Genomic DNA, 454011 nt, shown 5'->3' with positions numbered 1-454011 from the left:
GACGCATCCGGACCACCCCGGGGTAGCGCTGTCGAACGTGCCGCGCCTGGCGGAAGGGGACCGCCTCGATCGTCTCCTTCGAGCTGGCGACGATGATCCTGCCGCGACTCTCGGGGCCGCACGGGCCGCGCCTAACGGGCCGCGCCGCAGAGGCCGTGCTATCACGCATGGGGGATGCCGCGCCCGGGAGGGATGAGACGGGTCCGTCGCTGCGGAGGGCGTGAGGCGCCGGCTTGCCCGGGCGTCGTGACGCGGCGGCCAGGGCCAGGTAACCCGCACGCCGCACAGATCGGAAGGGGCACGGATGTCGGATCGGCCGCATCGCGGGCGCCCGCCGGGCGGCTCCCTGCCGCCGCGGGAGCCGGAGCCGGACCGGATCGCCGGTCCTGCCGCCGTCGCGGCCGTCTTCGCGCGGCGGCCGCGGGACATCCTGCGGCTGTTCTACGTCCCCGACCGGCGGCGGGAGGCAGGGCCGGTCTGCGCGGCGCTGGCCGAGATGCGGCGGCCCTACCGCGAGGTGCCTGAGGAGGAGATCGCCCGCATCGCCGGGACGGTCCATCACGGCGGGATCGTCGCGATCACGGCGCGCCGGCGCGTCGGGCCGGTCGTGCTACCGCTGCCGGCGGCGCTGCGGACGGCACCCGTCCTGCCGGTGCTGCACGGCGTGTCGAACCCGCACAACCTCGGCGCCATCGCGCGGTCCGCGGCCTTCTTCGGCTGCATCGGGATGGTCGTCTCGGGCGACCCTCGTTCCGCCGGGTTGAGCGACGCGGCCTGGCGGACGAGCGAGGGCGGGCTGGAGGTGCTGAGCCTCTGGTCCTCGGACCATCCCGCCGAGGTCCTGCCGCGGCTGGGCGTGCCGACGGTCGCCGCCGTGGCGCGGGGTGGGGTGGCGCCGGAGGCCGTACCGAAGGCGCCCTGCGTCGCCCTCGTCCTCGGCAACGAGGAGGAAGGGCTGGAGGATTCGGTGATCCGCGCCTGCGACCACCGGGTCACGCTGCCGGGGTCGGGGCGGGTGGAGAGCCTGAACGTCTCCGTCGCCGCGGCCGTGCTGATCCACGCGCTGTCACGCCGCTGAGCCGGACCGCCTGCCCCGCCCGTGCGGCGCGGGGACGCGTCCGGCGCGCCTATTCCCGGTGCTTCTTCCCGGCGCCCGGCCCGGTCACGTGCCCTTCCACAGATAGCGCTTCCAGGCGGAGGGGAAGCGCGGCCCGGATCGCCTCGCGATAGGCCGGAACGCGCTTCCAGGCCTTCTTCTCACGCTTCGTCATGCCGCAGCCGAAGCACCAATCCGTGTCGTCGTCGTAGCGGCATACGTCTATGCAGGGGCGGTCGTTGTGATTCATCCCGGGAAGATGGCGCCGCGGCGGGCGGGCAGAAGCGGCACCGTCAGCGCGGGGCCGCGATCTCCGGCACCGTCGCGCCGGCCTCACGCAGCGCCCGGACGGCGCCGGGGTGGAAGGCCAGAACCCGGTTCGTTCCGGCATTCGCCGCCCGCGTCCCCGCCGCCATCGCTGCGATGTCCCGCGCGGGATCGCCGGCCGAGAGGACGGCCTTCGTGATCGCGTAGGCCTGCTCCTCCGGCATCGCAGCGTTGGCGACGACGAAGTTCCAGGCGGCGAAGGAGGACACGGATTCGGCCTGCCCGCGATAGGTGCCGGCCGGGACGGTGAGCGGGGCGAGGTGGGGCAGGCGGGCGACGACGCCGCGCGCGACGTCCTCGCCGGGACCGATGATGACGGTGTCCACCGCGTCCGCGACCTGGACCAGCGCGGGGATGGGGATGATCGCGCCCTGCCAGAGCGCGTCGATCTCGCCGCGGATCGTGGCTTCCGCGAGCGGGGCGCTGTCGCCCGAGGCAATTTCGGCCGAGAAGCCGGCGACCTCGGCGGCGGCGCGGAAGAAGGTCTCGGCGGGGCCGCGGGCCGGGCCGCAGCCGACCCGCTTGCCCGCCAGGTCCGCGAAGCGCGTCAGGCCCTTCGCCCGGGGCGCCGCGGCCATGAAGCCCGTCTCGTACATCGGGAAGAGGGCGCGGATCGCGACGTGGCGGCGCCCGCCCGCGGCCGGGGTGCCGCCAAGCGCGTCCACGACGGAGCCGAGGAAGGCGGTGCCGATCGCGCCGGGCTCGTCCTCCACGCGCCGGAGGTTCTCCAGGCTGCCGGCGGAGCGGCGGACGTCGAGCGGGACGCCGCGGGTCGCGGCGAAGCGTGCGACCGCCTCGGCATAGGGCAGGAAGGCGCTTCCGGGGCCGGCTGCGTAGAAGGGGATGGTCGCCTGCGCTGCGGCGCGCCCGGCCCCGAGCAGGGCGGGGCCGGCGAGCAGGATGGGGCGTCGGCGCATGACGGTCCTTCCGAAGTCGTTGTATCCGGTTCGTTGGGGCAGCCTCGCGGCGCCCTCCACCGCGAGTCAATCGTGCCGGCCTGACTGGGTCGTGCCGGCCACGGGCTTGCCTTGGCGCCCGCCGTGCTGGACATCGCCTTTCCGCGGTGGCTTCGGTGGCGCCCGCCGCCGCCGGACTGTCGCAGCCTTGCATCCCGCCACGATCCCGCGGATCGGCGGCCTGCCGCACCTGGCGCACCACTTGGCCCCCAACTTGGCACAGAGGAGTCACAGGCATGACCAACCGACGCACCCTGCTCGCCGCCGGCGCGGCCTCGCTCGCGGCAGCGCCCCTCGCGGCGCGGGCACAGGGCAACTGGCCGCAGCGGCCCGTGCGGATCATCGTGCCCTTCGCGCCGGGGGGCGCCGTGGACATCACCGGGCGGCTGCTCGCGGAGAGGCTGTCGCCCGTGTTGGGGCAGCAGGTCGTGGTGGATAACCGTGGCGGCGCGGGCGGCAACATCGGCGCGGACGCCGTCGCGAAGGCGGAGAAGGACGGGTACACGATCCTGTTGGGGTCGGCCTCGATCCTCGCGGCGAACAAGTACCTCTACCGGCGCTCCATGCCGCTGGACCCGATCCGCGACCTGGCGCCGGTGACGCGGGTGTCCACGGGGACGGTGCTGCTGGTGGTGAACGCGGCGCGGCCGTGGCGAACCTTAGCCGAGCTCGTCGCGGCGGCGAAGCGCGATCCGGGGAAGGTCACGATGGGGTCGTCCGGCACGGGGACGGTCAGCCACCTCACGCTGTCTTCCGTCAACCGCGCGGCGGGGATGGACATCACCCACGTGCCCTATCGCGGCGGCGGGCCGGCCATCACGGACCTCGTCGCCGGCAACATCGACATGATGTTCGACGTGATCCCCGCGCTGATGCCGCATGTGCGGGAGGGGCGGTTCCGGCCGCTGGCCGTCGGCAGCGCGGAGCGCGTGAGCTACGTGCCGGAACTGCGCGACGTGCCCGGGATGAACGAGGTCCTGCCGGGCAAGGGCATCGACATGCAGTCCTGGTATTCCGTCTCCGCACCGGCGGGGACGCCGGCGCCGGTGGTCGCGCGGCTGCACGAGGCGCTGCTGGGCGTCGTGCGGTCCGACGACTTCAAGGCGCGGATGGAGCCGCTGGGCTTCACGCCGGTCTGGGACGAGACGCCGGCGGCCTTCGGCACCTACCTCGCCCAGCAGGACGCGGTGTGGCGGACGCTGGTGGAGCAATCCGGCGCGACGCTCGATTGATGCGCCGGCTGATCGCCGCGCTGCTGCTGGCGGCAGGGCCGGCGGCGGCGCAGGCGCCGGGCGCGCCGGCGGCGGTGCCGCCGCCCGACGCAGCCTTCTGCCTGAAGGTCGCGCGGCAAGGGATGGCGTGCCGGGCGGAACATGGCGACCCGATCACCGGCAACGCCATGGCTTTCGGCGGCTGCATGATGCGGGGCATGGGGACGCAGGACTCCCTTCGCCTCGCGCTCCTGTTGGAGCGGGCACGAAACTCCTGGGCCACGGCGCTGATGGAATGCGCCCGGCGGTAGGTCATGCCTCCACGCCGGGTCGGCGTTTGAGCGGGGCTTGGGCGGGGCGTGGGAATGTGCCACGACTCCGGACCGCGACGGGCCGAACGAAGCCTTCCTCAGGCAACCGAAGCCCGGCGTCGCTCTCTGGAACTGGGCCACCGGACCGTGCTGCGCATCGCCTCGATCCCCGCTCTCGCCCTCTGCCTCGCCGCGGGCTCTGCCGGAGCGCAGACCTACGCGGTGGCGACCTCCTTCTGCGGTGGACGGTTGATCGCGGAGGAGTTCATCACCCAGGTCACGCCCGGTGCGCAGGGCAGCGCAAGCTACTACGTCCGGTTCTTCAATCCCGGGCAGCGGCCGGTCGAATACCGGATCCAGGCCGGCGGCGGGATGATCCCGCGGCCCTCGAGCCTCGCCACGCTCGCCTCCGGGGCGAGGACCACGCAGCTCGTCGGCTCCAACCCGAACGTGCCGGGGAGCCAGCCGCTCAGGAACGAGCAGCTTGCACGGGCCGTGACGGTCAGCTGCCTCTGACCCGCGCGGGTCAGCGGAAGGGCGGGCTCCACATCAGGCCGCCCTGGGCGGCCAACCGGTTCGGGCCGCGCTGGACGCCGAGCGGAGCCTGGTTGCGCTCCCAGACCTCCCCGTAGTTGCCGACGGCGCGGATGGCGCGGAGCGCCCAGGCGGGTTCGAGGCCCAGTTGCTGGCCGAATTCGCCGGCGGTGCCGAGGAGGCGCTGGACCTCCGGGTTCGGGTCGCGGGCCCGCGCTTCGGCATTGGCCTGGGTCACGCCGTTCTCCTCGGCGGCGATCAGGGCGTTCAGCGTCCAGCGGATGATGTCGAGCCAGCGCGGGTCGCCCTTGCGCACCAGCGGGCCGAGTGGTTCGCGGGAGATCACGTCGGGCAGGATCACGTGCTCGTTCGAGCGGGCGCCCTGGCCGGCGCGGATGGAGGTGAGGCCGGAGAGGTCCGTCGTGTAGGTGTCGCAGCGGCCGGAGAAATAGGCGGCCTGGACCTCCTGGAAGGATTCGATCAGCAGCGGGGTGAAGCGGATGTTGTTGGCGCGGCCCCAATCCGCGAGGTTGAGTTCCGTCGTGCTGCCGGGCTGGAGGCAGATGGTCGCGCCGTCCAGGCCGCGCGCATTCGCGACGCCGCTGTCGCGCCGGACGATGAAGCCCTGGCCGTCATGCAGCAGCACGCCGGCGAAGGTCAGGCCGATGCCGACGTCGCGCGCGAAGGTCCAGGTCGTGTTGCGGGAGAGGACGTCCACCTCGCCGCTCTGCAGCGCGGTGAAGCGGGTCTGCGGCGTGGTCGGGACGAAGCGGACCTTGTTGGGATCGCCGAGGACGGCGGCGGCGACCGCGCGGCAGAAATCGGCATCCAGCCCGCGCCAGTTGCCCTGCGAATCCGCCTGCGAAAGCCCGGCGACGCCGGTGGAAACGCCGCAGGCCAGGGTGCCGCGGGAGCGCACGGCGGATAGGGTGTCGGGCGGCGGCTGCGCGACGGCGGGCGAGGCGAGAAGCAGCAGGGCAAGGATGAGGCGGCGCATGGATACGTCCCGTTACGTCGGTCGCGACGTGACGGCGTGCGGTGCCCCGTTCAACTCACGCCTTGGCGACCTTCCACGTGCGGCAACCGTGGAACGGCCGCGGTTCAGCCCAGCGTGAAGGCCTCGTGCACCGAGGACTGGACGCCGCCGCCCGTGACCGCGCCGCCGCCGGCGACGTAGATCCAGTCGCCGATCGTCTGCGCGGCGACGGCGTGGCGCGGTGTCGGCATGGCCGCGTGGCTCTGCCAGGAGTCCGTGCCGGGGTCGTAGGATTCCATCTGGCCGAAGACGACGCCGTTCGTGATGCCCTGCGGTCCGGTCAGGCCGTATTCCCCGCCCATCGCGAAGAAGCGGCCGCGGTACTTGGCCAGGCCGTGGCCGGAGCGCGGCGTCGGCAGCGGCGCGCGTGTCTCCCAGGTGTCGCGGTCCGGCAGGTACACGTGGTGCAGGCCGGTGTTGTACTCGAAGGTGTTGAAGCGGCCGCCGACGATGTGGATGCGGCCCTCATGCGCCGTGCTGCCGACGTGGTCGCGCGCGCCGGGCAGGGCTTTCCTTGCTTCCCAGGTGTTGGCCTGGGGGTCGTAGACCTCATGCCAGCCGATGCTCGCGCGCTCGGCGGTGGGGTTGGAGGCGCCGCCGATCAGGTGGATCCGGCCGTTCAGGGCGACGGCCGCCGCCGCGCCGCGCGGACGCGGCATCGGGGCGATCGGCGTCCATTCGTTCGCGCCGGGGTCGTAGGCATAGGCGTTGTTGTGGGCGTTGCGGTTCTGTTCGTAGAAGCCGCCGAAGGCGTAGACCTTTCCGTTCAGGGCTTCGACGGCGACGTGGTTGGCACCGCGCGGCAGTTGCGCGGCGTCGTACCAGCGGTCCTCGGCGGGGACGTAGACGTGATGGTAGCCACGATCCACGCGGCCCTCGCCGTAGCCCCCGATGACGTGAAGGCGCCCCGCATTCTCGACGGACCAGGCCATCTCGGAGCGCGGGATCGGGAGGGCGGCGCGCGTGACCCAGCGGCCGGCCGGGCCGGGCGGCGCCGGGCTGTCGGTGGAGCGCTGGCCGATCTGCTCCGGCGTCAGGTGATGCGGCACGCCGCCCTGCAGCCGCTGGAACGGGTCGGGCGACGGGTTGGCCGGCGTCAGGCCGCCGTGATGCGCGTGTGGCTGCGCGGCCTGCTGCGCCGATGCCGCGGCGGGCAGGAGCAGGGTGGTTCCGAGGAAGGTGCGGCGATCCATCGCGGGGTCTCCGGTGTCCGGCCGAACCTACGACGCCGCGTCCCGCCGCGTCAGCCCCAACGGACGTTCAGGGGCAGCGACATTCCCTTGCGGATTCCGGTGAGGCCGCGGCGATAGGCGCCGTCGATGTTGAACTGGCCCAGCGGCCAGTAGGGGACGTCCTGGAAGAACTGCGCCTGCAGGCGGCGGGCGACGCCGCGTTGCGCGTCCATCGTCGGGGCGTCGAACCATTCGTCGCGCAACCGTTCCAGCTCCGCGGCGCGGGGCCAGCCGAACCAGGCCGCGTCGCCGTTGCCACGCAGCAGCAGGTTTCCGGCGGGCGTGGCCATCTCCATCCCCGCGAAGACCGCGACGACGGCGTTCCAGCCGCCCTGCGCCGGGGCTTCCCGCCGCGTGCGGCGCGCGAGGACTGTGCCCCAGTCCGACGTCACGCTCTCCGCATCGAAGCCGACCTTCTTGAGGAAGTCGGTCACGACGAGGGTCATGGCATTGTTGTTGTTCACGTCCGTGGGGTGGAGGACAAGGACCTTCGCCCCGGCCTTGCCCGTGGCCGCCACCGCCCGCCGTGCGGCCTCGATATCGCGGGGCGCGGCGACGGCCGCGATGCCCTCGTCGTTCTCCAGCGGCGAGCCCTTCGGGAACAGCCCGATGCCGTCGGACCAGCGGTCCCGGTCGGGGCCGAGCATGGACTGCATGACATCCGCCTGCGGCAGCGCGGGCCAGAGGGCGCGACGCACGGCCGGATCGTCGAAGGGCGGATGCAGGTGGTTCGGGCGCAGGAAGGCCATCAGGCCCGTGCTGTCGATCCGTTCCACGACCACGTTGCGGTTGCGCTGGAGGACCGGCCGCAGGTCGGGGGAGATCTGTTCCCACCAATCCACCTCGCCGGCCTGGAGCGCGGCGGCGACGGTTCCCGCATCCGGCAGGATGCGCCATTCCATCCGTTCGAAATGCGCGATCTTGGGACCGGCCGTCATGCTCGGCGTGCCCGGCGCGGGGCGATAGGCGTCGTAGCGCCGATAGACGAGGCGGGCGCCGGACACCCGTTCGTCCGCGACGAAGCGGTAAGGGCCGCTGCCCACGACTTCGGTGAAGGCGCGGTTGGGGTCGGTCGCGGCGAACCGCTCGGGGTAGACGAAGCAGGGATAGGATGACGCCTTCGCCATCGCGTCGAGCATCGGGCCGAAGGGGCGGTTCAGCCGGATCTCGAAGCGGCGGTCGTCCAGCGCGCGCATCTCCTCCACCCGCGGCGCGAGGGTCTGGCCGTGGGTGTCGCGTGCCATCCATCGGCGGATGGACGCGACGGCGTCGCGGGCGCGGACCGGTTCGCCGTCGTGGAAGGTCGGGCCCTCGCGCAGGGTGAAGGTCCAGCGCCTGCCGTCATCCTCGACCACCTGCCCCTCGGCCAGTTGGGGCTGGGGGCGGAAGGCTTCGTCCAGGCCGTAGAGCGTGTCCCAGCACAGGTGGCCGTGCGTGCGCGTCGGGTAGGCCGTGGTGTTGAGGGGGTCGAGGATCGTCACGTCGGCCGGGGGGACGTAGCGCAGGACGCGCGCATCGCCCTGCGCCAGCGCGGGGCGTGCGAGCGCGGCCGCGGCGAGGGTGCCGAGGGCGGCTCGGCGCGAGAGGGTCATTCGTCGCTCCTGGATTCGCCGGGGATGGGAGCGCGCCGGTCCTTCCGCGGCAAGCTGCGCGCGAAACGGGATTGGCGCCGGCCGCGCCGTCGCCCCATGCTCCTCCGCAACGATGGCCTTACGGGAACGGACCGATCATGCTGCGACGCCCCCTCCTCGCCGCCCCTGCGCTTCTTGCCGCGGGTCCGGGCCTGGCCCAGACCCAGATCCAGACCCAGGCGGGCGGTCCCATCGCCGGCGGGCGGCCCGTGCGGATCGTCGTGCCCTTCCCGCCGGGCGGCGCGGTGGACCTGCTGGGGCGGCTGCTGGCGGAACGGCTGGGGCCGGCCTTGGCCCAGAACGTCGTCGTGGACAACCGGGGCGGCGCGGGCGGGATCATCGGGGCCGATGCGGTGGCGAAGGCCGCGCCGGACGGTACGACGCTCGGCATCATCGGGGTCACGACCTTCACGGCCTTCCCGACGCTCTACGCGCGGCTGCCCTTCGATCCCGCGAAGGACCTGGTGCCGCTGACGCAGCTGACCTCCGGCGCGCTGCTCTGCGTCGTGAACGCGGACACGGCGCAGCGGCGCGGCTGGACCGACTTCCGTGCGCTCATCGCGTGGTCGAAGGCCAATCCGGAGGGGGTCAAGATGGGCTCCTCCGGCACCGGCACTTCGTCGCACCTGCTGATCGAGGCGGTGAACGCCGCCACCGGCGCGCGCATTCTGCATGTGCCGTATCGCGGCGGCGGGCCCGCCATCAACGACCTGCTGGCAGGCAACATCGACATGATGTTCGACGTGACGCCCGCGCTGGTACCGCATGTCGAGAGCGGGAAGTTCAAGGCGCTCGCGCTCTCCTCGCAGAAGCGTATGTCCTTCCTGCCGCAGGTGCCGGGTCTCGAGGAGTTCCGTGACCTTGGCCTCGGCGACGTGGACCTCGTCTCCTGGAACGCCCTGGGCATGCCGGCGGGCGTGCCGGCGCCGGTGCAGGAACGGCTGATGGCCGCGGTCCGGCAGGTGGCGGGGCAGGCGGACTACGTCGAGCGGCTCCGCCCCCTGGGCTACGACACCGTCCTGAGCGAGAGCCCTGCCGCGATGCGCAGGATGATCGAGCGGGAGACGCCCATGTGGCGCGCGATGGTGGAGCGGGCGGGGGTGAAGCTGGATTGAGGCCCGCAACCCCGGCGGTGCCCACCCGCTAGCCCGCTGCATGGCTGACCCTGACCTGCTCATCATCGGCGCCGGCGCCGCGGGCATCGGCGCGGCGCGGGAGGCCGTCTCGCTCGGCCTTACCGTCCGCGTGCTGGAGGCGCGGGACCGCGTGGGCGGTCGGGCGCAGACGGATGCGGCGACGCTCGGCGCCCCCTTCGACCTCGGCGCGACCTGGTTGCACGCGGCGGAGGGCAATCCGCTGGTGCCGCTGGCGCAGGCGCGGGGCCTGGAACTCTTCGACCACGACGCGGTGCGGGCGCACCGGAGCTGGGTGGACGGTCACTGGGCGACGCCGGAGGACGAGGCGGAGTACGACGCGGCGACCAAGGCCTGGCACCAGGCACTGGTCCTCGCGGTCGACGATCCGTCGCTCAGCCTGCACGACGCGGCGCCGACGGGCGGCCGCTGGGACGCGACGATCGCCTATTGGGAAGGGCCAGTGATCTGCGGCGCCGACCCGCGCGACATGGACCTGCAGGACTGGCGCGCGACGGAACTGCACGGGACCAACCTGTTGCCACGGGACGGGGCGGGGCACCTGCTGGGCGTGCTGGCGGAAGGCCTGCCGGTCACGCTCTCCGCCGCGGTGGATCGGGTGGCCTGGGGCGGACAGCGGGTCCGGGCCGAAGGATCCTTCGGGGCGGTCGAGGCAATGGCGTGCCTCGTCACCGTCCCGACCGGGGTCCTGGCGGCCGGGACCATGGCCTTCGACCCGCCGCTCCCGTCCCCGACGATGCAGGCGGTGCACGACCTGCCGATGGGCCTGCTGACGAAAATCGGCCTCCGCGCTGCGGGGGAGGACCGGCTGGACATCCCGGCCTTCGGCGGCCTGGAGCGCCGGATGGAGGAGGGCGAGCGGGCCATGACCTGGGTCGCCTGGCCCTTCGGCCGCGACCACCTGATGGGCTTCGCCGGCGGCCCCCTGGCCTGGGACCTCGCGCGGGAGGGGAGGGAGGCGACCCTCGCCTATGCGGGGGAGGAACTGCGCCGGTACTACGGGATCCGGGCCGACCGGGCCCTCCGCGCCGACGGCGCTCTGGTCTCCACCTGGGCGGAGGACCCCTTCTGCCGCGGGGCCTATTCCTACCTCCTCCCGGGACGGGGCGGGGCGCGGGACGCGCTGGGGGCACCGCTGGGCGACGGGCGCCTGCGCTTCGCGGGGGAGGCCTGCCATCCCCACCTCGCCGGGACCCTCGGCGGGGCTTGGTTCACGGGGGTCCAGGCGGCCCGGGACGTTGCGGCACGTATCGGTCGGGGGGATCGGGCTTTCACCGGGGCGCGCGCGTCGCTACCTCCCCCGGTATGACCGCGGCAGGACCGACCGACGGGGCCGCGGCCGAGTCTGCGGAGGAGGAAGGGCGCACCCGCGGCCCCGGGCCCGCGCGCGCCTCCTCGCCCGGCGCCCAGCCCGCGCCGCACCCCGAGGACGCCGGACCCGGCCGGATCGCGGGCAGGGCGCCCGAGCCCGGGCCCGCGATGGCCCCCCTGCCCGATCCGGGCCCACCCGCCCCACCGCGGGTCCGCCGCGACGGCGACACCCTCCGCTTCGAAGGGGCACTCACCGGGCTGAACGCCGGTGCCGTCTGGCGGGATGCCGTACGCGAGGCGGAGGGGGCGCGGGTCCTCGACCTCTCCGGCCTGACGACCCTCGATACCGGGGGCGCGGCCCTCGTCCTGGCCGCGGAGGTGGCGGCGGGGGAGGGGGCGAGCGTCCAGGGCGCGTCGCGTCCCGTCGGCGCGGTCTTGGAACGGACGCGCGTGGCGAGCCGGGCCCCGCCGGCCGAGACGCCGGCCCGCCCCCTCGGCCTGATCCGGGGACTCGGGGCGGCGGCGGTCGGCGCGGGGCGGAACGCGCAGGACCGGGTGGCCTTCCTCGGTGAGGGCGCGGCGACGGTCGTCAACGCCGTCCGGCGCCCGCGGGACCTCCGCTGGGCCGACGTGATGCGGCACCTGGACGAGGCGGGGACGCGGGCCTTCGGCCTGGTGGCCCTCCTCGGCGTTCTGATCGGGATCATCCTGGCGTTCCAGTCCTCCGTGCCGATGCGGCAATACGGGGCGGAGGTCTTCATCCCCCGCCTCGTCGGCATCTCCCTCGTGCGGGAGCTCGGGCCGCTGATGGCCGCGGTGATCCTGGCGGGGCGCACCGGTTCGGCCTTCGCCGCCGAACTCGGCACCATGACGGTGAACGAGGAAGTGTCGGCGCTGCGGATCATGGGCGTGGACCCGATGGTGCTGCTGGTCCTGCCGCGGCTCATCGCCGCGACGCTCGTCATGCCGGTGCTGGCGATGCTGATGAACCTCGCGGGACTGATCGGGACGGCAGGGGTGATGCTCTCGCTGGGCTTCCCGCTGCAGATCACGGCGAGCCAGGTCTCGGGCTTCGTGACCCTGCGCGACCTCTTCGGCGGCTTGTTCAAGGCGGCGCTCTTCGGGCTGGTGATCGCGGGGATCGGGTGTCGCGCCGGGCTGTCGGCGGGCAGCGGGCCGCGCGCGGTGGGCGATGCGGCGACGTCGGCCGTCGTCGGCGGCATCATCGCGATCGTCGTGCTGGACGGCATCCTCGCCGTGCTGTTCTTCCGGCTTGGCCTTTGATGGACGTGCCCGTCCTCGAAGCGCCGGCGCCGGTGACGACCGCGCCGGACGTCATCGAGGCGCGCGGCGTCGCCATGCGCTTCGGCGAGCGCACGCTGTTCAAGGACGTCTCCTTCGACGTGCACGGCGGCGAGGTCTTCGTGATCCTCGGCGGGTCCGGCTGCGGCAAGTCCACGCTGCTGAAGCTGATGATCGGCCTGTACCAGCCCACGGCCGGGACGGTGACGATCCTCGGCGGCGACCTGGCCCAGGCGGAGGGGGAGGAGCGGCGGCGACTGCTCCGATCCCTCGGCGTCATGTGGCAGTCCGGGGCGCTCTTCGGTTCCATGACGCTGCTCGAGAACGTCATGCTGCCGCTGGAGGCGCATACCGACCTGCCGCGGGAGGCGCGGGAGGCGGTGGCGCGCGTCAAGCTGGGCCTCGTCGGGCTCTCCGACGCCGCGGCGCGGCTGCCGTCGGAGATCTCGGGCGGCATGGCGAAGCGGGCGGGAATCGCCCGGGCGATGGCGCTGGACCCGCCGGTGCTGTTCCTGGACGAACCGAGCGCGGGGCTTGACCCCATCACCTCGGCGGGCTTGGACGCGCTGATCAAGGACCTCGCGCGCGACCTCGGCACGACCTTCGTCGTGGTGACGCACGAACTGCAATCCATCCTCGCGATCGGGGACCGCTGCATCATGTTGGACAAGCAAGCGCAGGGAATCATCGCCACGGGCGATCCGCGCCGCCTGCGCGACGACCCGCCGAACGACACGGTGCGGCGCTTCTTCCGGCGGGAGGTCGAGTAGGTGGCGGCCACCTCGCGCTCCCTCTACCTCCGCGTCGGGATGCTGATCCTTGCGGCCATCGCGCTCGGCGTCGGCTTCGTGCTGTTCTTCACGGCGAACCGGCTGACGCGGAACGCCACGATCTACGAGACCTACCTGCGCGAATCCGTGCAGGGGCTGGAGGTCGGGGCACCCGTCCGTTTCCGTGGCGTGCGGCTGGGACAGGTGACGGAGATCTCGCTCGTCAGCATCGAGTACCCGCCGCCGAGCGCCGCGGGCGTGCTGCAGGACCAGGCCTATCGCCGCGTGCTCATCCGCTTTGCCGTGGACCTCTCGCGCTTCCGCGAACTGCCGTCGACGGAGATGGCGGTCGAGAACGGGTTGCGCGTGCGGCTTTCGAGCACCGGGATCACCGGCGTCAGCTATCTCGAACTCGACTTCGTCGAGCCGTCCCGCTACCCGGTCGAGCCACCGCCCTGGGAGCCGCGCTACGCCGTCGTGCCGTCCCAGCCGAGCACGGTTTCGCAGGTGACCTCCGCGGCCGAGCAGTTGGTGCAGCGTGTCATGGACGCGCCGATCGAGGCGATCCTGCGCGACGCGGCCGGGCTCCTCTCCGACCTCCGGGGGCAGGTCAATGACGGCGAGCTGAACCGCACGCTGCGCGAGGTGAACGAGACGGTCGTGGCCCTTCGCGGCGCGATCCAGGATGCGCAGCTCGGCGCGCTCGGTGCGGAACTTCGGGGTGCGGTGACCGATCTGCGCGCGGTGCTCGGCGGGCCGGAGATCCGCGGGACGCTGCGCAGCGCCAACGCGGCGCTGGACAGCGCGCGGGTGGGGTTGGACCGCCTGCCGGCCGCGATCGCCGCGGTCGAGCGGGCCGCGCGGGCCGTGAACCTGGCCGTCGCCGACATCAACGGTGACCTGACGCCGACGCTGCGCGACCTGCGGGGTGCGGCGGGAAGCCTGCGTGACACGACGGAGGGGCTGCGGCGAGCGCCGGCCGCGTCGCTCCTTGCGCCCTCGGCGCCCGCGCCGGAATGGGCGCGCGGCAACGGGCGGGAGGCGCGGCGGTGACGGCGCGGCGGGGCGTGCTGGCGGGCGTGCTCGCGCTGGCTGGCTGCGGCGTCATCAACCAGGACTACGTGGAGCCGCGGCGCTACGCCCTCTCGCCGGATCGGCCGCCCGGTGCTGCGGCGAGGCCGGGCCGCGGGCCGCGGAGGACGCTGTTGCTGCGCCTGTCGCGCGCGGCGCCGGGGCTGGATACGCGTTACCTCCGCTTCCTCCGTGCCGATGGCACGATCCGCGTCGAGACCTACGCCGAGTGGACGGCACCGCCGGCCGAGGCAGCGGAGGACGCGCTGCGCCGGTGGCTCATGGCGTCCGGCCTCTTCGCGGGGGTGCTGGCGCCGGGCACCCGCGCCGATGCGGACCTGACGCTCGAGACGGAGCTGACGGCGCTGCACGTGGACGAGGGCCGCGGCGTCGCCCGCGCGGCGATGAGCGGCGTGCTGCTGGCGACGACGTCGCAGTTCGGCACGCGCGTCGCGGGGCAGTTCGTGCGGGACGCTACCGTGCCGGTGCCGGGCGGCGTGGCGGCAGGCCGAGCGCCGGACGCCGCTGCGGCCGCCATGGTGCAGGCCCTCGCGGCCGTGCTGGCGCTGATCGAATCAGACCTCGCGCGCAACGCGTGAGGCATCGCGTCGAGCGTTAACCGACGGGTGAGGAGCGTCGCGGCAATCTCAATTTCGGGACGGGACAGGAGGTTCGGTCGTCCGCACGAGACGGATGAGACATCATGGCCGATACCCGGCGCGCCGCGCATTTCAGCGACGATATGGAATGGAACGCGGTCTGGGATGACTACGACGCACGCAGGGGATCGCTGCGCGTGGTGGCGGGGCAGGGCAACGAAGCGCCGACGCCACCCTGCGACGTGCCCGCGCCGGACAGCCTGCCCTTCACGGCCGGTCGGCCCTTTCCTCGGCGGAGCCGGCGCATCGCCCGGCGCGCAACGGCACAGGCGGGGCCAGCCCCGGTCCGCCCCCGGCGCGTAGTCGGGCGCGCCGTCCTGGGTGCCATGCTCTCGGCGGCGCTGCTCCTCGGCCTTTGGACGGCGCTGCCGTGGTTGCTGGCGATGCGCGTGACCGCCGCCATCCGGTCGCCGGACCCGGGCGCGCTGGCCCGGCAGGTCGAGCCGGCGGCGGCGATGGATGGTTTGCGCCAGGCCTTGCTCGCGGAGGTGCCGCCGGGGCTGGAGGGGGCCGCCGGCCGCTGGGTTGCGGATCTAGCGGGCCGCATGGCGGCAGCCGCGGAGGCACGGGGCGCCGCGACCGAATGGGTCCGCCTGCGCGCGGCCGCCCGGGAGCGCGACGGCCTGCCGCGGCTGGAGGTTCTGCGCGACCTGCGCGCGATCGGCCCGGCGCAGTTCCGCCTGGACTACGGGCCGGAGCACGGGCCGGGCGGGCTGCGCTTCGACTTGGCCTGGCAGGGAACGGGCTTCCGGGTCGTCGGCGTACGGTCGCTCGATACCCCGCCGCGGGAACTGCCGCCGCCACAGCGGCCGCGCACCGTCCTGGCGATGCGGTAGGGCCGTTGGCTACAGGCCGGCGGGGCGGAAGGCGCCTTCTGCCACCGTTCCCCGGCAGCCGCGGCGGGGGCCTTCCGTGATCTCGACCTGGGTGCCGCCGGCGGCGGGGTCGAAGGCGGTCGCCCGGGCCGTGGCGCCGGTGGGGGCCCAGCAGGCCATCAGGGCCTCGACGCGCCCGGGGTCAGTGCGGTGCGTGCCGGCCTGGACCAGGCGCAGGCCTTCCAGCCGCGCCGCGGGGTCGCGCCAGACGGCGACCTCCCGTGCGGCGCCGGTGTCGGCGATGCGGCCGTCCACCGACTGGTCCTCGCTGCGTCGGAACCCCGCCCGCTCGACGTTGCCGATGCAGCCGCGGTTCGGGCCGTCCACCACGACGACGTCGCGGAAGACCGCGCCGTCCTCCACCGTGCCGATCCGGGTGCCGGCGGGGACGGTGCAGGCGACGTAGGGCGCGAGGTTCGTGATCGCGGCGCCCTGGCGGGCGAGGGGCGCGCCGATCTCACGCGCGTTGCGGCTGGCCCAGAGGGTGATGTCAGCGCGCCCTTCGACGGGGATGAGGATGCCGACCTCGCGGATGCGGGGCGCGCGCCCGCCCTCCCGCGCCTTGGCCGCGGCGGTCGGGCCGGCGGGGGTACGGCCGAAATTCACCGGCGCCACCGTGCCCTTGCAGCCGGCGGAGGCGCCGGCGGTGACCTCGACCTCCCAGGCTTCGACAGTGTCGGCCCGGCGGCGACGGATGCGCATGTCAGCTTGGCCCTGCGCGGCGGTGCCGGTTTCCACCGTGCAGGCGATGAGCGCACGCAGCGCGGCGGGGTCCTGCCGCGCCGCGCCGTCGCCGAGCATGCGCAGGCCCTGTTCCATGGCGTTCGCGTCGCGGAAGACCGGGACCGTGCGGCCTGTGCCGGCGGCGAGGAGGAAGCCGGGCTCGGCGGCCGAGGCCGGCGGCACGGCCAGGAGGGCCAGGGCGGGAAGGGACAGGATCGCCGGGCGGAAGGATGGGGGCATCGGTTCGGTGTGGTGCGGGGGAAGGGGCCGACAATCCTGCCGCGGCGCGGGGTGCCGCGCTGTCGCAAGCGGGCCGGATTGTCAGGATCTTGCTGCCGCTGATCCTTTCGCTTGACCTCCGGGCGGTTCGGATCGACTGCGTCGGGGCATGGCGGAGAGCGGCCTGACAGGATCGAAGGGCTCGGCGGCGACGCCCGCACACCGGGGCATGCGGCTGAACCCGGTGAATTTCCCGTTCTTCCGGACCGAGACGCTGCGCTACCGCGTCTGGGACCGCGCCTCCGCCGAGCTCTGTCGTCTTGAGGACAATCCGGACGGCTTCGAGCGCGCGGCGCTGCCCTTCCACGTCATCTGCATGAATGTCGGGTCCCGCCCCACGCCCTTCGAGGTGCGGACGGACCGTCGGCACCGGCGGACCTATCGGCACGGCGACCACATGATCCTGCCGGTCGGCACCGCGCCGGCCTACGCGTGGGAAGGGGTGACGCGCTGCCTGACGCTGCGCGTCGAGGACGAGGTCCTGCGGGACTACGCCGAGGCCTGCGGCCCCGCCTTCCTGGCGGAAGGGCACGCGTTGCGGGATGACCGACTGGAACAGTTGATGCGGCTTCTTGCCGCCGACCTTCGCGGTGAGGGCGTCAACCGCCTCTACGGCGAGGCGCTGGTGCAGGCGATCGTCGCGGCGGCGATCGAGGCGGATCGCGGCCCGCGGTCACGGCCCCGCGGCGGGCTGACGATGGCGCAGGCGCGGCGCCTTGCCGAGTTGATCGACGCACGGCTGGGTGACGACCTGTCGCTGGACGCGCTGGCGCGGGAGGCCGGCTTGTCACGCTTCCATTTCGCCCGCTGCTTCCGCACGGCCTTCGGCGAGGCGCCGCACGCCTACCTGACGCGGCGGCGGATCGAGCGGGCGAAGGCGATGCTGGCGACGGGCGCCCGGCCTGTCACGGAGATCGCGCTGGACCTCGGGTTCTCCAGCCATAGCCATTTCAGCGCGACCTTCCACCGCGCCGTCGGGATCAGCCCGAGCGAGTTCCGACGCGCATCGCGGATGTGAGGTGGCGTAGCCGGGTGACGTGACGTCGCAGGGCGAGCGTCGGCGTAGACCTTCCGGCGCGGTTCGCGGAGGGCCATGCTCGGGCCGCCCTTTGAGGAGGAATCGCCCGATGCCCGTCGTGCTCCACGGCCCGGCCTACAGCACATATGCCCGCACCGCCCGCCTCGCGCTGGAGGAGAAGGGCGTCGCCTATGAGTTGAACGAGGTGGACATCATGAAGGGCGCCGGCGCGTCGGCCGATCACCTCGCGCGTCATCCGTGGGGGAAGGTGCCGGCGTTGGAGCATGACGGCTTCCTCCTGTTCGAAACCTTCGCGATCGCCCGCTACGTGGACGAGGCGTTTCCGGGGCCTGCGCTGCAACCGGCGGACGCGAAGGCGCGGGCGCGGATGACGCAGATCTGCGGCGTGGTGGACAGCTACGCCTACAAGCCGATGGTGCACGACGTCTTCATCCAGGCGGTGTTCGTGCCCGCGGGCGGTGGGACGACGGATGCCGCCGTGTTCTCGGGCGGGCTGGAGCAGGCGGGCAAGGCGCTGGATGCGCTGGAGTCGCTGGTGGTCGAGAGCGAAGGGCTCTGCGGCGGCGGGGGGATCAGCCTTGCGGATATCCACCTCGCGCCGGTGCTGACCTATTTCACGATGGTGCCGCAGGGGGCGGAGGCGCTGGCGCAGCGGCCCCTTCTGTCGGCCTGGTGGAAGCGGATCGGGGAACGGCCGAGCGTCGTGAAGACGATGCCGAAGCTGGGATGACCCGGTCGCCGGAGGAGGCGCGGCCTCCTCCGGCGCGCGGCGGTCAGGCCGCCTTGGCGAGGGCCTGCCACACCGTCTCCGGCGTGGCGGGCATGTCGAGGTGGGTCACGCCGTCATCGGCCAGCGCGTCGAGCAGCGCATTCATCAGCGCGGGCGGGGAGCCGACGGCACCGGCCTCCCCCGCGCCTTTCACACCCAGCGGGTTGGTCGCGCAGGGAACGTTGACCAGCTCCACCTCGATCTCCGGCAGGTCGGAGGCGCGGGGGAGCGCATAGTCCATGAACGACGCGGAGAGGAGCTGGCCACTCTCAGGGTCGTAGGCCGTGCGCTCCAGGATTGCTTGGCCCATGCCCTGCGCCACGCCGCCATGCACCTGACCCCGCACGATCAGCGGGTTCAGCGCGTGGCCCACGTCGTCCACGACGAGGTAGCGGAGGATTTGCACGTTGCCGGTTTCCGGATCCACTTCGACCTCGGCGCAGTGGCAGCCGTTGGGGAAGGTGTGGAAGGGAATGTCCGCCACCTCCGCCGTGTTCAGCAGGATGGCGGATTCGCCGCGTGCTGCGCGCTCGGCCTGGGTCTTCGCGAGGTCCAGGATGCCGATGCCGCGGTCGGTGCCGGCGATCGCGAAGCGGCCGGCCTCGAACTCGATGTCGGAGGCCGAGGCCTCGAGGATTTCGCCGGCGGCCTGCTTGCCCTTCTCGATCACCGTCGCGGTGGTGGCGAGGAGCGCGGTGCCCTCCGAGTAGAGCGAGCGCGCGCCGCCCGTGCCGCCGCCGGTCGGGATCTCGTCGGAATCGCCCTGGACGATCCGGATCTTCTCGATGGGGATGCCGAGTTCGTTCGCCGTGATCATGGCATAGGCCGTCTCGTGGCCCTGGCCGGTGGACTGGGTGCCGACGAGGACGTCCACCATCCCGTCGTCGCGGAACCGGACTTCTGCCCGCTCGTTCGGCGCGCCGCCTGTGGCTTCAAGGTAGTAGGCCATGCCGATGCCCCGGCGCTTGCCGCGGCGTCGCGCTTCCTCCTTGCGCGCGTTGAACGTGTCGTAGTCCATCAGGCGGGTCGCTTCGTCCAGCAGGCGCGCGAATTCGCCGCTGTCGTAGCGCTGGCCGACGGGGGTCGTGTAGGGCATGGCCGAGGAGGGGACCATGTTCAGTCGCCGCAATTCCACGCGGTCCTTGCCGAGTTCCCGCGCGGCGGCGTCGATCAGGCGCTCCACGACGTAGTTGGATTCCGGGCGGCCGGCGCCGCGGTAGGCGTCCACGGGGGTCGTGTTGGTGACGACGCCGACGACCTGCGCGTGGATCGCCTCGAACCGGTAGACGGAGGCAAGGACCTTGGTGCCCGCGCCCGTCGGGATGAACGGCGCGTAGGTCGAGAGATAGGCGCCCATGCCCGCGATGTTCTTCGTCCGCAGCGCGAGGAAGCGGCCTTCCGCATCCATGGCGAGTTCCGCGTCCCAGATGTTGTCGCGGCCCTGCGTGTCGGAGAGGAAGGCCTCCGTCCGCTCCGCCGCCCAGCGCACGGGTCGCCCGATTCGGCGGGAGGCCATGAGGCAGAGCGGGTATTCCGGATACATGAAGATCTTCATCCCGAAGCCGCCGCCGACGTCGTGGGTGACGACCCGGAAGTTCTCCTTCGGGAGCTTGAAGACGATGTCAGCGAGCTGGTTCTTGAGGGGCCAGGAGCCCTGGGTGCCCGCGTGCAGCGTGAAGCGCCCGGTGCCCTTGTCGAAGGAGCCGAGGCAGGCCCGGCCTTCCATGGACGCCACGACGACGCGGTTGTTGACGATCCGCACCTTCGTGACGTGGGCGGCCTTCGCGAAGGCGGCGTCGGTCTTGGCCTTGTCGCCCGTTTCCCAATCGAAGACGACGTTGTCCTTGATGCCCGGCCAAACCTGCGGCTGGCCCGGCTCGGTCGCAGTAGCCAGGTCGGTCACGGCGGGCAGCATGTCGTAATCCACGACGACCGCCTCGGCCGCGTCGCGGGCCTGGGCGTGGGTCTCGGCCACGATGAAGGCGACGGGGTCGCCGACGTGGCGCACCTCCCCGTCGGCCAGCGCAAGGCGCGGGGTCTGGCCGCGGTCGGAGCCGTCCTTGTTCTTGAGTGGAACCATGCAGGGGATCTCGCCGAGACCCTCCTCCTTCCAGTCGGCGGCGGTGATCACGGCGAGCACGCCGGGCATGCTCTTCGCATCGGTCGTGTCGATCCCGGTGATCCGGGCATGGGCATGGGGGGAGCGGAGGACGTAGCCGATCGCCGCCCCCGCCTCGGCGCCCTGTGCCGCGAGGTCGTCCGTGTAGCGGCCGCCGCCGACGAGCAGGCGGGGGTCTTCGATGCGTCGCAGGGGCTGGCTGAGGCCGAACTTCGCCATGGTCACGTTGTTCCCTCGAGTGTTCAGACGATCATGTGCGATCGGCAGGGCGGGCGGGAAGGGGGTGGACGTCCGATGCGGGCCGGGTCTTCGTTCTCTCGGTCACGAGAGCGGGTGCGGCCGATGATCCCGACCTTGAAAACGCCCCGCCTGCTGCTCCGGCCGCACGGGATCGCGGACTTCGATGCCTTCGCGGCCATGTGGGGCGACCCCGGCGTGGTGCGCTTCATCGGCGGCGTGCCGATCGCGCGTGAGGCGGCCTGGGCGCGGTTCCTCCGGCAGGCCGGGTGCTGGCATCACCTGGGCTTCGGGTACTTCGCCCTGGAGGACCGCGAGACCGGCGCCTTTCTCGGCGAGGCCGGGTTCCAGGAGGCGCGGCGCGACCTCTCGCCCTCGATCGAGGGGACGCTGGAGGCGGGCTGGGTCCTCGCCCCGGCCGGACAGGGCCGCGGCCTCGCCGAGGAGGCAATGCGCGCTGCCATCGGCTGGGCCGAGGGCGCCCATCGCGGGCGACGCATGACCTGCATCATCAAGCCCGCGCATGCCGCCTCGCTGCACGTCGCGGCGAAGCTCGGCTTCCGACGCTTCGCCGACGCGGAGTATGGCGGCGGGCCGATCCTTCTGCTGAACCGGCCTGCCGCCTGAACCGCGTCAGGCCGCCGGTGCCGGCGGGGCGGCCTTCTGCTGCACGCCGAGCTTCCCCTTCACCCATTCGCGGGCGAACTGGAACACGACGTAGAGCATCGGGATCATGAAGATGCCGATGAGGGAGGCCGCGAGCATGCCGCCGAAGACCGGCGTGCCCACTGCGCGCCGCGACACGGCCGCCGCGCCCGCCGCCGTCACCAGCGGCACGAGGCCGAGGACGAAGGCGATCGAGGTCATCATGACCGCGCGGAACCGGAGACGGGCGCCCTGGGTCGCGGCTTCGCGGATGGACAGCCCGCGTTCCCGCGCTTCCTTCGCGAACTCGATGATCAGGATGCCGTTCTTCGCCGCGAGGGCGATGAGCACCACCAGCCCGATCTGCGCGTAGATGTCGAGCGACAGCCCGGCCAGCATGATGGCGCCAAAGGATCCCAGCCCACCCACGACCACGGACAGCAGCACGGGGATCGGGATGGTCCAGGATTCGTAGAGCGCGACGAGGAAGAGGTAAGCGAAGAGGACGGCCAGGGCGATGATGTAGGCCGTCTGCCCCGTCGCCAGCTTCTCCTGGTAGGCCGTGCCGGTCCATTCGAAGCCGTAGCCCGAGGGCAGGACGCGGGCCGACAGTTCCTCCATCGCCTGCAGCGCCTGCCCGGAGGATACGCCGGGCCGCGGCGCCCCGTTGATCGAGATGGCGCGGAGGTTGTTGTACCGCGTGATGGTCTGCGGCCCGAGAATGACGCGGACGTCGGCGAAGGCGCGCAGGGGAACCATGTCCCCGCGCGAGTTGCGGACGTGGATGCGCCAGATGTCGTCGATGTCGTCGCGGTCCCTGGCTTCCGCCTGGATGTTCACCTGCCAGACGCGGCCGTAAAGGTTGAAGTCATTGACGTAGAAGCCGCCGAGCGTCGCCTGCAGCGCCGAGAAGATGTTGGAGATCGGGATGCCCAGCGCCTGCGCCTTGTCCCGGTCCACCTCCAGGAACAACGAAGGATTGGTTGCCGAGAAGGTCGAGAAGACGGCGCTCAGCCGCGGGTCCTGGTTTGCCGGCACGATCAGCCCGAGCATCGTGGCGCCGAGCTGCGTCATGTCGCGGCCCTCGTAGTCCTCCAGCACGTATTCGAAACCGCCGCCGGTACCAAGGCCGATGATCGGCGGCAGGTTGAAGGCGAAGACGTTCGCCGTACGGATGGCCTGCCCTGCGCCGAAGACCTGGCCGATCGCGGCCTGCACACTGTCCTGCACCGTCTTGCGGTCGGCGAAGGGCTTCATGCGGACGACCATGAAGGCCGAGTTCGACTGCGCGCCGCCGTCGATGAGGGAGAAGCCGACGATTCCGAGGGTGCCCTGCACCGCGGGGTTGCGGCGCGCGATCTCCTCGATCTGCCGCACCACCTCACGCGTGCGGGAGACGGAAGCGCCGGGTGGCAACTGGGCCTGGATGAAGAAGGCGCCCTGGTCCTCCTGCGGCAGGAAGCCGGTCGGCGTGACCTTGCTGATGGACCAGATGCCGAAGGCGAAGCCGGCCGTGAGCAGGAGCGACAGGACGGACACGCGAACCAGCCGCGCGACCCCGCCTGCGTAGCGGTCCCGCGTCCAGTCGATGCTCCGCAGCACCCAGCCGATCGGCCCGCGCCGCGGCCCGTGATGCGGCCGCAGGATGAGGGCGCAGAGGGCCGGCGACAGCGTCAGGGCATTGATGGCCGAGACCACCATGGCCGCCGAGATCGTCACCGCGAACTGCCGGAACAGCACGCCGGACAGGCCGGGGATGAAGGCGATCGGCACGAAGACCGACAGCAGGACGAGCGTGATCGCGATGATCGGCGCGGTGATCTCCCGCATCGCGGCCTTCGTGGCCTCGGCGGGGGTCCAGTCCGGGTGTTCCGACATCACCCGTTCGACGTTCTCGACGACGACGATGGCGTCGTCCACCACGATGCCGATGGCCAAGACCATCGCGAGCAACGAAACGGTGTTGGCCGAATACCCCATTCCCAGCAGGATGACGAAGGCGCCGAGCAGTGAGACGGGCACCGCGACCGTCGGGATCAGCGTCGCCCGGAAGGAGCCGAGGAAGAGGTAGACGACGATGACGACGAGGACGAAGGCCTCGAGCAGGGTCTTCACCACCTCGTAGATCGTGTCGGACACGAAGTCGGAGGAATCGTAGAAGACGGTATAGTCCACGCCGGGCGGGAAGCGGGTCTTCAGCTCGTCCAGCCGCGCCCGCATGGCGTTGGAGACCTGCACCGCGTTCGCGCCGGGGGCGAGGTAGACGCCGAACGCGATGGAGGGCTGGCCGTTGTAGCGGTTCTCCGTGTCCATGTTCGCCGCGCCGATCTCGACGCGCGCGACGTCCCGGACCCGCAGGACGGAGCCGTCCGCGCTGGCCCTGACGACGATGTTCCCGAACTCCTCCGGCGTCGCCAGGCGGCCCCGGGTCTCCAGGTTGATCTGGAAGGACTGGTCGTCGGAGATGGGGCGCCCGCCGATCCGGCCGACCGCGGCCTGGACGTTCTGGGACTGGATCGCGGTGATGATGTCCTGCGGCGTGAGGTTGAGGGAGATCAGCCGGTCCACCTCAAACCAGACGCGCATCGAATAGTCCTGCGCGCCGAAGACGTTGACCTGCCCGACGCCCGCGACGCGCGACAGGTTGTCGAGCATGTTGATGGTGAAATAGTTCGACAGGAACAGCGGGTCCTGCTGCCCGCCGGGCGAATAGAGGAACCCGAACATGAGCACGGCGGAGGACTGCTTGCGCACCACCACGCCGCTGCGCTGCACCTCCTGCGGCAGCCGCGCCAACGCCGCTTGGACGCGGTTGTTGACGTTGACCGTCGCGATGTCGGGGTTGGTGCCGAGCTGGAAGGAGACGTTGAGGGTATAGGACCCGTCATTCGCCGAGTTCGACCGCATGTAGATCATGCGGTCCACGCCGTTGACCTGGCCCTCGATCACCTGGCCGATCGTCGTCTCGACGACCTGGGCCGAAGCGCCGGGGTAGCGCGCGGTGACCGACACCTGCGGCGGCACGATGTCGGGGAACTGCGACACGGGGATGTTGATCATCGAGATCGCGCCCGCGATGAGCGTGAGGATCGCGATGACGATCGCCAGCCTGGGGCGATCGACGAAGGTTCCGGAGATCATGGGCGGTTAGCGCGCCGAGCCGGATGCGGAACCGGTGGATTGGCTCGCCGGCGGGTTCGCCGCGGCGGGCGCTGCCGTCCCCGGCGCGCCGGCATTGGTTGCGGCCGGCGCGCCCGGCGGCGATCCGCCCGCGCCCGACGGCGTCCCCTGGCGGGCCGCGCCGGGCGGCCCCCGGCCCCGCCGCCTGCGGCCGAGGCGTTCGGGGCGCCCGCCGCGGGCGCTGCGCCCGGCGCACCCGGCGGCCGCACCGGCGGTGCCCCGGCGGGCGCCGCGTTGACCTGCTGGCCTGGGCGGACCCGCTGGATGCCCTCGACGATGACGTTCTCGCCCTGCTCCAGGCCGGATTCGATGATGGCCGTCTCCGCGGTCGAGCGGCCGAGGCGGACGTTGCGGCGTTGCGCCTTGGACTCGTTGTCCACGATGAAGACGTAGGACCCCTGCTGGTCCTGCAGCACCGCGGAGCGCGGCAGGCCGATGGCGAGAACGGGTTCCAGCCCCTCCACGAAGACCGACACGAACTGGCCGTCGATCAGCGCCCGGTCCGGCACGTCGCCGAAAGTCGTCGTCGGCAGCGGCGGATTGGGCATCAGCGCGCGGACGAGGATCGTGTCGGTGCTCCGGTCGATCTGGTTGTCCACGAACTCGATCCGCCCGGCCTGGGGATAGGTTCGGCCATCCGTGAGGCGGATGCGGACCTGCACCGCCTCCACCCCGCCGCGGGCGGCGTAGCGGTCGCGCAGCTCCAGGGCCTGGCGCTGGGAAACGGGGAAGGACACGCGCATCGGGTCCTGCGACACGATCGTCGCGAGCGTGCCGGCGTCCGGCCCGACGACGTTGCCGACGGTCCGGTTTGTCCGGCCGATCTTGCCGCTGATCGGGGCGGTGATGTCAGTGTAGCCCAGGTTGATGTCGGAGCCGCGGAGGGCGGCGCGGGCGGCGAGGAGGTTGGCATTGGCCGTCCGTTCCTGCGCGACCGCGTTGTCGAGCGTGGCACGCGTTCCCGCGCCGCTGCGCACGAGCTCCTGGGCGCGGCCGAGGGTTTCCCGGGCGTTGGCGAGCGAGGCCTCGGCGGAGGCGATCTGGGCCTGCTGGCGGGCCACCTCCGCCTCGAAGGTCTGCCGTTCGATCCGGTAGAGGACCTCGCCCCGGCGGACCTCCTGCCCCTCCCGGAAGACGACTTCCTGCAGGAAGCCGGTCACGCGGGCTCGCAGGTCCACGCGCTCGACCGCTTCGACGCGCCCGACGAACTCCGACTGTTCCGTCACGGGGCGGCGGGCCGCCTGCTGGACGCCGACTGCCGGCGGGCCCTGCGGACCGAACTGGGCGAGCGCGGGAACTGCCCCCGTAAGCACCATCAGGAGCGAGGCGGCAGCAAGGCGAGCGGGGGGGCGCATGCGAAGGTCCGGAAGGAGGCCTGCCCGGGGTAGGGCAGGCGATACGGTTCAACCCTACGCTGCACCGCGTCAAGGAAGTGGGACATCATGGCCGTCAGTCCAGGGCGCCCGGGTGGAATCCGGGCGGGACGGGGGTTCGGGGGCATCAATCCCCGCGTCGGCCCGGCTTAGGCCCTGCGTCGGCCTTCGTCGGTTGCAATAACGTAACGGACGGACTGCATATGCCGTTCTATGCCGCGGCATGGGTGGCTTCCACCGGGGGCCGCGCCTGCCAAACTGCCGCTCACGATGTCGTTGCCGCCGATCGAAGCTCCGAAGGGTCCCGTGCCACGGGGTAACGGCCGGTCCTCCGGGCCCGGCGCGGAGCCGCTGCGTTCGACGGCCGGCGGGGTGGCCGCCGTCGGCCGCGCGCTCCAGGTCCTCGGCGCCTTCAGGGCGGGCGATTCGGCCCTCCCCCTCCGGGTCTTCGCCGCGCGGACCGGGCTCTACAAGAGCACGATCCTCCGCCTCCTCGCGTCCCTCGAGAAGGCCGGCGCAGTCATCCGCGAGGCCGATGCAAGCTGGTCCCCCGGCCCGACCCTCTATCTCTGGGGAACCTTCTACCTTCGCAGCCTTGGCCTGGACACCAGGGCGGCACCCGTCGTGGACGGGCTTTCCGAGGACACCGGCGGCATCGCGGCCTTCTGGGCCCGCCTCGATCCGGAACGGCGCATCTGCATCTACCGCGCGCTGCCGCCCCGCTCCCCGCGGCACGCGCTGACGGCGGGCGACGTCATGCCGATGGGCGGGCACGCGACTGCGCAGGTCTTCGCGGCCTGGGACCGACACGCCGACCCCGCGGCGGCCGAAGACCGGCCCGAGGTCGTGGTCTCCCCGGCTCGCGCGACGGGGACCCGACCTCCCTCTCTGCGCCGGTCTTCGGCGCGGCGGGGCGCATGATCGGGGCGCTGACGCTGTCGGGCAGCGGCGACCGGCTGCTGGGCGACCTCGACCGCGCGCGGCTGCTGCTGGCCGACGCTGCGGTCAGCCTGACGCGCGCGGCCGGGGCGGCCCCGCGCGGCTGATCCGCCGCACGGGACAGGTGCGACACGGGGCCGCATTCCGGCATCGGGCGATCCCCTCTAGGGTCGCGCGCCTCGGGAAGGAGCCTTCCGCATGCCCTATGTGTCCGGCGGGACGATCGTCCTCGTCGTCGTGCTGCTTCTGGCCTTGGTGACCGCGGCGAAGGGCATCCGCACCGTGCCGCAAGGGCAGGTCTGGACGGTCGAGCGGTTCGGGCGCTTTACCCACCTGCTGAACCCCGGGCTGAACTTCATCATCCCCTACGTCGATTCGATCGGGCAGAAGATGAATGTCCAGGAGGTGGTGCTGGACATCCCGGAGCAGTCGGTGATCACGCGCGACAACGCGTCGGTAACGGTGGACGGCATCGTCTATTACCGGATCATGGACCCGGCGAAGGCGGCCTATCAGGTGCAGAACCTGCAGGCCGCGCTGACGGCGCTAACGATGACCAACATCCGCGCGGTGATCGGCGAGATGGACCTGGACCAGACGCTGTCGTCCCGCGACCGGATCAACTCGCAGCTGCTCTCCATCCTCGATGGGGCGACGGACCCCTGGGGAGTGAAGATCGCGCGCGTGGAGATCCGCAAGATCGAACCGCCGGAGAACCTGATCCGCGCGATGAACCTGCAGATGACCGCGGAGCGCGAGCGCCGCGCCTCCGTGACCCGGGCCGAGGGCGCGAAGGCCGCCCTGATCCTGGAGGCCGAGGGTCGCAAGGAAGCGGCCTTCCGTGACGCCGAGGCGCGCGAGCGCAGCGCACAAGCCGAGGCGGAGGCGACGCGCATGGTGGCCGCGGCCGCGTCGGGCGCCGGCGCCGATGCGCTGCGCTACTTCGTGGCGGAGAAGTACGTGTCGGCGTTCCAGGCCGTCGCGGCGAGCCCGAGTTCCCGCTTGGTGATCGTGCCGATGGAGGCCGCGGGCCTCGCGGGCGGCGTGACCGCCGCGCTGGAGCTGCTGCGCCAGGCGCCACGCACCGGGGACTTCGCGGCGGTGAGCCCGCCGTCGATGTCGCCGGGTGCCGCGCCGCCCATGGGGTTCCGCCCCACCGCCGACATCGTCCCGCCCCCACCGCCCGTGACGAGGCCGAATCCTTGGACCGCTGGCTGATCTGGGTCCTCGCCGGGCTGGTCCTGCTCGGCGCGGAGCTGCTGCTGCCCGGGGTGTTCCTGCTTTGGGCGGGCTTCGCTGCTCTCGGGACGGGGCTGGTCGTGCTGGGCTTGGACCCGGGCTTCCCGCTGACGGTCGGGGCCTTCGTCCTGCTGCTCGCGGGCGGGATCGCGGTGGCGCTGCGCCTGCGGCAACACGGCGGTCGCGGACGGCACGGACTGAACACGCCGGAATCGGGGCTGGTCGGGCGGGACGGCGTGGTCCAGGCCTGGGACGGCCCGGGGGTTCGCGTCCGGGTCGGCGACAGCGACTGGGCCGCGCGGCACGACGGCGCGGTCGCCCTCACGCCCGGCGAGACGGTGCGCGTGGAAGCCGTGGAGGGCACGACGCTCCGGGTTCGCCGTCCCGTCTAGACGCCGAGCACCCAGCGGCGGAACAGGTCGAGGTCGATGTTGCCGCCGCAGAGGATCAGGCCGACGCGGCGGTCGGCCATACGCTCGCGCTCGGCCATCAGCGCGGCGAGCGGCGCGGCGCCGGCGCCCTCGGCGAGGTTGTGCGTGTCCTGCCAATAGGCGCGGATGGCACTTGCGACCGCGTCGTCGTCCACCAGCACGATGCGCGCCACGCCGCGGCGGATGATCTCGAGCGCGCCGGGGCCGGGGATGCGCGTCGCCATCCCGTCGGCGCGCGTGGTCGCGGCGGGGGTCGTCACGACCTCGCCACGCTCGAAGGACAGGGCGTAGGACGGGGCGCCGGCGCTCTGGACGCCGATGATTTCCGTCCGCAGGCCCAGCAGGTCGCGCGCAAGGATGCAACCGCAGATGCCGCTGCCCAGGCCGATCGGGACGTAGAGCGCGTCCAGCGGCGGCGCGCCGCGGAACAGTTCCAGGGCGTAGGTCGCGACGCCCATCACCAGGTCCGGCGCGAAGGAGGGCGCGAATTCCAGCCCTCGTTCGGTCGCGAGACGCGCCGCTTCGGCGCGGGCGGCGTCGAAATCCTCCCCGTGCTCGATCAGCGTCGCGCCCTGGGCGCGCATCGCCGCGTTCTTCTCCGTGCTGTTGCCGTGCGGGACGACAATGGTCACCGGCACTCCGGCCCGCGCCCCGGCATAGGCGAGGCTCTGGCCGTGGTTGCCGCGGGTCGCGGAGATGACGCCGGCGATGCCCGGACGCTCCCGGCGCAGGCGATCCATGTAGACGATCCCGCCGCGCACCTTGAAGGCGCCGGTCGGCGTATGGTTCTCGTGCTTGACCCAGACCTCGGCGCCGGTGCGGGCCGCGAGCAGCGGCCAGGCGAATTGCGGCGTCGGCGGGAAAACGGCGTGGACGAGGCGTGCGGCGGCCTCGAGCGCGGGCAGGTCGACCATCAGCGATGCACGAAGACGGGGCAGGGAGCCTCGCGCAGCAACGTCATCGTCGCCGAGCCCGTGAAGTAGGTGCGGAGCGCCGAGTTCTCGAAGGCGCCCATGACGAGCATCGAAGCCTGGTCCGCGGCGAGGATCGCGAGGATGGCATCGGCGGGACGGTCGCCGAGGATGCTCACGGGTTCGGCGCGCGCGCCATGGCGGGCCAGAAGGCCGGCCGCTTCGCCTGCCTGCTGCGTCGCGACGGCGCGGTCGTCGCTGACCGATACCGCCTTGACCGGCCGGTCGCCCGCCAGGCCGAGGAGCGCGAAGGCCTGAAGTGCGTCGGCGGCGCCGGTCGAACCGTCATAGGCCGCGATGACCGGACCATCCGTCAGCGTCGCGCCGGGCGGGACGACCAGGAGCGGTCGCGAGCCGTCCCGCAGCAACTCGGGAATCGTCGGGGCGAGGCCGTCCTCCGTCTCTTCGCGCCCGAGGGTGGAATCGCGGCCGAGCACGATGAGGTCATGCGCCGCACCGGCGCGCAGCAGCGCCTCCTGCGGCGCGTCGCCGAGGGTGACGATCTGGTGCGGCGTGTCACCGCACAGGGCGTCGAAGGCGGCGGAGGCTGCGGCGGCATCCTGCTCCGCCTGTTCCTGCAGCCGGGCGTTGCGCCGTTCGAGGAAGGCGCCCCCGCCCGGCGGCACGGGTTCCGAGGCGTCGCGCGTGTGCGGCAGGTCGAGGATCGTCGCGGCGGTGAGGCGGGCGCCCGTGCTGCGGGCGAGGGTCAGGGCGACGGCGGCCGCGGCCTGGGCCCCCGGCGTGTCGTCCAGCGCGACGAGAAGGCTCTTCAGCATGCCGCGAGCCTAGGCCCGGCCCACCGGCCCGTCACGCCGGCTTCCGGGTCACGGGCGGATGAGCGAGAGCCGGGCGCGGCGGGACAGCGCGTCGATGACGGCGACGGTCCCGAGGATGAGGAGGACGATGAAGGCGACCTCGTCCCAGTTGTTGATGCGGATGCGATCGGCCAGCGCCAGCCCGATCCCGCCCGCGCCGACGACGCCGAGGATCGTCGCGGATCGCGTGTTCGATTCGAAGAGGTAGAGGACGTGCGACAGGATGGCCGGCAGCGCCTGGGGCATCAGCCCGAAGCGAATCGCGTGCAGGCGCGATCCGCCGGCGGCGCGCACGGCCTCGGCCGGGCGTGGGTCCGCGTCCTCGAGGGCTTCGGAAAAGGTCTTGGCGAAGGTGCCGATGTCCGGCAGCGCGATGGCGAGGATGCCGGCGAAAGGGCCGAGGCCCACGGCGGAGACGAAGATCAGCGCCCAGATCAGCGTGTCCACGCCCCGCAGCGCGTCGTAGGAGCGGCGGACGGTGAAGCGCAGGATCGTGCTGCCCACGACGTTGCCGGCGCCGAGGAGCGCGATCGGCAGCGCGATGACGGCACCGAGCAGCGTGCCGAGGAAGGACATGGCGAGGGTCTCGGCCAGGGCCTTCAGCAGGTCCGTGAGGTTACCGCCGGTGGAGGGCGGCCACATGAGGACGAGGAGCCATCCCAGGCGCGACAGCCCCTCCCAGACCCGGGCCGGCGACGCGTCCACGCGCCAGAGGCCCAGGCACAGGAGGGCGAGGCCGGCCAGCCAGAGCAGCGCCGCGCGGGAGGGGAGGCGAAGGGCGGTCACGCCGAGAGGATCCGCCGGCGCAGCGCGCCGCAGACCAGGTCGAAGCAGGTCACGACGACCAGGATCAGGACGACGATGGCGGAGATGTCCGGGTACTCGAACTGCCGCACGGCGAGGTAGAGTTCCTCGCCGATCCCGCCGGCGCCGACGATGCCCAGGACGCTGGCCTCCCGCACGTTGATCTCGAAGCGCAGCAGGCCGAAGGACAGCATGCCGGGCAAGGATTGCGGCAGGACCGCGACGCGGCAGGACTGCGCCCAGGTGCCGCCGGCGGCGCGCACCGCATCCACGGATGCGAGGTTCGCGTTCTCATGCACCTCGGCGAAGAGTTTGCCGAGGGCACCGGCGGTGTGGACGGCGAGCGCCAGCATGCCGGCGAAGGGGCCGAGGCCGAAGGCGTAGACGAAGATCAGCGCGAAGACGAGGACGGGGACGGTGCGGGCCAGTTCCAGCGCGCGGCGGCTGAGCGTGACCGCCCAGGGCGGGGAAAGCGTCGCGGTCGCGGGGAAGGACAGCAGCAGCCCGACCGTCGCCCCGATCGCGGTGCCGGTCCAGGCGATGAGGATCGTGTCGCCGAGCAGGACGAGCCAGTGCGACAGGCCCCACATCCATTCCGCGAGGTCGGCGCCGAGCGAATCCCACCGCAGCACGGGGATCGTGCGTCCCACATAGTCCGCCGCGCGGGGCAGGCCGCCGGCGAGGCGCGCCAGGTCCACCTCCCCGATCCAGGACGAGGCGGCGACCGCCGCGACGAACAGCGCGGCGCCGAGCAGCCACTGGCCCCGCTTGCGCGCCGCGGCCTCGCGCCACCGTGCCTCCCCGTCCGGGATCGCGGCGGCGCGGCGCGCGGCGGGGAGGGCGATGTCGCTCAAGAGCGCTGGCGGCGGCGGGCCTGGTTCTCCTCGACCACCGCGATGACATCGAGGTAGTCCTCGTGCCGCGCGGGGGCGATGCCGCGCGCGTCGGAGGCCGCGACCTTGAAGGCATCCGGGTCCTCGGTCGGCAGCGCCATGACGGCCGCGATCCAGTCGCGGCGCAGCGATTCCGGCAGCGCCGTGCGCAGCACCCAGGGGGAGTTCGGGATCTCGGGCGAAGTCCAGATGATCCGGGTGGAGCCGGAGGGGATCATCCCCTTCTCCTCCATCCGCTGGATGTTCCCGCGCGTCGGCGAGTTCCAGAAGGTCGCGCCGGCGTCGTAGGTGCCGTTCAGCACGGCGATGACCGACTGCTCGTGACTGCCGGAAAAGCCGGTGCGGGAGAAGTGGCTCGCCGGGTCGAAGCCCGCGCGGCGCAGGAAATAGGATGGGAAGGCGAAGCCGGAGGTCGAGTTCGGGTCGGCGAAGGCGAAGGACTTGCCGCGCAGGTCCTGGAGGCTCCGGTAGGGGGTGTCGGCCTTGACGAAGACGACGGAGTCGTAGCCGGTCCGGCCGTCGTCGCCGATGTCCTTCGCGAATGGGGCGACACGGTTGCCCATGACGCGGTGGGCGAGGGCGTAGTTCGCGGGGCCAATGCGCGCGAACTCGATCTGGTCGCTCCGCAGCGCCTCGACCACGCCGGCGTAGTCGGTCGCGCGGAAGACGCGCAGCGGCACGCCGAGCTTGCGACGCATGTATTCGGCGAAGGGCTGCTGACGGGCGATGGCGTCGCGCTCGTTCTCGGCGGAGGAGATGCCGAGGCGGAGTTCGCGGAAGGACCCGCGCCAGTCCGTCCCTTGGGCGCGGAGGATCGTGGGCGTCGCGAGGAGGGGCAGGGCGAGGAGCGCTCGTCGCGTGGTCATGGCCGGTCTCCCGTGAGGTGGCGGGCGAGTGCCAGGATTGCGCGACGGGCACGTGACGGGCCGATGAAGCCAACGTGACGGCCGGATCAGCGGCGGGTCAGGGCGAGGAAGGCGAGGGTGCAGACGGCGACCGCCACGGCGAAGAAGACCAGCCCGCCGGCGATGGAGGTCGCGTGGACCACCGCGCCGGAGGCCGCCTGCAGCACGGCGGCACCGAGGAAGAAAGACAGGTTCACGGCGGCCAGGGCCTTTCCCGTCTGCTCCGGCGGCACGGCGGCGCGGGTCAGGGCGAAGGTCAGGGGCTGGACGGAGACCAACAGGCCGAAAGCGAAAAGGGTTACGGCGTCCCAAGCCGGCGGCAGCGCGCCACCCAGCGCCGTCAGCATCAGGCACCCTGCGGCGGCCAGGTGCCCGAAGGCCAGCAGCGCCCGCCGCCGCCCGATCCGCCGGTCCAGCACGCCCCAGAGAGCGGGGCCGATCGCGAGCGCGAGCGTCGCGATCAGCAGCACGTTGCCGGCGGCGACGCGGGGCAGGCCCTTCACCTCCATCAGCCAGGGCCCTCCCCAGAGGCCGCGGACCCCGATCACGACGGCGAAGGAGGCGAAGGCCAGCACGACGAGCCCGATGAGGGCGCGGGAGAAGACCAGGCGCACGACCTCCCGCGCGTCGCCGGCGAGGGTGCGGTCGGGCGTGCCGACCGGGCGGTCGTGCACGATGAGCGCGACGAGTGCGATGACGAGGCCACCGAAGGCGGCGCAGGCCCAGTAGCCGGCGCGCCAGCCATCCGCCTCGATCAGCAGGGCCAGCGGGGAGGCGGACATGAGCATGCCGACATTGCCGAGCGCCTGGATCAGGCCCGACCACAGGCCGAAGCGTGCGGGGGAGAGCAGCTTGGCAGCGAGCGTCATCGGGCAGATCAGCATCCCGCCGCAGCCGATCCCCAGCACGACCTGCCCCAGAACGAAGGACAGCGGCCCCTGCGCGAAGGCTGCGAGCACCGATCCTCCGACGATGATCGCCAGCAGCGTCAGCGCGACCTTGCGCACGCCGAAGCGGTCCAGCGCCACCCCGATCGGGATCTGCGCCGCCGCGAACGCGAAGTGATACGTGCCGGTCAGCGACGCCAGCCCTTCCGCCGTCACGGCGAGGTCGCGTCCCAGGAGGTCCGCCGCTATCGCCGGCAGGGTGCGCACCGCGTTCGACAGCATGTGACCCATCGCGAGGGCCACGAGCGGAGCGACGAAGGCGAAGGACGCCTCGCGCGCATCGCCTTGGGCTGCGCTCAAGCCGTCAGTTCCGGAACATCTTGCCGGGGTTCATGATGCCCTTGGGGTCGAGCGTCTGCTTGATGGAGCGCATGACGGCGAGCGCCTCGACGCCGTGTTCCTGTTCGAGGAACTCGCGCTTGCCGAGGCCGACGCCGTGCTCGCCGGAGCAGGTGCCGCCGAGGGAGAGACCGAGGGCGACGATCTTGCGGTCCAGCTCCCACGCCTTTTCCAGCCCATGCGGGTCATTCGGGTCGTAGAGTATGACTTGGTGGAAGTTGCCGTCGCCGGCATGGCCGACGATGCAGGTGGTCTGGCCGGCCGCTTCGGTGATCGCTTTGGCACCGACGATGGCTTCGACGAGTTTGCTGATGGGCACGCAGACGTCGGTCGTGATCCCGCGGTAGCCGGGGATGAGGGATACGCCGGCCCAGTAGGCGTCGTGACGGGCGGTCCAGAGCTTGTTTCGGGCTTCGGTCTCGGTCGCCCAGGCGAAGTCGGCGCCGCCATTGTCGGCGGCGATGGCCTGCACGGCCTCCGCCTGTTCCTGCACGGCGGCGGCGCTGCCGTGGAACTCGATGAACAGAGTCGGCGCCTCCGCCATGCCCGTCAACTTGGAGTAGCGGATGGAGGCGCGCATCTGGTCGGCGTCCAGCAACTCGATCCGCGCGACGGGGATGCCGGACTGGATGACGGTGCGCACCGTCTCGACGGCCGAGGCCAGGTCGGGGAAGGCGCAGACGGCGGCCGACGTTGCCTCTGGAATTCCGTGCAGCCGCAAGCGGATCTTCGTCATGACGCCGAGCGTCCCCTCGGAGCCGATGAAGAGGCGGGTGAGGTCGTAGCCGTTCGCGGCCTTGCGGGTCTGGCCGCCGGTGCGGATCACCCGGCCGTCGGCGAGGACGACTTCCAGTTCCAGCACGTTCTCGCGGATGGTGCCGTAGCGCACAGCGTTGGTCCCGGAGGCACGGGTCGCGCACATGCCGCCGATCGTGCAGTGGCTGCCGGGGTCCACGGGGAAGAACAGGCCCTGGTCGCGCAGGTGGTCGTTCAGCGCGCGGCGCTCGACGCCCGGCTCGATGAGGCAGTCCATGTCATCGGGCCGGACCTCGAGGATGCGGTCCATCTTCGAGAGGTCGAGCGTGATGCCCGCGCGCACCGGCGTGACGTGGCCCTCCAGCGAGGTCCCCGCGCCCCAGGGCGTCACCGGCACCTCGTAGCGGTGGCAGAGGGCGAGGAGCTTCGAGACCTCCTCCGTCGTGTGCACGAAGGCGACGGCGTCGGGCTGGACGGGAGTGGAGGAGTCCTCCCCGTGCGAATGCTGCTCGCGGATCGCGTTGTTCGTCGTGATCCGCTCGCCGAGGAAGGCGCGGGCGGCGGCGATCACGTGGTCCACGGGGCGCAGGGCTGGGGCGTTCATCGGTTCGTTCCGGGCGGCGCACGGAGTGGCGCCTTCAGCGGCATCAGTCGTCCCGAAGCAGCGGGCACGTCAAGCAATGCGGCCCGCCTCCACCTTGCGTGAACAGGGAGAGGGCGGGGTCCAGAACCTCCAGCCCCTCGGCCCGCAGAGCGGCGTTCACGCCGGCACTCCCGCGCGCCGAGATCACGCGGTCCCCGCCGACCGCCAGGATGTTGCAGCCCAGCGCCATCGCATCCCGGTAGGGGACGGGGATCGTCCGGATGCCGTGAACGCGGAGCCAGGCGAGGAAGCCGGGGTCCAGAACGTCCTCGCAGGCGACGGCCAGTCCGGGGGCGGCCATGCAGAACAGGACGTCGAGGTGCAGAAAGTGCTCGTCGAACGGTTCGACCCGGACCTCCCAGCCCTCTCCCCGCAGCCAGTCGGCGAACTGCGCGGCGCCCGCCTCGTCCGTCCGGCCGCCGCTTGCGCCGATCACGGCGAGGCCGTTCCGGATGATGTGGATGTCGCCCCCCTCCAGCGTCCCGACGCTCGACTTGCGCCAGAAGGCGCTGCCCTGCTCGCCGTGCCAGTCCAGAAGCGGCGCGTATTCGCCGCGCCGCTGTGGCCGTTCCAACTGGCACAGCACGGGCCCGCGATGCGTCACGACGACGCTGTCCCGGGTGTAGGCCATGTAGGGCAGGTGCGGCTCCGGCCGGATCAGGTGGACGGTCACGCCCGCCTGCCGCAGTGCGTCCACCAGTTCCCCGTGCTGCGCCGCGAGGTGATGCGGAGCTGGGGCTTGCGCCCCCTCCGCCAGCGTGCGCCGCACGATGCTGTTGGTTGGAATCCATCGGTAATGGTCGGGCGGGCAGAGCAGGACCTCGCGCAGCCGCCCCGTCTCGGAGGCCACGCGGAAGCGGGGTGGAAGTTCCGTCATGTGGGCAGGATAGGCCGCCGCGCCGCGCCGCGCAGCCCGGCCCCGGGTGGACGGCCCCGGTCCCATGCGGAAGGATGGCGCGACCCTGAGGGAAGGAACCGCGCGTGGCCAACAAGCTGAAGGACGCCTGGAAATCCGGGAAGAAGACGGTCAACGGGTGGCTCGCCATCCCCGCCGCCTTCTCGGCCGAGGTCATGGCGCAGGCAGGCTTCGAGAGCCTGACCGTGGACCTGCAGCACGGCGTGCAGGACTACCAGTCCGCCGTCGCCTGCTTCCAGGGCATGCAGCCGCACGGCCCGACGCCCATGGCCCGCACGCCCTGGAATGAGCCGGGGATCATCGGCAAGCTTCTCGACGCCGGCGCGCAGGGCCTGATCTGCCCGATGGTGAACACCCGCGCGCAATGCGAGGCCTTCGTCTCGGCCTGCAAGTATCCGCCGAAGGGCACGCGCTCCAACGGCCCGATCCGGGCAGGCATCTACGGCGCGACCACCGGCTACTTCAACACGGCGAACGACGAGACGCTGTGCCTGCCGATGATCGAGACCAAGGAGGCGCTGGACAACCTGGACGCCATCCTCGACGTCGAGGGCGTGGACGGGATCTATGTCGGCCCGACCGATCTCGGCATCTCGCTCGGCATCCTGCCGCCGGTGCTGGACCGGGAGGAGCCGGAGATCCTGCGGATCTACGAGCGCCTCATCAAGGAATGCGACAAGCGCGGGCTCTTCGCGGGAATCCACTGCCTCACCGGCGCCTACGTGAAGCGCGCCCACGGGATGGGCTTCACCTTCGGCACGATCGGGAATGATTCCGGGTTGATGCTGACCGCGGCGAAGCAACAGCTGCAGATCGCGCGCGGATAGTTCCGCCCGGTCACGGCACCGGAAGCGCCCGGCGACCGGGCGCTTCCCAGCATGGGGCGGTCCGGGACGGGGACGGTCGTCAACCCGTCTGTTCCAACTGACGGACGAGGCGAAGTTCCTCGTGGTCCGTCTCCTCCACGAGGCGCGCCAGCATTTCCTCCGGCAGCACTTCCTCGGCGTGGTGGTCCAGCAGCCTGGTCCGAGCAGCGCGCAGCACGGCGAGGCGCATCTGCAGCCGTGCCCGCAATTCCGCCTGGGTGCCTCCGCCGGCGACGCCGGTGAAGACCCGGGCCCTCTCGCGGTACTCGCCGATCAGGTCCCGCGCGATCGCGCCGTCGATGGGCGATTCCATCCGTGACTCCAGCTCCGCCACTTCCGCGTGCGACATGGCCCGCCGAGCCGCGGCTTCCCGCTTCGACATGCCCGGCGCGTGCCGGACGGTGACCCCGAGCCGCCGGATCATCCATTCCAGCGTCGTCCCCTGCACGACGAGCGTGACGAGGATGGCGGAGAAGGCGAGGAAGATCAGCAGGTCCCGGTACGGCACCGTCACCGGCAGTGACAGCGCCACCGCAAGCGAGACCACGCCGCGCATCCCCGCCCAGGCGATGATCGTGACCTCCCGCGGCGACGGGGGCGGGTCCGTCCTGCGGACCGAGGGCAGCAGCCGCGGCAGGTAGGTCGCGGGGAAGACCCAGACGAAGCGCGACACGATGAGCGTCGCGCCGAGCGCCGCGGCGGTGCCGAGGAGGAACCAGAAGCCGTAGGGCGTCAGCCGCTCCAGGATGGCGTTCAGTTGCAGCCCGACGAGCAGGAAGACGAGGCCCGTCAGCACGAACTCCACGAACTGCCAGGTGGCCACCGCCGAGAGCCGGGTGCGCGGCGGCATGAGCACGTGCTGCCGGCGCGCGAGGAGGATGCCGTTGGCAACGACCGCGATGACGCCGGAGACGTGGATCGCCTCCGCCAGAATGAAGGCGGCGTAGGCCGAGAGGAAAGACACCGCGATCTCCAGCGCCGTGTCCGACAGGCGCGGAAAGATCAGGAAGCAAAGCCGGGCGACCGCGAACCCGACCGCCAGCCCGCCCAGGGCGACGACGAGGAACTGCAACGCGGCGAGGCCGGGGGAGAGGGATCCGACCGCAAGCGCGCCGACCGCGAGGCGGAACAGGACGATGGCCGAGGCATCGTTCACGAGGCTCTCGCTCTCGCCCTCCAGCACCGTCACCATCCGGTGCGGGATGGGCAGCCGCGCGAGGACCGAGGCCGCGGCGACCGCGTCGGGCGGCGCGACCACGGCCCCGAGGGCGAGCGCCGCGGCCCAGGGCAAGTCCGGCAGGATGGCCTTGATCACGACGGCGACGCAGATCGCGGTGAATACGACGCATCCCACCGCGAGTAGCAGGATGGGGCGGAGGTTGAACCGGAACTCCTTCCAGTCCGTCCGCCAGGCGCTGGCCTGGAGGAGGGGAGGGAGGAAGACCGCGAGGACGAGGGCCGGCTCCAACTCCAATCGCGGCAGGCCGGGGACGAAGGCCATGGCCATGCCGCCGAGGACGAGGATGGCCGCGTAGGGGATCCTCGTCCGCCGCGCGAGGACCGCGAAGGCGACGCAGGCCACCAGGAGCAGGAGGGTGAGTTCGAGGAAAATCACGCGGGCAGTTTGGCGACGCCCCGCCCCCTCGTCACCTGCCCGACCGGCGCCCGAGACGACGAGGGCCGCCCCGCTCGCGCGGGACGGCCCTCGAAAGGTTCGGGATGGTGGCGGTTACTCGGCCAGCGCCTTGTCCTTGCCCTTCCGGATGTTGGGCAGGAGCATCGCGCCGAGCGCGACGGCCGCGATGCCGAGGAGTGTCGCGGAGATAGGCCGGTCGATGAAGACCGATGGATCGCCGCGGGAAAGCAGCATCGCGCGGCGCAGGTGTTCCTCCATCATCGGTCCCAGCACGAAGCCGATCAGGAGCGGCGCCGATTCCATCCGCAGCTTCGAGAAGACGTAGCCGAGGATGCCGAAGAACAGCGTCTGGTACACGTCGAAGACCGAGTTGTTCAGCGAGTACACGCCGATCGCGCAGAACACGAGGATCGAGGGGTAGAGGTACTTGTAGGGCACCTGCAGCAGCTTCACCCACATGCCGACGAGCGGCAGGTTGATGACCAGCAGCATGACGTTGCCGACCCACATGGAGCAGATGAGGCCCCAGAACAGGTCGGGCTGGGCTTCGACCATGCGGGGACCCGGCTGGATGCCCTGGATGATCAAGGCGCCGACCATCAGCGCCATGACAGCGTTGGCCGGGATGCCGAGGGTCAGCAACGGGATGAATGACGTCTGGGCCGCCGCGTTGTTGGCCGATTCCGGACCCGCCACGCCCTCGATGGCGCCGGTGCCGAATTCGTGCCGGTACTTCGAGACCTTGGATTCCAGCATGTAGGAGCCGAAGGCCGCGAGCGCCGCGCCGCCGCCCGGCAGGATGCCGAGGACGGAGCCGAGGAGCGTGCCGCGGATGACTGGCGCGATGGAACGCCGCGTTTCCTCCCGCGTCAGGAACAGCGACCCGACCTTGCCGGAAAGCACGGAGCGCGCCTCCGGACGCTCGAGGTTGAGAATGATCTCACCGATGCCGAAGATGCCCATGGCGATCGAAACGAAGCCGAGGCCGTCGGACAGTTCCGGCACGCCGAAGGTGAAGCGCTGCTGGCCCGTCTGCACGTCCGTGCCGACCAGCCCGAGCGCCACGCCGAGGACGACCATCGCGATGGCCTTCAGCACCGAACCCTGCGCGAGAACCGCGGAGATGATCAGGCCGAGCAGCATGAGGGAGAAGTAGTCGGCCGGCCCGAAGGACAGGGCGACCTGCGTCAGCAGGGGTCCGGACGCCGCGACGAGCAGGGTAGAGAAGGTACCCGCGACGAAGGAGCCGACCGCCGCGATGGTCAGCGCCGCACCCGCCCGGCCCTTCCGGGCCATCTTGTAGCCTTCGAGCGTTGTCACGACCGACGACACCTCGCCCGGCAGGTTCAGCAGGATCGAGGTCGTCGAGCCGCCGTACTGCGCGCCGTAGTAGATGCCCGCGAGCATGATGATGGCCGTCGTCGCGGGCTGGCCGAAGGTGATGGGCAGCAGCAGGGAGATCGTGGCCACCGGCCCGATGCCCGGCAGCACGCCGATGGCCGTGCCGATCATCGCGCCGACCAGCGCGAAGAGCAGGTTGTTGAGCGAGAGCGCGACGCCGAAGCCGTGCCCGAGGTTTGCGATGAGGTCCATCGTTTCCGTTCCCTAGCCTGCGCGCCGGCTTAGAAGATGGTCGGCCACAGGGGCACGCGGATATCGAGCTGCCAGATGAAGACGACCCAGCAGAGCACGCAGAGGGCGACCGTCATGCCGATCACGCTCTTCACGGTGTGCTCGCGGTCCGCGAAGGCCGAGACGACGCAGAGGCCGGCGATGGCGGCCATCAGGCCCAGCGGCTCGAGCATCAGCCCGAAGATGGCGTAGGAGGCGAGCGGCGTTCCCATCGGCCGCCAGTCCGGCGAGATCGACAGGGTCAGCAGGCCCACGAGGCAGGCAAAGCCGACCTCCCGGTACGACTCGGTGATGCCCACGGCGGCGAGGACGCGCCACGTCACGATCCCCGCGATGCACGCGCCGATCAGGATGATGAAGTTGGACCGCGTCCAGCCCTCCATCGGATCGGGGCCGCTGTTCAGGGCGATCAGCAGGACCAGCGCCCCGAGCCCGACCTGCATCCACAGCACGAGCATGGGCATGTAGCCCGGCCCCATGCGCCGTGGCGTGCCGAGGTTGTGCTGCTCCAGCCCGATGCCGAAGAGGCCGCCGTTGAGGTAGAGGCCGAAGAGGCCGACGCCGATCAGGATGGCGGCCGCCCACATGTCCTTCGCACTGATCTTCATTCCAGAACGCTCCGCGCCCCCAGGTGCCATGATCGGGTTGGCCGGCCCGGGGTGCCGCCTGCGACAATCGCCGCGCCTCCCAACGGAGGGGCGCGGCGCCTGGGTCGGAGCGACTCACGGTCCGGCCTCCCGTTTTTGAGAGGCCTTGGGCACCCTAGCAGCGTTCTTTCCCGGCTCAAGCACTCCGACTTGTCATGGAGAATCCTTCACCTACGATGCAGCGCAACATCCGCATCGGAGAGCCGCGCGTGGACGGGATCACCCCAGCAGCCGGGGCGCGGGCCAACGACCCCACGCGCCTGATCGCCGAGGCCACCGCGGCGATCGAGGAGCGGCTCATCGCCATCCGCCGCGACCTGCACGCGCACCCCGAACTCGGCTTCGAGGAGACGCGGACGGCGGGCATTGTCGCGGCCGAACTCGCCCGCATCGGCATCCCGCACCGCACCGGCGTCGGCCGGACCGGCGTCTTCGGCGTGATCGAGGGCGGGCGCCCCGGTCCGACGCTCGCCATCCGCGCCGACATGGACGCGCTGCCGATCCACGAGGAATCCGGCCTGCCCTACGCGAGCACCGTGGACGGCAAGATGCACGCCTGCGGGCACGATATCCACACCGCCACGCTCCTCGGCGTCGCCGAGGTCCTGCAGGGCATGGCGCCGATGCTCGCGGGCCGCGTCGCGCTGATCTTCCAGCCGGCGGAGGAGATCCTCGGCGGCGCCGCCGCGATGATCGCGGACGGGGCGGCACAGGACGTGGACATGGCCATCGGCTTCCACAACATCCCCGACCGCTCCGTGGGCACCACGGGCTTCGTCCGCGGCGCCGCCCTCGCGGCCGCGGACCGGTTCGAGATCACGGTGCAGGGCAAGTCCGGCCACGCCGCCCACCCGGATTCGGCCGTGGACCCGATCGTCGCGGCCTGCCACTTCGTGACCCAGGTCCAGACCGTCGTCAGCCGCGAGGTTAAGCCGATCCAGCCGGCCGTCGTCACGGTCGGCGCCATCCACGGCGGCACCGTCGCCAACATCATCCCCGAACGCGTCACCCTGAAGGGCACCGTCCGCACCCTCCACGCCGAGGCGCGGGACGTGGCGGAGGCGGCGATCCGCCGCCTTGCCGCGGGGATCGGCGAATCCCTGCGGGTCCGCTGCACGGTGGACTACGTCCGCGGCGTGCCGTCCCTGAAGAACGACGACGCGCTGCTGGACCGCGTCGTCGCCGCGACGGCCCGCCAGCTCGGCGCCGACCCGATCGAGGGTGAGCCGAGCATGGGTGCCGAGGACTTCGCCGAATTCGCCGAGCGCATGCCCGCCGCCCACCTTCTCATCGGCTCCGGCGCGCCGGGCCGGCAGGACCGCCTGCACAACGCCCGCTATTCCCCGGACGAGCGCTGCATCGCGATCGGCGTCCAGGCCCTGTCCCGCGCCGCGATGGACATCCTGGCGTAGCGGCGCCCGTGCGGATCTGCGTCTTCGGCGCCGGCGCCATCGGCGGCCACCTGGCCGTGCGCCTCGCCAATGGCGGGGCGGAGGTCAGCGTCGTCGCGCGCGGCGCGTATCTCGATGCCATCCGCTCGCGCGGGCTCACGATCAACGCGCCCGACGGGTCCTGGACGATCCACCCGAAGGCCAGCGCCGATCCGGGCGAGCTCGGCCCGCAGGACGCGGTGATCGTCACGGCCAAGGGCTACCACCTGCCGGGCGTCGCGGCGGGAATCGGCCCGCTCCTCGGCCCGGAGACGCCGGTCGCCTTCGTCATGAACGGCATCCCCTGGTGGTACTTCGACCGCCACGGCGGTGAGCTGGACGGCCATCCCCTCCCCAACCTCGATCCCGGCGGCGCGATCCGCCGTGCGGTCGGCGTCGGGCGCACGATCGGCGGCGTCGTCTATTCCGCCTGCACCGTGACCGAGCCCGGCGTGGTCTTCGTGGAGCACGCCCGCAACCGCGTGATCCTCGGCGAGCCAGACGGGACCGTCGGCGAACGCGTCACCCGTCTCGCGGAGGCGCTGAAGGCCGGCGGCATCGGCGCGCCCGTGGTGCCGGACATCCGGCGCGAGGTCTGGCTGAAGCTCGTCTCCAACCTGTCCAACGGCCCGCTCAGCCTCTGCACGCGCCAGGACGTGGCGACGACGCTCTCCGACTCCGCACTCCTCCCCTTCTACCGGACGGCGCTGGAGGAAGCGGCCGCCATCGCCCGCGCGCTGGGCCAGGACACCGGCCTCGACGTGGAGGAACGCATCCGCGTCGGGCACGGCCTGCACCACCGCCCCTCCATCCTGCAGGACCTGGACGCCGGGAAGCAGGTGGAACTCGAGGCGATGGCGATCGCCCCGCTGCAACTCGCCCGGCTCGTCGGGGTGGAGACGCCGATCCTCGACCTCTGGGTCGCGATGGGCCGCATGGCCGCGCGGCACGCCGGCGCCTACGCCGAACCGTCCTGATCCGCGCGCGCACCGGCGCCCTCGGGAAGCGCCGTCTGGCCGAGGACCCAGCCCTCCCACCGCCGGACCCAGGGATCGTCCGGCACGAAGTCCGGGCGGGCGCCGTCGAGCATGCCGATCAGGGCGAGCAGGCCGAGAACGCAGTCCATCCGGTCCTCCCCCGCCGCGTCCGCGCCGAAGCCCTCGGCCAGCGCGGCGTCCAGGCCCGCATCGGCGGAGACGCGCAGCCGTGCCATCGCCTCCCGGATCGCCGGCCCGGCGCCGCGCCGCGCGTCGCGGTCCCTCTTGCTCCCGCCCAGCCTGACGCCGAGGTGCCGCATGGCTTCGGCCGGATAGACCTCCGCCAACACGGCACGCCCTGGTCGCAGCAACGCGTGCAGCCCACCCGCGAAGGGCCAGAGATCGAGCGGCGCGGCCGCGGCGAGGGCCGGTCCCAGCCAGTCGCGCCAGGCCGCGATCGCCGCCTTGCCCGTCTGGTTCGCGCCGAGCGTCCAGAACAGCGGGGCCCCCGCCGGCCGTTCCGCCGTCGCCCGGTCGCAGAGGCGGGAAAGGCCGGACGGCCCCGACAACCCCAGCGCCGCCGCGTGGGCCGCGCGCGTCATTCCCCTGACGCCGCGCGCCGGGTAGAAGGGCCGCCCCGTCGAGACGGTCTCCAGCGCCTCGTTCACGACGAAGAAGGGGGAGTCCACCCGCAGCGCGCGGAGGAAGGCCGGGAAATCCGCCTCCGGCCGCCGAGCGGCCCATTCCCGCGGCACGCCGAGCGGCAGGTCCAGGCCGAGCGCGACCGGGGCGCCCTCCGCCAACAGCCTTGCCACGAGTGCGGCAGGATCGCCGACCGGCCGGGGCGCCTCGGCCAGCCATCCATGCCGCCGCCGGCGCGCCAGGGCGAACCAGCGCTTGCCCGGATGCGCCGACCAGTCCGCATGGGCCGCGATCACGCGCCCCCGCCCGCCGGGCGCCCGTCCGTTGCGCGAGCGGGGCATCGTGCCAGCCTCCGGTCCCCGCGGCGGCCCGCCCCATCGTTTCACGCTGGCACCCACGGACCCGGTCCGGTGTAGGCTGCGCGTGCACGGACCGGAGGATGCACGAATGAGCGCGAGCGCGCAGCGGGACCTGTCGGCGCGGGTGGGGCCCCGGGACCGCTACACCGCGGTCGCCCGGTTCCTGCACTGGGTCACTGCCGCGCTGATGGCCGTGATCATCATCCTCGGCCTGACCCTCGGCTGGGGGCCGGAATTGCCGGAGGCCACGAAGATGCTCGTCTACAACATCCACGAGAGCACGGGCCTCCTCGTGCTGATCCTGGCGATCATCCGGCTGGGCTGGCGGCAGGCGAACCCGCCACCGCCGCTGGACCCCAGCCTGCCGGCGATCCAGCGCTTCGCCGCCCATGCCAATCACGCCGGCCTCTACGTCCTGATGATTGCGATGCCCGTATCCGGCTTCCTCGCGACCAATGCCTGGGGCTTCCCGCTGACCTGGTACGGGCTGATCCCAGTCCCGTCCCCGATCGGGCGCAGCGAGGCCTGGGCGCCGGTGCTCCAGGCCATCCACAACTGGTCCGCGCTGCTGATCGTGCTGTTCATCGCCGTGCACGTCACGGCGGCCCTGCACCACCACCTGATCCGGCGCGACGACACGCTGCGGCGGATGCTCTGAACGCGGCGGGCGCCGCTACTTCAGCGGCCGCTCGGCGCGTTCCAGCAGGCGCTTGAGGAAGCCGGGCTTCTTCGGTGGCGTCACGGCCTCGACGCGGGCGGCGGCGCTGCGCTCGGCCTCCCGCTTTTCGGCCAGGCGCTCCTTCTCCTTCGTGGCGAGCCACTTCTCCAGGCTCATCCCGGCCTTCGCCGCCCGCCGAGCCTCATAGGCGCGCTGGGCGTCGTTCATCGTCTTTTCGGTGGCCTTGCCGGGCTGAGGCATGAACGCATTCCCCCTGTGCAACAGTGGATGCCGTGCCCGGGGCGCGACGACAAGGGGTTGCCGCGCAGGGCCCGCCCCGTCCAAACCGGCGGTATGGAAGCGCGGGTGAAATCGGCCCTCTGGGTTTCGGCAGCCGTCCGGCTCTCGGACGGGGCGGGGCGGCCTGCGGCGGTGCTGCGGCGCGGCGATCCGGACAGCGGCGGCATCCTCTGCGTCCTGCGGGGGCGCGGCGGGCTGACGGTGCTGGCCCAGGCGCGCGATGCGGCGGGCCGGGAAGCCTGGGTCCGCGGCACCGGCGCCACGCCCGTCACCGATGACGTGGCCGACGCCTACGTCGAGCGCCAGGTCCGCCGCGACCCCGACCTCTGGGTCGTGGAGTTCGAGGCGCCCGACGGCCTCCCCCTTCGAGGCGCGGCTTGTCTGACCCGCCCGCCGAGCGCCGCCTGGCCCCGCGCGCGCCGGACCTGCGCGCCGTCCCGCTGTTCCGCGATCTGCCCGAAGCCCTGGCGCGCGGGTACGGGGAACGCGCGACCTGGACCGTGGCGCAGGCCGGCCAGATGATCCTGGACTTCGACGAGGCCTCGGACGCCGTCTTCTTCGTGCTTTCCGGCGGGGTGCGCGTCGCCGTGCGATCGCCGGGCGGCGCAGAGCTCATCCTCGGCGACATCGGCCCCGGCGGCTTCTTCGGGGAGATGGCGGCGATCGACGGCCTGCCGCGCTCGGCCTGCGTCACCGCCCTGCACCGGTCCTTCGTCTGCCGCCTGGCCGGTGCGCAGTTCATGGAACTCGTGACGGAGGCACCGGCCCTCGCGCGCGACCTGCTGCGCGTCCTCGCGGCGCGCCTGCGCGACGCGAATGCCCGGCTGCTGGACTTCACGACGCTCGGCGCGCGGCACCGGGTCTATGCCGAGCTGCTCCGCTCCGCCCGCGCCTCCACGACGGGCGACGAGCGCGTCATCTCGCCCCCGCCCTCGCAGCAGGTCATCGCCAGCCGCATCGGGCTGCGGCGCGAGGCCGTGTCGCGGGAGGTCGCGCGCCTGATCCGCGACGGCATGCTGGAACGACGGCGCGGCGGGTTGGTCATCACGCGGCCCGCGGTCCTCGAAGCGGAACTGGCGCCGCTCCTGAGCGCCTGAAGCGGCCTTCTTCCCGCCGTCGCGGTGATGGCTGCGCCTTCGCCTCCGCGCACAGACGCGTGACCAGCCCCGCATCCTCATCCGATCGGATGGTGTGCGCGCGCGCACAGCCGGCTGTCACTCGCGCGGTTCAAGATCCGTCTCGTCGATGGGCGTCAGGTGAGGCCCCGGACGAGACCATGCGGAAGCGCACGAGACGGCAAAGGAGGCACACGATGCCAGACGGATTCGGCTTTCGGAGCATCGTCATTCCCTGCGGCCGGTACAGGCTGGACCTGTCCCGGCGGAGCCTGACGGACCCGGCGGGCAAGCCCGTGGCCCTGCGCCCGAAAACCTTCGACGTGCTGCATGCCCTCCTCCTCCGCGCCGATCGCGTGGTCAGCCGGGAGGAGCTGCTGGACGCGGTCTGGCGCAACGTGCACGTGACCGACGACAGCATCACGCATTGCATCGCCGAGATCCGCCGCGCCCTCGGCCCCGCGCCCGGCGTCGTGGTCCGCACGGTGCCGCGCCACGGCTACATGCTGGAGACCGACGCGGCCAACGGCCAGCCCGCCGCCCCCGCGGCGCTCAGCATTGCCGTTACGTCCTTCGTCGAACTCGGCGACCTCGCCCCGCGCTCCCTCGGGATCGCGGTCGCGGAAGACGTGGCGATCGGGCTTGCGAAGCGCGACGGCGTCCGGGTCCTCATGCCCGACGCGGAGCGTGGCGACGCGGTGGCCCGCAGCGCGGACCGCATCCTGACCGGCACGGTACGCCGTGCGGGGGGTCCTCCGCGTCACCGCGCGGCTGGTGGAGCGGCAGTCCGGCGCGCTCCTCTGGGCCGAGTCCTATGACCGCGCGCTGCCGGAGGGAGAACTGCCGATCGCGCTCGATGACATCGTCTCGGACATCACCGGCGCCGTGACCCGCCGGACGGATGGCGGACTCTCCAGCGCCGCCTGACCGCGTCGTCAGCGGTCGGTGAGCCGCAGCTCGATCCGCCGGTTGCGCGCCCGGGCCGCGGCGGTCTCCGCCTCGTCCAGTGGCTGGAACTCGCCGAAGGCCGCAGCGGCGATGCGGTTCGCGGGCAGGCCACTGTCGATCAGCAAACGCGCCACCGCGATCGCGCGCGCCGAGGAGAGTTCCCAGTTGCTCGCGAAGCGCCCGCCGCGGATCGGCGAGTTGTCCGCGTGCCCGTCCACTCGCAGCACCCAGTTCACCTCCCGCGGGATCTGGGCGGAGATGTCGCGCAGCGTCGTCGCGACGTCGCGGATCTGTTGCTGCCCCGCCTCGGACAGGTCGGAGCCCCCGACGGGGAACAGGACCTCCGACTGGAAGACGAAGCGGTCGCCGACGATACGGACGTCCGGACGGTCACCGAGCACGTCGCGCAGCCGGCCGAAGAAGTCGGAACGGTAGCGCTGCAGTTCCTCCACGCGCGCGGCCAGCGCCGCGTTTAGCCGCTGGCCGAGGTTGGCGATCTGCGTGTCCTTTTCCCGGTCCTGGGTTTCCTGCGCCTCCAGCGCGCCGTTCAGCCGCCGGACCTCCGCCCGTAGCGCATCGAGCTGCGCGTTCAGCAGCGCGGCCTGGGCGCGTGCCGATTCGGCGAGGCGCCCGTATTCCCCGGCCTGCGCTTCGGCGGCGCGGCGCGCGGTCTCCTGCTCCCGCGCCGTGCGGGCGGCGTCGGCGACGAGTGCTTCCGCCGCGCCGCGGCCCCGCGCAGCCTCCGCCAGGGCGGCCTCCGCGGCCTGGCGCGCCCGGGCGGCGTCGGCCGCGATCGCCTCGGCCGCCGTGCGCGCACGGCCCGCTTCCTCCGCGCGCGTCTCGGCGGTGCGCTGCGCCCGGCCGGCCTCGGCGCCGGCGGTCACCGCGGCGGCCGCGGTGCGCGCCGCCTCGGCGGAGCGCATCTCGGCCTCGGCGCGGCGCCGCTCGGCCTCCGCCGCGGCGGCCTCGGCCGCCTGCCGCGCGCGAGCGGCATCGGCAGCCTGCGCCTGCGCGGCTTGGCGTGCCGTACCGGCTTCCGTCGCGCGCGCCTCAGCCGCCAGGCGCGCGCGGTCGGTCGCCGCGGCCGCGGTCTCGGCGGCGCGGCGGCGGGTCTCCTCTTCCCCGGCGCGCGTGAGCGCGGCCTCGGCCTGGCGTTCCAACTGGTCGCGGAGCGCGGTCAGGGCGCGAACCTGCTGGGTCAGTCCCGCAATGTCGGACAGCCGGGCCTCGATCGTGGCGCGGTCCGCCTGGGTCTGTCGGTCGAGGCGCGCCGCCTCCTCCCGTACCGCGGCGAGGTCGCGCCGGGCGGCGTCCAGCGCGGTCCGCGTCTCGGCCAGCGTGCGCTCCGCACCGGCGCGCGCCGCCTGCTCGGATGCCAGCGCGCGCCGCGTGTCGGTCAGGCCGCGGACCGTGCGCGCGGTGTCGGTGCCGGCTGCCTCGGCGCCGGACAGGGCCTCGGCCAGCCGCGCCTCGAGACTCGCGATCCGTTCCGCCGTGCCGCGACCCGTCAGGTCGGCGTCGGAGAGGCGGGCGGCCAGCCGGTCCCGCTCCGCCCGCAGCGCGTCCCGTTCCGTACCGGTCCGCGCCGCATCGTCCCGAAGCGCGGACAGCGCCGCGAGCGCCGCCTCCCGTGCCGTTGCCGCGTCGCGCGCCTCGGCCTGCGCGCGTCCCAGCGCGGCACGCGCCTCCTGCGCGCCCGTGCGCTCGAGGTTCAGCATCTCCGACAATTCGGCGACCTGCCGGTTCAGCCGGTCCAGCGCCCGGTCGCGGGAGGAGAGGGTGACGGAGAGGAAGCCCTGCGCCAGCACGAACACCAGCAGGACGAAGATGATGATGATCAGAAGCGTGGACAGCGCGTCCACGTAGCCCGGCCAGGGATTGATGCCGCCGCGGCCGCCGCGGCGGGAGGAGTCGCCTAGCGCCATCGCCGCGCCCCCGCGGGCCGGTCGTCACGCCGGCGCGGTGCGGCGTGGAGCCCGTTCATGCCTGCGGCGGCGCCTCTGCGAGGGCCGCGATGGTGCGGGCGAGGATCTTGATCTCCGTCCGGATCTCCTGCGTCGCCTGCGCCCGTCCCTGCACCGAATCCTCCGCGAGACGCGCGAGGTAGAGTTCGATGTTCCGCAGGTGCGCGCGCGACGCCGCCTCGTGCTCCCCGGATTCGACGAGCCGTTGCAGCGTGGGCGCGAGGCTCGACTGGCTCTCGGCGATCCGCGTCATCACCACCTGATTCGCCCGCATCTGATCGGCGAGCACCGACAGGCGCTCCGTCAGCGTGTCGAGAGCACGGTTCGCGGCGACGCGGCCTTCCTCGCCCCGCGAGAGGATGCGCTGCAGCCCTTCAAGGTTCTCCGCCGTCTGCTCCAGCAGCGCCTGCACGTAGGCGGGGACCGATCCGCCCTCACCGCCTGCTTCCCCGAGCACGCCGGAGGAGAGGCGCGTCACGCCCGCCAGCCACTCCTCCAGCTCGTTGTAGAACCGGTTCTGCGCCTGCCCCGCCGTGAGGTCGAGGAAGCCGACGACCAGCGACCCGGCGAGGCCGAGCATGGAGGCGGAGAAGGCGACCCCCATCCCGCGCAGCGGCTGCGCCAGCCCGGCCTTGAGTTGGTTGAACAGCACGGTCACGTCGCCGGAGCCGACCGACATGCCCTGGATGACCTCGGCGACCGCCGCGATCGTGACGATCAGCCCCCAGAACGTGCCGAGCAGGCCGAGGAAGATCAGCAGCCCCGCCATGTAGCGGGACAGTTCGCGCTGCTCGTCGAGGCGGGAGGCGATGCCGTCCAGCACGCTGCGCATCGCGCCTGTCGAGAGCGACAGCCGGTCGCCCCGCCGTGCGGCCGTCATCATCGCGGCCATCGGGGCCAGGAGGCGGGGCGGATCGGCGGCGGCGTTGCCGGCGCGGAAGGCCTCGAGCCAGTCCACCTCCCGCTTGAGGGAAAGGACCATCCGCACGGTCCAGGCGACGCCCAGCAGAAGGACGCAGAGGATGACGGTGTTGAGGACCGGGTTTGCCGCGAAGGCCGTCGTCAGTTCGCCGGACAGCGCCGCGGTGATCGCGACCACGGCCGCGAGGAAGACCGCCATGCGCAGGAGGTAGCGGGTGGGCTGGGTCATCCGGTCAGTTCTGGCGGGGGGCGAGCCCGCCGGGGCGCGCTGGGCGTTGGATCGCGGCGGCTCGCCCGCCCGCGCCGGGCCGCCGCGGGGCGCATTGCCGCGGGACGGCGCGGGCGTCGCCGCGACGGCCGGGGCGGGTTCCGGCTCCGGCGCGGGGCGGGGGATGACGCTCTCGGCGGGGGAGGGCGGCCGCGGCGGGGGCGGGGAGGGCGGGGCCAGGATGTCCAGCGCATCCCGTCCCTCCGGCGTGCGGCCGAGGGGGCGGATGTCCACCCGCGTCGCCTCGACGCCCGCGCCGACCAGCAGGGCCTTCAGCGCGACGGCCCGGTCCAGGCTGGCGCGGCGCGCGACCGACGGGTCGTCCGCCGGTCCCGCCGCCTGGGCAAGGACCGTCACCCGCCCCGTCGTCGTCGCGAGGTGGCGGCCGATGGCCGCGATCCCCCCGGCCTCGGGCGGGTCGGCCTGGCCGCGGGCCGTGGGGCCCGACACGCGCCAACCGAGGTCCGGCAGGACGGCGATGGAGGCCGGCAGGTCCAGCCGCGGCAGCACGGGCGGCCGGGCCGGGCGCGGCGCCGCCGCGAGATCGGGCGGGGCCGGCGCTTCCGCCGCCGGTGTCATCGGCGCGGGCAGGGGCCGGAGCATCTGCGCCCCGGCCGGGAAGACCAGGGTCAGCGGCGCGCAGGCCCCGACCGCACGGAGGACCGCACGGCGTGCTTCGCGGCGATGCTGCTGGAAGGGGCGCATGGGCTGCGGACCCTACAGGCGGGGCGGTGAGGCGTCCAACGCGAGGGCTGGCCGGCGGGCTGCCCTAACCGTCGGTGCCGGTGGGGGTGGGGCGCCCTGCGGCGGCTGCTTCCCGCCATTCCGCCGCCGCGGCGATGCCGGCGTTCACGGCCTCCCGCAGCCTGCCGTGCAGGTTCGGGTTGCCCGCGACGACGTCGCCGCTCTGGTAGGGGTCGCCATCGCCCGGTGCCGTCACGGTGCCCCCGGCCTCCCGCACCATGATGATCCCGGCCGCGCAGTCCCAGCGGTTCAGCCCGAGTTCCCAGTAGCCCTCGTAGCGTCCCGCCGCGACCCAGGCGAGGTCGAGCGCGGCCGAGCCGAAGCGCCGGACGCCCGCGACCTGCGGCATCAGCCGTGCGAGCGTCGCGGAGAACTCCGCCTTCCGCGTCACCTTCTTGAACGGGATGCCGGTGGCGAAAAGCGCCTCCTCCATCTCCCGCCGTGCGGAGACGCGGAGGCGCTTGTCGTTGAGGAAGGCACCGCGCCCCTTCTCGGCCCAGAAGAGTTCGTCGGAGGCGGGGTTGTAGATCACGCCCGCCGCGATCTCCGACGCCGTGTCCGAGACCCGCTTCTCGATCCCGACGGAGATGCACCAATGGGGGATGCCGTGGAGGAAGTTCGTGGTGCCGTCGAGCGGGTCCACGACCCAGCGCCATTCCCAGGACTCGTCGCCGGAGGCGCCGCTTTCCTCCATCAGGAAGGCGAAGCCGGGCCGCGCACGCTTCAGTTCCTCGCGCAGCGCCTGTTCGGCGCGCAGGTCGGCCTGGGAGACGAAGTCGCCGGGACCCTTCTGCGTGACCTGCAGGCTTTCGACCTCGACGAAGTCGCGCAGCAGGCGGCGCCCGACCTTGCGCGCGGCGTTTACGACGACCGTCAGCGCCGGCGACAGCCGCGCGGAGGATTCCATGCGGCCGGACACGGGTTCAGCCCTTCGCCCGCTCCAGGTAGGAGGCGTCCTCGGTGCGGACGACGATCTTCTCCCCCGCGGTGATGAAGGGCGGCACCATCGTCTTCACGCCGTTGGAGAGGACGGCCGGCTTGTAGGAGGAGGAGGCGGTCTGACCCTTCACGACGGGGTCGGCCTCCGTGATCTCCAGCACCACCGTCTCCGGCAGGGACATCGCCACGGGCTCGCCCTCGATAAGGCGGACGTTGACGGTCATGTTCTCCGCCAGGAAGGGCAGGCGGTCGCCGAGGATGTCCTTCGGGACCTGCGTCTGGTCGAAGGTCTCGGGGTCCATCAGCACGAGGTTTTCGCCGTCGGCGTAGGAGTAGGTGAACTCCTTGTCCTCGGTCTGCAGGCGCTCGACGGTGTCGGCGGTGCGCCAGCGCTGGTCCTTCTTCGCGCCGGTCTTGATGTTGCGCATCTCGACCTGGATGACGGCGGCGCCCTTGCCGGGGATCATGATGTTCTGCTTGAGCACCGTGTAGCGGGCGCCCTCGAACTCGATGACCATGCCGGCGCGCATCTGGTTGGCCTGCATCTTCGCCATGGGGAATACTCTCGGGTCTGTCGCTGGAAAGATCGGGGAATGAGGGCCGGGGGGTTACACGGCAGGGGGCGGGAAGGCAACCGCGGGCCCGGCCACCGCGCCGCCTGATGGCCCCGGGTCGGTCAGGCCGTGACGAGGCGGAAGACCATGGCGTAGTGGCACGCCGCCGCGGCCAGGACGAAGGCGTGCCAGACCGCATCGTGGAACCGCATCCAGGTCGCCCGGTAGGCGAGCACGCCGAGGCTGTAGAGGAACCCGCCGGCCGCGAGCAGCGCCAAGGTCTCCCACGGCATGGTCCGGGCCAGTTCGGGAAAGACGGCCACGCCCGCCCAGCCGAGCACGAGGTAGGCGGCAACGGACCACCGGACAAAGCGGCCGAAGGCCAGGATTTTCACGGCGGCACCCGCCATCGCCCCGACCCAGACCAGCGCGAGGAGCACCGCCCCGCCCGTCCCGCCGATCGCGAGGACCGCGACGGGTGAATACGTCCCGGCGATCATGAGAAAGATCGCGGCATGGTCGAGCCGGCGCAGCCGCGCGCGCCGCGGCCCTTCCTGGGAGAGGTTGAAGGCGGCGGAGCAGGCGAAGGTGGCGACGAGGCCGGTCAGGTAGAGCGCGGTGACGACGACCACCGCCGGCTCGCCCCGCGCGAAGACGGCCAGCGCGAGGCATCCCAGGACGGCGCCGGTGACGCCCAGCGCGTGGACGGCGGCATCCGCCCGGCGTTCAGCGATCGAGGCGTAGAGCACGTTCGGTGGACCATTCTCCGCCGACGTGGCTCCCCCGCGCCGAGGGACTTGCGGGACACGCGATCCCAGGCTCGCGCTCGTCATTGCTGAAGTGGCGGGGGCATATGTTGGATGCAGTGTCCCCCTGAACCCGCCCGAATGCATGAGTGCGTAGCATGGCCGTTCAGGAAGCCGCCCCGAACCCACATCGCTGCACGCGCATCCACGCTAGGCCGGGGTCGGCCGCCAGCCCGGCAGGAAGCTGGGATGCGGCCCGTCGTCGAAGATCTCCACCACCGCCTCGGCCATGCCGGCCAGCGCCAAGCTGCGGACGGTGAAGCGCATGCGCGGCGCCGCGGCGTTGACGATGGAATAGGGCAGCCGGCGGCCCGTGCCGTCCATGATGCGCGACGGGCTGGGCACGACGACGATCGTATCGCCCGGCTGCTTCGGCGGATGGAAGTCCTCGCATTCACCGAGCACCTCGACGCTGCGGTCGGCGCGCATGCGGACGACGCGCATCAGCCGGTGCGTCGTCCGCGCGCCTGCTCGGGCTGCGGTTCCGGGTCGTCATCGTCCAGGTCGCCGGACCAGACGTGCACGACGCCCTCCGCACCGTCGGGCCGCGCGCGGATCTTCGCCCAGGCGACGACCTCGATCCGCCGGCGCAGGGTGGCGAAGGCGGCGAGGACGGCGTCGGGCAGGTTCGGGCGCCCATCGCTGGCGTCCTGGATCGCGGCCTTGGAGACGGAGCAGGCGAAGGTCGTGGTACCCTCCGTCACTTCGAAGAGGACGCGGTCGTGCCGGAACCGGGCGCCCGGGCCGGAGGCGGAGGTGATGACCCTCACGGCGCGATGAACCCGGTGAGGACGAGGGCAAAGAGGGTCACGCCGAGCAGGCCGAGGGTCGCGGGAGCGTCACGCGCCATCCGTCGCCACCCCGCGTGGCCGGGAGCCGCGAGGGCGGGAAGGTGGAACGCCAGGGATCTGAGCATGCCAAACCGTACCACGACGGCAAGCGTGCCCCGCCGCACGTTTCCGGCATCCATGCGCCGCGCTCGCCGCAGCCCCCACGGAAGCGTGACGCATCATCATTTGCACTTTCGGACGGAACCTGCGCTTCTGTATTTGTCACGCCAGATGGTTCGGCCCGATCTCCCATCCCCTCAGGGGGTGCCGAGCCCCGTTCCCAACACCTCGCATCCCGTGTTGACCCGCAGCGCGATGTCCGCGTGGCGGCCCTCGTGCAGGACAAACACGAGACATGATGACTGATTCCCACACCGTCGGCACCGTCAAGTGGTTCAACGCCACCAAGGGCTTCGGCTTCATCCAGCCGCAGGACGGCTCCGCCGACGTGTTCGTGCACATCTCCGAGGTCGAGCGCTCCGGCCTCGGTAACCTCGTCGAGGGCCAGAAGGTCGGCTACGAGATCGCGATCGGCCGGAACGGCAAGGCCGCCGCGAGCGCCCTGCAGCGCGCCTGAGCCGGGGAGGGGGGCTCCCGCCCCCCGACCTGCGCCGTCTCGGCGCTTTCCCGGAGGGACACCGATGACCACGCCCAAGTTCATCGTCGGGCAGAAGGTCGAATATCGCCCCGACGCCGGCGACATGCCGGGCCTTCGCGGCACCTACACGATCACCCGCGTGCTTCCCGGCGACGACCGCGACCGCACCTACCGCGCCCGCGGGGCCCAGGACGGCCAGGAGCGCGTGCTGCGCGAGAAGCAGCTGACCCCCGTCGCCGACGCACTCTTCGGCTGACGACCTTCGGCTCGCGACCTTCACCTCGCAAAGTCTGAATGGCGCGCGGCGTCATCGCGGAAGCAACGCATGGCAGCGCACGCCATCGCCACCCACCGCTCCGGGAACCATCCCCGGGCCGGCACGACCCACCACGACCGAGGCTGACCACACCGGATGACACTCCTCAAGGGCGCCGAATTCGGCGATCGCGCGAAGACCTCCGCCGACGCGAAGGCGGCCCTGCTCGACCGCTTCCGCGCACGGCCGCCCGCCGACGACCCGGACCGCATGGCGCGGGACGCGGAGCGCGGCCGCGTCATCGAGGCGCGCGACTCGCGCGTCGCCGAACGCCTCCGCATCAAGCGCGAGGAGGAAGAGGTCCGGCTCGCCGCCGAGGAAGCGGAGAAGGCACGGCTTGCCGCCGAAGCCGAACTCGCGAAGGCCGCGCTGCTCGAGGAGCAAAAGGCCGCGCGCGACCGCCGCTACGCCCTGCGCAAGGCGCGTCGCTGAACCGGCGCGACGGGGCCTAACCTGGCCCCGTCCGCCAGAACACCGCTTTACAGGGTCAGTCGGCGTACTGCCCTGTCGCCTCGATGACCGGCCGCCACTTCGCGATGTCGGCGGTCCAGAAGCGGCGATGTGCCTCGGGCGTCGCCTCAGACTGCTCGACCGGCGCCGTGCCGATCGCGGCGAAGCGCTCGATCACCTTCGGATCGCGGAGCGCGGCCTGGAGCGACTGGGTCAGCCGCGCGACGACCGGCGCCGGCGTCCCGCGCGGCGCGTAGAGGCCGTGCCAGACCGTGATCTCGAAGCCGGGCAGGCCCGCCTCAGCCGTCGTCGGGATATCCGGCAGCGTCGCGATGCGGTTCCGCGACGGCGTCGCGAAGACCTTCACCTGCCCGCCGCGGATGTATTCCGTGGTCTGCGTCGTCTGGTCGCAAAGCAGGTCCACGCGCCCACCCAGGATCTCCTGCATCGCGGGACCCGTGCCGCGGAAGGGGATGTTCGTGGGCCGCGCGCCGATCGCGTGCGTCAGCAGCGCCCCGCAGAGCGCCGAGGACGACCCGATCCCCGCATCGGCGAGGTTGAACCGGTCCCCCTGCGACCGCATCAGCGCGACGAGCTCCGTCAGGTTGTTCGCCGCGAGGTCGCGACGGCCGACGAGGGTCATCTGCACCTCCGTCACCAGCCCGATCGGCTCGAAGCCATTGACCGGATCATAGGCGAGCCGCCGGTACATCGTGGGGATCACGCCCATCCCGATGTGGTGCAGCAGGATCGTGTGCCCGTCCGGCCGCGCCGTCGCGACGCGCTGCGCCCCCAGCGTACCACCGGCGCCGGTCGCGTTCTCGACGACCACGGGCTGGCCGAGATCGCGCGACATCGTCTCAGCCAGCAGCCGTCCCACGATGTCCGTCGGGCCGCCAGCGGCGAACGGGATGATCAGCGACACGGGCCGGCTGGGATAGGGCTGCTGCCCCAGGGCAGGCGCCGCGAGGAGGGCGAGGCCGGCGGCGGCCAAGCCGCGGCGGGTGGGGTGAGGCACGCTGGATCCTCCCGTCGGCGCATCGGCGCCGTTGCTGTTCGCGCCAGCAAAGCCCGCCGGGCGGTGGACGGGAAGGGCCGTCAGTCCGGGTGGCGGTGGCTGCCGCCCAACGGGCCGCGGACGGTCCAGGCCTTGCCGTCGCGCGTCGCGAAGTCCGGTCCGATCGGTGCCTTGCCCTGGCCCTCGGGCAGGTCGAGGGCATAGGTCGGCCAGGCCAGCCCGGTGACGCGGCCGCGGAGCGATTCCAGCAGCGCGCGGCCCTCGGCGATCGGGACCTCGAAGCGCGCGGTGCCCGGCGCGCGGTCGAGCTGGTGCAGGTAGTAGGGCTTCACCCGGTTCGCGAGCATGGCGCGGAACAGGTCCTCCAGCGCCGCGGCGCTGTCGTTCACGCCGCGCAGCAGGACGGATTGGCCGAGGAGAGCGACACCCGCGCGGTTCAGCCGCCGCAACGCGTCCCGGGCCGCTTGCGAGAACTCCCGCGCGTGGTTGGCATGCACGCAGAGGAACAGCGCCTTCTCCGTCTCCAGCGCCTCAGTCAGCGCCGGCGTCACGCGCGCGGGGTCCGCGACGGGCACGCGGGAATGCAGCCGGATGACCTGGATGTGCGGCATGGCCGAGAGACGCCCGACGATCCGCGCGAGCCGCCGAGGGGAGAGCATGAGCGGATCGCCACCCGTCAGGATCGCCTCGGAGACGGCGGGCATCCCGGCGAACCAATCGAGCGCCGCTTCCAATTCCCCGTCGGTCAGCACGCCGCCATCCGGCCCGACCTGCTCCCGCCGGAAGCAGAAGCGGCAATAGACGGGACAGGCCAGCAGGGGCTTGAGCAGCGCGCGGTCGGGATAGCGGTGGACGACGCCCTTCACGGGGGAATGGGCGCCGTCGGCGATGGGATCGGGGCGCTCCTGCCCGGTGACCCGCAGTTCCGCGGGATGCGGGAGGTACTGGAGGCCGATGGGATCCCCCGGATCGGCCGGATCCACCAGCGCGGCCACCGCGGGCGTCACCGAGACGGCGTAGCGGGCCGCGACGGCGTCGAGCACGTCACGTTCCCCGGGCGCGATCAGCCCGGCCGCGGCGAGGTCCGCGGCCGAGCGCAACGTGCGGGGGAGGAGCGAGCCGTCCGGCATTGGGGGGCGAGGTAGCGACCCGGGACCCGCAGGGCAACCGCCGGCCGCCCCGGCGCCGCCCTACAGGCCCGCGACGCCGGTCCGCAGCACGCCGTCCAGGAACGCCATGGCCGCGAGCCCCGCCACCACGGGCTCGGGCGGCTGCCAGCTGGTCACGCGCGTCTTCACGAAGCGGCCTTGCCGAATCGTCACGCAGACACTGTCGCCGGTGCGCGTGCCGTCACCCTGGACGAGGTTGAAATTAAGGCAGCGCACGCCCGGCGGTGCGTTCTGCGCGCCGACATCCATGCCCGCCTGCATGACCGCGGAGCGGTAGCGGCCGGCCTGGGTCAGCAATTGCACCTCGGCGAAGGTGCGCCGGAGCTCGTCGGCCACGTCGGGGCTGGCGCCGCCCTCCGGCGCGCGGCGCGCCCCCGGTCATAGACGTAGACCGTCGCCAGCATCCGCTCGCCCGTCGCCGGGACGTAGTTGTGCGACGCGCCGAGGCCGGCTCCGCCCGGCGTGCCCTCGAGGTCAATGATCCGGCCGGTGCTCTGGAAACCGACGATCTGCCGCGGCAGCGCCGTGACGGTCTGCGCCGGCGTGGGCTGGCCGCCAGGAGCCGTTGCACAGGCCGCGAGGCTGGCGAGGAGGAGTGCGGCGGCGAGGGCGCGGGGCAGGGACATGCGTCTGCGACACTATGGCCGGCCCCGCGCCCGGTCCATGGCGGGCGCAGACAGTGGGGCGTTCGGTGCGCTAAGGCCGCCGGGATGCGACAGCGGCCCCCGCACGACGTGACGACCGCCCCCGCGCGGCGACGGGCCTGACCCGCGGCGTGTCACGATCCTCCTGGCACCCCGATTCGCTCGGTGAGCGCCTGCCGGCCCTGCGCCGCCGCGCCGCTCTGCTGCGCGACACCCGCGCCTTCTGGGAAGCCCGCGCCTGTATCGAGGTGGAGACCCCCGCGCTCGTCCCCGTCCCAGGCATGGAGGTCCATCTCCGCGGCTTCGCAAGCCGCTTCGAGCCGCATCTGGGCCGCGGCGCGGGGCGTGACGTCTGGCTCCGCACCTCGCCGGAACTCGCGATCAAGCGGCTGCTCGCGGGCGGCGTCGGTTCCTGTTTCGAGGTCGCGCGGGTCTGGCGCAACGGTGAGGTCTCCCCGCGCCACGCGCCGGAATTCACGATGCTCGAGGTCTATCGCGTCGGCCTGCCGATGGCCGGGCTGATGGACGAGGTGGAGGACTATCTCCGCGCCGTCCTGCCGGCCCGCGCGGCGCATGACGGCGCGACCACCGACCTGTCGCTTCCCTTCGAACGCCTGCCGGTCGCCGAGGCGTTCCGCCGGCACGCGAACGGCCTCGATATCCTGGCGACCGTGGACCCCCGCAGCGCCGAGGGCGACGGCGTCGCGCTGCACCGCGCCGCCCGCGATGCGGGGCTCGACGCGCCGGACGGCCTGTCCTGGGAAGACCTGTTCTTCCACCTCATGCTCACGCATGTCGAACCGCATCTTGGCCGCGCGCGCGGGACCTTCCTCACGCACTGGCCCGCGCCGCAAGCCGCGCTCGCCCGCCGCGATCCCGCCGATCCCCGCGCCGCGCTGCGCTTCGAGGTCTTCGCGGCGGGCCTGGAACTGGGCAACGCCTTCGACGAGCTGACCGACCCCGTGGAGCAGCGTGAGCGCTTCCTTCGCGACGTGGCGGAGCGCAAGCGCCTCTACGGCAATGCCCCCGGATCGGCCTGGGACGTTGACGAGGACTTCCTCGCCGCCCTTGCGCGAGGAATGCCCGCGACGTCGGGAATCGCCCTCGGCTTCGACCGGCTGGCGATGCTCGCGGCCGGGGTGCCGGACCTCGATGCCGTGCGATGGCTTGGCGGCTGGCCCTATGCCTGAAGCAGCCGCATCGCCTCCGCCTCACGCTCCGGCGGCCAGGCGTAGAAGTTGAAGATGTAGGGATCCGACGCCTCGAAGACGGTGGGATCCGTGCTCGCGCGCTGCATCGTCGGGCGGTGCAGGGCGGACATCGGATGCCAGCACCCCCGATGCTCGAACATCGTGGCGAAGCCCAGCGCATCGAGGAAGGCGGGGACGGACCAGGTGCAGCCCTCGGCGTGCCGCTCCTCCAGTTCCATCGTGAGGATCGGGCGGCAGCGCGCCAGCGTTTCCCGCGCGCCGCGCAGCACCGCGTATTCCGCGCCCTCCGCATCCAGCTTGATCGCCGTCACGTCGGACAGCGCCAAGTCGTCCAGGCGGATCACCTCGACCTCCACGCGCTCGACCTGTACGTGCGGATGCGCGGCGTAGTCCTTCGCCGTGCTGGCCCATTGCAGGTCGGGCACGCCGTTCACCACGGGGATCGAGAGGGCCAGCCGCCCCGGCGCGTCGCCGAGGGCTTGCGCCCGGACCTCGACGTTGGGCCGATGCGCCGTCGCCGCGCGCAGGATGGCCAGCACCTGTGGCAGCGGCTCGAAGGCCAGGACCGTCGCGCCGGGCAGCGCGGCCAGGGGCAGGGTCAGCAGGCCGGCATGTGCGCCCACGTCCACCACCGTGCCGGGACGGTGGAGGGCGGTCAGGAAGGTGATCTCATCCATGCCCGCCATCCTGCGATGCCAGGGCTCGGGCGGCCATCCCGCGGCAACCCGGGGCGACCGCAGGGCGTTGGCTTCCCGGATCTGAAACAACGGGAGTTCACCATGAAGGCCCTGCTCGCCACCGCCGTGATCGTCGCCACGGCCACCGCCGCCCTCGCCCAGCCCTATGACCGGTCGCGCCCGGCGGGAAACAACCTGGACGGGCGCTACCAGATCGGCTCGGGCCGCTCGCCCGGCGCCCCGCTCGACCGCGGGCCCTACACGTCCGACGCGAACCGCGCCTACATGGGCGGCGGCATGGTGATGGAGGGCGCGCCGGGCGCCTCGGCCCCGATGCCACAGGCGATGCCGAATGCCGGCATGGAGTCCTCGGGCATGGGCGCCCCAGGCATGGGCTCGTCCTACGGCAGCACGATGCGCTGATCCTCAGGGCAGGATCGGCAGGTTCGAGCGCCGCGGGCCGGAAGATCCGCGGCGTCTCGCGTTTCAGGCCGCGACGGCCTCGGCCTCCCAGCCATCCTCGCGCAGGGCCGCGACGAGCACTGCGGCGTCGCCGGCCACGGTGACCTCGCGGCGGTCGAGGTCGATCCGGGGCTCGGCACCGGGCATCGCGTCGTGGATGGTGGCGGTCACGCCCTTGGCGCAGCCGCCGCAGGTCATGTTGGGGATGCGGATGGTGGTCACGGCGTCACTCCTGGCTTCCCGCGGAGGTGGGGTGCACCTCAGGGGCCCGCCAAGGCCTCGGAGAAGCGGAGCAGGTATCCGTCCGGATCCTGGACGAGGAACTGCCGCACGCTCACGGCCACGTCGCCCACGCGGTAGGTTTTCGTCTCCGGCGGCATGAACAGCGACCAGCCCGCCTCGGCCAGGGCATCGAGGATCGGGTCGAGGGACAGGACCGCGATCTCGAAGTTGACGTGACGCCCAAAGGGACGTTCGGTCGGGGCGACCTCCCAGCGCTGCGGACGGTCCCCGGGCAGCTGATCGAGCATGATCCGTGAGCCATCGCGCTCGATGCAGGCGAAGCCCTCCTCGGGCCGGTCATAGGCGACCTGGAAGCCGCAGAGGCCGCACCAGAAGCGCAAGCTCGCGGCGCAGTCCGTAACGCAGAGTTCCGGTACGATCGCGGGTTGCCTCATGCCGCGGCGATGGCGGCGTTCATGGCGCGCACGCCGGCGGCGGGCCCTTCCGGGTGGTTCCAGACCGAGCCGACGACCGCGAGGAAATCGGCCCCCGCCCTCACGAGCGGCGCGCAGTTCTCGGCGGTGATGCCGCCGATCGCGACGGACGGGACCTCGGCGATCTCGTGCCACCATTCCAGCAAGTCGACGGTCGCGACGTGGACCGTCTCCTTCGTCGCCGTCGGGAAGAAGGCGCCGAAGGCGACGTAGTCCGCGCCGACCTCCCCCGCCTCCATCGCGAGGTGGCGGGAGGCGTGGCAGGTGATGCCGAGCATCCTCTCGCCCAGTGCGGCCCGCGCCGCCGCGTGGTCGCCGTCGCCCTGACCCAGATGGGCGCCGTCGCAACCGCTGCGGATCGCGAGGTCGGCGCGGTCGTTCATCAGCACGGCCACGTCATGGGCCTGCGCGACGGGCAGGATGGCCTCGGTCGCGCGCAGAACGTCGTCGTCCGCGGCGTCCTTCAGCCGGATCTGAAGCGCCGCGACATCGCCCGCATCGAGCGCGCGGGCGAGGTCGTCGCGGAAGGAAGCGGCGTCCAGGCGCGGGGGGTGATGAGGTAGAGGCGGCAACCCGCTTGCATGACCCGTCCGTTCAGCCCGTCGCGTGCCAGAGTTCGACGCCCTCGCGCTCGACCTCGAGCGCGGAGGGATGTCTGGCCGCTGGCGCGTCCCGCCCGGCAACGTGGGGCCAGGCGACCACGTCCACGTCGCGAACCGCGGACCGGCGGATGCCGTCACCCAGCCTCCTGGCGCCGATTACCAGCAGGTCGGCATCGGGCGCAGTGTCTAAATCGCCCCGGGCGAGGGAACCGAACAGGACGGCGCGCGACGCACCGCGCGGTGGATTCCGCGCGAAGTGCTGCCGGAGCGAGGCGATGATGCGCTCGCGCCGCGCCGCGCGGTGCCGGGCCGCCGGGCTCATTCGAGTTCCGGTGCGAGGGCGCGGGCCGCCGCCATCGCGGCCTCGGCGGCCGTCAGCGCCGCTGCCGCCTGCTCGCCGCCGATGAGGTCGGCCGGAGCCTCCTGACGCCACATCGCCCGGGCGAGCCTACTCACGGTGCCGTACCTCCAGGACCGTGCCGCGCGGCAAGGATGGCCGCGCGGCGCCGGATGCTCAGGCCTTGTACACGTCCATGATGTCCGTGAGCAGCTTCACCGCGTCCGCCTTCGGCCGCTGGAAGGCGTTGCGGCCCATGATCGAGCCGTTGCCGCCGGCGGCGTGGATCGCGCGGACCTCGTTCAGGATGTCCTCGGACCCCTTCGCCTCGCCGCCGGAGAAGACCACGAGGCGGCGGCCGCCGAAGCAGGCCTGGACCACGTGCTTGAAGCGCGCGACCGGGTCGTTCACGTCCACCGGGTACTTCTCGTAGGTCTTCTTCGCCGCATCGAGCGAGATGGCGGAGGTCGGCGGCTTCACCTTGATGATGTGCGCGCCGATGAGTGCCGCGATGTGCGCGGCGTAGGCGCAGATGTCGAGCGCGGTCTCCGCCGTCTTGTCCAGCATCGGGCCGCGCGGATAGGACCACACGACGACCGCGAGGCCGCATTCCTTCGCCTCGTTCGCGATCTCCGTCAGTTCCTCGATCATCTCGAACTGGTATTCGGAGGACGGGTAGATCGTGAACCCGACGGCGGAGCAGCCGAGCCGCAGCGCATCGCGCACGCCCGCCGTCACCGCTTGATCCTTCGTTGTGGACAGGCTGTTGGAGGAGTTGATCTTCAGGATGGTCGGGATGGCGCCAGCATAGGTCGCAGCCCCCGCCTCGATCATGCCGAGCGGCGCGGCATAGGCGTTGCAGCCCGCCTCCAGCGCGAGCTCGAACATGTAGCGGGGGTCATAGCCCGCGGGGTTCGGCGCGAAGGAACGGGCGGGGCCATGCTCGAAGCCCTGGTCCACCGGCAGGATCACCATGCGCCCGGTGCCGCCGAGCCTCCCCTCCATCAGGATGCGGGCGAGGTTCGCCTTCGTCCCGGGGTTGTCACTCTCGTACCAGGAGAGGATTTCCTTGACCTTCGGCGTCAGTTGCATCGGTGGTTCCCCCGGGGTGGTGGCGGTAATGAATGGCTGCGGCGTCGGGCGGCACCCGTCGCGTTCGGGCGCGGATTAGCCGGGGCCTGGGCGGCTGTCACGGTAGGCCAGCCAACCATCGCGTGAGAATGGCGCGCCCACCCTCCTTCCGCAGGTCCAGGGCGGAGAGGTCCAGCGCCTCCGGCCGCGCGGGCAGCAGCCCTGCCCCGACCTCCGCAGCGGCGGCTTCCACGGTCGCATAGGCCGGGCAGGACGGATCCAGCACGAGGCACCGCCAGCCGCGTCGCAGCGCATCGAGGGCAAGGCCGGGCGCGACGCCGCAATCCAGCACGGCGAGGTGCGGTACGCCGGGATGTGCCTGCCGGGCCTCGGCGACCATCGCCGCCATCACGCGTGCACCCGGAAAGGCGGCGGCGTCCGACGGCGAGACCAGCACCACCCCACGCGGCCCCGCCGCATCCAGCGCCGCCACGGCCTCGTAGGCTGAGGCGAAGACGACGGCCGGCGCGTCGCCCTCCGCGCCCCGGTTGCGGGCCTCCTCATTCCCGTGCAAAGCCATCACGGCGACGTGGGGCGCGGTCGAAGGGGCGACATGGCGGATAGCCTGGCAGAGGCGACGGCGCGACTGGAAGCCGCGGTTGAGCGGCTCGCCGCGGCCGCCGCGCGTCCCCGTTCCGCTGGCGTGCCGCCGGAGGAGGTGGCGGAACTCTCCCGCCGCCTCGACGCCACCCTCGTGCGCCTGAAGGCGGCGCTGCGCGAGGACGGCGACCTGCCGGACGACGAGCGGGAGGGCTGAGGGTTTGGGACAGGTCACGGTCCGCGTCGGCGGCTACAGCCACCCCGTTTCATGTGAGGACGGGCAGGAAGCGCACCTCGTCTCCCTAGCGGCCGAGGTGGATCGGCGCATTCATTCCGTCCGCTCCATGGGCGGCCAGTTCGGGGAGAGCCGGCTCCTCCTCCTCGCCGCGCTGTTGCTGGCTGACGAGGTTCACGACCTGAAGATCGAAGTCGCCCAGGCCCGGGCCGGCATGCCGGGCCAGTCGGCGCCGGACCCGCGACTCGCCCATCGCCTGACCCAAGTCGCCGAGCGGATCGAGCGGATCGCGGCCGGGCTGGAACAGGGCGGATAATCCGCACCGCCGCCCTGGCATCGCGCGGGGAGAACGCCTACATCGGTCGGGCGGGGCTGCTTCGCGCGCCAGGCACGAATATCCCCGGGGCCAATGAGCATCCTCCGGGAGCTGGCTCTGACCGGGCCCTGGTCCGGTTAACTGGCGCCCACCTGCACCAGCAGGCCTTGGAGGATTTCACGCCAGCGGCCATGGCGGCTCCGCACCTCCTTCCCGACGATCCGCTCTGCGACGTGCTGCTGGCCGAGGCGAAGGCCGCGGCCCGCGGCCGCGCGCTCGCCGCCCGGCACGGGCAGGACGCGGCGGCCTGCGGCGAAGCGATTTCCGGACACGTCCTGCGCGACCTGCCGCCGCGGCCCGGCGGCGTCGTCGCGGGATTCTGGCCCATGGGGCCGGAGGTGGATGTCCGTCCCTTGCTGCGCGCCCTGGCTGCCCGCGGCCATCCCGTCGCCCTGCCGCGCACGCCCAAGCGCGGCTCGCCCCTGACCTTCCACGCCCACGACCTCGACGCTCCGTTGGCCCGCGGGCCCTTCGGCACGTCCCAGCCGCCCCCGGAGTCGCCAGTCCTGGTGCCCGAGATCGTCATCGTCCCGCTGCTGGCCTTCGACCGCGCCGGGCGGCGCCTCGGCTATGGCGGTGGCTACTACGACCGCACGCTCGCCGGCCTGCCGCGCGCCTTCCGCCTCGGCGTCGCTTATGCCGCTCAGGAAATGGAGGCGGTCCCCGCCGGCCCGCTCGACGCCCTGCTGCACGCCGTCGCGACGGAGCGCGGCGTGATCCGCTTCGGAGACCCGTCCGTTTGAGAATCCTCTTCCTCGGCGACGTCGTGGGCCGCGCCGGCCGCGACGCCCTCACCGCGCGCCTGCCCGGATTGCGTGCCCTACTCCGCGCCGACCTCGTCGTCGTGAACGGCGAGAATGCCAGCCACGGCTTCGGCCTGGCCCCCGACATGGCCCGCGCCTTCCTCGCCGCCGGCGCCGACGTGCTGACCCTCGGCAACCACGCCTGGGACCGGAAGGAGATCATCCCCTATATCGCAGAGGAGCGCCGCCTGATCCGCCCGATGAACTACCCACCCGGCACGCCGGGTCAGGGGGCGACGGTGGTAGAAGTACCCGGCGGACGCCGTGCGCTTGTCATCCAGGTCATGACGCGGCTGTTCATGGAACTGCTCGACGATCCCTTCCGCGCCGCGCAGGCGGAACTGGCCCGCCACACGATGGGCCCTGCGGGCAGCGTCCAGGCCATCATCGTGGACATCCACGGGGAAGCGACCGCGGAGAAGCAGGCCTTCGCCCATTCCTTCGACGGCAAGGTCAGCCTCGTCGCGGGCACGCACACCCACGTCCCGACGGCCGACCACCAGGTGCTTGCGGACGGCACGGCCTTCGTGACGGATGCAGGGATGTGCGGCGACTACGACAGCGTCATCGGCATGTCGAAGGGCGGCGCATCGCTCCGCTTCTGGCGCAAGGTGCCGTCCGAGAAACTCGCGCCGGCGGAGGGTGAGGCGACCCTCTGCGGCGTCTTCGTCGAGACGGACGACGCGACAGGCCTCGCGACCCGCTGCGATCCCGTGCGGGTCGGTGGCCGGCTCTCGCAGATCCTGCCGGCCGCCTGACCGATCAGCGCGCTGCGATCGCGGCGATCTCGACCTTCACGTCGCGCGGCAGGCGCGCGGCCTGCACGGTGGCGCGCGCCGGAGGGTTCGTCGGGAAGTAGGTGCCGTAGACCGCGTTCATCCGGCCGAACTCGTTCAGGTCGGCCATGAAGACGGTGGTCGAGACGATGTCCGCCATGGTGAACCCGGCCGCCTCGACCACGGCCTTGAGGTTCTCCAGCACCTGCCGCGTCTCCGCCTCGATCGAGCGGTCGGCGATCATCCCGTTCGTCGCGGGGTCCAGCGCGATCTGCCCGGCGAGGTAGAGCGTGTTCCCGACGCGGATGGCCTGGCTGTAGGGCCCGATGGCCTCCGGCGCGTTGCGGGTGGCGACGACCCGGTCCTGCGCCGCGGCGGGCAGGGCCGCCAGCACGGCGGCGAGGCAGGTCGCGAGGATGGCACGGGTCATGAGGTCCCTCCGGTCCGCGGGCGGCGGGACGCGCGCCCGGGCCGGCAGGGTGGGGCGATTCGGTGCCCCGGCGGAAGCGCCGCCTATTCCGGCTCGATCCCCGCGGCGCGGATGGCGTCCGTCCACTTCACCGTCTCGGTGCGGATGAAGGCCGCAGCCTCCTCCGGCGACCCGACGGTGAGCGACATGCCCAGCCCGTTCTCGATCCGGTCCTTCAGCGTCGGGTCCGCGGCGGCGCGGCGCACCGCCTCGTTCAGCCGCGCGATGATGCGGGGCGGCGTGGCGGCAGGGGCGCAGAGCACGAACCAGGCGAAGATCTCGTAGTCCGGCAGGCCCTGCTGCGCGATCGGCAGGATGTCGGGCAACTGCGGCGCGCGCGCCTTCGTCGTCACGCCCAGCGCCCGCAACTGCCCGCCCTGCACCCCCGGCAGGATCACCGCCATGTCCGCGACGAAGAGGTCCACCCGCCCCGCGATGAGGTCCTGCACCGCGTTCGGCGAGGATCGATAGGGCACCGGCAGCATCTTCACCCCGGCCATGGAGGCCAGCATCTCCGTCGAGACGCGCTGGGACGCCGAGGAGGTCGCGAAGGACACGGCCTCCGGCCGCGCGCGCGCCGCCGTCAGCAGGTCCTCCAGCGTCCGGAACCGCGAATTGGCCGGCACCGCGACAAGCAGCGGGACGGAGGAAAGCAGCGAGACCGGCGCGAAGTCGCGTTCCATGTTGAACGGCACGCGCCGGTTCAGCGCGTTCGCCGCGGCGTTCGTCGAGTTGGTGCCGAACATGATGGTCTGCCCGTCCGGCGCGGCGCGGGCCACGGCCTCGGCGCCGATCATGCCGTTCGCGCCGGCCCGGTTCTCGACGACCACCGGTTGACCCAACGTTTCCCGCATCCGCTCACCGAAAAGGCGCGCAACGCTGTCCGTGGCCGACCCCGCGGCGAAGGGCACGATCCCCCGCACCGGTCCCGTCGGGAAATCCGACTGCGCGAAGGCGGGGCGGGCCGTTGTCGCCGCCGCGATGGCGGCGGGCGAGGCTGCGAGCAAGGCGCGGCGGTTCATGGCGTTTCCCCCAGGCTATCGTTGCCCGAAGCGATACGGGCGCCGCCGCGCGCCCGCAAGCCGCACGCGTGCGAGGACGTCAGAAGTGGATGAATTCCGGAGCGAAGAGGCCGAGGCCGGACAGCGCAACCCCGATCACCCCCAGCACGATCCCGCCCACGGCCAGCAAGGGCACCCCCGTGACGATCGAGGCGGACGCCACGACGATCGCGACCTGGAAGGCCGCCGAGCCGTATTCGAACATGTGGTAGGCCGCCATGGACTTGTCGCGCTTGCGCTCGGCGTCCCGCGCGCGGGCGGAGAGTTCGCGCCGCCCCTCGCCGGTCGAGGGCTCGCTTTCCCAACGATCGGCGCTGGCGCGCCAGGCCGCGATCTGGCGCTCGACGCCGGCGCGCCGCGCCTCGTCGGCGCCGGGCAGGGCGAGGGCTTCCTGTTCCGCCGCGGTCCGCACCGTCGTCTGGCGGATGGTCCGGGCCTGGAAGAAGGCCCAGAGGTTCGCGGCCTCCACGTTCCGGTTCAGCGCCTCGGTCTGCGCGCTCTTCGCCCCGGTCTCTGCGAGCGCCAGGAACAGCGCGAGGACCGCGATCAGAAGCGCGACGGGCTTGTTGTCGCCTGCGTGGTCCGCCCCGTGCCCGTGCCCAGCCATCCGATGAATTCCCCCGTTCCACGGCGGGCGTGTGCCATCACGTAGGCGTGAGGGGAAGGGCGTCCCTGAGCTTCAGCATCCGCCCCTGCCAGGTCCGGCCGATGCCGCTGGCGTTCAGCATGAGGCGCGCCGTCTCCTCCGTCTCCTCGCGCGACAGGGTCGGCACCTCCCGGTACGGCGCGCCGCAGGACAGGGCGACGGCAGCGTTCTCGGCCATGTAGATCGCGATCATCAGGGCTTCCTGGATCGTCGGCCCGACCACGACGGCGCCGTGGGCCCTGAGCAGGGCGGCCCGGTTCGCCCCGAGCGCCGCGGCGAGGCTGTCCGCCTTGGCGACCGTGTCGATCAGCATCCCGCCCGGCCCGAACGGCGCGCTGTCCCAAAGCGGGACGTCCCAGCCCGCCACCGTCCCCGTGTGGAAGACCGGGCGCAGGGGAGGGGCGCCCGGCATGGTGAAGGGCAGCAGCGGCCGGGCGTGGTGATGGATGCAGCATCGCACGTCCGGCCGTGCCGCGAAGATCCGGGCGTGCAGCACGGCCTCCGCGTATTGCCGCACGGAGGGATCGAGGCACCGTCCGACCGAATCGTGGAGGCGGATGTCCGCCGCCGTGACGGCGGCCGGCGCGATGGCGCGCGACAGCCAGAAGTGATCGGGCCGCGCGGGATCGCGCAGCGCCACGTGGCCGAAATCGTCCACGATCCCTTCGTTGGCCAGGATGCGGTTGGCCAGGGCCAGATCTTGCAAGGAAGCCTGCAAGCCGGTTCCGTCCTCCGCCGCGGACGCGGTCCCGCCCGTCACGTCGCTCATCCACGCTGCTCCCTCGAAGGTTCCGCTGCATGCACCGTCGCCACCTGCTTGTCATGCCGGCGCTGGCCGCGCCCTTCCTGTCGCGCGGCGCTGCGGCGCAGGCCCGTCCCGTGGTGCGGGTGGTCGTCGGCTCCCCACCCGGCGGCGGCGTGGACACCTCGGCCCGCATCTTCGGGGAGGCCGTCGGGCCCGCCCTCGGCGAGACCTGGGTCGTCGAGACGCGCACCGGCGCCAACGGCTCGATCGGCAGCGCCCTCGTCGCGCGCTCCGACCCGGATGGGCGGACGCTGATGTGCAACTCCGACAGCCACCTGCTGACGCGCGGCGTGATGAAATCCGTGCCCTTCGACCCTATCGCCGACTTCACGCCGATCTCCCGGCTGATCGTCTCGCCCCTCGTGCTCGTCGGCGCGCCGAACCTCGCGGCGCGGGACATGGCGGCGCTGCTGGCCGAGGTCCGGGCGCGGCCGGACCGGCATTCCTTCGCCAATACCTCCCTTGGCACCTCCGGCCACCTGGCGACGGAGGTCTTCCGGCTGGAAGCCGGGGTGCCGCTGTTGATCGTCACCTACCGCGGCACCGGCCCCGCGCTGCAGGACGTGGTGGGCGGGCAGACCAGCCTGATGATGGCGCCCCTCGTCTCCGCGCTGTCGCTCATCCAGGGCGGACGCCTGCGGGCCTATTGCGTCACGGGCGGCAAGCGCGCCGCGGTGGCGCCGGAGATCCCGAGCGCCGAGGAGGTCGGGATGCCCGCCCTCGCCCCGATCGCGCCATGGTTCGCCCTATGGGGACCGAAGGGCCTGCCCGCCGCGTCCGTCACCCGCATCTACGACGCGGTGCAGGCGGCCGCCCGCACCGAGGACATCCGCCGGAAGGTGAGCGAGCTCGGCGGCGAGGCCGTGATCGGCGAGACGCCGGACGCCTTCGGCGCGCTGGCCGTCGAGACGACCGCGCGCGGCCTCTCCATCCTCCAGCGCGCGGGCGTTCAGCCGGAATAGCGGCTAGTCGTCCCGGACCCGTCCGCGCGCGGCCTTCGTCGTGCTGCGCACCTGCTTCGCCACGAGGCGCCGCTCCTTGCTCGCCTTCGTCGGCCGCGTCGGGCGGCGGGCGACCGGTGCGATCAGGGCCGCGCGGATCAGGTCGGCGAGGCGTTCCCGGGCCGCCTCCCGGTTCCGCTCTTGCGTCCGGTGTTCCCGCGCGGTGATCAGCAGGCCGTCCGCCGTCCAGCGCCGCCCGGCCTGCGCGCGCAGCCGCGCCAGCACGGCGTCAGGCAGGTCCGGGGCGAGCGCCGGGCGGAAGCGCAGCTGGACCGCCGTCGCGACCTTGTTGACGTTCTGACCGCCGGGGCCGGATGCCGTGACGAAGGCTTCCTCCAGCGCCTCGGCCGGGATCGTCAGGCGGTGGTTGATGCGAAGCGGCTCGGCCATGCCGCGCTTGTACACCGCGGCGGGACGGCCGGTGAGCGGTAGCGCCGCCGGGCCATTCTCGCCGTCCGCGGCGGGCACTGCGGGGGGACGAACGGAACGCCGGGCCTGTGCCGCGCTGCCTCGCGGATGGTGAGGTGTCCGCCTCCGGCGCCCTCGGCGTCCCGCGGGGCGAGGTCCCGCCGGCGACGGGCGGCACCGCGCCGCCCAAGGCAGCACCCGCCCTGCCGTCCGGGGATGAGGCCGCCCGACGGATGGCCTACACCACGCGGATCTCGCCACGCCGCGCTGGCTGCGACGCAACGCGTGCCACGATCCGCGCGCCCTGGCGTCCGGTCGCAGCCTGCCGCTAGACTTCTCCGCACCACCCGCGCCACCCGTGGCTGGTCCGGCGGCTCCCGCCGACGGGACGCAACGGATCATGCGCGCCGGCGCGGCCTGGCCCGCTCGGGTGACCAGAACCGCGCCGGCCGCGCCCGTCCGGGGGAGGTGCGGTCAAGGGCAGCCGGGCGGGGGCAGGCCGGGAGGAGGAGGAGAATGCAGCCCATCCTGTCGCGCCGCGCGACGTCGTCGCTGCTCGCCTTGCCCGCGCTGATCACCGGCCGCCCGGCACGCGCGCAGTGGCACCCGACCCGCCCAGTGCGCCTCATCGTGCCCTTCCCGCCGGGCCAGGCGAACGACATCTTCGCCCGCATCATCGCCGAGAGGGCCAACGAGGGCGCCTTCGCGGGCGGCCGCATCGTCGTGGAGAACCGCGGCGGCGCCGGCGGCACGATCGGCATGCAATCCGTCGTCGTCGCGCCGCCCGACGGGCATACCCTCGTGTTCGGCTCGCTCGCGACGCTCGCGATCAACCCCGCGATCATGCGCGGCGTGCCCTATGACCCCGAGCGTGACTTCGCGCCGGTCGTGCGGGTCTTCGAGGGGCACCTCGTCCTCGTCGTCCCGGCCCAGGGCCCGCACGCGGATGTCGCCTCCCTCATCAAGGAAGTGAAGGCGGGCGGGACGGACTATGCGAGTTCGGGCCCGGGCTCGACCCAGCACATGGGGGCCGAGCTGTTCCTGCAGGGCCTCGGCGCCCGGGCGACGCACGTCCCCTACCGAGGCTCCGGACCCGCGCTGGCGGACGTGGCCACGGGCGCGGTGGACTTCGCCTTCGAGAGCGGGGCTTCGGCGATGCCGATGGTCCGCGCGGGGCTGCTGCGCGCCCTCGCCGTCTCCTCCGCCGCGCGGCAGCCCGCGCTGCCCGAGGTGCCGACAGTCGCGGAGGCGGCGGGGCTGCCGGGCTACGCGGTGCTCGGCTCGGGCGGCATCCTCGCCCCCGCGCGCACGCCGCAGGCCGTGCTGGCCGGGCTGTACGAGGGGCTGGCCGCTGCCCTGGCCGATCCCACCGTCCGCGCCCGGATCACGGAGGCCGCGGCGACCCCGATCGCCGAGGGCCCAGACCCCTTCGCTGCGTTCATCCGAAGCGAACTCGCGAAGTGGCGGGAAGTCGCGCGCGTCGGCGACATCCGGCTGGAGTAGGACGCGGCCGCCCACTCCCGGGGCGGGCGTCCCCCCGGAGGATTTGGTCGGTAGAGGCTTCGGTCAGTAGAGCGTGCGCGCCACGCGCGGCCCGACATCGTCGTCGTAGTGCGACGGCGCGACGGCGCCCTTCATGTGTTCCGACAGCAATTCGCCCGCTGTCGGCACGCCGTCCCCCTTCCGCCGGTCGCCCCAGAGCTTGGACCGCAGGATGGCCCGGGCGCATTGCAGGAACACCTCCCCCACCGAGACGAGGATCACCGTCGGCGGCACCACGCCCTGATGGGTGAAGCGTTCGCGGAGGCTCGGGTCCGTCGTGATCCGGGCCGTGCCGTGCACACGTACCGTCTCGCCCATGCCCGGCACGAAGAACAGCAGCGCCACGCGCGGGTCGTCCAGGATGTCCCGCAGCGCGTCGAGGCGGTTGTTCCCCTTGCGGTCGGGGATGGCGATCGTCCGCTCATCCAGAACCGCGACGAAGCCCGGCGCGTCACCGCGGGGGGAGCCGTGCGGGCCGCGGTCCCCGATCGTCGTCAGGACGAAGAAGGGGGAGGCGGTGATGAAGGAAGTCGTCTTCGCGTCGAGACGGTCCGTCGTCTTGTTGCGGACGATGTAGGAGGGCTCGGGGTAGAGGGCGGCCAGCGCCTCGGGCGTCGTCACCGCGAAGGGGTCGGCGGGGGTCAGGGCGTCCATCGTGCGGGACCTCGATTTACGGCGCCGGCGGGCTGTCCGGCGTGGAAGGCGTGTTCCTCGCAGCCTAGCAAGGCCCGGGCCGTCCGGAAGGTCCGGCTTGGCGGTTCGGGCGGCTCCCCCTTATACGGGCGGCCTTCCCCGACCCTTCCCAGGACCATCGCCGCCCCATGGCAGGCCACTCGCACGCCAAGAACGTCGCCCACCGCAAGGCCGTCCAGTCGGCCAAGCGGTCCCAGGCCTATGGAAAGCTCATCCGGGAGGTCACGGTCTCGGCCAAGCAGGGCCTGCCGGACCCCGCCCATAACCCGCGCCTCCGCGCCGCGGTGAAGGCCGCGCTGGCCGCCAACATGCCGCGCGACACGGTGGAGCGTGCGATCAAGCGCGTCGCCGCGGGCACGGACAACGAGAACTACGACGAGGTCCGCTACGAGGGCTACGGCCCCGGTGGCGTTGCGGTGATCGTGGAAGCGCTGACGGACAACCGGAACCGCACGGCCTCCGACCTCCGCTCCGCCTTCTCCAAGCACGGCGGGGCGCTGGGCGAGACCAACTCCGTCTCCTTCCAGTTCACGCGGGAGGGCGTGATCCGCTACCCCCTCTCGGCCGGCGACGCCGACAAGGTTCTGGAGGCCGCGATCGAGGCCGGCGCGCAGGACGTCGAGACCGACGAGGACGGCCACGCCATCCGGACCGAGATCGAGGACCTTTTCGCCGTCCGCGACGCGCTGGAAGCCAGCCTGGGACAGGCCGAGAGCGCCAAGCTGGAATGGCGCCCCAGCGCCACCGTCCCCGTGGATGAGGATGCCGGGAAGGGGCTGATGAAGCTCCTCGACGTCCTCGACGATCATGACGACGTGCAGAACGTCTATGCCAACTACGACATGGACGAGGCGGTGATGGAGCGCCTGACCGCCTAGCTTTTAAGACGACAAGGCGCGGGGTGCATGCGCTAGGGTCCGGCCGAGGAGGAACCCCCATGCCATTGCACCCCGAGACCCTTGCCCTGCACGCCGGCTGGCGACGCGATTCCGCGACGAAGGCCGTCGCGGTGCCGATCTACCAGACCACGTCCTACCAGTTCGACGACACGGCCCACGCTTCCCGCCTCTTCGGGCTGCAGGAACTGGGGAACATCTACACCCGGATCATGAACCCGACCTGCGACGTGCTGGAGCAGCGCGTCGCGGCGCTGGAGGGCGGCGTGGCCGCGCTGGCGGTTTCCTCCGGGCAGGCGGCCTCGGCCTTCGCGATCCAGAACCTGGCGCATGCCGGGGACAACATCGTCAGCAGCACAAACCTCTACGGCGGCACCTGGAACCTCTTTGCCAACACGATGAAGGACATGGGCATCGAGGTCCGCTTCGTGGACCCGGCCGACCCCGACGCCTTCGTCCGCGCCTCCGACGACCGGACGCGCGCGTGGTACGCGGAAACCCTGCCGAACCCGAAGCTGGAGGTCTTCCCGATCGCCGAGGTCGCGGCGCTCGGCCGGCCGCTGGGTATTCCGCTGATCATGGACAACACTGCGGCGCCCTTGCTGGTGCGGCCCTTCGACCACGGGGCGGCGGTCGTCGTCGCCTCCACTACGAAGTACCTCGGTGGCCACGGGACGAGCATCGGCGGCATCGTCGTGGATGGAGGCAACTTCGACTGGGCCGCGCATCCGCAACGCCAGCCCGCGATGCACCGGCCCGACCCGTCCTACCACGGGGCGGTCTGGGTGGAGGCGGCAAAGCCCCTCGGCCCCATCGCCTACATCCTGAAGATGCGCACGACGCTGCTGCGCGACCTCGGCTCCGCCATGGCGCCCTTCAACGCCTTCATGACGATCCAGGGGATCGAGACGCTGGCGCTCCGGATGGAACGCCACTGCCGGAACGCCGAGATCGTGGCGGATTTCCTCGCGGGACGGCCGGAGGTCGCGCGGGTGATCCACCCGTCCAAGCAGACCGGCCTCGCCGGCGAGCGCGCGGCGAAGTACCTGACGCGCGGCCGCGGCGGGCTGCTCGGCTTCGAGCTGCGCGACGGGATGGAAGCCGGGCGCCGCTTCATCGACGCGCTGCAGCTCGTCTACCACGTCGCGAACATCGGCGACGCGCGGACGCTGGCGATCCACCCGGCCAGCACGACGCATTCGCAACTGACGCCGGAGGATCAGCTGAAGACCGGCGTCTCCTCCGGCTACGTCCGGCTTTCCGTCGGGATCGAACATCCCGACGACATCCTGGCCGACATCAGCCAGGCCCTGGACGCGGCGCACGGGACGCCGACTCGGATGGCGGCGGAGTAACGGCCAGCGTCGCCCTGCGTGGCGCCCGGGAAGGCAGCGACCATGGAAGCGCGATGCGGCTGCGGCGCCTTGACCGTGCGGGTACCCGGCCGTGCCAGCATGGTGGTAGCCTGTCACTGCACGGAGTGCCAGCGCCGTACCGGCTCGCCCTTCGGTGTCGGCGCATTCTACCGGTGGGGGGACGTGGAGATCACCGGCGCGGCGACGGAGTTCGCCCGCGACGGTGCGGCTGGCGGCAAGGTGCGGACGTCCTTCTGCCCGACCTGCGGCTCAGCGGTGTACTGGCGCGCCGACCGGGCACCTGGCCTCGTCGCTATCGCAGTGGGCTGCTTCAACGACCCTGCCCACCCGGAACCGAATCGGTCGATCTGGGAGCGGAGCGGCTTGCCCTGGGCCACGGTCATTGCCGATCAGCACCTGCCTGGCGGCAGCCGCCGATCGGATCCGGTCACCGCTTCTCCACTCCCCAGAAGACCGGGATGATCGTCGCCCGCACCCCGTCCAGGTTCGCCCGCATCGCGGCGGGCGTGCGGAACTGTCCCGCATTGATGTAGGGCAGGCTCCGAAGCGCCTGGGCCTGCACCTGGTCCAGGATGGCGCGGCGCCGATCCGCATCCGGCTCCTCCCACCAGGACCGGCGCAGGTCTTCCAGCCGCTGGTCGCAGGGCCATCCGGGCAGCCCGCCTTCCCCGCACGGAGAGGCGAGGTAGAGGTTCGTGAGCGGGTCCCGTGCGTCCAGCACGTTGGCGACAGTGACGAACATGTCCCATCCCCCGGCGTTCGGCGCCTCCCGCCGGCCGCGGCGCTGCGTGACGGTCGCCCAGTCCATGGACGGCACGTCCATGTTGAAGCCGGCCCGGCGCAGCGCATCCGCCATCACCAGCGTGACCGCGTTGTTGATGGGGCTGTCCGAGGCGTTGAGGAAGACGACGGGACGCCCGTCATACCCGCTCTCCCGCAGCAGGGCGCGGGCGCGCTCGGGGTCCGGGCGTTCCAGCCCCTCCGACCCCGCACGGCTCTCCAGCGGCGTGCCGCACAGGAAGTAGGCCGCGCAGAAGGCCACGCGGTCCTCCTCCCGCACCCCGGCGGCGGCCAGGTTGTCCGGCTGGCTGATCGCACGAAGCACCGCCTGCCGTGCCCGTGGGTCGTTAAAGGGCGGGTGCAGGTGGTTGACCCGTAGCCAGATCACCGACCCCGCCGCGTTGATCGGCATCAGCCGGATGTTCCGGTCGCGCGCCAGCAGCGGCAGCACGTCACCGGAGGGCTGTTCCCAGAAGTCGATCTCCCCCCGCGCCAGCGCTGCGGCGGCGGTGGCGGGGTCCGGCAGGTTCAGCCACTCGATCCGCTCGACGCGCGCGACCTTGCCGCCGGCAAGCCCGTCCGGCGCCTCGGACCGCGGGCGGTAGGCCGGGTTGCGGCGGTACACCGCGCGGTTCCCCGGCTGCCAGGCCGCCCGTTCGAAGATGAAGGGCCCACTGCCCGTGGCGTCCGTGATCTGCGTCGTCGGCGGCGTCTGCGCGATCCGCTCGGGCATCACGAACAGTGCGGAGGCGGTCGGCCGCGCCAGGGCCTCCGCCACAAGCGCGAAGGGGCGGGACAGGCGGATCTCGAACGTCCGGTCGTCCACGACTTCCATGGAGGCGGTCGCAGCCGCCAGCGCCCGGCCCACCACGTCCCGCGCCGCCCAGCGGCGGATGGACGCCACGGCGTCCGCCGCCCGCACCGGCGTGCCGTCATGGAAGGCCAGCCCCTCCCGCAACGTGAAGCGGTGCGTCATCCCGTCCGCCGAGGCCTCATGCCGCTCCGCCATCTGCGGCCGCGCGACGCCCGCCGAGTCGAGCGCCATGATCTGGTCGTAGACCATGAAGCCGTGGTTGCGGACGAAGGCCGCCGTGGATGCCACGGGGTCGATGCTGCCGAGGTCGTTGACCAGCACGATCCGCAGCGTATCCCGCGGCGCCGGCTGCGCCGCCGCGGGACACGCCGCCTGCCCCGCGAGGAACAGGGCGCCAAGCGCCCCGACCAGCCGTCCGGTGTGCGTCATCCCGGTCACTCCCCCGATCCGACGGCAGGATGGCAGGCCCGGTGCGATCGGCACAGGCGGGACCGGCTTCCGGTCCGGCCACCTGCGGCGCTAAGGCTGCACCCCATGCCCGCAACCCGGATCCTCGGCCTCGATCCCGGCCTCCAGCACACGGGCTGGGGGCTGATCGAGGTAGACGGGTCCCGGCTGCGGCACCTTGGGGACGGCGTCGTCAGCACCGGGGCCGACCTGCCCCTGGCCGAGCGGCTGTCGCAGCTGCACCGCGCACTCTGCGCCCTGCTCGACGCGCACCGGCCTGCGGAGGCGGCGGTGGAGCACACCTACGTCAACAAGAACCCGGGCGCGGCGCTCAAGCTGGGCCAGGCGCGCGGCGTGGTGCTCCTGGCGCCGGCCCTGCACGGCCTGATCGTCGCCGAATACCAGGCGATGGAGGTCAAGCGCGCCGTCGTCGGCACGGGACACGCGGACAAGATCCAGGTCCAGGACATGGTGCGCCGCCTCCTGCCGGGCGCGGTCATCCGGCGGGCCGACGCGGCCGATGCGCTGGCCGTCGCGATCTGCCACGCGCACCATCGCGCCAGCCGCATCGCGCTGGCCCGCGCCTACGTCCCGGGGTGACGTTGCCCACCCCCGGCCGGCAGGCCATCTAGGCCCGCAATGATCGGAAAGCTCACCGGCCGCCTCGATTCGGTGCATGAGGGCGGCTGCATCCTCGACGTGAACGGCGTGGGCTACGTCGTCTCGGCGACGTCCCGCGCCGTTTCAGCCCTGCCCGCAGGCGGCATCGGCACCCTCTGGATCGAGACGGTGGTGCGGGAGGACGCGATCACCCTCTACGGCTTCGCAGACGCTGCGGAGCGCGACTGGTTCCGGCTGCTGACGGGCATCCAGGGCGTCGGGCCGAAGGTCGCGTTGAACCTCCTCTCCGCCCTTTCGCCGAAGGACCTGGCCGGCGCGATCCTAGCCGGCGACCGCGGCAGCCTGACCCGCGCCCCGGGGGTCGGCCCGAAACTGGCCATCCGCCTGTTGTCGGAACTGCGGGAGAAGGTCGGGGGCATGCCGACCGGCGATGCGGGCTTCGTCATGCCCGCCGCGGTCATCGCGACCGTCGGGACGGAGGCCGAGGCCATTTCGGCCCTCGTCAACCTTGGCTGGAAGCGGCCGGAGGCGGCGGGTGTCGTCGCCCGCGTGAAGGACCGGCTGGGGGAAGGGACGGAACTCGGCGCCCTCATCCGCGAAGCCCTGAAGGAGATGGCGCCGCGCTGACCGCGGGCTGACCCAGGGGCTCACCGGAGCCGGACCGGGGGTCTGATCGGCCATCGCGGGAACGTCCCGCGAACACTATATTGCCGGTATGCCCCCGACCGAGACCATGGCTCGCATCACCGCCGGCCAGCGCCAGGAGGAGGACGCGGCCGAGGCAACGCTTCGCCCGCAGACCCTCGCCGACTTCACCGGCCAGCCCGCGCTGCGGGAGAACCTGTCCGTCTTCATCCAGGCGGCCCGGGGCCGCGGCGACGCGCTGGACCACGTGCTCCTCTTCGGCCCGCCGGGCCTGGGCAAGACGACGCTGGCGCAGATCGTCGCGCGCGAACTGGGGGTGGGCTTCCGCGCGACCTCCGGCCCTGTACTGCAGCGCGCTGGCGACCTCGCGGCCATCCTGACGAACCTGCAGCCGCGCGACGTGCTCTTCGTGGACGAGATCCACCGCCTCCAGCCAGCCATCGAGGAAACCCTCTACCCCGCGATGGAGGACTTCCAGCTCGACCTCATCATCGGGGAAGGGCCGGCGGCGCGGACGGTGCGGATCGACCTGCCACCCTTCACCCTCGTCGGCGCGACGACGCGGGCCGGCCTGCTCGCGACGCCGCTGCGCGACCGCTTCGGCATCCCGCTGCGCCTGCAATTCTACTCGCCGGAGGAGCTGGAGAGGATCGTCGCCCGCGGCGCCCAGAAACTCGGGTTCGAGCTGACGGCGGACGGCGCGCGGGAGATCGCGACGCGCGCCCGCGGCACGCCGCGCATCGGGGGCCGCCTCCTCCGCCGCATCCGCGACTTCGCCGCCGTCGCCGAGAAGACCGCCGACCGCAGGCTGGTGGATTCCGCTCTGAAGCGGCTGGAGGTGGACAGCCTCGGCCTCGACGCGATGGACCGCCGCTACCTCCGGCGCCTCGCCGACCACCACGGCGGCGGCCCGGTCGGGGTGGAGACCCTGGCCGCGGCCCTGGCCGAGAGCCGCGACACGCTGGAGGAGGTGATCGAGCCCTTCCTGATCCAGGAAGGCCTGATCCTGCGGACCCAGCGCGGCCGCGTGCTCGGCCTGCCCGGCTGGAAACACCTGGGGCTCACCCCGCCCCGGAACGCGCTGGCGGCACAGGGCGACATCCTCGACGGGTTGCTCGAACCGGACTGAGCGCCGGACCGCTGGACAGAACGGAATCGTCCGTCGCCCGTTGAAACGACTCCCTGAGTCCCCTTCCTTACCGAAAGTTCATAAACAGGAAGGAAAGCGTTCATGTCTGGTTTACGTCGCCGTGGGCTCCTGACTGCCCTGGCGGTCGCCCCGCTCGCCGCCCCGGCGGTCCTTCGCGCCCAGGCCAGCGGGGGACTGCCCGACCGGCCCATCCGGATCATCGTCCCCTATAGCGCCGGCGGCATCACCGACGTGATCAGCCGCGGCATGGCCGCCGGCATGCAGGCGGTCCTCGGCCAGAACGTCATCGTGGAGAACCGTCCCGGCGCCAACGGCACGGTCGGCACCACGGCCGCGGCCCGCGCCCCGGCCGACGGCACCACGATCACGATGGGCATCACCGACACCTTCGCGATCAACCGCTCGACCTTCCCCAGCCTGCCCTACAACGACGAGGCGGACTTCGCCCCGATCTCGATGGTCACGCGCGTCCCCTTCGCCCTCATGGTCGGCGCCCACCGGCGGGAGATCACGGACTTCGCCTCCTTCGTGCGCGAGGCGAAGAGGGAAGCCGGCGCGCTCACCCACGCCTCCTGGGGCGTCGGATCCTCCTCCCACCTCGCCTTCGAATTCGTGGCGCGGAACCAGGGCTTCCAGAAGCTGCATGTCCCCTTCGCCGCGCAGGCGCCGGGAATGCAGGCGGTCGCTGCGGGGCAGGTGGATTCGATGATGCTGCCGGTCGGCGGTGCCAACTCCCTCGCGGTGGACAACCGGGCGCGGATCGTGGCGCTGGCGCATTCGCAGCGGATCGACCTGGTGCCGAACGTGCCGACGCTCACCGAACTCGGCGTCCCCTTGGCGACCGGCCTCTGGCTCGCCCTCTACGCGCCCGCGCGCACCCCACCCGGCGCCATCGCGCGCCTGAACCAGGCGGTGCGCGACGGCGTGCGCCACCCGCAGACGATGGACGTCTTCCGCCAGCAGGCCGGAATAGGCGAGCCCTCGACGCCCGAGGAACTGGCCACTTTCGTCCGGCGCGAGCGCGAGCAATGGGCCCGCGTGGTGCGGGAGGCGAACATCACCGTCAATTCGTAGGCGTGTGGGGCCCGGCCGGCACGGCCGCCGGGCCCCAGCCCATCAGACCGGCACGGGCTGCGGCGCGGGGGCCACGGCCGGCGTCAGCGGCCGCAATTCCCCGCGCGAGGCGTCGTACCCGGCAAGCAGGATGTCCACCATCCCGAAGCCCCGCGGATGCTTGCCCCCACTCGGCCGCCACGCAACGTCGCGCAGGATCGAGTCGCTGCTGCCCTCGACGACCCGGTGGAAGGTCTCGGCCACGATGCGGCCACCGATCGGGCCGAGCTTGCCGCGGTGCACCTCCGCCTCCCGCAGCACGTAGAACCAGAGCGGCGTCTCGGTCGTCACCTCGCCCAGGAGGTCGCCGGTCAGGTCCGTCAGGTCCACGCCGCCGTTCCCTGGCTCCAGGATTTGCGGCGAGGTGAGGGTCGGCGTCGCGGCGCCCAGCGCCTTGAAGGCGAAGGCCACCTCCTGCGCCGTCGCCAGCTTCACCTGCCGCCCGCGCAGCAGGTTCCGGAAGGCGAGGTTCAGTTCCAGCGGGTCGGCAGGAACTCCGCCACGCCCGCCGAAGGCCCCCAGCGGAAGCTGCGCGAGCGGATCCGTCAGCCGCGTGTCGATCCGGTGCGCCGCGTTCAGCCCGGCCGGCGCGACGGGCGCGAGGGCCGGCATGCCCGCATCCGTCTTGAAGTCGAAGAGCCGCGTGAAGTCCGCGACCCAGTTGCTCGGCAGGTGGTCGAAGGTGCCGTCGGTCGGCTTGTTGATGTCGCTCGGGACGGCGTTCGGCGGCGCCGTTCCGCTCGCGAAGGGCGAGAGGTTGCCGCTCGTGCCGGAGAAACGGAACAGGTTCTCGAGCGAGCCCGGTGCCAGCGCGTCGCCGCGCGGATGGAAGAACTGGTTCCAGTCATAAGCCTCCCGGATCATGGAATGGCCCAGTCGATAGGCGGCGACGGAGAACTCGATGGGCATCGTCGGGATCCCGACCGCGCCGACCTCGAAGACCTTGCGGCCGTTCTGGAACACGTCGTCCAGGACGGATTGCTCGACGATGCGTGGCAGGAAGTCGTGCACGATCATCCACTGATAGTGCTTCACCACTTCGGCCCGGACCGCCGCAAAGGGCTGGCCGGGCATGCGCCGCGCCACCGCGTTGTGGAAGCGCATGAAGGCCAGGTGGATCTGGGCGACGGCCAGGTTCTCGTCGTTCCGCCGATCCGGGATGTCCGCCAGGCGCGTCTGCGTCGCCTCCGGCGCGAGGGCGCCGAGGCGCGGCAGGTCGAAGCCCGGAAGCGGCTTGTCGGCGACCGGCCCGGGGCCGGAGGCCTGCGTCTCCCCCAGTTTCAGGCTGACCCCGTCCGCCTCGTAGAAGCGCGCGCTGTTCGGGTCGGCCGGTCCCTTGCCGTAGAGGCTGTCAAGGTCGAGGGCCGGGCTGCGCTCCTGCTCGGTGGGCAGTCCGGTCGGCGTCCCGCCGCTCAGCTTGCTCGGGTCGCGCGTCAGGTCATGGTCGATGAACTGGCCGAGATAGGTGAAGCCGGCCGGCAGTCCCTGCGCGTCGGCCTGCGCTGCGGGCGCGGCCATCCGCTGGCCGAGGATGCGGAGCAGCGCGTCGCTCTGTGCGGGGGCGCCGCGCTTGACCATCTCCGAGAAACGGAAGGCGCCGGCCTCCTCCGCCGGGGTGATCTCGCGGGTGACGTCGCCACGAACCTCATGTCGGTTCACGACGAAGTAGACGGGGCGGGCGTGACGTTCGGCCATGACGGGATCCCTCCTGCCCGGTTGTGGGCGGGGGAGCGTCGCAATCCGGGGTTGCGGGCGGCAAACGAAACCAAGCGCTTTCGGAAAAATTTCAGATCCGTTCTACTCACCGTTCCGGATGGTCTGCAGGACGGGATGGCCCACAAGGTGCCGCCCGGTTAACCCACTGCCATGGCCGTCCACCGCTACCCTCTTCGCGTCTACTTCGAGGACACCGATGCCGGAGGGGTGGCCTACCATGCCAACTACCTCCGCTGGGCGGAACGGGCCCGGACGGAATCCTTGCGCGACATAGGCTTGCCGCTCTCCCTTATGACGGCGCGTCACAATTCGTCCCTCGTCGTCCGCCGCCTGGACGTGGCATACCGGCGCCCGGCGCGCCTGGACGACCTGCTGACCCTGGAGACGCGGGTGCTGAAGGCCGGCGCCGCGTCTCTGGAGGTGGGCCAGGACGTGCTGGGGGAAGATGGCGGCCTGCTCGCGCGGCTGACGGTCGGCCTAGTCTGCGTGGACGTCGCGACGCTGCGGCCCGTCCCGCTGCCGGAGCCGTGGCGGAGCGCGATGCGGCCGGCCACGGGGCTGGAATGACGTCACGGTCGCGCCACGACCGGGCAGCAGGGTTGCCGGGGAAGGGGGCCGTCGCGGGTTCCCATCCCCGGACGTAGGGGGTAGGGGGCGCGGCCGCGGGGGCTGCCGGCCCCCGGTGTTTCGAGGAGACCGGCCGTGAACAACGTGACGGCGCAGAATCTCGGGGGCGCGGCCCACGACCTGACGCTCTGGGGCCTGTTCCTGCAGGCCGACTGGGTCGTGAAGGCCGTGATGATCGGGCTGCTGCTGGCCTCGGTCTGGGTTTGGGCGATCGTGTTCCAGAAGGTCGCCGCCGTGCGCCGGGTGAACCGCGCGGCCGATGCCTTCGAGGACAAGTTCTGGTCCGGCGGGAACCTCGAGGACCTGCACCGCGCGGAGGGCGAGCGCCCCACGCATCCCATGGCCGCCGTCTTCGGCGCGGGGATGCGGGAATGGCAGCGCAGCGCCGACATCTCGGCCCAGGGCGGCACGCGCGGCGCGCGCGCCATGACCTCCATGCGCGAACGCGCCGAGCGGGCGATGGGCCTGGCCGTGCAGCGGGAGATGGACGGGCTGGAGCGCTGGATGACCTTCCTCGCCTCCGTCGGGTCCGTCGCGCCCTTCATCGGCCTCTTCGGCACGGTCTGGGGCATCATGAACTCCTTCTCGGCGATCGCCGGGATGAACAACACGAACCTCGCGGTCGTCGCGCCCGGCATCGCGGAAGCGCTCTTCGCGACGGCCATCGGCCTCGTGGCCGCCATCCCCGCCGTGCTCGCCTACAACAAGATCAGCACGGACCTCGCGCGCTTCGCGGGGCGGCTGGAGGGCTTTGCGGGCGAGTTCGGCGCCATCCTGTCGCGCCAGGCGGATGACGCCACGGCCGCGCCGCCGCGCGAGACGGAGCCGGCCTGAGCCATGGCCGCCTCCCTGCAGGGCGCCGGCCGCGGCGCGCGCCGCGGGCGCTACCGCCCGATGGCCGAGATCAACGTCACGCCCCTGGTGGACGTGATGCTCGTGCTGCTCATCATCTTCATGGTGGCGGCGCCGCTGATGACTTCCGGCGTCGCCGTGGACCTGCCGCGGACCAACGCCGCCGCGCTGAACCAGGACCAGGAGCCGCTGACCATCACGGTGAACCCGGAGGGCCGCATCTTCCTCCAGGACACGGAGGTCCCGATCGAGGGGCTGGTGACGCAGCTCCGCGCCATCCTCGAGAACCAGCCGCAGGGCGCGCCGGAGCGCCGCATCTTCGTCCGCGGCGACCGGACCATCGCCTATGGCCGGGTGATGGAGGTCATGGGGACGGTATCCTCCGCCGGCTTCTCCCGCGTGGCGCTCTTGGCGGAGCAGCCGGCGGGACGCCCCGCGTCGGGCGGTGCGCAGCAGCCTGCCCGCCCGGCCGCGCGCCCGAGCCCGACGTCGCAGAATGGTGGTCAGAACGGCGGCCAGAATGGCAGCCAGAATGGCGGCCAGAACGGGGGCAACACCCAGCCGGGGCGGCCCGCGGGCACCGCGCAGCGCTGATCCATGGCCGCGGTCCGCGGCACGGAGGGAGACCGCCTCCGGACCTGGCTGATCGCCTCCACCGCCGCGCACGCGGCGGTGGGGCTGTTGCTGTTGCTGGAATTCAGCACGCGGCCGCTGCCGGAGCCCGCCGAGACCGCAGTCCCCGTCGAGATCGTCTCGGCCGAGGCGCCGCAACTGGCCCAGGCCCCCGCGCCGCTGCCGAGCCCGGCCCCGCCATCCCCGAACGCGCCGCGCACGCCGAGCCCGACCCCGCCGCCCCCCGAGCCGCCGCGTCCCGAGGCGCCGACGCCGCCCCCGCCTCCCCCGCCGCCAAGCCCCGCAGCCGCGCCGATGCCTGCGCCACCGACGCCGACCCCGCGCCCCAGCCCGCCCGCGCCGCCGCGCCCGGCGCCGCCGCAGGAACAGGCCAGCGCGCCGCCGACGCCGGAGCCGCCGCTCCCCCTGCCGCCGCCTCCCGCGCCGCCGGCGCCCGACGCGATCCGGCAGGCTAGCCCGACCCCGCCGGCGCCGCCCCGGCCGGAGACGCCGCGGCAGCAGCAGGCCGCCGCCGCCCCGCCCGCGCCGCCGGCACCGCCCCGTCCCAACCCCGTGCCGAACCAGGCGCCGGTCCCGCCGGCGCGTGAGCCGGCGCGCGACCCCGGCACTGCCCAGACCCCGCCCGTGCAACGCCCGGCCGACCGCAGCCAGTCCGTGCTGAACACGCTGGACCGCCTGCGCCAGCAGCAGGCGCAGAACGAGCCGCCGCGGGCGCGGCCGAACCCATCGCCCGGCGCCCCGTCCGCCGGCGGTGGCGCACCGACCGGCACGGCGCAGTTGACGGCGGGCGAGATCCGCGGCGTCGCCGACCGCATCAGCGAATGCTGGTCCGTCGATTCCGGCGCGCCGGGACTGGAGAGCATCGTCGTCGAGCTGCGGGTCGAGGCCGATGCGGGCGGCAATGTCCGCGTCGTCCGCCCGGCCGGGGGCAGCCCGCCCGCCGACCCGCGCGCGCGCATGGTCTATGAGGCGGCACGCCGCGCCCTGCTCGATCCGCGCTGCTCGCCGCTGCCCTTCCCGCGGGACAAGCTGGCGGCCATCAACGCTTCGGTCTTCCGCTTCAACCCGCGGGGACTGTCGCGATGATCACTTCGCGCCACGGCGCGGCCGTCTTTTCGCCCCCGCTCCGGCTTACGCGGGGTTCACCTTGCGACGCGACGGCCCTAAGTCGCCCGCGACGGATCACGCGGATCTTCGAGAACAGCACCAAGGCTTCCGGCTGATGAAACATGACATGACGACCGGACGACGCGGCCTGATCCTCGGCGGCGCGGCGCTGCTGACGGTGCCGGCGACCGTGCGTGCACAGCCGGCCCAGGGCGGGGCAGGTCAGGGCGGGGCCGTCATCGACATCACCCGCGCCCGCACCGAGCCGATCCCGATCGCGATCCCGGCGCTCGCCGGTGGCCCGCGCGGGGCGGACATCGCGCGGGTGATCGAGAACAACCTGCGTAACTCCGGCCTCTTCCGCCCGGTCAACAACGCTGCCTTCATCCAGAGCGCCGAGGCCGCGGCCGCGACACCGCGCTTCCAGGACTGGCGCGTGATCGGCGCCAACGCCCTGGTCACCGGACGCGTGGAAGAAGGTGGCGGGCAGACCCGCGTCGACTTCCGCCTGTGGGACGTGCTGCCGGAACAGCAGCTCCAGGGCACGCGCTTCACGACCAACTCGGCGAACTGGCGGCAGGTCGCGCACCAGATCTCCGATTCGATCTACGAGCGCCTGCTGGGCGAAAAGGGCTATTTCGACACGCGCATCGCCTACGTCGCGGAAAGCGGCCCGCGCGACCGGCGCGTGCGGCGCCTCGCGGTCATGGACCAGGACGGCGAGAACAACCGCATCCTCACCGACGGCTCCTTCCAGGTGCTCTCGCCGCGCTTCCACCCGAACGGGCGGCAGATCGTGTTCATGTCCTACTTCCAGAACCAGCCGCGCGTGTACCTGACGGACATCACCGCGCCGGGGCGGCAGGAGGTGCTGGGCAACTTCCCCGGCATGACGCTCTCGCCCCGCTTCTCGCCGGACGGGCGGTCCGTGGTGCTGTCCTTCGCGCAGGGGGCGGACGCGAACATCTACGCGGTGGACATCGGCTCGCGCTCGCAGCGGCAACTCACCTCGGGCGGCGGCCTCGACGTCTCGCCCTGCTACTCGCCGGACGGGTCGCAGATCGTGTTCAACTCGGACCGCGGCGGCGACCAGCAGCTCTACGTCATGGGCGCGGGCGGCGGCGGGGCACGGCGCATTTCCTTCGGCCGCGGGCGCTACGCGACGCCGGTCTGGTCGCCGCGCGGCGACCTCATCGCCTTCACGCGCATCGCGGGCGGGCAGTTCGCGATCGGCGTCATGCGGCCCGACGGCACGGGCGAGCGGATCCTGTCCGAGGGCTGGCAGATGGAAGGCCCGACCTTCGCGCCGAACGGCCGGGTCCTCGCCTTCTACCGGGAGAGCCGTGCGGGCGCGGGTGGCGCCGGATATTCCGCGCGCCTGGCCCAGATCGACATCGCCGGCTTCAACGAACGGCAGATGGGCACCCCGACCGACGCGACGGACCCGTCCTGGTCGCCGCTCCTCGCCTGACCTTTCCTCAAGCCAAGCCTGAACCCACGAAGGAGAAATCCCGCATGAACGTCAAACTGCTGTCCGCTCTCGCCGGCGTCGCCCTGCTGGCGGCCTGTTCCTCTGACGACCAGAACGCCGCGGCCACGACCGGCACCGGCGGTGCAGCCGGCACCGGCGTCGGCGCCATCCGGCCGGGGAGCCAGGAGGATCTGGTGGCCAATGTCGGCGACCGCGTCTTCTTCGACACGGACAGCAGCGTCGTCCGCGGCGACGGCCGTTCGACCATCGAGCGCCAGGCGCAGTGGCTCGGCCGCTACCCGCAGGTCACCGTGGTGATGGAAGGGCATGCGGACGAGCGCGGCACGCGCGAATACAACCTCGCGCTCGGCCAGCGCCGGGCGAATGCCGCGCGCGACCTGCTCGTCGCCGGCGGCGTCTCGGGCCAGCGCGTCCAGACCATCTCCTACGGCAAGGACCGCCCGGCCTCCCCTGGCTCGGACGAGAGCGCCTGGGCGCAGAACCGCCGCGCGGTGACGGTCATCCGCTGATGGCGATCCGGGCGGCGCTGGCCGGGGCCGTGATGCTCGCGGCGATGGCCGCGTCGCCCGCGGCCCGCGCGCAGATCGAGACGCGCGAGGGCATCTACCTCAACAACCAGATGCTGCAGCTGCGGCAGGAACTGGAACTGCTGCGCCGGGGTGGTCCTGTCCCGGTACAGCCGCAGGTGGCGCCGCCCTCCCGCGGGCCCGCGGCGGGGGTGAGGTCGTCGGCTCCCTCCTCGCCCGCGTCGGGCAGTTGGAGGAGGAAGTGCGCCGCCAGCGCGGCGCCGCGGAGCAGGCGGATTTCGAGAACCGGCGCCTGCGCGAGCAGATCGAGAAGCTCCAGGGCGACATCGAATACCGCTTCAACCAGCTGGAAGGACGCGGCGGCGCCCCCGCGCCCGGGGGCGATCCGGTGCGGCCGCCCCCGCCGCGGCCGGCGCGCTGACCCCCCCGCCCGCCGGCGGCAACTCCGCTACGGGCACCGCCCCGACCCCAGCCGCAGCCTCGACCCCGCGCCCGCCGGAGCGGGCCATCCAGGACGGGCAGGCGGCCCTCGGGCGTCGCGACTTCCCGACGGCCGAGGCGGCGGCACGCGAGGTCCTCGCCGCCCGCGGTTCGCCGCGCGCGCAGGATGCGGGAATCCTCCTCGGCGACGCGCTGGCCGGGAAGCGCGACTTCCAGCAGGCCGCCCTGGCCTATGACGAGGCCTACCGGCGCGCGCCCGCTTCCGGCCGCGCGCCGGAAGCGCTGATCGGTCTCGCCAACGCCTTCACCGGATTCGGCGCGCGTCGCGAGGCCTGCGAGACCCTCGACGGACTTCGCAGCAACAACCCCCGCCTCTCCGCCGCCCTGGTGGACCGCGCGAACGCGGCGCGGCAGCGCGCCGGCTGTCGCTGAGCGGCGACCCCGACGATCCGGACATCCGGCGCGTCCTGCGCCTGCTGAGCGGTCGGGCGCCGGAAGCGGTGCCCGCCGTCCCCGTCTCCGCGGCGGAGTTCGAGGGGCTGATGGCCGCCCTCGGCCCCTTCGGCCCGCGACCGCGCATCGCGGCGGGCGTCTCGGGCGGGCCACACTCACTTGCCCTCGCCCTGCTCGCACGCGACTGGGTCGCGGCGAGGGGAGGAGCCTTCCTCGCCCTCGTTGCCGATCACGGCCTGCGGGCGGGGAGCGGCGCCGAGGCGCGGGCGGTCGTCGGGCTGCTCCGCGGCGCGGGGATGCATGCCTACCTCCTGCCGCTCGGCCTCCCGCCCGGCCCGCGCCTGCACGAGAGGGCACGCCAGGCCCGCCACGCCGCGTTGCTCCGGGCCGCGGGGGAAGCAGGGGCGCCCTGGCTCCTCCTCGGCCACCACCGCGGGGACCAGGCGGAGACGGTGGCGATCCGCGCCTCCCGCGACTCGGGCCCGGATGGGCTGGCAGGGATGGCCGCCGCACGGCCCGCGACCGCCGCGCTGGTGCTGCGGCCCCTGCTGCCCCTGCCGCAGGCAAGGCTGGAGGCCACGGTTGCGGCCGCGGGCCTCGTTCCGATCCGCGATCCGTCAAACGGCGACCCCCGCTTCGACCGGGCGCGCTGGCGGGCGGAGCTGGCCGACCCGGACGGGACGGGCGCCGTCACAGCGGCCCTCGCCCGGACCGCGGGGGCCTTCGCCCGGCTGCGCGAGGTCCGCGCCGAGTCGTTCGCCACCCGGATCGCCCGCTCCGCGCAGGTCCGCCCAGGTGGATGGCTCCGGCTGGACCGGCAGGCCCTGGGGCAGGATTCCGCGGCGGTCGCCGCCCTCGCCGCGTTGGTCCGGGTGGTCGGGGGTTCCGTCCACCCGCCCTCACCGCGCGCGCGTCACGGCGCTCCTTGCCCGGGGTGAGGGAACGCTGGCCGGTGTCCTGTGGCGCGGCAACGTGCTGTGCCGGGAACCCGCGGCCTGCGCCCCAGCCACGCCTGCCGCCCCGGGCACGCTTTGGGACGGCCGGTGGCGGGTCATCTCGGCGCCGCCTGGCTGCACCATCGGCGCGCTGGGCACCGACGCGCCGACCGGGGCGGGGCGGGCGGGATGGCCGGCCGCCGCCCTCGCGGGACTTCCCGCCATCCGCGGCCCGGGCGGCCTGATAGAGGTTCCCCTCTTCGGCACCGGCACCGCCCGGACCGCCTGGGAATCGGCCGGCGGTCCCATCCCCTGACCCGCCCGGGGGTGGGCGCCGCGAAACCTGACCGTCCGGGGAGGCTTCCGGTGTTCCGTTAACGCGTGTCCATCCCTACATTGCGCTGTGAGCCGGAACCCACCCGGCCGTGGATCGGGACCTTCCTGTGAACAATTTCGGTCGCAACCTCGCGCTCTGGGTCATTGTCGCCCTGCTGCTCGTGGCCCTGTTCAACCTGTTCCAACCCTCGGGCAGCGCGTCGTCGCGCGGCACCCAGGTCGCCTATTCCGACTTCCTGAACGAGGTCGGGGCCGGGCACGTGCGCGACGTGACGATCCAGGGACGCATCGTCGCCGGACAGCTCACGGATGGCCGGACCTTCCAGACCTACACGCCGGAAGATCCGCAACTGGTGCAGCGCCTGACCGAGAAGGGCGTCCGCGTTGTGGCGCGGCCGGAGGAGAGCGACGTCAACCCGCTCTTCCAGATCCTCATCTCCTGGTTCCCGATGCTGCTGCTGATCGGCGTCTGGGTCTTCTTCATGCGCCAGATGCAGGGCGGCGGTGGCCGGGCCATGGGCTTCGGCAAGTCCAAGGCGAAGCTGCTGACTGAGAAGCAGGGCCGCGTGACCTTCGAGGACGTGGCCGGGATCGACGAGGCCAAGGGCGAGCTTGAGGAGATCGTCGAGTTCCTGCGTGACCCGCAGAAGTTCCAGCGCCTTGGCGGCAAGATCCCGAAGGGCTGTCTCCTCGTCGGCCCGCCGGGCACCGGCAAGACGCTGCTCGCCCGCGCCATCGCCGGCGAGGCGAACGTGCCCTTCTTCACCATCTCCGGTTCCGACTTCGTCGAGATGTTCGTGGGCGTCGGCGCCAGCCGCGTGCGCGACATGTTCGAGCAGGGCAAGAAGAACGCCCCTTGCATCATCTTCATCGACGAGATCGATGCGGTGGGGCGCCATCGCGGTGCCGGCCTCGGCGGCGGCAATGACGAGCGCGAGCAGACGCTGAACCAGATGCTCGTGGAGATGGACGGGTTCGAGGCGAATGAGGGCGTCATCCTCATCGCCGCGACGAACCGTCCGGACGTGCTGGACCCCGCACTGCTGCGTCCCGGCCGCTTCGACCGGCAGGTCGTGGTGCCGAACCCCGACGTGAACGGGCGGGAGAAGATCCTCCGCGTCCACATGCGGAAGGTGCCGCTGGCCTCCGACGTCGATCCGAAGGTTATCGCGCGCGGCACGCCGGGCTTCTCGGGCGCCGACCTCGCCAACCTCGTGAACGAGGCGGCGCTGCAGGCGGCCCGCACGGGGCGGCGCACGGTGGGCATGCTCGAGTTCGAGCAGGCCAAGGACAAGGTGCTGATGGGCGCCGAGCGGCGGTCGCTGGTGATGTCCGACGCCGAGAAGAAGATGACGGCCTATCACGAGGCCGGCCATGCCCTCGTCTCGATCAACGAGGAGGAGTGCGACCCCGTCCACAAGGCGACGATCATCCCCCGCGGCCGCGCGCTTGGCCTGGTGATGTCGCTGCCCGAGGGTGACCGCTACTCCATGCACAAGTCCAAGCTGAAGGCGCAGCTGGCGATGGCCATGGGTGGCCGCGTCGCCGAGGAACTGATCTTCGGCCCGGAGAAGGTGTCCAACGGCGCATCGGGCGACATCAAGCAGGCCACCGACATGGCGCGCCGGATGGTGATGGAATGGGGCATGTCGGAGAAACTCGGCATGATCGCCTACGGCGCGAATGAGCAGGAGGTCTTCCTCGGCCATTCCGTGACGCAGTCGAAGAACATCTCCGAGGAGACGGCGCGGGCGATCGACGGCGAGATTCGCGCCATCATCGACGGCGCCTACGCGCGGGCTACGAAGACGCTGACGGACCGGATCGAGGACCTGCACGCCCTGGCCAAGGGCCTGCTGGAATACGAGACGCTGTCGGGCGACGAGATCCGGACGCTGCTGCGCGGCGACCCGATCATCCGCGAGCGGCCGGACGAGCCGGTGCCGGCCGGCCGGGGTTCCGTCCCCACCTCCGGACGCGCCAATCCGCGGCCGAATACCGGGGGTGGACTGAGCCCCGCGCCGTCCGGCGCCTGAGCCAGGCCACTCCTCAAGGCCACTCCGGCCTGTGACCGGGCCGCGACTGGCACGGAACCGGACATGACGGTTTGATGGGACGGGGGCCGGAGGCGGCCCCCGTTTCGCGTTCGGTGTTGGCGTGCGGGGGAGGGTCATGGCGCGTTGGGTGGAGCCGATGGGCCTGCTGCACGGCCGCGGGGCCTTCGCGGCCGTCGCTGCCGATGCCGCACTGCCCCTCAACGGCGGGGCGGCAGCCTTCTCTCTCGTCCGGCTGATCGATGACGGCCGGACCCTCGGCATCCTGCCCGCGATCGATACGCCGGAGGATTGGCAGGACGCGGTCCTCGCCCTGACGCGCCGCGTGCCGCCCTTCGCCGGCCTGGAAGCGGCCGGGCGGCCCCTCGTCATGGGAATCCTGAACGTCACGCCGGACAGCTTCTCCGATGGCGGGCGTCACCTCGACCCGCTGGCGGCCGTCGCCGCGGGCCACGCGATGCTGGAGGCCGGGGCCGACCTCCTCGATATCGGCGGGGAAAGCACGCGCCCCGGCGCCGAGCCCGTGCCCGCCGAGGAGGAAATGGCCCGGATCCTCCCCGTGATCCGGGAACTGGCAAAGGCCGCGCCGGTCAGCGTCGACACCCGCCACGCCGCCACGATGCGCGCGGCGCTGGCTGCCGGGGCGGAAATCGTGAACGACGTGACGGGGCTGCGGCACGACCCCGACTCGGTCGCGGTCGTCGCGGAAGCCGGCTGCCCCGTCGTGCTGATGCACATGCCCGGCACCGACCCCCGCCGCATGGGCGCGCTGGCCGATTACGGCGATGTCTCGCTCGAGGTGGCCGCGCACCTGGCCGAGCGGATCGCCGTCTGCGAGGCCGCGGGCATCCCCCGGGGCAAGATCGCGGTGGACCCCGGGATCGGCTTCGGCAAGACGCTGGAGCACAACCTGGACCTGCTGGACCGGCTGCCGCTGCTGCTCGGCCTGGGCTGCCCCGTCCTCGTCGGCGCGTCGCGCAAGCGCTTCATCGGAACGCTGTCCGGCGCGGATTCGCCGGCGGACCGCATGCCGGGCAGCCTCGGCGTGGCGGTGGCCGCGGCTGCCCGCGGCGCCGCGGTGCTGCGCGTCCACGACGTGCGGGAAACCCTGGCGGCCCTTCGCCTCTGGGGCGCCGTCGGGGGCGGCGCGGGCGTGTAGGGCGGCAACACGGTGGCGGAAATAGCGCAGTCTTCGCGCGAACACCGTTGCCAAACCAGCCGATCCAGCGAAACCCTTGCTCGCGATCGCCGGGGCAAGGTGCGTCGGCCGAACGAAAAAGGTGAGGTGCCACCCATGCTGCAGTTCCGTTCCACCCTGGCCGCCGCGGTGCTCGCGGGCTCCTTCGGCCTGCTGACCGCCTGCGCCGATCAGACCCCGGCCCCGGTTGCGACCCCGGCGGCTGTGACCCCTCCGGCCGGCGGCAGCCTCCAGCCCGGCGGCGAGATGGGCGGCGCGCCCGGCACCACCGGCGGCGCCGCGCTCGGTCGGACCGGTACGCGTCCGGCCGGCGGCGCGTTGCAGCCCGGCGGCGAGATGGGCGGTGCGCCCAGCACGCGCGGCGGCGCGCCCGTGGGCCGCGGCGGCACCCGCCTGCCGGGCGGCGCGCTGCAGCCGGGTGGCGAGATGGGCGGCGCGCCGGCCACGCGCTGACGCCACCCAATGCGCCGCGGCCCCCTTGGCGGGGGCCGCGGCGCCCGGCACGTCCGCGCGCGGTCCCGGCAGCGTGCGGACATCTGCATGGCGCGCGCCGTCCGCCGTCCGCGCGCCGGCACTCCAGGTCCGGCCCGTCGATCACTGCATCCGTTCGGCCGTGCGGTTGGCTGTTCCCCCAGGTCTGGCATGGCGTGACAGGTCTTCACAGCCTGAGCACGGCAGAGCGGCCTGATGACCTCCGGCGTCCACGAATGGACGTGCCGCACCCTTTCCAGCGACGCCGTCCCGAACGCTGCGCCTTCATGGATTTGCCACGGACAGCGACGCGCCATCCCTCGCCCAGCTTTCGCTTGACACTTCGCGGCGTCACGCCAGCCTCCGCCTCGGGAGCCACGAGGCCGATCCGGTCCGTGTGCAGGGGAGGATGTTCGAACGATGAGCAGCGCAGGCCATTCCGTGAAGCGCCGCAGCCTCCTCGCCGCGGGTCTCGCGCTACCGATCCTCTCCGCACCGGCGATCCTCCGCGCGCAGGGCCGCGGGCCCGTCATCGGCGTCTCCTGGTCCAACTTCCAGGAGGAGCGCTGGAAGACCGATGAGGCCGCAATCCAGGCCGCGATCCGCGCGGCCGGCGGCACCTATGTCTCGGCCGACGCGCAGTCCTCCCCGGCGAAGCAGCTGACGGACATCGAAAGCCTGCTCGCGCGCGGCGCGAAGGCGCTGATCGTGCTGGCGCAGGATTCGCAGGCCATCCGCCCCGGCGTACAGAACGCGCTGGACAACGGCGTCGGCGTCGTCGGCTACGACCGCCTCATCGAGATGCCCGAGGTCTTCTATCTCACCTTCGACAACGTCGAGGTCGGGCGCATGATGGCCCGCGCCATCCAGCAGCAGAAGCCCGAGGGCGCCTACGCCTTCATCAAGGGAAGCAGCGCTGATCCCAACGCAGCCTTTCTTTACCAGGGTTCGATGGAGGTGCTGAAGCCGGCGATCGACGCGGGACGCATCCGCAACATCGGCGAGGCCTTCACCGACGGCTGGCTGCCGTCCAACGCGCAGCGGAACATGGAGCAGATCCTGACCCGCAACAACAATCGCGTGGATGCGGTGGTCGCGGCCAATGACGGCACGGCGGGCGGCGCGATCGCGGCACTGGCGGCGCAGGGCCTCGCGGGCTCCGTGCCGGTGTCTGGCCAGGACGCGGACCGCGCGGCGCTGAACCGCATCGCCGCGGGCACGCAGGCCGTGACGATCTGGAAGGACGCGCGCGTGCTGGGGCGCGTGGCGGCGGAAATCGCCCTTCGCCTTGCCGGTGGCACGCGCCTGTCGGAGATCGACGGCGCGCGGCAATGGGCCGACGGGCCGTCGAAGGCGCGGATGACCGCCCGCTTCCTCGACCCCGTGCCGGTCACGCGCGAGAACCTCGGCGCGATCATCGAGGCGGGCTGGGCCACGAAGGCCGCGGTGTGCCAGGGCGTGCCGGCAGGGCGCGTGGCCGCCTGCAACTGACGCTGCGCGACTGCCGTGCGGCACCTGGAGGTTGACCCCCGGCTGTTGGGGATGCTCGCCGCGCTGGCGGTGATCTGGCTCGGCTTCGACCTGCTGTCGGGGGGCGCCTTCCTTACCCCCCGGAACCTCTGGAACCTCTCGGTCCAGACGGCCTCCATCGCCGTCATGGCCTGCGGGATGGTGCTGGTCATCGTCACCCGCAACATCGACCTTTCGGTCGGCGCCATTCTCGGCTTCGTCGGCATGGCGATCGGCGTGCTCCAGGCCCGCTGGCTGCCCGGCCTGCTGGGCCTGGAAAGCGCGGCGACCGCGCCGATCGCGGTCGTCGCGGCCGTGCTGCTGGGCGGTGCCATCGGGCTGTTGCAGGGGGCGCTCGTCGCCTACCTCGCCATCCCCTCCTTCATCGTGACGCTCGGCGGGCTGCTGATCTGGCGCGGCGCGGCGTGGTGGGTGACCCAGGGCCAGACCGTCGCGCCGATGGATGGCCGCTTCCGCGCGCTCGGCGGCGGGGCGGAGGGCGCGCTCGGCGCGATGGCGTCCTGGGTCGTCGGTGCCGTCGCATGCGCCGCGATCCTCGCGGCGATGGTCGCGCTGCGGCGGCGACGGCGGCGCTACGGCTTCCCTGTCCGCCCGGCCTGGGCCGAGGGCGCGGTCGCGGGTCTGGCGTGCCTCGCGGTCTTGGGCACGGTGACCGTCGCCAACGCCTACCCCTTGCCGGCCGGCATCGCGCGGAGGCTGGTGGAAGGGCAGGGGGGCACCTGGCCGGCGGGGGGGATGTTCATCGCGCACGGTCTCGCGGTACCGGTGATCCTCGCGGTGCTGGTAGGGCTCGGCGTCACGATCTTCGCGACGCGCACGCGCTTCGGCCGCTACGTCTTCGCGATCGGCGGCAATCCGGAGGCGGCCGAACTGTCCGGCATCAACACGCGGCGCACGCTGACGATGGTCTTCGGGTTGATGGGCGCGCTGGCGGGGCTGGCCGCCTGCATCACGACGGCGCGCCTGAACGCCGCGACGAACGCGGCGGGAACGCTGGACGAGCTCTACGTCATCGCGGCTGCGGTCATCGGCGGTACGTCGCTCGCTGGCGGCCTGGGGTCAGTGGCGGGTGCCATGCTCGGTGCGCTGGTGATGCAGTCGCTGCAATCGGGGATGGTGCTGCTCGGCGTGGATACGCCGCTGCAGAACATCGTCGTCGGCCTCGTCCTGGTCGCCGCCGTCTGGCTGGACGGCGCCTGGCGGAGGCGGATCCGGTGACCCCCCTCGTCGAGATGCGCGACATCTCCATTGCCTTTGGCGGCATCAAGGCGGTGGACGGGGTCTCGGTGGATCTCATGCCCGGGGAGGTCGTCGGGTTGCTCGGCCACAACGGCGCGGGCAAGTCCACGCTCATCAAGGTGCTGTCGGGCGCCTACCGCGCCGATGCCGGCGAGATCCGGGTGAACGGGGAGCCGGCGGACATCGCCACCCCCCGCGACGCGAAGCGCTACGGCATCGAGACGATCTACCAGACGCTTGCCTTGGCGGACAACGTGGATGCGGCCGCCAACGTCTTCCTGGGGCGCGAGATCACGACCCGCTTCGGGACGCTCGACGACGCCGCGATGGAGGCCGCGACCCGCGAGGTCATGGCCCGGCTGAACCCGCATTTCCAGCGCTTCAAGGAACCGGTTCGCGCCTTGTCAGGCGGCCAGCGCCAGTCCATCGCCATCGCGCGCGCCATCCAGTTCAATGCCCGGATCCTCATCATGGACGAACCCACCGCCGCCCTCGGCCCCGCCGAGACGGCGCAGGTTGGGGAACTCGTGAAGGAACTGAAGCGGCAGGGAATCGGCATCTTCCTCATCTCCCACGACATCCACGACGTCTTCGATCTCGCGGACCGGGTGAGCGTGATGAAGAACGGCCGCCTCGTCGGCACCGCCCGGACGGGCGACGTGACGAAGGACGAGGTCCTCGGCATGATCATCCTCGGCAAGTGCCCGCCCGGGGCGGTATCGGGGCCGGGGGCCATGGCCGGGTAGGCGCCCGTCTCGCCAAGGGGCGTCGCCTTCGCTAGACCGCGCCTCCTGATCTCCGGGAGCCCTGGCATGGCCTCGAACGAACGACGCCTCTTCGGCACGGACGGCATCCGCGGCGTGGCGAACCGCGCGCCGATGGACGCGGCGACGGCGCTGCGACTCGGCCAGGCGGCCGGGCGCTTCTTCAACCGTGGCGGCCACCGGCACCGCGTCGTCATCGGGAAGGATACGCGCCTCTCCGGCTACATGCTGGAACCCGCGCTGACGGCCGGCTTCGTGGGCGCGGGCATGGATGCGGTGCTCGTCGGGCCGCTGCCGACGCCGGCCATCGCCCTGCTCACCCGGTCCCTCCGCGCCGACCTCGGCGTGATGATCTCCGCCTCGCACAATCCCTACGAGGACAACGGCATCAAGCTCTTCGGTCCGGACGGGCTGAAGCTGTCCGACGCGCAGGAGGCGGAGATCGAAGGGCTGATGGGAGGCGACCTCGCCACCGGCCTCGCCGCCCCCTCCCGCCTCGGCCGCGCGTCGCGGCTGGAAGACGCGCCGGGCCGCTATATCGAGGCGGTGAAGTCTTCCTTCCCCCGCGGCCGTTCGCTCGAGGGCCTGCGCATCGTCATCGATTGCGCCAACGGCGCGGCCTACAAGGTCGCGCCGACCGTGCTCTGGGAACTCGGCGCCGAGGTCGTGCCCGTCGGCGTCACGCCGGACGGCTTCAACATCAACAAGGGTTGCGGCAGCACCTCGCCGTCGAGCCTCGCTGCGATCGTGGAGGAGCGGCGTGCCGACATCGGCATCGCCCTCGACGGCGACGCGGATCGCCTGGTCCTCGTGGACGAGACGGGGCAGGTCGTGGACGGCGACCAGATCCTGGCCCTCATCGGCGAATCCTGGGCGACCTCCGGCCGCCTCCGCGGCGGCGCCGTCGTCGCGACCGTGATGTCCAACCTCGGGCTGGAGCGCCACCTCGCGAAGCACGACCTCGCCCTCATGCGCACGAAGGTCGGCGACCGCTACGTCGGCGAACGGATGCGCGAGACGGGCTGCAACCTCGGCGGTGAACAATCGGGCCACGTCATCCTGTCGGATTACGGCACGACCGGTGACGGTCTCGTTGCCGCACTCCAGGTCCTCGCCGTGCTGGTCGAGGAGAAGCGGCCCGCCAGCCAGGTCCTGCGCCGCTTCGAGCCGCTGCCACAGAAACTGGTCAATGTCCGCCACGCCGGCGGCGACCCGATGGGCGACGCGCGCGTCAGCGCCGCGATCGCGGCGGCCGAGGCCGAGCTCGGCACGAGCGGCCGCGTCCTGATCCGCGCCAGCGGCACGGAACCCGTAATCCGCGTCATGGTCGAGGCGGAGGCGGAGGCGACGGTCGAGGCGATGACGGGGCGCCTCGCCGACGTCATCGCGCCGCCGCGGCGCCGAAGGTCGCGGCGGAATGAGGGGACGCGTCCTGATCGTCGCCGGATCGGATTCCGGCGGCGGCGCGGGAATCCAGGCGGACATCAAGAGCGTGACGGCGATGGGTGGCTATGCCGCGACCGCGGTGACCGCACTGACGGCGCAGGACACGGAAGCCGTGCGCGCCGTACACCCCGTCCCGCTGGATTTCGTGCGCCTCCAGATCCGCATGTCGCTCGCCGATATCGGGGCCGACGCGATCAAGACGGGCATGCTCGGCGAACGCGATACCATCGAGGCGGTATGGGAGGTCGTGTCGGGCTACGCGCGGGGCATCCCGCTCGTCGTCGATCCCGTGATGGTCGCGAAGGGCGGCTCGCGCCTGCTGGAGGAGGACGCGGTGGCAGCGATGCGCGAGCGCCTGCTGCCGTTGGCAACGCTCGTGACCCCGAACATCCCGGAAGCGGAGGTCCTCGTCGGCTTCCCCATCCCCGACCTCGACGCCATGCGCCGGGCCGCTGCTGCTCTACGCGGCATGGGGGCCGGCGCGGCGCTGGTGAAGGGCGGCCACATGGCGGGCGACGCGTTGCACGACGTGCTCCTCTCCGACGCGGGGGAGGAGGTCTTCACCTCGTCGCGCATCGAGACGCGGCACACCCACGGCACCGGCTGCACCCTGGCCTCCGCCATCGCGGCGGGCCTCGCGCAGGGCATGGCGATGCGGGACGCCGTGGCCCGGGCACGAGACTACGTCGCCGCAGCCATCCGCAGCGCGCCGGGCTACGGCCGCGGCCACGGCCCGCTCGATCACGCGGTGACGGTGGACACCGGGAGGTTGGGGTGGTGAGCCGGACGTTTCGCTTCGTCACTGTGGACGTCTTCACCGACACGCGCTTCGGCGGTAATCCGCTCGCGGTCTTCCCCGACGCGCGCGGCCTGTCGAACGCCGAGATGCAAGCGCTCGCGGCGGAGTTCAACTTGAGCGAGACGACCTTCGTCCTGCCGCCCGAGGACCCGGCGAATACGGCCCGGGTCCGCATCTTCAACCGTACCGCCGAGATGCCCTTCGCCGGCCATCCGAATGTCGGCACCGGTTGGGTGCTGGCCCGCGAGGGGCGCGCAATGAACGGCGTCCTGCGGTTCGAGGAGATCGCGGGTCTGGTCGAGGTGACGGTCGGGCAGGACGGAGACTGCACCATTGCCGCACCGCGACCGCTGTCCCTCGGGCCGGAGATGGAACCCGACCTCCTCGCCAGCTGCGTCGGCCTTGCCGCGACCGATGTCCTGGTCGCGGCGCACCGGCCGGTGATGGCCAGCGTCGGGAACTCGTTCGTCCTCGCCGAGGTCGCTCCTTCCGCCCTGTCGCGGGCGCTGCCCGATCTCGGGCGCTTCCGCGCGGCGCGGGAGGCCGCTCCGGACGTCGCGGCGGCTCTCGGCGCGGCGCGCCTTCCGATCTACCTCTATGCACGCGACGGGGCGCGCCTGCGGGCGCGGATGTTCTCCCGCTCTCCGGGACCATCGAGGATCCGGCGACGGGCAGCGCCGCGACGCCACTGGCCGCGCTGCTGCTGTCTCTCTCCGGCGATGACGAGGCGACGCTGGACGTGATCCAGGGTGTCGAGATGGGCCGGCCCAGTCTGCTGCGCACCATCGCGCGACGCATGCCGGACGGAGTCCGCGCCTCGGTAGGCGGCGGCTGCGTGGCGGTGCTGCGCGGGGAGGCCGAGCTATAGGTCCGGGCTATTCGGCCCGGATGTTCCCAGTCCTGACGACCGCCGCGAAGCGTTCCGACTCCCCCTGAAGGAACCGCGCGAACGCGCCGTCCGTCAGATCGGCACGGGTGACGCCGAGCGCCTCGTAACGTGTGAGGACGGCGGGTTCCCTCCCGAGTTCCTGGCACTCCCGCGAGAGCCGCGACAGGATCGCGGCGTCCGTTCGCGGATGCCCGAACAGGCCCTGCCAGACGATCATCTCCGCGCTCGCGAAGGCCGGGTTCAGCGGCATGGGCGGCACCTGCGGGATCGCCGGGTCCGGCGTGCGGGACGACACGCCGATGATCTTGATCCGCCCCTCCCGGAAGAACGGCGCGACGGAGGGCGTCGGCAGGATCGCGAGGTCGATGCGCGAGGCCGCTAGGTCCGCCAGGATGTTCGCCCCGACCCGGTAGGGCACGTGTTCCATCTGGAGGTTCGTCGCCTGGCGGATCATCTCCCCCAGAACGTGCAACGACGTTCCAATCCCCGAGGTCGCGTAGGTGATGGGGTTCGGCTGCTGACGCCCCCAGGCCAGGAAGCCGTCCAGGTCGTTCGCCGGCAGGTCGGGCCGCGTCGCGATCGTCAGTGGCTGCGTCGCGAGCAGCGCGATCGGGGCGAAGTCGGTCAGCGCGTAGCGGGCCGTATTCGGGGAGACGAGCGGCGCGACCATCACGTTGCTCTCGACGCCGAGCATCAGGGTGTAGCCATCCGGCGCCGCGCGTAGGAACCGGTCGGTGCCGATCACGCCGCCGGCGCCCGTCACGTTCTCCACGACGACCTGCTGACCCAGGCGGGTCGAAAGCGAGGCCGCGACCACCCGCGCCACCCCGTCCACGTTCCCGCCGGCACCGTACGGCACGACCATCGTGACCGGCTTGTTCGGCCAGGGCGCCTGGGCCAGCGCGGGCGCTGCGAGCGGGGCGAGCCCGAGGGTCAGGGCGGTGCGGCGGGTCGGCATGGGGCATGTCCTCCGGCGACGGTGCGGCGACGACGTAAGAACGAGGTGAGCAAGAGGTGGGCCATCCCGCGCCGCCTCAGCCGGTCGGCGCGGGTTCCTCGTCCGGCGGTTCCACCCAGGCCTCCACGTAGCCGACGCGAACGGCGGTCACCAAGGCCGCCGCCACCGGTGCCGCGAGCACGACACCGAGGATGCCCAGACCCCCGCCGAAGAGGAGCTGCGCGCCGAGCAGGAGGGCAGGGGGGATGTCCGCGCTGCGCTGCTGCACGAGGGGCGTCAGGATGTTGCCCTCGACGTTCTGGACCAGCAGCACGAGCCCGACTACCCAGGGCACGAGCGACGGGTCCTGCCCCAGCGCGATGAGGACCGCCGGCACGCCGCCGACGATGGGCCCGACATAAGGCACGAAGCCGAAGAGGGCGCTGAGGACGGCGAGCAGCCCCGCGAGTGGCACGCCGAGAAGCCAGAGGCCGAGGAAGGTCAGCATCCCCGTCACCATCATCGCGAAGGCTTGGCCAAGCAGCCATCCCCGCAGCGTGTCCGCCGTCGCGTAGAGGGTCCGCGCTGCGCGGAGCCGAAGGGAGGGTGCCAGGAGCCTGAGGAGGCCGCGCCGGTAGGTCGCGGGGTCGGCCGCGAGATAGACGCCGAGAAGCAGGATCAGTACGAAGGTCCCGAGCCCGCCAAGCGCGCCGGACAGGCCCGCGAGGGCCGTCCGGGCGGCCCCGCCGGCGGCGTCCCCCAGTTCCCCGGCGCTCGGGATTTGTTCGATGATCCACGCGCCGCCGGGCAGGTCGCGCAGCCGGGTCGAGGCCGCCTGCCAGGCTTCCGGCAGCCGCTGCGCGAATTGCCGGGCCTCCTCCATCAGCGCCTCCGCCGCGAGCCAGACGCCGGCGGCTGCCAGCAGCAGGATCAGCAGGCTGACGGCCAGGACGGAGGTCGCCTCGTTTAGCGGCGTCCGGCGGGCGATCGGCAGGGCCAGGGACCGGAGGGCGACGGCGGTGAGGATGCCGCCGAAGCCGGTCAGCACGGCGACCGGCGCCAGCCAGATCAGGAGCGCGAAGGCGCCGAGGAGGGTCAGGAGTGTCAGGGTGGAGCGTTGCATCGGAAGCGCAACGGATCGCCGCGGCCAAGGGTTGCCGCGCCACGGGTTGCAGTCCCAGGGGTTGCCGACACGGAATCGACGGCGCAAGCCTTCGCCCCGGTCGTGCTCCCCGAGGAGCGCCCCCGCGTGCGGACGGAGAAGGACATGACGGCAGCCGCGAAACCGGTGCTGCGCCCGGCGAACCCGCACTTCTCCTCGGGGCCCTGCGCCAAGCGGCCGGGTTGGTCGCTCGCCGCTCTGGAGGGCGCCCGTCTCGGCCGGTCCCACCGCGCGAAGGCACCCAAGGCCGCGCTGGCCGAGGTGATCACGCGCTCCAGGGCCGTGCTTGGCATGCCCGCCGACTGGCGCCTCGGCATCGTCCCGGGTTCCGACACCGGCGCCGTGGAGATGGCGCTGTGGTCGCTCCTGGGCCCGCGTCCGGTGGACGTGCTGGTCTGGGAGTCCTTCAGCAAGGAATGGGCGACGGACATCGCGACCCAGTTGCGGCTGAAGGACGTCCGGCTGCTGGACGCCCCCTATGGCCGGTTGCCCGACCTGTCGGCCGTGAGCCCGGCGCATGACCAGGTCTTCGTCTGGAACGGCACGACCGCCGGCGTGCGGCTGCCCGACGCGACCTTCCTCGCGCCGGACCGCGAGGGGCTGGCGATCTGCGACGCAACGAGCGCCGCCTTCGCGATGGACCTGCCCTGGGACCGGTTGGATGTCGTGACCTGGTCCTGGCAGAAGGTTCTCGGCGGGGAGGCGGCGCACGGGATGCTCGCGCTCTCCCCGCGCGCGGTGGCACGGCTGGAAGGCTTCACCCCGCCCCACCCGCTGCCGAAGATCTTCCGGCTGACGAAAGGCGGGAAGGTGATCGAAGGCCTCTTCGCCGGCGACACGATCAATACCCCTTCCATGCTTTGCGTCGAGGACGCGCTGGACGGGCTGCGCTGGGCGGAATCGTTGGGGGGGCTCCGGGGCCTGATCGCGCGGTCCGAGGCGAACCTCACGGCCGTCGCGGAATGGGTGTCGCGCAGCGGCTGGGCGGCATTCCTGGCGGAGGAGCCGGCCACGCGATCCTGCACCTCCATCTGCCTGCGGATCGTCGCGCCCTGGTTCACGGCGCTGGACGCCGCGGGGCAGACCGCGGCGGCCGCGTCGCTCGCCGCGCTGCTCGAGGAGGAGGGCGCCGCCTACGATATCGGCGCCTACCGCGACGCCCCGCCGGGGCTCCGCATCTGGGGCGGCGCGACGGTCGAGACCTCCGACATCCGGGCCCTGCTGCCCTGGCTCGACTGGGCCTTCGCGCAGGTGGCCGCGCAGCATCGGAAGGCTGCGGCCTGACGCCGCGCGGCGTCCGGTCATGGGGGCGATGCTGACCCGCTGACGCCGGCCCGGCGCCTTCGGCTCGGCCCGATGGAACCTTCGGGCCGTTGCGGACTTTGCCATCCGCAACGACCCGGAGATCCCGATGGCGGCCCCGGCCCCTTCCTCGCCGACGCCCTTCGAGACCAAGATCCCTCATCGCCTGGACCGCCTTCCCTGGTCGCGCTTTCACTGGCTCGTCGTGGTCGCGCTGGGGGTGACCTGGGTCCTCGACGGGCTTGAGGTGACGATCGTCGGCTCGCTCGCCGGCGCGATCCGCGACACGCTGAAGCTGAGCGAGACGGAGGTGGGGCTGACCGCCTCGGCCTATCTCCTCGGCGCCGTGTGCGGCGCGCTGTTCTTCGGCTGGCTGACGGACCGGCTGGGGCGGAAGAAGCTCTTCACCATCACCGTCCTCGTCTACCTCATCGCGACGATCGCGACGGCTTTCGCCCCGAACGTCTGGATCTTCATGCTCTGCCGCTTCTTCACCGGCGCGGGCATCGGCGGTGAATACGCCGCGGTGAACTCGACGATCCAGGAGTTGATCCCCGCGCGCTGGCGCGGGACCGTGGACCTCTGCGTCAACGGGACGTTCTGGTTCGGCGCGGCGATGGGGGCGGCCGCGTCCATCGTCCTGCTCGACCCCGCCATCATCGACCCGCACCTGGGCTGGCGGCTGGCCTTCGGCGTCGGCGGCGCGCTGTCGCTCGTCATCCTGCTCATGCGCCAGTTCCTGTCGGAGAGCCCGCGCTGGCTGATGACGCATGGCCGGCCCGAGGAGGCGGAGCAGATCGTGTCGGACATCGAGGCTCGCGTCGCGGCGGAGCGCGGGCCTTTGCCGCCCGTCACGGGCAAGCCCATCCGCCTGGTCGGCCGCACCCACACGACCCTCGGCGAGGTCGCGACGACGCTCTTCCGCACCTATCCGGAGCGTGCCTGGCTCGGCCTGGTGCTCATGTCCACGCAGGCGTTCGCGTACAACGCGGTCTTCTTCACCTACGCCCTGATCCTGACGCGCTTCTACGGGGTGGAGAACCAGCACATCGGCTGGTTCATGCTGCCCTTCGCGGCGGGGAACCTCGCGGGGCCGCTGCTGCTCGGGCGGCTCTTCGACACGGTGGGGCGGCGGACCATGATCACGCTGACCTACGCGGTGGCGGGCATCCTGATGGCCTTCACCGGCTGGGCCTTCGCCGCGGGACTGCTCTCTGCCTGGCAGCAGACCGCGGCCTGGACGGTGATCTTCTTCTTCGCCTCCGCCGCGGCCTCCGCCGCCTACCTGACCGTCGGCGAATCCTTCCCGCTGGAGATGCGGGCCATGGGGATCGCGCTGTTCTACGCGATCGGCACGGGGGTGGGCGGCGTGATCGGCCCCGCCCTGTTCGGCTGGCTGATCGAAGGTGGGGACCGGTACCACATCATGTACGGCTACCTGCTGGGCGCCGCGCTGATGCTCGCCGCCGCCGCCACGGAGTGGCGCCTGGGCTTCGCGGCCGAGGGCAAGTCGCTCGAGGACGTTGCCTCCCCGCTCTCCCTCCACAAGGAGGAGCGGGTGGGCGCCTGACGCGTCAGGCCGCGAGACGGGCGGGCAGGACCTCCGCCGCGACGCGGGCGATCACGTCGCCCCAGCCCTCCCCGCGCCCGCGGCGGTGCAGCCGCATCGTCGGGTACCAGGGGCTGTCCGCCCGATCGAGCATCCAGCGCCAATCCGCCAGATGCGGCAGCAGCAGGTGCACGGGCCGCCCGAGCGCGCCGGCGAGATGCGCGACCGACGTATCCACCGCGACGACGAGGTCGAGCGCCGAGAGCACCGCCGCGGTCTCCGTGAAGCTCGTCAGGCGCTCGCGCAGGGGTGTGATCCGCCCCTCCGCGGCCAGCACGTCCGCGTCGGCCTCGCGCAGGTCGGTCTGGACGAGGAACGCCGCGACGCCCGGGCCGAGCAGCGGCGCGAAGGCCGCGAGCGGTACCGACCGCTCCCGATCCGCGGCGTGGTCCGGGTTGCCCGAGCAGACGAGGCCGAGGCGGAGCGGGCCGCGCGGAAGCTCACGGTCCCAGGCCGCCACACGGGCCGGATCCGCCGCGACGTAGGGGATAGCCGCCGGGATCGTGTCGCGCCGGGTGCCGAAGGCCAGGGGAAGCGACATGATCGGGCACTGCACGTCGTGGGGCGGCACGGGATCGCCCGTCGCGATGACCTGCGCCGCGCCGGGCAGGTCCCGCAGGAGCGGCAGCAGCGGCCGCTGCACCTCGACGACCACCCGCGCCCCCCGCGCCGCAGCCAAGGGCACGTAACGGACCATCTGGATCGTGTCCCCCAGCCCCTGTTCCGCGTGCAGGAGGAGCGTACGGCCCGCGAGGTCCTCGCCGCGCCACACCGGGGCCGCGGCATGGCGCGGGCCCGGATGGTTCCGCCGCCGCCAGCGCGCCTCGTAGGCCGGCAGCCCTGCCGCGAAGTCGCCGAGGGCCAGGCGGGACAACGACTCGTTCCACTCGGCTTCGGCGAAGGCGGGGTCGAGGCGCCGGGCCTCCGCGAAGGCCGCGATCGCCTCCCCGTGCCGGTTCAGGCCGCGCAGCGCGATGCCCCGGTTGTAGGGCAGGTTGGGGTTGCCGCCTGCCTCGGCGCCGAGCCGATCCAGGCACTCCAGCGCTTCCTCCAAGCGGCCGAGCTCCGTCAGCGCCCGCGCCCGGACGTTCCAGCCCTCCGCCTTCGTGGGACACGGCATCGCGGCGGCGGCCTCCACATGCCGCCCCATGCGGTGGAGGATGATCGCCCGATGGCGCTCCGCGTCCTCGCCGAGCAGCCCGTCGGCGATCGCCATGGCCTCCGCCTGCCGCCCGAGATCCGACAGGCAGGCCGCCTTGGTGAGCCGCGCGACGGCATGGTCCGGGACGGCCGCCAGCACCCGTTCCAGTGGGCGGAGCGCCTCCCCCGGCTGTCCGAGCAGGCGGAGGAAGACGCCCTGCGCGACGAGCGCCGGCGGATGATCCGGTCGGATCGCCTCGGCGATCAGGGCCTCGGTCAGGGCCTCGGCGTCGCGCCCCAGGTCCGACAGCGCGGAGGCGCGGTTGAGGTGTGCCGGGACGCTCGTCGGATCCGCGGCGATCGCCGCATCGAAGGCAAGCACGGCCTCGGGATGGCGCCGGAGGTCGCGCAGCGCACAGCCCCGAGCGAGGTGGATCGGCGCGGCGTCTTCGCCGTCCGCGAGGATCGCATCGAGCGCCGCGAGCGCTTCCCCGGCCAGCCCTCGGCGGTCAGGGCGTTGGCGCGGCCGATCCGCGCGTCCAGCAGTCCGGGGCGGAGAGATAAGGCGCGCTCGAAGGCCCCCGCGCTTCGGCCGGATCGCCGATGCAGAGCAGGGCGTTGCCGAGGTTGTTCCAAGACGAGCCGTCGTCCGGCCGCACCCCGACCGCGCGCCGGAACAGCGCCGCGGCCTCGGCGTGGTCGCCCGCCACGGCCCTGACCAGCCCCAGGAGGTGCAGCGCGTCGGGGTCGCGCGGGTCGCGCCGGAGCAGCGCCCGGTAGACCGGTTCGGCACCGGCGGCATCGCCGGCCCGGTGCAGCGCCCGGGCGGCGTCGAGGCGAGCGTTCCACTTCCTGGGGCGCATCGCGGCAGCCTGCGCCGGCCGCGGTTAACGCCTCCTGAAGCCCAGCTTCGGTCGGCGGCCGACCTCAGCCCCGCCCGCTTCCCGGGTTGCGCGACTGGGAGGCCTCGGCCGCCATCGCCGCCGCCGCTTCCTCCACCCGCCGGAGGCGGGGCAGGGCCGAAAGCCGGTCCAGCGTCCCGGGGCCGGCCAGCGGCGTCAGCACGTCGCGCGCCGCGGGCAGGTTGTTCGCCGCAAGCGCTTCCAGGGCCGCGCCGAAGCGGGCGGCGGCGACGTCGCTCGGTACCGCATCGGGCATGCCGAGGGCCGCACGCAGTTCCCGCCGCGCGATCTGCATCTGCGGCTGAAGGGTGCCGTTCCGCGTGGTCTGCCAAAGCGGATCGCTCTCCAGCAGGTAGGCAAAGCCCTCGACGTCCCGGGCGGCGCGGGCGGCGCGCAACGGATCGCCGGCGAGCGTGTCCGTCCGGCCGTAGACGAAGGGCGCCTCCAGCGCGAGGCCGCGGCCGTAATCCGCTACGCCGATCCGATAGAGCGGATCCTGCGTGCCACAGGCCGCGAGCAGCACCGGCAACAGGAGGGAGAGGGGGAAGGGGGCCTTGCGGGTCATCATCGTCTCCCAACGCGGTGCGGGGCCAAGCGTCGCATCTTCCGCATTCGCCGACCCCCACCACTTGGATATCATCACGCAAAGGAGAAGCGGGTGGCGGCGACGGTGGTCATCGGCGCGACGGGCGGCATCGGGGCCGCGCTGGCGCGGCGGGTGAAGGCGCGGGGCGGCACGCCCTTCCTGATCGCGCGGGATGAGGGACGGCTGGCTGCGCTGGCCGGGGAGCTCGGCGCGGGCTTCGCCGTGGCCGATGCGCTGGACGGGGCGGCGCTGCGCGCGGCGGTGGCGCAGGCCGGGCCCGAACTGGATGGCCTCGCCTACGCCGTCGGCTCCATCCTCCTCAAGCCCATCGCGCGCATCACCGAGGCCGACATGGTGGAGACCTTCCGCCTGAACGTCGTGGGCGCGGCGCTGGCGATCGGGGCCGCGGCGCCGGCCCTCGCGGCCTCCGGCCGCGGTTCCGCCGTGCTCTTCTCCTCGGTCGCGGCGCGCCACGGCTTCGGCAACCACGCGGCGATCGGCAGTGCGAAGGCGGCGGTCGAGGGCCTGGTCGTCTCGCTCGCCGCCGAACTCGCCCCGAAAGTGCGCGTCAACGCCGTCGCTCCCTCCCTGACCCGCACGCGGATTGCAGAACCCATGACGAAGTCGCCCGCCATGGCCGAGGCCATCGCGAAGACCCACCCGATCCCCCGCCTCGGCGAGGCAGAGGATGCCGCGGCGGCCGCCGACTTCCTCCTCTCCGACGCCGCGGGTTGGATCACCGGCCAAGTCCTCGGCGTCGATGGCGGACGCGCCGCGATCCCGGGCAAGGGCTGATGGCGGGGAGGCAGAAGGGCGCGCTGCGGCTGGTCCTCGGCGACCAGTTGACGCCGGAGGTTGCGGCGCTGCGCGGGTTGGACCCGGCGCGTGACACGGTGCTGCTGGCCGAGGTTGTGACCGAATGCACCTATGTCCGCCACCACAAGCAGAAGATCGTCCTCGTCCTCTCGGCGATGCGTCACTTCGCCGAGGCGTTGCGCGCGAAGGGCATTCGCGTGCGCTACGTGCATCTGGACGATCCCGACAACACCGGCACGCTCGGCGGCGAGGTCGCGCGCGCCGTCCGCGACCTGTCGCCGGACCGCGTCGTCGTCACGAAGCCAGGCGAATGGCGGCTGCTGGAGGACATGCAAGGCTGGGCCGACGCCTGCGGCGTGCCCGTGGACCTGCTGGAGGATGACCGCTTCCTCTGCTCCCTCGGCTGGTTCCGCGACTGGGCGGCTGGGCGGAAGCAACTGAGGATGGAATTCTTCTACCGCGAGATGCGCCGCATGCACGGCGTCCTGCTGGAACCGGACGGCGCGCCCGTCGGGGGGCAGTGGAACTACGACCGCGAGAACCGGGAACCGCTGCGCGGCCGCCCGACGACGCCACCCCGCGCGATCTTCGCCCCGGACGAGACCACGCGCACGGTGATGACGCTCGTCGCGGAGCGCTTTTCCGAGCATTTCGGCACGCTCGACGCCTTCGCCTGGCCCGTGACGGCCGAAGAAGCCCGGCTTGCCCTCACCGACTTCGTCATCGCCCGCCTGCCCGGCTTCGGCGCGCACCAGGACGTCATGGTGACGGGCGAGCCCTTCCTCTATCACGCCATGGTCTCGACGAGCCTCAACATCGGCCTGCTGACGCCGCTGGAGGTCGTGCGCGCCGCCGAGGCCGCCTATGCCGCGGGGCGCGTCCCGCTCTCGGCGGCGGAAGGCTTCATCCGCCAGGTGCTGGGCTGGCGCGAATACATCCGCGGCATCTACTGGCTGAAGATGCCGGGCTATGCCCGCCTGAACGCGCTGGAAGCGACCGAACCGCTCCCGTGGTTCTATTGGTCCGGCGAGACGCGGATGAACTGCGTCTCCCAGGTCGTCGCGCAGACGCGGGACCACGCCTACGCCCACCACATCCAGCGGCTGATGGTCACCGGCAACCTTGCCCTGATCGCCGGCTTCGCGCCGGCGGAGGTCAACGACTGGTACATGGTCGTCTATGCCGACGCCTTCGAATGGGTGGAGCTGCCGAACACGCACGGCATGGCGATCCACGCGGATGGCGGCCTGATGGCGTCGAAGCCCTACGCGGCCTCCGGCGCCTATATCAACCGCATGAGCGACTATTGCCGTGGCTGCCGCTACGACGTGAAGGACGCCACCGGCGAGCGCGGCTGCCCCTTCAACGCGCTGTACTGGGACTTCGTCGCGCGCCATCGCGACCGCTTCGCCGCCAACCCCCGCATGACGCCGATCGTCCGTACGCTGGAGCGGATGGATCCGAAGCGCGTCGCGGCGATCCGGACGCGCGCGGCGTCGCTGCTGGCCGAATGGCGCGGCGACGCGGCAGCACCACCCGAAGCGAAGCCCCAGGCGGCAGAGCCGCTGTTGATCTGAGGGGCGGCAACCCCCGAAGCCGGGGCAGCGTTCCCGAGGGTCCCTGCGCGGGAGGCGTGCGTGAGCACCGGCCTCGATACCTTCGACAAGACGATCAACGTCACGAATCAATGGCTCGATGAGATCGAGGCGGCGATCGGCCCCGGCCGGCCCGTTGCCTGGCGCGCCCTCGGCGCCGTGCTGCGCGCGCTCCGGGACCGTTTGCCGGTCGAGCTCGCGGCCCATGCCGGCGCGCAGCTGCCGCTGATCGTCCGCGGCCTCTACTACGAAGGCTTCGACCCCACGGACATGCCGCGGAAGGACCGCAACCTGGACGGCTTCCTCGCCAATGTCGCGGAGGCGATGCCGGGTGTGGAGGCTGTGCGGCCCGTCGATGCCACCCGTGCCGTCTTCCGCGTCCTGTCGCACCGGATGGATCCGGGGCAGGTCGGAAAGATCGTGAATGCCCTGCCGGCGCCCGTCCAGGACCTCTGGCTCGGCGTGGCCGCCGTCGCGTTCCCGGGCAGCGACCATGACCGGCGGACCTGACGCCGACCTCTCGCGCGCCGTGGCCGCCGCCGCGGTGCCGCTGCCCGAACTGGACGACCCGGCCTTCGCCGCTGCGGTGGACCGCTATGCCGACGCCCGCGTCGTCCTGCTGGGCGAGGCCAGCCACGGCACCGCCGAGTTCTACCGCGCCCGCGCCGCCATCACCCAGCGCCTGATCGAGCGGCACGGGTTCCGCATCGTCGCCGTCGAGGCCGACTGGCCCGACGCCGCCGTGCTGGATCGCTATGCCCGCGGCTTGCCGCGGCTGGACGGCGCCGACCCGCCCTTCGCCCGATTCCCGACCTGGATGTGGCGGAACACGGAGGTCGCGGCCTTCCTGCGCGGGATGCGCGACTGGAACGAGGGCGATCCGCCGGGCGAGCGCGCCGGTTTCTTCGGGCTCGACCTCTATAACCTCTCTGCCTCGATCCGGGCTGTGCTCGACTACCTCGACCGCGTGGACCCGGAGGCCGCCGCGGTGGCGCGGGAACGCTACGGCTGCATCGCGCCGTTCGCGGAGAGGCCGGAGCTCTACGGACGGTCGCAGCGTGCGACGGCCCTCGCGAAATGCGAGGACGCGGTCGCCCGCACCCTGCGCGACATGCTGGAGCATCGCGGAAGCTACGGTGGCGAGGGCGACGAGTTCCTCGACGCGACCGCCAACGCGCGGCTCGTGCGCGACGCGGAGGGCTACTACCGCGCGATGTATGCGGGCGGCGCGGAGAGCTGGAACCTCCGCGACCGCCACATGTTCGAGACGCTCTGCACCCTGCTCGAATCCCGCGGTCCCGGCGCGAAGGCGGTGGTCTGGGCGCACAACTCCCATATCGGCGATGCCGCGGCGACGGAGATGGGCTGGTCCCGCGGGGAGCTGAACCTCGGCCAGCTCTGCCGCGAACGCTTCGGCAGCGCGGCCGCCCTGATCGGCTTCGGCACCCATGCGGGTCACGTGACCTGCGCGACGGACTGGGACGGGCCGACGGAGGTCAAGCGCGTGAACCCCTCGCGCCCCGGCAGCGTGGAGCGGGTGATGCACGACACCGGCTTGCCGCGCTTCCTGCTGGATTTGCGGGACGACGTTCCGGATGGGCTCTCCGCGCCGCGGCTCGAGCGCTTCATCGGCGTGATCTACCGGCCCGAGACGGAGCGTTGGAGCCACTACATGGAGGCCGCGCTGCCCCGGCAGTTCGACGGCTGGATCTGGCTGGATGAGACGTCGGCCGTCACGCCGGTGCCCGGGCCCGAGCGGCCGGGGGCGGAGGAGACCTTCCCGACGGGCTTCTGACCCCGCCGCCCTTGCCGGGGGTGGCCGCGGCTGGCACTCACGCGCCCCGTGAGCGACCCGAACCTCAATCCCGCCCTGCTGCCCGCAGGCCTGGCCGACCTGCTGCCCCCCGCGGCGGCGCGGGAGGCGGCCCTGGTCGAGGCGATGATGGCGACCTTTGCCGGTCACGGCTACGAGCGCGTGAAGCCGCCCCTGCTGGAGTTCGAGGAGGGGCTGCTCGCCGGCTCGGGCGCCGCGGTCGCGGACCAGACCTTCCGCCTGATGGACCCCGTGTCGCAGCGCATGATGGGCCTGCGTGCCGATATCACGCCCCAGGTCGCGCGGATCGCAGCGACGCGGCTGCGAAATGCGCCGCGGCCCCTGCGGCTCTCCTATGCCGGGCAGGTGCTGCGCGTTCGGGGAACGCCGTTGGCCCCCTCCCGCCAGATCCCGCAGGCCGGCATCGAGGTCGTCGGCGTGGACAGCGCGGAGGCCGATGCCGAGGTCGCCTCGGTCGCCGTGGAGGCCCTGGCGGCGCTTGGCATCACCGACGTCGCGCTGGACATCACCCTGCCGCAGATGTCGCCGGCGCTGCTGGACGCCGCTGGGCTGGCCGGGGAGGCGAGGGGCCGCCTGGCCCGCGCGCTCGACCGCAAGGATGCGGGCTCCGTCGCGCGCCTGGCGGAGCAGGCGGGGCCGCCCGCGGTCTTCCTGCCCGGCCTGCTGGCCGCTGCCGGCCCCGCCGACGGCGCCCTGGCCGCGCTGCGCAACGTCGCGCTGCCCGAAGCCGCGCGTGCCATCGCCGACAACGCCGCGGAGGTCGTCGCCGCCATCCGCCGCCGCGTGCCCGACCTGCGGATCACGCTGGACCCGGTCGAGTTCCGGGGCCTGCAGTATCATGTCGGCGTGGCCTTCACGCTCTACGGGCCCGGCCGCACCGGCGAATTGGCGCGCGGCGGCCGGTATCTGTCCGGCGAGGAACCGGCCACGGGCATGACGCTCTATCCTGACGCCGCGATGCGTGCGGCGCCGCCTGCGCCGGAGCCGCGCCGCGTCTTCCTGCCGTTCGGCGCGGACGCGACGACGGCGGCGACGCTGCGCGGCGCGGGCGACGTCACGATTGCCGCGCTCTCCCCGGCCGACACGGCGGCCGGCCTCCTCTGCACCCACGAACTGCGCGGCGGCGTCGCCGTGCCCATCGAAGGTTAGGCTCATGGCGAACGTGGCGGTCATCGGCGCCCAATGGGGCGACGAGGGCAAGGGCAAGGTCGTGGACTGGCTCGCCAGCCGCGCCGACATCGTCGTGCGCTTCCAGGGCGGGCACAATGCGGGCCATACCCTCGTCGTCGGGAACCAGACCTATAAGCTGAGCCTGCTGCCGTCCGGGGTCGTGCGCGGCAAGCTCGGCGTGATCGGCAACGGCGTGGTGCTCGACCCCAAGGCGTTGCTGGACGAGATCGCGCGCGTCGGCGCGCAGGGGCTGGAGGTCGGCCCCCACAACCTGCGTATCGCCGAGAACGTGCCCCTGATCCTGCCGCTGCACCCGGCGCTGGACCGCGCGCGAGAGGTGGCGCGGGGCGCAAACGCGATCGGCACCACGGGCCGTGGCATCGGCCCGGCCTACGAGGACAAGGTGGCGCGCCGCGCCATCCGCCTGTGCGACTTGGCGGAGCCCGAGACGCTGTCGCGCAAGCTCGACGAGCTGCTGCTGCACCACAACACGCTGCTGCGCGGCTTGGGTGCGGAGGAGTTCACGAAGCAGGCGCTGCTGGACGAGTTGACGGCACTGGCGCCGAAGCTCTTGCCCTTCGCCGAAGCGGCGTGGGAACGCCTGGACGAGGCGCGCCGCGACGGCAAGCGCGTGCTGTTCGAGGGCGCGCAGGCCGTGATGCTCGACGTCGACCACGGCACCTATCCCTTCGTGACGTCGTCGAATACCGTCGCCGGCAACGCGGCGGCGGGCGCCGGGATCGGACCGGACGCGATCGGGCGCGTGCTGGGGATCGCCAAGGCCTATACGACGCGCGTCGGCGCCGGGCCCTTCCCGACCGAGTTGCACGACGACACCGGCAAGCTGCTGGGCAGCCGTGGCCACGAGTTCGGCACCGTCACCGGCCGCCCCCGCCGCTGCGGCTGGTTCGACGCGGTGCTGGTGCGGCAGGCCGTGAAGGTCGGGGGCGTCGGGGGCTTGGTGCTCACGAAGTTGGACGTGCTCGACGGCCTGCCCGAACTGAAGGTCTGCACGAGCTACCGGATCGGCGGCCCAGGGGGGGGAGGTCATGCGCCGCATGCCGGCTGGCGCCGCCGCCCAGGCCGCGGCGGAGCCGGTCTACGAGACGATGCAGGGCTGGTCCGGCTCCACCCGCGGCGCCCGGTCCTGGGCCGACCTGCCGGCCGAGGCGGTGAAGTACGTTCGCCGGATCGAGGAACTGGTCGAGGCCCCCGTCGCCCTCCTCTCCACCTCGCCGGAGCGGGACGACACGATCGTCGTCAGCGACCCCTTCGCCGGCTGACAGCGGGTCGCGGGCTCCGGCCCGCGACCGACGCGACCAATCTTCACGGCCCGGTGAGTTTCCGCCCCCCCGTTCCGGCGGCATGTTGCGGATACCCTCCAAGGAGACGACACAGGATGCTTCGTCGCGCCCTCTTCGCCCTCGCGCTGCTGCTGCCCGCGGTTCCTGCCGTCGCGCAGACCGACCCGTCCTTTAACCTCGTCAACCGCAGCGGCGAGACGATCAACGAGATCTATGTGTCCTCCGTCCAGGTGAACTCCTGGGGCCAGGACCTGCTGGGCGCGAACGTCCTGGCGAACGGCCAGACCTTCGCCGTCCGCCTGCCGAACGGCCAGTGCGAGAACGACATCCGCGTCGTCTACGCCTCCGGCCGCAACGAGGAGCGGCGCCGCATCAACACCTGCCCGCTGAGCGAGGTCGTCTTCGGCAACCAGCAGCCCCAGGCCGGCGGCCAGGGCGGCAAGAGCGGCGGCCAGCCCGCCGCGACCGCGCAGGGCAACCCGTCCTTCAACCTCGTGAACCGCACGAACAAGACGATCCAGGTCGTCCGTGCCTCCCTCGCGACCGAGAACAACTGGGGCGAGGACCGTCTCGGCACCGCCGTGATCCCGCCGGGCGGCACCTTCGCCATCCGCCTGCCTCAGGGCGATTGCGTCTACGACGTCCGCATCGAGTATGCGGACAACACCGCGGAGGAGCGTCGCCGGGTGAACCTGTGCGAGATCTCCGCGATGACGGTGCCCTGACGCGGCACGCCGCTTGGATGGCCGTCATCCATGGATGACGGCCACACGACCCACCGGCACGACATCGCCGGGCTGCGCGCCGCGCTGCCCGGCCTTCCGTTCGAGGACGATCCGGCGCTGGTGCGCCAGAGGTCCCGCGATTTCTTCTGGTTCTCCCCGATCCTGAACCGCATCCTGCGGAACAAGGCCGCCGACATCGTCGCGCGCCCGCGGGACGAGGCGGAAGTCATCGCCATCGCCGCGGCCTGCGCGCGCCTGCGCATCCCCGTCACGGTCCGCGGGGCGGGGACAGGCACCTACGGCCAGGGCGTGCCGGAGCGGGGCGGCGTGCTGCTGGACCTGACGGCGCTTGACCGCGTCCACTGGGCCGATCCGGCGCGGGGCGCCCGGGCCGGGGCCGGTGCCCGCATGATGGCGGTGGAGGACGCGGCGATCGCCGCTAGCGGCGAACTCCGCATGCACCCCTCGACGAAGCGCATGGCGACGATCGGCGGCTATTTCTGCGGCGGCTCCGGCGGCATCGGCTCGCTTCCATGGGGCGGGCTGCGCGAGCCCGGGAACATGCGGGGTGCCCGTGTGGTCACGGTGGAGGAGACGCCGCGCGTCCTCGAACTGCGCGGAGAGGACTGCAACCTCGTCAACCGCACCTATGGCAGCACGGGGATCGTGACGGAGGTCGAGGTCCCGCTCGCGCCGCATCGGGACTGGCGCGATGCCGTGGCCGCCTTCCCCGATTTCATGGCGGCCGCGCGGGCTGGCGATGCGCTCGCCCGTTCCGACCTGGGCCCGAAATTCTGCGACGTGCTGGAGGATACGGCGGCGATCGGCCTGCCCCCCGTGCTGGGAGAGGAGGCAGCGCCGCCCGGCGCGCACCTGCTGCTCGCGATGCTGCCGCCCGAGATGGAGGCCGCCTTCGCCACGCTGGTCGCGGATCGCGGCGGTCGCGTGACCCTATGGGCTAACAGCCGGGAGCGGGAGTCCGACCCCGACGCCACGCCAGTCTACGAATGCGCCTGGGGCCACACGACGCTGCACGCGCGGAAGGTGGACCGGTCGCTGACCTACCTGCAGACCCTCAACCCGCCGGGCCGCGTGCTGGAGGCCGTCGAATGGTCCTGGCGCCACTTCGGCGGGCGGGAGATGCCGATCCACCTCTGCTTCATCCGCTACGAGGGCGAGGTCGCCGCGAACGGCGCGCACCTGCTCCGCCTGCCTGCCGATGATGCGGCGGCCCGCGCGCGCCTCGCCGAGATCATCGCGGCGCACGAGGCCGCCGGCATCCCCGTCGCCAACCCCCACGTGAACACGCTGGAAGATGGCAGCCGCCACAAGCGCGTCCCGGGCGACCAGCTCGGCTTCAAGGCGTCGGTGGACCCGCACGGGCTGCTGAACCCGGGGAAGATGGCGTCCTACGTGCCGGTCATCCCCTGACCGCCCGGTTCCCGCAACGGCGGGGCCCGCGCTAGCCTCCGCCGCAAGAACCGGAGGAACGACCATGATCCGCATCGGGCGCCGCACGGCCCTGGCAGGGCTGGCTCTCACGACGACCGCCCGCGCGCAGGATGCGCCCTGGCCGTCAAAGCCCGTCCGCATCATCGTCCCCTCCGCGCCCGGGGGCGGCGCCGACTTCACGGCCCGCGTCTTCGGACGGTTCCTCGAGCGCCGCGGCCAGCCCGTCGTCGTGGACAACCGCCCGGGCGCCGGCGCGGTGATCGGGACGGACGCCGCGAAGTCGCTGCCGGCCGACGGGCATAACTTCGTCCTGGCGACCAATTCGACCCATGCCGCCAACCCCTTCCTGTTCCGCCGTCTTCCCTACGACCCCATCCGCGACTTCGACATGGTCGGGATCTTCGGGACCTATCCTGCGATCCTCGTTGTCCCGGCCGACTCCCCCATGCGGAGCGTCGCGGACCTGATCGCGAAGGCACGCGAGACGCGGGATGGCATCTTCTTCGGCTACTATTCGTCTTCCTCCCGCGTCCCGGCGGAACTGCTGCGGCAGGCGACGGGCACGGCGATGCAGGGCGTGTCCTACCGGAACGTCACGCAGATCCTCACGGACCTGCCGCAGGGGCAGATCGCCTTCGCCTTCCTCGATGCGCTCTCTGCCGCCCCCGCCCTGCAGGCGGGCAGCCGCGTGCGGCCGATCGCGCTCAGCGCGCCCCGCCGCGAACCGCGGCTGCCTGACCTGCCGGCTGTCGCGGAGACGGTGCCGGGCTTCGCCATGGAAGGCTGGATGGGCCTCGCCGCGCCGGCCGGAACCCCGCCCGCCCTGCTCGCCCGCGCCAACGCGGCCGTGGCGGACACCGTGGCCGAGCCAGAGGTCCGGACCCTTCTCGCCGGCCAGGGCCTGACGCCCGGTTCGCTGGGCCTGGAGGAGTCCCGCGCCTTCCTGACCGCCGACACCGCCCGCTGGCGCGAATGGGTCCGCATCGCCGGGATCGAGCCAGAGTGAGCGCTGCGGCGGGGCGGGGCTTTCTGCACCTGCCCGCATCCTGGGGCAGCGCGCCGCCCGTGCTGCTGGTCCACGGGGCCTATCACGGCGCGGGGTGCTGGGACGGTTGGCGCGACGCGCTCGCCGCGCGGGGCGTGCCCGCGGCCGCCCTGGACCTGCGCGGCCACGGTGCGCTCGCATCCAGCGGTCTCGACCCGCAGACGGGGATCCTCGACTACGCAGCCGACGTCGCGGCGGCCGTAGCCTCGCTACCGAGGCAGCCGGTGCTGGTCGGGCACTCGCTCGGTGCCCTCGTCGTGCTCGTCGCCGTCGCGACCCTCGGCGCGCGCGTCGCGGGCCTCGTCCTCGTCGCGCCGTCGCCGCCGGGCAACCTGCCGGGCGTCGGCGCGGTGCCCGCCGTGCCGGAGGGCGCCCCCTTGCCGCCTCCGGGGAGGCCGACGCCGTCGCCCGCTGGATGGGCGGCCTGACGCCGCCGGAGGCGGTGTTGCGCCCCTGGCTCGCCGGCCTCTGCCCGGAAAGCCCGCGTGCCATGAACGAACGCTACACCCTCCTCGTCACGGCAGACCCCGCGCATGTGACCGCCCCCGTGCTGGTGATGGAGGCCGGCCGGGACGACCGGCTGCGCCACCCGCCCGGGCAGGACGACGCGCTCGCCCGCTTCCTCGGCGGCGAATACCTGCTGCTGCCCGATGCGCCGCACTGCCTCATGCTCGGCGAATGGTGCGACCCGTCGGCCGGGGCGATCGCCGACTGGATCGGGCGGCGCCTGCCGGCCTGAACCGGCCCGCTCCTTGCTTCGAGGGCGGAACCACCGCCGAAGCAGGGATGACCGGGATGACGACCGCCACCATCGGGCGCCGCGCCGCCCTCGCCGCCACGATCGGGGCGCTGGCTGCCCCGCGCCTCGCCACCGCGCAGGCGCCGCACCGCGTCCGCTTCACCTTCGACTGGGCGCTGCACGGCGCCTATGCCTTCGGCGTCGCGGCCGAGCGCAACGGCATCTTCCGCAAACACAACCTGGAGATGCCGATCAACCGCGGCTTCGGCTCGGGCCGCGTGCCGATCGACATCGCGGCGGGCACCTACGACCTCGGCTTCGGCGACCTGACGCCCATGCTACGCTTCATGGCGGAGAACCCCCAGCGGGAGCTGGTCTGCGTCGGCGTGCTCTACGACCAGTCGCCGTCCTGCTGCACGGTCCGCGCGGACGGGCCGATCCGGGAGCCGAAGATGCTCGAGGGCAAGACCCTCGCCGCGCCGGAATTCGACGGCGGACGGCAGATCTTCCCGGTCTTCGCGCAGGCGGTCGGGATCAATCTCTCCTCCATCACCTGGATGAGCGTCGCGCCCGACCTGCGTGAGCCCATGCTCGTGCAGCGCCGCGCCGACGGGATCACGGGCTTCATTACCTCGACCGGCCTATCGTTGAAGGCGCTGGGGATGGACTGGCCGGCGCAGCGCATCTTCCGCTACCGCGACTTCGGCCTGCCCTTTTACGGCTCGGGCCTCGTCACCACGCGCGCCTTCATGCGGGAGAAGCCGGAGGCGCTGCGCGCCGCCATCGCCGCGCTGACGGAAGGCATGATCTGGGCCTACAAGAACCCCGCCGCCGCCATCGAGCAGCTGAAGGCCCGCGAATCGCTCACCGACGTCGCGATCGAGACGGAGCGGCAGCAGGTCGCCTTCAACGAGATGATGCTGAGCGACGAGGTCCGGCAGCACGGCCTGTCCTACGTCACCGCGCCGCGGCTGCAAGCGCAGATCGACGCGATGGCCGCGGCCTTCAACCTGACGGCGCAGAAGCCGAGCGTCGCGACGGCCTTTACGGACGAGTTCCTGCCGCCGCGCGACGCCCGGATGCTCTGACGCCTCAGCCCGCTTCGGCGAGCAGGGCGCGGAGGTCGAGGCGGCGGGTGTACATCTCGATGTTCCCCGCCGTGTCACGCGGCCAGTCCTCGCGCGGGCGGTCGCGGTAGAGTTCCACGCCGTTGCCGTCGGGATCGCGGAGGTAGATGGCCTCGGACACGCCGTGGTCGGATGCGCCTTCCAGAGGCACGCCCGCCTCCATGACGCGCCGCAGGGCCCGCGCCAGGCTGGCACGGTCCGGGTAGAGCATCGCCACGTGGAACAGCCCCGTCGTGCCGGGCGGGGGAGGGGACCCGCCGAGGCTCTCCCAGGTATTGAGCGCGATGTGGTGGTGGTAGCCGCCGGCCGAGAGGAAGACAGCGCCGGGGCGGCTCGCGGTGATCTCCAGCCCGATCACGTCCCGCCAGAAGACCAGGGCGCGGTCGAGGTCAGCGACCTTGAGATGCGTATGGCCAATCGTCAGGCCGGCAGGGGCGACGTAGCGGGACGCAGGGGTGGGGAAGGGGGCTTCAGGCACGGCGGTGGTCTCCTCTGACGCGACGAAGATGGGGCCGCGCGCGGGCGTGATCCAATCGCGCCTCGTGATGGGGCGCATCGGTCGAGCCCATGTGGCAGGTTCCTGCGCCACCAGACGGGGACGATGCGATGACCGAGGACTCCCGCACCGGCGCGCCGGGCTACGAGGCGCCGAGCGACGCAGACAAGGGACGGGTGGAGGGCGGCCAGGTCCGCTTCCCCGAATGGCGCGGAACGGTCGAGCCGCCCTCCGCCCCGCCCCCTACGCCGACACCGCCGGGCGAGCGGATCGGCTTCGCCATCGTGGCGCTCGGTCGCATCAGCGTGGAGCAGGTCCTGCCCGCCTTCGGCGAATGTTTGCACGCCCGCGCGACGGCACTGGTCACGAGCGACGTTGAGAAGGGCCGCGTCATCGCACGGCAATACGGAATCCCCGACGAAGCCGTCTTCGCCTACGCCGATACCGAACGCCTGCGTGAACGTTCCGACGTGCGCGCCGCCTATATCGGCCTGCCCAACGGCATGCACCGCGAGTATACGGAACGCCTCGCCGCCATCGGCCTGCCCGTCCTCTGCGAGAAGCCCATGGCCAATACGCCCGAGGAGGCGGAGGCGATGGTCGCGGCCTGCGCCAAGGACGGCGTACCGCTGATGATCGCCTATCGCTGCCAGTACGAGCCCTTCCACCTCGCCGCGCGGAAGATGGTCGAATCCGGCGAACTTGGACGGCTGCGTTTCGTCGAGGCGACGAATGTCCAGTCCGGCGGGGGCGCGGACCAGTGGCGCTATTCCGGCGCGCTGGCGGGCGGCGGAGCGCTGCCGGATATCGGCCTCTACTGCCTCAACTCCACGCGATTCCTCGTCGGCGAGGAGCCGGAGAGCGTGACCGCGATGGCCTATTCCCCGCCGGGCGACAAGCGGTGGGAACGCGTGGAGGAAAGCATGGCCTTCACCTTGCGCTTCCCCTCCGGCGTGATCGCGTCCTGCCTGACCTCCTACGGCGTCTTCAACAAGAAGTCGGTCACGCTGCACTTCGAGGCGGGGACGGTGGAGGTCGAAGACGCCTTCTCCTACCACGGGGCGCGGTTCTGGGTGACGCGCCGCGACGGGGACGTCGCGATGCGGGCAGAGCGTAAGATCGGCGCGAAGAATCATTTCGCGCAAGAACTCGACCACTTCGCCGTCTGCGTCCGCGACGGTACGCCGCCCAAGACGCCGGGCGAGGAAGGGCTGCGCGACCAGCGGATCATGGCCGCGCTCTACCAGGCCGCGGCCGAGGCGCGTCCCATACCGGTGTAGCGCAACAGCGACTCCGCCCCGGCGTTCTCCCGCATTCTCGGGGAGAGCCGACATGGCGATGGATCGGGGCGCCTCGCGGCGCGGATTGCTGCGCGCGACGGGCTGGACGGCGGCCGGGGTGGCGCTGGGCGCGGCGGGCGCGCCCGGCTACCCGCCGCCCGTCGAGCGCGACGTCGGCCGTGTGGAAGGCGGGCGCGTCACCTTCCCCGAATGGCGCGGCGAGGCCGAGCCGCCCTCCCAGCCGCCGCCGCAGCCCCGCCCGCCGGGCGAGCGCGTGGGCTACGCCATCATCGGCCTTGGCCGGATCAGCCTGGAGGAGATGCTGCCCGCGTTTGGCGAGTGCCGGGAAAGCCGGCCCGTCGCGCTGGTGACCGGCAGCCCCGAGAAGGGCAAGGCGGTCGCGCGCCAGCACGGCATCCCGGAGGACGCGGTGCTGCCCTACGAACAGTTGGAACGCTTGCGCGACCGGCCGGACGTCCAGGCCGCCTACGTCGCGCTGCCCAACGCCATGCACCGCGAGTACACCGAACGGCTCGCGGCCATCGGCAAGCACGTGCTCTGCGAGAAGCCGATGGCGACGAGGGTCGCGGACGCCGAGGCCATGGTCGCCGCCTGCGCCGGCGCCAATGTCAGGCTGATGATCGCCTATCGATGCCAGTACGAGCCGTACAACCGCGCGGCGATCGAGATGGTCCGGAACGGCGAACTCGGCCGTCTCCGCTTCATCGAAGCCACGAACGTCCAGGTCAACGGTCCCGCGCCGCAATGGCGCTACAGCAAGGCGCTGGCCGGCGGCGGCGCGATGCCCGATGTCGGGATCTACTGCCTCAACGCCGCGCGCTACCTGACGGGCGAGGAACCGGAATGGATCTTCGCCAGCCTCCGCCGCGGCGACACGCGCGACCCGCGCTTCGCGGAAGTCGAGGAAGGCGTGGCCTTCGGCGTCCGCTTTCCCTCCGGCGTCATCGCGAACTGCGTCACTTCCTACGATGCGTTCAACGACAAGACGCTGCGCCTGATCTTCGAGCGCGGCATCGTTGAGATGCCCGACGCCTTTTCCTACGAAGGCCAGCGGATGCAGGTAAGCCGGCGCGAGGGTCAGGTCGCCGCGCGTACGGAACGCAACATCCGCCACAGGAACCAGTTCGCGCTGGAGGTAGACCATTTCTCGCAATGCGTGCGGGAGAATCGGCAGCCGCACACGCCGGGCGAGGAGGGCGTGCAGGACCAGCGGCTGATGGAGGCCATCTATCGGTCGGCCGAGGAGAACCAGCCGGTGCGGACGCCCCGACCGCAGCAGGCGACCCGCGGCCCCACGCCGGGCGCGGCCTGAAACGAGGAAGGGCGGCGGGTTGACCCGCCGCCCTTCCGATCCGGTCTCCGCCGTGCCTCAGTGGTCGGCGACGGCGAGCCTGCGCTCCACGATCTGCTGCTTCATGTTCTTCTGCAGCTTCTCGAAGGCGCGCACCTCGATCTGGCGCACGCGCTCACGGGAGATGTTGTACTGCTGCGACAGCTCCTCGAGCGTCGTCGGCTCGTCCTTCAGGCGCCGCTCGATCAGGATGTGGCGCTCCCGCTCGTTCAGCGACTTCAGCGCGTTGTCGAGGAGATGGCGGCGGTTGGACATGTCCTCCCGCTCCGCCAGCTCGCTCTCCTGGCTCTCGGTATCGTCCACGAGCCAGTCCTGCCACTCGCCCTCGCTGTCCGCGCGGATCGGCGCGTTGAGCGAATTGTCGGGCGAGGCGAGGCGACGGTTCATGGAGACGACGTCCTGCTCCGGAACCTGCAGGGTGTGCGCGATCTTCGCCACCTGCTCCGGCTTCAGGTCGCCTTCCTCCAGCGCGGCCATCTGGCCCTTCAGGCGCCGCAGGTTGAAGAACAGCTTCTTCTGCGCGGCCGTGGTGCCCATCTTCACGAGCGACCAGGAGTGCAGGATGTACTCCTGGATCGCGGCGCGGATCCACCACATCGCGTAGGTCGCCAGGCGGAAGCCGCGGTCCGGATCGAACCGCTTCACCGCCTGCATCATGCCGACATTGCCTTCGCTGATCAGCTCGCCGACGGGCAGGCCGTAGCCGCGATAGCCCATGGCGATCTTGGCGACGAGGCGCAGGTGCGACGTGACGAGCGCGTGCGCCGCCTTCTCGTCGCCGCTGTCGCGCCAGCGCTTGGCGAGGTCGAGCTCGTGCTCGGCCGTCAGCATCGGGAACTTGCGGATCTCCTGCAGGTAGCGGGAGAGGTTGCCCTCGGGGGCAATCGGGATACTCAACGCGGAAGCCATGGACGCATCTGCCTCCTGTGCCGGCCGGGTCGCCCCCGAAATCGGCGGGGACCCGCGCGGCGGTCTCGGCACGGGGGATCCGTGCCTCTCTCCGCCGTCAGGGCCCCCCAGGGTCGAAACCGGGATGTCGGGCCTAGAACGCCGTCCCGCGCCGAGGTTTGCGGTGCGGAACGCCTCGTTCCGGATACCCGCGGAAGCGGCACCCGGACGTGGAAACTGGAGTGGTTGTAATCTTAGGCGCCGCGGAAGGCAAGGAAAACCCTACCGTCACGGTACGGTTACCCCAGTTACAAGGGCGTCACACCGCTTGGTCCAGAGCGGCGATGAGCGCCGCCATGTCGGGTGGCACGGGGGAGGAGAAGGACAGCTCTTCCCCCGTCACGGGATGCCGGAATGCGAGCGTCGCGGCATGCAGCGCCTGCCTCGGGAAGGAGAGGAGCACGTCACGGGTCGCCTCCGGCAGCCCGCGCGATGCCGTCGGTGTGCGGCGCAGGTAGACGGGGTCACCGACGAGGGGATGGCCGAGATGCGCCAGGTGCACGCGGATCTGGTGCGTCCGCCCCGTCGCCAGCCGGCAGCGCAACAGCGCACACGCGGTGCCCCAGGCGCGCTCGGTGACGTAGCGCGTCAGGGCATGCTTCCCGCCGCGCTGGACCACCGCCATCCGCTTCCGGTCGGTCGGGTGGCGGCCGACCGGGGCCTCGACTTCCCCGGCGGCGGGGGAAGGGAGGCCCCAGGCCAGGGCCAGGTAGGCCCGCTCCAGGTTGCGCTCGGCGAAGGCCGTGGACAGTGCCTGATGCGCCACGTCCGACTTCGCCACGACCATCACCCCGCTCGTGTCCTTGTCCAGCCGGTGCACGATCCCCGGCCGCTTCTCGCCGCCGATCCCCGACAGCTCGTCGCCGGCATGGGCCAGGATCGCGTTGACCAGCGTGCCCTCCGCATGACCTGGCGCGGGATGGACGACGAGCCCGGCGGGCTTGTCCAGGACAATGAGGTGCCGGTCTTCGAACAGGATCGCCAGGTCCATGGCCTGGGGCCGCGGCGCCGCGGCTTCCGGCGGCGGCACGTCGAGGCTGTAGCCGGCGCCGGCCCGCAAAGCCTCCGCGGGCTCGCGCACCGGCACCCCGTCACGTCGGGCGTGCCCCGCCTCGATCAGCGCCTTGACGCGGGACCGCGACAGGCCGCTTAGGGCCGCGAGCGCCCGGTCCAGGCGCTCGCCGGCCTGATCCGGGCCCGCGACGAACGAGAAGCGCCCTCCGTCCGGGGGCTGTCAGGGGTGCCGTTGCGCGCGCTGAAGGTGCTGGTCGTGGTCATGGGGGTGCTGATCGTCGCGGGCACCGTGACGCTCGGCGTCCTGATCGTCCAGCGCATGGGCGCGGCCGCCCCGACGACGGCTCCCGTCTCCGTCGGACTCGGCCAGCCCCCAGGGACCCGCATCCTTGGCGTCGCGCCGGGGGCCGAGGGCAGGATCGTCATCGCCCTATCGCGCCCCGATGGCGATCGCCTCTTGATCCTCGACCCACGCAGCGGCCGGATGCTCGGGGAGATCCGGGCCGGCGAATGATGGCGCACCGCAAGCCGCACCTCCCCAACAAGACCTGCGTCGCCTGCGGCCGCCCCTTCGCGTGGCGGAAGAAGTGGGCGCGGGAATGGGAGAACGTGCGCTACTGCTCCGACGCGTGCCGCAGCGGCCGGCACCCGGCCGCCGGCAAGGGGGTGCTTGATCGTGGGGACCGAGGCGGCTAGATGCTGCCTGCCGGCCATGTCCCCTTCGTCTAGAGGCCTAGGACACCGCCCTCTCACGGCGGCAACACGGGTTCGAATCCCGTAGGGGACGCCAAGTTTTTCAGTGGTTTAGCCAGGTTCTCCACAGATGATCTCCGATATCTTCTCCGATATCGGTTTCGGGCTGGCCCTCGCGGCTATGCTCGCTACGCTGAGCGCAACATGATCGACCCTGGAACGGCGCTCGCCTTCGCGCTCTTCGAGAACCGTAACGTTTTCGCGCTCGTACTGGGGAGCGGCGTGTCGCGAGCGGCAAGCATCCCCACCGGGTGGGAGGTCATCTTGGACCTCTCGCGCCGCCTGGGGCACCTTGAGGGAGTTGGAGAGCAACCGGACTGGGCAGCCTGGTACCGGGGGCGCTTCAACGAAGAGCCTAGCTACGCGCGCCTCATCGACGCGCTAGCGCCTACGAAGGCTGAGCGCCGCTCCATCCTCCACACAATGATTGAGCCATCGGCCGAGGACCGCGAGGCAGGACGTAAGGTTCCGACGAAAGCGCACCGTGCGATTGCCCGACTAGTTCGCGACGGCTTCGTGCGCGTAATCATCACGACCAACTTTGATCGGCTGATGGAGAGCGCTCTGCAGGCCGAGGGCGTGGAGCCTACGGTGATCCGCTCGGACGATGACCTACAAGGCGCGATTCCGCTCATTCATGCCCGATGCTTTGTCCTGAAAGTGCACGGTGACTATCTCGACGCTCGCCTTCGGAACACGGAGGGAGAGCTCGAGACCTACTCTCCAGCGCTCGACGCTCTCTTGGATCGCATCATCGATGAGCACGGCCTAATCGTCTGCGGTTGGTCGGCGGATTGGGATACCGCGTTGCGCGCAGCAATCACGCGAGCACCAAGCCGACGCTTTCCGCTCTTCTGGGCTAGCAGGGGAGAGCCGTCGCGCATCGCTAGCGACGTCATCGCCGCGCGAGCCGGTCGGGTAATCCGGATCGCTGACAGCGACAGCTTCTTCGAAGACCTGGAAAGAAAGGTAGCTGCGCAAACGGCACTTCAGCGCCCGAACCCGCTGAGTGTCGAACTGCTTGCTGCGGCAGCCAAACGCTATCTCGCGCGTCCTGAACACAGGATAGAGCTTGCGGATCTAGTTCGAGATGAAGCGCGTCGGGCACGAGAAGCCATCAAGGGCGCTGGCTTCAGCGCAGATGTAGCCTGGATCCCTGATGAGTTTCAGCGCCGTGTGCAGCGATATGAAACGGCGATGGCACCCCTGCTTCGGCTGTTCCTACTTATGGGGCAATGGGGCGACGATAGCGAACAAAGCCTCACGCAAGACACGATCCGCGCGTTTACCGCGCTTCCATCTCTCGGCGGCACCACGATTTGGGTTGGATTACGCCTCTACCCCGCCGTTCTTCTGATGTATGCGTATGGCATCGGACTCGCGAAGGCGCGTCGCTATTCGGCGCTGCTGCGCTGGCTCTCCACAGCCTTTAGGCCGGTTGCGCATACTGAGCCAGAACTACTGGTTCAAAGGCTCTTCCTCAGCTCGTGGGCAGACATGGACCAGAATGCTTGGAAGTCTCTTCCGGGATTCGATCGGCGCAAGACCCCGATAAGCGATCATTTGCTCGAGGTCTTCCAGCCTGTGCTGGAGCGTGAGCTGGTGGGAGAGGATGCTACAACCTTCGCGTTTGAGACTTTCGAAGTCCTGAGCTCGTCGGCATATCTGACCCTCGGCGTCGATGAAGTTAGACTGCAAAATGCAATGGCGAGTAGCGGATCGGACGCGTGGGTATGGGTGCCGGTAGGACGGAGCGCTTGGAACAGCGAAGTCCGAAACGCCATCTTTGCGGATATGAACGAGCCGGAAGTTTGTGCGGCCCTGCTGAAGGCTGGCTTCTTCCACGCCTCAGGCAATTTCATGACCCTCGCTCTCGACAATCTGCGTCGCGTAATGGGCAAGTTTAACTTCTGGTAGCTCCTATCGGCGAGGTTCATCAGCAGGACGCAATGGATGCCAAGTCTACGCCCTCCCGCCCCGCATTCCCTCCCGCGTGAGCGTCAGCAGCTCGCCGCCCGGGGCCGCGACCATGACGCCCGTCACCATCGGCCTGCGATCCGTCTCCAGGGCTGCCGCGGCAGCAGCGACGGTGCCCGCCCGCGTGCCGTCGTGGCGGACGTAGGACGTCCCTGGCGGGGCAGGGGCGCGGGCCGCTACCAGCCGATCCATCAGCGCCTCGGCCGTTGCCTCATCCGCGACGAAGAGCGCGACGCACCGGCCCCACGCCAGGTCCTCGGCAATGGCACGGGCCTGCCGGTTGTTCGGCCAGGACCGGCCCGGCGCGAGGACGTACTGGCCGTGCGGTGCGTCGGCGGCGCGAAGAGGGGTAAGGCAGACCGCATAGCCGCCCTCGACCTCAATGCGCGCGACCGTGCACCCGGCCGGGGGACGAATGATCATACCAGCCCCTGCGCCGCGAGTTGCACAGGAAGCCGATCCATCAGCGCACGGCCGAAGCCGTCGGCGATCCCCCGCGCGTCTGTCGCTGCCGTCTGAACAGTCACGCTACCGATGGTGAGCTCTGTGCTGGTGCTGCGCGACGAGTTGTTGATCGTCGCCGCGTTGCGCGCCGATGCGGTCAGGCCAGCGCCGCCACGAAGGGCTGGGTCCAGTCCGGAGAGGTCCCATTGCCGAGGGGGCGCGGGGGCAACGGCCGGCGGGCGTACCCGTGGGTCATAGCCGGGCGGCCAGGACGGGTTGCGGCCCGGTTCCTCTGCGGCCTCGGGGCCGGCCGGCAGCGCAGGGCGAGCGGGCTGGGCGGCCCGAGGTCGGATTCGGAGGTCGGGCAGGAAGTTGGACGCGGTCAGCCCGCGCGACAGCGCTTCCGCGTTGCGGGCCGCCTCGTCGCGGCCGGGCCGAAGCCACCGCCGCGACGCGATCTCCCCCGCTTCCCGCGCTTCCCGCGCGGCGCGCAAAGCGCGCCCGGCAGCCGCCTCGGGACCGTTCTCGGACAACTCCCACTCGGCGAACTCGAGCTGCTCCTGAAGCGTCGTCTCACGGGGCATCCGGCCGCCGTACCTCTGGCGGAAGCGTTCAAGCCGCTCCCCGTTCCACTGCCCGATTCCATGCGACCGTCCGCCGTCTCCCGCGCGGATCTGAGGATTTACCCCGCTCTCATGGTGAAGATTGGCGACCAGCCCGGCCGCCTGCTCAGGGGTGTAGCCGCGCCCGACAAAGAAATCGTACGCCGTCCGGTGATTGTCTTCGACGCGGTCAGACCCGGCGCCTGTCCCACCGAAAGCGTTCCACTCGTACGTCCGACGCATGAAGTCGCCAACCCCGCGCGCCCCCGGCGATGGGGCGGTTGGTGAGACCATGGCAGTTTCACCGGTAAGTGCGTCAGCCGTACTCAGCGAGGCGGCATTCGCTTGGCCGGGGAGGATGCCGAGGAATTCGAGCAACCGTCCGAGAGCACGCACCACTTCACCCACCTGTCGCCCGAACGCCGCAAGGTCCTGCTTGAAGCGATCCCCGCCGAGGTAGGCCCCAAACTCCCGCAGGGCGTCGTTGACCTTGTCCAGAAGAGGCCTGGCCGTCTCGCCATTCACCCATGTCGTCAGGTCGGTAAGGCCCTTCAAGACGGCTGAGATCCCGGGCTCCAGCCCCAGCCGGAGAGCCCGCCATGTCGTCTCGATCGCCTGGTTCAGGTTCAGCCACGCCTCGAGCAGGCGCTGTCCCGCCTCGGCCTGCTGCTGCGTAACGGTGCCGAGCCGCATCTGCTCGCCGAACCGACGCTGGAACTCCGCCGGCGCCATCTGCGCGAAGCCCGACACCTCAGCCCCAAGACCCAGGTCGTTCAGGATCGTCGCGTGCTCGCGCACCGGGCGCCGACGAAGCGCCTCAATGACGTCCTTGTAGATGTCCTCCGACGAACGCTGCCGGCCCTCGTCGTCCGCCAGCCGAATCCCAAGAGCGCGGTAGGCGTTTGGCAGGGGATCGCCGCGCAGGACGAAGCCCTGGATCTGGTTTTGGATCGCCGAGAGCGACCCTGACACGCCCTCCCGCGTCCCGCCGACCCGCTCCGCCATCTGCTGGTAGGCGTTGAGCCGGTCTGTCGCGATGCCGAGGGTCCGGGCAAGCCGCCCGACCGCTGCGTCGCCGGCCGCCGCCTCGCGGGAGAAGTGCGACAACACCCGCTCGCCGGTCACGTAGGCGAAGAACCCTGCCGCGGCCGTGCGCACCTGGTTGTAGAACTCGGCAGCTTGCCTGCCGCGTCGCTCCAACTCCTTCGCCGTGTCCTCCGAATCCTTCCGGAGCTTGAGAAGGCTCGCCGCGGTGTCCTTCTGACCCTTCGTGAAGCCTGAAGGATCGAGGTTCAGGCTGACGATCAAGGCGTCGATGACGGTCGCCATGGTCCTACGGCCTCCGATACGGCAGCGGCGTGAGCGTCACAGTCACGGCAGGGGCACCAGCGACCGTGGCAGGGGCGTCGTCGCGTCCTCGCGGAGCCGCGCGAGTGCGTCCGTCCAGGCAGAGATATCGGGGGACGTCGTGGACCGCGGCCGCCAGGTCGGCGGCAGGCCTCCGGTGCCGAAGGTCGCCCGGGCGTGATGCTCCTGCGTCCGCGCGTCGCCAATCACGCCTTGCGCGACCTCCTTCCACGACAGCGGGACGGGATCGAGCCCCGGACGCGCGAGACCGAGGATCTGCCGAAGGGTCTCCTTCCCAGCCGCCACCCGTTCCTCCAGCACCGCGAGCTCCCGCACCGCGTCTGCCGCCTCGTCCTGCACGACAGCGAGGATCGCCGCGGTGACTGCCGCCTCCCGCTGCCGCAGTTCCGCATCGCCCGCCGCGTGGTCCCGCTCCATCAGTGCCTTCGCCGCCCGCGCCGCGACGAGCCGATCCTTCGCCTCGACCTCGCGCTCGCGCGCCGCCAGCACCGCCGCGCGATCAGCCGGAGGCCCGCCCCGCGCCTCCCGCACCCGTGCCTCCGCCAGCTCGCGCGCCGCCGTCTCGACGGCCGCCTTGGCCTCTTCCACGGCGCGGGCCGCGTTTCCCTCCAGCCCGAAGCGGTCGGGCATCGTGGCGTCGAGGCGCGCCATCTCGGCCTTCGCCACCTTCAGCCGCTCCACCGCTTCCGCCAGCACCGAGCGGGCAGGCGAGACAGCCGGCGCTCCGGCACGCCGGCCCGTGAGCCTCTCCATCACCGCGACCATCTCACAGGTGCCCCAGCTTCACGGCGGCCGGGAACCGGTCCCGATGGCCATCCGCCACCACCGGCACGCCCTGCCCAGCGCGGCGCTTGGCCCGCTGCACCGCCTCCAGCGTCGGCCCGAGCGACGCGCGCGGAATGCCCGCCGCCGGTACGCCCAGCCGCTCCAGCGACGCACGCAGCGGCGCCACCGCGTCCATGCCCATCCCGGCGGGGTCGCCGTCCGCGAGCCCGTTGTTCAGGAACGGCGTCCAGATCGCGTCGAACTCCGCCAGGTCCTCCGGCGTGAGCTTCCCAGAAAGGAACTCCCGCAGCGCCTCGATCAGTTTCAGGTTCATCTTCGCCTCGGCGATCGCCGCTTCCGTGTGACTCATGACGATCTCCTTCAGGCGGGGATGGGGTAGCTGTCGCGCGAGTAGCCCAGCCGCAGCGGCGCTTTCGGGGCTTCGTCCTGCGCGATCTTCTTGCGCCGCTTGCCGGGCGGCAGGGCTTCCCCGTGACGCCCGCATTCCGGGTTGTGGTCGAACGCCATCTTCGGCGGGGCGGGACGCGGCACGCGATCAGGGTTCGCCATCGTCGTCTCCTCAGTAGATGCGGCCGGGGAACGCGCCGTGCGGGGCAGGCGGCCCGCCGACACGCGCCAGGACCGCCGGGTTGATCTTCATCGGGCCCCTCGCTGCCCCGACCTTCAGCAGCGCGCCCGCCACAGCGTTCGCGACGTCGTCATGCGCGCCTGGCGCGTGGTCGATGCTGTCGCGCCCGCCGCGCGCGGTCCGTCGCTCCAGCCCGCAGAGCTGTGCGGTCAGCTTCGGCAGGTCGAGCAATTCGCACCGCCCGCTGTTCAGGACCGGCAGCAAGTCCCGGTACAGGTCGGACTTCGCCTTCTCCGACACGTCGTAGGCGATGCCCTGCTTGCGGAACTGCTCCCGCGGCCATTCCCCGGCGTAGCGGTCCCCCGTCACCGCCGTGATGCCGTAGGACTTCAGTAGCGTGGCGAACTCGCCCACCGTGCCTTCGGGGCTGAACGGCGGCGTCTGCACCCGCACGGCGTCGAGGACGGCCCGGTCCCCCTCCCGGTGCGCCACCGCCAGCGTCATCGCGTCCTGCGACCCGCCCGAGGGATCCGTGAAGGCGGCGTAGCGAACGCCTGGCACTCGCGGCAGCTCAAACCGGCCCGGCGCGATGCACGCCTCCACCGCCTCGCGCGTGACGAACGCCGCGATGTCGTTCCGGAACTCCGCCCCATACTCGGCCGCCGCCGAGGCAGGGTCGTCCTCATAGGCCGCCGCGATGAACCCCGGATCCAGCCCGGGGTTCATCTCCGCCGTCGTGCCGCGCCACACCAGCACCCGCGCATCGTCGCGCGCCCAGTGCTTCCGGAACGTCGTGTAGAGCACCCCGCGCTTGGCGTACGGGGAGGACGCCAGCAGGAGCATCGCGCCAGGGATGGTGGCGAGGCCCGGCCGGATCGCCGCGATGATCTCGGCATCCGGATTGGCCGAGGCGTCGTCGCGCCAGAAGGCAATCTCGTCGGCCAGCACCGCCGCGAAGGTGTACCCGCGCGTCACACGCCAACTCGCGGTCGCGATCTCGATCACCACCCGGTTGTCGAGGGTAATCGCCTCCGCGGCCGTATCCTCGATCATGCCCGCCAGCTCAGGCACAGCCTGGAGTGCGCCGAGGCAGTACCGGAAGATCTGTCGGGCCTGCCGGCGGTCCGCCGCGATGACCGCGATCGTCGCCACCTCGCCCGGTGCCAAGTGCGGCGCATAGTCGCGGTGCGTCGCGAGGTAGGCCGCCAGGGTGCCGAGGACACGCGACTTGCCCCCGCGCCGGCCTACGATAAGCGCCGCCTCCCGCACTGCCGCCGCGGGCGGCTGCCCCCGTCCGGTGTGGTGCCGGAAGGTGGCCAGCTCATCCGCCGTCAGCGCATCCCCGAAGAGGGCGGAGGCCAGGACCCGCCAGGCGCGCCAAGTCTCCCCCTCAAACTGCCCGCCGAAGATCGCCGGATCATCCAGGGCTTCGCGGAAGGTGCCGAACGAGGCGCTCACGGCGTCGTCGGAGCCTTGTCGGCGTAGTGGTCGCGCAGCGTCCGGGGCTTCTGCGTCTCCCCCTTCAGGCCGAGGGCCTTCAGCGTCCGGGTGAGGGAGTTGGACCAGGCGAGGTACTGGCGGCTGTCGTGATCGGTGAGCGCGCCGCCTTCGGCCAGCCGGTCATCGAAGATCGCGACCCGTAGCGTCAGCTGCGCAGCCCGCTCCACAAGGAGCCGCTGCGTCGCGGACGGGGTGCCCCCTACATGCGCGACCAGTTCCGCCCGCACGCCCCGCAGGATGCGACCGTGGCGTGTCCGCAGATCCATGTCGGACAGGCGCGCGAGGCCGGCGTACGCGCCCATGGCGGACACGCGGCGGCGTCCGCTGCGCTTGCGCGGGGGCTTTGTCGGGGCTGATGCAGGGGCAATGTCGCTCACGGCGACCCCCATAGTCATCACCGGAACCGGCGCCGCAACAACGATCAGGGGCGCCGCGGGCGATAGTTTCCCGGGACGTCCCGAGGCGTCCCGACTACCCCGCCCGGAGGAGGACCCGTCGGACGGCCGTGGCGGTCCATGCGCCGCCGCGCGGGGTGGGGATGCCCTCGGCCTCCAGCGTTGCCGCGACGCTTGCAAGGGACCGGCCTTCGTCCCGCAGCGCCGTGACCCGGGGCAGGACGCGGTGGGCCGCGTGGTCGGAGGCAAGTCGGCGTGCCTCCACGGCCGCCGCACGGCCCCGCTGGCCGGCGTCGGCGCTGGGAACGCGCTGCCCGGGCCGGCGCCCGCCGAGGACGGCTCCGCGGGCCTTCGCGGCGGCCAGGGCGGCCTTCGTGCGGGCGGAGATGGCGCGGGCCTCCTCTTCGGCGACCAGGGCCATGATGCCCACCGTCAGGCGGTTCGCGTGGGGCATGTCGCAGGCGACGAACTCGACGCCGGCCTTGGCGAGGCCGAGGAGGAAGTGCGCGTCGCGGGCGAGGCGGTCCAGCCGCGCGATCAGCAGCGTAGCGCCCGTCGTCCGGCATCGCGCGATGGCCTCGGCCAACTTCGGGCGGTCGGCACGCTTGCCTGACTCCACCTCGACGTACAGCGGCGCGAGGAGCGCATCGCCCGGCTGAACGTGCGCCCGGATCGCGGCTTCCTGCGCCTCTAGCCCGAGGCCGCTACGGCCCTGGCGATCGGTACTGACGCGGGCGTAGCCGACGAAGGTACGGGACACGGCGCGATCTCCGGTGAACGCGCAGCATGATGCGCCCTTGTGTCACGATGCGTCAACGACGGATGAGGCGATGTGACAAGGCTGCCGCAGTGGAAGCATCGGGCGGCAGGCGAGGGCGGGACGTCGGCACGGGTTCCGAACCCCTCGGCTGGGGGTTGTGGGGGTTGTGGGGGTTGTCCTGCCAACGCACGTGCGGAAAGTGGCAGTGACGTTCAACCGCTGGTGTGTGCCGGCGTGCGTGTGCTGCCACTTTGGGGAGGAGGGCTGAAACCCAACCCCCAAAGCCCCCAAAGCCCCCGCTACCGGTTTGCCGGCACGACCTGCCAGCGGTCCACGTTGCCGTGCGCCTTGCTCGCCTGAAGGAACCGCCGCCCGTCCACGATCCGCCCACGACGCTGGCGGAGCCAGATTGCGAGGCGGCGCGTGCTCACCGCACCCCGGTCTCCGGCAATGCGAAGGAGGGTGGCGCTGAGGTCGGGATAGAGGAGGTCGGTCGGTTCGCCCATCTTCGTCGGCTCTCGTCGTGAAGCGGCGTCCGCAGCGTCCGCCAGCGTCACGCCCTCCGTCCCGAAGGCGTCGTGCCAAGCCGTCAGCATCTCCCGCAGGTCGCCGAGTTCGGGATCGTCAGCACGGGCGACGTCCATGCTGGCCGCGGGATCGGCGCAGCCCAGCCACACCAGGGCGGAGCGGACCAGGCGGGACCAGTCGCCGTAGCTCTGAACCGGCGGGCGGGGGTCGGGCGTGCCCGCGGCGAGATAGGCGCGGACGATCGTGAGGGCGGCCGAGACGTAGGCGCCGCGGTGTTGGCTGACCGTCGCGACGGGGTCTGCCTTGAAGGTGCGCAGTTCCGGCCGCTCCATGCCGGCGTCGAGGTCGGAGACGAGCACGCGTCGGACCATGTCACCGCGGACGCGGAGGTTGTTGCCGGTCGCGAAGAGGCACGCCCGGTTCTCGATTTCGGTGATGCGCGACGTGCCGAGGGGGCGGAGCCGGATCAGCGTGCGCTCCGTCGCCTGGGCGAGAAGGTCGCCGCCCAACTCGCCGTTGACGTTGTCGAGGGACACGACGGGGAAGCCCTGGAGGAGGAGCCCGGTCAGGCGCTTCTCCGTCTCGGCCTCCTCCGGGGCAACGGACGTGACGGGGCAGGGACGGCCCGTCGCGATCATGCTTGCCACGTCCACCATGTACGACTTGCCCGTGCCGGCGGTGCTGGCACGAAAGGCGTGCATCGGGGCGATGCTGAGGGCGCCGCGCACGACGGGGGTGATGCAGGCCGACAGCGCGACGCTGAGCGCGGTCCCTTCCGGCGGCTCGCCTTCGCCCCCGCCCTTCACGAAGGGGAACTCGGCGAGGAGCCCGCGCAGCAGCGCCAGCGCAGCCTCGGCATCGCCCTTCGTCGGCGTCGCCTTCGTCGCGGTCGGGGTGAGGCGCAGATGCGGGTCGGCAGCGTGGTAGAGGCGCGTCGCAGGATCGTAGCCTGGCTCGAGGATGAGAGATCCGTCAGGCCGGAGGGTCGGGGTCGTCACGACGCCCGCGATGCTGCGCAGCTGCCAACGACCCTCGCGGGACAGGAGGATGGAGGCGACGTCGCCCGGCGGGTCCACCGTGACCCAATCCTTCGACCGCTTGTCAAAGCGCTGGAACGTCGTGACGCCGCACAGCACGTCCCGGACGGCGGCGAAGTTCAGGACGCCGAGGCCTGCCGCGATGGTTGTGCGACCGTGCGACGCCGCGACCTCGCGCGTGACAGGGCGGACGAGTTCGTGGCCGCGCTGGTAGACCGGGACGCCGGCGGCCACCATCGCGGCTTCCGCCTCGGTCGTCATGCGGTCCAGCTCGCCCGCGGCGACCCGCACGACGGGGCGGCCCTCGCGGTCGGTGGTGGGCGGCGCATCCTCCTCGACGGCCTTCCCAGCGGCCTCCCACGCGCGCCGCAGTTCACGCCCACCCTCGGCAAGGCCCTTTTCACTCTTCCACGCTGCGGTGTCGGGATCTTTGTCCAGGGCGGCAACGAAGTCGTCGTACGTGCCACCGGCGCGACGGACGCGAGCGGCGACCTTGAAGGCCTTGGCGCTACGGGAGCCATCGCCTGAGCTGCTCCCCATTTCCGGGGGCGAGGCCCGGCGCTGGCGCTGGCGAGGCACGTCGCCCTCCGGCTGCGTCGCCGCGAACTCGGGCCCGATGGCGGTGATCAGGTCCAAGATGGTCTCGATCTCGACGCGCCGGAGTTCCAATGGCGAGTCCGGCAGGCGATCGTCGGTGACGGCAAAGTAGCGGTTGCCCAGGTACAGTTCGATGGCAGGCGGGTGGTCGGTGCCGGTGCGGCGCTTCCACTGCTTGCCGTGTTCCGTCCCCATGGCGCCGCGCAGTTTGGGCAGGACGGTGGCATCAAAGGTGAAGAACACCTTGGCGCCGGTGCCGGAGGGGCTGACCTCGGCGTAGGACCGGAAGAGCCTCAGGACTTCCTCGGCCCATGGCGCGATGCCGCCGGTCTGCGGGTCTCGGCAGGTGTCCAGGTCGATGCCGCCGATCGCGAGGCCGGCACTCTCGCCAAGCGCGATCCCGATGCCGCCGATGCCGTAGGGGCGCGGCAGAAGCGGGGCCCGTGCTTCGGCCTCGGCGCGAGTACGCCAGGTGGTCGGCGCGTCCATCGCGGCCTTTTTGCCGGTAGCCGGGTTGTGCGGGACCTTCGTCGGGCTGCCGTTCCGGTCCTGCTTCTGCCACGCGACCCACCGCGGCACGTCGGCGAGGCTGGCGAGGGTCAGAAGCGCGCTGGTACCGTCAGGCATGCGCACCTCGCCCCGCTGCGCGACGCAGCATCATCCTGACCGCGTCGGACGACATGCCGAGGCGTTCCCCGATGGCGTGGTTGTCGTGGCCGTCAGCCCGCATCCGACGCGCGACGGAGACCCGCCGTGCCGTCTCGGGGTTTGGTGGCCGTGTCCGATGCCGCGAACGGAGACCCGCCCTGACGGCACGCATGCGGGCGGCGTCGCAGCTGACGCCGATCGCGTCCCCGGCTTGCCGATACGTCGCCCCGGCGGTGAGGGCCTGCGCGAGCTGGATCATGCGCGGCGCCCCTCCTGGACGGGGTGCACGCCGCCGAACCGCTTTGCCGAGATCATGAGGCATGGCAGCGCCGCCATGGTGCCGCCGCGCCGGTCAACCTCAGCCTCCACCAACTGAAGCCACTCGTCCTCGCGGGTGCTGCACGTCTCGACGATAAGCAGGCGCCGCCGCTCACGGACCGCGTAGGCGGCGGCGTCGTAGTGCGCGCGCTGGCCACCTGCTGCATGGATCAAAACCGAAGCACTCCAGCGGAGGAGCCGTGCGAGCTGCGGGAAGTCCACCGGCCCGGGCGGATTGTCGTGCCCGGGGTCGCCGGCCAGGATCACGGCGGTTGGTCGCTCCGCGTGGTCGAGCAAGCGAACCGGCATGCGCGTCCCCGCCTGTAAGATGACGACGCGGAAGCCCTCAGCGAGCGCCGGCATCAGCAGGCCGATGTGGTAGTCGCCCCCGCAAGTGCCGGCGCGCTCAATGACGGCGGAGAGGACGCGCGGGTGATCCAGGACCAGGCCGTAGCGCTGCTGCGGCATCATGCGGGCTCTCGGACGGCGGCGGCCGGCTGCATGAGGGTTGCGCGCATGACGAGCAGGGCGGCCTCCTCGGCTGCGTTCGCCGCAGCGAGGTCGCCCGCGCGCCGTGCGCTGGCGGCATCAGCCAGGTGCTCGCGAACGGTGGGCAGGGCGGAAACTTCGCCGATGTGGATCGGGCGCGGCCGGGGACGCGCCATTCGGGCCGGGATATGGCTCATCGCGCTGGCCCCTTCTCGGCGAGGGCGAGGCGGCACGCATTGGCCACGGCCTCACGCGCCAGGGCGGACGCCAGGCGGGTCCGCAGGCCGCCGGAACTGATCAGGTCACGCAAGACGCCTCGGGCCAGTTCCCGGGCGGCGGTGTAGGCCGCCCGCCGGGTGCCCTCATTGACGGCCGAACTGGCGTGCTGCAGGACGGCGCAGGCCTGCTGACGGGCCGCGTCGCTGGCGGCGCGGAGAATGGCCTCGAGATTGTGCGAGTCGGGCTGTTCCGTGAAGGTCCGGAGCGGTGGCCGGGCCCCGGGTTGGGGCGTGATGATCGTCATGTGTCGTGCGTCCTCTTGGGCGCACGGCGGAAAGGGCTTGGCGAAGCGGCGGGAGGTCGCTACATCCCGGGATGTGGAGTGGTTCCCGTAGCGTAGTCGAGTAGTTTTCCCGCGCCCCGCCGGCCTTACAGCCGTGCGGGGTGCTTCTGTTTCAGGCGGCCTGCTTCTGGCCGATCGGGGCAGGGGGCTGACTCCGCAGCCAGCGCAGGCCGGCAGCGATGTCCACGAAGGTCGCCGATCCCACTCGGTACGTCGGCAGGTGACCGGCGGCGATCAGCAGATAGGTCCGGCTCCTGCTCATGCCGGTGATCCGACACCAGTCCGAGATCCGGCCCGTCTCCTGCTCGTACGTGGCCGCACGCATTCGCCGCGCCGCGGGCGGGTTTGCAGGCTCCTGCGCAACCTCATGTGCGGAAAGCGCCTGGATGGGCAGTGGCGCGTCGGTTAGTTCAAGCTTCAGCATCTGTTCACCCCGGGACTGATTGGGATGAGGCGAACATGCCTGCTGCATCGGTGTGTCGATCTCCGTCCAAAGCTGCCGATATAGGCTGGGTAGCTTGAAACGGGTGTTTTCGACTCCCCGGTCTAAAGCGACTGTTTTAGAGGGGGGGTCTTGCCGTTCGCCTTGCTCGCGCGCGCTCCGGCGATGCCGGCCTTCGTCCACGCGATGCTTGGGAGGCCGCGGAGAAGGGTGAACAAAGCCGGAGTAGGAAGGTCGCGGAACGGGGCGTTGTTCAGCCTGATTGGCCCGCTCCAACTCAGTAGCCGCTGCACCTCGCGCAAGTGTCGGCGCGCATCGCTCAGGCGGTCCTCTACGGCTGGCGCGCCGATGTTGAGGACGAGCGCCATCTCCATGTGCGCCCGTCCGGCGCTTCCGAAGCGTTCCTTCAGCACTTCGAAGATCGAGAGGAGGTTGCTGGCATCGTGAGTTGTCGCGTACGCCTCGGCTTTCGACTGACCCGATATTCCGCCGAAGCCGAGTGCCTTCGTCGCGCTCTCCAGGAATTCGCCAGACGGACCGATCGCAGCGTCCGTGATCTGAGAAGCGACCTCGTGCAGGTATGTCCGTACCGCATTTGGGAGACGGACATGCGCTTCCTCGAAGCTGTCTTCTGTTATCGCCTTGATTGCAGCCCAGAGGAAAACCGGGTTGCGTGTGATCCCGAACTGCGCTGCGGCCTGATCCGCGCGCCGGCTGGCGCGAAGGGCGCGCACAGCTGTCTTCTGTGACGGCAACGGCGCCTCCGCAGCGCACTCCGCGAGAAAGCGGCGGGGCGGCCGGGGCGGAGATCCCGGCACAACGGTTTCGAACCCGCGCCCCGCCAAGGGTGAGGATAGCGCGTCCGGCGTCGCGCTGCACGTCGCGCTCGCTACGCCCGGTGCGGGTCGCGGTGTCGGCGGAAAAGGACGCCAACTTGTCGTCCTTATAGCCGCCGCGCCCCACACCACCCTGTCGCGTCTCAGGGTGCAACGCCTCGTAAGCCTGCTTCCGCCGCGCCGTGAACAGGGTGGGCGCAGCGCCCACCCCCGGCACTCTTCTCGCCGTCACGACAGCCTCCAGGCTGGCGCAGCGGTAGGGGCGCGTTCGGCTAGCTCGTCGTAATTCGCCGCGGTCCAGAGGAAGCCTTCGCGGCAAGCCGCGTCTGTCCGCATCTCTGCCATCTGTCGCAGCTTCGTGGCCTCGGCGCGCAGGTAGTCGCTCCCGAAACTGAGGAGCGCTCTCTCCCGCCACCAGTCGTGGTACTCGCGGCTTCCGCGGGGGAACGGGCACGGGGGGGTTTCCCCCAATTTTGGGGAGAACCCAAGCGCGGCGACGACGGCGGCGCCGGTGACGACGGTCCGGCGTGTCACGGGGCCGCGCATCATGCGACCCGCCCGTCGAGGAGGTTCAGCACGTACTCGGCGAAGTTGTAGGCCGCGACTTCCTCATTGGAACTGGGATCATCAACCCATGCGGTCAGGACCCGCGCCTGCGCCCGCAGGCCTTCGCGCGTCCGGGGCTGGATCTGGAAGATGCTGTCCGCCAGGTCGAGGTAGCCGGGCACGTCGGCGACGAGCGCATCAGCGATCGCCTTCTCCGTCGCATGGTCCCCGCGATCGTTGGCGGCGAGTTGGAGGTCGATCAGGCGGCGATGCTCGGCGTCTCGGACCAGCCACCGCTGGCACATCGCCAGCAGATCCGCGTCGCTCACCGGCCCGTCGAAACGCTGAAGGTCAGGCGCGGCGGTCGGTGCCGCGACGAGGGCGGCTAGCGCGGCGAGCGCTCCTCTTCTTCTGGCCCGGGGCGCGGGCGTGCTATGGGCGAGTTCAGCCATGACCAGATGCTCCAGCATCAGGGTTGCGGTGAGGCCGGGCGTGCGAGGACCAGTCGCGCGTTCGGCCGCTTTCGGTTGGACGTTCTGCCCAACCTCGATTAGATTGATTGGGCATTCCCGAAACGTCAATCAGAAAGATTGAGGTTGTCCGACGCAGCCATCAGTGCCGCCCAATGTCGAGGGGCACGAGCGATGATCGGGTGGAGTCAGTCCACTCTCGCCGACGCAGCCAAGGTCGCCCGTCAGACCGTGGTGGATTTCGAGCGAGGGGCCCGCACACCCTACCCAAACAACCTCGCCGCCATCCGCGCCGCCCTGGAGGCGGCCGGCGTGATCTTCGTCGCAGAGAACGGCGAGGGGCCGGGCGTCCGGCTGCGGAAGGCAGATCCTTAACCGAAACGGACTCCTCAGGCCCCAGCAGCTGGCGGTAGGCTGCTGCATGCACCGACGCGTCGCCGTCCTCACCCTGCTCCTCGCGCCGCTGACCGCGACTGCTCAAGTGAACCCGTCCAGCCCTGCTCCTCAACGACCTGGGCAGGCTGCCCCTCCGCAGGGCGCCAACACGGCCGATCCGGTATACCGCCAGGGGCAGGCCGATCGCGCCGCATGGGAGCAATGGCTGGCCGGCCTTACAGGACAGAAGGCCGCCGGTGCGGCACACTGGGCCGCCAGGCGCAGCACACAGAATCCCGGATCTTGCTTCGATGGCAGCCAGCTTCGGGAATGGTCGGAGGGGTGTGCGGACGCGCGTGTGCGGCTGGCCCTACCGGACGCGCTCAGGCGATCGGAGACGCAATACCGCCTCGGCTGGAACGCGCCCATCACCGTGCCGACGGCCAGCGACAATCGCGCGCCCGTACCTCCGTCGGCCACCGCGCCGGCCGCGCCGGCCGCGCCGGCCGCAGCCGTCGCACCGCCGCGTCTACCGCCCGACGAGACAGCGTGCCGAACGGATTGGCGGCGGTGCGCCGACAACGCGCAGCTGGTGAACAACTTCCGCGATTGGGCCCTCGTTCAGACCCGGTGCAAGCGCCAAGCTACGGACCTAGCCAGATACGGTGACCCGGTATGGCCGTGGTTCTCGTTCGGCTCCTTCCTCCGCGGCGACGACTATCCCCAGACCGGGATCGTTGTTGCCATCGAGCCTCGCGCTCAGTTCGGGAACGGCTTTGGCGCCAAGGTCAATTCACGCGTCACATGCCGGTATGACTTGAATCGCGGCGAGGTGGTGGACGTGCAGGTTACTGGCCTCTGAGACGCATGGGATTGAACCGCCACGCCGGCACCATGGTCGAGTTCATGAGCAGGAACGCGCCCGGCGTCGGGCTGAGGAAGGGCAGCCCGTGAGCGCTCTTGTGCTGTACTCGAAAGAGATTGCGTCTCTGCTGGCACCTGTCGTCACTTGGCTGCTGACGAGATACTTCAGCCAGAAAGCGGCCTTGCTGCTCGACTTCCGGCACCAATTCACGTTCCTGCTCAACGAGCCCACGCGAGCGCCGGATGGGAGAGTTCTTGGCCCTGTTACAACGGTCAAGACGTTGTCTACGAGCGTCTTCAACAATGGCAGGGCAACCGCGACTAAACTGGAAGTCGTGTTCAATTGGCGCCCGCAACACTTCAACATCTGGCCTGTTCGGCACTATGAGGAGCGAACGAGTCCCGATGGCAGGTTCTCCCTCCTCTTCGAAAATCTGACGGCAAAAGAGGCGATCGGTTTCGAGCTGCTCAGCGTCAACGCGGATCTACCTGGCATCATCCAAGTTCGAAGTGAGCAAGGGGTGGCGAAGGTTCGACAGCTCACCCCATTTCCGCTGCCGCCCCCGTGGAAGATCAAGGTTGCCCTCATTTTGATGGGCTTCGGTGTGGGTGCGGTGGTCTACCTGTTTATCTCGGGGTTGCAGCTCATCGCGCGCACTAGCGTGGCTTCGTGAAGCAGGAGGTCCGGTGTCTGGCGGTCAACCCGCCACCATCGGAACCGCCGCTCTTCTCAGCAGCTCCTCCGCCGCGTCCACGATGAAGGCGCCGTAGTGCTTCTCGATCATCGCGACCGACGTGTCGTGCGCCGCCGCGACCAGCCGCACCGGTAGCCCGGCCTTCAGCCCGCGGACGATCGAGGAGTGCCGCAGGGAGTACGGCACCAGGTCGCCCGGCAGCTCCGCCCTCACCAGCGCCAGGCGCCACGGCCGCTGCATCTCTTCAGCGCCGCGCCAGGCCCGCCGGCCGTCGCGCTCCCATCCGATTGTGCCGGCGCCCGTGACCTTCCGGTTGTGCCAGCGGGTCAGCAGCGGGTCGCGGGCCTTCCGGCCGGCCACCAGGGGCCGCAGCCGCGCCACGACGTCGTCCGGCAGGGGACGCGCCGCGTGGGTCTGCGGCTTCGTCCCGCGCCCCTTGCGGGCCATCGGGACCATGAGGCGCCCATTACCGGCCTGGAGGTCCCCAACCGTCATGCGGGCCGCCTGATCGAAGCGGCAGCCCGTGGCGGCCATGACCAGCACCAGCGCGCCGAAGTCCGGATCCAGGGCGTAGGAGGCCTCCACCAGCCGCCGCACGTCCGCGTCCGGCAGGACTTGGGCCTCCCGGGCCCGGTCAGGCGAGGAGGGCGCGCGCAGTCCTTCCCGGATCGCGGTCAGCACGTCGCCCGGCAGGCGCGTGCGCCTGGCCGTGGCAGTGAGTGCCGCGCGGAGGTCGTTCAGGACGCGCGCCAAGGTGGCGCGGGAGAGGGCAGGGGGGTGATCCGAACTCACACCCTTCCCACCGCGCCTCAGCCCCTCCCGCCACGTCGTCAGCGCCTCCTCGGTCAGCGCGGCCAGCGGCACGTCGGCCAGCGGCGAGGAGAGGACGTGGTGCGTCAGGCTGAAGCCGGCGTCCCGCCCCGACGTCGCGCTGCGCGCCTTCCGGAAGGCGATGTAGTCTTCCACGGCGGCGCGCACGGTCGGGCTGGAGACGACGGCCGCGGCGGCCCGCTCCACTGCCAGACGGCCATCAGCCCAAGCCGTGCACGCCGCCACGGCCTGATCGAAGGTGAGGACGCGGACGCCATCAGCTTCAGTCCGCGGGTCATCGTCGGCGATGCCGAGGGCCTGCGTCTCGTACTTCTCGGCGCCGAGGTAGCGCCGGCCGATCCAGGTCCCGGGCCTGCCATCCGCCTGCTTGTAGAACCCCAGATGCAGCGGCAGCGCGCCGCGGCGCACCACCCGGAAGTAGGGCTTCGGGCGCTGCTTCAGCGCGCGGCGGACGGCGCGGGTGTCGAGCCGATGCTCACTGACCTTGCGCGGCACGGGCGCCCCTTCTCCAATACTTCTCCAATATACGGGGCTGGACGGGGCGGGACAGATAGGGACGCCGGAAAGCCTAAGCCGTTGGAATTATTCGTCCCACGATGTCCCAACCTGTTTCACTGCGGGCTACTCTTACCCCCTCTCACGGCGGCAACACGGGTTCGAATCCCGTAGGGGACGCCAGGGACGCCCGAGAATCCGGCTTCACCACCCCTGGGCTTGACGCCCCGCGAGCACGGCCGCGGTGTCGAGGTTACAGCGCGCGGGCACCGCGGTCATCGTCCCGCGTCAGACGCCTGATGATGAGCCCAAGCAGCCATGGACGAAGACGATCGCTGAGAGGCCGCGCCGCTCGTCTCGTACGCGACTCGCGCCCCGTCAACCGTCGCGACCTGCAAGAGGATCGCGCCTCTGCTCGTGGCCGCAGGCGGCAGCCGGACCGGTACCGACGCGCGGCAAGGCACGTCCCTGGCAAGCCGTGCCTCGTTGAGAGTGGTTCGCCTGCTTCGAGCATCTGGCGGGGGTAGCAGACGCCGCCGGGCAGAATGACGTCATCTTCGATCCGGCCTCCCGGCTTCTGACGTCGGACGCCTACGACGCGCTGATGCCGACGCTCGCCGCCGAGATCCTGCCGGCGGAGGCCGATCCTGCGGCCCTTGTCGAGATCCTCCGTCGGCGTTCCGGCCCCGTCAGCCTCGTCTCTCTGCCGGAACTCGAGCGCACCCTCCGGGATGGGATTGCGGCACGGCTCGACGTCGACACGGCCACCCTCGCCCTTCGAGGCGCTGGCCACCAGCAGCAAGACCTCCGGCAGCAGACTGACCATCCGCTGGGGATGGCGCGGGTCCTTTAGCGCTGGACCGCGCTCCATTGGGCGGAACGGCGAGGACGACACCGTCGGGCTCGTTCATCAAGCCCCCGCCATCCATGCGGAGACCGCGCCGCCGTCCCCGCGCTCAACCCGCTGCCGACAACGCAAAGCGACGGACGTGCCTTGCGCGTAACAATTCGTTGCCGAATTCATAAGGTTACGTTAACGATCCATCTCGCGCCGCGGGGGCGCGCCGGCAGGACCGTCCAGGCCGGCGTCTCTGATGCGATACCCCGGAGCCAGCCATGCCGGTCGGGACATTCCTCAGGCGCGGTGCCCTCGCGCGTGCAACCGAGGACGCACAGGATGGCTGGTCCGACAGTCTGAGCCGAGCCTTCATCGCCGGCAGGACCTCCGGCGAGGCCAGCCGCCCCGGCAGCACGCCTTCAGACGCCGACGTGTGCAGACCTCCGTCCAGCAACGGCGACCTCATCCGAGGGCCGCGCCGCGACGACGACATCAGCGACTGCATCCCGACCCGGACCGCTGTGCGCAACGAAGCACCGGGCTTCCCTCAGACTAGCGCTCGCCCGTCTTGGAGACACCAATCATGACGGTCAGCACATCTATCCTCTCGTTCCGCGCAGTCGATCAGAACCTCTGGGCGCCGGGCGCGGCGATCGAACTCGGGATCGACACGGGCGAGGCGCTCATCATTCGCCCCGAGGAGCTGAAATACGACCTCGACATCGGTGGGTCGTTCCTCGGCTTCTCGGGAGAACTCTACGCCAATTTCGTCTTCGGCCTGTTCGCATACGCCGAGATCGGCGAGGCGGGACGCTTCGGTGGCGGGATCGATATCGTCGTCAATGCGAGCCACAATGCCGTCGTAAGCGGCAACGGCGAAGGCATCATCTTCGACTTCAGCGACTACAGCGTCGGCGCTGCCCAGATCGGATCGCAGGGGTTCAGCGTCGGCGCGAAGGCCGGCCTCGACCTGGTCGTCGGATTCGAGCTCGGCATTCGTGACATCACCTACGCGATCTTCGGTTTCCAGGACACGGCAAGCGACTTCAAGATCATCGACCTTGCGGAGACCCATATCCCGCTGCTGACAGCCGAGCCATTCCAGACGGAATTGCCGTTCGACCTCGGACTCGGGCTGGAGCTGACCCTGCGGGTGCCGAGCGGAGCGAACACGCAGGGCTCCAGCTTCGGCTCCGTCGTCGTGCGGTCGGACGGGGTTTCAGACTCCCCGTTCATCGAATTGTCCGCCGACCTCGATCAGATGCTGGTCCAGCTTCTGAAGAAGATCCCGTTCCCGCCACTGGCCGTCGTGGCGAACGTGCTGGAGAACACGATCTTCGCCGAGTTCGAGTTTGACCTCAACGACTACGTGCCGGGCATCGGCGCCGACGTCTTCGGTGTCTCCGCAACGGTGCTCGATATCGGCGCGAGCGTCGGGGCGGCGGTGTCCGAGAAGCTGGCGCTGGACTTCTCGAACGGCGACGGCAAGACGCCCAACGTCAACATCACCCTCCGATCCGACAACGGGACCCCGGGTGATCTGTCCGACGACTTTGTCACGTTCGCCAAGCTGGGCGATACCAACGTCAACGTGGCCGGGCCAAACTTCGAGGGGTTCGGGCCGGTCAAGGTCGAGGCGACCTACGAACTCAACCGCGCCAGGTTCTCCCACTCCGTCGGGCTGGACCTGGTGGGCGGATTCACGATCGACATCCTGAAGGCGGAGACCACCGGATACATTGGCGAGAAGCTCGGCATCAGCTTCGGCCCGCTGCTGTCCTTCTCCTTCCCCGAAAACGGGTTCCGGGTCGGCATCCTGCAGGATCTCTACACGAACGCCTTCGACGTGGCAGGCGGCGCGTTCAATACGGTCAAGGATACGTACGAAGTCTTCTATTCCCAAACGCTGCCCGTCGGCATCAACACGGAGAAGCCCGGCGCAGTCCAGCAGCTCATCGCGTACAACGAGCAACGCCAGATCAATATCGCCGCGTCAAACGTGACCTTCGAGCCGATCATCAACGGCAGGCCGGCGGCCGCCTTCCTGAACGGCAACGCGGTTGACGTCGCGAACACGCCGCAGGTGGCGAGCTGGTTCGCGGACCGCCCGAACGCCCACATCGACATGGAGGGCGACCGCAACAGCACGACACGCGACATCGTCCGGATCGACGTGCAGAATCAGAACAACGTCCCGTTCGTGTCTCAGCTTGAGGCGCGATATTTCGTGAATGGGATCAATACGCCGTTTCCCCTAACGGGATTCCTGTCGGCAGCACAGGCAACCAGTGACGCCGGCTACATCTTCGTCAACAGTCTGCCGTCTTCGTCGTTCATCAACCAGTCGGGCGGCGGCGGCCTCGTCAGCGGCACCCGCCTCGTCTACCGGTACGGCGGACAGCAGGTCACCACCCCCAACTCGGTCAATATCCTCGGCAACACAGGCGACGACTTGCTCGTCTATTGGGGTGACGAAACCCAGCTTCTCGATGGCGGCGGGCAGGTCGCGGAGTCGGCGACCGGCGACGTGCTGATCGCGAACTTCGGCAAGAGCCACGCGCTCGACGCGATCGAGTGGGACCTGCGGCCTTCGGCCGTGGGACAAAGCGGACAGAGCGTCGGCCTGTCGCTGACGCGCGGCCCGGTGCTCTACGGCCGCAACGCCAGCCAGATGGAGAAGATCGGCTTCGTCAATGATCCTCTCCAGGTTGGCCGAGTCGAGATCCCGGCCGATGATGCCGACGGTCGAGCGATCCTGCGGACGCCGGCCGGCGACTTGAACCTCAACGGCACCTTCGTCGTCCGCCTTGGGGTCGAGGACCTGCAGAACGGCGCCTCGACATTCGAGCTGCGGGTGCTCAACGCGGTCGGCAGCCTGGTCCAGGTAGTCGGTTCACAGGTCACCAACCACCCCGAGGTCGGCGGCACGACCTCTCTCCGGGACCTGGTCTTCAAGGACGTCGAGCTGAAGCCCGGCGACCGGATCGAGATCGTCGCCGATCGCGGCGTGATCGAAGGCCCAGACGCCGAGGCGGCGCGGATCTTCGGGATTGCCGTACACGAACAGCACGAGGTGACGTTCCGCAATATCGAGTCGTTCGTGCTGACCCTGTCGTCCTACGACGACATTCTCTTCACGTCGACGGGCCGTGACAGGATCTCCTTTGGTGCCGGCGAGGACACGCTGTTCCTCACGGCCGATACCCACGCCGAGACGATGGACATGGGCAGCGGCGCCGACGTCGTTCTCGCGGAGCTGAGATCTTCGGCGCAACTCGGCAATACAGCGTCGGTCAACGACGACATCTACGGGCAGACCGGCGCGGACGAGGCGATCGTCCGAAACCTGTCGGACGTGGGCGCGCAGTGGGTTACGCGGACGCCGCCCGTCGGCTCCGGAAACCAGATCGTCGTCGGACCATTGGCGTTCAACGCCTCGGCAGCGCAGTTGAACACGATGCTCGGCCAGGTCGATCGGCTCTGGGATACCCCGTTCCGAGAGAATTCTGCCGCCGGGTTGCCGCAAACCACGCTGACCGGCGACTTCATCCGGGTGCAGGTGACGCAGGACGGACGCACCAACTCCGTCACTTTCACCGAGTTCGAGGCCCTGAGCTTCGAGGGATCGGAAACGGCCAATGACCTCGCCGTCTACTTCGGCGGGACCTACTACCGTGGCGGGATATCGCGGGCTGACACCTTCGCGGCGGACTTCGGCACCTTCGACCGCCCGGCCGGCACCACCACTGGCGTCGTCATCTCGGGGTTCAATGCGGCAGCCTCCGCCCTCATCGGCGCGCCAACCACCTCGCCCTTCCCGACCGCACCCACCCGCTTCACCTACGACGACGACCTTCGCTTCGCCGACGGTGAACTGGTCCGCACGTCGGAGATCCAGGGTTTCGAGCGCCTGATCGTCACCGGAACCACCTTCAAGGACATTCTCGTCGGCGGCATCTACGACGATTATCTCGCGGGTGGCGGTGGCGACGACATCCTCGTCGGCGGCGGCTCGCGAAACTACGATACGACCTTCTCGACCATTCGCACCAACCAACTGTCCGGCGGCGACGGCGCGGACACCTACTACACGAACGGCGATGAGCGGACGGAGATCGCCACCGGGACCGATGGTATTCCCGACCTCCTGATCTTCGCACCTGGGAACGTCGTCAGTGTGGCGGCGGCGCTGGGCAACACGCTGGTTGGCCTCCGGCAAACCTTCGACTTCATCGCCCCCGGGCCAGCGGATATCACCTACCAAGCCAACAGCAGCAGCGCGGCGCTCCTCGCCGCGATGGATCAGCTCTCGGCCGGTCTCGTCAGCCGCGACTTTTTCTTCGCGACGGGATCCGGGCTTGGCGCGTTCACCGACGGGCCGTTGCGTACGAACCTGACTGGCCTCGCCGAGACTGACGACCTCTTCATCTACGACGGCGGCGCGACCTACCGCGGCGGCGAGCGGCCCGGCGATGCCGACGTATTCGTCGCCGACTTCTCGGCCCAGACCTTCGGCATCACCCTCAACGTGGAACAGGATGCGGCCGGCGTCCTCCTGGGGAACGGCGTCTTCATCTCCGGCCTGGACCGCGTGGTCCTGCGGCTCGGGAGCGGCGGCGACTTGGTCGCCGGCGGGTTGCTGGACGACGTGATCTACGGCGGCGACGGTTCCGATGTCCTGCGCGGCGGCGGCGCCGTCGCCGGGGACAGCCTGTTCGGCGGCGCCGGCGCCGACCTCTTCGGCTGGCAGGTGTCGGACGGGATCTCCAACATCGACGGCGGCAGCGATCCGGGCGAAACCGCGGAAACGCCGATCGTCGACCGGGTGCTGATCTCAGCGGTTGGCGAGAACGGTCTCTCGCTGGCCGGGCCCGGCGACGGACTGGCCGTGCAGCTTTTCATCAACCTCGGCGGCGGCGCCGAAGACTTCGACCCGCTGTTTCTCGACGCGATCGGGGCCGACGCCGTGTCGGTGGATATCCCCCGCCTCCTATTTGTCGAGAACGTCGCCACCGTCCGCGTCTGGTCGGGGGACAACTACGTTGCGATGCGCAACATCGAGGCGACCGAGGTCCAGGGATCAAACGAGGGGGATGACCTCGTCTGGTACCAGAACGGAACCTTCTACGACGGCGGCGACCGGGACGGCGATAAGGACGTTTTCGTCGCGGTCTTGCTGGACGAGACCGCCGACATCTCGATCAACGCCCGCAGCGGTGACGACCGGGTGCCGGACGACCAGGTCTTCTACGACATCGGCAACGGCACGCGGATCGGCAACTTCGAGCAGATCATGGTTCGCCTCGGTTCGGGCAATGATGAGGTGTTCGGCGGCGAGTTCGACGACTTCCTCCAAGGTAACGGCGGCGACGACCTGCTGGACGGCGGCGAGGGCCGCGACACGGTCAGCGGCGGCGCGGGAGACGATCGCCTGTTCTTCACGGGCGGTTTCAATGAGGTGATCGACGGCGGTTCGGACTTCGACACGATCGAGATCAATGCGATCCCCTCCGGGATTAGCTCGGTCTACGGCCTGACCGTCAATTCCGCCGATCCGGACAGTTTTACAATCACCTCCTTCAACGACGTCGACGACATCAGCAGCGCGGCGACCATGCGGTCCGAGCTCGCGTCGCTGATGGCGAACCTCGGAACCACGAACGGCTTCCTCGTGGGCGGAAGCGGAGTTTCGCTACGCGTCGTCAATGTCGAACGCGTCGTCATTTCGGCCGAGGAAGGCCGCGACATGCTAGTGTCGGGCACGGGCGGGGGTGTCCTTTCTGGCGACGGCGGCGCCGATGTTCTGGTCAGCCTCGGCGGGGACGATCTTCTCGTCGGTGGCGAGGGCCTTGACCGGTATGCATTCGGCGGTGCCTGGGGCCACGACGTGATTGGCGGTGAGTACGCCGGAGCGGGCGAGATCCATTTCTTCGGCTGGAGCCGCGCTCAGATCACGTTCAGCCTCGCAGCGCCGGGCAGCGATGATCTGCTGATGAGCAACGTCGTCGGCGACACGGTTCTCTTCATGGACTACTTCCGGAACGGTCCCAACGGCCTGGGCTACACCTTCGCCTTCGACGATCAGACGGCGGTCGGTCTTAACCTGACCGCTCTCGGCGCGGTGAGCAGCGGCCCGGTGGCCGTGGGCTCGGTCTTCTTCGGCACGGATGGGCGGGACGTGCTCCTCGAGGGTACGAATGACGCCGACTCTTACTTCGCTCGCGAGGGCAACGACCTCATTACAGGGTCGCCGGGTCCGGACATCATCTCCGGCGGCCTCGGCCTCGATGCCGTGATCTACGCCAAGATGGTTGTCGGCTCGCGCGCAGAGGCCGGTGTGACGGTCGACCTCGGCATCGGCTACGGCCTCGGCGGAGACGCCGACGGTGACATCCTGATCTCGATCGAGGACGCGCTGGGGTCGGGCGCGCGCGACCTGCTCATCGGATCGGACGGCCGGAACGCTCTGGCTGGCGGCGAAGGCGACGACACGCTGAGGGGCCTCAAGGGGGAAGATTTCCTCTCCGGCGACGGTGGGAACGACAGTCTCCGCGGGGGCGACGGCGACGACGTCATCAAGGGCGGAACGGGACGCGACAGCCTTTTCGGCGAGGGGGGCAACGACTACCTCGGTGGCGGCGCCGAGGCGGACACACTTGCTGGTGGCACCGGCAACGACACCGCCGTCGGCGGCGAAGGCTCGGACTCCGTCGATCTCGACGCGGGCGACGACACCTACATCATCGCCCGGACCGTGAGCGGCCTCGTTGCCGACGCCGGACTGGATACGGTGAACGGTGGCGCCGGCGAAGATACGATCGAGTTGTCCGACTTCATGACAGGCGGCGTGATCAACCTGGGCGGCAGCTTCGACGTGCCACAGACCGTCGCCAGCAACGGGGTCACCGACATCGCTTCGCAGGGCGCTTTTGTCACAGTCGCGACGCTGACCGGGTTCGAGAACGCTGTCGGCTCCAATTTCCGCGATACCGTCCTCGGCAACTCGGGTGCGAACAAGCTGGCCGGCGCGTCTGGCGATGACCTTCTCCTTGGCTTCCAGGGCAACGATACGTTGGTCGGCGGCGCCGGCATCGACCAAGTCAGCTACGCGGCGGAGGGAGGCAGCGGCGCGGTACTCGCGGACCTCGCCACCGGTCTGGTCACCGACACCTACGGGAACACCGATACCCTGATCGAGGTCGAGTGGCTGATCGGCTCCAACACCAGCGCATTCGATGATCTTCTGGGAGATGATCGCGACAATATCTTCACCGGCAACAAGGGCGCCGGCGTCGACCAGATGGATGGGCGCGGCGGTGTCGACACGGTCGACTACAGCATTGAATCCGACACGCAGAATTACCTGCCAGACGGCACGACCCCCGGTCCGATCGGAGTTGGTATCGTCGTCGACCTCTCGGTCACGGGCAGCTTCTCTAATCCGAACGCCACAGACACCTCGGGCCACGGTGATCTGCTAGTCAGCATCGAGAACATCATCGGCTCGATCCGGGCCGACGCCATCAAGGGCAGCGCGGCCGACAACCTGTTCGTCGGCGGTGACGGCAACGACACGTTGGATGGCGGACCAGGTGGATTCGACACGGTAGATTATCGGCAGGAGATCGGCAGCCTCGGCGTGATTGTCGATGACAGCAGTCTTCTGAGCAACCGCGACACGTTCGGCGACGTCGACCTGCTGATCGGGATCGAGCGGATCGTCGGCACGGACCATGCTGACTTCATGCGACTGGATTCAACCTTTACGCGAGAAGCAGTAGGCGGTGACGGCGACGACCACCTCGAAATGCTGTCCACGCTAGGGGCGGCAGACAGGAGCCGTCTTTTCGGTGGTGACGGCAACGACACGCTGATCGGGTCCGGGGGCGCGGACTACCTGTTCGGTGGTTCGGGCTCGAATGAGAGCTACGGTTTCGGCGGCGACGACACGTACCTCTCCACCGGCGGCAGCGACTTCTTCGACGGTGGTGCCGGAGACAATGAGGTCAGCTTCGAGCTTCTCGCCGGAGCCGTCCGCGCCGACCTGACGACGACGAAGATGTTCACGACCGATACGACCAGCGCGCTGACCGGCGCGCAGCGGCTCGTCGTCAGCCACTCGTCCGTATCGGCGGTCACGGGGTCGGCCTTCGCCGACGCGATCGAGGGTAACTCTGGATCAAACCGACTCAAGGGTGGATCTGGCGACGACACGATCGCCGGCGGCGACGGTGTGGACTCGCTCGACGGCGGGGCGGGCGTCGATACGCTGGACTACACGCAGGGGACCGGCGGCGTTTCCCTTGATCTCACCATCGCGTCGAACAACGCGACCGATGGTTTCGGCAACCGTGAGACCGTGACCGGCTTCGAGCGCTTCCTCGGCACCGCCTTCGATGACACGTTCAAGGGTGACGATAAGGCGCAGACTTTCGCGACCGGTGCGGGATCGGACGTCGTCGACGGCGGCGGCGGGTTCGACACGCTCGACTTGTCGCAGGAGACCGGCGCCCTCGGCGCAACGTTTCAGATCAGCTTCGACCCGACGTCCGGTACGATCTCGGCGGTCGTCACGGACTCTTTCGGAGCTCTTAACTTCGTGACCTCGGTCGAGCATTTCATTGGAACGAACGGCATCCACGACGACCTGTTCGGCGGCGACGGCAACGACATGCTGACCGGCAACGCCGGGTCGGAGGTTGATCAGCTGTTCGGAGGAAACGGTATCGACACGGTCGATTACAGTTTCGAGAGAGGCGCCCAGGGTATCGTGGTCGACCTCCGCATCCTCGGTGCCACCGCCGCGGCGCCGAACGCGACCGACAGCTACGGCGACCATGACGCCTTGCAGTCGATCGAGAATGTCGTCGGCAGCGCCTTTGGCGACAGTATCGACGGTGGCGCAGAGGCGAATGTCTTCAGCGGACTGGACGGTGCCGACACCTTCTCGGGCGGGGATGGAGCCGACACGATCAGCGGTGGCCTCGGGCTCGATACGATTCGCTACGACCTCGAGAGCGGTGGTGCCGGCATTACCGTAGCATTGCAGGGCGGGTTCCCGCAGGTGGTCGACACCTTCGGTAAGGTCGACAGCGTTCGCGACATCGAGGCCATCGTCGGCACCGCGCAGGTCGACGTCATGTCCGGCAACGACGCCGCCAACCTGTTCAGCGGTCTTGGCGCTGCAGACACCCTGGATGGCTGGGTCGGCGACGATACACTGGATGGTGGCAGCGACGACGACGTCCTGCTCGGCTGGTCGGGCGATGATAGCCTGGTGGGCGGGGCCGGGGAGGACCAGCTCTTTGGCGAGGACGACGACGACACGCTCCTGGGCGGGACCGGCGCAGACGTCATATCCGGTGGCGATGGGTTCGATACGGCGTCCTATTCCGGCTCGGTGAATGCAGTCACCATCCTTCTTGCAAGTGGCGCCGCGGTGGGCACGGGCGGGGACGCAACGGGCGATGTTCTGGACAGCATCGAGAACCTTACTGGCTCCGACGGAGCCGACGTTCTTGCGGGCGACGCTGGGGACAACCTCCTCGACGGCGGGGGCGGCAACGACACGCTCGGCGGCGGCAGGGGTGACGACGGTCTACAGGGTGGCGGCGGGGCCGACAGCCTGCTTGGCGGCGACGGGCAGGACGTCCTCGACGGCGGCGAGGGCAACGACACGCTCGATGGGGGCAGCGCGGTCGATCAGCTCCGGGCCGGCGCCGGGAACGACCGCGTCATCTACGATGCAGCCGATACGACGGTCGACGGCGGCGAGGACGGCGACACGCTCGTCCTGCTGACCCGCGTCAACGTCAACCTCGGCAATGCCGATCAGGTCCAGGGCGGTGGTTCGGCTACGAACTTCGAGTCCGTGGACGCGAGCGCCCTGACGCTCGGTGTCGTCCTCACCGGCTCGTCCGCCGCCAACTCTTTGGCAGGCGGGTCCGGGAACGACTCGCTGAACGGCAGCACCGGAGACGACACGCTGATCGGCGGTGCCGGGGACGATACGCTCACCGGCGGCACCGGGACGGACACCGTGAGCTACGGGGGTGCGTCCGCCGGCGTCTCGGTGAACCTGACCACCTCGACGGCGCAGAACACCGGCGGCGCGGGGACCGACCTGATCACCGGGGTCGAGAACGCGGTCGGCAGCGCCCATGCAGACACTCTCACGGGCACCAATGGGGCGAACCTCCTCGACGGTGGGGCCGGGGCCGACTCGCTCGTCGGCGGTCTCGGCGACGATGTCTACGTCGTGGACAGCGCGGCCGACGTGGTGATGGAGGGGGTAAACGCCGGCATCGATACGGTGCACGCCGGGCTGTCGTACACCCTCGGCGCGAACCTGGAGAACCTGACGCTGTATGGTCTGGCGCTGTCGGGCGCCGGGAACAATGCTGGGAACGTCATCACGGGCAGCGACGGTGCCAACGTCCTCTCGGGCTCGGGCGGCAACGACACGCTGCTGGGCGGGGGTGGCCAGGACACGCTCGACGGCGGCAACGGCGCGGACTCGATGGCCGGGGGCGCGGGGGACGACACCTACGTGGTGGACGACGCCGGCGACGTCGTGAACGAGGCGGAGGGGGATGGCGTGGACACCGTCACCAGCATCCTCTCCCTCACCCTCGCGGCGGGGCTGGAGAACCTCACGCTCCTCAGCACGGCCGCGGCCGGCACCGGCAACGCGCTGGCCAACCGCATCGTCGGCAACGGCATCGCCAACACGCTCGCTGGCCTGGGCGGGGCCGATACGCTGGAGGGCGGCAACGGCAACGACACGCTCGACGGCGGCACCGAGGCCGACAGCCTCGCCGGCTCCTTCGGGGTCGACAGCCTGGTCGGGGGAGACGGGAACGACACCCTCGACGGCGGCGCCGGGGACGACGCCCTCGACGGCGGCCTCGGCGACGACACCTACCTCGTCAACGCCGCCCTCGATGCCCTGACTGACGCCGGCGGGGTCGACACGGTGGTCGCCTCCCTCACATGGACCCTCGGCAACGCCTTCGAGAACCTCACCCTCGCGGCGGGCGCCGGCAACGGCACCGGCAACGGCCTGGCCAACCGCCTGACCGGCAACGCGGCGGGCAACGTGCTGGCCGGCGGCTCGGGCAACGACACGCTGGAGGGCGGCGGCGGCAACGACAGGCTCAACGGCATGAGCGGGGCCGACGTGCTCCGCGGCGGGGCGGGCAACGACACCTACTTCGTCGACAACGCCCTCGACGTGGTGGACGAGGCGGGCGGCGACGGCATCGACATCGTCTCCACCGCCCTCTCCTTCACCCTCTCGTCGGGCGTGGAGCGCCTCACCCTGACCGGGACCGGCAATGCGACCGGCACGGGCAACGGCGAGGCCAACCGCATCCTCGGCAACGCCGGCGCCAACCTCCTCGCCGGGCTCGACGGCGCGGACGAACTGCGCGGCGGGGCCGGGAACGACACCCTCCTCGGCGGCACGGGCGCCGACCGCCTCTACGGCGACGCGGGCGCGGACACCTTCCGCTACGCCTCCATCGCCGAGGGCGGCGACGTGATCTACGCCTTCGCCGCCGCCGATGACGGGCTCGAGGTCTCGGCCGCGGGCTTCGGCGGCGGGCTGGCGGCGGGCAGCCTCGCGGCAGGCCGCTTCGCCTCCAACACCACCGGCCTCGCGACGTCGGCCGCCGGCACCGGCCAGTTCGTCTACGAGACCGACGCCGGCCGCCTCTGGTGGGACGCCGACGGCGCCGGCGGGGCAAATGCGCTCCTCCTCGCCACCCTCTTCGCCAGGCCCCAATTCACCGCCGCCGACATCACCATCATCGCCTGACGCCGCGTCTCGGAAGGGTCCTATGCGCGGGTCCTTCCGAGCGATGGACCCGACGAAGGTCGGATCCGGGTTTCCACCGCTGCTCCTGTGCGTCTCTCAACCCGTCCTCATCGGTCAGGCACGCGGAACGGGCTGCAAGGCGTCGTGGAACGGTCCGCGGTCGGGCCGTGGCGGGTACCAGGGTGATCGCAGCCCGCGGTGTGCGGCGGCCCGCGCGTGACGGCGGCCGGTCGCCGTGCGACGCTCCTTCCGTGCCGGTGAGCCCCCTGCGTGAGCCGCCTCTTCTCGAGGTGCGCGGACTCGTCCGCCGCTTCGGCGGCGTCGTCGCCCTCGATGGGCTGGACCTGGCGGTGCGGCGCGGCACGGTCACCGCCCTCATCGGGCCGAACGGGGCGGGGAAGTCCACGGCCTTCGGCTGCATCTCCGGCGTGATCCGGCCGGATTCGGGATCGGTGCTCTTCGCAGGGCGCGACATCACGGGGGAGCGGCCGGACCGCATCACGCGCGCGGGCCTCGTCCGGTCATTCCAGATCGCGCGCGGCATCCCCCGGCTGACCGTTCTGGAGAACCTTCTTCTCTATGGTCCGGCGCAGCCTGGGGAAGCGGCCTGGCGCGCCGTGCTCGGCGCCGGCGTTCGCGGGCGGGAAGCGGTGCTGCGCCATAGGGCGCGGGAGGTCGCGGCGCGGCTGAACCTCACCCGCGTGCTGGACAACCCTGCGGCGGCGCTATCGGGCGGGCAGAAGAAGCTGCTGGAGATCGGGCGCGCGCTGATGGCGGAGCCGCAGCTGCTCATCCTCGACGAGCCGGTGGCCGGGGTGAACCCGACGCTGGCGGCGGAGATCGCGGGCCACGTCGCGCGGCTCTGCGACGAGGGCGTGACGGTGCTGATCGTCGAGCACCACATGGATTTCGTCGCGTCGCTCTGCGACCCCGTCATCGTGATGGCGGAGGGACGGTGGCTGGCCGAGGCGCGGTTCCGGGAGATCGCCGACGATCCCCGTGTGCAGGAGGCCTATATGGGTCGCCGGGCCCACGCGTGAGCGGCTTCCTCGAGGTGGAAGGCGTCGTCGGCGGCTACGGCGCGGCGGACGAGGTGCTGAAGGGGATCAGCCTTTCGCTCGCGGCGGGGCGCATGGCGGCGGTGGTCGGGCCGAACGGGGCGGGCAAGTCCACGCTGCTGAAGGCCGTCGCGGGGATCGTTGTTCCGAAGTCGGGGCGGGTGACGCTGGAGGGGCGGCCGCTGTCGGGGCTCCCGCCGCGGGCGGTCGCCCGGCGCGGCGTCGCCTTCGTGCCGCAGGAGGGGAACGTCTTCCCCTCGCTGACGGTGCGCGAGAACCTGGAGATGGGCGGTTACCTCGAGGTGCGGGCGACGGTGACGCGACGTGCCGAGGCGCTGATGCAGCGATTTCCGGTGCTGGGCGAGAAGCGGCGGCGGGCGGCGCGGACGCTGTCGGGCGGGCAGCGCCAGATCCTTGCCATGGCGATGGCATTGATGGTCGAGCCGCGTCTGCTGCTGCTGGACGAGCCCTCGGCGGGCCTGTCGCCCGTCGCGGCCGAGGCGCTATTCGACGGGATCGCCTCGATCCACCGGGGCGGCACGGCGGTCCTGATGGTGGAGCAGAACGCGCTGGAGGCGCTGGCCATCGCGGAGGAGGGGATCGTGCTCGTGGACGGGCAGGTGGCGCGCATCGGGCCGGCCGCGGGGCTTGCGGCGGATCCGGAGGTGCGGCGGCTGTTCCTCGGCGGCTAGGATCAGGACGGGGCGCTCGCGGTCGCGACGGCCCTTCCCTTCCTCCTGGGCCCGTAGCCCAGCGCCGTGGCGCTGGCCGGTAGGCGGGTCCCGGGCCGACCGAGTGGATCAGGGGCGGACAGACTGGGCCGCGACCCGACAGAGGTCCTGAGCGGTCGGTAGAACGATGTTGCGAACGTATCATTTTTGATCCGATGCGCATGTCCTGATTGACAGTCGGTTTACGTTCGTCTCAAAACCCTGACATCGTTTCACAGGCCGCCCGATGTCCGCTCGTCCCATCGTCTCCTTCCTCCCTGGCTCGTCCCTCGCCACGCCGATCGGCGGGACCCGGAACATCACCCTCCGGTTCGACAACCAGCCGGACGCGGCGCCGGGCGGGGATGTCGGCTACTACCCCTACGTGGACCTGCGGATCCCGACCCTGGGCGCCGACGGCGTCGGGACGGCGACGGATGACGGGCTGACCTACATCGGCGCCACCTATCTCGGCATTCCGCTCGAGCAGACGATCCTGACCTTCGACTCGGACGGGAAGGCGGCGCATCCCTTCGCGAAGGACGCCCTGGGCAATGCGATCGTCGTGACGGGCGCGGCGGGCGAGCAGCTCGTCGTGCTGCGCCTGCCCTTCGGCTCCTTCACCCCGGACCAGACGCCGACGGACATCGTCGTGCAGGTGGCGGTCTCGGACCTCGCCGACCTCGACACGCCCCTGAGGCTGGAGGCGACGGGCGGCTTCGCCTACGGGCGCGACGCGCTGAACAACCCGCTCGCCGACGCGCCGGTGCGCGGCGCGACCGCGTCGCTCGACGTCACGCCGCAGGTCATCACGCTCGAGACGCGGTATCTCGGGCCGGAGCAGGAGACGGCGACGGGCCCGTCCTATGCGCGGACCTGGGTGGCGCAGGCCGACATCGCGGTGGGGCAGACGGTCACCGGCCTCGTCCTGCAGCAGGTGATCCCGGACGGCGTGGTGATCCTCGGCACGTCCATCGCGAACGGGACGGGCAGCATCGCCATCGTGAATGGCGTGGTGACCGCGACCTTCACCGGCGACTACACGGGCGGCGGCGCCAAGCCCACGCTGAACGTGGACTTCTACGTCACCGAGGCGTTCGCCGCCGGCGGCAACGTGCTGGACCCGGTGACCGGCGCCTTTCGCCCGCTTGAGATGAACGCCTCGCTCGCGGCGGACTGGCAGCCGGTGGATACGCGCGACGGGCCCGTCCACTTCGACATCAACCCGCCCGGCGCGGAAAACACGATCACCGCGAAGTCCATCGCGGTGCAGAAGTCCGTCGCGGTTGTGGATTCGCTCAAGGCGGGCGGACACCTGCAATGGACGCTCGACGGCCAGGTTTCCAACTACTTCGACGTGGACCAGCTGGTGCTGACCGACACGCTCGGTGACGGCCAGCGCTTCGATACGGGCTTTACCCCGACGATCGTCGTGGAGGAGGGCGGGGAGACGATCCTGGCGAAGGTCCTCTCCGTCGGGCAGTACAACTTCGCCCGCGACCCCTCGACCGGCCTGACCACCATCACCTTCGACGTCAGCAAGGCGCTGCGCGACGCGGGCCTGGACGAAGCGCTGAACGGCGGCACCGCGCTGGACCCGAACAAGGCGACGGCGAAGGTCGTGTTCCGCAGCGTGCTGGAGGAAAGCTGGGTCGGGCCGACCCCGGGCGACGACCGCGTGGACCAGGGCGACCCAATTGGCAACGGCGTGGCGTTCTCCGGCCAGGTCGCGGAGACGGACAGGCCGATCCGGGACGAGTCGGGCGCGGGCGTGACGCTGCCGGTCAGCACGGTTTCGAAGGCGATCGCCCTGGTGAACGGGGCGGCGCCGATGCCTCAGGCGAACGGGAAGGTCAACGTCTCCTCCGGCGACGAGATCACCTACCGTCTCACGCTCGACATGCCGCTGACCGGCGCGCACAAGGTCGCGCTGAAGGACTACCTGCCCCTGCCCGTGCTGCTGGCCGGGGACGCCGATGCCAACGCGGTCACCGCGGCGTCCATGACCTTCACGGTGGGCACGCCGGGCGCCGGGCAGTTCACCTTCGGCCCGGCCGATACCTACCACCTGCTCTCCGGCGCCGCGGCGCCGCAGGTCACGATCGACGCGGCCTCGAACGCCCTGACCTTCAACTTCGGCGACGTGCAGGACCCGAACTACGCGGCTGGCAAGATCGACATCCTGTTCACCGTCAAGGTCCTGGACGCGCCCTTCGGCGATGGGCTGCTGCTGACGAACCAGGTCACCTCGACCGAGACCAACTCCTTCAACGCGGTGTCGGAGAGCAACGCCATCGTCCAGTTCGTGTTGGGCGAGCCGCGGCTGCAGATCCACAAGGCCGTCGTCGCGACGGATGCGATCGGCGGTGTCTATACCGGGACGGATGGTCCCGCGACCTTCAACGCACCGGGCACGACCGGCGCGCGCTTCACGGGCAACGTGACGAGCGCGGGCATCCAGGCCGACCGGCTGAACAACGAGCTCGGCAAGGTGGACGCCGGCGACAAGGTCACCTTCGCCGTCGTCGTCGAGAACAAGGGCAGCGGCCTTCACGGTGCCTTCGACGTGCTGCTGCGTGACGTGATCCCGGCGGGCTTCCAGGCGCCGGACGGAGCGGGCTTGAACCTGCGGGTCACCGACGGCAACGGCAATGCGCTGTCCTACACGAATGTGGGTGGCGGCTTCTTCGACCCGAACGGCGGCATTCGCCTGGACGACGCCCCGGGCCAGGGCGCCATCGCCGCCTATTCCGCGACGAACGGCAAGAACATCGTCGTCATCTCCTACGACCTGCAGCTCGCGAATGCCGTGGACGTCCCGAACTTCCGCCTCCCGAACACGGCGACGATCGTGGACTACGCGGCCCAGGAAGCCGGGGTGGACCGGACCAATGCGGCACCGGCCTCCGAGTTGAACGCGACGTCGGCCGTCGTCACCGCGCCCCTCGAGATCAGCAAGACCGTCTTCGCGACGGACCAGCTCTTCACTGGCGAGAATCTCGGCAACAAAAGCCTGACCGATCTCGCGATCGGCGAAACCGTGACCTACCGGATCGCGGTTCGCGTGCCGGAGGGCAAGGTGACCGATCTGCGAGTCGAGGATTTCCTCCCGAAGGCCTCCTCCGGCCTGCTCGACTACGTCTCGTCCAAGCTGGTCTCGGTCGGTTCCAACCTGTCCGGCGTCGCACTGGGCATCGGGGCCGCGGGCGCGGTGACCGACAGCAACGCGGACAGTGTCGGCGACACCGTCCGATTCAACCTGGGCAACGTCACGAACCAGGCGGACAACCAACGCACGGACGACGACCTGGTCGTGTTCGAGGTGGTGGCCCGCGTCGCGGACCGGGGTGGCAACAACGGCGGTGACGTGCTGCGGAACACGGCAGAGGTTTCGGCCGCCACGTCGGGGGGGCGGAGCACCGCAGGGTCCTCCGTGGACGTGGAGGTCGTCGAGCCGAAGCTTGTCATGACGAAGTCCGTCACCGCCAACCCGGCCGATGCCGGGGACCTGGTGACCTACACCATCACCATGACGAACCAGGCCGGGACCTACGTCGCACCCGCCTTCGACCTGAAGATCAAGGACCTGCTGTCGAACCTCGCGCCGGATGTCGTCTTCCAAGCCGGGACGGTGCAGGTCTCGGGCACCGGCACGTCCGGCGTCACGATCCTCGACGGGAATGACACCGGCGACACGGCCGTCGAGGTCGGGGCGGCGCGGATCGACGCGGGCGGCACGCTCACCGTCACGTTCAAGGCGAAGGTTTCCGACACGGTCGTCACGGGCAAGCAGGTCACGAACACGGCCCAGGGTGGCGGCGATACCCTGCCCGACCAGAACGGGATCGACCGGGACATCCCGCTCACCGCCAGCACTACGCTGAACATTGCGCCGCCGAAGATTGCAAAGAGCGTCGTCGGGACCTCCGATGCCGACACCGGCTCCTCGCGGCTGGACGAGGGCGTCACCGACCTCAAGATCGGGGAGGTCGTCACTTACGAGATCCGGGTGACGATCCCCGAAGGGTCCTCTCCCAACCTCAACGTCGTGGACCTGCTGCCGGACGTGCTCTCGGCGGCGGTTGCGGGCGGCCGTCTGGTCTACGTCGCGAACTCCGCGCAGGTCGTCTCGACCGGGGCGAATCTCAGCGGCGCCTCCCTCGCGACGCCGACGATCACGGTCGATGATTCGAGCACGAACGGGACGCTGGACCGGATCACCTTCTCCTTCGGCAACGTCACCAACGCGCCGGACGGCGCCGAGAACGGGAAGGACCAGATCGTCGTTCGCCTCCAGGCGCAGGTCGTGGACGCCCTGACGAACGTCAACGGCGACGTGCTGACCAACACGGCAACGGTCACCGCGGGCTCGGCGGCGTTGCAATCCGCGCCCGTCAACGTGGAGCTGGTCGAACCCGTCCTGCTGATGGACAAGACCGCGTCCTTCGCGAACGGGACCGTCCGCGACGCGGGCGCCGAGGTTACCTACACCCTCGTCATCAGACACGCCAACAACAGCAACCTCAACGCCTACGACCTCGCGATCCGCGACGCGGTGCCGGCGAACCTCGCGATCATTCCGAACAGCCTGACATCCACGTCCGGCACGGCGAGCTTCAACGGTCAGAACCTGTCGCTCAACATCGCGCAGCTGGACCTCGGGCAGACGGTCAAGATCACCTACAAGGCGGTCCTGAAGGACAGCGTGACGCCGGGCGAGCAGCTTATCAACACAGCGCGCGTGGACTACGACAACCGCGCCGGCGAGGGTGGCCGGGGCAGTTCCGCGGCGGACACGGAGACCGTCACGGTTGCCCTGAACCCGACCCTAACGAAGGTGGTCACGAACACCTCCCTTGCGGGCACCGGGACGACCTTCGGCAATGACGTGCGGCCGGACCTGGCGATCGGCGAGACCGTGACCTACCGACTGATCGCGACGGTCGGCGAAGGCACGCAGAAGCTGCTGATAACGGACACGATGCCGGTGGGGCTGCAGGTCCTCTCGGCGCAGGTCGAGAGTATCGGCGGGAAGATCTCGGGCGGGCTGCTCTCGGTCGGCTCGGGCGCGACCTCCATCGTCGGCCAGCTCGTGTCCTTCGACTTCGGCACGGTGAAGAACGAAGCTGACAACCTCGTGAATGCGGGCGACCGGGTGTCGGTCCTCGTCACGGCGCGGGTCGTGGACGGTGCCGCGACGACTAACGGCGCGGTGCTGACCAATGCCGGCAAGGTCGAAACCTCCGCGCCGGACGGGACCACGGGCAAGGCCTCGGGAACTGCGAACGCGCCGATCGACATCGTCCGGCCGGTCCTCACGCTCGACAAGGCAACGCCCTTTACGGGCGGCGACGCGGGCGACCTCGTCACCTACACGCTGACGATCAACCATGCGGGGAGCAGCCGCGCGCCGGCCTATGACGCGAAGGTGACGGACCTGCTGCCGGCCGGGGCCGTGCTGCTGCCGGGCAGCGTCACCGCGCCGGCCGGGACCTCCGTCGCCGTCTCGGGCAACGGGCTTACGGTGTGGCTGCCGGAGGGCTACGCGCCGGGCAGCGGGGCCATCACCATTACCTACCAGGCGAAGCTTGCGGACACCGTGTTCAACGGCCAGCCGGTGAGCAACACGGCGAGCCTGACCTATTCTACCGCGCCCGCCGGCACGTCAGGGCGCGCGACGATCACGGTGGCGGACGACGCCACGGTGCCGGTCAAGATCGTGGATGCCTTCGACAAGCAGATCGTCTCCACCTCCTACGCCGCCACGACCGGGAACGAGGTCGCGATCGGCGAGACCATCACTTACCGTCTTGTGGCGACGCTCGGCGAGGGCACGCAGAAGCTCGTGTTGAGCGACGTGCTTCCGAATGGGCTGCAATACGTCTCCTCGAAGGTGATCAGCACGGGCGGCGTCAGCGGTTCCTTGCTCTCGGCTGATTCGGCGGGCGCTTACGATGCTACGGCGAAGAGGGTCAGCTTCGATTTCGGCGCGCTGACCAATACCGGCGACAACGTGCAGAACGCGAACGATCAGGTGATCGTGGAGGTCGTGGCGAAGGTCACGACCGCGGGCATCGGGCTGAACATCGCCAACTCCGGGCGGCTCCAGGCCTCGACGCCGGGCGGGACGCCGATGCCGATGCTGACCGACAGCGAGGTAGTGAAGACCGTCGCGCTGCCGCTTGCGAGCCTCGGCGACCGGGTGTTCGACGACCTGAACGGCAACGGCATCCAGGACGGGGGTGAGGTCGGCCTCGCGGACGTCCTCGTGCGGCTGCTGAACGCCGACGGCACGCCGACCGGCCAGACCACCACGACCAGCGGCAACGGCACGTACGGCTTCGCGAACCTCCGGCCCGGGACCTACAAGGTCGAGTTCGTCACGCAGGCGGGCTACACCTTCTCCCCCGCCGATCGTGGCGGGGACGATGCGAGGGACAGCGACGCCGACCCGATGACCGGCCGCACGGGCGACGTCATGCTCGACCCCGGTGAGAACGACCTGACCGTGGATGCGGGCATGCTGCGCCTCGGCTCCATCGCCGGCCGGGTCTTCACGGACCAGGACGCGGACGGCCAGCGGGAGACGGGGGACGGCCCGGTGACGGGCGTCACCGTCCGGCTGCTGAACGGCGACGGCACCCCGGCGGGTCGCACCACGACCACGGCGGCCGACGGCACCTACAAGTTCGACGGGCTGATCCCCGGGACCTACAAGGTGGAGTTCGTCAAGCCGGACGGGACGGTCTTCACGCCGAAGGGCCAGGGCGCTGCCGCGACGGACAGCGACGCCGGCATCGCGGATGGCCGCACCGACGGGCTGTCGCTCGCGCCCGGCGAGAACAAGGTGGCGGTGGATGCCGGCATCTACCTGCCGGTGTCCCTGACGGGCCGCGTCTTCACCGATATGGACGCGGACGGCCAGCGCGAGCTCGGCGACGGCCCGGTGACCGGCATCACGGTCCGCCTGCTCGATGGCCTGGGCAACCCGGCCGGCCGGACCACCACCACGCTCGCCGATGGCACCTACACGTTCGACGGGCTGGTGCCCGGGTCCTATGCGGTCGAGTTCGTGAAGCCGGACGGGACGCGGTTCACGCTCGCCGACCGCGGCGCGGACACGACCGACAGCGACGCCAACGAGGTGTCGGGGCGCACGACGCCGGTCACGCTGACCTCCGGGCAGACGAGCCCGAACAACGACGCGGGGATCTACGTGCCCGCTACGCTGTCCGGCCGCGTCTTCACGGACATGGACGCGGACGGCCAGCGCGAGCTCGGCGACGGCCCGGTTAACGGCGTCACCGTCCGCCTGCTCGACGGCAACGGTGCCCCGACCGGCCGCACGACGACGACCGCGGCCGACGGGACGTACACCTTCAGCGGCCTGGTGCCCGGTGCCTATTCCGTGGAGTTCCTTCGTCCGGACGGGACGGTCTTCACCCCCGCGAACCAGGGCAACGACGCGACGGACAGCGACGCCGACCCGAGCAACGGCCGAACGCCGCCGGTCACGCTCCTGTCCGGCGGGGTGAGCGAGAACAACGACGCGGGCCTCTACGTTCCCGCGATCCTTTGCGGCCGGGTTTGGCTGGACTGGGACCGCGACGGCCAGCGCGACGCCGACGAGGCGGCGGTGGCGGGCGTGGCGGTGCGCCTGCTCGACGCGAAGGGCCTCGTCGTGCAGACGGGGACCACGGCGGCGGACGGCACCTACAAGTTCGCCGGCTTGGTGCCCGCGACCTACACGGTGCAGTTCATCCGGCCGGACGGCACGGCCTTCACGCTCAAGGACGTCGGTCCCGACGCGACGGATAGCGACGCGAACCCGGCCAACGGACGGACGACGGGCATCATCCTCGTCTCCGGTGACGTCAGCCGGAACAACGACGCGGGCCTGCAGAACCTGGGCGACCAGGGCCCCTGCGTGACGGAGCCCGCGACGAAGCTGACGGCGGGGAACGACGCCTTCAACCCGACCCCGGGCAACGACGCGGTCTCCGGCGCCGGCGGCGACGACAACCTGCATGGCGGCGCTGGGAACGACACGCTCTTCGGCGGCGACGGCAACGACGTGCTCATCGGGCATGAGGGCGACGACAGCCTGACGGGCGGCGCGGGCGACGACCTGATCCACGGCCTCGCCGGCCACGACGTCATCTGCATGGGCGACGGCAACGACAATGGCGAGGGCGGCGACGGGGACGACGTCATCTCCGGCGGCAACGGCAATGACCACTTCCAGGGCGAGGGCGGCGACGACGTCCTGTTCGGCGATGCCGGCGACGATTTCGTCGAGAGCAACGAGGGCGATGACTTCGCCTCGGGCGGCGTCGGCAACGACCTGATCATCGGCCATGTCGGCGCCGACATCCTCGTCGGCGGCGCGGACCGGGGGACGGCTGCGCTCGTCAACGGGCACATCCAGGTGCAGTACGGCGACTGGATCCAGGGCAACGCCGGCGCAGACCGCTTCGTCTACCGCCCCGGCGACGGCGTGGACCTGCTGGAGGACTTCAACCCGGCCGAGGGCGACACGCTCACCGTCTACGGTTACTCCGGCGTCGTGGCGTCGGAGATCGTAAACGGCAAGCTGGCGGTCTATTTCGGCCCGAACGCGGCGGTGCTGCTGCCGATGCACTACCAGACGGGGCCGGGCGGGACCTTCCCGGGGATCACCTTCGCCCCGGACCTCGCGGCGCCGACGACCTTCGACCAAGCCTCCACCCTCGTCCTGCTCAAGGACGGCGTGCCGTTCTTCTACGGCGCGCAGGGCGAGGACGCGGCCTACGGCACGGCGGCGGGCGACCTGATGCGCGGCAATGCCGGCAATGACTGGCTCATGGGCCGCGACGGCAACGACACGCTGGATGGCGGGTCGGGGGCGGATTGGCTCCTCGGCGGCAACGGGACGGACACGGTCACCTATGCCGGCGCCACGGCCGGGGTCGCCGTCTCGCTCGCGGCCAGCCCAATAAACGGGACGGCAGGCGACGCGCGCGGCGACGTGCTCATCGGGGTCGAGAACCTGACGGGCAGCGCCTATGCCGACACGATGTCTGGCGATGCGGGCGCCAACCTCATCGACGGCGGGGCGGGCAACGACCTGCTTGACGGCGGCGCGGGCGGCGACACGCTGCTCGGCGGGGCGGGCAAGGACACGCTCCTCGGCGGGCTCGGGGCCGACGTGCTCACGGGCGGGATGCACGGCGACACGTTCCGCTGGACCGCGCTGGCGGAGAGCGCGCCGGGGGCGATGGACGTCGTGACGGACTTCGTGCGCGGGGAGGACCGGCTCGATCTCTCCCCGATCGACCCGAAGCCGCTCGTCGCGGGCGACCAGGCCTTTGCCTTCGTCGGCACGGCCGCCTTCCTCGCGAACGGCACGTCTCAGGTGCGGTACGTTGCGGACGGCGCCGACGTGAGGGTCGAGGCGGATGCGGATGGCAACGGCACGGCCGACTTCGCCTTCCTCGTGAAGGGGATCACCGTCCTCGCCGCCTCCGACTTCATCCTCTGACCACCGGGCGGGCGCGCGCGGACGCGCGCCCGCCGGAGACCGGGCGCCGATCGCATCCTGCTTTGCGTGCGGCTTCTCGCCGGGCTGGAGGCGCTAGATGCCATGCCCCGGCCGATCCCGGACGAGGCGATCCTCGGACGGTCCGGGCACCCCCGGCGGCGCGGTGTGCGGCCTGCGGCCGGAGCGGACGCATCAGGCGCCGCCCGGCAGCCTGCCGGTGCCCCGCCCCGGGCTCCACCTCGCGGGGTGAAGTCGTGTTAGGGTCGGGTCACGACGGGACAGGCGGGGGATCAGGGGCATGACGGGGATCGGGATCGGACGCCGCGCGGCGCTGCTGGGGGCGGTCGCCGCCCCTGCCCTCATGGGGCGCGCGCGGGCGCAGGGCGCGCCGCTCGTCCTCGGCGCACTGCCGCCGCTGACGGGCGCAGGCGGTCCCTACGGCCCCGCGATGCTCCGTGCCATCCAGGGCGTGGTGGACGAGGCCAATGCCGCGGGCGGCGTGCGGGGCCGGCCGATTCGCCTCATGGCGGAGGACGACCAGACGAACCCGGATGCCGGCGTGCGCAGCGCCCGCAAGCTCATCGACGTGGACCGCGTCGCCGCGGTCATGGGGACCTGGGCCAGCGCCGTGACGACGGCGGTGGCGCCGCTCTGCTGGGAGAACCGGGTGCCGCTGCTGACCGTCTCCGGCGCGGATTCGATCACGCTGCTGCCTCACCAGGGCTACATCTTCCGCACGCAGCCGAATTCGCGGCTGCAGATCGCGACGGGGACGGACTTCCTCGCCCGCCAGGGCGCGCGACGCATCTTCCATCTGGCGGCGCAGAGCCCCTTCGCGCAGTCCAGCCAGGACACGATGGTCGAGCGGATGCGCGCCGCCGGCGGCAACGTCGCGGGCTACATCGTGTACGAGCGGGACAAGACGGCGTTCCGGACGGAGGTGGATGCGGTGCTGCGGAGCCGCCCCGACACCGTGTTCCTCAACGGCTACCTGCCCGACGTCACGATCCTGCTGCGCGAGCTGTTCCGCGCGGGCTTCGAGGGGCGGCGCTTCACGCCGGCCTACGCGGTCAACCAGAACACCTTCGCGACGCTGCCCAACGAGGTGACGAACGGCGTGATCACGTGGCAGCCCTCGCCGGAGGTGGACAGCGCCGTGTTCCGGCGGCTGCAGACGCGCTTCGGGAACGTCGAGGTGGACCCGTATTCCGCGCAGACCAATGACCACGCGACGCTCGCGATCCTCGCTGCGGCGCAGGCCGGGGACGTCGCCCCGGAGATGCTCGGCACCGCGATCCGCGACAACATCCGCCGCGTCTCCTCCGGCGAGGGCGAGCGGGTGGACAACGTGACGGACGGGCTGCGCGCGATCGCGGCGGGGCGCGCGGTGAACTTCGACGGGGCCTCCGGGCCCGTGGAGTTCGACGAGCGCGGCGACATCCGCGGCACGAAGTTCCGCTACGAAGCCGCGGAGGCCGGGCGCTTCCGGGTGCTGGAGGTGCGCTGACGGCGGCCGGCCGGTGGAGGACTGGCGGGACCTCGCGCAGGTCCTGCTGAACGGGGTGATGGCGGGGAGCGTGCTGATGCTTCCGGCCATCGGCTTCAACCTGATCTTCGCCGTGCTCCGCTACCCGAACTTCGCGGTGGCCGGCTACGCGACGATCGGGGCCTTCGCGGGGTGGGTCGCGAACGTCGCCTGGGGGTGGCCGGCCGCGGCCGCGCTGCCGGTGGCCTTCCTCGCCGCGGGCCTGGCGGGGCTGCTGGCCGAGGAATCCGCGCTGAAGCCGCTGCGGTCGTCCGGCGCGCTCACCGTCGCGATCGGGTCGGTGGCCTTGACGATCCTCGTCGAGAACCTCGTCCGCTTCAGCTTCGGCAACGACCTGCGCGGCTACGACCTCCCGGTGTTCCGGGACTGGCGGTTCGACGGCATCCGGGTCGGGCCGCAGGCCGTGTCCAATGCGCTCTATGCCGCGACGGCGGCAGGGCTGCTCTTCGCGGTGCTCGGCTTCACACGGCTGGGGCGCGCGATGCGGGCGGTCGCCGACAATCCCGTGCTGGCCGACATTAAGGGGGTGGATCCCGGGCGCATCGCGCGGGTCGCGGTGTTCGGCGGGGCCGGGCTCGCGGGGTTCGGCGGGATGCTCCTCGGGCTCGATACGTCGATCGACCCGCTGACGGGGTTCCGCGTCATCCTCTCCGTCTTCGCGGCGGCCGTCGTGGGGGGCTCGGCTCGATCCCCGGCGCGGCGCTCGGGGCGATGGTCGTCGGCGTGGGGGAGGAGCTGGCCTCCGTCGTGCTCGACCCGGCCTACCGCACGGTGACGGCCTTCCTCGCCATCCTCCTCGTGCTGCTGTTCCGGCCGCAGGGGCTGCTGGGGGCTCGGGCGTGACGGCGGAGGCCGGTTGATGGAGGCCTATCTCGTCGCGATCCTCGTCTTCGCGGGCTTCTACGCGCTGATGGCGATCGGCCTGAACGTGATCTGGGGCCTGGCGGGGATGGTGAATCTCGGGCTCGTCGGGTTCTTCGGGCTCGGGGCCTACACCTCGGCGCTGCTGACCACGCGCCTGGCCTGGCCGATGCCGCTCGGCTGGGCGGCGGGCGCGGCGCTCGGGGCGCTCGCGGGCGCGGCGATGGCCGTGGTCGTCGCGCGCCTGCGGGGCGATTACCTCGCGATCGTCACGCTCGGCTTCGCGGAGGTCATCCGCCTCGTCGCGAGCAACGAGATCTGGCTGACGAACGGCACCGACGGCATCAGCGGCATCCCGGGCCCGCTGCGCGGCACCGTTCCGCCCGGCACCTTCAACCTCGTCTTCCTCGGCCTCGTCTGGGGCGTGGTCGCGGTGGCCTTCGTCGTCGCGGCGCGGCTGTCGCATTCGCCTTTCGGGCGCGTCCTCCGCGCCGTGCGGGAGGACGAGGACGTCGCGGCGGTGGCGGGCAAGCCGGTGCTCTGGTTCAAGGTGCGCGCCTTCGCGATCGGGGCGGCGGTGATCGGCCTCTCCGGCGCGCTCTATGCCCACTACAACGCCTTCATCGCGCCGGAGGCCTTCGCCCCGCTGCTGACGATCTACGTCGTGCTCGCGCTGACGGCCGGCGGGGTCGGCTCCATGCGTGGTGCGGTCGTGGGCGCGATCCTGCTGCTGCTGCTGATCGAGGGCACGCGCTTCGTCGCGGGCGCCATGCCCGGCGTGACGCCGGTGCAGAAGGCCGCGCTGCGGGAAGGCGTGATCGCGCTGTCCCTCATCCTCCTGCTGCGCTTCCGGCCGAACGGGGTGATCCCCGAGCGCACGCGGGTGCTCGCCCAGGCCAAGGAAACGCCATGACCCGTCCCGATCCCGCGCCGCACTTCGCGGCCGTCGCCGCCGCCGTCGCCGCCCCGGGCCAGCCGGGCGCGCTTTTCGCCGCGCTGGAGGCGGGGATGCGCGGGGCGATCGGGCACCGCCTCTTCACCATCCTGGTAGCCGATCCGGAGGCGGGGCACAGCCAGCGGTTCTACTCCAACATGCCCGACGCCTATCCCGTCGGAGGCCGCAAGCCGATCGCGCCCACGCCCTGGTTCGCGCGCGTCCTCGGCGAGGGGGATTGCTACGTCGGGCGGTCCTACGACGACATCCGCGATGTGTTCTACGACCACGAGCTCATCCGGAGCCTGGGCTGCGAAAGCGTGCTGAACGTGCCGGTGCGATGGGATGGGCGGAGCCTGGGCACGCTGAATCTGCTGCACGAGGCCGGATTCTATTCGGAGGCGGACGTCGCGACGGGGCGGCTCTTCGCCGCACTGGCCGTGCCCGGGCTACTGGCAGTGCATCGGCAAGGCGGCTCGGGGGCTGACGCCGGGCCGGGCGGCGCGGGGGCTCCCGGTGGCCGCCTCACCGCCGCCACGCGGTCAGCGTCGCGAGCGGCGGCCGTGCTTGCGGTTCGGGGGCCCCTTGGACCGCCCGGCCGCGCCGGCGGGGCGGGGCAGGTCGGCGGGGGGATCCCGTCAGGCCCGGCGTAGCGCTGCAGCGTCGCCCCGGCGGCGACGTGCGGGTAGGCCGCCGCGCCCTTCGGCCACCTCCCGGCGAAGGCGGCGAGCTCCGCCCTGTCCTCGCCGCGGATGGTCCTGACGAGGAAGGACGCGGCCTGGGCGGGGCGCAGCCGCTCCCGGCGCAGCAGGTGGAGGTGCCATTCGCGGGCGCGCAGCGGACACCAGTCCACGAGAGCCTCCTGCAGGGCCAGGCGGACCTCGCGCGGCAGTTCCTCGTAGGCCTGGTACGGGTCGCCCCGGAGCTTGCTGCGCGGCTTTGCCGCGGTGGAGTTGTCCATGCGCGCCCTCTACCGGACGCACGCCCGCAGGGCCACGGCCGCAGGTCCCGGACCACTCGACAGCCGGACCAGGCGTGGCCCTTGCAGCCGCGGGTGGGACATCGTCCTCACGGCGTCTCCGCATAGCGCAGGAGGGGTGCGCCGATCATCGGGCCGAGGCCCTGCGCGTAGCCGAGCTTGATGAGGAGCAGGCCGACCGGCTCCGTGCACCGGGCGACGGCGAGGGGGCCGGCGTCCACGGCGCCCGCGCCGAGATCGGCCGCGAGTGCGAGCACCGTCCCGCGGGCCGCCGCGTCGTCGGCGCAGACGAACACGGCGGGGGGCGGCAGGCCGGCCGGCGTGAGCGGCGCGTCCGGCGGGGCCGCCGCCATGAGGTCGGCGAAGGGCGGCACCGCCTTGACGACCCGGGCGCCGGGCACCCAGCGCGCGACCTGCTCGCCCCCTGAATCCGTCGTTCCGATCGAGAGGCCGGACAGGTCGGGCAGCAGCGGATTCGTGCAGTCCCAGATCACCTTCCCCAACAGGTCGCCGCAGGCGTCGAGGGCGGGCTTCGCCGCACCCCAGGGAACCGCGAGGACGACGACTTCGGCATCGCGCGCGGCGGCTGGAAGGTCGGACGCGACGGTGCCCCTCGCCTCCTTCGCGACGGCTTCGAGCTTCGCCGCGTCGCGCCCGAAGCCGACCGCGACCGCGTGACCCCTGGCCGCCAGCCGGCGGGCGATGAGGGCGCCGATGTTGCCGGCGCCGCCGATGACGAGGATCCTCATGTCGTCTGCCCTCAGCCCAGGTTCGCCCAGACGGTCTTGTACTGGGTGTAGTTCTCCAGGGCCTCCGCGCCCTGCTCCCGACCGTAGCCGCTCATCTTGTAGCCGCCGAACGGCGCGTTCGGGTGGTACTTGTGCCAGGTGTTGAGCCAGACGGTGCCCGCCTTGATGCGATCCGCGAGGCGCAGGGCGCGGCCGAGGTCGGAGGTCTGGATGCCGGAGGCCAGCCCGTAGGTCGTCGCGTTGGCGAGGCGGATGGCGTCCTCCTCGTCCTCGAAGGGGATGAGGGGCACGACGGGGCCGAAGATCTCCTCCTGGCTGATCCTTAGGTCGTTAGAGGCGTCGGCGAAGACGGTCGCCTCGATGAAGAGGCCCTTCCCGCCGATCTTCGGCGCGCCGCCGCCGGCCGTGAGCCGGGCGGTGCGCTTCCCCTCCTCCACGTAGCCGAGGATCTTCTCGTATTCGGACTTCGTGGCGATGGGGCCGAGCTGCGTCTTCGGGTCCAGCGGGTCGCCGAGCACGGCATCCCGGGCGAGGGCGGAGAAGCGTTCGACGAACTCGTCGTAGATGCTCCGCTCGATGAGGATGCGGGAGCCGGCGACGCAGACCTCCCCCTTGTTCCAGAAGATGCCCCAGAAGGCGGCCTGCAGCGCGGCCTCCATGTTCGCGTCGGCGAAGATGATGTTCGGGGACTTGCCGCCGAGTTCCATCGTCTGGTGCTTCACCGTGTCCGCACCGTTGCGGATGAGGTTCATGCCGACGGAGGTTGAGCCGGTGAAGGCGATCTTGTCCACGCGCGGCGACTTCACCAACGCATCGCCGATGACACCGCCGGGGCCGGTGATGAGGTTGTACACGCCCTCCGGCACGCCCGCGTCGAGCGCCACCTGGGCGAGGGCGAGGGCGGTCAGCGGCGTGTCGGATGCGGGCTTGTGGATGACGACGTTCCCGGCCGCGAGCGCGGGCGCGATCTTCGAGCAGGTGAGCGCGAGCGGGAAGTTCCAGGGCGTGATCGCGCCGACGACGCCGAGCGGTTCGCGCCGTGTCAGGATGCGGATGTTGCTCTCGTAGGAGGTGCGGTAGGCGCCGTCCATGTGTGCCATTGCCTGGCCTGCGAAGAAGCGAAACAGGCCGGAACAGTGGGGCATGATGACGTCGCAGAAGTCGCGGTAGGGCATGCCCATGTCCATCGCCTCCCGGATCGCGAAGTCGTCGACGCGGTCGTCGAGGAGGTCGGCCATGCGGAAGAGGATCTTCGCACGGTCCTCATGGCGCATGCGGGACCAGGGCCCGGTCTCGAAGGCGTCGTAGGCGGCGGCGATGGCGGCTTCGGCGTCGGCGGCGGAGGCGCGCGCGACGGTCGTGATCTCCGCCTCCGTGGTCGGATCGGTCGTCACCATGGTGGCGCCGTCGCGCGCGTCCCGCCAAAGGCCGTTGATGAGAAGCTGTCCCCTCGGGATGGGCTTGCGTACGGGGGCGGGGATGGCGTCGAGGGGCATGGTCTCTCCGGGAAGCAGTGGCTCCAGCGACGTGGGGGCGGCCGCGCGTGCCGCGTGTCGGTGCTTGCGGCGATCCCACCGGCCTTGCGGCCGTCCGCATCCGTAACGACTCCCTCGCCCCGCCCCGCCCCGCCCCGTCCCGCCTGCCCGCGCGGGCAGGTTGCGGCGCCCGCTCGGGCTGGCAGCCTGGGCGTGACGGAGGGTCGAGCCTGTGCCGAGCGTTGCGCGAGACTGGACCCCGGAGGAGTTCGTCACGACGGTCGGGGACGCCATCGGGTCCGCGCCGGAGCGCCGGTCGCACGGCGCGCTCGGCCCGGTGGAGGCCTGCCGCTGGCTGCATCCCGCCGCCCACGAGACCCCGGTGGCCGCGATGGACGCGCATTTCGTCGCGGTCACGCTCGGGGCGCCGGTCAATGTGGCCTGCCGGATCGAGGGCGAGCGCGAGCGCAGCGCGGTGCTGCGGCCCGGGGGCGTCACGGTGGTGCCGGCGGGGCGGCGGGTGGACTGGCGCATCGGCGGCCCGATGACCGTGCTGAACCTGTTCCTTCCAGGTCCCTGGGCCCGGGGTCTGCGGTCGGAGGGCGGGCCGGACGGAAAACGGTTGCGACCGATGCTCGGGGGGGCCGACCCGCATGTGGAGCGCCTCGGGCTCCTCGTCCTCGACCTGATCCAGGCACCGGAGCCTGACCCGGTCTATGGCGAGGCCCTGGCGGTGGCGCTGCTGGCGCGGCTGTCGTCCGGGCGGGCGGCGGGCACCGCCGCGCCGGCCGGCCTGTCGCGCACGGCCCTGCGCCGGTCGCTGGATCACATGCAGGCGCATCTGGAGGAACCGCTGACCCTGGCGGACCTTGCGGCCGCGGCGGGGCTGAGCCCGTTCCACTTCGCGCGGGGCTTCCGTTCGGCGACGGGGCAGCCGCCGCACCGGGCGTTGATCGGGCTGCGGATCGCGCGCGCCAAGGCGCTGCTCGCGGACCCGCGCGCCCCGGTCGCCGAGGTCGCGATGCGCGCGGGCTTCGCGGGCCCGACGAGCCTGGCGCATGCCTTCCGAAGGGAGGTCGGCATGACCCCCACCGCCTACCGGGCCGCGTGCGGCGTGCCGCGCGCGGGCTACGGCTGAGCGGGGGCGGTACGCCGCAGGCGAGCTGACGGGCTCGTCTGGCACGCGGGGCGGGTGGGCTGAGGGACGGGCGTGGCGGCGAAGGGCGGCCAGGGTCATGCCGTTGCGAGCGGGTGACGTACCTGCCCGAGGGGGCGTTCGCCCTGACGGATCGTTCCTGCTCGGGCGGGGGTTCGGGCTGGACACGTCGCAGCGGGCTCGCTCAAGTCTGACCGCCCGATCCGGGCCGCGAGGGGCGGCCGTGGCGCGGGGCGCTGAGCACCCCCGACCCATGGCCGGTATCCCGAGCATCATCGACCTTGCCAACATCACGGACGACACGCGCGCAGCGCGAGTGGACGGGGCGGCCGGGGGCGACACCAGCGGCATCTCCGTCGCCTCCGCGGGCGATGTGAACGGCGACGGCTACGCCGACGTCCTCATCGGGGCCAATCGTGCCAGTCCATCCGACCGCTTGGCCGCGGGCAGCACCACCGTCCTGTTCGGGAGGGCGGACGGCTTTGCGGAGGTCGACCTCGCCAACTTGTCGGCTGCGGATGGCTTCCGCGTGGACGGGGCGGTCGCGTTCGACTTCAGTGGCACTTCCGTCGCCTCCGCGGGTGACGTCAACGGCGACGGCTACGCCGATCTCGTCATCGGGGCCGATAATGCCAACCCGCTGGGCAGGTCGGGCGCGGGCAGCACCACCGTCCTGTTCGGCAAGGCCGGCGGCTTCGCGGACATCGACCTCGCCAACCTCTCGGCCGCAGACGGCTTCCGCGTGGACGGCGCGGCCGCGTTCGACTTCAGCGGCCGGTCCGTCGCCTCGGCGGACGACGTGAACGGCGACGGCTACGACGACCTCGTGATCGGGGCCTACTATGCCAGCCCGCTGGGCCGCTCGAACGCCGGCAGCAGCTATGTCCTGTTCGGCAAGGCCGGCGGCTTCGCGAATGTCGACCTCGCCAACCTCTCGGCCGCGGACGGCTTCCGCGTGGCCGGTGCGGCCGCGGGTGACTACAGCGGCTACTCCGTTGCCTCCGCGGGCGACGTGAACGGCGATGGCTACGCTGACATCGTCATCGGGGCTTATCTCGCCAGCCCGTCGGGCAGGGCGGGCGCGGGCAGCACCTATGTCCTGTTCGGCAAGGCTGGCGGCTTCGCGGACGTCGACCTCGCCAACCTATCGGCCGCGGACGGCTTCCGCGTCGATGGAGAGGCGGGCGTGAATGGGGCGAGAGGCGACGCCCTCGGCGTCTCCGTCGCCGGTGCCGGCGACCTGAACGGCGACGGCTACGCGGACATCGTCATCGGGGCAGTTGCTACCGATCCGTACGGGCGCACGCAGGCGGGCAGCACCATCGTCCTGTTCGGGAAGGCGGACGGGTTCGCGAACGTGGACGTCGCGAACCTCTCGGCTGCGGACGGCTTCCGCGTGGACGGGGCGGCGCCGGACGATCTCAGCGGCACCTCCGTTGCCTCCGCAGGCGACGTGAGCGGCGACGGGTACGACGACCTCGTCATCGGGGCCTACCATGCTGCCCCATCGGGTCGCACGAACGCGGGCAGCAGCTATGTCCTGTTCGGCAAGGCCGGTGGCTTCGCGGACGTCGACCTCGCGAACCTCTCGGCCGCGGACGGCTTCCGCGTCGACGGCGCGGCCGCGTTCGATATCAGCGGCTACTCCGTTGCCTCCGCGGGTGACCTGGACGGTGACGGCTACGCCGACCTCCTCGTCGGCGCCTCCGAATTCAGTCCCGCCGAGCGGCCCGCCGCTGGCCGCACCACGGTGCTCTACGGCGAGCCGACCGAGGCGGTCTCGCGCACCGCCGGCGGGTTCCGGTCGGCGGCCTTCGGGGGCGACTTCGGCGACACCCTTACCGGCACGGACGCGGACAACGAACTCGTCGGGCGGGACGGCGACGATTCGATCTCCGGCGGCCTCGGGGCAGACACCCTCCGCGGCGACGGGGGGAACGACACGCTGGAGGGCGGGGCTGGGGCGGACAGCCTCGATGGCGGTGACGGGAACGACATCGTCTCCTACGCCGGCGCCACGGCGCGGGTCGAGGCGGGCCTGGGCGGCGGCTTCACGAGTGGCGACGCCGACGGCGACGTCCTCGTCAGCGTCGAGGGCCTGATCGGCAGCGCCTTCGGCGACCGGCTGGAGGGTGGGAGCGGGGCCGAGACCCTCGACGGCGGCGCCGGGGACGACGTGCTGTTCGGATCGGCCGGTGCGGATACCCTCATCGGCGGGGCCGGGACCGACCTCGCCTTCTACAACCAGGGCGGCGCCGTCGCGATCACCGTGGACCTGGCCGCGGGGACGGGCCGCGGAGGCATTGCCGAGGGCGACGTGCTCAGCGGCATCGAGAACGTCATCACCGGCGGCGGCGACGATCGGCTGACCGGAAACGCGGCCGACAACTTCCTCAACGGCGAGGGCGGCGCCGACACGCTCGTCGGCGGCGCGGGGGCCGACACGCTGCAGGGCTCGACCTCCCTCTTCGGCGGCGACAGCGACTGGGCGGACTACTCCTCCTCCGGCGCGGGGGTGACCGTGAACCTCGCGGCCGGTACCGGGTCGGGAGGTGATGCCGAGGGCGACGTCCTCATCGTGGTCGAGAACCTCGTCGGCTCGGCCTTCGCGGACGTCCTGACCGGGACCGACGGGGCGAACACCCTGCTGAGCGGCGAGGGGAACGACACGCTGGAGGGCGGTGCCGGGGCGGACAGCCTCGATGGCGCGGCAGGCGCGGGCGACGTGGCGTCCTTCGCGGGCGCGGCCGGTCGGGTGGCGGCGAGCCTGGGCGGCAGCCCCTTCCCGACGGCGTTCGGCGACGCGCTCGGCGACACGTTCACGGGCATCGAGGGGCTGATCGGCAGCGCCTTCGGCGACAGCCTCGGCGGGTCGGAGGGCGCCGAAACGCTTGACGGTGGCGGGGGCGACGATTTCCTCTACGGCACAACCGGGGCGGACCGGCTGGTCGGGGGAGCCGGGACGGACACGGTGCTCTACGAGCCGTCGGGCATCGGGGTCACGGTGAGCCTCGCGACAGGCACGGGCACGGGTGGCCTCGCCGACGGCGACGTCCTCGTCGGGATCGAGAACCTCAGGGGCTCGGGCGCGGACGACCGGCTGGAGGGCGATGCCGGGGACAACCGGCTGGACGGCAGCCGCGGCTCGGACACCCTGATCGGCGGCGCGGGAGCGGACACGCTCATGGGCTCCTCGACGCCCGACGGGGCGGAGGTGGACGTCGCGGACTACTCCACCTCGGGCGCGGGGGTGACCGTGAGCCTGGCGACGGGCCGGGGCACCGGCGGCGATGCGGAAGGCGATGTCCTGCAGCTCATCAGGAGCCTCGCGGGTTCGGCCTTCGCCGACGTTCTGACGGGCGACCCGGACGCCAACCTCCTCTCGGGCGCGGGCGGGAACGACCTGCTGCTGGGCGGTGCGGGAGCGGACACCCTGCTCGGCGGCGAAGGGGCCGACACGCTGGAGGGCGGGGCGGGGGCGGACAGTATCGACGGCGGCGGCGGCGCGGACGTGCTGTCCGGCGGCACGGGGGTGGACAGCCTCGCGGGCGGGGCGGGCGACGACACCTACGTCGTGGAGGACGCGGGCGACGTCGTGACGGAAGCGCCGGGCGGCGGCTTCGACGTCCTCTACGTGAGCGTGACCGCGACCCTGCCCGACAACGTCGAGGCGCTGGTTGTCATCGGAACCGCCGCGGTGAACCTGACGGGCGGCGCGGGCGACGACGTCCTCGTCGGGAACGAGGCGGCGAACGTCCTCGCGGGTGGGGCGGGGAACGACAACTACTCCGTCAACGGCAGCGTCGACACGATCGTGGAGGAGGCGGGCGGCGGGATCGACGCGGTCTATTCCACCGCCGACCTGACGCTGCCCGAGAACGTCGAGGTCCTCGTCCTCCTCGGCGCCGCGGTCTACGGCACGGGGAACGCGGGCGACAACGTCGTGCTCGGCAACGCGGCGGACAACATCCTCTCGGGCGGGGCGGGCTACGACGTGCTCGAGGGCGGGGCGGGCGCGGACATCCTCATCGGCGGCAACGGGCCCGACGCGCTGACGGGCGGGGCGGGCGCCGACCTGTTCCGCTTCGAGGGGCTGGCCGACGCCTTCGCGGGGGCGGTGAACACGGGCGACACCCTCCTCGACTTCACGCCGGGCGAGGACCGGATCCAGCTCAACGCGGCGGCCTTCGGGCTGACGGGCGTCGTGCCCGGGGTCACCTTCGTGTCCGCCGACGTGCCATTCGCCGCGACCACCGCGCCGACGCTCCTCTACAGCGGGGCGACAGGGGGGCTCTTCCACGACGCGAACGGGACGGAGGACGGCGGCCTCACCCTCCTCGCCACCCTCGTCGGACGGCCCGCCCTCTCGGCCGCCGACTTCGCGTTCTACTGACGAGGACGGGGCGAGCGGACGCGTGACCGGCTGCCGGCCGCGTTGCGCGTCTCCGGACCCGGTCGCGCCTGGGAGGGCCCGACACGACGTTACGTGCTCCGCGAGACCCCGCCGATCCCGCGGGGCGGGGAAGCGCTCCGACGAGGTGACGGGGGCAGGCGACGGCGTCAGGCGGCTGGGGCGCGGGACCGCCAGACGCGCATGCCGTCCTCGTGGGCAGCCTCGGCACCGTCGAACTGACGGTCGCTGGCGAGAAGCGTCCGGCCGTCCCGCACCAGCCGCCAGGCCCAGCGCCGGCCGGTGAGGCCCTGGCGCTCCACGCGGAGCTCCGCAGGACCGATCATGGCGTCGCTCGCCCGCGGTGGTTCCGCCTTCAGGCCGGTCGCGACGCGGGGGTGGGCACGTGGGGTCGGCTTGTCGGTCGGGCTGGTCATGGAATCCGTCAGGGGAAGGGTCTCTCCCCGCCAGGAGAGTAAATGGGGAGACGGTGGGGCGGGGGAAAACCCCGTCGGCATCTCAATTCTCGTCTTTTCGCAGCTTTACGTGCGGAGGAACGCGGCGATTCGAGGCGGTCACGCTCCCCGACGGCCTCTGCACGCCTCATGACTCCCGCCGGGAAGCGACACGACACTGAAAGGCGCGGGGCCGTCATCGAAGGGCAGGTTGGAGAGGGTGGGGGACCGGACCACCGGAGGGCCTGAAACCCCGGAATTCCTTACGGAACACGGCGCTTTGGCCGGAAAGCCTTTCCAAAGCAGTCCACTAGCTTGCTGTCGGCATGCTTGTTCATACCACCCCATCTCACCACTGAACAGGCTTGGCGCTCGCCGGGGCAATCGGCCGTGCGGGCGGTTCTGCGGCAAGCCCCCACGAGGTGGGCCGGGTCTAATGAGGGCCGGTCATGAGGTTGGTCCCGCCCCCGTCTTTGGTCCGGGGTCTACGCAAGTTCTCGGGCTGGTTGAGCTTGGTTGGCAAAGGCTTTGGGGGTCAAGTTTCCCAGGGCCGAGTGAGGTCGCTCTTCGTTGTAGTGGCACCTCCATTCCTCGATGCGGGCCCTGGCATCGGCCGGGGACAGGAACCACGAGGCGTTGGGGCACTCGGCCCGGAGCCTGGCGTTGAACGCCTCGATGAACGCGTTGTCCGTGGGTTTGCCAGGGCGGGAGAAGTCGATCTTCACACCGTTGAGATAAGCCCAGTGGTCGAGCAGGCGACCGGCGAATTCAGGCCCGTTGTCCACCCTTAGAGGCTGTCTCGAATCTCATGTGGAACGGCCGAGACGGCGGAGTAGAAGCATGACGGCGGCGGCGTAGAGGAAGGCCTGTGCCGAAGCGATGGTGGCCTCGAAGTCCTTCGCGAGGCGGCGGTTGCGACTGATCCAGCCGAAGAAGCGCTCGACGACCCAGCGCCGGGCGTGGACGGCAAAGCCGCCCTGTCCCTTGGGCTTCCTGACGATCTCGATGCGGATGGGGCTGACAGCCGCGACGTGCTCGCCCGCGTAGCCCGCGTCAGCATAGCCCAGCAAGATGAAAGGCCACTGGCGGCGAGAGACGCGCAGCAGTGGTCCCGCCCCGTCGCGGTCCTGCACGGAGGCGGAGTGGACATGGAGCATCAGCGCGCGGCCGTCCATGTCTACGAGTGCGTGGCGCTTTCTGCCCATCACCTTCTTACCCGCATCGTAGCCGCGCGGCCCGCCGCTCTCCGTCGTCTTGACGCTCTGACTGTCGATCACCGCCGCTGTCGGGCTGGCCTCGCGCCCGGCGCGCTCGCGGTCCGCCATGACGAGCGTGTGGTTCAGCCCTTCCCAGAGGTGGGCGTCGCGCAACCGCGCGAACCAGCGATACGTTGCGCGCCATGGCGGCAGGTCGCGCGGCAGTGACCGCCATGGGCAGCCGGTCCGCAGGACGTAGAGGATTGCGTTCACCACCTCCCGCATCGGCCACGCGCGCCGCCTGCCGCAGCGCCTTGGCGGAGGCAGCAACGGCTCCAGCAGCCGCCACTCGGCGTCCGTCAGGTCGCTCGCATACCGCAAGCCCACGCGGCTATGCTGCCGCCGGGTGGCCGGGGTCCACATGGGCAGGCTCCATCGTCTGGCGTCGCAGCCCGATGGAAGCAGCCCCAGCCTCGGCCATCCACCGGCCTGTCAGGGTGTGACAATGCTGTTCCGAGATGGCCCACAAGGCGAAGGTATGAAGGCGACAGTTGGCGGGATGTCGACAAGGACGACGAGAGAGCCACGAACCCTACGTTGGTTTCGTGTAGGAGCCGCCCTCTTCTGTGTGCCGCTTGGGGCTTCGGCCGGAGCCTTGCTTTCACTGTTAGGAGCAGCGGCATTTTTCACACGCTCGGTTGATGTCTCCCGAAGTCTGACCGGCCTTCTTGTCGCGTGGCTCGCGTTACTTCCGGCCGCATTGCTCTTGGCCGTGCCAATGGCTTTGGTGAGCGCGCCTCTGCACTTCCTACTAAGGGCAACAAAGCAGGATCGACTGCCTGCCTACGGCCTGACGGGCGCTGTAGCAGGGGCACTACTAGTCGTACTGACTGATGTTCCGACAGACATGATGAAGACACTGCCGGACCGACTGCTACTCTCCATCGGGGGTGCGGTGGCAGGATTCGGCGGCGCGTTAGCCTTCTGGATCGTACGGCGTCCCGACCGCCACTGACCTCCGGCCTGCCCCCGTCGCCGCTCGGCCATGAACGCTCCGATATCGTTATGAGACAGCCTCTTAGGCTCTTCGGCTTGCCCCGGAGCCGCACGAGCCCGTCCAGGATCTCGACGACCTGAGCGGCCCGGAAGTTGGCTCTCGCATGCGTCGAGAGCCCCTCTCGCGTGTGGATGTCCACCACGGTCAGGATCCGGATCGGGCGGCCGTCGAATAGCTGGTCCGACATGAAGTCCATGGCCCAGATCTCGTTCGGCACCGTCGCGCCCGGCCGTCCCTGCCGGTAGCGCCAGGCCCGCTTGCGCCGCGGCAGCTTGGTGCGGATCGACAGCCCTTCCTCGGCGTAGAGACGGTGGACGCGCTCATGATTCACGGGCCAACCTTCACGCCGCAGAAGCACGTGCAGCCGTCTGTAACCGTACCGTACCCGTGTCGCGGCTGGAGTTGACCCGCTTTCGTGGACGGTTGCGGGGTTTGGTGATCAGGGGACGGCTGGGGCGGTGATGGCGTGCTCCTTTTCGTAGGTGGCGGGTGAGCGGTAACCGAGGGCGGAGTGGAGGCGGACGGGGTTGTAGAAGCCCTCGATGAACGAGAACACGGCCATGCGGGCTTCGGCCTGCGAGGCGAACCGGCGGCGGTCGAGGAGCTCGCACTCGAGGCTGGCGAAGAAGCTTTCACACATGGCGTTGTCGTAGGCGTCGCCGACGGAGCCCATGGACGGCCGCACCCCTGCCTCGCGGCAGCGGTTGCCGAAGGCGAGCGACGTGAACTGCGAGCCCTGGTCCGAGTGTAGGACGACGTCGCCGGGCCGCCGCTGTCCCAAGGCCATCTCCAGGGCGTCCAGCACCAGCTCGGTCCGGAGATGGTTTGTCATCGACCAGCCGACGACCTTGCGGCTCCAGGCATCGAGCACGACGGCAAGGTAGAGGAAGCCCGCTGCCGTCGGAATGAACGTGATGTCTGTGACCCACAGCTGGTTCGGGCCAGGGGCGGAGAAGTCGCGATCGACGAGATCGGGCGCTGGTCGCGCCTCCCGGTCGCGGTGCGTCGTGACGGGGCCACCCCTCCTGCGGCTGACGCCGACGAGACCGGCCTCGCGCATCAGGCGCGCGATGCGCTTGCGACCGTGGCGCTCGCCTCGGGCACGCAGCTCGGCATGGATCCGGGGTGCCCCGTACGTCTCGCGCGAGGCGGCGTGGGCGGTCCGGATCCGCTCCAGCAGCGCCGCGTCCCCCTCCGCATGGGCCGAGGGCGGGCGGTTCGCCCAGGCGTAGTAGCCAGCACGGGAGACGCGGAGGACGCGTGCCGTCGTCGCGACCCGGAAGGAGGCCTGGTTCGCGCTCATGAACCGGAAGACCCGGACGGAATCGCCCCGGTCTCGCGTGCGAACCAGGCCGCTGCTCGAGAGAGGATGTCGCGCTCCACCCGCAGCTGTCGCACCTCGCGCCGCAGGCGAGCCAGTTCATCGCGCTCGGCCGCGGTCAGCGCCTCGCCGTTCGTCGCTGAGGCGGGCTTCGCCTCCCGGCGGCCCTCCTGCCGGTCGGCTTGGGCCACCCAGTTCCGGATCGCCTGCGCCGAGGGCTCGAACTCGCGTGCCAGGCTCGCCGGGTCACGCCCGGCGCAGACCAACTCGATGATCTGCCGCCGGAACTCCGGCGCGTACGGGGGCTTGGTCTTGCCCATGTGGAACACCTCCGTCGAAAGCGTGTCGGTGTCCACAAAACCGGGTCAACTCCACGGCCAAGTCGCGCAGCCGCATGCGCAGAGCGCCTTGCGGGTCACGCCGGGAGCGGTAGCGCTGAGCGGATCGATGGAAGCCCATTGCCGAGCAGGCCCGACGCTCGCTGATCCGGTAGCTGCCTCGCAGCACAGTCACCACCTCGCGGCGCAGCGCGGGCCTCACCATTTTTTCGCAGCACGTCCTGCAGCATCGTCTTGTCCAGGCTGAGATCGGCGACCAGCCGCTTGAGCTTGGCATTCTCCTCCTCAAGCTGCTTCAGCCGCCGGATCTCCAACGTCCCCATCCCGGCGAACTGCCTCTTCCACCGATAGAAGGTTGGCTCCGAGACGCCGAGCTTGCGGCAGATCTCGGCCACCGCCGTGCCACTCTCCGCCTGCCTCAAGGCGAAGGCGATCTGCTCGTCCGTATAGCGTTTCTGCTTCATGGCACCGCCCCCTCCTCAGGGACCTACAGTGCCGAAAATTCGCGTTCCCGCCGGACCGGTTTCCGGGATCAGGACCAAAGGCACCCGCATCGGCCCGCGCGACGTGCGCGACGGTTCAGCGGCCGTTGGCCACTGGCACCGCTCCCCTGGCCGCCGATAATCGGCGCATGACCCACGCTCTCCGACGTGCCGTTCGCGCGGCCGCCCTCCTCGTTCCGGTCTTCCTTGCCGTGCCCGCCCCAGCGCAGGACCTGCCTCGTGCCAACGACCTCGCCTCGCAGGCCGGGCTCGTCTTCCGTGCGCTCGCGGAGGGAGGGGCAACGGGCGGCTTCGCCTCGCCGCGCGACTCCCGACGCGTCGCCGAGATCCGCCGCGCCCTGCAGCCGTTCCGCAGGCCGCTCGCGATCGGCGGCGAGCAGGTCGTCCTTAACCAGACGGGCCTGACGTCCCTCGCCGCGGCTTGGGGGAGCGCGACCGCTCATGGCGAGGGCGAGGTCGCGGTGCGTGTCGCCTGCTGGGCCTCGGCAACCCCCGGCACGCAGGTCGCACTTGTCTCGGCGCTCGAGAGCGAGCCGCCCTTCCGTATCAATGGCTGGTCCCTCGCTTCGGAGGCGGCCACGCCCGCAGGCTGCGCGCCGACGCCACGTCTCGCACCGGGCGCGCTCGCCTTGCCTCGTGGCCTCGGCTGGGGCGCGTCGCCTGCCGCCGCCGAGCGCGCGATCGGCCTTCGCCCGACGCGGCGCCGCCCGGGCGAGCTCACCTGGTCCTACGACCTGCCGGCTGCCGGGCCTGGGGCGGGCTGGACGGAGACGGTTCAGCTCCGGCTCGTCTTCACGGATCGCGGCCTCTCGGCGCTCGCCTTCACGGCGCTCGTCAGCAACTGACGCTGACCACCGCGGCGTGGTGCGCTGGCGAGGCCCGGCGCGAGTTCCGCTAGCATCCTCGGTAAGCCAGCCACCTCGCGCCCACGCCGCCGGGTGCGGTGTGAAACGGTAAACGACGCAGAACATGCGGAATTGCTACCCGTCCCACGTCCGGTCTTCGACGAGGTCGTAGGCTCAGACCTGACTGCGCTGCTTCGGTCGCAATCGCATGCAAGGCCGTCGAGCAGCAGAAGCCTGACGCGCTTCGGCTCGCAGACCGCTACCTTCAATCCCCCCACCGCCAAATCCGATCTACCCGCCTGTGGTTCGTCGTCCATCCCGCGTCCCGCAGCAGCGCCGTGATCCGGCGGTCGCCGCAGCGCCCATACTGCCGGGCGAGCCCGACGATTTCGGCCGTCAGCGCCGCCTCGTCCTCCGCCGCAGGCGGTACCTCCCGCTGCGTGGACCCATGGCCCCACCGTGAATTTTGGACGCCGTCCGGAACGACCTATGCCGGTGCGCTCTTCGTCCCCATCGGTGCGTTTCGGCCGCATTCGGCGGTCGCGCCGAAGCGGTCGCTTGCGCGAGGCCGAGAGGGAACGCCAATGCTTCCTTACATGCATGAGAGCGATACGCTAACCTCACGCTAACCTCACGCTAACCCACCGGATGGCGCGGCCTGCCCGGCATAGACAAGGCGAGCTGACCTATGTTCGACGAATTCGGTTTTCCGCGCGACGCAGACGCGGACCACGCTTCGACCCTCCTCGACACCTTCGTGTACTGCAGTCGTGCCGCTGAAGGCGTCGACGACGCCGAGGTCGATCGCATCATCGAGCGGTCTCAACGCAGCAATGTCGCACGCGACATCACCGGGGTGCTGGTTTTCGGCAGCGGCGTCTTCTTTCAGTGGATCGAGGGGCCGCCCACCCAGGTGGAGAAGCTGATCGCGAGCCTTCGTGGCGATCATCGCCACTACGACATCGTCACGCTGGACCGGAGTGTGGAAAAGCGCGAGCGCCTGTATCCGAATTGGGAGATGGAGCGGGTCGGAGCCGACGATATCCGCGCGGTGTTGCAGGAAGCGCTCGGGAGCGCCGAGGACGAAAACAACATCGCGGCGCTAACGCGCATCATCGGGCATCTCGATGCGGGGCAGCTGGATACGCTTCACTCTTCTTCCACGAAGCGGAATGATGGCGGTGGAGCGGCCCCCAATTCGACCGGACCGGCGGCGCAACCGTGAGGGCCCGGGCTTAAGCCCGGGCCTACGCCTCTGTCGAAGCTCGTCGAGCGCGTCGGGATTATCACCGGCCTTGGAGCGCCGGAGACGCTACACTGCGGAGCGGAAGGTCAGGGCTGGTCGAGGAAACCATGCAGCCCGGCATGACGGTCTCCGCCGTCGCCCGGCTCCACCGCGTCTCTCCCATCGTGCTGTTTGGGTGGAGGCGGCGGATGGCCGAGGGTGCACTCGAGGCAGTCGGGGTCGACGATGACGTGGTGGCCGCGCGCCGCGCGGGCGAGCAGCCCGTCGATCACAAGCGCATCGTCCAGCTGAAGCGCCTCTCCTCGATGCCGCTTCAAACTTCCGGCGGAACGGGTTCCGGCGTTGCGCCAGTCACGGAGCCCGCAAGGAGCCTCCTGTCGAGGTCCTGGGAGGTCATGCTGGCCAGGTCTGCCCCGACCTCGCGACCTCTGGTTCCGCCCTCGGCGAAAGCCCGGCCGCCAACGACGACGAGCAGCGCCGCATTCTGCGAAGCCCGGCGCGCGAGCGCGATCGTGCGGCTGAGGTCGCCAAGCTTGTCCCCGCGGTGGAAGGCGGCACTGAGCGACAGGTCGAGCACGTCGACCCAGGAGCCTGAGACCAGGTCCTCCAGCGCGCGGTCGTTCGCCGGAAAGCCCTGCTGGGGTGCCCAACCACGGCTCCAGAGCCACTCGGAATCCAACGCCGCAACGAGCTGATGCGCCTCCCCGGGCGCCGGCACGACGAGCACGTTTCGGCGAAGGCCACGGGGAAGCAGCTTCGGCGCATCGGTGCTGAGCAGGCGGGCCGCCGTTCCGAGCCGGGCCATGCCGAGGGCGACCTCGAACGCGCTGCAGGTGTCGTCGCTCCACAGGTCGCCAAGCCGCCGAGCCGCGGGCTCCAACAGCGCAGCGTACAAGCCCCCGGGAACTTCGCCCTGACTGCGCAGCTCCCGAATGAGCTGCAATGAGGCATCCTCGTCGTCCGAGATCAGGAGCTCCGCCAGCTCGAACCTTCGCGACGACGGTGTCGCGGACCCTCGCCGGACATCCTCCGCTCCTCGCGGATCGGAGGCCCTTGGGATGACCACCTCCCGGAAGGCGGACCGCAGCGCGGCCTCGATCCTCCGGGTCATCATCGCCCGCGAGGGAGGACGGGTGAGCGGACCGAATGCCGGAATGCCCTCACCCGGCACGTCGAGGAGCCGAAGGAGAAGGCCCGCGGCCCGCTCCGGATGGCGCCGCAAACCGTCGATGATCTCGGCCGAGGGCTCGAGGGCTTCGCTGGCCTCGGGCGCACGCCCGGTCCGTCGCATCGCGAGCCGCATGTCCCAGCCGTCGAACCGTCGCGCCGGTGCCGGGGTGTCAACGAGAATCTCGACGTCAGCATGGCGCGGGTCGCCGCAGATCGAGTTCATGACCCTGGCGACGCCTTCGGCCGGCCCCTCGAGCCACTGGAAGAAGTGGCTCTCGTCGCGGAGCAGGACGCCGGTAATCGCCTCACGCCGGTTCCGTGCCTGGGCGGCCTGCATCAGGCCCTGCAGGTCGGAGCTGGACATCGGGCCAGTCGCTCGGCTGCGATAGACCACGGCGGAGAGGGAGGCTGACGAGTTGGTTTGCCGCACCCCGGGATCGGGCGACGCGCTCGACGAGTACCGTATGACGGCGTTCCCCCGGTGTTACCCTATCTTCAAGCCCCGCGGGGCGAAGAAGGCAAGCGAGAACGGTTCCTTCTGCGGCCGCCGGGGCCAGTTCATTCAGCCGCCGCCGCCCGGAACCGTGCCGCGGATACCGGGGTGGCCCGGCACGGGGGACCATCCCGTCGCATTTCGGGGAGGTCGCGCGGGCGCGCATCGGCCGAATCGGGGTTGCCGGTGGACGTAGCGGAACCCGTATATAGAGAAGAACATATTGGGAATACGTGAGGCCCCGGTAGCATCCCGGCGGCGTCGGCGGTGCCGGAGGTCGAGGTCCTGACCGTGTCGCATTCCGGGACCACCCAGGATGCCGTGCTGGCGACACGGCTCGCACCGGAGGCCGGCGCACGGACGACCGTGCTGACGAATGTCGGGCGCTCCGCGATCCCGCGCCGTGCCGAGGTCGTGCTGCATCCCAAGGTACGGGCGACGCGGTTGCGGACCGAGGCGATGACAGGCCGTATCGGCAGCTCGCGGTCCTGGATGCGCTCGTCGCCGTGGTGGCTCACGCCGATCTTCGTGCCGCGGTCGCGAGCCTCCGTCGGGGGGGCGAGATCCTGGCCCTGAAGCGACACGGACCCCGATCCCGACATACGCGGCGGAGCGGCCCGTACCGCGGCAGCGCCGAGCCTCCTCGGGACAGCGCCACCACCACAAGGGGTGGTCGGGCGCGCCGCGCTGCACCAGGTCACCGTGATCATGGTTGCGTCCGCGAGCACGCGACCGCTCCTCCTGACCGGCGGTCCCACCCGCCTGGAGCCACCGCTCCTACACCATGCGCTGGGACACGACCGGATCCGGGGGCACCGGCGCCGGTGCACATCGCCTTCGAACTCGCACGCATTACCCGTCATCACGAACGACAGCGAACGAAGGAAGACGGCTTCGCGCCCGCTGCGGTCATGCGCCGGCCCAAGGTGAAAACCGCGAAGCAGGCATCCCGGGGAGGGGAGGATGCCGGGCGACGCCCGCTCGCGCCAGGTCATGCGGGCGGCAGCCTCGCCTGGATCCGCCACGCGGCGTCGGTGAGCCGCGGCGCTAGGGCGACGAGCGCTTCGCGGCTCCTGCGGAACGCCGGGACGGTCAGGCTGATCGCGCCGCAAGGCAGTCCATTCCGGTCGAGGATCGGCGCGCCGAGGCTGCGGACATCCTCCGCCTGCTCACCGTCGTCGAGCGCCCAGCCCCTCGCGCGTGACGCCGCGAGGTCTGCTTCCAACTCGCTCCGCCCGACGAGGGTCCTGCCGGTGTGGCGCTCGCGCGCCACGGAATCGAGGAGGACGTTGCGCCGCTCGACGGGCAGGAAGGCCAGCACGGCCTTGCCCGTGCCGCTGCAATAGGCCGGGCCGCGGGCACCGACGTGCAGCCGGAAGGCGACGGGCGACGGGCTGTCCACCTGGGCGAGGTAGAGCATCTCATGCCCCTGCAGGACCGCGAGGCGCACCGTCTCGCCCGTTTCGTCGCGCAGGCGCGCCATCTCCTCCTCGGCGGCGCCGCGCAGATCCACGCCGCGCCACGCATGACCGGCCAGTTCCAGCAGGCGCAGGCCGAGGCGCCAGCCGCCGCGCGGCTCGGGCTCGATCAGACCTTCGTCCTGCAGCGCGGCGAGGATGCGGTGCAGCGTCGCCTTGGAGTGGCCGGTCGCCACGGCGAGGTCGGCAAAGCGGGCTGGGCTGCTCCGCGCAATGGCCGACAGCACTTCGACGTGCCGCGCGAAAACGGCCTTGGGAGGTTCGGGAGGCGAGGCGGGCAGGGCGGCTGATCCACGGCGGTGTTGACGGGCAGTGCAGGCCGGATCCAGACTACCATCCATCAAAACATAGTTCCGATCAACGGAACTCACAAGAGGAACGTCCGTGCCCATTCGATCCCGGCTCTCCGGCGTGCACCCCATTCTTTACGCCTACTTCGGACCCGACGCTCGGCTCGACCGCGCGGCGCTGGAGCGTCAGGTGGATGTCTGCCTCGCAGCGGGCTGCCACGGGATCGCGCTGCTCGGACTTGTCACGGAGGTCTTCCGCCTCTCGACGGAGGAGCGGCTGGACCTCGTGGGTTGGGCGGCCGAGCGGATCGGAGGCCGCGTGCCGTTGATGGCGACCGTCGCCGAGGTTTCCGTCCACGGTCAGCTCGACTTCATCGCGGAAGCGGCGCGGCGCGGCGCGGATTGGGTCGTCCTGCAGCCCCCGCCGGTGAAGGGCGTGTCGGAGCGGGAGATCCTGCGCTTCCTCGGCGAGGTCGCCGACCGCTCGCCGCTTCCCGTCGGCGTCCAGAACAACCCCCTGAACATGGAGGTCTCGGTGTCCAGCGACGCGTTGCTGGCCTTGCATCGCAACCACCCGAACATCCGGTTCATGAAGGCGGAGGGACCGGCCGTCTCGGTCGCGGCCTTCGCACTCGAGGCCTCGAAGACCTGCGACGTCTTCGCCGGTCATGGCGGGATCGAGTGGCCGACGAACCTGCGCTCTGGCTGCCAGGGGCTGATCCCCGCGCCCGAACTCGTCGACGCGCAGGTCGCGATCTGGCGGCTGTGGTCGGCGGGGGAGACGGAGCGGGCAGAGGCGTTGCACCGCGCCATCCTCCCCATCATTGCCTTTATGTCCCGCTCGCTGCCGCTGCTGATCGCCTACGGCAAGCGGCTGATGGCGCTGCGCATGGGCTGGCCAGAGGTGCATCCGCGGATACCGGAACCCGCTGTCACGCCCTTCGGGATGGAAGAACTCGCGCGCTTCGCCGCACTGCTCGGGCCGCTGGCGACGGAGCCGGGTCGGCCGCTGTCCCCCGCCCTGCGCCGCATGGCCCCCTCGACGCATCCGCCCTGGAGGTGACGCCATGATCACGACACGTCGCATGCTCCTCGCCGCCGGTGCGGCGATCCTGGCGGCGCCGGCGATCGCGCAGGCCGCCTGGCCCGAGCGACCGCTGCGCATCATCGTGCCTCTCTCGCCGGGCGGCATCGCCGACATCATGGCGCGTATGGTCGCGGAGGCGCTGGGGCAGCGCCTCGGCAGGCCCGTTGCCGTCGAGAACCGGTCCGGCGCCGGGGGCGCCATCGGAATGGAGGCGCTCGCCCGTGCCGCCCCCGACGGCCACACGCTGGGCATGGGGAACATCGCGGCCAACGCGATCCTCCCCGCGATGAACCGGGGCCGCCTGCCCTACGATCCCGTGGCCGACTTCACGCCGATCTGCCTCGTCGCGCGTACCCCGAGCGTGCTTGTCATCAATCCGCAGAAGGTGCCGGTCCAGACGCTGCCGGAGTTCGTGGCCTTCCTCCGCCCGAACGCGGACCGGCTGACCTTCGGCTCCTCCGGGATTGGGACGAGCCTGCATCTGGCGATGGAGATGCTGATGGCGCAGACGGGCGTGCGGATGACGCATGTCCCCTTCCGCGGATCCTCCGACATGATCACGGCGATGGTCGGCGGGCAGGTCGACATGGCCGTGGACAGTTTCGCGACGTCCTGGCCGCACGTGCAGGCCGGGCGCCTGCGTGCGATCGCGCTGCTGACGGCCGAGCCCGTCGCCTTCGCGCCGGACCTCCCGACGCTCTCCTCCGTCGTGCCGGGCGTGGAACTGAACCCGTGGCACGGCATCATGGGCCCGGCCGGGTTGCCGGCACCGATCACGGCGCGGCTGAACGCCGACATCGCGTCCTTCCTGCGCGACCCGGCGGTGGTCGAACGGCTGGCAGGCTTCGGCGGCGTCGCGGCGCCGAACACGCCGGAGGCCTTCCGGGCGCTGATGGTGGCGGACCTGGAGAAGTTCCGCGACCTCATCGCGCGCACCGGTATCACGGCGGGCTGAGCGGCCGCATGTCCGACGCCATCTCCTCCGTTGAGGCCTTCATCGTCGTCATCCCGCGCGACGTGCCTTATCTCGGCCCGCTGCGTTCGGGCGAGGCGATCAACGAACGCGGCTACTTCATCCGGCGCGGCAACCGGTCCGTCTATCCGGCGACGGACACCTCCGTCCTCGTTAAGGTGACGACGGCGTCGGGCGCCGTGGGCTGGGGCGAATCCTACGCCATCGTCGCGCCGGGCGCGGTGGCCGAGATCGTGACCGACCTGCTCGGGCCGCTCTGCATCGGCCGCGACGCGCGCGACCCCGTGCCGCTGCACGAGGACCTCTACGACACGATGCGCGTGCGGGGCTTCGTCAGTGGCTACTTCGTGGACGCGCTCGCGGGCCTCGACATCGCGGTCTGGGATGCGGCAGCGCGGCTGGCGGGGCTGCCGCTGTGCCGGATGCTCGGCGGGCTGCGGCACGACAGCCTGCCCGCTTATGTCTCCGGCCTGCCCAAGCCGACGCTCGCCGAGCGGGTGGACCTCGCGTTGGAATGGGCGGGGAGGGGCTATGAGGCGGTGAAGTTCGCGGCCGCCGTGGCGGACGAGGGCGAGGAGACCGAGATGGCGGCGCTGCGCCGTGCGCTCGGACCGGGGATCCGCATCGCCTGCGACATGCACTGGAAGTACACCGCGCTCGCCGCGACGCGCCTGATCGACCGGATGCACGCGCACGACCTGTGGTTCGCTGAGGCGCCGGTCGCGCCGGAGGACATCGAGGGACAGCGGGAGGTCGCGGCGAAGGCGCGCACCTCCATCGCCATGGGAGAGGAATGGCGCACCGCCTTCGAATACCGCCCGCGCCTGATCGGCCGCTGTATGGACGTGATCCAGCCGGAGATGGCGCATACTGGCGTGACGGAGTTCATGAAGATCAGCCGTATGGCCGAGGCCTTTCATTGCCGGATCATCCCGCACGCCTCGATCGGCATCGGGATTTTCCAGGCGGCGAGCCTGCACGCCTCCGCCCCCCTCCAAAACTGCGACGGGCACGAGTACCAGCACTCCATCTTCGACCGGAACCTGCGCTTCGTGGACGGCGACATGGCCTGCGAAGGCGGGCGCTACCGGCTGCCCTCCGGGCCGGGGATCGGGGTCGCGCCCTCGGCCGAGGTCTGGCGCTACGCGCGGCAGCATGAACCGGCCTGAGCGGTTGACATGAACTGACCGAGTCAGGCCGCCAGCGAGGCGAACAAGCGGAGGACGAGAGATGCACGGCTACTCTTTCGCGAGGCGATCCATCCTCGCCGTCACGGCGCTGGCGGCGCTGCGTCCCGGGTCGGTCCAGGCGCAGGGCGCGCCGTTGACCTATGTTGGCTGGAGCCACGACGAGGCGGCGTCCCGCCCGGTGCTGACCGAGGCGTTCGAGACCTTCCGGGCGGCGAATGCCGGGGTACGGCTGGAGACGATCGGCTTCCCCTGGGCACAGATGCAGCAGAACGTCGTGCTGCGGCTGCGCTCCAGCCAGCCGCTCGACGTCGTGCAGCTCGCCGAGCGCTGGCTGCCGCAACTCTCCCGCCTCCTTCAGCCGGCCGACCTGCGGGAGGTGCTGGGGGCGGAGCTGGATCGGGTGGATCCGGGGCTGCTGCGGCTGGGGCAGGTCGGCGGACGCCAATTGGCGATGCCCTGGACGGCAGGCTCGATCGGGATGGTCGCCAACCGCAAGGTGCTGTCGGATGCGGGCATCGCCGAGCCGCCGCGGACGGTGGAGGCCTTCGCGGACGCGCTGCGGCGGATCAAGCGCGGCAACGCGGAAGTCGTGCCCTACGCCTTCTCCACCAAGAACAACCTCTCGATCTCGCCCGACTTCCAGGTCTGGCTCTGGACGTTTGGCGGGCGGCTCTTCGATGCGGAAGACAAGGTTGCGATAGACTCCGACGCAGCGCGGGCGGCGCTGTCCTTCCTTGTCGACCTGTCGCGGGAGGGGCTGATGGCCCGCGATATCGATCGCCCGGACTCCCGGCGCTTGTTCGGCGGCAACCGCGCGGGCCTTTACCACGACGCCCCGCTCGCCCGCGGCTTCGCACGCGACAATTCGGGGCAGGGTGCAGTGTTCGACACGAACGTCGCGGCCGTGGCGACGCCCGTGCTGCGGGTGGGCGACACGCCGCGGTCGCTCATGTGGGGCCATATCCTCGCGCTGCCCGCGGCACGGGCGCGCCCGGCCGCGGACGGACCGGCCGCGCGGCTCCTGCGGCACCTCGCCCTGAACGACGAGACGCAGCTCCGCTACTTCCGCGCCGTCGGCCTGTTCCCCGTCACCCGCAGCGCGCTTGCGACCCTCGCCGCCGACGATTACGTCACGGTCTGGACGCGCAACGCCGGCTCGGCGGAGATGGACGAGACCGCGGCCTGGCCCAACGCCGCGGATCTGACGACCATCGTGGGCGAGGAGGTGCAGGCGGCGCTGCTTCTCTCCAAGCCGCCGGCGCAGGCCCTGGCGGACATGGCGAACCGCCTCCGCCGCGCCGTCGCGAACCAGAGGCGCACCTGAGCGTGTCGGGCGCGGCGACGGCGGTCCCGGCCCGCGCCCGGGCCGCGCGCGCGCCGCGGCCCGGCGGCGTGGCACGCCGGCAGGCCCGCTTCGGCCTGCTGCTGGCGCTCCCGCCCATGGCGGTGTTCGGGGCGATGATCCTCTATCCCTTCCTCGATGCGCTGCGGCGGGCCTTCTACGAGGACACCCTGATGTCGACGGAGCCGATCTTCATCGGCTTCGGCAACTTCGCGCAGTTGTGGGAGGACGGTACGATCCTCGGTACCTGGGTCGTCACCGTCGTCTTCGTCGTCCTCGCCACCGCATTCACCTTCCTCCTCGGCCTTGCCTGGGCCGTGGTGCTCAACGAGCGCTTCCCCGCCCGCGCCCTCGTCCGCTCCGTTTCGTTGCTGCCCTGGGTGCTGCCGAGCACGGTCGTTGCCTTCCTCTGGGCCTGGATGCTGAACGGACAATACGGGCTGCTCAACGCCGTCCTCCTCTCCCTCGGTCTGCTCGACCAGCCCGTGGCCTGGCTCGCGACGCCGGGCGGCGCGATGGCGGGCGTCGTGCTCGCCAAGGTCTGGCTCTCCATCCCCCTCTTCACCGCCTTCCTCCTTGCCGGCCTGCAGAGCCTCCCGCAGGAGCAAATCGAGGCCGCGCGCATCGACGGTGCGGCGAACCGGCACGTGCTGCGCCACGTCGCCTGGCCGCACCTGCGGCCCACGATCGCCGTGCTCGTCGTTCTCGGCGCGCTCGGCAACCTGCAGCAGTTCGACGTGATCTACGCCATGACCGGCGGCGGGCCGGTGCGCGCGACGACCGTGATGTCCATCGAAGTCCAGCGGCAGGCCTTCCAGTCCTGGAACATCGGCCTCGCCGCCGCGGTCGGCGTGGTCTGGTTCCTCACGATCCTCGGCCCGGCCTTCCTGCGGCTGCGCACGATCATGCGGGAGGTCTGACCCGGTGCTCGACCTCTCCTCGGGCAAGGCGCGGCTCGGCTTCGGCTTGACCTTCGCCACCATTGCCTCCTTTCTCGGCTTTCCCGTCCTCTGGATGCTCTCGACCGCCTTCAAGCCGGGCGCCGAAATCTTCGTCCGCTTCCCCTCCCTCCTGCCGCGGGCACCGACGCTCGAAAACTTCCGCGGCGTGGTCGGCTCGGGCGACCTACCGCTGTGGCTCGGCAACTCCCTCCTCACCGCGGGCGGGGCGGCGCTGCTGACGACGGTGCTGGCCACGCTCGCCGCCCATTCCTTCGCGCGCTTCCGCTATCGCGGGCGGCGCGCACTCATGGCGCTGATGATCTCGGCGCAAATGTTCCCCTTCGCCGTGCTGCTGGTCTCGCTCTACCCGATGCTCCAGGCCGCGGGGCTCCTCGACACGCGGATCGGGCTGACGCTCTCCTACATCGTCTTCGCCCTGCCGGCCGGCACCTACATGCTCTTCTCCTACTTCGTCCGCTTGCCGGAGGAGCTGATCGAGGCGGCGCGCGTCGACGGCGCCTCGGAGCTGCGGATCCTCTGGCGCATCATCGTGCCCGTCTCGATCCCCGGCCTCGTCACGGTCGCCCTCTACGCCTTCATGTGGGCCTGGAACGACCTGCTCTACGCGATGACGCTCATCACCACGCCCTCGCTCCGTACGGTCGGGCCGGGGCTGCTGATGTCCCAGCTCGGCGAGATGCGGCAGGACTGGGGGGCGGCGATGGCGGCTTCCCTCGTCGCCTCGCTGCCGGTCATCATCGCCTTCGGCCTCGTCCAGCGCTGGTTCGTCCAAGGGCTGACCGCGGGGGCGGTGAAGGGATGACGCCGGTCTCGTCGGAACCCGTCGCCGGCCGGCTCGCGGGGCGCGTCTGCGTCGTCACCGGCGCCGCCGCGGGGCTCGGGCGCGCGATCGCCCTCCTCTTCGCCCGCGCGGGCGCCGAGCTCGTCGCCACCGACCGGGACGAGGCCGGGCTCGCCTCCCTCGCCGCGGTGCTGGGATCGGAAGGGCTGCCAGCCCCCGCCCTCGTCGCCGCTGACGTAACGGCGGCTGACGCGCCGGGGCGCATCCTCGCCCCCGCTCTCGCGCGCGGCGGGCCGGACGTGCTCGTGAACAACGCGGGCGTCACGACCGTCCGGCCCCTGCTGGAGACGACCGACGAAGATTGGGACCGCACGCTCGACGTCTGCCTGCGGTCCATGTTCCGGCTGTCGCGGGAGGCGGTGCGCGCCATGCGCGCGCACGGCCGCGGCGGCGCCATCGTCAACATGGCCTCCGTCCACGCCTCGCTCGGCCATCCCTGCGTCGCGCCCTATGCTGCGGCCAAGGGCGGCGTGCGCGCAATGACGCGTCAACTGGCCGTCGAATGCGGCCCGCACGGCATCCGCGTGAACGCGCTCTCCCCCGGTCTCATCGTGACCGAGGCCTTCGCCGCACGGCTCGAGCCAGAGGACGCGCGGCTGACCGTCGAGACCTACCCGCTCGGCCGCCTCGGTCACCCCGACGACGTGGCGCATGCCGCGCTCTTCCTCGCGGGTCCCGGCGCGGCTTTCATCACCGGCGCCGACCTGCCGGTGGACGGCGGCCAGTCCGCCCTCGCCCCCGCCGCCGCCATCTCACCGCGCCTACGCGCCTGGACGGGGCGACCGCCGCTGAAAATGGATTCCCCGTGACCCAGGACGCCCTGCGCATCGTCGAGGCCCGGCACTGGATGGTGCGCATGCCCTTCCGGTCCGAGATGGAGTGGGCGTCCGGCCGTCGCAGCGGGGCGACGCGGTTGATCGTGCGGCTGCGGACGGCGGACGGCACGGTCGGCTGGGGCGAGACGATCTGCCTGCTGGACGCCATCCCTGCCGTGCTGGAACGCGTCGTCCTGCCGATCGCGCTGACGAAGTCCGTGGACCAGGCGGAGGCACTGCATCGGCACGTCCTGGGCGCCGGCTACTACCACCACAAGCGCGCCGCGGTGATGGCAATCTGCGCGGTGGAAATGGCGATGTGGGACGCCTTCGGACGCGCCTGCGGCCAGCCACTGCACCGCCTCTGGGGCGGGCTGTGGCGGGACCGGGCGGAGATGGCCGCCTATATCCTCGCCGCCGATCCCGCCGCTGCGGCGGACGCGGCGCGTGCCTACCTCGACCGCGGCCACCGCTCCTTCAAGGTGAAGATCGGCATGTCCGAGGCGACGGACATCGCCCTCGTCCGCGCCGTACGCGACGTCATCGGCCCCGACCTGCTGCTCCGCGCCGACGTGAACGGCGCCTGGACGTCCGGCACGGCGAAGCGGATGCTCGAACGCCTGCGTCCCTTCGACCTGCAATACGTCGAGCAGCCGCTGGAACTGGACGACCTGGCGGGACACGCGCTGCTGCGCCGGTCGCAGCCCGTGCCGATCGCGCTGGACGAGACGGCCTACACCCTTTCCGACGTGGGCAACATCGTCCGTACGGAGGCCGCCGACGTCGTCCTGCTCGACCCGCACGAGGCCGGCGGGCTCTGGCAGGTGGTGAAGCAGGCCGCGATCTGCGAAGCCGTCGGCATCCCCGTGACGCTACACTCTGGCGGGGAACTCGGCCCGTCGCAGGCCGCCTACCTGCACCTCGCCGCTTCCATCCCGAACATGACGATCGCCATCGACACGGAATACGCGCACCTGTCCGGCGACATCGTGGCGGAACGGTTCACCCTCGACGGCGGATGCTTCGCCGTCCCGACCGGACCCGGCCTCGGCGTCACGGTCGAGGAGGCGCTGGTCGAACGCTACGCGGTGACCCGGATCGAAGGCGCCTACCTCGATGATCGGCGTCCCGGCTGGTTCCCGGTCAAGCCTGCTTACTGAGGAGCATCGCACGACCCCCGTCGTCACCCGCCGCACGGCGGTGGCCACAAGCCCTGCTGGCGACCACCGCGGTCGCACAGGCCGCCCGGCAAGGCGCCTCGGCGGTGATGCCGTTCCGCGATGCGGCTCCCCGGCTCGTTCGCTGGGGTCCACCGGCGCGCGCGGGCCTGGGCCGTACACGGCATGTCCGCGGCGCGGCGATCCGACGATGGAGGCGCACCCTCCCGCAGCCCCGAGGCTCAGCGCGGTATCAGCACGGGCAGGCGTACGAGATCACGGTCCAGACCCCGGCGGCGGTCACCGAAGTTCAAGCGGGTGAGGTAGAGGTGGAGCTGGCCCGACGCGTCGGCCGCGGCCCGGTCGAAGACGCGGGACGGGCTCGCGTGGTCGATGAGCGACGGGTACTCGTAGTAGGTGCCGGCTGCCCGCTGGCTCCGGAACGGCGTCATCGCCCAGAGGAGCCGCGCGGGGCCCCAGTGCCGAAGGTCGCGCGAGGCGCTGGCGAAGACGCCGCCGGGCGCGCCGTCCGGCGAGGACGGGCGCGTGAGGACGGCAACCCACCAGGGTCCTTCCTCGGACGGGATCTGGATGATGGACCGGACGGGCGCGCCGCCGAAAACACGGGCGCTAACGACGTCGCAGGGCCGCGGCGGCGTGGCATCCGGCACGTAGGCCCCGCGCAGGGGCAGGTCGAAGCGGCCGCCGGACAGGGCGCGCCAGCCACCCGTCAGGTCGTCCAGCGGCGCACGCAGAAGGCAGTTGCCGCGCGGCTGGCCCGGCACGCCTTCCGTGTAGGCCAGCACGGTCGCGTAGCCGTCCTCGACGATGGCGTTGGAGACGGAGAAGAAGCCGGCACGGGCTGTCGCCGCGTGATCATAGGGGAAAGGTGAGGCGGCGACCGGGGCTGCGCCGACCGTGCGGAAGCGCCAGTCGCGCTCCGGCGCGACAAGAGCCGTGATGGAGGAGTACCAGCAGCGGAACGCGGCGGGGCGCCGGCCTTCTGCGTCGAAGGGGGTCACGCAGCGGCCGGGGTGGCGCCATCCCATGTATTCGTGGCTCGCGAGGCCGAGAACCATCGGGCGGCCCCCATCCTCGAATGGAATGACGGCCTGTATCCAGGCGCGGTCGGAAAAGGCGGCGGGGTCGGGGTTCTCGGCGCCCCGGCTCTCGGTGCCGCATGCGGGGGCGAGGTCTTCGAAACCGCGGCCGAGAAGCGGGATGTTCAGGAAATGCGCGGCGAGGAGCGCGATCCCGCCATCGGCCGTCCGGAGTGCGCGAGCCGGAGAGTCCGGCAGGTGCATGTCGCCGCAGCGCTGGGTGGCCCAGCGGAACACCGTCTCGACCGGCGCATCCGGGGCGACCACGAGCTGCGGCGGCGCAGCGCCCGCAGTCCGCGCGAGAAGCGCAAGAAGCAGGGCGACGGCAGTCCGCGACGCGCGCCTCATCCGAAGCGGGGCGGGACCACGAGGAAGCGTTCCGCGCGTTCCAGCAGGATGATGTCGGGCGAGACCTCCTCCAGCACCTCGGGGCCGAGGCTCGCGCCCCAGATGGCGACGGTGGAGGCGAAGCGTTCGGCGAGGGAGGGGATGAGCCATTCGCCGAAGCTGTCGTGCAGCATCAGCAGCCGTTCCGGCCGGGCCTCCGCAGCCCGTCCGGGCCGGAGGACGCGGCGGCGGCCGGTGTTCAGGACGCCGTTGTCGTGCTCCAGGACTGCCACGGGTCGGCGGGTGAGGACGGGCTGCTGCTCAATGCAGGCGCCGCCGAGCTTGGAGAGGAGGTCGGCGTTGCGGAACTCCGTGCGGAACTCCTCCTCCGCGGAGTCGGGCGGCCCGCCGAGGGCTTCCCACAACGCACGCAGGGCGAGGGCGGCGCCGTACTCGCTCCAGTGCGAGTCGCCCTTCGGGTAGGCGGGAAAGCGTGCGTCGGCGCGGCGCAGCGCCTCCAGCGGGTAGATGACGCGGGTGGCGCGGAGGTCCATGCGGGCAGCGAGGGCCTGGATCTGGCGGACCGGGCGCGCCTCGGAGACGGTAACGTCGTCGGGCAGGTGTTCCGCGAGGACACATTCCTTGTTCGGCGCGACGAGGTACACGACGCGTGCCTCCCGCGATGCGGCGGCGCCATCGAGGTCGCGGAAGAACGCCTCCCAGCGATCGAGTTCCGCCGGGGAGAGCGGGCGCCGTCCGGTCACCTGGTCCAGGACGCCGTTGCTGTCATTGCGGAGGAAAAGGAAGCCTTCCCTGCCCTTCAGCACCTTATCCGCGTCGTTGGCCGCGACGCTGGTGACGACGGGGGAGTTGCGGAGCGGTGCGCCGGTGTCGGCCGAGAGCGCCTCCACCCGTACCACGTCACGGGTGACGGCGTCCGCGGGCACGCGCACGTCGAAGGCCCAGGCGTTGCGGCCGATATCGGGGCGCGCGACGGTGGGCCGGACCGTCGCGATCTCGCGGCCGTCGAAGCGGACCGTGACGCGCGGAACCTCCGTGCCGTTGGAGGCGATCCAGCCGGCGACGCGGCGGCGGTTGTACTGTTCCAGGAAACCCCAGTGGCGCGGCGGCTCGGGCGCCGGATCGGCGGGCGCCGAGGCGTCGGCGGTGGGCTTCGGCGGGGCGACGCCCGCGGCGAGGCGGGCGAGGACGGCCCCGGGCGCGACACCGTGCTCACCGAGGAGGGCAACGAGGCGAGCGGCGAGGTCGCGGCGGCGCGCGTCATAGGCGGGTGCCATCGCCTCCACGCCGTCCGAGAGCGTGGCGAGTGCACCGGCATCGGGCAGCGCGGAGGCCTTGACGAAAGGCAGGCCCATCGTTTCGGCCAGTTCCTCCGTCCGCAGGTCGTAGCCGACGACCAGGGCGCCGCGGCCGGCCTGCCAGCCCAGCGCGGCGCCGTGGATGCGGGTGCCGATGACCGCGTCGGAGCGGCGGTAGGCTTCGATCCAGGCTTCGGCGGAGAACCAGGCGCGGAGGCGGCGGACGAGCATGCCGCGTTCGGTGGGCGGCATCTGCGACAGGAAACCGGCCCGCTCGGTGAGCCAGGCGCCACCGGGGCCATCTTCCTCGCCGCGTGCGAGGGCGACGGCGCCGAGCGGGTCCTGGGCGACGAGGTCGGTGAGGCGGGCCGGCCCGATGGCGGCGAGGATCGCGCGCTCGACCGGCGCGTTGAAGGGATAGAACGTCGGCGCGAAGGCGATGCGGCGCGGCGGGCCGGCACGCCACCGGGCGGCGATGGATTCGCCCAGGGCGGGGTCGGGATTGATGAAGTTGGAGGGGCAGCCGAGCACTTCGAAGTTGTGCACGGCCGAGCGCTCGAGGACGGCCGCGGTATGGCGGCCGCGGACCATGATGCGGGTGCAGCGTTCCCGGAACAGGTGCAGGAGGCGTTCCGTTCCGGGCTTGAGCTTGACCTCCGACACGTCCTTGAAGGCTTGTGCGCCGAGCCCGAGGACGAGGAGCGGGAGGCCCGTCGCCTCCAGCCGGTCGGCCAGGGAGCCGAGGTCGAAGCCGGAGTAGAGGAAGTTGGCGGCGGGGATGCAGAGCAGCCGGCAATGCTCCTTCACCGCGGCGGGATCGAAGGCGAAGGGAACCGTGAGGCGGGCCTCGCCGAGGACGCGGTTGAAGGTGGCGTATTGGAAGGCCAGGTTGCCGGTGTTGGCGCCCGTCGCCTCGAATGCGGTCGCGGTGGTCCAGGCGAAGGAGGAGGGGAGCGACCCGGCGGTGCCGAGGACGGCGATGGGCTTCGTCATGCGGCCTGCCTCGCGGACGTCGTGACCCGATCGGGTTCGAGGAAGCGGAGGAGATGCCGGGACGGGGTGAGGCCGACGGCGCGAACCACGTCCGCATACCCCGCCGCGGCCTCGCGCCGACCTTCGTCGAAGGACGCGCCGGAGAAGCCTGCCGCGGCGAAGAGGGCGGGGACGGAGAAGCGGTTCTCGATGACCTCGCGTGGGCCGATATGCGGTACGCGCAACTGCCGGGCGAGCTCGCGCGTGCGCGTGTCGTGGCAGATGCAGAGGCTCGGCAAGCCCGCGGCGACCCCCATCATCGTGCCGTGGATCCGGGTGTTCACGCCCGCCACGAAGCGGCGGAGCGAGTCGGCCCAGGCGTCCACGGACGACGGGATCTGACCATGCGTCCGGAGGAATGCCGCGAGGCCGTCCGGTGTGCCGAAGCCGAGGAACTCCGCGCATCGCTTAAAGTAGGCGCCCTCACCCGGGCCGTCGGGTAGCTGGCCGTAGATCGCCTTCATCATCTCGACCGGGCGCTGGACGAGGTAGGCGGAGCCCGGGTTGAGGAGGACGAGGCGCGCCAGTTCGCGCTCCACGCTCTGGATTCCCGGCTTGATGCAGGCAGCGTGGACGGCCACGGGGCCGGTGGCTGGGAGGGCCGCGATCCCCTGCTCCAAACGCTCACCGAGCCGCGGGTCGGGGTTGATGAGGAGGGAGGGGCAGCCGAGGACCGTCGTGTTCTCGACGCCGAGGCCGCGGCAGAACTCCTGCGTGAAGGCGCCGCGGATGCAGATCGTAGGAGAGAGGCGCGAGACTTCCCGCAGGAAGTCGAGGGTGCCGTCCGTGAGCTTCGGCGGCGCGGTCTCCTGTTCCGCCTGCGCGCCGAGGCCGACGACAAGGCAAGGGCGGCCGATGGCCCGGATGAGTTCGGCGAGGCGGCCGAGGTCGGCGCCGGCGTTGAGGAAATTCGCTGCGGGGATAACGACGACTTCCACGTCCTTGGGGATCGCCGCGGCGCGGGTGTTGCGGGAGATGAGGTGGATCTCCTCTGCATCGAAAAGCAGGCGCGCGGCGTACCAGAAGGCAAGGTTTCCAGTGTTGCCGCCGGTGGCGAGCAGCAGGTCCGGAACCGTGCGCTCCCAGGCTCGTGCCACAGTGCCGAAGTTCTCGGCGAGGTAAGCGACGCGTGCGGCCATGTCAGTCTCCTCCCGGCGCGGTATCGGGGAACCAGCGCCGCGTGTGCGTCCAGGCGTTCAGCAGGGTGCCGTGGTGGCGCCACAGGTTGTCAGGCGTGACCTGTGACTGGCGTTCGAGGTGATAGAGACGGGCACGGCGGTCCATGGCGCAGGTCAGGCCGCGCGCGCGGATGCGGAGGCAGAGATCGCTATCCTCGAAGTCGCCGATGGCATAGGCCTCGTCGAAGCCGCCGAGCTCTTCGGCCAGGGCGCGGCGCATGACCATGCAGGCGCCGGTGACCGCGTCCACCGGTTCGGGGCCGAGCGCGGGATCGGGCCGCGGCAGGAGGCCCTTCCGCGGGTGCATCGGGAAAGGCCAGTTCGCCTGCTGCGGCAGCCGTTCGAAGGTGATGCCCTCGTGCTGCACGGTGCCGTCCTCGAACAGGAGGAGGGCGCCGGCGACGCCGAGGCACGGGTCGGCGCGGAGGCCGTCCATCAGCGTCTCCAGCCAGCGCGGCGCATCCGGCGCCGGCATGACGTCCGAGTTGAGGAGGCAGACGAATTCGCCGCGGGCGCGCGACAGGCCAAGGTTGTTGGCGGGGCCGAAGCCAAGGTTCTCGGCCGGGGCGACGACGCGGAAGGGGAGGCCGAAGCGGCGGTGCGCGGCATGGGCGATGTCGAGCAGCTCGCCTTTCCGCGGCGGATCGTCCAGCACGTAGATGAACTCGTGCGCGGCGTGTCCGGGGTGCTCGGAGAGGAGCGCCAGCTGGTAGGCGAGGAAATCCATGCGTCCGTAGAGCGGAACGATCACGCTGCAGACGGGCGCCTCCGGTCCTGCGCCGAAGCGGATCTCGGCAGCGTGACGCGGGCGCGTGAGGCGGGCGCCGTGGATCGCGGTGAGCGCGGGGCCGAGGACGCGGTCGAACGCGGGCTCGATCTCGTCAGGGGTAAGGCGGACGGCTTCGAGCAGACGGCGCGCGGCGGCGGCGCCGGTGCGGGCCGGAGGCGGAAGGCGCTTGTAGCCGATCTCGCCGCCGCGCAGCTCGACTTCGAGGTAGGCGTTCTCCCCGCCGGTCGGGGCCGCACCGCAGGCCCCCGCGTAGGCGACGAAGCCGACGCGCGGGTCGGACAGGCCGTGGGCGGCGCCGACGCTCGTCACCACGTCCGGGCGCTCGACCGGGATCCAGCGGTCCCGGAGCGAGTCCGGGCTGCGAGCGCCCGCCGCGCCGCGCACCCTGATCGCGGCAATGGCGTCGGTCGGGTCGAGGCACCAGCCGATCAGGGCGAGCCCGTCCGGCGGCACAGGCAGCACCTCGTCCACGCCGATCTGCACGGGGGCGGGCAGTTCGTGCAGCGTGTCGGTACCGACATAGGCGCGGCGGGACAGGAGCGTCAGCAGCCGCGCCTGTCCGGGTTCCGACGGGGCATGCATGAGGGTGGCGCGCACGCGGGGAACGAGGTCGCTCTCGCGCAGATGGACGACGGGGCGGACGGGTGGCACGCGCAGCACGGGGCGGGCGTCGTCCCCGGCCCCGTCGGCGGAGAGCAGGTCGAGCGCGACGAGTTCGCCGAGCGGCTGTCCGGCGGCGCGGAGGAGGACGACGAGGCCTGCGCCGCGGCGGCCGAGGTCGGGGCGGGGATACCAGGTGGCGACAGCGTCCTCGCCTTCCACGCGGCCGGCTGCAAAATGCGCGACGATGCGGGGCGGCGGGGCGTCCGGACGCCAGCGGCCGCGGGACCAGCCGCAGAACAGCCAGCTGCCGACCGCCGGCGCGTAGCCGTAGAAGTCGATGTAGCCGTCTTCGCCGCGACGCGCGGAGGGGGCTTCGGCGGGCGCTGCGGCGTCGGACATGGCGTCAGACCGCCAGGACCGCGCCGGATTCATGGCGCATGATGAGGGCCGATGCGGCCTCGGAGATCGCGCGGGACGGGCTGATGCGCGCCGGCACGCACCAGGTGCGCAGGGCCGCGCGGTCCGGGCCAGGTGTCCGAAGGCGGTGCAGCGTGCCCGGCCCGAGGAGGGCGACGTCACGTGGGCCGACTTCCAGCATCTCGACGGAGGCACCGAACTCGCGCGCGAGTTCGAGGCCGGCGGGCTCGCGGTCCGGCAGGTCCTCGGCGAGCCACCGGGAGCGGCCATGGGAGGTGAACTCGGGCAATTCGTGGCTGCCGCGGACAACATCGAGGCCGATGAACCCCGCAGGATCGGAGGACAGGCTCGAGACGAGGAGGAGGCATTCGGCCGGCGATGGCAGCGCCTCGGCGGCACTCGCCTGGGCGAAGCCGGGGCGCGGGTCGCCGGCGCGCGTCACGGCCACACGGTACACGGTGGGATGATCATCCAGGATCGCGCGGACGAGACGCAGCACGGGTTCGCGGAACAGGCGTGCGGGCAGGGTTTCCAGGAACTTGGCGGCGGCGGGGCCGAATGACGGGTCGAGCGCGCCGGCCGGCAGGTCAGCCGTCCGCGCGTCGAGTGAGGGAGGGAGGACATCGCGCAGGATCGCGTAGCCCTCGCCGATGAAGCCGCGCAGCGGATGGACGAGGTCCGCGGGGGTCGCGCCCGTGGCGACGCGGCCCGCAAGGAGGCGGCGCGCGTCGGTCCGGTCGGTCCAGAGGCCGCCGAAGACGCTTCGCTGGCGGCCCGCGCCGGGGTAGCGCGCATGCAGGGTGCGGAAGAACTCGCCGTAGCCGGTCAGGTTCGTGCGCGGCAGCTCCACGTCGCCGCCCCGCGGGCGGATGGAGACGAAGGGCAGCATCGCCGGATCGATCGGGGCGTCGTAGAAGGCCATCGCGAAGCCGCATTGGCCGTCACCGAGGCCGGCGGCGGAGAGGTCGGGACGTTCGGATTCGGCGACCGTCTCGCCGATCACGCGGCCGTCCAGAAGGGCTTGCACCACGAGCGGACGACCGCCGCCGGCGAAGGCCCAGCCTGAAGCGCCCTCGGGCGTGAGGCTGTCCACGGAGCCGCGGATCGTCATGCGTTGGCTTCCTGCATCGTGGCCGCGACGGTGCGCGGTGGGTTGACCGTTTCGGGCGCGCGGTAGAGGCGCAGCGTCGCAGCGACGGTTTCGTCGAGGGACGGCGGGATCGCGATCCCAGCCGACATCCCCCGGAGGCGCTGCGGGTCGCGGGCGAGGTCGCGCAGAAGGGCAGCGAGCGCGCGCGGGCTTCCGGCGCGGAAGTGGAAGCCATCCACGCCGTCGCGCACCTTCTCGGCGAGGCCGCCGATGTCCGAGCAGATGACGGGGCGGCGCGCGAGGAAGGCTTCCTGGATGACGAGGGGCGAGTTTTCCCACCAGACGGAGGGAACGATGACGGCGTCCACCGACCGCATCAGCGAGCCGACGCGGGCATTGTCGTAGGGGCCGTGCAGCTGAACGCTCTTCGGGGCGTCGCGCAGCCGGGCCTCGAACAGGGCGCGGAACTCCGGCGGCTGTCCGCTGTGGTCGCCGAACACCTCGATGCGGAGGCCGGTCACGCGGGCGTCGTCGAGGAGGGCCGCGGCATCGAAGAGAACGTCGATGCCCTTCAGCCGAGAGATCTGGCCGAAGAAGCCGATGGTCAGGCCGTCCGGTGGCGGTGTCGTCGCGGTGGCTCCGGGGGCACCCGGCATGCCGTTCTCGATCACCTCGATGCGGTCGGGCGGAAGGCCCCACGCGGCGTAGCGGCCAGCGAGGAAGCGGCTGGGCGAGATGAAGCGATCCACGAGGCGGAAGAAGCGCTTGAGGTAGAGTTCGCGCAGGAAGAAGTCCTGCTCCGACCGTTCGGGGAAGCAGCGGTTGCAGTCGCGCGGCGTCGCGCGGTCGCAGAGGGCGAGGCCCGGCCGCTTCACCATCTGGCCGAAGTGATTGCAGATCGCGAGGTACTCGTGGAGGGTCACGACGATGCGCGCGTTCGGCAGTGCGTTCCGGATGGTGAGCAGCGTCTCCACGCCGAAGTTCGCGTAGTGGTGCAGGTGGACGATGCCAGGGCGGAGGTCTTCGAGAAGGCGGCGCAGCTCGCCGGGCCATTCGGGATCGGGGTTCGCGTGGACGAAGTGGTCGAAACCCGCGCCGGAATAGACGTACTCGTCAGGGCCGAAGGGCTGGGTAAGGCGGGCGCCGAGACGCCCCGCGACGCGCCCACCCGACGCCGCGAGGAACCACGTTGCCTCGACCGCCGGAGAGGCGCGCAGGGCGCCGTACATCTGGTAGGCCGCGATCTCCGCGCCGCCCTTCGAGACGGCGGGGTGCATGTGCGACATGACGAGAACGCGAAGCGGCGGCTCCGTCACGGCGCGGCGCCCGGCGCGGCGGCCCGTGGTGGCGCTCATCGGCGGTGCGCCGCGTCGAGGGTCATGGTTGCTCCGGATCAGCGGGCCGTGAACGGCGCGAAGATCGCGGGATGGTGGCGCGGAGGACAGTCGCAACTTGTCGCAGAACGTCGCCGTCGCGCAGAGCGACGCGTCAGTCCCGCAGGGCGCGCCGCATGCTGTCCCGCAGGGGACGAGCGAGGTAGTCGAGGACGGTCCGGCTCTCGCCGAGGATGAAGACCTCGGCCGGCATGCCCGCGGCGATCGCGGGCAAGCCCGCCGGGTTCGCCGTGCGGTCGCCGTCGAGGGCCGCGCGGGCAAGGAAGAACGGCGTACCCTGCGCATCGGTCTGCCGGTCAGCGGAGACGTAGGTCAGGTGGCCCGTCATCAGCGGTACCTCGCGCTGGCGATAGGCCGAGAGGCGAATGTTCACGCGTTGCCCGACGGCCAGCTGCTCGATGTCGCCCGGGGCGATACGGGCCTCGGCCACGAGCCCGCTGTCGTGCGGGACGAGGTCGAGGACAGGCTGGCCGGCAGCGATGGAGCTGCCGGGAGTGAAAAAGCGGATGTCGGTCACGGTGCCCGCCTCGGGGGCCGTTACCTCGCGGCGGCTCAGGACGTCCTCCGCGGCCCGCAGGCGGTCTGCGGCGTCGGACGTCAGGGCCTGGGCATCACCGATCTCCCGGGCGATGTCGGCCGCGCGGGTCAGGGTCAGGTTCCGTACGTCGAGCTCGGCCTGGGCCTGCGTCTCGCGGGCCTGGGATTCCTGCGCCGTGAACTGGCCGAGGTTTCCGAGGGCTTCAGCCTCACCGCGCCGTAGCTCATAGGCGCGGGTGCGCGTGGCGAAGCCCTGGGCGAGCAGCTGGTTCACGCCGCCGAGTTCCTCCCGGATGGCGCGGAGGCGGGTGGCGGTCGCGGCGCGCTGCGCGCCGAAGGCCGTCATCTGTTCCGCGGCCTGGGCGATGCGGCGCTGCTGCGCCGCCACGGCGCCGTCATAGGCAGCCCAGCGCGCGGCAAACTGTCGGCGCTCGCCATCGACGAAGGAGGCGATGGTGGCGTTGCTGCGGGCGGCGGCGACCACCTCCTCCGGCATGGTGAGGTGCCGTTCGCCCGCCTGTTCGGCCCGCAGCCGCGCGAGGCGTGCGATGCCGCCGAGCGTGGCGGACCGCGCCTGGCTGGCGGCGGCCTCGGCCTGGGTGACGTCGAGGCGGAGCAGGACCTGCCCGGCCGCGACGGAGTCGCCCTCGCGCACCGCGAGTTCGCGGAGGATGCCGGGCTCCAGCAGGTTCACGGTCTTGCGCCGGCCCTCGGCGACGAGGCTTCCGCTGGCGATCACGGCGCGGTCAAGGGGCGTGAGGGTGGCCCAGGCGGAGAGGCCGCCGAGGCCGAGGACGAGGGCGAGGGCGGACACGGCGGCGATACGGCGGACGGAGGGGGCACCGCGGACCGCCTCGTCCTCCAGTTCAGCCCAGGCGGGCGGGGCCAAGGCGGTGCTGCGCGCCGTGCTGATCGCGGTGCTGATTGCGGTGCTCATCGGGCGGTCTCCCGGGCTTCGGCGAGGTGCCACGCACCGTCGGGAAGAAGGTCGAGCCAGCGGGTCACGATACCCGACCAGCCCGCGGGCTCGTGCGTCACGAGGAGGATGGCGGCACCCTCGTCTCGCGCGCGGGCCACCGCGGCACGCAGGGCGGCGACGCCGGCCGCGTCGAGGCCGGCCTCCGGCTCGTCCAGCGCAACGAGGCGCGGGGCGCCGAAGAAGGCGCGGGCGAGCGCGACGGCCTGGCGCTGTCCGCCGGAGAGTCCGGAGGACGCACCGGCAGCCGTGCCGTAGCCCTCGGGCAAGCGGCCGATGGCCTCGTGCGCGCCGACGCGCCGTGCGGCGTCCACCGCAGCCTCGGCCGGGGCGTCGCCGAACCGGCGGATGTTGTCGAGGACGCTGCCGTGCAGGAGCTGCCCCCCTGCGGTAGATAGCCGATCCGCGCGCCGGTCGCCGCTCGGTCGGCGGGAGCGTGAAGATCGTCGCCGTCGAGCAGGACATGCCCGGGGCCGGGGGGCACGAGGCCTAGCAGGGCGCGCATCAGGCTCGACTTGCCCGCACCGTTCGCACCGCGGATGCCCAGGACGTCGCCCGGCGCGACCCGCAGGTCGAGGTCGCGCAGCAGGGTTCTGGCACCGTCGGGCGTCGCCAGGGTCAGGCCTTCGACGCAGAGGCCCGGCACGGGTTCGTCGGCACGCGGCACGGGCGGCGGGTCGCGCGTCGTATCGATGAAGTCGGACAGGCGGCGCCAGGCGACGACCCCGAAGGCCCAATCGCGCCAGGTCGCGACGACGCGGCTGACGGGCGCCGTGGCGAGGCTCGCGAGCATCGTCGCGCCGAGAAGGCTGCCGGGGGACGCTTCCTGGATCGTGACGAGATAGCCGCCCACGGTGACGACGGCCATCTGAAGAAGCAGGCCGACAAGGGTCGCGAGGCCCTGGATGGAGCGGGCGCGTCGCGTGGCCCGGTCCGTCAGGTCGGCGGCGCGGGCGCCCTCGGGCCACCAGCGACGCAAGATCGCGCGGGTCAGGCCGAGGCCCTCCACGGCATCCCGGCCGCGGAGGCGAGCGGCGAGCGTCGCGCCCGAGCGAGCGGACTCGCCGCTCGCACTCCGGACGAGGCCGCGGGTGGTGCGGTCCGCGAGCGCGCCGAGGATGGCGAGCACGACGCAGCCCGCGACGCCGGTCCAGCCATAGAATGGGTGGAGGAGGAACAGGAAGGCGATGGCCGCGGGCGTGGTGACGAGATCCATGAGGTCCGAGGCCACGGCGCCGCCGAGCAGGCGGCGGACCTCCGCGGCGTCACGGAGCGCGGCGGTGCCGCGGGCGCGGTCCCCCGAGAGCGCACCGCGGATCGCGGCGCCGAGGGCGTGGAGCTGAAGCCGACGGCCCGAGCGGTCCATCGCCGCGGCGACGAGGCGGGAGCGGAGGTAGCGCAGGAGGCCGCCGAGGAGGATGACGACCACGTAACCGAACCCCAGGACCGTGAGCGTGTCGTCGTTCCGGCTCTGCAGCACGCCGTCGAAGACGTGCATCGTCAGCATCGGCGCGGCGAGCATCGCGAGCTGCACGCCGACGGAAAGGAAAAGGCAGAGGACGGCGATCCCCGCCGCGCTGCCGGCGACGCGCCCCGCCCGCGGCATGGCCAGGGCCGTCACGCGGCGGGCTTCGCGAAGGGGGTGACGACGGTGCCCGCACCCCGAGGCGGGCCGAGCGCGCCACCGGAGAGCGCGAGGACGCGGTCGGCCGCGGCCAGCACGCCGGAGCGATGGGTGGTCAGCACGACGGCGATGCCGGCGTCGCGCAGCCGCCCGAGGAGGCGGCGGACGGCGGCCTCGCCCTCCGCGTCCAGCCACGCCGCGGGCTCGTCCAGCAGGACGACCCGCGGGGCGCCGTACACGGCGCGGGCGAGGGCGACACGCTGCCGCTGCCCGGCGGAGAGGCGCGATTCGGCCCCGCTGCCGCCGCCGACCGGCGTGGCGTAGCCGAGGGGGAGGCCGGCGATCATCCGGTCCGCGCCGCAGAGGCGGGCGGCACGCAGGACGGCGCGGAGGTCGGGCCGGGGGAGAGGCGCGCGATGACCTCGGCGATCGTTCCCTCACCGAGGTCAGGGTTCTGGGGGAGGTAGCCGACGTGCCGGGCGAGGTCCTCGCGGTCCCACTGGTGCGTCGCGTGGCCGTCGAGAAAGGCACCGCCGGCGGTTGGGCGATGGAGGCCGAGCATGAGGCGCAGCAGCGTGGTCTTGCCGCCACCGGCGGCGCCGGTGATCGCGACGACCTCCCCGGGGAGGATGGCGAGATCCACCTCCCGCAGCAGCGGGCGCGGCGTGCCGGGGTGCAGGTAGGTCAGGCGCTCAAGGACGAGGCACCCTTCCGGGCAGGGGAAGGCGGTGCGGGCGTCCGGCGCGTCGCGACCGAGGGTGGCGCTGAGGCGAGCCCAGGCGGCGGAGGCTGCGCCCCAGTCGGCGCTGGCGGCGCCGAAGCGGGCGAAGGGTTCGATGACGCGCCCTGTCAGGAGCATCGCGATCATCAGGCCGATGCCGAGGTCTTCCCCGCGGAGGCTGAGCCCGGCGCCGAGCAGCATCGCGCCGCCCGCGGCGAGGCTGGTGAGCGCGCCGAGAGACGCAGTGAGGCGCCGGCCGACTTCCTGCGCGCCACTCATTCGGGCGGCGCCGCCGCGGAGGTCGGCGAGCCAGCGACGCGCGAGGGCGGGACGCATTCCCATGGCCTCGACCGCCTCGGCGCAGCGCATGGCGTCGGCAACAAGGCCGGAGGTGCGGGCTGAGGAAGCATTCGAGTCTGCGAGGGTGGCCCGGGCGCGGCGCTCCGCGCCGAGGCTCGCGAGGAGGGCGAGGGCGCAGGCACATGCGGCGAGGGCGGCGAACCACGGGTGCAGGAGCCAGAGGACGACGAAGACAGCCGGCACGAGGACGGCGTCGAGCACTGCCGTGCAGAGCGGGCCGGAGACGGCACGGCGCACCTCCTCGACGTCGGCGAGGAGCGCGCCGGCGGACGCGGCGGGATCGCCGACGCGGGCGGCGGCGGCGAGGACAGCCGGGCCGGAAAGGCGCCGCGCCAACCGGTTCGCGGCGGCGAGCAGCGCGACGTCACGCAGGTGGTCGAGGCCGACGAGGAGCGCCGCGACGATCGCGAAGCCCGCAGCCAGGCCGATGGCAGTCGGGATGCTGCCAGTCGGGATGACGAGGCGATACACCTCCATCTTCAGCAGGATCGTGCCGAAGGTCGCGAGGGTGGCGGTCCCGCCGACGAGGAGGGCGAGGCGCAGGGCCGCGGCGGTTTCGGCGCGGACGAGGGCGATCACGCCGTCCTGGGTATCCTTCGCGGGCCTCGACATGCCCGCGTCAGCCCCGGACGGATGCGAGGAGGGCGCCGGGGCCGATCCAGCTGACGGCGAGGGCGGCGGCGGCGATGAGGAAGAGAACGGCGCCAAGGGTGATCTGCCAGCGATCCAGGCCGCGCCGCCGAGCCACCTCGGACTTCGCGGGCTGACCGAGGGCGGCAAGGCGCTCGTCGAGGCGGAGGCACCAGGCTTCGAGCGTCTCCGTCCGTTCCGCCAGCGCCGCGAGGTCCGCGGCAGCGGCGGCACCGTCGTGCGGGATGGATCGGGCGAGGGCCTGGACCTGCTCGCGAAGCGCGGCCTGACCCTCCGCGAGGGCATCCCCGGCGCGCGGTGACGCGCCGACCGGCGGGACGGGCGCGAGGGCCGGCCGAGGCGCGGCACGGATGGGGAGGCGCGTCTCGCGCCCATCCTCTCCGCGTGCGGTGACGGAGATCTCGGCGCGGCGCGCGATGAGGCCAGGCGGGATGGCGACGACGAAGGCGTGGCGCCCGTCGCCGATGCCCGCGCCGCGGAGGTCCGCGCGTTCGCCGTCGGCGACGGCTTCGGCGACGACCTCCCCGTCCAGGCGCAAGGCGACGCGGACGCGCTCCGCGGGATCGGAGGGGTTCCAGGCCCAGCCGAAAATGCGGCCGTCACGAAAGTTGTCCACGAGGCCTTGGGCGCCGAGAGCGCGAGGCGCTGCGGCGTCGAGCGGGTGCGCGCTGTCGGGCATGGGAGCCTCCGGCATCAGGCGACTGCCGCGGCGGGCGCCCGCGCACGGGACGAGCTCCGGCGCAGGAGGCGGCGGTAGAAGTCGAGGTGGGCGGCGGCCATGTCGTCCAGGCCGGGCGGCGGGCGGATGCCGGCGACGAGCCGGTCCCAGAGACCTGGCTCGGACGCGGCGCGGGCCATGACCTCGGCCCAGCCCTCGGGGTCGCCGATCGGGGCATGCAGCCCGTCCACGCCGTCGCGGACGAGTTCGGCCATGCCGCCCGCGTCGCCGCAGATGACGGGACGACGGTGGCGAAAGGCTTCCAGCACGACGAGCGGCGCGTTCTCGTACCAGATGGAGGGGACGACGACCCAGTCCGCCGCGGCGATACGGCGCGGAAGTTCCGCGGCGTCGTAGGTGCCGTGGTGCCGCGCGGCGGGCGCGGCGGCGAGTGCGGCGCGGAACTCGGCCAGGAAGGCGTCGGGCTGATAGGCCGTGCCACCGTGGAGGGACAGGGCGTGCGCGACCCCCGCGGCGGAGAGCCGGGCCGAGGCGGCAAGCGCGACGAGGGGCCCCTTGAACCGGTTGATGTGGCCGAGAAAGGCGAAGCGGTCGCGGCGGCCGCTCTGCGCTCCCGCCCCCTCTCCCAGCGGGCGGTGCGGAGCCGGTGGCGAGCCGCCGGCGACGGCATTCGGCAGGACGGTGATCCGCGACGCGTCCCAGCCTGCCGCGACGAAGCGGTCGCGAAGGAAGATGCTCGGCGCGATCAGGGCGTCGGCATCGGCGAAGGCGTCGCGAAGGGAGAGGCGGCGCAGCGCGTGATCCGCGGCGGAGCGTTCGGGCAGGCAGCGGCGGCACGCGTCGGGAGACGGTCCGGCGCAGAGGCGGCCATCGGTGCGGAGAAGCTGGCCTTCGCGCGCGCAGAGGGCGAAGTAGTCGTGCAGCGTCACGACGAGGCGGGCGCCGCGCGGCATGAGGCGTCGCAGCAGCGCCATCGTCTCCACGCCGAACTGCAGGGGATGGTGCAGGTGCACGATGTCCGGCCGCAGGTCCGTCACGAGAGGGCCGAGGGTCATGGCGAGCCCGTGCGTATCGGGCTGACTGAGAAAGAAGCGATCGAAATGCGGCAGCCAGAGGAGGGCTTCGTCGGGGCGACCGCCCGGCGCGGCCTGGAGGAGCGTGCCCGGCCGTTCCTCCCGCAGGTGTTCCGTGACGGCGGCGAGGAAGAGGCCATCCACGCCCGTCCCGCCGTCGCGCATCGCGCGAAACAAGCCGCGAGCGACGACTTCCGTGCCGCCGGGCTGGAGGTCCGGGTGGTTGTGGACAAGGGCAAGGATGCGCATCGGGATCAGGCTGCCCGCGTGGTTCGCCCGCCGGCCGCCGGGAAACGGGCCATCAGGGCTTCGATCGCGCCATCCCAGCGGCGGTGATGGAGGCGGCGGTTGTACGCGCAGGCGAGGGTCCGCGCGTAGCCGGCGTGACCCGCGATGGACTGGCGTTCGAAGTGGTAGAGCTCGGCCGAGGGGACGTAGCGGATATCGCCGCCAAGGGCGCGGAGGCGGAGGCAGAGGTCGCTGTCCTCGTAGTCGCCGACGACGTAGTCGGTGCAGAGGCCGCCGACGGCGTCGAAGGCCGAGCGGCGGAGGAGGAGCGCGGCACCCGTGAGTCCGGGCACCGGACCGGCGCGATTCGCGGCGGGATGCCGGCGCGACAGGCCCTTGGCGTAGTGGCCGTTCAGCCAATCGCCCTCCGGCCCGTGGCGGAGGAAGAACAGCCCGGCGTGCTGAACGGACCCGTCGTCGAACAGAAGCTTCGGGCCGGTGGCCAGGATTCCGGGATCGCGCTCCATGGGCCGGCGCAGCGCGGCGAGCCAACCCGGAGCCTCCGGCACCACGTCGGAGTTGAGGAGGAGGACGTAGGATCCCTCCCCAACGGCGGTCGCACCGGCGTTGCAGGCAGGCGCGTAGCCCGCATTCTCCGCCATGACGACGAGGGTGACGGGCAAGCCGTGCACGGCGTGGAGGCCGTGGAGGAGGTGCTCCACCTCGGCCTGCTGCTCCGGCGAGTCGAGAACGAAGACGAGGCGGGCGTTCGCGCGAAAGTCCGGATCGCGCGCGAAGGCGGCGACCTGGAAGCGGAGGAAGCGGAGGTTGCGGTACAGCGGCACGACCACAGCGACCCGCGCGCCGTTGGGCGTCCCGACCTGCAGGACGTTGGGCGGAGCGAGGGAAGCGAGCGCGACCGCCTGAAGGCGCGCCACGGCCGGGGTGAGGCAATCGTCGAGGATGCCGGGGCGCAGCGCTGCAGGATGCACGGCGCGGAGGACGAGGTCACGCGCCCGGCGGGCAGGCAGCGCACCAGGCGGGGCGGTCAGCTCGATGGCCTCGCCCGAGGCGAGGCGGAGGTCGAGGTGCCATTGCGGCACGCTGCCGCCCGCGCGCCGCTCGGCATCGGGCAGGTGGGCCAGAAAGCCGGGGAGCGGTCCGGACCCATGTGGCGCGCGGGAGAGGCGCTCGGCGAGGTCGGGCCGAGCGGTCAACCGAAGGCGTCCGGGGGGATCGGCACCGTCGCGCCGGTCCGGGGGTCGCGGAGCGCGAGGCCACCCTCCGCGAGACCGAAAGGATCCCTCAGCCAACCTGAGACGAAGACGCCGCCCGCGCCGTCGGACAGTGCGAGTTCGAGCGCGCCGCCAACCGGACGCGCAGGATCGTCGAGGGCGCGCACGGGGAGAGCGGGGACGAGCAGGCGTCGGTGCCGGAGCAGGCGCACTGTCCGTTCCTCGCCCGCCGCGGCGCGTCGGGCGAGGGCGGCGGAGACGTGGTCAGGCCCGCCATCCGGCCCAGCGGGCGCGAGGAGCGTCGGGAGGACGCGGCGCGGCGCGGCAAGGGGCAAAGGACGCCGGGGCTCTCCGGCGGAGCCGGGCGGCGGCAGGAGCAGCGCGCCGCCCAGGTCATCTGCGCTGTCGAGCAGGAGCGTGTCGGCGACCGGCGCGGGGACGCGGGTGACGCGCCGCGGCGTGAGGAGGTGCCACGGGCCTTCGGGCACGCCGCCCGGGACCGTCCAGAGCGAGAGGAGCGATCCGGCGATGCGCGTCAGTGGCTGTGCGCATGGTGCCGTGGCCGGGGCGAGGCCGCGGGCGATGGCGTGGAGGAGCGACGCGAAGCCCGGATGGCCCGCGACGCGCAGGATGGGCGCGCAGGTTCCGACGAGGAACCGAAGCAGGCCCGCGCGTTCGAGTGGGGGCAGGTCGTTGGCCGCAAGCGCGAAGTCCCGGGCATTGCCCCATGCCGCGCGGAACGGCGGGGCGCCCGCGATGCCTCGGCGGAGCAGCGTGAAGACCGGCTCGTCGTGTCGCCGCTCAGCGGCCGGGTGGCGCGCGACGGTGAGGTGGCGCATCGCACCGGCCGCGTGGAGCAAGAGCGTGCAGGACGGCGGCGCGAGCGGCACGCCGTCCAGCAGCACGTCGCCGGGCCCCACGGCCATGCCGGGGTCGGCGGGGACGTCCAGGAGCAGGACGCCGCCGGGCAGCCGGAAGGTCCGCGCGCCTTCGGGTGCGAGAGGGGTCTCGCCGGGCCCCAAGCGGCCCGGCGAGGTCAGCGCGTCATCAAGCATGACGGCATCCATGGCGAAGATCGCCTCGGTACAGGGTGGTTGACGTCAGACGATCTTCACGTAGGCGTCGAGGTTGCCGACCAGGTCGTCGGCGGAAACGCCGACGAGCCGGATCGTGTCGCCGCCGAGAGTGATGACCGCGCCCGTCTCGTCCGAAGTGATGAAGCCCGCGAGGTCGGCCGGCGTCGCGATGCCCGTGCCGTTGAGGTTGGCCGCGAACTCCAGCGTGTCCATGCCCGGGCGGAAGTCCAGCACGACGTCGTTGCCGAAGCCGGAAGCGAAGAAGTAGGTGTCCTCGCCCGAGCCGCCGATGAGGAGGTCGTCGCCCGTCCCGCCCGCCAGCGTATCGTTGCCGCTGCCGCCGGAGAGGACATCGTCCCCGGCGTCGCCGGAGAGGCGGTCGTTCTCCGATCCACCGAAGAGCGTGTCGGAGTCGCTGCCGCCCGAAACAGTGTCGGCGCCCGAGCCGGCGTCCACCAGGTCGCTGCCTGCGCCGACGGAGATGGCGTCAGCCCCGCTGCCGCCCTGGACGGTATCGGCGCCGTCGCCGGCGGAAATCCTGTCGGCGCCGATGCCGCCGTCCAGCCAGTCGTTGCCGCGGCCACCGTCGAGAACGTCGTTGCCCGCATCGCCGGCGAGGCGGTCGTCGTCATCCTCGCCGAATGCGGCGTCATCGCCCGCGCCTCCGAAGACGATGTCCTTGCCCGTGCCGGCGAAGACGAGATCGTCGCCGCGGCCGGCGTAGACGATGTCATTTCCACCGAAGGTCGTGATCAGGTTATCGAATGTGAAGCCTGGCAGATCGTCCGCGATGATCGTGTCCGGCCCCGGCGTGCCGTACCACTCGGCATCGCCGCCCGGGATGGAAGCAAAATCCGGCATGTCGTCGTGTCCCCGCTTCTCGTGCATGCGGTGCGCAGCAGCGACCCCGCGGCGGGAGGATACGGATGTCGGGCGGGCTTGCGGCTAAACCCGCGACACAATGCGACAGAGAGGTGATGCGTCCTGGAAGCGGTGCGGAATCGACGCCGTCGGGCCGCTGCGCGGTCGTCCATCACCGGTTGGGGCCGGTACTAAATCGGTGCACCGTCGACGGGCGATCGCCCGGACGAACGATCCGTCAGAATCCGGTAAAGACGTAGCCGATGCCGCGGACGGGCTTGATGACCTGCGGATTCCTCGACCACGTCGCGAGCTTCTTGCGCAGCCGTGCGGCGACGTTGTCGATGCCGCGGTCCTGCGGGTACCAGGGCCGGCGGAAGACGGCCACGGAGAGCGTGTCGCGGGGCACAGGGGCGCCGCGTTGCTGGACGAGGACGTGGAGCATGTCGAATTCGGCCGAGGTGAGGCCGCAGGGGGTGCCGCCCGGGGCGTAGAGCTCGCGCCGCTCGGGCGACAGGCGCCAGTGGCGGGTCGCAGCGGGTGGCAGCGGCAGGCTCGACCTGCGCTGCGCGAGCGCCTCGTCGTAGCGGGCCGCGGCGGTGTCGTGACCCGCGCGGCGCAGGACGGCGCGGATGCGCGCGAGGACCTCGCGGATCGTGACCTCGACGGGGATCCAGTCGTCGGCACCGGATTCGAGGGCGGCGACGCGGTCGGTCACGCTGTCGGGCTGGCGGGCCCGAAGGATGCAGGGGACGTCGGAGACGTCGCGGACCTGGCGCACCGTCTCGAGCGCGGGCGTGGGGGTCGTCTCGCCCCAGTGGAGGAGTACGAGCCGGGGCGGTTGTTGTTGGAGGCGACGGAGGAGCGGATCGGTCCCACCGCAGACATCGGCCGGCAGACCGTTCTCGGCGAGGTAGTCAGCCACCCGCTCGCCACCAGCGATGTCACTATCGAAGACGATGATCGGGGATCCGACCGTTGGGGTCATGCATGTCCCGGTGGGCTCAAGGTTGTGATTGCTGCAACGCACCTACAACCAATAATTGTGCCAGCCAGAACGCCGCAAGGTGCCAGAGCCCGAAGGTCCACGGTTTTGCGGAGATTTCACGATTGCACGGCACGGCACTCGTCGAATGCCGACGGTTCGGCGGGCGGCTGCAAGACCGCCCGCCTCAGCCGAAGCTGGGCGCACGGCCCATCCGACCAGCGGATCAGTCCACCTCAACCTCGACGAAGAAGACGGACGGACGAGTACGGCCTTCGGTGAAACCTGGCTCGACCCGAACTTTCACGTCCGAGCCAAGATGGCAGAGTTCAGCCAGGGCGGTTTCCAGGGCAGACGCAGCATCGCGCGCGCGCGCCAAAGCCGCCGCGGTCGCTTCCCCCACCTCGCATCCTGCGGGCATTCTACGAATTTGCCCCTTTGACGTCACTGACACTGCGCCGCAACCATTCCGAGAATCGTAGGCAAAGTCAACTTTTTTGAACGTGAATCGCGTCTGCCATGCGGGCTGTTCGTCATCGCTCCCCGTCCGTGCCCTGTCCACAGCAGACATACGCCGCAGACCCTCGACCGGATTTCAACTGTGTTTGCAGCGGGGGGCGGAAGATGGATCGACCGCCCGGAGGGCCGGCTCCATGGCCGCGGCGTCGGTGGCCATCATGCCGTGGTCAGGACGCGGTCCGCAGGGGTGGCGGCGGACCTCCGCGCGCTTGCGCCGCGGAACCCATTCGGATTGCTGCTGCGCCAGGCGTAGGCGGTGCGTACGATCTCGTCGAGGCTCCCGTGCCGCGGTTGCCAGCCCGTTTCCCGGCGGAGGCGTGAGTTGGAAGCGACCAGGGCCGGGGGGTCACCGGGCCGCCTTGGGCATGCGACGCAGGGCAGGGTCCGGCCCGATACCCGCTCGACCGCGGCAACGACGTCCATCACCGAATATCCGACGCCGGAGCCCACATTGTAGCGGCAGGTCGTGACCTCCGACAGCCGGTCGAGCACGCGCAGGTGGGCGTCGGCGAGGTCGGTCACATGGACGTAGTCGCGGATCGCCGTGCCGTCGGGGGTATCGTAATCCGTCCCGAAGACGTTGAGCGGCGGGCCGAGGCCGAGGGCGGCGTTGATCGCGTTCGGAATCAGGTGGGTCTCGGGGTCGTGGTCCTCGCCCGAACGGCCCGCGGGGTCGGCACCGGCGGCGTTGAAGTAGCGGAGCGATGCGGAGCGAAGCCCGTGGGCGCGGTAGGCCCAGTCCAATCCCTGCTCCGCCATGAGCTTCGAGGCCCCGTAGGCGGAAACGGGATCGAGCGTCGCGTCCTCGTCGATCGGGAGCCTTTCCGGGCAACCGAACAGCGCGGCCGTGGAGGAGAGGACGAAGCGGTCCACTCCGGCGCGCACGGCGGCCCGGGCGAGCGACATCGTATTCGTCACGTTCTCGGCGATGTAGCGAAGCGGGTCGCGCATGCTCTCGCCCACGAGCGAGAGCGCCGCGAAGTGCAAGACGCCGTCGAAGCGCCAGCCAGCCAGCGTCGCCTCCACCGCCTCGGCGTTGGCCAGGTTCGCGACGACAAGGGTGACGTCATCCGGCACGGCGGCGCGGTGGCCCTGGCTCAGGTCGTCGAGGACGACGACCTCGTCGCCGCGTTCCCGCAGGGCGAGCACAGCGTGGCTTCCGACATAGCCGGCTCCGCCGGTCACAAGATATCGTGGCAAGGGGCAGGCCTTCGTCAGGGCGTCGCCGTTCCTGGCGATCGCGGTGCGTCGAAGTTGCCGCGGACGCGCGCCGCGCGCATTGGCTGCATCGTCGCAAATTGTCCGGCACCGCCGCGCGCGGGCTTCCCCCGATCGCCCCGGGGCGGGCGACAACTTGCGACGAATCTCCGCTCCACGAATCAAGTTCGGCGGTCGAAACATATGGTCCCTAGCAGTCGGGACGGGATCAGCATGGCCTCGCAGACATTCGCTTTCCAATACCTGCTCAATCCCCTGGCCGGAGGCGGCTACGCCGTCCGGGATGAATTGCCCGGAACGGAGGGAACGCAATCGCTGGGCAGCGACCTTCGGGTGCGCGGAATCGGGGACGACAAGAAGGTCCTCGGTTCCGAGCTGAACGACCAGTTCAAGGTCGGTCAGGGCGGCAGGGCGCCGGTCTACGACTACGTGGGCACGGCGACCAACGCGAACGGCGCTGTCGTCGGCCTCGTCGGCGAGCGGGATGGCATCCTCTTCCTCTTCACCGACCGCGCGAACCTCAGTCCGGCGCGCGAACTGTCGGTAAATCCCGCAGGCGCCAATGGCACCAACAACTGGTCGCTCGTGACGGACGGACCGGTGTGCTTCATGCCCGGCACGCTGATCGCGACGCCCCGCGGCGAGGTGGCGGTCGAAGACCTGCGCAGGGGCGACCTTGTCACGACGAGCAGCGGCGCGTCCGAGCCGGTGCGCTGGATCGGGCGGCAGACCGTCTCGCGGCTGTTCGGCGACCCTGCGCGCGTCCTGCCGGTTCGTATCCGCGCGGGCGCGCTCGGTGGCGGGCTGCCGAAGCGGGATCTCTTCGTCTCCGGCGACCATGCACTGCTGGTGGATGGATTGCTGGTCCAGGCCGGGGCGCTTGTGAACGGCAGTTCCATCCTGCGCGAGGAGGACGTGCCGACGGTCTTCACCTACCTGCACGTGGAGCTGAGCGACCACTCACTCCTCCTCGCCGAAGGCACGCCAGCGGAGACCTTCATCGACAACGTGGATCGCGCGGCCTTCGACAACTGGGCCGAGCACGAGGCGCTGTCCGACGCACCTGCACCGATGACGGAGCTGGATGTGCCCCGCGTCCGGTCCGCTCGCCAGCTACCCCCGGCCACGCGCGCCCGTCTGGCCGCCGCGGCGGAATCGCTCAGGCCGCCATTCGCGAGCGTCGCCTGATCCCTCGTCGGGGCTGGGCGGACGGAGGCGCCGGGGCGCGATGACGTCCCCCGGTGCCGCCGCGGCGGAGCGCCCGGCGCGCACCGCCGCACTTCTTCGATCCGCGGAGGCGATGCGCGGATCGGGACAGCGTGCCGGGGCTGAGGCGGCCTATCGCGAGATCCTCGCGATGGAGCCGACTCACCTCGCCGCGCTCCTCGGCCTCGCGGCACTGACGCTGGAGGGCGAGCCCACCGCGGCCCTGGGCCTGCTGCGGATCGCCGTCGAGGCGCATCCGACGCATGCAGGTGCGGGATTGCAGCTGGCCGAGGCGCTGCGGCGCGCGGGATGCGGGGATCAAGCGGAGGCAGCGTATCGCGGAGTGCTGCGCGCCGGACCGACGCACGCGGCCGCCGCGCTCGTCGGCCTCGCCCGCCTCGCGCGGGATGGCGGGCGCGATGCGGACGCGCTCGACCTCTTCCAGCAGGCGTCGCGCGCGCGACCTGATAGCCTCGACATCCGGCTTGAGGTCGCGGCGCAGCTGACGCGGTTGGAATGCCGGGATGAGGCGGAGGCGGCGTATCGCGAGATCGTGGAGCGGGCGCCGGACCACCTGGGGGCGCTCCTCGCCCTCGGCCATGGTGCGCGTCGTCGTGGCGACCGCGCGACGGCCTTGGCGTATTTCGGCGACGCAGTTCGCGCCCACCCGACCCATGCCGGAGGGCGGGTCGAGTATGCCCATGCGCTGCGCGATGCCGGGCAGTACGACGAGGCGGAGGCAGCTTATGGCGCTGTGCTTGCGGGCGGCCCGGCATATGCGGTCGCCGCGCTTCTCGGCCTCGGTGCGATGGCGCGTCGCCGCGGTGATCTCGAGCGCGCCGGCGCATGCTATCTGCGGGCGGCGACGGAGGGGAGCGGACCGGCAGCGCTGGGCGCGTGGATCGAGGTCGCGCAGGTGTTCCGCGACGCGGGCCGATGGGACGTCGCGGAAGACGCCTACCGCGCCGTGATCGCGACGCCGGACGCGACCGCCCGTCAGGCTGCGTCGGCCTGGATCGGGCTGGGGCAGCTCCGCCGCGCCGCGGGCGATCGCGACGGAGCGTTGCGATGCTTCGAGGCGGCGCGCGACGCGCTCCCGGGAGAATCGGCGGACCTGAAGGCGGCGGTCGCGCTGGAGATCGCGACGGAGTTCCGGGACCGGGGCCGCTGGGACGATGCGGCGGCCCTCGCCGAAGATGCGGCATGCCGAGATCCGGCGAACCTCGCGGCACGGCTGGCGGTCGCGCTCGTCGCCCGTGCTCGCGGCGACCGGGCCGCGGCACTTCGGGCCTTGCAGGCCGCCGCGCTCGCCCATCCGACGAATCCGCAGCCCTGGGTCGAGGCGGCTCTGGACCATCGCGCGCTGGGCGACCTCGCGGCAGCGGAGGATGCGCTCGCGCGTGCCCTCGCCCTCGACCCGCATCATCTCGGCGCCCGGTTGCAACGCGCGGAAATGCTTTGGCTCGCGGAAGAGTTCGAGGCGAGCTTGCATCTCTGCCGGGAGATCGTGGCGGACCGGCCGGACTGCGTGCATGCGCCGCTCGGCATGGCCCGGGCGCTGGCATCACTCGGGCGCCACGACGCGGCGTTGAAGGAGTTGGACGTGGCGGAGGCGCGCTTTGGTCCGCAGCCCGGCCTAGCCCTCCGGCGTGCGGAGGTGCTTTCCGCATCGGGCGATCCGGTCGGCGCGGACGCGGTCCTCGAGATAGCCGTCAAGCGGTGGACATCACATCCGGGGACGTGGGTCCGGCGCATGTGGTCGGCGCTGGCGATGGGGGACCTGCACAGTGTTGACGCAGCCCTTGCCGAGGGAGCCGCCCGGCCGCTCGTCACGCTTGCGGACCAGGCGGCGCTTGCGGTTCTGCGCGGCACGCTCGCGGACGCGCGCTGGGAGACGGAGGCGGCGCTGGCGCAGTATGAGGAGGCGCTGCGGCTGCAGCCGTCCCATGCCGGCGCCATGATCGAGGCAGCGCGCGCGTGCCTGCTCCTGATGCGTCCGGACGATTCGCGGCGGCACCTCGACGCGGCACTGCGGGCGGGTGCCGCGTCGTCGCTGCTGCGCGGCAAATCACCCCGCGCATCGCGGCACCACCTCGGACAGATCCTGGACGAGTTCCGGATGGACGAGACAACCGTTCGCGCGCTGCGGGACGCGACGATGCAGCCGCCGGCGGAGCGGCTCGGCACCTGCCTCGCGGCGGTGCGCGAGGCGCCGGATTCCACCCCGGCGGCGATGGCTCTCCTCCTCTCCCTGCGCCGCGCCGGGCGCCTGCACCGGCCAGACGCGGGTGGAAGTGAAGCGGCACCCGGGATACCTCGTCGCATCGGCCAGTACTGGGACTCGACGAATCCGCCCGAGGACGTCCGTGCCCTCATGCGGACTTGGCCGGCCGCGCATCCTGGCTGGCAGCATGCCGTGTTCGACGATGCGGCGGCGCGCGATGCGCTGGCGCGGTACGCCGCGGCGGGTGTCATCGGCAGCGATGTCCCCGCCGCTTACTCGCGCGCGACAGGTCCGGCGCAGAAGGCCGATCTGTTCCGCCTCGCTTGGCTCGTCGCGGAAGGCGGGTTCTGGCTGGATGCGGACAATCGTTGCCTCGGCCAGCTGGTGCCGCTCGCACGCGGCGATCGCAACCTTGTCCTGTACCAGGAGGAGTACGCGACCCTTGGGAATGACGTGATCGGTGCAGCGCCGCGACATCCGGTGCTGTGGCGCGCGCTGGCCATGGGGTCGGAGGCGCTGAACCGGGGCGACCGCGACGTTGTATGGCTCTCGACGGGCCCAGGGCTCCTCACGCGCGCCTTCGCCCAGGTGTTGGCAGAGGAGGACATTGAGGGGGAGCCCTGGTTCGGAAGGTGTGCGGTGCTGGAGCGTAGCGAACTGGCACGCGTCGTCGCCCGCCATTGCCGGGTGGCGTACAAGGGGACGAGCCGTCATTGGCTACGCGCCTTGGCAGGTCCAGGCCGGCACGTTCGCGAGGCGCGGCGCGCTTGAACCGCGGCGGCTGGCGTCTTGAGCCGCCCCGGGTTCGCCGGAGGCTTCTTTGATCTTCCCCCCGTCTCGATGGACGCCTCTGATACGCTCCCCAGGGGCAAGGAAGGCGATCTTTCGGCGGCAAAGACGAGGCGGGAGTTCACGCCCGAGTTCAAGCAGGAGGCCCTGGCCCTGCTGCAAGGCGGTGGGCGGCCACTGACGCGGGTCGCGGCGGAGCTGGGCGTCCAGCCACTCGACGCTGCGGCACTGGCGGGGCGCCCAAAACGGCAATCCGCCGCGGCCGCGTGCGGAACAGCCGACGCCGCCGGTCGCGGCCACAGGGTCGGCAGCTCGATCTCCGGCCGACCTGCGTCGGAGAACGCCAAGCTGCGGCGCGAGCTCGATCGAACGAGGATGGAGCGCGACGTTCTAATGGGGCCACCGGCATAGTCGCGGAGGTGCCGGCTCGAGATCTCGCCCAGCGGCTACTACGCTCGGCGATCGCGTCCTGAAAGCCCACGGGCAACCGAGAACGGCGTGCTCCTGTGCGAGACCCGGCGCGTCCAGGTCCGGCACGGAGGTCGCTATGGCAGCCCGCGAATGCATGCCGCGCTCCGCGCCGGAGGCCCTCGTTGGAGCCGAGGCCGCATCGAGCGTCTGGTGCGGCGCCACCGTGTCCGCGTGCTGGCCGGACGGCGCTTCCAGCCCTGCACCGCCGACAGCCGCAATCACCTGGCGGTCGCGCCGAACCTCCTGTCACAGCGCTTCGAGGCACCCGCTTCCAACCGCGTGTGGCTCGCTGATCTGACCTACGTTCCGCCCGGCGAGGGCTGGCTCAATCTCGCCGCGGTGCTCGACCTCGCGACGCGGAAGGTGGTCGGCTGGGCGATGCGCGATCACATGCGGGTCGCGCTCACCCTCCCGGCCCTCATCTTGGCGGTACAGCGCCAGCGTCCGGCGCCGGGTCTCCGCCAACACTCGGACCGCGGCAGCCAATACGCAGCCGAGTCCTACGTCGCGCAGCCCACCGCGATCGGCGCGGTGCCATCCATGAGGCACAAGGTCTGCTGCTACGACAATGCGCCGACGGACAGCTTCTTCCAAAGCCTGAAGATCCAACTCGTTCCACCGTCGACGATGGGCCACCCGTGACGAGGCAAGGAGTGACCTGTTCTCGTACATCGAGGCCCACTTACGATCGCGCCCCAATGCACTCGGCCCTCGGCTACCTCACGCCGGAACAGGCCGAGCAATGCACGGCAACCTAAATCCCTGCCCACGAGAGCGGGGGGATCCCCCTTTCAGCGATCTCCCTGGCTGCGGCCACTCTGCGTGGCCTTGCTCACGCCGCCCTGCTTGCCGCCGCCCTTGCCGCCGCTGCCGGCGCGCGCGTCCTTGGGGTTCGCCTTGCCGCCGGTAGCCTTCTGCCCACCCTGGGGGGCACGACCAGCGGGCGGAAGAGGAGGGAGGTTGGCCATGGGTGCTCCTGTGTTTCTGAAAGGACGGTCGGTCGGGAGGGTGATGGAGCCGGCGGCATTGGACGATGGCTCGGGGGTGTGACGACGAGTTGGGCCGAGGAGGTGACCGCCGGCCGAATGGGATCCCAGCTCCGAGCGAGAATGGTGAGCGAGAGGCGGAAACTTACGACGCCCTGTACTTCGAGGGTAGCATCGCCCCACCCTCAAGCTTCGGAGAAGGCAGAGCCGACGGAGCGAGAAATGCCCGCTCGTTCCGCCTTAGACGCCTCAAGGTGCGCGCGAAAACGCTGCGAAGACCGGCGGCTTTGCCAATGCGACGCGGGAGCGGAGGCCATTCGGCCTGAGCCGGATTGGAGCAGCGATAGGAACTGGATTCCAACTTTCTCTGGGCCGTCGGAGGAGACGCACCCCGAGAGCCGGCGGATGCGCTGGATAGCCCGATCGTCACCGCCTTCGCTAGGGTAGAGACGGCTGGGTCTGGCCGGGAGCCGAACGGCAGCTTTCCAGCGGATGCCTGCGAGAAGCGGACATAGGATGGGTTGGCGGAGGATCTGCCCGCTCGCGAATGATGCCGACACGGTCGGCGAGGAGATCGAGTACCGGTCGAAGAACCTTGTCCCGCTGCTCAGGTAAGCGGCGCGCCCGCGCGGCCTCAACTCTGCAGGGCTATCCCTCGCCGTGCCGCGCGCAGATGGCGAGCTTGAACGCTGTTGCAGCCCCGCTCTTCGCCATAAGCACGTCGATCTCACCCTCCTGCCTCCTCCGCTTCGCGATGCGTGTTCGGCGAAGCGGCCGTACATTCGTGAGCGAAGAATAATATCTGCTTCCCCCGATAGCCCCTCTCTGATAGCCTTGCCCATCATGAATCGCGGACGGGCCATCTCGGAACTGGGAGCTCTGCTCCACTCGGAAGTACACGCAGCTTCCGAGGAGCATAGAGAGACTATCCGGACTCTATATGAGATGAGGCTTTCCGAGGCGAATGCGGCTGGTATCACCCTAGAAGAGCTCCGAAACGCTAACGAAGAGGCGGAAGCCTCCTGCACGATTTGCGGAGCTACCCGGTCAATGCCGAAATCACCGCATCTGCCACGGGCTGGTGGTGTAGCCCTCGTTGCCGATTTAGCGGCTCTGCGCGCGAAGTCAGCCAAAACGTCTTGAGGGGCCAAACACTCCCGCTTCCAAGTTGCACTAACTCGGGCAGAAATTCCGAGCGAATTCCGCACCCTTGTGGTATCCTGCCGAAATCTCGCTGCCGGTGTTGCACGCGTGAGAGTTACTCGGTGAATCGGCGCTCCATTCCATCAGATCGCAACGAATAGGCTACCTCGAACGGCAAAAGGACTAATTCTCTCGATACGTCAGCGACTATACTTTCCACGGCCACCATGAGCCGTGCGAAGCCATCCCGATCATGTTCCAGGGCAGTCAATCCGAGCGCCACAAAGTCGAAATCTATCAGCTCAACGGGATTAAGCGCCATCCTCCAATGGAAGGAGTCGTCGCGCGCCGCGTCGAGGAGTTCGGCGCGTCGACCAATCAGCCTTCTCAAGCTTTCAATCGGTCGCGACCGCGACCGCGAGCCCTCGCCCGGGAGCGCCGTCAGCGCCCCCAGTCGGATGGCCTCGTGCAGTTCGACATATGCCCCGAGAGGTATGCCTGCGGGTCCGACCGCGACGGATCGGTAAGTACGAAGCTTCTGGTCGAGTCGTGCAGAGCCGAAAAGTTCATCTGCGTCGACGTACCCGGCCTGTACGAGGCTGAGAAGTTGCCGGGGCGATTCAGCTGACGAGCGTTCGTAACGCCGTCTCTCGACATCGGAGCCGTCCTGCGTCTCTGGCGCATCATCAATGGAGCCGAGGATCCAACTGAAATCTTCGGTCAGCCCGGCTCGGTCAGAACGCATGTCTCGTCCGGCTAAGCGAAGCAGGAACGCGCCGTAGTAGAGGCCCAGCTTGAGCCAAATCCACCCCGCATCCGCAAACCTTGCCCGGGCATCGGGCACGCGGTCGAGAAGCAAGGCGATGGCACCGGCGTTGACCAGCAGTGTTGCACAGCAGGCGAGCTCCGTGTCCGATCCGCCCGGCATCGAGCCCCGCTCACGGTGGATATCGGCCCTAGCGCTTAGAAACTTATACCGATTCTCTAATCGATCTGTCGGAATACCAAAGCGGTCCATCGTAGCGACCATCAGAAAAGATCACGTACGTTAAACAGCGGCCCTGGGTCAACGAACCTGGTATTGGAGTGCACATCTTGCGGAGCATGTAAATCTCTCGGATCCCACCACTCAACACGCGATATCTGGTTTGCTGGAACGTGAACTTTCGCCGTGACTTCCCCCTCCGGTTGAAACGGGGACCAGCGACGGTAGACGTTCAGCTCGCGGACAGCTTCGGAAATCGAGGCGATACCGACGGCGGGGGACTGACCGACGACCACCCAGCCATAATAGAGCGCTCCGGGCCGAATACCAGCATCCGTCGCGAACTCCAGTGCGGTATCGACCGCCGAGTGGACTCGATTGTGCGCGAGTACTACGTCGCGCTCGACACAGCCGCAGGCGAGGGAGATGAAGGGGGTTTGCGGGCCGAATGCTTGGTAGTCATGAATATGGCGGTCCAGGCCGGTATCTGTCAGCTGCGTTTGCACGTCCGCAGGCGTGATGGTTTTCGTTGCGCGCCACCAGTTCGATATAATGCCGAGCCCGTGCAGAACCGTGGCAAAGGCGTCGTCCATTTTGAAGTCAGCGCCACCGATACCCTTGACGAAATACTGCACGTACATCGGATCACTCCCTATGGCGAGCCAGCGCATCGAGGACGAGGTGGACCAGTTCGTCCGGACGGTCGGTAAGCCCGAATGCAGAGATAGGGAGAGGCTTTGCAGCTGCGCCCACGTAAAAGATGATCGGCGGAGCCTTGCCGTCGGCAGCGACTTCGTCCGCGAACCGCAGTCCTGCTTTCTGATCCTCGCCGCGTGCGATGTCGGAGAGGATCACATCGGGCATACGGCGGTTTAGGTTCTCTCTCGCCCCTTCGGTCGTGGTCTGGGTTTCAACGCGTGCTCCTGCGGCTTCGAAAAGGGCAATCTCTTCACGGTTGTTATGGGGGTTATCATCGATCCAGAGGAGGCGCGCTCCCTGTATGAGCTTGACGTCGCGCGCGAGGCGCCGCGAGGCACGTCCTAGGTCAACGCTCGACACCTCGGCGCCACGACTGGCGGCTGCTTTCTCGAGGGCTTCTTTAAACTCGATCGCGACGCCCGCAAAGCCGAGCTTCTGTATGCGACCAAACAGAGAGACGATCGGCTCTCGACCGATCCAGACCAGCAGCCATACAACGATGCCTGCCCAGACGAGATGGGGCAGGAAGCTCGCCAACGCGGTCCATGGAATGCCGGGGGCCCCGGTTGCGCTCTGGGTCGGCGTCATCGAGGGTCACCATGCGTCTTCTCAGGCAGATGCGAAATGGTACGTTGGTTCTGCGTTAGGGGAAATCGAATTGTGCACCGGTCCGGCGGATCCTCCTCGGGTCCCGTGTTCGTCAGGGCAGTCCTAGAAGGCCGAACCAACCGACGCAGTTTTCAGCAAAGCCGCGCTTAAGCCATCAAGCTCGTCCAGAGCCGTGGAGTGACTCCTTTCAGGGTCAGGACTGGAGTTGGAGTTGACCCGCTTCCGTGGACGGTTGCGGGGTTTGGTGATCAGGGGACGGCTGGGGCGGTGATGGCGTGCTCCTTTTCGTAGGTGGCGGGTGAGCGGTAACCGAGGGCGGAGTGGAGGCGGACGGGGTTGTAGAAGCCCTCGATGAACGAGAACACGGCCATGCGGGCTTCGGCCTGCGAGGCGAACCGGCGGCGGTCGAGGAGCTCGCACTCGAGGCTGGCGAAGAAGCTTTCACACATGGCGTTGTCGTAGGCGTCGCCGACGGAGCCCATGGACGGCCGCACCCCTGCCTCGCGGCAGCGGTTGCCGAAGGCGAGCGACGTGAACTGCGAGCCCTGGTCCGAGTGTAGGACGACGTCGCCGGGCCGCCGCTGTCCCAAGGCCATCTCCAGGGCGTCCAGCACCAGCTCGGTCCGGAGATGGTTTGTCATCGACCAGCCGACGACCTTGCGGCTCCAGGCATCGAGCACGACGGCAAGGTAGAGGAAGCCCGCTGCCGTCGGAATGAACGTGATGTCTGTGACCCACAGCTGGTTCGGGCCAGGGGCGGAGAAGTCGCGATCGACGAGATCGGGCGCTGGTCGCGCCTCCCGGTCGCGGTGCGTCGTGACGGGGCCACCCCTCCTGCGGCTGACGCCGACGAGACCGGCCTCGCGCATCAGGCGCGCGATGCGCTTGCGACCGTGGCGCTCGCCTCGGGCACGCAGCTCGGCATGGATCCGGGGTGCCCCGTACGTCTCGCGCGAGGCGGCGTGGGCGGTCCGGATCCGCTCCAGCAGCGCCGCGTCCCCCTCCGCATGGGCCGAGGGCGGGCGGTTCGCCCAGGCGTAGTAGCCAGCACGGGAGACGCGGAGGACGCGTGCCGTCGTCGCGACCCGGAAGGAGGCCTGGTTCGCGCTCATGAACCGGAAGACCCGGACGGAATCGCCCCGGTCTCGCGTGCGAACCAGGCCGCTGCTCGAGAGAGGATGTCGCGCTCCACCCGCAGCTGTCGCACCTCGCGCCGCAGGCGAGCCAGTTCATCGCGCTCGGCCGCGGTCAGCGCCTCGCCGTTCGTCGCTGAGGCGGGCTTCGCCTCCCGGCGGCCCTCCTGCCGGTCGGCTTGGGCCACCCAGTTCCGGATCGCCTGCGCCGAGGGCTCGAACTCGCGTGCCAGGCTCGCCGGGTCACGCCCGGCGCAGACCAACTCGATGATCTGCCGCCGGAACTCCGGCGCGTACGGGGGCTTGGTCTTGCCCATGTGGAACACCTCCGTCGAAAGCGTGTCGGTGTCCACAAAACCGGGTCAACTCCAGGCCGGACACATGACCGCACCCGACCGCGTCGCCGAACGTCAAATCGCCCTTGCGTCCAAGGGGCCGTCCACACAGGACTCTTAGGCCCGGCATGCCATCGGCGGAGCGTACCGCCCGGCTCGCCACTACAACCCTTGCCCTCGCCCGTGCCTCAGATGGCGCGAGGCAGGTCGCGATGGCTTCTCCCCGGGGGCGCCCGGTGCGACCTTGCGGCGGCCATGCAGCCGAAGCCGATCCGGGCCCTGTCGCGCGGCCTCGCAGTGCTCGCCGCCCTCAACCGCCACGGCTCCGCCACCGTCGTCACGCTCGCTCGGGAGACGGGGCTGTCGCGGGCCACGACCTACCGGGTGATGCAGACGCTGCTAGAGGACGGCTACGTCGCCAGGGGCACGTCGGACGACCGGTTCCGGCTGCGGCTGGCCGTCCGAGCGCTGTCGGAGGGCTTCGAGGACGAGCAGTGGATCGCGGCCGTCGCAACGCCCGCCCTCGTCCGGCTGACGGGGCAGATCTTCTGGCCCTGCGACGTCTCCACGCCCGATGGCATCCGCATGGTGATCCGCGACACGACGCATCGGATCGCGCCGCTTTCCATTGATCGCGGCATGGTGGGGCGGCGCCTGCCGATGCTCGCGACGACGGTTGGACAGGCCTACCTTGCCTTCGCGCCGGTGGAGGAGAGGGCGGCGCTGCTGCGGTTGCTGGCGGCATCGGACGACCCGGCCGACGCGCCGGCGCGGAATCCGGAGGGCATCGCGCGGCTCCTCGGTGTGGTGCGGCGGCGCGGCTACGCGGTCCGCCAGGGCGGGCCAATCTGGCCACATACCGGCTCCATCGGCGTGCCAATCCGCCATGGCGGGCGTGTGCTGGGGAGCATCAACGTCATCTGGATGGCCCGCGTGGTGTCGGAGGCCGAGGGCGTGCGCCGCTGTCTCGGGCCGTTGCGGGAAACGGCGGCGGAGATCGAGGCGCGGCTGGCGGCGGGCGAGGGGTAGGCTGCCCCAGCCGGTTCACCAGGTGGACAGATTGAACGCGGCGCTGGCGGTCGGGGCAGAGCGGTGCGCCACTCCCGCCCGCGGCGAGCAGACCGCGGGAGGGAACGATGAAGGCGACGCGACGATCCGTCCTCGCGCTCGCGGTAACCGCCGCGGGCCCGGCCCTGGCGCAGGGTGGCTTTCCTTCACGCCCGGTCCGCGTGGTACTTGGCGCAGCGGCGGGCAGCGCGCCGGACACAGCGATGCGGGTGATGGCCGAGCGCTTCGCCGCCCTCTGGGGACAGCCCGTCGTCGTTGAGAACCGGCCGGGCGCGGGCGGCAACCTCGGCGCGGCGGCCGTGGCGACGGCGGAGCCTGACGGGCACGTGCTGCTCCTCGCCCAGGCCAGCACCCTCGTGCTGAACCAGCACCTGCTGCGGACCATGCCCTTTGATCCCGCCCGCGACTTCGCGCCGGTGACGATGCTGATGCACACGCCCTTCGTCCTCGCCGCCCGGACGGGCCTCGGGGCCACGGACCCCGCGCGCCTTGCCGCGGCCGCGCGCAGCGCACCGCGTGGCCTGACCTTCGGCACGAGCGGCGCGACGAGCCTGCCGCGCTTGGCCGGCGAAGCCTTCGCCCGTGCGGCGGGCGTGAGCCTCGTCAACGTGCCCTATGGCGCCAGCCCCGCGGCGCTGGCGGACGTCCTGGCGGGCCGGACGGACCTCATCGTGGACGGGACGCCGCTGCTGACGCCACCCGCCCGCGCCGGGACGGTGGTCCCGATCGCCGTGACCTCCGCGACGCGCTTCCCCCGCTGCCCGACGTGCCGGCGCTCGCCGAGACGCACCCCGGCCTGATCTTCGGCGGCTGGTTCGCCCTCATGGCGCCCGCCGCCACGCCCGCCCCGACGGTCGCGCGTATCGCCGCCGACGCGGCCACCGTGCTCGCTGAGCTGGGGCTGCACGCGCGGCTGCTGAACGATTTCGGCGCGGTCGTGGACACTGCGGGCCCTGTTGCCCTCGCCGCTTACGTCGCTGAGGAACGCAAACGGCTCGGGCGCCTTGTCCGCGAGATCGGGATGCAGCCTGAATGAGCGAGCCACACGCCGGCATGCCCCGCGATGCTGCGGAGGACGCCGACCTCACCGCCGTCCGGCGCCTCATCGAGGCCTGGGGCTTTCGCCGCGACGCCGGGGAATGGGAAGCGCTGGCCGACACCTTCCACCCCGAGGGGAGCATCGCCGTAAGCTGGTACGGGCCCGGCCCCTTCGCCGGCTTCGTCGCGGCCTGCCGTGCAAACCGGGGCAAGACCTTCTCGAAGCATGCAATGTGCGGAAGCCGCGTGACGTTCCGCGGCCCCCGCGCCGTCGCGGAGACCGACGTGCTGCTCTTCATGCGCGGTGCCGTGCAGGGCGTGGAGGTCGTCGGGCAGACGAACATGCGCTTCCTCGACCGGATCGAGCGCCGGGGCGACGGGGCGTGGCGTATCCTCGACCGCACCGCGATCTACGACCACGATATGATGGCGCCGGCCATCTCTGGCACGGCTTTGCCGGTCGCGCCCGATGCGCTGACGGGTCTGCCGCCGGGATACCGCTTCCTCGCCTGGCGGCTGCGCCTCGCGGGCCGGACGGTGCCGGACGACCTGCCGACGCCCGGGAGCAAGGCAGAGGCGACCCTGCGGCGGGAGGCGGCTGCATGGCTGGCAGCATGACCGACACCTTCGACGTCGCGATCATCGGCCTCGGCCCGGTCGGCGCCGCGCTCGCCAACCTGCTGGGCGCAGCGGGCGTGCGGACGCACGTGCTGGAGCGGGAGGCGGCGGCCTACCACCTGCCCCGCGCCGTCCATTTCGACGACGAGGTGATGCGGATCTTCCAGGCCATGGGACTGGCGGAGGCGATCCTGCCGATCACCCATGTCTCGCCCGGGACGCATTTCGTGAACGGTCAGGGGCGCCTGCTGCTGGACTGGTCGCGACCGATGACGGTGGGACCGCAGGCATGGAACATCTCCTACCGCTTCCACCAGCCGGACCTGGAGCACGTGCTGCGCGGCGGTCTGTCGCGCTTTCCCTGCGTCACCGTGCGGACCCGCGCCGACCTCTTCGCGCTGGAACCCGGTCCCGATGCCGTCGGCCTGCGCGTCGAGGATCTGTCGAACGGCGCGATCGAGCGGCTTTCCGCTCGCTACGTTGTGGGCTGCGATGGGGCACGTTCCCTCGTCCGCCGCTGGATGGGGGGGCCGATGGAGGACCTCGGCTTCCACGAGCGCTGGCTCGTCGTGGACGCGGTCTTGAAGCGGCCCAGGCCCGACCTCGGAGACCACACGAAGCAGCACTGCGACCCGGCACGCCCCGCTACCTATGTCCGCGGCACGGGCGACCGGCGGCGCTGGGAGATCTCGCTGAAGGAGGGCGACGACTTCGCCGCCCTGTCCCACCTAGAAGGCGCTTGGCCCCTGCTGTCCCGGTGGATCACGCCGGACGACGCGGTGTTGGAGCGCTCGGCAACCTACACCTTCCATTCCACCGTCGCGCGCAAGTGGCGTGACGGGCGGCTCCTGATCGCCGGCGACGCGGCGCACCAGACGCCACCCTTCTTGGGCCAGGGCATGTGCGCGGGCATCCGGGACGCGGGCAACCTCGCCTGGAAGCTCGCGCGCGTGCTGCGGGGAGAAGCGTCGGACCGCCTCCTCGACTCCTATGGCGCGGAGCGCGCGCCGCACGTCCGCGGCTACGTCGAGGAAGCCGTGCGGCTCGGTGGCCTGATCAACACGACGGCGATGGAGGCCGTGGTCTCTGCAGATACCCTCCGGGGCGGCATGGCAGACAGGCTGGTCCCGGTGAAGCCTGCGCTGGGCCCCGGGCCCTCGGCGGGCTGGGCGGAGCACGCAGGTCGGCTCTCGGCGCAGCCGGCGCTGCGGGATGGGACGCGGCTAGACGATCGCGTCGGCTACCGCTTCGCACTCGTCACGCGGCCGGACTTCGCGGAAGCCGTGCCTTGCGACGTGCTCGACCGCCTGTCGGCGCGCGGGGCCGTGCTCGTCGCCGATGACGGTGCGCCGGTCGCGGCGATGCTGGACGGGTTCGGCGCAGCGGCAGTGCTGCTGCGTCCGGACCGGCACGTGATGGGCGCCGCGCGCGACGCAGCGGAGATGCGGGCGCTGGCCGAAGCGTCCTGGGAATGAAGGGAATTGTCGCATGAGGCTTGTATCCTTCGAAGTGGATGGTCAGCCGCGCTACGGCGTCGTCTCGGGCGACGGCGTCGTGGACCTCGCGGCACGGCTGGGATCGCGCGCCCCGACATTGCGCCGCCTGCTGGAAGCCGGGATGCTGGAGGAGGTGCGCGCCGCGGCCGCCTCAGCGCCCGACCGGCCGCTCGATGGCCTGCGCTTCGCCCCGGTGATCCCCGATCCCGACAAGATCATCTGCATCGGCCTGAACTACCGCGACCATGTCGCGGAGACCGGGCGGGAAGAGACGGCGAACCCCGCCCTCTTCGCGCGCTTCACGGCCAGCCAAGTCGGGCATGGCCAGCCGCTGATCCGTCCCCGCGTGTCCGAGCAGTTCGACTACGAGGGCGAGCTGGCGGTCATCATCGGCACGGGGGGGCGGCACCTCGCCCGCGCCGACGCGCTGCGGCACGTCGCAGGCTACGCCTGCTACAACGAGGCCTCGGTGCGTGACTGGCAGCGCCACACCACGCAATTCCTCGCCGGCAAGACCTTCGCGGGGACGGGGGGCTTCGGCCCGTGGATGGTGACGGCCGACGAGATCCCCGACCCGTCGAAGCTCACCCTGGAGACGCGCCTCAACGGGCAGGTCGTGCAGCACACGACCACCGACCTGATGATCACCGACGTCCCCGCAATGATTGCCTACATCTCGACGATCCTGCCGCTGGCGCCGGGCGACGTCATCGTCTCCGGCACGCCGGGCGGCGTCGGAATGAAGCGCAACCCACCGCTCTTCATGAAGCCCGGCGACGTGGCGGAGGTCGAGATCTCGGGGATCGGCATCCTGCGCAATCCCGTGGCGGCGGAGGCGTAGCGATGGAGATCCGCGCGCTCGGCTACATGGTGATCGGCTCCGACCGTCTTGACGACTGGCACGGCTTCGCGACGCGCCTGCTGGGGCTGCAGGCGGTGGACCGCGGTGGCAGGATGCGGGCCTTCCGCATGGACGACCGAGCCCAGCGCCTGATTGTCTCGCGCGACACCGGCCCGGCGACGGTCGGGTGGGAGGTCGCGGACGCCGCGGCGCTCGACGCCCTGGCCGCGCGGCTGGAAGCGGCGGGGACGCGGGTGACGCGGGGATCGCGCGCGCTCTGCGCCGAACGCGGCGTCGCCGAGCTCATCGCCTTCCAGGACCCGCAGGGCACGTCGCTTGAGGCGTTCCACGGCGCGGCGCTTGCCGATACGCCCTTCGTGCCGGGGCGCGCGATCTCCGGATTTCGGACGGGGCCGCTCGGGATGGGCCACGCCGTTCTCCACGTGGCCGACGCCGATGCGCTGCTGCCGTTCTACCGGGACCTGCTGAGCTTCGGCGTCACGGATTGGTCTCGCGTTCCCTACCCGCTCTACTTCTTCCACGTGAACCCGCGGCACCATTCCTTCGCGATGGTGGGGTCGGGGCGTTCGGGGCTGCACCACTTCATGGTGGAGCTCGGCATGCTCGACGACGTGGGCCAGGGCCACGACTTCGCACGGAGCGAGGAGGGGCGCCTAGCCTACGGCCTGGGGCGGCACACGAACGACCACATGACGTCGTTCTACGCGAACACGCCGTCCGGGTTCTTCGTCGAATACGGCTGGGGCGCCCGCACCGTCGATCCCGCGACCTGGGTGCCACACGAGACGCATGACGGCCCGACGCTCTGGGGCCACGAGCGGTTCCACCTGCCGGACGAGGCGCGGGCGGAGATGCGGGCACTGGCGATGGATGCGGCCGCACGCGGCGTGCGTGCTCCGGACCCGAACCCCGGCTCGATTGGCTGCGCCTGGGCCGATGCAGTGGTCCGGGCCGAGTAGGGAGAGAGGCCAGGATGTTCGAACGCAGGGGTCTGGCGGCTCTGGCAGCCTCGCTCGCCATGCCGGCCGCGGCGCAGGCGCAGGAGGCGTATCCGTCCCGGCCTATCCAGGTGATCAACCCCTACCCGGCCGGCGGTGCCACGGACCTGATGGCCCGCGCCATGGCGACGGGCCTCGCGGCACGCCTGGGCCAGCCGGTCGTGGTCGTGAACCGGGACGGCGCGGCGGGTGCTGTCGGCACTGCGGCCGTCGCCCGTGCGGCGCCGGACGGCTACACCCTCGCCTTCGTCCCGGCGCTCGTGCTCTCGGTGTTGCCGGTGACCCAGCCGAATTCGGGCCTGCACCCCGAGGCGTTGCGGCCGGTCTGCCAAATGTTCGCGAACGCGCAGGCGCTCGCGGTGCGGCAGGACTCGCCCTTCCGCTCGCTCGCCGACCTCGTGGCGGCCGCACGGGCGGCGCCGGGGCGGATCACCTACGGTTCGCTCGGCGTCGCCTCCATCCCGCACCTTGCGATCCTGCAATGGTCGCGCGTCGCAGGCATCGAGCTGACCCACGTTCCCTACCGGGGCGATGCCGCCGTGATGACCGACGTCCTGGCCGGGCGGCTCGACATCGCGGCCATCGTGCTCGGTTCGGCCTCCGGGCGGACGGACCTGCGGCTGCTCGCGGTCTTCGACACGGCGCGCAACCCAGCCTTCCCCGACGTGCCGACCGCAATGGAAGGGGGCTTCGACGTGGCGCCGACGAGCTTCGGCGGACTGATGGCCCCGGCCGCGACGCCGCCCGAGCGGATTGCCGTGCTGGAAGCCGCCTGCGCCGCGGTTGCGGGGGAGGAGGTCTATCGCGCCGCCGCCCGCCGCGCCCTGCAGCCTGCCGCGTACCACACGGGCGCGGATGCCTTCGCGGCGCGGCTGGCGCGCGACGTGGCCGAGAAGGTCGAACTGCTCCGCGGCATCCGGATCGAGCCGTAGTGGCGCGAAACCAAGGGAGAAGAAAGACCATGCTGCAACGACGCCGACTCGTCGCGGGGCTCGCTGTCGCGGGGCTCGGCGCCACGCGCCCCGCCACGGCGCAGGAGGTTCCGCGCACTATCACCCTCGTCGTGCCGTTCCCGGCCGGAAGCGTCGTGGACATCATGGCGCGGCCGTTCGCGGAGCAAATGCGGGCCGCCCTCGGGCCGGCCTACACGGTCGTGGTCGTCAACCGCGACGGCGGCGCGGGTTCGGTCGGCGCGGCCGCCGTCGCTTCGGCCCGACCGGATGGAGCGACGCTGTTCTTCGGCCCGTCGGGGATGCTGACGACGCGGCCCTTCCTCGTCGAAGGCCTGCCCTACGGCTGGGGCGCCCTCGAGCCGGTCTGCCAGTCATTCGAGAACATCTTCGTCATGGTCACCGCCGCGAACTCGCCGTTCCGGTCGGTGAGGGACGTCCTGGAGGCCGCGCGGGCGCGGCCGGATACGGTGAGCTGGGGCGACGCTGGCGTCGGCACGGTCGGCCACCTCGTGGCGATGGAACTCGCGCGACGGGCCGGCGTGCGGATGACCCACGTGCCCTACCGCAGCTCGCCGCAGCAGGTGGTGGACACGCAGACGGGCGTCTTGTCCTTCTCCATGACCACCGGCGCGACAGTGCGCGGGACGGACCTGCGGGTCCTCGCCGCGGTCGCGGATGAGCGGCAGCCCGGGATGGCCGAGGTGCCGACCTTGAAGGAGCAGGGCTTCCCCGTGAACTGGCGCGGCTTCGGCGGCGTCATGGCACCGCGCGGCACGCCGTCGGCCGTCATCCGCCGCCTGGAAGCCGCCTGCCTGGACGCCACGCGCAGCGCGCCCTACCGCCAGATGGCGGAGAATACCGGCCAGGTCGCGCCAGCGCTCGACGCCGCTGCCTTCGGCGCGCGCCTGACGGCGGAGTACGAGAACGCCGCGACGTTCCTGAAGGAGATCGGGCTGGCCCGGTGAACTGAATGGCCCGCGTTCGCAGGTCGTGTCCGCCCGTGCCTGGATCCGGGGGTTATGGGTCCTTCGCCGGGCCAAGCGTCGATCACTGCCTCTGGCGCGAGGCGCACTCGACGATGTCTAGGCTCCGTGGAACGATGCCGGCCCTAGCCACGACTGGCAGCGTGCGGAGGCTCGCGTCGGCGTGGACGACCGTCTCGCGAAACTCCGCCACCGCCGCCGAGAGGAGCAAACTTCCGATCCCACGCCGGCGGACCTCGGGGGCGACGCCGAGTTCCGCGATGTAGGTAACGGCGATCCCGTCGGACAGAGCGCGGACAAATCCGACGACGCGGCGGTCCACCACAGCGAGCGCGAACCAGGTAGCGCCGCGGAGCCGTCGTTCCGTCGCCTCCGGATCAACCTTCGCGGACCATCCCAACCGGAACAAAAGCTCTGCCGCCTGCGTCGTATCGTCCGGCAGGAGATGACCGCGGATGGTGACGGTCAGTTGGGTCATGCTGCGGCAGGCCCGAGCATTGACCCCCGCCCGCGCCGATCCGGTTCGTCCTCTCGGGAGCCCGCGGCGGCCTGGGCACGACGATCCGTACGCTGCGGCACGGCGCTCGAAGCGGCCATTCCGGCGTTCGCAACACGAGGACGGCTGACCCCGAGAGGCGTCCCGTTCCTGGTCCTTCCCCTCATCGTCTCACACCATTGTCCGCCGGACGCCCTCGAGGTCGTCGCGGCAGACGCGGCAGAAGTGGAGGAACGGGTCGGGGTCGGGGCGGTGCGAGAGCGCCGTCTGCGCCAGTTCCCGCACGGCCATGGCTGGGCGGAGCGAGACCGCGATGATCGCCTGGAGGACGCGTTCGGCCTCCTCCACCACGGCGGGTGAGGCGAAAAGCCGCATGTGGTTGATGAGGCCGACGATCTTCTGCTCCGTCGCGCCGAGCCTCAGTTCGCCTTCGTCCCGCACGTAGGCCGCGAGCAGCAGCCGGGACGCCCGCATGAGGAAGTCGGCATACACGGTCTCCCGCTTGGCAATCTCGTGGGCGATCCGCTGCAGGCGCTCCTGGTTGCGCTGCGTGTAGGCCGCCACGGCGAGCGAGGCGCCGCCGCCTATGAGCGCACCGACGAGCGCCGGGAGCCAGGAGAGGGTGGAGGAGGTCATGACCGCGCTCTCCACCTCGTCACGCCGACCCTGCCGGGGATGCCGCGAGGGCAGCACCTGCGCTCGAAGGGGCACGGAGGACTGGCGTTTCGGTGATCGGTTCCCCGGGGCTGACGTCCGCCGTCGCGGGTCTGATCCGAAACCAGGCGACGTAGAGACCGGGCAGGAAGACGAGGGTTAGCAGGGTCGCGACCGCCAGGCCGCCCATGATGGCGTAAGCCATCGGACCCCAGAAGATCGTCGGCGCGATCGGGATCATGCCGAGGATCGCGGCCGCCGCGGTCAGGATGATCGGGCGGAAGCGGTGGGTCGTCGCCTCGACCACCGCGTCCCAGGGATGGCGCCCGTGGGCCTTCTCGGTCTCGATCTGATCCACGAGGATGACGGAGTTCCGGGCGATCATGCCGGTCAGGGCGAGCACGCCGAGCATGGCCACGAAGCCGAGTGGTTTGTTCGCGAGGAGCAGGGCGGCGACAACGCCTATGATCCCGAGCGGGGCGACGCTGAGGACGAGGAGGAGGCCGTTGAACCGCCGCAGCTGCACCATCAGCACCGTGAAGATGATGAGGAGCATGAGGGGCAGCATCGCCATGACCGAGCCCTGTGCCTTCGCGCTCTCCTCCACCGTGCCACCGACCTCGATGCGGTAGCCTGCGGGCAGGCCCGCCGACAGCTCGGTCATCTGGGGCGCGAGGGACTGGACCACGGTCGCCGGGAGGGCCCCGCCGGCCACATCGGCCTGTACGGTCAGGGTGGGCCGGCGGTTGCGGCGCCAGACCAGGGGGAATTCCTGCCCGTACTCCACGGTCGCGACCTGGCCGAGCGGCACCGTCCGTCCATTCGGCAGGGAGACCTGGAGGGTCCGGATGGTGTCGAGGGAGACCCGCTGCTCCGCCGAGGCGCGGACGAGGACGTCGACGAGGTAGAGGCCGCTGCGGACCTGCGTCACGGGCGCCCCCGTCACCACCGTGTTCAGCGCCGTGGCCAGGTCCTCGGAGCTGAGGCCGAGGAGTCGCACCTGGTCCTGGTCCACGCGGATCCGCACCGTGCGGGCCGGCTCCATCCAGTTGAAGTTCACGTTCCGGACCGCCCCGTCCGCGCCGAGGATGTTCGCGACGCGCCAGGCGATCCCCCTCACCTCCTCCGGGTTCGGGCCGCTCACGCGGTACTGGAGGGGCCACCCCACGGGCGGGCCGAGCTCCAGCGGGTAGACGCGGCCGGTGATGTTTGGAAAGTCGTCCTCGATCGCCCGCTCCAGGCGGGCCCGCACGCGATCACGTTCCTCCAATCCCTTCGTGACGACCACGAGCTGGGAGAAGGAGTCGCGTGGCAACTGAACGTTGAGGGGTAGGTAGAAGCGCACCGCTCCCCCGCCGACGTAGGTGCTCCAGTGGTCGACATCCCGGTCATTGGAGAGGAGCCGGTCGATGCGAGCGGAGAGGTCACGCGTCGCGTAGATGGACGACCCCTCGGGCAGTTGGAGGTCCACGAGGAGCTCGGGCCGGTCCGAGGCCGGGAAGAACTGCTGTGGGACAAAGCGCGTCCCGTAGAGCGACGCTCCGAAGATCAGGACGGTGAGACCGATTGTGATCCAGCGCGCCCGCATCGCCGCCTCGAGGACCCGCCGGAAGGCGCGCATGAGCCAGCCCGGCTCCTCGGAATGCGCGACCTTCGGCTTGCCGAGGATCCAGACGCCCAACAGGGGGGCGAAGATCACCGCGACGACCCAGGAGGCGAGCAGCGCGATCGCGACGACGGCAAAGATCGAGAAGGTGTATTCGCCCGCCGCGCTGCGGGCGAAGCCGATCGGGACGAAGCCCGCCACGGTGACCAGCGTCCCCGTGAGCATCGGGAAGGCGGTGGAGGTGTAGGCGAAGGTCGCGGCCTGTTCCTTGCTGTCGCCGTGCTCCAGGCGCGTGACCATGCTCTCGACCGTGATCATGGCGTCGTCCACGAGCAGGCCAAGCGCGATGATGAGGGCGCCGAGCGAGATGCGCTGGAGGTCGATGCCGAAGAGGGCAAGGGCCGCGAAGGTGATCGCGAGCACGAGAGGGATGGCCAACGCTACGACGGTCCCTGCTCGCAGGCCGAGGCTGACGAGGCTGACGCCGAGCACGATGGCGATCGCCTCCCAGAGCGCCTCCGTGAACTCATCCACCGCGTGCTCGACGGTGACGGGCTGGTCGGCGACGAGATGTGCCTCGATCCCGACCGGGAGGCCGGCGACGATGTCCTGCATCGCGTGCTCGACCTCCCGCCCGAGGGCGAGGACGTCGCCGCCGGTCCGCATCGCGATGGCCAGCCCGATCGCGTCCTGGCCGTTGACCCGGAAGATCGGTTGCGGCGGGTCGATCGGCCCGCGCGTGACCCGCGCGATGTCACCAAGGCGGATCAGGCGGCCGCCCGCGACGAAGTTGACCGCGAGCAGGTCGGCCTCGGTCCGGAAGGCCCCCGAGACGCGGACGAGGATGCGCTCATCGCCGGTCTGGACCGTGCCGGCGGGGGCCACCGCGTTCTGAGCCTGAAGGGCTGCGATCAGTGCGGAGCGGTCGAGCCCCAGACCGGCTAACCGTTCCGTCGAGAACTCGATGAAGACGCGCTCGTCCTGCGCGCCGAGGACGTCGATCTTGCTGATGTCCGGCAGTTCGAGCAGGCGCTTGCGCACCTCGTCCACGGCGTCGCGCAGTTCGCGCCGGGTGAAGCCGTCGGCGGTGAAGCCGTAGACGATGCCGAAGGTGTCGCCGAACTCGTCGTTGAAGAGCGGCCCCTGTACGCCCGAGGGCAGCGTCTGCCGGATGTCGCCGATCTTCTTGCGGACCTGGTACCAGATGTCCGGCACCTGGGCGGCCGGCGTCGCATCGCGTAGCGCGACGAAGATCGTGACCTGTCCGGCGCTGGTGTAGCTGCGGACGTAGTCGAGGTTCGGTGTTTCCTGAAGCTTCCGTTCCAGCCGGTCCGTGACCTGCTGGAGGGTGTCCTCCAGCGTCGCGCCTGGCCAGGAGGCCTGGACGACCATCGTCTTGATCGTGAAGTCCGGGTCCTCGCTCCGACCGAGCGTGCGGTAGGCGAAGAGGCCCGCGACGACGAGCATCATCATGAGGTAGGCGACGAGGGAGCGGTTCCGGATCGCCCAGTCCGAGAGGTTGAAGCGGGTCATGTCGCGTCTCCCAGCCGGCGCACGCGCTGGCCGGGGCGCAGCACCTGGGCACCGGCCGTGACGACGACCTCGCCGGGCTCGAGCCCGGCCGCGACCACCGCGGCGGCGGGATCGTGCCGGGCGACCTCGACCGTCCGCAGCGAGACCGTCTCGCTCCGCAGATCGAGGACCCAGACGGCGGGACGCCCGCCGGCCACCGTCAGCGCGGTCGCGGGGACCTGCAGGCCAAGCGGCGCGGCGAGCCGGATGCGGCCGCTGACGGTTGAGCCGAGGCGCATGGCCTCGGGCGGGTCGAGGATCGTCACCTTGACCTGGTAGGTGCGGGTCGTGGCGTCGGCCTGGGGCGACACCTCCCTGACCCGGCCGGTGGCCCGGATGGCTGGGTCGTCACTCAGCACGATCTCCACGGCGGGATCCCGTGGTGCGGTGCGGACGAGGGCCTCTGGCACGTCGAACACCGCGTCCCGCCCGGCCTCGCGCGCGAGTTGGACAACCATGCCGCCCGCGCGGACCACCTCGCCCGCCTCGGCGCCGACGGCGGTGACCGTCCCCGCGGCGTCGGCGCGTAGGACGGTGTAGGCGAGCTGGTCCTGCGCCAGCCGCAGCTGCGCCCCGGCGGAGGCGACCTGCGCCTCGGCGGACTGGAAGGCCTGCTGCGCGTCGTCGTAGCGCGCCCGCGGCGTCCAGCCCTGCCGCAGCAGTTCGGACTGCCGCCAGAAGGCCTGCCGCGTCTGGGTGAGCAGGGCCTCGGCCGAGGCGAGCTGCGCCTGGGCGGAGCGGAGCGAGTTCTCCTGGTCCGCGGCATCCAGCCGTCCGACGACCTGCCCCGCCGTGACGGTGTCGCCGGGATAGACCGGGCGCACGACCATCCGTCCGTTGATCCGGAAGGACAGGCTCGCCTGTTCACGCGCGCGGACATGGCCCGTGAGGGAGACCGTCTCTCCCTCGGCGCGCTGCTCGACCGTCACGGCGCGGACGGGCCGGATGTGTGCCGGCGGCGGGGCCGTCTCCCCGCAGCCGGTCAGGCCGAATGCGAGCAAGAGGGTTGCGGCGGGTATCGCGCGCTTCATCGGGGTTCTTCCAGTTCTGGACGGGGATCGGCAGTGCATCAGTAGCGGTACACGCCGCGGCCGGACTTGCGGCCGAGGTAGCCGGCCGCGACCATCTCCCGCAGCAGCGGCGCCGGGCGGTACTTCGCGTCGCCCAGTTCCTCGTGCAGCCGCTGCATGGAGGCGAGGACGACGTCGAGACCGATGAGGTCGGCCATCGTGAGCGGACCCATCGGCTGGTTGCAGCCGAGGCGCATGGCGTCGTCGATGTCGGAGGCCTCTGCCTGGTGATCGCCGAGGACGGTGAAGGCCTCGTTCAGCATAGGAAGCAGCAGGCGGTTCACGACGAGGCCCGGGGAGTTCTTGACGGTGATGGGCGTCTTGCCCAGCCGGACGACGAGGGCCTCCACGGCGTCGTGCGTGGCATCGCTCGTCCGGAGCCCGCGCACTATCTCGACGAGGCGCATCAGCGGGGCCGGGTTGAAGAAGTGCATCCCGATGAAGCGGTCGGGCCGGGTCAGGGCCGATGCGAGGCGCGTGATCGACACGGAGGAGGTGTTCGACGCGATGATGGCCTCGTGGCCGAGGAGCGGCTCGATCCGATGGAGCACGGTCGCCTTGAGGTCCGCGTCCTCGGGCACCGCCTCGATAAGGAGGTCGGCCGGGCTCAGGTCGGTCTCGCAGGCGACCGGCCGGACGTGGCCCACGGCCCGCGCCCTCTCCTCGGGGGACAGACCGCCACAGACGACGGCGCGCTCCATGCTGTCGAGCACCCCGGCGGCCGCGCGGATCGCGGTGGACTTGCAGGTGTCGGCCAGGAGGACGTCGATGCCAGCCCGGGCGAAGACCCCGGCGATGCCGCGTCCCATCGTGCCTGCGCCGACGATTCCGACGGTCCGAATGGGCATGCTCAGGTCCTTTCCCGCGGCAGGGCCCCGAAGCGTGAAGGAAGTGGGCGGCCGGTCGGGGGGGGATGACCGGCCGCCCGCGAGTCCGGGCGGCGTTGGGGGTTGGGGGTGCCGCCCGTCTGCCCGCGCGTTCTAGGCGGCCCCGGATCGCGAGTGGGGTAAGGGCTGGTATGCTGTGGTTAGAGCCGCGGTGAGGGCGGCGCGGGTGCCCTGCGCCGAAAGCAGCGGCGCATGACGGCCACCTCGGCTAACCTGCGGTCGTTCCGGGAACCCGACGACCTGGAAGGACTTCGTGGCCGAGCAGAGCCCTCTCCCTCCCGAGCCTGCCCTGTCCTTCGGCGGGTTCCGGGTGTTGCCGCGGCAGAGGCTGGTCCTGGAGGCTGGGAGGCCGCTCCGGTTGGGCAGCCGCGCCCTCGACATCCTGCTCGTGCTGGTCGAGCGGCCGGGGGAGCGGTTGAGCAAGGGGGAGCTGATCGCGCGCGTCTGGCGCGACACCCACGTCGTGGAGGGGAACCTCAAGTTCCAGGTGGCCGCCCTGCGGCGCGCGCTCCGAGACGGCCAGGACGGACGGCGGTTCATTGAGACGAGCCAGGGCCAGGGCTACTGCTTCGTGGCACCGGTGACGGTGGAGGGTATGGCGGATGCGCCCGCGGAACCGGACACCGAGCGGGCCCCGGAGCCGGCAACGTCCCTTGAGCCGCTGATCGGACGCGACGAGGTCGTCGCGAAGGTCGTCGAGCGGATCGGGCGCTACCGGCTCGTCACGCTCGTCGGGCCCGGCGGCATCGGCAAGTCGTCCGTCGCCCGCGCCGTAGCGGACCGGCGCGACGCTGCCGGGGAACATGGCCACCGTGTCGTCGAGTTGGCAGGGATCGTGGAACCAGCCCTCGTCGTCGGTGCCGTCGCGGCTGCCCTGGGGCTCGACGTCCGGCCGGGCCTGACGGTCGCGGACGTCGCGGCGGCCCTGCGCGGCCGAGGCCTTCTGCTTCTCCTGGACGACTGCGCGCATCTCGTGGACGCCGTCGCCTCGGCCGTCGCGGCCCTCCTGCGCAGAGCGCCCCATCTCCGCATCCTCGCGACGAGCCGCGAGCCCTTGCGCGTTCACGGGGAGCACGTCGTCCGGCTACCACCCCTGGAATGTCCGCCGGCAACGGGAGTGAGCGGCGCGGGCGAGGCGCTGCGCTATCCGGCCGTGCAACTCTTCGTCGAGGTGGCGAGCGCGAACTCCGATGAGTTCCGGATGACCGACGATGACGCGCCACTCGTCGCGGACATCTGCCGGCAACTCGACGGCGTCCCGCTCGCGATCGAACTCGCGGCAGCCCGCGTCGGGGTGCTGGGCCTTCGTGGCCTAGAGGTGCAGCTGGCCGACCGCCTCCGCGTGCTCGCCGGCGGTCGCCGCACCGGCCTTCCCCAGCACCGGACGATGCGGGCGGCCTTGGATTGGAGCTACGACCTCCTTTCACCACCGGAGCAGGCGGTGTTTCGCCGGCTGGGCGCCTTCGCCGACACCTTCACCCTCCCGGCCGCAGCCGTCATCGCGGCGGACGAGGACGTGCCGCCGGCCGATGTCGTCCCCCACGTGATCGAGCTCGCCACCAAGTCTCTCGTCGTGACCGAGGCGGATGAGCCGGAACCGTGCTTTCGGCTGCTGCAGACGATCCGCGCTTACGCCAGGGAGAAGCTGGCCGAGGGCGGCGAGGCGGAGCACCTGGCGCGCCGTCACGCGACGTTCTGGCTGAACCTCTGCGAAGCCGCCGCCGAAGGTGGCTCCGAGCCAGAGCTAGCGGACGTGAACACGGCACTGGCCTGGGCCTTCTCGCCGGCCGGTGACCGTGGCCTCGGCATCCGTCTGGCCGCGGCGGCGCTCCCGTGTTGGATGGCCGCGTCCCGCCTCGGTGAGGGACAGCCCTGGCTGGAGAGGGCCCTCGAAGGCCTGGATGATGCGGGTCTGCGTGGTACCCGCGAGGAGTTGGTGCTCCAAGCCGGCGTCGGCATCATCACGCAACTCGTGAAAGGGGTGACGGCCGAGGCCGAGGCCGCACTTCTACGGGCCCTCGAACTCGCGAGGAGCTTCGACGCCCCCCTGTCGGAGTTCCAGGTCCTCGAGAGCCTCTGGATCTATCGCCTCAGGATCGGAGCCGTCGGCGAAGCCCTGGGCCTGGCGCGACTGGCCGAAGATCGGGCAAAGGCCGCCGCTGCCCCGGACGTCCTGGCATCCGCAGGTTGGATGCTCGGTGTCACCCTCCACCTCTCCGGTCTATCCAACTTGGCGAGGCCCCTCATCGAGGAGCGGCTGCGACAGCGATCCACCGCATCGCGGCGGCTCCAAATCCGGCATGCCGGCTTTGACGAGGCAGTCGCGACCCACTTCATGCTGGGCCACGTCCTCTGGATCGAAGGACGTCCGACGGAGGCGTTTGCCGCCGTTCGAGATGCCGTCGCGGATGCGCACAAATTGGGGCATCCCACGACTTTGTGCTCGGCCCTCGCCTGGGGCAGCTGCACGTTGTCACTGCATGCCGGTGACTACGCCGAGGCTGCCGAGGCTGCGGCGGAACTCGTCGAGGTTGCCGAGGTTCACGCGCTGGCCGACCCACTCCTCTACGGTCGAGCCGTTCAGGCCATCGCCGAGCTCCACCTAAGGAGGACGGAGGCCACGCAGGCCGAGGCCACCCTGGCGCTCGAGCGCTGGCGTGCGACGAAGTGGCATGTTTTCCTGCCGGTGAGCCTGTTCGCGCAGGCGGCCGCAGCTCTCGGGCTGGAGGCTGAGATGCTCCGGGAGGTGGACGATGCTCTCCTCCATGCCGAACATTCCGGACCGGTCTGGATCCACCCGGAATTGCTGCGGGTGAAGGGGGAGCTGCTGTGGAACAAGCCGTCGCAGGACCAGGAGGGAGTGCGGGAGTACCTGTTGCGGGCATTCGCGCACGCGCGTGATCGCGGGGCGCTCGCTTGGCAGTTGAAGGCCGCAATCAGCCTGGCCCGCTTCGATCGAGGTAGGAAGGGGCAACAGATGTCGTCCGCGCTGCTCGTGGAGACGTGCCAGCAGTTCGGCGCCGAAGCCGATACGGCCGATCTCCGTGTCGCGCGGCATCTCCTCACGAGGTTTCCCTCGCTGGTCGGACCGCAGATGCCCGTGCATTCGAAACCACATCGCCGACGGTGACGGGGCTGGACGAGTCAACCACCACGCTGCGATGTCCGCTGTTGGGCAAGAGCGGAGGCGTCCCCGAGGTCCGCTTCGGGCGCTGAACGGCCGACCAGGGTGAGGCTACCGGTAAGCCTTTTGTCCTCTGAGTCGTGCTTGGCTTCCCCGCTGGACAGAGCGAAGGGTTGGGTTTGCGAAGCGGGTCGGCGCCCTCCCGTACAGCCCCGGGCGGGTGACCGCGGAACGGGGCTCGGGGTGGTAGCACTCGAGTGGTCGGGTGCGGACCAGGAGCCCCGACATGAACACGCCCACGAAGCTCTCCGCCACTGGCGCTGCCGTCCTGCACGCAGCTGCAGATCATCCCGAGGGTCGCGCGACCCCACCCGAGACCCTGCCCACCGCCGCCAGGAATGCCGTGATGGCGAGCCTGCTGCGGACCGGGCTGCTGGAGGAGGTCGCGCCGGAGGGGGAGGGGAGCGCCCCCGCGCTGCAGATAACGCCGGCCGGCCTCGCCGCGATCCGGCGGGAGGTGGCCCCCAGTGGCGCCGAGAACCCGCCTGCCAGGACGGGCGAGGGCGGGACGACGTTGCAGACCGCCCGGCTGCCCCTGCGCCGGGCCGCAAAGGCCGTGCTGCTGGCCTGGGACGTGGGGGGACGGCCGTACAGGGCTCCCCGGCGCCACCGAGGCGCTGCGGGCCGCCCTGGCGCGGCGTGGCGCGGGTGGCCGCCCCTCCCGGGATCCCGCCACGCCCCGCCGCCCGCGCGAGGGCACGAAGCGCGCGGCCGTCCTCTCCCTCCTACGCCGGCCGGAGGGCGCCACGATCGCCGACCTCGTCGCCGCGACCGGGTGGGCCGGGCACACGGTCCGGGGCTTCCTGGCAGGACTGAAGAAGGCGGGCCTGGACGTGGCGGTGCTGGAGCGCGTGCGCCAGGTCGGGCCAGGGGCGAGCGGGGCGAAGGGGAGCTACAGCATCTACCGCGTCGCGGAGGTCACGCCGGCGACCGCGGCCACGGCGGAGGTCGGCTGATGCCGCGCGGACGCACCATCACCGCCTCTCCGGCCAGCCCCGCTACGCGGTGGGGCTGTACGGGGTCTCCACGGCCGAGCAGGGCCATTCCGGGCTCGGCCTCGAGGCCCAGCGCGCGGCGGTGCGGGCCTTCGTCGCGGCGCAGGGCTGGGCGCTGGTAGCCGAGTACGAGGACGTCGCCTCCGGCAAGGACGACAGGAGGCCGGGGTTCCAGGCCGCCTTGCAGCGGTGCCGTCAACTCGGCGCCATCCTCGTCGCCGCACGCCTCGACCGCATCACCCGGCGCGCGCACACCCTCTCGCAGCTGCTCGAGGACGGTGTCTCGATCCGGGCAGCCGACATGCCCGGGGCGGACGACCTGATGCTGCGGGTCTACGCAGCGATGGCGCAGAAGGAACGAGAGCTCATCTCGGAGCGGACGCGTGCGGCGCTCGCCGCGGCACGCGCGAGGGGGCGGGTGCTCGGCGGAGATCGGGGGTACCGGCCCACAGCGGGCCCGGACGCGGCGGCTGCGGCGCGGGCTCGACGGGAAGCAGCGGAGCGGGCGGCGCATCGTCTCGTGCTGGAAGTCGAGCGCCTGCGCGCTGAGGGGGTTGAGGGGCAGACTGCGCTGGCCCGGGCGCTGAACGACCGTGGCGTGCGGCCTCCAGCCGGACGCGGCGCCTGGACGCACACGACGGTGGCCAGGGTGCTCCACCGCGTCTCGGCCTGACGCATCGGGCCACTCAGAAGGTCGGTGCAGGCTCGCCCGGTCGGCCGGGGACTGGTTTACCCGCAAAGGGCTCGCCGACGACCCCGTGACAGACACGACGAACCCGGCACGGCCAAGCGACCGCCCTGCAATGGGGGAGAGGGAAAACGGTCCAGCCGGCGCACAGCGGCGCCGCATGGATCGGGAGACAAGCGCTTGGCTGTCCTGAAGCTCACACTCTTTCACACCAAGACGGTCGCGAATATGGCGGAGGTCGTCTTCAACAAGCAGATACAGAGGGGCAACGCGTTCCTTAAGCCCCACGGCATCTCGTTCCAGCGCTACCCCGAGAGGGGAAGCATCGAGCTGGACTGGACCGCGCCCATCGCGGAGAGCGGCAGGGAGAACCCCGGCCGTCATCAGCGCCTCGAACTCCGCAGGAAGGCGAACGACACCTACTACAGCGAGGACAACCGGCTGCCGGTGATCCTCTGCCAGATCGGCGGCAAGACGGGAGGCGAGGCACCGGGGTCCATTGATCAGAAGTTCGACTGGCTGCCCTGGGTCATCATGGACGCATTCACGCTGAACGACGATGGGCTGACGCTCACGCACGAGGCGGGACACTGCGCGGGCCTGAAGCATCCGGGGTACGGATCGAACGCGGAGCCGCGGCTCATGATGGGCGACGACGCCGTGACGGACAACATCATGGCCTACGGCACGTTCGACATCGCCACGCAGAGCTACATGCCACGCTCGTTGGTCGAGACCTGGCAGGTCAACGCGTATCGAACCGCGTATTTCTACTCGGCCTGACGCGCCGCGACGCAGGAGCGCCGATCGGTTCCGACGCTCGGCCGCTGAACTTGAGGCGGCATGAGGGAAGTCGGCAACGTGCTGTCGGGCATCGATATGCCCGGGGCGGACGACCTGATGCTACGGGTCTATGCAGCGATGGCGCAGAAGGAACGCGAGCTCATCTCAGAGCGCACGCGTGCGGCGCTGGCCGCGGCACGGGCGAGAGGGCGAGCGCTAGGCGGAGATCGGGGGTACAGGCCTAGCACGGGGCCGGACGCGGCCGCTGCGGCGGAGGTACGACGGGCGACGGCAGGGAGAGCGGCCCATCGCCTCGCATTGGAGGCGGAGCGGCTGCGTGAGGAAGGGGTGGTCGGGCGGGCTGCGCTGGCGCGGGCGCGGGCGCTGAACGACCGTGGTGTTCTGCCTCCCGCAGGTAGGGGGGCGTGGACCCACACGACGGTCGCCCGCGTCCCCTGCCGATCAGGCGAATGACTGGGTTGGACGTTGCCAGCTTGTCCGCTTCTGGGAGAAAGGTCGACCGAACCGGACGTCCGGTTAGTCCTCCTCCCGACGGCAGGTACTCCGACCGGAGACAGGCCGGGCACTCCTTCGTCACGCCCTCGTGGCCTGTCGTCGCGTCCAACAGGCTGTGTTGCTCCGCGAGCGCCTCGAGTCGGTGCGGATGCGCTGCCCGAAGGTCATGATGTGGAGCGACAGCCGGAAGCTCGGGAAGAGGGCACCAGGCGTGTCCTCACGGTTAGCGAGGAGCAGCCGAAGGAAGCGGTACGGGTCATTCGCGACGAGGACAACGGCCGGCAGAGCCGAACAATCAGCCCGGCGAGGTGCCATGGTCCCCGGTCCTCAAGCAGAGCCGCCGAGCGGTCATCTTCAACCACTCACGAACTCAGAAGGAAGTAAGAGTCCGTTTGAGAATCATCGATAGGCGACGCGGCGCAGTAGCAGGGCGCCCATGGCGACGTGGATCATGGCTTCGGATACGTCGAGGCGCTTTTCGTAGTCGCGGACGAGGCGGCGCCAGCGGACCATCCACCCGAAGGTGCGCTCCACGACCCATCGGCGAGGGATGACCTCGAAACCCTTTGCCGTGTCGGACCGACGCACGATCTCGACGACGAAGTCGAGGAACGCGGCCTTGTCCATGAGTTTGGTGCGGTCGTAGCCCGCGTCGGCGAACAGGTGCTTCAGCCAAGGCCAGCGCTTGCGGATGGCGCCGAGGATCGTTTGCGCGCCCGCGCTGTCCGACACGTCGGCGGGCGTGAGGTTCACCATCAGCAGCCGCCCGTCGGTGTCCACCGCGACGTGGCGCTTGCGCCCGATGATCCGCTTGCCCCCGTCGTAGCCGCGCACCTCGGCGAACGGCGCCTTCACCGTCTGGCTGTCGAGCACGCCGCCGGTCGGGCTGGCCTCCCGGCCCGCCGCCCCGCGGTCCAGCATCAGCGCCACGTCGTGGATCGTGCGAAAGAGCAGGCGCCGGACGAAACGCCGGAACCACCAATAGACCGTCTGCCATGGCCCGAAGTGCACCGGCAGCATCCGCCAGCCGCCCGCGCTGCGCGCCATGTAGCGGATCGCATTCAGCACCTCGCCTAGATCGACTTCGGGCTTCCTGCCGCGCCGCGATGGCTTCGGCAGCAGCGGCTCGATCCGCGTCCATTCCTCGTCCGTCAGGTCGGACGGGTAGCGCTTCGTCTTTCGGCCAAGTTCGGCCATCCGGCCTCGGGTCTCTCGGGTCCACATCCCGAGCTTGAACCACCCTCGGCCGCGGTCGGGCCAAGCCTTTCTCAAACGGTCACTAAGATCGAGAAAGACTGACCAGAGTGCTCATTCAACCGCAGACGATACCCACGGGCGAACCTCAGTTGAGGGTGATCAGGCCCCCCTTCACCGCAACTATCGCGGCCGCCTCGACCTGCGTCATCGGCGCCGTCAAGCCGAGTCTGACCTTGCCCTCGACCGAGAGAACCAACCCCTCAAGCGCGATGCCCTGCTGACTGATCACGATGGAACTCGAACCCACCTTCAGTGTGATCTCCTTCATCGCTTCCACGGTGACACTGCCGAGCTTCGTCGTGATGGAGAGGTCGCCCATTGAGACGACCGTGTCGTCGTCGCCCTCGTCGATCGCTGTTGATCGACTGCCCTTCTTCAGGTGGAGCGTGTCGTCGCCGCGTTCGATCGTCGTCGTCCGGTTATCCCCGATCGTCTCCGTCTGGTTCGCACCTATCGTGGCTGTCTCATTGCGCTTGACGTTCACCTCAAGGTCACGTTGCGCCTGAAGAAAGACGAGCTCCTTTCCCTTCTCGTCGTCAAAGGAGAGTTCGTTGTATTCCGACGAGCCACCCTCGGGCGTGGAGCGCGTTCGAATGCCGGACTTCGAGCGCTGCGCCGGTGGCGTGAAGGGGTAAGGATCGGATCCGTTGTAGAGTCCCCCGATGACAACGGGCCGATCAATGTCCCCGTCGACGAAGCCGACCGCGACCTCCGTCCCGACGCGGGGGATGAACTGCGTTCCCCAGCCCTTGCCAGCCCAGGGCTGAATCACCCGAACCCAGATCGACATGTCCGCCTGCGAGTCCTTCCGATGGTCCCATGGAAAGCGGATCTGGATGCGGCCGAGACGGTCGGTGTGGATCTCCGATCCAGCTGGCCCGATGACGACGGCCGAGAAGATTCCGTGCATGATCGGCTTGGCAATCGTCAGGCGCTCGCGCCACGGCACGTCGGCTCGGAAGGCCGAGAAGGAATTCGTATAGCCTGTGAGGGCGCTCGTATTCCGGCTCACGTCCTCACGCCCCTCATGTACGACCGTCTGAAGAACGTAGGTCTTGTTCCGCTCTCCGGAATGCGGATCCTGGCGGAGGATGAAGCGGTGGCCAGGCGAGAACGTCTTCGTCTCCCCCGTCCCATCCACCAGAGAGGAGTGCGCCTCCGCGGCTTCGATGAGAAAGCGAGACCGACGGTCGGCCTCGCCCCGATCCGTCGTCATCGCCGGCCAGCGGAACACATCGCGTTTGTCGGCGCCGGGCATCCGTCGCTTCGTCAGATTGGAAACAGCGAAGCTGTGCGGCGTCTCCGGGTCATAGTCTCGCAGGCAGACGAGGCCGTGCGTCGTCGCCTCCGTCGGGCACCAGTTCGCCAGGGCGTTGTTCTCAGCCGAGGAAGGCCGCACCTCGACTTCGCGGGCCGCCTGATCCGCGCCGACCCAGCCGAACGCCGCATTTCCGTCGGCGATGACGAGGTGATGATCCCGCTCCGAATGTTCGAAGAAGTAGAACCAACCCTCCTCCTGCATGAGGCGCGTCGCGAAGGAGAGGTCGGTCTCATTCATCTGAACGGTGTATTCACGGACCTGCTTCTCACCGAAGACCCGGAACTCGACAGAATCGATGTCACACTCGTTGAGCAGGGCCCGGAGGATCTGCTCCGCCGTCTGCTTCACGAAGACCCGACAATCCTGCGTCTGTGAGAGGAACCAGAGCCTCGGCACAATCTCGAGCGCGTAGCGCCAGTTGTTCCGGAAATCGCCACCGAGGAGCGAGACGCGACGGATCAGGCCGTGAAAATGTCGCATCGGGACGCCCTCCTCCTGTAAGGAGAGGCAGGCAGTCCGATAGAGGATGTCGTCGGGCTTGAGGTTTCCCACGGGCGAGAGCACGTCGAGCCGCAGTTGATAGGGCACCGAGAGCGATTCCTGCGCGTTGAACGCGATCGGCGTGAAGTCCGCATCGATAGCAGAACGAAATGCGAGGAGCCTGTTCGTCTTGATCGATGCCGACATGGTCAACGCAGTCCTCTTGCATGCCTGAGTCAGGACAACCGAAAGCCTAAGCCAGCCACCCTCGGAAAAAGAAGTATTTCCCGTCCTGCACCGCCGTCCCTATCCTGCCGTCATGCGGGGACCGTACCATCCTCAAGGCCGACGAGTTGCCCCCCAGCGCGCCTCCCCGGCTCCCTGACCGATGTCGGGGGTCCGACGCGTCGCAGGGGGCCGCTTCCGCATCTGCATGGCTCCGTCCGACGAGTCGGACAACGAGGGCGCGAAGGCGTTCGGCCTCATCGCCGAGGACCTCATCATCGACAACTACCTCCGCCGCAAGGCCGGAACGGAGAACGTCAACGTCTGGACGGACCGCGGGCACCCCCCGGAGATCTTCGGCGCTCAGTTCATGCCGGGTAACGTCATGGCGCTCCAACGCTGGTTCGCGACCCACGACAACATCTCGCCCGCCGCTTTCTCAGTGTTCTACTTCGCGAATGGCATGAAGAACCGCGTCCCGGATATCGTCGATAACCGCACGAAGGAGTGGTTCGAGATCAAGCCGGCCTCCCGGACCGGCATCGACGCCGCGGCCAAGAAGATGACCGGCATCACGAAGATGGTCGGCGATCTCGGCCTGAAGCACACCCCCGGCACGGGCTACAACCCGGGATCAGGCGATGACATCGACTTGCTAAAGCGTCTCCCGGCCGGCTTCGGCAACTTTCTACAGATGATGACGCACCGAGTGGGCGGCATCAGCAGCATAAAAATCCTCCTGCGCTTCCGGCGGATGACGCCCGGCATCATCCTCTACTGGATCTGCGTCATTGTGGAGTTCGGAGACTCAGACCTCGAGACTGAGGAGGTCGATGAACTCGTCACGGGCATCGCGCGCTGGACTATCGTGCACATCTTCCGGTCGCTCCGCGGCATCACACCGAACGTCGACAAACCATTCGAGATCAGAGTTCAGAACAAGAACGAGCAGTTCCGACGGCTCTTTCAGCCGGCCGATACGCACATCGTCACGTCGATCCTTCGCACGCGGCCCGCCGCGCGCTACTCCGTCTGCGGTGGACAGCGGGCGGCTCAGCTCATCGTACAGGACGCCGAGAATCAGCGCCTGCTCGCGCGCTTCTCGCCAGCCGGCGAGAACGGACCCTTCATCATGCCGAGCACGAGCACCGACGGGATGATCATCGCCTTCGGAGTGACCGCGGTCTTCGTTGTCCTCGTCGTTGGTCTCATCATCGCTCCAGAGGCGGCACCGATCGTCGCCGACGCCGCCCTCGTGGTCGGGCGCGCTGCCCTCCAGGCGATGGCCGCCGGAGTCCGGGTGGGCTCACGCTACGGAGCCCGCGTCTTCCTCGCGCGGTCGGCAGCGACCGCTGCCGCGACGGGAGGAACCGGAGCCATCACGACGACCGCCATCGGCGAGGGCGCCGCGTTGACCGTCGAGGAATCCATCAGGATACGACTCGCCTGGTCGATCGCGACGGAGGCGACGAAACAAGTCGCGAGGAAGGGAGCACGGTATGCCGTGGCCCCGATGTCCGGCGCTCTCCTCTTCCTCGGCCACGTCCCGGACGCCCAGGCCGCGACGTCGGCTAACCTCACCTCCGGAGGTGCGACACGGTCCGTCGACCCGCTCGCGTCGCGACCGGACCTGCCACAGCCCCTCATGGGTGCCACGAAGATGAACATCGAAGCAGTCCGCCTCATTCCCTGGACCGGCATGTTCTTCGGGAACTCGGTCAATCCCCTCGTGCCGCTCTCGGGGGGCACCCTCATCAAGCAGGGTGAGACCGTCAGCGGGGGGGGATTGGAGATGGTCTTCCTCTTCGACGTTGAAATCGTGGACATGCCCGAACTCTTTATCCCACTCGATGAGGGCGACCCGGCCGACTAGCCCGGATCGGCACGCTCTCCATCCCCAAGCGGGCCGGGCAAGGACAACGCCGTCGCACCGTGTGTCCGCTCTCGGAAGCAAGCAAGGATGCGCACGACGAACGCTCTAGGCGCAAAGCCGCATGTCTGCAGTTGGCCGAGAGCGGCACGAACGCTCTTGGCGTCGCTCCGTGCCGGAGCAGACATCGGACCATGTCTGGCGGACGCTGGGAGACAGGGCCGTTCCACCGAACCGGCCCGGCGGGAGCTGATCACCCCGTCACTCGGCTTCCGTCCTCACCACCTGGCCGGTTCAGTAGAACGCGAAGTCGGCGGCCGAGAGGGCGGGTCGTCCGACGAGGGTGGCGAGGAGGGTGAGGCCGCCGTCCTCCGTCCCGTTCGCGTCGTGGAAGAGCCCCCCTGTCGCCCCGCTGTAGAGGAGCGTCGGCGCGGTGGTCGCGGCGAATGGCACGTCGGCGGACACGAAGGTGACCCCGGGCACGACGCCCGTCAGCCCGAAGGCCGCCGCGTTGAGCTGGATCCGGTCCTCGCCCGGCGTGAAGTCGAGGAGGGTGTCGCCCGTGTTCACCGCCCCCGCGAAGGCGTCGGCCAGCCCCTCGAAGCGGAACAGGTCGGCGCCCGCCCCGCCCGTCAGCGCGTCGGGCCCGTTGCCGCCGATGAGGATGTCCGCGCCCGCCCCGCCCTCGAGCACGTCGTAGCCCGCCCCGCCCGAGAGGATGTTGTCCGCCGCGTTGCCGAGCACGACGTTGTCGCCCGCGTTCCCCGTGCCGTAGACCGCGGCGCCGAGGAGGACGAGGACCTCGACGTTCTCGGGCAGCGTCAGGTCGGCGGTGGAATAGACCGCGTCGATCCCGCCGCCCGCCTCCTCCACGATCGTGTCGAAGCTGCCGTTGACGGAGTAGTTGTCGTTCCCCGCCCCACCCGCGAGGACGTTCGCCGCCTCGTTCCCGACGAGGACGTCGTCGCCCGCGCCGCCCGTCAGGTTCACCGCGGCGGTTCCGATGACAACCAGCGCCTCGACGTTGTCGGGCAGGGTCGCGGTCACGCTCACGTAGAGGACGTCGAAGCCGCCGCCCGGCGCTTCCGTCACGACGTCGCCCGCGTCCTCCACGACGTAGGTGTCGTCGCCCGCCCCGCCCGCGAGGCTGTCCACCCCCGCACCCCCGGTGAGGGTGTCGGCCCCGTCGCGCCCGACGAGGAGGTCGTCGGCAACCGTGCCGGTGAGGGTGTCGCTGAAGTCGCCTCCGAAGGCGGCCGAGCGGAATCCACCCGCCGTGCGCGAGACCGCCGCGGTCGGCTCGCCGTAGATCACCGTGCTGCTGCCCGCGGCCGAGCGGCCTGACGGGGCGGCGTTATAAGCTCCGATCACGAGGTCGGCGTAGGAGTCGCCGTCGAGGTCGCCCGCGGAGGCAACTGAGAGGCCGCTGAGATCACCCCCCGATGCCCCGTCCACGCGGAAGCCGTCCGCGGCCGAGAGGCTCGCGAGGTCCACGTTGCTAAAGCCGCCCGCCTTGCCGAACAGCACGTAGCTGCTGCCCGCAAACGAACGCCCGGACGGGTCGGCGGCGTAAGCTCCGATGACGAGGTCGGCGTAGCCGTCGCCGTTCACGTCGCCCGCGGAGGCGACGGAGACGCCGCTAAAATCACCGGCCGCCGCGCCGTCTATGCGGAAGCCGTCCGCGGCCGAGAGGCTCGCGAGGTCCACGTCCGCAAAACCGTCCGCCTTGCCGAACAGGACGTAGCTGCTGCCCGCACTCGCGCGCGCGAACGGGCGGGCGTTGAAGGCGCCGATGACAAGGTCATCGTAGCCGTCGCCGTTCACGTCGCCCGCCGATGCGACAGAGTAGCCGCTGAAGTCACTTGCCGACGCGATGGAGGAGCCGCTGAGGTCCCCCATCGCCCCATCAACGCGGAAGCCGTCCGCGGCCGAGAGGCTCGCGAGGTCCACATTGCTAAAGCCAGCCGCCTTGCCGAACAGCACGTAGCTGCTACCCGCGAACGCGCGCCCGGACGGGCCGGCGTTGTAGGCCCCGATGACGAGGTCGGCGCAACCGTCGCCGTTCACGTCGCCCGCGGAGGCGACGGAGTTACCGCTGTTGTCGCCCGCCGCGGCCCCGTCCACCCGGAAGCCGTCCACCGCCGAAAGGCTCGAGAGGTCCACGTTGCTGAAGCCGCCCGCCTTTCCGAACAGGACGTAGCTGCTGCCGGCGCCGCTTCGTCCCAATGGATCTGCGCTGTAAGCCCCCACGATCAGGTCGGCGTAGCCGTCGCCATTCACGTCGCCCGCCGACGCGACGGAGTAGCCGCTGTTGTCGCCCGCCGTGGCCCCGTCCACCCGGAAGCCGTCCGCGGTCGAGAGGCTTGCGAGGTCCACGTCCGCGAAGCCGGCCGCCTTGCCGAGCAGCACGTAGCTACTTCCCGCGAACGGGCGCTCGGACGGGCCGGCGTTGTAGGCCCCAATAATGAGGTCGGCGTAGCCGTCGCCGTTCAGGTCGCCTGCGGAGGCCACGGGCCGGCCGCTGAAGTCACCCGTCGCTTCCCCGTCCACGCGGAAGCCGTCCACCGCCGAGAGGCTCGCGAGGTCCACGTCGGCGAAGCCGGCCGCCTTGCCGAACAGAACGTAGCTGCTGCCGGCGCCGCTTCGTCCCGATGGGTCTGCGCCGTACGCCCCCACGATCAGGTCGGCGTAGCCGTCGCCATTCACGTCGCCCGCGGAGGCGACGGAGACGCCGCTGAAATCACCAGCCGCCGCGCCGTCCACGCGGATGGCGCGCGTGTCGCTCGTGATCGAGGCGAGGTCAATGACGCCCGGGATGCCAGTCATGGGTCAGGTGTGCTCAGAGTCCCGCGCCACAACCGCCCCACGCGGCTCGGATCGGGTGAGCAACCTTGCGTGGTGCCGTCGCGGCCTGTCCAGCACGGGGCGGCGGCACCCGGCTCTTACAGCGTCGAGGATGGCGCCCTGAACACAGTGGGGCGCGGTGGCACGGCTCCCGTGTCGGCCGGCAGAACGGCAACAGCGAGGGTTCGTCCGACGTTCGGGCCAGTTCAGCCACGAGGGCACTCACGGACATCGTTACACGCGGTCAGCCCGGTGTCTCACGCTGGGGCGGGCCTGCCCCAGTCGTCCTCGCGCCCACCCCTCCATGTGGTGATCGAACGCGTTCCCGCGTCCGCTTCCGAGCAGACGCTTGCGCCGGCAGATCGGCTGTTCTGGTCGCTGAACGAACCTTCTACCGCGACCCCGACGCCTCTGTCCCAGAGCCGGGGGGCTGTTCACGACCGAGCAACGGTCGTTGGTCGGTGTTGAACAGGGTCACGGAGGGAGGGTGCCGGCTTCAGGTTGCTACTGGCCTGACCTGAGCATCATGACACGCGTGACACACCGCGGCGCACGACGACACAGCCCCAAGGCGCGGGCCGGGTATATCGCCTTCAGACACACCAGTCCGAGGAGATCAGACCATGGCGATTTTCTTCAAGTACGAAGGCCTCAACGGCGAGGTCACGGCAGTGGGCTACGAGAAGTGGGTCGAGGCCGGCAGCCTCCAGTTCGGCGTCGGCCGCGGAGTCTCCATCGGCTCCGGCGGCGGCTCCAAGCGTGAGGCCTCGGCCCCGTCGCTCTCCGAGTTCGTCATCACGAAGTCGATGGACAGCTTCGACCAGCTCATGCTGAAGGAGGCGATCGGCGGCGAGGCGAAGAAGGTCGAGATCCACATCACGCAGACCGACGGCAAGGGCAAGCACGTCGCCTTCCAGAAGTACAAGCTGGAGCGCGTGCTGATCTCCTCCTACTCGCTCTCGAGCGGCGGCGAGCGGCCGGCCATCTCCGCGTCCTTCTCCTACGCGGCGATCGACAGCGAGTACCTGAACATCGACGACAAGTTCAAGTCGACGACGACCGGTCACGTCACCTACGACATCTCGAAGGCTGACGTCTGACGCGGAGTGAGCGTTTGCGCGAGCACGGCCGGAAGGCTGTGCTCGTCGTCGATCACTCGGCCCGGCCCTCGATGACCTGGCGGTAGACGCGCGCGGCCTCGTGGGGGTCGTCCGGGAGCGGGCGAGCGAGGCCTGCAAGGCGCCCGGCAATGCGCCCGCGTACGTCGGCGGCGTCGATCGCGCCGGCGGCGTCCTCCGACCCACCCGGGGCCTGCTTCTCACGCCAGCCGGCACGTGCCTTCATCCAGAAGATCGCGGCGGCAACGGAGCCGCCCTCGGTGGCCATCCGGAACAGCGACTGCCCGACCTTGGCGGTGGCCTCGATCGAGCCTCGCTCCAACTCGCGTCCGAAGTGCTTCCGCAGCGTTTTCGGTGAGACCTCGAGGAGCGTCGCGATGTCGTCCTGCGGCACGCCGTAGCCCGACATCGCGCGAACCGTCCGGCGCTGCTCCTCCGTCGGCTCGAAGGGGACACCCTGGCTCACGCCAGTGCGTCCGCGGCATGTGCGCCGGCCATGGCCCGCTCCGCCGCAACCTCGGCGTAGGTCGCCCCCGTCGCCTCAAGGCGCGCCGTCCCGCCCGTGAACGCCGCCCAGCGCAGGAGGGCGATGTCGACGTAGGCCGGCGATAGCTCGACGGCGTGGCACGCGCGGCCCGACTGTTCGGCGGCAATGATCGTGGTGCCCGACCCCGAGAACGGCTCGTACACCGCCTGGCCCGGGGAGGAGTTGTTCTCGATCGGCCGCTGCATGCAGGCGACCGGCTTTTGGGTGCCGTGGACCGTGTCAGTGTCCTGGCCCCGCGTCGCGATCTGCCACAGGGTCGTCTGCTTCCGATCCCCCGACCAATGGCCCTTCGCGCCGTCGCGGACCGCGTACCAACACGGCTCATGCTGCCAATGGTAATTGCCGCGCCCGAGGACGAGGCGCTCCTTGGCCCACACGATCTGCGCCCTGATCTGGAACCCACACGCGGTAAGGCTCTCGGCGACGGTCGCCGCGTGCAGGGCGCCATGCCAGACGTAGGCGACGTCGCCGGGGAACAGCGCCCAGGCCTCGCGCCAGTCGGCGCGGTGGTCGTTCAAGACTTTCCCCGTGCGCGCGGTCTTGCTGCCCTCCAGTGCCCCGTTGCGCCAGGCCGGGTCGTACGCCACGCCGTAGGGCGGGTCCGTCACCATGAGGTGCGGCCTGACCCCGCCCAGCGCCGCCTCGACGACGGCCGGGTCGGTGCAGTCGCCACAGACGAGGCGGTGGCGGCCGAGGAACCAGACGTCGCCGGGGTGGGAGACGGGCGTCTCGGGCGGGGGAGGGATCTCGTCGGGGTCGGTGAGCCCCGTCGTGGGCAGCGCCAGGAGGGAGGTGATCTCCTCCTCGCCGAACCCCGTCAGGCCGAGGTCGAAGCCGAGATCGCCAAGCTCCGTCAGCTCGAGACGGAGCATCTCCTCGTCCCATCCCGCCGAGAGGGCGAGGCGGTTGTCGGCGAGGACGTAGGCCCGGCGCTGGGCGGGGGTGAGGTGGGCGAGTTGGAGGGTGGGCACCTCCTCCATCCCGAGCTGCCGCGCAGCAAGGAGGCGGCCATGGCCGGCGATGACGCCGCGCTCGCCGTCCACGAGCACGGGGTTAGTCCAGCCGAACTCGCGGATGGAGGCGGCGATCTGGGCCACCTGGGCGGGGGAGTGGGTGCGGGCGTTGCGCGCGTAGGGGACGAGGTCGGCGACCCGCATCGGCTTGTAGGGCGGAAAGTTGGGGCAGCCGGTCATGCCTCCCCTCCCTCATGGCGACGCGGCACGCTGATCGTGAGCGGCCTCGCTCCCTCGCGCGGATCGGGGAGGCGGCGCGCGGCGGCGGGGATGAGCGGCACGCCGTCGGGGCGGGGGTCGACGATGTCGCGGATGATGACCTTGATCTGGGGCTGCTCGAGCGGCCGGCCGTCGGGGCCCGAGACCTCATGGACCTGCTTCTCGCGCCAACCGGCGCGGGCCTTGAGCCAGAAGATCGAGGCAGCGACGTTGCCGGGGGTGGTGGCCTGCTGGAAGAGACACTGGGCGACCCGGGCGTTGGCCTCGGTCGCAGCGGTGTCGAGCTCGTGGCGGTAGACCTTCCGGAGCGTGCGGTCGGAACAGCCGACGACGCGGGCGATGTCGGGCTGCGGGATCCCGAAGGCGGCCATCGTCTTGACGACGCGCCGTTGCTCTTCGGTCGGCACGTACGGGGGCTGCGGCATCAGCGCGCGCCGTTGTAGGACGGGAAGGGTGCGGTGCTCGTCGCGAGGAAGGCGGTCTCGGTCATCCCAGGGTCCTGCGGAGCACGATGCAGATTACGACGGCGGGCACCACCGGCGGGAGATGACACGTCTACGCGCGACTTCCTTTGTTTGCGCTCGATGTGGTTCAGTGTGGCGGTCTCGCCGGCGGCAACGGCTCCGACGCGCGCTGCTACTGGTCAGCCTTGGTGGGTTTGGTGGGTTCAGGTGGGTTTACCGGCAGACCCCTACGTAAACTGTCACGTGTACAGATACATGCATGGAGGTGAAGTGGAAGCTCCGACAGTTCTCGCGGGGTAGTGGCGCGACATCCACCTAAATCCACCAAACCCACCAATCACGCGGCCTCCCGCTGCTCGGACACCACGGCCTCCAATTGCCACTGCTGGTTCCCAGCGCTGAGGCCACGCTTCTTGAACCGCCGTCCCCCGACGATCCGCCCGTCCTGCGCAGCGAGCCACTTACCGAGACGCCGGCCGTTGATCGCCCCTCCGTCGCCGGCGACCGCAAGCAGCGCTTCCCGGAAGTCAGGATGCCGGAAGGCTAGGCGCGCCGGCGGCAGCGCTCCCAACGCGGTCACAGTGACCTGATCTGTCGCAGCCTCGATGATCTCGCGCACCACGACCTTCTGGCTGCCGAGCACCTCGCCCCAGTGCGTCATGACCGCAGTCAGCGCATCCAGGGTCGGGTCGGCGCCACGGATCGACTCCATCGTGTCCACCGGATCGGCGAGATCGAGCCAGACCATCGCGTCGCGCACAACGCGGCTCCATGTCTCGAACGAGCCGAGAGGATCGCGCTGTTGCGGACACCCAGCGACGTGGAAGGCGCGCAGAGCCGTCAGCGCAGCGACGAGGTAGCGGGCGCGGTCCGCGCGGACCTGGGCGACCGGATCCTGCGCGAAACGCCGCAACTCCGGCCGCTCGCATCCCGGATCCAAGCGGCAGATGACGGCCCGGCGGGTCATGTCGCCGATGAGGACGAGGTTGTTCCCGGTGGCGGTGATGAGGGCGTTGGTTGGGAGCTCCGGGGTTTCGGACCGGCCGAGAAGCCGGGTACGGGCGGTCGTCTGGGTGAGGACGGTGCAAAGGAACTCGCCGCCGAGCGGCGCCTCGCAGTTGTCGATGGGAATGACGGTCTCGCCGGCGAGCAGGAGGGAGCCGATGCGCTTCTCGAACTCCTCTTCGGTCTTGCCCTGGGACATGACGGCCGCCTCGCGGCCGGTGGCGACGAGGCAGGCGAGGTCTACGAGCTTGGATTTGCCCGAGCCCATGACCGGCGCCGTGAAGGCGTGTAGCGGGGCCGTCGGCAGGGCACGACGGATGCATCCGGTCAGGATGGTGGCGAGAGCGACGGAGCGGTCAGCGTCCGATACGAAAGGAAAGGTCTCGATCAGGCCGAGCAGGATGGAGATGGCCTCGCGCGCCTCGTCCCAGCTCGGCTCCGCGGGGATCGGTGGAAAGCGGGTCGCGCCCGTCTCCAGCAGGAGACCGGTGACCGGGTCGTAGCCGGAGGCCGCGAGGAGCGAGCCGTCGGCGCGAAGGGTGGGTGCGTTGATGAGCCCGGTCAGCACTGGCAGGCGCCAGCGTCCCTTGCGCTGCCGGTAGGTGGTGGCGACCTTCACCGGGGCGTCGATCGGGATCCAGTTCTCGGACCGCGCGTCGAACTTCTCCCAGTCGGCGGCCTGGGTCATGGCCTCGGCGAGGGCGTGCTCCTCAACCTCGAAGATGCGGCGCGCGGTGACCTCGTGCTCAGCGGCGGTGCGAACCATGACGGTGCCAGGTCGCACGATGAACGGTCCCCTCTGGTAGAGCCCGAGCTCGGCGCGCAGCAGGGCCTTCTCGGCCGCGTCGACGACACGCGGGATCGTACCTCCCGCGACGCGGATCAGGGGGCGTCCCTTGTCGGCCGCGGCGAGATACGTCGGATTGGTCAGATCCTCTACCGTGAGCCAGCCCGCGGCGAGCATCCCCTGCAGGAAGAGCAGGCGATCCCGGCCATCGCAGTGGGCATGCCGGAAGTGGACCACGAAGCCCCGGCTGCTGCTCTCGCTCGCGTTCACGGCGAAGGTGGCGAGATCGTCGCCGGCCTGGGTGTGCGCGGCCTCGTTGACGCAGCGGAGGTGGTGTCGGGCACCCGCCACGCGGCCGTGGAGCACCCGCGGCGAGCGGGCGCGGAGGGCGGTCACGATCTCGAAGCGACCGGCATGCTCCCGCGCCCAGGCCCGGAGGTCGATCTCCTCGCCGGTCTCGCCATCGACGTGGGAGAGGATGTCGCCGGCAGGCCCTGTTCGACGGCGCTGCCTGCGTGCTCCGTGCTCCTCGGTGGTGCGGCCGGGTCGCGGCCGGGCGGGCAGCCCGAACAGGTCGCAGGCCGCACCGTCGAGGAGCGCCGTCTCCGGCGCGGGCCCGTCGGCGGGGCGGCGGGGCAGAAAGAACAGGCGCGAGGTGTCGGTGCAGGCCTGGTCGTGTTCCAGCCCGAGCGCCGCAGCCAGCGCCTCGATCCGCTCCCGCCAGGCAGCGTTCGCCGCCCCCTGGTCATCGTAGCCCGCAGCAACCCACGGCCGCAGCAGGGGCAAGGCGATGCGGAACTTTGGGCAGGGCGCGTGACCGAGCACGACCTGCTCGTCGCCCTCGTCCGCGATCCTGGCGTTCTCGGCCACATGCGGGAGCATGCCCTTGGCGAGGAGGAAGGCCTTGGGCGTCGCTGCGTCCTCGGGCGCGTCCCGAAGGAACCGGTCCCAGTTGCCGCGGCGCACCGTCGTGCGGGTCGTGAGGTGGGAGTGGGTCGAGGCGATGGCGGTGGCCCAGCCTCGGCGGGCGAGGGCGGCGCCGATCTCGTCGAGCGTGTGGCCGCAGTCGCTGTCGAGCAGCACGACCTCGATCCGCGCTGCGTCGTTCTTGTGCCGCCGCGTGCCGCTGAAGGTGGCGGGCACGATCCCGGTCCCCTCCTTGGCCCCGACTTCGTGCGTCGTTAGCAGCCGGGCGAGGTCGGCCCACGGCATGGTGCGCCGGTCCGTCCACGGCCCGGTCTGGGTGTAGTGGCCGAAGGTGCAGGTGACTTCGGGCAGTGGTGGCGTTGCGCCGTCCATCACCCCGGGATCCCGCGCGCGAAGCGGTCGGGGCCGCTGAGGTGGCGCTCGGTCTCGGCGGTCGCGACGCGGCGCTGGGCCGCCTCGTAGGCGAGGACGTCGTCCTCGCGGTAGGCAACGGAGCCGCCGATCTTGAGATAGGCCGGACCTTGGCCGAGCCAGCGCCAGCGCTCGAGCGTGCGGGGGCTGATGCCCCAGCGCTTTGCCAGGGTGGCCTGACGGTAGAGGACGGGGGACATCGTCGTGTTTCTCGCGGTCGGGTGAATGACTGCGGGGAAGGTCGGGGAGGGGGCGCCAGAAGGTCCCCAGAAGGATTCCAGAAGGATCGCCAGAAATTCGTCAGGGCACGATGCGCCACAGTCCTCCGCGGGTTTGGATTTAGGCCTTCAACTCCTTCCAGCGCTTGGCGCCGAACAGGCGGTCGGGGCCACCGAGATGGGTGAGTTCGCCGACAGGAAGGCCGCGTTCCTCCTGGTAGGCGTCGACAAGGGCGCGGATCGCGGCGACCTGCCGCGGCGAGGTGAAGGTGAACCGCTGCTCGCCGTTGATCGTCAGGGTGCGTCCGTCCGGCGAGAGCGCGACCGGCCGACCGGCGTCGCGCGTCGGGATGCCGCCGAACGTCGCTACGAGGATGTCGCTCGACACGGCAAGGCCGTGCGGCGCGACGAGGACGTCGCGCAGCGAGATCACCGACGCTCCGGGAAGGTCTAGTCCGTCGAGCCGGTCAGCCCGTGTGCTCGTCAGCAGCAGGCACAGGCGGGGGTGCATCCGGGTGGTGAGGGCCGCCTGGACCTGTCGCTGCACCGCCCGGTCGCCGAGGCGCCGCGCGAACCAGAGGGGATTGCGCTGCGGCTGCCGACCGAGCCGGATCTCGCCGAGTTCCCAGGCGTGCCCTTCCACCCGCTCGTGCGGCGGTCCCGCTGTCAGGACGTCGAGGTCCGCGGTCACGGCGGCCAGGAGCGCCGGCATCGCGACCCTCTGCCGCAAAAGCCGCTCGGACGGGACAAGGACCGGGCCTGCCGTCGGGCTGAACGCCGCGAGGCCGCCGAGCGTGTCCGACCAGAACAGCGACACAGGGACGTCCTCGTCATCGCCCGGCGCCACGGCCGCGTCTTCGTGCCCGTCCGGCATCAGAAACCCTGCCCCGACCAGGAGCCCGGCTTCCTGCTCCCGCATCGCCGCCGCGGCGGCCGACAGGTGCGGGTCTCGCTGCTCCATGAGGGTGAGAAGCAGATCGACGGCCCCCGGCGTCAGGGCCGCCGACACCGGCACGTCACAGGTCCCGCAACAGTCCCCAACGCCGAAGGTACTTCTCGCCGACGAGGCGCTCGCGTTCCGTCCGGTCCTTCAGGTCACAGCCCTTCGGCATGGAGATGCGCACCGGCAGGGTGCGCTTGCCGCGACGGCCGGGAGTGCCCCGGAAGGTGATGGTGAACTGCGCCTGGACGATGAGGTAGTTCTCGATGCGCCGCCCCTGATCGCGCAGCCGCTCCTCCGCCATCTCCCAGATGCTGCGGTCCGTCCCGCGCCGACACTCCAGCGTGAGCCGCTCGGCACCGCTGTCGTAGGGCATGAGCCGCAGCAGCCCGACCCGCACTCCTTCGATGCCGTCCTCGGGATCCGTCGGGAAGGTGAAGGGCTCGCGCAGCGGCTGTAGGCTGTACTGCCGCACGCGCAGGCGATCGCCGAGAAACAGGCTTCCGAGCAGGTGCTCGGCGAACAGTCGGACCAGCTCCTCGCGCGTCTCCGCGGCGTTGGCGACCACCTCGACGGTGCCGCTGTCCGGCTCGTAGGTCAGTGCCGCCTCGATCACCGGGCGCATCGCCCGGCGGTCGAGCTTGCCTCCGACGAACTCGCGGATGTCGCCGGCGCGGCCCTCCCGGTAGATCGCGACCTGCACGAGGGCGGCATCGTCGGCACCGAGCACGGGGCGGGCGCGGTCGCAGATCTCGACATGGACGTGACGGCTAGCGAAGCGCTCGGCGATGGCCTTCTCGAAGGCGAGCAATGGCGCGCCGTCGCGGGCGACGCTGCAATCGGGCTGCAGCACGAAGCCTTCCCAGAGGCGGCCGTAGCGCTTGTCGTCGGCGAAGCGGACCTCCTCGGCATGCTGGAAGGCGGTGAGGTCGTGCTGGAACATCCAGAGGGCTCGGGCGTGGCCGTTCTCGAGGTCGTCGAGCACGGCGCGGGAGGCCGCGACGGAATACAGCGCGGCCTGACCTGGCTCGTCGGCCATGGCGCCGACGCGCTCGGCGTCGGTGATGACCTTGTCCCGCAGCTCGTGCTCGAGGGCGTCGACGGCACGCAGCAGCGGCGCGACGACCGCGTGGCCGGGGCCGTCCCAGGGGATCTCGGGCGGGAGGGGAGCGGCGGCATCGAAATAGCTGCGAAGGGAGGCGGGTGGAGTGGAGCGAAGGAACTGGGCGATGGTGGGCATGGAACCTCGGTCGCATCGGGGGCTGCGAATCGGCCTGGCAAGGACAGGCCGAGGCGAATTAGGACTGAATGGCCCACGCTTTACTACTCATTCCTTCTAGCCTCCCCGATCTCAGATTGTTTTCCGTGTTGGTCTGGGGACCGCCCCGCCATTCTCGCCTCCGAACCATGGCGACTATCACCCCCAAGCCCGACCCCCTGATCCATCTCCCCCCGCACCTGCGAGAGGTGTGCACCCTGCTCGCGGCGGGGCTGCTGCGGCTCCGTGCCCACACCGCCGAGAACTTCGCCCGCGACGCGGCCCGAGAGGCGGATGCGGTCGGGGCTGCCGGAGAGAGTTCGCTACACTTCCGGCGCGAACGGAGCGGTGGTCGCGGTCGTCCAACTCGGAGGGCCGCATGACGAGAACCGCCAAGAGCACGCCGGTCGGGGAGGAGATTGCACCTCCCCTTCCCGCATTCCCCACCATCCCCCGCCACGAGGTGCTGGCCCGCCTGGCCGCGCTCCGGACCACGCCGATCGGCGACCTGAAGGCGCAGTGGCGGACCCTGTTCGGCAAGGAGCCGCCGCCCTTCAGCCGGAGCTACATCGAGAGCCGGCTGGCCTACCGGATTCAGGAGCTCGCCTACGGAGGTCTGCGCCCCGAGACCCGGGCCCGCCTGGAGGCGCTCGGGGAGCGGCTGGACGGGGGCAACGTCGTGCTCCGGCGCATCCGGGCCGACAGCCGGCCGCTGCCGGGGACGCGGCTGGTGCGGGAGTGGCAGGGGGTGGAGCACGTCGTGACCGTCCGGCCGGACGACTTCGAGTACGAGGGCCGGCCGTACCGCTCGCTCTCGGCGGTGGCGCGGCACATCACGGGCACGCGCTGGAACGGGTGGACCTTCTTCGGGCTGCGGGGAGCCGGAGCATGAGGCACGGGAGGGGAGCCGCGGCGGTCGGCGCGATGCCGGCGACTGTGAGGAAGCTCCGGTGTGCCGTCTACACCCGGAAGAGCACGGAGGAGGGGCTGGAGCGGGAGTTCAACACCCTCGATGCCCAGCGGGACGCCTGCGAGGCCTACGTCGCCTCCCAGCGTCAGGAAGGGTGGGTCCTCCTCCGCGACCGCTACGACGACGGGGGCTTTTCGGGCGGCACCCTCGAGCGCCCTGCCCTGCAGCGCCTCCTGCGGGACGTCGAGGCGGGGCGGGTGGACGTGATCGTGGTCTACAAGATCGACCGCCTGAGCCGGTCGCTGATGGACTTTGCCCGCTTGGTCGAGACCTTCGAGGCGCACGGGGTGACCTTCGTCTCGGTGACCCAGAGCTTCTCCACGACGACGAGCATGGGGCGGCTCACGCTGAACGTCCTCCTCAGCTTCGCGCAGTTCGAGCGGGAGGTGATCGGGGAGCGGATCCGGGACAAGTTCGCCGCCTCGCGCGCCAGGGGCATGTGGATGGGGGGCAAGGTGCCGCTCGGGTACGAGGTGCGGGACCGCAAGCTCGTTCCCCATCCGGACGAGGCCGCCCGGGTCCGGCGCGTGTTCGCCCTCTTCGCCGAGACGGCCTCGGGCGTCGACACCGCGCGGCGGCTGCAGGCCCAGGGCACCACCGCCCGCTCCGGCCGTCCCCTCGACAAGGGGGACGTCTACAAGCTCCTGAACAATCGGACCTACCGGGGCGAGGTGGTGCACAAGGGGCAGGTCTATCCGGGCGAGCACGAGGCGATTGTCGGCCAAGATCTCTGGGACCGAGCGCACGCGATCTTGCAGGTCAGCCCGCGCGCGCGTTCAGCCGCGAACCGGCAGCACGAGCCGGCGCTGCTCAGGGGGTTGCTGTTCGGGACCGACGGGCGGGCACTGTCGCCGACGCACACCAGGAAGCGGGGGCGCCTGTACCGGTACTACGTCGCGCAACGCGTGCTGAAGGGCGACGCGGACGTGGAGGAATCAACACTGGTCCGACGCGTCTCCGCGGAGCAGATCGAGCGGGTGGTCCTGGACCAAGTACGGAACCTGCTGCGCCAGCCGGAGATCGTCGCGGGCACCTGGCTCGCGGCGCGGGGCGACGATCCCAACTTGACCGAGCACGAGGTCCGGGGCGCGCTGCAGCACTTGGATCCGCTATGGGACGAGCTGTTCCCCGCGGAGCAGGGGCGGATCGTGCGGGCGCTCGTGGAGCGGGTGACCGTCTCCAGCGCCGGCGCGGACATCCGGCTGCGGGTGGACGGTCTCGCGGGGCTGGCGCGGGAGATGGCCCGACCCGCTGCTGACGAGCCGAGGGCGGCCGCATGAGCGCCCACCGGCAGAGCATCACGGTCCGGGTGCCGCTGGGCTTCCGGCGTCGGCCCGGGCGCAAGACGGTGGTCACGCCGGTGCGAGACGAGGGCAACACCACCGCGATATCGACGCGTGCGGACCCGGCGCTCGTGAAGGCACTCGCCCGGGCGTTCCGGTACCAGCGGCTGCTGGACGAGGGGCGCTACGCCTCGATCAGTGAGATGGCCCGGGCGGAGCGGATCGAGCGCGGGTATCTCGGGTCGCTCCTGCGGCTGACCCTGCTCGCGCCGGTGATCGTCGAGGTGATCCTGGATGGGCGGCAGGCCGAGGAGCTGAACCTGCCGCGGCTGCTGAAGCCCTTCCCAATCGAGTGGGCTGACCACCGTTCGGCGGGAGCAAGGGGCTAGGCTGCCTCGCGTCACGGCTCGCTGGTCAGCCTGTGACCATCCTGTCGCAGACGCGTTCAGGAGGGAGGTACGGCTCCGACGGTGCCGGCCGGTTCGCCACCCGGCGCGGGAGCGGGACGTGAAGCAGGTCAGGGCCGCCACCGCCACAACTCCATCCGAGCCGTATGTCGTCGGTGGGCGGATCTTGCCGCCAGGTTTCCTCGCCGTCGCGCTGGCGGGCTGGCTCCTCTCGTCCGCGCCGTCCGACGCCGCAGGCGAGGGACGCCCGACCGCACCCGGCCGCAACGCCCTGGGTTCGACCACCTGGACCGATCCAGGTGGACCACCTTCCGCTCCCATCCCTCACGCCCCCGCGCAGCCCGCACCCGCGGAGGCCGCCCGTGCGACCCCCCCAGCCCCGCGTGGACGACCCTCGACAGAGGGCGGTCCCATGGTGGCTGTGCGTCCCCCCAACGTCCCTCCTCGCCCGGAGCCTGAGGTGCCGGAGTCGGATAGCCTGACGTCCGTGGCGACCCGGGAGACCTTCCGCGGGACGACCTACAACGAGACGCTCGGCCGTTCCGGCGGGCTCCGCCTCGTCGTGACGCGCACGGGCTCTGCGGATGCGGTGGTGGTGCGGTTCGACGCCTTCGGCGGTCTCATCGGTGCGGGACAGCTCACGGGCCGGCTCTTCCGAGACGGCCGGCTTGTCGCGTCGGGCACGTTGATGATGGGTCGGAACCCGTTCGCGACGGAACTGGAGGGGGTGATCTCGGGCGACAGGCTGGCCGGAAACGCGTTCTACAGCCGGGTCACTGAACTTGGTATGCGGCCGAGCATCACGCGGGGCACCTTCGAGGTAAGGCGGGACTGACCCCGCTCCACCACTGGCTCGCGCGCGCGAATGCTTTTGCCGCCTGACCCGACGCTGGTGACGGCGCTGGCCCGGACGTTCCGGTGGCGGCGGCTGCTCGACGAGGGGCGGTATGGCTCGATCAGCGAGATGGCCCGGGCGGAGCTGATCGAGCGGGGTATCTCGGGTCGCTGTTGCGGCTGACGCTCCTGGCGCCCGAGATGGTCGAGGCAATCCTCGACGGACGTTAGGGGGAAGGAATGGACCTGCCGCGGCTGCTTATGCCGCTCCCCTCGGAGTGGGAGCTGCAGGGCACGCTGCATGACTGACGGGCAGCCATCGTTGCGAGCGCCCCGGAACTGGTCCGATGTGCGCCCATCCCGGTCGCAGCTTCTGGCCGTGCATTGGCCAGAAGCAGCAGTTCGTTCAGCTTCACCCATCATTGCTCAAGCTGAGATACGGATCGTGTCAGTGGGCACGTACATTACCCGCGAGGAGACCGCGGCAAGGTCGGCGGGTTGACGACCCGCCGCCCGTCTGAAACTCTTGGTCGCTTGTTCCATCCGACTTATCCTGACCGAGAGGCCACAGCCATGTTAAACTCCCACGACGCCGCAACACGGGAGCGCTGCCGCTAGAACTCCGGGATTTTAAACAAGCGCCCGGTATCCCCTTCATCATGTAAGCGCAGAACAATTTCATCGTTGAGAAACGGCTGCCGCTTACCAGCTGCATTACGCGGCATATCGGCATCAATGAGCGTCATAATATACTGCGTTTTTCCTCTAGCGATTTGCTCTCTTATTATCTTCAGAAGCGCTTCCTTTTTGCGATTATCGAGGGCTTCTAGCACACCATCATGATAAACAAAATGGAAGAATGGAGCATCCTCGTAAACCTTAAGAAGTGCGAGATCAAATAGCGCAGAAATCAGCTTCTTATAGCTCGTGCCATCACTCTGGCTGGATGCTTTACCGAGCTGCCCTTTCTCCTCGAGACCGATCTCATAAATCAAATTATGATTACTGTTGAGCTTGAAATAGAACAGGCCGTTATGATCCAGGACATGCTGGCAGTATTGGTTAAAGATGCCGCGAAATCGCTCCACGATCGGCGTCTGCTTGTTGAGTAGAACCTTAAGCTCATCGACGAGGCGCCCACGCTCGCGCTCAAGCTCCCGGACCTGGCGGGCCGTCTCCGCCAAGAGTTCGAGCTTCTTGCGTTGCTCGTCCCGATAGATGAACTGGGCTCGCCGCTCGCCAAGGAGCTTCTGCAACTCCTTGAACTTGGCGAAGGTGTCTGTGGTGCGTAGGGTCGCAAGGCTGCGCTGGCGGTCTGCGTCCAGCACCTCGCGTCTCGCCTGCAACTCCTCTGCGCGGCTCTCGAGCTCACGGCGACGGCTGCGCAGCGCCACGTCGCGCTCATGCGTCACCTTCTTGTTGAACGCGATGAGCTCCTCATATTTCCGCTTTAGTGCATCGGGAAAATGAAGTTTTGTCTCTTCGAAAACTTGAGCGATTTCCCTGAGGTCGAATTTATCTTGATGATCGAGTGCGGCAGTAATCTGCCGGATATCATATCGGACATCATACAGCTCACCATTAATATCTGAGATTTCCGCCTCAATACCATTCACTAAATCTTCCATCAGGCGACGCTCTTCCGCATCGAACTGGAAGGCATCGAGCTGGGTGGAGATGCTGTCGATCTCCTGTTTTAAGGCACTCATCTCGGCCATTAGGGCAGGAAGGTCATCCTCCTTAAACTGTACCTCTGTCTGCTGCTCCCGCAGCTTCTGATTGACCGAGTCGATCTGCTCGTCCAACTCGTATTTGCGTACGAATATGTTATTGTTGAACCCGAACAGATGCGCGACAAACGGCTTCCAGGCCGAGTCCTTACCCTGCATAAACTTGCGAAGCTGTAGCTCATCGCTCCAATCGTCCTGCGAACGCAGGAAATATGTAATCGCCTTGCGGTAATCATAGGGCTTGAGGATACGCAAATCGAGCCATGCGTCGAGCAACTCGCGTGCCGCTTCGAAGCCCAAGGCGCGATGGCCCCATATGTCATCCGGGGCGTCCGAGAAATCCCGACCTCCATCTGCGTGGCGCGTCATCCAAATCTCAGATGGCTCTTCGACGGACCGGCGAACCGTTGCGAAGTCGCCGGCGTTCAGCGCAATCTCGAGGAAGAATACAAAGCCGCCAAAGCGCTCCTTACGCTTAGCAAGGAAGAACTCAGGCGACATGCCGCGCAACATAAGAAAATCAATTAGGTGCAGTAGCGTCGTCTTGCCAAGGTTATGCGAGTCGCGTTTGCGATCGGTTGGCCTTCGCACCTCGCCGATGATAACATTGAGACGCGAGGCATCCGCGCGGACATTGAAGTCGATTGGATCGAAGATTTCTGACTTATTGGAGTAGACTCGGCTTATTTGCATTATTCAGACAGATATTCGAGTGTATCATTTTGGATGTGGTACTCGACGCGCCCAAGCAGAAAGAGAAAGCTCAGCGCCGGCAGGAACATCATCTCTCCATTTGCGCCGATGCGCTTAATAACGCGTTGCTTAAGTGTCGTCATCTCGATAGCGCCGCGGCGATGCAGCTCCTTCAGCATAATCGAGGCCACACGCAGTAGCGAAGAGTCTAGGTCGAGATGCTTCCTAGGCGTCAGCATCGGCAACCTCCGGTTCTGCTTCTACGGTCTTGGAGCCAATATCACAGTGAAAATACATATAATGTAAAAGGATGCTTACTAAGCGGCGGCGACCACGCAGGCCCTCGCGCCGCTCCTGAACTTCCTCATACAGGAATCCGAACACATGGTCAAAATTGGAGAACTCAGCGCGATGAATAAGGATCTTCTGTTTGAGCTCGCCGGCCGCATCCGCGTAGAGATTGGCGAACTCGCGATTGCGGGGATTTGCGAGGAAGTCCTTGATTTGCTGGAAGTGCGGGATGGAGTCCGCCTTAATGACCTGCTCAAAATAGTGTTCGCTCAAACCATTTATATCGTTCTTGTCCTTGATTTTAATCGACTCGAAGTCATAAGCGCTTGAGAAAGCTGCCACGCTGCCTGTGCTCGTATAATCATGAAATGCATGAATAACTTCGATCAGCTCGCCTGGATCAAAGCGAAAAGGCGATGCATCTTGTCGCGTTGGCAAATGCTTTTGAAGCGCAGCCTGCTGCTCGAGGAGTTTATGGATATACTCTGTGCCGAGTATATGCGCGCTCTTCAGTCCAAGCGCCAGAAGATCCTTGACAAGCCGCACATCTGCGCCGCCCGTATATTTCCGATTTGTAAATACAATATAGTGATCGCAGATGCCGGCCTTAATAAGAAGTTTTATCTTGGCGTGCTCTTTCTTGATGAGTCGCGCAAAATCTTTATCAGAGCATGACTTGTCAGGTGCATTCACATGCTTTGCCTGCAATACAACATGGCCAATCAGCGGGCTTGCCGTGCTGGGGAAGCGCTCGGCTGTGCCATGAAACTTTCCGTCGCGGCCACCATCCTTTCCCGGCGCGAAGGGAGCAACACCGTTCCCGAGCAGGTGGGTCGCCATGTGGACGGCGAGCCCTTCGAACTCGTCGTCGTTGAGCATATAAAGAAAAAAATCCCTCCTCATCGTGGCTTGAGGCCATAGTTGCAGGCCAGCGATGGACGGTGCTTGCGCATTGAGTACAGTCTAAACGGCCGGCGCGTAGCCAAGTCAAGATGAGCTGGTGCGCCAGTCGAACTGCTCTGCGCCGGTTATGATGATTGCTCGGATCGCGTTGGTAAAGGCTAGGGCGGAGACCGGTCGTTCATCGCTAGTGAAGAACAGCTTGGGAGCGCAACGTCGGCTGCATGCTGTCTGGTTAGGGAAGGCTGCAATCAGGTACCCTCGATCACATCGCGATAACGTGCCATCAGAAAATCCAGGGTCGCTCGAAGTGTCGGAGTTACCTTTACGATATCATTGTAATTTTCTTCCAGAAGTTCTTCTGCCAAGTAAACATGTGATGTGCTGTTTCTCTGTTCGAGCATATCTAGCCAAAGTCGCTCATCGTGCAGCCAGCCAACCTGAAAAGCTTCTTTCAGGCTCTCGCGCGGTGACTTTGGGTGAAGGCCTTCGTATTCCAGCGCACGCTTCAACGTTTTCCACATTAGCTCGATTGTGGTTTCAAATCGCTGTACTGTACCCTCGAACACCAACTCACGGTCTCGGGGTATCGTGAGGGCGCGCTCTAAGTTTGCGACCACCTTATCTAGGTTCTTAAGACTGTCAGCAAGCTTCCGAGCGCTCATAAATCAGACTTCCGAGTTGAAGGACGCGATCGCGTAAGGCTTGTGGCATCCCTTCTAGCAGTGAAATTCCAACTTTGTAAAGCGTTTGCGCCTGACCGGCCCTATCCCGAATGGAAATTAGCTCCAATCTTGTGAGGCTGGGTGCCGAAACGGCGAGGTCAACGTCGGACCGACTACTGTGATCACCTACGGCCCGAGACCCGAACACCCAGATCTTCTCTACGCCAGATACTGCAGCAATCATCAGAACTACTGCAATTACACTTTCGGGTATATTATTGGTGTTCCGAAGTACAATTTCCGACATGTCCGTGTCGCTCCATAATGCGATCTCCTGAAGGAGGCCCAGAGTGCGAAAGCCTGCAAGGTGTGGGCCTCACCTGTGCGCGTCGCAGACGGCGAACGTCCGCTCTCGCACAGCCAGCTCGCGAAGTTTGCCCGGCCGCTCACAGCCAACTCCCGCCGTGCGACCTGGGCGCTGGTTGCACGTCAGGCTCGCCCAACGCCCTCGAGCCACTCGCGCAGCTTCGACCACCTGCGGCGTGCGTTCCTGTTGCGGACCGCGATGGCGAGCGCCCGTCGCTGTCCGACGAGCACGACGAGGCGCTTGGCCCGGGTGAGGCCGGTGTAGAGGAGGTTGCGCGCGAGCATGGCGTAGTGCCCCGTGACGAGCGGGATGACGACGGCCGGGTACTCCGACCCCTGTGCCTTGTGGATCGTGGTGGCGTAAGCGAGCACGAGTTCGTCCAGTTCGCCGAAGCCGTAGGCCACCTCCCGACTGTCGAAGCGGGCGGTGAGCTCGCCCTCCTCCTCATCCACTCGCACCACGACCCCGAGGTCGCCGTTGTAGACCTCGCGCTCGTGGTCGTTGGCGACCTGCATCACCTTGTCGCCCGGCCCGAAGGTCCAGCCGAAGCGCTCGACCTTCTGCTCGCCCGGCGGGTTCAGGGCGGACTGGAGGAGGGCGTTCAGCGCCCGTGCACCGGCCGCGCCCCGGTTCATGGGGCAGAGCACCTGGACGTCGCGGACCGGGTCGAGCCCGAAGCGGGCGGGGATGCGGTCGCGGATGACCGCGAGCACCTTCGCGGCGGCCTCCTCCGGCTCGGCGGCGTCGACGAAGTAGAAGTCCGAGCCCTCGCGCGGCGTGAGGTCGGGCAGCTGCCCCCCTTTGATCCGGTGGGCAGCCGTGATGATCCCGCTCTCGGCCGCCTGGCGGAACACCTCGGTCAGGCGCACGACGGAGAGTGCCCCGGAGGCGATGACGTCGGCGAGGACCTGCCCCGGCCCGACGGAGGGCAGCTAGTCGACGTCGCCCACCAGCAGGAGGGCAGCCCGGTCCGGCAGCGCCCGAAGGAGGGCGCGCATGAGAGGCACGTCCACCATGGAGGTCTCGTCGACGACGAGGAGGTCGGGGGCCAGCGGGTTTGCCTCGTCGCGCTTGAAGCCGCCCGTCTTCGGGTCGGTCTCGAGCAGACGGTGGATCGTCGTGGCCTCCAGCCCCGTGCTCTCGGACAGGCGCTTGGCCGCCCGGCCCGTGGGCGCGCAGAGTGCGACCGCGACGTCCTTGGCCCGCAGTACCCGCAGGACCGAGTTGACGAGGGTCGTCTTGCCGACGCCCGGGCCGCCGGTGACCACGAGCACCTTGGACCGCAGGGCGAGATAGAGGGCGTCACGCTGGCTCGGGGCGAGGGTCACGCCCGTCCTGCCCTCGACCCAGGGGATGGCCCGCTCGGCGTCGATCGCGGCCCAGGGGAGGGGACCCCTGGCGAGCGCGAGGAGCCGCCCCGCGATGTCCGCCTCCGCCCGGTGCAGGCCGACGAGGAAGATGCAGCGCTCGCCCTCGAGGGTGTCTGCCACCACCGCCCCGCCGGCGAGTTCCTCCTCCAGCGCCGTCTCGATCAGCGCCGGGGGCACCTCGATCAGCGCCGCCGTCTGCGAGGTTAGCTCCGCCACGGGCAGCCCGCAGTGGCCCTCGCCGATGGCCTCGGCGAGGGCGAAGGAGATGCCCGCCCGGACCCGGATCATCGCGGTGGGCTCAATGCCGAGCTTGCTCGCGACGAGGTCCGCCGTCCTGAAGCCGATGCCCCGGATGTCGCGGGCGAGCCGATAGGGGTTCTCCGTGATGAGCCGGACTGCGTCGGCGCCGTAGGTCTTGAAGATCCGCACGGCCCGGGAGGTGCCGACCCCGTGGGCGTGGAGAAACAGCATGATCTCGCGGATCACCTTCTGGTCCGCCCAGCCCGCGACGATCCGCGCGGCCCGCTTGGGCCCGATGCCCGCGACGTCCCTCAGCCGTCCCGGCTCGGCCTCGACGACGTCGAAGACGCGCTCGCCGAAGGCAACGACGAGCTTTTTCGCGTAGACCGGCCCGATGCCGCGGATCATCCCTGAGCCGAGGTAGCGCTCGATGCCCTCGAGCGTGGTCGGCGGGCTCGCCTTGAGGAACGAGGCCCGGAACTGCGGCCCGTGTACCCGGTCCTGCGTCCAGGTGCCGGCGAGCTGGACCCACTCGCCGGCCGTGATCGCGGCAGCGTGGCCTACGACCGTCACGAGGTCGCGGTGCCCGCGCGCCTTCACGCGGAGCACGCAGAAGCCGTTCTCGGCGTTGTGGAAGGTGACCCGCTCGACGAGGCCGGCCAGCGCCTCCGTCGGGGTGGACGGTGCTGCCACTTGGCGCAACGCTTATCCGGCTCGCGCCATATGGCCCAGGACGTGGCGTCGGGTCATGCGTCAATCTAGTTGCATGCTCGAGCGGCGGCCACAGCAGGCCGGCTTAGAAACAGGCGTGCCCTGGAGACTTCCTCTGACCCACCTCGCCTACATCCACAGTAGCAATCTGTTCATTGAGGGACAGAGGGTTAGCGCCGTCGCGAGGGGCATGGCTCACGACCTGTTCGACGCCCAGCAGCGACGACTGATCGACTTCGACTACCGACTCGATCTCTACCGCTTGATGAACCTGCTCCAGCAGGTCCCGGGCCCGATCAGGGCAGTGATGTTCGGCAGCACCAAAGACGGGAGTGACGGGCCGTGGCGACATGCCACGGCCGCAACCTTCGAGGTCGTCACGGTCGAACGGGGCTTCTCAGGCAAGGAGAAGCGCGTCGACACAAGCGTCGTGACCCGGATGTGCCGGGACGCCTACCGGTATGCTGCTCCGGCGCGGGATCGGATCACCCTCGTGGCCGGGGACAGCGATTACGAGCCGGTCGTGAGCCAACCCGTGTCGGACGGCTTCTCGGTCACGGTGCTGTACTGGTCCCATGTCGGCCGGGAACTGCGTGAGGCTGCGACCGAGTTCCACAGCCTGGACGGCTACATCGCCGACCTCGCGCTGCGCTGATCCCCCTGCGGCACCGGCGGTCGCGCTTAGGCCGCAGGCTTGGGCCGAGCTCCGGGAGTTCTAGCGGTCGCCCCCACTACGCCCGCTCTGGGTAGACTTGCTGACGCCGCCAGACTTCCCGGTGGTGCCGCGGCCGGCCTCGGCACGCGCGTCCTTCGGGTTTGGCTTACCGCCAGTGGCCTTCTTGCCTCCCTGGGGAGCGCGGCCAGCGGGAGGAAGGGGCGGAAGGTTTGCCATGGGGCTGCCTCGTAATCGGGTGGGTGAAGGGCCAAGCCGGCGCAGGAGCGAGCGAAGGCCACTTGGCGGTAGCCAGAGCTTGGGGGTCGGAGCGTCGGTTGGGTTTGAAAACCGCAATCGCCCGAGCGTCGCGATTACGAACTTTCGACCGGCCTGCAGGCAAAGAGCGTCGTGATTACAATACGCTAAACCTTGAGGGGAACATGGCCCAATCCTCAAGGTCCGGAGACGGGAGAGGCATGGGAGAGAGAAATGGCGCCGCGTACGGCGATCGCGCCATCAAGGTCCGCAGAAAAACGTCGCGAAAACATGGGCCTTTGCAGGCCCGCAACCGAGGCGGAGAACGTTCGGCTTGTCGGCGGTTGGAGCGGGCGAAGGGATTCGAACCCTCGACCCCGACCTTGGCAAGGTCGTGCTCTACCCCTGAGCTACGCCCGCGCTCCCTGCGGGCGGCGCATATCGCACGACGCTCCGACCCTGGCAACCCACCCGAACCGCCGGAAGCACGCCGTTGCCACCCGCCCGCGCCGCCCGCACACCGCCCCCATGCCCGAGACCCCCGAATCCCTCCTCGCCCGCCTCGAATCCCTCGGCATCCCCCACGTCACCCACCGCCACCCGCCGCTGCATACCGTCGCGGAAAGCCAGGCTTTGCGCGGCACGCTCCCCGGCTGGCACGTCCGCAACCTCTTCCTCCGCCCGAAGAACCCGGGCCCCTTCCTGCTGGTCACGGTCGAGGAGGAAACGCCCCTCTCCATCAACGCGCTCGCGCGTCAACTTGGCATGGGACGCGTCTCCATGGCCTCGGCCGAGGACCTCCAGCGCGTCCTCGCGGTCGCCCCGGGCTCCGTCACCCCGCTCGCCCTCGTCAACGCGAACCCGGGGGAGGTGAGGGCGGTGATGGACCGCCGCCTCATGTCCGGCGACGCCCCGGTGAACGTCCACCCCCTCACCAATACCGCGACGACGGCCCTCGCCCCCGCCGACCTGCTCCGGATCCTCGCGCTGGCCGGCCACGCGCCGGAACCGCTCGACCTGCCGCTGCCCTGACCGCGATCGCGGGCGCCCTCGCCGGCAGGGCAGGGGCCTCCCGAACCCTCGCGCCGCATCCCCCGGCACGCCTCGCCACGGGCCGGCGGCCGGCCCGGCCAGGGTCACAGGGCCGTCGCCCCCTCTCCCCGGCGCGCGGCGGCGACGCTGCCAAGCTCTTGCCGGCCCCCTTGCGCGCCGCCGCATCACCGCGCCTTCCTCCCGCCCATGATCACTGACGCGTCAACACTCGAGCACGAGTCCCGCCTGGACGCCGACCTCTGCATCGTCGGCGCCGGCGCCGCGGGCATCGCGATCGCCCTGCAGTTCCTCTACTCCCCCTTGCGCGTCCTCGTCCTTGAATCCGGCCGCGCCCGCCCCGACGCCGTGACCCAATCCCTCTACGCCGGCACCGTCGCCGACGCCGCGCTGCATCCGCCGACCGATACCTACCGCGTCCGCCGCTTCGGCGGCTCGACGACGCTCTGGGGCGGCCGCTGCATCCCGCTGGACCCGATCGACTTCGCCCGCCGCGACTGGATCGCCGGCTCCGGCTGGCCCATCGCCCCGGACGACATCGCCCCGTACTACCCCGCCGCGAACGCCATCTGCGAGGCCGGCGCCTTCGACTACGACGCGCGCAGCGCCGTCCCCGGCGGCATGCGCCCGCTCGTCGCCGGCTTCGCCCCGCCCCACTTCGACGCGGACGGCATCGAGCGCTTCTCCCTCCCCACGAACTTCGCGGCACGCTACGCCCACCGCCTGGCGCGCAGCGAATCCGTCCGCGTCCTCCTCGGCGCCAACGTCACGGACATCGTCACCGACGCGGGCGGCAGCACCGTCGAATCCCTCACCCTCCGCACCCTCGACACGCGCCGCCTCACCGTCGCGGCGACGCGCGTCGTCCTCGCCCTCGGCGGCCTCGAGACCCCGCGCCTCCTGCTGGCGTCACGCAGCGTCCACGCGAACGGCATCGGGAACGCCCGCGACCTCGTGGGACGCCACTACATGGCGCACGTCGCCGGCACCTCCGGCCGCCTGCGCCTCGCCGTCCCTCGCGGCTTCGTCACCAACGGCTACGAGGTCGCGGAGGACGGCACTTACCTCCGCCGTCGCCTCCGCCTCACCGACGCCGCGCAGGAACGGCACGGCACGGGCAACGCCGTCCTCCGCCTGCACTTCCCGCACATCCCCGACCCCTCGCACGGCAGCGGCGTCCTGTCGGGCCTCTACTTCGCTCGCTTCCTTCTGCCCTACGAGTACAGGAAGCGCCTCGCGACCCGCGGCGGCGGCCTGCGCCATCACCTCGCGCACCTCGCGAACGTGGCGCGCGACCCGTTCTCCGCCGTCGCCTTCGCCGCGAACATGCTGCTCAAGCGCAAACTGGCGGCCCGCAAGTTCCCCTCGGTGATCGTCCGCCCGCCCGGCAACGTCTTCTCGCTCGACTACCACGGGGAGCAGGAGCCCAACCCCGCCAGCCGCATCACCCTCGGCCGCGACCGCGACGCGCTCGGCCTGCCGCGCCTGCACGTGGACTGGCGCCACACGGACACCGACCTGCGCACCGCGACGACGACCTTCCGCCTCCTCGCCGAGGACATCGCCACCTGGGGCCGCGGCCACCTGGACTGGACCCCGGAGCAGGTCGCGCACGACGTCCTCCGCGAGGGGGCCTATGGCGGCCACCACCTCGGCACAGCCCGCATGGCGCACTCCCCGCGCACGGGCGTCGTAGACCCGGACCTGAAGGTGCACGGCCTGAACAACCTCTGGATCGCCGGCGGCGCCGTCTTCCCCACCTCCGGCCAGGCGAACCCCACGCTCACCATCGTCGCGCTGTCCCTGCGGCTCGCCGACCACCTCAGGCGCGACGCCGGAACCGCGCCTCCCAACGTCGCTTCGGGCGCCTCGGGGGAAGCCGCCGGCGCATCACGCGGCGCCTGACCGCGCCGCGGAGGCGCGCAACGGGCGACGAGGCCCGGCCGGCATCGCGGGCCCGCTGGCTCACCCCGCCCGCAGGAACCACCCTGCCGCCTCCCGAAGCGCCTCCGCCGGCGGCGTCCGAGCGAACCCCAGCCCCGCATCGGCCCGCCGGTGGTCCAGCACGATCTCCTGCGCGAACAGGCGCAGCAGGGAAGGGGGCACCGCATCCGGCGTCCGCACCCCCGCCTTCCGCCCGAGGAACTCCCCCACCTTCAGCGGGTAGGCCGCCAGACCCTCCGCCCGCACCCGCCACCCCGGCAGGCGGCGCACCGGGGTCGCCCCGATCGCGATGGCCAGGTCCCGGAAATACGCGTTCCACGTCCCCGGCTCCGGGTCCGAGACGTTGAACACCCCGCCCCGAGCGCCCTCCGCCCGCAACGCCGCGACCACTGCCGCCGCCAGGTCCGGCGCGTAGGTCAGATTGCACGCCCCGTCCCCCGAAGCCCCCAGATCCCCCAGCCGCCCCGCCCGCAGCAGGCGCGCCGTCCGCGCCGTCCAGCCCTCCGACCCCGGCCCGTGCACGCAGCCCGGCCGCAGGATCACCGCGTCCCCCCCCGCCCGACATGCGCCAGCACCGCGCGGTCGGAGGCCGCCTTGCTCTCCCCGTAATCCCCCTCCGGCGCCAACGGCGCGTCCTCCGCCACCACGCCCGTCGCCGGCCCGTAAACGGCCATGGACGACAGGTGCACCACCCGCCGCGGCGCCGCCGCCGCCAGCACGGCCTCGGTCGCCCGCGCCATCGTCGCGGGGTCGCCCGCCACCGCGTTCACCACGGCCCCGACCCCCTCCAGCGCCGCGCGCAGCGACCCCGCATCGGTCGCGTCCACGACCCGCGCCGCCACCTCCGCCGGACCGCTCCCCGCGCGCCGCACCCCGGCCAGCGCCTCGATCCCCGCGCGCTGCAGCGCCGCGACGACGTGCCTCCCGATGAAGCCCCCGCCCCGAGAACGAGCACAACACCCGACATCCGTCGCATCCCCCCTGTCCCATGCCTCGCGACGTCACGGACGCGTCATGGACCGCGCCGCCGTATCCTTTATGATGCCGCTCTTCCGTAACGAAGGGGTCAGGGTCTTGGTGGGGTCCACCGCGAGCCGAGGCACGGGCGCGGCCGCGAGGGCGCTGCTGCGCCCGGCCTTCCTCCGCCCGTCACCCGCCCCCGGCGACTGCGCCAAGGACACTCCCCGGCGCCGCGACCGCCGAGGTCAGGTCGCGCCCGATACCCGCGCCCGCCGTCCACCGACCGTCTCGCCACGACGCCCGGCTCCCGCCGCGACGCTGTCCTCGCGGTCGGTGCCGCCTGATCCACCCATGGCGCCGCCTCACCCTGCGCGACGTCTATCGCCGTCTTCGACAGGACTCACCTTCCCGAACCGTGCCGCGGACGTAACTCTTCCGCCTAGGAAACCCTTTCGGCTTGGAAATCGACTTAAATTCGGTTACTTTGTCGAAGGATTTGGACGGAGATGTCCCGAGCCATGGATGGTGGACAGGCGGTGAACCTCGTCGCGCCCCCGCTGACGACGCGTCCGGCCCGCCCGGGCGTCGGCCTCTTGCGCTGGCACTCCGGCCTCCTGGATGTCGTCGTCCAGATCGGCGACGGCCTGCTCTGCGCACTTGCCCTCCTCGTTGTCCAGGCACTCTTTCCCTTCGACCGCCTCCTTCCGCGCGACGGCGCCCTCGTCGCCGCGACACTCGTCCTTCCCCTGGCCTGGGTCTTCGCGCTCCGCACCGCCGGCGCATACCGCCTGCTCCGCTACCGGCGCCTCGCCCTCGCCGCGCGGGACGCCGTGACCGCCCTTGCGCTCCTCGGCGGCGCCCTGCTCCTCGCCGTGGAACTTCTCGACGGTGCGGGCTGGGCGGAGCGCGGCCCGATCCTCGGCTGGGCCGCCCTGCTCCTCGCCGCAACCCTCGCCGCCCGCGCCGTCCTCCGCGTGGCGGTCGAGCGCGGCCTCACCACCGGCACCCTCCGCCGCCAGGTCGCCATCATCGGCGCCACCGACATCGCGGAGAGCGTGGTCGAGACCCTCACCCGCGACGACGAACCCAACCCCGTCAACATCATCGGCGTCTTCGACGACCGCCGCGGCACCCGCGTCGCGCCGAATGTCCTGGGCCACGCCCTCATCGGCTCCGTCGCCGACCTCTGCGAGGCCGCGCGCCACGAACGCGTCGACCTCATCGTCATCTGCCTGCCCTGGTCCCGCGCGATGCAGATCTTCGCGACGATGCAGGAGGTGCAGTGGATCGCGGCCGACATCATGGTCCCGCTCGACCCCGACACGTTCAACCTCCGCGCCGCCCGCGTCCGTCCCATGGCGGGCCAGCAGGCGCTGGAGGTCATGCGCCAGCCACTCCAGGACGGCGCCGTCCTCGTGAAGATGGCGGAGGACTACGTCCTCGCCACCCTTCTCCTCATCGCCGCCGCGCCGGTCATGCTGCTCTGCGCCCTCGCGATCCGGCTCGACAGCCCGGGCCCGGTCCTCTTCCGGCAGCGGCGGGAAGGCTTCAACGGCCAGGATTTCACCATCTTCAAGTTCCGCACGATGACCGCCGTCCAGCACGACCCGACGATCGGCGTCGTCCGCCGGGACCCCCGCGTCACCCGCATCGGCCGCATCCTGCGCCGCTTCCACCTCGACGAGCTGCCGCAGCTCCTCAACGTCCTGCGCGGCGACATGTCCCTCGTCGGCCCGCGCCCCTACGTCCAGGGCATGCAGGTCGGCGCCGACGACTTCAAGCGCGCCGTCCGCGACTACGCGATCCGCTATCGCGTGAAGCCCGGCCTCACCGGCCTCGCCCAGGTCAACGGCATCCGCGGCCGCATCGACACGGTCGAGGCAGCGCGGCGCGGCATCGAGCTCGACATCCGCTACGTCCAGGAATGGACGCTGCTGCTCGACCTGAAAATCCTCTTCCGCACAGTTCTCGTCTGCCTCGGCGGTCGCAACGCGCATTGATCGGCGCGACGGCGCGATGGACAGCGCGCCGGCCCCTCACCTACACAGGGTAGCGATGCCTCCCAACCCCCGACGCGACCGGCCGTGAGCGAAGCCCGTCCCGCCGAGGACCGTGGCCGGGGAGGGGCCCTCGCCATCGCCTCGGCGCGCCCGCCCGTGCCGCGTCCGCCCGTCGCCGATCCCGCCCCGGGAATCGCGCTCCGCGACGTCCTCACCACGGTGTTCCTGCGCCGCTGGCTCGTCCTCGCGGCCTTCCTCGCCCCGATCGCCCTCTCCGTCGCCGCCGCGCTCGTCCTCTCGCCGCGCTGGCCCGCCGAGGGCCTCCTCCTCGTCCAGGTCAGCCGCGAGGCCACCGGCGCCTCCGACCTCACGGGCACCGGCCCAACGGTCGTCTCGGTGGAAATGCCGAAGGTCGTGCAGTCCGAATACGAACTCATGATGTCCGACGCCGTGCTGCGACGCGCCCTCGCCGCCGCCGGACCCGGTCGCATCTTCCCTGGCCTCGGCGAACCCCGCCTCTTCGGCCTGCTCCCCCGGCGCCGCCGGAGGAATGGCTGCCGCTCGGCGCCCAGCGCCTCCGCCGCGCCCTCACCGGCACCATCTCCGCCACGTCCAACATCGTGCGCGTCAGCGCGGCGCTGCCCGACGCCGAACGGTCGCTGGCCGCGCTGAATGCCGTCTTCGCCGCCTATATGGCTCATCGCGCCGAGGTCTTCGCCCCCGGCGACGCCCGCGTCCTCTCCGTCGAAACCGACCGCATGGCGACCGACCTCCGCGCGCTGGACGAGGAGATCGCGGCCATCCGCTCCGCCAACCGCATCCTCGACCTGCCGCAGGACATCTCCATCGCCAACGCCCGCCGCGACAGCGTGACGACGCGCATCGATGGCCTGCGCGAGCGCAAGGCCTCCACCGACGCGCAGCTCTCCGCCGCGCGCAACCGCCTCGCCGCCTATCCGCCGCGCGTCGTCGCGGCCTCCGAGACGACGAACCTTTCCCCCAACGATGACGCGCGGAACGAACTCACGCGCCTCACCCTCGAACGTCAGCGCGTCTCCCAGCAATACTCCGCGGACTGGCCGCCGCTGCGCGAACTCGACACCCGCATCGCGACACTCCGCCAGAGCATCGCCGTCAACGCCCGCACGCGCTTCGAGACGGTGCGCGAGGTCCGCAACCCTGCCGTCGAGCAGCTGACCCTCCGCATCGCGACGCTCGAAGTCGAAGCCGACGCGATGGGCCGCCAGATGGCCGAGCTCGAGGAGCAGCGCGCCGAGGCCGCCACCCGCGCCGAATCCCTCCTCCGCGCCGAGACGGTGCTCCGTGACCTCGGCCGTCGCCGCGACGCGATGGAAACCTCCTTCCGCAGCATCGCGGGCCGCGAGACCGGCGCCCGCATCTCGGAGGACGCGCGCCGCAGCCGCTCCCCCACCGTCGCCGTCGCCCAAGCCCCCGTCGCCGCGGCCGAACCCCGCGACCTCCGCCCCTCCATCGTCGCCGCCGGCGTGGTCGGCGGGCTCATCGCGGCTACCTCCGCCGCGATCCTGCTGACCCTCTTCCGCCGCTCCCTCGCCACCACCGACGAAGCCTCCCGCGGCCTCGGCCTCCCCGGCCTCGCCTCCATCGCGCCGGGTGCCATGCCCGAAGCCGGCCGCCGCCACCCGCAGCTCACCGACCTCGCCGCCCTCATCCTCGATGCCCGCTCCTCCGGCGAACGGCTCTCCCTCGTCCAGTTCGTCGCGACCGCGGAGAATGACGGCCGCTCCGCCATCGCCCTTGCCGTCGCCGCGGAGATCGCGCGCGAACGCAACCTCCGGACGCTGCTGGTGGACCTCGAGACCGACGGCCGCGCCCACCTCGCCGCCATGGGTTCCCACCCGGTCCACGACGGCGCGGACCCCGACAACATCCTCGCCTTCAACACGGTGCTCCCGACGCTCTGGATCGCCTTCGCCGCCCGCAAGAGCCTCCTCGGCAACCCGCATACGGGCATCGAGCGGACGATCGCCCTCCTCGACCGCCTCCGCCGCGAGCTCGACGTCGTCGTCCTCGTCGCGCCCACCGACGGCGCGGCGGACTACGCCATGCGCCGCCTGACCGCGCTGATGGACGCCAACGTCCTCGTCCTCCGCGCCGAGAAGACCGACGTCTCCGTCGCCCGCCGCGCCCGCGACGCCGTCCTGTCCGCCGGCGGTCGCCTCGTCGGCTTCGTGATGAACGGGGAGCGCCGGATCGTCCCCCCGCGCTCGCCCGCCTCGTCGCCTGATGCGCCGGCGCGCGCTCCTCGCGGCGCTCACGCTGGGCGCCTGCGCCTCCGGCACCGACAATTTCGGCACGACGCAGTCCATCCGCGTCGAGGAGCGCATGCCCGAGGGCTTCGCCACCTGGACCGACACCCCCGCCCCCTACCGCCTCGGCCCCGGCGACCGCGTCCGCGTCCAGTTCCTCCTCACGCCCGAGGTCAGTGAGACGAGCCTCATCGCCCCCGACGGCACCATCGCCCTCCGGGTGGCCGGCAACGTGGACATCGCGGGCCGCCGTACGGAAGAAGCCGCCCGCATCGTCGAGCGGGCGGCGCGACGCACCCTGACGAACCCCATCGTCACCGTGGGGCTTGAGGAAGTCGGCTCCGCCGTCGCCTTCGTCGGCGGCCAAGTCCGCCGGGCCGGCGCCTATCCGCTCGCGGGACGTCGCGGCATCGCCGAGGTCGTGGCGCTCGCCGGCGGTCTCGAGGACGGCGCCCGCATGGACCAGATCGTCCTGATCCGCCGCTCCCCCGACGATCGCCCGATGCTCCGCACCGTGAACCTGCAGGCCTTCCTCTCCGGCCGCTCCCTCGGTGCCGACGTCCCGCTCACCGCCGGCGACATCGTCTTCGTCCCGCGCACCCGCATCGCCGAGGTCGGCCTCTTCGTCGAGCAGTTGACGCGCATCATCCCGTTCAACCGCTCCTTCTCCTACGCCATCAACCAGAACACGCCGGGCGGCCTGCTCTAGCCGTGCCCGCCGTCGCCGTGCCCGCCCTCGCCGTGGAGGAGGTCGCGCTGCTCGGCCGCACCCCGGTCGCCCCGGTGGATGCGGCGAAGGCCGCGGCACTCATCGCCGCACGCGACCCGGCGGCACCTTTCGCCACCGTCGTCACGATCAACGCACAGATCCTCCTCCTTGCGGAAGACCCGTCCACCGGCCTCCGCGCCGCCCAGGATGCGGCCTGGCTCCGCCTGAACGACAGCCGGATCCTTGCCCGCCTGCACCGCTGGGCGGTCGGCGGTGACATCCCCGTCGCCGCCGGCAGCGACGTCACCCTCCGTCTCCTCCGCGACCACCTCCGCCCCGACGACGCCGTCACGGTCGTCGGCGGCGGCGAAGGCCTCGGCGAACGCCTGCGCGAACGCTTCGGCCTCTCCCGCGTCGCCATCCACGACCCGCCCATGGGCTACGCGAACGACCCGCAGGCCTGGGACGCTGCCATCCGCTTCGTCCTCGACCACCCCGCGCGCCTCACCTTCGTCGCGACCGGCGCCCCGCGCTCCGAACGCCTCCTCGCCGCCATCGCGCGGCGCGGCGGCGCGACCGGCACCGGCCTCGCCGTCGGCTCCTCCCTCCTCTTCGCCACCGGCCTCACGCAGCGCGCCCCGGAGGCCATGCAGCGCGCCGGCCTCGAATGGCTCCACCGCGCCTGGACCGAGCCCGGCCGCCTCGGCCGTCGCTACGCCGGCGACTTCCTGCCACTCCTCCGCCTCGCCTGGCGTGCGCGCCGCGAGGCCCATCCTTCGGCACCTCGCGGGCCCCATGGCGGGACCGGGGGTCCGTGATCACGACCGTCGGGCGCTACGCCCTGGCCTTCGCCGACCAGGGCCTCACCGCCCTCCTCTCCCTCGTCGTCGCCCTCTCCCTCATCCGCCTCGGCACAGAGGAAGCCTTCGGGGCCTGGGTCTTCTGGTCCAACGCCGTCCTCGTCCTCGGCACCGCCGCCGCCGCGCTGACGACGGTCCATCTGCATCGCCTCCCCGCCGGACCCGCCGGCCGCGGCGGGACGGAGCGCGCCATCCTCTCCGCCGGCTCGGCCCTCGTCGTTCTCGCCGCCATCCTGACCGCGGTCGCCGTCCTGTCGCTGCGGCCGCCCCTCTCCATCCCCGAGGCGATCGTCTTCGTCCCCGGCACCCTCCTCGGCCTTCAGGCCCGCGTCCTCGCGGCCTCCCGCGGCCGCCTCGGCTGGGCCGCCGTCGTCTCGACCGTCGTCTTCGCCGCCACCGTCATCGGCCTCGCCGTCGGCTACGCCGCCGGCGTCGGCGTCACGGCGGGGGAGGTCATGCTGTTCCAGGGCATCGCGCAGGGCCTGGCCGGCGCCTGGACGCAACACCGGCTCGCGCGCGGAAGCTGGGCCCGCGCCGACCGCTCCACCCGGCGCCGGTGGCGCGTCCTGCTGCGGCGCTCGCCCTGGCCCCTCATCGGCGGCATGGCCGGCGAGGTCTCGACCCGCCTGCACATCTTCCTCGTCCCCGCCATGGCGGGGACCTCGGCGCTGGCCGCCGTCGCGGCCGCCCAGACGCTGCTGCGGCCCGCCACGCTCCTCGCGGGCTCCTGGGCGGCGGCGGCCCGCGTGACACTGGCATCGGCGCGGGGCAGGGGGGACGGGCGCGCCTTCCTGCGGATCGTGGCAATCGGCGCCCTCGCCCCGGCGGCGGCGACCTTCGCCCTGGGCTGCCTCGTTGCCGCGGCCTGGCCTTTCGTCTCCCGCCACGTCTACGGCGGCCGCTTCCCGGGCCTGGAATGGACCGTCCTCCTCTGGACGGCGAACATGGCGGTCTCCTGCCTCGTCCTCGCGGGCGGCGTGACGGCGCAGGCGCTGGGGCGGCTGCGGGCGTCGGCCTGGGCCGACATCGCCGCGGCCGCCGTCTGCGCCATCGCCATGCCCGCGCTGCTCCTCACCCTCCCGCCGGGCTCAGCGCCCGGCGCCATGCTCCTCGGCGGGCTCGTCCAAGTCGCCGTCCAGTGGCGCGTCCTGCGCCCGGCGCTGCCGGGGCCGTCGCGGCGGCGGTAGGCCGGGACGGCCACGCCCCGCCGGGCCCGCCGCGGCGCGCCCTCAGCCTCCTGCCCGCCCCAGCGCCTCGATCAGCGCCGGCGGGTTCACCGGCTTCTGCAGGATCGCCAGCGGCGCCAGTGCCTCGCAGCGCCGCCGCGTCGCCGGCTCCCCCGACCCCGTCACGAACAGGAAGGGCGGCCCGCCCCGCGCCCGCAGCGCCTCGCCCAACTCGATCCCGTCCATCCCCCCGGGGATCCGCACGTCGAGCGACGCGACATCCACCCGCACCCCGGAATCCAGGATGGCCAACGCCTCCCGCGCCGTCGCCGCGATCCCCGCCACCTCGTGCCCCGCCTCCTCGACGAGCATCGCGAGGTAGTCGGCGATGAGGAACTCGTCCTCCACGACCAGAACCCTCACGACGGCGCCTCACGCGGCACGGTCACCAGGCACCGCGTCCCGCCCTCCACCCCAAGCGAAACGTCCAGCCGCCCGCGCATCTGCGCGACCAGGCGCTCGACGATGCCGCTGCCCGAGCCCGTGCCCAAAGGCGCCCCCGAAGCCGCCCCCGTCGCGATCCCGACGCCGTCGTCGCGCACCTCCAACTCCAACTCCCCACTTGCGATCCGCAGCCCGACGGTAACGCGCCCGCCCCGGCCCTCCGGGAAGGCATGCTTCAGGGCGTTCGTCATCAGCTCGTTCGCCACCAGCCCCAGCGGCACGGCGACGTCCACCGGCAGCACACCATCCCCCGTCCGTATCTCCACCGCCACCCGGCCGTCGCCGAGGGTCGCGAGGTCATCGGCCAGTTCCCGGAGATAGGCCGCGAAGTCGATCTCCCGCAGGTTGCCGCCCCGGTACAGCCGCTCCTGCAGCCGCGACAGCGACCCGACCCGCAGCGCCAGGTCCCCCAGCCGCGCCCGTGCCTCCGGATCCGACAGCGACCGCGCGGTGAAGGAAATGAGCCCGATCACCAGCTGCAGGTTGTTGTGCAGCCGGTGGTACAACTCGTGCGTCAGCAGTTCTCCGTGCCGCCGCAGCCGCTCCCGCGTCTCCGTCCGCTCCACCGCGGCACGGCACGCCGCAGCCAGCCGTCGCAGCTGCTTCGGGGACTTCACGACGTAGTCGTCGAACCCCGCCTTGATGGCGCGCACGGCCAACTCCTCGTCCCCCGTGCCCGTGAACATCACCGCGGGACAGTCCGGCGCGCGCGCCCGCACCGCCGCCAGCACGTCGAACCCGTCCCCCCATTTCAGGCTGTAGTCCGAGACGAGCAACCCCGGCGCCGGCTCGGCCGACAGCGCGTCCGCGAGCCCTGCCGGATCGCCGACCTCTACCACCTCGTCCTCCAGGAACTCCCGCCGGACCTGCCGGTGCGCCAGCGTGCGGAAGTCCGGATCATCGTCGCAAATCAGGATGCGCATCGCCGCAAAACTTGCCTCGCCGTCTTGGGTTACGTGCCGGGGCTACGAGGCGGAGGCCGTGGCCCGAAGGAACCCCGGACGGTGACCCTGACCCCGACCCCAACCCTTCCCCTGACCGCAACCCGCCGACCCGACTGGAAGCGCTGGAGCCAGGACCTCTCCACCCTGTCCGGCCTGGCCGCGCTCGCCACCCTCCTTCTCCTGATCGCCGGCGGCGTCCTCCTCGTCCACAACCTCGACCGCCTCGCCGAGACACGCCGCCTTGTCAGCGTGACCGCGGCCGTCCTCGACCAGTCCCGCGCCGTCGTCGGCGACGTCATCGACGCGGAGACAGGCCAGCGCGGCTACCTCCTGACCGGGGAGGAGCGCTACCTCCGCCCCTATCGCGAGGCCACGGCGCGCCTCGGGACCGACCTCTCCGACCTGGAGAACAGGGTCATGCTTCCCGCGCAGGCCGAGCGCCTTCGCGCCCTGCGCCCGCTGATCGAGGCCAAGCTCGCCGAGCTGGCCCACACTGTCAGGCTGCGCGAATCCTCCCCCGAAGACGCGCTCGCCGTCGTCCGTACCGACGAGGGCCAGCGCCTCAGCGAGGAAATCCGCCGCGGCTTCGCCGAGTTCGATCGCGCCGCCCGCGCCATCCTCGCCGACCGGAACCGCGCGCAGGAGACCGCGGCGCGCCAGGCCACGGCGATCGCCATGGGCTGCGGCCTGCTCTCCCTCATCACCGCGGGCCTCAGCGTCGTGACGGTCCTCCGCCGCCGCGACGTCCGCCACCTCACCGAGCAGAACGAGCGGTTGGAACGCGAGGTGGCCCACCGCACCGCCGACCTCGAGGAGGCGAACGAGGAACTGGAGGCCTTCGCCGCCACCATCTCCCACGACCTCCGCACCCCGATCCGCGCGATCGGCGGCCTCGTCGGCGCCGTGCGGGAGGACGCCGCCGACCGCCTCGACCCCGAGGACCGCGACTACCTCGCCCGCGCCGAGGCCGCGGCGGAACGCATGGACGCCCTTATCGAAGACATCCTCGGCTACTCCCGCCTCGCCCGGCAGGACCTGCACCCCGAACCCGTTCCCCTGGCCGACGCGGTGGACGCCGCCCTCCTCTCCCAGGACGCGGCCATCCGGGCCGCCCAAGCCCGCGTGGAGGTCGCGCGCCCCCTGCCGACCGTCAGGGCCCATGCCGGCGCGCTGGAGATCGCGATCGGCAACCTCCTCTCCAACGCGCTGAAGTTCACCCACGATGGCGAGCCGCCGGCGATCCGCATCGCCGCGGAGCCCCGCCCCGGTGCCCGCATCCGCCTCTGGGTCGAGGACCGCGGCATCGGCATCCCGCCGGAGCACCGCGCCCGCATCTTCCGCCCCTTCGAGCGCCTGCACGGCCGCGAGGCCTACCCCGGCACCGGTGTCGGCCTGGCGGTTGTGCGCCGCATCGCGGAACGCCTCGACGGCGCCTGCGGGGTGGAGGCGGAGGCGGAGGGGAGCCGGTTCTGGCTCGACCTGCCTGTGGTGGAGGCGGCAGCACCCGGTGGGGCCTCGCCATCTTGGACCCACCCACGGGCGGGGTAGTCCGGGTACGCGGCGCCCCGCGGGGGCCACCCGCGCCCGACCGCGCAAGAAAAAGGGCCGGCGGATCGCTCCGCCGGCCCCGTTCCGCTCAGACACCCCGGCCGATCAGGCCACCTGGGTCTGCTCGCCCCCGCGGACACCGGCGTCGTTCGACACCTCGCCCTCAATCGCGCGCGGCGCCCCATTGCTGAGAGAGGGCGCGGCCGTCGCGATCTCGATGCGGCGCGGCTTCAGCTGCTCCGGCACCTCGCGGCGGAGGGACACGTGCAGCAGCCCGTTCTCCAGCCGCGCACCCTCCACGCGGATGTGGTCGGCAAGCACGAAGCGACGCTCGAAGGCGCGGCCGGCGATGCCGCGATGCAGGAAGCGACCTTCCTCCTGCGCCTTCGGCGCGCGTCCGGAGACGAGAAGGACGTTGTCCTGCGCGGTGATGTCGATGTCGTCCTGACCGAAGCCGGCGACGGCCATGGTCAGCACGTAGGCGTCATCCGCCGTCCGCTCGATGTTGTAGGGCGGATAGGCCGGCGCCTCGGCCGCCGCGCGGGCGGTGTCCATCAGGCGGGCCAGCCGGTCGAAGCCGATGGCGGTGCGGAAAAGAGGGGAGAAATCCACTGCGTTCACGTCAAACCTCCTGCGAGAGCAAGGTCCAGGCGTTGCCGATGCGGAGGGAACCGACCCAGTTCCGGCGGACCCCATGAAGGTCCCCCGGTTGCACGCCCGATCGGGCCGTGCGGGGCGTCCCGCCCGCGCCCACGGCCCCGTTCGGGCACCGTGGACGGGCGAGCAGATATGAAAACGGCCCGGCGGGTTCAAGACCCCCGGGCCGCCCCACAAACCTCTGAAAAGCTGGGCGAAAGGCGCCCGGGCCTCAGCCCGCCTTGCGCGTCCCGAGCCCCGCGAACTTCTTGTTGAACTTCGCGATCTGCCCGCCCGAGCTGACCTGCCGCTGCACGCCCGTCCAGGCCGGGTGCGACTTCGGGTCGATGTCCAGCCGCAGCGTGTCGCCGGGCTGCCCGTAGCAGGACCGCGTCTTGAACGTGGTCCCGTCGGTCATGACGATGTTGATCTCGTGGTACTCGGGGTGGATGTCGGGCTTCATGGGTCGGGATTCCTGATGGCGCGCCCGATGCCGACCGGGCGTGCAAGCCGGGCCGTCTAGCCGCCCGCGCCCCCCGGCGCAACCAGGACCACGCACGACTCCCTGGCCCGCTCTCCTATTGTGCGCGGCGTCGAAATCATGGTGCTCGCCCGCGATGCCCCTGCCGGTCCAGGCTCGCCCCCGCCGAGACGAGGAGAGGAGGCGGAGGTGATCTCCATCCAGTACCCGCACATGGGCCTGAACGACGAACGCGCGCCCGTCTACGTGCGGATGTGGAACACCTGGAAGGTCAAGCCCACCGACACGCCCGACCATATCGTGGACTGGACGGCGCAGGTGGCCCGCAGCGCGCCGGCCGGAAAACTGAAGGAGATCGTGATCTCCTGCCACGGCGCGCCAGGTTACCTGCAACTCGGCACCGGCATCGGCCTCGCCCAGGTCAGCCTGTTCGAGCGCTGGCGCGGGCTCGTGGACAAGGTCTGGCTCCGGGCCTGCCTCGTGGCCCGTATCACCGGTCCCGGCACGGCCGCCGAGGGCGACGGCGCCTTCATCGGGGCGCTGAACCTCAACGGCGACGGGCATCGCTTCTGCTCCGGGCTCGCGCGCGCCCTGCAATGCTACCTGGTGGTCGGCACGGAGCTGCAGTCGTCGCGCCAGTACAGCACGACGAACCCCGTGCCCTTCGGGATGCTCGACACCTATGAAGGCCTCGTCCTGTCCTACCACCCCGATGGCACGATCGGCTGGTCGCGGCGCTACTCCTCCGTCTCCGACGCCAATCCCACGACTCTGACGGCCCGCAACCCGAACAACGAGTAGCGGGGCCGCGCCGGATCGCGGCGCGGCCCGACCGATCCACCGCGCGCCCTCCGCGCGCGCGAATGTCCGGGCCCGGCGCGTGACCCAGCGGCACGGAACCCACCGCCGCCGCGCATGGCCGCACGGCGCCGGCGTCCGGTTGACCGCCCCCGACCCCCTTTCCAGAGTGCGCATCCGCTCACGCCACGGGACACGTCCATGCGCCTCCAAGGAAAGATCGCCCTCGTCACCGGCGCTGCCTCCGGCTTCGGGGAGGGGATCGCACGGATGTATGCCGCGGAGGGAGCGAAGGTCGCGGTCTGCGACATCAACCTGGACGGCGCGAAGCGCGTGGCAGGGGAAGTCGGCGGCACCGCCCTCGGCGGCGACGTCGCGAAGGCCGCCGACATCCAGGCCATGGTGGACGGCACCGTCGCGGCCTTCGGCGGCCTCGACGTCGTCGTCAACAACGCGGGCTGGACCTACCGCAACCAGCCCTCCCTCGACGTCACGGAGGACGACTTCGACCGCGTCTTCGCGATCAACGTGAAGTCCATCTTCCTCATGGCGAAGAGCGCCCACCCCGAACTCAAGCGCCGTGGCGGCGGCTCGTTCATCACGGTCTCCTCCACCGCCGGCCTCCGGCCGCGCCCGGGCCTGACCTGGTACAACGGCACGAAGGGCGCCGCGAACGTCTTTACCCAGGCCCTCGCGCAGGAATGGGCGAAGGACAACGTCCGCGTGAACGCCGTCTGCCCCGTCATCGGCGGCACCGGCCTGACCAGCGCCTTCATGGGCGTCGAGGACACGCCGGAAAATCGCCAGCGCTTCCTCGCCACCATCCCGCTCGGCCGGTTCTCCACTCCCGCCGACATCGCCAACGCCTGCGTCTGGCTCGCCGAGGACCGCTCCTCCTTCATCACCGGCGTCCTGCTGCCGGTGGACGGCGGCCGCTGCGCGTAGGGACGGCCGCGTGAACATCCTCTCCATCCAGTCCTGGGTTGCCTACGGCCACGTCGGCAACGCATCGGCCGTCTTCCCCCTGCAACGCCTCGGCGCCGAGGTCTGGGCGGTCAACACCGTCCAGTTCTCCAACCACACGGGCTACGGCGCCTGGCGCGGCCAGGTCTTCGGCGCCGACTTGATCCGCGACCTGGTCACAGGCATCGAGGAACGGGGCGCACTCCCGCGCTGCGACGCCATCCTGACGGGCTACATGGGCGACGCCGCGATCGGTGAGGCCGTGCTGGACGCCGTCATGAAGGTTCGCGCCGCCAACCCGAACGCGGTGTGGTGCTGCGACCCCGTCATCGGCGACGTGGGCCGCGGCGTCTTCGTGCGCCCCGGCATCCCCGAATTCATGCGCGACCGCTGCGTGCCCGCGGCCGGCATCCTGACCCCTAACCAATTCGAACTGGAATGGCTCACCGGCCGCCAGATCAAGACGCTCGACGACGCCAAGCAGGCCATCGCCGAGCTCCAGTCCCGCGGCCCCCGTACCGTCCTCGTCACCTCCCTCGACGTGGACGACACGCCGGAGGATTCGGTGGACCTCATGGCCGGCGAGGAAGGTCGCTACTGGCGCGTCCGCACGCCGAAGCTGCCGATCTCCGTCAACGGCGCCGGCGACGCCATCGCAGCGCTCTTCCTGTTCCACCGCCTGCGCTGGGACGATTCCCGCCTCGCCCTCTCCGCCGCGGCCTCCTCCGTCTTCGGCCTGCTCCGCCGCACGAGCGAGGAGAAGTCGCGGGAGATCCTGACCGTCGCCGCGCAGGAGGAATTCGTCACCCCCTCCCGCGTCTTCATGGCGCAGCGCTGCTGAAGCCCCGCCGCGCGATCAGATCGCCTTGTTCCGCACGATCCAGCCGCTGAGCGTGCCCGGTGAGGGCGCGTCGTACTCGTGCCGCTCCCCGACCGAGAAGGAGAATTCCGACGCTGGATCGTAGTTGATCGTCTGCCCGCTGGCGGCCCGGACGATGCGCAGCTCGCCATCCCAGGGATCGCAGACGCTGATCGTCGTCGTGCCCTCGGTGTTCACGCCGTCCACGACCATGAAGTGCCCGCCGCCGCTGTTCCAGCCGCAGCGCACGATGCAGGGATAGCCCTTCTCCACCGTCGCCTTGATGGCGTCGTACATCCCGCCCGGCCCGACCCAGACGGCCTCCCATTCCCCGAGGCCCAGCTGCTGCAGGACCGGCGGGTGCTTCGTGCAGTTCGTGTAGGTCGAGCCGTCATAGATCGACCCGACGACCTTCCCGTAGATCTGGTAGATCTCGGGCTCCGTCTTCACCGCCGCGTCGATCCCTGCCTTGGCCAGCTGAGCCCCGGCGAAGCTCCCGACGATCGGCACCGCCGAGACCGCCGAGCCCGCCGCGAAGCCCCGCAGGATCAGGTGCTTCTTCACCTTGAAGTTGACCATGATGATGCTGGCGATGCCGCAGGAGTTCGAGACGTCTGCCCCGTTCTTGATGACCTTGTCCTGCGCGCGGACCATGTGGACCTCGCCGTAGCGGTCCAGCCGCACGAACCATGACGACATCGCCGATCACCCCCCGGCCCCCCGACGGGATCGTCGGCATTCGCCCGGAAGCCGAGCCTAAGCCGCCCCGGACGATCCGATCCATGCCGCAACGGTCGCGCCTGTCACGCGCCGCGACGTCACACCAGCTCCACGCGCGTCGCATCGTAGGAGAACAACCAGGTGTTGCGTTCCCCGCTGATGTCGCGCTTGGCGAAGGCTGCCCGCAGAGCCGCCATGTCCTCCATGTGGAACAGCGCCCGGTTCGCCGTGGACTCGTTCACCACCCGCGACGTGCGGTCCACGCGGTTGCGCTGATAGAGCCGCAGCGCCGCGGGAACGCTCTCCTCCTGGTCCAGCGCCCGCGCCAGCACCGCCGCATCCTCCACCGCCATCGCCGACCCCTGCGCCATGTAGGGCAGCGTCGGATGCGCCGCGTCCCCCAGCAGCGTCGCGCGCGACGTGCTCCAGTTCTCGACGGGCTTGCGGTTCTTCAGCACCCAGCGGTAGCACTCGTCGCGCGGCGCCGCCTCGATGATCGCGTTGACCATCGGATTCCAGCCGACGAAGTCGTCGCGCATTTCCTGCCAGGGCCGCCGCGTCGTCCAGGATTCGTCGTCCCACCCCGCCTGCTCCACGCAGGCGACGAGGTTGATGATGCTCCCCCGCCGCAGCGGGTAGATGACGCAGTGCTTCCCGGGACCCACGAAGATCTCGACGCAATCGGTGCGGTCCTCCGCCGCCAGCCGCTCGCTCGGCACGACGACGCGCCAGACGGAATCGCCCGTGAAGTCCGCCTCCGCATGCCCCAGGATCTGCGACCGGATCGCCGACTTGATCCCGTCCGCCCCGATCACGAGGTCGCCGCGTTCCGTCGACCCGTCGGCGAAGCGCAGCGTCACGCCCTCCGCGTCCTCCTCGAACCCCGCCGCACGCCGGTTCAACTGCACCGCATCGCCCCGCAGCGCCCGCACCGCGTCCACCAGGATGGCGTGCAGGTCGGCCCGGTGGATGGACACGTAGGGTACGCCCCAACGCTCCTCGTACCCCGCGCCGAAGCGGATGGTCTGCAGCACCTCCCCCGTGTCGAAGGTGCGGAACCGGTACTCCCGCGGCAGCGCCCCGGCCTCCGCGACCCGCTCCGCCACGCCGATCTCGGCGAAGACCCGGTTCGCGTTCGCGCTGACCTGGATGCCCGCGCCGATCTCGCCCAGCTGCGGCGCCTGCTCGAACACCGTCACGTCGTGCCCGCGCCGCAGCAGACAGGCCGCCGCGGTCAACCCGCCGAGGCCGGCCCCGGCGATCAGGATTCGCATGCGTGACATCTGGCTCTGGCCTCCCCGCAACTGTTCCCGGGCCGCGTCGGCGACCGCCTTCAATGACCACCGATGCTCCGCCACGGTAACATGGGGCGCCCGGGCCCGCCGCCCAGCCATCGCCCATGCCCGGCCCCCACCCGGTCCGACCATTGACCCGGACCCGCGCGGCGCCGACGACGCACCCCCGTCCGCACGGAGGCGCGCCATGCTCGACATCTACACCCACATCCTGCCGGCCGCCGTGGCGCGGGAGATGGACCGGATCTCCCCCGCCTGGGCAACATCGGCGCCCGCCTCCGCGCCGTCGTCCCCCTGCACGACCTCCCCGTCCGCTTTCGCGCGATGGACGCCGTGCCCGCCCGCAACGGCGAGCCCTACCGTCAGGTCATCTCCCTCCCCAATCCGCCGATCGAGGACTTCGCGTCCGGCGCCGACGCGCAGCTCCTCGCCCGCGTCGCGAACGACTCCATGGCGGAACTCTGTGCCACCCACCCCGACCGCTTCCCCGCCTTCGTCGCCGCCGTCTCCCTCGACGACGTGGACGCCGCCCTCGCCGAGGCCCGCCGTGCGATCGAGACGCTCGGCGCCCGCGGGATCCAGGTCTTCACCAACGTCGCGGGTGCCCCGCTCGACCGCCCGGACTACCGCCCCGTCTTCGCCTTGGCCGACGAACACGACCTGCCCGTCTGGCTCCACCCCGCCCGCACCGCCGCCATGCCCGACTACGCCGCCGAGGACCGCAGCCGCTTCGAGATGTGGTGGTGCTTCGGCTGGCCCTACGAGACCTCCGTCGCCATGGCCCGTCTCGTCTTCTCCGGCCTCTTCGACCACCACCCCGGCCTCAAGGTCATCACCCACCACTGCGGCGGCATGATCCCGTACTACGACGGCCGCATCGGCCCCGGCATGCAGGTCCTCGGCAGCCGCACCTCCGACGAGGACTACTCCGGCATCCTCCCGTCCCTTTCGCGTCCGCACCTCAACTACTTCCGGATGTTCTACGGGGACACCGCCATGTTCGGCGGCCGCTCCGGCCTCCTCGCCGGCCTCGACTTCTTCGGCGCGGACCACGTCGTCTTCGCGACCGACGCCCCCCTCGGCCCGATCGCCGAAACCCTCGAAAGCCTCGACCGCCTGGACCTCCCGCCCGACGTCATGGCGAAGATCCTCTCGGGCAACGCGCGCCGCCTGCTGCGCCTCCATCCGGGCCCCTGAACCGCCGGGGGCCTACTCCGCCGTGATCCGCGCATCCCGGATCACCGTCGCCCACCGCACGTGATCCCGCACGATCAACTCGCCGAAGGCCTCCGGCGTCGCGGGCGTCGGCGTCATGCCCTGCGCGCGCAGCGCCTCCGCCGTCCCCGCCTCGCCGAGCCATCCGTTCAGGTCCGCGTTCATCCGCCGCCGCAGCGCCTCCGGCAGCCCCGCCGGCGCCAGCAGCCCGAACCACAGGTCCACCAGCACGCCCGGGAACCCCGCCTCGGCGAAGGTTGGCACCTCCGGCATCGCGGCCGAGCGCGCCTCGCTGCCCACCGCCAGCACCCGCAACCGACCGTCCCGGGCATGCGGCAGCGCCGTGTGCACCGGCAGCACGGCGGCGGCGACGCGCTTCCCGATCAGGTCCGTCAGCGCCGGCGCCGCCCCGCGATACGGCACGTGCGTCAGCTCCACCCCCGCCGTCAGCGCGAAGAGCGCCATCCCCAGGTGCTGCGGCGTACCGTTCCCCGGCGTCGCGAAGTCCAGCGCCCCCGGCCGCGCCCGCGCCAGCTCCGCGAAGGCCCGCGCGTCGGCCGCCGGCACGTCCGGGTTCACCACCAGCACGAGGTCCCCCCGCGCCAGCAGCGCCACCGGCGCGAAGGCCCGCACCGGGTCGTAGGGCACCGTCCGGAACAGGCTGGGGTTCATGACGAAGGTATTGGGCTGCACCATCAGCGTCCGCCCATCCGGCGCCGCGCGCGCCACCCCCGCGGTCCCGATGTTCCCCGAGGCCCCGGGCCGGTTGTCCACCACCGCCGGCTGTCCGAGCCGCCCCCGAGGAACGGCGCCATGAGCCGCGCGAGGAAGTCCGGCCCCGTCCCCGCCGTGTAGGGCACGACGATCGTCACCGGCCCGTCCGGCCCCGCCGCCTGCGCCCAACCCGACGCCGGAACCATCGCGCCGCCACCCGCGATCGCGGCGCGCCGCCCGAACGCCTGCGCCCTCATGCCCGTCCTCCCCGCGCGGGTTTGCCCCGCATCGTCCCGCCCATCATGCCCCGCCGCGTGCGGGCGGCCACCCGTGCCGCCCGCCCCGGCCCATCACCGGACCGGAGCCGGCCTCACCCGATCAGCCGCACCCCTGCAACGGCCAGCACCGCGATGAACAGGCTCGCCGCCACCCCCAGCCCGAGCGGCGCCGCCCCCGCAGCCGAAGGTCCTTCAGGTCCGTGGACAACCCCAGCCCCGCGACCGAGGCCGCCATGAGGAACGGCACGGCCCAACGCGACGCCTCCACCGCGATCCCGGGCACCACGCCGACCGACCCTGCCACCACCATTGCGAGGAACCCGAAGGCGAACCAAGGCACCGCCACCTTTGCCTGACCGGGCGCCTGGCCGGGCGCCTGACCAGGCACGCCCCCGAACCGCCCCAGCGCCCCCGCCGCCCACCACCCGAGCGCCAGCACCGCCGGCGCCAGCAGGAACACGCGCGCCAGCTTCATCACCGTCCCCGCCCGCGCCGCCTCCTCGCCGCCCGCCGCCGCCGCGCCCACCGCCTGCACGACCTCATGGATCGAGGCTCCGGACCACAGCCCATACCCCCGCGCATCCAGCCCGAGCGGCCCGGCCAGCAGCGGCCACAGCAGCATCGCCCCGGTGCCGCAGAGCGTGATCACCGCCAGCGCGTAGGCCACGTCCCCGTCGCGCGACCCCGTGGACTTGTTGACGACCTGGTTCGCCGCCACGATCGCCGAGGCCCCGCAGATCGCCGTGCCCGTCCCGATCAGCGCCGCCAGCGCCGGCTCCACCCCCATCCGCCGCCCGAGCCAGATCGTGAAGGGCAGCGTCGCCCCCACGACCACCAGCGCCAATGCCAGCGCCCCCGCCCCGAGCGACAGCAGCGCCCCGAGCGTCACCTGCAACCCCAGCAGAACGATCGCGAAGCGCAGCACCGGCCGGACCGAGGCCGCGACCCCCGGCTTCCACGACGCCGGCAGCCCCATCGCCGCCCGCATCCCGATCCCCGCCAGCAGCGCGACAACGACGGGATTGAGCGCAGCGATCCCGGACCACCGCCGCACGCCGAGCGCCAGCAGGGCGAGCGCGAAGCACACCATGAGCCCCGGCAGCGCGCGCTGCACCGACTCGCGACGGGTGAGGGGGCGCGCGGCGCCGGCAGTCACGGTGGTCATTGAAGCCGCGCACGCTGGTCCCGCCCCGCCCGGGGGTCAACCGCTCCCGCCGCGTCCCAGCCCCGCGCCGGTCATCACGCCGGATGCCCTTCCGTGCGCCCCCGCACCGAAGGCCGCCGGGCCCCGTTGCCCCCGCCCCGCGCGCGTGCCCATGATCGCGCACCCGCCCCACCGCCGGAGGCCCTCATGCCGCTCCACGTCAGCCGTCGCGCCACGCTCCTCGGCACCGGCGCCGCCCTCGCCGCGCCCTTCATCCGGACCGCCCAGGCCCAGCAGACGATGGAATTCGTCGCGGGCTCCCTCGGCGGCGGCTGGTACACCATCGCGGCCGGCATCGCCGCCCTCGTCCGCGACGAGAACCCGGACATCCAGCTCCGCGTCGTCCCGGGCGGCGGCGTCGCCAACTCCACCCGCGTCAACAACAACCAGTCCCAGATGGGCTTCGGCATCGACGCCTTCACGGCCGCCGCCGTGAAGGGGGAAGACCCGTACAGCGCGAAGCACGAACGCCTCCGCTCCCTCGGCACCGGCTATTCGCCCACGGAACACAATTTCCTCCGCGCCGCCGACAAGCCCGGCGACGACATGCGGCAGATCCTGACGCAGCGCGGCCTCCGCCTCGCCGCCCCGCAGCGGTCCTCCACGGATGAGACGACACTCCAGCGCATCATGCGCTTCGTCGGCACCTCCCCCGACCGCATCCGGTCGGAGGGCGGGCGCTACCTCAACGGATCCTACGCCGACATCGCCGCGGCCTATGCCGACGGGCAGGTGGACTACCTCTACTGCGCCCTCGCCAAGCCCGCCGCGATCCTGACGGAGATCGGCCAGGGCCGCCGCTCCTCCCGCCTCGTCGGCTTCCCCGACGACGTCCGGAAGCACCTGATCGACGCCTTCGCCTACAATGAGGGCGTGCTTCCCGCCGCGACCTACCCGCAGCTGCAATCCGCCGACCTTCGCGTCACGACGATGGACAGCGTCATCATGGTCCACGACTCCGTGCCGGAAGACGTCGCCTACAAGGTCACGCGCACCCTCATCCGCAACAAGGGCGCGCGCCTGACGCAGATCCACGCCTCCATGGCCTCCTACGATCCCGCATCGTCCTGGCGCTATGCCGGCTGTCCGCTGCACCCGGGCGCCGCGAAGGCCTACCGCGAGGCCGGCGCCATGCCCGCCGCCTGAAGCGCGCTTGCGTGAACTGCCCGCCTGCGTGAACTGCACGCGTGCGTGAACTGAAAGGGCCACTCGGTCCGATCCTCGCCGGCTGGATGGCGCTCGCCAGCGCCATCCACCTCTACTTCGGCGGCTTCGGCTTCCCCGAGCCGATCGCCATGCGCGCCTTCCACCTGCTCGCCTTCGTGCCGCCGATCTTCCTGCTCTGGCCCGCCCGTGCCGTCCGGCCGGACCCCACCCCCGGCCGCTTCGGCGCCGTCTCGCGCTACGCCCGCGCGCCCTCCGCGACCGACCGCCCGACGATCCTCGACTGGCTCTGGTTCCTCGCCGCCGCCGCCCCGCATGCCTGGGTCTGGCTTTACGCCGACGCGGTCTCCGACCGCATGGAATACGTGGACCCCTTCTCGCCGGTGATGGTCGTCATGGCCGTCCTCGCGATCGCCACCCTCCTCGAGGCCACGCGCCGCGCCGTCGAACCGGGCCTCGCCTGGATGGTAGTCATCTCTCTCGCCTACATGCAGTGGGGCCACCTCCTCCCCGGCGTCCTCAACACCCGCGTCTTCACGCCGGCAGAAATCCTCGAAGCCTCCTGGCTCGTCCCCACCGCCGGCGGCGTCTACGGCCCGCTCACCGGCATCGTGGCCACGACCATCGCCGTCTTCATCATCTTCGGCGCCTTCATGGCCGGCAGCGGCACGGGGCGCCTCTTCTCCAACCTCGGCGCCGCTGCCGCGGGCCGCTACTCCGGCGGCCCCGCGAAGGTCGCCGTCGTGACCTCCGGCCTGTTCGGCACGATGTCCGGCTCCTCGGTCTCCAACGTCATCACGACGGGCGCGATGACGATCCCGCTGATGAAGCGCATCGGCTACCCCGCCGCCGTCGCCGGCGGGATCGAGGCCGCGGCCTCCGTCGGCGGCGCCATCATGCCCCCCGTCATGGGCGCCGCCGCTTTCGTCATGGCCGAGATCACGAACATCCCTTACGGCCAGATCGTCGTCGCCGCCGCGATCGGCGCCGTCCTCTACTACTTCGCCATCCTCGCCGCCGTGCACTTCGAGGCGAAGCGCCGCGGCATCTCCGCCATGGATCCCGCCGATATCCCGCCCTGGCGCGAGGTCCTCGCGGACGCCCACCTGGCCATCCCCATGGGCCTCCTCGTCCATCTCATGATGGAGCGCTTCTCCGGCAACTTCGCCGCCTTCTGGGCGACGATCGCGATGGTCGCCGTCGCGACCCTCCGCCGCCGCACCCGCATGACGCCGCGCGCGATCTTCGACAGCCTGGTCAATGCCGGCCTCACCATGGCCCCGCTCGCGGTCGCCATCGCCGGCGCCGGCATCGTCGTCTCCGCGCTCACCGCCACGGGAATGGTCGTGGCCTTCGGCGGCATCATCAAGGACCTCGCCGGCGGCTCGCTCCCGCTGCTGCTCCTGCTCCTCGCGATCACCGTCCTCGTGCTGGGCATGGGGCTGCCGACCACGCCTTCCTATATCATCGCCGCCGCGATCGGCGTGCCCCAACTCATCGCGATGGGCGTGGACGTGCTTCCTGCGCACCTCTTCATCTTCTACTTCGCGGTGCTCGCCGACGCGACGCCGCCCGTCGCCGCCGCCGCCTTTGCCGCGGCCTCCGTCGCGAAATCCCCGCCCACGATCACCAGCCTGCACGCGACCCGCTTCGGCATCGCCGGCTTCACCGTGGGCTTCGCCTTCATCTACGACCCCGGCGTGATGCTCCGCGGCGACCTGCCCGCGATCATCGCCGACACCGCCGTCCAGGTCGCGGCGCTGACCGCCATCACCGCCGCCTGGGCCGCCTATTTCCTCGCCCCGATGGGCCCCGCGGCCCGCACCCTGCTCGGCGCCGCCGGCCTCGTCGCCGCCTTCGCCCACGTCGTCCCATCGCCCCTCCGCCTCGCGATCGTCGTCGCGGCGATGGGCGTCGTCTGGTTCACGGGGCGCGCCACCGCGCCCGCCCGCACCGCAACCTGAGGGAGGAAACCATGCGTCTCGTCACCGGCCTCGCCGCCGCTCTGCTCGCACTCGCCACCGGCACCGCGGCCGTCGCCCAGACCGCCGACCCCGGCCCGACCCTGCGAAACATCCGCCAGAAGGGCGCCCTCGACTGCGGCGGCCACCCCGGCGCTCCCGGCTTCGGCGCGATGGATTCCCGCGGCGTCTACCGCGGCATGGACGCCGACATCTGCCGCGCCGTCGCCGCTGCGGTCTTCGGCGACGGGGAACGCGTCCGCTTCACCGTCCTCACCTCCGCCGCCCGCCTGCCCGCGCTGCAATCGGGCCAGATCGACATGCTCGCGCGCACCACGACCTGGACGCATTCGCGCGACACCGCCAACGGCCTGAACTTCACCGCCGTGAACTTCTACGACGGCCAGGGCTTCATGGTCCGCGTGGCCTCCGGCGTCCGCCGCGCCCGCGACCTGGAAGGCGCCTCCGTCTGCATCTCCTCAGGCACCACGAACGAACTGAACCTCGCGGACTGGGCCCGCGCCAACCGCATCAACATCCGCCCCGTCGTCTTCGAGCAGAACGACGCGACCACCCAGGCCTACGAGGCCGGGCGCTGCGACGCCTATTCCACCGACGCCTCGCAGCTTGCGGGCATCCGCACCGGCCTGTCGCGTCCCGACGACCACATCGTCCTGCCCGACATCATCAGCAAGGAACCCCTCGCCCCCGCCGTCCGCCACGGCGACGACCAGTGGTTCGACATCGTGCGCTGGACCATCTACGCGCTGATCGAAGCGGAAGAGCTCGGCGTCACCCAGGCCAATCTGGACGAAATGCTCCGCTCCGAACGCGCCGAGATCCGCCGCCTGCTCGGCGTCACCGGAGACCACGGCCCGATGATGTCCCTCGACCGCCGCTGGGCCTACAACGCGATCCGCGCCGTCGGAAACTACGGCGAGATCTTCGAGCGCAACCTCGGCCAGGCCTCCCCCCTGAAGCTCCCCCGCGGCGTGAACGACCTCTGGACCCGCGGCGGCCTGATGTACGCCATGCCCATTCGGTGACGCGCAGCGACAGACGCGACGCGAAAGCGGTGTAACCGCCGCGTCGGCCCTGCTCTGCTCCCGCCACACGCGGGAGTTGAGACATGCCCGACGGAATACTCGTCAACGGCACGCCGGACACGGTTGCCCCGGTGCCGGAGGACCTCCCGGACGCCGAGACCCACGTCCGGCGCCTCCAGTTGGACGCGCGCCTCCTCACCGGCTTCGTCGCGGGCCGGGCGGACAAGTCGTTCTCGGGCACCCCGGCCCTCGGCCCCCGCTCGCCCGACCAGGGCGAGCAGCGGGGCACCGCCGGCCTGGCCCGCCTCCTCTACGCCCCGCCCCGTACCCTCTGCCGCAACCCGGCCGACGTGGACGCCCTGATCGCCCTCGTCGACCGCCTCGCCCGCGAAGCCAGCCCGGCCAACGCCGCGACGATCCGCCTCACCGCTGCCTACACGGAATGCGGCCCCGGCGAAGTCTCGGACGCCGAGGTCGCGGCTGCCCGGAACCTCAAGCGGATGGTCCGCGCGATCAGCTACGCCGCGCTCGCCCTTCTCCTCGCCGGCCTCGTGCTCCTCGGCCATGCCGCTTCCGGCCGCTCGATGCTCGACAACCTCGGACAGCTCCGCACGGTCCGCGCGGACGCGCAACGCGACGTCGCCGCCGCCAACGCCGCCCTCCTCGCCGGCATCGCCGCATCCCAGAAGACCATCCGCCTCGTGGACTGCGAGCCGCTGGCCGAAGCCGTCCCCGGTAACCTCGATGCCCGCGCCACCGCCTGCAACAAGCGCTCCGACGCCGACTTCCGGATGTCCCTCGTCTACGCCCAGCTCACCCGCTGGAACGCGGCGTCGCGCGCCGCCGGCTGGCTCATGCCCGTCGGCATCCTCGAGAACCTCGCGGGCCCACGCCTCCGCGTTCCCGGCACCGCCTTCGAGGGCACGGAACTCCGCACCGAAGTGACCCTCAAGGTCCTGACGAGCTTCATCCTCCCCCTCGTCCTCAGCTTCGTCGGCGCCGCCGCGGCCTTCGCGCGCCTCGTCATGCGCAAGATCGAGAGCTCCTCGCTCGAGCCGCGCGACCAGGCCGGCGGCGTCCTCCGCGTCGCCCTCGGCAGCATCTGCGGCTCCCTCGTCGGCGCCGTCTTCGCGGGCAACGAGCCCCTGAACCTCCAGGGCATTACCCTGACCCTGCCCGTCATCGCCTTCTTCGTCGGCTACGCCGTCACTGTCGTCTTCGACCTGCTGGACGGCCTGATCGAAGCCACCCGCGACCGCATAAAGTCCACCTTCACCCGCAGCGCCCCCCCGCCTGTCCGCTGACGGCGGATCGCTTCATTCTAGAACTTTTCTCGGGGGGTGTGCGCGGGGCCCCGGAGGAAGGCGCTGCCTTCCTCCGGACCTCCATCCGCCGGCGGACGCATCCCCTGGACCCCAGTCTGTGGAACGCCCTCGATGGAAGGGTAGCTCGCACGCGCGCCTGCACCGCGTGCGAGCCACCCTTCCATCGAGGGCATGCCTACTCAGGGAACGCGGTCCAGGGGGGCGTTCCCCCCTGGTGGGTGGAGGGTCCGGGAGGAGGGCAGCGCCCTCCTCCCGGGCAACCGGCGCAACACCCCAGGAATGGCCTCAGACCGAAGCAACCCGCCGTCAGAACCCCACGCAGCCCGGCCGCACCGCCCGCAGCACGCTCTCCTGGGCGAAGCGCGCGCGATAGGCGGCCGCCAGCGGTTCCACCTGCGCCGTCGCGCCCGCCGCGTCCACGCCTGGCAGCACGAGCCACATCACCTTCGCCGTCTCGCGCTCGATCCGCCCGTCGCGCCCGCGCCACTGCCCCTGCGCGTCCATCACCGTCAGCCCGTCCGGAAAGCGCGGCGTCGCCTCCTCCGCGAGAAACGCCGTCCAGTCCGCATCGCTCACCCGCAGCACCCCACCCGCGTTCCGCCCGAACAGCAGCTCGACGACCGTCGCCGGCCCGGTCCCCGCGGGGCAGGCGAGGGCCCGGGCGGCGCCGTGGCGCACCCGGCCAGCAGCAGCGACAGCAGGACGGTGATCTGCATCCCGCAAGGTCATCACGCCCGTCGAAGCCCGTCACGCGATCTGTCGCTGGCGACCGCCGCACCGGTCACGACGTGCCGCCGGCGCGTCATCCGGCGCGCGAACGTCCGCCGGCCCACCTCGTCACGCTACCCGCTCACGCCGCGCCCGCGCCGCGCGCAGCGCCCACGCCGCCCCGATCCCCACCGCCACGCAGACCAGCAACACCGCCGCCGGCCCACCCGCCGACAGCAACCCCGCCGCCACGCTCGGCGCCACGGCCGTCGCCAGCGTCACCCATCGCGCGATCCGCCCCTGGAGCGCCGCGAAGCGCGCGGTGCCCGCCAGTTCCAGGATCACCTGCGGCCGGATCACTGTCAGCGTTCCCGCCCCCAGCGCGAAGAGCACGAGGAACGGCCACGCCGTCCAGGCCCCGCCCGGCAGCAGCGGGAAGACCAGCCCTGCCGTCATGATCGCCGCCGCAAAGGTCGCGACCGTGAACACCCCGAACCGCCGTCCGTACATCAGGTCCGCGATCCGCGCCGCGATCTGCACCGGCCCGAACAGCGAAGCCATGGCCACCGCCGCCGCCGCCCCCAGCCCCTGCGCCCCCAGCAGCGCGATCAGGTGGATCTGCACCGCGTTCGACACCAGCGCCCCGAGCGCCAGCCCGACCGCCACGAGCCGAAGCCCCGGATTCCACCCCACCGCAGCCACCGCCGCGCCCGAGGCCAACCCGGCCCCGCCCCCCGGCACGAAGCGCAGATACAGCCCCGCCGAGACGAGGTTCAGCCCCGCCATCACCCACACCGCCCCCCGCCACCCCACCAGCCCGTCCAGCGCCGCCAGCGCCGGCCAGGCGGCCGTGGAGGTCATTCCCGTCATCAGCAGCAGGATCGTGATGCGCCGCCGCGCATCCCCCGCCCGCACCAGCGCCACGTTCGCGGGCTCGCTCAGGCACAGCGGCGCCGAGACCCCCAGCACCACCCACCCCGCGAACAGCATCACCGCCCCGGTCGCCGCCGCGACGATCGCGAGCCCGAGCGCCATCAGCAGCGCCCCCACGACCATCGGCCCTCGCGGCCCCACGCGCCCGAGCAGCACTCCTACCCGCGGCGACAACACCCCGGAGATCGCGAGCATCACCGTGATCCCGGCGAAGGCGCTCCCCGCCGGCAACCCCAGATCCCGCTCCTGCGCCGCACCGAGGATGGAGGGCATGAAGTAGGTCCCGCCCCACCCCACCACCTGCCCATACCCCAGCACCGCCAGGAGCAGGCGCCCCGACGTCACGCCGCGACCTTTGGTGGCAGGGTCACGCCGACGCCGCGAGCAGCACCACCCCCAGGCTGATGAGCGCCACCGCCGCCACCTTCGCCGCCCCGAGCGACTCCCCGAAGGCGAAGTGCCCGATCACGACGGCCACGACGTAGGAAAACGCCGTGCAGGGCAGCGCCACGCTCATCGGGATCCGCCGCAGCGCGACGATGTAGAGCAGCGCCGCGCCGGCATAGAGCCCCAGCCCCACCATCGTCTGCAGGCGGAACAACTGCGTCAGGAACCCGCCCTCGCCGGTGGCCCCCGCCTTCAGCAGCACCTGCCCGAACAGCGACGTCCCGATCGCCGCGGCCAGCGCCAGCCAGTGAGCGTTCACTCCGCCGCCCTCTCCGGCACGCGGGCCACGACCGGCTCCGCCCGCACGACGTCCCGCACCACCCCCTGGGGCGTCCCGTTCGAAGAGAGGAACGCCCGCCCCACATACTCCCCGAGCACGCCGAGGATGAGGAACTGCACGCCGGAGAGCAGGAGCGTCACCGTCATCATGGAGGCCCAGCCCGACGGCGTGGTGCCCGTCATCGCCTCGACGATCACCAGCAGCGCCGCGATCAGCCCCAGCACGCCCATGGCCACGCCCGCGAAGACCGCCAGCCGCACCGGCAACAGCGAGAAGTTCGTCGCCAGGTTCAGCCAAAGCCGCACCAGACGCTTCAGCGTATAGTTGCTGCGCCCCATCGCCCGCGCGAAATGCTTCACCTCGATGGAATCGATGCGCTGCGTCACCTGCATGATCAGCCCGTCGATGTACGGGTACGGCCCCGCGTAGCGCGTGACCTCCCGCACCACCATCGCGCTCATGCAACGGAAGGACGAAAGGTAGAGCCCGCGCGGCTTGTCGATCAGCCAGTCCGCCACCTTGTTCGCGAAGGCGCTGCCGAGGTTCCGCCACCCCGCATGCTCCTTCACCGCGTAGCGCGTGTAGACGACGTCCCAGCCACCCATCCGCGCATGGTCATACAGCTTGACGACCTCCTCCGGCGGGTTCTGCAGGTCGTCGTCCATGTTGATGACGTAGGCCCCGCGGGCATGCCGCAGCCCCGTCATGACCGCGTTGTGCTCGCCGAAGTTCCGCGCGTGCTCGACATAGGTGATCGGCACCGTCGCGCTCTCCGCCAGCCGCCGGCACACCTCCCCCGAATTGTCGGGGGACCCGTCATTCACCAGCACGATCTCGATCCCGCCGGCGGGCTTCAGCGCCGCCAGCGCCTCCACCAGCGTCCCGACCGTGTCCGCGCCGCGATAGACCGGCACAACGATCGAAAGCCCCACCGCCGGGGGCGGGGAAAGATTCGTCACGTCGCCTCGCATGGCGGGCTCCTCAGGAACGCGTCGCGGCGATCATGACCGATCCGCCGCAGGGAAGGGAAAAGGGAAGCCGCCGCTCGATCTCCGTCGCGGCGAAGAAGCCGCGCTCGACCCAGGGCGGAAAATCCGTCACGTCGGACGCCGCGCCCTCGCGCCGCGCCAGCACCTTGCGCTGCACCACCATCAGCGGCAGCAGCACCGAATTCCAGTACCGCGCCGTCACCGCGGAAAACCCGGCGCCGGCCACCATGGCCACCGCCTGCCCCGCCGTGTAGCGCCGCGCATTGTGCACCCGCACGTCATGCGCCGAGAACAGCCACGCATAGGCCGGCAGGTTCAGCAGCAGCGTCCCGCCCGGCGCCAGCACCCGCCTCAGCTCCGCCAGCGCCCGCGCCGGCTCCACCCCGCGATGGCTCAGCACGTCCACCGACACCGCGGCCCCGAACGCCCCGTCCGGAAAGGGGAGCGCGTTCACGTCCCCCGCCGCCACCGGCACGCCAGACTTCGCCGCGGCCCGCCGCGCCGCCCGCGGGTTGAACTCGACCCCCGCCGCTCCGAACCCGCCCAGCCCCAGCCGCCGCAGGAACCCACCGGTCCCGCAGCCCGCATCCAGCACCGGCCGCCCGGCCACCCCCGGCCGCACCTCGAGCGCCGCCAGCAGCCGCGCATGCACCGCCCGGTACCACCACATCCGCTCCTCCGCGGCGTCCATCAGGTCGTATTCGGCGTCTTCCACGGATGCCCGGATCGGAAAGGGAAGGGGGCCCGCGCCGCCGCCATGGCAGCCCCGGCCAGGGCGGGCTTGTGGCAGCGCGGTTTGGCAGGGACAAGGCGACCGCGCCCGACCCCCGCCGCAATCACGGCCCATATCCCGGCCTGGACCAGCCGTCTGGACGCCACCCCGCCCCGGGCCCAGGGTGTAACCCGGACGGCTCCCGAAACGATGAAGCCAGCGCACGGATGAACGCGCCGATCCTCCCGCCCGGGGCCACCACCCCACCCCGCCCCGCGACGGAGGCGATGACGACGCACGCCCCCGGACCCCTTCCCGGGAGCCTGCCCAGCACCTTCCCGGGCGCGGCCCTCCGCGCGCGGCTCCGCGCTGCCCTCTCGCCCGCCTGGGCCGCCCGGCTCTGGCGCGCCGCGGCCTTCCTCCCCGCGCTCGCCTTCCTCGCGACCGTCCTCTCGCCGCCGTTCAACCACGACGTCGCCGCCGTCCTGAACTTCTCCGAACGCTGGCTCGCCGGCGAACGGCTCTACGCCGACCTCATCGACGTCAACCCGCCCCTCATCTTCGTCCTCAACCTCATCCCCGCTGCCATCGCGGCGTGGACGCCGCTCGAAGGCCCCGGCGCGCTCCTCGCCTGCCTCGTCGCCTTCGCCGCCCTGTGCTGGTGGCTCTCCGCCCGCCTCCGCGCGGGCATGGAGGAAGGCCCGATCCACGCCGCCTTCCTCACCGCCGGCATTCCACTCGCCTTCCTGCTGCCCGGCTACGATTTCGGCCAGCGCGAGGTCCTCATGGGCACGGTCGCCGTTCCCTACGCCCTCCTCGCCGCGCGCCGCATCGCCGGCTTGCCCACGTCCCGCCCGCTGCTTCTCGGCACCGCGCTGCTGGCCGCCATCGGCTTCGCCCTGAAGCCCTACTTCCTCGCCGTCCCGCTGCTGGTGGAGGCTGCCGTCCTCCTCTGCCGCGTCGCCTTCCCGCCGAGTCTCCCGCGCCTGGTCCGCGCCCTGCGCGACCCCGTGCCCTGGACCATGGCCGCGGTCTGGCTCCTCTACCTCGCCGCGATCCCGCTGCTCTTCCCCGACTACTTCGGCCACGTCGTCCCGCTGGTCTGGAAGTACTACGTGGACCTCGGCGACCTCTCCCTCTTCTCCGTCCTCCTCGAGCCGAGGATGGCCGAGGTCGCCCTCCTCCTCGTCATGGTCTCGACGCTCTGCCTGCTCCGCCGCTGGGGCCCGCAGGTGCTCACGCTCTGGGCCGCCGCCGCCGGCGCCTTCGTCTCGGGATGGGTGCAGCACAAGGGCTGGACCTACCACGCCGCTCCCGTTCTCATGCTCGGCCTGCTGACGGCCGCCCTCATCGCTGCGCGCTGGCTCGACCGCGTCCTTGCCCCGGCCCAGGCGCGCCGCCTCTCCTGGCGCCTCGCCGCCCTCCTCTGCGCCGGTGTTTTCCTGGTCACCGTCCGCGGCGGTGAGGCCCCGATGCGCGAGATCCACTGGTCCTCCGAACGCGGCGGCCGGCTGACCGCATGGCTGCGCCAGAACGCCTACGGCGAGCGCCTCCTCGTCCTAACGCCCGACATCTTCCCGATCTACCCCGCGCTGAACTACGCCAACGCCCAATCCACGCTGCGCTTCATGAACCTCTGGCTGCTCCAGGGCACCAATAACCGCTGCCCCGAATCCGGCGAACGCTACAACGAGCCCTGGGAGATGAGCCGCGCCGAATTCTACGTTTACCGCACCGTCGCCGAGGACTTCGCCCGCGCCCCGCCCTCCGCCGTCCTCGTCACGCGCCACGTCGGCATCCCCTGGTGCGGCCGGGAATTCGACTTCATCGAATACTTTTCCCGCCACCCCCTCTTCGCCGAGGCCTTCAGCAACTACCGCGCGGCGGGCGAGATCGAGGGCTACAGGCTGTTCGTGCGGGACGAGTAGCTGCTGGGGCAGCGACTGCCCGCCCCGGCGCGAACACCCACCCGGGGCGGCGTCGCGGCCGTCCCGCGATCGTTGTTCAGCGCCCCCAACGACCCTCGCTGGACACATCGCAACACGACCGCCTCTGGCCGATAACGGTCTGTCTGCTTCGCGCGTAGCAAAGCGATAAAGCGGATCCTGCACCTCTCGCCGGCTCGATTTGTCGCCCGCCGGAAGAGCCGGGCGGATCGTCAGGCTCGGCCGCAAATCAGATCCGCGATGTGGGCCGCATCCTCGCCGACACCCCATAGGAATGCCGACTTCACCTTGTGCAATCTCGGCAATCCCAGGAAGTAGAGTCCCGGGACACTCGTGACGCCACGCTTGTGCGAAGGCGTGCCACCAGCGTCGAGCACCGGGCACTTCATCCACGCGAAATCGTAGCCGTAGCCGAGCGCCCAAATGACTGTACTGATGCCGGACCGGCGCAGGTCCAGGGCGTCGGGCTCCGGCAACGCCGCCTGTGGTATCCCGAGAGCCGCGTCGAACTCGCCGTTCGGCTGTGCGCCGATGTCGTGCGTCTTGATGAAGCAATCGATGGCGCTCAGCGTCTCGCGGAAGGCCGCATCGCCTGCTTCAAGGCTGGCGTTCAGGTCGGCTGCGAAGAAGGCACGTCCCTCGCGCACGCCCTGCAGACTGCCGAGCAGCGTCGCGCCCCGTCTCGCCATCTCACGGATGTCGACCGTGTAGCCGCCGCGGACGCCCGTCACGAGCGGGGGGCGAAAGCCCGGCGGGATTTCATGGACCGTTCGTTCGGTGAGCCCCATCTCCTCGTTCCATCGACCGAAGTCGCGGCCGCGATAGCGGCGGGGAACGCGCCGATGGCCACGCACGGCGAAGTGCACGGACCGCCCGTGCAGAAGAAGGTCCTCGACGATCTGACAACCGGACGCGCCCGACCCGACCACCAGCACGCCACCCGGCGGCAGTTCCGACGGATTCGTGTAGCGATTGGCCGTGATCTGGAGAATGCCGGCCGGCACGCCCGCCGCGGCCGCCGGCACGCGCGGGCACTGGTAGGGCCCGGTCGCGACCACGACGTTCCCGGCCTCGATCGTCGTCTGCCGCGCCTCCAGGCGAAAACGGCCGGTCTCGTTGACGCGAAGCACGCCCACCTCCACGCCGCAGCGAAGTGGCGCGGCGATCCGAACCGCGTAGGAGGCGAGGAAGTCGACGACCCCGTCGCGCGGCATGAAGGCGTCGGGATCGGGCCCTGCATACGCCTGCCCCGGCAGGCGCATCATCCAGTTCGGGAACTGGAAGTGCAGGGAGTCCCAGCGCTCGCTGCGCCAGCGCTCGGCAATCCGCCCGCGCTCCAGGACGACGTGTTCGCGGCCGCGCTCCCGGAGGTGATGGCTCACCGCCAATCCGGCCTGGCCGCCGCCGATCACGACGGTCTCGATGCGCTCGGCCATAGTCGGACGTGGGTCCCGGACCGGACGGACGCCCCCTAATCCAGCCTCATGGTGGCATCCCGCACGACGCGTCTCCAGCGTTCAGTCTCGGCGGCGATCAGCCGTCCCAGATCCTCCGGCGTGCCGGGCATTGCCTGCGCGCCCAAGCCGGAAAGCTGCTGAACCAGCGCCGGCGTGCCGAGCCCGGCATTCATCGCCTCGTTGAGGCGCCGGGTCACGTCGGGCGGCGTACCCCGCGGAGCCCCGATGCCGTACCACGAACTCACCTCGTATCCCGGCACGTCGTCCGACAGGCTCGGCAGGTCCGGTAGCATCTCGGCACGGGCCGGCGTCGTCACGGCGAGCGCGCGCACGCGGCCGCTCCGGATGTGCTCGATCGCGGAGGGCATGGCGTCGATCATCACCTGGACCTGCCCGCCGATCAGGTCGACGAGTGCCGGGCCGGACCCACGGTAGTGCACATGGATCATCTCCACCCCTGCCATCGTCTTGAACAGTTCGGCGGCCGCGTGCTGGGGTGTGCCGTTCCCGGCCGAGGCGATCGCGATCCGGCCCGGGTTCGCCTTCGCATGGGTGATGAGGTCTGCGACGCTCCGCACGGGCAGGGCAGGATTGACGACCATCACGAACGGGACGCGGGCCAGCCCGGCCACGGGTGCGATGTCGCGGCTGAAGACGAACGGAAGGTTCTCGTACAGCGTCTCGTTGATGGTGTTTACCGGCCCGAAGACGAGCAGGGTGTAGCCGTCCGGCGTCGCCCTCACGACCGTCTCCGTGCCGAGGTTGCTGCCGGCCCCGGGCCGGCTTTCTACGACGAAGGGCTGGCCGAGGCGCGTGGTGAGCCATTGGCCGGCGAGGCGTGCCATGATGTCCATCGGCCCACCCGGCGCGAAGCCGATGACGAGGCGGACGGGTCGGGACGGGAACGTGACGTCCGCCCCTGCGTGGCGTGGAGCGGCGCAGGGAAGGGCCGCGACGGCCGCCGCACGGGTGAGGAGCCTCCGTCGGGTCGCAGCCATGTCCACGCCTCCAGCGGCTTGATGCACCACCGCGTAGCACCGCAGTGATATACGAGCCATGCGGTGTCAGCAGCGAAAGCGAGACGTGAGGCATATGGCAGTCGAACTCCGGCACCTCCGCTACTTCGTCGCGGTGGCCCAGGAAGGGCACGTCACGCGCGCGGCCGAACGCCTCGGCCTGCAGCAGCCGCCACTGAGCCAGCAGATCAAGGCGCTCGAGCGTGAGATCGGTGTGCAACTCTTTCGCCGGAAGGCTCGTGGCGTCGACCTGACGGAGGCGGGGCGCACCTTGCTCGCCGATGCGCTCGCGGTGCTGGCTCGCGTCGATGATGCGGTCGAAGGGACGCGACGCACGGCGGCCGGCAAGCAGGGCAGGCTTCGCATCGGCATGCCGCCGAGTGGTCCGTTTCACCCCTTCGTGCCGCGCATGATCCGGCGCTTTCGGGAGGAATGTCCTCTGGTCGCCCTCAGCATCCAGGAATGCCTCAGGGCTGAACTCGTGGAGGGTCTTCAGGCCGGGACGCTGGACGTGGCCTTCATCCGCGCATCGATTGCCCCGCCCGAGGGTCTCGAGCTGCACCCGTTGCTGGAGGAGCCGCTCGTCGTAGCCCTCCCCTCCACCCACGCCCTAGCCCGGCCGGGCCCGCGCTCCGCGGCCGTGTCGCTCGATCGCCTCGCGACGGAGCCTTTCATCGTCTATGCGCGACGGCAAGGGCCGGCGCTGTACGACGTCACACTGGCGGCCTGCGCGCAGGCCGGGTTCAGCCCCGTCCTGGGGCAAGAGACGGATCGGATCATCTCGGCCCTTAGCCTCGTGGCGAGCGGGCTCGGCGTGACCTTGGTACCCGCATCCATGCAGAGCATGACGATGGACGGCGTGGCGTTCCGGCCGCTTCGCGGTCCCGCACAACCCAAGGCGTTCCTGTCCATCGCGGCCCGGCGCAACGCGCCCTCGGCGGCTGTACGCCAGTTCGTCGCCATGGTCCGCCGCGGCGCGCGGGAGGAGGCCGCTTCGTGACGGGGCCCTGTCCTGAACGCTGGTATGAGTCAGTCGACTGGGCAGCCGAGGCGCCGGGTGTCGCGCGTCCGGGATTTCCAGAGGTCAGCAGAGTTGTGCCCGGGTTCCCCCTCTGTCGGCCGGCCCATCGAAGAGCCGTTCGACCCCTTTCTCAGGCGGCTGAGATTGGACCCGCAATGTCCGCTTCTGGAAACTTCGTGGCGCCGAGCACACGAGCGGGATGTGCCCATATCCGCCGGGTGAGGTTGGCCTACACATGCCAGCCGGTGCCGTGCGTCCTTCCACGCTCACCCCTCATCGCACTTCAAAACACCGCATGTGCTCCGCGATCATCCACGACGCGCCCGCCCAACAGCGCCCGATAATGCCCGAACAGCGTCTCCGTCCCCGTCGCCGGCGTCGCCCCCGCATCGTACCGCCCCGCCGCCGCGTCCCACACCAGCATCGACTCCGTCGCGTAGTACCGCCCGATCCGCGCCAGCTCCGCCTTGACCCCCAGCGACGGCACCACCCGCGCCGCCGCCCCCAGCACGCCCACGATCCCGTCCAGCATCCCCACCGGCACGCTCCGGAACCGCGGTGCCCGGCCGAGCATCGCGAAAAGCGCCTCCCCCTGCTCCCGCGGCGTGATCGCCGGCCCCGGCCCCCCGATCGGCAGCACCCGCCCCCAGCGCGACGGATCCGTCAGGCAATCCGCGAGATACGCCGCCAGATCACCGTCCGAGATCGGCTTGCACGCCGTCAGCCGCCCATCCCCGAATAGCAGGTAGGGCTTCCCCCGCCGCACCCGCTCCACCTGCCCGGACAGCGACTTGAAGAAGGCCGTCGGCCGCACGATCAAATATCCCACCCCGGAGGCCGCCAACTCCGCCTCCAAGGCCAGCTTCGCCCGCTGGAATTCCAGCCGCGGCTTCTGCACGCAAAGGGCGGAAAGCAGCACGAACCGCCCCACCCCCGCGTCGCGCGCGGCCCGCAGCACCGCAGCGTTCATCCCGTGATCCACCGCCCAGGCATCCCGCGGCACGCCTGTCCGCGACGCAAGGCACGACACCACCGCGTCGAACCGCTCCCCCCGAAGCCCGTCCTGCCGGATCGCCGTGGGGTCGGAAAGGTCCACGACCCGCCCCTCTACCCCCTCGGTCGCCCCCTCGGTCGCCCCCTCGATCGCCCCCTCGATCGCCCCCTCGATCGCCGTGGCCCGCCGCCCGAGGCACACCACCCGATGCCCCCGCGCGCGCAGCGCCCCCAGCGTCGCCCGCCCGATCGTCCCCGTCGCCCCCAGCAGCAGGACCCGGAACGGCCCGAGGGCCTCGGAACCCGCCGCGCTCACCGCCTTGCCCGTCAAACCGCCTTCCACCTCGCGAACAGCCCCCGGCCCCCTCCTGCCACCGTCCCGCACCCCGACGGGGCAGGACGCCGAGCCGCACAAGCCCGGCCAGCGCTCGCCCGCGCGGAGCGCAGCGCGTCGCCGCTTTGACACCGGTGCGCCCGCACAGCCATGCCGCGGGCAAGCATGCGTCCCGTGGCCGACGCCCGCCACCCCGCCGCGCCCCTGCCCGTCGCAGGTTTCGCAGCTGGCTGGGTCGCCCCCACGCCATCGCCGCCGCATGATGCGACGGCAGGGAAGGGGAGGGCGCATGCCGTTCGATGACTACATCGGCCGCACCGAAACCGCGGAGGACACGGCCGACCCCCGCCTCGCCGCCCGCCTCGCCGCCACCCTCGATGTGCCCACCCCCGCCGAGGACGCGGCCTGGCCCCCCTCTGGCACTGGACCCTCTTCCAGGACTGGCGCCCCCCGTCCGGCCTCGGCCCCGACGGCCACCCGCGCCGAGGCGGCTTCCTCCCCCCGTCCACGACCTCCCCCGCCGCATGTGGGCCGGCGGCCGCGTGGCCTTCCTCGAACCCATCCGCACTGGCGACTCCCTCCGCCGCACCAGCACCATCCTGACCGTCACGGAAAAGACCGGCGCCTCCGGCCGCCTCGTTTTCGTCACGGTACGCCACGTCGTCGAAGGCCCGCGCGGCCCCGCCCTCTCCGAGGAACAGGACCTCGTCTACCGCGGCACCGAGGGCGCTGCCGTCCGCCCCGCCCCGCCCGCGCCGCCCTGGCCCGACGCCCTGACGGCGACCCTCACCCCCGACCCCATCCTCCTCTTCCGCTACTCCGCCCTCACCGGAAACGGCCACCGCATCCACTACGACCACCCCTACGTGACCGGCGAGGAAGGCTACCCCGGCCTCGTCGTCCACGGCCCCCTGCAAGCCACCTGGCTTACCGCCCACGCCCTCCGCCTCGCCGGTGGAGACACGCGCCTCACCCGCTTCGCCTACCGCGGCCGCCGCCCCTGCTTCGATAACCGCCCCCTCATGCTCCTCGCACGCCCCCATTCCGACAAAGAGTCCGGCGACACGATCTGCCTGGAAACGCGCGACGACACCGGCGCCACCTGCCAGGAGGCCGAAGCCACCCTTGCCTGACCGCGCCGCCACCCATGCCTGACGCCGGCCCCCCGCCGGAGGCCCGACAACCCCGCGCGATGTTCGCCGACCCCGCTTTCAAGGGTGTCGCGATCATCGCCCTCGGCTTCCTCATCATCACGGCCTCCGACGCCCTCGTGAAATGGACGCTGCCCGAGATCGGCGTCGGCGGCGCCATGCTGGCCCGCGGCATCTTCGGCGCCCTCACCATCGCCGCGGTCTCCGGAGCCCTCACCGGCCGCACCTCCCTCCGCCCCAACAACCGCCGCCTCATCGCCTGGCGCAGCGTCCTGCACACCGCCGTCACCATCGCCTACTACCTGGCGTGGTTCTCCGGCATGCCGCTTGCCGACAGCTACGCCATCACAGCCGTCACCCCGCTGCTGATGACCCTCCTCGCCATCCCCCTCCTCGGCGAGCGGGTCTCGACGCGACGCTGGCTTCTCGCGGCCCTTGGCTTCGCAGGCGTCCTCCTCATGCTCCGCCCCGGCGGCGACCTCTGGCGTCCGGAGGCCGCCATCCTCCTCGCCGGCATCATCCTCATGGCGGTGACCCGGATCTGGACCCGCCTCCTCGCCCGCACCGACCGCCCCGCGACGATCGCCTTCTGGCTCCTCGCCGCCCACATCCCCGTCGGCCTCGCCTGGACGGTCCTCTCCCCACCCACGGCCTGGCCCCACGCCACCACCTGGATCGGCATCCTCCTCCTCGGCGCCACCAACGGCACCGCGCATTTCCTCTTCGCTCGCGCCTTCGCCCTTGCCCCCGTCGGCCTCCTCGCGCCCTTCGAGTACTCGACGCTGATCTTCGGCACCCTCCTCGGCCTCGCCATCTGGGGCGACGTCCCCTCCTGGCTGACGATCGCCGGTGCCGCCGTGGTCGCCGCCGCCGGCCTCCTCAACCTCCGCGAGGGCCGCCGCGCCCAGAACACGCCCGACGGGACCACCCCCGCGATGCGTGACACCCCCGGCCCGCAGGACACCGACGCGTCCGGCCCGCACGCATCCTCACCGAACGCTCGTACCACCCGCGATCATACCGCGGAGCCGAACGTCCCGGACGAAGCGATCGTACACTCGCCCACCGCAACGTCGTCCGCTCCCGCATCCGCCCCCACGGCGGACGCCGCGCGCGCCGTGACGCCGCCCGCGCGCGCCGGAACGCCCCCGGCCACCCCCGAGCCCCACCTTCGCCACGACGCCCGCCGCGGTGCCCTCTGCATGCTCGGCGCCGCCGCCCTCTTCACCGTGATGAGCGCGCTGGCAAAGCACCTCTCCGACCGCATCCCCTTTAACGAACTGATGACCTTCCGCTGCGCCTTCGCGCTGCCCGTCACCCTCTTCGTCGGCTGGCGCGCGGGGATGTTCTTCCGCACCCGCCGCCTCGGCGGCCACGCGCTGCGGTCCCTCGCGGGCATCTGCGGCATGGCCTGCGGCTTCTACTCGCTCACGCTCCTCCCGCTCGCCGACCAGATCGCCGTCAACTACACCCAGCCGCTCTTCGTCATCCTCCTCGCCATCCCCTGGCTCGGCGAACGCCCGAGCCCCATCCGCTGGGCAGCCGTCGCCCTCGGCTTCGTCGGCGTCCTCGTCGTCGCGCTGGGCCAGGGAGCCTTCTCCGGCAGCGCCAACACCTGGGGCTACGCCGTGGCCGCCATCGCCGGCCTCTTCGGCGGCCTCGCCACCATGCTGGTGCGCCAGCTCTCCGCGACGGAGAGCAGCACCACCATCGTCATGTGGCAGTCCCTGCTGATGACGCTGATGATCAGCGTCACCGTCCCCTTCACCTGGGTCACCCCGAGCTGGACGGAACTCGGCATCATGGTCCTGATGGGCCTCGTCGGCGGCGTCGCACAGGTCCTGCTGACCGAAGCCTATGCCTCCGCCCAACCCTCCTCCCTTGGCCCCTTCAACTACACCGGCCTGATCTGGGCGATCCTCCTCGGCTGGCTCGTCTTCGGCGACACGCCCTCCTGGCCCATGCTCGCCGGCTCCGCCCTCATCGTCGCCGCCGGATTCCTCGTCCTCCGCGGCGAGACCCGCCGAGAGCCTCGCCCCCAAGGCACCACATGACCGACATCCCCTTCCGCCGCGACGACCCCCTCCCGCCTGGACAGGTCCAGCACCTCGCCCCCGCCCTCCGTCGCATCCTCTGCGACAACCCCGGCCCCTTCACGTCGCGCGGCACCAACGCCTGGATCATCGGCCCCCCCGGCGGCGACGTCGCGATCCTCGACCCCGGCCCCGCCCACCCCGCCCACCGCGACGCCCTCCTCCGCGCCACCGCCGCCGACCGCGTCACCGCCGTCCTCGTCTCCCACACCCATCGCGACCACTCCCCCGGCGCCGCACCCCTCGCCAGGGCGCTGAACGTCCCGACCCTTGCCTTCTCCCCCCACCTCACCCCGCCCGAGGATGGCGGGGAGGGCGCCGACCACGCCTTCACCCCCGACCGCCGCATGCCCGACGGCGCCGTGATCGATGCGGCGACCTGGCGTCTCACCGCCCTCCACACCCCCGGACACTGCGCCAACCACCTTTGCTTCGCGGCGGAGGGCGACGGCATCCCCCCCGGCACCCTTCTGTCCGCCGACCACGTGATGTCCTGGTCGACGAGCATCGTCTCGCCGCCCGACGGCGACATGGCCGCCTACCTCCGCTCCCTCGATCGGGTCATCGCCCTCGCGCCGAGCCTGCTTCTCCCCGGCCACGGCGCCGCGCATGACGACCCCGCCCCCTTCCTGGCAGCCCTCCGCACCCACCGCCTCGCCCGCGAGGCCGCCATCCTCGACGCCCTCCGGACGGCCACGCGCGACGGCGGCGGCGCCACCGCCGCCGACCTTGTCCCCGTCGTCTACGGCCCAACCCTCGACCCGCGCCTGGCCCCCGCCGCCGCCCGTTCCCTCCTCGCGCACCTGCTGAAATCCGCCGCCGACGGCACATCGACGCGGGAAGGCGACACCTTCCGCATCACCTGACGCGCAGCACGGGGAAGGGGAGGGGAGCCAGGCCGCGGCCGGATCGTGCGGGGAGCGACCCCAAGGGGATCAAGGCTTTCGGGACCCGCCTACCGGGCCCGCCGCTGCACTGGCACAGGGAGAAACGTGGAACATGGCAGGCGGTTGACCCGGGACGACCCGCGGAACGCCGATGCGCCCTCCATGCGACATCGACGGTCGCCTATTCCGATCGCCACCACGCCGTGACGCTCCGTCCCCGCGCGTCCGCGTGGCCCGACCCGCCCCGCAGGCGATGCGACGACGATAACCCTTTGATCTTGCGCCGATTGCCCACGAACTCCCCATAGACCCGAGCGTCAGTGGCAAAACCATGCGAATCAGTGAGCTGGACCTCGAGGGCCGCCGACGCCTCATTGAAACCCGGCAGCGGGCCGAAGCTCTGCGCGCCGCTGATGCGGACCTCCGGACCCGCTTCCGCGGCTCGATGACCTGGCGCGACCGCGAGGGCCAAGCCTGACTCTACCGACGGCAGGGTCGAATCGAGAAGAGCCTCGGCCCCCGTAACGAGTCGATGGCGCGCACTTACCACGCCGTCGTCGAGGGCAAGGCCCTGCAAGAGGCCGGGGCCGAAGCCCTGCGCCGCTCGCTGGAAGCCATGGCCCGCGGCAACCGCGCCGCCGACCTCGGGCGGGTGCCGCGGCTCGTCGCGCCTCCTGCGCCGGCTGGATGCGGTAGGCGTCCTCGGCCGCACGGTCTGCGTCGTCGGAACCAATGCGCTCTTCGCCTACGAGACCCATGCGGGCATCCGCTTCGGCGCGGACCTCCTCGCGACCGGCGACGTCGACCTTGCCCTCGACGCCCGACGCAACCTTGCCCTCGCCGGACGGGCTCTTCCGGAAGGCCTGCTCGCAGAACTGCGCAGGGGGACCCCAGCTTCTTCCTGCAACACGAAGGCTCGTAGCGCGCGGTCAGCGGGAACGGCTTCATGGTGAACCTCATCGTCGCCGAGCCGCGCGACCACCTGCACGTCGCCCCGCGCGCCAAGCGCCGGCTGGGCGGCGCCGAAGCCGCCGAGGACCTGACGGCCGTCGAGATGCCCGGCCTTGAGATGATCGTGGACGCCCCCGCTTCGGCAGCGTCGCCATCGCGGAGGATGGGCTGCCGGTCTGGGTCGCGGCAGCCGACCCCCGGTGGTGGGCCGCGCATAAACTCTGGCTCGCCGCGCGACCCGACCGGGAGCCTCTCAAGCGCGGCCGGGACCGCGAGCAAGCCGGTGCTGTTGCCCAGATGCTCGCCCTCTACTGGAACGCGCCCGACCTTTCCGACGGCGCGCTCGCCTCCATCCCGGCCGCCCTGCGGCAGGAACTGCGTGGCCTCGTCGCCATGGCGGAGCAAGCGGAGCCCGCCCGCCCGACCTGGTAGCGAAAAGCCGGGGAAGGTCGTTCAACGCGACGGGCAGAGCGACACAGGGCGGCACACACACAGTCTTGAATTTAGTCCTATATCAATTGGCACATTCCTCTGACCCGCGGAGGCCCCATTCCTTTCCCTCACTCCCCCCGGCTCCCTTGGTCCACCATGACCGGGGACGAGTACCGCGCCATCTCCCCTACGTCCGGCACCGCGCCCCCCTGGGCCGCGAGGTCGGCGCGAGCCTGTCCGCGCCGGGCTCGAGCCCGCCCGCGCCAAGCTCCCGCGCGGAACCGCCAACCCCCGGGCGAGCCCATCCGCCCTGCCCGGTCCCTACCGGCTGCTCCCCGGCGAGCTTTGTCGTTCCACACACGACGCCGTGCGGGAGATGGGAATGGCCTTCGCGAGCGACTGGCAACAACGCCCCGACGAGCGTTACCGCGACATGCGCGCCCGCCTTCGCGACACGATCATCACCCTCAAGCGCCTCCACCGCATCGCCGCCGGCCGGCGCTACATCCACCCCTCGCTCCGCCGCAACTGGCGGTGACGCCGCCAAACCGCCCTTCCTTGACACCACGCCCGGTACGGGGCACCCGCACCGCACCCCCTCCCGGGCGTGGCACCCCGCCCTCGCCCCTCTCCCGAGACGACATGCCCGTGCGCGAAAAATCCTCCGGCGGCTGGCTGGAGAGCCTGAAGACGATCCTCTACGCCGGGCTCATCGCCATCGGCATCCGCACGATCGCGTTCGAGCCTTTCAACATCCCCTCCGGCTCGATGATCCCGACGCTGCTGGTCGGCGACTACCTCTTCGTCTCGAAGTATTCCTACGGCTATTCCCGGGCCTCGCTCCCCTTCTCGCCGAACCTCTTCTCCGGCCGCATCTTCGGCAGCCTCCCCGCCCGCGGCGACGTCGCGGTCTTCAAGCTGCCGCGCGACGGCACGACCGACTACATCAAGCGCATCGTCGGCCTCCCCGGCGACCGCATCCAGGTCCGCCAGGGCGTGCTGCACGTGAACGGCCAGCGGGTCGAACGCGTCCCGCAGGGCAACTACACCGTGGAAGGCGACGGCCCCCGCATCACCGTCCGCCTGTACCGGGAGACGCTACCCGCCTCCCCCGGCGCCCAGCCCCGCGCGCACCCGATCATCGAGCAGTCGGATGACGGCCCGTACGACAACACCCAGGAATTCGTCGTCCCCGCGAACCACGTCTTCGCCATGGGCGACAACCGCGACAACTCGCTCGACAGCCGCGCCACGAACTTCGTCGGCTTCATCCCCGTGGACAATCTCGTCGGCCGCGCCGAGTTCATCTTCTTCTCCTGGGACGGCTCCGCAAACTGGTGGGAGGTCTGGGCCTGGCCGCTCGCGGTCCGCTGGTCCCGCCTTCTGAACGGCGTCCGGTGAGGCGCCCCGAAACCGTAACGACGCCGCCCCCGGCGACGCGCCGGCCGTCGCCGCGCGCCGCGCCGGGGCACACGCTCCAGGCTCGCGCCCCGCCTCGACACCGGCCGTCCCCGACGCGCGCGCGCCCGCTCCCCGGCTCCGCGACGGGGAAGCCGCCCCGGCCAGGTCGGCGCCCCCCGCGACGGTCACGGCGAAGCCCGGGACCCCCGCCGGCAGCGCCCCGCGCAGGACAACGCCGACCCGTCGCACCGCGCCCCGAAGCCCGCCGTGGCCGCCCTCTCCTCCCGCCTCGGCCACGCCTTCGCCGACGCCGCCCTCCTCGACCAGGCACTCACCCACCGCTCCGCCGCCGACCCCAAGCGCCGCCAGCTCGATTCCAACGAGCGCCTCGAATTCCTCGGCGACCGTGTTCTCGCCCTCCTCATCGCCGAGTGGCTCTCCGAACGCTTCCCCGAGGAACGGGAGGGCGAACTCGGCAAGCGCCTCGCCGTCCTCGTCCAGTCCGACACCCTCGCGAAGATCGGCGAATCCATCGGCCTGCCCGACGCCCTGCGCGTCCCGCCCGCCGAGGGCCGCACCGGCCTGCGCCAGCGCGCCACCGTGCTCGGCGACGCGACGGAGGCCCTGATCGGCGCCCTCTACCTCGATGGCGGCCTCGACGCCGCCCGCGCATTCATCCGGCGTGAATGGACCGTCGTTCTGGAGTCCGAGATCACCCCGCCGATGTCCGCCAAGAGCCGCCTCCAGGAATGGAGCCTCGGGCGTGGCCTCGGCCTCCCTGAATACGAACTCGTCGGCTCCGAGGGTCCCTCCCACGCCCCGCACTTCACCGTCCGCGCCAGGGTCAACGGCCGCTCCGCCGAGGCCACCGGCGACAGCAAGCGCGCCGCCGAACAATCCGCCGCCGCCGCCCTCCTCGCCCAACTCGGCGATGCCTGAGGAAAACCCCACCCCCGAGGACCCGGGCACCGATCGCCCGGACGCCCGGCCCGACGGTAAGGCCGGGCAGGCGGCGCAGCCGAGCGAGGGCGGCGCATCCCGGCACGCCGGCAGCGACGTCGCCTCGGCCGACACGCCGGCAACGGCCGCATCGGCCGGCGATAACGCCGGCCCCGCCGTGACGCCCGCCCTGACGCCGGACGACGCCGCGGCGCCGGGGACGCGCGCCGGCATCGTCGCCGTCCTCGGCGCCCCGAACGCCGGCAAGTCCACCCTGGTGAACCGCCTGGCCGGCGCGAAGGTCTCGATCGTCTCGGCGAAGCCCCAGACCACGCGCTTCCGCATCCGCGCCGTCCTGATGGTCGGCCGCAGCCAGGTCGTGCTGACCGACACGCCCGGTATCTTCGCCCCGCGCCGGCGCCTGGACCGCGCGATGGTCGCCGCGGCCTGGGGCGGCGCGCAGGACGCGGACATGGCGCTCCTCGTCGTGGATGCCCGCGCCGGGATCACCGAACGCGTCCGCGCCATCCTCGACCGACTGAAGGGCCAGCGCAGGCGGATCTGGCTCGTTCTCAACAAGACCGACCTGCTCGACACCAAGCGCCTGCTGCCGCTCACCGCCGAACTCAACGCAGCCCTGCCCTTCGAGGAGACCTTCATGGTCTCCGCCGGCAACGGCGACGGCACGGACCGCCTGCGCGACGCCCTGGGCGCTGCCATGCCCGAAGGGCCCTGGCTCTTCCCCGAGGACGAACTCTCCGACCTCAACGAACGCATGCTCTGCGCCGAGATCGTGCGGGAACAGATCCTGCGCCAGACGCACGAGGAAGTGCCACACCACGCGACCGTCGAGACCGAGTCCTGGCAGGAACGCAAGGACGGCTCGGTGCGCGTGGACTGCACGATCTATGTCGGCCGCGCCTCGCAGAAGGCGATCATCATCGGCGACAAGGGCGCCCGCATCCGCGAGATCGGCCGCCGCGCGCGCGAGGAGCTGAACGTGCTCCTCGAACGTCCCGTGCACCTCTTCCTCAACGTGAAGGACCGGCCGGGCTGGGACGAGGAACGCGGCCGCCTCCGCGCCCTCGGTCTCGAGGACCTGGATTGAGCGCCCCGGTCTGCTCCCTCGACACGGGGGAGGGCGGACCGGTCCGTACGACGCAGGCAAGTCCGAGGCGCAACTGGCACGCCCGCCGCGGCGCCCGACCTGCCCTGGAGGATCGGCGGCGGCGGCCCCACATCCCCGCCATGGAATGGGAAGCCCCGGCGATCGTGCTCGACGCGCGGCCACTCGGCGAGGGCGGTGCCGTCGTCACCTTGCTGACGGAAGAACAGGGACGCCACGCCGGCCTCGTGAAGGGCGGCGCCGCGCGCGGCAACGCCGCGATCTGGCTCCCGGGCAACCTCGTCGAGGCCCGCTGGGTCGCGCGCCTCGCGGACCAGTTGGGCAGCCTCTCCGGCGAACTCGTCCACCCCGCCGCGGCGCTCGCGATGGAGGATCCGCTGTCGCTCGCGCTCCTCTCCTCCGCCTGTGCCGTCGCCGCGGAAGCCCTGCCGGAGCGCGAGGCGCATCCGCGCGTCTTCCGCGCCCTCGTCCCGGTCATCGCGCATCTCGGGCGCGGCGCGGAGGAGGTACTGCCGGACTACCTGCGGTGGGAGGTGCTGCTGCTCGCGGACCTCGGCTACGGCCTCGACCTGACCCGCTGCGCCGCGACGGGTGCGACGTCCGACCTGACCCACGTCTCCCCGAAGTCGGGCTGCGCCGTCAGCGCGGGCGCCGCCGCGCCCTATCTCGACCGCCTGCTGCCCCTGCCGGGCTTCCTGCTCGACGACGCGGCGCCCGCGACGCCGAAGGACTGGGCAGACGGGCTGCGGCTGACGGGACACTTCCTCGCGCGCGACGCCTGCGGCGCCCGACACCGGCCGGTGCCCGCGGCGCGAGAGGCGCTGGCCGACCGCGTCACCGCGCTCGCATCAGGAACTGCCGATGAAGATGCCCGTCGCGAGCACGAGCAGGCCGCCGAGGACGATCTGCACCAGCGCTGAGGTGAAAGGCGTCTCCATGTACTTCCACCGCGTCCAGGCGATGGCTGCGAGTTCCAGCGCCACGACGAAGCCGGCCACGACGGTCGCGGTCCAGAAATCGGAGATGAGGTAGGGCAGGGTATGTCCCAGCCCGCCGATCGCGGTGGCCACGCCGCAGGCGATGCCGCGGATCAGCGGGTGTCCGCGTCCCGTGATCGCGCCGTCGTCCGACAGCGCTTCCGTCAGACCCATGGAGATGCCGGCGCCGATCGAGGCGGCGAGCCCGACGACGAAGGCGTCGTGCGACGACTGCGTGGCGAAGGCCGCCGCGAAGATCGGCGCGAGCGTAGAGATCGAGCCGTCGATGAGCCCGGCGAGCGCGGGCTGCACGATCTGCAGGACGAAGATGCGGCGCGCCGCCGCGTCCTCCTCCTGCCGCGCGTCCTGGGTCAGATGCGCTTCCGTCAGCCGGTCCGCGAGCGCCTCGTGCTTCTGCTCGATCAGGGCGAGGTCGCCGAGAAGGCGGCGGACGTCGGTGTCGCGCGCCTGTTCCGCTGCCTTCGCGTAGAACTGGCCCGCCTCGAGCTCCATGACGGCGGCCTGCCGGCGCACCACGTCGAGGCGCAGGTTGTCCGCGAGCCAGACGGGGTTGCGCCGCAGGAAGCCGCGCACGTCGGCGCGGGTCATGTGGGGCAGGGCCTTCCCGAACTTGCGCTCGTAGAGGGCGAGGAGCAGGCCGCGGTGCCGGTGCTCTTCCTCAGCCATCCCGTCGAAGACGGCGGCGGTCGCGGGGAAGTCGGTCCGCATGCGCATCGCGAAGGTCGCGTAGATCCGGGCGTCCTCTTCCTCGTTCGCGATGGCGAGGGCCAGGGTCTCGGCCTCGGTGAGGTCAGCGAGGCGTTTCATCATCGCGGGACATACTGGGGGGCGACGTAAAAGTCAAGAAAAACAGTGCCTTGGCGCAAATGGGACGCGTTCGCATCTCGGGCGGGCACGCTCGCGGCCGGGCTGTGCGACGCTCCGGCCGGGAGGGAGGGCGCGACGTCCGTGGGACGGTGACGGCGCCCCGCACCGTCACCGTCGGGGGCTCAGCGTGCCCGGCGGATCACGACGACGCTGAAGGAGCCGGGGCGATCCCCCAGCAGGCGCACGCGGATGAAGGACGGAGCGGCGCCCGGCTGAATGGCGAGGCGCGAGGCCAGGCCGTCGCCGCCGTCATCGTCCTCCGCCATCTCGTTCCCCCGCTCGTCCAGCAATTCCAGCACGGTGTCCACGCCGCGTCCCAGGCCGAAGGTCATCGCCAGCAGCTCGCGGTCTTCCCGCGGCAGCGCGAAGACGGCCGACTGGCTTGCCCGGAGGCGGAGCGAGACGGCTTCGCCCACGGCGAGCGGCGGGCGCGACGCCGCCTCGGCGACGTCGCGGGCATAGGCGTCCTCGGGCGGCGCGGGCTCGCCGGCCTCGATGGCGAGGTCGAAGGTCCCGCCGCTGTCGCCGAGGACACTGGCGCGCAGGAAGGCTGCGGAGCGCGGTGCGTCGGACGTCGCGACGCGGGAGGCCAGGCCCTCGCCGCCGTCGTCGTCCTCCAGGATCACCTGACCCCCAGCGTCCAGCAGCGCGAGGACCGTGTCCGCGTTCTCCCGGAGGTTGCGCGTGAGGGCGACCAAGTCCTGTCCCTGCGGCAAAGCGAAGAAGGCCTGCTGGCGGCGTTCCAGCCGGATCGTCAGGTTCGTCCCGACCGCGAGCGGGCCGCGGGCGCGGGCCGCGTCGAGGCTCGTCGGGAAGTCGGGCGGCGCGCGCGGGCCCTCGCGGACGAGGACGAGCTCGAACTCGCCGGTGGAGTTGCCGAGGATGCCCGCGCGCAGCAGCAGCGCGTTGGGCGCTTCGCCGAGGGCAAGCATCGAGGCGAGGGAGCCGCCGCCATCGTCGTCCTCCGCCAGCACCTCCCCGTTCTTGCCGATGAGGGCGAGGACGGTGTCCGTGTTGCGCGCGAGGTTGCGGGTGAGGGCGGAGAGGTCCGTCCGGTCCTCCGGCAAACGGAAATAGGCGAACTGGCCGCCGCGGAGCCGCAGTGGCACGGCCTCGCCTACGACAAGCGGCGGGCGGTTCGCGGCCGCCTCCGGCGTCGTCGCGTAGTCCGGCGTGGCGCGCGGGGTGTCGCGGGCCAGCACGAGCTCGAAGGCGCCGCCCGCATCGCCCAGGGTGCCGGCGCGGATCAGCGCGACGCCGTCGCCGGGCTGGACCTCGAGGCGGGAGGCGAGGGCCTCCTCGCCGCCGTCATCGTCCTCGGCGACCGTCTCTCCCCCGGCATCGAGGGCGCGCAGCAGCGTGTCGGTGTTGCGCTCCAGCCGTCGCGTCGTCACGACGTAGGCCTCCCCGGCCTCGGGCGAGACGCGGAAGAAGGCGGCCTGGCCGCGCCGGAGCTGGACCCGGACCGGCTGGTCCGGGGCGAGAGGAGGCAGGTTGGCCGCGTCCGCGGGCCGCAGGGCCAGGCCGGGAGGCGCGGGCGGCGGGGGCACCAGCGACGCCGGCGGCGGCACCGGGCGCGAGGGAACCGGCGCCCCAAGCGGCGGAGGCTTCGCCAGACCCCCGCCCTGAGCCAGGAGGGAGGCCGGCGTCAGGCCCAGGACAACCACCGCCGCGAACCCCGCGCCGCGCACCGTGCCGAAGGCCATTCCGCACTCTCCCATTCCGGCGCGAAAGGCCGGCGCGAAGGGGTAGACCCGGGCGCGCCGGGCCGTCCACCGTGGCCCCGCGGCGCTGGCGCGGACGTGTCCCCCCTGCTAGAAAGGGGAAGCGCGAACGAAGCAGGAACATGGCGCGAGAGCAACAATGCCCGACGACGTGAAGACCCCCGTGCCGGATGGCGGCCGCATCAACGAGACGCCGCTCGCCGGCGCGCTGAGCGAGCGTTACCTCGCCTACGCCATGTCCACGATAATGGCGCGGTCGCTGCCGGACGTGCGCGACGGCTTGAAGCCGGTGCACCGCCGGCTGCTCTGGGCGATGCAGCAGTTGCGGCTGGATCCGGCGGGCGGGTTCAAGAAGTGCGCCCGCGTCGTCGGCGACGTCATCGGCAAGTATCACCCGCACGGCGACGCGAGCGTCTACGAGGCGCTGGTGCGGCTCGCGCAGGACTTCGCGGCGCGCTACCCGCTCGTTGAGGGGCAGGGAAACTTCGGGAACATCGACGGGGATAACCCCGCGGCGATGCGCTACACCGAAGCCAAGTTGACGGAGGTCGCGAAGTCGCTCCTGGAAGGGATCGACGAGGATGCGGTGGACTTCCGCGCGACCTATGACGGGGAGGAGCAGGAGCCGGTCGTCCTGCCGGCGGCCTTCCCGAACCTGCTGGCGAACGGCGCGAACGGGATCGCGGTGGGCATGGCGACCTCCATCCCGCCGCACAACGCGGGCGAGGTCTGCTCCGCCGCGCTGGAACTGATCGCCAACCCCGCCGCGACCACGGCCGAACTGATGCGCCACATGCCCGGGCCGGACTTCCCGACCGGCGGCATCATGGTGGAGCCGCCCGAGAGCATCCTGACGGCCTACGAGACGGGCCGCGGCGGCTTCCGGCTGCGCGCGAAGTGGGAAGTCGAGCGCCTCAAGAACGGGACGTGGCACGTCGTCGTCACGGAAATCCCCTACCAGGTCGGCAAGTCCCGACTGATCGAGATGATCGCGGAGCTGCTGGAGCAGAAGAAGCTGCCGCTGCTGGCGGACGTGCGGGACGAGAGCACGGACGTGATCCGCCTCGTGCTGGAGCCGAAGTCGCGCGCCGTGGACCCGGCGATGCTGATGGAGAGCCTGTTCCGCGCGACGCCGCTGGAATCCCGCATTCCCCTGAACATGAACGTGCTGGACGCCGACCGCACGCCGCGCGTGATGGGGCTGCGGGAGGTGCTGCGGTCCTGGCTCGACCACCGGCGCGTCGTGCTGGTGCGTCGGTCGCAACATCGTCAGTCCGCGATCGAGCGGCGGCTGGAGATCCTCGACGGCTACCTCATCGTCTATCTCAACCTGGACGAGGTCATCCGCATCGTGCGGGAGGAGGACGATCCCAAGGCCGCGCTGATGGCGACCTTCTCGCTGACCGAGGTGCAGGCGGATGCCATCCTCAACATGCGGCTGCGCGCGCTGCGCAAGCTGGAGGAGATGGAGATACGGCGGGAGCACACGCGGCTCACGAGGGAGCTGAAGGGGCTGCAGAAGCTCCTCGCCTCGGAGAAGGCGCAGTGGGGGCGGATCGCCGAGGAGATCGAGGCGGTCCGCAGCAAGTTCGGCGACGGTCCGCTCGGCAAGCGGCGCACGGTGCAGGCGAAGGCGGTCGCGGTCGAGTTCGACGAGAACGCCTTCGTCGAGCGCGAACCGATCACCGTCATCCTCTCCGAGAAGGGCTGGCTCCGCGCGCAGAAGGGGCACCTGGAGGATGCTTCGAACCTGCGTTTCAAGGAGGGCGACGCCCTCGCCCTCATGCTGCACGCGGAGACGACGGACCGGATCGGGCTGATCGCGACGAACGGGCGGGCCTATACGATCAAGGCGGACTCCATCCCGCGCGGCCGCGGGGACGGGCAGCCGGTGCGGCTGATGGTCGAGCTGGGCAACGAGGACGAGGTCGTGACGGCCTTCGTCTGGAAGGACGGGTCGCGCTTCCTGCTGGCCTCCCACTCGGGCAAGGGCTTCGTCTGCAAGGCGGAGGACCTGCTGGCGGAGAAGCGGACGGGCAAGACCGTGCTGATGGTGGACGCGCCGGACCGGCTGGTGGCCTGCGTGCCGGCGGAGGGCGACACGGTCGCCGTCGTCGGCGAGAACCGGAAGATGCTCGTTTTCCCGCTGGAGCAGGTGCCGGAGATGACGCGCGGACGCGGCGTCACGCTCCAGGGCTACAAGGACGGGGGGCTGTCCGACCTGAAGGTCTTCGACGCGCGGCGGGAGGGGCTGACCTGGGTGCAGGGCGGGCGGACGCGGACCGAGACGGCGCTGGCGCCCTGGCGGGCGAACCGCGGGGCGGCGGGAAAGCAGCCGCCGCACGGGTTCCCCCGCAGCAACCGGTTCGAGGAGTAGGCCGGGCCAGGCGGACGGCGCGCGGGACGCACGCCGTCGTCAGCCGCTGCGGTTCGGTGTTCCGAGCACGTGAGTATCCGGCGGCAGCATGACGTCGTCGAAGGTCTGGGTGAACATGGCCGCCGCGAAGAAGGCGACGGCGCGCAACGTCACGTCACCGACATTGGCCAGGTCATGCCGCACGCCGGTGGGCAGGACGAAGACGCTGCCGGGGCCGACCGTGTGCACGCCATCCTCCATGCGCAACTCGCCCTGGCCGGCGATGATGTACTGCGTCTCCTCCGTGGCGTCGGTGTGCCAGCCCAGGCGCCCGCCGGGTTCGATCTCATAAACGATGGTGGAGGACTGCGCGGCGCCGTGGCCGCCGCAGGTGGCGAAAGCGCCGGCCCAGCGGACGGCCGGGTCGTCCTTCCCATGCACGGCGGCGCGCGGCAGGTCGGGCGACGAAACGACGGGGATCATGCGTCCTCCTCTGGCGATGCTGGCAACGGGGCAGCACCGACCTGCCTTACGTCGCGAGACGTCTCAAATATTGCACCGACGTCGTATTCATGCCGTCTCAAAAAGACGGCGCATCCGTGACGGGTTAACTTGCGGCGATGCAGGTCGTTTCTGGATAGCCATGGTCCGATACATGCTACCCGAAAGTCAAGGATGGCTGTTACGTTGTCGATCCTGGACAGGAGGAGGCGGCCAGTGAAGGACCTCATCGCGATCTCCGGGCTGATGGCCATGCTTGCCGGCGGCGCGCAGGCGCAGGGTGTCCCCGACCTGCGCGGCACATGGCTCCCGTCGCAGACCGCGCACATCGTCGAAGGCCCGACCCGACACGCGCAGAGCGGGCGCGAGGCCGTGCCGGGGCATGAAACCTACCAGCGCACGACATCCCGCTTCGTCTTCCGCTTCGAGGGACAAGACGGGAGGACCTTCTGGGGAGTCTTGTCTTCCACCGGCGTGAGCGAGCGTATCGTCGGCGCGCTTTCGGTGGATGGCCGGCGCTTCGTCATGACCGACGAGGACGGCCACTTCACCGGCACCGTCGTGGACAACGACACCCTCGACTATTGCTACCAGCACGCGACGCCGACGAACCGTGCGGTGGCCTGCGGGCTGCTGACACGACAGCGACCCTGACGGGTCGCGGCCCGCCGCCTCAGTCTGGCGAAGCGGCCGCGCGCAACGCCTGCGCGAGCGGGCCCGCGTCCTCCGTCCGGAGGTTCGTCGCGTCGAGCACGAGCCGTCCTTCCCGCAGGAAGCGGTGACCGACGAGCACCGGCGGCTGCATGCGGGCCAGGGACGCCGCGAGCGCGACGGCATCGGCGTCGGCCGGACCCACGGTCAGCTCCGGCCTGGGGGTGTCGCCCTCGGCAAGGGTGACCGTCCATCCGTTCGGCCGGCCGAGCGCCGTCCCGACCTCCTCCAGGATGCCGCGCCGCCGCTCCGCCTCCATCCGCGGGTCGGCGGCCGTGAACTCTTCCAGCGCGGCCAGCAGGCCGGCGATGGATTCCTTCCCCACCTTCATCGCGCGGCCGATCCCGTGGATCGGCAACCGCGCGGGGTCCCGCAAGGCCGGCGCGACCGCCGGGTCGGAGACGAAGGTGCCCTCGAAGTAGTCGAGGTCGAGCGACTGCAGCAGCGCGGAGGCGACGAGATCGGCGCGTCCGAGCAGGAGGCCCGTGCCGGGCGGACCGCCGATGGCCTTCCCGCCGCTGACCGCGACGAGGTCGGCGCCGGCGGCGATCAGCCGGGCGGGCAGGTCAGCCGGCGGCAATTGTCCCGCGGCGTCCACGAGCAGGACGAGGTCGTGCGCGCGGACGAGCGGTACCAGGGCTTCGATCGACGGTTCGGAGTCGGGCTGGGCGAGGTACAGGATGCCGGCGGTGCGCGGGCCGATCGCGTCGGCGAAGTCGCCGGGCTCGGCGTCGCGGACGCCGGCGCTGGTGCGGCGGTCGGGGATGCCGACCTCGACGAGGCGCGCGCCCGCAAGGCACACCGCACGGTCGTAGGCGTTGCGGTGGCTCCGGGCGATGAGGAACTCGTGCCGCGTCCCGTCCGTGTCGGGCAGCCGGTTCATGCGGCGCACGTCGTCGCGCGCGATGGCAGCAGCCGCGCCGATCGCCAGGGCTGCCGCCGCGCCGGTCGTGACCATCCCGGCCGGCACGCCGAGAATCGACGCGATCCGTCGTGACGCTGCGCCGTGCAGCGCGACCATGTCGAAGGACGCCGCCGCGGCCGCGTCCATCGCGGCGCGCACGCGCGGGGAGAGGCGGGCGGCCCCGGCGCGGCTACTCGTCCCCGTCGCGTTCAGCGCGGGCGCGGGAAGGCCGAGGCTTTCAAGGAGGTCCACGCCGCGGATGTTCCGGGACGATGCCCGGGGTGGCAAGGCACGCCGTTCAGCCGACGCTTTCCGGCACCAGAACCTCCGCGGGCGGCGCCGCGCCGTTCAGCCGGTGCCACGAACCGGCGGTCAGGATCTCGCTCGGGAAGAAGCGCGCCTTGTAGGCCATCTTCGCGCTCTGCGGGACCCAGTAGCCTAGGTAGACGTAGGGCAGTCGCAACTGTCGGGCCCGCGCGATGAGGTGCAGGATCGCCTGGGTGCCGAGGGAACGCGAGGCCAGCGCGGGGTCGAAGAAGGAGTAGACCGCGGAAAGGCCATCGCTGAGCCAGTCCGTAAGACAGGCGCCGACGAGCCGGTCCGGCGCGTCGCGGAACTCGATCATCATGGTGGAGATCGGCGTGTCCTCCACCATCGCGCGGTAGTCGTAATAGCCCATCGCCGCCATGTCGCCGTCGCCGTGGCGCGCGCGCTGGTAGCGCTGGAACAGCGCGAACTGCTCGGCGGTCGCGCGCGCCGGGACCTCGTGCGTCATCACGTCGAGGTTGGACTTGATGATGCGGCGCTGCGTGCGGGACGGGATGAACTCGTCCACGACGATGCGGATGGGAACGCAGGCCTGGCAGCCCGGGCAGACCGGGGCATAGGCGATGTTGTGGCTGCGCCGGAACCCGGCTCGGGAGAGGCGGTCATGCAGCGCCTCGCTCTCGGCACCTGAGAGTTCGGTCACGATTTTCCGCTCCGTCCGCCCCGGCAGGTAGGGGCAGGGCAGGGGTGCCGTCGTATAGAAAAACTGCGGGCGTCTCTGGGCGCGTTGCAGCATGGATCCCGCATTCTCCGCCGAAGGGCGGCTTTCGTCCATGCCGAAGCGCCGGCCTTTCCCTTTGGTTTCGGTCATGGGTCGAGACGGAGGCGGGCGGCCGCATTCGCCCGCGGCGCGAGCGGCAGCAGCCGCGCCGCGGCCCAGTCGGCGTTCAGGTCCCGCCAGTGGCGGGAGAACGGGTGGCCCGACTGGCCCGTCGCGATGATCGCGGCGACGGCGTCGGGGCTGTCCGGCCGGGCGCCGAGGTCCATCACGATCCGCAGGCCGGGCCCGTGGACATGGGACAGGTCGCGAGCCAGGCCGCCGCGGTTCACCGTCTCCCCGTCACCGGGGGTCGGGACCTCGATCCGCAGCCAGTCGCCGATGACGGGGACGAAGCGGAGCAGCGGGTGCTCGAAGCGGGCACGGTGCGCGTCGTCCCAGCGCCAGCGCGCGGGGTCCGGACCGAAGCGTGCGGAAAGCCGGGTGACCGTCGTCTCCAGGGCGCGGGCGGCGAGGGCGGCGCAGGCGGGGGAGGCGGTGCGGCGCGGGGCGTGGCGGTGCCGGCCATGGACGGGGTGCCGGCCGACAGGGCCGGGTCGGGACGGGGTGCCGAGGGGTTGTCCGTCCCGGGCGCGGGAGGGGTTCCCGCCTGCGCCAGATCCCCACGGGCGCCGGCGACGGGTCCCCCGGCCGGTATCGGTGGGCCGGCCGGCGGCGGGCCGGCCAAGGCGCCAAGGAGTGACGTCGCTGCCGGCTGGCCCGTCGCGCCACGGGCCGGCAAGGCGGTGGCCGCCGGCGGCACGGTCCGCGGCGCGCCGGGCGCGCACCAGTGGGCGCCGGCAGGGGAGAGAACGAAGCGGACGAATTCGGCGCTTGGGGACCAGGCTTCCCGCTGGACGCCCGCCGTCTCGAGGGCGAGGACCCCGAACTCGCGCCACCACGCATTGAAGATCAGGGGCTGCGGCGCCTCGGGCCTCGCGCCGCCGTCCCAGTGGGTCAGGAGATCCCGCGCGGCCCCTGCCGGCCCGGCGGGGCGGGGGATCGAGAGCAGGACGGGCAGGCTCTCCCGCGCGAAGACCGAGACGGGGTCGGCCTGGATCGCGGCCATGTCGCCCGGGGCGTGGCGGGGGCGTTGGCGCAGCAATTCGCCGATGCGCCGGAAGCGCCAGTCACCGTACCAGTCGCGGCCGAGGAAGACGTCGGAATCGGGTGGCTGGACCCGGTTGTTGGCGTTGACGACGGCGCCGCTCTCCGGCGCGACGACGTGGGGAAGGGAGTCGAAGGGGACCCAGCCCGTCCAGTCGCCCGACCCGTCCCAGCCCGGCAGGGGCATCGTCCCGTCCCCGCCGGCGCGGACCGGCGTGCGGCCGGTGAGGAACATCGCGACCCCGCCTGCCGCGTCGGCCACGATCAGGTTCTGCGGCGGGGAGGTGATGAGCGCGGCGGCGCGGCGGGCATCGGCCATGGACCGCGCGCGATTCAGCGCGTGCAGGCCGGCCGCGGCCGTGTCCGCCGGCGCCAGGTTCGCCATCGCGACGGAGACGACGCGGTCGCCCTGCGGCTGGTCGTCGAGGTCGGAGATGACGGGGCCGTGGCGGGTCTCGCGGATGCGGATGACCTCGTCCGGACGGCCGCGGACGGCGATTCGTTCCTCGCGGATCGTGAAGGGCCGGGGGCCGTCGGGCGTCTCGATGGCGTCGGGGCCGGAGAGGCGTTCGATGAAGACGTCCTGCGTGTCGGAATGCGTCGTCGTGAAGCCCCAGGCCACGCGCTCGTTGCGGCCGATGACGACGAGCGGGACGCCGGGGGAGGAGGCACCGGCGAGGTAGCGGCCATCCGGGAACTCGATGCGGACGAGGTACCAGAGGATCGGCGCGCCGAAGCCGAGATGGGGGTCGGAGGCGAGGAGCGCGCCGCCGGTGGCACTGCGGGATGGCGCTAGGGCCCAGGCGTTGGAGGCGGAGGGAGGCAGCGGCGCCCCGGTCCCCCAGGCCGGGATGGCCTGGAGCAGGGAGGCCAGCATCTCGGGCGCCGGCAGCGCGGCGAGCCGCGACGGCGCGTCGAGCGCGGCGAGGTCCGGCCGCCCCGGGCTGTCGTCGGTCGGCCAGAGTTCGGCCAGGCGGTCAGCGGGCAAGGTTTGGGCGAGGCGGGCGCGTTCCAGGTCGGTCCGGTAGGAGCCTGAGGCCAAAGGCCCATCACCTTGCCCCAGAGGAGGGAGTCCACGGGCGTCCAGGGCTCCGGCGCACCGAGCAGCAGGAACTCCGGCGCGGCGAAGCGGCCGCGGGCGGCGATCCAGGCGTTCACGCCGGCGGCGTAGCCCTCCATCGCCGCGCGGGTGTCGGCGGGGAGGACGGCGAGGTCGGCCTCGGCGCGGCGGCGCAGGCCGAGGACGCGGACCGTGCGGTCCATGCGGAGCGTGGCGGCGCCGGCGACCTCCGACAGGCGGCCGGAGGCCCCGCGGCGCATCATCTCCATCTGGAACATCCGGTCGCGGGCGTGGAGGACGCCCATGGCGATAGCGGCGTCGCGCTCGTTCGCGGCGCGGAGGCGGGGGATGCCGCGGTCGTCGAACCCGATGTCCACGGGCTGCGACAGGCCGGCGACGCGCAGCGCCTGGTCGGTGCCGGGGAGGGTGTACCAGATCACGCCCGCGACCGCCGCGAGCGCGAGCAGCGGGAGGCCGATCAGGACGGCCAGCAGGCGGCGGAACCAGCGCCAGGGGGAACGCGCGCGGCGCGGGGTCAGGGCCATGCTCGGGCATAAGGCGTCGGCGCGGGCGGGTCGCAAGACGCGGCGGCGCGGCCCGCGATGCCGTTACGTCGGCAGGCTCGTCTCGACCAGGACTGTCTCCGTCTCGAAACATGCGGCGTGCCAGGTGCCGGCGGGAAAGTGGAAGAGTCTGCCGGGGCCGAAGGGGCGCTCGCCCTGCTCCGTCGTCAGCGCGCCGATGCCGGAGAGGACCTGCGCGAATTGCTCATGCGGGTGGCTGCGGCCGTCCGCCGCGGCCCCGGCGGGCATGCGGACCGTGACGAGGGACACGCCCGCGCCCTCGACCGTGCGCTCGGCGACGCCGTTCGCTGCGAAGGTTTCCGGAAGGTCGATCCAGGCGCGGAGGTGCGGGGCCAGGCGGGCTGCTCCGGCGTGCGGGCGTCAGGCGTAGAGGTCGGCACGCGACGGCGGCAGCCCGGCGGGGCCGCGGGTGCGCTTCGTGGCGACGGTCTGGAAAATGCCGACCGTCCCCCGCTCGAAGGCCAGGCAGACGCCGGCGAGGTAGAGGAGCCAGATCCGCGTCTTCGCCGCCCCGACCTCGGCTACCGCCGCGTCACGGTTGGCGTGCAGGCGTTCGGTCCAGAGGCGGCACGTCCGGCCGTAATGTTCGCGCCAGCCTTCGGTGTCGTGCACCTCGAAGCCGTTGCGCTCCATCGCGTCGGTCGTCCCGCCGATGTGGTCGAGCTCGCCGCCCGGGAAGATGTAGTTCACCAGCGCCGCGAATTCCGGGCGCTTGCGGCGGAAGGCGCGTTCGTTGCGCTTCATCGGGCGCGCGATGGCGTGGTGCAGGTACACGCCGCGCGGGCGGAGCAGCGACTTGATCTTGCCGAAATAGGCGTCGCGGTTGTCGAGGCCGATGTGCTCGTACATGCCGATGGAAGCGACCTTGTCGAACTCGCGGCCCTCGATCGAGCGGAAGTCGCGGAGTTCGACGGTGACGCGGTCCTGCAGCCCGAGGCGCGCGATCTTGTCCTGCGCGAAGTCGTGCTGGGCCTGCGAGAGGGTGACGCCGTAGGCGGTGACGCCGTGGTGCTGCGCGGCGTGGCAGACCAGCCCGCCCCAGCCGCAGCCGATGTCGAGCATCCGGTCGCCGGGCTGGAGTCGGAGCTTGCGGCAGATCATCTCCAGCTTCGCCTGCTGCGCCGCGGCCAGGTCCATCGCCGGGTCCGGGAAGTACGCACAGGAATAGACCATCTCCGGGTCCAGGAAGAGCGCGTAGAAGGCGTTGGACAGGTCGTAGTGGAACTGGATCAGCGCCTTGTCGTCGCGGCCCTCGTCCGGCGTGTCCTGCTGGCCCCCGGCGAAGGCGTTGCTGCCGGTGGGCTTGGTGCTGCCGAGAAGGAAGGGCAGGGCGGTCCGGGCCAGCAGGAGCTTGTCGAGACCCTTGGCCGCCTTGCGGTTCGCCGCGCCGGCGCGGGCCGCGAGGTCCAGCAGCGTGCCGCCCTGGATGTCCAGGTCGCCGGTCGCCAGCAGCTCCACCAGCGTCGTCAGGCGGGGCCATCGCAGCAGTCGGGTGATCGCGGCGGGGCTGTTGATGGCGAAGGCCAGGTCGCCACGGGCCTCCGGCCCGAGCGGCAGGGTCTCCCCGGTCCAGAGGCGGAGGCCGAGATCGGCCTTCAGCGTCGGGGCGAGGTGGGCGGCGAGGCGACGCAGCGCGTCGGCCTGGCGGTCGGCGGAGGGCATGGACGCGCCTGTATCAGGCCCGGCGCGGCGGGCCTATCGGGGGACGCCCCTCGCGGCGGGGGCGACCTGCGGGGATGTGACCGGTGACGAAGGGTGACGGACGGGTCGGCGTGATTTCCGGTTGCGGTTGCCCTTCCTACAATGTCCACCCAGGATTTCCTGGGCGGGGATGGCGGGTGATGCACCGGATCGGCGCGCGGCAGGGGCTGGCGGTGGGCGTGGTCGGCACGGTGCTGGCGGGTTGCGCGCCGCAGGGAACGGTCCTCGGGCCGCCGCCCGGGGTAGGGCCTGTCCCGCCGGGTGGGAGCGTCGTGACATTCTACGACCCGAACACGAATCAGCCGGTTCGGAGCTACGTCGTCGGCGCGACGCCCCGGGCGGCGGGCGTGCAGCCCGGCTACGCCGAGGCGCCTCCGGTGGTGCCACCGAGCGGGCCGGTCGGGGTCGTGCCGGGCAAGCCGGGGGCGGCGGTGGCGCAGGCGCGGCCGCGGTCTTCGGGAACGGGGTTCTACATCTCGGCGCGGCAGGTGGTGACCAACGCGCACGTCGTCGCGGGCTGCGCGGCGCTGCAAGATGACCGGGGGAGGGCGCTGTCCGTCGTTTCGGCGGACCGGGGGCGGGACCTGGCGCTGCTGACGTCGGCGGAGCCGTCGCGGGCCTTCCTGCGGTTCAACGGGCCGGGCGGGACGCAGTTGGGGGAAAGCGTCGTCGTGCTCGGCTACCCCTACGCCGGGTCGCCGCTGTCCACGGGGCTGAACCTGACGACGGGGATCGTCTCGGCGCAGTCGGGCATCAACGGGAATACCGGGCTGTTCCAGATCACGGCGCCGGTGCAGCCGGGGAATTCGGGCGGGCCGGTGATCGATGATTCGGGCGGGGTGATCGGGGTGGTGCAGGCGCGGGTGAACGACCTGACGGTCCTGCGCGCGACGGGGACGGTGCCGCAGAACATCAACTTCGCGATCCGCGGGGAGACGGTGGAGGGGTTCCTGCGAGAGAACGGGGTGACGGTGGGGCGGGTGAGTGGCGGGCGGGGGTTGGGGGCGAGTGCGATCGCTGCGACTGCGCAGGAGGCGGTCGTTTCGGTACGGTGTTATGGGTGAGAGCGAACCGACTCAGAGGCAGCGCTGATCTGCAGAATGTACGCTGTTTAGGGTGTTGGCAGTTGAGCAGTTAGGTACTTGCCATAAAAGGAATTCCCAATATGTCCAACTTGGCGTTGTCGTCTCCAAGATGAATCTGCCAGCGCCTCTCCAGATATCCAATCAACTTTAACCCCCGCTCAGTTATTTCTGCTGGGCTCCAATCCTTCTTGCGGCTGACTTCATTTTCGGCGTAACAGCCGTACGTATATGAGACATAGGTGTCCGTTTCGCCATGTGCCTTCTCCGGAAAAGGCCGATTCGATAGGCTTGCGTTCTTGCCTCGAGACAATGGTAGGAGATTTCCGAGAGATTCGCGAAGCGCCTTTCGCTGCTGGGTGGTGAATCCATCGAACTGTGATTGCCAGTATGGATGACGAGCACTTCGGGGGTAGATGTGCTCGACAGTCATGAAATCTTCTCGCTTCCCATTGAACTCAGGCCAGTGCAACTTTGTGCGTTCGGTTTTGGAGCGACGTTGGGCATCTAGATTGTACTCGAAAAGGAAATAGCGTAAGCCCGGCCACTCGTACCAACCGTCACTCCGAAATTTAGCGAATACTGATCTCATCAAATCTGGGTCGTTCAGTAACTGATCGGTTGACCGCACAACTTCCTGCACAACTTTATCCAATGTGATATCTCCCGCCTTCAGCCGAATCGCTAGCAGGGCCGGCTCGTAGCTTCCGCGAATATATGGCGGCGGGAGATAGTACCTGTTTGGACTCAACATCATGACGAAAAGATGCCGCTCAACCGCCTTGAGTAACTGAACTTTCTTCAAATCGGAGACCGAGAGCTGCATAGTAACCAGGAGAAGCGGAACGAAATCGTCTGCGTTCAACCTGGTGAGCTTATCGAGCCAAATCTGAGAGGTTGTATCGAAATCGGAACGAAGGGGGCTGTATAACCCAAACCAGGTTTTCGCAGCTTCCTGGAGTGATTGCGCATAGTCGTGAATGAACAACGTGGTGATCCGCTTTTCGGGCTTGACATCAGGGCCAATGTTTCGCGTAATAAAAGTCTGCTCGAGCAGATCAGCTGCTGGCGAACTTTGATTCCGACCTGATCTCAGATAGTAGGTGCGCGCGACTAGTTCCGGCTCAGGTACAGATGCGCCGAAATAAACTACGTAGTGGGTCGTAAGAAGGCGGTCATCGTCAGATGTTCGCTCACGATTCCGGCCAAGGTTATGATAGATCGCCCGCCAGCAATCATTTATAACCTCCCGAAGCCGCACTTGCTCGTGTACGGTGTCCTGAAGCTTAAGCGTCAGATAGATCAAACGATTCTTAAGCAGTTCAAGGTAAGAGAGCGGTTTCCCTCGGTTGTTCATCGTTTCAAACGCAACGCATACATCCACTTCTGAGGATATCGTAAACACATTAAATAGTAAACTCTGCGTAATCTTACGATATAAAATCTCTAATGCATCTTTACCCAATGCTGAGACCTTCTCGCGAAAAAAGGCTTTGGCTCTGTCTAAATTTTGAGTATAAACTGTGTCCTCTGCCTGATCCGCAACGTTTTCATTAAAAATCTTGGCCCTCAGGTGAATATAACTTGGATTGTTTGCCTGATAACCGAATACGTACGACCTCGAAATAAAGCCATCTTTAGAGTCGACGATGAACTTGCGCTTGATGTCGGCTTTGTCTGTAAAGTTTAGCTTTCCATCGTCAGGGAGAGACTCTAAAATAACCTGGATGAGTAGAACCGCCGTTGTTAGCCGCTGTTGTCCATCGACAACAAAAAATGGCTGATAATTCTTTGCCGCGATTATCCAGAGATCGTTGTCCCAGCGCGCATACTCGGAAGCGGGTACATTTTCCAGCGTCAGAACGCCCGTGTAGTGGCTCGTATCCGGGCTAAGCTGCTCAATATCATTCCAAAAATCTCGGACTTGCTTTTCTGTCCAGGCATAACCCCGCTGGTAATCTGGAATTCGGAATAACCGCTCCGAGAAGATCTTCGAAAGCGTTTGCAGCGAGGAATCCATGTCGCTAATCAATCTGCGCCAAGTCTGACGGCTTGTTAAGCCATATTCACCATGATCGTCTTCTTGTGCGTGAAGTGCTCCAGCATCGCCTCCAGCGACGCCTCCTTCCCCAGCCCCGACGACTTCACGCCGCCGTAGGACAGGTTCGCCTGCACGACGAGGTTCTGGTTGATCTGCACCAGCCCCGCTTCCAGCCGGTGCGCCAGCGTCAGCCCGACCTTCAGGTTGTTCGTCCAGAGCGAGGCGGCGAGGCCGTATTCGCTGTCGTTCGCCTCCTCCAGCACCGCCTCCGCGTCGTCGAAGGGGAAGATGACGGTGACGGGGCCGAAGATCTCCTCCCGCACCAGGCGGCTATCCTTCGACAGGCCGGTGAAGATGTGGGGCTGGATGAACAGGCCCTTCTTCAGCGCGGGGTCGGTCGGCATGGCGGAACAGGCGCGGGCCTCGGCGCCCGGCGTCGCCTTCCCTTCCTCGATGAAGCCGCGAACCTTCTCCAACTGGCCTTCGGAGACGATGGTGCCGATGTCCGTCTTCTCATCCAGCGGGTCGCCCATGACCATGGCGTCCACGCGCTTGGCCATCTCGTCCACGAAGCGCTTGAAGATCGGGCGCTCGACGTAGATGCGGGACGCCGCGGTGCAGGACTGGCCCTGGCGCGTGAAGCGCATGGAGGTCAGGGCGCCGGACAGCGTCTTCTCGAAGTCGCAATCGGCGAAGACGATCATCGGCGACTTGCCGCCGAGTTCCAGCGTGACGGGGATCAGCTTCTCCGCCGCGGCCCTGGAGACGATCTTCCCGGTCTCGACGGAGCCGGTGAAGGTGACCTTCCGGACCTTCGGATGCGAGACGAGCGGCGCGCCGCAATCCGGGCCGAAGCCGGAGAGGATGTTGAAGCAGCCCGGCGGCAGGATCCGGTTCATCAGCTCGCAGATGCGCAGCACGGCGAGGGGCGCTTCCTCCGCCGACTTGACGACGACGGTGTTGCCGGCCACCAGCGCCGGCGCGACCTTCAGCGCCATCAGCAGCATCGGCACGTTCCAGGGGATGATCGCGCCGACGACGCCCAGCGGTTCCCGCACCGTCACGGACAGCACGTCTGGGGCGAAGGGCACCGTCTCCCCCTTCAGCTCGCCGCCGAGGCCGCCGAAGAACTCGAAGACGTCGGCGACGACGCCGGCCTCGACGCGGGATTCGGTGCGGAGCGCCTTGCCGGTTTCCAGCGCGATCAGGCGGCCCAGCTCGTCCTGGTGTTCCTTCAGCAGCGCGGCGCAGGCGCCGACGAGGGCGCCACGCTTCCGCGCGGGCATCCGGGCCCATTCCTTCTGCGCCCGTGCCGCATCGGTGACCGCCGCGTCCACATCGGCGGCGTCGCCCTCGGCCGCGCGCGCGACCTCCTGCCCCGTGGCCGGGTTGACCACGGCGAAGGTCTTGCCGGACCGCGCGGGCACGTAGCGGCCGCCGATGAAGTGCAGGCCGGACAGCGCCTTCGCCAGCGCGAAGGGATCGGTCAGCGGCGCGGCGGGCGTGGGGTGGGGCGTGTCGAGCATCGGCGGTATCCTCCCGGCAGGGCGGCGGACCATGATGGGAGGCAGGGCGGGTTGCAAGGTTGGGGCGTGGGGCGCCGGGGCGCGCTGTTGGCCGCGATGGCGGCGCCCCTCGCCGGGTGCGCGCGCGTCGAGCGTCCCGTCGCCGACGGACGGGGCGTCGCCGTTGCGGCCGGTCCGTTCCGGACCGTCTGGCTGGTCGAGGCGTCGCTCGTCCACACCGAGGTGCTGCTGGACTGGCCGGCCGAGGCCGCGCTGCCGCCGCCCTTCCCGGGGCCGGGGTTCCTCGGCGTCGCCTTCGGCTCGCGCGACTACTTCGCGGCGGATTCCGCGGGGCCGGTGGAGCTTCTGCGCGCCTTCGTCCCCGGCCCGGCCGCCATCCTGATCGCGCCGAGGGCGGGCGTGCCGGACGGTGCGCTGGCCCTCGACGTGCCGCCGGACGGGCCGGGGCGCCTGGCGCGTGCCGTGGCCGGCGACCTGGCGCGGGACGCGGAGGGGCGGCCGCTTCTGGTGCGCCGCACGGAAAGCGGCGGCGTGTTCCTGGAGGCCGGGCCGCCCTACTCGCTCGCCTACACCTGCAACACCTGGGCGCTGGACCTGCTGGCGGCGGCGGGGGTGCCGGTCTCCGCAGCCGGGGTGATCACGCCGCAGATCGCCATGGCCGTCGCCCGCGCCGCGGGGGCCGCCGGGTGACGGTTGCGGGAGCGACCTGACCACCCCTGGACCCGGGGCGTAACCGACCGCACCTTCCAGCAAATCTGGACGCGGAGGGATGCTGCCTTGTCCGAGGCGACGACGACCCTGGAGGCCGGCGCCGCGACGGCGCCGCCCTCCGCCCGATCCTGGTTCGAGCGGCTGTGGACCTCCATCGCCGATCACGGCCGGGCCTTCGTGCCGACCTTCGGGGCCTCCGTGCCGCCGCTGGAGCGGGCGAAGGGCCTGGCGACGTCGCTGCTGGCCGAGCGTGGCGAGGCGTCGGGTGCCGCCGTGGCGCGGGAGTTGATGACGGCGCTGCGCGAGCTTTCGCCGGCGGACCGGGAGGCCTTCCACCTCTTTCTCGCAACGGGCTTCGACCCCGAGCCGAAGCGGCTGCGCGCTGCGGCCGAGGCCTACCTGGCCGATCCCAGCCCCGCGAACGTCTCGAAACTCTCCGCGGCATCAGAGCCGCCCCGGCAGGAATTGCTGCGCCGGATGAACATGTCCCCCGGCGGGACGGCGGCGCTCGTCGAGCTGCGCGAAGGGCTGCTCAAGCGCGTGGCGAAGGAGCCGGCGCTCGGGCCGCTGGATGCGGATCTGAAGCACCTCTTCACGTCCTGGTTCAACCGCGGCTTCCTGCAGCTGCGGCGCATCGACTGGCAGACGCCCGCCGCGATCCTGGAGAAACTGATCCGCTACGAGGCGGTGCACGAGATCCAGGGCTGGGAGGACCTGCGGCGCCGGCTGGAGGCCGACCGCCGCTGCTATGGCTTCTTCCACCCCGCCCTGCCGAACGAGCCGCTGATCTTCGTGGAGGTCGCGCTGGTGGCTGGGCTGGCCGCGGCCGTGCAGCCGCTGCTGTCCCGCATCGACGAGGACGGGGCGGCAGCGCGGGCCGCCGAGGCGGATACCGCGATCTTCTATTCCATCTCCAACTGCCAGGAGGGGCTGCGGGGCATCTCCTTCGGCAACTTCCTCATCAAGCAGGTGGTCGAGGACCTGAAGGCGGAACTGCCGCAGCTCAAGACCTTCTCGACCCTCTCGCCGGTGCCGGGGCTGCGGCGTTGGCTGGATGGGCAGGCCGCCGAGGGCGGCGAGATGGCCGAGATGAAGGAGGAGCTGGACCGGGTTGGCACGGCGCTCGACACGTTGCATGGGGACGCCCTGCGTCCCGCGCTCATGCGGGCCTGCGCCCTGTACCTGACCGAGCCCCCGCCCGGCCGCATGGACCCCGTCGCCCGCTTCCACCTGGGCAATGGCGCGCGGCTCGAGCGGATCAATTGGCTCGGCAACACGGCGTCGAAGGGGATAAAGGAATCCTACGGACTGATGGTGAACTACCTCTACGACCGCGACGACATCGAGAAGAACCACGAGGCCTTCGTGCGCGGCGGGACCGTCGCGCGGTCCTCCCGGGTGAACGCGCTGCTGAAGGCGCGCGCATGAATCCCGGCGCGCTGAACGGGATCAAGGTCCTTGACCTGACGCGGGTGCTCGCCGGCCCGACCTGCACGCAGATGCTCGGCGACCTCGGCGCGGAGGTCGTGAAGATCGAGAGGCCCGGCGCCGGCGACGACACGCGGGGCTTCGCGCCGCCCACCATGCCGGGAACGCGGGAGAGCGCCTACTTCGTCGGGGTGAACCGGAACAAGAAGTCGGTCACGCTCGACATCGCCAAGGACGAAGGGCAGGCGATCATCCATCGCATCCTCGGGGAGGCCGATATCCTCGTCGAGAACTTCAAGGTCGGGGCGCTCGCGAAGTACGGGCTGGGGTGGGAGGACCTGAAGGACCGCTACCCCCGGCTGATCTACTGCTCCATCACCGGCTTCGGGCAGACCGGGCCCTATGCGCCGCGCCCGGGCTACGATTCGCTGATCCAGGCGATGGGCGGGGTGATGTCGCTGACCGGCGATCCGGAGGGCGAGCCGCAGAAGGTCGGCGTGCCCGTCGCGGACCTCTTCGCGGGTCTCTATGGCTGCATCGGCATCCTCGCGGCGCTGAATCACCGGCACGCGACGGGGCAGGGGCAGCGGGTGGACATCGGGATGCTCGACACGAGCGTCGCGTGGCTGGCGAACCAGGGGATGAACTACCTGGCGACGGGGGAAAACCCGCCGCGGCTCGGCAACCAGCATCCCAACATCGTGCCGTACCAGGTCTTCCCGACGAAGGACGGGCACATCGTGCTCTCGGTCGGCAACGACCCGACCTTCGAGCGCTTCTGCCGCCTGACGGGGCAGGAAGCGTTGCTGGGCGATGACCGCTTCGCGACGAACGCGGCACGCGTCGGCAACCGGCAACTCGTCACCGACACGCTGATACCGGTAATGCAGTCCCGCACGACGAAGGAATGGGTCGAGGCGCTGGAGGCCGCGAAGATCGGCTGCGGGCCGATCAACACGCTCCACGACGTGTTCGAGGACCCGCACGTGAAGGCGCGCGGCGTGGTGGTCGAGATGGACCATGCGAGTGGGGAGAAGGTACGGGTCATCGCCAACCCCGTCCGGCTTTCGGCCACGCCGCCGTCCTACCGTTCCGCTTCGCCGCTGCTGGGGCAGCATACGGAGGAGGTGCTGACGGGCCTCGGCCTGAACGCGTCCGACGTCGCGCGCCTGCGGGGCGATGGGATCGCCTGAGCCACGCCCCGGGCTGATGCGCTGCGACCTCGGCGGCGGGGTCGCGGCGACGCTGCGCTGGGTGGAGTGGGGGCCGGCCGAGGGCGAACCGGTCATCTGCGTGCATGGCCTGACGCGCACGGGACGCGACTTCGACGTGCTCGCGCGGGCGCTGGCCGCGCGCGGGCGGCGCGTGATCTGCCCTGACGTCTTCGGGCGTGGGATGAGCGACTGGCTGCCCGCCGGCCGGCTCTACGCCATTCCGACCTATGCCGCGGCTTTCGCTGCGCTGCTGCGCGCGATTGGCCGGCCCTGCGACTGGGTCGGCACGTCCATGGGCGGGCTGATCGGCATGGCGGTCGGCGCGATGCCGGACGTTGCGCCGCGCCGGATGGTGCTGAACGACATCGGCCCCTTCGTGCCGGCGGCGGCGCTGCGCCGAATCGGGGCCTACATCTCGCTCGTGCCGCTCTTCGACGACTTCACGGCGCTGGAGGCGCACCTGCGCGCCGTGCACGCGCCCTTCGGGCCGCTGTCCGACGCGGAGTGGCGGCACCTCGCGGAGACCAGCGGGCGCGTGACGGCAGGCGGCCGCGTGGCGCTGCAATACGATCCAGCGATCGCCGAGCCCTACGCGGCCGGTCCGATCGGGGACGTCGCGATCTGGCCGCTCTGGGAGGCGCTGCGCATGCCCGTGCTGGTGATCCGCGGGGCGGAGAGCGACCTGCTGGACGCGGCGACGGCGGAGCGGATGGCGACGCGGCCGGGCACGTCCCTGTTCACCGTTCCCGGCGTCGGTCACGCACCGGCGCTGATGGCGCCGGACCAGGTGGAGACGGTTCTGGGCTTCCTGGCGGGGTAGCGGCTACCCGGCCTTCAGGCGGCGCGCGGCGTCCACGGCGAAGTAGGTGAGGACGCCGTCGGCGCCGGCGCGCTTGAAGGCAAGAAGGCTTTCCATCATCGCGGCTTCCCGGTCCAGCCAGCCGTTGCGGGCGGCACCGGCGATCATCGCGTACTCGCCGCTCACCTGATACGCGAAGGTGGGGACGGCGAAGCGGTCCTTCACGCGGCGGACAATGTCGAGGTAGGGCATCCCGGGCTTGACCATGATCATGTCCGCGCCCTCGGCCAGGTCCATCGCGACCTCCCGCATCGCCTCGTCGGAATTGGCGGGGTCCATCTGATAGGTCTTCTTGTCGCCCTTCAGGGCGCCGCCCGATCCCACGGCGTCGCGGAACGGGCCGTAGAAGGCGGAGGCGTATTTCGCGGCGTAGGACATGATCCGCGTGCCGATGAAGCCGCGCGCGTCGAGCGCGCGCCGCAGGGCGCCGATGCGGCCGTCCATCATGTCGGACGGCGCCATGATGCCGATGCCTGCCTCGGCCTGCGTCACGGCCTGGGCGCCGAGGATCTCCAGCGTCTCGTCGTTCGCGATGCGGCCGTCTCGGATCACGCCGTCATGGCCGTGATCGGTGTAGGGGTCGAGGGCGATGTCGCCGACCAGCGCGAGGTCCGGATAGGCCTTCGTCAGCGCGCGGGCGGCACGGCAGATCAGGTTGTCGGGGTTGCGGGACTCGGTGCCCTCCCCGTCCTTCCGTTCAGACGGCGTGGCCGGGAAGATCGCGACGGCGGGGATGCCGAGGTCCACCGCGGGGCCGACATGGTCCACGATCCGGTCGGCGGTCACGCGCATCACGCCGGGCATCGAGGGCACGTCGGTCGAGGCGCCCTGGCCTTCCATGACGAAGACCGGCCAGATCAGGTCGTCCGTCGAAAGGCGGTTCTCCGCGACGAGGCGGCGGGTCGCGGCGTCCCAGCGGTTGCGGCGGGGGCGGCCGACGGGAAAGGGGGCGAAGTCCATTGCCGAATGGTGCCGCCGCCCGCGGGCGTCGCCAAGGCGGGCAGCGGGTTTCGCTGCATGTCCGGTGCGAATGGCTGGACCGGGCTCGGCGCCGGGCGCAGGCTCGGACGATGCGTCGGGGGGTGCTCCTGCTGTGCCTGCTGCTCCTGCTTCCGCGCGGCGCGGGGGCGGCGGGGGTGGAGGTCGCGGTCCCCGGTCCCGGCGTGACGCTCCGCGCGCTGCTGTTCCGGCCGCCGGCGGGGGCACCGCCGGGGCGTGCCGCGGTGATCGCCTTGCATGCCTGCGGGGGGATCGGCGGCGCGGACGAACCGATCCGCCTCTTCCGCAGCGAGCAGGCCTGGACCGACCTCCTCTTGTCTGCGGGCCACCCGGTCATCTGGCCCGACAGCTTCGGCAGCCGGGGCCTGGCCGCGGAATGCGGGCACTCCTGGAGCCGGCCGGAGGGCGCGCGGACCATCCGCCCCGCCGATGCGGCGGCGACCTTGGCCTGGGTGACGGCGCAGCCCTGGGCAGCACCGGGCGGAGTGATCCTGATGGGATGGTCGCACGGGGCCATGGGCATGCTGGGCATGCTGCCCGGCGCGCCGCCCGGGTCGGTCCGGGGCGCGATCGGCTTCTACGCCGGGTGCCGCGACACGGCGGCCATGGGGCCGCCGGCCGGGCCGGTGCTTCTGCTGCTCGGGGAGGCCGACAATTTCGGTGGGTGGCGCGCCTGCCTCGGCTTGCCGCACCGGCACCCCGGGATGATCCGGACGGTCGTCTATCCCGGCGCGCACCACGCCTTCGACATGGCGGAGGACGACCCGGCCGACCGTGCGGCGACCGCGGCCGCGGCGCGGGAGGTCACCACCTTCCTCGCGGCGCATGGCGGCCCCGCGGGAACGCGATGACGTGAGCCGTCCATAGACCTAGGGGCGGCGTTCCCCGCGGAACGCAAGACGTGGTAGAGCCCCGCTCAGATGACAGGCGACCCTACCCAGACCCGGCCGACCATCGCCCTCGGCGCGGACCATGCGGGCGTGGAGCTGAAGGCGACGCTTCGCGCGGTGCTTGAGGGGGAAGGGTACCCCGTGCTCGACCTCGGCACGAACGGGACGGAGAGCGTGGATTACCCGGATTTCGGCACCGCGGTGGCGCAGGCCGTCGTCGGCGGTCGCGCGCGGTTCGGGGTGCTGGTCTGCGGGACCGGGATCGGGATTTCCATTTCGGCCAACCGCATCCCGGGGGTGCGCTGCGCCAACGTGCATGACTCGACCGGCGCGCGGCTGACCCGGGCGCACAACGATGCCAACGTGATCGCCTTCGGCGCGCGGCTGACCGGGCCCGAGGTGGCGCTCGATGCCCTCCGTGCCTTCCTCTCCACCCCCTTCGAGGGCGGCCGGCACGAACGGCGCGTCAGGAAGCTCTCGCCCGACTGGGAACGGACCCCATGAACGACATCTCCCCCGCGGTCGTCCCCGACCGCTTCTTCTCCGCACCCGTGTCGGAGACCGACCCGGAGATCGCGGCGGTGCTGTCGCGCGAAATGGTGCGGCAGCAGGACGGGATCGAGCTGATCGCGTCGGAGAACATCGTCTCCCGTGCCGTGATGGAAGCCCAGGGCTCCGTCCTGACGAACAAGTACGCGGAAGGCCTGCCCGGCAAGCGCTACTACGGCGGGTGCGAGGAAGTGGACGTCGCGGAGAACCTCGCGATCGAGCGGGCCTGCCGCCTGTTCGGCTGCGGCTACGCCAACGTCCAGCCCCATTCCGGCGCGCAGGCGAACCAAGCGGTGTTCCTGGCCCTGCTCGAGCCGGGCGACACCTTCATGGGCCTCGACCTCGCGGCGGGCGGGCACCTGACGCACGGGTCGCCGGTGAACCTGTCGGGCAAGTGGTTCAAGCCCGTGCCCTACACGGTGCGGCGCGAGGACGGGCTGATCGATATGGAGGAGGTCGCCCGCATCGCGCGGGAGAGCCGTCCCAAGATGATCATCGCCGGCGGGTCGGCCTACGCGCGGGTCTGGGACTTCGCCCGGTTCCGGCAGATCGCGGACGAGGTCGGCGCCTATTTCATGGTGGACATGGCGCATTTCGCGGGGCTGGTCGCGGGCGGGGCGCATCCTTCGCCGTTCCCGCATGCCCACGTCGTCACGACCACCACGCACAAGACGCTGCGCGGGCCCCGCGGCGGCCTGATCCTGTCGAACGACGAGGCGCTGGCGAAGAAGTTCAACTCCGCCGTGTTCCCGGGCCTGCAGGGCGGGCCGCTGATGCACGTGATTGCCGCGAAGGCCGTCTGCTTCGGGGAGGCGCTGCGGCCGGAGTTCCGGACCTATGCCCGCCAGGTCGTCGCCAATGCGCGCGCGATGGGCGAGGTTCTGCTGGCGCGCGGCTTCGGGTTGGTGACGGGCGGGACGGACAACCACCTCGTCCTCGTGGACCTGCGGCCGAAGGGCGTGACGGGCAAGGCGGCGGAAGCCGCGCTGGGGCGCGCGCACCTGACGGTCAACAAGAACGCCATTCCCTTCGACCCGGCCAAGCCCTTCGTGACCTCCGGCGTCCGCCTCGGCTCCCCGGCCGGCACGACGCGGGGCTTCGGGGAAGCCGAGTTCCGGGAGATCGGCGGCCTGATCGGGGACGTGCTGGAAGGCCTGGCCGCGGCGAACGCGCCGGAGGCCAACACGGCGGCGGAAGAGGCCGCGGCCGCGCGCGTCCTCGACCTCTGCGCGCGTTTCCCGATCTACCGCGCCTGACCGCCCCGCCCCGTACCATGATCGGCTGAGCGCCGGATGCGCTGCCCCTTCTGCCAGAGCGAAGACACGCAGGTGAAGGACAGCCGTCCGGCCGAGGACGGCACGAGCATCCGCCGCCGCCGCCACTGCAATGCCTGCGGCGCCCGCTTCACGACCTTCGAGCGGGTGCAGCTGCGGGAGATGACGGTCGTCAAGACCGACGGAAGGCGAGAGCCCTTCGACCGGGAGAAGATGGCGCGCTCCATCCGCCTCGCGCTCCGCAAGCGTCCCGTGGCAGAGGAGCGGATCGAGCGGATCGTGGCCTCCATCCAGAAGCAGTTGGAGGCGGACGGCGCGGAGGAGCTGTCGTCCCGCGAGATCGGCGGGATCATCATGCAGCGCCTGAAGGACCTGGACCCGATCGCCTACATCCGCTTTGCGAGCGTCTACGAAAACTTCCGCGAGACGAAGGACTTCCAGGCCCTTCTGCAATCGCTCGACGGCTGACGCGCGTGCCGGACGACTCGCTGCCGCAGACGAACCGGGGCGCGGGCGCGCGCTCGGCGGATGCCGTGGGATCCTTCACCCCGGCGGATGAGGAGCACATGCGTGCCGCGCTGGCCCTGGCCCGCCGCGGCCTGGGGAATACCTGGCCGAACCCGGCCGTCGGCTGCGTGATCGTGCGCCACGGGCGCGTCGTCGGGCGCGGGCGCACGGCGCCCGGCGGACGGCCGCACGCGGAGACGGAGGCGCTGAAGGCGGCGGGCCCGGCCGCGCGCGGCGCGACGGCCTACGTCACTCTGGAACCCTGCTGCCATTGGGGGCGGACGCCGCCCTGCACCGACGCGCTGATCGCGGCGGGGGTCGCCCGCATCGTCATCGCTCTGCGCGATCCGGACCGGCGGGTGAACGGGGAGGGCTTCGCCCGGCTCCGCAGCGCGGGGATCGAGGTGGGCGTGGGGCTGCTGGAGGCCGAGGCGGCCAGCATCCTCGCCGGCTTCGCGAAGCGCGTGCGGGAGGGGTTGCCGCTCGTCACGCTGAAGCTCGCGACCACGATGGACGGGCGGATCGCGACGGCTACGGGCGACAGCCAGTGGATCACGGGGCCGGAGGCGCGGCGGCTGGCCCATGCGCTGCGGGGTTCGCACGATGCGGTCATGCGGGCAGCGGGACGGTCCTGGCGGATGATCCGGAACTGACCTGCCGGCTGCCTGGCTTTTCCCCCGTGCCGACGGTGCGGGTGATCGCTGATGCGCGGCTGCGCACCCCGCTCGGGGCGCGGCTGTTCAACGACCCGGCGCCTGTCTGGGTGCTGACGCGGGACGGCAACGATCCGGCCGGCCTCGCGGAATTGCGCCAGCAGGGGGCGGAGCCGGTCGAGGTCGCGGCCGGGGAGGGCGGGGGCCTCGACCCCCGCGCCATGCTGCGGGCCGTGGCGGAACGGGGGATCACGCGGGTGCTCGTGGAGGGCGGGGCGGCGCTGGCAGCCTCCCCTCCTCCGGGCGGGGGTCGTGGACCGGGTCGCCTGGTTCATCGCGCCGTCGCTGATCGGCGGGGACGGGCTGCCGGCCGTGGGCTCGCTCGGCGTCCGGGCGCTCGGGGAGTCGGTGCGTCTCGCCGTCACCGCCATGCGCCCCGCCGGCCCGTGCTGGCTCGTCGAGGCGGAGGTCCTGCGGGGCTGACCTGCCGAGGCCGCCCCTTGCCAGGGCGGCGCGCCGGGGCCATCCCCCTGACATCGCGTCCCCTTGGCTTCGCTTCCGGAGAGCCGTCCCGCCGTGTTCACGGGCATCGTCACCGCCGTCGGCCGCGTCGTCGCCGTCACGCCCATAGGTGGCGGGCGCGACATGCGGCTGCGCATCGAGACGCCGGCGGGCTGGCTGGACGGCGTGGCGCTGGGCGCTTCCATCTGCTGCTCCGGCTGCTGCCTGACCGCGGTGTCCTTCGACGCGGCGGGGTTCGAGGTCGAGGCGTCGGCCGAGACACTGTCGCGCACGACCTTGGGGACCTGGGGCGTCGGGACGCGCATCAACCTGGAACGGTCGCTGCGGATGGGCGACGAACTCGGCGGGCACATCGTCTCGGGCCATGTGGACGGGGTGGGGGAAGTCGTCTCGGTCGAGCCGGAGAACGGCTCCCACCGCTGGACCTTCCGGCTGCCGGCGGCGCTGGCGCCCTACGTCGCGGAGAAGGGCAGCGTCGCGGTGGACGGCGTGTCGCTGACGGTGAACGCGGTGACGCGCGACAGCTTCGGCGTCAACCTCATCCTGCACACCACCGAGGTCACGGCGCTCGGCACGAAGCGGCCCGGCGATCCGGTGAACCTCGAGATCGACATGCTCGCGCGCTACGTCGCGCGGATGATGGCGTTCCGGACGGAGATGGCCGCATGAGCGTGATGACGCGGACGACCAACTTCGCCGACTTCCTCTCGCCGACGGAGGAATTGCTGGAGGAGGCGCGGCGCGGCCGGATGTTCATCCTCGTGGACGACGAGGACCGGGAGAACGAGGGCGACCTCGTCATCCCCGCGCAGTTCGCCACGCCCGATGCGATCAACTTCATGGCGCGCCACGCGCGGGGATTGATCTGCCTGGCCATGACGAAGGCGCGGGTGGAGGCGTTGGGCCTGCCGCTGATGGCGCAGAACAACGGGACGCGGCATTCCACCGCCTTCACCGTCTCCATCGAGGCGCGGGACGGCGTGACGACGGGCATCTCCGCCGCCGACCGGGCGCGGACGGTCGCCGTCGCTATCAACCCGGAACTCGGGCGCGAGCACATCGTCACGCCCGGCCACGTCTTCCCGCTCGTCGCGCGGGAGGGCGGGACGCTCGTGCGCGCCGGGCACACCGAGGCCGCGGTGGACTTTTCCCGCATGGCCGGCCTCATCCCCGCGGGCGTGATCTGCGAGATCATGAATGAGGACGGGACGATGGCCCGGATGCCGGACCTCGTCGCCTTCGCGCAGCATCACGGGCTGAAACTCGGCACGATCGCGGACCTGATCGCGCATCGCCGCCGCACGGAGCGCCTGGTGCAGCGCGTCGAGGAAGGGGTGCTGGAGGACGCGCCGGGCGGGCCCTGGCGCCTGTTCATCTACGCCAACACGGTCGAGTACGGGGAGCACGTGGCGCTCGTGAAGGGCGACCCGTCGCGCGATGCGCCGGCGCATGTCCGGATGCACGCGGTCAACCTGCTCTCCGACATCACCGGGCGGAACGGGCCGCGCGACCTGCACGCCGCGATGGAGCGGATCGGGCAGGAAGGCCGTGGCGTCGTGGTGCTGATCCGCGACGTGAAGCCGACCGCGCTGTCGGAACGCGTCCGCGCGGGGCGGGAGAAGGTCTCGCCGGAACTGCGGGACTACGGCATCGGCGCGCAGATCCTCTCCGATCTCGGCGTGCGGGAGATGGTGCTGCTGTCGAACCATCCGCGGCCCATCATCGGTCTGGAGGGCTACGGGCTGACGGTGCTGGACACGCAGCCCTTCGGAGACAGTCCGTGAGCACCGCCGACGCCCCGGAACGGACGCCCCCTGCGCTGGACGGTGCGCCGCCGCGCGTGCTGATCATCCACGCGCCCTACTACGCCGACGTGGTGGGCGGCATGGTCGCCGGCGCGCGGGAGGCCCTGGCGCCGACCGGCGCCCTGGTCGAGGAGGCCGAGGTCGCCGGTGCCTTCGAATTGCCCGCGGCGCTGCGGTTGGCGATGCGGTCCGCGCGTTACGACGGCTACCTGCTCTTCGGCTGCGTGGTGCGCGGGGAGACGGATCACTACGACCATATCTGCCGCGAGGCGTTCAGGGGTGTGATGGACCTTTCCGTCGAGACGGGGGCGCCGATGGGTTTCGGGCTGCTCACCGTGGACACGCTGCCGCAGGCCGTCGCGCGCTCGCGCCCGGACCGGCACAACAAGGGGCGGGAAGCCGCGGTGGCGCTTCTGTTCCAACTCGCGCTCGCGCGCCGCTTCGGCGGTGCGGCTTGAGCGCCAAGCCGAAGCCCCGCACGCACCAGGGCACGGGCCAGGGCACGGGCCAGGGCACGGGCCAGGGCATGGGCCAGGGCGCGCGCCCGCGCACCGGGGCGCGCGTAGCCGCAGTACAGGCGCTGTTCCAGGCCGAGGCCTCCGGCGACAACCCGGAGGCGGTGATCGACCAGTTCGTGCGCCACCGCATCGGCGTCATGCCCGGTGCCGGCGGTGCGATGGAGGCGGTCTTCGAGGACGGGCAGGTGCCCGCGGCCGACGTCCCCCTCTTCGCCAAGATCGTGCGCGGGGCCGCGCGGGATTCCGAGACGATCGATGCGCAGATCGCAGCCCACCTGTCGCGCGACTGGGCCCTCGACCGGCTGGATCCAGTGCTGCGGGCGTTGCTGCGCGCCGCGGCCGCCGAATTGTGGGGCGGGCAGGACCCGCCGGCGCGCGTGGTGATCAATGAATACATGGACGTGGCCCACGGCTTCTTCGACGCGGAGGAGCCGCGCTTCGCCAACGGCGTCCTGAACGCCCTGGCGCGCCACATGCGGGCGGGCGAGTTCGCGGCGGAGGACGGGCCGCGGGCGTGAGCGGCCCGGCCCTCCCGCCGGAATTCGCGCTGATCGCGCGGCACTTCCTGCCGCTGGCAGGCCCAGGGGCGCTGAACCTGTCGGACGACGCGGCGCTGCTGACGCCACCGCCGGGGATGGAACTGGTGCTGGCGGCCGATGCGCTGGTCGAGGGCGTGCATTTCCTGCCCGACGATCCGCCGGAGACGGTCGGGAAGAAGTTGCTGCGGACCAACCTTTCCGACCTCGCCGCCATGGGCGCAGCGCCGCTGGCCTACCTGATGACGACGGCGGTGCCGGCATCACGGCAGGACTGGCTCGGCGGCTTCGCGGCGGGGTTGGCGGAGGACGGGCGGGTTTTCGGGCTGCACGTCCTCGGCGGCGACACGGTCTCCACGCCGGGGCCGGTGACCCTTTCGCTGACGATTCTCGGCACGGTGCCGCCGGGGGCGGCGCTTCGGCGCGGCGGCGCGCAGGCCGGCGATGACGCCTGGGTCTCCGGCACGATCGGCGACGGGGCGCTCGGCCTCGCCGTGCTGACCGGCGATCTCGGTGGCGACGCGGAGGGTCACCTGGCCCGTCGCTACCGCGTGCCGGAGCCCCGCCTGGCGCTGGGCCAGGCACTGCGGGGCGTGGCGCGTGCCGCGATGGACGTGTCGGACGGGCTTGTCCAGGACCTCGGCCACCTCTGCCGCGCGGGCGGGGTGGGAGCGGAGGTTCGGCTGGATGCCCTGCCGCTTTCGCCCGCGGCCAAGGCGGTGATCGCTGCCGACCCGTCCTGGCTGCCCCGGCTCGCCATCGGCGGGGACGACTACGAGCTGCTCTTCGCCGCCGACCCGGCCGATGCCGGGCGGGTGCTCGAGGCGTCCCGCGCCTCCGGCACCCCGGTCGCGCGCATCGGGCGCTTCACGGCGGGCGCCACGGCGGTCAGGGTGCATGACCCGGACGGGCGCCCCCTCGTCCTGCCCCACGGGGGATGGAGCCACTTCCGCCCATGAGCGCCACCGCTCCCACCGCCGACGCCCGCGCCGATGCCGCCATGCGGCGCGACGTGTACCTGCTGTTCCTGTGCCAGGCGCTCATGAACGCCTCCGTCGTCGGGCAGGTCGCGATGTCCGCGCTGATCGGACACTCCCTCGCGGACGACAAGGCGCTGGCGACGCTGCCGATGGCGCTGCAGATGGCGGCAACCATGGCGGCCTCGATCCCGGCCGGGATGGTCTTCGCCCGGCTCGGGCGGCGTCCCGGATTCTTCCTGGGCGCCACGGGGGCGCTGCTCGGCAGCCTGACCTTCGCGGCCGGGGTCTGGCAGGGCAACTTCGTCCTCTACTGTCTCGGCGCGATCCCGGCGGGGCTCGGCTTCGGCATTTCGCAGCACTACCGCTTCGCGGCGGCGGAGGTGGCGGCACCGGCCTACCGGCCGAAGGCCATCTCGCTGGTCATGGCGGGCGGGGTGCTTGCAGCGATCGCGGGGCCGGAACTGGTGAAGCACAGCAAGGACCTCTTCGCACCGCACCTGTTCCTTGGCACGTACCTCATCCTGGCCTGCCTGCCGGTGGCCTGCGCGGCGCTGCTGACCTTCGTGAACCTGCCGCCGGCGCCGCCGCGGCCGAAGGTCGCGACGCCGATCGGCGAGATCCTCCGCCGCCCCGCCTTCATCACGGCGGCGCTTACCGGGGCGGTCGCCTATGGGACGATGAACCTCATCATGACCTCGACGCCGCTCGAGATGATGCTTTGCGGCTACGGCGTGTCGGACAGCGCGACCGTCATCCAGGCGCATGCGGTCGCGATGTTCCTCCCCGGCTTCGTCACGGGGCGCATCATCGCGCGCGTGGGCGCGCGGCCCGTCATCGCGGCCGGCGCCGTGCTCACCGCCGCCTGCGTCGTCATCGCGCTGGCGGGGAAGGACTTCGCGCACTTCACCGCTGCGCTCGTCGCGCTCGGCCTGGGCTGGAACTTCATGTTCACGGGCGCGACGACGCTGCTATCCGAGGCGCATGACGGGGCGGAGCGGGTGCGGGCCCAGGCCGCGAACGACTTCATCGTCTTCGGCACAGTGGCCTGTACGGCATTCTCGTCCGGCCTGATCCATGCGGTCAGCGGGTGGGGCGTGCTGAACCTGCTGCTTCTGCCGGCGCTCGTCCTGTCGCTCGCCCGCATCGGCTGGCGCCGCGCCGCGGCCTGAACCGCCGTCCCCCGACGGGCTGTTGTGCGACCGTCCCTCGCGCGACGGGCCGTTGCGCAATGTGCCGGCCCGGCCTGCGCCCGAGGATCGGTGCCCTGCGATCGGTCACCCGACCCGCCTGCCCCGGCCGGGGTGCCCCTGCCTGACTGTCCCGGCCGGATGACCCGGGCTCAGTTCCCGCTGGTCGGTCCGACGCCGGGACCGGTGGCGCCCCCGGCCCCGCTCGGGCCGAGCCGGCCGATGTTGCCGAAGAGGGCCTGCAGGAACGTCCGGTCGTTGCCCGGGACGGGCGTCGTGCGCTCGACGACCTGGACGTCCCGGCCGTCCTGCGGACCGAGCTCGCGGACGCCCTGGACCACGCCCGCCGGGTTGAAGACGATCTCGACGACGCGCTGGTCCGAGACCCCGGGGACGCGGCCGATCCGGGTCCGGCTGACCGCGCTGATGTAGTACCAGCGATCGTTCTCGAAGGTGCTGGTGGCGCTGGGGGAGCCGAGCAATGCCTGGACGTCGGCACGGGTCTGCACGCCCGGCGTGATCTCCCGCAGGACCTCCGGATCCACGCGGTTGCCGCGCATCTCGGGCACCGGGCCGAAGAGCCGGTCCAGCGCCGTCCGGCCGCCGCAGGCGGTCAGCGCCAGCGGCAGGGCGAGGAGCGCGGCGCGGAGCGCGGCCGCGCGGGGCGAGTTGACGGTCTGGCGCGGGGGAACCATATCCGCGATCCGATGCCACCGCCCCGGCCGGGGGTCAACCGGACCGCCGGTGTCGCCCGGCCGCGACGCCCTTCCCCGCACCGCCAGCGAGGCGCGACGACATCCCATGGCCCTGCTCGGCCTCCTTCGCCGACGCCCGCATGAGCGGGCCGGCTTCGCACTCTACACCGCGGCGGTCGAGGCCGCGCGCGATCCCGCGCTCTACGGGCCGGAGGCCGTCCCGGACACGTTGGACGGGCGCTTCGACCTGATTGCGCTGCACGTCGCGCTGCTGGTGCGGCGCCTGCGGGGCGATCCCGACCCGCGCGGCCCGGCGCTGGCCCAGGCGGTGTTCGACGCGATGTTCGCGGACATGGACATGAGCCTGCGGGAGATGGGCGTGGGCGACATGTCGGTCGGCAAGCGCGTGAAGAACATGTGGGAGGCCTGGCACGGCCGGGCCCGCGCCTACGAGACGGCCCTGGAGGCCGGCGACCGCTTCGCGCTGGAGGAGGCGTTGTCCCGCAACGTCTGGCGCGGCGCGGCGCCCGGAGGGGCGGTGGAACGCCTCGCGGACCGTGCCATGGGCCTGGACGCCGTACTCGCGACGGCGCGGCTGGACGGGCTCGTGGCCGGGCGGGCCTTCGGGGCGGCGGCGTGACGCCGGAACTGCACCGTCCCCTGCGGCCCGGCCTCGTGGGGCCGGAGGGGCGAAAGGAGCGGATCGAGGCGACAGCCGGGGAGCGCGCGGCGCTCGCGCGGCGCTTCGGCCTGCTGGACCTGCCCGCGCTCTCGGCCGAGCTGGCCATCACGCCGGCGCCGGGCGGGGCGATGCGGGTGCACGGCACGCTGCGGGCCGAGGTCGTGCAGGAATGTGTCGTGACGCTCGAGCCCGTGGCGGCGCGGATCGAGGAGGCGCTGGACTGGCGTATCCTGCCGCCGGGCGAGGAGCCCTCAGACGACCTGGAGGAAGGGCCGGAGGAGATCGAGTCGGAGCCGGACGGGTCGGTGGACCTCGGCGAGGCGGTGGCGCAGGGCCTGTCGCTCGCGCTCGATCCCTACCCGCGGGCACCGGAGGCCACGCTGCCGGAGGCGGCGCGGGACGAATCCGCCAACCCCTTCGCGGCGCTGCGGGGGCGGCTGCCATCCTGATGTGATCCGCCATTGGGTCTGCGCTGGGTCCTTGCGCCTTGCCCCGCAGGGGGGCGGGTGGTAAGGGCGCCGCCTTTCCCGCATTCCGACCGGCGCAGCGTGCCGGGTCAGTTATGAGAGGCCCGGCGCCATGGCCGTTCCGAAGAAGAAGGTTTCGCCCTCCCGCCGCGGCATGCGGCGGAGCCACGAGGCGCTGACCGCATCCGCGCACCACGAGTGCCCGAACTGCGGCGAGCTGAAGCGCCCGCACAACGTCTGCGCGTCCTGCGGCCACTACGACGGCCGCGAGGTGGTCGCCGTCGCTGCCGACAAGAAGGCCGTCGTCAACGTCTGACGCCCCTTCGGGGGCCGGGAGTCGTCGGGCGGTGCCGTCCCGTTCCAGCAGCGGCCGTTCGGGCAGTGGGGTGGCGAAGCGCGAGTTCGCCCTGGCGGTGGACGCGATGGGCGGCGACCACGCGCCGGACTCCGTGCTCGACGGCCTGGACCAAGCGGCCGAACGCCATCCCGGCGCCCGCTTCCTGCTGATTGGCGACGAGAGCCGCCTGACCGGGCTGCTGGCGCGCCGGCCACGGGCGGCCGCGCTGTGTTCGGTGCGGCACGCGCCCGAGGCCATCCCCGGCGACATGAAGCCGACCGCGGCGCTCCGGGTGCGCGGGTCCTCCATGCGCATGGCGATCGATGCCGTCGCGGCCGGCGAGGCGGACGGCGTGGTCTCAGCCGGCAATACGGGGGCGCTGATGGCGCTCGCGAAGATCGTGCTGCGGACGATGCCGGAGATCGACCGCCCGGCGCTGGCGGCCATCGGGCCTTCGGCGCGGGGTGACGTCGTGCTGCTCGACCTCGGCGCTAACGTCACCTACGAGGCGCGCAACCTCGTCGAGTTCGCCGTGATGGGCGACGCCTTTGCGCGTGCCGTGCTCGGCCTGCCGAACCCGACGATCGGGCTGATGAATGTCGGCTCCGAGGAACTGAAGGGCGACGAGCGCGTGCGCCAGGCTGCGGAGATCATCCGCGACAGCCATATCGGCCCGAACTTCCGCGGGTTCATCGAAGGGCACGACATCACGGCCGGCACGACGGACGTGGTGGTGACTGACGGCTTCACCGGCAACGTTGCGCTCAAGACCGGGGAGGGGGCGCTGAAGCTCGTCGGCACGCTCCTGCGGCAGGTGTTCAACTCCTCCGTGCCCGCGCGCATGGGCTACCTGCTGGCGCGGCCCGCGTTGGACCGCCTGCGCGAATGGATGGACCCCCGCCGCTACAACGGCGCGGTCCTGATCGGCCTGAACGGCGTCGTCGTGAAAAGCCATGGCGGGACTGACGGCATGGGCTTCGCGCATGCGGTGGATGTCGCGATGGACATGGTCACCCACGGCTTCAACGAGCGGATCCGCGACGGCGTGTCGCGGCTCTCGCACAGGTCGGCGGACGAGCCGGCGAACGGCGACTGATGCTCCGATCCGTCATCGCGGGCACGGGCGGCTACCTGCCGGCCCGGTGCCTGACCAACGACGAACTCGCCGCGGCCTACGGGATCGACACCACCGACGCCTGGATCGTCGAGCGGACGGGGATCCGGCAGCGCTACCTTGCGGCCGATGGCGAACTCGCCTCGGACATGGGCGCGGCGGCGGCGCGGGAGGCGCTGGCGCAGGCCGGAGCCGGGACTTCCGAGGTGGACGCGATCATCGTCGCGACGGCGACGCCGGATTCGGTTTTCCCTCCACCGCGACGCGGGTCCAGGCGAAGCTCGGTGTCACGGGCGGCTTCGCCATGGACGTCGCGGCGGCCTGCGCCGGCTTCGTCTACGCGCTCGGCGTCGCCGACGCGCTGGTGCGGACGGGGCAGGCGCGCGGGGCACTGGTGATCGGCGCCGAGGCCTTCACGCGCATCCTCGACTGGGCGGACCGTGGGACCTGCGTGCTGTTCGGCGACGGCGGTGGCGCGGTGTTCCTGCGTGCGGAGACGCAACCGGCGGACGGCACGGCGCGCGGCATCCTGTCCACCCACCTGCACAGCGACGGGCGGCACGGCGATATCCTGAAGGTCGAGGCCGGTTTCGTGCGCATGGCCGGGCGCGAGGTCTTCCGGCACGCCGTCGAGAAGCTCGCGGGTGTCGTGGACGAGGCGCTAGCCCATAACGCGCTGTCGCAATCCGACGTGCAGTGGCTCGTGCCCCACCAGGCGAACCGCCGGATCATCGATGCGATGGGCCGGAAGCTCGGCCTGCCGCCGGAGCGGGTGGTCGTGACGGTGGACCGGCACGCCAACACCTCGGCGGCCTCGATCCCGCTGGCGCTGGCGGAAGCGACCCGCGACGGTCGCGTGCAGCGCGGCGATCTCGTCTTGATGGAGGCGATCGGCGGCGGCCTGACCTGGGGAGCTTCGCTGGCCCGCTTCTAGACGGGCAGGCGCGGGTCTCGGGCGCCGCGGTGCGGATCGTCGGGTCTGGGCGACGTTGGCGGCCTGGATCTGCGTGTCGACCGGGGTCTGGGCCTGGGCTTGGCCGGGCGCAGCCGGGTAATTCTGCAACAGGTGTGCTTCGCGGGACTCACCATTCCCGCGAAGCCGTTGACGACGCCGCGCCGGAGTCGGTTCACTGCGCAGCCGGCGCACCCGAGAGTCATCCGATGAATACCGTCACGCGCGCCCACCTCGCTGAGGCCATCTACATGCAGGTAGGGCTCTCCCGGAACGAGAGCGCTGCCCTACTGGAGGACGTGCTGGAACGCATGTCGCACAGCCTGGAACGCGGGGAAGCGGTGAAGCTCTCGGCCTTCGGAACCTTCTCCGTCCGTCAGAAAGCGCAGCGCATCGGCCGCAACCCGAAGACAGGCGTGGAGGTGCCGATCACGCCGCGCCGGGTCCTGTCCTTCCGGGCGAGCCAGGTCCTGAAGGCCCGCCTGAACGGCGAGGTACCGGGAGCCGACATGGGTGCGGAGGATTGACGGGTGACGGAGGCCGACCCGTGACTGCCCTGGGAGAGGTGCGCCCGGAGCCGGCGGCGAGCCTCAGCGGCACGTCCGGCGCGGAGCCGCCGCGCTCGCGCAAGTCCGCGACGGCCTTCCGGACGATCAGCGAGGTGGCGGAGGACCTGCACATCCCGCAGCACGTCCTGCGCTTCTGGGAGACGAAGTTCCCGCAGTTGAAGCCGCTGAAGCGGGGCGGGGGGCGCCGCTACTATCGCCCGGAAGACGTCGCGCTGCTGCGGCGCATCGGCGATCTGCTCTACACGCAGGGCTACACGATCAAGGGCGTCCAGCGGCTGCTCCGGGGCGGGAGCGCCGAGGGGGCAGAGACGGAGGCCCTGGAGGAGGGGCAGCGCGACCTCCTTGGCGAGGCACCGCTGGAAGGTCCGACGATCCGCGCCTGCCTCGACGAGCTGGAGGCGATCGCGCGGCGGCTGGCGGCGCTCACGGGTTCCGAATGACAGCCGCTATGCCTTGAGGCGGCCCCCGCCGGGTGCTACAGGCGCCGCCGGCGGAGCGTAGCGCAGCCTGGTAGCGCATCAGTCTGGGGGACTGGGGGTCGTGGGTTCGAATCCCGCCGCTCCGACCAAAATTCCCGTTTCAGACCAGTAGCTTGCAGCCCATTTCTTGACTGTTGGTCGGGCATTTTTCGCAGCCGATTTCGCAGTCCTTTTCGCAGTTCAGTTCCTTGAGTCAGTTCCGTTTCGCAGATCGGCCTCGGGCTGCGAAATCGACCCCTCACCATCGCCCTTCCCTCCCTGCAGCAACACGAAGCCGCGGCGGATCGTGCCGGTCCGCTCGATGAGCAGGTCCATGCCGCCCAGAGCCATGTGCCGGTTCCGAGGTAGGTAGTGTTCCAGGATCTTCTGCGTCTGCTCGATGGAGTGGCCCGAGATGGCCGCGATCTGCGGGACGGAGGCGCCGGCCTCAGCTAGGCGGACCATGCCGGTGCGGCGGAGATCGCGGAACTGCAGGCCGTCCGGCAGGCCGGCCTCGATCCGGGTGGAGCGGAACTCCCGGGCAAAGTTGTGCAGGTCCCAGACCCTGCCCGTCGGCGAGGGCGCGATGAGGTTGCTCTTCGGGTGCAGCCGCGTCGCGATCTCGGCGTGGAGCGCCGGATGCAATGGCACCCAGACCGGCACATCGGTCTTGCGCTGTCGGAGCATGATCCAGAGGACGCGGCGGCCGTCCCGTTCGACGGTCTGGCCGACGCAGTCGTAGCTCATGTTGAGGCAGTCGGCCGGGCGCTGGGTGGTGAAGGCGGCGAGCATGAAGCCGCGCCGGATGAGCGGCGGGGCGTGCTGGAGGAAGACCTCGGCGTCCTCGGGGGACCAGACGGCGTCGCGGCGTGGCGGGGAGGGGATGTCCACACCCTCGAACGGGTCGTCGCGCAGGAGGCCGAGCTCGAGGCGGGCGTAGTTCAGCACCATCCGGAGCTTCTTCAGGCGGTGCCACGTGTTGTAGGGCTGGCCGGCGGCGATGAGCGCCTTGCGGTACTCCTTCACGCCCTCGCGGCCGATGGCGGCGACGGGCAGGTCGCCGAACTCCTCGGCGAGCTTGTCGAGGTGCCAGCCGTACTCTTTTCGGCTGCTGTCCTCGAGGTTGGCCCACTCCTCCGTCGTCTTGTAGCGGTCGATCGTCCAGGCGAGGGAGCCGCTGACGAGCGAGGGGTGGGGCGGTGCCTCGCCGTTGAGACGCATGGCTTCGTGACGGCGCTCCTCCGGGTCGGGGGACAGCCGCGTGTTCGTGGGGCGGTGGTAGAAGTAGGTGGCTTCCGTGCCGTCCTGGCGCTTCCGCCGCACAGCGTAGACGCCCTTCGGTTCTTTCATGGCTTGCTTCTGTTCGTCTTGGGTTGGGGGAAGGAGCCGCCGACCCATCGGGAGCGGAGACGCGCGGCGAGCGCGTCACCGCCCTCCGGCGCGTGGGCGAGGGGGGAGGAGAGCCGGTCCAGTTCCTCGTCGAGGCGGACGCGGTCGAAGAGGACGCGGCTGGTGAAGCGGAGCGCCTTCAGGCGCGGGCGGATGTGCTCGTCGAAGGTGCGACGGGACATGCCGCAGTAGGCGGCGGCCTGCTCGACGCTCAGCAGACGCCGCGAGATGCCGGTCTGGTGGAAGAGGGTGTCGCGGGCGGCGTGCGGACCGCGGAGGCGATGAGCGCCGGCTGCCGGGATGGCCGGGGGCGTTTGGGGGTGGTCCCCCAGTCCCCGGTTCCCTGACGTGTGCTCCCGGCGGGGCACGAGCGCTCTCCGACATCCACGGTGCGAGCCGGCGCCCCGAGGCGGCCGGCTCCAACGTGGATGTCAGAGCGCTCCACTTTTCGCGAATCTGCGAAGTGCCTCATTCAGGTCGTGAATGAGCTAAGCTCTTGGTGTTCCGGGTGCCGGCGTGGCCCTCGCTGACCTCCGGGCGGGAGTCGCCCAACAAGTTTGTTCTACGTCGCCCCATCCTGCGTGGAGGTTGGTTGCGCTAGGTTTGGCCGCATGGCTTCGAGGAAGACCGTCACCGCCGATAACCTGATAGCGCTCGGCGCCGAGCGCCTCGCCGCCATCCTCGTCGAGCTCGCGGCGGGCAACCCCGAGGTGAAGCGCCGCCTGCGGCTGGAACTGGCCGCCGAGACCGGGGGCGAGGCCATCGCGGCCCAGGTCGGCAAGCGCCTCGCGACTATTCGCTCCGCCCGGTCCTTCATCGACTGGCAGAAGCGTCGGGAATTCGTGAAGGACCTCGACCTCCAGCGCGCGATGATCGTCGACCGCGTCGCCGCGACCCGCCCGGACTTGGCGCTCGACCTCCTATGGCGGTTCCTGGACTTGGCCGGGCCGGTGCTGGGGCGCGTCGACGACAGCAGCGGGGCGGTCGGGGAGATGTTCCGCAGGACCTGCGACCACCTCGGTACGGTGGCGGTGCAGGCAAAGCCCGATCCGGTGGGCCTTGCGGATCGGGTGTTCGCGGCGGTGGGGGCGAACGACTACGGCGTCTTCGACGGCTTGGTGCCGGTCATGCTGCCCGCCCTTGGCGAGACGGGGGTGGCGCGCCTGCGGCAGCAGCTGGAGGAGGTGCTCGCGGCGAGACCCGGAAGGGCAGGGGAGCGGGACTACGGGGCGCGGGTGCTGCGCTCCGCTCTGCAGGACCTCGCGGACGGCCGGGCCGACGTCGACGGCTACGTCGCCCTCGTGCCGCCGGATGAGCGCCGCATGCCCCACGTCGCGGCCGGCATCGGTCGCCGGCTCCTCGCCGCCGGCCGGACGGCCGAGGCGCTCGCCGCGCTGGAGGCGGCGAGGCCGGGGCGGAGCGCCGCCCAGGGCGCGAGGCGAGACGACCTTCTCCTCTCCCCCTTCCCGGCGAGGACGCGTGGGAGGCGGTCTACCTCGACGCGTTGGGGGCGGCGGGGCGGGGCGAGGAGGCCCAGCGGCTGCGGTGGACGGCGTTCGAGGAGCGGCTCTCGGCCGAGCGGCTGCGCGAGTTCCTGAAGCGCCTGCCGGACTTCGAGGACGTCGAGGCTGAGGAGAGGGCGATGGCGCACGCCCTCGCGTTCCGGAGCTTCGCGGCGGCGTTGGCCTTCCTCGTGGGATGGCTGGACGCGGCCCGGGCGGCGCGGCTCTTGCTCGCCCGGTCTGCCGAGATCGACGGGGACCTCTACGAACTGCTCGAGCCCGCGGCCAGGCTGCTGGAAGCAAAACATCCCCTGGCCGCGACCCTGCTCCGGCGCGCGATGGTGGAGAACACGCTGAAGGGCGCGAAGTCCGGCCGTTACCGGCATGCGGCGCGGCACCTCCTGGAGTGCCGGGCGCTCGCGGCGGTCATCGGGGACTTCGGAACCTTCGAGACGCACGAGGTATTCCTCGGCCGGCTCCGGGCCGAGCACGGCCGCAAGGCGGGCTTCTGGGCCGCGGTAGGCGAGGCGGCAGGAGATCGGGGCCTCTGACCCAGCCCCCGGCGTTCTACGGGCGTCCTGGAGCCGCTGAAGGGCCATCCCCGAACCGGCCAGCCCCCGCCCGGCTCTTCCGTCCGCGAGCGACGTGCGCGACGAGGCCACTGACGATTTCCGTCATCGCCGCCCGCTCGTTCGGGAGGTTCGCCGTGTCGATCTTCTCCATGACCCGGTCGATGATGAGCTGCTCCTTGGTGGTCGCGCCGAGACTTTCGGTACCCATCCGGTGTGGGCCGCGGGCGTGGTGGGTTGACGAGATCAGGGTTTCTCGTCGGCGATGAGCTTCTCGGGCCGCTTGATGCCGTCGCGGGTGAACGCAAGCGTCTGGCGGTCATCGGTGTCGTAGACCCAGAGGCAGCCATCCTCCGGCTCGAGGCCGAGGGAGAGATCGTGCAGCCGCTCTTCGTCGACGCTGAGCATCTGGGCGACGCGGGCGATGGTATAGACGGAGCTGATGGCGGCCATCGTCAGGCGGCCTGCGGGACGGCTGGGGCGGACGAGGGCTTCCAGTTCCACGGCAGGAGCTCGTCGAGGCGCGAGGCCGGGTGGTCGGCGATGCGGGCCAGCACGTCGGCGAGCCAGGCGCGCGGGTCGACCTCGTTCAGCTTCGCCGTGACGATGAGGGTGTAGATCATCGCGGCCCGCTCGCCGCCGCGATCACTTCCGGCAAAGAGCCACGAGCGCCTGTTGAGGGCGATGCCGCGCAGCGCTCTTTCCGCGGCGTTGTTCGTCAAGCAGACCCTCCCATCGGCGAGGAACCGGGTGAAGGCGACCCAGCGCTTGAGCGCGTAGTCCAGCGCCTTGGCGAGCTCGTTGTGGCGGGACATCTTGGCCCGCGTGTCGAGCATCCAGGCGTGGAGGTCAGCGACGAGCGGGGCGACGACCGCCTCGCGGTGCGCCAGGCGCTCGGCTGCAGGGCGGCCGGTGACCTCGCGCTCGGCGTCGAACACCCGGTCGGTGCGCCGCACCGCCTCGGCCGCGAGGGGGAGCGGGCGACTTCGGCAAGCTCGAACGCCTTGCGACGGAAGTGGGCCCAACAGGCGGCCTCGGTGATGGGCCCTGGCTTGCGGTCCGGCGCGTAGAGGTCCGCGAACCCGGCATAGGCATAAGCCTGCAGGATGCCCTCATACCCGGCGAGGTGCGCCTTCGGGTGCTCCGCTGTCCGGTCGCGCGAGAAGTAGAACACCGCTGCCGGCGGGTCGGGGCCGCCGAACGGGCGGTCATCGCGGACGTAGGTCCAGGCCCGGGCCGTGACGGTCTTGCCGCGGGCGAGCAGCGGGACGGTGGTGTCGTCCCCGTGCAGCCGGGCGGCGGCCCGGACATGGGCGACGATCAGCGCGTGGAGCGGCGCCAGCGCCGCGGCCGAGGTGCCGACCCAGTCGGCGACGGTGGACACGCTCAGTTCCACCCCCTCGCGGGCGTAGGTCTCGGCCTGGCGGTTCAGGGGCAGGTGCTGGCCGTACTTGGCTTCCAGGATCATCGCCAGCAGGTTCGGCCCCGCCCGCCCACGCGCGATCGGGTGGAACGGCGCCGGGGGCTGGGTGACCGTCTCGCAGGAGCGGCAGGAGTGCCTCTCCCGGACCGTCTGGATGACCTTCCAGGACCGGGGCACCACCTCCAAGGTCTCTGTGACATCCTCGCCGAGCTTCGAGAGCTTGCCGCCGCAGCAGGGGCAGGCGGAGGGCGATGGGATCACCACCCGCTCGCGCGGCAGGTGGTCCGGCAGGGGACCACGGACGGGCTTGCGGCGGGGCGGTCCTTCAGGACGGGGCGATCCCGCTCCCCTCCCGAGGTCGGCCTTCGCCGCGTCCTCAGCCCTCGTCGCGACGAGCTCGCCCAACTCCAGTTCGAGCTGGTCGAGAAGCTTCCTGCCCCGCTCGGAGGAGGCGCCGAACTTGTCGCGCCGCAGCTTGGCGATGACGAGCTTCAGGTGCGCGATCATCGCCTCTGCGCCGGTCGCCCGCGCCTCGGCCGCGATGCGGGGCCTCGCGCTCCGCGGCCAGCGCCGCGCAGAGCGCTTCGACATCATCCTGCGACGACGATGCGGGGATCACGAGCGGAGTGAATCAGACCCGTCCGCGCGTCACCAGCGAAAACTTCGTGGCTGATCTACCCCGCGACCTGCGGCCGGTGCGTGTAGCGCGGGTTCCGCCAATCGATCCCGTCGAGCATGTAGGACAGCTGCGAGGCTGAGATGGCTACCGCGCCGTCTGTTGCCGTCGGCCAGAGGAACCGGCCGTGCTCCAACCTCTTCGCGTAGAGCGACATGCCGATCCCGTCGTGCCACAAGATCTTCAGCAGATCGCCGCGCTTCCCCCTGAACACGTAGAGGTCGCCGGCGTGCGGATCGCGCCCCAGCGCCTCCTGCACCTGCAGCGCGAGGCCGTTCATGCCGCGCCGCATGTCCGTATGCCCGACCGCGAGCCAGACGCGTACGCCGGAGGGAACCGGGATCACCCGCGCAACGCCGACAGCAGGCGCCGCAGCGCAGGCAGCCCGATGCCCTCGGCCACTCGCAGCACCGTGCCGTCGGGGAGGATGATCTCGACCCGCTCGTCGGGTGGTGCCTCGGCCGACGCCGCCTCGTGCACCTCGGGCGGCGGCAGCTCCGGCACGACGCGCAGCGGCATGAACACCGGCGCCTCCTCGACCAGCCGCCCGCGCTGCCGTGCCGCGCGCCACTGCCAGAGCAGGCCGCGGCTCAGGTCGTGCCGCCGCGCAACGTCGTTGAACGTCGCCCCGGGCTCGTCAAGCTCGGCCAGGATCCGCAGCTTCTCCTCAGGCCGCCACCGCCGCCGCCGCTCGACGCCGTTGATGATCTCCATCCCGACCCCCGCCTGCCCTTACCAGCACTCTTAAGAATGCTCGTAGGAACAGCGGACACCCGCACCAGGGAAGGCGGCCCACACCGGACGGATACGACTTTCGCGCGCTGGGCAATTGCCGATCTCCCCGAGCCCGGCATCTTGGCGAACGGATCGGACCGGGGCGATCGGGGCACTTAGTTGATCTTCTGGTCAGCGGTCGGTGAGGCAGATAGGATTCCAGCAACAACCGAGCCGAACCCCTCCTGCCGTCCGAGATGACCACCGCCCAGAGGGCTATGCGCCTCTTCGCCGTGCTCGTGGCAGGAGGCGAGAGGCCGGCACCCGAAGGTGCCGTGTCGATCTTCCGCGGCGAGACCCGGCTCAACGCCCTGATGTTTTGGCTCCGGAACCCGGACTACCTAGCATGGGAATTCCTAGACATTCACGAGCGGACGAAGAAGCCTGCGCCGCTGCTTTTTGTCCGCCGAATGGTGCAAGACGAGGAGCCGATCCTGCGCCGGGACGCCATGCTGAAGTGGCGCTTCGGAGCCTACGAGCCGGTGGACGACGAGCTGGCGATCCTCGCCTCGGTCGGTCTCGTCAGGACCATCACGAAACCCGCGGGGACACGAAGCGCGGGAAACGACTTCCTGCTTCTGCCCGGGTCCTTCGAACTGGCCGAATCGCTCGAGGAGAACGTCGCCTACCGCTGGTACGGCGAGAGGATGAAGGTGGTCGCCGCGGTGGCGGGGAGCGAGGGAGGCAGCGCCTTGAAGGAGCGTCAGTACAAGCACCTAGAATACTTCAAGACCAGCCCGCACCAGCCGATCAAGTCCATCCTGCCCCGCGTTCTCGAGCGGCTCGCCCAGCTGTCCAGCGTAGCCTGATCCCATGGCCCGAAAGAAGCCGGACTCTCGCGAGGGCACCTGGGCAGAAGCGATCGCTGCCCATGCTGGTCGTCCCGTAGAGGCAGTCATCGGTTTCCTGCAACGCCATGATATCCGGGAGCAGGCACTCATCCCGCGGCCCGTGGACCTGACGGTCGGGCTGTTGAGTTTCGCTGAGAACTGACCCGGGGTTTTCATCGAGAACTGACCCGTGGGTGGATATGTCCCGCAGGCCTGCGTCGCGGGTCAAGCGGGTGTTTTGGTCCTCCCCTTTCTGGGTTCGGCCGAGCTACTCCTGAACCGGAAGCTGTCGTTGCCGGTCTCCAGGATGTGGCAGTGGTGGGTGAGCCGGTCGAGGAGTGCGGTGGTCATCTTGGCGTCGCCGAACACGCCACCCCACTCGCTGAAGCTCAGGTTCGTGGTGATCACCACGCTGGTGCGCTCGTTGAGCTTGCTGAGCAGGTGGAACAGCAAGGCGCCCCCTGATGCGCTGAACGGCAGGTAGCCGAGCTCGTCGAGGATGACGAGGTCGAGGCGGAGCAGGTGGGCGGCGAGGTGCCCGGCCTTGTTGGCGGCCTTCTCCCCCTCCAGCGCATTCACCAGGTCGACCGTGGAGTAGAACCGCACCTTCTTGCGGCCGTGCTCGATGGCCTGGACGCCGAGCGCCGTGGCGAGGTGGGTCTTACCGGTGCCGGGCCCGCCGATGAGCACGACGTTGTCGGCCCGCTCGGTGAAGTCCCCCCGGTGCAACTGGCGGACGGTGGCCTCGTTCACCTCGCTCGCCGAGAAGTCGAAGGTGGCGAGGTCCTTGTAGGCTGGGAACCGGGCCGCCTTGGTGTGGTAGGCGACGGAGCGCACCTCGCGCTCGGCCATCTCGGCCTTGAGCAGCTGGGACAGGGTGGGGACGGCCGCCTCGAACGCAGGGGCCCCCTGTTCCGCCAGCTCGCCCACGGCCTGAGCCATGCCAAACATCTTGAGCCCGCGCAGCATCACCACGAGGGCGGCGCTCGCCGGATCATGACGCATGGCGCACCTCGCGGGGTATCCATCCGGCGAGGGCCGCCGTCGGCGGAGATTGACGGTGCGGTGATTTTCAGGTGCTCCGCTTACTGATCCGCGCCTTGGCAGAGTTACGGCGCTTGGCGATGCGGCCGAGGGCGATCTTGGTCTGAAGTTCGTCGATGGTCCTCGGGTCATAATCGTCGAGCCACTCGACGATTTCGGCGTGGTCGGGATGGGCTGGATCGGCGGCGATCGCGAGCTTGTCGTAGAACCCGGGGATGCCGCCACAATCCTCGGGCGGGGCGTTCCCTTCACCGGCGACGTAGTGCGGATAGCCGATGCCCGGCTCACCCTGACGGATGTTCGTCAGGATCAGCCTGTGTTCCCAGTCATCGCCGAAATCATAGAGATAGGTGATGACCGTCCGTCGCGGCGTCAGCACCTCGCGCAGACGGACCTTCGCCGCCTCGATGCGCGGCTCCGTGCCCCAGTCCTCGTCCATCGGCAGGCCGAACCGCTGCTGGCCGATGCGGAACTCCCAGAGGTGCTGGTCGAACCAGCCCATGGCGGCCTGGACGACCTCATGCAGGACCTTCAGCGTGATCGAGGTCGGCACCTCGACCTGACGCCAAATGAGAGGGTCGCTGTGGCAGAGCTCGATCCGCAGGGTGCAGATCTCGTTGAGGCTGTCGGCCGCGGACATCGCTATCCTCCCGCTCAGGCAGCCAGTCTCTCAGCGCCCCGCTTCCAGTTCCAGGGCAGGAGCTCGTCGAGGCGGGAGGCGGGGTGGTCGGCGATGCGGGACAGCACGTCGGCGAGCCAGGCGCGCGGGTCCACGTCGTTCAGCTTCGCCGTGACGAGGAGGGTGTAGATCATCGCGGCCCGCTCACCGCCGCGGGGGCTGCCCGCGAACAGCCACGACCGTCTACCGAGGGCGATGCCGCGGAGCGCGCGTTCGGCGGCGTTGTTCGTAAGGCAGATCCGCCCGTCGTCCAGGAACCGGGTGAATGCCACCCAGCGCTTGAGCGCGTAGTCCAGCGCCTTCGCGAGATCGTTGTGACGGGACATCTTGGCCCGGGCCTCCTCCATCCAGGCGTGGAGGTCCGCGACGATCGGGGTGACGACCGCTTCACGGTGCGCCAGGCGTTCCGAGGTCTTCTTGCCGGTGATCTCCCGCTCGGCGTCGAACACCCGGTCGATGCGCCGCACGGCTTCGGCGGCGAGCGGGGCGCGGGCGACCTCGGCGAGTTCGAACGCCTTGCGACGGAAGTGCGCCCAACAGGCCGCCTCGGTGATCGGCCCCGGTTCGCGATTGGGGGCGTAGAGGTCGGCGAACCCGGCGTAGGCGTCAGCTTGGAGAATGCCCGCATACCCAGTGAGGTGCGCCTTCGGGTGTTCGGCCGTCCGGTCACGCGAGAAGTAGAACACGGCCGCCGGCGGGTCTGGTCCGGCAAAGGGCCGGTCGTCGCGGACGTAGGTCCAGAACCGGGCCGTGACCGTCTTGCCGCGGGCGAGCAGCGGCACGGTCGTGTCATCGCCGTGGAGGCGGGCGGCGGCGCGGACATGGGCCACGATGAGAGCGTGGAGCGGCGAGAGGGCCGCCGCCGCCGTGCCGACCCAGTCGGCGATAGTGGAGACGCTCAGCTCCACCCCCTCCCGGGCGTAGGTCTCGGCCTGGCGGTTGAGCGGCAGGTGCTGGCCGTACTTCGCCTCGAGGATCATCGCCAGCAGGTTTGGCCCCGCCCTGCCGCGCGCGATGGGGTGGAACGGCGCGGGCGGCTGGGTGACGCGCTCGCAGGTTCGGCAGGAATGCCGCTCCCGCACCGTCTGGATCACCTTCCAGGATCGAGGGATCACCTCGAGCGTCTCGGTCACGTCTTCGCCGAGCTTGGAGAGCTTGCCCCCGCAGCACGGACAGGCGGTGGGGGATGGGATCACCACCCGCTCCCGCGGCAGGTGCGCGGGCAGTGGGCCGCGAACGGGCCTCTGCCGGACCGGCGCATCCGGGCTAGGCATGCCCGCCCCCTTCGTCGTCTCCGCCTTCGCCGCGTCCTCCGCCACGGTCGCGCCGAGTTCTCCCAACTCGAGTTCCAGCTGATCGAGCAGCTTGCGTCCCCGCTCGGACGACGCGCCGAACTTGTCGTGCCGGAGCTTCGCGATGACGAGCTTCAGGTGCGCGATCATCGCCTCGGCACCCGTCGCGCGCGCCTCGGCCGCCACACGGGCCTCGCGTTCCGCGGCGAGCGCCGCGCGGAGCGCTTCGACATCATCCTGCGGCGTTGACGCGGAGATCACAGGAGAAGTGAATCAGACCCTCGCGCGCCTCGCCAGCGAAAACGTCGTCGCCGTGCTATCCCGCGATCTGCGGTCTGTGTGTGTAGCGCGGGTTCCGCCAATCGATCCCGTCGAGCATGTAGGAGAGCTGCGAGGTGGAGATGGAAACAGCCCCGTCCGTCGCGCTCGGCCACAGGAACCGCCCGTGTTCCAGCCGCTTCGCGTAGAGGGACATTCCAAGCCCGTCGTGCCAGAGAATTTTGACGAGGTCGCCGCGTTTCCCACGAAAAACGTACAAGTCGCCCGCGTGCGGGTCGCGCCCGAGCGCCTCCTGCACCTGCAGCGCGAGCCCGTTCATCCCACGACGCATGTCGGTGTGCCCGACCGCGAGCCAGACGCGGACACCGGAGGGGACGGGGATCACCCGCGCAGCGCCGACAGCAAGCGCCGCAGCGCGGGCAGCGCGATCCCCTCGGCCACCCGCAGCACCGTGCCGTCCGGCAGGATGATCTCGACGGGGTGGCCGCTGCCGTCCGGCACCTTCTCCGACCCCAGCGACGACACCGCCGTCACCGCGCCCGCATCGTCCCGCTCCGGCCCTGGCAGCTCCGGCACGATGCGCAGCGGCACGAACACCGGTCCGTCCTCGACCAGCCGCCCGCGTTGCCGTGCCTCGCGCCATTGCCACAACAGGCCGCGGCTCAGGTCATGCCGCCGCGCCACGTCGTTGAACTTCGCCCCGGGCTCGTCGAGCTCGGCCAGGATCCGCAGCTTCTCCTCCGGCCGCCAGCGCCGCCGCCGCTCGACGCCGTTGATGATCTCCATCCCGCCCCCAGCCTGCTCTTACCGACACTCTTAAGAATGCTCGTAGGAACAGCGGACATGAGGACCGGGGAAGGCGGCACATGCCGGATGAATACCTCGCGGGTCCGCAGCGCGTCGTAGCGTCCGATGTCGGCCCTCGGCTCCTGGCGCAGTACCAGGGCCTGCGGCGCGTCGATGGCCGCGGTCGTGCCGCGTCCATCCGTCAGGCGGTGCAGGATGTTGAGGACATGGGTCTTGCTTGCGATGCCGCCCTCAAGGGCCAGTTCCACGGCGCACAGCACCGCCGCCTCGTCGTGCTGCAGCACGAGGGCGAGGACGTCCACCATCTCCCGCTCGCCCCCGGGTCGCCGCAGCAGCTGGGCCTGGAGGTTGCGGAACGCCTCCGGCATCTCGGCGAAGGGCGCGCCGTTGCGGAGCGCCCCCGGCTTGCGCTGGATCACCGCGAGGTAGTGCCGCCAGTCGTAGACGGTGCGGCGGGGCACGTCGTGCGCGCGCTCGACGATCCGGGCGTGCTCGCATACGGCCTGCCCCTCGGCCACCACGACGAGGCGGTCGGGGTAGACCCGTAAGCTGACCGGCCGATTGGCAAAGGAGGCCGGGACGCTGTAGCGGTTGGCCTCGAAGTGCACGAGGCAGGTCGGCGACACGCGCTTGGCGTGCTCGACGAAGCCGTCGAACGGCCGTCCCAGCGGCATGAGGCTCGCCGTCTCCCGGGCATGCACCTCGGCGACGCTGCCCGGCAACTCTCCGTGCGGGATCTCGCCCCAGCGCTCGATGCAGCGGGCCGCGAGCCAGGTGTTGAGGGCGGACAGGTCGCCGAAAGGCGGCAGGGCCTGCCAGATCTGCCGCCGGGCGTCCTGGACGTTTTTCTCGACCTGACCCTTCTCCCAGCCCGAGGCCGGACTGCAGAACGTCGGCTCGAAGAGGTAGTGGCTCGCCATGGCCCCGAACCGCGCATTCACCTGCCGGACCTTGCCCGAGCCGACGCGGTCCACCGCCGTCCGCATGTTGTCGAAGATGCCGCGGCGCGGCACGCCGCCCAGCACCCGGAACGCCTCGGCCAGGGCGTCGAACAGCATCTCGTGGGTCTGCAGCCTGTAGGCTCGCACCACGAAGGCCCGGCTGTACGACAGCTTGGTGTGCGCGGCCTGCAGCTTGACCCGCTTGCCGCCGATCATCGCCCAGTCCTCGCTCCAGTCGAACTGGAACGCCTCGCCTGGTCCGAAGGCGAGCGGCACGAACACGCCCCGCCCCGTCGTGCGCTGCGCAACCTCCCGATCCGCCCGCCAGCGCCGGACGAAGGCCGCAACCCGCGCGTAGGAGCCAGCGTAGCCCAGCGCGACCAGGTCGGCGTGCAGCCGTCGCGCGGTCCGGCGTCCCTTGCGACCCTTGCTCGCCTCCCCCTCGAGCCATCGCGACAGTTCCCCGGCGAACGGGTCCAGACGGCTCGGGCGCTCGGGTACCTTGAACCTCACCTCGACCGCGTCCGAGCGCGGGTATTTGCGGATCGTGTTCCGCGACAAACCCGTCCGACGCTCGATCTCCCGGATCGAGATCCCATCCCGGTGGCGCCACCGCCGGATCACACTCAACAACTCCATGTCAATCACTCCGATCACCCCGACCGTGCGGTCGAGGACGTGGTCAGACACGGGTCATTTCTCGGCGAAAACTCAGGCCCTCTCCGGGTCAGATCTCAACGCAAATCAACACTCGCACGATCCGGCGCGTGATCCGCGACTTATGCGAGCAGACGCAGATCGCGCGCTTCTTGCAGGACGCATCGGTCAGGTCTGGATGCTGAGGCTGGGGGTTCCGTTGCAGCCTTTGCGCTCGGCAGTGACCGGGGCCATGGTTCGGTATGGCGAGACGGCGGCCACTGGAGGAGATTGCGGCGGGTCGGTCCTTCAAGGGCCGCCAGTCCGCAGCCGAGGTGATCCTCTGGGCGGTCCGGTGATACCTCATGTTCCCCGTCAGCTACCGCGATCTCGATCGAACGCTTGGGGATCGAGGCGTGGGGATCGCGCGCACGACGATCTTTCGTTGGATCGGGGCCTATGCGCCGGAGCTTGAGAAGCGGATCCGGCCGCACCTGCGGATGAGCAACGGCTCATGGCGGGTCAATGAAACCTACATCCGGGTGAAGGGGCGCTGGACGTATCTGTATCGCGCGGTGGACAGCCGCGGAGCGACGATCGACTTCCTGCTCTCGGCCAAGCGAGATGCGGAAGCGGCGAAGTGGTTCTTCCGCAAGGCCCTGGGCCAGCCGCACACGCTCAACCCGTGCACCATCACCGTGGACAGGAACCCGGCCGACCCACGCGCGGTAGGGGAGATGAAGGCCGAGAGCGAGCTCTGGCGCTTCGCGCGTCTGCGGCAGGCCAAGTTCTTGAACAACATCATGGAACAAGACCATCGGCGCGTGAAACGGCTGGTCCGACCAGGGCTGGGCTTCGGCGGCTTCCGGACGGCGCAACGGACGCTGGCCGGCGACGAGGTGATGGCGATGGTTCGGAAAGGTCAAGTTCAGCAGGTTGGGGGACGGAACATGCGAGCGCAGGCCACCTTCATCGCCGAGCTGTTCGGGGTCGCGGCCTGATCAGAGACCCTGCAAGACGCGCTTCGACATAAGCCGAACCTTGCAACACAACCCTTTCGTCGCGCTACGGCCGCGCTCGCTAGTCTGCAGACTGCGTAAGGCAGACGTACCCACCGCGCCTCCCCTGTGCCCGCTTTGGCGCGAACGCTGACAGGACCCATTGGACGTGACATGGCCTCCCTCCGCCGTGAGGTGGACCGTGCCCTACAAGTGCCGCCTCAGGGTGCTGGCCGGCAGGCAGGGCTGGGCGGGAGCGCGCCCGGGGCGCTGGACGTACAGAGCCAAGCGTCGCTGAAGCGCGTATCCTCGAACGAGAGGATCGCGTTCGGTGGTGAGGGGGACGGCCTTCCGAACGTGACAAGCGTGGGCCGAATGACCAGGGCGGCACGCTCGGCGGTGCTGGCAAGCCTGGTCGCGTTGAAATCTGGGGCGGCAGGCGACGCCACCGCTGACACCACGATGAGGTCGGCCCCGTCGAAGGTCAGCACGTAGTTGCCGCCCGCCGTCAGCGTGCCGAGGGTGATGGGGTAGGCACCCGGCGCGCTGGCCGGCGTCGCCGGGGTGGCCAGCGCACCGGAAATCAAATCGGCCCCGACGAGCCCGCGCCCGCCCGTCGTGAAGGTCAGCGGCGGGTTTGGCATGCCCTCGGACCGTGATGCAGGGTCGGCGGTGATCGTCAGCGGGCGCGGGAGGATCGTCAGCACGCCGTCCTGGAAGGTGATCGCGTAGTTGGCGCCGGCGCTGAGCGTGCCGCGCCCGATCGCGTAACTCCCCACCGGCGTCCCCGCATCCGCGGCGGTCGCCGCCGTACCGGAGAAGCGATCGCCGTTCACGAGCCCCGCCCCGCCGAGGGTGACGGTCAGCGCTGGATTCGCATCGCCGTATATGCGGCTCTGCGGATCGGCCGATACGAGGATCGGTCTCGGCGTGACGGTCAGGTCCGCGCCGAGGTAGGTGATGGCGTAGTTCGGATTGCTCGCGTCAGCCAACGTGCCCTGCAGGATCGCGTAGCTGCCGACCGAGCTACCTGCCCTCGCCTCCGTCGCCAACGTGCCCGTGAGGGCGTCGCCGTTGACGAGGCCCCGGCCACCGACGGCATAGGTCAGTGCCGGGTTCGCATCGCCGTAGGAGCGGCTCTGTGGATCAGCCGTGACGGTGATCGCGCGCGGCGTGATGGTCAGGTCGGCGCCGGCATAGGTGATCGCGTAATTCGATCCGGCGTCGAGGCTGCCTTGGGTGATGGCGTAGGCGCCGACCCCGCTCGTCGGTCCGGCTCCCGTCGCGAGGCTGCCCGCCAGAGCGTCACCGTTCACCAGGCCCCGGCCACCGACGGCATAGGTCAGTGCCGGGTTCGCGTCCCCGTAGGAGCGGCTCTGCGGGTCGGCCGTAACGGTGATCGCGCGCGGCGTCACGGTCAGGTCGGCGCCGGCATAGGTGATCGCATAGTTCGGGTTGTTCCCGCTGGTCAACGAGCCCTGCGTGATGGCGTAGGGCCCGACCGGGCTGGTGAGGTCCGCGAGCGTGGTCAGGGCGCCGGCGAGGGCGTCGCCGTTGGCCAGCCCCCGGCCGCCGAAGGTGTAGCTCAGCGTGGGATTAGTGTCGCCGAAGGCACGGGATTGCGCGTCCGCGCTGATCGTCACATCGCGAGGCGTCACCGTCAGCGTGCCCGGCACCGCGACAAAGCGGTAGCGAGGGTCGCTCGCCGCGGTACCCGTCACAGTCGCGGCGTAGTCGCCGACACCTGAGGCCGCCGTCGCAGCCGTGCTGAAGGTCCCGAGCGTCGTCACGTAATCGCCGGCGCGGAGGCCGGAAAAGGTGGCAACGATGTCCGCGTTCCCGTCGCCATAGGCGCGGCTGCCCGCCGGCGTGACCGCCACGACGCGCGAGAGGGCGTAGAGCGTGGGGTAATAGGCCTGCGTCGCGCCGTTGTTCTGGCCCACCTGGTTCGGCGGAGCCCAGACCGTCGCGAAGTCGAAGCCCGCGTAGGTGGTACGGAAGGATGCGAGGTCCTGCATCTGGGCAGTCGTCAGGCCCGTGGTGCCGGTGCTCGATCCCGAGCCCACGCCGTTCGTGCGGCCGCTCGTCTCCTGGTTCCAGACCGAACTTGCGACGGTGCCGCCGAGGTTGAAGCCGATCAAACCGCCGATCGCGCTGCCGCTGCCCGGCACCGTGCCTGTGCTGTAGCTTCGTCGCACGCTGCCGCCGAAGAGCTGGGCGCCGACGAGCCCGCCGACATTCGTATCGCCGCTGACATTGCCCGTCGCATAGCTGTCGGCGATGGTCCCCGTATTGATCGCAACGAGCCCGCCGAAGCCGGAGTTGGAAATGCCGCGCGGCCCGACCGAGCCAGTGGCAGCGGACTGGGTGATGCTGCCGCCGGACGCGTTGCCGCCGACCAGCCCGCCGCCCTGGTTCAGCGCGCGGACGTCGCCGGCCGCGATGGATCGGGTGATCGTGCCGAAGTTCCGGCCTGCCAGCCCGCCGGTCTGCGCGCCACCGGTGACCGGCAGGTCAGTGGCGATGTCGGCGATGCTTCCACGGTTCGTTCCGACGAGGGCGCCCGTGATGTCGCTGCCGAGGACCGAGCCACCCACCAGTCGCAGGTTCGCGGCCACGCCGGTCGTGCCGATCACGCCGAAGAGCCCGACCTCGTTCGTCAGGGGGCGGGAGATGCGCAGGCCGTTGATCGCGAACCCTGCGCCATCGAGACGGCCGGTGAAGCGGCTGGCGTCGGTGCCCACCGGCACGAAGCCGCCCGGACCGAAGACGCCGCTCGCGTTGCTGCCGGACGTCGCCGAGGCGTCGATGTCGGCGGCGAGCCGGTACGAGCCCGCGAGGTCGGTGGCCATGAGCTGCAGCTGGTTGAGATTGCGGATCGTCACCACGCCGTCCGCGCCGGGGGCGGCCGCCTCGGACCGCAGGATCGGACGCAAATCCCTCTGCTGAAACCAGGTGCCGGTGAAATCGAAGCCGGCGTAGGAGGAGGCTTGCCGTGCCTGCGCCGTCGTGAGTCCGGTGACCGAGAGGGTGCCCCCGTTGGCTCCCGCCGCGCTTGACTGACCCGAGGTGTCCAGGTCCCAGAAGCTGCCCGTGACGCTTGCGTCATTCCGTCCTGCGAACCCACCGACGGACGAACTGCCCGTCACCTGTCCTGAGGCGTAGGAGCGGGTGATTGATCCGGAACCGGCGTTGAAGCCGACGAACCCCCCCACCCTCGAGAGGCCGGAGACGGTGCCTGTCGCATAGGAGTCCTCGATCGCCCTGTCGTTGAAGCCGACGAACCCGCCGGTCCAGTCCCCCGTCCCCGTGACGTTCCCCGAAGCGAAAGACGATCGGATCGTCGCGGACGCCGTTTCATTCGTTCCGACGAGGCCCCCGACACTCCCGTCCCCGCTCGCGGAACCCGTTGCGTAGCTGTCGGACAGCGTCCCCCTGTTGTTCCCCACCAAGCCACCGATGGACGTCACACCGCTCACCGCACCCGTGGCGAAGGACCCCTGTAGCGTACCGTCATTGAAGCCGACGAGGCCGCCCACGCCGTTCGCGCCGGTCACCGTGCCCGTCGCGAAGGACCGCAGGACGGTCCCCAGGCTGGATCCGACGAGGCTGCCGACCCGATCCGCGCCTGTCACCGAGCCGCCCGTGAGGCCGATATCCCTGACGATACCGGACAGTCCCAGGTAGCCGAACAGCCCCACCGCGCCGGAGGAGGTGGGGCGGTTGATCGTGAGGCCCGCGACGACCCGGCCCGCACCGTCGAGGGTGCCCTGGAACTCGTTGCTGACGGCGCCGACCGGAGCGAAGCCGCCGGGGCCGAAGGTGCCGCTCGCTGCCGTCCCGCTCGTCGCCGAGGCGTCGATATCGGCGGCGAGGCGGTAGGAACCGCCCAGGTCCGCCGCCATCAACTGCAGCTGGTTGACGTTGCGAACTGGCACGAAGCCATCCGCACCCGCTGCCGCGGCCTCTGCCCGCAGGATCGGCCGCAGGTCTGCCGTCTGGAACCAGGTGTTCGTGAAGTCGAAGCCCGTGTAGCTCCCTGTGCTTCGTGCCTGTGCGGTGGTCAGGCCGGTAATCCCGGCAGCGGAGCCTGCCCCCACCCCGCTGACGAGACCGCTGGTCTGCGTGTCCCAGTAGCTGTTGCTGACGCTGCCCTGCTGCCAGCCGACCAGGCCGCCGAACCGGGTGGGGGCGGTCACCGCGCCCGTCGCGTAGGTTTCCGTCACCGTCGCGGTCGTCGCGACGCGGCCGACCAGCCCGCCCACCGCGCTGGTGCCGGTCGCCGCCCCCTGCGCGTAGGCCTGCGCGATGCTGCTGCCGGCGCCATGGAACCCGACCAACCCGCCGGTGTTCGTCGTGCCCGTCACCGCGCCGGTCGCAGCGGACCGCGTCACCGCCACCTCGGATGTCTGACCGATCAGCCCGCCCGTCGAGGCCTGGCCCGTCACGCGCCCCGCGGCGAAGGCGGCGTCCACCGTGCCGCCGGTCGCCTGGCCGATGAGGCCGCCCGTCGCCGTCGAGCCACCCGTGACGGTCGCGGTGGAGGAGACGCGGCTGACTGGCCCGTCATTCGCCGCACCCAGGAGCCCACCCGTGTAGAGGGCTTGGCCGGTGACGCTGCCGCTGCTCGTCGAATCGGCGATCGCCGCGCCGCGGCTCCAGCCGGCCAGCGCGCCGACGAAGCTGCGGCCGCTGACCTGGGCATCCGCCAGGTTGACGCCGCCGATGCGCCCCGTGCTGTCGCCTGCCCCGACCACGCCGAACAGGCCGATGTAGAACTCGGACGGCCGCTGGATCGTCAGCCCGGTCACCGTGCGGCCCGCGCCGTCCAGCGTGCCGGTGAAGGGCGCCACGTCGTTGCCGTTGGGCCGGAAGCCGCCACCGCCGTTCCAGGCGGCGGTGCCGCGCGCGTCCACGTTGTTCGCCAGGACGAAGCTGGCCGCAAGCAGCGCGGGCGAGGTGCCGATGCCCTGCAGCCCGTAGATGTCGGTCAGCCGCCAGGGATCGGCCGCGGTGCCAGTGCCACCCGCCGCGCGCAGGAAGCTGCCGCCGTCCACGCGGAAATCGGCGGTCGCGAAGGCCGGGAGAACGGGCGCGTTCTGCACCCAGCTTCCCGCCTGCAACGTGAAGCGCGCGACGGACACGTCGGCATTGCCCGCGATGGTCCCGCCCGCGTTCAGCGTCAGGCCCCCCGCACCGGCTGAAATCCCGGCGTTCAAGGTGATGCCGCCGGCCGCCGAAAGCGTCAGCGTCGCGCCCGACGTCCAGGAGAGCGCGCTGTTGACGGTGATGTTCCCCGCCTCCGCCCCGCCCGTGCCCGTCGAGACCGCGACATTCGCCGTGCCCAGCGCGGTCAGCAGCGTCGTCGCGTTGATGTTGCTGCCCGCTCCGCTGGCGGCGAAGCCCCCGGCGTTGGTGTCGGGCGCGGCGGAGATGGTGATGTCGTAGGGGTCGAGCAGCAGCGTGCCCATGCGGCCCTGCGGGGCGCGCAGGTCCGTGGTGCCGCGGTAGCCCAGCGTCCCGCGCGAGGACACTTCGGCCTCGCCGCCATCGCCGCCGGCCGGACCGCCGCGCGCCTGGATCGTTCCGCGGAAGTCGGTGGCGCGTTCGCTCCAGACCACCACGTCGCCGCCACTGCCGCGCCGCGTCGCATCGGCGCGGATCGTGCTGGCGGCGTCCATCCGCACGCGGTCGGCGCGTTGCAGCGGTCCGCGCCCCTCGCGCCCGCCACCCACGCGCACGGTGCCCCCACCCGCGGCGCCGGAGGCGTCGATCGTCGCGCCGCGGAGGGCGATGTCGCGCCCCGTCACCGTCACGGAGCCGCCGTGGCCGCCGGGGGAGGAGGCGTCGAGCCGGCCGGTCACGCGAACCGACCCGCCCTCTCCGCCCGACAGGATGATCGCGCCGTCGCGGCCCGAGACGGAGGTCGCCTCGATGACGCCGGAGAGGTCGATCGCGCGCCGCGCAGCCTCCCGCGCCGTGGCGGCTGCGATCTCCACCCGGCCGCCCGGCACGCTGATCGTGCCGGCCTGGCGGATGAGCGGGCCGCGACCGGCACCGCCGCTGGGCATCTCGACCTGGAGGAAGCCGTCGCCGGTCAGGTCGAGCGTCGCGCGCTCGCCGGCGCCCAGCCCCACCCGGCCTTGCGGGACGGAGATCGTGCCCGTGTTCTCGACGCGGCCGCCCAGCAGCGCGGCGTAGCCGCCCGCCGCCGTCGCGATGCGCCCGGCATTCGTCACCGCCGCCGAGGCGCCCCCGCCCGAGAAGCGGGCCCGCCCGGCGCGGAAGTCGTCATCCGTGATGCCGAGGGTGGAAGCCACGAAAGCCGCCGCGTTCACCTGGCCCGTCGGCGTGATGCTGATGCCGTTGGGGTTGACGAGGTACACGCCGCCATTCGCGTTCACCGCACCCGCGATGGTCGAAGGGGTGCTGCCCGTCACCCGATTGAGGATCGCCGAACCCGTGGAGGGCTGCTGGATGTCCACCCGCGCGCCCGACCCCACGGAGAAGCCCCCCCAGTTCACGATGGCCCGGTCGGAGCCCTGCTGGATGGTCATCCACCCGGCGGTCGGCGTCGCGATCACGGCGGTACCGGACGCCACGCTGCCGCCCGTGGGCAGCGTCTGCGCCCCGGCAACGGCGGTCAGCGCCGTGGTGGCGAGCAGGGCGGCGAGGAGCGGGAGGCGGGGCATGGTGGACCTCAGAACCGCAGGAGGGTGACGACGGTGACCCGATCCTCCGTGCGGCGGAGGTCGGAGCGGTCGGCGCGGCCGTATTCGACGGAGAGGGTGACCCCCGAGAAGCTCGCCGTCGGGGCTGCGGCCAGGCGAAGGCCGATCCCATAGGCGGTGGCCCGCGTGGAACGGCGCTCCACAGCGCTCGGCTGCTCCAAGTTGATTGCGCCGAACGCGCCGAAGATGTAGGGCGCCATCCCCAACGCGACGCCCGCCGCGTCGGTCGAGAGCGGAGCCTGCAATTCGCCGCGGATGACGTAGCCCGAATCCCCCTGCACGGCGCCCGCATCGAAGGCGGAGAGGCCCGTCGTCGTGACGAGCCCGATCTGCTCCGAGCGCGGTAGCGCCGCCCCGAACGACATCTGTGCGCGCGCGGAGATCTGCACGGCGAGGTTTTCCAGCAACGGCTGGTCGAAGCGCAGAGCCGCCTCGAGCTTCGTCAGGTCGGGGCGGGCGCCGATTCGCGAGAGCGGCAGGTCCGCGTTGCACGACCGTGCGCCGAGGCCCGCAATCCCCTGCGAGCCCGTCACGCGCCCGGCCAGGATTCCGCCGCCCGGCAGGACGGCGAATCCCTCCATCGCGAGGCGGGCGATCCGCAGTTCATCCAGCGCGAGGCGCGCGGAGAACGGCGTCGTGCTCTCCAGCAGTTCGGATTGAATGTCGAAGGCGCCTTCGACGCTCAGAGTCGCGGTGCGGCCGCGCAGAAGCGGATAGCGCAGGCGGAGGGAGAGCCGCTCGAAGGTCGAGGTGAAGTTGACCGCCCCGGCGACCGGGCGCGGCGTCGCCTTGCTCTGCGTCGCCTCGAGGTTCGCGGTCAGCCCGTCCGTGCCGATCGGGACGATGATGCCGCCGGCGAGCGTCCGGTTCCGCGGCTCCGCATCGAAGGCTTCGCTGCCCGGATAGCCGCTGGCGCGCAGGTACACCTGCTCGCCCAGTCTGAGGACGGAGTTCAGGTCGAGTCCGAAGCCGAGCACCGAGCGACCGAGCGCGGAGGAGAGCGTGTTGTCGTAGGAGACGAAGCCAGATACGGGCTGATGCCGTGCCTCGACGACGAGGGTCGTCGTCCCCGGCGCATCGCCGGGCGAAAGCGTGGAGCGCAGGGCCGTGCCCGGCGTATCGCCCGCCAGCAGCAGCCGGCGCTCGATTTCCGACAGCGTCAGGCCGCCGCGACCGACGAGCGGCAGGATGAGACTTTCGACGCGGTCGCGGATCGGGGGCGGGAGCGAGGACGTGTCCACACGCCCTATCGCCCCATCGACGACGAGCAGCCGCACGTCGCCACCATCCGCGAGCCGCTGCGAGGGGAGCACGACGCGCGCGAGGACGTAGCCCCGCCGCGCATAGGCCTCCTCCAGCGCGCGTGCCAGGCGGAACAGGTCGGCGACCCGCACGCTCCGCCCCTCCAGCGGCGCGGCCAGGGTCCTCGTCTCCGCCTCCATCGGCGCGAGGCCGTCCGTCACCACAACCCGGCCGACGCGCACCGAGAGCGTCTCCGCGCCCGATGGAATCTCCGCGCCGGCCTCGCCTCGGATGTCCAGCCCGGTGCCGGCCGCTGTCGGCCCGACCGGGGCAAAGCTTGGCGGCGTGATCTGCCCCGCCGATTGGCTGAAGGCATCGGCTGCCGGGAGGGCGACCAGCACCGTCAGGAGTTGGAGCAGGACCCAGAGGCGCAGCCCGGCGGATCGAGGCCCGCCACCCGGAATAGGCGAGGAGCGCCCCCGCACCGAGCGAGCTACGGCGGGTCGGCTACAATCATGGATGGTACAAATGAGGCTGATTGCGCGTCTCACGGTAGCTGGAGGCTTACCGGAATAACCCGTGAGCGCAAGGAATTCTCGCTCTGGCCGTGCTTGTTCACCGGCGTGATCGCCCCGATGCGCGTGTCCCGGTTCGTCGCCCTCGCCGCGTGATGGCCGACTTCGCCAACAGGGTCCCTGCGTTTACGGGATGGCCCGCCCCTCTTCCCGGCAGCGCTAAGCTGCCCGGGCAACCGGAGGAAGGGGAGTGCTGTCCATGTCGCGTGCTGTTCGTGGCGAGATCGCGGTCCTCGGGATCGACCTCGGGAAGAACAGCTGCAGCGTCGCGGCCCTCGACGCCGCGGGACGCGTGGTTCTCCGGCGCCGCATGCGGCGCGAGGCGGTCATCGCCCTCGCCGTCGAGCTGCCGACGTGCGTGGTCGCGATGGAGGCCTGCTGCGGAGCTCACCACGTCGGCCGCCAGCTCGCCGCACGCGGCCACGACGTGCGCCTGATGCCGCCGGAGTACGTGCGCCCCTACGTCAAGGCGCAGAAGAACGACGACCGCGACGCCGGGGCGATCGCCGAGGCCGCGACGCGGCCGACGATGTGCTTCGTTTCCCTCAAGACCGAGGCGCAACTCGACATGCAGTCGCTCCACCGGGCGCGCGAGCGCCTCGTCGGTGAGCGCACGGCGCTGATCAACCAGGTCCGGGCGCTGCTGCTGGAACGGGGCATGACCGTCCCGCAGGGAAGACACAAGATCACCCCCGCGGTGGACGCGCTGCTGGACAATGATGCCGACCTGCCCGCTTCCATCTCGCCCCGGGTCCGCCTGCTGCTGGAGGACATGCGCGCGGAGTGGCGCGAGCTGGACCGGCGCATCGCCGCCTTCGACGCCGAGTTCCGCGCCTGCGCTGCCACCGACCCGGCCGCGCGCCGGCTCGCGACCGTACCTGGCATCGGCGTCCTGAACGCGACCGCCCTCGCGTCCGCACTCGGCGACGGTGCTCCGGCCTTCGCGCGGGCGCGCGACGTGCCGGCGTGGCTCGGCCTCGTGCCGCGCCAGGCAACGACAGGCGGCAAGCCGAAGCTCCTGGGCATCAGCAAGCGGGGCAACGGCTACCTCCGCAAGCAGCTCATCCACGGCGCGCGGTCGGCGCTGCCGAAGGTGGCCGCGACCGAGACGCCGCTCGGCGCCTGGCTGCGAGGTCTGCTGGGGCGGACGCACAAGAACAAGGCGGTGGTCGCGCTCGCTGCCAAGCTCGCCCGCATCGTCTGGGCGGTGCTGCAGGGTGGGCGGGACTACGACGCGCGCGCGGCCGTGGCCGCGGCGTAGGAACAGGAGATCGGTCGCGGGCGCCGCGTCGGCGCCGCGACCGCCGAGGTCTGTGGGAGGTGGAATACGTGATGGCCTGACGGTCGACCGGCGTCCCGGAAACCTGGTTCTGTCAATGGCAGTCCATGCCGAGGCGTTTATGAGGACCGGGGTGCGCGGAGCTCCATCATGGCGGGGAGCGATGCTCCGATGCCGGATACGTTGGCCCAGACTGCTCGGACCGGATCGTCGAAACCACTTGCAGACGGGGCGGGCCATACGTTCAAGTCGCCGCAGCAGGCCCAGCGGTTCCTCTCGGCACACGCGATGATCTTCGGTCATTTCCGGCCACGGCGGCATCTGATGACGGCCGCTCAGCACCGCCGCGCTCGCGCCAAGGCCTTCCGGGTCTGGCGCAAGGAGACAAGCGTCCAGATCGCGGTGTGATGCTCCGCGGTCTTCGTCGTGCCGCCACACCCGGCCTGGCGCCGAACAAGTAGGCAATGCCATGGGGCGTCCCGACCAGGCTCGCGCCGATCAGTCGAAGGCGAAGCGCGCCTGCCGAGCCGGCTGGCCCGGAAGGGTGACGCTCGCGACCACCCGTGCGCCGCGCGCCGGAAACTCGCCGCGGGCGACGAGGTAGGCATCCCCCGGCCCCGTCTCGAAGCGCAGGTTCTGGTTACGTCCACCAGCCTGCACGACGGCCGTGGCGGAGGCGCCGCGCGCGGTCGTGGGGCGGTCCTGCGCGTCGAGGAGGTAGAGCCGCAACTCCCCGTCCCGGGCGACGAGTTCGACGTGGCCGTTGCCGATCTCGCCGATCTTGCCGCCATTCGGACCGGCGCCGTGGCTGTGGCCGTGCCCCTGGGCGAGGGCGGGGAGGGGAGCCGACGCGAGGACGGCGAGGAAGAGGCGACGGTTCATGGGGGGTTCTCCCTGGGGTTGATCGTCAGAAGGTGTCCGCGACGGCGCCCGCGGGGGCGGCGGCGCGGCGTTCGCGCTCGGCAGCACGGATGCGCTCCAGCGCCGGCCGCCCGAAGCGGTGGAAGAGGAGCGGCGTGACGAAGGCGTCGAGGAGCGTCGCCGTCAGGAGGCCGCCGAGGATCGTGATCGCGACGGGGGCCAGGATTTCCTTGCCCGGCTGGTCCGCCCCGATCGTGAGGGGGATGAGGGCGAGGCCCGCCGCGAGCGCGGTCATCAGCACCGGCGCGAGCCGCTCTCGCGACCCGCGGAGGATCATTGCCACTCCCCAGCGTTCGCCCTCGTGCAGGACGAGGTTGAGGTAGTGGCTCACCTTCAGGATGCCGTTGCGCGTCGTGATGCCCGTGAGCGTCACGAAGCCGACCATCGTCGCGACGGAGAGGGGCTGCCCGCTGATCCAGAGCGCAGCGACGGCGCCGATGAGGGCGAGGGGAACGTTCCCCATGATGACGGCCGCGAGAACGGCCGAGCGGTAGCGGGAGTAGAGCACGACGAAGATGAGCGAGAGTGAGACGAGGGAGAGGAGGGCGATTGTGAGCGAGGCCTCCTCCTGTGCCCGGAAGGTGCCCTCCAGGCTCACTGCGTAGCCCTGCGGCATCGGGTACTCCGCGACGACGCGTCGGATGCCGGCGATGACCTCCGCCATGTCCGCGACCCCGTCGGTGTTGGCGGAGACGACGATGCGGCGCCGCGCCCCCTCGCGGAGGATCTGGTTCGGGCCGTCCGCGTCCTCGACGCGGGCGAGGAGGCGGAGCGGCACCCGGCCCGCGGGCGTTTCCACGAGGCCGTCGGCGAGGCGCGCCGTCGTCCGCGCGTCGTCAGGCAGCCGCAACACCACGTCGTAGCGTCGGGCGCCGTCCACGATCTGGCTCACCACCTGGCCGCCGGTAAGGGATTGGAGGGCTTCGGTGAGGTTGGAGGCCGAGACGCCGTAGAGGGCGGCGCGCTCGTGGTCTATGGCGATCCGCACCTGGGGGATGCGGACCTGCCGCTCGACTTGGAGGTCCGCGGTGCCCGGCACGCCCTCGGCGATCCGCGACCGCAGCCCTTCGGCCACGGCACGGAGCGTGTCGAGGTCGTCGCCGAACACCTTCAGCGCGATCTGCGCCCGCACGCCCGACAGCATGTGGTCCAGCCGGTGCGCGATCGGCTGGCCGAGGGAGACGTTCGCGGGCAGCGCCGAGAGGCGCGTCCGGAGGTCTGCCAGCACTTCCGCCCGGGAACGGTCCGAAGGGGCCAGATCGAGGTCCAACTCCGAGACGTGTACGCCCTCGGCGTGCTCGTCGAGTTCGGCGCGGCCCGTCCGGCGTCCGACGTGGCGCACCTCCGGCACCCCGGCCGCGAGGCGCTCCGCCACGCGCCCGTAGGCGTTGCTGTCGGCGAGCGAGATTCCCGGCCCGAAGGAGAGGCTCACGAGGACGGTGCCTTCGTTGAAGGCCGGCAGGAAGGCTCGGGGCAGGAAAGGCAGGCTGGCCCCGGCACCGACCACGCCGACGACCGCGAGGGCATAGACAAGCCCGGGCCGCCGGAAGGCGCCCCTCAGCGCCCGGTCGTTCGCGCACTTGAGCCAGGTGAGCAGCCGGCCCTCGTGGTCCGAGAGCCGCTTCATGCGGGGGAGGAGGTAGTAGCAGAGGACGGGGGTGACGGTAATGGAGACGACGAGGGAGGCGAGGATCGAGACGATGTAGGCGACCCCGAGCGGCGCGAAGAGCCGTCCCTCGATCCCCGACAACGCGAACAGGGGTACGAAGACGAGGACGATGATGAGGGTCGCATAGACGATGCCCGAGCGGACTTCCCCGCTCGCCCGCGCGATGACCGCGAGCGCGCCCTCCGGCTCGCCCGCCTCCCGGTTCTCGCGCAGCCGCCGGAAGATGTTCTCGACGTCCACCACCGCGTCGTCCACGAGCTCGCCGATGGCGATGGCGAGGCCGCCGAGCGTCATCGTGTTGATGGAGAGTCCGGAGGCAGAGAACACGATGACGGTCAGGAGGATCGAGAGCGGGATCGCGGTGAGCGAAATGAAGGTGGTGCGGAAGTTGAGGAGGAAGGCGAAGAGCACGACGGAGACCACGACCACCGCCTCCGTGAGCACCTTCTGCAGGTTCTTGATGCTCGTCTCGATGAAGGTCGCCTGCCGGAACTGGACCCGGTCGGCCTTCACCCCGCGCGGCATCGTCCGCTGGATGTCGGCGAGCGCGGCCTCGACTTGGCGGGTCAGGGAGATCGTGTCGGCCTGCGGCTGCTTCTGGACGCCGAGGATGACGGCGGGGCCGGCGTCCGCCCCAGCGTCGCCGCGCTTGAAGCGAGCCCCGAAATCCACCTCCGCGACCTGGCGCAGGAGGATCGGCTGCCCCGCCCGGAAACCGACGACGGCGTTGCGGAGGTCGTCCAGCCGCGTCGTGCGGCCGATGTTGCGGATAAGGTATTCCCGCCCGCCCTGGTCCACGTAGCCGCCGCCGGAGTTCGTGCCGAACTGCCGCAGCGCGGCCACGAGGGCGTCGTGGGTCACGTCGAGGGCGTACATCCGGGCGAGGTCCGGCATCACACGGAACTGGCGCACCTCGCCTCCGATCGGGATGACCTGCGAGACGCCGGGGATCGTGAGGAGGCGCGGCCGGATGACCCAGTCCGCCATGTCGCGGAGGTCCATCGGCGAGACGGAGCCGTCGGAGGGCGCCGTCATCGCGACGAGCATGATCTCGCCCATGACGGAGGAGACGGGTGCCATCACCGGCTGCGCCGTCGGCGGCAGGTTGCCCCGGATCTGTCCCAGCCGCTCCGCCGCGAGCTGGCGGGCGCGCCAGATGTCGGTGCCCCACCCGAACTCGGCATAGACGATGGAGAGGCCCGCGGAGGAGACCGAGCGGACGCGCTCCACCCCCGGCAGGCCGTTCATCCCCGTCTCGATCGGGAAGGAGATGAGCTGCTCCGTCTCCTCCGGCGCGAGGCCCTCGGCCTCGGTGATGATCGTCACCGTCGGGCGGTTGAGGTCCGGGAAGACGTCGAAGCCCATCCGGGTGAGCGTCCACGTCCCGTAGGCCGTGACGATCGCGGCGAAAACGAGGACGAAGAGCCGGTTGTTGAGGGAGAAGCGGACGAGGGCGTTGAACAGCACGGCCGCCTCCTCACCGCACCTGGGCGATCATGCCGGCGGCCCGCACGACGACGCGCGTCCCCGGCTCGATCCCGGCCGTCACGAGGACGCGGGCGCCGTCGAGGGGCTCCGCGCGGACCTGGAGGGCGACGAAGCGCTCGGGCGCGACGTGGGAATAGACGACGGGCGGTCCCTCCGCGCTCCGCACCACCGCGTCGGCGGGGAGCACGACGCCCTCCTGCGCGCGAGGCAGGCGGAGGAGGACGGTGACGGGCGAGCCGACGGAGAGGCCCTCGGGCGGCGACGTCATGCGGAAGTTCAGCGGCACCGCGCCCTGACGGGCCGACAGGCCGCGGCCGAGGAGTTCGAGGGGCGTCGTCCGCCCGTCGGGCAGGAGGAGGCTCGCGCCGGAGACGGTTCCCTGTGCCGTGCGGTCGAAGGCGAGGGCCTCCACCCAGAGGCGCGAGGGGTCCACGATCTCGAAGATCGGCGCCTGCGTGTCCACGATCCCGCCGATTGCGCCCCGCACGATGGAGACGACGCCGGAGACGGGGGCGACGAGCGGCTCGCGCCCGGAGAGCGAGGGCTGGACCGCCGCGCGGCGCTGCCGCAGCCCCGCGAGTTCGGCGCGCGCCTCGCTGATCTCGCGGTCGGACACGGAGCCGCGCAGCCCGGCGAGGCGGTTCGCGCGGGCCTCGGCGATCGCGATCTGCTGGTCGAGTTCCGCGAGGCCCTGCTGGAGGGTGCCGCGCTCCGAGATGGAGTAGGCGGGCGTGACGTAGGCAAGGACCTGCCCCCGCTCCACCGCCTGCCCCAGGCCGGGCAGGCCACGGTCGCCCGGCTCCAGCCGCCCGGTCTGGCTTGCCTGGACCCGGCCGCTCGCGTTCAGGTCGGGCACGATCGCGCCGACGAGCTGGATCGCCGTGTCCGCCCGGCTCCGCTCGGCGCGGGTCGTGCGGACCTCAAGCAGCCGCTGCGACGCCTTCGGCATGAAGACCGCGCCGTCCGGAAGGCGGCGCGGCGGTTCCGGGGCGGTCTGGGCGAAGGCGGGCGCGGCGAAGAGGGCGGTCAGGAGGAGGGCCGCGACGGGCGCGGCCTTGCGCGGCGCGGGAGCGTCGGCAGCCTGCACGGCGACGGGAGCGGGTGCCGCGCGGACCGGCGCCGCCACGGCCGGCGGGTCCTCCTCGACCATCGGCGGCAGCGGGCGCGCGCGGGATGCGCGGCCGACGACGAGGCCCGCGAGGAACAGGCCGGCGCCGCCGATCCAGAGGACCGGCGCCTCCTTCAGGGCGTCGAGCCAGCCATGCGCGGTGGCACCCTCGCCGGGAGGTGCGGGCACGTCGAAGGCGCCCGTGAGGAGGTCGGATTCCGAGCCCGCCGCGATCGAGAAGGTGAGGTCGTAGCCGCCCGGCCGCGTCAGCGCGGCGAGGCGCGCGCGGTAGGTCGCCGGGCCGACCCGCTCCGCCTTCACGATCTCCTGGCCGAGCATCACCTCGATATCCGCCCCGTCCACCGGTTCGTTCGTCGCCGCGCGGTCGAGATAGATCGTCAGCGTCCCGCCCTCGCCCAGCACGCCGACGAGTTCGAATTCCTCGGAGGTCGCGTTCACGCGGGGCGCGGCGCTCGCCGGCCCGGCGGGCTCGTCGTCGTGCCCCTCATGCGCGCGGGCCGCGGGGGTCACGGCGGCCGCGAGGGCGAGCGCGAGGGCGCCGCGGCGGGTCGTTCGCATCGTCATGGCTCCTGGCCCAGCACCTGGTTGATCTCGGAGGCGGCGCGCCCAGCCTCCGCGCGGGCGCGGCGGCGGCCGGCATCCGCCTCCGCGAGCTGCGCCCGGACGCGCGCGACCTCGATGAACGGCAACTGGCCGCCCCGGTAGGCGGCCTCGTAGAGCCGCGCCTGCTCCACCAACGCGCCGTGGCGGGCCTCGGCGAGGCGGGCGGGTCGAGGGCCGCGGCGCGTGCCTCCCGCGCCCGGTCCACCGCGCCGCGGAGGGCACGCTCCGTCGCGGCGAGTTCGGCCTCGGAGGCTGCCGTCGTCGCGCGGGCCTCGGCGAGGGCCTCGCGGTAGGTCGGCCCATGGCGCAGCGGCAGGCGCCCGGAGACGACGGCATTCGGCGAGAGATCCTCGCCGCGCGCGTCGCGCTGGACCCGCACGCCGAGGCCGATGTCGGGGTTCGCGCGGTCGCGCGCCGCCGCGAGGCGCTCGTTCGCCCGGTTCGCCTCGACAGCGGCACGGCCCGCGGCAAGGCGGGGATCGTCGTCGCGCGGTGCGGCCGGGGCCGCGCCCGACGCGGCGGCGCGCTCCTCCGGCGCGGCCGTCGGTTCCAATCCCGTCAGCACGCGAAAGGCGATGGCGGCGGTGCGGGCGGCGGCGGTCGCCTCCCGAAGCGCGGCCTCCGCCTCCCGCGTCGCGGCGGTCGCGACGAGGAGGTCCGTGCGCGGGGCGTTGCCAGCCCCGACGCCGCGCCCGACATCGGACTCCAGCGCCCGTGCCGCGGCGAGGCGCGTCCGGCCGGCCTCCGCCGCCGCGGCGGCGATGGCCCAGGTCCAGTAGGCCTCCCGCACCTGCCCCGCGAGGAGAAGGCGCGCCCGGGCGAGGGAGCGGTCGGTCGAGGCGCCCTGTGCATCCGCGAGGCCGCGCAGCGCGCGGGACTCGCCCGGCAGCCACAGCGGCGCGCTCGCGCCGGCGTCGAGCTGGAGGTAGCCCCGGTTCTGCGCGACCGCGTCGCTCCGCACGCCGCCGTTGAGGGTCGGGGCGCCGGGGAGGAGCGCGTCGGCGCGGGCGCGCCGCGCGTCAGTCACCGGCCGCTGCGCCTCCAGGGTGCGGACTTCCGCGCTCAGCCCGAGCGCGCCCGCGAAGCCCTCCCGGATGCCCGCGGCGTCCGCGGGGGCCGGGAGGGCAAGGGCGGCGGCGAGGAGGAGGATGCCCCTCATCGCAGTTCCGCCCCAAGGGCTTGGTTGAGGCCGGACGCCGCGCGGCCGACGGCAACGCGGGCGCGCGCCCGCGCGGCTTCCGCATCGGCGAGCGCCGTCCGCGCGCGGATCACCTCGATCAGTGCCGTCTCGCCGGCGCGCCATGCGGCCTCGACGAGCGCCGTCTGCTCCGCGAGGGCGGCCCGGCGCGCCTCGTTGGCGCGCAGCACGCCGTCGGCCGCGTCGCGTTCCTCCCGCGCCCGTGCCACGCCGCCGGGGATCGTGCGCGCCGCGGCGGCGACCTCCACCGCGGCGGCTGTCGCCGTCGCTCCCGCGACCGCGGCCCGTTCGCGCTGGAGGGGCGGGCTGCCGAGCGGGATCGTGAACAGCACGGCGGCCCGGGTGCCCCAGGGCTGGCCGAAGGCATCGCGTTCGTGCCGCAGCTGGAGGGCAACCTCCGGGTTCAGGCGGTCGCGGACCGCGACGAGGCGCTCGTTCGCGCGTCCCGCCTCCACCGCCGCCCGCGCGGCGGCGGTACGCGGGTCGGCGCCCTCGGCCGGGACCATCGCGAGACCCTCCGCCGGGCCGTCGCTCGGCTCCTGTCCCGTCAATGTCCGGAAGGCGAGGGCCGCGTTCCGGACAGCCAGGTCGCCCGCGCGGAGCGCCGCTTCCGCCTCCCGTACCGAAGCCGTCGCGGCCAGCGCGTCGGCCTCCGGCGACTGCCCGCCCGCGACGCGCCGCCGCAGGTCGCGTTCGAGGGCCCGCGCCGCGACGAGGCGGGCCCGTGCGGCCTCACGCAGGGCGAGGGTGTCGCGCCACGCCCACCAGTCCGCGCGTACCTCACCCGCGAGCGCGAGCCGCTCCCGCGCGACGGAGGCGTCGAGGGCCGCGAGGCCCGCCTCCGCAGAGGCGCGGAGGGCTCGCGCCTCGCCCGGCAGCCAGAGCGGCACGCCGATCTCGCCCTCCACCTCCCGCAGGCCCCTGTCGCGCGTGACCCGGTCCGTGCGGTAGGCGATCACGCCGGCCGGCGCCCCGGGCACGAAGGAATCGGCCCGCTCCAGGCGGGCGACGAGGACCGCGCGTTCCGCCTCCAGCGCGCGGATCGGCGCGGACAGCGCGACGGCGCCCGCGAAGCCCGCCCGCAGATCGGCGGCAGCGGCCGGCGAGGCGAGGATGAGCGCGGCGACGGCGAGCCGGGCGCGCGGGGAGACGGGGAACGACATGGTGGCGGTCCGGGAAGGGGCACGGGGCGACGACCGCACCCGTCCTTCCGGACGGCCGCGGCTAGGTGCGGTGCCCCGCTCGCGGTGGCTCGGCCGGCAGGTCGGGCGGTCGCGACGCGGCGGCCCGCCCCGCGGCCGGAGCGGTCGCGTCGAGGATCGTCACCGAGGGCGTCGGGATCAGCGGCACTGCCGGAAGCGCCGCGCGGGCCAGGTGGCAGAGGCCGCAATCCACGCTGCCCGTGCCGCCCTCGTCGTGGCCGCCCGCATCCATGGCGACGACCGCGCCAGCGGCGGGTGCCGCATGCACGTGCCCCGTTAGCCCGGCCGTCAGCAGGACGGCAAGGAGCGCGAGAAGCCGCGCGAGGCGGTGACGGCCGAGGCGCCGGATCATCGGGGCCGGGACATGCGCCGAACCTTACGAAACGTCAATGTGGAGCCGGGCGGCGAAGGCACGCCGCGACCGGTCCGTGCCGCGGTGACAGCGGCGATGGCCGCCCGCCGCACCTCCGTCGCATCCGGCCAGGCCGCGATCTCGTCGAGGGTGCGGCCGCGCGCCGTGCAGAACGTGCCCGACGCGTCGAGGGCGCAGATGCCGCAGCACGGGGAGGGCGTCGCCATCACGTGCCGGCCACGGCGCGGCGCGGCCGGAAGCCCGCGACGAGGAGCAGCCCGACGCCGCAGACGATCGCGATGTCCGCGACGTTGAAGGTCGGCCAGTGCCAGCCGTCGTAAAGCGCGTCGAGGAAGTCCGCCACCGCGCCGTGACGGACGCGGTCGAGGATGTTGCCGGCGGCGCCCCCGATGACGAGGCCGAGGGCGAGCGCCTCCGCCCGGTCGGTCGTGCGCCGGAGCCAGATCAGCAGGAGGCCGACGACGCGGAGCTTCGCGAGGACGAGCAGCGGCACGGCCCCCGCCGCGGTCTCCGCGAGGATGCCGAAGCTCCCCCCGTGTTGAAGCCGAGCCGGAGGTTCAGGATGGGCAGCACGACGAGCCCTGCGGAGTACGGGGGTCACAGGGCGTCGAGCGCCGAGGCCTTCGTCGCCTGGTCCGCGAGGAAGGCGGCGAGCGCTGCCGCGAGGCCGGACCGGATCACGTCGTGGAACCTCCGATGGCGTCGGTCCTCGTCGCGCGCTCGCGCCAGTGTTCCTCCCGCACGGATTGGGGAGGCGCCGGGGTTCGGCACGGCCAGGGTCGCGACGGCGCGGCGTGGGGGCATCGGCTTCGGTCACTGGGAGGGCTTCCAGGCGAGCAGGCGTAGGGCGTTGAGGGTGACGAGGACCGTCGCGCCGGTGTCGGCGAGTATCGCGAGCCAGAGGCCCGTCGTGCCAGTGACCGTCGTCACGAGAAAGACGAACTTCAGCCCGACCGCGATCGCGACGTTCCCCTTCACGTTGGCGAGGGTGGCGCGCGAGAGCTCGACGAGTTCCGCGACCCCCCGCACGCGCTCCCGCATCAGCGCGGCGTCGGCGGATTCCAGCGCGACGTCGGTGCCGCCGCCCATCGCGATCCCTGCCGTCGCGGCGGCGAGGGCGGGGGCGTCGTTGATGCGGTCGCCCACCATGACGACCGGACCCGTCGCCGCCCGCGCCGCGATCTCGCGCAGCTTGTCGTCGGGGAGGAGCGAGGCCTTCACGTCGAGGCCGAGCGCGCCTGCGATCGCCGCGCCGGTGCGCGGGTTGTCGCCCGTCAGCATTACGGCTCCGACGCCGAGGCGCCGCAGCGCCGCAATCCCCTCGGCGGCGTCCGCACGGGGTTCGTCCCGCATCGCGACGATCCCGAGGAGCGCGCCGTCGCGCGTCACGATGACCGCCGTCTTGCCCTCGCCCTCCTGGGCGGCGCCGGAGGCGGCCGCGCAGGAGGGCGAGCCGACGGCGACGAGGGCACCCTCAACGCGCCCGCTCACCGCCTTGCCGGGCACCGCGCCCGCCTCCGTCGCGGGCGAGATGCCGGTCTCTCGCGCGCCGCGGCCTCCGCGAGGATGGCGCGGGCGAGCGGGTGCGAGGAACCTGGCTCCACGCCCGCTGCGAGGCGGATCACCTCCGTCTCCCGCACGCCCTCCGCGGGCCGCACGTCGGTCACGCGCGGGTGCCCCGCCGTGATGGTTCCGGTCTTGTCGAAGGCGACGGTGCGGGCGCCGCCGATCGCCTCCAACGCCGCGCCGCCCTTCACCAGCAACCCGTGCCGCGCGCCCGCCGAGAGGCCGGACGCCATCGCGGCGGGCACGGAGATGACGAGGGCGCCGGGCAGGCGACGAGGAGGAGCGCGAGGCCCCGGTAGAGCCACGTGCCCCATTCGCCCCCGAGGAAGAGCGGCGGCACGAGGATGACGAGGAGCGATGCCGCCATCGCGCCGGGTGTCCAGACCGTCGAGAAGCGCTCGATGAAGCGCTGCGTCCGGCCGCGCGAGGCCGTTGCCTCCTCCACGAGCCGCGCGATGCGGGAGAGCGTGCTGTCCGCCCCGCGTCAGCGCACCGAGAAGCCGAAGCGGCGCCAGGTCTCCGCCGCCTCGGGCCCACGCAGGAAGTCGAGGAGCGCGCGGGCGCGGTCGTTCCCCGCCGCGCGGCGCGTCAGGGCGAAGGGATAGGTGACGGGCGTGTGGCTCTCCGCCGGGAAGGTGCCGATCACCCGCACCCCGGACGAGGCCGCGGCGTCGGTCGCATAGACGATGCCGAGCGGGGCCTCGCCGCGCTCTACGAGGAGGAGGGCGGAGCGGACGTTGTCGGCCCGGGCGAGACGGGGATTGATCGCGGCCCATGCCCCCATCCAGGTCAGGGCCTCCTGTGCGTAGCGGCCCACCGGAACGTTGGAGGGATCGCCGGTAGCGAGCCGGCCATTCGGGCCGAGCAGCGCCGCGAGGTCGGTGCCGCGGCCAAGTTCGACGGGCCGGGCCGCGTTCGCCGGCGCGATGAGGACGAGGGCGTTGCCGAGGGGCGAGGCACGCGTACCCTCGGCCAGCAGGTTCCGTTGTTGCAGGTAGTCGGCCCAGGGCTCGTCGGCCGACATGAAGTGATCGGCGGGTGCCCCCTGCTCGATGTGCCGCGCGAGGGCTGAGGACGCGGCAAAGGAGAAGCGGGCTGGCGAGTTGCCGCGCGTCTCCCATTGGCGGCCGAGGTCACGCAGGGCGTCGGTGAGCGAGGCGGCGGCAAAGACCGTCAGCGGCTCCTGCGCGCGAAGGGCACCGGAGGGGAGCAGCAATGAGGCGAGGGCAAGGGCTAGGAAGCGGCGGTGCAGGCGACGCATGGGAGACCCCGTACTACCGGGGCGCGACCTGGCTCGTGGCATCAGTTCGGCAACGGCAGGTCCGGGCGGCACTCGGCCGCCTCGGCGATTTCGCCCAGCCAGCCGAACGGCACGACGAAGGACCCGGCGAAGCCGTCCTCCGTCGAGAGGGTGAGGATGCGGCGCGCCCCGTCCGGCGTCGCCTCCACACGCCAGCCGCCGAGCGGATAGACCACGCGCAGGCTCGCGTCGCGGTGCCGCCGCCGCAGGGCCTCGGAGGCCAGCCGCGGCAAGGTCATGAGAAGCTGGGCGAGGCAATCGGCGGGGAGGGTAAGGTGTGTCGGCACCCCCGCCTCGTCCCGCAAGCCGAGGCGGACGAGGGAGCCGTCGGGGGCGACGCCGCAGTCCAGCAGCGCCTCACCCCGGATGTGCACGTCGCCCGCCCCGATCCCGTCCATGCCGGTCCTGCTACGCTGACCACGTCGTTATATACGATGGCGCATAGCGGGCAACGGGAACGAAGGAGTGGAGTCCGGCCGCGCGGCGGCCCTGACCGGCTTTCAGCCCTTGGGTACGGGTTGCGACCCGAAGACTCCGGACGGGAAGGCCGTGGCATCCCCCCGAACGCCCGGCTGACCGCGCGAAGCGCAAGCTTGACGCGGCATCAGGACCTGTGGGCGCCGTGCCGCCAGACCTTCACCGCCGAGACCAGCAGGATCACCGCCAGCGCCGGCAGCAGCACGGCACCCGGCACGACGCCGAGCAGGCGCCCGCCGATGAAGGCGCCGACGACCGATCCGGCCGCCATCACTAGCAGGAACAACCGGTTGCGGCCGAGGACGGAGAAGCTTCCGTCGCGGCTGTAGCGGGCGAAGCCGACGAGCATCGTCGGCAGGCTGACCGCGAGGGAGAGGCTTCCGGCCAGCTTCACGTCCGCTCCGAAGAGCAGGACCAGCGTCGGGATCAGCAGCTCGCCCCCGGCCACGCCCATGATCGAGGCCACGACGCCGATCCCGAACCCGGCCGCCACGCCCGCGACGAACTGCGCTGTGCCCGTCACGGGGGCCGCGCCCGCCGTCGCGTCATGCCCGAGGAGGAGCACGGCCGCGATCACCACCAGCAGCCCGGCGATGACGCGGTGGAGGGACTCCGAGCGCAGGCGGGTCGCCCAGCCCGCGCCCAGCCACGCGCCGAGCAGGCTTCCTGCCAGCAGGTTGAGGATCACCGGCCACTGCGCGGCGACCTCGCCAAGGGGCACGGTTCCCATGCGGAAGGGCAGGGCGGTCGCGACGACGACGAGGCTCGTGGCCTTGTTGAGGATCACGGCTTCGAGGGCCGCGAAGCGGAAGAGGCCGATCAGCAGCGGCAAGCGGAATTCTGCCCCGCCCAGCCCGATCAATCCGCCCAGGGCACCGATCACCGCGCCGCCGCCGAAGGCAGCGGGCAGGCTGCGCCGAGCAGCGGACGGCGGAAGGCTAAACGACATGGCGTTATCTTCAACCGAGCATAGCACGAGGGCAAACCGATCCTCGGTGCGGAAATCGGGGCTTATGCATCGCTACGGTATCGGCAGAGTGTCGCGATTCTAAACCACGGATTTGCGGATTGACGTCTGCCCTCAACCCGAGCAGCGGGCGAGGATGTTGCCGATGAGGTCGGCCACCTTGTCAGGCCGCTCAAGTGCCGGCAGGTGCGCGACGCCCTCCATCCCGTGCCAGGACCCGCCCGGCACTGTCGCCGCGACGTGGCGCGAGCGCGTTACGATGTGCGGGAAGGCGAGGTCACCCTGGATGACGAGGGTTGGCACCGCGACCTCGCCGAGCCGCCCGTAGGCCGGCGCCCGGTCGAGGTTCGCCCCCACCGGGGCCAGGCGGAGCGCGGTCCCGATCATGTCGAGGAACAGCCGACGCGCCGTGCCCCCGACCCGCCCCTCCGGCGCGAGCGGGCCGTCGAGCCAGAGCCGGGCCTTCGCCGCCGCCGCGCGACCTGGGTCGCCCGCCGCCTCGGCCTCTCCCGCCCAGGCTACCAGCTCCGCGATCTCTGGCGGGTAGTCCGGCGCGGGCGCTCCCTCGACGCTCGGCGCGATGAGCACGAGGCCGCGGACGCGCGCGGGATGCCGCAGCGCCGCGTCGAGCGCGATCCTGCCGCCCATGGAGCAGCCGACGAGGACGGCGGGCGCGCCGTCCGTCACGGCGTCGAGCACGGCCAGGAGGTCAGCGACCGCGGAGTGGTCCTCCCGGTCGGCCCGCGTCGCGCCGAAGCCGCGCCGATCGTAGGCGACGACCCGGTGCGCCGCACCTAGGCGCCCCATCGGCCCGTGCCACTCGCGCCGGTCGCCGGCATTGCTGTGGAGGAAGGCGACGGGCTGGCCCTCCCCGATCACCTCGGCAGCGAGGGAGGCGCCGCCGGAGGCGACGTGACGGATCGCTGGCATGCTCCCAACCTAACCCGGCGCGTACGAAGGTGCACGACGATGGCACCCAGGTCCGGCGAGGGAAGACACGGGGAGGGTACCGGACGCAGAGCCGCAGACAACTTGCCGAAGTGGTGCGCAAAGGGCGAAGCATCGCCCAGTCCCTTCAGTTGGTCGGAGGTGCGCCCGCACGAATGGAAAACCGTGATCTGGCGAGCGTGTCGTGGCGTGCCCAGCGCGTTGCCTAAACATTGTCCCCCGAAGGCCCGCCGCGACCCCGTGATTGATCGTGCACCAGAGCCGAGCGGTTCCTTACGAAGATCCTGACGGTTCGTCGGGAACCGCTTGCTAGGCGCCGGGGTTGGTGTCGCCTGACGATCTGCCCGGCCCCAGGATGGCTTGCACCCGCCGCGCCAAGTCGTCGAGATCGAAGGGCTTGCCGATCACCTCGAAGCCGGGCGGCAAGGATGCGGCGGCGTAGCCGGTGACGAACAGCACGGGCAGCCCCGGCCGTCCCTCGCGCACTGCCTCGGCCACCTGGCGCCCGTTCATACCGTTCGGCAGCCCGACATCGGTGACCAGCAGGTCCGGGTCGGAGGAAGTCAGCGTCCGCAGCGCCTCCGGCCCGTCCCGCGCCTCGATCACCGCGTAGCCCAGGTCGCGCAGCCGATCGGCAACCGGCCCGCGCACCGCCTCCTCGTCGTCCACCAGCAGCACCGTTGCCCGAGCGACGGCACGGGGCGGCGGCGGTGCATCCCGCACCTCGGCCTCCTCCGCACGGTCGTGCAGCGGCATGAGGAGGCAAACAGTCGTCCCCTGTCCCGGCGTGCTTTCGATGCGCACGAGCCCGCCCGACTGCCGCACGAAGCCGTACACCTGGCTCAGCCCGAGCCCGGTGCCCTGGCCCTGCGCCTTCGTCGTGAAGAAGGGGTCGAACACCCGCTCCAGGACCTCGGGTGGCATGCCGGCGCCGGTGTCCGCGACACGGATCGTCACGTAGTCGCCCGGCGGCGGGTCCTCGATGCGCTGCAGGTCGTCGGCCGAGAGCTGAACGGCCTCCGTGCTGACCGTCAGCCGCCCGCCCCCGGGCATGGCATCGCGGGCGTTGATGCAGAGGTTCAGCAGCGCGCTCTCCAGCTCGTTCGCGTCGCACAGCACGCTTCCGACCCCGTCGTGCAGCCGCAGCTGCAACTCGATCCCAGGCCCCACCGTGCGGCGGATCAGGTCCGCCAGCCCCGCGACGAGGCCATCCGCGTTGACGGGCCGCGGCTCGAGGCGCTGCCGCCGCGCGAAGGCGAGCAGGCGACGTGTCAGGCCAGCCGCCCGGCCCACCGCCTCGCGCGAGGCGTCGAGGTAGCGTCCGACCTCCCCACCCCGGCCCTCGGCGATGCGACGCCGCGCCATGTCGATGCCGCCCGCGACGCCCTGGAGCATGTTGTTGAAGTCGTGCGCGATGCCGCCCGTGAGCTGACCCACCGCCTCCATCTTCTGCGCCTGGCGCAGGCTCTCCTCGGCGGCCATCAGCTCCGCGGTGCGCTTGGTGACGAGTGCCCCCAGCTCCTCACTGCCGCGCGCCAGCACCTCGCGCGCCCGCACCTGGTCCTCGATGTCAGTGGAGGCTCCGACCCACTCGATAATTCGGCCGCCCTCATCCCGCACCGGCACGGCACGGGTCTGGAACCAGACGTAGCGGCCCGAGCCCGCATGGCGGATGCGGTAGTCTGCCTGGAACAGTCCGATCTCCTCCGTTCTGGCCCAGGCATCGCGGGCCGTCTGTCGGTCTTCGGGGTGCAGCGCTTCGAGCCAGCCCTGGCCGCGACTGGCCTCGATGGAGAGGCCGGTATAGGCGGTCCATTGCGGCCCACCCCAGTTCCACTCGCCCCGCGCCGCTGAGCGCCAGATGAGCTGCGGCAATGCCTCGACGAGTGCGCGATGGCGCCCCTCGCTCTCGCGCAACTGCTCCTCGACCCGACGGCGCTCGGTAACATCCTGGCCGATCTTGAAAAACCCGTGCAGCTCTCCGTCGGTTCCGCGCAGCACCCTGTTGCTGCCTTCGATGAACACCCGCGACCCATCCTTGCGGGGGTGCCAACGGACGTTCGCCGCGACCCCCTCGACGCGGGCCGTCTCGAACTCACCGTCATAGGCGCCACTCTCGCGATCCTCGGGCGTGAACAGGAAACCGGTAGGCTGTCCCACAGCCTCGGCCGCGGTCCACCCGAAGACCGCCTCCGCCCCAGGGAACCAGTCGGTGATCCGGGCCTCGGCATCAGTGACGAAGATCGCGTAATCGCGCGCGGCCTCGACGATGAGGCGGAACCGCTCTTCGGTCGTCCGTAGCCTGTGGACCTGATGCAGGCGGTCGATGACCGGGCCGAGGATGGTCGCGTAGGTGCGGAGGAACTCCGAATCCTCCGGGCCGAAGTCGCGCGGCTCGTTGTGGTCGACCTGAAGGAGGCCATAAGGCTTCCCGCCGGGCAGGAAGATCGGCACGTTCGCCAGGGCGATCACCCCGGCCTCCTGAAGGAAGGCGGGCAGCTCGAATCGGACCTCCTCGCGGATGTCGCGGGTGATGACAGGCTTGCCGGACGCGATCGAGAAGGTCTCGGAGGAGCGCTCGGTCATTTCCAAGCGCACCCGGCCGACGACGTCCGAGCTCCAACCAACGCCCGCCCGAACCAGGAGGGAGCGACCGTCGTCCTGGATCTCAAGGATCTTGGCGTGGTTCGTCTCCAATGCCTCGCCGACGAGGCGGCATGCCTCGGTCAGGATCTCGTCGAGGTTATCGCTGCGTAGCGCGAACTCGCCGAAGCCGGCGAGCGCCCGCTGCCGCCTGACCATCCTCTCGACGTCAGGCATGCCGTTCCCCCGCCGCCAGTTCAGTTGGGCCTGGGTTCGTTCCCGTGGCGAGGGAGGCATTGCGCGGCAGGTCGAGCGTCCCGGTGCCATCCGTCTTGCTCGCCCGTAAGAAGTCGATCAGCACCGGGCGTCTTTCGCTTCACCAACGACGGCACGAGCGATCACGGCGGAACGTCACTCCAGGTCGCGGCCGACCCTGGCACAACCGACCATTCCCTCGATCTGCCGCAAGTCCTCCTTGACACGATCGTGTGAGCCCGCGGCGTGGCAGTCCCTCGAGGCCGGAACGCGTCCCGTGCCGAACCCTGTCGCCCGCTGAGCATCGCTCCCGCCAGACGGGGGATCTGCGGCTAATGGCAAGGCAAGACCTTCGCCGCCCGTCAGTTCGCGATGCTGAGGGGACCGAAGCAGCGAAATGCGCTTATACGTCGCCGGGGGCGACGTGGCGGAACCGTGAGGCGGGCACGGGCGGAACGGTCCCGCCCGCCGGGTTCCCTCTCCGGCCCGCTGCGGGCACGGTCCGGCCGTGGCGATCTACCACTTCTCCGCCAAGGTGATCTCGCGAGCCTCGGGCCGCAGCGCCGTCGCGGCGGCCGCCTACCGTTCCGCCTCGCGGCTGGACGACGAGCGGCTGGGCCGGGCGCACGACTTACCGCCAAGGCCGGCGTCGTGCATTCGGAGATCCTGCTGCCGGAGGGCGCGCCGGAGCAGTGGCACGACCGCGCGACGCTGTGGAACGAGGTCGAGGCGGGCGAGCGTCGGCGCGACGCGCAGCTCGCGCGCGACGTGGAGATCGCGCTGCCGCGCGAGCTGTCGAAGGCCGAGGCAGTTGCGCTGGCGCAGGACTTCGTCCGGGGGGAGTTCGTCGCGCGCGGGATGGTGGCGGACCTGAACGTGCACTGGGGGGTGGGCAAGGACGGCGAAGCGCAGCCGCACGCGCACGTCATGCTGACGATGCGCCGCGTCGGGGGCGACGGGTTCGGCCCGAAGGCGCGGGACTGGAACAGCACCGAGCTACTGACGGGCTGGCGCGAGCGCTGGGCGGAGATGGCGAACCAGCGGCTGCACGAGCTGGGGCACGACGCCCGCATCGATCACCGCTCCCTCGCGGCGCAGGGCATCGCCCTGGAGCCGCAGGGCAAGGTGGGGCCGGCGGGCGAGCGCCGGGCGGAGCGGGGCGAGGACGCCGAGCGGCGGGCCGAGCACGACGCCAGCGCGCGGCGGAACGGGGAGCGGATCGCCGCGGACCCCTCCGTCGCGCTCGACGCGATCACGCGGGGGCAGTCCACCTTCACCCGACATGACCTGGCGCGCTTCGTCTCGCGGCACACGGACGGGGCGGAACAGTTCGCTCAGGTGATGGCGAAGGTCGAGGCGGCGCCGGAGCTGGTGCGGCTGGGGGAGGACGGGCGGGGGCGGGAGCGGTTCACGACGCGCGATACCCTCGCGGTCGAGCGGCGGATGGAGGAGGCTGGGGCGGCGCTGGCGGGGTCGCGCGCGCACCGGGTCGAGCGGACCATGGCCGAGCGCGCCCTGCGCTCGGCCGAGGCGCGCGGGATGCGGCTCGGGGAGGAGCAGCGGGCGGCGATGCGGCACGTCACCGAGGGCGGCGACCTGGCCCTCGTCGTCGGCTACGCCGGCACGGGCAAGAGCGCGATGCTCGGGGTGGCGCGCGGGGCGTGGGAGGGCGCCGGCTACCGGGTCAGGGGCGCGGCGCTGTCGGGCATCGCGGCCGAGGGCCTGGAGGCGGGTTCGGGGATCGGGTCACGCACCCTCGCCAGCCTGGAGTGGGGCTGGAAGGAGGGCCGCGAGGCGGACCGCCTCACGCCCCGCGACGTGCTGGTGGTGGACGAGGCGGGGATGGTCGGCTCGCGGCAGATGGAGCGGGTGCTGACGCAGGCCCACCAGGCCGGGGCGAAGGTCGTGCTCGTGGGCGACCCGGAGCAGCTTCAGGCGATCGAGGCCGGGGCGGCGTTCCGGGCGCTCGCGGAGCGGCACGGGGCGGCGGAGATCGCCGAGGTGCGACGGCAGCGGGAGGGGTGGCAGCGCGACGCCACGCGGGAACTCGCGACGGGGTACACGGGGGCGGCGCTGGACCGCTACGAGCAGGCCAGCATGGTGGCCGGGCACGGCACGCAGGACGAGGCGCGGGCGGCTGTCATCGCGGGCTGGGCGGCGGCGCGTCGGGAGAGCCCACATGCCTCCCGCATCACGCTGGCGCATACGCGGGGGGACGTGGCGGCGCTGAACCGGCTGGCGCGCGGGGCGATGCACGAGGCCGGGGCGCTCGGTCAGGAGCACCAGGTGGCGACCGAGAACGGCCCACGCGTGATGGCGGCCGGCGACCGCGTGATGTTTCTGCGCAACGAGCGGGCACTCGGGGCGCAGGCTGACGGGGGCGGGGGTGCTGCGGTGAAGAACGGTACGCTCGGGACGGTGCTCGCCGTCGAGGCGGGTGGCGAGCGCCTGACCGTGGCGCTGGACGGCGCGGGCGGGAGGGCCGGGGAGGGGAGGGCGGTGACGTTCTACCTCCGCGACTACGGCCACCTGGACCACGGCTACGCGGCGACGGTGCACAAGGCGCAGGGCGTCACCGTGGACCGCGCGCACGTGCTCGCCGGGCCGGGGATGGACCGACACATGGCGTACGTCGCCCTCACCCGACACCGCGAAGGCGTGCAGCTGCACTGGTCGGCCGAGGCGATGAGGAGCCGGGAAGGGCTGACGCGAGCGCTGTCGCGGGAGCGGGCGAAGGACACGACGCTCGACTACGCGGGACCGGAGGAGGGGCGCGAGGCGGCGCGCTTCGCGGAGAGGCGCGGGTTCAGCCCGCTAGCGCCCGCGAGCGAGATCGTGGTGCGGCGGTCGGAGCAGCAGCCGGCGATAGAGCACTCCCTTGGTAAGGGAGAGGTCGAGAGGGCCGCGCCGGCGCCGCTGCTACCAGCCTTTCACAGCCCGTGGGGCCGCGACAGCCTCGGGCGAGGCACGACGGTGGGCGAGCTGCGCGCCGCAGCGGACGCGGACCGCGATGTGCGGCGTGCGGAAGCGGACCGGGAGCGGTGGATCGAGACGGCCTACCGCGACCCGGAGGCGGCGCGGGCGCGCTTGGCCGCCCTCGTCGCGGCGAGCGGGGGCGACCTCCGCCGCACGGCGTCCCGGCTGGAGGCGGAGGGCCCGGAGAGCCTCGGGGTGCTGCGGGGCCGGGAGGGGCTGTTCGCGAGCCGGGGCGCGGAGCTGGAGAGGGCGAGGGCCCGGGGTGCGGCACGGTGGATCGCCCATGGCCTGGAGGACGAGGCGAGGCACCGGGCGCGGGCGGCGGACGCCTACACCCGGTCGGTGATGGCGCAGCGGGGCCGGGACGCGGTGGAGATCACCGGCCTCTCGCCCCGGGCCTGGAAGACGCTGGAGGACGTGGCGCGGGCGCGCGGGGCGGCGGCGCGGCGGGAGGGGCCACACGAGGGCTGGCACGCGCAGGAAAGGCGGCGGGACGCGCTGGTCGGGGCGGCGTGGGAGCGGGGCCGGCGGGCGGGGGTGGGCGAGGAGCTGGGGCGCTTCGTCGCGGCGGCGCTGGCGCGGCTCGGGGAGGAGGGGGTGCGGGCCTGCTACCGGGCTGCGGGACGGGGCGAGGCGCCGACGGTGGCGGGCACGGCGCCGGAGCAAACCCCGGACCTCGCGCGGCTGGCGCGCGGGGTGACGCTGGCGCGCGAGGGAGCGGAACGGCACCGGTCGCACGGCTGGGCGATGGAGGAGCGGCGGCGCGAGCGCACGGCAGAACGGGTGGAGATGCGGGAGAGGGCGGCAGAACGGGAACGGCGCGGGCTGCCGCCGGAACCGGAGCGCCAGCACTACAAACAGCGGCAGGGACCGAAGCTGAGGATGTAGGGAGTGCTGCGGGCGTCAGCACCTCGATATAAGCGGAGCCGGTTCGACGGACGACCAACTCCGTCTCCAGCCTCGGATCAATGGATCGTTGGCGTGCTCAACCAATCTGATGTGCCGCGTATGTGGGATGCAGGTTCGCACCGATCGGACGGAATGGGTGAGGATCGGGAAGCGCAGCCGTCAGGACGTGTTGAAACAGTTGCGTGGGGCCGTGCAGGGCCGTGGGCATGAGCACGCCAAATGGTTCGTGGCGGCCCATAGCGGCTGTCCAGACCGAGAAGGACAAGCATCGGACGTGGCAAAACACCTCGGACATCGGGAGGGTCGAACCTCACAGGCTGTCTTAGCAGCTGTTCCTCTCCTGCTCGCAGGTTGGCTAGCCGCCGTTTGTGGCTCAGCGCGTGCAGCACCGATCCTCGACCAGTGGAACGCGGCTCAGCCGTCTGGTCCCAGCCTCTGGGTGGGCGAGCCGTCGCCGGGTTCCGTCTACTACCCTGCACAGACGCTTACCGTCGGCGTCGAGGGACTGCTCTCGCGCATCGAACTGGAAGTTTGGCGCGTCAGCGGTGATGCACCTCTCACCGTATGGCTTTTCCCATTGCTTCAAGAGTTCAACCCACCCGTCTTCGGCCCGCAGCTGGGCGCCGTGCTGCTGACGGTGGACGAGGTTCCACGCTCGCCTGGGACGGTCATTCTCGACGTTGCCATCCTTGGCGTGATGGTACACCCAGGCGAACGACTGGCCATCGGCCTTCAGACCGAGCTGCAGAATTCCTTCATCTGGGCCGCCGACTACCCGAACTCCTACAATGGAGGCATATCGTACACCTTTCACTTGCGTCCCCTCGACGGCCCCGTCTGGTACAACGCAAACTCTGACGCTGTATTTCGCACGTTCGTTGATCCAGTCGGTCGCGTGCCCGTACCTGAGCCGGCGACCCTAGCTTTGTTTGTGTTCGGCTTGGGGGCACTCCTCATCACGCGCAGGACGCGATCGACGCACGACTGACGAGAGCTGCGCCCGGGTGGAGAAGGGCCTGCATGAGGGGAGGCGGGACTACGGCGATCGTCATGCCAATGGGGACAGCAGGTCGAAGAGACTCTGCTTAGCGCCATGATCTCGTGCGTTATGGCTCGCTGCCCCTGACTATCTCCGGAAGCGATCCCGCCAGTGTTGCGCGCGCGCTTCCGCCTCCCGGAGAGCGGCAGCGTCGAGCTGGGCCATCGCGTTCGTCACGTTCACCCGAGCGCGCTCGCGCAACTCGCCGGGTGGCGCGCGCTCGACCGCGAGCATGAGCCAAGCGCACGCCTCGACGACATCGGGCGGGTGACCGGCGAGCCCGGTCAGGATGCCGTAGCCGAGGGTGTTCTGCGCGTCGGCGCTGCCGCCCTCCGCCGCGAGGCGTGCCCAGCGCATCATCTCTCCCCAGTCCTGGGCAACGCCGTCGCCCGTCCTGTAGGCGACCGAGAGCATGCGCTGCGCCTCGACTGTCGAAAGGCGCCGAAGCGGAACCCTACCGAAGTCCAGCTTATTGCGCTGATTCGATACAGAAAATCCGCTCAGTAGCGGGGTCCCGATCGGCGCCGATCGGGACCCCACACGGTAACCAGAATCTGCAATGAAAGCAGCGACTTGTGGACGTTTTTCGGAGGGGTCCCGGTTCGGCGCTTATGCACACCCGGTGAGGCGCTGTCGTCATGGGTCACGCGCTTGGGCGCCCGCTACGGTCTTTCCGCCAACGAGTTGCTCGCCGGCCTCAATGTACCCCCGCCGCCGCGGGGGCGGCTCGGACCGGGCCTCGATGCGCCCCCGTGGCCGGCGCTGGACGTGACACTCGCCGAAGCCACGGGACGCGAGCCGGCCGAGGTCGCGGCACTGCGCCCGGTGGCGGATCCGGCGTTTGCCGGGTGGCTGCGCGGTCGGCTGGCCTGGTGCGAGGCGTGCGTCGCTGAGGACGAGGTCCGGGACGGCGAGGTCCACCTCCGCTCGGCGTGGCGGACCGACGCCACGGCGGTCTGCGCGCGTCACCGCAGGCTCCTGCGGGTCGCGCGGGGTGGGGCCGCAGCGTCGTTGAGCACTGCGCCGGCGGCGGAGCTGCGCATCCGCGGCGGGCGCCTCCTGCTCGAGAGGGATCCGGCACGGGACATCTGGTTTGAGGTGAAGGGCGGACCGCGAGGCTGGGAGGAGGTCGCCGGCATTCTCTTCGCACCCGGCGAGTTCGAGGGGGTTGCGCGCTTGCAGGAAGCCCTCGGACGCGCGCTCGCGGGCGGCGACCCTCAGGTCCGATGGTCCGGGTTGACGGCGGGGGTCGGTCCGCTGCCGGGCGTAGGCCTCCGTGCCCCGGCGGACCTGTTCGCCAATCTCGTGGCGCTCGCCTCCGAACTGGCCGTGCGCTCGGGTGGACGGCCGGTGCGAGCCCTCCGTCTCGCCGGAACTCCCGCTCCCGCAGGTCGGCCGCGGCGGAGGGCGGGCCGCCATCCGCTCCGGTGGGGATGTGGCGTTCAGGAAAGGAGATATCCGGCGATCCGGGGACCGTCGTCCGGCGATCTCGGTCCATCCCACGCCCCATTGCGGGGCAAACGTCGCGCGTCCGGCGATTGAGGAAAGACAACAACTGGCGCCCAAGACATTCCCTGCGCCTCACACGCGATAAGCTTCCCTTACCGCGTGTGACTAGAAGATCGCCTCATTCGGTGACTGGCGTGCACTACGCCGGGGCGCTACGCTCACGTCCAGGAGGTGCCCGATGGCCGTTCCGATTTCCGTCCGCCTGGACGACGACGTCCGCGAGGTACTCGAGGCCGAGGCCGCGGCGCGTGGACTGCCGCTCGCGACCCTCCTCCGTCACCTCGCGGCGGATGCGGCGCGCGACGTCCGGCGCGCCCGCATCCGGGCCGCGAGCGAGGCGGTCGGCCGCCATGTCGCGGTAGAGCCCCGCCGCCGCCGCCCTCGTCGCGGAACTCGGCCGTCCCGTTGACCCCGCCTGAGCGGCCCTTCCCCGCGGGCTCCATCGTCGTGGTCGACTGGCGCGACGCCGTCCCGGTCGAGGCGAACAAGCGGCGGCCGGCGGTCGTCGTCGAGGACGATGGCCTGTTCGGGCCGGGATACCCCGCGCTCCTCCTCGTGCCGATCACGGAGGATGCGGGGCTCGCGATCCCGGACCTCTGCGTCCGCCTCGAGCCGGGCCCGGAGAACGGCTGCACGAAGCCGAGCTTTTGCCTCTCCCCCTTCGTGACCGCGACGGCGAAGGCGCGGGTTCGGGCGACGCCCTCGCGGATTACCCCGGACGAACTTGCCCTCATCCGTCGCCAGATCGCCGCCGCGGTCGGCGTCGAGTGATGGATTGCCCGCCGTGACCGACGCCAAGCTGCCCACCCGCATCCCCGTCGCCCCGGTCGGAACCGCGCTCTCACCCCGCTTGGCGGAGGCGATCGAGGCGGCGAAGGCCTATGCCCGCCGGGCGCTCGCGCCCGAGACGCTGCGGGCCTACCGGGCCGACCTCGCCGACTTCGAGGCGTGGTGCGTGGCCCACGGGACCGAGCCGCTTCCTGCCGCGCCTGCTGCCGTGGCCGCCTACCTCGCCGCCCTCGCCCCGACCCACTCCCGTTCGGCGCTCGAGAGGCGGCTCGCCGCGATCGGCCACGCCCACCGGGTGCGGGGGCTCGACTGGACGCCCTCGCACCCGGCGATCCGGACGACGCTGCAGGGCATCGCCCGCCTGCACGGCTCGCGGGTGCGCCAGGCCGCAGCGCTCACCTCGGCCGAACTGCGCCGGCTGGTGGCGACCTGCGACGCCGACCTGACGGGGACGCGCGACCGCGCGCTCCTGCTGCTGGGCTTCGCGGGGGCGCTGCGGCGCTCCGAGCTGGTGGGGGTGGATCGCGAGCACCTGCGCTTCACCGGCGAGGGGCTGCGGCTGTTGTTGCCCCCCCAAGACGGACCAGGCCGGGGAGGGAGTGGAGCTCGGCATCCCCCGCGGGAAACGACGGGACACCTGTCCCGTGCGCGCGGTCGAGACCTGGTGCGAGACGGCCGACATCCGCTTCGGCCCCGTCTTCACGAAGGTGGACCGCTGGGGGCGGATCGGCCACGACCGGCTCTCGCCGGATGCGGTGCGCCAGGTCCTCCTGCGCCGGGCGGGGATGGCGAAGTTGAAGGCCGACGCGGGGGAGCGGCTGAGCCCGCACGGGCTCAGGGCGGGGTTCGTGACGGAGGCCTACGTCGCGGGCGCGCGGGACGAGGAGGTGATGGGCCACACGCGGCACCGCGACCTCAAGACGATGCGCGGTTACGTCCGGCGCGCGAAGCTCGTGACCGCGAGCCCGGTGAAGCTGCTCGACCTGTGACCCGCGCGGGGCAGGGAAGGGGAGACGGGCTGGGCGGCGCGGCGCGGCCGGCCGAGACGGCGGGAGGTGGGTCTTCGGCCCGCGCCGACATCCTCGCGCTCGACCACCCGGACTGGCTCCTCCACCACCTCGACGTGACCGGGCCGGCGGAGGACCTCACACTCTTCCGGCTCGCCGCGGCCGGACCCGGGGTGATCCCGTGGACGCACGGCAGGGCGGGGGAGGAGGAGGACCTGTTCCACCTCCTCGCTGCCCCGCCCCGCGGTGAGCGGATCTTCTCCCTCCACGGCTGCCGCGTGGTGGCCGGCGGGATCAGGACGGCGCTGGAGCGGGCGGACGAGCGGGTCCGGGCGGCTGCGAGCCGGCCAGGCGGGCCGGTGCCGCTGGACCTGCACCGCCTCGTGCCGGTCCCCCCTGACGTACTCCGGCTCGGGCCGTCGCACCCGGAGGCGCTCGGGTGGTTGTGGGCGAACTGGGGCACGACCTGGCCGCTGCGGCACGTCGCGCACCGGTCCGAGGCGACGAGGGGACGCGGGAAGCGCGGAAGCGGAGCGGGAACTGGCAGGGGAGGGGACGCGAACCCTGCCCGGTTGTCGCTCGCCTTCTGGTCGGCGGACTGGACGCCCTGGGCGGCGCTCGTGCGGGTGCGCCAGGCCTGGCCCTCGCTCTCCTTGGACCTCCGGCCCCGCTACGACGATGGCTGAGGCTGTCGGGGGCGGTGCAACCGTGGCCGCGGCGTCTGAGGAAGGCTGGGAGGATCCGCCGCGCAAAACCGTGCGTGATCGCGACGGGCTCCACCTCGACCTGCGGGGCTACGCCGGCCCGCTCGACCTCCTGCTCGAGCTCGTCCGCGCGGGGCGGGTCGACGTCGGCGCGATCTCCCTCCTCGACCTCGCCGTCCAGTTCGAGGCCGCGCTGGAGGGGGCGATCGGGCGCGGGGACGTGCCGCTGTCCCGGCTCGGGGACTGGCTCGTGGCGGCGGCGAACCTCGCGCTGCTGCGCTCGCGACTGCTGCTGCCGGAGGACAGCCGGGAGGGGCGGGAGGCCCGGCTGGAGGCGGAGGCGCTCCGGCGCCAGCTCGCGGACCGGGCCGCCGTCGCGGCGCTTGCCGACTGGCTCGGGAACCGCCGCCAGCTCGGGCGCCAGGTCTTTGCCAGAGGGGCGCCGGAACACGCGCAGGGCGAAGTATCCGAGGGGAGGGGAGCGACACCCGTCGCGGATCTCACGACGCTGTTGCGGGCCTGCCTCGAGCTGATGAGCCGGCCGGAACGCGTGCCCGCCTATCGGCCCAACCCACCCGACCTGTGGCGCCCACCCGCCGCGGTGGCGCGCATGCGGCGGCTGCTCGGCGAGATGGCGGACCTCGGCCGAGACGAGGCGCTGCCGCTCGAGCACTTCCTCCCATCCCGGGCAGCGACGCCCACCCCCCTCCAGCGCCGTGCTGCGCTGGCTTCCACTCTGGTCGCGGGCCTCGAACTCGCGCGTGACGCGGCTATCCGCCTGGAGCAACACGAACCGTTCGGCCAAGTCGGCGTCAGCAGCCCCGTCGCTCCATCGGCCCGCGTCGCATGACAGCGGCGCCGATGGACTCAGGAGCAGGGATGAGGCTCACGATGCTCGCGATGGTCGCACGTGCGATCAACGGCGGTTATTCGTCATCGGCAGCCTCGCCGGGTACCCCGGCGCGGCGTTCGGACCAGTGCTTCAGGATGCCGCAGTCGCACTATCGGGAGCAGGTAGGACCGACACGTGCCGCCGCGCGCGAGCTCCCCCGGCTGACGTTGGTGGAGCCGACTGACCCGCCCTGGACTCTGGATGCCGATGACAGCCGTCTCGACCGGAGGGAGGGTGCGGCTCACATTGGTCGGCAACGCCATAGGAGCCCGCCATGCGTCGCCGCCCGCTTCTCGCCGCGTTCGCGGCCCTGCCGCTGCCGGCGCTCGCCCAGGGCGCCTGGCCCAGCCGGCCGGTGCGGATCGTCTCCTCGTCGCCGCCAGCCGGCGCCTCCGACATCCTCTCCCGCACGATCGCCGCGGCGTTGCAGGAGCAGACCGGCCAGCCCTTCGTGGTGGAGAACCGCCCCGGGGCCGGTGGCGTCGTCGGCTCGGACCACGTTGCTAAGGCGGCGCCGGACGGCACGACATGGCTCACCACCAATGTCGGCCCGCAGGCGATTTTCCGGGAACTCCACCGCAACCTGCCCTACGACACGCGAACCGATTTCCGCCATGTCACGATCCTCGGCACCCTGCCGCTGGTTCTCATCGTGGGTGGCGCCCAACCCTTTCGGACCCTTGCAGACTACGTTGCGGCCGCGCGTGCCCGGCCGGGCGTGCTGAACTTCGGCTCAGGCGGCAACGGCACGCTGCACCACCTGACGGGGGAGCTGCTGAACTCCGCCGCCGGTATCCGCACCACCCACATCCCCTACCGCGGCGCCCAGGCCGCGACGGCGGACGTCATCGGCGGGCGGATCGAGAGCATGTGGGACAGCTTGCCCTCCGCCGCCCCTCATGTCCGGAGCGGCACGGTGCGGGCACTCGCCCTCTCCTCGGCGAGCCGCAGCGCGGCCTTCCCCGAGATCCCGACGCTCGCCGAGGCGGGCGTGCCGGGCCTCGTCACCACCAACTGGTTCGGCCTTGCCGGCCCGCGCGCGTGCCAGAGGAGATCGTGCAGGCGATGTATGCGCAGCTCCGCCGTGCGCTCGACAGCGCCGCCGTGAGGGAGCGCCTTGCCACCATCGGGGTCGAGCCAGTAGGCGAGCCGCCCGACGCGACGGGGCGCTACGTGCTCGCCGAAATCGACCGCTGGTCCGCCGTCGTGCGGGCCACTGGCGTGACGATGGATTGAGACCGATGACGACAGGGGAGGAAGCCGCCGTGATGGCGGCGGCGCGCATCGACCACGCCTGGTCGCTCGTCGAGCACTTCGCCAACACACGCCGCCAGGATCCCCAGGAGGCTGCTGAGGCGGGAGAGGAAATTGCGCGTCGACTAGACGCGCTCGGCCTGCCCGTCACCGTGCACCGGCCACGCCTCTACCTCGCCGTCCCGAAGGAGGCGCATGTGACGCTCGGTGCGCAGCGCTTCCGCGCACGCCCGGCACAGCTCGCCGAGACGGCGCCGGCAGGGCTCACCGCGCCGCTCGTCTTCGTGGAGAACCCGGTCGCCCCACCGATGGGCTGGACACCGAACACCGCGAAGCTCTTCGGTCCGGGCTATGACCCAGCGCCCGGCGTGCCGGACCTCCGCGGCCGGCTCGTGCTGTTCCGCGGCATGATCCTGGCCGAGAAGATCCTGCAGTTTGCCGCCCTGGGCGCCGCCGGCGTGATCGCGGTGAACCCGGGGACCGACATGCACTGGGGGAGCGGCAGCGCCATCTGGGGGACGCCGGACCTCGACGACCTGCCGGGCCGCACGCCTATCCCGGGCTGCGCGGTCAGCGGCCCGGATGGCGAGGCGCTGATCGAGGCCGCGCGCCGCAGCGAGAGTGCGACGCTCACCACCATCTGCGAGGAGGGCTGGTTCGACCAGGTTCTGCCGGAGGTCCGAATTCCCGGCACGGTGGAGCCGGATCACTTCGTCCTGCTGCATGGCCATTATGATTCCTGGGACGTCGGCGTCGGCGACAACGCGACCGGCGACGCCTGCATGCTGGAGGTCGCGCGGACGCTGCACGCGCACCGCGCGGGGCTTCGGCGCGGGGTGCGGATCTGCTGGTGGCCTGGGCATTCCACGGGCAAGTTCGCCGGCAGCACCTGGTATGCCGATGCCTTCGCGCGCGACCTCGCGCATGGCTGCGTCGCGCACCTCAACTGCGACAGCCCCGGCTGCCGCGACGCCACCGACTATCCCGGCATCCCCTGGATGGCCGAAAATCGGGTCTTCGTCGCCAACGTGGTGCGCGACGCCACCGGTGTGGCCGCTCGCGGCAAGCGGCCGACGCAATCCTCGGACTTCTCCTTCAACAACCTCGGCATCTCCGGCTGCTTCTCCGCCTCCTCCCGTATCCCGGCAGCCGAGGTGGAGCGGCGGGGCTGGTATTTCGTCATGGGCAACGGTGGCAACACCGCCTGGCACACGGATCGCGACCTGCTCGGGGTCGCGGATCCGGAGGTGCTGCTGACCGATATCCGGCTGTATGCGCTGGCGGTCTACCGCATGGCGACCGCGCCCGCCCTGCCGCTCGATCCCGGCGCGCTGGTGGCGGAGCTCTCGACGCATCTGGACCGCTATCAGAAGGCGGCCGGCTATCGCTTCGACCTGTCCCCGGCACGGGAGGCCTTCGCTGCGCTCGCCGCGCGTCTCGCCACCTTCGAGGCGAGTAATCCTTCGCCGGAGGTCGCGACCGCGACGCGCCTCGCCGTGCTGCGCCACCTCGTCCCGCTCGACTACACGCGTGGCACGCGCTGGCGCCGCGATTTCGGCCTGCCGGCGCCACCGCTCACCCATCTCGCCGTCGCGGCGGAGCTGGACCGCTACCCACCTCAGGCCATCGGCTTCGCAGAGACGACTCTGCGGCGCGGGCTGAACCACGTAGTCGCCGCGGTGGAGGCGGCGATGGAGTCAGCAGTACAGCGCTGAACGACCGCGTCGCTCAGGTCCGTGTGGGTCTGTTGCAAGAAGGAGGGGGGCGGTTGGAATTCGGGCGTTCCGGGTCGGCTCACACGACGCGGATGGCGCGGGGCATCCCAAGTTCGGCCTTGCGGTTCAGCGCGGCTGTGAGTTCTCCGACATTCGTAGACTGGGGCCCCAGTTGGAACAGCAGGTTAGCGCGGGCGATTTCCTTTGAGTCGGCGAATCTCTTCCGTGGATAGTAGATTCGTTCTGCAGTCAGATCAGGCATCGTTCGGCGGGTCGAGATCCAGGAGCACGACGCGGCGACCTGGACGGTTGATGAGGATCGGTTCCGGGTCCTTGCACCGCACGCTGCCCAGGGAGGGCAGTGTCCAGCACTGCCCCGCCCAATCTTGGCCTATGGTGGAAACGCCTCGGGTCGGTTGACCAGGAGGAGCTCACCGCGCGTCGCGCCAAAAGGGGAGGGGGGACGTCCACCCGGGCGGCGCACGAAGGCGAGTCTACACATTAAGGACGACCCAGTCCGCGCGCGGGAAAGTCTACGAATGAAGGAAAACTCACAGCTCCCCCCGGCCAGGGCAGAACCTGCCGGTCCGTCAGAACCAGCTGCCGACGAAGCACATCCCGCCGGGGTTCGGCGTAGTGATGCTGCGCAACGGCGGTTTGGTACCGTCCAACCGACCGGAGAGCATCAGGGCCTCGTCAAGGTAGGGCGTGGGGTCGAGGAGGTCATCCCGGCGCTGGTAGGCCGCGAACTTGCCCTTCCCGCCCTTCACCGTCAGCGGGCCCGTCTCCGTTCCGGCATACATCTCGAAGTGGACCATGCTGACGGTAAGCCCTTCCAGCCGACCGATGGTGCCGATCTCAGCTCCCGCGAGAATGCGGGCGCCCGGCGTGACGCCTGGCCCGAGCTTCTTCTGCACCTCGCCGTAGCGGACGACGAAGTCGCCGTGGTCCACCTCGACGGCCCAGGTGCCGAGGTAGAAGGGGTATGCGGCGAGCACTTTACCGTCCGCGACCGCGTAGACCCCGGTGCCGACCGGCGCGTACAGGTCGCATCCCGCGTGCTTGCGCTTCCCGTGCGACCGTGGCGCGCCGAACTTCCGTGGCCGCTCATGATACGAATCCTTCGGCTTCTCCTTCAGCGGGAAGTACATGTGGTCTCCCTCAGCGATCCTCTCATGCCAACGAAGGTAGCCGCTACGAGTCGCCTGGAACACCCGGGGACCCGGCGCGCGCGACGGACGCGACCGTCGGCCCGTGATGGCGACGACGGCATGGACGGCCTCCACATCCAGGTGTAGCGCCGAGCGGCGAGAGCGTCAGGACACTGCCAATCGAGCAGTAATCGCGCCTTCGGGTTGGGGAAGATCCACCGCGCGGCGGCGCGCCGGCACCGCAGGACGCGATTGACTCTGGTGCACGAACTGTCGTCAGGCGGGCTTGGAATTCCCCCGCTCACGTCGTTATCCACGCAAAGCGCGGAAGAACCACGGAGCCGGGGCAATCCCAATCCCACCCGGCCCACCTCGTGGGGCTTGCCGTCCCGACCACACAGTGCCCTGGGGCACCTGACGCCTCTGGAATTTGCCCTACAGGCTGCCTCCAAGGATGGCCGATAAAACCGGACGGCTCTCATGGGCCGGGCCAGTGCCGGGGACAGGGTCGCCGCTACTCCTTCAGCAGCGCTTCAACGGCTACGGCTCCAGACCGCCCGCCACTGCTCCCGCATAATCTGATCCAGAATGTAACCCGCTCCGCCCGGCGCGCCCCGATACGCGTCTACGGTTGCAGAGGGCGCTGCACCTAGGCGGACCAGGAAGGGCTCTACCGGCTTGCGTGTCGCGAGTACGTCACGCTGCCCCGTAATCTCGCGAAGCGTGTCAGGTCGCACGAGGGTGAAGTCCGGCTCGGCTGGCGTGCCCGCGTCGGCGCGGAGCATCACCGCAAGCCTCGTAGGGGTTTCTGGCATTCTGCACACACCGTGGTTCCTTCTCCTACTAATCGCTCTGGCTTGTTGTTTAAGCCAAGTGCAACAGTCGGAATGGTTGTCAACAAGTCTCAGCGTCCATCCGGGAACAAGGCGAGTGATCTGAAGCAGTCTTGATTGGCCCTGGCGAGGGCTTCTGATGGCGATGCGGGGATGTGAACGCAGGAGAACCAGGCTCGGTATGACCGGAGCGGGCTGCGCTACCCGCGTGACCTGACCGATGAGAAGTGGGCGCTTGTCGCGCCGCTGATCCTGCCCGCGAAGCGCGCCGGCAACACGCGGACCATGGACGTGCGGGCGGCCGTGGACGGGATGATGTACATCCTCTCCAGCAATTCCCCCGCCTTCGTAAGCGGTTGCGGGGCTTGGTTGATCAGGGGAGCGCAGTGGCGGGCTGAAGCTGCTCCTCTTCGTTGGCGACAGGAGACTTGTAGCCGAGGGCCGAGTGGAAGCGGAGCAGGCTGTACCACGCAATCCTGTGGATCGGCCCTTGAATCGCGGTCTCCTTTCACCGGTCAGCATGAAGCTGTTTTGGACCCGGCCCACTTCATGGGCTTTCTATAAGCCGCCCGTCGCGTTGTACGACGTGCGGTGCAGCAACGCCGGTCGAAGCCCCTCCGGCGCGAGGGGCGCGCGGCCAGCGCGCAGCTGCCGCTTGGCCAGGGACAGGAACAGGCGATGTTTCGCCTCAGGCGGTGGCAGGTCGTTGCCTCGCAACCAGGACCGGAGCATCTCGTCAGCGTCCTCCGGCAGCGCGGCGTAGTTATCACGATAGATAATGGATTTGATGGCCGCTGACTCGAGGAGACCGCGCGATTGGTTGATCTCGCGCCGCCACTGGCGGCGGATGTCTCCCGGCCTGAATGGCGATAGCGGCCGGATCGTGTAGCCCGCCTTCTCGACCCCGATGAGCCGCCCGGAGTTCCACGGGTCGGCGATCGCATCAAAGTCGTGCGCGGCAACTGAACCAAGCAGGGGATCGGTTCGGTAGATGCGAAGTGGCAACCTCAGGCGTTACGCCGTCAGCCGGTCGAGAAACCCCTCTCGCACGCCGTAGATGTTACCGTTGATCGCGCCACCCTCCTGTCACCGCTCCTTAACCAGGAGAGCGGTGATCGGTCCTGGTCAAGGACTAAGGGAGGGCGATTTCCCTTGACCGGGAGAACTCGCTCCATAACCGTGCGACTCCTTTCGTATCCGGAGCATTCGCGCTGCGAGGCCCTGAACTCCACGAAGTAGACGATCGAACGTGGGAGGCCGGCGAGCGGCGGCTGCGGGTGCTCCGCCCCTTGGCGGTATCATCACGGACGACAGCGTCCTCGATTGATGCCGCCGCCCGCGAACTCGGAATCGGACGGGCTCAGTGCTACCGCCTTCTTCGCCGCCTCCGCGCCGAGCCGGCCGTGACCTCGGTGCTGCCGCGTGCGGGCGGTCGCCCGGTCGGCCTTCGTCTGCTCGGCGCCGAGGTGGAAGCCGTCACGGCGGGTGCGATCGAGGAGTTCTATCTCGATCGCCGTTGCCCGACGCTCGCCGACCTCATGCGGGAAATCGCGCGGCGCTGCGCCGAACGCGGCCTCGTGGCGCCCTCCCGCAGGGCCGTCACGCTGCGCGTTCGCGCGCTGGACCGGGTAAAGGTGCTGCGCCGCCGGAGCGGCGCGGCCCACGCGCGCCGCAAGCTCGGACTGATCGCCGGGCACCTGACCGAGGAACGCCCCCTGGCGCTGGTGCAGGTCGATCACACACTCGCCGATGTCATGGTGGTCGCCGCCTCAGGCCGGCATCCGCTCGGTCGTCCCTGGCTCACCTTGGTCATCGACGTCGCGACGCGGGTCGTGCCTGGCTTCCATCTCAGCCTCGAGCCCCCTTCTGCACTCAGCGTCGCGCTGGCGCTGAGCCATGCCGTCCTCCCAAAGGAGGATTACCTCCTGGCGAGAGGCGTTGACCTCCCCTGGCCCGTTGCGGGGCTTCCCGAGCGGCTGCACTTCGACAACGCCAAAGAGTTTCGCTCCGCGGCAATCCGGCGCGGCATGGCCCAGTACGGGATCGAGGTGACCCATCGCCCACCGGCTACACCGCATTGGGGCGGGCACATTGAGCGCCTCATCGGGACCACCATGGGCGCGTTGCGGCTCCTGCCAGGTGCCACGGGCAGGAGCGTCTCTGATCGGCCAGGAGACCCAGAAGCCACCGCAATCATGACGCTGGACGAACTCGAGACCTGGCTCGTCCACCAGATCGTCGGCGTGTACCACCACACCGTTCACAGCGCCCTCGGCACCACGCCCCTGGAGGCTTGGCGGAGAGCGACAGAGGAGCGGCCGACGCCCGCACCGCTGCCGCACGACCCGGAGCGCTTCTACCTCGACTTCCTGCCCTTCGAGCATCGCATGATCCAGCGTGACGGCATCTCGCTCTTCAACATCACCTACTCGGACGGGGTGCTCTCCACATTCCTTGCGAAGGCACGCCGCAAGTTCGTCGTCCGCTATGACCCGCGTGACATGTCGCGCGTCTATCTCCGGGACGACGACGGCACGTACTGGCCCATCCCCTACAGCGACCGCCGCCTTCCCGCCGCGACGTTGTGGGAGATCAAGGTGGCATCCAAGCGTCTGCATGCCGCTGGTGTGCGGCATCCCGAGCAGCGCCAGATCTTCGCATCCATTGAAGCACAGCGAACGATTGTCGAGGGCGCCAGCGCCGAAGCCAAGCGAGCCCGTCGAGAGCGGGAGCGGACATCCCGAGCCATCCGAGGCGCGACGCGCCGAGTTGCGGAGCCGCAGCCAGTCGGCACGACGGGTCACGAGGAGACGGATGTCGGGCCGATCCTGCCCTACTCGGTCGAGGAGTGGACGATCTGAGCGCCTACGCACACCTCGACCCAGCCCATCGACCTGCCGCTGACCTTCCGGACGACGAGCGGATCGCCTGGATCCGTGCCGAGAGGTGGATCAGCTATCCCGCGGCGGAGCTGGCCCTCGGGGCCATGAGCGACCTGCTGACCTATCCGCAGCGCAGCCGGATGCCTTGCCTGCTCGTGCATGGCCGGACAGGCATGGGCAAGACGATGATCCTGCGCAAGTTCCTCCTCGATCACCCGCGAACGGTCGATCCGCACCTCGGCGTCGCGCGCTCGCCGGTCGTGATGATGCAGCTGCCGCCCGAGCTGGCCGAGGTGCCCTTCTACGAGGAACTGCTCGGGGCGCTTGGCCTGCCGTTGGTGGGAGAAGTAAGCCGCATCAGGGCCCGACGAATGGCCCGTGACGCGCTTCGCATCGTCGGTGCCCGTGTCCTGGTGATCGACGAGATCCACGCGCTCCTTGTCGGCGGCGATCGACAGCAGCGGGTTTTCCTCAACGTCATCCGCTTGCTTGCGAACGAACTGGAAATGCCGCTGGTCTGCGCTGGCACGCCAGAGGCCCGGCGCGCCTTGATGACCGACAACGGCTTGGCAGATCGGTTCGAGTCGGTTGAGCTACCACGTTGGACCAACAATGTCGCATTCCGGCGTCTGCTGGCGAGCTACGGCGCCATCCTGCCACTCCGGCAGGCCTCAGACCTGGACGAGGAGAGGACACGCTCGGCGATCCTGAAGCTCTCGGAAGGTATCACGGTGCGCATCGTGCGTCTTCTGGAGCGGCTTGCAGTGGAGGCGATCCGGAGTGGGACCGAGGCCATCAGGCAGGAGACTTTCTCGGCATTGCCCATCACCGCGCCGCTCCTCTCGATGGAGCAGCGGCGCCGGGCCGAAATCCCGGCGTGAGGGGAAGGGAGGGCACCTTCCAGCCGGGAAGGGCCCTGCCCATCGTGCCCCCCCTTGAGAACGACGAGCTGATCTCCTCCTGGCTCAATCGGACTGCTGGGTTCTATGGACTTCCGCTTGCAGCGTTGCTGCGCGCGGCGGGTGATGGGCGAACGTCCGTCCTGCCCGCCGCCGTAGACTTCGGAACGCAGCAGAGGGCGCTCGGAGCCCTGGCAACGATGCTCGGGATGAACGTAGCCGGGCTCATGGCGCGCACGATCGGTGCCACGCAACCTAATGCCGCGTCGACGGTGGCCGGGACAGCCGGAAGCCGGATGACCGGGCCGAGGCTGCACTACGCGGCCTGTCCGCACTGTCTCGAACAGCAGCGCATCGAACGCGGCGCCAGCTGGCTGTGTCGCGCCTGGGTTCTGGCGTCTCGGACCGTCTGCTCCATCCATCATGCCCCTCTGGTCGCGGTCGTACCCGGCAGTCCTGCTCATCCGCTCTGGTCAGAGTTCTATAGACCCTACCAAGCAGCGGCCGTGCGTCCGGGTCGGGAACGCCAGATCCCGGCAGCGCTGCACTCGCCGCTGGCTGATCGGGCGATTGCCCTTCTGCACAAGGAGATGGCGGTCGTTCAGGATGTCATGCTGACGGAGGTAGCTGGCCAGGACGGCAAGTCCCCATCATCCTGGAAGGGGCGGGCGGCCATCGTGCGCGATCTCGCTTGGGCCTTCACCCGCGCCGATCATCGTGAGCCCGACAGGCTCGTCTACGAGGCTTTCTCCTCGATGGTCCTGGACAATCCTTGGCACCTAAGGCGGCGCCGGCGTCCCGGGCCGGTCGAGTTCGCCACGCTTCCTCTGGAAGAGCGCCATCTCCTGCTGGCTACCGCGACCGCCATGAGCGGGACTTCGGAGCTGCGGGAGAGGATCTGTCCGCCACTGGGTCACTGGACGAGCGATCTCGCCTCTCTGCCGCAAAGGCTTTGCGAAGCGGATCGCCGCGAGTGGTGCATGCGCCGTAGGGCATGGCCAACGGCAGAGTGACCCCACTTTCACCTCATATTCGCTTGGTTAAGGAGCCAAGCACCGCGCCGCGTTCCATTCTCCAGGTTAAGGTGCCGTGACAACCGGCCTCAAGCGAAGCGTGCAAGGCCCCGAGCATTCGAGCGTGACAGAAGCAGCGCCGCCGGTCGCGGAAGCGCCGGCTGCAACGGGCGGTGGTGAGGCGCATGGCGCATGAGCCACGCTGGCGATCACGCTCGCTGGCATGCTCCGCGCTGAGCCATTGGAGCCAGGGCAAAGCCGCAGCAGTATACTCATTTCGAGTCCTGCCCATTGAATGGCCGCCTCACGACCAGAGCCGGTGTACGTCGGCAGGCAGTCGGCAGCTATGAGGACGCCGCTGTTGACTCCAACACGTACCGTGGAAGCCGCGCCTGGCGTATAGCATTCGAGGACGTAGATGTTGCTGGCGTAGCGCCGGTCTGCGCGAGTACAGGGCTCCCCATCGCGATTAGCATTAAAAGAGAAGCAGATAAGCGCATGGCAGTCCCCCTGTATGCTACCTTCAGGATGCGTGCCTTAGGTCCTGTTAGCGCCTGCGCCAGTCTATCGCGCCGGCGACGTAAAGGACGTCCAAGAACGAGGATACGGGTTCCCACGTAGCGGGTGGCCAACGCGCGCCGGGTCGTCTTCCAGCCGTGGAAGCGCTCGTTTTGCCTGCTGTGGTTCTAGGTCCAATCCGGCCAACGGTTCCGAATGCCGTTATTGACCGCCGGGGCGGTGCCCAGCAAGAAGTATGGCCGTGCGGTGAGCACATTGTGCCGTGCTGGTCTGGGTTCAGGGTCACGGCGGTGATCCCTTAGTGACCGTTTGAGAAGGGCTTGGCCCGACGCGGCCAAATCGCGCAGCCGGGGTCGGCCAGGGCACCGCGCCTACACCGCGTGGGTACGCCCGACGACCTGCTGAGCCTGCCGTGCCAGGACCTGCGAAGGGCGCTCCACAATCCGGTGAAAGACTGCGGCGGCGAGGAGCGAGAGGACGGTGCCAGTCATGGCGATCACGAGCAGGGGGACCGAGGACACCATGGCGTGCAGCAATGAGACGAGCACGATGACGTGGACGAGGTACAGGCTGAAGGACATGCGGCCGAGCCACGCGAGCAGGGGGTGTCGCAGGAAGTTCCTGAAGCCGCCGGGGACCGAGGCGAGCGCGATCGTCAACGCCGACGCCGCGAAGTAGGCGATGTCCGATTCGATTGAGAAGAGGGCGAGCAGGGTCAGGGTGACGGCCCATCGATCCCCCGGCTGGCTCGGCCAGCGCAACGGCGCGACGAGGGCCAGGGCGGCCCCGATGAGGACGGGAAGAGAGAAGTACGCCGTCGCCGCCAGGGATCGGAGGAACGAGTAGTCGAGCATCACGCGATCCTGTGGCGTCCCGACGAAGACAGCGCCGGCGCAAAGGACGGCGCCCGCTGCCACGACCGCGACCGGTCGGTCCCGGAAGGCGAGGACGAGCGGCAGGAGGATCGAGAGGCGCCATTCATGCGCCAGCGACCAGAGGACCGTGTTGATACGGACCTCCTGATCGGGAACAACGAGAAAGACGTTCTTGACCACGAACCACACGTCCACGGGGTTCCACCACATGTACAGAGTGTGGGTCCGGTAAGCCTCGATGACGGTCCGGTCGAAGAACAGCACATAGGCGACGAGGGATAGAAGAACGGAAACGGCGACCGGTAGCAGCAGCCGGACGGTACGCCCGACGGCGAAGGCGAGGAGGCCCGGCGATCCGGTGCGGCGCAGGCCGAGGACGATCACGTATCCGCTCAGCACGAAGAAGAAGAGGACGGCTTGGCGGCCGTCCGCGAGCACCTGCAGCGGCGTCCGGTAGAGGATGGCCTGCAGCAGGGAAGCGAGCCGGGGCGAGTCGGGGATGAGCCTAGCCCAGGGCACCAGCTGCGCGGCGTGGTGGAGCAGGACGATCAGCGCCGCGATCCCGCGGAGGGCATCAAGTTCTGTCAGCCGAACGAGCGTGTGCGGCGGAACGGGGACGGTAATGACCGCGGCGCGCTCCGTCAGGCCGCCCGATCCGCCCTCGGTTCCCAAGGACAGGATGTTCGGGCCGCTGGACGGAGGGAATGGACCGTTTCGCGTTCGCGACGCATCCGGCACCTGGTCTCGCAAATGGCAAACCCGCTCTGGCAAAGCGCCGCGCCCGACGCGGCGTGACAAGTGATCGGCGGCTCGCAAGGTTGCGGCGCTCGCCCGGGCGCGATCGGGTGCCACGTCTCCCGCCCGGGGGGCTGTCGAAAAATTGTGGCGATCCCTGAAAACCAGAATGCGCCCGCGCGGTTCGTTCCGCGTCAAGGAGCTTGCCGGGGCCGTGTCAGCGTGAAAGTCAGCCGAGCTGTCATCCTTGCCGGCGGGTACGGCACGCGACTGATGGAGGAGACCGAAGCTCGCCCGAAGCCGATGGTCGAGATCGGCGGACGGCCGATCCTCTGGCACATCATGAAGATCTACGCGGCGAACGGGATCACCGAGTTCGTCCTCCCGCTCGGTTACAAGCAGCACATGATCAAGGCGTATTTTGCCGATTACTACCTCCACGCCGCCGACATTACGGTCGACCTCGCAAGCAACGCGGTGACGGTGCACCGGGGTACCGCGGAGTCGTGGAAGGTAACGCTCGTGGACACGGGCCTGGAGACGATGACGGGCGGTCGCATCGCGCGCCTCCGCGAGTATCTCGGCGAGGAGCCGTTCTGCATGACCTATGGCGACGGCGTCGCCGCACTCGACGTCGCCGCGCTCGCGGACTTTCACCTGTCCCACGGCCGCATCGCGACGGTCACCGCGGTTCGTCCGCCTTCCCGCTTCGGGTCCCTGGAGGTCGAGAACGGCGTGGTGCGCGCCTTTCTCGAGAAGCCGCCCGGAGACCGGCTGTGGATCAACGGCGGCTTCTTCGTCCTCTCGCCCAAGGTCTTCGACTACATCGGAGGCGACTCGACCGTGTTCGAGCGGGAGCCGCTCGAACGACTCGCGAGGGATGGAGAGCTGATGGCCCACCCGCATGAGGGCTTCTGGTACTCGATGGACACGCTGCGCGATCGGCGGCACCTGGAGGATCTCTGGGCGTCCGACCAGCCGCCTTGGAAGATCTGGTAGGTGCGCCGGGCCTGACCCGGCGGGCGGCCGCGCCTTACCACATGCCGCGTGTTACGATGGCGGTGGCGCAGTTCCGCGCGATGCCGAGGCGTGTCGCGCTTCCTTCGGTAATCGGCTGCAAGCGCGGGGAGGAGCGAGGCGGCGTGCCGAGCCCGACACGCCTCTCGCCACCGCAGACGGCAGGGCATCAAACATGTGTCAGGCCGGCCGATCGCTCTGGTCGCCGACGCTGATTGTAGTCCAAGTAATTGGCAAGGCTTCCCACTGCTCGCATCGGCGTCGCTGCCTGTCTTTCCTCCCTCCAGGTCCCTGACGGAGAGCGCTCCATGAGCATGCGCAGCAGCATGATCGTTCCGGGCATGACCCGCTCGCGCGGCGGGGGCGTCGCGCCGTCGCGGATGCGGACCATGGCCGTCATGCTGGGTCTCCCCGCCACGCTCCGCGCCGTCATTCACCGCGGGGTCGGCCCTCGATGAGGTTGCACGCGGGCCACCCCGTGCCGGCTTCGCGGGAGGCAGCGGGCCCGTTCGGTGCGGACGGCCCCGGTGATCGGGCCGACGGGGCGGTGCCCACGCTGGTCGCCTTCCAATCCCACGTCGTGACGCCGGGGGTTCTTCGGCAGTTCGCGCGTATCCGGCACGCCTGCCCGTCGCATTACCGCGCGGTGTTCCTGATGCACCTTGCGCCGGGATCGTCCCTGCCGGACGAGCTGCGGGACATCCCCCATCACTTCGTCACCACCGACCAGATCCGGACGCCGGACTATCCGGGCAAGTCGGGCGGCGATCGGTGGTCGATCTGGGAGGGGGGCCACACCGACCTGCCCTTCCTGCATCTCTGCCACGCCCATCCCGGCTTCGGGCGGTATTGGCTGATCGAGTACGACGTGTCCTGGAGCGGTCACTGGGAGAACTTCTTCGCCGCGTTCGAGCACGATCCGGCCGACCTCCTGGCGACGACGATGCGCACGGCGAAGGTGCACCCCCACTGGAATCTTTGGGACAGGCTGAAGCCACCGGGCGGGGCTCAGGACGAACTGCCGGGCGAGGTGCGCGAGAAACGTGTCGCGTGCTTCATGCCGCTTTTCCGGGCCAGCCGGCGCGCCGTCGAGACGATAGACGGCTTCTACCGAGAGGGCTGGACGGGCCATTGCGAGGTGACCTGGGCGACGCTGCTGCACACCGCGGGACTTCGGATTGCCGACCTTGGCGGGAACGGCGAGTTCGTGGCACCGCAGAACCGGGGCCGGTTCTACGAGAACACGATGACGTCCCTGGAGCACTCGCCTGGAACCTTCGTGTACCGGCCGATGAAGCTGCCCTGGCCGCGGTTGCGTCGGAACATGCTCTGGCATCCGGTCAAACCGCTCGACCTCACGATCCGGACGAAGCTCCAGGATCGGTACTGGGAACTTCATCGGAAGCTGCGCCGCGCCCTACGGGAGCGCCGCGGCCTGCTTGGGGGAAGGCGCGTGGCGCCATGACGATGGCGACACGCGCGGCCCCGTGCGGGGCCAAACCCGGCCAAGCCTGGGGCGACGTCCGGCACCCAATCACGCGGGATATGCGCGCATGAGGATCGAGGCGAGCCGCGTGTCCGGTGCGCACCTCATCCAGCCGGAGCGACGGCGTGACGAGAGGGGCTTCTTTGCCCGGATGTTCTGCGAGGACGAGTTCGCTGCCGCCGGCCTGGAGTCGCGCTTCGTCCAGATCAACAACTCGCTCACGGGGCGGCGCGGCACCCTGCGCGGATTGCATTACCAGCTACCGCCCGCCGCCGAGGTGAAGGTGGTGCGCTGCGTGCGAGGCGCGCTGTGGGACGTCGTCGCGGATCTCCGCCCGGACTCCCCGACCTACGGCCGCTGGTTCGGCGCCGAGCTGACGGCGGAGAACCGCGCGATGATGTATGTCCCGCGTGGGTGCGCGCATGGGTTCCTGACGCTGACGGATGATGCCGAGGCGCTCTACCTCGTCAGCGCGGCCTACGCGCCGCAGCAGGAGCGCGGGCTGCGCTACGACGACCCCTGGCTCGGCATCGCTTGGCCGGATAAGCCGGCGGAGCTCTCCGCGAAGGACCGGGACTGGCCACCCTTCGACCCGGCGTTCCACGGTGTCGAAGGGATGCGCGGGCTGGCCGTGATGAAGGAGGCGGTCGGTTGATCATCGTGGATCGGGCGCTCGCCCGGCGGGAGGCCGAAGGGCGCCCCATCAGGGTCGCGATGTTCGGGGCGGGCTTCATGGCGCGCGGAATCGCGAACCAGATCGTGCACTCGGTTCCCGGCATGCGGCTGGTCGCCATCGCGAGCCGCTCGGTCACCGCGGTGCACCGGGCCTATGCCGAAGCGGGACGGGAGGCCACCGAGGTCTCGACGATGGGCGCGCTTGAGGACGCGATCCGCACGGGCCGCCCCGCGGTTACCGACGACGCGTTCCTCCTCTGCGATGCGGAGGGCGTGGACTGCATCATCGACGCGACGGGGGCTGTCGAGCACGGTGCGCAGGTCACGCTCCGCGCCTTCGCGGGCGGCAAGCACGTCGTTTCGATGAACGCGGAGCTGGACGGCACCGTCGGGTCCCTCCTGAGGCGGCGCGCCGAACAGGCCGGGGTGATCTTCACGGGAGCGGACGGTGACCAGCCCGGCGTTCAGGTAAACCTGTGGCGCTTCGTGCGTTCCATCGGGCTCACGCCCCTGCTCTGCGGAAACATCAAGGGTCTGCAGGATCCCTACCGGACGCCGGCGACCCAGGCGGCGTTCGCCGCGCGCTGGGGCCAGAACCCGACGATGGTGACGAGCTTCGCCGACGGCACGAAGATCAGCTTCGAACAGGCCATCGTGGCCAACGCCACGGGCATGACGGTCGCGCGGCGTGGCATGACGGGCCTGGATCATCACGGCCACGTGGATGAGCTGGTGCAGCACTACGACGCCGACGCATTGCGCGCCCTCGGCGGCACCGTGGACTACGTGGTCGGTGCGAAGCCCGGCCCTGGGGTCTTCGTGCTGGCGACGCATGACGACCCGAAGCAGCGGCACTACCTCAACCTCTACAAGCTCGGCGAAGGTCCGCTCTACAGCTTCTATACGCCCTATCACCTCTGCCACTTCGAGGTCCCCCTCTCCGTCGCCCGCGTCGTCCTGTTCGGGGACCCCGTGCTGCAAGCATCCGAGCCGCGGGTGGAGGTCGTGACCACCGCGAAGACCGACCTTGCGGAAGGCGAGCTGCTCGACGGCCTCGGCGGCTTCCATACGTACGGGCAGGCGGAGCGCTACGCGACGGCTTCGGCGGAGCATCTGCTCCCTATGGGCCTCGCGGAGGGATGCCGTCTCCGGCGCGCGGTGCGCAAGGACGAGGTGCTGACCTACGCCGACGTCGAGATCCCCCCGGGCCGCCTCGTGGAGACGCTCCGGGCGGAGCAGGATGCCATGTTCCCCGCCGTGGCCCCGACCCGCGCATCGGCCGCGTCGGGCGAGCTCGTGGGCAACGCGTGACGACGGAGCCCGGCAGCCATATGCGCATCCTCATCACCGGCAACATGGGCTATGTCGGGCCCGTCCTTTCGCGGCACCTGCGAGAACGCTTCCCCGATGCCGTGCTGATTGGCTTCGACAGCGGTCTCTTCGCGGATTGCCTCACCGTCCCCCCCGGCGACGGCCTGCTGCCGGAGACCGTGCTGGACGCGCAGCATTTCGGCGACGTCCGGAACCTGCCGGACCCGCTGCTCGAGGGTGTGGACGCCGTGATCCACCTTGCCGCCGTGTCCAACGACCCCATGGGCAACCGGTTCGAGGCGGTGACCGAGGCGATCAATCGGGACGCGAGCCTGCGCATCGCGGAGCAGGCGCACCGCGCCGGCGTGCGCGCCTTCGTCTTCGCCTCGTCATGCAGCGTCTACGGCTTCGCCGAAGGCGGGCCGCGCACGGAAAGCGATCCGGTCAACCCACTCACAGCCTATGCCCGCTCGAAGATCGGGACGGAGGAAGGCCTCCGGCAGATGGAGCTTCCGGGTATGGCGGTGACGTGCCTTCGCTTCGCGACGGCCTGCGGGATGTCTGACCGCCTCAGGCTCGACCTCGTGCTGAACGACTTCGTGGCGGGTGCAGTCAGCGGCGGCGCCGTGACGGTGCTCAGCGACGGGACGCCCTGGCGGCCGCTGATCGACGTGCGTGACATGGCGCGCGCGATGGAGTGGGCGATCACGCGAGACGCCGCCGTTTCCGGCGGCCCCTTCCTCGTGGTCAACGCCGGATCGGAGGAGCGGAACCATACGGTGCGCGAGCTCGCCGAGGCGGTCGCGGGGACCGTGCCGGGAACGCGCGTGAGCATCAACGAGGCAGCGCCGCCGGACCGGCGGTCCTACCGGGTGAATTTCTCCCTGTTTCGGCAGCTCGCGCCGGATCACCAGCCTCGTCAGTCGCTCGGTGACTCCATTTCCGGACTCTACACCGGGCTCCGCGCGCTCGGGTTCGATGATGCAGAGTTTCGGAACTCGTCGTTCATGCGTCTCCGCACGCTGGAGGCGCACCTGCGGGAGCAGCGCCTGAGACCGGACCTGACCTGGAACCGGCGCGCGGCGGCCTGAGGTAGGGTACCAAGACGCCTCGACTACGTCGTCGACTCGTCAGTGCGCGCCCGGGCGCGCGCGGCGACGAGGGTGTTCGGGCGAGCTCGCCGCAGTGGATCGCGATGCCTCGAAAGGGTATCGTCAACTTGTTGACGCAAGGCCGAGCTTTCGCGCGTGACGGGGCGCCCGTGCACCTTCACGCTGCGGTCTGGACGCGCGGCTCCTCACGCCAAATCCGGAAGGCCTTGGCGCGAGCGCGGCGGTACTGAGCGGCAGTCATCAGATGCCGCCGTGGCCGGAAATGACCGAAGATCATCGCGTGTGCCGAGAGGAAGCGCTGTGCCTGGTCCGGTGACTTGAAGCGCTGCATCTGCCGCTCTCGCCGGCGCATCGGCCGGTGCGAGTTCTCGGCGCGGTTATTGAGATGGCGGCTCACCCGATGCCGAACCTCTGGCATCAGCTCGCGATGCGCAACGCCGTAGCTGCGTAGCCCGTCGGTCACGAGGCGCTTCGGCTTGTACTTCAGCCCGACCAGCAGGCGCCTGAGGAACCGCTTCGCCGCACTCGCATTCCTGCGCGGCTGCACGAGGATATCGAGTTCCACGCCATGCTCATCCACGGCCCGCCAGAGGTAGTGCAGCTCGCCGTTGATCCTCAGAAAGACCTCATCCAAGTGCCAGGTGTCCCCCGGCCGCGGCCGTCGCTTGCGCAGTTTGCCGGCGAAATCGGCCCCGAACTTCAGGACCCAGCGGCGGATGCTCTCGTGCGTGACGGCGATGCCCCGTTTAGCGAGGATCAGCTCGATGTCACGCAGGCTGAGGCTGAAGAGGTGATGGAGCCACACCGCGTGCCGGATGACCTCGGCCGGGAAGCAGTAGCCGGGGTAGGTGGCGGGCTCTGGCGTCATCCCGCCAGCTTCGCCCGGCCTCTTCGTTCCGGCCATCGGTCAGCAACGTGGCAATGCCCGAACCTCGGTGTGCGACCCGACGTGGGGCCCGCCGACGAGTGAGGCGCGTCGGGAGCACCGCCGCCAGGGGGGCGTGGAACCGAACCACCCAAACCATGACGCGGGACGTACCGAGCGGCAGGCTTACGGCGAGTGACGATGTTCCAGGCGCACCGGACACCTGACAAGCGAAGGGCTTGAGCACTCGTTCCCGCCTCTTGGGCCCATCCCGTCGTCGCGGAAATCAATTATCTGCCTCAACCGCCCTCGCCTACTCCCCCGCGACCGGGACGGGCCCGCGCGGCAGAGACGGCGACGCGACCTCGCCTGCCCCGGCACGGCGCCTCGACGCGAGCCGCCGCGCGACGACGTAGAAGACGGGCGTGAAGACCAGCCCGAAGAACGTCACGCCGAGCATGCCGTAAAACACCGCCACGCCGAGGCTCTGGCGCAGCTCGGCGCCTGCGCCGGTCGCGACGGTCAGCGGCAGGACGCCGAGGATGAAGGCGAGACTCGTCATGAGGATGGGACGGAGGCGGGTGCGGGCGGCCGCGACCGCTGCGTCCCACCGGCTCGCGCCATCGGCCTCGGCGGCACGCGCGAATTCGACGATGAGGATCGCGTTCTTCGCGGCCAGCCCGACCAGGACGACGAGCCCGACCTGGACGAGGACGTTGTTGTCGAGCCCCGCCCAGCGCACGCCCGCCAGCGCCGCGAGCACCGACATCGGCGCGATGAGGACGACGGCGAGAGCGAGAAGCGGGCTCTCGTACATCGCGGCGAGGACGAGGAGGACGAAGACCACCGCCAACCCGAAGGCGATCGGGGCCGTGTTCCCCGCGATGCGCTCCTGGAGGGCGAGCTCCGTCCACTCGTAGCCGAAGCCCTCGGGCAGGGCGGTACGGAGCGCCTCCTCCACCGCCGCGATCGCCTGGCCCGTCGAGACGCCCGGGAGCGCCGTGCCCTGGACCTCGGCGGCGGGGTAGAGGTTGTAGCGGGGCACGCGGTAGGGGCCCGACGTCTCGCGGAAGGTCGCGAGGGAGCCGAGCGGGACCATCGCGCCGTCGTTCGTCCGGGTGCGGAGCCGCGCGATGTCCTCCACCCCAGTACGGTGCCCCATGTCGGCCTGCGCCGTGACCCGCCAGGTGCGGCCGAGGAGGTTGAAGTCGTTCACGAAGGCCGAGCCCATGTAGACCCCCATCGCCTCGTGCACGCGCGAGATCGGCACGCCGAGCATCTCGGCGCGCGTGCGGTCCACCTCCGCGCGGATCTGGGGCGTCGCGGTGTTGAAGAGGGAGAACGCAAAGGCGACACCCGGGGCGCGGTTCACGGCGGCCAGCGCCGCCCCCGTCGCGCGCTCGAGCTCCGCGGGCCCGCGCCCCGCCCGGTCCTGGATCATAAGCTTGAAGCCGCCCCCCGTGCCGATGCCCGGCACGGGCGGGGGCGGCAGGACGAGGACGAGGGCGTCCTCGTCCGCCATGAGGCGGCGCTGGAGGTCGGCGAGGATGCCGTTGCCGGTGACGCCGAGGCGCGCGCGCTCCTCGAAGGGCCGGAGGCTCGCGAAGACCACGCCGGTGTTCGGAGCGTTGGTGAAGGTCGCGCCATCGAAGCCGACGAAGGCGACCGCGCTCTCAACGCCCGGCGTCGCGAGGATCGCTTCCGACGCGCGGCGCACGACCGCGTCCGTCCGGCTGAGGCTCGCGCCGGGTGGGAGCTGGAAGGCTGCGATGAAGTAGCCGCGGTCCAGCGGCGGGATGAGCCCGGTCGGCGTCGTCAGCACCGTCCGGCCCGTAAGGGCGAGGAGCCCGCCGTAGAGCAGGAGCAGGATGACGGGCAGGCGCACGAGGCGGCGCACGAGGCCGCCGTAGCCGAGGGAGAGGCCGTCGAAGAGGCGGTTGAAACCTCGGAAGAACAGCCGGACCGGCGCGGTCAGGCGCGACAGGCGGGTATGGCCGTGCGGCTTAAGGAGCCGCGCCGCGAGGGCGGGGGAGAGAGTCAGTGAGACGATCGCCGACAGCACCGTCGCGACCGAGATTGTGACGGCGAATTGCCGGTAGAAGGCGCCGGAGATGCCGGAGATGAAGGCCGTCGGCACGAAGACAGCGACGAGCACGAGGGCGATCGCGATGAGGGCGAAGCCGACCTCGTCCATCGTGCGCCTCGCGGCCTCGAGCGGCGAGAGGCCCTCGGCCATGTGCCGCTCAGCGTTCTCGACGACGACGATCGCATCGTCCACGACGATGCCGATGGCGAGGATGAGCCCGAACATCGTGAGCGAGTTAAGCGTGAAGCCGAGGGCGAGGAGGACGGCGAAGGTCCCGATGACCGAGACCGGAATGGCGAGGAGCGGAATGATGGCCGCCCGCCAGTTCTGGAGGAAGAGGATGACGACGAGCACGACGAGGAGGATGGCCTCGGCGAAGGTGTGGACCACCGCCTCCATGCTCTGCGCGATGAAGCGGGTGGGGTCGTAGACGACGCTCCAGCCGATGCCCGACGGGAAGGAGGGCGCGGCCTCCTCCATCGTCCGGCGCACCGCGGCGGCGGTCTGGAGGGCGTTGGAGCCGGGCCGCTGGAAGATGACGATCGCCGTCGCGATCCCGTTGTTGAGCAGCGCGTTCACGGAGTAATCGGCGGCCCCGATCTCGGTCCGCGCGACGTCGCGGAGGCGGACCGGCGCCCCACCGGCGCCCGTCGCGACCACCTGCTCGTCGAACTCCTCGGCCGAGACGAGGCGACCTCCGGCCTGAACGCTGACCTCGAAGGCTCCGGCTTCGGCGATGCGGGGAGCCTGCCCGATGGCCCCCGCGGCAACCTGGGCGTTGGCCCGCCGCAACGCGTCCACGACATCGCCGGGCGCGAGGCCACGGGCGGAGAGGCGGTCGGGGTCGAGCCAGACCCGCATCGCGTAGTCACGGGCACCGAACACCTGCGCGTCGCCGATGCCGTCGAGGCGCGCGAGGCGGTCCTTGATCGCGAGCGTCGCGTAGTTCGAGACGTATTCCGGCGACCGGCTGCCGTCCGGCGAGGTTATGTGCACGACCATCAGGAGGTCCGGCGAGGACTTGCGCACGGTGATGCCGAGGCGGCGCACCTCCTCCGGCAGCCGGGGCTCCGCGATGGCGACGCGGTTCTGGACGAGGACCTGGGCCCCGTCGACGTCGACGCCCTGGCGGAAGACGACGCTCACCGTCAGCCGCCCGTCCCCCGTGGATTGGGAGGAGAGGTAGAGCATCCCGTCGACGCCGTTGATCTCCTGCTCGATCGGCGCGGCGACGGTCGCGGCGATCGTCTCGGCGGAGGCGCCGGGGTAGAGCGCCGTGACCTGCACGGTCGGCGGCGCGATCTCCGGGTATTCGGAGATCGGCAGGCGAAGGGCGGCGATCGCGCCGACGAGGGTAATCGCGATCGAGAGAACCGCGGCGAAGACCGGGCGGTCGATGAAGAAGCGGGCGAGGCGCACGGCACGGGGCCTTTCGGTGCGGGGATGAGCGGGCCACGGGACGGACCGCGGCAGGGTCGTCAGTCGGCGGAGGCGAGCGGGCTTGGGCCGATGCGGCCCTCCTGGGCCGTGACGCGCGCGCCCGGCCGGGCGCGGTGGAGCGCGCCGACGATCACCCGGTCCTCCGGCGAGAGGCCGGAGCGGACGACCCGCAGGCCGTCGACGAGGGGGCCGAGCTGGACGGGGCGGGCCGCGACCGTGCCCTCCTGCGTCACCGTCAGGACCGCCCGGCCGGACTGGTCGGCGACGACCGCGGTATCCGGGACCATGAGGGCCCGCTCCTCTCCCACCCGCAGGCGAAGCCGCGCGAAGGTACCAGGCGTGAGGAAGAGGTCGGGGTTGGGGATCACCGCGCGGGCACGGATCGTCCCGCTCCGCGCGTCGAAGGCGCTGTCGACGAAGTCGACGCGACCCTCGTGCGGGAAGCCCTCCTCGTCCAGCAGGCGGATCCCGACCGGTGCTCCCACCGGCCCCGCGGAGGTCACGGGGCCGCCCCGCGCGGCGCGGGCGTAGCGGAGGTACTGCGCCTCGCTCGCGTCGAAGGTGACGTAGACCGGATCGAGGGTGAGGAGCGTCGTGAGGAGGGTCGTCCCGGCCTGCACGAGGTTTCCCGCATCCGCCCGGCGGTCGCTTACCCGGCCCGCCCTCGGGGCGCGGACCTCCGACCACTCCAGGTCCAGCTCGGCCTGGCGCAGGGCCGCGCGGGCGACCGCGAGACCGGCCTGTCCCTCCCGAAGGGCGCCGCGGCGCGTGTCGAGCTCCGACTCCGGCGCGATCCGCTGCTGCGCGAGGGGGCGTAACGGGCGAGCTGCTGCTCCGCGAGGGTGAGCCGCGCCTCGGCGCGGGCGACCTCGGCCCGCGCGGTCTCGACGGCGATCCGGAAGGGCCGCGGGTCGAGAGTGAAGAGGAGGTCGCCCGCGCGGACGAGGGCGCCGTCCCGGAAGTGCACCTCGGCGACCTGCCCGGAAACGCGGGGGCGCACCTCGACCCGGCTGGACGGCTCGATGCGCGCAGTGTGCTCATCCCATTGGGTGACCTGGCGGGCGAGCGGCGCCGCCACGGTGACCTGCGGCGGCGCGCCGTTGCCCTGTGCAAGGCCGGGGGTGGCGGTCCCGACGATGATGGCAAGTGCGGCGGCGGCCGCGGCACGCGGGGGCGGGACGTGGCGGGCGAGCCAGGCGGACCAGAGGTCCAGGGCCGAGGCAGGGGAGCCGGGGTTGCGATGGGGGGAGGGCATGCATTATCTCCGGGGCCGATGTTACCGACCGGTCCGTCCTTACGTTAAGTGACCGGTCAGTAACATCAAGAGGCGATTCCGTGACCCCCCATCCGGGCAGGTCGAGGAGGAGGCGACATGTCGAGCACCGCCGCTGCGCGCCCGAAGGCGGCTGAGCGGATCCAGTCCGCGGCGAAGGACCTGTTCTACCGGCAGGGCATCCGGGCCACGGGCATCGAGGAGGTGTGCCGGGCCGCCGAGGCGACGAAGATGAGCCTCTACCGCGCCTACCCGAGCAAGGACGCGCTCGTCGCGGCGATCCTCGACGAGGATGCGGCCGCCTACGACGCCTGGTTCGCGGAGGCGACGGGCGGCGCCGCGACGTCTGCCGCGAAGCTCGGGGCCCTCGTCGAGGCGGTCGCGCGGAAGATCGAGCTGCCGGAGTACCGCGGCTGCCCGCTCCTCCTCGCGCAGGCGGAATTCCCCGACCCCGAGCATCCGACGCACCAGCTCGTCGCCGCCCACAAGCGGCGCATGCGTGACGCCTTTTCGACCCTGGCCGCCGCGGCAGGCGCTGGAGACCCAGAGACGGTGGGCGATTCGATGGCCCTGCTGATCGATGGTGCCTGGTCCAGCCTGCCCTACATGGGCGGGGAGCGTGCGGCGGAGGTGCTCAGGGCCAGTGCAACGGCCGTTCTGACACGGCTTGTGGCGGATGATTGAGGCGCTACCCATCCGCGTGTGTCCCAGCGCCGAACCGGGGCTCTCCGCGGCTTCTGGTGTAGGGCGAGGCGAAGTCCTACGCGGACTGCAGGACGCGGGCGCGCAGGGGGTCGTGCTTGGCGCGCCCGAACGTCTGCTGCTTTATCAGCTTCAGCCGAGTGATCTGGCCTTCGGTCTGTCCGTTGCTCCAGGGTAGTTGCAGCGCGGCTCGGACCGCCGCCTCATCCTGCTTCAGGCCTGTGGCGAACGAGCGTAGCTCACTTTCCGCCGCCTCGGTGAGCCAGCGGTCGAGATCGTCGGCCTTGCGCTCGCGTATGATGGCCGCGAACCGCAACGCGAGGTCACGTGCCAAGGCCAACGGCACCGAGCTTGCGAGCAGGCGGCCGAGGTAGTCGTGCTCCTCTGGAGACAACGTGGACGGATCGGCGGTGAGAAGGCGCACCACGCGCCGGACCGGTGGCATGGGATTCCCCCGCTTTCGTGGCTCTTCCGCGCTTTGCGTGGAAGTCCCGGTCGACACGGTCCCGCTGCCCTGATTCAGGGTGGGGATGATCACGTCCACCGCCCTTCCAGGCTGCCTCATCGAGCGCGTGGAGCGCGGCCCTGCCGGCCTAGACCTGTTTCAGGTGGCCTGGAATCGGGACGTGATTGGCGCTGTGCGGGCCTGATGTGATTCATCGGTTATTGAAAAGGCGCCGAAGCGGGACCCTACCGAAATCCGGCCTATTGCGCTGATTCGATACAGAGAACCCACTCGATAGTGGGGTCCCGATCGGCGCCGATCGGAACCCCACCCTCCCGCTAAGATTCGCCACAAAATCGGCGACTTGCGGGCGGTATTCGGAGGGGTCCCGGTTCGGCGCTTATGCACATCCGCCCTATGTCGTGACCCCGATTATGGGAAAACGACACCAGCCGCGATCGCGGATGCGTGCCCGACGGCCTTCATGAGGTCCCGGTGCCCGCGCGCCCTCTCCCGCGGCACGCAGGACCCGTCTTCGGCGTTGTGGAGAGTGACCGGCTCGACGAGGCCGGGCCGCCCCTTCGTCCGGGGGCGGGCCCGCAGGGGAAGGGCGCATCAGGCTCCTCATGCGCAGGGCTGGAGCCGCTGACGGCGCGCCTGACCCCGATCGACGGGACGATTCAGCGTGCCAGCGCGAAGCCCTCGTATCCCCGCCCGGCGACCTCGTCGCAGACCCCGCGGTAGCGCGTCATCCCACCCGCATAGGGCATGAACGCCCGCGGCTTGCCCGGCACATTCGCGCCGAGGTACCAGGAACTCGAGGCCTGCGGCAGTAGCGTCGCTTTCGCCGCCCGGCCGACCTCCTCCATCCACTGCTCTGCGGCCTCCGGCTTCGCCTCGATCCGCTCCGCGCCACTCGCGCGCAAGTTGGCGATGCAGTCGGCGATCCACTCCACGTGCTGCTCGATCGGCACGGGCATGTTGCACAGCACGGACGGGCTACCCGGCCCGGTGATCGTGAAGAGGTTTGGGAAGCCCGGGATGCCGAGCCCGAGATAGCTCCGCGGTCCCTCAACCCAGGCCTCCCGGAGCGAGATGCCGCCCCGCCCACGCAGCCCCAACCGCAGCAGTGGCCCCGTCATCGCGTCGAAGCCCGTCGCGAAGACGATGATGTCGAGCGGATGATCCCCTGCCGACGTCCGGATCCCCGCCGACGTGATCCGCTCGACCGGCGTGGCGCGCAGGTCCACGAGGCTCACGTTGTCGCGGTTGAACGTCTCGAAGTAGTCCGTATCGATTGGCGGGCGTTTTGCCGCGTAGGGGTGGTCAATGTCGGCGAGGATGTCGGCCGTCGCTTCGGACCTCACCACCGCGCGGATCTTGCGCTTGATGAAGGACGCGGCCGTCTCGTTCGCCGCGGGATCGGTGAGCACGTCGCGGAATGTCGCGCGGAACTGTAGCCCGCCCCTGGCCCAGGCGGCTTCGTACAGCGTGTCCCGCTCCTCCGGCCCGACCTCCAGGGCCGAGCGGTCGGCGATCCGGAACGGGTGACCGTTAGTCGTCTCGCGCATCGTCCGGCGGATCGCAGCCCAGTTCTCGCGAATATGCCGCCGGGACTCGGGCGTCAGGGGTCCGTTCCGCGCGGGCACGCTGTAGTTCGCGGTCCGCTGGAAAACCGTGAGGTGCGCCGCTGTTTCGGCGATCACCGGCGCGGCCTGGATGCCTGTCGAACCCGTGCCGATGAGCCCGACCCGCTTGCCCGCGAAGACTACGCCCGCGTGCGGCCAAGCCCCAGTGTGGTGCCACGTGCCGCCGAACGTGTCGAGGCCGGGAATGTCTGGCACGTTCGCGGCGGAGAGACATCCGACGGCAGTGATGAGGAACCGGGCCGAGAGCTGCCCTCCATCCGCGCCCTGAACGCGCCAGAGGTTTGCCCGCTCGTCGTACTCCGCCGACACGACGCGAGCCCCGAAGCAGATGCTCCGGCGCAGGTCGAGCCGGTCCGCCACGAAGTTCAGGTAGCGGAGGACCTCCGCCTGCCCCGGGTAACGCTCCGACCACTCCCACTCCGCCACGAGCGCGTCGGAGAAGGTGAAGCAATATGAGTAGCTCTCCGAATCGCACCGCGCGCCGGGATAGCGGTTCCAGTACCAAGTTCCGCCGACCCCTTCCGCGGCCTCCAGCGCGAGCACGGAGAGCCCGAGGCGGTCGCGAAGCGCGTGCAGCTGGTACAGCCCCGAGAACCCCGCACCGATGACGATTGCGTCCAGGAGCGCAGCCGGAGCGACACCGCCGGCTTCGTCAGTGGTGGGCATGGGTGGATTGCCGACGGACACCAGCCACAGAGCAGCGGAAGTCCGCTCGCGGGCAAGACATTCCGCCGGCATGCCCTGTCCTCACACAGCCCTTTGACCGGAGCCGCAGGTGGATGCCGCACGCAGCAGCCCGACCACACCCACGGGCAGGATCAGCTGAGGAGCTGTCCTCCGTCTACGATGATCGTTTGCCCTGTCACCCAGCGCGCAGCGGGCCCTGCGAGGAAAAGAACGACGTCCGCCACTTCCTGCGGCGTTCCGAGACGTCCGAACGGGATGGAGGACAAGATCTGGTTGTACAGGGCGGGGTCCGACGTCCTGCGCGCCTCCCAGCTCCCGCCCGGGAATTCGATCGAGCCCGGCGCCACCGCGTTCACCCGCACCCCGTCCTTCGCGAAGGCCGCCGCCTGGCTCATCGTGTAGTTCACCAGTAAGGCCTTGACGGCGGCGTAGGCAGGCCCGCGGGCCGAGGGCCGGTAGCCCGAGATAGAGGTGACGTTGATGATGGAGCCCCGCGCCGCGCGGAGGTGCGGCGCGGCCTCGCGGCTGGCGCGGACGGTCGCCAGCACGTCCACGTTCAGGCCCTTGGCCCAGTCCTCCTCCGTGTCGCGCGGCCCGAAGCCGCTCGCGTTGTTCACGAGCACGTCGATGCCGCCAAGCGCATCCGCCGCCTCCGCAACCCAGGCGGTGATCGCGGTCGGGTCGGCGAGGTCGGTCGCCCGGGCGTGACCCATCACCCCGAGCGCCGCAACCTCGGCACGCGTTGCTTCCAGCATCTCCGCACCGCGAGCGCAGATCGAGACCGCGGCCCCGGCCCGCGCGAAGGAGAGCGCGATGGCACGACCGATCCCCCTGCTGCCACCCGCCACCAGCACGCGCTGACCTGCGAAACCCGTCATCCCGATACTTCCCCCCGCGCGAAGAACTCTGCGAGAGCGTCCGCCAGCCTCTCGCAAGGCAAGATGTCGCGCCAGCCCGGGATGGACGCAAGCGCCGCGCCTGTGTCGCGCGGCCATCGGTCGCTCCAGCCCAACGCCGTCTCCGCCTGGCCTTCGAGGTCCATCTGGCATCCAGCGCCCGCTGCGGGCGTTCCCGCGGCATGACCGAGCCAGAGACCCACCGCTTCCGTGATGACGGCCGCTTCCCGAACTCCCGGCTGCCGCTCGCCATCTATCGCCCTTTCCTGCTTCCGGATGCGGCTGCGATGGAAGCTACATTCGCGGCCCATGGCTGGTCCAACGCCTGGTGGGACGGGATCTTTCCCTGCGACCACGTCCACAGCATCGCGCACGAGGTGCTCGGGGTCTTGGCCGGCAAGATCCACGTCGCCTTCGGCGCCCCTACCGGTCGCGAGGTGGCGGTCCGGGCCGGTGACGTGGTGGTCATCCCTGCCGGAGTCGTCCACCGCAAGGCGGGCGGCACGTCCGACCTCCTCGTCGTCGGCGCCTATCCCGGAGGCGGCGATTACGACATACGCCGCGGCTCGCCGGGAGAGCACGCCGCCGCCCTCGGCGCGATCGCGGCCGTGCCGCTGCCCGCGGAGGACCCGGTCTTCGGGGAGGCGGGTGCCTTGAGGCACCTCTGGGGGCCGCCATGACACCCGCCTCCGCCCCCCGCGTCAGCGAAGGCCGAGCCCGAGCGCCCTCAGCACCTCCGACATCCGGTCGCGTCCGCCGAGATTCCCGGCGCGGCCGACGCGGTTCAGCATCCGGACCGTCCAGGTGGTACGCGCCTGGCCCGTGCGCGCCGTGAAGCCGTCGAGCGCTCCGTCGTAGTGCCGGATCCCTGCCGGCTCGGCGCCGACGTCGTAGGTCTCTCGGTGCAGGACGACGGATTGCGGCAGGCGAGGCTTGATCGCGGTGGGCACGGCCGGGTCGGCGTAGCCGACGCAGAGGCCGAACACCGCGACCGCGTTGGGGGGAAGCTCGAGCACCGCCGCGACGTCGTCCGGCCTGTTCCGAAGCGAGCCGACATACACGGTCCCGAGCCCGAGCGACGCGGCCGCGACCACGGCGTTCTGCGCAGCGAAGGCCGCATCGGCGAGGGCGACCATGAAGGACTCGAGGTAGTCCAGCCCCTCGAACCGCGTCCCAATCGCCTCACCGACCCGCTGCAGCCGGGACAGGTCGGCGATCCAGCACAGGAACAACGGAGCCTTCCGTATGAAGTCCTGCCGGGCGGAGAGTTCCGCGAGCCGGGCCCGCCGCTCCTCGTCCTGGACCGCGACGACGCTCCAGGCCTGCATGTTGGACGAGGTCGGGGCAGACTGCGCCGCGGCGACGAGGGTCTCGAGCGTCCCTTCCGAAAGCCGGTCCGCAAGGTAGGCCCGGACCGAGCGGTGGTTCAGCATGACAGCCACCACGTCATTCGCGGCGAGCGCGCGCGGGACCTCGACGCCGCCGTAGCGCTCGGATGCGAGCCGGGCATGCGTGCTGGGTTCAGGATGGTCCATCGATCGTTCCGTGCCGCGATCCACGGAGGAGTGCGGGAAGGCGGCGGCGAACTCAAGGGCGCGCCTCGATATGGGGAGGCGGACGGTCCTGGTACCTCTTGTCCCGGCCCAGCAGCCTCAACCAGTTCGACGAGCGGCGTGCTGGACCCGTGGCGGGTCGGTCCGACAGGAGGTGGAGGTTCCTGCGATCCGGACGGTGCGAACAGCCGCGCTGCCCGCAGGGCGGTGCCGCTTGGCGACACTCTTTCCAGACAGCGCGCTGGGGGGCAGGCTCGGAGGGCAGAAGACAGGCCCCAAGATGCTCCGCCGCACCGTTCTCGCCGCCGCCACCGCAGCACCCGTCGCGCGCGCCACCGCGCAGGGGACGGCGCAGGCCGTGGCCTGGCCATCGCGCCCCATCACGCTCGTGGTGCCCTTCCTTGCCGGCGGTTCGGCAGACCTGCTGGGACGGCTGCTCGCAGATCGGGTCGCGCCGCGTCTGGGCCCGCAGGCCCGCATCGTCGTGGAGAACCGCGGCGGGGCCGGTGGCGCCATCGGCAGCGAGGCCGTGCGCCGTGCTACGCCCGACGGCCACGCCCTGCTGATCGCGACGCCGTCCACCCACGCGACCATCCCGGCAACGCAGCCGAGCACCATTCCCTACGATCCCGTCGCCGACTTCTCCGCGATCGCCCTCCTCGGCCAGTCGCCGCTGGCCCTCGCCGTTCCCAACGGGTCGCCGCACCGGGATGTCGCCTCGCTGCTGGCGGACCTCCGCGCGCGGCCCGGCCGCGCCTCATGGGGCACCTCCGGCGCCGCGGGTATCGGGCACCTGACGGGCGAACTCATGGCCATCAGCGCCGGCGGCCTTCGTGCGGAGCCCGTGCACTACCGCGGCGGCTCGGCGCTCGTGGAGGCGCTGACGAAGGGCGAGCTGGACTATGCCTGGGAATCGCTCGGCTCCCTCGCGCCCTCCGCGCGCGACGGGCTGTTCCGGATCATCGCCGTCTCCACCGCGGTCCGGCACTCTTCCGTGCCGGACGTCCCAACGATGGCCGAATCCGGCCTGCCGGGTTTCCGGACTTCCACCTGGAACATCCTGCTCGGCCCGCGCGGGCTGCCGGCGGAGGTCGGCACGCGCCTGAACGCCGCCGCCAACGAGGCGATGGCGGAACCCGCGGTGAAGGAGCGTCTGGCGGCTGCCGGCATCGACGCGGTCTCCGACAGCACGCCGGCCTCGACGGCCGCCTTCATCGCCTCCGAGCTCGCGACCTATCGCGACGTCGCGGCGCGGGCGAACCTGCGCCTGGACCGTTCCTGATGCCGCGTCCCCTGGCCGGCCGCGTCGCGGGGCTCAGGCCCTCCGCCACCGTCGAGATGACGGAGCGCGTGCGCGCCGCCCGCGCCGCAGGGCGCCGCATCCTCGCGCTCAACTCCGGCGACCCGGGCATCCCGACCGATCCGCGGATCGTCGAAGCCGCGCACCGCGCCATCCTCGCCGGCGACACGCGCTATGCGCCCGCGCCCGGCGTACCCGCTCTGCGCGAAGCGCTGGCGGCGCGGGAGAATGCGCGCGCCCGCTCGGCCTATGGGGAGGGAGATATTCTTGTCACGCCCGGCGGGAAGTTCGCCCTCCTCGCCGCGCTGATGGGCACCGTCGAGGCAGGGAACGAGGTGATCGTGCCCGCCCCCGGCTGGGTCTCATACGAACCCTGCGTGCGCCTCTGCGGCGGCGTGCCGGTAGCCCTGCCGATGCTGGACCGGGTGGACCCGGAACGGCTGGCCGCCGTCGTCACCCCGCGGACCGTCGCGATCATTCTGAACTCCCCGGTGAACCCGACGGGGCGCACCATCGGCGCCGAGGACCTCGCGGCGGTGATGGCGGTCGCGGAGCGCCACGACCTCTGGGTGATCTTCGACCAGGTCTATGCCGACCTCGTCCACGCACCATCCTTCGCCCGGCCGCACGCGACACCGGCGGGGCAGGCGCGGACCTTCGTCGTGGACAGCTTCTCGAAAACCTTCGGGATGACGGGCTGGCGCCTCGGTTTCCTCGGCATGCCGCCCGGGACGGCGAAGGCCGTCCAGCGCTTCATGCAGCATTCCGTTTACTGCGTGCCGGGCTTCGTGCAGGCCGCGGGGCTCGCGGCACTGGCGCTGGAGGCCGAACTCGTCCCGGGCACCCGCGCCCGCTTCCGTGCCCGACAACTTCGTGCGGCCGAGCGGTTGAGCGCGATCCCCGGTATCGCCTGCATCGCCCCCGATGCGAGCTTTTACCTCTTTCCCCGCGTGGACGCCGACGACCGCCTCGTCGCGGCGCGCTGGCTGGAGGACCTGGACGTTTCGACGCTCCCTGGCTCAGCTTTCGGCGCGGCCGGCACCGGTCACCTGCGGATCAGCGTCACCGCGCCGGAGGCCGACATCGAGGAAGCCCTCGATCGCATCGCCCGTGCCGGCCTCCCCGTCGCGTCGGCAGCCTGACCATCGTCGTGGGCTGCACCCATCGTCCTGCACCAGCCCCGCTGTTCCGAACTCTCGGCCCCTGGGCGTCAACGGAATGGGTCGGAGGGGGTCTCCCCGCGGGTAGAGGGGTCCGGAGGACGGCAGAGGGCATTGCGACTTTGATGGCCTGTAGCCGGAACGAAGAGGCCGGGCGAAGCTGGCGGGATGACGCCAGAGCCCGCCACCTACCCCGGCTACTGCTTCCCGGCCGAGGTCATCCGGCACGCGGTGTGGCTCCATCACCTCTTCAGCCTCAGCCTGCGTGACATCGAGCTGATCCTCGCTAAACGGGGCATCGCCGTCACGCACGAGAGCATCCGCCGCTGGGTCCTGAAGTTCGGGGCCGATTTCGCCGGCAAACTGCGCAAGCGACGGCCGCGGCCGGGGGACACCTGGCACTTGGATGAGGTCTTTCTGAGGATCAACGGCGAGCTGCACTACCTCTGGCGGGCCGTGGATGAGCATGGCGTGGAACTCGATATCCTCGTGCAGCCGCGCAGGAATGCGAGTGCGGCGAAGCGGTTCCTCAGGCGCCTGCTGGTCGGGCTGAAGTACAAGCCGAAGCGCCTCGTGACCGACGGGCTACGCAGCTACGGCGTTGCGCATCGCGAGCTGATGCCAGAGGTTCGGCATCGGGTGAGCCGCCATCTCAATAACCGCGCCGAGAACTCGCACCGGCCGATGCGCCGGCGAGAGCGGCAGATGCAGCGCTTCAAGTCACCGGACCAGGCACAGCGCTTCCTCTCGGCACACGCGATGATCTTCGGTCATTTCCGGCCACGGCGGCATCTGATGACCGCTGCCCAGCACCGCCGCTCTCGCGCCAAGGCCTTCCGGGTCTGGCGCTGGAGCGCCCCCTGTTTCGACCGGACACCCGGCGCAACCGTGAGGGCCTAGGTGGAAGCCGAGGCGTGCGCCTATGTCCAAGCCTGTCGAGCGTGTCGAAATCATCACCGGCCGCGAGCGCCGGAGATGCTACTCTGCCGAGGAGAGGGTCCGGCTGGTCGAGCAGACGACCCGGTCCGGCATGACGGTCTCGGCCGTTGCCAGGCTCCACGGCGTCTCTCCCAGCCTTCTCTTCGGATGGAGGCGGCGCATGGCCGAGGGTGGCCTCGAGGCGGTCCGGGCGGACGAGGACGTCGTCGCGGCCAGCCGCGTCCGTGAACTCGAGCTGAAGGTCCGGGAGCTCGAGCGTCTGCTGGGTCGCAAGACGATGGAGGTCGAGATCCTCCGCGAGGCGCTCGACGCCTCACGGGGGACAAAACCCTCCTTGCGGCTGCCGTTGCCGCCACCGGGCGCTTCCCGGTGAAGGGTTCTGTCAGGTCTTGCGCCAAGGGTTGCGTATGGCCGGCCGGGGTAAGGCTGGTAGGCTCCCGATCCGATAGGATGGGGATTGGGGATGGACTGTGTGGCCCGCGGCTCCGCGGCCTTGGCGGAGCGGCCGGAGCGCACGGCCCGGGGCTACCGCCGGTTCCGCTGCCGCGAGTGCCGCAAGGGGTACAATGAGCGCAGCGGCGGGCTGCTGAACCGCACCCAGTATCCCTCCGACGTGATCGCGTTGGTGGTCTTGTGGCGGCTACGCTACCGGCTGACCCTGCGCGACCTGGCCGCGATGTTTCTCCAGCGCGGCTTCGTGTTCAGCCATGAGGCCGTCCGGGACTGGGAGGCGAAGCTCACGCCGGTTCTGGCGGACGAACTCCGACAGCGCCGCCGTGGCAAGGGCGGAGCTGGCCGCCGCTCCTGGCACGAGGACGAAACCTACCTGCGGGTCCGTGGGCGCTGGTGCTTCCTCTACCGCGCCATCGACCGCCGTGGCGACTTGGTCGACACGGTGCTGAGCGAGCACCGGGACATGGCGGCCGCGAAGGCGTTCTTCCGCTCAGCAAAGTCGGCTACGGGCATGACACCTGAACGCGTCACCACGGACGGTCACCGACCCTACCTCCGTGCAATCCGCTCGACGCTGGGCCGAGACGTGAAGCACCGGACCAGCGCTTACAAGAACAACAGGCTGGAGCAGGACCACCGGGGCATCAATGGGCGGATCCGATGTATGCGAGGGTTCGGGGCCTTCGAGGCGGCCGCGCGGTTCTGCCGAGGCTACGACGAGTTGCGCAGCCATCTCCGTACCCGCTCCCGCCACGCCCAGCACGTTCCCGCCAACCGTCGACGCCTGCTTCACCTCCGTCGCGCGACTGCAGCACTCGCCATTCTGCGAGCGGCGTAGGACGGCTTGGCGCACAAGGCCCGCCCCCAGCCCGTCTTGGCGCGAGTGCTGACAAATCCGATGAGGTCGGTCGTCCCGCCCGCCGGGAAGGGCACGATCATCCGCACCGGCCGCGACGGGAAGGCGTATCCGTCGTCTGAACCCCACGGTTGAGGATCGGGGCTGAACCGCTGAGGTCTGCTTTCCTGATGGGAGGGCGAGCGGTGGATGGCGACCTGATGGAGAGCGTGTCTGCGAGCACTCATACGAGTGATCGTATGAGTGCTCGGACGGAGTTCGTCGAAGTGGTGACGCGCGGGGAGCGGCGACGGCGCTGGACCCCGGAGCAGAAGTTGCGGATCGTGGCAGAGGCGATGCAGCCCGGTGTCGTGGCCAAGGAGGTCGCACGCAGGGCGGGGATCGGGACGGGTCTGCTCTACACGTGGCGGCGCGAGTTCCTCACCGCGGTTGCGCCGGCCTCGTCCTCGCCTCGGCTTCCTGCGGTTGCGGTGGAGGCGGCCGCTGCCGTGTCGCCCGCTACCGCAAGTCCACCGACGTCGACCGAGCCCGCGTCGGGGACGGGCGGGATCGAGATCGCGTTGCCGGGCGGCGCCGTCCTGCGGGTGGATGCTGCCGTGGACGAGGCCGCGCTACGGCGCGTACTCGCGGCGCTGGAGGAGCGATGATCGGTCCTGCGACCGGCACGCGCGTCTACCTCGCCTGCGGCGTGACGGATGTGAGGCGCGGCATGGATGGGCTCGCCGCGCTGGTGCAGTCGACCTTCGGCGATGACCCGTTCTCGGGCGCCGTCTACCTCTTCCGGGGCCGTCGCGGTCGGCTGGTGAAATGCATCTGGCACGATGGGCAGGGCCTGTGCCTATTCCAGAAACGGCTGGAGCGGGGCCACTTCCCGTGGCCGGTGACGAATACGGGCCGGATCGCGCTGTCAGCGGCACAGACTTCGATGCTTCTCGAGGGAATTGATTGGAGGAACCCGCAGCGCGTCTGGCGGCCGAGCGCAGCGTAGCGCAGGTTTCGCTTGCGCCGACGCGGCGGGACTTGCGACGATTCGCGCGTGACGACGCCACCCGACGAGCGCGGAGCGGAGACAGAGGAGGTGCTGCTCCTGCGCGCCGCGCTCGCAGCCGCCGAGGCCCGCATCGCCCATCTCGAGAGCATGCTGCACGCCGCCAATCGCGCGCGGTTCGGGGCGAGTACCGAGCGCGTCGACCCGGGCCAGCTCGCCCTCTCGCTCGGCCGTGAACCACCGCCCCCGCCGCCGGCGAACGACGCGCCGCGCCGGGAGGGAGGTGGAGGACGCGCCCCGGCACGCCGGAACCGCGGCTCGCTACCGCCCCACCTCGAACGCGTGGAGCGCGTCGTCGACCTGCCGAGCCGTGCCTGCCCCTGCTGCGGGAGGGACATGCACCGGGTCGGCGAGGACCGGTCGGAACGGCTCGACGTCGTGCCTGCGAGGCTGCGCGTCCTCGTCACCATCCGGCCGCGCCTCGCCTGCCGGGGGTGTGCCAGGGGCGTCCACCAGGCGCCCGCGCCGGAGCACGCAGTCGCCCGCGGGCTGCCGACCGAGGCGCTGCTGGCCCACGTCCTCGTCGCGAAGTACGGCGACGGGTTGCCCCTCTACCGCCAAGCCGGGATCCTCCGCCGGAGCGGGGTCACCCTCGACCGCTCGACCCTCTGCGACTGGGTGGGAGCCGCCTGCTGGTGGCTGCGGCCCCTCTACGAACGGGTTCTCGCCCACGTCCGGGGCCAGGCCCGGGTGTTCGTTGACGACACGCCGCTGCCTACCCTCGAGCGCGGCCTCGGCAGGACCCGCAAGGGGGCGCTCTGGGCCTACGCGGTGGACGATCGACCATGGGCCGGCCGGGCACCACCGGCCGTCGCCTACTTCTACGCCCCCGACCGCAAGGGCGAGCGCCCGGCCGCCCACCTTCGGGGCTTCCGGGGCACCCTGCAGGTCGACGGCTATGACGGGTTCAAGGCCATGGGACGGGAGCGCCGCGACGGATCGGTCGTGCTCGCCTGCTGCTGGGCGCATCTGCGTCGGCGCTTCTTCGAGGTGCACGCTGGGACGAAGTCGCCGGTCGCGGCGGAGGCCTTGCTGCGCATCGGCGAGTTCTACAACATCGAGCGCGAGATCCGCGGCCGCCCCGCCGAGGAACGCCTCGCCGCGCGCCGCGAGCGGAGCGCGCCCCGGATCGCCGCCCTCGAGACCTGGATGCGGGCGCAGCTCGACACCCTCAGCCGCGGCTCCAAGCTCGCCGAGCACATCCGCTACGGCTTGCGCCACTGGAGCGGGCCCGTGCGGTTCCTCGACGACGGCACCCTCGAGTTGGATACCAACACGGTGGAGCGCGAAATCCGGCCTGTGGCCGTTACGCGCAAGGCGGCGCTGTTCGCGGGCAGCGAGGGTGGGGGCGCGAACTGGGCGGTCGCGACCACACTCGTCCGCACCGCGCTGATGCACGGCCGCGACCCCGAGGCGTGGCTCACCGCCGTACTGGAGCAGGTGGTGCGGGGCGAGGTCCGGGCCACCAACTTCGACACGCTCCTGCCCTGGCACCCCGCCCCGGGCACGCGGGCCGCCGCGTGAGCCGCCGGGCGCGGATCCCAGCGCTGCCGCTCGACGACCTCGACACTTGGCTCGCATCCCAGCCCGACATCGCCCGCCGGAACTGGCGCGTCACCTCCATCGACGGCTTCGCAGCCGCCATCGCCGTCGGTCCCGATCGCGTGCCGATGGAGGACTGGCTCCGAGTGATCTTCGGCCCGAGCCTCCCCGAGACCCCGATGGGCCTGGGCGCGATCTCGGCCGTCATCGGGCACATGAACGCGGTCCGGCAGGGGCTCCGCCTCGACGGTGGACAGCGCTGGCGCCCGCTCTACCTCCGCGAGGAGGACGGCACCGTCATCGCCCAGCCCTGGGCCGCGGGCTTCATGTTCGCCGTCAAGCGCTGGCCCGCCGCGTGGCGCCCGATCTTCGAGACCGGCCACCACGTTACCTTCATGCTGCCGATCATCGCCCTCGAAGCCGAGGAGGAAGCCGAGCGCCTCACCGCCGGGAACCCCGAGGCGCGTGCCCACCTCGCCCGGGCCTACCACCACGTCCCCGAGGCCGTCCTCGCCATCCGCGATTACTGGCACGCCCACCGCACCCACCCAACTTGACCCCCGCCGTCGTCACACCATCAGCGGAGTGGGGCGCAGACAACGGTTACGCT

Annotated in this window: 407 protein-coding genes, 3 tRNA genes, 1 other RNA gene and 26 pseudogenes; 228 read left to right on the top strand and 209 right to left on the bottom strand. The window is 71.1% G+C overall.

The features are described from left to right. Positions 1–304: 304 nt before the first annotated feature. The gene (locus ACE7GA_RS02185; RefSeq protein ID WP_376094998.1) at positions 305–1078 is read left to right on the top strand and encodes a TrmH family RNA methyltransferase; all 774 of its coding nucleotides are present in this window, start codon (positions 305–307) and stop codon (positions 1076–1078) included. Positions 1079–1127: 49 nt separating this feature from the next. On the opposite strand, the gene ACE7GA_RS02180 is transcribed toward ACE7GA_RS02185, so the two are convergent. Together ACE7GA_RS02180 and ACE7GA_RS02175 are read right to left on the bottom strand one after the other, a co-directional pair. Beyond that, positions 1128–1346 carry a DUF1289 domain-containing protein gene (locus ACE7GA_RS02180; protein ID WP_376094995.1) on the bottom strand — a complete coding sequence of 73 codons (219 nt, stop codon included), beginning with the start codon at positions 1344–1346 and terminating at the stop codon, positions 1128–1130. A 43-nt stretch (positions 1347–1389) separates the two neighbouring features. Beyond that, complete coding sequence (locus ACE7GA_RS02175) at positions 1390–2340, bottom strand: TAXI family TRAP transporter solute-binding subunit (RefSeq protein ID WP_376094992.1); 951 nt, start codon at positions 2338–2340, stop codon at positions 1390–1392. Between the two features lie 275 nt (positions 2341–2615). Here ACE7GA_RS02175 and ACE7GA_RS02170 point away from each other — a divergent pair, with 275 nt between their 5' ends. The 3 genes from ACE7GA_RS02170 (at position 2616) to ACE7GA_RS02160 (ending at position 4417) form a co-directional block, all read left to right on the top strand. Beyond that, on the top strand, positions 2616–3611 hold the full coding sequence (locus ACE7GA_RS02170; RefSeq protein ID WP_376094989.1) for a Bug family tripartite tricarboxylate transporter substrate binding protein: 996 nt from the start codon (positions 2616–2618) through the stop codon (positions 3609–3611). Beyond that, a complete protein-coding gene (locus ACE7GA_RS02165; protein ID WP_376094986.1) occupies positions 3611–3901 on the top strand; it encodes a hypothetical protein in 291 nt (96 codons plus the stop codon). The genes ACE7GA_RS02170 and ACE7GA_RS02165 overlap by 1 nt, the downstream gene beginning before the upstream one ends. A 147-nt stretch (positions 3902–4048) precedes the next feature. Continuing rightward, entirely contained in the window at positions 4049–4417 is a 369-nt protein-coding gene (locus ACE7GA_RS02160) for a hypothetical protein (protein WP_376094983.1), read from the top strand. Between the two features lie 10 nt (positions 4418–4427). On the opposite strand, the gene ACE7GA_RS02155 is transcribed toward ACE7GA_RS02160, so the two are convergent. The 3 genes from ACE7GA_RS02155 to ACE7GA_RS02145 all read right to left on the bottom strand — a co-directional run bounded on the left by ACE7GA_RS02155 (position 4428) and on the right by ACE7GA_RS02145 (position 8295). Next, positions 4428–5432, bottom strand: coding sequence for an amino acid ABC transporter substrate-binding protein (locus ACE7GA_RS02155; protein ID WP_376094980.1), 1005 nt, complete (start codon positions 5430–5432; stop codon positions 4428–4430). Between the two features lie 104 nt (positions 5433–5536). Next, positions 5537–6664, bottom strand: a complete 1128-nt coding sequence (locus ACE7GA_RS02150) for a Kelch repeat-containing protein (protein ID WP_376094977.1) — start codon at positions 6662–6664, stop codon at positions 5537–5539. A gap of 50 nt (positions 6665–6714) precedes the next feature. Then, positions 6715–8295, bottom strand: a complete 1581-nt coding sequence (locus tag ACE7GA_RS02145; protein WP_376094974.1) for an ABC transporter substrate-binding protein — start codon at positions 8293–8295, stop codon at positions 6715–6717. 137 nt (positions 8296–8432) lie between these two features. On the opposite strand from ACE7GA_RS02145, the gene ACE7GA_RS02140 reads away from it, so the two are divergent. From ACE7GA_RS02140 to ACE7GA_RS02110, 7 genes are all read left to right on the top strand, one after another. Next, entirely contained in the window at positions 8433–9449 is a 1017-nt protein-coding gene (locus ACE7GA_RS02140) for a Bug family tripartite tricarboxylate transporter substrate binding protein (RefSeq protein ID WP_376094971.1), read from the top strand. Positions 9450–9489: 40 nt separating this feature from the next. Further along, positions 9490–10797 (top strand): flavin monoamine oxidase family protein, encoded by a 1308-nt coding sequence (locus ACE7GA_RS02135; protein WP_376094968.1) that lies wholly within the window; start codon positions 9490–9492, stop codon positions 10795–10797. Positions 10798–10967: 170 nt separating this feature from the next. Next, positions 10968–12083 (top strand): MlaE family ABC transporter permease, encoded by a 1116-nt coding sequence (locus tag ACE7GA_RS02130; protein WP_376094965.1) that lies wholly within the window; start codon positions 10968–10970, stop codon positions 12081–12083. 74 nt (positions 12084–12157) lie between these two features. Next, positions 12158–12871, top strand: coding sequence for an ABC transporter ATP-binding protein (locus ACE7GA_RS02125; protein WP_376100063.1), 714 nt, complete (start codon positions 12158–12160; stop codon positions 12869–12871). After that, positions 12872–13924, top strand: a complete 1053-nt coding sequence (locus ACE7GA_RS02120; RefSeq protein ID WP_376094962.1) for an MlaD family protein — start codon at positions 12872–12874, stop codon at positions 13922–13924. Next, positions 13921–14541, top strand: a complete 621-nt coding sequence (locus tag ACE7GA_RS02115; protein WP_376094959.1) for an ABC-type transport auxiliary lipoprotein family protein — start codon at positions 13921–13923, stop codon at positions 14539–14541. The genes ACE7GA_RS02120 and ACE7GA_RS02115 overlap by 4 nt, the downstream gene beginning before the upstream one ends. Before the next feature lie 104 nt (positions 14542–14645). Continuing rightward, positions 14646–15437 carry a hypothetical protein gene (locus tag ACE7GA_RS02110; RefSeq protein WP_376094956.1) on the top strand — a complete coding sequence of 264 codons (792 nt, stop codon included), beginning with the start codon at positions 14646–14648 and terminating at the stop codon, positions 15435–15437. Between the two features lie 9 nt (positions 15438–15446). On the opposite strand, the gene ACE7GA_RS02105 is transcribed toward ACE7GA_RS02110, so the two are convergent. Next, the gene (locus tag ACE7GA_RS02105) at positions 15447–16439 is read right to left on the bottom strand and encodes a hypothetical protein (RefSeq protein WP_376094953.1); all 993 of its coding nucleotides are present in this window, start codon (positions 16437–16439) and stop codon (positions 15447–15449) included. Positions 16440–16587: 148 nt separating this feature from the next. Between ACE7GA_RS02105 and ACE7GA_RS02100 the strand changes: the two genes are divergently transcribed. Both ACE7GA_RS02100 and ACE7GA_RS02095 read left to right on the top strand, forming a co-directional pair. Then, the gene (locus ACE7GA_RS02100; protein ID WP_376094950.1) at positions 16588–17496 is read left to right on the top strand and encodes a helix-turn-helix transcriptional regulator; all 909 of its coding nucleotides are present in this window, start codon (positions 16588–16590) and stop codon (positions 17494–17496) included. A 109-nt stretch (positions 17497–17605) separates the two neighbouring features. Continuing rightward, positions 17606–18247, top strand: coding sequence for a glutathione S-transferase family protein (locus ACE7GA_RS02095; RefSeq protein ID WP_376094947.1), 642 nt, complete (start codon positions 17606–17608; stop codon positions 18245–18247). A 43-nt stretch (positions 18248–18290) separates the two neighbouring features. Here ACE7GA_RS02095 and ACE7GA_RS02090 read toward each other — a convergent pair whose 3' ends face one another. Next, positions 18291–20624 (bottom strand): xanthine dehydrogenase family protein molybdopterin-binding subunit, encoded by a 2334-nt coding sequence (locus ACE7GA_RS02090; RefSeq protein WP_376094944.1) that lies wholly within the window; start codon positions 20622–20624, stop codon positions 18291–18293. Between the two features lie 135 nt (positions 20625–20759). Between ACE7GA_RS02090 and ACE7GA_RS02085 the strand changes: the two genes are divergently transcribed. Next, positions 20760–21269, top strand: coding sequence for a GNAT family N-acetyltransferase (locus ACE7GA_RS02085; protein WP_376094941.1), 510 nt, complete (start codon positions 20760–20762; stop codon positions 21267–21269). Positions 21270–21275: 6 nt separating this feature from the next. Here ACE7GA_RS02085 and ACE7GA_RS02080 read toward each other — a convergent pair whose 3' ends face one another. Further along, entirely contained in the window at positions 21276–24428 is a 3153-nt protein-coding gene (locus ACE7GA_RS02080; protein WP_376094938.1) for an efflux RND transporter permease subunit, read from the bottom strand. Then, positions 24425–25822, bottom strand: a complete 1398-nt coding sequence (locus ACE7GA_RS02075; protein WP_376094935.1) for an efflux RND transporter periplasmic adaptor subunit — start codon at positions 25820–25822, stop codon at positions 24425–24427. The genes ACE7GA_RS02080 and ACE7GA_RS02075 overlap by 4 nt, the downstream gene beginning before the upstream one ends. Before the next feature lie 324 nt (positions 25823–26146). Here ACE7GA_RS02075 and ACE7GA_RS02070 point away from each other — a divergent pair, with 324 nt between their 5' ends. From ACE7GA_RS02070 to ACE7GA_RS02055, 4 genes are all read left to right on the top strand, one after another. Next, a complete protein-coding gene (locus ACE7GA_RS02070; protein ID WP_376094932.1) occupies positions 26147–26761 on the top strand; it encodes a helix-turn-helix domain-containing protein in 615 nt (204 codons plus the stop codon). Further along, the gene (locus tag ACE7GA_RS02065) at positions 26758–26886 is read left to right on the top strand and encodes a hypothetical protein (RefSeq protein ID WP_376094929.1); all 129 of its coding nucleotides are present in this window, start codon (positions 26758–26760) and stop codon (positions 26884–26886) included. Before ACE7GA_RS02070 ends, ACE7GA_RS02065 begins: the two co-directional genes overlap by 4 nt. Before the next feature lie 91 nt (positions 26887–26977). Beyond that, on the top strand, positions 26978–27997 hold the full coding sequence (locus ACE7GA_RS02060) for an SPFH domain-containing protein (RefSeq protein WP_376094926.1): 1020 nt from the start codon (positions 26978–26980) through the stop codon (positions 27995–27997). Continuing rightward, positions 27982–28410 (top strand): NfeD family protein, encoded by a 429-nt coding sequence (locus ACE7GA_RS02055; RefSeq protein ID WP_376094923.1) that lies wholly within the window; start codon positions 27982–27984, stop codon positions 28408–28410. Before ACE7GA_RS02060 ends, ACE7GA_RS02055 begins: the two co-directional genes overlap by 16 nt. Here the strand turns inward: ACE7GA_RS02055 and ACE7GA_RS02050 are convergent. From ACE7GA_RS02050 to ACE7GA_RS02015, 8 genes are all read right to left on the bottom strand, one after another. Next, entirely contained in the window at positions 28407–29363 is a 957-nt protein-coding gene (locus tag ACE7GA_RS02050) for a threonine dehydratase (RefSeq protein ID WP_376094920.1), read from the bottom strand. The genes ACE7GA_RS02055 and ACE7GA_RS02050 overlap by 4 nt on opposite strands. Next, positions 29363–30196, bottom strand: a complete 834-nt coding sequence (locus ACE7GA_RS02045; protein ID WP_376094917.1) for a universal stress protein — start codon at positions 30194–30196, stop codon at positions 29363–29365. Before ACE7GA_RS02045 ends, ACE7GA_RS02050 begins: the two co-directional genes overlap by 1 nt. A gap of 48 nt (positions 30197–30244) precedes the next feature. After that, positions 30245–31021 carry a phosphonate ABC transporter, permease protein PhnE gene (gene phnE / locus ACE7GA_RS02040; protein WP_376094915.1) on the bottom strand — a complete coding sequence of 259 codons (777 nt, stop codon included), beginning with the start codon at positions 31019–31021 and terminating at the stop codon, positions 30245–30247. Beyond that, positions 31018–31893 (bottom strand): phosphonate ABC transporter, permease protein PhnE, encoded by an 876-nt coding sequence (gene phnE, locus ACE7GA_RS02035; RefSeq protein ID WP_376094912.1) that lies wholly within the window; start codon positions 31891–31893, stop codon positions 31018–31020. The genes phnE (ACE7GA_RS02040) and phnE (ACE7GA_RS02035) overlap by 4 nt, the downstream gene beginning before the upstream one ends. Beyond that, entirely contained in the window at positions 31890–32798 is a 909-nt protein-coding gene (gene phnD, locus ACE7GA_RS02030) for a phosphate/phosphite/phosphonate ABC transporter substrate-binding protein (protein ID WP_376094909.1), read from the bottom strand. Before phnD ends, phnE (ACE7GA_RS02035) begins: the two co-directional genes overlap by 4 nt. An 86-nt stretch (positions 32799–32884) precedes the next feature. Beyond that, the gene (locus ACE7GA_RS02025; RefSeq protein WP_376094906.1) at positions 32885–34084 is read right to left on the bottom strand and encodes a nitrate/nitrite transporter; all 1200 of its coding nucleotides are present in this window, start codon (positions 34082–34084) and stop codon (positions 32885–32887) included. Between the two features lie 4 nt (positions 34085–34088). Further along, positions 34089–35483, bottom strand: coding sequence for an FAD-binding oxidoreductase (locus ACE7GA_RS02020; RefSeq protein ID WP_376094903.1), 1395 nt, complete (start codon positions 35481–35483; stop codon positions 34089–34091). A 43-nt stretch (positions 35484–35526) separates the two neighbouring features. Continuing rightward, a complete protein-coding gene (locus ACE7GA_RS02015; RefSeq protein ID WP_376094900.1) occupies positions 35527–36399 on the bottom strand; it encodes a dimethylarginine dimethylaminohydrolase family protein in 873 nt (290 codons plus the stop codon). A gap of 104 nt (positions 36400–36503) precedes the next feature. On the opposite strand from ACE7GA_RS02015, the gene ACE7GA_RS02010 reads away from it, so the two are divergent. Continuing rightward, positions 36504–37265: an HpcH/HpaI aldolase/citrate lyase family protein gene (locus ACE7GA_RS02010; RefSeq protein ID WP_376094897.1), complete on the top strand. Its 762-nt coding sequence runs from the start codon at positions 36504–36506 to the stop codon at positions 37263–37265. 79 nt (positions 37266–37344) lie between these two features. Here ACE7GA_RS02010 and ACE7GA_RS02005 read toward each other — a convergent pair whose 3' ends face one another. The 3 genes from ACE7GA_RS02005 to ACE7GA_RS01995 all read right to left on the bottom strand — a co-directional run bounded on the left by ACE7GA_RS02005 (position 37345) and on the right by ACE7GA_RS01995 (position 41180). Further along, positions 37345–38919 carry a Na+/H+ antiporter gene (locus ACE7GA_RS02005; protein ID WP_376094894.1) on the bottom strand — a complete coding sequence of 525 codons (1575 nt, stop codon included), beginning with the start codon at positions 38917–38919 and terminating at the stop codon, positions 37345–37347. Positions 38920–39033: 114 nt separating this feature from the next. Beyond that, positions 39034–40533 carry a tripartite tricarboxylate transporter permease gene (locus tag ACE7GA_RS02000; protein ID WP_376094891.1) on the bottom strand — a complete coding sequence of 500 codons (1500 nt, stop codon included), beginning with the start codon at positions 40531–40533 and terminating at the stop codon, positions 39034–39036. A gap of 29 nt (positions 40534–40562) precedes the next feature. Beyond that, positions 40563–41180, bottom strand: a complete 618-nt coding sequence (locus ACE7GA_RS01995; RefSeq protein WP_376094888.1) for a tripartite tricarboxylate transporter TctB family protein — start codon at positions 41178–41180, stop codon at positions 40563–40565. A gap of 215 nt (positions 41181–41395) precedes the next feature. On the opposite strand from ACE7GA_RS01995, the gene ACE7GA_RS01990 reads away from it, so the two are divergent. Together ACE7GA_RS01990 and ACE7GA_RS01985 are read left to right on the top strand one after the other, a co-directional pair. Beyond that, positions 41396–42631 carry a M20 family metallopeptidase gene (locus tag ACE7GA_RS01990; RefSeq protein WP_376094885.1) on the top strand — a complete coding sequence of 412 codons (1236 nt, stop codon included), beginning with the start codon at positions 41396–41398 and terminating at the stop codon, positions 42629–42631. 8 nt (positions 42632–42639) lie between these two features. Next, complete coding sequence (locus tag ACE7GA_RS01985) at positions 42640–43626, top strand: ketopantoate reductase family protein (protein WP_376094882.1); 987 nt, start codon at positions 42640–42642, stop codon at positions 43624–43626. Here the strand turns inward: ACE7GA_RS01985 and ACE7GA_RS01980 are convergent. Further along, on the bottom strand, positions 43608–44609 hold the full coding sequence (locus tag ACE7GA_RS01980) for a hypothetical protein (protein WP_376094879.1): 1002 nt from the start codon (positions 44607–44609) through the stop codon (positions 43608–43610). The two genes, ACE7GA_RS01985 and ACE7GA_RS01980, sit on opposite strands and share 19 nt — an antisense overlap. 106 nt (positions 44610–44715) lie before the next feature. Here ACE7GA_RS01980 and ACE7GA_RS01975 point away from each other — a divergent pair, with 106 nt between their 5' ends. Continuing rightward, the gene (locus tag ACE7GA_RS01975) at positions 44716–45285 is read left to right on the top strand and encodes a cytochrome b (protein WP_376094876.1); all 570 of its coding nucleotides are present in this window, start codon (positions 44716–44718) and stop codon (positions 45283–45285) included. A gap of 15 nt (positions 45286–45300) precedes the next feature. Here the strand turns inward: ACE7GA_RS01975 and ACE7GA_RS01970 are convergent, their stop codons facing one another. Beyond that, positions 45301–45546 (bottom strand): hypothetical protein, encoded by a 246-nt coding sequence (locus tag ACE7GA_RS01970; protein ID WP_376094873.1) that lies wholly within the window; start codon positions 45544–45546, stop codon positions 45301–45303. Positions 45547–45651: 105 nt separating this feature from the next. Between ACE7GA_RS01970 and ACE7GA_RS01965 the strand changes: the two genes are divergently transcribed. From ACE7GA_RS01965 to ACE7GA_RS01950, 4 genes are all read left to right on the top strand, one after another. After that, the gene (locus tag ACE7GA_RS01965) at positions 45652–46107 is read left to right on the top strand and encodes a DUF1491 family protein (RefSeq protein ID WP_376094870.1); all 456 of its coding nucleotides are present in this window, start codon (positions 45652–45654) and stop codon (positions 46105–46107) included. Beyond that, positions 46104–46682, top strand: a complete 579-nt coding sequence (locus tag ACE7GA_RS01960) for a Crp/Fnr family transcriptional regulator (protein ID WP_376094867.1) — start codon at positions 46104–46106, stop codon at positions 46680–46682. The genes ACE7GA_RS01965 and ACE7GA_RS01960 overlap by 4 nt, the downstream gene beginning before the upstream one ends. A gap of 215 nt (positions 46683–46897) precedes the next feature. Continuing rightward, positions 46898–47518, top strand: a complete 621-nt coding sequence (locus ACE7GA_RS01955; protein WP_376094864.1) for a winged helix-turn-helix domain-containing protein — start codon at positions 46898–46900, stop codon at positions 47516–47518. After that, positions 47475–47627 carry a hypothetical protein gene (locus ACE7GA_RS01950; RefSeq protein ID WP_376094861.1) on the top strand — a complete coding sequence of 51 codons (153 nt, stop codon included), beginning with the start codon at positions 47475–47477 and terminating at the stop codon, positions 47625–47627. The genes ACE7GA_RS01955 and ACE7GA_RS01950 overlap by 44 nt, the downstream gene beginning before the upstream one ends. 8 nt (positions 47628–47635) lie before the next feature. On the opposite strand, the gene ACE7GA_RS01945 is transcribed toward ACE7GA_RS01950, so the two are convergent. The 8 genes from ACE7GA_RS01945 to ACE7GA_RS01910 all read right to left on the bottom strand — a co-directional run bounded on the left by ACE7GA_RS01945 (position 47636) and on the right by ACE7GA_RS01910 (position 54760). Next, entirely contained in the window at positions 47636–49573 is a 1938-nt protein-coding gene (locus ACE7GA_RS01945; RefSeq protein ID WP_376094858.1) for a peptidoglycan -binding protein, read from the bottom strand. 55 nt (positions 49574–49628) lie between these two features. Then, entirely contained in the window at positions 49629–50762 is a 1134-nt protein-coding gene (locus ACE7GA_RS01940; protein ID WP_376100061.1) for a flagellar motor protein MotA, read from the bottom strand. Positions 50763–51570: 808 nt separating this feature from the next. Then, positions 51571–52452 carry an inositol monophosphatase family protein gene (locus ACE7GA_RS01935; RefSeq protein WP_376100059.1) on the bottom strand — a complete coding sequence of 294 codons (882 nt, stop codon included), beginning with the start codon at positions 52450–52452 and terminating at the stop codon, positions 51571–51573. A 16-nt stretch (positions 52453–52468) separates the two neighbouring features. Beyond that, positions 52469–53038 carry an elongation factor P gene (gene efp / locus ACE7GA_RS01930; RefSeq protein ID WP_376094855.1) on the bottom strand — a complete coding sequence of 190 codons (570 nt, stop codon included), beginning with the start codon at positions 53036–53038 and terminating at the stop codon, positions 52469–52471. Between the two features lie 122 nt (positions 53039–53160). After that, positions 53161–53787 carry a hemolysin III family protein gene (locus ACE7GA_RS01925; RefSeq protein WP_376094852.1) on the bottom strand — a complete coding sequence of 209 codons (627 nt, stop codon included), beginning with the start codon at positions 53785–53787 and terminating at the stop codon, positions 53161–53163. Positions 53788–53994: 207 nt separating this feature from the next. Further along, the gene (locus ACE7GA_RS01920) at positions 53995–54288 is read right to left on the bottom strand and encodes a hypothetical protein (RefSeq protein WP_376094849.1); all 294 of its coding nucleotides are present in this window, start codon (positions 54286–54288) and stop codon (positions 53995–53997) included. Continuing rightward, positions 54288–54614: a DUF1488 family protein gene (locus ACE7GA_RS01915; RefSeq protein ID WP_376094846.1), complete on the bottom strand. Its 327-nt coding sequence runs from the start codon at positions 54612–54614 to the stop codon at positions 54288–54290. Before ACE7GA_RS01915 ends, ACE7GA_RS01920 begins: the two co-directional genes overlap by 1 nt. Next, positions 54611–54760 (bottom strand): hypothetical protein, encoded by a 150-nt coding sequence (locus tag ACE7GA_RS01910; RefSeq protein ID WP_376094843.1) that lies wholly within the window; start codon positions 54758–54760, stop codon positions 54611–54613. The genes ACE7GA_RS01915 and ACE7GA_RS01910 overlap by 4 nt, the downstream gene beginning before the upstream one ends. Positions 54761–55029: 269 nt before the next feature. Between ACE7GA_RS01910 and ACE7GA_RS01905 the strand changes: the two genes are divergently transcribed. The 3 genes from ACE7GA_RS01905 to ACE7GA_RS01895 all read left to right on the top strand — a co-directional run bounded on the left by ACE7GA_RS01905 (position 55030) and on the right by ACE7GA_RS01895 (position 56020). Further along, positions 55030–55251: a cold-shock protein gene (locus tag ACE7GA_RS01905; RefSeq protein ID WP_376094840.1), complete on the top strand. Its 222-nt coding sequence runs from the start codon at positions 55030–55032 to the stop codon at positions 55249–55251. A gap of 64 nt (positions 55252–55315) precedes the next feature. Next, a complete protein-coding gene (locus ACE7GA_RS01900) occupies positions 55316–55528 on the top strand; it encodes a hypothetical protein (RefSeq protein ID WP_376094837.1) in 213 nt (70 codons plus the stop codon). A gap of 156 nt (positions 55529–55684) precedes the next feature. Beyond that, complete coding sequence (locus ACE7GA_RS01895; RefSeq protein WP_376094834.1) at positions 55685–56020, top strand: DUF6481 family protein; 336 nt, start codon at positions 55685–55687, stop codon at positions 56018–56020. Between the two features lie 55 nt (positions 56021–56075). Here the strand turns inward: ACE7GA_RS01895 and ACE7GA_RS01890 are convergent, their stop codons facing one another. The 4 genes from ACE7GA_RS01890 to ACE7GA_RS01875 form a co-directional block, all read right to left on the bottom strand. Beyond that, positions 56076–57056 carry a tripartite tricarboxylate transporter substrate-binding protein gene (locus ACE7GA_RS01890; RefSeq protein ID WP_376094831.1) on the bottom strand — a complete coding sequence of 327 codons (981 nt, stop codon included), beginning with the start codon at positions 57054–57056 and terminating at the stop codon, positions 56076–56078. Positions 57057–57136: 80 nt separating this feature from the next. Beyond that, on the bottom strand, positions 57137–58186 hold the full coding sequence (locus ACE7GA_RS01885; RefSeq protein ID WP_376094828.1) for a lysine-2,3-aminomutase-like protein: 1050 nt from the start codon (positions 58184–58186) through the stop codon (positions 57137–57139). 60 nt (positions 58187–58246) lie between these two features. Beyond that, positions 58247–58561, bottom strand: a complete 315-nt coding sequence (locus ACE7GA_RS01880) for a hypothetical protein (RefSeq protein WP_376094825.1) — start codon at positions 58559–58561, stop codon at positions 58247–58249. Then, the gene (locus ACE7GA_RS01875; RefSeq protein WP_376094822.1) at positions 58516–58851 is read right to left on the bottom strand and encodes a hypothetical protein; all 336 of its coding nucleotides are present in this window, start codon (positions 58849–58851) and stop codon (positions 58516–58518) included. The genes ACE7GA_RS01880 and ACE7GA_RS01875 overlap by 46 nt, the downstream gene beginning before the upstream one ends. Before the next feature lie 149 nt (positions 58852–59000). On the opposite strand from ACE7GA_RS01875, the gene epmA reads away from it, so the two are divergent. Next, positions 59001–60059 carry an EF-P lysine aminoacylase EpmA gene (gene epmA, locus ACE7GA_RS01870; RefSeq protein ID WP_376094819.1) on the top strand — a complete coding sequence of 353 codons (1059 nt, stop codon included), beginning with the start codon at positions 59001–59003 and terminating at the stop codon, positions 60057–60059. On the opposite strand, the gene ACE7GA_RS01865 is transcribed toward epmA, so the two are convergent. After that, positions 60050–60757 carry an FkbM family methyltransferase gene (locus tag ACE7GA_RS01865; RefSeq protein WP_376094817.1) on the bottom strand — a complete coding sequence of 236 codons (708 nt, stop codon included), beginning with the start codon at positions 60755–60757 and terminating at the stop codon, positions 60050–60052. The genes epmA and ACE7GA_RS01865 overlap by 10 nt on opposite strands. Before the next feature lie 102 nt (positions 60758–60859). Here ACE7GA_RS01865 and ACE7GA_RS01860 point away from each other — a divergent pair, with 102 nt between their 5' ends. Further along, complete coding sequence (locus tag ACE7GA_RS01860) at positions 60860–61180, top strand: hypothetical protein (protein WP_376094814.1); 321 nt, start codon at positions 60860–60862, stop codon at positions 61178–61180. 63 nt (positions 61181–61243) lie between these two features. Here the strand turns inward: ACE7GA_RS01860 and ACE7GA_RS01855 are convergent, their stop codons facing one another. The 7 genes from ACE7GA_RS01855 to ACE7GA_RS01825 all read right to left on the bottom strand — a co-directional run bounded on the left by ACE7GA_RS01855 (position 61244) and on the right by ACE7GA_RS01825 (position 64525). Then, positions 61244–61441 (bottom strand): heavy-metal-associated domain-containing protein, encoded by a 198-nt coding sequence (locus tag ACE7GA_RS01855; RefSeq protein ID WP_376094811.1) that lies wholly within the window; start codon positions 61439–61441, stop codon positions 61244–61246. Between the two features lie 38 nt (positions 61442–61479). Then, entirely contained in the window at positions 61480–61896 is a 417-nt protein-coding gene (locus ACE7GA_RS01850) for a bleomycin resistance protein (protein WP_376094808.1), read from the bottom strand. Then, a complete protein-coding gene (thiE, locus tag ACE7GA_RS01845; RefSeq protein ID WP_376094805.1) occupies positions 61893–62507 on the bottom strand; it encodes a thiamine phosphate synthase in 615 nt (204 codons plus the stop codon). The genes ACE7GA_RS01850 and thiE overlap by 4 nt, the downstream gene beginning before the upstream one ends. A 22-nt stretch (positions 62508–62529) precedes the next feature. Beyond that, a complete protein-coding gene (locus ACE7GA_RS01840; protein WP_376094802.1) occupies positions 62530–62859 on the bottom strand; it encodes a nucleotidyltransferase domain-containing protein in 330 nt (109 codons plus the stop codon). Further along, complete coding sequence (locus tag ACE7GA_RS01835) at positions 62856–62993, bottom strand: hypothetical protein (protein WP_376094799.1); 138 nt, start codon at positions 62991–62993, stop codon at positions 62856–62858. Before ACE7GA_RS01835 ends, ACE7GA_RS01840 begins: the two co-directional genes overlap by 4 nt. 58 nt (positions 62994–63051) lie before the next feature. Further along, positions 63052–63966, bottom strand: a complete 915-nt coding sequence (locus tag ACE7GA_RS01830) for a class I fructose-bisphosphate aldolase (RefSeq protein ID WP_376094796.1) — start codon at positions 63964–63966, stop codon at positions 63052–63054. Positions 63967–64063: 97 nt separating this feature from the next. Then, positions 64064–64525 carry a hypothetical protein gene (locus ACE7GA_RS01825; protein WP_376094793.1) on the bottom strand — a complete coding sequence of 154 codons (462 nt, stop codon included), beginning with the start codon at positions 64523–64525 and terminating at the stop codon, positions 64064–64066. A 33-nt stretch (positions 64526–64558) separates the two neighbouring features. Between ACE7GA_RS01825 and ACE7GA_RS01820 the strand changes: the two genes are divergently transcribed. The 5 genes from ACE7GA_RS01820 to ACE7GA_RS01800 all read left to right on the top strand — a co-directional run bounded on the left by ACE7GA_RS01820 (position 64559) and on the right by ACE7GA_RS01800 (position 66717). Then, on the top strand, positions 64559–64762 hold the full coding sequence (locus ACE7GA_RS01820) for a hypothetical protein (RefSeq protein ID WP_376094790.1): 204 nt from the start codon (positions 64559–64561) through the stop codon (positions 64760–64762). Positions 64763–64766: 4 nt separating this feature from the next. Next, a complete protein-coding gene (locus tag ACE7GA_RS01815) occupies positions 64767–65096 on the top strand; it encodes a cell division protein ZapA (RefSeq protein ID WP_376094787.1) in 330 nt (109 codons plus the stop codon). Between the two features lie 50 nt (positions 65097–65146). Further along, a non-coding RNA gene (gene ssrS, locus ACE7GA_RS01810) (6S RNA) lies at positions 65147–65301 on the top strand. After that, positions 65288–65899, top strand: a complete 612-nt coding sequence (locus ACE7GA_RS01805; RefSeq protein ID WP_376094784.1) for a 5-formyltetrahydrofolate cyclo-ligase — start codon at positions 65288–65290, stop codon at positions 65897–65899. Before ssrS ends, ACE7GA_RS01805 begins: the two co-directional genes overlap by 14 nt. After that, positions 65896–66717 (top strand): YmdB family metallophosphoesterase, encoded by an 822-nt coding sequence (locus ACE7GA_RS01800; RefSeq protein ID WP_376094781.1) that lies wholly within the window; start codon positions 65896–65898, stop codon positions 66715–66717. Before ACE7GA_RS01805 ends, ACE7GA_RS01800 begins: the two co-directional genes overlap by 4 nt. 4 nt (positions 66718–66721) lie before the next feature. Here the strand turns inward: ACE7GA_RS01800 and ACE7GA_RS01795 are convergent, their stop codons facing one another. The 4 genes from ACE7GA_RS01795 to ACE7GA_RS01780 form a co-directional block, all read right to left on the bottom strand. Further along, the gene (locus ACE7GA_RS01795; protein ID WP_376094778.1) at positions 66722–67165 is read right to left on the bottom strand and encodes a RidA family protein; all 444 of its coding nucleotides are present in this window, start codon (positions 67163–67165) and stop codon (positions 66722–66724) included. Between the two features lie 83 nt (positions 67166–67248). Further along, entirely contained in the window at positions 67249–68226 is a 978-nt protein-coding gene (locus ACE7GA_RS01790; protein ID WP_376094775.1) for a Bug family tripartite tricarboxylate transporter substrate binding protein, read from the bottom strand. A 79-nt stretch (positions 68227–68305) separates the two neighbouring features. Next, on the bottom strand, positions 68306–68872 hold the full coding sequence (locus tag ACE7GA_RS01785) for a DUF4337 domain-containing protein (protein ID WP_376094772.1): 567 nt from the start codon (positions 68870–68872) through the stop codon (positions 68306–68308). Between the two features lie 37 nt (positions 68873–68909). After that, on the bottom strand, positions 68910–69680 hold the full coding sequence (locus tag ACE7GA_RS01780) for a class II aldolase/adducin family protein (RefSeq protein WP_376094769.1): 771 nt from the start codon (positions 69678–69680) through the stop codon (positions 68910–68912). A 29-nt stretch (positions 69681–69709) separates the two neighbouring features. Between ACE7GA_RS01780 and ACE7GA_RS01775 the strand changes: the two genes are divergently transcribed. Continuing rightward, the gene (locus ACE7GA_RS01775) at positions 69710–70678 is read left to right on the top strand and encodes a Bug family tripartite tricarboxylate transporter substrate binding protein (protein WP_376094766.1); all 969 of its coding nucleotides are present in this window, start codon (positions 69710–69712) and stop codon (positions 70676–70678) included. Positions 70679–70681: 3 nt separating this feature from the next. Here ACE7GA_RS01775 and arfB read toward each other — a convergent pair whose 3' ends face one another. Next, positions 70682–71185: an alternative ribosome rescue aminoacyl-tRNA hydrolase ArfB gene (gene arfB / locus ACE7GA_RS01770; RefSeq protein ID WP_376094763.1), complete on the bottom strand. Its 504-nt coding sequence runs from the start codon at positions 71183–71185 to the stop codon at positions 70682–70684. Positions 71186–71641: 456 nt separating this feature from the next. Between arfB and ACE7GA_RS01765 the strand changes: the two genes are divergently transcribed. Continuing rightward, positions 71642–72628, top strand: a complete 987-nt coding sequence (locus tag ACE7GA_RS01765) for a Bug family tripartite tricarboxylate transporter substrate binding protein (RefSeq protein WP_376094759.1) — start codon at positions 71642–71644, stop codon at positions 72626–72628. A 63-nt stretch (positions 72629–72691) separates the two neighbouring features. Here ACE7GA_RS01765 and ACE7GA_RS01760 read toward each other — a convergent pair whose 3' ends face one another. Further along, positions 72692–73321, bottom strand: a complete 630-nt coding sequence (locus ACE7GA_RS01760) for an MSMEG_1061 family FMN-dependent PPOX-type flavoprotein (protein WP_376094756.1) — start codon at positions 73319–73321, stop codon at positions 72692–72694. A 167-nt stretch (positions 73322–73488) separates the two neighbouring features. Here ACE7GA_RS01760 and ACE7GA_RS01755 point away from each other — a divergent pair, with 167 nt between their 5' ends. The 3 genes from ACE7GA_RS01755 to ACE7GA_RS01745 are packed head-to-tail and all read left to right on the top strand — an operon-like array spanning position 73489 to position 76094. Beyond that, on the top strand, positions 73489–74238 hold the full coding sequence (locus ACE7GA_RS01755) for a YebC/PmpR family DNA-binding transcriptional regulator (RefSeq protein ID WP_376094753.1): 750 nt from the start codon (positions 73489–73491) through the stop codon (positions 74236–74238). A 59-nt stretch (positions 74239–74297) separates the two neighbouring features. Beyond that, positions 74298–75611, top strand: a complete 1314-nt coding sequence (locus ACE7GA_RS01750) for an O-acetylhomoserine aminocarboxypropyltransferase/cysteine synthase family protein (protein WP_376094750.1) — start codon at positions 74298–74300, stop codon at positions 75609–75611. 42 nt (positions 75612–75653) lie between these two features. Next, positions 75654–76094: a GFA family protein gene (locus ACE7GA_RS01745; protein WP_376094747.1), complete on the top strand. Its 441-nt coding sequence runs from the start codon at positions 75654–75656 to the stop codon at positions 76092–76094. Here the strand turns inward: ACE7GA_RS01745 and ACE7GA_RS01740 are convergent. Continuing rightward, positions 76060–77655: an ABC transporter substrate-binding protein gene (locus ACE7GA_RS01740; RefSeq protein ID WP_376094744.1), complete on the bottom strand. Its 1596-nt coding sequence runs from the start codon at positions 77653–77655 to the stop codon at positions 76060–76062. The genes ACE7GA_RS01745 and ACE7GA_RS01740 overlap by 35 nt on opposite strands. Before the next feature lie 105 nt (positions 77656–77760). Between ACE7GA_RS01740 and ruvC the strand changes: the two genes are divergently transcribed. From ruvC to ACE7GA_RS01720, 4 genes are all read left to right on the top strand, one after another. After that, on the top strand, positions 77761–78273 hold the full coding sequence (gene ruvC / locus ACE7GA_RS01735; RefSeq protein ID WP_376094741.1) for a crossover junction endodeoxyribonuclease RuvC: 513 nt from the start codon (positions 77761–77763) through the stop codon (positions 78271–78273). Positions 78274–78312: 39 nt separating this feature from the next. Continuing rightward, positions 78313–78921 carry a Holliday junction branch migration protein RuvA gene (gene ruvA, locus ACE7GA_RS01730; RefSeq protein WP_376094738.1) on the top strand — a complete coding sequence of 203 codons (609 nt, stop codon included), beginning with the start codon at positions 78313–78315 and terminating at the stop codon, positions 78919–78921. A gap of 88 nt (positions 78922–79009) precedes the next feature. After that, positions 79010–80068, top strand: a complete 1059-nt coding sequence (gene ruvB / locus ACE7GA_RS01725) for a Holliday junction branch migration DNA helicase RuvB (protein WP_376094735.1) — start codon at positions 79010–79012, stop codon at positions 80066–80068. A 102-nt stretch (positions 80069–80170) separates the two neighbouring features. After that, positions 80171–81163, top strand: a complete 993-nt coding sequence (locus ACE7GA_RS01720) for a Bug family tripartite tricarboxylate transporter substrate binding protein (RefSeq protein WP_376094732.1) — start codon at positions 80171–80173, stop codon at positions 81161–81163. Positions 81164–81205: 42 nt separating this feature from the next. Here ACE7GA_RS01720 and ACE7GA_RS01715 read toward each other — a convergent pair whose 3' ends face one another. After that, positions 81206–82897, bottom strand: a complete 1692-nt coding sequence (locus ACE7GA_RS01715; RefSeq protein WP_376094729.1) for a peroxidase family protein — start codon at positions 82895–82897, stop codon at positions 81206–81208. Between the two features lie 171 nt (positions 82898–83068). On the opposite strand from ACE7GA_RS01715, the gene ACE7GA_RS01710 reads away from it, so the two are divergent. From ACE7GA_RS01710 to ACE7GA_RS01625, 18 genes and pseudogenes are all read left to right on the top strand, one after another. Continuing rightward, the gene (locus tag ACE7GA_RS01710; protein ID WP_376094726.1) at positions 83069–83485 is read left to right on the top strand and encodes a YbgC/FadM family acyl-CoA thioesterase; all 417 of its coding nucleotides are present in this window, start codon (positions 83069–83071) and stop codon (positions 83483–83485) included. Positions 83486–83620: 135 nt separating this feature from the next. Further along, positions 83621–84379, top strand: a complete 759-nt coding sequence (gene tolQ, locus ACE7GA_RS01705; RefSeq protein WP_376094723.1) for a protein TolQ — start codon at positions 83621–83623, stop codon at positions 84377–84379. A 3-nt stretch (positions 84380–84382) separates the two neighbouring features. Continuing rightward, positions 84383–84871, top strand: a pseudogene (gene tolR, locus ACE7GA_RS01700) (protein TolR); the annotation flags it as partial. Between the two features lie 123 nt (positions 84872–84994). Beyond that, the gene (locus ACE7GA_RS01695) at positions 84995–86116 is read left to right on the top strand and encodes a hypothetical protein (protein ID WP_376094720.1); all 1122 of its coding nucleotides are present in this window, start codon (positions 84995–84997) and stop codon (positions 86114–86116) included. Positions 86117–86264: 148 nt separating this feature from the next. Continuing rightward, a complete protein-coding gene (tolB, locus tag ACE7GA_RS01690) occupies positions 86265–87608 on the top strand; it encodes a Tol-Pal system beta propeller repeat protein TolB (RefSeq protein WP_376094717.1) in 1344 nt (447 codons plus the stop codon). Between the two features lie 44 nt (positions 87609–87652). Beyond that, complete coding sequence (gene pal / locus ACE7GA_RS01685) at positions 87653–88138, top strand: peptidoglycan-associated lipoprotein Pal (RefSeq protein WP_376094714.1); 486 nt, start codon at positions 87653–87655, stop codon at positions 88136–88138. 259 nt (positions 88139–88397) lie between these two features. Beyond that, a complete protein-coding gene (locus tag ACE7GA_RS01680) occupies positions 88398–88577 on the top strand; it encodes a hypothetical protein (protein WP_376094711.1) in 180 nt (59 codons plus the stop codon). Positions 88578–89097: 520 nt separating this feature from the next. Next, positions 89098–89988, top strand: a complete 891-nt coding sequence (gene tilS, locus ACE7GA_RS01675; protein WP_376094708.1) for a tRNA lysidine(34) synthetase TilS — start codon at positions 89098–89100, stop codon at positions 89986–89988. 440 nt (positions 89989–90428) lie between these two features. Beyond that, on the top strand, positions 90429–92357 hold the full coding sequence (ftsH, locus tag ACE7GA_RS01670) for an ATP-dependent zinc metalloprotease FtsH (RefSeq protein ID WP_376094705.1): 1929 nt from the start codon (positions 90429–90431) through the stop codon (positions 92355–92357). A 136-nt stretch (positions 92358–92493) separates the two neighbouring features. After that, positions 92494–93534: a dihydropteroate synthase gene (gene folP, locus ACE7GA_RS01665; protein WP_376094702.1), complete on the top strand. Its 1041-nt coding sequence runs from the start codon at positions 92494–92496 to the stop codon at positions 93532–93534. A 135-nt stretch (positions 93535–93669) separates the two neighbouring features. After that, complete coding sequence (locus tag ACE7GA_RS01660) at positions 93670–94026, top strand: hypothetical protein (protein ID WP_376094699.1); 357 nt, start codon at positions 93670–93672, stop codon at positions 94024–94026. A gap of 438 nt (positions 94027–94464) precedes the next feature. Then, the gene (xylF, locus tag ACE7GA_RS01655) at positions 94465–95535 is read left to right on the top strand and encodes a D-xylose ABC transporter substrate-binding protein (protein WP_376094697.1); all 1071 of its coding nucleotides are present in this window, start codon (positions 94465–94467) and stop codon (positions 95533–95535) included. 51 nt (positions 95536–95586) lie between these two features. Then, positions 95587–96792 (top strand): sugar ABC transporter permease, encoded by a 1206-nt coding sequence (locus tag ACE7GA_RS01650; protein ID WP_376100568.1) that lies wholly within the window; start codon positions 95587–95589, stop codon positions 96790–96792. A 14-nt stretch (positions 96793–96806) separates the two neighbouring features. Continuing rightward, on the top strand, positions 96807–97559 hold the full coding sequence (locus ACE7GA_RS01645; RefSeq protein ID WP_376100566.1) for an ATP-binding cassette domain-containing protein: 753 nt from the start codon (positions 96807–96809) through the stop codon (positions 97557–97559). Between the two features lie 66 nt (positions 97560–97625). Then, positions 97626–98963 (top strand): annotated as a pseudogene (gene glmM, locus ACE7GA_RS01640) (phosphoglucosamine mutase); the annotation flags it as partial. 31 nt (positions 98964–98994) lie between these two features. Beyond that, complete coding sequence (thiD, locus tag ACE7GA_RS01635) at positions 98995–99804, top strand: bifunctional hydroxymethylpyrimidine kinase/phosphomethylpyrimidine kinase (RefSeq protein WP_376094695.1); 810 nt, start codon at positions 98995–98997, stop codon at positions 99802–99804. Further along, entirely contained in the window at positions 99801–100565 is a 765-nt protein-coding gene (locus ACE7GA_RS01630) for a PhzF family phenazine biosynthesis protein (protein ID WP_376100564.1), read from the top strand. The genes thiD and ACE7GA_RS01630 overlap by 4 nt, the downstream gene beginning before the upstream one ends. Beyond that, positions 100475–100690, top strand: a complete 216-nt coding sequence (locus ACE7GA_RS01625; protein WP_376100562.1) for a PhzF family phenazine biosynthesis protein — start codon at positions 100475–100477, stop codon at positions 100688–100690. Before ACE7GA_RS01630 ends, ACE7GA_RS01625 begins: the two co-directional genes overlap by 91 nt. Before the next feature lie 7 nt (positions 100691–100697). Here the strand turns inward: ACE7GA_RS01625 and ACE7GA_RS01620 are convergent, their stop codons facing one another. Further along, the gene (locus ACE7GA_RS01620) at positions 100698–101669 is read right to left on the bottom strand and encodes a Bug family tripartite tricarboxylate transporter substrate binding protein (protein ID WP_376094692.1); all 972 of its coding nucleotides are present in this window, start codon (positions 101667–101669) and stop codon (positions 100698–100700) included. A 76-nt stretch (positions 101670–101745) separates the two neighbouring features. Further along, on the bottom strand, positions 101746–102771 hold the full coding sequence (locus tag ACE7GA_RS01615) for an AI-2E family transporter (RefSeq protein ID WP_376094689.1): 1026 nt from the start codon (positions 102769–102771) through the stop codon (positions 101746–101748). 144 nt (positions 102772–102915) lie between these two features. Here ACE7GA_RS01615 and ACE7GA_RS01610 point away from each other — a divergent pair, with 144 nt between their 5' ends. Together ACE7GA_RS01610 and ACE7GA_RS01605 are read left to right on the top strand one after the other, a co-directional pair. Beyond that, positions 102916–104094 (top strand): phosphoserine transaminase, encoded by a 1179-nt coding sequence (locus tag ACE7GA_RS01610; protein ID WP_376094686.1) that lies wholly within the window; start codon positions 102916–102918, stop codon positions 104092–104094. Positions 104095–104221: 127 nt separating this feature from the next. Further along, the gene (locus ACE7GA_RS01605; RefSeq protein ID WP_376094683.1) at positions 104222–105682 is read left to right on the top strand and encodes an MFS transporter; all 1461 of its coding nucleotides are present in this window, start codon (positions 104222–104224) and stop codon (positions 105680–105682) included. Between the two features lie 4 nt (positions 105683–105686). Here ACE7GA_RS01605 and ACE7GA_RS01600 read toward each other — a convergent pair whose 3' ends face one another. The 3 genes from ACE7GA_RS01600 to ACE7GA_RS01590 all read right to left on the bottom strand — a co-directional run bounded on the left by ACE7GA_RS01600 (position 105687) and on the right by ACE7GA_RS01590 (position 108328). Further along, positions 105687–107360 carry a tetratricopeptide repeat protein gene (locus tag ACE7GA_RS01600; RefSeq protein ID WP_376100560.1) on the bottom strand — a complete coding sequence of 558 codons (1674 nt, stop codon included), beginning with the start codon at positions 107358–107360 and terminating at the stop codon, positions 105687–105689. A 10-nt stretch (positions 107361–107370) separates the two neighbouring features. Continuing rightward, positions 107371–107724 (bottom strand): tetratricopeptide repeat protein, encoded by a 354-nt coding sequence (locus tag ACE7GA_RS01595; protein ID WP_376094680.1) that lies wholly within the window; start codon positions 107722–107724, stop codon positions 107371–107373. 64 nt (positions 107725–107788) lie between these two features. After that, the gene (locus ACE7GA_RS01590) at positions 107789–108328 is read right to left on the bottom strand and encodes a hypothetical protein (RefSeq protein ID WP_376094677.1); all 540 of its coding nucleotides are present in this window, start codon (positions 108326–108328) and stop codon (positions 107789–107791) included. Between the two features lie 93 nt (positions 108329–108421). On the opposite strand from ACE7GA_RS01590, the gene ACE7GA_RS01585 reads away from it, so the two are divergent. The 12 genes and pseudogenes from ACE7GA_RS01585 (at position 108422) to ACE7GA_RS01530 (ending at position 120117) form a co-directional block, all read left to right on the top strand. Next, positions 108422–109144 carry an SDR family NAD(P)-dependent oxidoreductase gene (locus tag ACE7GA_RS01585; RefSeq protein WP_376094674.1) on the top strand — a complete coding sequence of 241 codons (723 nt, stop codon included), beginning with the start codon at positions 108422–108424 and terminating at the stop codon, positions 109142–109144. Next, positions 109144–110742 carry a cryptochrome/photolyase family protein gene (locus ACE7GA_RS01580; RefSeq protein WP_376094671.1) on the top strand — a complete coding sequence of 533 codons (1599 nt, stop codon included), beginning with the start codon at positions 109144–109146 and terminating at the stop codon, positions 110740–110742. The genes ACE7GA_RS01585 and ACE7GA_RS01580 overlap by 1 nt, the downstream gene beginning before the upstream one ends. 60 nt (positions 110743–110802) lie before the next feature. After that, the gene (locus tag ACE7GA_RS01575) at positions 110803–111270 is read left to right on the top strand and encodes a DUF2267 domain-containing protein (RefSeq protein ID WP_376094668.1); all 468 of its coding nucleotides are present in this window, start codon (positions 110803–110805) and stop codon (positions 111268–111270) included. Further along, positions 111254–112555, top strand: a complete 1302-nt coding sequence (locus ACE7GA_RS01570) for an erythromycin esterase family protein (protein ID WP_376094665.1) — start codon at positions 111254–111256, stop codon at positions 112553–112555. The genes ACE7GA_RS01575 and ACE7GA_RS01570 overlap by 17 nt, the downstream gene beginning before the upstream one ends. A 48-nt stretch (positions 112556–112603) precedes the next feature. Next, positions 112604–113743: an ATP phosphoribosyltransferase regulatory subunit gene (locus ACE7GA_RS01565; protein WP_376094662.1), complete on the top strand. Its 1140-nt coding sequence runs from the start codon at positions 112604–112606 to the stop codon at positions 113741–113743. Positions 113744–113747: 4 nt separating this feature from the next. Further along, positions 113748–115047: pseudogene (locus ACE7GA_RS01560) on the top strand (adenylosuccinate synthase). 116 nt (positions 115048–115163) lie between these two features. Continuing rightward, entirely contained in the window at positions 115164–115793 is a 630-nt protein-coding gene (locus tag ACE7GA_RS01555; protein WP_376094659.1) for a hypothetical protein, read from the top strand. Between the two features lie 30 nt (positions 115794–115823). Beyond that, a complete protein-coding gene (locus ACE7GA_RS01550) occupies positions 115824–117224 on the top strand; it encodes an FAD-binding oxidoreductase (protein ID WP_376094656.1) in 1401 nt (466 codons plus the stop codon). A gap of 64 nt (positions 117225–117288) precedes the next feature. Beyond that, positions 117289–118251 carry a Bug family tripartite tricarboxylate transporter substrate binding protein gene (locus tag ACE7GA_RS01545; RefSeq protein ID WP_376094653.1) on the top strand — a complete coding sequence of 321 codons (963 nt, stop codon included), beginning with the start codon at positions 117289–117291 and terminating at the stop codon, positions 118249–118251. Next, complete coding sequence (locus ACE7GA_RS01540; RefSeq protein WP_376094650.1) at positions 118248–118718, top strand: alpha/beta hydrolase; 471 nt, start codon at positions 118248–118250, stop codon at positions 118716–118718. The genes ACE7GA_RS01545 and ACE7GA_RS01540 overlap by 4 nt, the downstream gene beginning before the upstream one ends. Further along, positions 118706–119029 carry a hypothetical protein gene (locus ACE7GA_RS01535; protein ID WP_376094647.1) on the top strand — a complete coding sequence of 108 codons (324 nt, stop codon included), beginning with the start codon at positions 118706–118708 and terminating at the stop codon, positions 119027–119029. Before ACE7GA_RS01540 ends, ACE7GA_RS01535 begins: the two co-directional genes overlap by 13 nt. A 56-nt stretch (positions 119030–119085) precedes the next feature. After that, entirely contained in the window at positions 119086–120117 is a 1032-nt protein-coding gene (locus ACE7GA_RS01530; protein ID WP_376094644.1) for an ABC transporter substrate-binding protein, read from the top strand. A 4-nt stretch (positions 120118–120121) separates the two neighbouring features. Here ACE7GA_RS01530 and ACE7GA_RS01525 read toward each other — a convergent pair whose 3' ends face one another. Continuing rightward, a complete protein-coding gene (locus tag ACE7GA_RS01525) occupies positions 120122–120634 on the bottom strand; it encodes a VOC family protein (protein WP_376094641.1) in 513 nt (170 codons plus the stop codon). Positions 120635–120762: 128 nt separating this feature from the next. Between ACE7GA_RS01525 and ACE7GA_RS01520 the strand changes: the two genes are divergently transcribed. Both ACE7GA_RS01520 and ACE7GA_RS01515 read left to right on the top strand, forming a co-directional pair. Then, positions 120763–121932, top strand: coding sequence for a Gfo/Idh/MocA family oxidoreductase (locus tag ACE7GA_RS01520; protein ID WP_376094638.1), 1170 nt, complete (start codon positions 120763–120765; stop codon positions 121930–121932). Between the two features lie 52 nt (positions 121933–121984). Further along, positions 121985–123265: a Gfo/Idh/MocA family protein gene (locus ACE7GA_RS01515; RefSeq protein ID WP_376094635.1), complete on the top strand. Its 1281-nt coding sequence runs from the start codon at positions 121985–121987 to the stop codon at positions 123263–123265. Between the two features lie 57 nt (positions 123266–123322). Here the strand turns inward: ACE7GA_RS01515 and rpoH are convergent, their stop codons facing one another. Both rpoH and ACE7GA_RS01505 read right to left on the bottom strand, forming a co-directional pair. Continuing rightward, positions 123323–124213, bottom strand: coding sequence for an RNA polymerase sigma factor RpoH (gene rpoH / locus ACE7GA_RS01510; protein ID WP_376094632.1), 891 nt, complete (start codon positions 124211–124213; stop codon positions 123323–123325). 298 nt (positions 124214–124511) lie between these two features. After that, positions 124512–125426: an RluA family pseudouridine synthase gene (locus tag ACE7GA_RS01505; protein WP_376100558.1), complete on the bottom strand. Its 915-nt coding sequence runs from the start codon at positions 125424–125426 to the stop codon at positions 124512–124514. 72 nt (positions 125427–125498) lie between these two features. On the opposite strand from ACE7GA_RS01505, the gene ACE7GA_RS01500 reads away from it, so the two are divergent. The 4 genes from ACE7GA_RS01500 to ACE7GA_RS01485 all read left to right on the top strand — a co-directional run bounded on the left by ACE7GA_RS01500 (position 125499) and on the right by ACE7GA_RS01485 (position 127936). Next, positions 125499–125780 (top strand): DUF6476 family protein, encoded by a 282-nt coding sequence (locus tag ACE7GA_RS01500; protein ID WP_376094629.1) that lies wholly within the window; start codon positions 125499–125501, stop codon positions 125778–125780. Further along, entirely contained in the window at positions 125777–125962 is a 186-nt protein-coding gene (locus tag ACE7GA_RS01495; protein ID WP_376094626.1) for a DUF2256 domain-containing protein, read from the top strand. Before ACE7GA_RS01500 ends, ACE7GA_RS01495 begins: the two co-directional genes overlap by 4 nt. Before the next feature lie 18 nt (positions 125963–125980). Continuing rightward, positions 125981–126056, top strand: a tRNA-Glu gene (locus ACE7GA_RS01490). Positions 126057–126163: 107 nt separating this feature from the next. Continuing rightward, on the top strand, positions 126164–127936 hold the full coding sequence (locus ACE7GA_RS01485; RefSeq protein WP_376094623.1) for an SIR2 family protein: 1773 nt from the start codon (positions 126164–126166) through the stop codon (positions 127934–127936). 45 nt (positions 127937–127981) lie between these two features. Here ACE7GA_RS01485 and ACE7GA_RS01480 read toward each other — a convergent pair whose 3' ends face one another. The 16 genes from ACE7GA_RS01480 to ACE7GA_RS01405 form a co-directional block, all read right to left on the bottom strand. Next, positions 127982–128419, bottom strand: coding sequence for a hypothetical protein (locus ACE7GA_RS01480; protein WP_376094620.1), 438 nt, complete (start codon positions 128417–128419; stop codon positions 127982–127984). Further along, on the bottom strand, positions 128416–130371 hold the full coding sequence (locus ACE7GA_RS01475) for a phage tail tip lysozyme (RefSeq protein WP_376094617.1): 1956 nt from the start codon (positions 130369–130371) through the stop codon (positions 128416–128418). The genes ACE7GA_RS01480 and ACE7GA_RS01475 overlap by 4 nt, the downstream gene beginning before the upstream one ends. A gap of 42 nt (positions 130372–130413) precedes the next feature. Continuing rightward, positions 130414–131163, bottom strand: coding sequence for a hypothetical protein (locus ACE7GA_RS01470; RefSeq protein ID WP_376094614.1), 750 nt, complete (start codon positions 131161–131163; stop codon positions 130414–130416). A gap of 13 nt (positions 131164–131176) precedes the next feature. Then, complete coding sequence (locus ACE7GA_RS01465) at positions 131177–131545, bottom strand: hypothetical protein (RefSeq protein ID WP_376094611.1); 369 nt, start codon at positions 131543–131545, stop codon at positions 131177–131179. Positions 131546–131556: 11 nt separating this feature from the next. Then, complete coding sequence (locus tag ACE7GA_RS01460) at positions 131557–131745, bottom strand: hypothetical protein (protein WP_376094608.1); 189 nt, start codon at positions 131743–131745, stop codon at positions 131557–131559. A 10-nt stretch (positions 131746–131755) separates the two neighbouring features. Next, positions 131756–133222 carry a hypothetical protein gene (locus tag ACE7GA_RS01455; RefSeq protein WP_376094605.1) on the bottom strand — a complete coding sequence of 489 codons (1467 nt, stop codon included), beginning with the start codon at positions 133220–133222 and terminating at the stop codon, positions 131756–131758. Beyond that, positions 133219–133575: a hypothetical protein gene (locus ACE7GA_RS01450; protein ID WP_376094602.1), complete on the bottom strand. Its 357-nt coding sequence runs from the start codon at positions 133573–133575 to the stop codon at positions 133219–133221. Before ACE7GA_RS01450 ends, ACE7GA_RS01455 begins: the two co-directional genes overlap by 4 nt. 160 nt (positions 133576–133735) lie before the next feature. Then, entirely contained in the window at positions 133736–134419 is a 684-nt protein-coding gene (locus ACE7GA_RS01445; RefSeq protein ID WP_376094599.1) for a recombinase family protein, read from the bottom strand. 299 nt (positions 134420–134718) lie between these two features. Continuing rightward, complete coding sequence (locus tag ACE7GA_RS01440) at positions 134719–137208, bottom strand: hypothetical protein (RefSeq protein ID WP_376094596.1); 2490 nt, start codon at positions 137206–137208, stop codon at positions 134719–134721. 276 nt (positions 137209–137484) lie between these two features. Next, on the bottom strand, positions 137485–138018 hold the full coding sequence (locus ACE7GA_RS01435) for a hypothetical protein (RefSeq protein ID WP_376094593.1): 534 nt from the start codon (positions 138016–138018) through the stop codon (positions 137485–137487). Beyond that, positions 138015–138233: a hypothetical protein gene (locus tag ACE7GA_RS01430; protein WP_376094590.1), complete on the bottom strand. Its 219-nt coding sequence runs from the start codon at positions 138231–138233 to the stop codon at positions 138015–138017. The genes ACE7GA_RS01435 and ACE7GA_RS01430 overlap by 4 nt, the downstream gene beginning before the upstream one ends. After that, positions 138230–138559 (bottom strand): hypothetical protein, encoded by a 330-nt coding sequence (locus ACE7GA_RS01425; protein WP_376094587.1) that lies wholly within the window; start codon positions 138557–138559, stop codon positions 138230–138232. Before ACE7GA_RS01425 ends, ACE7GA_RS01430 begins: the two co-directional genes overlap by 4 nt. Before the next feature lie 151 nt (positions 138560–138710). Beyond that, positions 138711–139022, bottom strand: coding sequence for a hypothetical protein (locus tag ACE7GA_RS01420; protein WP_376094584.1), 312 nt, complete (start codon positions 139020–139022; stop codon positions 138711–138713). Between the two features lie 122 nt (positions 139023–139144). Then, entirely contained in the window at positions 139145–139774 is a 630-nt protein-coding gene (locus ACE7GA_RS01415; protein ID WP_376094581.1) for a hypothetical protein, read from the bottom strand. A gap of 330 nt (positions 139775–140104) precedes the next feature. Further along, positions 140105–140410 (bottom strand): hypothetical protein, encoded by a 306-nt coding sequence (locus ACE7GA_RS01410; protein ID WP_376094578.1) that lies wholly within the window; start codon positions 140408–140410, stop codon positions 140105–140107. 11 nt (positions 140411–140421) lie between these two features. Beyond that, on the bottom strand, positions 140422–140892 hold the full coding sequence (locus tag ACE7GA_RS01405; RefSeq protein ID WP_376094575.1) for a hypothetical protein: 471 nt from the start codon (positions 140890–140892) through the stop codon (positions 140422–140424). A gap of 174 nt (positions 140893–141066) precedes the next feature. Between ACE7GA_RS01405 and ACE7GA_RS01400 the strand changes: the two genes are divergently transcribed. The 3 genes from ACE7GA_RS01400 (at position 141067) to ACE7GA_RS01390 (ending at position 142805) form a co-directional block, all read left to right on the top strand. Then, positions 141067–141267, top strand: coding sequence for a helix-turn-helix domain-containing protein (locus ACE7GA_RS01400; RefSeq protein WP_376094573.1), 201 nt, complete (start codon positions 141067–141069; stop codon positions 141265–141267). A 46-nt stretch (positions 141268–141313) separates the two neighbouring features. Continuing rightward, the gene (locus tag ACE7GA_RS01395) at positions 141314–142129 is read left to right on the top strand and encodes a hypothetical protein (protein ID WP_376094571.1); all 816 of its coding nucleotides are present in this window, start codon (positions 141314–141316) and stop codon (positions 142127–142129) included. An 88-nt stretch (positions 142130–142217) separates the two neighbouring features. Beyond that, entirely contained in the window at positions 142218–142805 is a 588-nt protein-coding gene (locus tag ACE7GA_RS01390; RefSeq protein WP_376094568.1) for a hypothetical protein, read from the top strand. Positions 142806–142829: 24 nt separating this feature from the next. On the opposite strand, the gene ACE7GA_RS01385 is transcribed toward ACE7GA_RS01390, so the two are convergent. Further along, the gene (locus ACE7GA_RS01385) at positions 142830–144152 is read right to left on the bottom strand and encodes a tyrosine-type recombinase/integrase (RefSeq protein ID WP_376094565.1); all 1323 of its coding nucleotides are present in this window, start codon (positions 144150–144152) and stop codon (positions 142830–142832) included. A gap of 604 nt (positions 144153–144756) precedes the next feature. On the opposite strand from ACE7GA_RS01385, the gene ACE7GA_RS01380 reads away from it, so the two are divergent. From ACE7GA_RS01380 to ACE7GA_RS01340, 9 genes are all read left to right on the top strand, one after another. Then, positions 144757–145005 (top strand): hypothetical protein, encoded by a 249-nt coding sequence (locus tag ACE7GA_RS01380; protein WP_376094562.1) that lies wholly within the window; start codon positions 144757–144759, stop codon positions 145003–145005. A gap of 568 nt (positions 145006–145573) precedes the next feature. Beyond that, entirely contained in the window at positions 145574–156808 is an 11235-nt protein-coding gene (locus ACE7GA_RS01375) for a hypothetical protein (protein ID WP_376094559.1), read from the top strand. A gap of 251 nt (positions 156809–157059) precedes the next feature. Beyond that, complete coding sequence (locus ACE7GA_RS01370; RefSeq protein WP_376094557.1) at positions 157060–157848, top strand: ABC transporter ATP-binding protein; 789 nt, start codon at positions 157060–157062, stop codon at positions 157846–157848. Further along, entirely contained in the window at positions 157845–158558 is a 714-nt protein-coding gene (locus tag ACE7GA_RS01365) for an ABC transporter ATP-binding protein (protein WP_376094554.1), read from the top strand. The genes ACE7GA_RS01370 and ACE7GA_RS01365 overlap by 4 nt, the downstream gene beginning before the upstream one ends. 265 nt (positions 158559–158823) lie before the next feature. After that, positions 158824–168096 (top strand): SdrD B-like domain-containing protein, encoded by a 9273-nt coding sequence (locus ACE7GA_RS01360; RefSeq protein WP_376094551.1) that lies wholly within the window; start codon positions 158824–158826, stop codon positions 168094–168096. Positions 168097–168394: 298 nt separating this feature from the next. After that, a complete protein-coding gene (locus ACE7GA_RS01355; RefSeq protein ID WP_376094548.1) occupies positions 168395–169603 on the top strand; it encodes an ABC transporter substrate-binding protein in 1209 nt (402 codons plus the stop codon). Positions 169604–169616: 13 nt separating this feature from the next. Beyond that, positions 169617–170417 carry a branched-chain amino acid ABC transporter permease gene (locus ACE7GA_RS01350; protein ID WP_376094545.1) on the top strand — a complete coding sequence of 267 codons (801 nt, stop codon included), beginning with the start codon at positions 169617–169619 and terminating at the stop codon, positions 170415–170417. Between the two features lie 84 nt (positions 170418–170501). Further along, positions 170502–171416: a branched-chain amino acid ABC transporter permease gene (locus tag ACE7GA_RS01345; RefSeq protein ID WP_376094542.1), complete on the top strand. Its 915-nt coding sequence runs from the start codon at positions 170502–170504 to the stop codon at positions 171414–171416. Then, positions 171413–172090 carry a GAF domain-containing protein gene (locus tag ACE7GA_RS01340; protein ID WP_376100590.1) on the top strand — a complete coding sequence of 226 codons (678 nt, stop codon included), beginning with the start codon at positions 171413–171415 and terminating at the stop codon, positions 172088–172090. Before ACE7GA_RS01345 ends, ACE7GA_RS01340 begins: the two co-directional genes overlap by 4 nt. 128 nt (positions 172091–172218) lie before the next feature. Here ACE7GA_RS01340 and ACE7GA_RS01335 read toward each other — a convergent pair. The 3 genes and pseudogenes from ACE7GA_RS01335 to ACE7GA_RS01325 form a co-directional block, all read right to left on the bottom strand. Beyond that, positions 172219–172398: pseudogene (locus tag ACE7GA_RS01335) on the bottom strand (DUF6525 family protein); the annotation flags it as partial. Between the two features lie 107 nt (positions 172399–172505). Continuing rightward, positions 172506–173165, bottom strand: a complete 660-nt coding sequence (locus ACE7GA_RS01330) for an NADPH-dependent F420 reductase (RefSeq protein ID WP_376094539.1) — start codon at positions 173163–173165, stop codon at positions 172506–172508. 11 nt (positions 173166–173176) lie between these two features. Continuing rightward, the gene (locus tag ACE7GA_RS01325) at positions 173177–174661 is read right to left on the bottom strand and encodes an aldehyde dehydrogenase family protein (RefSeq protein ID WP_376094536.1); all 1485 of its coding nucleotides are present in this window, start codon (positions 174659–174661) and stop codon (positions 173177–173179) included. Between the two features lie 211 nt (positions 174662–174872). Between ACE7GA_RS01325 and ACE7GA_RS01320 the strand changes: the two genes are divergently transcribed. Next, positions 174873–175778 (top strand): helix-turn-helix domain-containing protein, encoded by a 906-nt coding sequence (locus tag ACE7GA_RS01320; RefSeq protein ID WP_376094533.1) that lies wholly within the window; start codon positions 174873–174875, stop codon positions 175776–175778. Between the two features lie 271 nt (positions 175779–176049). Then, complete coding sequence (locus tag ACE7GA_RS01315) at positions 176050–180189, top strand: beta strand repeat-containing protein (protein WP_376094530.1); 4140 nt, start codon at positions 176050–176052, stop codon at positions 180187–180189. A 167-nt stretch (positions 180190–180356) separates the two neighbouring features. Here the strand turns inward: ACE7GA_RS01315 and ACE7GA_RS01310 are convergent, their stop codons facing one another. The 6 genes and pseudogenes from ACE7GA_RS01310 to ACE7GA_RS01285 form a co-directional block, all read right to left on the bottom strand. Next, positions 180357–180623, bottom strand: a complete 267-nt coding sequence (locus tag ACE7GA_RS01310; RefSeq protein WP_376094527.1) for a hypothetical protein — start codon at positions 180621–180623, stop codon at positions 180357–180359. Positions 180624–181126: 503 nt separating this feature from the next. Beyond that, positions 181127–181432: pseudogene (locus ACE7GA_RS01305) on the bottom strand (integrase core domain-containing protein); the annotation flags it as partial. A 15-nt stretch (positions 181433–181447) separates the two neighbouring features. Further along, positions 181448–182260: an IS5 family transposase gene (locus ACE7GA_RS01300; RefSeq protein ID WP_376094524.1), complete on the bottom strand. Its 813-nt coding sequence runs from the start codon at positions 182258–182260 to the stop codon at positions 181448–181450. A gap of 653 nt (positions 182261–182913) precedes the next feature. Next, positions 182914–183291 (bottom strand): annotated as a pseudogene (locus ACE7GA_RS01295) (IS3 family transposase); the annotation flags it as partial. A 42-nt stretch (positions 183292–183333) separates the two neighbouring features. Next, positions 183334–184535, bottom strand: a protein-coding gene (locus ACE7GA_RS01290) for an IS3 family transposase (RefSeq protein WP_376094521.1) whose coding sequence is annotated in 2 segments (ribosomal slippage) — positions 183334–184259 and positions 184259–184535 — 1203 coding nt in all. Because the reading frame shifts where the segments join, the coding sequence is not laid out codon by codon here. 25 nt (positions 184536–184560) lie between these two features. Next, positions 184561–185017 (bottom strand): annotated as a pseudogene (locus ACE7GA_RS01285) (transposase); the annotation flags it as partial. Between the two features lie 167 nt (positions 185018–185184). Here ACE7GA_RS01285 and ACE7GA_RS01280 point away from each other — a divergent pair. Further along, complete coding sequence (locus tag ACE7GA_RS01280) at positions 185185–185901, top strand: hypothetical protein (RefSeq protein ID WP_376094518.1); 717 nt, start codon at positions 185185–185187, stop codon at positions 185899–185901. Positions 185902–186078: 177 nt separating this feature from the next. Here ACE7GA_RS01280 and ACE7GA_RS01275 read toward each other — a convergent pair. Further along, positions 186079–186352: pseudogene (locus tag ACE7GA_RS01275) on the bottom strand (IS3 family transposase); the annotation flags it as partial. A gap of 237 nt (positions 186353–186589) precedes the next feature. Here ACE7GA_RS01275 and ACE7GA_RS01270 point away from each other — a divergent pair. Then, positions 186590–187126, top strand: a complete 537-nt coding sequence (locus tag ACE7GA_RS01270; RefSeq protein ID WP_376094515.1) for a BLUF domain-containing protein — start codon at positions 186590–186592, stop codon at positions 187124–187126. Between the two features lie 334 nt (positions 187127–187460). Here ACE7GA_RS01270 and ACE7GA_RS01265 read toward each other — a convergent pair whose 3' ends face one another. Continuing rightward, on the bottom strand, positions 187461–188711 hold the full coding sequence (locus ACE7GA_RS01265; RefSeq protein WP_376100556.1) for a BLUF domain-containing protein: 1251 nt from the start codon (positions 188709–188711) through the stop codon (positions 187461–187463). A gap of 366 nt (positions 188712–189077) precedes the next feature. Here ACE7GA_RS01265 and ACE7GA_RS01260 point away from each other — a divergent pair, with 366 nt between their 5' ends. After that, positions 189078–189386 (top strand): hypothetical protein, encoded by a 309-nt coding sequence (locus ACE7GA_RS01260; RefSeq protein WP_376094513.1) that lies wholly within the window; start codon positions 189078–189080, stop codon positions 189384–189386. Between the two features lie 415 nt (positions 189387–189801). Here ACE7GA_RS01260 and ACE7GA_RS01255 read toward each other — a convergent pair whose 3' ends face one another. Further along, complete coding sequence (locus tag ACE7GA_RS01255) at positions 189802–190515, bottom strand: IclR family transcriptional regulator (RefSeq protein ID WP_376094510.1); 714 nt, start codon at positions 190513–190515, stop codon at positions 189802–189804. 157 nt (positions 190516–190672) lie between these two features. On the opposite strand from ACE7GA_RS01255, the gene ACE7GA_RS01250 reads away from it, so the two are divergent. From ACE7GA_RS01250 to ACE7GA_RS01215, 8 genes are all read left to right on the top strand, one after another. Next, positions 190673–191641 (top strand): dihydrodipicolinate synthase family protein, encoded by a 969-nt coding sequence (locus tag ACE7GA_RS01250; RefSeq protein ID WP_376094507.1) that lies wholly within the window; start codon positions 190673–190675, stop codon positions 191639–191641. A gap of 4 nt (positions 191642–191645) precedes the next feature. Beyond that, on the top strand, positions 191646–192620 hold the full coding sequence (locus tag ACE7GA_RS01245) for a Bug family tripartite tricarboxylate transporter substrate binding protein (RefSeq protein WP_376094504.1): 975 nt from the start codon (positions 191646–191648) through the stop codon (positions 192618–192620). Positions 192621–192628: 8 nt separating this feature from the next. Continuing rightward, positions 192629–193807, top strand: coding sequence for a mandelate racemase/muconate lactonizing enzyme family protein (locus ACE7GA_RS01240; RefSeq protein WP_376094501.1), 1179 nt, complete (start codon positions 192629–192631; stop codon positions 193805–193807). A 61-nt stretch (positions 193808–193868) separates the two neighbouring features. Beyond that, positions 193869–195152, top strand: a complete 1284-nt coding sequence (locus tag ACE7GA_RS01235; protein WP_376094498.1) for an ABC transporter substrate-binding protein — start codon at positions 193869–193871, stop codon at positions 195150–195152. A gap of 2 nt (positions 195153–195154) precedes the next feature. Further along, positions 195155–196090, top strand: coding sequence for a carbohydrate ABC transporter permease (locus tag ACE7GA_RS01230; protein ID WP_376094495.1), 936 nt, complete (start codon positions 195155–195157; stop codon positions 196088–196090). A 4-nt stretch (positions 196091–196094) separates the two neighbouring features. Further along, positions 196095–196934: a carbohydrate ABC transporter permease gene (locus tag ACE7GA_RS01225; RefSeq protein ID WP_376094492.1), complete on the top strand. Its 840-nt coding sequence runs from the start codon at positions 196095–196097 to the stop codon at positions 196932–196934. Beyond that, the gene (locus ACE7GA_RS01220; protein ID WP_376094489.1) at positions 196931–197782 is read left to right on the top strand and encodes an SDR family NAD(P)-dependent oxidoreductase; all 852 of its coding nucleotides are present in this window, start codon (positions 196931–196933) and stop codon (positions 197780–197782) included. Before ACE7GA_RS01225 ends, ACE7GA_RS01220 begins: the two co-directional genes overlap by 4 nt. Beyond that, positions 197779–198948 (top strand): mandelate racemase/muconate lactonizing enzyme family protein, encoded by a 1170-nt coding sequence (locus ACE7GA_RS01215; protein ID WP_376094486.1) that lies wholly within the window; start codon positions 197779–197781, stop codon positions 198946–198948. Before ACE7GA_RS01220 ends, ACE7GA_RS01215 begins: the two co-directional genes overlap by 4 nt. A 239-nt stretch (positions 198949–199187) precedes the next feature. On the opposite strand, the gene ACE7GA_RS01210 is transcribed toward ACE7GA_RS01215, so the two are convergent. From ACE7GA_RS01210 to galE, 19 genes and pseudogenes are all read right to left on the bottom strand, one after another. After that, positions 199188–200393 (bottom strand): hypothetical protein, encoded by a 1206-nt coding sequence (locus ACE7GA_RS01210; RefSeq protein WP_376094483.1) that lies wholly within the window; start codon positions 200391–200393, stop codon positions 199188–199190. Next, positions 200390–202684, bottom strand: coding sequence for a polysaccharide pyruvyl transferase family protein (locus tag ACE7GA_RS01205; protein ID WP_376094480.1), 2295 nt, complete (start codon positions 202682–202684; stop codon positions 200390–200392). Before ACE7GA_RS01205 ends, ACE7GA_RS01210 begins: the two co-directional genes overlap by 4 nt. Beyond that, on the bottom strand, positions 202681–203862 hold the full coding sequence (locus tag ACE7GA_RS01200; protein WP_376094477.1) for a polysaccharide pyruvyl transferase family protein: 1182 nt from the start codon (positions 203860–203862) through the stop codon (positions 202681–202683). Before ACE7GA_RS01200 ends, ACE7GA_RS01205 begins: the two co-directional genes overlap by 4 nt. Before the next feature lies 1 nt (position 203863). Next, complete coding sequence (locus tag ACE7GA_RS01195) at positions 203864–205693, bottom strand: glycosyltransferase family 2 protein (protein ID WP_376094474.1); 1830 nt, start codon at positions 205691–205693, stop codon at positions 203864–203866. A gap of 4 nt (positions 205694–205697) precedes the next feature. Continuing rightward, positions 205698–206822, bottom strand: coding sequence for a hypothetical protein (locus ACE7GA_RS01190; protein WP_376094471.1), 1125 nt, complete (start codon positions 206820–206822; stop codon positions 205698–205700). Continuing rightward, a complete protein-coding gene (locus tag ACE7GA_RS01185) occupies positions 206819–208156 on the bottom strand; it encodes a glycosyltransferase family 4 protein (protein ID WP_376094468.1) in 1338 nt (445 codons plus the stop codon). Before ACE7GA_RS01185 ends, ACE7GA_RS01190 begins: the two co-directional genes overlap by 4 nt. A gap of 133 nt (positions 208157–208289) precedes the next feature. Beyond that, positions 208290–209669 (bottom strand): HlyD family type I secretion periplasmic adaptor subunit, encoded by a 1380-nt coding sequence (locus tag ACE7GA_RS01180; protein WP_376094465.1) that lies wholly within the window; start codon positions 209667–209669, stop codon positions 208290–208292. A gap of 227 nt (positions 209670–209896) precedes the next feature. Next, positions 209897–210022 (bottom strand): annotated as a pseudogene (locus ACE7GA_RS01175) (hypothetical protein); the annotation flags it as partial. 80 nt (positions 210023–210102) lie between these two features. Next, a pseudogene (locus ACE7GA_RS01170) lies at positions 210103–211314 on the bottom strand (ABC transporter transmembrane domain-containing protein); the annotation flags it as partial. An 11-nt stretch (positions 211315–211325) separates the two neighbouring features. Next, complete coding sequence (locus tag ACE7GA_RS01165) at positions 211326–211679, bottom strand: ATP-binding cassette domain-containing protein (RefSeq protein ID WP_376094462.1); 354 nt, start codon at positions 211677–211679, stop codon at positions 211326–211328. Next, positions 211676–213025: an ATP-binding cassette domain-containing protein gene (locus ACE7GA_RS01160; RefSeq protein ID WP_376094459.1), complete on the bottom strand. Its 1350-nt coding sequence runs from the start codon at positions 213023–213025 to the stop codon at positions 211676–211678. The genes ACE7GA_RS01165 and ACE7GA_RS01160 overlap by 4 nt, the downstream gene beginning before the upstream one ends. A 7-nt stretch (positions 213026–213032) precedes the next feature. Then, a complete protein-coding gene (locus ACE7GA_RS01155) occupies positions 213033–213743 on the bottom strand; it encodes a hypothetical protein (RefSeq protein ID WP_376094456.1) in 711 nt (236 codons plus the stop codon). Positions 213744–213757: 14 nt separating this feature from the next. Then, complete coding sequence (locus tag ACE7GA_RS01150) at positions 213758–215065, bottom strand: glycosyltransferase (RefSeq protein ID WP_376094454.1); 1308 nt, start codon at positions 215063–215065, stop codon at positions 213758–213760. A gap of 5 nt (positions 215066–215070) precedes the next feature. Next, positions 215071–216261 carry a glycosyltransferase gene (locus tag ACE7GA_RS01145; protein WP_376094451.1) on the bottom strand — a complete coding sequence of 397 codons (1191 nt, stop codon included), beginning with the start codon at positions 216259–216261 and terminating at the stop codon, positions 215071–215073. Further along, entirely contained in the window at positions 216258–217346 is a 1089-nt protein-coding gene (locus ACE7GA_RS01140; RefSeq protein WP_376094448.1) for a hypothetical protein, read from the bottom strand. Before ACE7GA_RS01140 ends, ACE7GA_RS01145 begins: the two co-directional genes overlap by 4 nt. A 33-nt stretch (positions 217347–217379) precedes the next feature. Continuing rightward, positions 217380–218243: a calcium-binding protein gene (locus ACE7GA_RS01135; RefSeq protein ID WP_376094445.1), complete on the bottom strand. Its 864-nt coding sequence runs from the start codon at positions 218241–218243 to the stop codon at positions 217380–217382. Positions 218244–218454: 211 nt separating this feature from the next. Further along, positions 218455–219204 carry a response regulator transcription factor gene (locus ACE7GA_RS01130; RefSeq protein ID WP_376094442.1) on the bottom strand — a complete coding sequence of 250 codons (750 nt, stop codon included), beginning with the start codon at positions 219202–219204 and terminating at the stop codon, positions 218455–218457. Between the two features lie 223 nt (positions 219205–219427). Then, on the bottom strand, positions 219428–219604 hold the full coding sequence (locus ACE7GA_RS01125) for a hypothetical protein (RefSeq protein ID WP_376094439.1): 177 nt from the start codon (positions 219602–219604) through the stop codon (positions 219428–219430). Between the two features lie 272 nt (positions 219605–219876). Next, positions 219877–220920 (bottom strand): UDP-glucose 4-epimerase GalE, encoded by a 1044-nt coding sequence (gene galE / locus ACE7GA_RS01120; RefSeq protein WP_376094436.1) that lies wholly within the window; start codon positions 220918–220920, stop codon positions 219877–219879. Positions 220921–221151: 231 nt separating this feature from the next. On the opposite strand from galE, the gene ACE7GA_RS01115 reads away from it, so the two are divergent. The 3 genes and pseudogenes from ACE7GA_RS01115 (at position 221152) to ACE7GA_RS01105 (ending at position 226386) form a co-directional block, all read left to right on the top strand. Beyond that, positions 221152–222126, top strand: coding sequence for a Hint domain-containing protein (locus ACE7GA_RS01115; RefSeq protein ID WP_376094433.1), 975 nt, complete (start codon positions 221152–221154; stop codon positions 222124–222126). Between the two features lie 40 nt (positions 222127–222166). Beyond that, the gene (locus ACE7GA_RS01110) at positions 222167–225139 is read left to right on the top strand and encodes a tetratricopeptide repeat protein (RefSeq protein ID WP_376094430.1); all 2973 of its coding nucleotides are present in this window, start codon (positions 222167–222169) and stop codon (positions 225137–225139) included. A gap of 69 nt (positions 225140–225208) precedes the next feature. Further along, a pseudogene (locus ACE7GA_RS01105) lies at positions 225209–226386 on the top strand (IS3 family transposase). A gap of 1486 nt (positions 226387–227872) precedes the next feature. On the opposite strand, the gene ACE7GA_RS01100 reads toward ACE7GA_RS01105, so the two are convergent. From ACE7GA_RS01100 to ACE7GA_RS01085, 4 genes are all read right to left on the bottom strand, one after another. Further along, entirely contained in the window at positions 227873–228775 is a 903-nt protein-coding gene (locus ACE7GA_RS01100; protein WP_376094427.1) for a hypothetical protein, read from the bottom strand. A gap of 11 nt (positions 228776–228786) precedes the next feature. Beyond that, positions 228787–229413: a hypothetical protein gene (locus tag ACE7GA_RS01095; RefSeq protein WP_376094424.1), complete on the bottom strand. Its 627-nt coding sequence runs from the start codon at positions 229411–229413 to the stop codon at positions 228787–228789. Further along, positions 229388–230029 carry a hypothetical protein gene (locus ACE7GA_RS01090; RefSeq protein WP_376094421.1) on the bottom strand — a complete coding sequence of 214 codons (642 nt, stop codon included), beginning with the start codon at positions 230027–230029 and terminating at the stop codon, positions 229388–229390. Before ACE7GA_RS01090 ends, ACE7GA_RS01095 begins: the two co-directional genes overlap by 26 nt. 269 nt (positions 230030–230298) lie before the next feature. Next, positions 230299–231500 (bottom strand): IS3 family transposase gene (locus ACE7GA_RS01085; RefSeq protein WP_376094521.1). Its coding sequence is split into 2 segments (ribosomal slippage): positions 230299–231224 and positions 231224–231500, totalling 1203 coding nucleotides; the frame shifts between segments, so codons are not numbered across the junction. Between the two features lie 273 nt (positions 231501–231773). Here ACE7GA_RS01085 and ACE7GA_RS01080 point away from each other — a divergent pair. The 8 genes and pseudogenes from ACE7GA_RS01080 to ACE7GA_RS01045 all read left to right on the top strand — a co-directional run bounded on the left by ACE7GA_RS01080 (position 231774) and on the right by ACE7GA_RS01045 (position 239516). After that, positions 231774–232547 carry a helix-turn-helix domain-containing protein gene (locus tag ACE7GA_RS01080; RefSeq protein ID WP_376094418.1) on the top strand — a complete coding sequence of 258 codons (774 nt, stop codon included), beginning with the start codon at positions 231774–231776 and terminating at the stop codon, positions 232545–232547. Positions 232548–232654: 107 nt separating this feature from the next. After that, a pseudogene (locus ACE7GA_RS01075) lies at positions 232655–233622 on the top strand (Bug family tripartite tricarboxylate transporter substrate binding protein). Beyond that, positions 233619–234242: a nuclear transport factor 2 family protein gene (locus tag ACE7GA_RS01070; RefSeq protein WP_376094415.1), complete on the top strand. Its 624-nt coding sequence runs from the start codon at positions 233619–233621 to the stop codon at positions 234240–234242. The pseudogene ACE7GA_RS01075 and the gene ACE7GA_RS01070 overlap by 4 nt, the downstream one beginning before the upstream one ends. Further along, entirely contained in the window at positions 234239–235717 is a 1479-nt protein-coding gene (locus tag ACE7GA_RS01065; RefSeq protein ID WP_376094412.1) for a bifunctional 3-(3-hydroxy-phenyl)propionate/3-hydroxycinnamic acid hydroxylase, read from the top strand. Before ACE7GA_RS01070 ends, ACE7GA_RS01065 begins: the two co-directional genes overlap by 4 nt. Positions 235718–235730: 13 nt before the next feature. After that, positions 235731–236579, top strand: a complete 849-nt coding sequence (locus ACE7GA_RS01060; protein WP_376094409.1) for a fumarylacetoacetate hydrolase family protein — start codon at positions 235731–235733, stop codon at positions 236577–236579. 2 nt (positions 236580–236581) lie between these two features. Next, the gene (locus ACE7GA_RS01055) at positions 236582–237559 is read left to right on the top strand and encodes a VOC family protein (protein ID WP_376094406.1); all 978 of its coding nucleotides are present in this window, start codon (positions 236582–236584) and stop codon (positions 237557–237559) included. A 14-nt stretch (positions 237560–237573) separates the two neighbouring features. Continuing rightward, positions 237574–238530, top strand: coding sequence for a tripartite tricarboxylate transporter substrate binding protein (locus tag ACE7GA_RS01050; protein WP_376094404.1), 957 nt, complete (start codon positions 237574–237576; stop codon positions 238528–238530). A gap of 29 nt (positions 238531–238559) precedes the next feature. Further along, positions 238560–239516, top strand: a complete 957-nt coding sequence (locus tag ACE7GA_RS01045; protein ID WP_376094401.1) for a Bug family tripartite tricarboxylate transporter substrate binding protein — start codon at positions 238560–238562, stop codon at positions 239514–239516. 82 nt (positions 239517–239598) lie between these two features. Here the strand turns inward: ACE7GA_RS01045 and ACE7GA_RS01040 are convergent, their stop codons facing one another. The 5 genes from ACE7GA_RS01040 to ACE7GA_RS01020 form a co-directional block, all read right to left on the bottom strand. Then, positions 239599–240012: a GNAT family N-acetyltransferase gene (locus tag ACE7GA_RS01040; RefSeq protein ID WP_376094398.1), complete on the bottom strand. Its 414-nt coding sequence runs from the start codon at positions 240010–240012 to the stop codon at positions 239599–239601. 189 nt (positions 240013–240201) lie between these two features. After that, positions 240202–240666 carry a hypothetical protein gene (locus tag ACE7GA_RS01035; RefSeq protein WP_376094396.1) on the bottom strand — a complete coding sequence of 155 codons (465 nt, stop codon included), beginning with the start codon at positions 240664–240666 and terminating at the stop codon, positions 240202–240204. A gap of 19 nt (positions 240667–240685) precedes the next feature. Further along, entirely contained in the window at positions 240686–243823 is a 3138-nt protein-coding gene (locus tag ACE7GA_RS01030; protein WP_376094393.1) for an efflux RND transporter permease subunit, read from the bottom strand. Then, positions 243820–244893, bottom strand: coding sequence for an efflux RND transporter periplasmic adaptor subunit (locus ACE7GA_RS01025; RefSeq protein WP_376094390.1), 1074 nt, complete (start codon positions 244891–244893; stop codon positions 243820–243822). Before ACE7GA_RS01025 ends, ACE7GA_RS01030 begins: the two co-directional genes overlap by 4 nt. 38 nt (positions 244894–244931) lie before the next feature. After that, positions 244932–245780: a 3-hydroxyacyl-CoA dehydrogenase NAD-binding domain-containing protein gene (locus ACE7GA_RS01020; protein ID WP_376094387.1), complete on the bottom strand. Its 849-nt coding sequence runs from the start codon at positions 245778–245780 to the stop codon at positions 244932–244934. A 292-nt stretch (positions 245781–246072) separates the two neighbouring features. Between ACE7GA_RS01020 and ACE7GA_RS01015 the strand changes: the two genes are divergently transcribed. The 6 genes and pseudogenes from ACE7GA_RS01015 (at position 246073) to ACE7GA_RS00990 (ending at position 251943) form a co-directional block, all read left to right on the top strand. Then, entirely contained in the window at positions 246073–248949 is a 2877-nt protein-coding gene (locus ACE7GA_RS01015) for a winged helix-turn-helix domain-containing protein (RefSeq protein WP_376094384.1), read from the top strand. A gap of 521 nt (positions 248950–249470) precedes the next feature. Next, positions 249471–249836 (top strand): annotated as a pseudogene (locus tag ACE7GA_RS01010) (DUF3489 domain-containing protein); the annotation flags it as partial. Next, a complete protein-coding gene (locus ACE7GA_RS01005) occupies positions 249837–249959 on the top strand; it encodes a hypothetical protein (RefSeq protein ID WP_376100581.1) in 123 nt (40 codons plus the stop codon). A 49-nt stretch (positions 249960–250008) separates the two neighbouring features. Further along, positions 250009–250671, top strand: a complete 663-nt coding sequence (locus tag ACE7GA_RS01000; protein WP_376094381.1) for a recombinase family protein — start codon at positions 250009–250011, stop codon at positions 250669–250671. Between the two features lie 195 nt (positions 250672–250866). Then, the gene (locus ACE7GA_RS00995; protein ID WP_376094378.1) at positions 250867–251469 is read left to right on the top strand and encodes a hypothetical protein; all 603 of its coding nucleotides are present in this window, start codon (positions 250867–250869) and stop codon (positions 251467–251469) included. Between the two features lie 60 nt (positions 251470–251529). Next, positions 251530–251943 (top strand): recombinase family protein, encoded by a 414-nt coding sequence (locus ACE7GA_RS00990; protein WP_376094375.1) that lies wholly within the window; start codon positions 251530–251532, stop codon positions 251941–251943. Positions 251944–252384: 441 nt separating this feature from the next. Here ACE7GA_RS00990 and ACE7GA_RS00985 read toward each other — a convergent pair whose 3' ends face one another. Together ACE7GA_RS00985 and ACE7GA_RS00980 are read right to left on the bottom strand one after the other, a co-directional pair. Continuing rightward, positions 252385–253209 carry an IS5 family transposase gene (locus ACE7GA_RS00985; protein ID WP_376094372.1) on the bottom strand — a complete coding sequence of 275 codons (825 nt, stop codon included), beginning with the start codon at positions 253207–253209 and terminating at the stop codon, positions 252385–252387. Between the two features lie 118 nt (positions 253210–253327). Continuing rightward, positions 253328–255250 (bottom strand): type VI secretion system Vgr family protein, encoded by a 1923-nt coding sequence (locus tag ACE7GA_RS00980; RefSeq protein WP_376094369.1) that lies wholly within the window; start codon positions 255248–255250, stop codon positions 253328–253330. Between the two features lie 226 nt (positions 255251–255476). Between ACE7GA_RS00980 and ACE7GA_RS00975 the strand changes: the two genes are divergently transcribed. Continuing rightward, positions 255477–257141: a hypothetical protein gene (locus ACE7GA_RS00975; RefSeq protein ID WP_376094366.1), complete on the top strand. Its 1665-nt coding sequence runs from the start codon at positions 255477–255479 to the stop codon at positions 257139–257141. Between the two features lie 291 nt (positions 257142–257432). Here ACE7GA_RS00975 and ACE7GA_RS00970 read toward each other — a convergent pair whose 3' ends face one another. After that, a complete protein-coding gene (locus tag ACE7GA_RS00970) occupies positions 257433–259964 on the bottom strand; it encodes a hypothetical protein (protein WP_376094363.1) in 2532 nt (843 codons plus the stop codon). A gap of 641 nt (positions 259965–260605) precedes the next feature. Here ACE7GA_RS00970 and ACE7GA_RS00965 point away from each other — a divergent pair. Next, a complete protein-coding gene (locus tag ACE7GA_RS00965; RefSeq protein ID WP_376094360.1) occupies positions 260606–261082 on the top strand; it encodes an Hcp family type VI secretion system effector in 477 nt (158 codons plus the stop codon). A gap of 52 nt (positions 261083–261134) precedes the next feature. Here ACE7GA_RS00965 and ACE7GA_RS00960 read toward each other — a convergent pair whose 3' ends face one another. The 7 genes from ACE7GA_RS00960 to ACE7GA_RS00930 form a co-directional block, all read right to left on the bottom strand. Further along, complete coding sequence (locus tag ACE7GA_RS00960) at positions 261135–261566, bottom strand: hypothetical protein (RefSeq protein ID WP_376094357.1); 432 nt, start codon at positions 261564–261566, stop codon at positions 261135–261137. After that, a complete protein-coding gene (locus ACE7GA_RS00955; protein WP_376094354.1) occupies positions 261563–262840 on the bottom strand; it encodes a site-specific DNA-methyltransferase in 1278 nt (425 codons plus the stop codon). The genes ACE7GA_RS00960 and ACE7GA_RS00955 overlap by 4 nt, the downstream gene beginning before the upstream one ends. Beyond that, a complete protein-coding gene (locus ACE7GA_RS00950; protein ID WP_376094351.1) occupies positions 262837–263304 on the bottom strand; it encodes a hypothetical protein in 468 nt (155 codons plus the stop codon). Before ACE7GA_RS00950 ends, ACE7GA_RS00955 begins: the two co-directional genes overlap by 4 nt. A gap of 376 nt (positions 263305–263680) precedes the next feature. Continuing rightward, positions 263681–266434: a hypothetical protein gene (locus tag ACE7GA_RS00945; RefSeq protein WP_376094348.1), complete on the bottom strand. Its 2754-nt coding sequence runs from the start codon at positions 266432–266434 to the stop codon at positions 263681–263683. Beyond that, entirely contained in the window at positions 266434–266673 is a 240-nt protein-coding gene (locus ACE7GA_RS00940) for a helix-turn-helix transcriptional regulator (protein ID WP_376094345.1), read from the bottom strand. Before ACE7GA_RS00940 ends, ACE7GA_RS00945 begins: the two co-directional genes overlap by 1 nt. A 139-nt stretch (positions 266674–266812) precedes the next feature. Further along, positions 266813–267700: a hypothetical protein gene (locus ACE7GA_RS00935; RefSeq protein ID WP_376094342.1), complete on the bottom strand. Its 888-nt coding sequence runs from the start codon at positions 267698–267700 to the stop codon at positions 266813–266815. Between the two features lie 7 nt (positions 267701–267707). Beyond that, positions 267708–268871 (bottom strand): hypothetical protein, encoded by a 1164-nt coding sequence (locus ACE7GA_RS00930; protein WP_376094339.1) that lies wholly within the window; start codon positions 268869–268871, stop codon positions 267708–267710. Positions 268872–269268: 397 nt separating this feature from the next. Here ACE7GA_RS00930 and ACE7GA_RS00925 point away from each other — a divergent pair, with 397 nt between their 5' ends. The 5 genes from ACE7GA_RS00925 to ACE7GA_RS00905 all read left to right on the top strand — a co-directional run bounded on the left by ACE7GA_RS00925 (position 269269) and on the right by ACE7GA_RS00905 (position 272567). Continuing rightward, entirely contained in the window at positions 269269–269781 is a 513-nt protein-coding gene (locus ACE7GA_RS00925) for a DUF2924 domain-containing protein (protein WP_376094336.1), read from the top strand. After that, positions 269778–271139, top strand: coding sequence for a recombinase family protein (locus ACE7GA_RS00920; RefSeq protein ID WP_376094333.1), 1362 nt, complete (start codon positions 269778–269780; stop codon positions 271137–271139). The genes ACE7GA_RS00925 and ACE7GA_RS00920 overlap by 4 nt, the downstream gene beginning before the upstream one ends. Then, entirely contained in the window at positions 271136–271531 is a 396-nt protein-coding gene (locus ACE7GA_RS00915; RefSeq protein ID WP_376094330.1) for a hypothetical protein, read from the top strand. Before ACE7GA_RS00920 ends, ACE7GA_RS00915 begins: the two co-directional genes overlap by 4 nt. A gap of 505 nt (positions 271532–272036) precedes the next feature. After that, positions 272037–272384, top strand: a complete 348-nt coding sequence (locus ACE7GA_RS00910; RefSeq protein WP_376094327.1) for a hypothetical protein — start codon at positions 272037–272039, stop codon at positions 272382–272384. Positions 272385–272414: 30 nt separating this feature from the next. Continuing rightward, positions 272415–272567 (top strand): hypothetical protein, encoded by a 153-nt coding sequence (locus ACE7GA_RS00905; RefSeq protein ID WP_376094324.1) that lies wholly within the window; start codon positions 272415–272417, stop codon positions 272565–272567. Positions 272568–272997: 430 nt separating this feature from the next. Here ACE7GA_RS00905 and ACE7GA_RS00900 read toward each other — a convergent pair whose 3' ends face one another. From ACE7GA_RS00900 to ACE7GA_RS00875, 6 genes and pseudogenes are all read right to left on the bottom strand, one after another. Next, on the bottom strand, positions 272998–274806 hold the full coding sequence (locus ACE7GA_RS00900; RefSeq protein WP_376094321.1) for a DUF2326 domain-containing protein: 1809 nt from the start codon (positions 274804–274806) through the stop codon (positions 272998–273000). Further along, the gene (locus ACE7GA_RS00895) at positions 274806–274985 is read right to left on the bottom strand and encodes an ABC-three component system middle component 8 (protein ID WP_376094318.1); all 180 of its coding nucleotides are present in this window, start codon (positions 274983–274985) and stop codon (positions 274806–274808) included. Before ACE7GA_RS00895 ends, ACE7GA_RS00900 begins: the two co-directional genes overlap by 1 nt. Before the next feature lie 46 nt (positions 274986–275031). Continuing rightward, positions 275032–275976: an ABC-three component system protein gene (locus ACE7GA_RS00890; RefSeq protein WP_376094315.1), complete on the bottom strand. Its 945-nt coding sequence runs from the start codon at positions 275974–275976 to the stop codon at positions 275032–275034. Positions 275977–276248: 272 nt separating this feature from the next. Further along, on the bottom strand, positions 276249–276662 hold the full coding sequence (locus ACE7GA_RS00885) for an HI0074 family nucleotidyltransferase substrate-binding subunit (protein WP_376094312.1): 414 nt from the start codon (positions 276660–276662) through the stop codon (positions 276249–276251). Beyond that, positions 276640–276906: a nucleotidyltransferase domain-containing protein gene (locus tag ACE7GA_RS00880; RefSeq protein WP_376100554.1), complete on the bottom strand. Its 267-nt coding sequence runs from the start codon at positions 276904–276906 to the stop codon at positions 276640–276642. The genes ACE7GA_RS00885 and ACE7GA_RS00880 overlap by 23 nt, the downstream gene beginning before the upstream one ends. 245 nt (positions 276907–277151) lie before the next feature. Next, a pseudogene (locus tag ACE7GA_RS00875) lies at positions 277152–279341 on the bottom strand (ATP-dependent RecD-like DNA helicase). A gap of 199 nt (positions 279342–279540) precedes the next feature. On the opposite strand from ACE7GA_RS00875, the gene ACE7GA_RS00870 reads away from it, so the two are divergent. After that, positions 279541–280005 (top strand): NYN domain-containing protein, encoded by a 465-nt coding sequence (locus tag ACE7GA_RS00870; RefSeq protein ID WP_376094309.1) that lies wholly within the window; start codon positions 279541–279543, stop codon positions 280003–280005. Positions 280006–280605: 600 nt separating this feature from the next. Here ACE7GA_RS00870 and ACE7GA_RS00865 read toward each other — a convergent pair. After that, a tRNA-Gly gene (locus ACE7GA_RS00865) sits at positions 280606–280680 on the bottom strand. A 108-nt stretch (positions 280681–280788) separates the two neighbouring features. Here ACE7GA_RS00865 and ACE7GA_RS00860 point away from each other — a divergent pair. Both ACE7GA_RS00860 and ACE7GA_RS00855 read left to right on the top strand, forming a co-directional pair. Then, complete coding sequence (locus tag ACE7GA_RS00860; RefSeq protein WP_376094306.1) at positions 280789–281292, top strand: prolyl-tRNA synthetase associated domain-containing protein; 504 nt, start codon at positions 280789–280791, stop codon at positions 281290–281292. Positions 281293–281499: 207 nt separating this feature from the next. Next, positions 281500–283215, top strand: a complete 1716-nt coding sequence (locus ACE7GA_RS00855; protein WP_376094303.1) for a GMC oxidoreductase — start codon at positions 281500–281502, stop codon at positions 283213–283215. A 60-nt stretch (positions 283216–283275) separates the two neighbouring features. On the opposite strand, the gene ACE7GA_RS00850 is transcribed toward ACE7GA_RS00855, so the two are convergent. Further along, positions 283276–283797, bottom strand: coding sequence for a hypothetical protein (locus ACE7GA_RS00850; protein WP_376094300.1), 522 nt, complete (start codon positions 283795–283797; stop codon positions 283276–283278). Beyond that, entirely contained in the window at positions 283794–284183 is a 390-nt protein-coding gene (locus tag ACE7GA_RS00845) for an NAD-dependent epimerase/dehydratase family protein (protein WP_376100552.1), read from the bottom strand. Before ACE7GA_RS00845 ends, ACE7GA_RS00850 begins: the two co-directional genes overlap by 4 nt. 537 nt (positions 284184–284720) lie before the next feature. On the opposite strand from ACE7GA_RS00845, the gene ACE7GA_RS00840 reads away from it, so the two are divergent. From ACE7GA_RS00840 to ACE7GA_RS00815, 6 genes are all read left to right on the top strand, one after another. Beyond that, a complete protein-coding gene (locus ACE7GA_RS00840) occupies positions 284721–286214 on the top strand; it encodes an exopolysaccharide biosynthesis polyprenyl glycosylphosphotransferase (RefSeq protein WP_376094297.1) in 1494 nt (497 codons plus the stop codon). 84 nt (positions 286215–286298) lie between these two features. Next, positions 286299–286886: a Wzz/FepE/Etk N-terminal domain-containing protein gene (locus tag ACE7GA_RS00835; protein ID WP_376094294.1), complete on the top strand. Its 588-nt coding sequence runs from the start codon at positions 286299–286301 to the stop codon at positions 286884–286886. Further along, complete coding sequence (locus ACE7GA_RS00830) at positions 286835–288682, top strand: hypothetical protein (RefSeq protein WP_376094291.1); 1848 nt, start codon at positions 286835–286837, stop codon at positions 288680–288682. The genes ACE7GA_RS00835 and ACE7GA_RS00830 overlap by 52 nt, the downstream gene beginning before the upstream one ends. Further along, a complete protein-coding gene (locus tag ACE7GA_RS00825) occupies positions 288579–289211 on the top strand; it encodes a polysaccharide biosynthesis/export family protein (protein WP_376094288.1) in 633 nt (210 codons plus the stop codon). The genes ACE7GA_RS00830 and ACE7GA_RS00825 overlap by 104 nt, the downstream gene beginning before the upstream one ends. Before the next feature lie 2 nt (positions 289212–289213). After that, entirely contained in the window at positions 289214–290029 is an 816-nt protein-coding gene (locus ACE7GA_RS00820; RefSeq protein ID WP_376094285.1) for a WecB/TagA/CpsF family glycosyltransferase, read from the top strand. Beyond that, the gene (locus ACE7GA_RS00815; RefSeq protein ID WP_376094282.1) at positions 290026–291258 is read left to right on the top strand and encodes a hypothetical protein; all 1233 of its coding nucleotides are present in this window, start codon (positions 290026–290028) and stop codon (positions 291256–291258) included. The genes ACE7GA_RS00820 and ACE7GA_RS00815 overlap by 4 nt, the downstream gene beginning before the upstream one ends. A gap of 42 nt (positions 291259–291300) precedes the next feature. Here ACE7GA_RS00815 and ACE7GA_RS00810 read toward each other — a convergent pair whose 3' ends face one another. Then, positions 291301–291660, bottom strand: a complete 360-nt coding sequence (locus ACE7GA_RS00810) for a response regulator (protein WP_376094274.1) — start codon at positions 291658–291660, stop codon at positions 291301–291303. Then, positions 291657–292664: a histidine kinase dimerization/phosphoacceptor domain -containing protein gene (locus ACE7GA_RS00805; RefSeq protein WP_376094271.1), complete on the bottom strand. Its 1008-nt coding sequence runs from the start codon at positions 292662–292664 to the stop codon at positions 291657–291659. Before ACE7GA_RS00805 ends, ACE7GA_RS00810 begins: the two co-directional genes overlap by 4 nt. A gap of 81 nt (positions 292665–292745) precedes the next feature. Between ACE7GA_RS00805 and ACE7GA_RS00800 the strand changes: the two genes are divergently transcribed. Next, the gene (locus ACE7GA_RS00800) at positions 292746–294233 is read left to right on the top strand and encodes a CHASE3 domain-containing protein (RefSeq protein WP_376094268.1); all 1488 of its coding nucleotides are present in this window, start codon (positions 292746–292748) and stop codon (positions 294231–294233) included. Positions 294234–294338: 105 nt separating this feature from the next. On the opposite strand, the gene ACE7GA_RS00795 is transcribed toward ACE7GA_RS00800, so the two are convergent. Further along, positions 294339–294854 (bottom strand): Hsp20 family protein, encoded by a 516-nt coding sequence (locus ACE7GA_RS00795; RefSeq protein ID WP_376094266.1) that lies wholly within the window; start codon positions 294852–294854, stop codon positions 294339–294341. A gap of 247 nt (positions 294855–295101) precedes the next feature. Further along, positions 295102–295332 carry a 50S ribosomal protein L31 gene (rpmE, locus tag ACE7GA_RS00790; protein WP_376094263.1) on the bottom strand — a complete coding sequence of 77 codons (231 nt, stop codon included), beginning with the start codon at positions 295330–295332 and terminating at the stop codon, positions 295102–295104. Positions 295333–295539: 207 nt separating this feature from the next. Here rpmE and ACE7GA_RS00785 point away from each other — a divergent pair, with 207 nt between their 5' ends. The 3 genes from ACE7GA_RS00785 (at position 295540) to pdxY (ending at position 297952) form a co-directional block, all read left to right on the top strand. Then, positions 295540–296151: a hypothetical protein gene (locus ACE7GA_RS00785; RefSeq protein ID WP_376094260.1), complete on the top strand. Its 612-nt coding sequence runs from the start codon at positions 295540–295542 to the stop codon at positions 296149–296151. A gap of 198 nt (positions 296152–296349) precedes the next feature. After that, on the top strand, positions 296350–297093 hold the full coding sequence (locus ACE7GA_RS00780; protein WP_376094257.1) for a glucose 1-dehydrogenase: 744 nt from the start codon (positions 296350–296352) through the stop codon (positions 297091–297093). Between the two features lie 10 nt (positions 297094–297103). Further along, positions 297104–297952: a pyridoxal kinase PdxY gene (pdxY, locus tag ACE7GA_RS00775; RefSeq protein WP_376094254.1), complete on the top strand. Its 849-nt coding sequence runs from the start codon at positions 297104–297106 to the stop codon at positions 297950–297952. Between the two features lie 15 nt (positions 297953–297967). Here pdxY and ACE7GA_RS00770 read toward each other — a convergent pair whose 3' ends face one another. Together ACE7GA_RS00770 and ACE7GA_RS00765 are read right to left on the bottom strand one after the other, a co-directional pair. Next, on the bottom strand, positions 297968–298669 hold the full coding sequence (locus ACE7GA_RS00770) for a hypothetical protein (RefSeq protein ID WP_376094251.1): 702 nt from the start codon (positions 298667–298669) through the stop codon (positions 297968–297970). Positions 298670–298788: 119 nt separating this feature from the next. Then, positions 298789–299973: an FAD-dependent monooxygenase gene (locus ACE7GA_RS00765; RefSeq protein WP_376094248.1), complete on the bottom strand. Its 1185-nt coding sequence runs from the start codon at positions 299971–299973 to the stop codon at positions 298789–298791. A gap of 336 nt (positions 299974–300309) precedes the next feature. Here ACE7GA_RS00765 and ACE7GA_RS00760 point away from each other — a divergent pair, with 336 nt between their 5' ends. After that, a complete protein-coding gene (locus ACE7GA_RS00760) occupies positions 300310–301182 on the top strand; it encodes an amidohydrolase family protein (protein WP_376094245.1) in 873 nt (290 codons plus the stop codon). A gap of 12 nt (positions 301183–301194) precedes the next feature. Here ACE7GA_RS00760 and ACE7GA_RS00755 read toward each other — a convergent pair whose 3' ends face one another. The 3 genes from ACE7GA_RS00755 to ACE7GA_RS00745 all read right to left on the bottom strand — a co-directional run bounded on the left by ACE7GA_RS00755 (position 301195) and on the right by ACE7GA_RS00745 (position 303348). Further along, positions 301195–301974 (bottom strand): tripartite tricarboxylate transporter substrate-binding protein, encoded by a 780-nt coding sequence (locus ACE7GA_RS00755; RefSeq protein ID WP_376094242.1) that lies wholly within the window; start codon positions 301972–301974, stop codon positions 301195–301197. Next, positions 301896–302171 (bottom strand): hypothetical protein, encoded by a 276-nt coding sequence (locus ACE7GA_RS00750; protein WP_376100588.1) that lies wholly within the window; start codon positions 302169–302171, stop codon positions 301896–301898. Before ACE7GA_RS00750 ends, ACE7GA_RS00755 begins: the two co-directional genes overlap by 79 nt. Before the next feature lie 121 nt (positions 302172–302292). Beyond that, positions 302293–303348, bottom strand: coding sequence for a YeiH family protein (locus ACE7GA_RS00745; protein WP_376094239.1), 1056 nt, complete (start codon positions 303346–303348; stop codon positions 302293–302295). A gap of 195 nt (positions 303349–303543) precedes the next feature. On the opposite strand from ACE7GA_RS00745, the gene ACE7GA_RS00740 reads away from it, so the two are divergent. The 4 genes from ACE7GA_RS00740 to ACE7GA_RS00725 all read left to right on the top strand — a co-directional run bounded on the left by ACE7GA_RS00740 (position 303544) and on the right by ACE7GA_RS00725 (position 308871). After that, on the top strand, positions 303544–304542 hold the full coding sequence (locus ACE7GA_RS00740) for a TAXI family TRAP transporter solute-binding subunit (RefSeq protein ID WP_376094236.1): 999 nt from the start codon (positions 303544–303546) through the stop codon (positions 304540–304542). 86 nt (positions 304543–304628) lie between these two features. Next, a complete protein-coding gene (locus ACE7GA_RS00735; protein WP_376094233.1) occupies positions 304629–306524 on the top strand; it encodes a TRAP transporter permease in 1896 nt (631 codons plus the stop codon). A gap of 11 nt (positions 306525–306535) precedes the next feature. Continuing rightward, the gene (locus tag ACE7GA_RS00730; RefSeq protein WP_376094230.1) at positions 306536–307567 is read left to right on the top strand and encodes an amino acid ABC transporter substrate-binding protein; all 1032 of its coding nucleotides are present in this window, start codon (positions 306536–306538) and stop codon (positions 307565–307567) included. Between the two features lie 83 nt (positions 307568–307650). Continuing rightward, on the top strand, positions 307651–308871 hold the full coding sequence (locus ACE7GA_RS00725) for a hypothetical protein (RefSeq protein ID WP_376094227.1): 1221 nt from the start codon (positions 307651–307653) through the stop codon (positions 308869–308871). Between the two features lie 327 nt (positions 308872–309198). Here the strand turns inward: ACE7GA_RS00725 and ACE7GA_RS00720 are convergent, their stop codons facing one another. The 5 genes from ACE7GA_RS00720 to ACE7GA_RS00700 all read right to left on the bottom strand — a co-directional run bounded on the left by ACE7GA_RS00720 (position 309199) and on the right by ACE7GA_RS00700 (position 312964). Continuing rightward, on the bottom strand, positions 309199–309570 hold the full coding sequence (locus tag ACE7GA_RS00720) for a DUF3574 domain-containing protein (protein ID WP_376094224.1): 372 nt from the start codon (positions 309568–309570) through the stop codon (positions 309199–309201). A 159-nt stretch (positions 309571–309729) separates the two neighbouring features. After that, on the bottom strand, positions 309730–310878 hold the full coding sequence (locus ACE7GA_RS00715) for a hypothetical protein (protein ID WP_376094221.1): 1149 nt from the start codon (positions 310876–310878) through the stop codon (positions 309730–309732). A gap of 22 nt (positions 310879–310900) precedes the next feature. Next, complete coding sequence (locus ACE7GA_RS00710; protein ID WP_376094218.1) at positions 310901–311239, bottom strand: multidrug transporter; 339 nt, start codon at positions 311237–311239, stop codon at positions 310901–310903. Further along, a complete protein-coding gene (locus ACE7GA_RS00705) occupies positions 311236–312231 on the bottom strand; it encodes a glycosyltransferase family 2 protein (RefSeq protein WP_376094215.1) in 996 nt (331 codons plus the stop codon). Before ACE7GA_RS00705 ends, ACE7GA_RS00710 begins: the two co-directional genes overlap by 4 nt. A 10-nt stretch (positions 312232–312241) precedes the next feature. Next, positions 312242–312964, bottom strand: a complete 723-nt coding sequence (locus tag ACE7GA_RS00700; RefSeq protein ID WP_376094212.1) for a class I SAM-dependent methyltransferase — start codon at positions 312962–312964, stop codon at positions 312242–312244. A 224-nt stretch (positions 312965–313188) separates the two neighbouring features. Between ACE7GA_RS00700 and ACE7GA_RS00695 the strand changes: the two genes are divergently transcribed. Continuing rightward, entirely contained in the window at positions 313189–314889 is a 1701-nt protein-coding gene (locus tag ACE7GA_RS00695; protein WP_376094209.1) for a hypothetical protein, read from the top strand. Positions 314890–315119: 230 nt separating this feature from the next. Here ACE7GA_RS00695 and ACE7GA_RS00690 read toward each other — a convergent pair whose 3' ends face one another. Together ACE7GA_RS00690 and ACE7GA_RS00685 are read right to left on the bottom strand one after the other, a co-directional pair. Beyond that, a complete protein-coding gene (locus tag ACE7GA_RS00690; RefSeq protein WP_376094206.1) occupies positions 315120–316343 on the bottom strand; it encodes an NAD(P)-binding domain-containing protein in 1224 nt (407 codons plus the stop codon). 35 nt (positions 316344–316378) lie between these two features. Beyond that, the gene (locus ACE7GA_RS00685; RefSeq protein WP_376094203.1) at positions 316379–317362 is read right to left on the bottom strand and encodes a Bug family tripartite tricarboxylate transporter substrate binding protein; all 984 of its coding nucleotides are present in this window, start codon (positions 317360–317362) and stop codon (positions 316379–316381) included. A gap of 94 nt (positions 317363–317456) precedes the next feature. On the opposite strand from ACE7GA_RS00685, the gene ACE7GA_RS00680 reads away from it, so the two are divergent. After that, positions 317457–318380, top strand: a complete 924-nt coding sequence (locus ACE7GA_RS00680) for a LysR family transcriptional regulator (RefSeq protein WP_376094200.1) — start codon at positions 317457–317459, stop codon at positions 318378–318380. 304 nt (positions 318381–318684) lie between these two features. Here ACE7GA_RS00680 and ACE7GA_RS00675 read toward each other — a convergent pair whose 3' ends face one another. Then, complete coding sequence (locus ACE7GA_RS00675) at positions 318685–319710, bottom strand: NAD(P)H-binding protein (protein ID WP_376094197.1); 1026 nt, start codon at positions 319708–319710, stop codon at positions 318685–318687. Positions 319711–320252: 542 nt separating this feature from the next. Between ACE7GA_RS00675 and ACE7GA_RS00670 the strand changes: the two genes are divergently transcribed. From ACE7GA_RS00670 to recO, 10 genes and pseudogenes are all read left to right on the top strand, one after another. Beyond that, a complete protein-coding gene (locus ACE7GA_RS00670) occupies positions 320253–320861 on the top strand; it encodes a MaoC family dehydratase N-terminal domain-containing protein (RefSeq protein ID WP_376094194.1) in 609 nt (202 codons plus the stop codon). A 59-nt stretch (positions 320862–320920) separates the two neighbouring features. After that, positions 320921–322933, top strand: coding sequence for an EamA family transporter (locus tag ACE7GA_RS00665; RefSeq protein WP_376094191.1), 2013 nt, complete (start codon positions 320921–320923; stop codon positions 322931–322933). Further along, the gene (locus ACE7GA_RS00660; protein WP_376094188.1) at positions 322930–323838 is read left to right on the top strand and encodes an MBL fold metallo-hydrolase; all 909 of its coding nucleotides are present in this window, start codon (positions 322930–322932) and stop codon (positions 323836–323838) included. Before ACE7GA_RS00665 ends, ACE7GA_RS00660 begins: the two co-directional genes overlap by 4 nt. A gap of 695 nt (positions 323839–324533) precedes the next feature. Next, positions 324534–324812 (top strand): GSU2403 family nucleotidyltransferase fold protein, encoded by a 279-nt coding sequence (locus tag ACE7GA_RS00655; RefSeq protein WP_376100550.1) that lies wholly within the window; start codon positions 324534–324536, stop codon positions 324810–324812. Positions 324813–324954: 142 nt separating this feature from the next. Further along, positions 324955–325242: pseudogene (locus ACE7GA_RS00650) on the top strand (GSU2403 family nucleotidyltransferase fold protein); the annotation flags it as partial. Positions 325243–325624: 382 nt separating this feature from the next. Further along, complete coding sequence (locus tag ACE7GA_RS00645; protein WP_376094185.1) at positions 325625–325780, top strand: hypothetical protein; 156 nt, start codon at positions 325625–325627, stop codon at positions 325778–325780. 104 nt (positions 325781–325884) lie between these two features. Further along, complete coding sequence (gene lepB / locus ACE7GA_RS00640) at positions 325885–326643, top strand: signal peptidase I (RefSeq protein ID WP_376094182.1); 759 nt, start codon at positions 325885–325887, stop codon at positions 326641–326643. Positions 326644–326910: 267 nt separating this feature from the next. Beyond that, positions 326911–327582: a ribonuclease III gene (gene rnc / locus ACE7GA_RS00635; RefSeq protein WP_376094179.1), complete on the top strand. Its 672-nt coding sequence runs from the start codon at positions 326911–326913 to the stop codon at positions 327580–327582. Beyond that, positions 327575–328690 (top strand): GTPase Era, encoded by a 1116-nt coding sequence (era, locus tag ACE7GA_RS00630; protein WP_376094176.1) that lies wholly within the window; start codon positions 327575–327577, stop codon positions 328688–328690. Before rnc ends, era begins: the two co-directional genes overlap by 8 nt. 140 nt (positions 328691–328830) lie before the next feature. After that, the gene (recO, locus tag ACE7GA_RS00625; protein WP_376100548.1) at positions 328831–329628 is read left to right on the top strand and encodes a DNA repair protein RecO; all 798 of its coding nucleotides are present in this window, start codon (positions 328831–328833) and stop codon (positions 329626–329628) included. Here the strand turns inward: recO and mbfA are convergent. Continuing rightward, positions 329557–330516, bottom strand: a complete 960-nt coding sequence (gene mbfA, locus ACE7GA_RS00620; protein WP_376094173.1) for an iron exporter MbfA — start codon at positions 330514–330516, stop codon at positions 329557–329559. The two genes, recO and mbfA, sit on opposite strands and share 72 nt — an antisense overlap. Positions 330517–330695: 179 nt before the next feature. After that, positions 330696–332279 (bottom strand): hypothetical protein, encoded by a 1584-nt coding sequence (locus tag ACE7GA_RS00615; protein ID WP_376094170.1) that lies wholly within the window; start codon positions 332277–332279, stop codon positions 330696–330698. Between the two features lie 157 nt (positions 332280–332436). Between ACE7GA_RS00615 and parC the strand changes: the two genes are divergently transcribed. Then, the gene (gene parC / locus ACE7GA_RS00610; RefSeq protein ID WP_376094167.1) at positions 332437–334674 is read left to right on the top strand and encodes a DNA topoisomerase IV subunit A; all 2238 of its coding nucleotides are present in this window, start codon (positions 332437–332439) and stop codon (positions 334672–334674) included. Positions 334675–334713: 39 nt separating this feature from the next. Here parC and ACE7GA_RS00605 read toward each other — a convergent pair whose 3' ends face one another. Further along, positions 334714–335136: a cupin domain-containing protein gene (locus ACE7GA_RS00605; RefSeq protein ID WP_376094164.1), complete on the bottom strand. Its 423-nt coding sequence runs from the start codon at positions 335134–335136 to the stop codon at positions 334714–334716. 234 nt (positions 335137–335370) lie between these two features. Here ACE7GA_RS00605 and ACE7GA_RS00600 point away from each other — a divergent pair, with 234 nt between their 5' ends. After that, positions 335371–335808: a hypothetical protein gene (locus tag ACE7GA_RS00600; RefSeq protein WP_376094161.1), complete on the top strand. Its 438-nt coding sequence runs from the start codon at positions 335371–335373 to the stop codon at positions 335806–335808. A 19-nt stretch (positions 335809–335827) separates the two neighbouring features. On the opposite strand, the gene ACE7GA_RS00595 is transcribed toward ACE7GA_RS00600, so the two are convergent. The 7 genes and pseudogenes from ACE7GA_RS00595 to ACE7GA_RS00565 form a co-directional block, all read right to left on the bottom strand. Continuing rightward, a complete protein-coding gene (locus tag ACE7GA_RS00595) occupies positions 335828–337021 on the bottom strand; it encodes an aminotransferase class V-fold PLP-dependent enzyme (protein ID WP_376094158.1) in 1194 nt (397 codons plus the stop codon). Positions 337022–337067: 46 nt separating this feature from the next. After that, positions 337068–337832, bottom strand: a complete 765-nt coding sequence (locus ACE7GA_RS00590; protein ID WP_376094155.1) for an arginyltransferase — start codon at positions 337830–337832, stop codon at positions 337068–337070. 71 nt (positions 337833–337903) lie between these two features. Then, positions 337904–338641 carry a penicillin acylase family protein gene (locus tag ACE7GA_RS00585; RefSeq protein ID WP_376100546.1) on the bottom strand — a complete coding sequence of 246 codons (738 nt, stop codon included), beginning with the start codon at positions 338639–338641 and terminating at the stop codon, positions 337904–337906. Positions 338642–338694: 53 nt separating this feature from the next. Then, positions 338695–339948, bottom strand: a pseudogene (locus ACE7GA_RS00580) (penicillin acylase family protein); the annotation flags it as partial. A 113-nt stretch (positions 339949–340061) separates the two neighbouring features. Then, positions 340062–340565 (bottom strand): annotated as a pseudogene (locus ACE7GA_RS00575) (penicillin acylase family protein); the annotation flags it as partial. Positions 340566–340628: 63 nt separating this feature from the next. Then, complete coding sequence (locus tag ACE7GA_RS00570) at positions 340629–340853, bottom strand: cupin domain-containing protein (RefSeq protein WP_376094152.1); 225 nt, start codon at positions 340851–340853, stop codon at positions 340629–340631. A 111-nt stretch (positions 340854–340964) separates the two neighbouring features. Further along, positions 340965–342266, bottom strand: coding sequence for a class I SAM-dependent methyltransferase (locus ACE7GA_RS00565; protein WP_376094149.1), 1302 nt, complete (start codon positions 342264–342266; stop codon positions 340965–340967). A gap of 179 nt (positions 342267–342445) precedes the next feature. Here ACE7GA_RS00565 and ACE7GA_RS00560 point away from each other — a divergent pair, with 179 nt between their 5' ends. Further along, complete coding sequence (locus tag ACE7GA_RS00560; RefSeq protein WP_376094146.1) at positions 342446–343369, top strand: S1C family serine protease; 924 nt, start codon at positions 342446–342448, stop codon at positions 343367–343369. A 70-nt stretch (positions 343370–343439) separates the two neighbouring features. On the opposite strand, the gene ACE7GA_RS00555 is transcribed toward ACE7GA_RS00560, so the two are convergent. Next, positions 343440–345407 carry a DUF262 domain-containing protein gene (locus ACE7GA_RS00555; RefSeq protein ID WP_376094143.1) on the bottom strand — a complete coding sequence of 656 codons (1968 nt, stop codon included), beginning with the start codon at positions 345405–345407 and terminating at the stop codon, positions 343440–343442. Positions 345408–345442: 35 nt separating this feature from the next. Beyond that, positions 345443–346954: an aldehyde dehydrogenase family protein gene (locus tag ACE7GA_RS00550; RefSeq protein WP_376094140.1), complete on the bottom strand. Its 1512-nt coding sequence runs from the start codon at positions 346952–346954 to the stop codon at positions 345443–345445. 66 nt (positions 346955–347020) lie between these two features. Between ACE7GA_RS00550 and ACE7GA_RS00545 the strand changes: the two genes are divergently transcribed. From ACE7GA_RS00545 to ACE7GA_RS00530, 4 genes are all read left to right on the top strand, one after another. Continuing rightward, on the top strand, positions 347021–347644 hold the full coding sequence (locus ACE7GA_RS00545) for a DUF2459 domain-containing protein (RefSeq protein WP_376094138.1): 624 nt from the start codon (positions 347021–347023) through the stop codon (positions 347642–347644). A gap of 87 nt (positions 347645–347731) precedes the next feature. Beyond that, on the top strand, positions 347732–349093 hold the full coding sequence (locus ACE7GA_RS00540) for a malonyl-CoA decarboxylase (RefSeq protein ID WP_376094135.1): 1362 nt from the start codon (positions 347732–347734) through the stop codon (positions 349091–349093). Continuing rightward, positions 349090–350286 (top strand): CaiB/BaiF CoA transferase family protein, encoded by a 1197-nt coding sequence (locus ACE7GA_RS00535; protein WP_376094132.1) that lies wholly within the window; start codon positions 349090–349092, stop codon positions 350284–350286. The genes ACE7GA_RS00540 and ACE7GA_RS00535 overlap by 4 nt, the downstream gene beginning before the upstream one ends. 16 nt (positions 350287–350302) lie before the next feature. Further along, entirely contained in the window at positions 350303–351127 is an 825-nt protein-coding gene (locus ACE7GA_RS00530) for an alpha/beta fold hydrolase (RefSeq protein ID WP_376094129.1), read from the top strand. A 3-nt stretch (positions 351128–351130) separates the two neighbouring features. Here the strand turns inward: ACE7GA_RS00530 and hemB are convergent, their stop codons facing one another. Beyond that, the gene (hemB, locus tag ACE7GA_RS00525) at positions 351131–352126 is read right to left on the bottom strand and encodes a porphobilinogen synthase (RefSeq protein WP_376094125.1); all 996 of its coding nucleotides are present in this window, start codon (positions 352124–352126) and stop codon (positions 351131–351133) included. A 122-nt stretch (positions 352127–352248) separates the two neighbouring features. Between hemB and ACE7GA_RS00520 the strand changes: the two genes are divergently transcribed. From ACE7GA_RS00520 to ACE7GA_RS00470, 11 genes and pseudogenes are all read left to right on the top strand, one after another. Beyond that, positions 352249–353016 carry a dienelactone hydrolase family protein gene (locus ACE7GA_RS00520; RefSeq protein ID WP_376094122.1) on the top strand — a complete coding sequence of 256 codons (768 nt, stop codon included), beginning with the start codon at positions 352249–352251 and terminating at the stop codon, positions 353014–353016. Positions 353017–353085: 69 nt separating this feature from the next. After that, positions 353086–353559, top strand: a complete 474-nt coding sequence (gene rpiB, locus ACE7GA_RS00515; protein ID WP_376094119.1) for a ribose 5-phosphate isomerase B — start codon at positions 353086–353088, stop codon at positions 353557–353559. Next, positions 353556–354860 (top strand): serine hydroxymethyltransferase, encoded by a 1305-nt coding sequence (glyA, locus tag ACE7GA_RS00510; protein ID WP_376094117.1) that lies wholly within the window; start codon positions 353556–353558, stop codon positions 354858–354860. Before rpiB ends, glyA begins: the two co-directional genes overlap by 4 nt. Positions 354861–354896: 36 nt before the next feature. Then, a complete protein-coding gene (gene nrdR, locus ACE7GA_RS00505; protein ID WP_376094114.1) occupies positions 354897–355346 on the top strand; it encodes a transcriptional regulator NrdR in 450 nt (149 codons plus the stop codon). Positions 355347–355444: 98 nt separating this feature from the next. Then, positions 355445–356521 (top strand): annotated as a pseudogene (gene ribD, locus ACE7GA_RS00500) (bifunctional diaminohydroxyphosphoribosylaminopyrimidine deaminase/5-amino-6-(5-phosphoribosylamino)uracil reductase RibD). Positions 356522–356614: 93 nt separating this feature from the next. Continuing rightward, positions 356615–357229 carry a riboflavin synthase gene (locus tag ACE7GA_RS00495; protein WP_376100544.1) on the top strand — a complete coding sequence of 205 codons (615 nt, stop codon included), beginning with the start codon at positions 356615–356617 and terminating at the stop codon, positions 357227–357229. After that, the gene (ribB, locus tag ACE7GA_RS00490) at positions 357226–358344 is read left to right on the top strand and encodes a 3,4-dihydroxy-2-butanone-4-phosphate synthase (protein ID WP_376094111.1); all 1119 of its coding nucleotides are present in this window, start codon (positions 357226–357228) and stop codon (positions 358342–358344) included. Before ACE7GA_RS00495 ends, ribB begins: the two co-directional genes overlap by 4 nt. Continuing rightward, positions 358341–358823 carry a 6,7-dimethyl-8-ribityllumazine synthase gene (ribH, locus tag ACE7GA_RS00485; RefSeq protein WP_376094108.1) on the top strand — a complete coding sequence of 161 codons (483 nt, stop codon included), beginning with the start codon at positions 358341–358343 and terminating at the stop codon, positions 358821–358823. The genes ribB and ribH overlap by 4 nt, the downstream gene beginning before the upstream one ends. Before the next feature lie 68 nt (positions 358824–358891). Next, positions 358892–359401, top strand: a complete 510-nt coding sequence (gene nusB / locus ACE7GA_RS00480) for a transcription antitermination factor NusB (protein WP_376100542.1) — start codon at positions 358892–358894, stop codon at positions 359399–359401. Next, on the top strand, positions 359398–360378 hold the full coding sequence (gene thiL / locus ACE7GA_RS00475; RefSeq protein ID WP_376094105.1) for a thiamine-phosphate kinase: 981 nt from the start codon (positions 359398–359400) through the stop codon (positions 360376–360378). The genes nusB and thiL overlap by 4 nt, the downstream gene beginning before the upstream one ends. Further along, entirely contained in the window at positions 360375–361568 is a 1194-nt protein-coding gene (locus tag ACE7GA_RS00470) for an MFS transporter (RefSeq protein WP_376094102.1), read from the top strand. The genes thiL and ACE7GA_RS00470 overlap by 4 nt, the downstream gene beginning before the upstream one ends. Positions 361569–361738: 170 nt before the next feature. Here ACE7GA_RS00470 and ACE7GA_RS00465 read toward each other — a convergent pair whose 3' ends face one another. Further along, the gene (locus ACE7GA_RS00465; RefSeq protein ID WP_376094099.1) at positions 361739–362281 is read right to left on the bottom strand and encodes an outer membrane protein assembly factor BamE; all 543 of its coding nucleotides are present in this window, start codon (positions 362279–362281) and stop codon (positions 361739–361741) included. 106 nt (positions 362282–362387) lie between these two features. Here ACE7GA_RS00465 and ACE7GA_RS00460 point away from each other — a divergent pair, with 106 nt between their 5' ends. The 8 genes and pseudogenes from ACE7GA_RS00460 (at position 362388) to ACE7GA_RS00425 (ending at position 366970) form a co-directional block, all read left to right on the top strand. Then, complete coding sequence (locus ACE7GA_RS00460) at positions 362388–362921, top strand: ubiquinol-cytochrome C chaperone family protein (RefSeq protein WP_376094096.1); 534 nt, start codon at positions 362388–362390, stop codon at positions 362919–362921. After that, positions 362918–363412 (top strand): DUF177 domain-containing protein, encoded by a 495-nt coding sequence (locus ACE7GA_RS00455; RefSeq protein ID WP_376094093.1) that lies wholly within the window; start codon positions 362918–362920, stop codon positions 363410–363412. Before ACE7GA_RS00460 ends, ACE7GA_RS00455 begins: the two co-directional genes overlap by 4 nt. Positions 363413–363542: 130 nt before the next feature. Beyond that, positions 363543–363746: a 50S ribosomal protein L32 gene (gene rpmF, locus ACE7GA_RS00450; protein WP_376094090.1), complete on the top strand. Its 204-nt coding sequence runs from the start codon at positions 363543–363545 to the stop codon at positions 363744–363746. 70 nt (positions 363747–363816) lie between these two features. After that, positions 363817–364863, top strand: coding sequence for a phosphate acyltransferase PlsX (gene plsX, locus ACE7GA_RS00445; RefSeq protein ID WP_376094087.1), 1047 nt, complete (start codon positions 363817–363819; stop codon positions 364861–364863). Continuing rightward, positions 364863–365815 (top strand): annotated as a pseudogene (locus ACE7GA_RS00440) (beta-ketoacyl-ACP synthase III). The gene plsX and the pseudogene ACE7GA_RS00440 overlap by 1 nt, the downstream one beginning before the upstream one ends. 227 nt (positions 365816–366042) lie before the next feature. After that, positions 366043–366360 (top strand): integration host factor subunit alpha, encoded by a 318-nt coding sequence (locus ACE7GA_RS00435; RefSeq protein WP_376094084.1) that lies wholly within the window; start codon positions 366043–366045, stop codon positions 366358–366360. A 20-nt stretch (positions 366361–366380) separates the two neighbouring features. Further along, positions 366381–366842 carry a MerR family transcriptional regulator gene (locus tag ACE7GA_RS00430; RefSeq protein WP_376094081.1) on the top strand — a complete coding sequence of 154 codons (462 nt, stop codon included), beginning with the start codon at positions 366381–366383 and terminating at the stop codon, positions 366840–366842. A 51-nt stretch (positions 366843–366893) separates the two neighbouring features. Beyond that, a tRNA-Pro gene (locus ACE7GA_RS00425) sits at positions 366894–366970 on the top strand. A gap of 91 nt (positions 366971–367061) precedes the next feature. Here the strand turns inward: ACE7GA_RS00425 and ACE7GA_RS00420 are convergent. Together ACE7GA_RS00420 and ACE7GA_RS00415 are read right to left on the bottom strand one after the other, a co-directional pair. Next, positions 367062–368210 (bottom strand): tyrosine-type recombinase/integrase, encoded by a 1149-nt coding sequence (locus ACE7GA_RS00420; RefSeq protein ID WP_376094078.1) that lies wholly within the window; start codon positions 368208–368210, stop codon positions 367062–367064. After that, the gene (locus ACE7GA_RS00415) at positions 368207–368617 is read right to left on the bottom strand and encodes a hypothetical protein (RefSeq protein ID WP_376094075.1); all 411 of its coding nucleotides are present in this window, start codon (positions 368615–368617) and stop codon (positions 368207–368209) included. Before ACE7GA_RS00415 ends, ACE7GA_RS00420 begins: the two co-directional genes overlap by 4 nt. 243 nt (positions 368618–368860) lie before the next feature. Between ACE7GA_RS00415 and ACE7GA_RS00410 the strand changes: the two genes are divergently transcribed. From ACE7GA_RS00410 to ACE7GA_RS00400, 3 genes are all read left to right on the top strand, one after another. Continuing rightward, positions 368861–369847, top strand: coding sequence for a DUF6880 family protein (locus ACE7GA_RS00410; protein ID WP_376094072.1), 987 nt, complete (start codon positions 368861–368863; stop codon positions 369845–369847). Then, the gene (locus ACE7GA_RS00405; protein WP_376094069.1) at positions 369754–370302 is read left to right on the top strand and encodes a DUF6880 family protein; all 549 of its coding nucleotides are present in this window, start codon (positions 369754–369756) and stop codon (positions 370300–370302) included. Before ACE7GA_RS00410 ends, ACE7GA_RS00405 begins: the two co-directional genes overlap by 94 nt. Positions 370303–370396: 94 nt before the next feature. Continuing rightward, complete coding sequence (locus tag ACE7GA_RS00400) at positions 370397–370561, top strand: hypothetical protein (protein WP_376094066.1); 165 nt, start codon at positions 370397–370399, stop codon at positions 370559–370561. A gap of 5 nt (positions 370562–370566) precedes the next feature. On the opposite strand, the gene ACE7GA_RS00395 is transcribed toward ACE7GA_RS00400, so the two are convergent. The 4 genes and pseudogenes from ACE7GA_RS00395 to ACE7GA_RS00380 all read right to left on the bottom strand — a co-directional run bounded on the left by ACE7GA_RS00395 (position 370567) and on the right by ACE7GA_RS00380 (position 373133). After that, entirely contained in the window at positions 370567–370773 is a 207-nt protein-coding gene (locus ACE7GA_RS00395) for a hypothetical protein (protein WP_376094063.1), read from the bottom strand. Between the two features lie 2 nt (positions 370774–370775). Beyond that, a pseudogene (locus ACE7GA_RS00390) lies at positions 370776–372311 on the bottom strand (IS66 family transposase). 106 nt (positions 372312–372417) lie between these two features. Beyond that, the gene (gene tnpB, locus ACE7GA_RS00385) at positions 372418–372765 is read right to left on the bottom strand and encodes an IS66 family insertion sequence element accessory protein TnpB (protein ID WP_376094060.1); all 348 of its coding nucleotides are present in this window, start codon (positions 372763–372765) and stop codon (positions 372418–372420) included. Then, positions 372762–373133: a transposase gene (locus ACE7GA_RS00380; protein WP_376094057.1), complete on the bottom strand. Its 372-nt coding sequence runs from the start codon at positions 373131–373133 to the stop codon at positions 372762–372764. Before ACE7GA_RS00380 ends, tnpB (ACE7GA_RS00385) begins: the two co-directional genes overlap by 4 nt. Positions 373134–373390: 257 nt before the next feature. Here ACE7GA_RS00380 and ACE7GA_RS00375 point away from each other — a divergent pair, with 257 nt between their 5' ends. Both ACE7GA_RS00375 and ACE7GA_RS00370 read left to right on the top strand, forming a co-directional pair. Then, complete coding sequence (locus ACE7GA_RS00375) at positions 373391–374002, top strand: hypothetical protein (protein WP_376094054.1); 612 nt, start codon at positions 373391–373393, stop codon at positions 374000–374002. Positions 374003–374006: 4 nt separating this feature from the next. Continuing rightward, entirely contained in the window at positions 374007–374186 is a 180-nt protein-coding gene (locus tag ACE7GA_RS00370) for a hypothetical protein (protein WP_376094051.1), read from the top strand. Between the two features lie 62 nt (positions 374187–374248). Here the strand turns inward: ACE7GA_RS00370 and istB are convergent, their stop codons facing one another. The 6 genes and pseudogenes from istB to istA form a co-directional block, all read right to left on the bottom strand. Then, complete coding sequence (gene istB, locus ACE7GA_RS00365) at positions 374249–375028, bottom strand: IS21-like element helper ATPase IstB (protein WP_376094048.1); 780 nt, start codon at positions 375026–375028, stop codon at positions 374249–374251. A gap of 67 nt (positions 375029–375095) precedes the next feature. Next, positions 375096–375707, bottom strand: a complete 612-nt coding sequence (locus ACE7GA_RS00360) for a plasmid pRiA4b ORF-3 family protein (protein ID WP_376094045.1) — start codon at positions 375705–375707, stop codon at positions 375096–375098. 14 nt (positions 375708–375721) lie between these two features. Beyond that, on the bottom strand, positions 375722–377296 hold the full coding sequence (locus ACE7GA_RS00355; protein WP_376100540.1) for an IS66 family transposase: 1575 nt from the start codon (positions 377294–377296) through the stop codon (positions 375722–375724). Between the two features lie 58 nt (positions 377297–377354). Beyond that, entirely contained in the window at positions 377355–377702 is a 348-nt protein-coding gene (gene tnpB / locus ACE7GA_RS00350) for an IS66 family insertion sequence element accessory protein TnpB (RefSeq protein ID WP_376094042.1), read from the bottom strand. Next, complete coding sequence (locus ACE7GA_RS00345; RefSeq protein WP_376094039.1) at positions 377699–378103, bottom strand: transposase; 405 nt, start codon at positions 378101–378103, stop codon at positions 377699–377701. Before ACE7GA_RS00345 ends, tnpB (ACE7GA_RS00350) begins: the two co-directional genes overlap by 4 nt. A gap of 104 nt (positions 378104–378207) precedes the next feature. After that, a pseudogene (gene istA, locus ACE7GA_RS00340) lies at positions 378208–379704 on the bottom strand (IS21 family transposase); the annotation flags it as partial. A 260-nt stretch (positions 379705–379964) separates the two neighbouring features. Between istA and ACE7GA_RS00335 the strand changes: the two are divergent. Further along, positions 379965–380702, top strand: a pseudogene (locus ACE7GA_RS00335) (IS6 family transposase). Between the two features lie 218 nt (positions 380703–380920). On the opposite strand, the gene ACE7GA_RS00330 reads toward ACE7GA_RS00335, so the two are convergent. Further along, a complete protein-coding gene (locus tag ACE7GA_RS00330; RefSeq protein ID WP_376094036.1) occupies positions 380921–387391 on the bottom strand; it encodes an MBG domain-containing protein in 6471 nt (2156 codons plus the stop codon). 8 nt (positions 387392–387399) lie between these two features. Then, on the bottom strand, positions 387400–389073 hold the full coding sequence (locus ACE7GA_RS00325; protein WP_376094033.1) for a ShlB/FhaC/HecB family hemolysin secretion/activation protein: 1674 nt from the start codon (positions 389071–389073) through the stop codon (positions 387400–387402). Positions 389074–389446: 373 nt separating this feature from the next. Here ACE7GA_RS00325 and ACE7GA_RS00320 point away from each other — a divergent pair, with 373 nt between their 5' ends. Further along, positions 389447–390508, top strand: coding sequence for an IS110 family transposase (locus tag ACE7GA_RS00320; RefSeq protein WP_376100538.1), 1062 nt, complete (start codon positions 389447–389449; stop codon positions 390506–390508). Positions 390509–390697: 189 nt separating this feature from the next. After that, positions 390698–390934: a hypothetical protein gene (locus tag ACE7GA_RS00315; protein WP_376094030.1), complete on the top strand. Its 237-nt coding sequence runs from the start codon at positions 390698–390700 to the stop codon at positions 390932–390934. 90 nt (positions 390935–391024) lie between these two features. Here ACE7GA_RS00315 and ACE7GA_RS00310 read toward each other — a convergent pair whose 3' ends face one another. The 18 genes from ACE7GA_RS00310 to ACE7GA_RS00225 all read right to left on the bottom strand — a co-directional run bounded on the left by ACE7GA_RS00310 (position 391025) and on the right by ACE7GA_RS00225 (position 407311). Further along, complete coding sequence (locus ACE7GA_RS00310) at positions 391025–391408, bottom strand: hypothetical protein (RefSeq protein ID WP_376094027.1); 384 nt, start codon at positions 391406–391408, stop codon at positions 391025–391027. Between the two features lie 25 nt (positions 391409–391433). Next, a complete protein-coding gene (locus ACE7GA_RS00305; RefSeq protein WP_376094024.1) occupies positions 391434–394583 on the bottom strand; it encodes an efflux RND transporter permease subunit in 3150 nt (1049 codons plus the stop codon). Between the two features lie 10 nt (positions 394584–394593). Beyond that, entirely contained in the window at positions 394594–396291 is a 1698-nt protein-coding gene (locus ACE7GA_RS00300) for an efflux RND transporter periplasmic adaptor subunit (protein ID WP_376094021.1), read from the bottom strand. Continuing rightward, positions 396218–397495, bottom strand: coding sequence for a TolC family protein (locus tag ACE7GA_RS00295; RefSeq protein ID WP_376094018.1), 1278 nt, complete (start codon positions 397493–397495; stop codon positions 396218–396220). The genes ACE7GA_RS00300 and ACE7GA_RS00295 overlap by 74 nt, the downstream gene beginning before the upstream one ends. After that, a complete protein-coding gene (locus ACE7GA_RS00290; RefSeq protein ID WP_376094015.1) occupies positions 397492–398697 on the bottom strand; it encodes a TolC family protein in 1206 nt (401 codons plus the stop codon). The genes ACE7GA_RS00295 and ACE7GA_RS00290 overlap by 4 nt, the downstream gene beginning before the upstream one ends. A gap of 61 nt (positions 398698–398758) precedes the next feature. Continuing rightward, positions 398759–399088, bottom strand: coding sequence for a hypothetical protein (locus tag ACE7GA_RS00285; protein ID WP_376094012.1), 330 nt, complete (start codon positions 399086–399088; stop codon positions 398759–398761). Then, a complete protein-coding gene (locus tag ACE7GA_RS00280) occupies positions 399085–399315 on the bottom strand; it encodes a DUF1289 domain-containing protein (RefSeq protein WP_376094009.1) in 231 nt (76 codons plus the stop codon). The genes ACE7GA_RS00285 and ACE7GA_RS00280 overlap by 4 nt, the downstream gene beginning before the upstream one ends. Further along, complete coding sequence (lspA, locus tag ACE7GA_RS00275) at positions 399315–399602, bottom strand: signal peptidase II (protein ID WP_376094006.1); 288 nt, start codon at positions 399600–399602, stop codon at positions 399315–399317. Before lspA ends, ACE7GA_RS00280 begins: the two co-directional genes overlap by 1 nt. A gap of 104 nt (positions 399603–399706) precedes the next feature. Next, positions 399707–399913: a hypothetical protein gene (locus tag ACE7GA_RS00270; RefSeq protein ID WP_376094003.1), complete on the bottom strand. Its 207-nt coding sequence runs from the start codon at positions 399911–399913 to the stop codon at positions 399707–399709. A 9-nt stretch (positions 399914–399922) separates the two neighbouring features. Beyond that, positions 399923–400615 carry an HAD-IC family P-type ATPase gene (locus tag ACE7GA_RS00265; RefSeq protein WP_376094000.1) on the bottom strand — a complete coding sequence of 231 codons (693 nt, stop codon included), beginning with the start codon at positions 400613–400615 and terminating at the stop codon, positions 399923–399925. After that, complete coding sequence (locus ACE7GA_RS00260; RefSeq protein WP_376093997.1) at positions 400597–400908, bottom strand: HAD family hydrolase; 312 nt, start codon at positions 400906–400908, stop codon at positions 400597–400599. Before ACE7GA_RS00260 ends, ACE7GA_RS00265 begins: the two co-directional genes overlap by 19 nt. Further along, positions 400863–401120, bottom strand: coding sequence for a hypothetical protein (locus tag ACE7GA_RS00255; RefSeq protein ID WP_376093994.1), 258 nt, complete (start codon positions 401118–401120; stop codon positions 400863–400865). Before ACE7GA_RS00255 ends, ACE7GA_RS00260 begins: the two co-directional genes overlap by 46 nt. A gap of 39 nt (positions 401121–401159) precedes the next feature. Continuing rightward, a complete protein-coding gene (gene modA / locus ACE7GA_RS00250; protein WP_376093991.1) occupies positions 401160–401936 on the bottom strand; it encodes a molybdate ABC transporter substrate-binding protein in 777 nt (258 codons plus the stop codon). Positions 401937–401977: 41 nt separating this feature from the next. Further along, positions 401978–402373: a hypothetical protein gene (locus ACE7GA_RS00245; protein ID WP_376093989.1), complete on the bottom strand. Its 396-nt coding sequence runs from the start codon at positions 402371–402373 to the stop codon at positions 401978–401980. Between the two features lie 206 nt (positions 402374–402579). Next, positions 402580–403401 carry a sulfite exporter TauE/SafE family protein gene (locus tag ACE7GA_RS00240; RefSeq protein WP_376093986.1) on the bottom strand — a complete coding sequence of 274 codons (822 nt, stop codon included), beginning with the start codon at positions 403399–403401 and terminating at the stop codon, positions 402580–402582. A 132-nt stretch (positions 403402–403533) separates the two neighbouring features. Beyond that, complete coding sequence (locus ACE7GA_RS00235; protein WP_376093983.1) at positions 403534–404349, bottom strand: alpha/beta fold hydrolase; 816 nt, start codon at positions 404347–404349, stop codon at positions 403534–403536. Positions 404350–404676: 327 nt separating this feature from the next. Beyond that, positions 404677–407187, bottom strand: coding sequence for a PAS domain S-box protein (locus tag ACE7GA_RS00230; protein ID WP_376093980.1), 2511 nt, complete (start codon positions 407185–407187; stop codon positions 404677–404679). Then, a complete protein-coding gene (locus ACE7GA_RS00225) occupies positions 407180–407311 on the bottom strand; it encodes a hypothetical protein (RefSeq protein WP_376093977.1) in 132 nt (43 codons plus the stop codon). The genes ACE7GA_RS00230 and ACE7GA_RS00225 overlap by 8 nt, the downstream gene beginning before the upstream one ends. 545 nt (positions 407312–407856) lie before the next feature. Between ACE7GA_RS00225 and traA the strand changes: the two genes are divergently transcribed. Together traA and ACE7GA_RS00215 are read left to right on the top strand one after the other, a co-directional pair. Beyond that, positions 407857–411069 carry a Ti-type conjugative transfer relaxase TraA gene (traA, locus tag ACE7GA_RS00220; protein ID WP_376093974.1) on the top strand — a complete coding sequence of 1071 codons (3213 nt, stop codon included), beginning with the start codon at positions 407857–407859 and terminating at the stop codon, positions 411067–411069. Between the two features lie 460 nt (positions 411070–411529). Further along, on the top strand, positions 411530–412078 hold the full coding sequence (locus ACE7GA_RS00215) for a PEP-CTERM sorting domain-containing protein (protein WP_376093971.1): 549 nt from the start codon (positions 411530–411532) through the stop codon (positions 412076–412078). A gap of 138 nt (positions 412079–412216) precedes the next feature. Here the strand turns inward: ACE7GA_RS00215 and ACE7GA_RS00210 are convergent, their stop codons facing one another. Next, positions 412217–412543 carry a hypothetical protein gene (locus ACE7GA_RS00210; protein WP_376093968.1) on the bottom strand — a complete coding sequence of 109 codons (327 nt, stop codon included), beginning with the start codon at positions 412541–412543 and terminating at the stop codon, positions 412217–412219. Positions 412544–412702: 159 nt separating this feature from the next. On the opposite strand from ACE7GA_RS00210, the gene ACE7GA_RS00205 reads away from it, so the two are divergent. The 10 genes and pseudogenes from ACE7GA_RS00205 to ACE7GA_RS00160 all read left to right on the top strand — a co-directional run bounded on the left by ACE7GA_RS00205 (position 412703) and on the right by ACE7GA_RS00160 (position 419999). Next, positions 412703–413671, top strand: a complete 969-nt coding sequence (locus ACE7GA_RS00205; RefSeq protein ID WP_376093965.1) for a TniQ family protein — start codon at positions 412703–412705, stop codon at positions 413669–413671. 145 nt (positions 413672–413816) lie between these two features. Next, positions 413817–414047 (top strand): hypothetical protein, encoded by a 231-nt coding sequence (locus ACE7GA_RS00200; RefSeq protein WP_376093962.1) that lies wholly within the window; start codon positions 413817–413819, stop codon positions 414045–414047. After that, complete coding sequence (locus tag ACE7GA_RS00195; RefSeq protein ID WP_376093959.1) at positions 414044–414409, top strand: type II toxin-antitoxin system PemK/MazF family toxin; 366 nt, start codon at positions 414044–414046, stop codon at positions 414407–414409. The genes ACE7GA_RS00200 and ACE7GA_RS00195 overlap by 4 nt, the downstream gene beginning before the upstream one ends. Positions 414410–414422: 13 nt before the next feature. Continuing rightward, positions 414423–414647: pseudogene (locus tag ACE7GA_RS00190) on the top strand (hypothetical protein); the annotation flags it as partial. Positions 414648–415071: 424 nt separating this feature from the next. Next, positions 415072–415416, top strand: coding sequence for a hypothetical protein (locus ACE7GA_RS00185; protein WP_376100587.1), 345 nt, complete (start codon positions 415072–415074; stop codon positions 415414–415416). Then, on the top strand, positions 415413–416120 hold the full coding sequence (locus ACE7GA_RS00180; protein ID WP_376100585.1) for a hypothetical protein: 708 nt from the start codon (positions 415413–415415) through the stop codon (positions 416118–416120). The genes ACE7GA_RS00185 and ACE7GA_RS00180 overlap by 4 nt, the downstream gene beginning before the upstream one ends. 70 nt (positions 416121–416190) lie before the next feature. After that, entirely contained in the window at positions 416191–416988 is a 798-nt protein-coding gene (locus ACE7GA_RS00175; protein ID WP_376093956.1) for a segregation/condensation protein A, read from the top strand. Between the two features lie 316 nt (positions 416989–417304). Beyond that, positions 417305–418138, top strand: coding sequence for a Bug family tripartite tricarboxylate transporter substrate binding protein (locus ACE7GA_RS00170; RefSeq protein ID WP_376093953.1), 834 nt, complete (start codon positions 417305–417307; stop codon positions 418136–418138). After that, entirely contained in the window at positions 418135–418266 is a 132-nt protein-coding gene (locus ACE7GA_RS00165; protein WP_376093950.1) for a hypothetical protein, read from the top strand. Before ACE7GA_RS00170 ends, ACE7GA_RS00165 begins: the two co-directional genes overlap by 4 nt. Positions 418267–418271: 5 nt before the next feature. Continuing rightward, the gene (locus tag ACE7GA_RS00160) at positions 418272–419999 is read left to right on the top strand and encodes a M28 family peptidase (RefSeq protein WP_376093947.1); all 1728 of its coding nucleotides are present in this window, start codon (positions 418272–418274) and stop codon (positions 419997–419999) included. A 590-nt stretch (positions 420000–420589) separates the two neighbouring features. Here ACE7GA_RS00160 and ACE7GA_RS00155 read toward each other — a convergent pair. Beyond that, positions 420590–421150 (bottom strand): M23 family metallopeptidase, encoded by a 561-nt coding sequence (locus ACE7GA_RS00155; RefSeq protein WP_376093944.1) that lies wholly within the window; start codon positions 421148–421150, stop codon positions 420590–420592. 1028 nt (positions 421151–422178) lie between these two features. On the opposite strand from ACE7GA_RS00155, the pseudogene ACE7GA_RS00150 reads away from it, so the two are divergent. Beyond that, positions 422179–422269: pseudogene (locus ACE7GA_RS00150) on the top strand (transposase); the annotation flags it as partial. 272 nt (positions 422270–422541) lie between these two features. Here the strand turns inward: ACE7GA_RS00150 and ACE7GA_RS00145 are convergent. Then, positions 422542–422988 carry a hypothetical protein gene (locus ACE7GA_RS00145; RefSeq protein ID WP_376093941.1) on the bottom strand — a complete coding sequence of 149 codons (447 nt, stop codon included), beginning with the start codon at positions 422986–422988 and terminating at the stop codon, positions 422542–422544. A gap of 398 nt (positions 422989–423386) precedes the next feature. Between ACE7GA_RS00145 and ACE7GA_RS00140 the strand changes: the two genes are divergently transcribed. The 3 genes from ACE7GA_RS00140 to ACE7GA_RS00130 are packed head-to-tail and all read left to right on the top strand — an operon-like array spanning position 423387 to position 426777. Continuing rightward, a complete protein-coding gene (locus tag ACE7GA_RS00140; RefSeq protein WP_376093938.1) occupies positions 423387–424844 on the top strand; it encodes a Mu transposase C-terminal domain-containing protein in 1458 nt (485 codons plus the stop codon). Further along, a complete protein-coding gene (locus ACE7GA_RS00135; RefSeq protein ID WP_376093935.1) occupies positions 424832–425746 on the top strand; it encodes a TniB family NTP-binding protein in 915 nt (304 codons plus the stop codon). Before ACE7GA_RS00140 ends, ACE7GA_RS00135 begins: the two co-directional genes overlap by 13 nt. Next, positions 425743–426777 (top strand): TniQ family protein, encoded by a 1035-nt coding sequence (locus ACE7GA_RS00130; RefSeq protein WP_376093932.1) that lies wholly within the window; start codon positions 425743–425745, stop codon positions 426775–426777. The genes ACE7GA_RS00135 and ACE7GA_RS00130 overlap by 4 nt, the downstream gene beginning before the upstream one ends. Positions 426778–427667: 890 nt before the next feature. Here the strand turns inward: ACE7GA_RS00130 and ACE7GA_RS00125 are convergent. Continuing rightward, positions 427668–428843, bottom strand: a complete 1176-nt coding sequence (locus ACE7GA_RS00125; protein WP_376093929.1) for an acyltransferase family protein — start codon at positions 428841–428843, stop codon at positions 427668–427670. A gap of 285 nt (positions 428844–429128) precedes the next feature. On the opposite strand from ACE7GA_RS00125, the gene rfbF reads away from it, so the two are divergent. From rfbF to ACE7GA_RS00100, 5 genes are all read left to right on the top strand, one after another. Further along, positions 429129–429905 carry a glucose-1-phosphate cytidylyltransferase gene (rfbF, locus tag ACE7GA_RS00120; RefSeq protein WP_376093926.1) on the top strand — a complete coding sequence of 259 codons (777 nt, stop codon included), beginning with the start codon at positions 429129–429131 and terminating at the stop codon, positions 429903–429905. Positions 429906–430470: 565 nt separating this feature from the next. Beyond that, positions 430471–431388 carry a hypothetical protein gene (locus ACE7GA_RS00115; RefSeq protein ID WP_376093923.1) on the top strand — a complete coding sequence of 306 codons (918 nt, stop codon included), beginning with the start codon at positions 430471–430473 and terminating at the stop codon, positions 431386–431388. 88 nt (positions 431389–431476) lie between these two features. Further along, on the top strand, positions 431477–432064 hold the full coding sequence (gene rfbC / locus ACE7GA_RS00110) for a dTDP-4-dehydrorhamnose 3,5-epimerase (protein ID WP_376093920.1): 588 nt from the start codon (positions 431477–431479) through the stop codon (positions 432062–432064). A 5-nt stretch (positions 432065–432069) separates the two neighbouring features. Next, a complete protein-coding gene (locus tag ACE7GA_RS00105; protein WP_376100536.1) occupies positions 432070–433395 on the top strand; it encodes an NAD(P)H-dependent oxidoreductase in 1326 nt (441 codons plus the stop codon). Then, positions 433392–434486 carry an NAD-dependent epimerase/dehydratase family protein gene (locus ACE7GA_RS00100; RefSeq protein WP_376093917.1) on the top strand — a complete coding sequence of 365 codons (1095 nt, stop codon included), beginning with the start codon at positions 433392–433394 and terminating at the stop codon, positions 434484–434486. The genes ACE7GA_RS00105 and ACE7GA_RS00100 overlap by 4 nt, the downstream gene beginning before the upstream one ends. 178 nt (positions 434487–434664) lie before the next feature. Here the strand turns inward: ACE7GA_RS00100 and ACE7GA_RS00095 are convergent, their stop codons facing one another. The 4 genes and pseudogenes from ACE7GA_RS00095 to ACE7GA_RS00080 form a co-directional block, all read right to left on the bottom strand. After that, a complete protein-coding gene (locus ACE7GA_RS00095) occupies positions 434665–435375 on the bottom strand; it encodes an IS6 family transposase (protein WP_376093914.1) in 711 nt (236 codons plus the stop codon). Between the two features lie 310 nt (positions 435376–435685). Continuing rightward, the gene (locus tag ACE7GA_RS00090) at positions 435686–438877 is read right to left on the bottom strand and encodes an efflux RND transporter permease subunit (RefSeq protein ID WP_376093911.1); all 3192 of its coding nucleotides are present in this window, start codon (positions 438875–438877) and stop codon (positions 435686–435688) included. Positions 438878–438936: 59 nt separating this feature from the next. Continuing rightward, complete coding sequence (locus ACE7GA_RS00085) at positions 438937–439692, bottom strand: efflux RND transporter periplasmic adaptor subunit (RefSeq protein ID WP_376100534.1); 756 nt, start codon at positions 439690–439692, stop codon at positions 438937–438939. Positions 439693–439823: 131 nt separating this feature from the next. Beyond that, positions 439824–440153, bottom strand: a pseudogene (locus tag ACE7GA_RS00080) (biotin/lipoyl-binding protein); the annotation flags it as partial. 117 nt (positions 440154–440270) lie between these two features. Between ACE7GA_RS00080 and ACE7GA_RS00075 the strand changes: the two are divergent. Then, positions 440271–440855, top strand: a complete 585-nt coding sequence (locus ACE7GA_RS00075; RefSeq protein ID WP_376093908.1) for a TetR/AcrR family transcriptional regulator — start codon at positions 440271–440273, stop codon at positions 440853–440855. Positions 440856–440931: 76 nt separating this feature from the next. Here ACE7GA_RS00075 and ACE7GA_RS00070 read toward each other — a convergent pair whose 3' ends face one another. The 3 genes from ACE7GA_RS00070 to ACE7GA_RS00060 all read right to left on the bottom strand — a co-directional run bounded on the left by ACE7GA_RS00070 (position 440932) and on the right by ACE7GA_RS00060 (position 444532). After that, entirely contained in the window at positions 440932–441417 is a 486-nt protein-coding gene (locus tag ACE7GA_RS00070; protein ID WP_376093905.1) for a transposase, read from the bottom strand. A 581-nt stretch (positions 441418–441998) separates the two neighbouring features. Then, a complete protein-coding gene (locus tag ACE7GA_RS00065) occupies positions 441999–443633 on the bottom strand; it encodes a flavin-containing monooxygenase (RefSeq protein WP_376093902.1) in 1635 nt (544 codons plus the stop codon). Between the two features lie 152 nt (positions 443634–443785). Continuing rightward, positions 443786–444532, bottom strand: a complete 747-nt coding sequence (locus ACE7GA_RS00060) for an SDR family NAD(P)-dependent oxidoreductase (protein ID WP_376093899.1) — start codon at positions 444530–444532, stop codon at positions 443786–443788. A 200-nt stretch (positions 444533–444732) separates the two neighbouring features. On the opposite strand from ACE7GA_RS00060, the gene ACE7GA_RS00055 reads away from it, so the two are divergent. Then, positions 444733–445230, top strand: a complete 498-nt coding sequence (locus tag ACE7GA_RS00055) for a cupin domain-containing protein (RefSeq protein WP_376093896.1) — start codon at positions 444733–444735, stop codon at positions 445228–445230. A gap of 21 nt (positions 445231–445251) precedes the next feature. Here ACE7GA_RS00055 and ACE7GA_RS00050 read toward each other — a convergent pair whose 3' ends face one another. Further along, positions 445252–446085, bottom strand: coding sequence for an NADPH-dependent oxidoreductase (locus ACE7GA_RS00050; protein ID WP_376093893.1), 834 nt, complete (start codon positions 446083–446085; stop codon positions 445252–445254). A 298-nt stretch (positions 446086–446383) separates the two neighbouring features. Between ACE7GA_RS00050 and ACE7GA_RS00045 the strand changes: the two genes are divergently transcribed. The 9 genes and pseudogenes from ACE7GA_RS00045 to ACE7GA_RS00005 all read left to right on the top strand — a co-directional run bounded on the left by ACE7GA_RS00045 (position 446384) and on the right by ACE7GA_RS00005 (position 453958). Next, the gene (locus ACE7GA_RS00045) at positions 446384–447385 is read left to right on the top strand and encodes a Bug family tripartite tricarboxylate transporter substrate binding protein (protein WP_376093890.1); all 1002 of its coding nucleotides are present in this window, start codon (positions 446384–446386) and stop codon (positions 447383–447385) included. Beyond that, positions 447385–448545 (top strand): pyridoxal phosphate-dependent aminotransferase, encoded by a 1161-nt coding sequence (locus tag ACE7GA_RS00040; protein ID WP_376093887.1) that lies wholly within the window; start codon positions 447385–447387, stop codon positions 448543–448545. The genes ACE7GA_RS00045 and ACE7GA_RS00040 overlap by 1 nt, the downstream gene beginning before the upstream one ends. Positions 448546–448731: 186 nt before the next feature. Beyond that, positions 448732–449463, top strand: a complete 732-nt coding sequence (locus ACE7GA_RS00035) for an IS6 family transposase (protein ID WP_376093884.1) — start codon at positions 448732–448734, stop codon at positions 449461–449463. A gap of 22 nt (positions 449464–449485) precedes the next feature. Further along, positions 449486–449877, top strand: a pseudogene (locus tag ACE7GA_RS00030) (transposase); the annotation flags it as partial. Positions 449878–449965: 88 nt separating this feature from the next. Beyond that, positions 449966–450793, top strand: coding sequence for an IS6 family transposase (locus ACE7GA_RS00025; RefSeq protein WP_376093881.1), 828 nt, complete (start codon positions 449966–449968; stop codon positions 450791–450793). A gap of 257 nt (positions 450794–451050) precedes the next feature. Further along, positions 451051–451458, top strand: a complete 408-nt coding sequence (locus ACE7GA_RS00020; RefSeq protein ID WP_376093878.1) for a transposase — start codon at positions 451051–451053, stop codon at positions 451456–451458. After that, positions 451455–451799, top strand: a complete 345-nt coding sequence (gene tnpB / locus ACE7GA_RS00015; protein ID WP_376093875.1) for an IS66 family insertion sequence element accessory protein TnpB — start codon at positions 451455–451457, stop codon at positions 451797–451799. Before ACE7GA_RS00020 ends, tnpB (ACE7GA_RS00015) begins: the two co-directional genes overlap by 4 nt. Positions 451800–451847: 48 nt before the next feature. Next, entirely contained in the window at positions 451848–453383 is a 1536-nt protein-coding gene (locus tag ACE7GA_RS00010; protein WP_376093872.1) for an IS66 family transposase, read from the top strand. After that, on the top strand, positions 453380–453958 hold the full coding sequence (locus ACE7GA_RS00005; RefSeq protein ID WP_376093869.1) for a YecA family protein: 579 nt from the start codon (positions 453380–453382) through the stop codon (positions 453956–453958). Before ACE7GA_RS00010 ends, ACE7GA_RS00005 begins: the two co-directional genes overlap by 4 nt. Positions 453959–454011: the final 53 nt, after the last annotated feature.

This window comes from Roseomonas sp. CCTCC AB2023176 (genome assembly GCF_042259275.1).
Classification (GTDB): Bacteria; Pseudomonadota; Alphaproteobacteria; order Acetobacterales; family Acetobacteraceae; genus Roseomonas.
Note: the sequence above shows the minus strand (reverse complement) of the source record. Positions and strands in the feature narration are given on the sequence as shown.

Excerpts from the sequence above, each read along its gene's own strand:
- ACE7GA_RS02185 (WP_376094998.1), top strand. The coding sequence starts at position 305 with ATGTCGGATCGGCCGCATCGCGGGCGCCCGCCGGGCGGCTCCCTGCCG.
- ACE7GA_RS02180 (WP_376094995.1), bottom strand. The coding sequence starts at position 1,346 with ATGAATCACAACGACCGCCCCTGCATAGACGTATGCCGCTACGACGAC.
- ACE7GA_RS02175 (WP_376094992.1), bottom strand. The coding sequence starts at position 2,340 with ATGCGCCGACGCCCCATCCTGCTCGCCGGCCCCGCCCTGCTCGGGGCC.
- ACE7GA_RS02170 (WP_376094989.1), top strand. The coding sequence starts at position 2,616 with ATGACCAACCGACGCACCCTGCTCGCCGCCGGCGCGGCCTCGCTCGCG.
- ACE7GA_RS02165 (WP_376094986.1), top strand. The coding sequence starts at position 3,611 with ATGCGCCGGCTGATCGCCGCGCTGCTGCTGGCGGCAGGGCCGGCGGCG.
- ACE7GA_RS02155 (WP_376094980.1), bottom strand. The coding sequence starts at position 5,432 with ATGCGCCGCCTCATCCTTGCCCTGCTGCTTCTCGCCTCGCCCGCCGTC.
- ACE7GA_RS02150 (WP_376094977.1), bottom strand. The coding sequence starts at position 6,664 with ATGGATCGCCGCACCTTCCTCGGAACCACCCTGCTCCTGCCCGCCGCG.
- ACE7GA_RS02145 (WP_376094974.1), bottom strand. The coding sequence starts at position 8,295 with ATGACCCTCTCGCGCCGAGCCGCCCTCGGCACCCTCGCCGCGGCCGCG.
- ACE7GA_RS02140 (WP_376094971.1), top strand. The coding sequence starts at position 8,433 with ATGCTGCGACGCCCCCTCCTCGCCGCCCCTGCGCTTCTTGCCGCGGGT.
- ACE7GA_RS02135 (WP_376094968.1), top strand. The coding sequence starts at position 9,490 with ATGGCTGACCCTGACCTGCTCATCATCGGCGCCGGCGCCGCGGGCATC.
- ACE7GA_RS02130 (WP_376094965.1), top strand. The coding sequence starts at position 10,968 with ATGGCCCCCCTGCCCGATCCGGGCCCACCCGCCCCACCGCGGGTCCGC.
- ACE7GA_RS02125 (WP_376100063.1), top strand. The coding sequence starts at position 12,158 with ATGCGCTTCGGCGAGCGCACGCTGTTCAAGGACGTCTCCTTCGACGTG.
- ACE7GA_RS02110 (WP_376094956.1), top strand. The coding sequence starts at position 14,646 with ATGGCCGATACCCGGCGCGCCGCGCATTTCAGCGACGATATGGAATGG.
- ACE7GA_RS02105 (WP_376094953.1), bottom strand. The coding sequence starts at position 16,439 with ATGCCCCCATCCTTCCGCCCGGCGATCCTGTCCCTTCCCGCCCTGGCC.
- ACE7GA_RS02100 (WP_376094950.1), top strand. The coding sequence starts at position 16,588 with ATGGCGGAGAGCGGCCTGACAGGATCGAAGGGCTCGGCGGCGACGCCC.
- ACE7GA_RS02095 (WP_376094947.1), top strand. The coding sequence starts at position 17,606 with ATGCCCGTCGTGCTCCACGGCCCGGCCTACAGCACATATGCCCGCACC.
- ACE7GA_RS02090 (WP_376094944.1), bottom strand. The coding sequence starts at position 20,624 with ATGGCGAAGTTCGGCCTCAGCCAGCCCCTGCGACGCATCGAAGACCCC.
- ACE7GA_RS02080 (WP_376094938.1), bottom strand. The coding sequence starts at position 24,428 with ATGATCTCCGGAACCTTCGTCGATCGCCCCAGGCTGGCGATCGTCATC.
- ACE7GA_RS02075 (WP_376094935.1), bottom strand. The coding sequence starts at position 25,822 with ATGCGCCCCCCCGCTCGCCTTGCTGCCGCCTCGCTCCTGATGGTGCTT.
- ACE7GA_RS02065 (WP_376094929.1), top strand. The coding sequence starts at position 26,758 with ATGATCGGGGCGCTGACGCTGTCGGGCAGCGGCGACCGGCTGCTGGGC.
- ACE7GA_RS02060 (WP_376094926.1), top strand. The coding sequence starts at position 26,978 with ATGCCCTATGTGTCCGGCGGGACGATCGTCCTCGTCGTCGTGCTGCTT.
- ACE7GA_RS02050 (WP_376094920.1), bottom strand. The coding sequence starts at position 29,363 with ATGGTCGACCTGCCCGCGCTCGAGGCCGCCGCACGCCTCGTCCACGCC.
- ACE7GA_RS02045 (WP_376094917.1), bottom strand. The coding sequence starts at position 30,196 with ATGCTGAAGAGCCTTCTCGTCGCGCTGGACGACACGCCGGGGGCCCAG.
- phnD (WP_376094909.1), bottom strand. The coding sequence starts at position 32,798 with ATGACCACGCGACGAGCGCTCCTCGCCCTGCCCCTCCTCGCGACGCCC.
- ACE7GA_RS02020 (WP_376094903.1), bottom strand. The coding sequence starts at position 35,483 with ATGAACGCCCCAGCCCTGCGCCCCGTGGACCACGTGATCGCCGCCGCC.
- ACE7GA_RS02015 (WP_376094900.1), bottom strand. The coding sequence starts at position 36,399 with ATGACGGAACTTCCACCCCGCTTCCGCGTGGCCTCCGAGACGGGGCGG.
- ACE7GA_RS02000 (WP_376094891.1), bottom strand. The coding sequence starts at position 40,533 with ATGGACCTCATCGCAAACCTCGGGCACGGCTTCGGCGTCGCGCTCTCG.
- ACE7GA_RS01995 (WP_376094888.1), bottom strand. The coding sequence starts at position 41,180 with ATGAAGATCAGTGCGAAGGACATGTGGGCGGCCGCCATCCTGATCGGC.
- ACE7GA_RS01990 (WP_376094885.1), top strand. The coding sequence starts at position 41,396 with ATGCAGCGCAACATCCGCATCGGAGAGCCGCGCGTGGACGGGATCACC.
- ACE7GA_RS01980 (WP_376094879.1), bottom strand. The coding sequence starts at position 44,609 with ATGCCCCGCTCGCGCAACGGACGGGCGCCCGGCGGGCGGGGGCGCGTG.
- ACE7GA_RS01975 (WP_376094876.1), top strand. The coding sequence starts at position 44,716 with ATGAGCGCGAGCGCGCAGCGGGACCTGTCGGCGCGGGTGGGGCCCCGG.
- ACE7GA_RS01970 (WP_376094873.1), bottom strand. The coding sequence starts at position 45,546 with ATGCCTCAGCCCGGCAAGGCCACCGAAAAGACGATGAACGACGCCCAG.
- ACE7GA_RS01960 (WP_376094867.1), top strand. The coding sequence starts at position 46,104 with ATGATCCTGGACTTCGACGAGGCCTCGGACGCCGTCTTCTTCGTGCTT.
- ACE7GA_RS01955 (WP_376094864.1), top strand. The coding sequence starts at position 46,898 with ATGCCAGACGGATTCGGCTTTCGGAGCATCGTCATTCCCTGCGGCCGG.
- ACE7GA_RS01945 (WP_376094858.1), bottom strand. The coding sequence starts at position 49,573 with ATGGCGCTAGGCGACTCCTCCCGCCGCGGCGGCCGCGGCGGCATCAAT.
- ACE7GA_RS01940 (WP_376100061.1), bottom strand. The coding sequence starts at position 50,762 with ATGACCCAGCCCACCCGCTACCTCCTGCGCATGGCGGTCTTCCTCGCG.
- ACE7GA_RS01935 (WP_376100059.1), bottom strand. The coding sequence starts at position 52,452 with ATGGAATCCTCCGCGCGGCTGTCGCCGGCGCTGACGGTCGTCGTAAAC.
- efp (WP_376094855.1), bottom strand. The coding sequence starts at position 53,038 with ATGGCGAAGATGCAGGCCAACCAGATGCGCGCCGGCATGGTCATCGAG.
- ACE7GA_RS01920 (WP_376094849.1), bottom strand. The coding sequence starts at position 54,288 with ATGCGCGTCGTCCGCATGCGCGCCGACCGCAGCGTCGAGGTGCTCGGT.
- ACE7GA_RS01910 (WP_376094843.1), bottom strand. The coding sequence starts at position 54,760 with ATGCTCAGATCCCTGGCGTTCCACCTTCCCGCCCTCGCGGCTCCCGGC.
- ACE7GA_RS01905 (WP_376094840.1), top strand. The coding sequence starts at position 55,030 with ATGATGACTGATTCCCACACCGTCGGCACCGTCAAGTGGTTCAACGCC.
- ACE7GA_RS01900 (WP_376094837.1), top strand. The coding sequence starts at position 55,316 with ATGACCACGCCCAAGTTCATCGTCGGGCAGAAGGTCGAATATCGCCCC.
- ACE7GA_RS01895 (WP_376094834.1), top strand. The coding sequence starts at position 55,685 with ATGACACTCCTCAAGGGCGCCGAATTCGGCGATCGCGCGAAGACCTCC.
- ACE7GA_RS01885 (WP_376094828.1), bottom strand. The coding sequence starts at position 58,186 with ATGCCGGACGGCTCGCTCCTCCCCCGCACGTTGCGCTCGGCCGCGGAC.
- ACE7GA_RS01875 (WP_376094822.1), bottom strand. The coding sequence starts at position 58,851 with ATGTCCCTGCCCCGCGCCCTCGCCGCCGCACTCCTCCTCGCCAGCCTC.
- ACE7GA_RS01865 (WP_376094817.1), bottom strand. The coding sequence starts at position 60,757 with ATGGATGAGATCACCTTCCTGACCGCCCTCCACCGTCCCGGCACGGTG.
- ACE7GA_RS01860 (WP_376094814.1), top strand. The coding sequence starts at position 60,860 with ATGAAGGCCCTGCTCGCCACCGCCGTGATCGTCGCCACGGCCACCGCC.
- ACE7GA_RS01850 (WP_376094808.1), bottom strand. The coding sequence starts at position 61,896 with ATGAGGCAACCCGCGATCGTACCGGAACTCTGCGTTACGGACTGCGCC.
- ACE7GA_RS01840 (WP_376094802.1), bottom strand. The coding sequence starts at position 62,859 with ATGAGCCCGGCGGCCCGGCACCGCGCGGCGCGGCGCGAGCGCATCATC.
- ACE7GA_RS01830 (WP_376094796.1), bottom strand. The coding sequence starts at position 63,966 with ATGCAACTGACGCCGAAGGTCAAGGAAATCCTCTCCTGGTACGAGAGT.
- ACE7GA_RS01825 (WP_376094793.1), bottom strand. The coding sequence starts at position 64,525 with ATGGCTTTGCACGGGAATGAGGAGGCCCGCAACCGGGGCGCGGAGGGC.
- ACE7GA_RS01820 (WP_376094790.1), top strand. The coding sequence starts at position 64,559 with ATGGCGGATAGCCTGGCAGAGGCGACGGCGCGACTGGAAGCCGCGGTT.
- ACE7GA_RS01805 (WP_376094784.1), top strand. The coding sequence starts at position 65,288 with ATGGCGGCTCCGCACCTCCTTCCCGACGATCCGCTCTGCGACGTGCTG.
- ACE7GA_RS01795 (WP_376094778.1), bottom strand. The coding sequence starts at position 67,165 with ATGACCCGTGCCATCCTCGCGACCTGCCTCGCCGCCGTGCTGGCGGCC.
- ACE7GA_RS01790 (WP_376094775.1), bottom strand. The coding sequence starts at position 68,226 with ATGAACCGCCGCGCCTTGCTCGCAGCCTCGCCCGCCGCCATCGCGGCG.
- ACE7GA_RS01785 (WP_376094772.1), bottom strand. The coding sequence starts at position 68,872 with ATGGCTGGGCACGGGCACGGGGCGGACCACGCAGGCGACAACAAGCCC.
- ACE7GA_RS01780 (WP_376094769.1), bottom strand. The coding sequence starts at position 69,680 with ATGAGCGACGTGACGGGCGGGACCGCGTCCGCGGCGGAGGACGGAACC.
- ACE7GA_RS01775 (WP_376094766.1), top strand. The coding sequence starts at position 69,710 with ATGCACCGTCGCCACCTGCTTGTCATGCCGGCGCTGGCCGCGCCCTTC.
- ACE7GA_RS01765 (WP_376094759.1), top strand. The coding sequence starts at position 71,642 with ATGCAGCCCATCCTGTCGCGCCGCGCGACGTCGTCGCTGCTCGCCTTG.
- ACE7GA_RS01760 (WP_376094756.1), bottom strand. The coding sequence starts at position 73,321 with ATGGACGCCCTGACCCCCGCCGACCCCTTCGCGGTGACGACGCCCGAG.
- ACE7GA_RS01755 (WP_376094753.1), top strand. The coding sequence starts at position 73,489 with ATGGCAGGCCACTCGCACGCCAAGAACGTCGCCCACCGCAAGGCCGTC.
- ACE7GA_RS01750 (WP_376094750.1), top strand. The coding sequence starts at position 74,298 with ATGCCATTGCACCCCGAGACCCTTGCCCTGCACGCCGGCTGGCGACGC.
- ACE7GA_RS01745 (WP_376094747.1), top strand. The coding sequence starts at position 75,654 with ATGGAAGCGCGATGCGGCTGCGGCGCCTTGACCGTGCGGGTACCCGGC.
- ACE7GA_RS01740 (WP_376094744.1), bottom strand. The coding sequence starts at position 77,655 with ATGACGCACACCGGACGGCTGGTCGGGGCGCTTGGCGCCCTGTTCCTC.
- ruvC (WP_376094741.1), top strand. The coding sequence starts at position 77,761 with ATGCCCGCAACCCGGATCCTCGGCCTCGATCCCGGCCTCCAGCACACG.
- ruvA (WP_376094738.1), top strand. The coding sequence starts at position 78,313 with ATGATCGGAAAGCTCACCGGCCGCCTCGATTCGGTGCATGAGGGCGGC.
- ruvB (WP_376094735.1), top strand. The coding sequence starts at position 79,010 with ATGCCCCCGACCGAGACCATGGCTCGCATCACCGCCGGCCAGCGCCAG.
- ACE7GA_RS01720 (WP_376094732.1), top strand. The coding sequence starts at position 80,171 with ATGTCTGGTTTACGTCGCCGTGGGCTCCTGACTGCCCTGGCGGTCGCC.
- ACE7GA_RS01715 (WP_376094729.1), bottom strand. The coding sequence starts at position 82,897 with ATGGCCGAACGTCACGCCCGCCCCGTCTACTTCGTCGTGAACCGACAT.
- ACE7GA_RS01710 (WP_376094726.1), top strand. The coding sequence starts at position 83,069 with ATGGCCGTCCACCGCTACCCTCTTCGCGTCTACTTCGAGGACACCGAT.
- ACE7GA_RS01695 (WP_376094720.1), top strand. The coding sequence starts at position 84,995 with ATGGCCGCGGTCCGCGGCACGGAGGGAGACCGCCTCCGGACCTGGCTG.
- tolB (WP_376094717.1), top strand. The coding sequence starts at position 86,265 with ATGACGACCGGACGACGCGGCCTGATCCTCGGCGGCGCGGCGCTGCTG.
- pal (WP_376094714.1), top strand. The coding sequence starts at position 87,653 with ATGAACGTCAAACTGCTGTCCGCTCTCGCCGGCGTCGCCCTGCTGGCG.
- folP (WP_376094702.1), top strand. The coding sequence starts at position 92,494 with ATGGCGCGTTGGGTGGAGCCGATGGGCCTGCTGCACGGCCGCGGGGCC.
- ACE7GA_RS01660 (WP_376094699.1), top strand. The coding sequence starts at position 93,670 with ATGCTGCAGTTCCGTTCCACCCTGGCCGCCGCGGTGCTCGCGGGCTCC.
- xylF (WP_376094697.1), top strand. The coding sequence starts at position 94,465 with ATGAGCAGCGCAGGCCATTCCGTGAAGCGCCGCAGCCTCCTCGCCGCG.
- ACE7GA_RS01650 (WP_376100568.1), top strand. The coding sequence starts at position 95,587 with ATGCTCGCCGCGCTGGCGGTGATCTGGCTCGGCTTCGACCTGCTGTCG.
- ACE7GA_RS01645 (WP_376100566.1), top strand. The coding sequence starts at position 96,807 with ATGCGCGACATCTCCATTGCCTTTGGCGGCATCAAGGCGGTGGACGGG.
- thiD (WP_376094695.1), top strand. The coding sequence starts at position 98,995 with ATGAGGGGACGCGTCCTGATCGTCGCCGGATCGGATTCCGGCGGCGGC.
- ACE7GA_RS01620 (WP_376094692.1), bottom strand. The coding sequence starts at position 101,669 with ATGCCGACCCGCCGCACCGCCCTGACCCTCGGGCTCGCCCCGCTCGCA.
- ACE7GA_RS01615 (WP_376094689.1), bottom strand. The coding sequence starts at position 102,771 with ATGCAACGCTCCACCCTGACACTCCTGACCCTCCTCGGCGCCTTCGCG.
- ACE7GA_RS01610 (WP_376094686.1), top strand. The coding sequence starts at position 102,916 with ATGACGGCAGCCGCGAAACCGGTGCTGCGCCCGGCGAACCCGCACTTC.
- ACE7GA_RS01605 (WP_376094683.1), top strand. The coding sequence starts at position 104,222 with ATGGCGGCCCCGGCCCCTTCCTCGCCGACGCCCTTCGAGACCAAGATC.
- ACE7GA_RS01595 (WP_376094680.1), bottom strand. The coding sequence starts at position 107,724 with ATGCGCCCCAGGAAGTGGAACGCTCGCCTCGACGCCGCCCGGGCGCTG.
- ACE7GA_RS01590 (WP_376094677.1), bottom strand. The coding sequence starts at position 108,328 with ATGACCCGCAAGGCCCCCTTCCCCCTCTCCCTCCTGTTGCCGGTGCTG.
- ACE7GA_RS01580 (WP_376094671.1), top strand. The coding sequence starts at position 109,144 with ATGGCGGGGAGGCAGAAGGGCGCGCTGCGGCTGGTCCTCGGCGACCAG.
- ACE7GA_RS01570 (WP_376094665.1), top strand. The coding sequence starts at position 111,254 with ATGACCGGCGGACCTGACGCCGACCTCTCGCGCGCCGTGGCCGCCGCC.
- ACE7GA_RS01555 (WP_376094659.1), top strand. The coding sequence starts at position 115,164 with ATGCTTCGTCGCGCCCTCTTCGCCCTCGCGCTGCTGCTGCCCGCGGTT.
- ACE7GA_RS01550 (WP_376094656.1), top strand. The coding sequence starts at position 115,824 with ATGGATGACGGCCACACGACCCACCGGCACGACATCGCCGGGCTGCGC.
- ACE7GA_RS01545 (WP_376094653.1), top strand. The coding sequence starts at position 117,289 with ATGATCCGCATCGGGCGCCGCACGGCCCTGGCAGGGCTGGCTCTCACG.
- ACE7GA_RS01535 (WP_376094647.1), top strand. The coding sequence starts at position 118,706 with ATGGGCGGCCTGACGCCGCCGGAGGCGGTGTTGCGCCCCTGGCTCGCC.
- ACE7GA_RS01530 (WP_376094644.1), top strand. The coding sequence starts at position 119,086 with ATGACGACCGCCACCATCGGGCGCCGCGCCGCCCTCGCCGCCACGATC.
- ACE7GA_RS01520 (WP_376094638.1), top strand. The coding sequence starts at position 120,763 with ATGACCGAGGACTCCCGCACCGGCGCGCCGGGCTACGAGGCGCCGAGC.
- ACE7GA_RS01515 (WP_376094635.1), top strand. The coding sequence starts at position 121,985 with ATGGCGATGGATCGGGGCGCCTCGCGGCGCGGATTGCTGCGCGCGACG.
- rpoH (WP_376094632.1), bottom strand. The coding sequence starts at position 124,213 with ATGGCTTCCGCGTTGAGTATCCCGATTGCCCCCGAGGGCAACCTCTCC.
- ACE7GA_RS01495 (WP_376094626.1), top strand. The coding sequence starts at position 125,777 with ATGATGGCGCACCGCAAGCCGCACCTCCCCAACAAGACCTGCGTCGCC.
- ACE7GA_RS01485 (WP_376094623.1), top strand. The coding sequence starts at position 126,164 with ATGATCGACCCTGGAACGGCGCTCGCCTTCGCGCTCTTCGAGAACCGT.
- ACE7GA_RS01480 (WP_376094620.1), bottom strand. The coding sequence starts at position 128,419 with ATGATCATTCGTCCCCCGGCCGGGTGCACGGTCGCGCGCATTGAGGTC.
- ACE7GA_RS01475 (WP_376094617.1), bottom strand. The coding sequence starts at position 130,371 with ATGGCGACCGTCATCGACGCCTTGATCGTCAGCCTGAACCTCGATCCT.
- ACE7GA_RS01470 (WP_376094614.1), bottom strand. The coding sequence starts at position 131,163 with ATGGAGAGGCTCACGGGCCGGCGTGCCGGAGCGCCGGCTGTCTCGCCT.
- ACE7GA_RS01465 (WP_376094611.1), bottom strand. The coding sequence starts at position 131,545 with ATGAGTCACACGGAAGCGGCGATCGCCGAGGCGAAGATGAACCTGAAA.
- ACE7GA_RS01460 (WP_376094608.1), bottom strand. The coding sequence starts at position 131,745 with ATGGCGAACCCTGATCGCGTGCCGCGTCCCGCCCCGCCGAAGATGGCG.
- ACE7GA_RS01440 (WP_376094596.1), bottom strand. The coding sequence starts at position 137,208 with ATGCCTGACGGTACCAGCGCGCTTCTGACCCTCGCCAGCCTCGCCGAC.
- ACE7GA_RS01435 (WP_376094593.1), bottom strand. The coding sequence starts at position 138,018 with ATGATGCCGCAGCAGCGCTACGGCCTGGTCCTGGATCACCCGCGCGTC.
- ACE7GA_RS01430 (WP_376094590.1), bottom strand. The coding sequence starts at position 138,233 with ATGAGCCATATCCCGGCCCGAATGGCGCGTCCCCGGCCGCGCCCGATC.
- ACE7GA_RS01425 (WP_376094587.1), bottom strand. The coding sequence starts at position 138,559 with ATGACGATCATCACGCCCCAACCCGGGGCCCGGCCACCGCTCCGGACC.
- ACE7GA_RS01420 (WP_376094584.1), bottom strand. The coding sequence starts at position 139,022 with ATGCTGAAGCTTGAACTAACCGACGCGCCACTGCCCATCCAGGCGCTT.
- ACE7GA_RS01405 (WP_376094575.1), bottom strand. The coding sequence starts at position 140,892 with ATGCTGGAGCATCTGGTCATGGCTGAACTCGCCCATAGCACGCCCGCG.
- ACE7GA_RS01400 (WP_376094573.1), top strand. The coding sequence starts at position 141,067 with ATGATCGGGTGGAGTCAGTCCACTCTCGCCGACGCAGCCAAGGTCGCC.
- ACE7GA_RS01395 (WP_376094571.1), top strand. The coding sequence starts at position 141,314 with ATGCACCGACGCGTCGCCGTCCTCACCCTGCTCCTCGCGCCGCTGACC.
- ACE7GA_RS01380 (WP_376094562.1), top strand. The coding sequence starts at position 144,757 with ATGCCGACGCTCGCCGCCGAGATCCTGCCGGCGGAGGCCGATCCTGCG.
- ACE7GA_RS01375 (WP_376094559.1), top strand. The coding sequence starts at position 145,574 with ATGACGGTCAGCACATCTATCCTCTCGTTCCGCGCAGTCGATCAGAAC.
- ACE7GA_RS01360 (WP_376094551.1), top strand. The coding sequence starts at position 158,824 with ATGTCCGCTCGTCCCATCGTCTCCTTCCTCCCTGGCTCGTCCCTCGCC.
- ACE7GA_RS01355 (WP_376094548.1), top strand. The coding sequence starts at position 168,395 with ATGACGGGGATCGGGATCGGACGCCGCGCGGCGCTGCTGGGGGCGGTC.
- ACE7GA_RS01345 (WP_376094542.1), top strand. The coding sequence starts at position 170,502 with ATGGAGGCCTATCTCGTCGCGATCCTCGTCTTCGCGGGCTTCTACGCG.
- ACE7GA_RS01340 (WP_376100590.1), top strand. The coding sequence starts at position 171,413 with ATGACCCGTCCCGATCCCGCGCCGCACTTCGCGGCCGTCGCCGCCGCC.
- ACE7GA_RS01330 (WP_376094539.1), bottom strand. The coding sequence starts at position 173,165 with ATGAGGATCCTCGTCATCGGCGGCGCCGGCAACATCGGCGCCCTCATC.
- ACE7GA_RS01325 (WP_376094536.1), bottom strand. The coding sequence starts at position 174,661 with ATGCCCCTCGACGCCATCCCCGCCCCCGTACGCAAGCCCATCCCGAGG.
- ACE7GA_RS01315 (WP_376094530.1), top strand. The coding sequence starts at position 176,050 with ATGGCCGGTATCCCGAGCATCATCGACCTTGCCAACATCACGGACGAC.
- ACE7GA_RS01310 (WP_376094527.1), bottom strand. The coding sequence starts at position 180,623 with ATGACCAGCCCGACCGACAAGCCGACCCCACGTGCCCACCCCCGCGTC.
- ACE7GA_RS01300 (WP_376094524.1), bottom strand. The coding sequence starts at position 182,260 with ATGTGGACCCCGGCCACCCGGCGGCAGCATAGCCGCGTGGGCTTGCGG.
- ACE7GA_RS01280 (WP_376094518.1), top strand. The coding sequence starts at position 185,185 with ATGACCCACGCTCTCCGACGTGCCGTTCGCGCGGCCGCCCTCCTCGTT.
- ACE7GA_RS01270 (WP_376094515.1), top strand. The coding sequence starts at position 186,590 with ATGTTCGACGAATTCGGTTTTCCGCGCGACGCAGACGCGGACCACGCT.
- ACE7GA_RS01245 (WP_376094504.1), top strand. The coding sequence starts at position 191,646 with ATGATCACGACACGTCGCATGCTCCTCGCCGCCGGTGCGGCGATCCTG.
- ACE7GA_RS01240 (WP_376094501.1), top strand. The coding sequence starts at position 192,629 with ATGTCCGACGCCATCTCCTCCGTTGAGGCCTTCATCGTCGTCATCCCG.
- ACE7GA_RS01235 (WP_376094498.1), top strand. The coding sequence starts at position 193,869 with ATGCACGGCTACTCTTTCGCGAGGCGATCCATCCTCGCCGTCACGGCG.
- ACE7GA_RS01220 (WP_376094489.1), top strand. The coding sequence starts at position 196,931 with ATGACGCCGGTCTCGTCGGAACCCGTCGCCGGCCGGCTCGCGGGGCGC.
- ACE7GA_RS01210 (WP_376094483.1), bottom strand. The coding sequence starts at position 200,393 with ATGAGGCGCGCGTCGCGGACTGCCGTCGCCCTGCTTCTTGCGCTTCTC.
- ACE7GA_RS01205 (WP_376094480.1), bottom strand. The coding sequence starts at position 202,684 with ATGACGAAGCCCATCGCCGTCCTCGGCACCGCCGGGTCGCTCCCCTCC.
- ACE7GA_RS01200 (WP_376094477.1), bottom strand. The coding sequence starts at position 203,862 with ATGGCCGCACGCGTCGCTTACCTCGCCGAGAACTTCGGCACTGTGGCA.
- ACE7GA_RS01195 (WP_376094474.1), bottom strand. The coding sequence starts at position 205,693 with ATGTCCGACGCCGCAGCGCCCGCCGAAGCCCCCTCCGCGCGTCGCGGC.
- ACE7GA_RS01190 (WP_376094471.1), bottom strand. The coding sequence starts at position 206,822 with ATGACGATCCGCGGCTCCGTGGACAGCCTCACGCCCGAGGGCGCTTCA.
- ACE7GA_RS01185 (WP_376094468.1), bottom strand. The coding sequence starts at position 208,156 with ATGAGCGCCACCACGGGCCGCCGCGCCGGGCGCCGCGCCGTGACGGAG.
- ACE7GA_RS01180 (WP_376094465.1), bottom strand. The coding sequence starts at position 209,669 with ATGAGCACCGCAATCAGCACCGCGATCAGCACGGCGCGCAGCACCGCC.
- ACE7GA_RS01165 (WP_376094462.1), bottom strand. The coding sequence starts at position 211,679 with ATGATCGCCGGCCTCCCCCTCGGCTACGCCACGCCGGTCGGCGGCGGC.
- ACE7GA_RS01160 (WP_376094459.1), bottom strand. The coding sequence starts at position 213,025 with ATGTCGAGGCCCGCGAAGGATACCCAGGACGGCGTGATCGCCCTCGTC.
- ACE7GA_RS01155 (WP_376094456.1), bottom strand. The coding sequence starts at position 213,743 with ATGCCCGACAGCGCGCACCCGCTCGACGCCGCAGCGCCTCGCGCTCTC.
- ACE7GA_RS01150 (WP_376094454.1), bottom strand. The coding sequence starts at position 215,065 with ATGCGCATCCTTGCCCTTGTCCACAACCACCCGGACCTCCAGCCCGGC.
- ACE7GA_RS01140 (WP_376094448.1), bottom strand. The coding sequence starts at position 217,346 with ATGGATGCCGTCATGCTTGATGACGCGCTGACCTCGCCGGGCCGCTTG.
- ACE7GA_RS01135 (WP_376094445.1), bottom strand. The coding sequence starts at position 218,243 with ATGCACGAGAAGCGGGGACACGACGACATGCCGGATTTTGCTTCCATC.
- ACE7GA_RS01130 (WP_376094442.1), bottom strand. The coding sequence starts at position 219,204 with ATGACCCCAACGGTCGGATCCCCGATCATCGTCTTCGATAGTGACATC.
- ACE7GA_RS01115 (WP_376094433.1), top strand. The coding sequence starts at position 221,152 with ATGGCCTCGCAGACATTCGCTTTCCAATACCTGCTCAATCCCCTGGCC.
- ACE7GA_RS01110 (WP_376094430.1), top strand. The coding sequence starts at position 222,167 with ATGACGTCCCCCGGTGCCGCCGCGGCGGAGCGCCCGGCGCGCACCGCC.
- ACE7GA_RS01100 (WP_376094427.1), bottom strand. The coding sequence starts at position 228,775 with ATGGACCGCTTTGGTATTCCGACAGATCGATTAGAGAATCGGTATAAG.
- ACE7GA_RS01095 (WP_376094424.1), bottom strand. The coding sequence starts at position 229,413 with ATGCGCTGGCTCGCCATAGGGAGTGATCCGATGTACGTGCAGTATTTC.
- ACE7GA_RS01090 (WP_376094421.1), bottom strand. The coding sequence starts at position 230,029 with ATGACGCCGACCCAGAGCGCAACCGGGGCCCCCGGCATTCCATGGACC.
- ACE7GA_RS01080 (WP_376094418.1), top strand. The coding sequence starts at position 231,774 with ATGCAGCCGAAGCCGATCCGGGCCCTGTCGCGCGGCCTCGCAGTGCTC.
- ACE7GA_RS01070 (WP_376094415.1), top strand. The coding sequence starts at position 233,619 with ATGAGCGAGCCACACGCCGGCATGCCCCGCGATGCTGCGGAGGACGCC.
- ACE7GA_RS01065 (WP_376094412.1), top strand. The coding sequence starts at position 234,239 with ATGACCGACACCTTCGACGTCGCGATCATCGGCCTCGGCCCGGTCGGC.
- ACE7GA_RS01060 (WP_376094409.1), top strand. The coding sequence starts at position 235,731 with ATGAGGCTTGTATCCTTCGAAGTGGATGGTCAGCCGCGCTACGGCGTC.
- ACE7GA_RS01055 (WP_376094406.1), top strand. The coding sequence starts at position 236,582 with ATGGAGATCCGCGCGCTCGGCTACATGGTGATCGGCTCCGACCGTCTT.
- ACE7GA_RS01050 (WP_376094404.1), top strand. The coding sequence starts at position 237,574 with ATGTTCGAACGCAGGGGTCTGGCGGCTCTGGCAGCCTCGCTCGCCATG.
- ACE7GA_RS01045 (WP_376094401.1), top strand. The coding sequence starts at position 238,560 with ATGCTGCAACGACGCCGACTCGTCGCGGGGCTCGCTGTCGCGGGGCTC.
- ACE7GA_RS01040 (WP_376094398.1), bottom strand. The coding sequence starts at position 240,012 with ATGACCCAACTGACCGTCACCATCCGCGGTCATCTCCTGCCGGACGAT.
- ACE7GA_RS01035 (WP_376094396.1), bottom strand. The coding sequence starts at position 240,666 with ATGACCTCCTCCACCCTCTCCTGGCTCCCGGCGCTCGTCGGTGCGCTC.
- ACE7GA_RS01030 (WP_376094393.1), bottom strand. The coding sequence starts at position 243,823 with ATGACCCGCTTCAACCTCTCGGACTGGGCGATCCGGAACCGCTCCCTC.
- ACE7GA_RS01025 (WP_376094390.1), bottom strand. The coding sequence starts at position 244,893 with ATGAAGCGCGCGATACCCGCCGCAACCCTCTTGCTCGCATTCGGCCTG.
- ACE7GA_RS01020 (WP_376094387.1), bottom strand. The coding sequence starts at position 245,780 with ATGCCCATTCGGACCGTCGGAATCGTCGGCGCAGGCACGATGGGACGC.
- ACE7GA_RS00990 (WP_376094375.1), top strand. The coding sequence starts at position 251,530 with ATGAGGGAAGTCGGCAACGTGCTGTCGGGCATCGATATGCCCGGGGCG.
- ACE7GA_RS00985 (WP_376094372.1), bottom strand. The coding sequence starts at position 253,209 with ATGTGGACCCGAGAGACCCGAGGCCGGATGGCCGAACTTGGCCGAAAG.
- ACE7GA_RS00980 (WP_376094369.1), bottom strand. The coding sequence starts at position 255,250 with ATGTCGGCATCGATCAAGACGAACAGGCTCCTCGCATTTCGTTCTGCT.
- ACE7GA_RS00975 (WP_376094366.1), top strand. The coding sequence starts at position 255,477 with ATGGCTCCGTCCGACGAGTCGGACAACGAGGGCGCGAAGGCGTTCGGC.
- ACE7GA_RS00970 (WP_376094363.1), bottom strand. The coding sequence starts at position 259,964 with ATGACTGGCATCCCGGGCGTCATTGACCTCGCCTCGATCACGAGCGAC.
- ACE7GA_RS00965 (WP_376094360.1), top strand. The coding sequence starts at position 260,606 with ATGGCGATTTTCTTCAAGTACGAAGGCCTCAACGGCGAGGTCACGGCA.
- ACE7GA_RS00955 (WP_376094354.1), bottom strand. The coding sequence starts at position 262,840 with ATGACCGGCTGCCCCAACTTTCCGCCCTACAAGCCGATGCGGGTCGCC.
- ACE7GA_RS00950 (WP_376094351.1), bottom strand. The coding sequence starts at position 263,304 with ATGCCGCAGCCCCCGTACGTGCCGACCGAAGAGCAACGGCGCGTCGTC.
- ACE7GA_RS00945 (WP_376094348.1), bottom strand. The coding sequence starts at position 266,434 with ATGGACGGCGCAACGCCACCACTGCCCGAAGTCACCTGCACCTTCGGC.
- ACE7GA_RS00940 (WP_376094345.1), bottom strand. The coding sequence starts at position 266,673 with ATGTCCCCCGTCCTCTACCGTCAGGCCACCCTGGCAAAGCGCTGGGGC.
- ACE7GA_RS00930 (WP_376094339.1), bottom strand. The coding sequence starts at position 268,871 with ATGCCCACCATCGCCCAGTTCCTTCGCTCCACTCCACCCGCCTCCCTT.
- ACE7GA_RS00925 (WP_376094336.1), top strand. The coding sequence starts at position 269,269 with ATGACGAGAACCGCCAAGAGCACGCCGGTCGGGGAGGAGATTGCACCT.
- ACE7GA_RS00920 (WP_376094333.1), top strand. The coding sequence starts at position 269,778 with ATGAGGCACGGGAGGGGAGCCGCGGCGGTCGGCGCGATGCCGGCGACT.
- ACE7GA_RS00915 (WP_376094330.1), top strand. The coding sequence starts at position 271,136 with ATGAGCGCCCACCGGCAGAGCATCACGGTCCGGGTGCCGCTGGGCTTC.
- ACE7GA_RS00905 (WP_376094324.1), top strand. The coding sequence starts at position 272,415 with ATGCTTTTGCCGCCTGACCCGACGCTGGTGACGGCGCTGGCCCGGACG.
- ACE7GA_RS00900 (WP_376094321.1), bottom strand. The coding sequence starts at position 274,806 with ATGCAAATAAGCCGAGTCTACTCCAATAAGTCAGAAATCTTCGATCCA.
- ACE7GA_RS00895 (WP_376094318.1), bottom strand. The coding sequence starts at position 274,985 with ATGCTGAAGGAGCTGCATCGCCGCGGCGCTATCGAGATGACGACACTT.
- ACE7GA_RS00890 (WP_376094315.1), bottom strand. The coding sequence starts at position 275,976 with ATGCTCAACGACGACGAGTTCGAAGGGCTCGCCGTCCACATGGCGACC.
- ACE7GA_RS00885 (WP_376094312.1), bottom strand. The coding sequence starts at position 276,662 with ATGAGCGCTCGGAAGCTTGCTGACAGTCTTAAGAACCTAGATAAGGTG.
- ACE7GA_RS00880 (WP_376100554.1), bottom strand. The coding sequence starts at position 276,906 with ATGATTGCTGCAGTATCTGGCGTAGAGAAGATCTGGGTGTTCGGGTCT.
- ACE7GA_RS00870 (WP_376094309.1), top strand. The coding sequence starts at position 279,541 with ATGGCTCACGACCTGTTCGACGCCCAGCAGCGACGACTGATCGACTTC.
- ACE7GA_RS00860 (WP_376094306.1), top strand. The coding sequence starts at position 280,789 with ATGCCCGAGACCCCCGAATCCCTCCTCGCCCGCCTCGAATCCCTCGGC.
- ACE7GA_RS00855 (WP_376094303.1), top strand. The coding sequence starts at position 281,500 with ATGATCACTGACGCGTCAACACTCGAGCACGAGTCCCGCCTGGACGCC.
- ACE7GA_RS00840 (WP_376094297.1), top strand. The coding sequence starts at position 284,721 with ATGTCCCGAGCCATGGATGGTGGACAGGCGGTGAACCTCGTCGCGCCC.
- ACE7GA_RS00825 (WP_376094288.1), top strand. The coding sequence starts at position 288,579 with ATGCCCGAGGGCTTCGCCACCTGGACCGACACCCCCGCCCCCTACCGC.
- ACE7GA_RS00805 (WP_376094271.1), bottom strand. The coding sequence starts at position 292,664 with ATGCGCATCCTGATTTGCGACGATGATCCGGACTTCCGCACGCTGGCG.
- rpmE (WP_376094263.1), bottom strand. The coding sequence starts at position 295,332 with ATGAAGCCCGACATCCACCCCGAGTACCACGAGATCAACATCGTCATG.
- ACE7GA_RS00780 (WP_376094257.1), top strand. The coding sequence starts at position 296,350 with ATGCGCCTCCAAGGAAAGATCGCCCTCGTCACCGGCGCTGCCTCCGGC.
- ACE7GA_RS00770 (WP_376094251.1), bottom strand. The coding sequence starts at position 298,669 with ATGTCGTCATGGTTCGTGCGGCTGGACCGCTACGGCGAGGTCCACATG.
- ACE7GA_RS00765 (WP_376094248.1), bottom strand. The coding sequence starts at position 299,973 with ATGTCACGCATGCGAATCCTGATCGCCGGGGCCGGCCTCGGCGGGTTG.
- ACE7GA_RS00760 (WP_376094245.1), top strand. The coding sequence starts at position 300,310 with ATGGACGCCGTGCCCGCCCGCAACGGCGAGCCCTACCGTCAGGTCATC.
- ACE7GA_RS00750 (WP_376100588.1), bottom strand. The coding sequence starts at position 302,171 with ATGAGGGCGCAGGCGTTCGGGCGGCGCGCCGCGATCGCGGGTGGCGGC.
- ACE7GA_RS00740 (WP_376094236.1), top strand. The coding sequence starts at position 303,544 with ATGCCGCTCCACGTCAGCCGTCGCGCCACGCTCCTCGGCACCGGCGCC.
- ACE7GA_RS00735 (WP_376094233.1), top strand. The coding sequence starts at position 304,629 with ATGGCGCTCGCCAGCGCCATCCACCTCTACTTCGGCGGCTTCGGCTTC.
- ACE7GA_RS00730 (WP_376094230.1), top strand. The coding sequence starts at position 306,536 with ATGCGTCTCGTCACCGGCCTCGCCGCCGCTCTGCTCGCACTCGCCACC.
- ACE7GA_RS00725 (WP_376094227.1), top strand. The coding sequence starts at position 307,651 with ATGCCCGACGGAATACTCGTCAACGGCACGCCGGACACGGTTGCCCCG.
- ACE7GA_RS00705 (WP_376094215.1), bottom strand. The coding sequence starts at position 312,231 with ATGCGAGGCGACGTGACGAATCTTTCCCCGCCCCCGGCGGTGGGGCTT.
- ACE7GA_RS00695 (WP_376094209.1), top strand. The coding sequence starts at position 313,189 with ATGAACGCGCCGATCCTCCCGCCCGGGGCCACCACCCCACCCCGCCCC.
- ACE7GA_RS00690 (WP_376094206.1), bottom strand. The coding sequence starts at position 316,343 with ATGGCCGAGCGCATCGAGACCGTCGTGATCGGCGGCGGCCAGGCCGGA.
- ACE7GA_RS00685 (WP_376094203.1), bottom strand. The coding sequence starts at position 317,362 with ATGGCTGCGACCCGACGGAGGCTCCTCACCCGTGCGGCGGCCGTCGCG.
- ACE7GA_RS00680 (WP_376094200.1), top strand. The coding sequence starts at position 317,457 with ATGGCAGTCGAACTCCGGCACCTCCGCTACTTCGTCGCGGTGGCCCAG.
- ACE7GA_RS00670 (WP_376094194.1), top strand. The coding sequence starts at position 320,253 with ATGTGGGCCGGCGGCCGCGTGGCCTTCCTCGAACCCATCCGCACTGGC.
- ACE7GA_RS00665 (WP_376094191.1), top strand. The coding sequence starts at position 320,921 with ATGTTCGCCGACCCCGCTTTCAAGGGTGTCGCGATCATCGCCCTCGGC.
- ACE7GA_RS00660 (WP_376094188.1), top strand. The coding sequence starts at position 322,930 with ATGACCGACATCCCCTTCCGCCGCGACGACCCCCTCCCGCCTGGACAG.
- ACE7GA_RS00645 (WP_376094185.1), top strand. The coding sequence starts at position 325,625 with ATGGCCTTCGCGAGCGACTGGCAACAACGCCCCGACGAGCGTTACCGC.
- lepB (WP_376094182.1), top strand. The coding sequence starts at position 325,885 with ATGCCCGTGCGCGAAAAATCCTCCGGCGGCTGGCTGGAGAGCCTGAAG.
- era (WP_376094176.1), top strand. The coding sequence starts at position 327,575 with ATGCCTGAGGAAAACCCCACCCCCGAGGACCCGGGCACCGATCGCCCG.
- recO (WP_376100548.1), top strand. The coding sequence starts at position 328,831 with ATGGAATGGGAAGCCCCGGCGATCGTGCTCGACGCGCGGCCACTCGGC.
- mbfA (WP_376094173.1), bottom strand. The coding sequence starts at position 330,516 with ATGATGAAACGCCTCGCTGACCTCACCGAGGCCGAGACCCTGGCCCTC.
- ACE7GA_RS00615 (WP_376094170.1), bottom strand. The coding sequence starts at position 332,279 with ATGGCCTTCGGCACGGTGCGCGGCGCGGGGTTCGCGGCGGTGGTTGTC.
- parC (WP_376094167.1), top strand. The coding sequence starts at position 332,437 with ATGCCCGACGACGTGAAGACCCCCGTGCCGGATGGCGGCCGCATCAAC.
- ACE7GA_RS00605 (WP_376094164.1), bottom strand. The coding sequence starts at position 335,136 with ATGATCCCCGTCGTTTCGTCGCCCGACCTGCCGCGCGCCGCCGTGCAT.
- ACE7GA_RS00590 (WP_376094155.1), bottom strand. The coding sequence starts at position 337,832 with ATGCTGCAACGCGCCCAGAGACGCCCGCAGTTTTTCTATACGACGGCA.
- ACE7GA_RS00565 (WP_376094149.1), bottom strand. The coding sequence starts at position 342,266 with ATGCCCTCCGCCGACCGCCAGGCCGACGCGCTGCGTCGCCTCGCCGCC.
- ACE7GA_RS00560 (WP_376094146.1), top strand. The coding sequence starts at position 342,446 with ATGCACCGGATCGGCGCGCGGCAGGGGCTGGCGGTGGGCGTGGTCGGC.
- ACE7GA_RS00555 (WP_376094143.1), bottom strand. The coding sequence starts at position 345,407 with ATGGATTCCTCGCTGCAAACGCTTTCGAAGATCTTCTCGGAGCGGTTA.
- ACE7GA_RS00550 (WP_376094140.1), bottom strand. The coding sequence starts at position 346,954 with ATGCTCGACACGCCCCACCCCACGCCCGCCGCGCCGCTGACCGATCCC.
- ACE7GA_RS00535 (WP_376094132.1), top strand. The coding sequence starts at position 349,090 with ATGAATCCCGGCGCGCTGAACGGGATCAAGGTCCTTGACCTGACGCGG.
- ACE7GA_RS00530 (WP_376094129.1), top strand. The coding sequence starts at position 350,303 with ATGCGCTGCGACCTCGGCGGCGGGGTCGCGGCGACGCTGCGCTGGGTG.
- hemB (WP_376094125.1), bottom strand. The coding sequence starts at position 352,126 with ATGGACTTCGCCCCCTTTCCCGTCGGCCGCCCCCGCCGCAACCGCTGG.
- rpiB (WP_376094119.1), top strand. The coding sequence starts at position 353,086 with ATGACAGGCGACCCTACCCAGACCCGGCCGACCATCGCCCTCGGCGCG.
- glyA (WP_376094117.1), top strand. The coding sequence starts at position 353,556 with ATGAACGACATCTCCCCCGCGGTCGTCCCCGACCGCTTCTTCTCCGCA.
- nrdR (WP_376094114.1), top strand. The coding sequence starts at position 354,897 with ATGCGCTGCCCCTTCTGCCAGAGCGAAGACACGCAGGTGAAGGACAGC.
- ribB (WP_376094111.1), top strand. The coding sequence starts at position 357,226 with ATGAGCGTGATGACGCGGACGACCAACTTCGCCGACTTCCTCTCGCCG.
- nusB (WP_376100542.1), top strand. The coding sequence starts at position 358,892 with ATGGGCCAGGGCGCGCGCCCGCGCACCGGGGCGCGCGTAGCCGCAGTA.
- ACE7GA_RS00470 (WP_376094102.1), top strand. The coding sequence starts at position 360,375 with ATGAGCGCCACCGCTCCCACCGCCGACGCCCGCGCCGATGCCGCCATG.
- ACE7GA_RS00465 (WP_376094099.1), bottom strand. The coding sequence starts at position 362,281 with ATGGTTCCCCCGCGCCAGACCGTCAACTCGCCCCGCGCGGCCGCGCTC.
- ACE7GA_RS00460 (WP_376094096.1), top strand. The coding sequence starts at position 362,388 with ATGGCCCTGCTCGGCCTCCTTCGCCGACGCCCGCATGAGCGGGCCGGC.
- rpmF (WP_376094090.1), top strand. The coding sequence starts at position 363,543 with ATGGCCGTTCCGAAGAAGAAGGTTTCGCCCTCCCGCCGCGGCATGCGG.
- ACE7GA_RS00435 (WP_376094084.1), top strand. The coding sequence starts at position 366,043 with ATGAATACCGTCACGCGCGCCCACCTCGCTGAGGCCATCTACATGCAG.
- ACE7GA_RS00420 (WP_376094078.1), bottom strand. The coding sequence starts at position 368,210 with ATGAAAGAACCGAAGGGCGTCTACGCTGTGCGGCGGAAGCGCCAGGAC.
- ACE7GA_RS00410 (WP_376094072.1), top strand. The coding sequence starts at position 368,861 with ATGGCTTCGAGGAAGACCGTCACCGCCGATAACCTGATAGCGCTCGGC.
- ACE7GA_RS00395 (WP_376094063.1), bottom strand. The coding sequence starts at position 370,773 with ATGGCCGCCATCAGCTCCGTCTATACCATCGCCCGCGTCGCCCAGATG.
- ACE7GA_RS00380 (WP_376094057.1), bottom strand. The coding sequence starts at position 373,133 with ATGGAGATCATCAACGGCGTCGAGCGGCGGCGGCGGTGGCGGCCTGAG.
- ACE7GA_RS00375 (WP_376094054.1), top strand. The coding sequence starts at position 373,391 with ATGACCACCGCCCAGAGGGCTATGCGCCTCTTCGCCGTGCTCGTGGCA.
- ACE7GA_RS00370 (WP_376094051.1), top strand. The coding sequence starts at position 374,007 with ATGGCCCGAAAGAAGCCGGACTCTCGCGAGGGCACCTGGGCAGAAGCG.
- istB (WP_376094048.1), bottom strand. The coding sequence starts at position 375,028 with ATGCGTCATGATCCGGCGAGCGCCGCCCTCGTGGTGATGCTGCGCGGG.
- ACE7GA_RS00360 (WP_376094045.1), bottom strand. The coding sequence starts at position 375,707 with ATGTCCGCGGCCGACAGCCTCAACGAGATCTGCACCCTGCGGATCGAG.
- ACE7GA_RS00345 (WP_376094039.1), bottom strand. The coding sequence starts at position 378,103 with ATGGAGATCATCAACGGCGTCGAGCGGCGGCGGCGCTGGCGGCCGGAG.
- ACE7GA_RS00330 (WP_376094036.1), bottom strand. The coding sequence starts at position 387,391 with ATGCCCCGCCTCCCGCTCCTCGCCGCCCTGCTCGCCACCACGGCGCTG.
- ACE7GA_RS00320 (WP_376100538.1), top strand. The coding sequence starts at position 389,447 with ATGTCGCGTGCTGTTCGTGGCGAGATCGCGGTCCTCGGGATCGACCTC.
- ACE7GA_RS00315 (WP_376094030.1), top strand. The coding sequence starts at position 390,698 with ATGCCGGATACGTTGGCCCAGACTGCTCGGACCGGATCGTCGAAACCA.
- ACE7GA_RS00310 (WP_376094027.1), bottom strand. The coding sequence starts at position 391,408 with ATGAACCGTCGCCTCTTCCTCGCCGTCCTCGCGTCGGCTCCCCTCCCC.
- ACE7GA_RS00300 (WP_376094021.1), bottom strand. The coding sequence starts at position 396,291 with ATGCGAACGACCCGCCGCGGCGCCCTCGCGCTCGCCCTCGCGGCCGCC.
- ACE7GA_RS00295 (WP_376094018.1), bottom strand. The coding sequence starts at position 397,495 with ATGAGGGGCATCCTCCTCCTCGCCGCCGCCCTTGCCCTCCCGGCCCCC.
- ACE7GA_RS00290 (WP_376094015.1), bottom strand. The coding sequence starts at position 398,697 with ATGTCGTTCCCCGTCTCCCCGCGCGCCCGGCTCGCCGTCGCCGCGCTC.
- ACE7GA_RS00285 (WP_376094012.1), bottom strand. The coding sequence starts at position 399,088 with ATGATCCGGCGCCTCGGCCGTCACCGCCTCGCGCGGCTTCTCGCGCTC.
- ACE7GA_RS00280 (WP_376094009.1), bottom strand. The coding sequence starts at position 399,315 with ATGGCGACGCCCTCCCCGTGCTGCGGCATCTGCGCCCTCGACGCGTCG.
- ACE7GA_RS00270 (WP_376094003.1), bottom strand. The coding sequence starts at position 399,913 with ATGCCCCCACGCCGCGCCGTCGCGACCCTGGCCGTGCCGAACCCCGGC.
- ACE7GA_RS00260 (WP_376093997.1), bottom strand. The coding sequence starts at position 400,908 with ATGGCGTCCGGCCTCTCGGCGGGCGCGCGGCACGGGTTGCTGGTGAAG.
- modA (WP_376093991.1), bottom strand. The coding sequence starts at position 401,936 with ATGCGTCGCCTGCACCGCCGCTTCCTAGCCCTTGCCCTCGCCTCATTG.
- ACE7GA_RS00245 (WP_376093989.1), bottom strand. The coding sequence starts at position 402,373 with ATGGACGGGATCGGGGCGGGCGACGTGCACATCCGGGGTGAGGCGCTG.
- ACE7GA_RS00240 (WP_376093986.1), bottom strand. The coding sequence starts at position 403,401 with ATGTCGTTTAGCCTTCCGCCGTCCGCTGCTCGGCGCAGCCTGCCCGCT.
- ACE7GA_RS00235 (WP_376093983.1), bottom strand. The coding sequence starts at position 404,349 with ATGCCAGCGATCCGTCACGTCGCCTCCGGCGGCGCCTCCCTCGCTGCC.
- ACE7GA_RS00230 (WP_376093980.1), bottom strand. The coding sequence starts at position 407,187 with ATGCCTGACGTCGAGAGGATGGTCAGGCGGCAGCGGGCGCTCGCCGGC.
- ACE7GA_RS00210 (WP_376093968.1), bottom strand. The coding sequence starts at position 412,543 with ATGCTCTCGGTCGCCTACAGGACGGGCGACGGCGTTGCCCAGGACTGG.
- ACE7GA_RS00200 (WP_376093962.1), top strand. The coding sequence starts at position 413,817 with ATGGCCGTTCCGATTTCCGTCCGCCTGGACGACGACGTCCGCGAGGTA.
- ACE7GA_RS00170 (WP_376093953.1), top strand. The coding sequence starts at position 417,305 with ATGCGTCGCCGCCCGCTTCTCGCCGCGTTCGCGGCCCTGCCGCTGCCG.
- ACE7GA_RS00160 (WP_376093947.1), top strand. The coding sequence starts at position 418,272 with ATGACGACAGGGGAGGAAGCCGCCGTGATGGCGGCGGCGCGCATCGAC.
- ACE7GA_RS00155 (WP_376093944.1), bottom strand. The coding sequence starts at position 421,150 with ATGTACTTCCCGCTGAAGGAGAAGCCGAAGGATTCGTATCATGAGCGG.
- rfbC (WP_376093920.1), top strand. The coding sequence starts at position 431,477 with ATGAGGATCGAGGCGAGCCGCGTGTCCGGTGCGCACCTCATCCAGCCG.
- ACE7GA_RS00095 (WP_376093914.1), bottom strand. The coding sequence starts at position 435,375 with ATGACGCCAGAGCCCGCCACCTACCCCGGCTACTGCTTCCCGGCCGAG.
- ACE7GA_RS00075 (WP_376093908.1), top strand. The coding sequence starts at position 440,271 with ATGTCGAGCACCGCCGCTGCGCGCCCGAAGGCGGCTGAGCGGATCCAG.
- ACE7GA_RS00065 (WP_376093902.1), bottom strand. The coding sequence starts at position 443,633 with ATGCCCACCACTGACGAAGCCGGCGGTGTCGCTCCGGCTGCGCTCCTG.
- ACE7GA_RS00060 (WP_376093899.1), bottom strand. The coding sequence starts at position 444,532 with ATGACGGGTTTCGCAGGTCAGCGCGTGCTGGTGGCGGGTGGCAGCAGG.
- ACE7GA_RS00055 (WP_376093896.1), top strand. The coding sequence starts at position 444,733 with ATGACCGAGCCAGAGACCCACCGCTTCCGTGATGACGGCCGCTTCCCG.
- ACE7GA_RS00050 (WP_376093893.1), bottom strand. The coding sequence starts at position 446,085 with ATGGACCATCCTGAACCCAGCACGCATGCCCGGCTCGCATCCGAGCGC.
- ACE7GA_RS00045 (WP_376093890.1), top strand. The coding sequence starts at position 446,384 with ATGCTCCGCCGCACCGTTCTCGCCGCCGCCACCGCAGCACCCGTCGCG.
- ACE7GA_RS00040 (WP_376093887.1), top strand. The coding sequence starts at position 447,385 with ATGCCGCGTCCCCTGGCCGGCCGCGTCGCGGGGCTCAGGCCCTCCGCC.
- ACE7GA_RS00035 (WP_376093884.1), top strand. The coding sequence starts at position 448,732 with ATGACGCCAGAGCCCGCCACCTACCCCGGCTACTGCTTCCCGGCCGAG.
- ACE7GA_RS00025 (WP_376093881.1), top strand. The coding sequence starts at position 449,966 with ATGGACTGTGTGGCCCGCGGCTCCGCGGCCTTGGCGGAGCGGCCGGAG.
- ACE7GA_RS00020 (WP_376093878.1), top strand. The coding sequence starts at position 451,051 with ATGAGTGCTCGGACGGAGTTCGTCGAAGTGGTGACGCGCGGGGAGCGG.
- tnpB (WP_376093875.1), top strand. The coding sequence starts at position 451,455 with ATGATCGGTCCTGCGACCGGCACGCGCGTCTACCTCGCCTGCGGCGTG.